Raw genomic sequence first — 377,972 nt, forward strand, 5'->3', positions numbered from 1 at the left:
GCGCCGTGCTACCAGTGCATTTTCCCGCAGGCGCCCGCGCCGGGCCTGGCGCCGTCCTGCGCCGAGGCCGGGGTGATCGGCCCGCTGCCCGGGGTGATCGGTGCGATGATGGCGGTCGAGACGGTCAAGCTGATCGCCGGGGCCGGTGCCGTCATGCGCGGCGAGATGCTGGTCTATGACGCGCTGTGGGGCGAGACCCGCAAGATCGCGCTCAAGCCCCGCGGCGATTGCCCGGTCTGCGGGACGGTTGCGAAGACCGGCGGTGCGGCCTAGCTCTGGCACAAAGGAGAACGCACATGACCAACCCGTTGCTCGGCCCCTGGGATACGCCCTTTGGATTGCCGCCGTTTTCGCGGATCGCAGACGATGATTTCGCCCCGGCCTTCGACGCCGCCATGGCCGAGGACCTGGCCGAGACGCAGGCAGTCGCGGACAACCCCGAGCCGCCGACATTCGCCAACACGATCGAGGGGCTGATGCGCACCGGCGCGGCGCTGGACCGGGTGGCGGGGGCGTTCTTTTCCGTCGCGGGGGCCGACAGCAACGAGGCGCGCGAGGCGATCATGCGGGATTACGCGCCGAAGCTGTCGGCGCACGCATCGGCGATCTATTCCAACCGCAAGCTCTTCGACCGCATCCGCGCGGTCTGGGAGGCGCGCGACAGCCTTGATCTGACCGACGAACAGCAGCGCGTGCTGATGCTGATGCATCGCAATTTCGTCCGCGCGGGCGCCGCGCTCGAGGGCGATGACAGCGACCGGATGACCGCGATCAAGAACCGCCTCGCAGAGCTTGGCACCGCCTTCACCCAGAACCTGCTGGCCGATGAACGCGCATGGACGCTGCCGCTGTCCGAGACCGATATGGACGGCCTGCCGGATTTCGTGGCCCGCGCCTGCAAGGCAGCCGGCGCCGAACGCGGCATCGGGCCGGTGGTGACGCTGTCGCGCTCGGTCATCGTGCCGTTCCTGCAATTCTCGCCGCGCCGCGACCTGCGCGAACAGGCCTGGCGGGCCTGGGGCGCGCGCGGCGCCAATGGCGGCAAGACCGACAACCGCGCCATCGCCGCGGAAACGCTGCGCCTGCGCGAGGAACGCGCCCGGCTGCTGGGCTATGCCGATTTCGCGGCCTTCAAGCTGGAAACCGAGATGGCCGGCAATGCCGGGCGGGTCCGCGACCTGCTGATGCAGGTCTGGGAACCGGCCAAGGCGCGGGCCGAAGAAGACGCCGCCGTCTTGGCCGAAATGATGCGCGCGGACGGCATCAACGACGCGCTGCGGCCGTGGGACTGGCGCTACTACGCGGAAAAGCGGCGCAAGGCCGAACACGATCTCGACGAGGCCGAACTGAAACCCTACCTGCAGCTCGACCGGATGATCGAGGCGGCGTTCGACTGCGCGACCCGCTTGTTCGGCCTGTCCTTCGCACCGCTCGAGGCCGAACTCTACCACCCCGATTGCCGGGCATGGGAGGTCAAGCGCGGCGGCCAGACCATCGCGGTCTTCATCGGCGATTATTTCGCCCGCGCCTCGAAACGCTCGGGCGCCTGGTGTTCGGCGATCCGCGGCCAGCGCAAGTTCCCCGACCGCCAGATCCCGCTGGTGGTCAATGTCTGTAATTTCGCCAAGGGCGATCCGGCGCTGCTGTCCTACGACGATGCGCGCACGCTGTTCCACGAATTCGGCCACGCGTTGCACCAGATGCTGTCGGACGTGACCTATGACATGATCTCGGGCACCTCGGTGGCGCGCGATTTCGTCGAATTGCCCAGCCAGCTTTTCGAACACTGGCTGGAAGTGCCCGAGGTGCTCGACCGCTTCGCGACCCATGCCGAGACCGGGCAGCCGATGCCGGCGGCGATGCGCGACAAGGTGCTGGGGGCGGCGAATTTCGACATGGGGTTCCAGACCGTGGAATACGTCGCTTCGGCGCTGGTGGACCTGGCCTTCCATGACGGCGCCGCACCTGCCGATCCGATGGAGACGCAGGCCCGGGTGCTGACCGGGATCGGCATGCCCGACGCCATCGGCATGCGCCACGCCACGCCGCATTTCGCCCATGTCTTTGCCGGCGACGGCTATTCCAGCGGCTATTACAGCTACATGTGGTCCGAGGTGATGGATGCCGACGCCTTCGCCGCCTTCGAGGAGACCGGCGATCCGTTCCATGCCGAAACCGCCAAACGGCTCGAAGCGCATATCCTGTCGCGCGGCGGATCGGTCGAGGCGCAGGACCTCTACATGGCGTTCCGCGGTCGCATGCCCGGGGTCGATGCGCTGCTGAAGGGTCGGGGATTGACGGCCTGATCCTTCATCTTGCCGGATAAACTCCGGAGCGCGAGGCAGCGCCTCGCACAGGGGGCGTGGGGGTTTTCCCCCACCAATGACAAGGGGTGTGGGGGTTTTCCCCCGCGAATGATGGGGTGCGGGGGCCTGCCCCCACGCAGGAAATGCGCGCGCGCAGCGCGCTCCTCTGGATCAGAAGGGCAGCCGTTCCAGCACGAAACCCTCGGCCTCGAGCAGGGCCAGAACGCCGGTTTCGCCCGGCAGATGCGCGGCGCCGAAGGCGGCGACCACCGGGCCGTCGGTCTCGGCCAGCGCCTGCAGGATGACCGGGATCCAGGCGCGGTTGCGGGTGTCCAGAAGCGCGGTTTCCAGCTCGGCAAAGACGGCGGCGATCTTGGTCTCGTCCATGGCGGTGCTCTGGGGTGCCAGGATCGCGGTCATCAGCCAGCTTTCGGCCGGGCGTTCGTCGAAATAGGCGGCCTGCAAGGTGGCGAACTGGTCTTCGGTCGCGGCCGGGTCGCCGATCGACAGCCGCATCATGGCGATCTGGGTCTCGCGCGGCGCGGCGTTGAAGGCGCGAAAGGCGGTGTCAAAGGGTTCCAGCGCCTGCATCGGCACACCCGCCGCCGCGGCGATATCGGTCAGGCGCTTGTCCAGCCCGCCCGCGCCCGCGCCGCCGGTCAGCTGCGCCATCAGGCAAGGCGGCACCGACAGCAGCATCGAGACATACCAGGGCTGGAACTTGGCGGCCATGAAGGGCGGCAGGTTGCGCGCGCGCATCGCCTCGGCCAGCCTTTGCCAGTCTTCCTCGGGCAGGATTTCCGGCAGCGTGGTGTCGGGCAGCAGCAGCAGGTCCGGCCGGGATTGCAGTGCCCGGGCCAGCTCGGCCTCTTCGGCGCTCGTCATCTCCAGCAGCAGCCGGTCGGCGGTTTCGATCAGCGGGCGCAAGCGTGCGGTCGGGGCGTCGAGACGAGGATCGTCGAGATGGATCGTGCCGATCAGGTGCAGCACCTCGCTGCCCCGGGTGGCGCGCCAGTGGTTGCCCTGCGGGTAGGGCGTGTCGGCCAGCGCCGCCTGCAGCGTCGCGCGCTGTTGCTGGGTCAGGGACGGGCGCAGATCGCGCCCGTCGCAGGCGGCCAGCGCGGGCAGGGCGGTGGCAATCCAGGCGATCGCGAGGACAAGCAGGCGCATGGGGTTGGCTCCGGTCGCTGTGTTGGGGCAAGGTAGCATCGCGGGATCGGATGAAAACCTTGAAACCGGGCAGGCATGCGGCGGGAAAGCGATCTTTACGGGCCGATCAAGGCGCATCTGACGGCGCAGGGCTATACCGTCAAGGGCGAGGTCGGCGCCGCCGATCTGGTGGCCCGGCGCGGAGACGAAGTGCCGCTGATCGTGGAACTCAAGCTGTCGGCGAACCTGACGCTGTATCACCAGGCGGTGGCGCGGCTGAAAATCACCGACAAAGTCTACATCGCCGTGCGCCGGCCAAAAGGCGCGCGGGCGCGGCGGGCCTTGCAGGAAAACACAGGTCTGTGCCGTCGGCTTGGGCTGGGGTTCATCACCGTCGATGACCGCGGCCGGGTCGAGGTGCACTGCGACCCGGGGCCCTACGCGCCACGCAAGTCGAAAAAACACACCGACCGGCTGCTGCGCGAATTCGACCGGCTGCGTGGCGATCCCAACGATGGCGGCGCCACCCGGCACGGCATCGTCACCGGCTACCGGCAGGATGCGCTGCGCTGTGCCGCCTACCTGGCCACCAGCGGCGCCGAGAAGGGTGCGCTGGTGGCCCGCGCGACCGGCGTGCCCAAGGCGACGACGATCATGCGCGACAACCATTACGGCTGGTTCGAGAAGGTGGAAAAGGGCGTCTACGGGCTGACCCGGGCGGGGCGGAAGGGGCTGGCCGACTGGGCCTATTCCGCCGACGACTGACGCCGCGCGGCCCGGCGTTCGCGGTGCAGCGTGTAGAGCCCCGAGGCCACGATCACCGCGCAGCCCAGCAGCGTCCAGCCGTCTGGCAGGTCGGCGAAGACGACGAAGCCATAAAAGGTGGACCACAGGATCAGCGAATAATGCACCGGCGCCAGCACCACCGCCTGGGCGATGTCCAGCGCGCGGATGACCAGGATCTCGCCCGCCGCGGCGGCTCCGGTCATGCAGGCGATCAGAAGCCAGATCCGGGGTTCCGACGGGGTGTGCCAGACAAGGGGTTGGGCCAGGCTGATCGCCGCGAACGAGGTCAGCGCGGTGTAGCTGACGATGGTGGCGATGCTGTCGGTGCCCGACAGCGCGCGGCTGAGGATCTGGCGCAGGGCGAAGAAGCTGGCCGCGACGACCACCAGCAGGATCGCCGGGTGAAAGACGCCGAGGCCCGGCCGGATCACGATCAGCATGCCGGCGAATCCCACGGCCACCGCCAGCCAGCGCCGCAGGCCCACCGGTTCGCGCAGCAGAAGCGCGCCCAGCACGGTGACGATGAAGGGCGCGACGAAGCTGACCGCGGTGGCGTCGGCCAGCGGCACATGGCCGATGGCGAAGATGAAGCAGCTGGCCGATCCCGCCGCGACCAGGCCGCGGCTGATCTGCAGGCCGGGACGCGGCGTGCGCAGGATGTGCAGCCCGCGGATCGCCAGCATCAGCACGACGCCCAGGAACAACCCCGACTGGCGGAACCAGACCACCTGGAAGGGGTGCAGGTCGTCGGTCAGCAGCTTGGCCGTTGCGTCGCCCGCGGCAAAGGCGAAAAAGCCCAGCGTCATCAGCGCCACGCCGCGCGGGTTGTTCAGCGCGCGCGGGCTGGGCGCGGCATAGGGGGCGGTGGGCGGTGTCGGCATGATCCTGGCGTCTCGGAGTCCTCGCGCCGACCCTAGCCGTCCGGAGCCGGGTAGCGATAGGGGGCGGGACCGGGAAAAAGAATCGATCCGGATGGGCCGTCAAGATGTTTACGTAACGTCATCCAGTCCCCATATTGGGGTCATGCCAAAGCTTGCACCGCTCACCGAACAGCAGATCCAGAAGGCCCGGCCTGCCGGCCGGTTCGATGCGCTGGAAGGCGCGGGCAAGCCTTTGCCCGACCGGCCCGGCAACGCGTTCGTATCGGCCGGTGCTGCGGACGGGTTCCGGTTCATGGCGCAGGCCGGCGTGGTGCCCGAGGAGATCGCGGTGAAGAAACAGATCGCCGCGCTGCGGGCCCGCCTCGACGCCACGCGCGACCCCTGCGCCCGGCGCGAGGCGATGGCCGAACTCGCACGGTTGCAGATGCGGATGGCGATCGCCTCGGAAGCGCGCCGTCGCTTTCTTCGCGACTGAAATTTCCTTTTCCGCACTGTTGACAGCGCTGTGCCGCTTCCTTACATCCGGCGCGTTGGCACTCGTGAGGAGTGAGTGCTAACGATCCTTCGGGGAGCGAGGGATCCGGATCGAAAACCTTTGAGCTAGGAGCTGCAAAGATGGCATTCAAACCGCTGCATGACCGCGTACTGGTCCGCCGCATCGAAAGCGACGAGAAGACCAAGGGCGGTCTGATCATTCCCGACAGCGCCAAGGAAAAGCCGGCAGAAGGCATGGTTGTCGCTTGTGGCGAAGGCGCACGCAAGGACAGCGGCGAGCTGATCGAGATGGGCGTCAAGGAAGGCGACCGCATCCTGTTCGGCAAGTGGTCGGGCACCGAAGTTTCGATCGACGGCGAAGAGCTGCTGATCATGAAGGAAAGCGACATCCTCGGCATCATCACCGATGCGAAGGCCGCGAAAGCCGCCTGAATCCCGGTCGTGATCGCCAACCAGACTTTTCAAGGAGAGTAAGCGATGTCTGCAAAAGACGTGAAATTCAACACCGACGCCCGCGGCAAGATGCTGAAAGGCGTCAATATCCTGGCCGATGCGGTCAAGGTGACCCTGGGCCCCAAGGGCCGCAACGTGGTTCTGGACAAGTCGTTCGGCGCGCCGCGCATCACCAAGGACGGTGTCTCTGTCGCCAAGGAAATCGAACTGGAAGACAAGTTCGAGAACATGGGCGCGCAGATGGTCAAGGAAGTGGCTCAGCGCACCAATGACGAGGCCGGCGACGGCACCACCACCGCCACCGTCCTGGCCGCCGCCATCATCCGCGAAGGCATGAAGTCGGTCGCAGCGGGCATGAACCCGATGGACCTCAAGCGCGGCATCGACCTGGCCACCGCCAAGGTCGTGCAGGCCATCAAGGACGCCGCCCGCCCGGTTTCCGACAGCGCCGAGGTTGCCCAGGTCGGCACCATTTCGGCCAACGGCGAGGCCGAGATCGGCCGCCAGATCGCCGATGCGATGCAGAAGGTCGGCAACGAGGGTGTCATCACCGTCGAAGAGAACAAGGGCCTCGAGACCGAGACCGACGTCGTGGAAGGCATGCAGTTCGACCGCGGCTACCTGAGCCCCTACTTCGTGACCAACGCCGACAAGATGACGGCCGAGCTCGAAGACTGCATGGTTCTGCTGCACGAGAAGAAGCTGTCGTCGCTGCAGCCGATGGTTCCGCTGCTCGAGCAGGTCATCCAGTCGCAGAAGCCGCTGCTGATCATTGCCGAGGACGTCGAAGGCGAAGCGCTGGCCACCCTGGTGGTCAACAAGCTGCGTGGCGGCCTGAAGATCGCCGCCGTCAAGGCGCCGGGCTTTGGTGATCGCCGCAAGGCCATGCTGCAGGACATCGCGATCCTGACCGGTGGCCAGGTGATCTCGGAAGACCTGGGCATGAAGCTGGAAAACGTCACCATCGACATGCTGGGTTCGGCCAAGAAGATCTCGATCACCAAGGACGAGACCACCATCGTCGACGGTGCCGGCGAGAAGGCCGAGATCGAAGCCCGCGTGGCCCAGATCCGCACCCAGATCGAAGAAACCACCAGCGATTACGACCGTGAAAAGCTGCAGGAACGCGTGGCCAAGCTGGCTGGCGGTGTCGCCGTCATCCGCGTTGGCGGCATGACCGAGGTCGAGGTGAAGGAGCGCAAGGACCGCGTCGACGACGCGCTGAACGCCACCCGCGCCGCCGTGCAGGAAGGCATCGTTGTCGGTGGCGGCGTCGCCCTGATCCAGGGCGCCAAGGCACTGTCCGGCCTGGAAGGTGTCAACAGCGACCAGAACGCCGGTATCGCCATCGTGCGCAAGGCGCTGGAAGCCCCGCTGCGCCAGATCGCCGAAAACGCCGGTGTGGACGGTTCGGTTGTGGCCGGCAAGATCCGCGAAAGCAACGACAACAAGTTCGGCTACAACGCGCAGACCGATGAATATGGCGACATGTTCAAGTTCGGCGTGATCGACCCGGCCAAGGTTGTCCGCACCGCGCTGGAAGACGCGGCTTCGGTTGCCGGTCTGCTGATCACCACCGAGGCGATGGTGGCCGACAAGCCCGCCAAGGAAGGCGCAGGCGCCGGCGGCGGCATGCCCGACATGGGCGGCATGGGCGGCATGATGTAAGGCGACTTCGCCTGGAAAAGTCTGCCAGACAACGGCAGTGCAAAGGCGCCTTCGGGCGCCTTTGTCATGTGCGGGTTTTCGTTTCGTGATGCCCGGCTGGCCGACCGGGGCAGGGCGCCGGGCGGCAGTCCGGTGTCACACGAGCCGAGCCGTCGGAACGACTGTCGACAAAGGTGCTTTCGGGTGCCACTGCGCGTTTCGACGCTCAAACTTCGGGCAGTTTTCGGCGCGATCGCGCCGCACTTGATCCGCCGCAACGGCCGATGCGGCGCGATGCGGTAGGGTTGCCGTGTTTCAACATGAAAAGGGAGAGGGCGATGCGACTGATCCCCCTGATGACCAGCCTGGCGCTGGTGGCGGCGCCGCTGGCGGCCGAAGACAGCGAGACGTTCCTGTTCGGTGGCGACGTGTTCCGTGCCGGACAGACCGTGATGATGGATGTCGCCGATGCCGATGACGTGTTCCTGGCCGGAGAGACCGTTTCAGTGACCGCGCCGATCACCGGCACGGCGCATATGGCCGGGCGCTGGCTGACGCTGCGCGCAGCGGTCGGTGACGGGCTGTATGCGGCGGGCCAGACCCTGAGCGTCGAAGCGCCCGTCACCGGAGACGCCTCGCTGGCCGGGCAGAAGATCGACATCCGCGAACCGGTTTCCGGCGACCTGCGGGTCTTCGGTTCGGAAATCACCATAGACGCGCCGGTTGCCGGATCGCTGGTGGCCGCCGGTGAATTCGTGTCGCTGAACGCGGCCGTCGATGGCGACATGGCCGTCACGGCGCGCAGCCTGGATTTCGGAACGGGCGCGGCGATTGCCGGCCAACTGATCCTGTTCGAAGAAGATCCGGGCACGCTGGAGATCCCGGAAAGCGTCGCGCCGGCGGACCGGATCGACCGCCGCGAGATCGAAGCCTGGGAGCGCGATTACGCCCGCTACAACCCGGTGCGGCCGCGCAACGTGGTGCTGTCCTTCCTGACGGGTGTGCTGATCGTCACCGTCGTGGCGGCCGCCGTGGCGGCATTGGCGCCCGAAACCATGGCGCGGTTGCGCCGGACGGTGCTGGATGCTCCGGGCCGCAGCCTGGCGACCGGCTTCGTGACCGTGTCGGCCCTGGTCGGGTCGGGGATCGTTCTGGGACTGACCCTGATCGGGCTTCTCCTGCTGCCCGCCGCGATCTTTCTCGCGCTGGCCGCCGGCTTTGCCGGCTATGTCATCGGCGCCTATGCGCTTGGTGTCGGTATCCTGTCGGCTTCGGGGCGGCATGATCCCGCCAGCACCGGCGACCGGGCGCTGGCGGCGGGTGTGGGCGCATTGGCGGCCGGGCTGGTCGGGCTGGTGCCGTTCGTGGGCTGGCTGGCGATGGTGGCGCTTGTGCTGGCGGGGGCGGGCGCGCTGTGCATCCAGATCCTGCGGCCGCGGCTGTTCAGCCCTGTCTGAGGACTTGTGCCGGACCGGGCGTTGCGCTTTCTAGGCGTCATGGCCGGGCCCGACACGACATTCGAGACACCGTTCTGGCAGGCCGGCAAGCTGGTCGCCGGGGTCGACGAGGTGGGCCGCGGTCCGCTGGCCGGGCCGGTTGTGGCCGCGGCGGTGCTGCTGGACCCCGCGCGCATCCCCGATGGCCTGAACGATTCCAAGACACTGAGCGCGGCACGCCGCGACACGCTGGCCGTGGCGCTGCAGGATTGCGCGACGGTGTCCGTCGCACAGGCCAGCGTCGAGGAGATCGACGCGATCAACATCCTGCAAGCCAGCCTGCTGGCCATGCAACGCGCGATCGACGGGCTGCCGCGCGTTCCCGATCACGTGCTGGTCGACGGCAACCGTTTGCCGCGCCTTGCCATGCCCGCCACGCCGATCGTCAGGGGGGACAGCCGGTCGGTATCGATCGCCGCGGCGTCAATTGTGGCCAAAACGTGGCGGGATCGTGTCATGAAAGAGATCGCGACACAGTTCCCGGGTTACGGATGGGAAACCAACGCCGGATATCCGACGAAAAGTCACAAAACCGCGCTTCAAAATCTGGGGATAACCCCTCACCATAGGCGGTCGTTCAAACCCGTGTACAATATCTTGTATCAAGAGAAAAACGTAACCGACTGATTCAAAAAAGAAATTGACCGGGATTCGGCTTTGACTCAGATTCGTCTCAACCAACGAGGGTGAAAACACCCCGGGGACAGAGGCAGACGATGACCAAGATGACGAACGTGTCGGGGGCCAAGGCCCTTCCGCTGAATACGATCCTGTCCGGCGATTGCGTCGAGGTGATGAACGGTCTTCCCGAGGCATCGGTCGACCTGGTCTTTGCGGATCCGCCCTACAACCTCCAGCTCAAGGGCGAGTTGCACCGCCCCGACAATTCCCGCGTCGATGCCGTCGACGATCATTGGGACCAGTTTTCCAGTTTCGCCGCCTACGATGCGTTCACCCAAGACTGGTTGAAGGCGGCGCGCCGGTTGCTCAAGCCCGACGGGGCGATCTGGGTGATCGGCTCTTACCACAACATCTTTCGGGTCGGTGCCGCGCTGCAGGACGCGGGATTCTGGATCCTGAACGATGTGGTGTGGCGCAAGTCGAACCCGATGCCGAATTTCCGCGGCAAGCGGTTCACCAACGCGCACGAGACGATGATCTGGGCGTCGAAATCCGAAGGCGCGAAATACACCTTCAACTACGAGGCGCTGAAGGCGCTGAACGAAGGCATCCAGATGCGCAGCGACTGGGTCCTGCCGATCTGCAACGGCGGCGAGCGGCTGAAGGACGCCAATGGCGACAAGGCGCATCCGACGCAAAAGCCCGAGGGGCTGCTGCACCGGGTGCTGGTCGGTTCGACCAGGCCGGGCGATGTGGTGCTCGACCCGTTCTTCGGCACCGGCACGACCGGGGCGGTGGCCAAGATGCTGGGCCGCGACTGGATCGGGATCGAGCGCGAGGCCGGCTATCGCGAGGTCGCGGCCAAACGCATCGCCAAGGTTCGCGCGTTCGACAAGGGCGCGCTGGAGGTCAGCCAGTCGAGACGGTCCGAGCCGCGCGTGCCCTTCGGACAACTGGTGGAACGCGGCATGCTGCGCCCCGGCGAGATGCTGGTCAATGCACGCGGCCAGATGGCCAAGGTGCGCGCCGATGGCACGCTGGTGGGCAATGACGTGACGGGATCCATCCACCAGGTCGGCGCGCAATTGGAAGGCGCGCCCAGCTGCAACGGCTGGACCTACTGGCATTTCCGCCGCGACGGCAAGGTGGTGCCGATCGACGTGCTGCGCCAGCAGATCCGCGCCGAAATGCGCGAGACGTGATTTCCGGATAACCACAAGTCAACCGCCCGTGCCCTGTACCGCACAGGGGCACGAACTCGCCCCGTCTGATCCGTCAGGCGGGGCTTTTTTCCTGTTGGACATACGGTTGCCCTTGCGCCCGGATTTCCGCCGAGTCAGAATGGAATTGTTATGTTATCACGTATTGATCCATGTCCCAGGTTCGCTCCAGCCTTGCGCGCCATCGCCGTCCCGGCAACGATCTGACCCGTTTCGACTCGCTGCCCGCGCCGCTGCGTCGCTGGATGGCACAGGCGGCCTTGCCATGGTCTGCGCGGTCGTGCTGGCGGATCTGGTCGGATGTGCACCGCCGGGGCGGCGGCGAGCGGGAAGCCCTTGAGCGTCTGGCGCTGGCCGAAAGGCGCACCCTGCAGCGCGACACGCTGAGCGGCCATTGACGCGGCGTCTTGTCGTTCCGACGAAATCCACCTAGGCGGTCTGCATGGATATGCGCGCGATCTTTCTGGGGCTGGCCTTTGCGTTGATGTGGTCGTCGGCCTTTACGTCGGCACGAATCATCGTCGCGGCCGCGCCGCCGATGTCGGCCTTGTCACTGCGGTTTCTGCTGTCGGGGCTGATCGCCATCGGCCTGGCACTGGCCCTGGGACAGAGCTGGCGGCTGACCCGGTCGCAGTGGCGGTCGACCGTGGTGTTTGGTATCTGCCAGAACGCGCTTTACCTTGGTCTCTATTTCATCGCGATGCAGACGATCGAGGCGTCTCTGGCGGCGATCATCGCCTCGACCATGCCGTTGCTGGTGGCGCTGTCGGGCTGGCTGTTGCTGGGCCAGCGCGTGGCGCCGCTGGGCCTGGCCGGGTTGGTGGCCGGATTTGCAGGTGTGGCGCTGATCATGGGCGCGCGGCTGCAGGGCGGGGTCGACGGTCTGGGCGTGGTGCTGTGCGTGGTCGGGGTCAGCGCGCTGACGGTGGCCACGCTGGCGTTGCGCCACGCGATGTCGGGCGGCAACCTGCTGATGGTGGTCGGCTTGCAGATGCTGGTGGGCAGCGCCGCGCTGGCGGGGCCGGCCCTGCTGACCGAGACGTTCGTGGTCGACTGGTCGTGGACCCTTGTCGCGGCCTTCGCCTATACCACCCTCGTGCCGGGGCTGGCCGCGACGGTGGTCTGGTTCCTGCTGGTCAACCGGATCGGCGCGATCAAGGCGGCGACCTTTCATTTTCTCAACCCGTTCTTCGGCGTGGCGATCGCAGCGGTCTTGCTGGGGGAACGGTTGGGCGCGCTTGATCTGGCCGGCGTGGCGGTGATCAGTTTCGGAATTCTCGCCGTTCAGTTGTCGCGGGTACCGCAAGCCTGAACTGTCCTGTTGTCGGATCGTGTCCGGAACGAGCGGTTTGTTAACCCGCGCGCGCTATGCCGCTTTCCGTAGCGGTATGCAATCAAGAGGCAGCGACATGAAGCGGTTTTCGATCCGGGCGCAGGTCTTTGTTCTGTCGGCGGCGTTCATCGGCGTTCTGATGGTGACGGGGGCGCTGCTGCTGCGGGCCATGGACCGGCTGGATGCCGGCGTGTCCGACACCTCTGCGGTCATTCGGGAACGGATCGCCTTGGCCGAGGTGGCCGCCAGCATCGACCAGGTTCTGGCCGCGGCCCTGCTTGCCGATATCGGCGCCGAAGGATCGATGGACGGCTTGCGGGACCGCCTGACCGACGCCTCATCGGCAGTCGCCGTCGCTGGGTCCACCATCCAAAGCAACACCGGCGCGGGCGATTTCGAAAGCCGTGCGCTCCAGGAACTCGAGACATTGTCGGCGGATCTTGCCGCCTTGTCCGACGGCATGCAGGCGCTTGCGGCGGCGGATGCCTATGAACGCTCTTTCGTCATCCAGGGCGATGTCGTGCAGCGCTTGCTGGGGCATGGCACGGAGCTGGCGATGCTGAAGTCGGAAATCGATGCCCATATGAACACCGCCCTGGCCGACATGCAGTCGATGCTTTCGGCCACGGAACGCAATTCGAGCCTGGTTTTCGCCACGGCCGTGCTGGCCGGGATCGGACTGGCTTATGTTTTCGGGCAGATGCTCTCAAGGCCGATCATCCGCATTGCGCGCAGCGTCGATCGGCTGGCCTTGCGCGACTACGAAACCAACATCTCGGGTATCGGTCGATCCGACGAATTGGGGCAGATCGCGGCCAGCCTCGCGGCCTTGCGCGACCGTCTGGCGGCGGCGGATGCCGAGGCGGAAACGGAACACTGCCGGAACGAACGGCGCGCCGCGTTGTTCGCCCGTATCGGCGAAGCGATGGAAGACCTCAGAAACGGTGTCCTGACAGGGCATATCGACCCGCGGGACTGGTCCGACCTCGACGAAGGCTACGTCCGGCTATGCACCGATTTCAACGCCTTGTCGGACGGCTTGTCGACGCTGGTCGACGCCCTGCGCGACAGCGCCGCGCAGGTCGAGGACAGCGCACGCGGGCTGTCCGACATGGCGACCGACATGTCGCACCGCACCAGCGACCAGGCCGCGACGCTAGAACAATCGGTGGCCGCGCTTACCGAGCTGTCGGTCAGCGTGCAATCCACGGCGCAACGCGCGCAGGAGGCCGATGCCCAGGTGCAGGCAGGGCGCAAGCGGGCCGAGAAGGGCGGTGCGGTGATGCAGAAGGCGCTGGATGCGATGGGGTCGATCTCGAAATCCTCGGCCCATATCACGCAGATCATCGGTGCCATCGACGACATCGCGTTTCAGACCAGTCTTCTGGCGCTCAACGCCGGCGTCGAGGCCGCCCGCGCGGGCGAGTCCGGCAAGGGGTTCTCGGTCGTCGCTTCGGAAGTGCGGTCGCTCGCGCAGCGCGCCTCGGATGCGGCGCGCGAGATCAAGACACTGGTGTCCAACTCGTCGCAGCAGGTGCGCGACGGCGAGAAGCTGGTCGAGGAGACGGGCGCGACCCTGGTCGAAATCGTCGGCGACGTGACCGAGGTTTCGGGGCTGATCGCCGAGATCGCCGCAGCCGCGAAAGAACAATCGGCGGGCTTGCAGGAAATCAGCAGTGGCGTGGCGAACCTGGACAAGGCGACACAGCAGACGGCGGGCATGGTGCGCGACACCACGACCGCCAGTCAGATGCTGGGCACCGAAGCCGAAAAACTGACCGGGATGCTTGCGCGGTTCGCCGGTGAGACGCCGGCCGATCCCGACCATTCCGACGCCGTCGCGCTTTTCGCATCGCCGGCCCCGACCGAACCGGTGGTGCCGGTGCCGATCTCACGAAAGCCGAGCTTTGCTGCAGGCGGCGAGGTCTGGTCGGAGTTCTGAACCTATCGCGCGGGCCCGATGCTGCCGCCCGCCGCACCGATCTGTCCGCGATGCAGCAGAACGTGGTCGAGCAGGACGCAGGCGGCCATGGCTTCGCCGACCGGCACGGCGCGTATGCCGACACAGGGGTCGTGGCGACCCTTGGTGACGATCGTCGTATCCTCGCCCGACCTCGTGATCGTCCGGCGCGGGGTCAGGATCGACGAGGTCGGCTTGACTGCGAAACGCACCACGATGTCCTGGCCTGTCGAAATGCCGCCCAGGATGCCCCCGGCGTGGTTCGAGTTGTAGACCGGGCCGTCCGGGCCCATCGTGATCTCGTCGGCGTTTTCGCTGCCGGTCAGCGCCGCCGCCGCCATGCCGTCGCCGATCTCGACGCCCTTTACGGCGTTGATGCTCATCATCGCCGCCGCCAGGTCGGTGTCGAGCTTGCCATAGACCGGTGCGCCCAGACCGGCCGGGGCGCCGCGCACCGTCACCTCGATCACCGCGCCGACGCTGTCGCCCGACTTGCGCAGCCCGTCCAGGTATTCGGCCCAGTCCGCGGCAGCCTGTGCATCGGGGCACCAGAACGGGTTGCGTTCGATCTCCGCGGCGTCGGCGCGCGACCGGTCAATTCCGTGCGGACCCATCGCCACCATGTAGCCCGAAATCGACAGCCCAGGCACCAGCGCCGCCAGCGCCGCCCGGGCCAACCCGCCCGCAGCCACGCGCGCCGCCGTTTCGCGCGCCGAAGATCGCCCGCCGCCGCGATAGTCGCGGATGCCATATTTCTGCCAATAGGTGATGTCGGCATGGCCGGGGCGGAATTTTTCGGCGATATCGCCGTAATCCTTGGACCGCTGGTCGGTGTTCTCGATCATCAGTTGCACCGGGGTGCCGGTGGTCTTGCCTTCGAACACGCCCGACAGGATGCGCACCGCGTCCGGTTCGCGCCGCTGGGTGGTGTACTTGTTCTGGCCGGGTTTGCGCCGGTCCAGCCAGTGCTGCAGCATCGCTTCGTCGACGGCGATGCCCGGCGGGCAGCCATCCACCGTCGCACCCAGGGCCGGCCCGTGGCTTTCGCCCCAGGTGGTCACGCGGAACAGATGGCCGAAGCTGTTGAGGCTCATGAACGCTCTCCCTTGGTCGCAGACCAGTTAGGCCAGCGCGTCCCGTGTCTCAAGCGAATTCGCTTGAACCGGACCGGACCGCGCCCTAGCTTGCATCTCACCTCGGGGTGCCCGGCAAACGGGCTGAGATGCGCGATGCAAACCCGTTGAACCTGAACCGGTTAACACCGGCGGAGGGAAGGTCACGGGTCATTCGCCCATCTCCTGCCCTCTCGCCGCAGATAAGGAGATGACCCTTGAAGGCACTCACATTTGCAGCGGGATTTCTGGCCGCCAGCGCCGCGCTGGCCGACGAGACCGTGCTGACAGTCTACGCGCCGGACTACTTCACCTCGGAATGGGGCCCGGGCCCCAAGATCGAGGAAATGTTCGAGGCGCGCTGCGGCTGCGACCTGCAATTCAAGCCCGGCGACCTGCTGCCGCGCATCCTGCTGGAAGGCGAACGCACCGAGGCGGACGTGGTGATCGGGCTGAACACCGATGTCACCAAGCAGGCGCGCGAAAGCGGGCTGTTCGCGCCGCACGGACAGGACCTGTCGCCGCTGACCCTGCCGGTGGCCTGGACCGACGACACGTTCCTGCCCTTCAACTATGGCCACACCGCGTTCGTCTACAACACCGAACGGCTGGCGCAGGCGCCCGCCAGCTTCGACGACCTGCTGAATGCGCCGGATGACCTCAAGCTGGTGATCCAGGACCCGCGCAGCTCGATCTCGGGCCTGGCGCTGGTGCTGTGGGTGCAGGCGGTCTATGGCGACCGTGCGCAGGAGGCCTGGGCGAAACTCGCGCCCAAGGTGCTGACCGTGACCAAGGGCTGGTCGGAAAGCTATGGGCTGTTCACCGATGGCGAGGCCGACATGGTGCTGAGCTACACCACCTCGCCCGCCTATCACATCATCGCCGAGGGCGATCTGACCAAGAAGGCGGCGATCTTTCCCGAAGGGCACTATTTCATGGTCGAACTGGCGGCTAGGACAGCGACCACCGACGTGCCGGAACTGGCCGAGGATTTCCTGGCCTTCATCCTGACCGAAGACTTCCAGTCGATGATCGCCACCGGTAACTGGTCGATCCCGGCGGCGCTGTCGGCGGACAAATGGCCCGAGGGCTTCCGGCAACTCGACCTGCCGGAAACGGTGCTGTTCTACTCCGAAGACGAGGCAGCGGCGCTGCGGGACCAGGCGATCGAGGCATGGCGTCAAGGCCTGTCGCAGTAATCGCCGCCCTGGCGGTTGCGGGGCTCACGCTGGGCCCCGTGGCCGCCGTGCTGGCGCGTGCGGGGGGCTGGGCCGCGCTTGGCCCCGGCGATCTGGATGCGCTGCGGTTCACGGTCTGGCAAGCGTTGCTGTCGGCGCTGTTCAGCGTGGCGCTGGCGATCCCGGCCGCCCGGGCGCTGGCGCGGCGCCGCTTTGCCGGGCGGGGCTTGCTGGTGGCGTTGCTGGGGGCGCCCTTCATCCTGCCGGTGATCGTCGCGGTGTTGGGGCTGATCGCGGTCTTCGGCCAGAACGGTCTGCTGAACGGCGCATTGCGCGCCGCCGGACTGCCGACAGTGTCGATCTATGGTCTGCACGGCGTGGTGCTGGCGCATGTCTTCTTCAACCTGCCGCTGGCGACGCGGATGATCCTTCAGGGCTGGCTGGCGATCCCGGCCGAACGGTTCCGGCTCGCCGCATCGCTGGGGCTGACGCCGGGGGCGCTGTTCCGCATGCTGGAATGGCCGATGCTGCTGCGCATCGCGCCAAGCGCCTTTGCGGTGATCTTCGTCATATGCCTGTCGAGCTTTGCCGTGGCGTTGACGCTGGGTGGCGGTCCGCGGGCGACGACGGTGGAATTGGCGATCTACCAGGCGGTGCGGTTCGAATTCGATCTGGGCCGTGCCGCGCTGCTGGCGGTGATCCAGCTGGGATTGGCGATGGCCGCCGGGCTGGTGGCGCTGGTGCTGGCGCGGGGCACCGGGTTCGGCGCCGGGCTGGACCGGCAGGTCGCCCGATGGGACGGGCAGGGCCGCGCGGCGCGACTGGGCGATGCCGCCTGGATCGTGCTGGTCGCGGCGTTCCTGTTGACGCCGCTGGCGATGGTGGTGGCGCGCGGCGTGCCGGGACTGGGCCAATTGGGCGCCGACGCCTGGGAGGCGGCGCGGCATTCGCTGCTGGTGGCGCTGGCCTCGACCGCGCTGTGCCTGGCCTGGGCACTGCCGCTGGCCACACGGCGGGGCGAGGTTCTGGGACTGGCCGGCATCGCGGTATCGCCGCTGGTGATCGGCACCGGGCTGTTCCTGATCGTGCGGCCCTTCGCCAATCCCTTTGCGCTGGCGCTGCCGGTCACGACTCTGGTCAACGCGCTGGTTGCGCTGCCCTTTGCCCTGCGCATCCTGGCCCCGCAGGCCGAGGCAGTGCGGCGCGATTTCGGGCGCCTGTCGGCCGGCCTGGGCCTGACGCCGCTGGCCTGGCTGCGGCTGGTGCTTCTGCCGCGCCTGCGCCGCCCGCTGGGCTTTGCCGCCGGGCTGACGGCGGCGCTGTCGATGGGCGATCTGGGGGTCATCGCGCTGTTCGGCGATCCGGATCGCGAGACGCTGCCCCTTCATGTCTACCGGCTGATGGGCGCCTACCGCACCGAAGCTGCGGCAGGTGGGGCGCTGGTGCTGCTGGCGCTGAGCCTGGGACTGTTCTGGGCCTTCGACAGGGGAGGGCGCGTCGGTGCTGAGGCTTGACGGTGTCCACTACACCGAAGGGGATTTCCACCTGACGGCGGATTTCGCGCTGGCGCCCGGCGAACGGGTGGCGATCATCGGGCCGTCCGGCGCGGGCAAGTCGACGCTGATGGACCTGATCGCGGGTTTCCGCCAGCCGGATCGCGGCCGCGTGATCTGGCAGGACCGCGACATCACCGGCGATCCGCCGAACCGCCGTCCCGTGGCGATGCTGTTCCAGGAAAACAACCTGTTTCCGCATCTCGACCTGGCGCGCAACCTGGGACTGGCGCTGCATCCCGACGGGCGCAGGCCGCGCGGCACAGACCTGCACGGGATCGAGACCGCACTGGCGCGCGTGGGGCTCGAGGGCATGGCGGGACGCAAGCCGGGGCAGTTGTCGGGTGGCCAGCAAAGCCGCGCGGCGCTGGCGCGGGTTCTGCTGCAAGCCCGGCCGATCCTGGCGCTGGACGAACCCTTTGCCGCGCTCGGCCCGGCGCTCAAGGCCGAGATGCTGGCGCTGGTGGCCCAGGTCGCGGGCGAAATCGGGGCGCTGAGCTTGCTCATCACCCACGACCCGCAGGATGCGCGGGGCTTTGCCGCCAGAACGGTGCTGATCGCCGATGGAAAGGCGCACCCGCCACAGGCGACCGAGGCGTTGTTCGCCGACCCGCCACCGGCCCTGCGCGCCTATCTGGGAACGGCGTGAGCCAATGAAAAAGCCCCGCGCGATGGCGGGGCTTTTCGGTTCTGTCCGGCGATATCAGGCCTTGCGCTTGATCGGCGCCCAGATCCGCTTGTTGGTCAGGTACAGCAGCACCGACAGCACGGTCAGGAACAGCACACCGACGAAACCGGCCTGCTTGCGCGCCATCATCTTGGGCTCGGCCGTCCACATCAGGAAGGCGGCGACGTCTTCCGAGATGTGGTGCAGATCGGTGGAATGGCCGTCGGCATATTCCACGTCATCGCCATACAGCGGCGGTGCCATCGAGATCCAGCCGCCCGGGAAGGCGGTGTTCTCGTACAGGATCGTGCCGGCCTCTTCCTTTTCCTCGCCGGTATAGCCGGTGAGCAGCGAGGCGATGTATTCCGCGCCGCCCATGCCCTTGAAGAGCTGGTTCAGGCCCAGGCCATAGGGGCCGTGAAAGCCCGCACGGGCCTTGGCCATCAGCGACAGGTCGGGCGCGCCCGCGCCGGTCACCTTGGGGAAGTTGTCGGTCGGCCGCGCCGGGCGGAAATCGCCCTCGCCGTCCAGAAGCTCCGGGTCCCAGACCTGGAAATTCTGTTCGGCATAGGCGCGCACCTGGTCTTCGGGCAGGTGCGGGCCGCTGTCGTCGGCCAGGGTGCGGATCGGCACGTATTGCAGGCCGTGGCAGGCCGAGCAGACCTCGGTAAAGACCTGCAGGCCGCGCTGAAGCTGCGCCTGGTCATAGGTGCCGAACGGGCCTTCGAACGAGAACTCGAAGTCCTCGACATGCGCTTCGCCGCCGGCGGCCATGGCACCCGAGGTGCCAAGCGCCAGGATGGCCGCGACCGAAAGGGTCAGGTTCTTGAGCATTGTCAGTGATCCTTTCTTATTCGGCCGGGGTCGGTGCGGCGGCACCGGCCTCACCCTTGGCGGGGTAATGCGCGTCGAAATCTTCCTCGATCGTCGCGGGCTGCGGCAGCGGTTTCTCGATCACGCCCAGCAGCGGCAGGATCACCAGGAAATAGGCGAACCAGTAGGCCGAGGCGATCAGCGAGAAGGTCGCATAAGGCTCTTCTGCCGGCATGGCGCCCAGCCACATCAGCACGAAGAAGTCGATGACCAGCAGCCAGAACCACCACTTGAACATCGGGCGATAGCGGCCCGAACGAACCGACGAGGTATCGAGCCAGGGCGCCAGCGCCATGACCGCGATCGCACCGAACATCGCCAGCACGCCGAAGAACTTGGCGTCGATGATGCCGCCGGTCACGAAGGACGCGATCTGCACGATCCAGACATCGGCGGTGAAGGCGCGCAGGATCGCGTAGAAGGGCAGGAAATACCATTCCGGCACGATATGCGCGGGCGTCACCAGCGGGTTCGCTTCGATGTAGTTGTCGGGGTGGCCAAGGTAGTTCGGCATGAAGCCGACGATGGCGAAGAACACCGCCAGGATCACCGCAAGGGCGAACAGGTCCTTGATGACGAAATAGGGCCAGAACGGAACCGTGTCCTTTTCGGCATCGGCCTTGGAGGTCCGGCGCACTTCAACGCCCGTGGGGTTGTTGTTGCCGGTGGTGTGGAAGGCCCAGATATGCACTGCGACCAGGCCCGCGATGATGAACGGGAACAGGTAGTGCAGCGAGAAGAAGCGGTTCAGCGTGGCGTTGTCCACGGCCGGCCCGCCCAGCAGCCAGGTCTGGATCGGCTCGCCGATGAACGGGATCGCGCCGAACAGGCCGGTGATGACGGTGGCACCCCAGAACGACATCTGTCCCCAGGGCAGCACGTAGCCCATGAAGGCCGTGCCCATCATCAGCAGGTAGATCAGCATGCCGATGATCCACGTGATCTCGCGCGGGGCCTTGTACGAGCCGTAGTAGAGACCACGGAAGATGTGCGCGTAGACCGCGATGAAGAACAGCGAGGCACCGTTCATGTGCAGGTAGCGCAGCATCGCGCCGCCGTTCACGTTGCGCATGATGTGTTCGATCGACGCGAAGGCGTAATCGACATGCGGCGTGTAGTGCATCACCAGGACGATCCCGGTGATGATCTGCAGCGCCAGGCAGAAGGTCAGGACGATCCCCCAGATCCACATCCAGTTCAGGTTCTTGGGCGTGGGGATCATGATCGTGTCATACAGCAGGCCGACGATCGGCAGCCGCGAATGCAGCCACTTTTCGCCACCTGTCTTGGGTTCGTAATGGTCGTGCGGAATACCAGCCATCTCTCAGCTCCTTATCCCAGCAGGATCGTTGTTTCGTCGACGAATGCCGCCGGGGGGACCGGCAGGTTTTCCGGGGCGGGGCCTTTGCGGATGCGGCCCGACGTGTCGTAATGCGAGCCGTGGCAGGGGCAGAACCAGCCGTTGTATTCGCCCGCGCCGTCGCCCAGCGGGACGCAGCCGAGATGCGTGCAGACGCCCTGCATCACCAGCCATTCGCCGGTGTTGTTGCCTTCGAAATCCGCCAGCGAGCGGTTTTCATCGGCGGCATCGGTGCCCGGCTGGTTGGCGTTGCGCGACATCGGGTCGATGGCCAGTTCGGCGACATCCACGGCGCGCGCTTCCTCGATCTCGGCCGTTGTGCGGCGGCGGATGAAGATCGGCTTGCCCAGCCATTTCACCGTCAGTTGGGTGCCTTCCTCGATACCCGACACGTCGACGCGAATGGTCGAAAGCGCCAACACGTCCGCGGACGGGTTCATCTGGTCGACCAGCGGCCAGACCGCCGCACCGGTGGCGACGGCTCCGGCGCCTGCCGTGGCATAGTAGAGAAAATCCCTACGCGTGCCCTGTTGATCGTCTGCATGTGACACGGGGCTACTCCCTTGTTCTGGGCCAGTTTCCGGCCGGAATACGTGCAAAGGCCGCATCGCGGCGGCCTATTGATGGGGCTAAATAGCGGGGTCCCCGCCTACCGTCCAGCATCCAAATACACCTTTACCGAAAGGGCGCGGTTGTGTCGCGGTTGCAGCGAAACCGACCCGCACTTATGTCCCTGTCGAAACAAGCGGCAAACTGATACGATTCACGACATGAAACCGACGATTCTCGCTCTGATTGCCGCGGCTTGCCTGCCGCTCGCCGCACTGCCGGCAGCGGCTGAAATGGAGGTTTCGGTCTACACCGGCTGGCAAACGGCGCCGCACAGCCGCGTGTCGGGCGATTACCCCGGCGGCGGCAGCTACGATGCCCTGATCGGTTGGGAAGGCCGGTCGTTCGAGATGCCGCCCTATTACGGCCTGCGCGGCACCTGGTGGCGGACCGAAACGCTTGGCTTCGGGCTGGAATTCACCCATGCCAAGGTCTATGCGCCCGACGACGAAAAGGACGGGCTCGGGTTTTCCGATCTCGAATTCACCGACGGTCTGAACATCATCACAGTCAACGTCTTGCGGCGCTGGCCCGAGCAATGGGGCCGGGCAACGCCTTATGTCGGCGGCGGCCTCGGGGCGGCGATACCCCATGTCGATGTCGATTACCCGGCAACCGGTTCGGAAACCTACGAATTCCAGTTGACCGGACCGGCCGCGCGCCTGATGGCCGGTGTCAGCTATCCGATCAACGACCGGTTTTCGATATTCGGCGAATACCAGTTCACCTATTCGAGAAACGATGCCGATCTCGATGGCGGCGGATCGCTGAGCACCGACATCGTCACCAACGCGGTCAATGTCGGCCTGTCGCTGAATTTCTGACGCGCCTCCCATGCCCGCCTGTCGGGTGGTCCGCGTCGCCAGCCCTTGCCCGTGTCACGATGCCGGTTCGGTTGCCTGCATCGACGGACGGTCGGCGAAAGCGGCATACCACGCCGCAAGGCCGTCACGCCCGGTGCGCCAACCCCGCGCGGCGTGTCGGAAGTCGAGATAGCCGAGAGCGCAGCCGATGGCGATGTGCCCCATGTCGAAGCGGCCTTGCAGGTGGCTCAGCCAGCGCGTTTCAAGCGCGTCCAGCGCCCGGCTGACCTTGGCCCATTGGCCGTCCATCCATTCCTGCGATACTTTTTCCGAGGGGCGGAACCGCTCTTCGTAGACGATCAGCACCGCGGCTTCCATGATGCCGTCCGCCGTGGCTTCAAGCGTGAGGGTGTCCCAAAGACGGTTCTCGGGATAGAGAGCCGTTCCCGCGCGATGATCGAGATAGCGACAGATGACGCGGCTGTCATACAGCGTCGGTCCGTTTTCGCGGATGAGCGCCGGAATCTTTCCGACGGGATTGGCCGCTGTCAGTTTCGGATCGGGCGCCAAAGGCGAGGCCGTCACGTCGACCATCTCGACCTGGTCGAACTGGCCGGTCTCGTGCAGCGTCACCAATACCTTGCGGACAAACGGAGAAGGTCCGGCCTTGAGCAGTTTCATGGGGTTTCCTTTCGGTTGCGCCCAGCAAAGCAGAGGTCGGGTGAAAGCGTCAACCGGCCTTGGGGTGCGTTGCTTCGTAGACCCGCATCAGGTGGACCTGGTCGACCGCGGTGTAGGCCTGCGTCGTCGACAGGGACGCATGGCCCAAAAGCTCTTGTATCGCACGCAGGTCGCCGCCTGCCGCCAGCAAATGGGTGGCAAAGCTGTGGCGCAGCGCGTGCGGCGTGGCGGTGGCCGGAAGGCCCAGCTGCAAGCGCGCCTTTTCGGTGACTTTCTGGATCATCCGCGGGTTCAGCGCGCCACCGCGCGCGCCGCGGAACAGCGGCGCTTGGGGTTCGGGCGGGAAGGGGCAGAGGCGCAGGTACACGTCGATCGCCGATCGCGCGACGGGCAGCACCGGCACGATGCGTTCCTTGCCGCCCTTCCCGGTGATCCGCAGCGTTTCGCCCAGGGGCAGATCGCCACCGGTCAGGCCGAGCGCTTCGGAAATCCGCAGACCGCACCCGTAAAGCAGCGTCACCACCGCGGCATCCCGTGCGCCGATCCAGCCGTCGGCGGCCTGCGCCTCGACCACGCCGATGATTTCGCGCGCGGCGTCTTCGGACAGCGGCCGCGGCAGTTTCTTCTGGAATTTCGGCGCGCGCATGGACAGGACCGCGGTCGGCTCGAAGCCCTCGCGCTCAGCCAGCCAGCGGTAGAAGCTTTTCACTGCGGACAGTTTGCGCGCCACCGAACGCGGGCTGACCCCCTGACCGCGCAATTGGGCCATCCAGGCGCGCATGTCGGGCGTCCCGACCCGCGCCAGCGGCGCCAGCCCCTGCGGTTCGGCGTGATGCGCCGTCAGGAAAGCGATGAAATCCACCACGTCGGTGCGATAGGCCGTCAGGGTGTTGTCGGCGGCACCCCCAAGCGCGCGCGCCTGTGCAAGCCAGTTTTCCAGCGCGTCGCGCGCCGCGGGCGAGATCGCAAGGCTCACGACAGCCAGCGGCGCATCGTCCGTTCGAAGACGCCGGCGAAAAAGGCCAGAAGGTCTGTGCCCTGTGGCGGGGTGAACATGTGCGGGTCTTCCGATCCCATGACCAGCAGACCGGGCAGACGGCCAGGACCGAAATCAAGCTTCAGGCAGGCTTCGGACCGGATGTCGGCACCACAGGCGCCGTAGATCGTCGCGTTGCCCGCCTGCAACTGGCGCAGGGTGACCTGCCGCAACGGCGAATCGCGGCCATCGGCGAGATAGTCGGCGATGAAGCCCGGAGGAGCCACGGCCAGCACATCGCCCAGCTTCTTGAGGTTCGGATCGTCTTCCTGCTCGGGGCTTTCCAGCACGAGGCGCATCGCGTCCACGCGCAGGATCTGCGCAACCTCGGTGCCCAGGTCGCGCAGGAAGACCTCGAAATCCAGCGGGTCGAGCATCCGCAGCACGGCTCGGTGCACCTGGTTCGTGCCGGCAAGATTCTCATAGGCCGCGGCGATGACGGATCGATGCGTGTCTTCCAGCCGGTCCAGCCGTGCCTCGAGCCGTTCCATGGCTATGCCACGCAGGTCGACGATGTTGCCGCCCATGCTGCGTTCGTTGCCGGCGATCAGCGCATGCATCAGGTCGGGGTCGTCGAGGATCATGTCTGGGCGCGAGATGATTTCCTCGCGCAGGGTCTCTTCGATTCGTCGACTGCTGCTCATGCCTGCCTCGGTCCGGTTGTGCCGCCTGCGTCGCCCGTGTCCGGGCCCGCGGTTTTTCTTGCTGCTTGCCCGTCTGTCGCCCCCGCCACCCCTGTCTGTCAAGCCGTCTGCCGGTGCTGGACCCGCCGGCGTTGCAGTGCGGACCCGCTTTGCAGGGCACGGCGGTCGTGGCATGATCGGATCAAAACGGAGAACCCATGCCCAATATCACCTATCCCAGCCCGGTCCAGACCGTCATCACAACGTTCGAGACCTCGCCCGGCACGTGCCAGGACCTTCTGGACGAGTTGCAGGATGCCTATGCGTCCTTCATCTCGAAACAACAGGGCTTCGTCGCGGCCGGTCTGCATGTCAACGACGCCCAGACCCGCATCGCCAATTATTCCCAGTGGCAAAGGCGCGAGGATTTCCAGGCCATGCTGCGCAGCGACGAGATGCGCCAGCGCAACCGGCGGATCAACACGCTGTGCCGGACCTTCGAGCCGGTAATGTACGACGTCGCCGCGGCCTTCGATTGATGGCGATTACCTGACCTGCGTCAATGTGATGACGCTGCATTGCGATACAGTTCGGCAGCATCCAAGGAGGTGACAGCCATGTACCGCAATATTCTGGTGCCAATCGCATTCGACACGGACGAAACCAAGGCCAAGACCGCGATGGCCGCGGCCAAGCTGTTGGCTTCGGACGATGCCAAGATCACCCTTCTGCACGTGATGGAGCAGATCCCGGGCTACGCGATCAGCTACATGCCCAAGGACTACATCACCCAGTCGCGGACCGCGATCGTCGAGGAACTGGATGCGATGGCGGCGACGCTCGACAATGCACAGGGTGTCGTGGTCGACGGTCATTCGGGGCGGACGATCCTGGACTGGGCGGACGAGCACAAGGTCGATCTGATCGTCATCGCGTCGCACCGGCCGGGCATGCAGGACATGCTGCTGGGATCGACGGCGACGCAGGTCGTGCGCCATGCCCGCTGTGCAGTTCACGTCCTGCGTTGATTGACAGATCCGGATTCCGGCGCATCTTGCGCGCCGGAGCATGTCGATGACCAAGACGACCCTGGCCGAACGTGACGGCTTGCCGGACGCATTGCGCGTGTTGCTGGCCGATTTCCCGCGTGCTGGCTGGGACGGCCATCCGCATTTCGCCGGGCTGGTGGCGTTCTGGCTGGACCGCCATTTGATGTTCCGTCAATTGCTGGATGCGCTGCGCTCGGATGCCGAACAGGTTCTCGACGCCGGTCTCGATCCGCAGACGCATCGCGTTCGGTTGTCGCGGTTGGGCGGGATGCTGGTGCAGCAGTTGCATGGCCACCACCAGATCGAGGACCACCATTACTTTCCCGTCCTGACGCGACTGGAGCCGCGGCTGGCGCGCGGCTTCGATCTGCTGGACGGCGACCATCAGGCGCTGGACGGGCTGCTCGACCGTTTCACGCGCCGTGCCAACGCCGCGCTTTCGGCCACGGATCAGGTCGGCCGGTTGCGATCCGAACTGCAAACGCTGGAACGCCTGATCGGTCGGCATCTCGAGGACGAGGAAGACCTGATCGTGCCGGTGATCCTGAAACACGGGCCCCACCGATTGGGCTGAGACAAAGAGCCGTGTTTCGCGTTCATCAACAACGCGTTTCAAACTGATGTCCAATCGGTGTCCAATTTGGGCCACAAACCCGGGCTAGCGTTCGGTTGCTGACCCAGAATGCGAGCCCGCGCCATGCACTTGTCCGTTGTCGTGCCCTGTATGAACGAAGAGGCGTCGATCCCCGGCCTCGTCGCGCGTCTGGCCGCCGCTGTCGCGCCGTGGAAGGACCGGGCCGAGATCATCCTGGTCGATGACGGCTCGACCGACGGCACGTGGGCGGCGATCGGGGCCGCGCAGGCGACGTGTGCGCAGTTGCGCGGATTGCGCCTGTCATCGAACCGCGGCCACCAGGTTGCGCTGACCGCCGGGCTCGAGGCGGCGCAGGGCGAACGCATTTTCATGCTGGACGCCGATCTGCAGGACCCGCCCGAACTGCTGGCCGACATGATGGCGATGATGGATCGCGGCCATGACGTGGTTTATGGCCGCCGGATCGAACGGCAGGGAGAGACGCTGTTCAAGCGCGCCACGGCATTCGCCTTCTACCGGCTGCTGAACATGATGTCCGACGTGCCGATCCCGCGCGACACCGGCGATTTCCGGCTGGTCAACCGCCGCACGCTGGATGCGGTGCTGGCGATGCCGGAAAAGGCGCGATTCATCCGCGGCATGTTCGCCTGGGCCGGTTTCAGCCAGATTGGCATCGAGTATGTCCGGGCGCCGCGCGAACTGGGCGAAACCAAGTATCCGCTGCGCAAGATGGTGCGGTTTGCCGTCGATGCGATGACCGCGTTTTCCACCAAGCCCTTGAAACTGGCGACGCGGCTGTCTTTTGCCAGCCTCGCGGTGGCGGCGCTTATGATGGTGTACGTGATCCGGTCGCTGATCCTGTATCAGACCGCGCCGGGCTGGGCATCGGTGGTGATGGCCATCAGCGCGTTTTCGGGTGTGCAACTGCTGACGCTGGGTATCCTCGGCGAATATATCGGCCGGCTCTATGTCGAGGCCAAGAATCGCCCGCTTTATTTCGTCGCCGACGAACTCGAGCCTGCCCCGCCGGTCGCCCTGGTCAAACGCGCATGAGTGTGAGGGGTGGTAAGATCGGGCGTTTCGCGCTGGTCGGCGTCGCCGTCGCGCTGGCCTATGTCGCGCTGTACGTGCTGTTTCTGGGTGCGGGTCTGGGCCGGCCCTGGGCCAACGGGCTGGCATTCGGGCTGGCCATCGCACTGCAATATGCCGGGCAAGGCGCCTTTACCTTTGGCCGCCGGCTGCGGGACGGCGCGCAGATGCTGCGGTTTGGCGTCATGGTCGGACTGGGCTTTGCCACTTCGCTGCTGGTGACCAGCGGCATCGGTCCGGCGATCGGTCTGGCCGACTGGATGGCCGCCGCCGCCGTGACGGGAATCCTTCCGGTACAGAATTTCGTCATCATGACCCTCTGGGTCTTCGCATCTCCGATCGAACGGATGGACGGTTTGTCATGACCCATGTCTACAACAACACCTTTTTCGACTACATCGACGAAGGCGCGCGTCGCTCGGCCCGCGCGTTCATCGATCTGCTCCAGCCGCATCTGGACGCGGCCAGCGTGCTCGACCTGGGCAGCGGGCGCGGCGTGTGGCTGGACGAATGGAGCAAGGCCGGGGTGGCGGATGTGCTGGGCGTGGACGGCGACTATGTCGACCGATCCCGCCTGGCCATCTCCTCGGACGATTTCCTCGCCGCCGATCTGACCCGGCCTGTCGACACCGGACGCCGCTTCGACCTGGCGCAAAGTCTCGAGGTAGGCGAACACCTGCCGACCGAGGCGTCCGACGCGCTCGTCGACAGTCTGACGCGGGCGTCGGACCGCGTGCTTTTCTCGGCCGCGGTCACCGGGCAGGGCGGCGAATTTCACGTCAACGAACAGCCGCTGTCCTTCTGGCAGGGCCTGTTTGCCGCACGCGGCTACCGCGCCTATGACTGCATCCGCCCGGCCCTGAGCGACAATGGCGATGTCGAGCCTTGGTATCGCTATAACGCGGTGCTCTACGTCAACGAAGCCGGCCGCGCAGGCTTGCCCGTTGCCATCCTGCGTCACGCGGTGCCCGAAGGGCAGGCGGTTGCGAATGGCGGCAACTGGCCCTGGCGCCTGCGCCGCGCGGTGGTGTCGGTCCTGCCGCAGGGCACCGTCACCCGCATCGCACAGACCCGCGCCGCGCTGATCGCCGCGCAGGCACGCGCCCGGTCGGGTCTTGCCGCGTGACACTGGCGCAGACCGATCCGGGCATCCTGCGGACCGAGGCGGATGCGCGCGCCGCATCCGGCACGGGGGCGCTGTTTCTGCTGGCGCTTTTGGCCGTCCTGCTGATGTCGTTGCCCAACCTGGTCGATCCGTTCATCCGCCACGACGACTACCCGGCCTATTTCGCCGATCCGGCGGGGTTCTGGGACAAGACGCTGCATGAAGGCCGCTGGGTCAACTACCTGTGGCACCTGCGCGAGATCGTCACCCCGGCCTGGCTCAACTTCGCCGTCTACCAGGCGCTCTGGGCCTGTTTCGCGGCGTCGCTGGCAGTGGCGGCGCTCGGCCGGTCCGCTGTGGGATTTTTCGGCGCGCTGCTTGTGGGTTTCGTTCTGGTCGCGCCACCGGCCAGCCTGATCGCGCTGTGGTTCAACACGCTGCTGCCCGGCATGGCGCTGGTCGCGCTCTACGCGGTGCTGGCCAACCGGCTGAGCGTCGTCGCGCACCGTGCCCTGTTGCCGCTTTTCGTCATCCTGACCTTCATGGCCTACACGACGTTTCCGGTGCTGTTGCTGGCCATCTGCCTGGTACGCACCCGGCGGCGGTCGCTGGCCGATCTGGCGGGGCTGTGGCTGCTGTTCGTGGCCAGTTTCGCCGCAGCGGTTCTGACCACCTATGCGATCAACTGGCAGGTTCACGGTGTCTTCGGTGTGCCGCTGGCCGATTGGCGCCAGGCAAATCCGGCGGACAGCCTGTCCGATCTGCGTGCCAACCTGCCGCTGGTCGCCGAGAGCCTGTCTGCATTCCTGCACCGCACCAGTTTCGAATTCGTCCCGGCGATCTGGTTTCACCTTGGCCTGCTGGCGGTCTCGACGGCCGTCCTTCTGCGCCGCGCGCCGCTCGAGGCGCTATACCTCCACGCCGGTCTTGCGACCGGGCTGGCGCTGGTCGTCGCGCAGGTCCTCAAGCTCGGGGTCGAGGTGCCGCCGCGCGCCTTCATCTTCGCCTGGGTCTTCTACGGGCTGATCGCGGTGCGCGCAGCGCAGATGCTTGGTGATGGGCCGGGCCTTGCGGGCCGACTGGTGCGCAACGCGGTCATCCTGGTCGCCGCCAGCTACATGCTGCAAACCGCCACGCAATTCGCCAGCTACCGGGCATGGCAGGGCGAAACCCGTGCCTTGTCGACCCTGCTCGAAGGCGTCCGTGGCCCGGTCCTTGTGGATGGCGACCCGATGAAGCTGGCGTCGGCACGGCGCGCTTTCGTCCAGACCCGCGATGCGCTTGGCTATCGGATGCAGCAAGTGCGCGGGCGGGGCGTCGCACGGTGCGCCGCGCCGGATTGCGCGGATGCGGTTCTTGGGCGCGTGACGGCGCGAACGGACTTGCCCGGCGGTTTGCATCTGCGCTTGCACGAAGGCGGCGCAGTGCTGCGCATTCCCTGATTGCGGTCTCGGCGGGCGATGGTGGAGCCGAGGGGAATCGAACCCCTGACCTCGTCATTGCGAACGACGCGCTCTCCCAACTGAGCTACGACCCCAACGGGCCTGTGATTGTGCCATCGACAGCGCTCTGTCAACGGTTCAATCTGCGCGGGCGAGGTGCCGATATGCGACATGTTTTCATCCTTTCGACATGCCTGTTTCTTGTCGCCTGTTCCAGGCCATCCGACCCCTGGCCCGATCGCGCGGATGCCTGCGGCGCGGCGGCCTTTTCCGCGGCCGTGGGTCAGCCGGCGGTGGCGCTTGCGCTGCCGACCGACAGGCCGGTGCGCGTCATCGCGCCGGGCCAACCGGTGACGATGGATTACAATGCGGAAAGGCTGAACGTGTTGGTCGACAGCGTCGGTATCGTGACCGAATTGCGCTGTGGCTAGACCGGGCGGCGCGCAGTCAGATCGGTCAGGATCGATACGGCGACCGATGCCAGCACCACGCCAGAAAAAAGATAGAGCCCGTAAAGCGGCTCGACCGTGCCGATGCGCAGGCCCTTGACCGCGAGGATAATGACCGCGATCAGGAAGACATCCGTCATGGACAGCTTGGCCAGCACCGAACCCAGCTTGAAATGCCAGGGTCTGGGCGCGGTGGCGACAAACCAGAGCCAAGAATACAGCAGGCATTTCAGAAACGGCAGCACCATCGCGAACACCGCGACCACGAGAGCGAGAAACAGGTCGCTACGCGCCAGTTCGACCGCGCCCCAGAAGATCGTGACTTCGGAGGACAGCACGAGGAAGGCGGAGTTGCGAACAAGCGGCAGCGTCCAGGTCACCGGCAGGATCACCAGCAGCACGAGATTGGCCAGCGCGGTGGCACGGCCCAGGCGCCCGGCCTTGTGATACAGCGTTCGGCCCCGCATCGATGGGTCAATCCCGGGGATAGGTGGCGCGGCACTGTGCGGCACCGGCATTGGCATCGTCGCGCAGTCCGGGAAGTCGGCGGCTTATCTCGGCGCTGCGGGCGCGCACGGCGTTCAGGTCGACCTTGACGCGGCGGGTCACCGCCTGGCCTTCGGTTCGCCAGCAGAAATGCGGCTTGGCGTTTGGGGGATCGCACCACACGTATTTCTGTACCGGCATGACGACCGTTTCCAGCGCGTAACCGCGTGCCAGCGTGAACTCCAGCTCGCGCTGTTCGGCCAACGCGTCGCGATAGACCTTGGTCGCCTGAGCCACGCACCGCTCTTGCGGGGTGGCGCAGGCACCAAGCCATACCAAGGCGAGAAGACCGGCGAGCCCGCGCATGCGTTCAGCCTATCGGAGGGCGTCCGGCCTTGTCGATGGATTTGGCGTCAGCCTTCGACCTTTTCGATCGCCGAAATCGCCGTGATGCCGTCTTCGCCGGCGGCGGCGTAGGTGATCTTGACCATGTCGCCAGACACCAGGTCGGACGGCGGTTCGGCCATCAATTCCAGTGACCAGACGGTCTTGTCTGTCAGGATGATCAGCCCTTCGACCCGGTCGAAGGCGAGAATCCGGCCAGTGGTTTCGTCTGCAAGGACCGGCATTGCGGTGAAGGCGGCCAGGGCCGCGGCAATCGCTAGACGCATTGTCATTTTTCTCGAAGAGGACCGCGCTCTCGGGGCGGGATCGCCCCTGCAGCCGCCGGACGGAGCCTCGCGTCCGGATTGCGTGCATTTGGTGTATCGCGTCCCCTACGTCAAGTGGGATTCGCGCGACGCTCATACGGTCGGCAGCACCAGGCAATCGCGAAACGCGCGAACCGCCGGCGCCGCCTTGTCGAGGTCCAGTGGAACCGCAAGATCGCCGATCAGTGCCGTGGCCGTATCGTTGAATTCGAACCCGTTCAGTACATTGCCGAATCCGGTATCGGTGACGGTCAGGGTGTCGCCCGTAATCCTGTGTCTGTCGGTGCTGATCCTCAGCCCGGCCGGTCCGTCGAATTGCAACGAAAAGATGGGCGCGTCGGGCCAACCGCCGGCCCGCGTCAGGTGGATGGCATAGAGTTGACCGTCAAAGGTCACCTCGACCGCAACCGGGGTCTGATTGCGAAACGTGCAGACCGGCGTGGGAGTGAATTCCCAGGCGGTCAGCGCGGACCCGGCCAGGCAGAAAACAGCGATCAGGCTTCGCATTTCGGTCTCCTTCGCGGTTCAATCCGGGGGAACACAACGATAGGCGCGGCCATCCGGCATGAAGCAGAGCGCCCGGAAAAACCCGTCGTTCAACGTGCCGTAACTGGGAAGGCTGTGCGTTGTTTCCTGAACGTCAAGATAGTCGAGGCAGGCGTTCACGTAATACGCCCGGCGCCGTTCGTGATTGGCGTGCCATTGATCGAAGGCGCGCGCCGCGGCAATCGCCGGATCCCCGGTATCCTGCATCGCCCGTTCGAAGACGTCGGCGATGTCACTCTGCATCGGCCAGGTCTTCAGCGCGTTCCAGGCATCGGGATCGCCCTGTGTCCTGAGCGTCCACGCCACGACCAGCGAGGCGACGGTGGCGTCGGCTTCGAGGGCGAACACGGCGCGTGCGTTTTCCTGCATCGACAATCCCTGAGGCAAGCAAACTCCCGTCGCCGCTTGCTGGACATGTCGCAATTCGTGAACGAGGACGGCCTGCGCCAGGCCGCGCGGCAGGTCGCCAACGATCACCAGCCGGCTGTCCCGGGTCTCGACATAGGCCTTGGCGCCGACCAGGCGGTCGGCCAGGCATACCTGTTGGACATCGTTCAGAAGGATGTCCCGGAATTGCGGAAACAGCGCGAACACGGGTGAAAGGATTTCCAGAACAGGCGCGACAACCGCGTTGTCGGGCGCGGGTGGCGCGCAAGTGACAGTCGCGGCAGTTGCCGTGGTCGGCGGACCGGCAAGGCACAGCGCCGCGGCAAGGGCACGGATCGTCAGCGTCGTCTTCATCGAACGCGACGCTAACATGAGCGCCTGTGCTGCAAGCAAGCGATTTACGGCCGGTCGTCTGGGGGGATGCGCTGCCCGACAAGCGATCGACCCCGCCGGTGAAGCGGAGGTCGATGCCGGGGCCATGCGCGTCTAGTTGTAGAACGCGGTCCAGGACCGGAAGTACCCGGTATTGCCACCGGTCCAGACGCGGATCTTTCGCCGGCGTTTCTTGTTGCCGACATGTTTCCAGTATTTCACATCACCGAAACCGAGTGTCTGCCACCACGCGGCAGGCGGAAGCGGGTATTTCACGGTGGTCCACTTCCATTTCCAGTAGGTCCAGGACCAGAAGCGGTACTGGTGTTCGACATAGGCGCCGTAGTTCGAACAGCAGGCGATGCGGGAATGCGACACGTAGCGCGTCTTGTTCCCGGTGCTGCGCGTCAGGTCCAGCCAGGCGCCGTTGTCGCAATACGAGATGTCCTTGTTCTGGCAATAGGTGGCGGCGAAGGTGTTGAGCCCGCCGGTGAAACAGGTCCAGACCGGGCTGGGTTCCGAGGACGATGCGACCGGCGTGGGCGCAGCGACGAACTGGCGGCCGTAGTCGTCCAGCGCATCGACAAGGTCGCGCTTGGCGATCAGTTTCTCGACTTCCGGGTCGTCGTTGCGGTCATCGAATTCGCTGAGCATCAGTGGCACCGGCACGGTCTTGTCCGTCACCTGCAGAAACCGCAGCAAGGGCGAGGCGCTGGTGTTGTCGGCCAGATCCGGTGCCTTGGCAGTGCCGCTTGGGTATTCGGACACTTCGGAATAGGCAACCTCGCCGATTTCGGGGATCGCTTCGAAGACAACAGCGCTGTGGTCGTCGGTCTGGAACGTGCCGAGGGGCACGCGTCGCAATTCCGGCAGGTATCCCAGTTTCTCGTATTCGCAGCGCGACACCGGATCGAGCTCGGCCAGCCGCCGGGACGAATCCGGGTCGATCGGGCTCCAGGTGTAGTTGTCGTAATTCGCGCAGCGAAAGGCGGGAATGCGGCGCGTCTGTTCCGGCAGGGACCCGACTTCGGCGCGCGGGCCACAGGATTCTATGCTTTCGCCCGGGTCCTCGGTGTCCTCGGGTTGTCCGTTCTTGGGGCGTGTCTTTTCGTCGGCCATAGTAAAAATTCCTCCGCTCAAAAATGCATGGTTTAAAAACGCGCCGAAAAAAGCGGCGTGAGGAAACTCTACCATAAGGTGAGCGATTCAGGAAGAAATACCGCTTTGGGGTCGCCCTAACGCCGCTTGCGCTTGACGTTGCCGCCGCGTTGACCGGGCCGCCCGGCGGTTGACCGACCGCGGGATTTTACCGCGGCGTCCGAAGCGGCCTCGACTGCCGATTGACGTGCCAGCGGGTCATCATGCACGGCCAGGTCAACCGCTTCCAGGCGCTTGATCTCGTCGCGCAGACGCGCCGCTTCTTCGAATTCCAGGTTCTCTGCGGCCTTGCGCATGTCCGTGCGCAAGCCTTCCAGCACGGTCTGGAGATTGCCGCCGGCCACGTTCTTGTCGATCCTGGCGGTGACCCGGGACTGGTCGGTATCGCCCTGGTAGAGGCCCGCCAGGATGTCCTCGACGTTTTTCTTGACCGTCTCGGGGGTGATGCCGTGCTCTTCGTTATACGCGATCTGCTTGGCGCGGCGGCGGTCGGTTTCGGCCAGAGCGCGTTCCATGCTGCCGGTGATGCGGTCGGCATACATGATGACGCGTCCCTCGGCGTTGCGCGCCGCCCGTCCGATGGTCTGGATCAGAGAGGTTTCCGAGCGCAGAAAGCCCTCCTTGTCGGCATCCAGGATCGCGACCAGCCCGCATTCGGGGATATCCAGACCCTCGCGCAGCAGGTTGATACCGACCAGCACATCGAACGCCCCCAGCCGCAGGTCGCGCAAGATTTCGATACGCTCCAGCGTGTCGATATCGGAATGCATGTAGCGCACCTTGATGCCTTGTTCGTGCAGGTACTCGGTCAGGTCTTCGGCCATGCGTTTGGTCAGCGTGGTCACCAGCGTGCGAAAGCCCCTGGCAGTGACCTTTCGCACTTCGTCCAGCAGGTCGTCGACCTGCATCTCGACGGGGCGGATTTCGACTTGTGGATCCAGAAGGCCGGTGGGTCGGATCACCTGTTCGGTGAAGACGCCGCCGGTCTGCTCCAACTCCCACGCCGCCGGGGTGGCCGAGACGAACACCGATTGCGGGCGCATGGCGTCCCATTCCTCGAACTTGAGCGGGCGGTTGTCCATGCAGGAGGGCAGGCGGAACCCGTGTTCGGCCAGCGTGAACTTGCGGCGATAGTCGCCGCGATACATGCCGCCGATCTGCGGAACCGAGACGTGGGATTCGTCGGCGAAGACGATGGCGTTGTCGGGGATGAATTCGAACAGGGTCGGGGGCGGTTCCCCGGGTGCGCGGCCGGTCAGGTAGCGGGAATAGTTCTCGATGCCGTTGCAGGACCCGGTCGCCTCGAGCATCTCGATATCGAAATTCGTCCGCTGTTCCAGCCGCTGCGCTTCCAGCAGCTTGCCTTCGCCCACCAGCTGGTCCAGCCGCTGGCGCAGCTCTTTCTTGATCTCGATGACGGCCTGGTTCAGCGTCGGTTTCGGCGTCACATAGTGCGAGTTCGCATAGACGCGGATGCGGTCGAACGTGCCGGTCTTTTCTCCGGTCAGGGGGTCGAACTCGGTGATGCTCTCCAGTTCCTCGCCGAAAAAGGACAGCTTCCAGGCGCGGTCTTCGAGATGGGCGGGGAAGATTTCGAGGCTGTCGCCGCGAACCCGGAACGATCCGCGCTGGAAGGCCTGGTCGTTGCGGCGGTATTGCTGGGCCACCAGATCGGCCATGACCTTGCGTTGGTCGTATTCCTTGCCGACATGCAGGTCCTGCGTCATCGCGCCGTAGGTCTCGACCGAGCCGATGCCGTAGATGCAGCTGACCGAGGCGACGATGATCACGTCGTCGCGTTCCAGAAGCGCCCGGGTGGCCGAATGGCGCATCCGGTCGATCTGTTCGTTGATCTGGCTTTCCTTCTCGATATAGGTGTCCGACCGCGGCACGTAGGCCTCGGGCTGGTAGTAATCGTAGTAGCTGACGAAATACTCGACGGCGTTATCCGGAAAAAAACCCTTGAACTCGCCGTAAAGCTGGGCCGCCAGCGTCTTGTTCGGCGCCAGGATGATGGCCGGGCGCTGCGTCTGTTCGATCACCTTGGCCATGGTGAATGTCTTGCCGGTGCCGGTCGCACCCAAAAGCACCTGGTTCTGTTCGCCGTCCACAACGCCGGCCGCCAGTTCCGCGATCGCGGTCGGCTGGTCGCCGGCCGGCTGGAATTGCGTGTGCATGACGAAAGCCCGGCCGCCTTCCAGCTTGTCGCGCGTGCGCACGTCCGGCGCCGCGGAATGCAGAATCGCAGGGGTCTTGTCGGTGTGGACATGGGCCATGGCGGCGTTCCCGTTTTGATCTGTTTCAGAATTGAGCCTGCGGCCGCGGGATTCAACCCCGACAAGGTCGCAACCCGCTTGCCGAGGCGGAATCTGCGACGGTTGCCCGCCTTGCAAGCGGCGCAGAAAGCGTCAACTTGTCACAACCGCTTGCGATCGTTCGGGAATCTTTGAAACACATCAATGACTTACGTAAGGTAAGCAATGCTGAATACACTGAAAACAAACGATTTTCTTCCGCGAGCGGAAAAAATTTGTTTGTTTGAACATGCCGGTCGCATGTAGCTTTTTCTGGCAAGTGGCGGTTCGGTTGGGAACCGCGTCACATCACACCTACCCCTCGCTCCCCGTGGTTCGGTGCCCGTCCATCCGCCGCTTGCCGCCCAATCCCCCTGCGACAATTCCGATGGTGCGCCGGCACTTGCCCGAGACGCGAAAATCCCCGATAACGCGGACGATTGCAGGAGGTGTCGGATGCGCGCACGGATCTATCAGCCCGCCAGGACGGCGATGTCGTCGGGACAGGCGAAGACCAAGCATTGGGTGCTGGAATTCGCCCCGGCAAGCGCCCGTTCGGTCGATCCCTTGATGGGCTGGACGTCGTCTTCGGACACGCAAAGCCAGGTGAAGATGCGGTTCGACACCAAGGACGCTGCCTTGGCCTATGCCCGGGAAAACGGAATCGATGCGCAGGTGATGGAACCCAAGAAGCGCAAGCCGAACATCCGGCCGCGCGGCTATGCCGAGAACTTCGCCTTCGACCGCAAGAGCGCCTGGACGCATTGACCACGGTGGCCGAAGTCACGGGCCCCGACAGCGGGGTCGAGTCGGTCCTTGCACGCCATTTCGCGATCATGCGCGCGACAAGCCCTGCCGAAAGCTGCCATGTCATGACGTCGCTGGAACTGCGTGCGTCCGGCGCGCGGGTCTTCGCCCTGCGGGACGAAACCGGATCGGTTCAGGCGGTCGGCGCGCTCAAGCCGCTTTCCGGAGATGCGGTCGAGCTCAAGAGCATGCACACATTGTCCGAGGCACGTGGCCGGGGGTTCGGACGGACCATTCTCGACCGCTTGCTGGGCGAGGCACGTTCGATGGGCGCGCGCCGCGTTTTTTTGGAAACCGGCTCGGCACCGCCGTTCGCTGCGGCCCGCGCGCTTTACGAACGCGCCGGCTTTGCCCTTGTCCCCCCGTTCGGCGACTATGTCGAAGACCCGCTCAGCGTCTTCATGGCACGCGACCTCTGAGACTTGCACGACCCGGCGAAAGCCTGCATGACAGGCGAAGCGGCCCCTTAGCTCAACAGGATAGAGCAGCTGACTTCTAATCAGCAGGTTGAGGGTTCGAGTCCTTCAGGGGTCGCCAGCCGGTTCGCCCGTCACGACCGTCCGCGCCAGGGGACCAGCCAGTTCTCGGCCTTGCGCATCAGGATATCGATGCCATAGCCGATGACGCCGATCAGAATGATGCCCATGATGACGATATCGGTCAGCTGGAATTTAGAAGCCGCGATGATCATCATGCCCGCGCCCTTTTGCGCGGCGACCAGTTCGGCGGCGACCACGGTGCCCCAGCAGACCCCCATTGCGACGCGTGCGCCGGTAAAGATCTCGGGCAGCGAATTCGGCACGATGACGTGGCGCATGATCTGCCACTTGGATGCGCCCAGCGAATAGGCGGCGTGGATCTTGGTGATGTTCACCCCCGACACGCCGGCACGGGCGGCGATTGTCATGATCCACAGCGCGGCGAGGAACAGCAGGATGATCTTGCCCGTTTCCCAGATGCCGAACCAGATGATGACCAGCGGGATCAGCGCCAGCGGCGGCACAGGTCGCATGAATTCGACGATCGGGTCGAACCAGCCGCGGAACCAGCCGGACAGGCCCATCGCGTAGCCCAGCGGGATGCCGACGAGCGAGCCCAGCACGAAACCGGCGAGCACACGCAGCAGCGAAAACCCCAGATGTTCGAACAAGGTGAAGTTCTGATAGCCTTCGCGGGCGATTTCCCAGAACCGGCTCCAGACCGCCTCGGGTGCCGGCAGCCAGATCGGCTCCATCTGCAGGCCCTTGTTCGGAGTGAAATTGAGGCTGCCTTTGGGTGTCAGGTTGACCTGGCCATTGGCGACCTTGACGGTCTCGCCCGGAGCGATGGGTTGACCGTCGATGGCCACGATCTGCAGGTCTTCGCCTTCGTCGTTGCTGGTCGCGCGGATCAACCCGCTGCGCCAGGCCGCCATCGTGTCGCTGTCGCTCCTGGCAAAGCCGTCGCTGGCGGCCACTTCGGGTGCGTCGGGGTTTTCGTCGATCGCGTGGACCCGCACTGTGACGGTGGCATCGGCGGTGGCGCCCGACGCATCCTGCACGGTGTAGCTGAAGGACGTGTCGCCCACGAACGGCCCTGGCATGTGCAGCGGTGTGATCCTGGATCCGGTGAACGCGCCCCAGATCAGGAAGATCGTCACCACCGACACCACGGATGCGATACGGTTCGGCGTAACCGCGCTTTCATCGCCGAAAGTCACCGTCTTGAGCGAGGTGTAATCGACGTGTCTGGTCGCGCGTTCGACCACGTAGTGCACGATCAAGAACGCCGCAAAGAAAATGGCCACGTAGATCAGCAGCAGAACGATCCCGGTCATTGCGCGGACTCCGTGCGACCCATGATTTCCTCTTCCATCTCCCAGATCATGCCCAGGATTTCCTCGCGGGTTTCGGCGTAGCCTTCGGATTTCTTGACCGCCCGCAGATCGGCGCCGACGCCGCGTTCGGCGAAGGGCAGGCGGTATTCGCGGTGGATACGGCCGGGGCGCGGCGCCATCACGAGCAGCCGTTCGCCCAGCAAAAGCGCCTCTTCGACCGAATGGGTGATGAGCACGATCGTCTTGCCGGTTTCCTTCCACAGGTCCAGCACCAAACCTTGCATCTTTTCGCGGGTCAGCGCGTCCAGCGCGCCCAGCGGTTCGTCCATCAGGATCACGTCCGGGTCGTTGGCCAGGCAGCGGGCCAGGGCCACGCGCTGCTGCATGCCGCCGGACAATTCGTAGATCGCCTTGTCCTTGAAGTCGCGCAGGCCGACAACCTCGAGCAGGTGATCGACCTTGCCCTTGTATTCGTTCGCGCTTTGCCCGGCCATGCGGGGGCCGAAGCTCACGTTGTCGCGCACGTTCATCCATTCGAACAGCGCACCTTGCTGAAAGACCATGCCGCGTTCGGCATCGGGGCCCTTCACCGTGTGGCCGTTCAACCGGATCTTGCCTTCGGTCGGTGCCAGAAAACCCGCGACGATGTTCAGAAGAGTGGTCTTGCCGCAGCCCGACGGCCCGAGAACGCTGAGCAACTCGCCCTGTTCGAGATGAAGCGAGACGTTCTTGAGCGCCTGCACATGGCTGCCATTTGGCAGCTCGAAGCGCATCGAGATGTTGTCGATGGTCAGGCCGGAATCGCCGGACATGGCACCCCCCGTGCTGGCGATCCCGGGCGGTACGCCGCCCGGGATCGGTTTGTCTTACATGCCCTTTGCGGAAGACAGCGGCCCGGTGTTCACCGCGTCGTCATAGCTTTCGCGCTTGGACGGGATCGATCCGGCGTTCACGAACACGTCGGCGACGCCGTTCATGAAGGTCTGCGCGTTGCCGCCCAGCCAGGCGCCGCTCAGCTGCTCGTCGACCGAGGGGAAGACGAAGGTTGCGATGGTCTCGGCGGTCGCGGCCTCGTCCATGCCGGCGTCCTTGGCGATGACCGGAAGCATCTCGGCCGCGGCGTCACCGCCGGCGTTCCAGCGCGCGTTTGCATCGGCGGTCACCTTGAGGAACTTGGCCAGAAGGTCGGATTGTTCGGCGGCGAACGACGCCGGAACCGAGGTCACGTCGAAGACCAGGATGCCCAGTTCGGTCTTTTCGGCGCCGGTCAGCAGCACGTTGCCGTGCTCCTTCATGCGGCGCAGCGCGCCGCCCCAGCCGCAGACCATGTCCAAGTTGCCCTGGGCAAAGGCTGCCGCACCCTCGGGCGGGGCCATGTCGACGATTTCCATGGTCGAGATGTCGACGCCGAAATGCTCCATCTGCTTGAGGAAACCGTAATGCGCGGCGGTGCCGATCGGCACGCCCACCTTCTTGCCGGCCAGTTCGCCGGCGCTGTCCTTGTCGATTTCCAGGGCTTCGGCCACGACGCAGTTGTCGTTGTCGGCATAGGACACGGCGACGTCGACGATCTGCAGGTCCTGGCCGGCCGAAGTGGCGACGACGAAGGGCGGAACGCCCTGGCTGACCGAGATCTGCACGTCGCCCGACGCCATGGCTGCGGACATCGCGGTGCCGGTGTCGAAGCTGCGCCAGTTGATCTTGACGCCCATCGCCTCTTCGTATTCGCCCATGACCTTGGCGTACTGGAACGGCATCGGCCATTCGAGGAAATAGGCCACGGTGATTTCGTCCATTGCCGATGCGGCACCGCCGGCCAGGATGGCCGTCGAGGTGGCAAGCGCGGCAACGGCGCTCTTGAGTTTGAGTTTGGTCATCGATTACTCCCGTTGTTTGCGGGCCGTCCGTCTCATCGCGGATTGGCTTTCGAGGAAAGCTGGCCATCCCCATCTCGCACCGTTCTTGCGCGGGATGTCCATCAGATTTTTCGCTTTCGAAAAAGCTGCGACTGTGTTTCGATCATTTCGAAAGTCATGCGATCAAGGCGCCGCGTTTTCATGCACCGCACAAATCTCAGCCTGCGCGGGCTCGAAGTATTTCAGCTTCTGGCCAAGACCGGCTCGCTCCGGGCCGTTGCGGCCGATACCGGTCTTTCGGTCAGTACCGTGTCGCATCACTTGCGCAATGTCGAAGAAAGCCTGGGCGTCAACCTCATGGACCACAGTCGCCGGCCGATGGTGCTGACGCCGGCGGGCGAGATCTTTGTGCGCTATGTCGAGGAAGGGTTGCGCATCATCCGCCGCGGCGAGACCGAACTGATCTCGGGCAACCTCGCCGAGGCGCGCGACCTGCGGTTGGGGATCGTCGACGACTTCGACACCGAAGTCGCGCCGGAACTTGCCCAGTTTCTGGCCAAGGCGATGCCGAAATGCACGTTCAAGCACCACACCCGGCCCAGCCACGAAATCATCGGCATGCTGATGGACCGCAAGCTGGATGCCGGTGTCGCCACCCAGCCGGTGGCCGATGTGACCGGGCTGCTGGAATACCCTGTGCTGCGCGATCCCTTCGTGCTTGCCGTGCCGGCGCGCGCCGGGCTTTCGGGAAGCGATTGCCTGAACGACCGGACGGGCCTGCCGTTCATCCGCTATTCGCACAACCAGATCATCGGGGCGATGATCGAAACCCACCTGCGGCGGCTCAAGGTCACCTTGCCGAACCGGTTCGAACTGGAAAGCAATCCGGCGATCCTTGGCATGGTGGCCGATGGCAGCGGATGGGCGATCACCACGCCCGGCTGCTATGTCCGGGCCAAGCGGTTTCACAACCGCATCACGCTGCTGCCGTTTCCCGGCAAGGGCTTTGCGCGGACCGTGTCGCTGTTCACCACCGATATCTATCCCGTGCAGATGGCCGAGATGCTTGCCGGCACGATGCGGCGGCTGACGCAGCGCCATTTCGTCGATCTGGTGGTGCAGGGCCATCCCTGGCTGACCGCCGAGTTTCGCGTCATGGGAGAGACCGATCAGGCGACTGCGCCGTGACCCCCGCCGGGGGTTCTCAAAGCAGCGCGCGGATCGGGTCCAGCAAGCCGTTCTTGCGCAGGGTCCGCACCGGGTAATTCTCGTCGTTCACGATCCGGTCCAGCGAAAAGCCTGGCTCGATCTTTTCCAGCTTTGCCGCAACCTCGCGCGCCTTGTCCAGTTGACCGTCCAGCGCATAGAGCGCCAGCAGGTTGCGATGTGCCGGACGCGAGGACGGGGCCGCCCGTGCTGCGGCCTCGCCGGCTTCGAGCGCTTCGAGCGGGCGGTTGCAGGCGATGGAAATCAGGCAGTGACCAAGGTCCCACCAATGCCGGAAAGGCGAGGTGCGGGCGATCCGGCGGGCACGCTGCGATGCGGCAAAGGCGATGTCCTGCCGCCCCGCCGCCATGTTCGCCTCGGCGAAGCTCTGCCAGGCAAAGGCCGAGGCCGCGTTCCGCTCCAGTGCGATCTCGGCAAGGTCGAAGGCGCCTTGGGCATCGCGCTGCGCCGCACCGCGCACCTGTGAAACGATGGCTTGCACCAATGCGTTGTCGGCACCTTGTTCCATCGCCACCTGATTGAAGGCGATGGCCTCTTCGCGCAGTGCCTGCGGATCGGCTTCGAGCAATTCCATCAGCTGGATCAGCCGCACCATGCCCAGCCAGGCCAGGTAGATGCCGTTTTCGTCCAGCTCGTGTGCCTGTTTCATCAGCCCGTAGGCTTCGCGCAACCCGTTGCGTTCGAAGCTGAACATCCGGTAGATCGCCAGCCGCGACAGCGCGGTCGCGCGGGTTTCGGGGCGCGACTTGTCCAGCACTTGCGGCAATTTCCCGACGATCGTGTCGGCGGCTTCGAAGATCACCTTGGCGATGTCTTCGCTGGTTTCCAGCACATCGCCCAGCCGGTTCACCTGGTGCAGTTTCGAATAGAGAATCCGCGCCGACGGTTGATGAACGGCCTTCAGGAAAACCGCCTGACCGGACCCATCCTGAAGCAGATCGCATTGAATCGAGATATCCGAGACCGGGGCCTGCGCCATCGGGTCGTCCTGGTCGCTGGCCTGGCGCCAGGCACGGACCTGTTCGGCGACGTTTTCGCCGATCCGGTTGGCCAGGACGTCGCCGATCAGGTGCGCCGTCGGATCGTCGCTGCTGGTCTTGGTGCGGCAGGCGATCAGGACGCCCTTGGCCTCGGACGGCTTTGCCCGGGCAAGCCGCGTCTGCAGCTCCATCCGTTCCATTCGCAGCCATTCCTCGAATTCCGGATCGCGCGCGTCCATGCCTTCGAGCAATTCGATGCGGTCATCGGCGGGCAGGGCCCCGGCCAGCAGATCGACCGAGACCATGGACGGGTTCAGCGAAACCGTCGTCCGGTCGGCGGACAGAGCGGTTTCGTAGGGTTCGAGGCTCTTGCGCAGCTTGCTCAGCGCCTGGCGCAGGTTGGCACTGGCCTGTTCGGGTCCGAAGGTCGACCACAGCTTGTCTTCCAGCCAGCGCCGTGGCCGCGTCATGTCCGGACTGAGCGCCAGCAACGCGATCAGCGCCTGGTTCTTGGCGCCTTTGGGCGTCGCGCAATTTCCATTCGCCAGGTCCACCGAAAAGGGCCCCAGCACGGATATACGGACAGGGATGTCGGCATCCTGCATGAGAAAACCCTGTTGCGACCCCGACTTACCCTAGCATTGCGCTGTGATCCGGACAACGGGCGTTAAAAAACCGTTAATCTCCGCGCGGTGGCGGGATTTCCTCTTTGACCGGGCAAAGCCAGTTCAGCATGGTGACACGACAAGTCTATTCCGGGGGAGCGATTATGGCGACGTATGTATTTCTGGGCAAGGAAGGCAAAGAGGGCAAGGAAGGCAAGGAAGGCAAGGAAGGCAAGGAGGGAAAGGAGGGCAAGGAGGGCGCCGCGGCCGAGCTTTACGGCGTATCGGGCTATGCCTTGGGCAACGCCCGCGACGGCACCATCGGTTTCTGGAACGGTTCGGCTGACCGAACCCCGATCCAGACCGGCCGGACCAGCTGGAAAGCTTTCAAGTCGCTCGCCGATGGACCCCAGCAAGCCGTTCTGAACAGCGCGGTGCAAAGCGCCTTTTCCGTCGATCTCGCCCGCACGGACATCGCCAACAGCACGGGGCGCGTCGATTTTCAGGGCGGGGCGCTTGTCACGTTGCACAAGCCCGAAGACGACTTTCTCGCTGCCCATCAGCTCAAGTTCCTGCGCAGCGCCGCTGACCTGCGCTATGACCGCTATGCCGAGATCGCGGCGCAAACGGGCAATATCCTCGCATTCTACGGCATGGTCGGCTACCTGTCGCGCAACGCCACGGAATGGTCGCTGGCCTTGTGCAGCGCGGTTTCGGCGCTCAGCCAGGCGGTGCAATACACACTCAAGTTCGGTTTTGATGTGGCACGGCCCATCGCGATGTCCCGCAAGGTGCAGCCGATCATCCAGACGCCCGGTCACGGCGCCTGGCCGTCCGGCCACGCGACCGAGGCGTTCGCGCTTGCCACGCTGCTGGCCCGGCTTGTGCACAACCGCGAACTGGATGTCGCGCAGGATCTGTCCGAGGAAACCGAGCTGTATCGCCACGCCGCCCGGATCGCGATCAACCGGACGGTCGCCGGCGTGCATTTCCCCACCGACAGCATGTGCGGCGCGATCCTGGGCATCACCATCGCAGAGGCGCTGGTCAACCTGCTGGATGGCAAGCCGTCGACCGTGTCGCGGGTCTATCGCGGCGATACCTATGCCGGCGATTTCAATCTGCCGCTGTTGAAAGAGGCGATGGACGACACCGCCGTCGTGACCAAGGGCACTGTTCCGCTGGATCCGGAAAAGGTTCCCGCCTGGCTGGGCACGCTGTGGAGCGAGGCGCGCAACGAGTGGTAGGCCCGGATGGGGCGGTGGTCGTGTTGTCAGGCCCCCGGCGCCGCCCAGGGCGCCGTCCCGTCGCGCCGCGACGCCCGTCGGCTGGGTGGCGTCACGCTGAAAGGCCCCAGGAACGGCTGCAGACCCGGGTCGACATCGGCGATCGATACGACCGCGTCGTCGAAATCGTCGCGCGCGCTTCCTCCCCCCGACGCCGCGTTCGCCGCAATGCGCGCCGCGCACAAGGCCAGCGCGCGGCTGATCTGGCCCGCGGCGGCGCTGGTGCCGCTGAGAAAGCCGGAAGTCCCTGTCATCGTACCGCATCCCATTACGCCGCTCAGCATCCGGCCTTCGTCGGCCACGGATGCGGTGACCGGTCCAGCGACCGACCACCCGGCCCCGCGCGCCGAATAGTCGGCGGGCTCCTGCGTATTGCTTTCGGGGTTCAAGCGCACGGCACCAACCGACAGAACCTGCCGAGTCAGCGCCGTGGTCAGGGCGTTGTGACTGGCGTCCGGGGTCAGGACCGATCCGTCGGAAAAGGCTTCGTAAGACAGCCCCGTGCTGTCCCACTCCCAAGCATCGGGCGCGTCGAAATAGGCCTGGCGGGCGCGGGCGCTATAGCCGCTGAGGCTGTCATCGCGCTGAACCTGAAGGTGCATCACCGCCGGGTCGGTTCCGGTGTGACGCATCGCGATCTGCCAGGCACCCGACGGCGCAAGGACTTCGCCCGCGATGCGGTTTTCGGTTGGGGCAAGCGCCAGCACATAATGCGCCGGGCTGTTCACGCCATCGCCGAATTCGCGCGCGGGAACGTGGTAGAGCCGCGCCAGATCGGCCCCGTCGGCGCGCGACAGTTTGCGCATCTGGCCAGCGGCGACCACAGCGAAATCCGATGCGGTGCCATCCGGTGCGGTGATGGACAGCTCGCAGGCGCTTGACGGGGTCGCGGCGTCGGGCCGGATTTCGACGTAGCTGGGCGTCTGGTCGCCGGGCTGAACGCGCAGCAGAACCGACGGATCGGCGCCGGTCAGATCGACCCGCGCGCCCATCCGGCTGCGGCGATTGTTGCCGAACGACCAGACCACACGAACCGGCTGGCCGGTGACCTTTTCCCACAGACTGGCCTCGCGGCTGATCTGGTGCTCGGCAAAGCGCGAGCCGTCCTTGGGCCCGGCGAAGATGCCCAGCGACAGGTTGATGACGACCGGCGCGGTGCGGTCCATCTGGCGCGCGGTACGAAGGATCCAGCGCACCGCCTGCACGATATAGCTTTCGAACCGGGTGCCCGAGGTGTCCTCGATCGCCTCGGGCGGCAATTGCACGGCCAGCAGCGGCCAGTTGCGGACCGGATCGGACGTGTCGTCGGGTTCGGCCCCTGCCGCCAGATCCAGCACATGCGACCCGTGGGTGAAGGCATGTTCGTTGGCGCGTCGCGCCGCAGGGGCGAAGATGCGGTTGCACAGCGCGGCATAAGCGGCCGTTTCGACCCCGGTTTCGGCGCAAAGCGCGTCGATCTCGGCCCCGGTCAGAACATCGCCGGCCAGCACCCGACCGTTGCCGGCGCGCTGATGCTCCAGCGCCTGGATCCAGATCGCGCCGAACCGGCTTTGCAAAGCGGTGCCATCGTCCGTCTGACGGCGGAACCGGGCGTTCAGAAAGCCGAAACCGTCGTCGATTGCGGCGACGATCGGCTGGCCCTGTCCCCAGGGGTGGACCGTCGGATCGTCCGGCCCGGGCATGTCCCCGTCTTGGTTTCCCAGGTCGACGGCGATCCCCCGGTCCAGGATCGTGGCCAGATCCCGAGGCAACACGGCGTCCTCTTGTACGTAGACCGCGTATTCGTCCGGCAGACCCTTGAACGGGTCTGGCCGCACCCGCCGGGCATCCAGAAAGGCGCGTTCATGCGGGTCGAGGCGCAGCGGGCTGCCAGCGGCGTCGGCATACGCGGCAAGCGCGTCGCGCGCGGCGCGGGCCGAGGGGTGATGCGACAGCTTCAAGCGCAAAAAGACCGGCTGGAACCGCAGCGGCGGTTGCGGCGGAGGCATCAGCGCTTCGCGACGGTCGCGCAGTAAGCGGGACCAGTCGAGATAGGCGTCTTCGAACTCACCGGCGACGGGATCGGACCAGATCGCAGCCATCGCTCATCTCCTGTCAATCTTTTGTCGGTCAATATCGCCAGAAGACGCGTTATGGCCGACGCAGGTCAAGAAAAGCCTTTGGATTTGCGTGTTTTTCACGTGCCGACATGTCGGGCCGTTGTGGCCGGACGCCAAGATTTACCCGGAATTCACATCGGTTTCACGAAGGATTTGCGCTGCGATTACGGTGGCGGCGCATTCTGGCGTTAACGCTAAGTCAATCGCCGCAACTGGGGAGCGGCACGCTCAGGGGGATGCCATGACATATGCGAAACCATCCGCGGCCCGACGGTTTTCCGTGATCGACGGCGGCGCGCGCGGCCGCCCTGTCCGGGCCGCCCTGCCGCAACCGCCGGTGCCGGAATTCGGTCCTTCTGAACTGGCCGCCGAGATGGCCGAACTCTACGCGCTCGGGCTGCTGCGCGACGTGCCGTTCGACCGTCTCGACAATCCGCACCACCTCGTGCGGGTCGATGACATCACTTCTTTCACCCTTCACGAGATGCTGTGCGAATTGCGCAGCCTGCCCTTCCTCGACCGGCGGGCGACGCCGGACGCAGGCGGTGCACCGGTCTCCTCCCTGACCGGGCCGGGGGGTGACAGCGGCCATCGCCGGGCCCTGCGCTGGAACGGCGATGGCCAACTCACGTTGCGCACGGCCTTTCGCGGCGGCGTGGCCGGCATTCTCGGCGCGCCCCGCATGTCGTCTCTCTGGGCGATGGACAACGACAGGCGCAAGCCCTGCCCGATGGTCGAACGTCCGGCCGCGGATGCATCGATGTCGCGCTGGTTGAAATGGGTCGAGCACGAGACCGGTGCCGGGCTGTGCCTGCCCGGTCGGGTCGATGCGCGGCACTGCCTGCCGAAAACCCTGGGCGACCTTGCGCAGCACGTCCACAGCGCCCATCCGGCCCGCGTCTTCTTCAATGCCGCCCTTGCGCTGCTTGCCGAAGGCGCCGCGTTCGACCTGGATCTTGGCGCCGAGAACGGCCTGGCCCGGGGGCGCTGGACCCCTTCGCGCCTGCTGGCCCTCATGGCCGATGCCGCCGACCGCGCGACCCGGATGGCCCTGTCCCGTGCCGGAAAGGCGGCACGCCTGTCCCGCCCGGGTGTCATCGCCGCGCGCATGACGGTGCTGCTCGGACGCGAGGACCTGCTGGCCAGCGGTACTCCGCCCGTGCTTGCCGCGGCGGCGCAGGAACTGTCCTGCCATGCGCCCAACCTCCTGTCCTGGGTGGCACGCAGCCAGTCTGGCCGATCGGCACCGCGGTTGTTCCGGGATACGGCTTTCCTGCCGGTCGACCTGACGCGGGCGCCGCTCAATCCGTGGGACGCCGCCGCGCATGGTGTGGTCGCAGGGGCCTTGGCGACCCTGGTCAAGGCGGTCTTCGACACCATGCGTCCAACGCATCTGCGCATGGTCGCGGCGAACGGTCCCAGCACCGACATCACGCAGGAAATCGATCGGCTGGCAGCGCAGATCGCGTTGGGCCGGTCTGCGTCGGCGGCCTATTTCGGCGCCGAAAGCCACCAGGATCTGCGACTGGGCGAAGCGATCGCCATGCAGGTGATGCGCGAGTCGTTCGAAGCCGACAACGAACAAGCCGGGTTGGCGTTCACGGATTTCGACGGCAAGGCGGTTCAACTCCTGGCCAGCGTGCGAACATTCGATCGCGCGCATGTCCATTTGCGCCGCGACGGTGCAAGCGTCACCTGGCCCGCCGATGGCGAGACCCAGGCGCCGCACCTGACCGCGGTGCACTGACCCGCTGCTTGACCCGGATCAAGGACGCGGCGCCGATCGCAGGGCAGGATCGTTCCGAAAGGAGGACCTGCCATGCGCTTTTACCTTGCGGGCCTCGCGGTTTGCCTGGCCTTTCCCTTGGCCGCTCAAGACGCCGATATCGGGCGGGCGTTGTATCACACCCATTGCGCCACGTGCCACGGGACCGAGGGGCTGGGTGACGGGCCGATGGCGCCGGTTCTGCTGATCCAGCCCAAGAACCTGACCGAGTTGCAGGCCGCCAATGGCGGTGAGTTTCCGCTGAAACGGGTGGTGTTGCGCATCGATGGTCGTGACCCGCTGGTCAGCCACGGCTCGCCCATGCCGGTCTACGGAGATTTCTTTGAAGGCGTGTTCGACGTCCCGATGAAAGCGCCCGACGGCCAGCCGATCCTGACCTCGCGGCCGGTGGCCGACCTGGTCGCCTACCTGCGCGAGATCCAGCGGCTGGAATGATCCGCGCGCTGCTGATCCTGCTGGCCCTGGCCGCCCCGGCTTGGGCCGAGCGTGTGCGCGTCGTCGTCGACCTGTCGGATCAGGCCATGACGGTGATCGAGGATGGTGCGGCCGTGTATGTCTGGCCGGTGTCCACCGCGCGGCCCGGCAAATGCACGCCGGTGGGCACCTACACGCCCTACCTGCTCAAGCGGATGCACTACTCCACGCTATACGACAACGCACCGATGCCTTGGTCGATCTTCTTCGCCGGAAACTACGCGATCCACGGCACGACGCAGGTCGACAAGCTGGGCACGCCGGCATCGGCCGGGTGTGTGCGGCTGGCACCGGAAAACGCCGAGATCCTGTTCAACATGGTGCGCGCGGCCGGGCTGTCGGAAACGCGGGTGCAGATCCAGCCCTAGCGGCAGATGTTTTCGACCTGCGCGCCGTCCCAGGGAAGGATCACGCGGGGCCGGTCGATCACCGCGTCCAGCCCGTCGACCGGCATTTCCTGCGCGATCAGGCGTCGCAGCCTGTCGGTGCGCGGCGCCTCGGGGTCCAGCAGCCGGCAGCAGACATACTCCTCGACGATCGAGCCCTGCTGTTCGTAACCGTAGTCCAGGAACCGCCCCGAGGTATCGGGATCGAACAGGTAGGGATCGTCGCTTGTGGCGTGCTCGCGCAGGGCTTTGAGCGGGTGGTATCCGGTGCGGGCGCGGTTCTGCCATTGCCAGACATGGGTCGCCTCGTGGGCGAACAGCATCGCGGCATAAAGGTTCACCGTATCGGGCCAGCCCGGCAGGTAGTCGGGCAGATAGAGGTCCTCGCGGAACAGCACGGTGTTGAACAGGACCGTGGCACCGGGCGAGACGGTGACCGTCTTGCCGCCCTGCGGCGGCCAGATCCGTTCCTGGCAGGTCAGGCGCGGGCGGGTCGGGATGCGGTAGGTATAGGCGCCCGCGAAATGCCCGTCGTTCAGCCGCATCCGCGCCGGGTTGACCTGGTCACCCTGCAAGGCGCGCAGATAGGCGGTTTCGTTCTCGGTCAGTGGACGGCCGCAGGCGGTCAGGAGGAGTAGGGCGAGGAGGAGGACAGCGCGCATGGGAGGAGCGTTGCCCAAGGCGATCCGTTCGGCAAGGGGGTGCAGTACACCCAAGCGATCATGGGTCGGGCGACCAGCCCGGCCCGCGCCCGACCCTCCCCCCGGGAGGGCGCATTGGCAGCAACGTGATACGTTCGCTTGCTTTGCGAGTTTTTGTCGAAAACAGAGGTTGGGCGCGCAAGATGTCGTTTCTTTTCCAGATTGCTTGGTATCGTCTCAGACATCCAGCTCTTCGACAAACCGCGCATTCTCCTGGATGTACTGGAACCGCAATTCGGGCTTCTTGCCCATCAGCCGTTCCACCAGGTCGCCGGTCTCGCCTGGTTCGTCCTCGTCGATCGTGACCCGGATCAGCGTGCGCGTCTTCGGGTCCATCGTGGTTTCCTTGAGGTCCTTGGCGTCCATCTCGCCCAGGCCCTTGAAGCGTTGCACGTCTATCTTGCCCTTGCCGCCCAGCCCTTGCGCCAGCATCTGTTCCTTGGCGGCGTCGTCGGCGACATAGACGCGCCTGGCCCCCTGGGTCAGGCGGTAGAGTGGCGGGCAAGCAAGGTAGAGGTGCCCCTGGTCGATCAGCGGCCGCATCTGGGTGAAGAAGAAGGTCATCAAAAGCGCGGCGATATGGGCGCCGTCGACATCGGCGTCGGTCATGATGATGACCTTGTCATAGCGCAGGTCGTCGACGTTGAACCGGGTGCCCAGGCCCACACCAAGTGCCTCGCAAAGGTCGCTGATCTCGGCGTTCGTGCCCAGCTTGGACGAGGCCGCGCCGAGCACGTTCAGGATCTTGCCCTTGAGCGGCAACAGCGCCTGCGTCTCGCGGTTGCGCGCACCCTTGGCCGAGCCGCCCGCGCTGTCGCCCTCGACGATGAAGATCTCGGTCCCCTCGCGGGACTTGGCCGTGCAATCGGTCAACTTGCCGGGCAGGCGCAGTTTTTTCGTCGCCGACTTGCGCTGCGTTTCCTTTTCCTGCCGGCGCTTCAGCCGTTCCTCGGCCCGCAGTACCAGAAAGTCGAGGATCGCGCCGGCCGCCTTGGTGTCGGCGGCCAGCCAGTTGTCGAAATGGTCGCGCACCGCGCCTTCGACCATGCGCTGCGCTTCGGTGGTGGCCAGCCTGTCCTTGGTCTGGCCGACGAATTCCGGTTCGCGGATGAAGCACGACACAAGCGCGCAACCGCCGGTGATCAGGTCGTCGCGGGTGATCTGGCCGGCCTTGCGGTTGCCGACCAGTTCGCCATAGGCGCGGATGCCTTTCAGGATCGCGGCCCAGAACCCGGCCTCGTGGGTGCCGCCCTCGGGGGTGGGGACGGTGTTGCAGTAGGACTGGATGAAGCCGTCGCGCGAGGGCGTCCAGTTGATCGCCCATTCCACCTTGCCCGCGGCGTCGAATTTTTCCTTGAAATCAACGGTCCCCGCGAAAGGCCGATCGGCATAGGTGGCCGCCTTGCCTAGCGTTTCGGTCAGGTAGTCCGACAGTCCGCCCGGGAAATGGAACACCGCTTCGGTGGGCGTTTCGCCATCGTCGATGGCCGAGCGCCACCTGATCTCGACCCCGCTGAACAGGTAGGCCTTGGAGCGGACCATCTTGAACAGCCGGGCCGGTTTGAACTTGTGATGACCGAAGATCTCGGGGTCGGCGTGGAACGTCACGGTGGTGCCGCGGCGGTTCGGGGCGGCGCCGATTTTTTCAACGCCACCAAGGGGATAGCCCCGGGAAAACCGCTGTTCGTACAGCTCCTTGTTGCGCGCCACCTGTACGACCAGCGAATCGCTGAGCGCGTTGACCACGGACGCGCCGACGCCGTGGAGGCCGCCGGAGGTTTCGTAGGCCTTGCCGGAGAACTTGCCGCCGGCGTGCAGTGTGCACAGGATGACCTCGAGCGCCGACTTGTCGGGAAATTTCGGATGCGGGTCGATGGGGATGCCGCGGCCGTTGTCGCGGACCGTCAGGGCGTGGTCGGCATGCAGTTCCACCTCGATCCGGTTGGCATGGCCCGCCACTGCCTCGTCCATCGAGTTGTCCAGGATTTCGGCGCACATATGGTGGAGCGCGCGTTCGTCGGTACCACCGATATACATGCCGGGGCGTTTGCGGACGGGCTCCAACCCTTCGAGAACCTCGATGGAATGGGCGTCGTAGTCGGATTGGGTCGCGGCGAGAAGATCGTCGGCCATACTGCTGCTCATGCTGTTCTTGCTTGGCGCGCAGTATGGCAGAGCGCCGCCGCGGGGGAAAGCGCCCATCCCGGTTTCGCGCGGTCAACGCGGCGCGCGTTGCCGGTAACGGACCGCGCGGTAACCGACTGGAAAGTGCAATCCGTCCGGTTTTCGCCGAATTCGGGACGGATCGGTGGGGCGGCGCAGCCGGCCCGTCAGGCCGCGATCCGGGCAATCCGTCCTGTTTCGCCCGATTTCGGGACGGATTGCCGACCAGCGGGGGCGCGGCATGCCCGGCGCACAGGAAATGTGGTTAACGGCACGGGTTTTCCATCCCCGCGAGAGCGGCCCGGCCCGCGTGGGGCCGGGCCGGGCCGGTCAGAACCGGTAGTTGAGCGAGACGTTGACGGTGGTCGCCTCGGCATCGAGATCGTCGATGTCGAAATCCTTGAACTCGTGATACAGCACCTCGACCCCGGCGGTCAGGTTGTCGGTGACAAAACCCTCGTAACCCAGGCCGGCGAAATAGCCGTCGGAATCGCCGGGATCGACCGCGTCGTCATCGGTCATCGCGCGGGCCCAGCCGCCGGTGGCATAGATCCAGTTGCGGCCCAGGTCATAGCCGCCGCGGATACCGGCGCGGGCCACCGCGTTCAGCGTGGCGGCACCGTCCAGATCGATATCGGCGAAGTCGTATTGCAACCCGCCGCCGAGGATCCAGTCGCCGAAATCGTAATCGTAATAGGCGCGCAGACCGTACAGCGCGCCGTCGCCCGACAGGTCGGCCGCGCCATCGGTGGTGACGTCGCCATAGCCGAGCTGGAGGCCGATGGACGGACCGGTCCAGTCGACGCCGGGCGCCACGACGGGCACCGGGGCCATGGGCACGGGTTCGGGGGCGGGCTCGATCGGGTTGCCCGCATAGGCCGGCGCAGCCAGAAGCGCGGCGGCGGCAAGGGTCAGTTTCGGTGCAGACATGGGTCTTGCTCCTGTTCCGTTGGTGTTGCGCGGCGCGGGAGGTGGCGCCGCATGGCAGAGGAATGGGGATTGCCGGGGCGCACGTCACCCCGTGCGGCGATCACGAAACCGCGCGTTAAGGGTGTGTGGCAAAGGTTTGCCGTCGTGTTGCGCGTGTTTCGGCGGGATGGCGCGGGTTTTGCCGGGTGCGGTGGCGGGGAGCGGGTTTTGGCCGATGCGGGAGGGGGGTAGGGCGGGGTTCACCCCGCCATCGCGTGTGGGGTCGGGTCGAGGTGCGGCGGGGTGAACCCCGCCCTACAGGGTGCGCCCGGGTTGGTGGGTTGGTAACCCACCCTACGCGTTGGGCCCTTGCGCGGAATCAAGGCCCGCAGGGCCGCCGCGCCATCGCGTCGCCATTGTCGCTCGGATCAATGGCGCAACAATGGCGACCGCCCCCCGGCACGGCGATTCGGTGGGGCTGGGCGCGTCGAACGAGGTTTCGCGGGGCGTTGGGCTAAAGCGCGGCTGGTCGACCGTCGGATCGCCGCACCGCGGCCCGGCGATGGCGTGGCTTGGAAAGACGGTGGGCTATGAAAAGGAGTTCACTTTTTTTGGGCATCTCTTTTCAACCGGTCAATGTACTCTTTTACTTTCCAGCCCTTAGGAACAACTTCGACGGTCCGTCGTCGTTTGTCCGCCTCGTCTTGCGTGCTAACTAAGAGGCCAGCTGTTTCGAGCGCAAGGATTTGTGGCCTCAGAGCCTGCATTTTGTCGTATCCGAAATCAGCAAACTCGCTGGGTGAAAACGATTCTTTCTCGCATGCTGTTTCGAAAATCTGAAGCGCTCTTTTCCCAAGGTATTCTTGGCTGGTTGAAAACGCATCCTCGATCTGCTGGTCAAGCCAGTCATCAAATGTGTTTTCCGTGATAGAAATTCCGTCATCTTGCATGTCAGAAACGTGCATGCAATAAGTATCGCACTCGCTTAAGACTGCTCTCAGATTTCCTCGCAGCAGCGAAAAAAGTCGGACGAACTCTGACTGCTTCAATGGTAGCTCAGCATCATTGCTTGTTCTAAAATACTGTATTCTCTTTTCGAATATCTCACTTGCGCTTCTACTATCTAGGTCTGAAATCTTTATCGGTTTCTGCAGGTAACCGGCCATGCGAGGTGAAGAAGCAACTCCCTGAATGATGCCTAAAGCGCCGCACAAAACCCACCGAACACCTGGAAGCGAAAGCACTTCATCGCGTAGGGACTCGATTTGCTCTCGGGCGGCCTTGGACGTCTGCAAAAGTTCCAAGTTATCAATAATGCATACCACGCCACCTTCATTGGGGCTTGGAAACAGAAGCATTAACCAATCTCGAACTGCCTTTTCGAGGCCGCTTTTAGAGAATCCGTCAGTGTTCGTTGAGCTACTTCCGAAGTTCAGGCCGCCAATAGGCGAGCTAAATCCCGCAGCCCTTTGGTCAATACTGTTCAACCAACGATTCAGAGCTGGGTTGGTTGGAGATTTCGAGTAGCCCTTTGGAATTGGGAGGGTATTTTTCGATTCAATAAGAGTCTGCCCAATCTCGGTTAACACTTCAAATTTGAATTCGTCTGCAGATTTTTGAGAGGAGAGTTGAAATACTTTTCTGCATGGTATGAACAGAGGCCCACTTCCGTTTTTAATTTGCTCGGACGCAGCGTCGAAAACGGACACATTAATAACGCTGGTTTTTCCAACTCCGTTTAGGCCTTCAACGGTAACATATTTATTTGAACTGACTAAGCCTTTCACAATCTTTCTGGCAGCTTGGCTTCTTCCGACCATTAAGCTCGACCCTTTGCGGTTCGCAGGAAGCGGCAACGTCTCAAACGGATTAGACTTGAAGCCCCAAGACTCGTAAATGTTCATGCGAACAACCCCTCAAACTCCCGCCATTCGCCCTTGGACATGCCCGATGTCTCCTGGGTGACTTTCTCACCCTTGACCATCCGGCGAATGCAATCAAGGGCTGTGGCGCTCAAGGTGGCGCCGCCCATGCGGTAGTCCTCGAAGGCGCGATAGGCAAACGGCACCCAGTCGGCGACCAGTTTGCAGATCTCCTCGGCATAGACGCGGATCTCGTATTGGGCGTGGGCGTCGGCGCGCAGCCGCAGGAAATGCAGCAGGTTGTGCAGGTCGACCTTCCAATACCACTGGGTATAGATATTGGCGGGCAGGTTCATGCGGGCCAATTCGCGGGCGAGGCCCTGCTGGCCGACATCCGAGATCATCTCTTCGTAATGGTCGTAACAGCGCATCGCGTCCTCGGTGAGGTATTTCAGCACGCGCTGCGCCTCGTCGCCTTCCAGCGCCTTGCCGCGGCCCTGGTTGTTGACCTCGGATTGCGCGGCCAGCGCATCCGGCGCGGGGATGTAGAATTCGCGGTCCAGGATCGAATAGCGGGCGGAGTATTCGTTGACGTTGGCGGTGCGGTGGCGGATCCACTGGCGGGCGACGAAGACCGGCAGTTTGACGTGCAGCTTGATCTCGCACATCTCGAACGGGGTCGAGTGCCAGTGGCGCATGAGATAGCGGATCAGGCCTTCGTCATTCGACACCGACTTGGTGCCCTTGCCATAGGAGACGCGGGCGGCCTGGCAGATCGCGGCGTCGTCGCCCATGTAGTCGATGACGCGGACGAAGCCGTGGTCGAGCACGGGGTGGGCGGTGTAGAGATGTTTCTCCATCCCCGGCGCGGTGGCGCGCAGGGTCTGGCTGGGGGCGCTGCGCTGCGCGTCGATCTCGGCCTGCTGTTCGGGCGACAGGGGCATGGCGAATCCCTTTCCACTAGATGAGTCGGCGCCCACTATATCTGGGAGCAGGCGGGGTATGAACAACCATATCGGGTGGCGGCACTTTTGCCTCAGTTTCGCCATGTTCGCGTTTGGCGGGTGCATCTGCCGTTGACTTTGCGGGGTGGTGCCGGGACAGTCTGGAAAAACGACAAGAATTCTTGAGGTAGCAGTCATGACCCCCCGCGTTGTGTATGCGCTTGCGCTTGCATTCCTGGTCGCCGCCTGCGCCAGCGATGGCGGATCCGGAGACAATCCGATCAATGGTGGCGAGAGCACGAACCGCAATCCGCTGACCACGCCGACGCCGGATCCCGATCCGGATCCCGATCCCGATCCGGACCCCGACGAGGAAAACCCGGATGCGGATGGCGACGGCATCCTGGACGCGATCACCAAGGATCTTGCGTCCTACGACATCAGCGCGTTCCCGACAACGGTGACGGTCGAAGTGCGGGGCCTGGACAGCACGCCGGTCGAGGTGGTCTATGCGCGCAACGCGGCCTTGGACCAGCCCGGCTACCTGGCCTACTCGATGCAGGAAGACGCGCTGGACCGGTTCTTCCTGGCGCTGGGCAATGTCAGCGCCGACGGCAGCGTTTCGGCGATCGCGGTGGGCGATGGCGGCCAGTTCAACCGGGTGATCCAGGGCGCACGCTATTCGCGCGATTCCGGCACTTTCGATCCGCCGGCGATCGGCACCGGACCCGGCGCGGGGCAGGTTTCCTATGCCGGGGATTACGCCGGCATCACCAATATCAAGAGCACCAGCGGTGCACAGCTGATCCCGGTGCCCGATCCGACGGCGCCCGGATTGCCGGACCTGCCGGGCCAGCCCGGCACAGTGCGCGGCACGATCTTCTTCAACGTGAACTTTGCCGAGATGACGATCAACGGATCGATCAACGGCCGTGAACTGATCGACCCGCGGGACGGGTCGGTCTTCGAGAGCCTGAACGACATCGTGCTGATCCTCGATGAGATCAACGCGGACGGCACCTTCGCGGGCGATGTCGAACTGGATGGCCAGTTGAACGTGTCGCTGGGCAATTACGGCGGCGTCTTCGGCGGCACCGACGCGAGCTATGTCGCGGGCGCGGTCGAGATCGAAGGCTGGACGGAAACCTTCTCGGACGAGTTGGAAATCGGGGTCTTCGTGCTGACGCAATGCGGCAGGCCGGGCGATGCGCCGATCTGTTCCGTCGCCGCGCCCTGAGCGGCATAGCGGCGTCTTGCGGTTCGTGCTTGCCTGCGTCACGGCGCTGTCGCTGGGCGGCGGCGCATTGGCGCAATCCGCGGACGCAACCGGCACGACGCTGCGGCTGACCCCGGCGCAGGCGAGGCAGGCGGCGATGACGGCGGTGCAGACCGGCCGCATCGATGCCGCGATCACGCTGGCCGAAGCCTTGGTCGCAGCGGAACCCGAGGCGTCGCTGGGCCATTTCATCCTGGCCCATGCCTATCTGCGCGCGGGCCAGCCGGACAAGGCCGCGGCGCCGGCGCGCAGGGCCTATCAGCACGCCACGAGCCCGGTGGAAAAGCAGGAATCGGCGCGGGTGGCGGCGATGGCGGCGGCGGCGCGCGAGCGTTACCTGGCCTCGCAGATCTGGCTGCGCCTGGCGATCCAGGCCGCGCCCACACCCGAGCTGAAGGCGCGCAGCGTGCGCGAGTTCCAGGCGGCGCGCAACCGCGCCAAGCTGCGGCTGAGTTTCGGGCTGTCGGTGATGCCGTCGTCGAATGTCAACGGCGGGTCGTCCGCCGATGTGATCGAGGTCGACGGCGAGAGCCGGACGATTTTCGGCACCATCCCGCTGCCCGCCACGAGCGAGGCCCTGTCGGGCACCGAGATGCGCGGGCGGCTGCGGTTTTCCCATGCGCTGGACCGCGCGGAGCGGTCGCGCACCGACCTGGTGGGGGCGCTGGACGTGAAGCGCGTGCGGTTCAGCGACGCGGCGCGCGACCGCGTGCCGGGGCTGGACGCGGCGGATTACGGAAGCTCGAACGCCGAACTGGGCGTGATCCATCGCCGGGTGCTGGGCGAGGGCCGGCTGGCGCCGGTTCTGTCGGGCGGGCTGCATCTGGGCCGGTCCTGGTATGGCGGCCTGGTGGATTACGATTACGCCCGGCTCGAGGCCGGGTTGGCGGTGGCGCTGACCGAGAGCCTGACCCTTTCCACCAATTTGGGCCGGCAGATCGAGCGCGATGCCGATGCGCCGCTGGAGCATGTCACGACCAGCGCCCAACTGGCCCTGTCGCACCGGTTCGACAACAACGACCGCGTGTCGCTGGGGTTCTACGGAGCCGAAACGCAGGGCGACGACGGGCAGCGCCGCAAGCGGGTGGATGCGGTGCAATTGCGCTATGTCCGCGACAAGCCGGTCGGCCCGGTGCAGGTGGCGCTGGGGCTGTCGGCGATGCGGGTGACCTATCCGGATTTCCGGGTGCTGCTGTTCGGCACGCCCGATGGCGGACGGCGCGACGAAATCCTGTCGGCCGATCTGGGGCTGACGCTGCACGACCTGGATTACTGGGGCTTCGTGCCCACCGTGAACATCCGCGCGCGGCGCACGGAATCGAATGTCAGTTTCTACGAGAGCGAGGGCGTGTCGATCTCACTGGGTTTTGAAAGCGCCTTTTGAGCGCGGCTGCTGGACACGGGACGGCATGCGCCTATCCTGCGGGCGACCCGCAAAGGAGACAGCCGCATGAGCATCCGATATCTGCACACCATGGTCCGGGTGAAGGACCTGGACGCCTCGATGGCCTTCTACAAGCTGCTGGGGCTGGAGGAGACCCGGCGCCACGACAGCGAGCAGGGGCGGTTTTCGCTGATCTTCATGGCGCCGCCGGGGCAGCCGGAATGCCCGGTCGAGCTGACGTATAACTGGGATGGCGATGACGGGTTGCCGTCGGATTCGCGGCATTTCGGGCACCTGGCCTACGAGGTCGACGACATCTACGCGATGTGCCGGCACCTGATGGACAACGGCGTGACGATCAACCGCCCGCCGCGTGACGGGCGCATGGCCTTTGTGCGGTCGCCCGACAACATCTCGGTCGAGCTGTTGCAGAAGGGCGCGGCGCAGGCCCCGGCGGAACCCTGGGCCAGCATGGGCAATACCGGGCATTGGTAAGGGCGCTGCTGGCCGGGCTGTTCTGGCTGGCGGCGGGGCCGGCGGCGGCGGAGTGCCGGCTGGCACTGCTGCTGGCGCTGGACGTGTCGTCTTCGGTCGATGCGGGCGAATACGCGCTGCAGCGCGAGGGCGTGGCCGATGCGTTGCTGGCACCCGAGGTGCAGGCGGCGATCCTGGGCGGCGAGGCCGGCGTGGCGCTGGCGGCCTATGAATGGTCGGGGCGGCGGCAGAGCGCGGTGGTGCTGGACTGGGTCATGCTGCGCGACGCCGGAGACATCGCCGCGGCGGCGGCGGTGCTGCGCGGCGCCAAGCGGTCCGAGACGCGGTTTCCCACGGCGATGGGCTTTGCGCTGGGTTTTGGCGCGGGGCTGTTGCGGCGGGCGCCGGTCTGCGACAGGCAGGTGATCGACGTGTCGGGCGACGGGGTGACCAATGACGGCTTTCCGCCGCGGCTGGCCTACAAGCATTTTCCCTTTGACGGGGTGGTGGTGAACGGGCTGGCGGTGCTGGGCGCCGATCCGCAGGTCGAGGCCTATTACCGCGACGAGGTGCGGTTCGGGCCGGGGGCCTTCGTCGAGACGGCGCAGGGCTATGCCGGCTATCGCGCCGCGATGGCGCGCAAGCTGTTCCGCGAACTGGGCGGAATGCAGGTGGGGGCGGCGCGGTGAGGGCGGTTCTGGCGGGGTTGCTGGCTTTGGGCCTGGCGGGACCGGCGGATGCGGCCTGCCGGCAGGCGCTGGCCCTGGGGCTGGACGTGTCGGGGTCGGTGGACAGCCTGGAATACCGGCTGCAGGCCGACGGGCTGGCGGCGGCGCTGGAGAACCCGGACGTGCAGGCCGCGCTGTTTTCGATGCCGGGCGCGCCGGTGGTGCTGGCGGTGTACGAATGGAGCGGACCCGAGGCGCAGCGCCTGCTGGTGGGCTGGACCGAGATCGCCGGGCCGGAGGCGCTGGCGGCGGTGACGGCGCGTCTGCGGGCGGCGGATCGCGGGATCGGGGCGTTCTCCACCGCCATCGGGTCGGCCAAGGCGTTCGGCGCGGCGCTGCTGGCCGAGCGGCGGGATTGCTGGAAGCGGACACTGGATCTGTCGGGCGACGGCAAGTCGAATACCGGGCCGCGGCCGCAGGATGTGCGGCCGGGCGGGATCACGGTCAACGGTCTGGTGATCGGCCAGCCCGAGACCGGCGGGCGCGAGCCGCCGGGCGTGGCCGAACTGGGCGCCTATTTCCGCGCCTATGTGCTGGAGGGCGACGATGCCTTCCTGGAAATCGCGTTGGGTTTCGAGGATTTCGAGGCGGCGATGACCCGCAAGCTGTTGCGCGAACTGGAGGTCATGGTGGTGTCGCGGCGGCAGGCGCGGTGACCGGAGGGGCCCGTCCCCCGGCCACATACCGCAACCCAAGAACCAGTCGGGCCTAGTAAATATAGCGGATCTGGTCGGTCCAGAACCGTTCCATGCGGCGCAGCGCGCCGGTCACGTCGTCGAGGCGGTCGAGGTCGATCACCGACTTGGTCTGAAGCGCCTCGGCGTGACGGTGGAAAAGCGCCTTGACGGTTTCGCGCACCTCGCGGCCCCGCTGGGTCAGCCGGACGCGGACCGAACGGCGGTCGATCTCGCAGCGCTGGTGGTGCATATAGCCCATATCCACCAGTTTCTTGAGGTTGTAGCTGACATTGCTGCCCTGATAGTAGCCGCGGCTTTTCAGTTCGCCCGCCGTCACCTCGTTATCGCCGATGTTGAACAGCAAGAGCGCCTGGACCGCGTTGATGTCGATGATGCCGACGCGTTCGAATTCGTCCTTGATGACGTCCAGCAGCAGCCGGTGCAGCCGTTCGACCAGCGACAGCGCGTCGAGATAGCCCGACACGTAGCCCTGGAGCGGGCCCTGATCCATTGAGGGATGGATGCTCATCATGTTCTCCGCCTGTGTAGTCGGAGCGGAGAATTCGCCAAAATGACCAAGAATCGGTTAAGTCACGCGGCCTTTTCGGAAAAAGCAAAGAAACGGTATCAGCCCCGCGCGGCGGTTGCGGCGATGTCGGCCACCAGGGCCGCGTGAACCGCGGGCGCGGGCTGCTGGCCCGAAATCCACTGGTACAGATCCTGGTCGTTTTCCGCCAGCAGCGCCTCGTAGGCGTCGAGCCCGGCGGCATCCAGCGCCGTCAGCCTTGCATCGGCGTAGCGCATCAGCAGGATGTCCATTTCCTTGGTGCCACGCCGCATCGACCGCATCCGCAGGCGTTTGAGGCGGGTTTCGCGGTCTTCGGCCACGGGATCAGTCCCCGTTGCTCATCGCGATGCGCAGCCGCTTGTCGAGCTTGCCCAGCCGGTCGGCGGCGTTCAGCATCTGGGACCGCATGGCGCGGATTTCCAGCAGCAGTTCGCCCAGGTCCTCGGCGGCCTCGGCGGCGGTGATTTCGCCCAGGCCTTCGCCTTCGCCGGTCAGCAGCCAGACCATCGAGACATTCAGCAGACCCGCCATCATCTGCAACTTGTTGGCGCGCGGTTCGGCGCGATCGTCTTCCCAGGCCTGCAGCGTCTTGAGCTTGACGCCCAGCCTTCTGGCCAGGCCTTCCTGGTCGAGTCCGGCGGCATCTCGCGCCGCCGCCACGCGGTCGCCGAAGGTTGCTGCCTCGGGGCCGTACCAGTCCATGATGTCCTCCATCGCGCAATCTCCCTGCCATCCGGCTTGATCGCTGTCGCGGCGCAACCTATGACGGTTCTCGCCCCTATCCAACCGGTGTTTCATGAGCTTTCTGTCGCAGACCCTTGCCCGCGTCGCCCCATCACCCACCGTCGCGATCTCGCAACTTGCGCGCGAGATGCAGGCCGCCGGACGGGACGTGATTTCGCTGAGCGCCGGTGAGCCCGACTTTGACACGCCCGGAAATATCAAGGCTGCGGCGATTGCGGCAATCGAGGCGGGAAAAACGAAATACACCGCGCCCGACGGCATCCCCGAGCTGAAAGCCGCCATCTGCGCGAAATTCCGCCGCGAGAACGGGCTGGATTACGGGCCTGCGCAGATCAGCGTCAGCACCGGCGGCAAGCAGGTGCTGTACAATGCGCTGATGGCGACGCTGAACCCGGGCGACGAGGTCGTCATTCCGGCGCCCTACTGGGTCAGCTATCCCGACATGGTGCGGCTGGGCGGCGGCACGCCGGTGATCGTCGAGGGCGCGGCGGAGCAGGGGTTCCGCATCACGGCGCAAGCGCTGGAGGCGGCGATCACGCCCAAGACCAAGTGGCTGATCTTCAATTCGCCGTCGAACCCGACGGGCGCGGGGTATTCGCGCGACCAGCTGCGCGCGCTGACCGATGTTCTGATGCGGCACCCGCATGTCTGGGTGATGTCGGACGACATGTACGAGCACCTGGCCTATGACGGGTTCCGGTTCGTCACGCCCGCGCAGGTCGAGCCGCAGCTTTACGACCGGACGCTGACGGTCAACGGGGTCAGCAAGGCCTATGCGATGACCGGCTGGCGGATCGGCTACGCCGGGGGCCCCGAACCGCTGATCGCGGCGATGCGCAAGGTGCAGTCGCAATCCACCACAAACCCCTGTTCGATCAGCCAATGGGCGGCGGTCGAGGCGCTGAATGGTCCGCAGGATTTCCTGGCCGACCGGGCGGCGGTTTTCGCGCGGCGGCGCGACATGGTGGTGGCGCGGCTGAACGGTTGCAGGGGCGTGACCTGCGCGATGCCCGAGGGGGCGTTCTATGTCTATCCCGGCATCGCGGACTGCATCGGCAAGACCAGCGCGGGCGGCGCGCGCATCGACAGCGACGAGGCGTTCTGCACCGCGCTGCTGGAGGAACAGGGCGTGGCGGTGGTGTTCGGCGCGGCCTTTGGCCTGAGCCCCTATTTCCGGGTCAGCTATGCCGCGTCCGATGCCGAACTGTCCGGCGCCTGCGACCGGATCGAGGCGTTCTGCGCCGGATTGAGAGACCTGTGATGACGACCGACCTGCCCGACTATTATTTCCGCATCCGCGAAAACGGCGCGACGGTGTTCCGCGTGGACACCGAAAACCGGCAGCGGCGGATCGACCTGGACCAGATCGCGGTCGTGAATCTCAACAAGGGCGAGATCAAGCCGCATGGCGATACCGAGCTGAGCGAGGCCGACCTGGCGGCGATCGGCGACTGGATGACGCGCCGCAGCGCGCTGCTGGCGATGCGCGACATCGACGACATCCACCGGGCGGTGGACTATCTCAACATCACCACGCAATGGGTCCAGTCCAAGGCCACCGACGCCCAGCTGGACGAGGTGACCGACGCGCTGCTGCTGGCGATGCACGATCTGCGCACGGTGCTGGTGCGCAAGAAGGCCGACCGCCTGCCGGACTGAGCGCGGGAATTCGGGCGGGGTTTTCCCATGTCCGGGCCGGCGTATCGGCGGCATGTTCGTCATCGAGCACCAGGGCGATCGCGGATTGGCGCGTGTCCCCGAGCTTGGTGCGGCGATCACGGTTTCCTTCGCCGCAATGCCGGTTTCCCCCCAGGCGGGACGCGCGGCCGGGCATCGCGCCCGGCCCGGTCCCGATCACCGGCGCAAGCCGACCGGTTGCGTAAGCGGTGCCGCCCCGTTCCGGTTCGCCGGGACGGGGCTTTTGCTGCCGGGTGGGATCAGCCCAGGATGGCGGGCCAGTTGGCTTCGCCCTTGACGATGTTGCCGGGCACGTCCTGCAGCCACAATTCGCGCGCGCGCAGGTTGGCGTTGAGATAGAGCCGGTCCTCGTAGACCGTCCAGGCCTCGGGCTGGGTCGGGGCGAGATAGCCCAGCGAGGCGGCATAGGCGCAATAGCCGCCGAAGCGGGCGCCGTATTTCTCGGGATCGGCCTGGAAGGCGGCGGCGTTGTCGGCCGAGACGAAGCGCCAGGTGGCGCCGTTGTGGTCGACGCTGTGGTCGGGCGAGCCGGCCACCGGAGCGGCGTCGGTGAAATAGGCCACCGGGTCGATGCCGTTGATGGCGATGCCGTCGGTCTGGAAGGTTTCGGGCTCCATCGCCAGGACCGGCGTGCCGGCGGCGATCAGGACGGGGGGCACGGCCAGAAGGCCGAGAGCGGCGCGGCGGGTCAGTCGGGTGGTCATGGACAGGTCCTTTCGGGTGCGGTGTGGGGCAAAGATGCCGGTCGGCCGGGCGCCGCGGTAGTCCCTGTGACGGGGACGTGATGGCCGGTGTGCCCGCGCGTGAGGCACTGTCACAATCGGTTTCGCGGCCGAACACGCCAGAGATGGCGGATTGACTTGTGGGGGCAGGCTGGTAGCCTGCGGAAATCCAAGCGCTTTTTCGACCGGATGGGGGATTTCATGCGTGTTCTGACGACTTTGGCCGCCGCGGCCGTGGCGATGACCGGCAGCCAGGCGTTGGCCTGGGGTGACATCTACATGGGCGACGGCACGCACAAGCCGTCGGTGATCGTGCACCCCTACCACGCCGAGAACCACTGTCCCGCGGGCCTGCAACCGGTCACCGTGGGCGGCGTGATCTGCTGCGGCACACCGACGCCGGGGGCCAAGAGCTATTACAATCCCGCCGGCCACAAGAAGGTGGTGCACAAGGTGCGCCGCGCGGCGCCGCGGGCGATGGCGGTCGAGGGCGAAAAGGGCGTCGTCTACCGCTGATGCCTCGGGCCTTGGCAATCCCGGTCGGGCCGCGTATACGCGCGGCCTGATTTCATTTGCGGGAAAGCCGACATGCAGGGCAGCGCCAATCTCAACATCATGATCAAGGCGGCCCGCAAGGCGGGCCGGTCGCTGGTCAAGGATTTCCGCGAAGTGGAAAACCTGCAGGTGTCGATGAAGGGCGCGGGCGATTTCGTCAGCCGTGCCGATCTTGCGGCGGAAAAGATCCTGCGCGAGGAACTGCGCACCGCGCGCCCGACCTATGGCTGGCTGGGCGAGGAGACCGGCGAGGAGCCGGGCGAGGACCCGACCCGGCGCTGGATCGTCGACCCGCTGGACGGCACGACGAACTTCCTGCACGGGCTGCCGCATTGGGCGGTGTCGATCGCGCTGGAACACAAGGGCCAGATCGTGGCGGGCGTGGTGTTCGACCCCGCCAAGGACGAGATGTTCTATGCCGAGAAGGGCCAGGGCGCCTGGCTGAACGATGCCCGCCGGATGCGGGTGTCGGGGCGCAAGCGGATGGTCGAGGCGCTGTTCGCCACCGGCGTTCCTTTCGCCGCGAAAAAGACCCTGCCGGCGATGCTCAAGGACCTGGCGCGCCTGATGCCGGAATGCGCCGGGGTGCGGCGGTTCGGGGCGGCGTCGCTGGACCTGGCCTATGTCGGCGCGGGCCGCTACGACGGCTATTGGGAGCGCGAGCTGAACCTCTGGGACGTCGCTGCGGGATACCTGATCGCGAAAGAGGCGGGCGCGCTGGTCGAAGGCGTGCGCGCCGACCAAGACCCGCTGGAAAGCGGGTCGATCCTGTGCGCCAACGGCGATCTGTTCGGACCGTTTTCCAAGATCCTGCGCGACGGCTGAGGCGCGTCATTCGCCGGGGTCTTGCCCGCCGGGCGCTGTGCCGGGACAGGTTGCGGGATCGATGCCCGCGATGCGGACAATCCGGGCGTTTACAAGAGGGCACTGGATGGCTTCCGGATGTGCCGACCGGCTGTCGGGGTCACAATCGGCCGCGTCCGGCCCGGCGATCGGCGCCGCTTTATCCGTTTTCCGGCGCGGTGCGTCAGCAGGCCAAGTCAACGGGACGGCCGGTTCTCGATGACGCCTCGATGGCCGCGATCAGGTGGTGGGAGACGAGCGCTTGGCGCCCGGTGACCATCGGTTTGCGACCGACGCGAATGGCATCGATGAAATCCGCGATAACGGCTTGATGCCATTCGTGCCTGCCGCCGGACAGAGGCTTTACGCTTCCGGCTGTGCCATCCGCCGCTTCGATCTCGGTCCGTCCGTCGCGCCAAGAGATTTCGAGACCGTCTTTGCTGAGCCTCAGGCTCGCATTGTCGAAATGGAGCCGAATGACCTCGGTTCTGTGGGGGTACATGGCGGTGCTGGCGACGAATGATCCGACAGCCCCGTTTGCGAACCGCAAGCCCGCGACCGCGAAATCCTCTGCTTCCATTTCATGCAAGGGCGAGGTTGCCGTCATCGCCTGAACGCGCGTCACGGGGCCGGTCAAGCTCAGCGCCAGATCGATGGAGTGTATTGCGTTCGTGATCATCACGCCGCCGCCGTCGCGGGCGTAGGTGCCGCGCCCAAGTTCGTCATAGTAGGATTGGTCGCGCCATAGCGGCACTGCGATCTCGACCAGGCCGAGGTTTCCGAGCATTCCGCCCGCGACGTGGCGGGCTGCCGCGATCGACGGCTGCCTCATCCGGTGCTGGAACAGCACGCCAAGCGTCACGCCTTCACGCTCGCAGATCTCGACGACGTCCAGCGCTTCTTCCGGGGTGCGCGCGACCGGCTTTTCAAGAAGGATATGCGTTCCGGCCTTGGCGAGTTGTTCGATCACGCCTTTGCGCACGCTTGGGGGTGTTGCGACGATGGCCATCGAAATGGACGGGTCTGCGGCAACTGCCGAAAGATCGGCCGAGAATTCCGGAGCCTGACCGTCATAATGTTCCGCGAGATGGCGCGCGCGTTCGGGCCTGCGCGAGACGATGGTTCTGAGCTGTGCCACGGAGTGCAGGCCGGACAGGGCAGCCACATGGGTTCTGGCAATCATGCCGGCCCCTATCAGAGCCACCCCAACGCGCGCCCCGGCTACAGATTTCGCCATTCTTCCGGTTCCCGTTTCCCCGCTCGGGATGTTTATCCGTCGATCGGGGCGGGGATGCCAGAACGCGCTGCCCTATTTCGGCGATATTCGCCTGTCAGCGGCGATCCAGACGCCGCGGAGCATCCCGCGAAACAGGTTCGAACCCGTCGACCGCGTTCCCGGATGTTGTCAGGCGGCGCGGCCGCGATCATTCGAACACGCAGCCGCCATCGCCCAGCTGGTTGGGGCAGTTGACCGTGAAGACGGTGCAGGCCAGCGCGCGTTTCTTTTCGCATGTCATCTTGCACGAGCTGGGGTTCAGGGTGGGGCAGCTGAATTCGCAGCAGTATTTCTGTTCGGCGCCGGGCACGGTGAAGATGTCGTTTACCGTGTGGCCGGCGGGCAGGTCGGGGCGGCGGTCGATCACCGTCGTCTGGCCCTTGAAGCGGCCCCGGCGTGGATCCGGGCCGGGGGCGAAGACCATCACGAATTGCGTGTGAACCGGCTTTTCCATCCGCGCCTGCGGCGCGCCGACCAGCCGGATGACGCCGCGGGTCGTCGCGAATTCGCCGGTTTCGTCGTGATGCGACGTCTGGAACAGCACGCGCCCGGGGCCATCGCCTGCGAAGGTCGAAAACGAGGTCTGTTCCAGCCCGCCCGAACCGCCATGCTGGGCCGGTTCGGCATAGCGCAGCGCGATCTCGAGTGCTTGGCGGTTGCCGCCGATCCGGGCGGAGGTGGCGAATTCGGCGCCGGTCTCGACCATCACCGTGGTGCTTTCGATGGTCAGGTCGAAACCGCCGAACACCGCGAGCGGTGGCGGATTGGCGGGCGTGCCCCACCGCAGCTTGAGATCCCAGCCCCGCTTGGCCGCGGCGCGCCAGGTGCCGGCGCCGATATCGCCGGACAGGTTGAAATCGTAGGTGCCCTGGAACGATCCGTCTCTTTCGTCGATCTGGCCGCGCATCGCGTAGGCGCTGTCACGACCGCCGCTGGTGCCGCGCGCGTCGATGGCGAAATCCACCGTTTCGGTCTGGGCAAGCGCCGCTGGGGCAAACGGGGTCAGGAAAGCCACGACAAGGGCCAGAATGCGGATGCTGAGCATGGGTCACGCTCCTTCAAATGCGGTCTGTGGAAAGGAAAAACGGCGGGTCAATGGGACGGGTACTGAAATTCCGGTGCCGTCAGATTAGCAGAAAAGCACGAGAATTTCGACAGTGATAAACATGCAGGGGTTGTATCGAGGCGCGGGCGATCGGAAGACATCCGCCCAGTGCGATGTAGCGGGCGTTGCGGAGGCGACCCGGGCGCGGTGCCGCCCTGCCGATGGTGTTTTCCACGCCGGGCGAGTTGCAACTTGAGATTGCGCAATCCAGCGGCCGCAAACGGTGATAGGATATTCTGACATTATTATGTGAGTCGCGCACCGGCTTGCCGGCCGCGGCCGGAAAGGATTGTCATGTCAGAGATTGATACCAAGTATGCCGCCCTGGGCGGCGCGTCGGGATTCCTGGGCGCCCCCGAGGGCCCCGAGAAATCCACCCCCGACAAGGTCGGCCGGTTCCGCCACTACAAGCACGGGTCGATCTACTGGCACCCGCTGACCGGCGCGCACGAGGTGCACGGGCTGATCCGGGCCAAATGGGCCAAGCTGGGTTGGGAAAAGTCGTTTCTGGGTTATCCCAAGACCGACGAGACCGACAGCAGCGGCGGCGCCAAGGGGCGGTTCAACCTGTTCCAGGGCGGCGCGATCACCTGGAAAAGCGGTGCCGACGAGGCGTTCGAGACCCACGGCGCGATCCGCAGCAAGTTCGGGCAAATGGGGTTCGAGGCGGGGTTCCTGGGCTATCCCACCACCGACGAGACCAAGACCCCGGACAAGGTGGGCCGGTTCAACCATTTCGAGGGCGGCTCGATCTACTGGAAGCCGACGATCTCGGCGCATGAGGTGCACGGGCTGATCCGTGGGCTGTGGCAGTCGCAGGGCTGGGAAAAGGGCGAGCTGGGCTATCCGATCTCGGACGAATTGCCGGCGTTCAAGGGCTCGAAACACCGGTTCAACGATTTCGAGAACGGCGTGGCGTACTGGAAGCATGGCAGCAAGAAGGCGGTGCCGTTGTCCAAGTTCGTGCTGTTCGACGCCAGCCGCACCGCAGCCGAGATGGTCGCGTCGATCTCGGAGGCCATACTGCCGGAGATCAAGAAGGACGACCGGATCTACATCAAGAGCGGCCCCAAGCTGACCGGGGTGACGGATTATGCCTGGAACGGCGCGCGGGTGCGCAACCGGCTGTACAAGATCCATGTCGGAGGCGGTATCGATGTCTCGGCTCTGCCGGACCCGACATTCACCATCGACTTTCTGATCGGGGTCGATTTCAACCGCGAGAAAAAGCAGATCTGGACCTACCTGGACAGTGCCAAGTTCCATGCGCATGTGCCGTTTCCGACGTCGATCGGCCTGGACGCCAGCGAGATCACCGGCAAGATCAAGAAGGCGCTGGACCCGCTGGTGGGCAAGCCGCAGGGCATGACCACGATCAGCGAGAACAAGGCGCATATCCTGTCGGTCAAGGTGATGAAGAACGGCGACCTGAATACCTACCTGGTGCCGCTGGCGGATGCCTAGGATGTGGCGGGCTAGCGGTCGGAGGGGTGGTTGACGCCGTCGGTCCAGCCCAGCGGTTCGAAATCGCGCGGCTCGGTGCCGTCGATGGCGTAGAGATTGACGCCGATATCGTTGGGCGCGGCTCGACGATGGTGGAACAGGTAGATGCCGCAGGTCTTGCAGAAGTAGTGTTTCGCGGTCTTCGTGCCCCATTGATAAAGCGTCAGGTTGTCGGCGCCGCGGACGACCTGCACGCCGCCTTGCGGCGCGCTGACCGTGGGCTGGGCGCGGCGGCGGCAATAGGAACAGTCGCAGCGCCGGGCGCTGGACAGTGGTGCCGACAGCGTCACGCGCAGTTCCACGGCGCCGCAATGGCAGGTGGCCCTGACGGGATCGGTCATCGCCGGATCCGCGGGATGCGGCTGCGCTGCAGGGTATAGCGCGCCTCGGGGTGGGGCGGGTGGCCTTCGGTGCGCGCCCAGAAGGCCGGTCCGCCCTTGCGCAGCCAGACCGGCAGCGCCAGCACCAGCCCGGCGACGAAGCCGCCGGCATGGGCCCAATAGGCGACGCCGCCCTGGCCCGCAGGCGTGCCGAACCCGCCGAACAGCTGCATGCCGAACCACAGCCCCAGCATGATCCAGGCCGGGATCGGCAGCACGCGGAAGATCACCACCAGGATGATCAGCACGTCGACCCGGGCCTTGGGGAACATCAGCAGATAGCCGCCCATCACCCCGGCGATGGCGCCCGAGGCGCCCACGGTGGGCACCGGCGAGAACGGCTCGGACAGGTAATGCACCGCGCCCGCCGCCAACCCGCTGGCCAGGTAGAACAGCGCAAAGCCGGCATGGCCCATCTCGTCCTCGATATTGTCGCCGAAGATGAACAGGAACAGCATGTTGCCCGCGATGTGCATCAGCCCGCCATGCAGGAACATCGAGGTCAGGAAACCGGCATAGCCGTCGCCCTGGCTGACCAGCGCGGGGATCAGCGCGTATTCGGCGAAAAAGCCGTTGAGCGCGCGGGGGTTCGAGAACAGCGCCCAGTAGCTGAGGAACACCACCACGTTGGCGGCGATCAGCGCGTAGGTGACATAGGGCACGCGGCCCGAGGGGTTGTGATCGCGGATCGGGAACATGCGGTGGAGAGTGGCACCCTGACGCCCGGCGTCAAGGTGCCAGCCGCGTTATCGTGTGCCGTCCAGCAATTCGGCATTGCCGCCCGAGGCGGTGGTGTCGATGCAGACATGGCGTTCCGATAGCGCGTGCCCAGCATCCGGCGCGCCGGTGATCAGCGTCAGGATCGGGCCGGGTCGCGCGGCCAGTGCGGTGCGCAGGGCGCGGGCGGTCGGCTCGTCGCCCCACCAGAGCACCGCCGAGATACCGGGCCGGTCGGTCAGCGCGGCGGGGTCGATCTGCTCGGGGCCGGTTTCGGCGCGGCCGCCAAGCGACTCGACGGCCTTGCGCTGCGCCTGCATCGCGTCCTTGCCGGGGCCAAGGCAGAGAACCGGCGGACGCGGCGCGGTGGAATAGAGATTGGCCTCGCCCGTCGGTCCGGGCAGGCGGGTGGTCTGCGGTTCGGCGCTGGCGGTGCGGTTTCGGTCGTGGCGACGGAAGCGGTCGACATAAAGCGGCCCGCCGGCCTTGGGGCCGGTGCCCGACAGGCCTTCGCCGCCGAAGGGCTGGCTGCCGACGATGGCGCCGATCTGGTTGCGGTTCACATAGGCATTGCCGGCATGGATGCGGTCGGTGACGTATTGCACGCGGTCGTCGATCCGGGTCTGAAGCCCGAAGGTCAGCCCGTAACCGGTGGCGTTGATCGCGTCGATGACCTTGTCCAGTTGCTGGGCCTTGAAAGTGGCGACGTGCAGGACCGGGCCGAAGATCTCGCGTTCCAGATCGGCGATGCCCGAGACGCGGATCAGCGTGGGCGGCACGAAATGGCCCGCCGCCGGGGTCGGGTAGGTCTTGATGACCCGGCCCTCGGCTTGTGCCCTGGCTATGTGGGCCTTGATGCCTGCCGCGGCCTCGGCGTCGATGGCGGGGCCGATATCGGTGGTCAGCGCCCAGGGATCGGCGATGGAGAGCGCGTCCATGGCGCCGGTCAGCATCTCGGTCAGGGTGTCGGCGATGTCTTCCTGCACGTAGAGGCAACGCAGGGCGGAACAGCGCTGGCCCGCCGACTGGAAGGCGGATTCGACGATGGCGCGGACCGCCTGTTCGGGCAGGGCGGTGCTGTCGACGATCATCGCGTTCAGCCCGCCGGTTTCGGCGATGAAGGGCGCCCCGGGGTCGAGATTGGCGGCGATGGCGCGGTGGATGATCTGGGCGGTTTCGGTCGAGCCGGTGAAGGCGACGCCGTCGATGCCCGGGTTCGCGGTCAGCGCCGCGCCCACGTCGCCGGCGCCGGGCAGCAGGTGCAGGGCCGTGGCGGGCACCCCGGCCTGGTGCAGCAGTTCCACGGCGCGATGCGCGATCAGCGGGGTCTGTTCGGCGGGCTTGGCCAGAACCGCGTTGCCGGCGGCCAGCGCCGCGGCGATCTGGCCGGTGAAGATCGCCAGCGGAAAGTTCCACGGGCTGATGCAGGCCACCCGGCCCAGTGGCGGGGCACCGTCGGCCTGGGTGGCGTAGTAGCGCAGGAAATCCACCGCCTCGCGCAGTTCGGCCACGGCGTCCAGCAGGGTCTTGCCGGCCTCGCGGTGCAGCAGCGCGAACAGCTCGCCGAAATGCGATTCATACAGATCGGCGGCGGCGTTCAGCGCGGCGGCACGATCGGCAGGCGCGGCATCCCAGGGGCGGGCCGCGGCGCAGGCGGCGGCCACGGTTTCGGGCGTTGCCCAGGTGATCCGGCCCACGGTGTCGCCCGGATCGGCGGGGTTCACGACAGCGGCCGTCTGGCCCGGTTTGGCGCCCTTCGCCGTCAGCGGCGCGGCCTGCCATGCGTGGCCGCGGAACGGATCGCGGGCGGCGTCGATGGCGGCCAGGGTGGGCCGGTGGGTCAGGTCGAAGCCCTGTGAATTGACGCGCTCGGGCTGGAACAGCTGCGGCCCGGTGGGCAGCGGCGGCGGGGTCGGGGCGTCGAAGGGATCGGCGGCGACCAGTTCGGGCGGGACGTCTTCGTCGACCACCTGGTTGACGAAGCTGGAATTGGCGCCGTTTTCCAGCAGCCGCCGGACCAGGTAGGCCAGCAGGTCGCGATGGGCGCCGACCGGCGCATAGATGCGGCAGCGCGTGCCCTCGGCCTTGCGCACCAGGTCGTGCAGGGTTTCGCCCATGCCGTGCAGGCGCTGGAATTCGTAAGTCGCCGGGTCGCCCGCCATGTGCAGGATCGCCGCCGCGGTATGGGCGTTGTGGGTGGCGAATTGCGGGTAGATGCGGTCGGTCATGCCCAGAAGCTTGCGGGCATTGGCGATGTAGCTGATGTCGGTGGCGGGCTTGGCGGTGAAGACCGGAAAACCGTTCAGCCCCAGCACCTGGGCGCGCTTGATTTCGGTATCCCAATAGGCGCCCTTGACCAGCCGCACCATGATGCGGCGGTCGAGCCGGCTGGCGGTTTCATACAGCCAGTCGATCACGTCGCCGGCGCGCTGGCCATAGGCCTGCACCACCACGCCGAAACCGTCCCAGCCGGCCAGCGCGGGTTCTTCCAGCACCGCCTCGATCACGTCGAGCGACAGCGACAGGCGGTCGGATTCCTCGGCATCGACGTTCAGGCCGATGCGCGCGGATTTGGCCAGCAGCGCCAGGGTGCGCAGGCGCGGCATCAGGTGGGCCATGACGTCGGCGCGCTTGGCTTCCTCGTAGCGCGCATACAGCGCCGACAACTTGACCGAGATGCCGGGATTGGTGCGGATGTCGTTGCCGCGGGCGGCCTCGGCGATGGCGCCGATGGCGCGGGAATAGGACAGGTGATAGCGGGCGGCGTCGGCCTCGGTGCGGGCGGCTTCGCCCAGCATGTCGTAGCTGTAGGTATAGCCCTTGGCCTCTTGCACGGCGCCGCGTTTCATCGCCGCCTGGATCGTCTCGCCCAGCACGAATTGCGCGCCCATTTCCTTCATCGCGCGGCCCACGGCGGTGCGGATCACCGGCTCGCCCAGCCGCTTGATGGCGCCGCGCAGATGGCCGACGGGACCGGGGGCTTCGTCCTTGAGCACCTTGCCGGTCAGCATCAGCGCCCAGGTCGAGGCATTGACCAGCGGCGAGGTCGAGCGGCCCAGGTGGCGGCCCCAGTCGGACGGCGCGATCTTGTCCTCGATCAGCGCGTCGATCGTGTCGGCATCGGGCACCCGCAGCAGCGCTTCGGCCAGGCACATCAGCGCGATGCCTTCGTCGGTGGAAAGGCCGTATTCGGCCAGGAAGACCTCCATCAGGCCGGGGCGGGTGGTGTCGCGGATATCGCGCACCAGCGCCGCGCCGCGCGCGCAGATTGCGGCACGGTCATCTTCGCTCAGCCCGGCAGCAGCGCGCAGATGGGCGACGGTCTCGGCTTCGTTGGCATAGGTCGTCTCGTCGATCCGGGCGCGCAGGTCGGACAGGTCTTTGGGCATGGTTTCCTCCGGGATGATGCGCTATCATATCGTGGGGGATGCGGGCGATCTGCCCGATGATGATTTATTTGGCGGTTCAAACGCTGAAAGCGGGGGGAATTTGCATGCAATTCGACCTGAACGATCTGGACCGGTTCGACCAGGCGATTCTGCGGGTGCTGGCCGAGGAAGGGCGGATTTCGATCACCGAGCTTGCGCGGCGCATCGGCCTGTCGAAATCGCCCACGCAGGCGCGGCTGCGGCGCCTGGAGGACGACGGCGTGATCCGCGGCTATCGCGCCATCCTGGACCCGATCCGGCTGGGGCTGGACCATGTCGCGTTTGTCGAGGTCAAGCTGACCGATACCCGGGAAGCGGCGCTGGAGGCATTCAACCGCGCGGTGGCGAAGATCGCCGAGATCGAGCAGGCACATCTGATCGCCGGCAATTTCGATTACCTGCTCAAGGTGCGCACCGCCGACATGCCGTCCTATCGGCGGGTGCTGGCCGAAAAGATCTCGACCCTGCCGCATGTGTCTTCGACGTCGACCTATGTGGCGATGCAGGCGGTCAAGGATGACGGTCTCGCCGAAGTGACTTGACCGGGCGCGGTTTCCGGCCACCATTTCGGCATGAAACATGTCGCTCTTGCCCTGATGCTGGGCGCCTCGCCCGTGCTGGCGGATGGTTGCCCCGAAGCCCCCGACCATTCCGAGGCGCTGGCGGCGCTGTTCGACGAACTGGCCCTGGCCCGCACCGACATGGAAGCGCGGGTGATCTCGAACCGGTTCTGGGAATTCTGGGCCGACGCGCCGGACGAACCCAGCCAGGCCATGCTGGACGAGGGCATGCGGGCGCGGGCGGCGTTTGATTTCCTGCGCGCGATCGAGCGGTTCGACAAGCTGGTCGCCTACTGCCCGTTCTACGCCGAGGGCTACAACCAGCGTGCCTTCGTCAACTTCCTGCGCGAGGATTACGAGGCGGCCCTGCCCGATCTCGACCGGACGCTGGAGATCAACCCCGAACATGTCGGCGCGCTGTCCGGCAAGGCGCTGACGCTGCTGGCGCTTGGCCGCGAAGAGGAAGGCCAGGCGGCCCTGCGCGCGGCCCTGGCGCTGAACCCCTGGCTGAGCGAGCGATTCCTGCTGAAGGAAGAACCCGGCCAGAAGCTGTGAGCGGTTTACACCGCCGCGCCGCCGCGCCACATTCTGCCCGCGCCCGCGTGGTGGAATGGTAGACACAGGGGACTTAAAATCCCCAGGCTTTGGCCGTGCCGGTTCGAGTCCGGCCGCGGGTACCACCCCGAACAGCAGCGGTTTCGATGCGTTGCGAACCACGCGGTTCCGCCCCTTGCGATTTTTCTGCTTGCATGCGCTTCGGCTGGTTCTACCCTGACCGGTGTCGGTACACAGGCGCGTCACAAACGTGCGGCATTGCTGGGCCACGAACCCGCACCCGACACAACAGATAGGGAGAAGACAACATGAGACTCGCGCTCAGCCTAGTTTCCGCAACCGCGATGCTGGCCTCCGGGACCGCCGCGCTTGCACAGACCGAGATCCAGTTCTGGCACGCCTTCACCGGGCGCCTTGGCGAACTGGTGGCCGAACAGGTCGACAGCTTCAACGCGTCGCAATCCGACTATACCGTCGTGCAGGCGCACAAGGGCAACTATTCGGAAACGCTGAATGCCGGCATCGCTGCGTTCCGTGCCGGCGAACAGCCGCATATCCTGATGGTGTTCGAGGTGGGCACGGCAACGATGATGGCGGCCGAGGGCGCGATCCGGCCGGTCTATGAGGTGATGGGCGACGGTTTCGACCAGTCGAAATACATCGGATCGGTCAAGGGTTACTATACCGCAACCGACGGCAACATGCTGTCGCTGCCGTTCAACTCGTCGACCCCGGTTCTGTGGGTGAACCGCGACAAGTTGCAGGAGGCCGGGATCGACCCCGACACCGATCTGTCGACCTGGGAAAAGGTCGGCGCGGTGCTGGACGATCTCAAGGCCGCGGGCGTCGACTGTCCGCTGACGACGGCATGGCAAAGCTGGATTCACCTCGAGAACTTCTCGGCCTATCACGACGTGCCCTTCGCCACCAAGGATAACGGCTTTGGCGGCACCGATACCGAACTGGCCTTCAACGGCCCGGCCCAGGTGGCGCATATCGGCGCGATGGGTCAGTGGGCGCAGGATGGCAAGTTCTTCTACGCCGGGCGCCGCAACGAGGGCGGTGCGAATTTCCGCAGCGGAGAATGCGCGCTGTTCACCGAAAGCTCGGCCGGATATGCCGGCATCAAGGCCGAAGCGCAGTTCGCTTTCGAGGTGCGTCCGCTGCCGTATTGGGAAGCGGTCACGTCCGAGCCGCAGAACACCATCATCGGCGGTGCGTCGCTATGGGTGATGGAGGGCCACGAGGATGCGGAATATGCCGGTGTGGCGGCGTTCCTCGACTTCTTGTCCAGCCCGGAGATCCAGGCCAAGTGGCACCAGGATACCGGTTATCTGCCGATCACGGCCGAAGCCGGCGCGCTGACGAAATCGCAGGGCTTCTACGACGCCAATCCCGGCACCGACATCGCGGTCATGCAGATGACCGCCAAGGAGCCGACGAACAATTCCAAGGGCCTGCGCCTGGGATCGTTCGACCAGATCCGCGGCATCATCGACGAGGAACTGGAAGCGGTCTGGGCCGGTGACAAGTCGGCACAAGAGGCGCTGGATTCGGCGGTGGAACGCGGCAACGCGCTGTTGCGCCGGTTCGAGCAGGCGTCGCGCTGACCGTCTGATAGACAGGTCTCTGCCCCGGGCCGTGGCCTCGAACCGGTGATGACCGGCAAGAGGTCCCGGCACGGGGCCGGGACTGCGAAGCACCAAGATGGAAAAGCGCGTTACCTTCAAGGGCATCTGGTTGCCGCTGCTGCTGGTGGCACCGCAGATCGTTATCACGGCGGTGTTCTTCTTCTATCCCGCCGGGCAGGCGATCTGGCAGTCGCTGTTCATCCCCGACCCGTTCGGGTTGTCGATGCAGTGGGTGGGCCTGGGCAATTTCGAGTTCCTGTTCTCGGACCGCTTCTACCGCGCGTCCTTTGTCACCACGGCGGTGTTCTCGATCCTCGTCACGGTGGTGTCGATGGGGGTGGCATTGTACCTGGCGGTGCTGGCGGATCGGCTGATCAAGGGCTCGGGCACCTACCGGACGCTGTTGATCTGGCCTTACGCGGTGGCGCCCGCCGTGGCGGGCGTTCTGTGGCTGTTCATGTTCAACACCCGCGTCGGCGTGGTGTCGTGGTATCTGGGCCAGCTGGGCTATGACTGGAACCACGTGCTGAACGAGGGCGAGGCGATGGGGCTGGTGGTGGTGGCCAGCGCCTGGGGCCGGATCAGTTACAACTTCCTGTTCTTCCTGGCCGGGCTGCAGGCGATCCCGAAATCGGTGATCGAGGCGGCCGCGATCGACGGCGCGCGGTTCTGGACGCGGTTTCGCACCATCGTCTGGCCGCTGCTGTCGCCCACCACCTTCTTCCTGCTGGTGGTCAACATCATCTATGCCTTCTTCGAGACCTTCGGGGTGATCCACACGATCACCAGCGGCGGGCCGCAGCAGGCCACCACGATCCTGGTCTACAAGGTCTATTCTGACGGCTTTGTCGGTCAGGACCTGGGATCGTCGGCGGCGCAATCGGTGGTGCTGCTGGTGATCGTGTCGATCCTGACCGTGGTGCAGTTCAAGTATATCGAACGGCGGGTGCATTACTGATGGCGCAGCAAAACGGCATGGTGGAAAAGCGCGGCGCGGGCCTGTGGCTGACCCATCTGGGGCTGATCGTCGGCGTGGCCTTCATCTTTTTCCCGATCTGGCTGGCCTTCGTCGCCTCGACCGTGACGCAGGCTGACATCATCAAGCCGCCGATGCCGCTGATCCCGGGCGATCAGTTGATAGAGAATTACGCCCGCGCGCTGAAATCGGGGATCAACGCGCCGGTGGCGACGATGCTGATGAATTCGGCGATCATGGCCATCGGCATCGCGGTGGGCAAGATCGCGATCTCGCTGCTGTCTGCCTTTGCCATCGTCTATTTCCGGTTTCCGGGGCGCAAGCTGTTCTTCTGGCTGATCTTCCTGACGCTGATGCTGCCGGTCGAGGTGCGGATCGTGCCGACCTACGAGGTGATCGCGAATTTCGGGATGCTGAATAGCTATTCCGGGCTGATCCTGCCGCTGGTCGCCTCGGCCACCGCGACCTTCCTGTTCCGGCAGTTCTTCATGACCGTGCCGGACGAACTGGCCGAAGCGGCGCGGGTCGACGGCGCCCGGCCGATGCGGTTCTTTTTCGACATCCTGCTGCCGATGAGCCGGACCAATGTCGCGGCGCTGTTCGTGATCCTGTTCATCTACGGCTGGAACCAGTACCTGTGGCCGCTGCTGATCACCACCGATCCGTCGATGAACACCATCGTGATGGGCATCAAGCAGATGTTCCCGTCGGGCGACGACTTTGCCCATTGGCCGACGATCATGGCGACGTCGATCCTGGCCATGGTGCCGCCGGTGCTGGTGGTCATCGGCATGCAGCGGCTGTTCATCCGCGGGCTTGTGGAAAGCGAGAAGTAATGGCGACCGTCACCCTGAAAGACCTGCGCAAGACCTTCGGCAAGACCCAGGTCATTCACGGCATCGACATCGACATCGCCGATGGCGAATTCATCGTGATCGTCGGCCCGTCGGGCTGCGGCAAGTCCACCCTGTTGCGGATGGTGGCCGGGCTAGAGACGGTCACGGGGGGCGAAGTCACGATCGACGGGCGGCTGGTGAACGATGTCGAACCGATGGATCGCGACATCGCCATGGTGTTCCAGAACTACGCGCTTTATCCGCACATGTCGGTCTTCGACAACATGGCCTACGGGCTGAAGATCGCCAAGGTGCCGAAACCCGAGATCGCCGACCGGGTGGCGCAGGCGGCCAAGCTGCTGCAGCTCGAACCGTACCTGAACCGCAAGCCGCGGGAATTGTCCGGCGGCCAGCGCCAGCGCGTCGCGATGGGTCGCGCCATCGTGCGCAAGCCGGCGGTGTTCCTGTTCGACGAACCGCTGTCGAACCTCGATGCCAAGCTGCGGGTGCAGATGCGGCTGGAGATCAAGGCGCTGCAACGCGAACTGGGGGTCACGGCGCTGTATGTCACGCATGACCAGGTCGAGGCGATGACGCTGGCGGACCGGATGATCGTGATGAATGCGGGCGTGGCCGACCAGATCGGCCGCCCCCTGGATGTCTATGCCGATCCGCAGACCGCCTTTGTCGCGGGCTTCATCGGCTCGCCTCCGACGAATTTCCTGAAGTCCGGTGCAACCGCCATCCCGGGGGCCGCGCAAATCGGCATCCGGCCCGAGCACATGCGCCTGTCCGACACCGGTCGGCTGCGCGCCCATGTGGGATATTCCGAAGCTTTGGGCGCCGAAACGCTGGTGCATCTGCGTCTGGCGGACGGCACCCAGGTCACGGTTCGGCAGGATGCGGGCCTTGCGTTGCCGCGGGAAGGTCAAGAAACCGGGATCGACTGGGACGACGACCGGGCGATGGGGTTCGACCAGGCCGGGCGGCGGGTTGTGGCCGGTTGACGCCTTGGCCCTTTTTGCCCGGCGCAAAACCCGGTAACTCTTGAACAAAGCCGGTATTCGGGGTGCTTCCCGAACGTGGCCCGCCGGATTTGGTGCGGGTGCGGAGCCCGGTATTTGAGGTTGGATTGGGCGCGGTCATGAGTGGATTGCTAGTCGGGATCGATGGCGGCGGCACGTTGTGCCGTGCGGCGCTGCAATGGAACGGCGGCCGGGCCGAGGTCGCCGTGCCCGGCGCCAACGCGTTTTCGGACCCCGACGGATGCATCCAGGCGATCAACGCCGCGCTTGGCGCGCTGGCGGAAAAGGCCGCGGTGGATGTGGCCGGCCTGGCCGGCGCACCGGCCTATCTGGCGCTTGCGGGCGTGACGGGACCGGAGATCGCCGAGCGTATCGCCGCGCGCCTGCCGTTGCGCCGCGCCGTGATCGAGGAAGACCGCCGCGCCGCACTGGCTGGCGCTCTGAATGGCGCGGACGGCGCGGTGGCGGTCTGTGGAACGGGATCGTTCGTGGCCTTTCAGCAGGGTGGAACGGTGCGTTTCGCGGGCGGCTACGGGTTGATGTTGGGCGACGAGGCATCGGGCGCCTGGCTGGGCCGCGCGGCGGTGTCGGCGGTTCTGGCGGCGCGCGACGGGATCGGCCCCGCGACCGCGCTGACCGAAGCGCTGCAGGACAGCGTCGGCGACAGCGCGGCGCTGCTGGACCTGGGCCGATCGGCCACGCCACGGGATTTCGGCGCGCTGGCGCCGCGGGTGACGCAGGCGGCGGGCACTGGAGACAAGGTCGCGTTGCGGCTGATGCAGCAGGGCGCAGGCTATATCGCCGACTGCGTCATGGCGCTTGGCTGGCGTCCGGGCCTGCGGCTCTGCCTTGCCGGTGGCGTCGGCCCGCGCTTTGCTCTCTATCTGCCCGAACTTCTGCGCGAGGCCGTCAGCCCGCCGGACGGCACAGCCCTGGACGGGGCGCTGAGCCTGGCGCGGCAGATGGCCGAGGCGGCTGAATGAGCCTTGCGGCGCTGACCGGTGCGCGCGTCTTCGACGGCGCGGACTGGCACGACGACACCGCGGTGCTGATCGCCGAGGGCCATGTGGCGGGCCTGGTGCCGGCAGGCGACCTGCCGCAAGGCGCCGCGCGTCACGCGCTGGAGGGCGGCACCCTGGCGCCAGGCTTCGTCGATCTGCAGGTCAATGGCGGGGCCGGGCGGATGATCGCGGCAGGCATGGACGTGGCCGCGCTGCGGGCCATCGCGGCGGCCCATGCAAGGCTGGGCGCGACGACGATCCTGCCGACGCTGATCACCGACGCGCCCCAGGCGACGCGCGCGGTGATCGACACCGTCGCCGACGCCCTGGCCCGCGGCGTGCCCGGGCTTGCGGGCCTGCACCTGGAGGGTCCGCATCTGGACCCCAGGCGCCATGGGGCGCATGATGCGGCGCTGATCCGGCCGATGACCGGCGACGACCTGGCCCTGTATCTGCAGGCCGCCGCGCGGCTGCCGGTGCTCAAGATCACGCTGGCGCCCGAGGCGGCGACGGCGGATCAGATCGGCGCCCTGGCGCGGGCGGGCGTGATCGTCTCGCTGGGCCACAGCGGGTGCACCCACGCGCAGGCGCGCCAGGCAACCGATGCCGGTGCGCGGCTGGTCACGCATCTGTTCAACGCCATGAGCCAGCTTGGTTCGCGCGAACCCGGCCTTGTGGGCGCGGCGCTGGCCGATGGCCGGCTGTCGGCGGGGCTGATCGCCGACCTGGTGCATGTTCATCCCGACACGATCCGCGCGGCGCTGGCCGCGAAAACCGCTCCGGGACAGGTGTTTCTGGTCAGCGACGCGATGGCGGTGGCCGGGACGGATCTGGACGACTTTCGCCTGGGCGGTCGGCGCATCCTGCGCCGAGCGGGGCAACTGACGCTGGAGGATGGCACGCTGGCGGGGGCGGATCTGGACCTGGCCAAGGCGGTGCGCAACCTGGTGCAGGTGGTAGGCGTGCCGCCGGGTCCGGCTCTGGCCATGGCAACGGCGATACCCGGCGGCCTTGTCGGCACCGGTGGGCGCATCGTACCGGGCGGCACCGCCGATCTGGTGCATCTGGACGGCGATCTGCGGGTGACACGGGTCTGGCAGGCCGGGGCCATGGTGTCCGGGGTCGCGCAACCGGGAAAGGACGACCGATGACCGCACGGATCGACGAATTGATGGCGCGGATCGAGGCGCTGTACGACGAGATCGAGAACGAGATCGCCGAACGCCGCCAGCGCATGCGCTATCGGCTGGAACGCGGCAAGGTGCGGTTCGAGACCGAGGCGCTGCGCCAGCAACGCGAATGGCGCGAGGGGCTGGCAAGCTTCCTGTCGCGCGCCAATCCCTGGCATATCCTGACCGCGCCGGTGATCTATTCGCTGATTCTGCCCTTTGTCCTTCTTGACGTGTGGGTGTCGCTGTACCAGGCGATCTGTTTCCGGGCCTACGGTATTCCGCGGGTGCGCCGGTCGGAGCATATCCACATCGACCGTCACATGCTGGCCTATCTGAACGCGCTGCAGAAACTGAACTGCGTCTATTGCGGCTATTGCAACGGCGTGATCGGCTATGTCCGCGAGGTGGCGGCCCGGACGGAGGCATTCTGGTGTCCGATCAAACATGCCGGCCCGGTCCGGCAACCGCATGGCCATTACGCGCAATTCATGGATTACGGAGATGGGGCGCGGTTCCGCGAGGGCCTGAACGCGTCGCGCGACCGGGTCACGCGGGGCGAGTGATCAGCGCTTTCGCAGCCGGATGACCACGTCGACCGAGGCGATTTCCGAGCCGTCGGGCGCCTTGGGCAGGCGGGTGATCTCCAGCTGGTCGGCGGGCGCGTCGGTCAGACGCCCGTCCTCTTCCCAAAAGAAATGCGGGTGGTCGTGGGTGTTGGTGTCGAAATAGCTTTTCGACCCGTCCACCGTGACCTCTTGCATCAGGCCGGCTTCGCAGAAGGCGCGCAGCGTGTTGTAGACAGTGGCCAGCGAAACGCTTTCGCCCTGTTTCTTGGCGGCGTCGAACAGGCTTTCGGCCGTGACGTGGCGATGATTGCCGTCGCCCACGAGCAGCGCGGCCAGCGCAACCCGTTGACGGGTCGGGCGCAGGTCGGCCCGGGCGAGCCAGTCGCTTCCTCTTTCCAGTGCTGCCGCGTTCATCCGAACCTCGGTTCTGTCGCTTTGGTCTAATATAGTGTGGCTGACTTGCAGATTTCAAACGGATTTGACCCTGACGCCGCGGCTTTGCGTCCCGGCCGAACGGCTTGCCTCGCCGGTTCGGCGGGTGATAGGGGGGCTGAACAGGCAACGGACGATGGAGGTGGGCCGCGATGGCTGTGTATCCGACGAGCTTCGGCAAGGACGATCTTTTGAAATGCGCGGCGGGCGAGCTGTTCGGCCCGGGCAATGCGCAGTTGCCGGCGCCGCCGATGCTGATGATGGACCGGATCACCGACATCTCGGGCGATGGCGGGCTGCACGGCAAGGGCCACGTGGTGGCCGAGTTCGACATCACCCCCGACCTGTGGTTCTTCGAGTGCCATTTCCCCGGCAACCCGATCATGCCGGGCTGCCTGGGCCTGGACGGGCTGTGGCAGCTGACCGGCTTCAACCTGGGCTGGCGCGGCTGGCAGGGGCGCGGCTATGCGTTGGGCGTGGGCGAGGTCAAGCTGACCGGCATGGTGCGCCCCGACCGCAAAATGCTGACCTACAAGGTGGATTTCACCAAGGCGATCCAGACCCGCCGGCTGACCATGGGCGTCGCCGACGGCATCGTCGAAGCCGATGGCGACGTGATCTACCAGGTCAAGGACATGAAGGTCGCGCTGAGCGAAAGCTGAGGCGCGGGACTGCCGCGCTTTGCCCACAGGACAATGCGGGGCTGGCATGCCGACCAGTTCAAGACGGCAGTGCCGCCCTTTCCTATGTGGTTGCGCGCTCCGTCCCGGCTGGCCTACACACGTCTGCAAGGCAATGAAGGAGTGCGCGCATGCGCCGTGTCGTCGTCACCGGTCTCGGGATCGTGTCAAGCATCGGGAACAATGCCGAAGAGGTTCTGGCCTCGCTCAAGGCGGGCAAGTCGGGCATCACCGCCAACGAGGCGATGAAGGAGCACGGCTTTCGCAGCCAGATCGCCGGCGACATCAAGCTGGACGTGGCCGAGCATGTCGACAAGCGCACGCTGCGCTTCATGGGGCCCGGCGCGGCCTATGCCTATATCGCCATGGGTCAGGCGATCGCCGATAGCGGGCTTGAGGAGGCCGATATCGTCAATCCGCGCACCGGTCTCGTGGCCGGGTCGGGCGGGCCGTCGACATCTGCCATGCTAGCGGCGCACCAGACGGTGCTGAGCACCGGCGCGACCAAACGCATCGGGCCTTTCGCGGTGCCGAAATGCATGTGTTCGACCGTGTCGGCCAACCTTGCCACGGCCTACCGGATCAAGGGTATCAACTATTCCATCACCTCGGCCTGCTCGACCTCGCTGCATTGCATCGGCAACGCGGCGGAACAGATCATGCTGGACAAGCAGGACGTGATGTTCGCCGGCGGCGGCGAGGAACTGGACTGGACGCTGTCCTGCCTCTTCGACGCGATGGGGGCGATGTCGTCGAAATACAACGACACGCCGGAACGCGCCTCGCGGGCGTTCGACGCCGACCGCGACGGGTTCGTCATCGGCGGCGGCGGCGGCATCGTGGTGCTGGAGGAACTGGAGCGGGCGAAAGCGCGCGGCGCCAAGATCTATGCCGAGGTCACCGGCTATGGCGCAACCAGCGATGGCGCCGACATGGTGGCACCGTCGGGCGAGGGCGGTGAGCGCGCGATGCGCGTGGCGCTGTCCACGCTGCCCGAGGGCCGCAAGGTCAGCTATATCAACGCCCACGGCACCTCGACGCCGGTGGGCGACGTGGGCGAAATCGAGGCGGTGCGCCGGGTCTTCGGGCAGGGGTCGACGCCGCCGGTGTCGTCCACCAAGTCGATGACCGGCCACAGCCAGGGCGCCACCGGCGCGCAGGAGGCGATCTATTGCCTGCTGGCGCTCGAGCACGATTTCATCATCCCGTCGATCAACGTCGAAACCCTGGATCCGGCGCTGGACCCGGCCGAGATCGCCACCAAGCGGGTCGACAATGCGGGGCTGGATTCGGTGATGACCAATTCCTTCGGCTTCGGCGGGACCAACGGGTCGATGATTCTGTCGAAATTCCGGGGCTGAGCGTGGCGGCGGGCGGTTACGCCCGCGCCGACCCGTATTCCAGCCAGGCGCGGTCGTCCGGGGTCAGGTGGGCGTCCATCATCGCGTCGTAGGCGGCCAGATCCGCCGCGCTGAGTTGGCCCTGCCATTTCCCGCTGCTGCCGCTGTCGAAAAACGCGGCATCGGATTTGAAGAACCCCTTGCCGCCCGAGGGCGCGAAGCGTTCGGCATTCTCTTTCATGTTGTCGAAGGTCGCTGCCTGAACGAGACGCGCCATCACCGCCGCCGGATACGACACGCCCAGCAGGGCGGCCACGCGGCTGAACGTGCCGGACAGGTCGTCGATCATGTCGGCATAGTGGAACAAGGTCACGTTGGGCCGGTCGGCCAGCGCCTTCGCCGCCTGATAATGCCGCAGGATGTGAGCAAGCGGCATGGCATCCGTGTCGAAACCCTCGGGTCCGCCATCGAGAAAGCGGCGGAAGGTGACGCCGTCGGGGTCATCGTGCGGATACCACAAGTCGAACCACGGCATCGGGATGTTGCGCATGTGCTTGCGCATCGAAAAATGCGCATCCAGCGGATGGCGGAAGACGCAGATGTATTGCGCCTGATCGTGCAACGGTAGGCCGTCCATCGGGGTATGGCTTTTCATGCTGCGGCGGTGGCGCATGGCTTCGAGCCTTTCGGCGACCTCGGCCATTTCGCGGACGCGGATGTCGACCCAGGGCATTTTCACCGACAATTCCGTCTCGACCTCTGGATCGCCGGACAGCAGCAGGGCGACGATGGTCTGCATCCAGGTGGTGCCGGATTTGGGCGGGGTCACGACGATGATGTCGTCAGGCCGGATATTCACCATGTCCCAACGCCGGTTGTCGGTAAGCGGGCCAAGATAGAGCTGGCGGGAAGCGATGGCGGTTCTCCTTGATGGATGGGGTTCTGTCGTGGCGGCTGGCGAGTGCGACGGATCGCGTCAGCATGTGACGGGTGCGAGCTTGACTCAATCCCGGAATGCCTGGTGCGGGACGAAACTGACGTTTTTGCGACGATCGACAAGCCGCGCGTCTCCGGGCCGCGGTGCGGCGACCAACCGCCGGGATTGCGCGATTTATGCCAGCCAAATCCGCAAACTTTCCGAGCCTCGCGCAATCGTCGACAAATCGCCGTGCCGGGGGGCGGCCCGGCGATGCGCGGCGGCCTTCGGCCTTCATTCCGCGCTGGCGCAACTTCCACACCGGGCTCCTCACGGCCATTGGAGATCCGCCGATCCTTTCGTCTGAGCGGTCGCACAACTTGACCTCTCGACCTGTTCCGGTCAGGTAATTCGAAACGGTCGGAGGGGCATATGACGATTTCCTTGAACGGCAAGCGCGGCCTGGTGATGGGCGTGGCGAACGAACGCTCGATCGCGTGGGGCATCGCCAAGGCCTGCGCCGAGGCCGGGGCCGAGCTGGCCTTTACCTACCAGGGCGAGGCGTTCGGCAAGCGGCTGGAACCGCTGGCGGCCAGCGTCGGCAGCGATTTCATGGTCGATGTGGACGTCACTGACGACGCCTCGCTGGACGCGGCCTTCGCGGCGTTGTCGGCGCGGTGGGACAGCCTGGACTTTCTCGTTCATGCCATCGCCTTTTCCGACAAGTCGGAACTGACGGGGCGGTTCCTGAACACCAGCCGGGCGAATTTCAAGAACTCGATGGATATCAGCTGTTACAGCTTTATCGAGGTGGCGCGCCGCGCCCATCCGCTGATGGCCGGCAAGGGCGGTTGTCTGATCACCCTGACCTATGCCGGGTCGAACCGCGTGGTGCCGAACTACAACGTGATGGGCGTGGCCAAGGCGGCGCTGGAATCGGCGACGCGCTACCTGGCCAACGATCTGGGCCGCGACGGCATCCGCGTGAACGCCATCAGCCCCGGCCCGATGAAGACGCTGGCCGGTGCGGCGATCGGCGGGGCACGCAAGACCTACAAGCACACCGACATGAATGCGCCGTTGGGCGCCAATGCAACGCTTGAGGCCGTGGGCGGCACGGCGGTCTACCTGGTCTCGGATGCCGGTGCCTGCACGACCGGCGAGATCATCCATGTCGACGGTGGCTTTCACGTGCTGGGCATGCCGCAATACGAGAACCTGTGAGGGTGCCATGACCATGAAACGTTGGATGACGGGATGCGTTGCGGCCCTTTCGGTCGCGGGTTGCATGCAAGCGGCACCGTCGACCGGGCCGTCGGCCTCGACGGATGGCCACGCGGCCAAGTTGCGGCCGGGCATGTCGCCCAACGACGCATTCCTGACCTTCGGCCCCGAAAGCGGGTTCGAGCGCAACCCGGCCAACTGGGACGAAAGCTGCCTTTCCTATGCCTATGGTCCGGCCGAGCAGCCGCGTTACGTGCATGCGCGGTTCGTCAACGATGCGCTGGCTACGGCGACGGACGGGCATCCCGGCATTTGTTCCTATACCGACGCGCCGGTCACCGGGCAGGCCTGATCCGGTCGCGTTGCGTGGTCAGAACCACTGCCCCGGCTCCATCAGGCCGAGATCCAGCAATTGCCGCGAATGCCATTCGAACGGCGTGGAGTTGTGCCATTTGAAGCTGCGGATGTCGAAGGTCGATCCGGGGTTCAGCTTGAGCGCCTTGGCGGTGCGGAACGACACGATCGCCGCAGTGACGTTGTTGTGCCACGGACAGGCATAGGTGTTGTATTCCTCGTCATCGAAGGTGTGATCCTCGCGCAGGTGCAGCCCGGGCTTGGCGCGCCATAGTGCGATCCGGTCGATCTTGCGCCGCTCGATCGGCACGTGTTCCTCGTAGCGCCAGCGCAGCCCGCCGAAGAAATCCAGTTGCCTGTCCTTCGGGTGATTGTCATTCGCCGGGTCGGGCCGTGCCAGCGCATAGTATCCGGACCGGTCCAGGAACGCTTCGTCCAGCGACACCGCGTCGGGCCAGCGATCCAGGTCGCCGGCATACAGGTCGACCACATAGGTCAACATCGCGTCGCGCCGTTCCTCGGTGTGAAAGGACAGCATCTCGCCGACCGAGCGGGTCTCGCAGAAGGGGTAGAACAGGTATTCGGCGTTGTAGCAGTAATACATCCAGATGCCCGGCGCGGCGGCGTTCACCGCGTTCACCGCCCGCGGCACCGCGCCATCGACCTTGAGATCGCAGGTGACGCGATGCACGTCGTCGGCCACGTCGGGCGCCAAGTCGATCACGTCATCCATGAAAGCGACGATGGCGTGGAACCCGCTGTGCAGGTGATGGCGCAGCGTGGTGTCGACTTCGACCGCATCCTCGCAGAAGACCAGCGCGACCGGCCCCTTGGCCAGCGCCGCCTTGCCCCGTGACAGGAAATCGTCAAGCCCGGAATATCGCATCTGCCCGCCTCTGCCCGCTTTTGGTGGAGAATCGGTGAAAATCTGGTGCATTGCAAGACAAGGGCGATCTGCGCTATCTGCCCGCTCTGACCCTGATCCGGAGACGACCATGTCCGCGACGAAGAAGTTGTTCATCAAGACCTATGGCTGCCAGATGAACGTCTACGACAGCGAACGCATGGCCGAGGCCATGGGCGGGCAAGGCTATGTCACGACCGACAGCCCCGACGATGCCGACATGATCCTGCTGAACACCTGCCATATCCGGGAAAAGGCCGCGGAAAAGGTCTATTCGGAACTGGGCCGCTACAAGGGATTGAAGGCGGAAAAGCCCGATCTCAAGATCGGCGTGGCCGGCTGCGTGGCCCAGGCCGAGGGCGCCGAAATCATGCGCCGCCAGCCGCTGGTCGATCTCGTCGTCGGTCCGCAAAGCTATCACCGCCTGCCGGAATTGGAGGCGCGCGCGCGGGCCGGGGAAAAGGCGCTGGACACCGATTTTCCCGCAGAGGACAAGTTCGACCACCTGGCCGCCCGGCCGAAGGCCAAGCGCGGACCGTCCGCGTTCCTGACCGTGCAGGAAGGCTGCGACAAGTTCTGCGCCTTTTGCGTGGTGCCCTATACCCGCGGGGCCGAGGTCAGCCGCCCCGCCGACCGTATCCTGGCCGAGGCGCGCGACCTGGTCGAACGCGGCGTGCGCGAGATCACCCTGCTGGGCCAGAACGTCAACGCCTATCACGGCCACGAGCGCGGGCTGGCCGGCTTGATCCGCGACCTGGCCGGGATCGACGGGCTGGCCCGCATCCGCTTTACCACCTCGCATCCCAACGACATGGATGACGATCTGATCGCGGCGCATGGCGATTGCGACAAGCTGATGCCCTATCTGCACCTGCCGGTGCAGTCCGGCAGTGACCGGATCCTCAAGCGGATGAACCGCCAGCACACCCGCGACCAGTATTTCGCCATCATCGATCGGCTGCGCGCGGTGCGTCCCGACCTGCATCTGTCGGGCGACTTCATCGTCGGCTTTCCCGAGGAAACCGAGACAGATTTCGCCGACACGATGGAGTTGATCGAACGGGTGGGCTATGGCAGCGCGTTTTCGTTCAAGTATTCCACCCGCCCCGGAACGCCCGCGGCCGAACGCGACCAGGTGCCGGAGGACATCAAGGATGACCGTCTGCAACGGTTGCAGGCGCTGATCACCCGCCAGCAGCGTGCGGTGCAGGACGCGATGGTCGGCCGCGAGGTCGCGGTGCTGTTCGAAAAACCCGGACGGATGGCGGGGCAGATGGTGGGCAAGTCCGAACACCTGCACGCGGTTCACGTGACCGCCGAAGGGCTTGCGCCGGGTGACCTGCGCCGCGTGCGGATCGTGGGATCGGGCCCCAATTCGCTGAGTGGTGTGCTGATCTGAACCGGTTCTGCGCGCCGGCCCGGCCCGCATCGTTTTCAGAGCGGAAACAGTTCGTCCGAAACGGGCGGAATAGCCGTTTTTCGAGCATCAATCGCGCCAATTCGATTCATCGGCAGCGACCCGGAATCCGCCACGTTTTACGGCGTTCCGGCCGGTCTTTTTGGCTTCACATGCCAAGGATAGTTGATAGAGTGTTGATAATACTGGGTAAGCCGGGAACATCTGCCGATTCCCGGAAATAATGTCGATTGGATATGGGGGATGTGGCTGTGGCGATAGCTGCTGGATTATTTTCACGTGGACGCATGCTGTGCAGGACGATCGCGGTCGGGGCGGCGCTTGCCATGCCGTTGTCCATGGCGGTTCTGACGGCGACGGCGACTTCGTCCGAGGCGCAGACCTTCAGCCGGGACACGCGGTCGCAGCAGGGCCGGGATCAAGGCCAGTACATCCCCGAAATCGCGCTGACGCCCGATGGCTGCGAGGTCTGGATGATGGATGACGGCGCCGAAGGCTATGCCGACAACCGGCTGACCCGCAAGGGTACGCCGGTTTGCCATGACGTGACGCCCTGCGGCGTGGTCAATACCGACCAGTTCTTCGCCACCGACAGCCACCGCATCCACTCCAGGCACAAGGCGCGGCTGGAACAGTTCTTCCGCGACAGCAACGCCTTTGCCTTCACCATCGTCGGTCACACCGACAGCCGGGCCAGCGACGAATACAACATGCGGCTCAGCTACAACCGGGCCATCGCGGTGGCCAAGGTCGCGCAGTCGGTCGGCGCCAAGATCGTCGATGTCCGCGGCATGGGCGAACGCTATCCGGTTGCGGACAACCGCACCAAAGACGGCATGGCGCGCAACCGCCGCGTCGAAATCCTGTGCTTCCAGTAAGAAGGGTGGCTGACATGACGTTTGCAAAAACCGCTCTCGGTCTCGGCGCCATCCTGCTGCTGACCGCCTGTTCCGACGAAGGCCTGCGGGGCTATCCGCCGGACAAGACCATCGACCGCGGCATCAACGGCCATTCGCTCAAGACGACGCAATGGGGTGTCTGGGTCAACCCGGATGGCTGCGACCACTGGATCGCCGACGACGGGGTCGAGGGCTATCTGGTGACGCGCCTGGACAAGTACGGCAAGCCGGTCTGTTCGGGCGTCGCGCCGCCGACCTACACGGCAGGCGACTTCAAGGGCGGCTCGCCCATCCCGGATCCGAACTGATCCCGTCGGAACGGACATTCCCAAGGACCGCGTGGTGCGACGCCGCGCGGTCTTTTTCGTTTCCAAGGTCCGACATCCGCCGGCCAAGCCTTGTCTTGCCCCTCGGGGCTTGGCACCCTGATCCCGAGTCGCAACCCAGGAGCATTGCGTGACCACAGGCACCCTGTCCGAGCTCATTCTCGAATTTCCAGACAATCGCCTTTTGATCGATCTTTGCGGCGAATACGATCGCAACCTCACCGATATCGAAACCCGCACCGGCGTGCAGATCCTGCGCCGCGGCAACCAGTTGGCGATCCACGGCGCCCCCGAAGCCCAGGCGGAAGCGCACGAGGTGCTGACCGCGCTCTACAATCGCCTGGAACAGGGCCGCGAGGTCGGCCAGGCCGATATCGACCGCGAGTTCCGACTGAGTGCCGAGGATGCCGGACCCGACAGCCAGCTCGAGATGTTTTCTGGCGGCAAGGTCGAGATCAAGACCCGCAAGAAACTGGTCGAGCCGCGCACAGAAACGCAGAAGGCCTATGTCAAGGCACTGTTCGGAAACGAACTGGCCTTCGGGATCGGCCCGGCGGGCACCGGCAAGACCTACCTTGCCGTCGCGGTGGGCGTGAACATGTTGATCAACGGCCTGGTGGACAAGATCATCCTGAGCCGTCCCGCCGTCGAGGCGGGCGAAAAGCTGGGCTACCTGCCGGGCGACATGAAGGACAAGGTCGATCCGTACATGCAGCCGCTTTACGACGCGCTGAACGATTTCCTGCCGGGCAAGCAATTGGCCAAGCTGATCGAGGAAAAGACCGTCGAAATCGCGCCGCTGGCCTTCATGCGCGGTCGAACCCTGTCCAACGCCTTCGTGGTGCTGGACGAGGCGCAGAACGCGACGACGATGCAGATGAAGATGTTCCTGACCCGGTTGGGCGAAGGCTCGCGGATGGTGATCACAGGTGATCGCACGCAGATCGACCTGCCGCGCGGGGTGCCGTCGGGGCTGGCCGATGCCGAACGGTTGCTGAGCGCGATCCCCAACATCGCCTTCACCTATTTCACCGCAAAGGACGTGGTGCGCCATCCGCTGGTCGCCGCGATCATCGAAGCCTATGAGAAGGACGCCGAAAAACCGGCCTGATCCTTCCGCTTGCTCTTGAACCCAAGGTGACCGGGGGCCGGTCCCCGGCGATCTGACAGATGTTGACCGATACCATTCTCGAAGATGATCGCTGGCAGGAGGCCGGCCTGCCCGACATCGCCGAACGCGCGGCGCGGGCGGTGCTGGTGCATCTGGGCCATGATCCGGCGCGTTTCGAGATCGCCGTGCTTGGTTGTGACGATGCCCGCATCGCCGCGCTGAACGCGGATTTCCGCGGCAAGCCGCAGCCCACCAACGTGCTGAGCTGGCCTGCCGAAGACCTGTCCAGTGAAACCCCCGGCGGAAATCCGCTGGCGCCGGGGGACGCCGAACTGGGCGACATCGCCATCGCCTACGACACCTGCTTGCGCGAAGCGACAAGCGCGGGCAAAAGCCTGGCTGATCACGCCTGTCATCTGGTTGTGCATGGCGTGATGCATCTTCTGGGTTACGATCACGTCCGTGACGCGGATGCCACGCTGATGGAAGGGTTGGAGATCGCCATACTTGGCAAACTGGGCCTTCCCGACCCATATATGTTGAATTGACGGCCCCTGGGGCCATGACCGGACAGAGGACCAATGGGCGATAACGACGGCTCGTCTAGCGCGGCGCAAAGCGCGCTTCAGACGGGGCAGCCAGAGGCTGATACAGCGAAGTCAGACACCCGGCCGGGTTTGTTCCGGCGCATTTTCCGTGGCCGCGGATCATATCCGCATCATGACAGCCATGTCTCAGGTGCGGCCGTCAAGGCGGCGTTGCGCCCGGTTCACGGCATGGTCAACCTGCGGCGGATGCGGGTCGAGGACGTGGCGATCCCCAAGGCCGAGATCATCGCGGTGCCGGACACTATCAACAAATCCGATCTCGTCGCGGTCTTTCGGCAAAGCGGGCTGACCCGGCTGCCGGTCTACGAAGGCACGCTGGACAACCCGGTCGGCATGGCCCATCTCAAGGATTTCGCGCTCAGCCACGGTTTCAACGGCGGCGAGGGCCGTTTCAACCTGCGCAAGATCCTGCGGCCGCTTCTGTTCGTGCCGCCATCGATGCCGATCGGCGTTCTGCTGACCAAGATGCAGGCCGAACGGCGCCACATGGCGCTGGTGATCGACGAATATGGCGGCGTCGACGGGCTGGTGACCATCGAGGATTTGATCGAACAGGTCATCGGCGAGATCGAGGACGAACACGACAACGGCGAGGACAAGTACTGGACGCGCGAGAAATCGGGCGCCTACCTGGCCGTCGCGCGCACGCCGCTCGAGGATTTCGAGGCCGAGATCGGCCGCACCCTGACCGACCATTCCGACATCGACGCCGAAGAGATCGACACGCTGGGCGGGCTGGTCTTCATGCTGGCCGGGCGTGTTCCGGCGCGCGGCGAGGTGGTGCTGCATCCCGACGGCCCGGAATTCGAGGTCGTCGATGCCGATCCGCGCCGCATCAAGCGGTTGAGGGTGCGCGTCAAGGGAGCGCCGGCGGCGACGTCCGCCGCCGCCGCACCGGCGTCGGCTGTCGAAGCCGCCGCGCCCGAAACCGCGACGCCTGAGACCGCAACGCCCGTCGAGACCGGTGAAAGCCGGCGTGGCTGACAACCCGCGCGCCGCGCCGGGACGCCTGCCGCTCTGGTCGCGGCTGCCTCTGTCGGTTGCGGCCGGCGTTCTCATGGGGCTGTCCACCGCGCCTTACGACCTGTGGTATCTGGGTTTCGCCGGATTGGTGGCGGCGTTCTGGCTGTTCGCCGCTGCGCCCGCGGCGTTCCAGGCCATCGGCACGGGATGGGGCGTCGGTCTTGGCTATTTCGGCTTCGGCCTGGGATGGATCGTCGAGCCGTTCATGGTCGATGTCGCCGAAACCGGCTGGATGGCGCCGTTCGCGCTGCTTCTGATGGCCGGCGGGCTGGCGCTGTTCTGGGCGCTGGCCTTCTGGAGCGCGGCGCATCTCAGGTCGCGGCCCCTTTGGGCGCTGGTTCTGACATGGACCGCGGCAGAGTTGGCGCGGGCCTATGTCTTCACCGGCTTCCCCTGGGGGCTTGTCGGATATCTCTGGGCACCGGTCATGGCCATCCAATGGGTTTCGGTGATCGGCCCGCACGGGTTGACGCTGGTCACGCTTGCGGTCGCCGCTTCGCTGGCGATGGCGCTGCGCGCGGGCCGCGACGGAGCCCCGAGCGTCGCCGCCGGGCTGATCGGGCTGGCGGCCCTGGGGCTGGGCGGCGCCTGGCTGACCCCGCCGGTTCAAGACCTTTCGGGCCGCCCGATGATCCGGCTGATCCAGCCCAACGCACCGCAACACGAGAAATGGGACCCGAACAAGGTTCAGATGTTCTTCGACCGGCAGGTATCGTTCACCGCCGCACCGCCGGAGGGGGCGAAACCCGCGCTGGTGGTGTGGCCCGAAACCGCCGTGCCGGTCTTGCTGAACCGCGCCGGCGATGCGTTCGCGCGCATCTCGGAGGCGGCGGGTCCGGCGCCGGTCGTGGTGGGCATCCAGCGCGCCGAGTCCGGCCGGTTCTACAATTCGCTTGCGGTGATGGACGGGCAGGGCGGACTGGTGCAGGTCTATGACAAGCACCACCTGGTGCCCTTCGGGGAATACATGCCCGCTGCGGCCTTGTTCCGGCGCTGGAACATCTTCGGGCTGGCCGCGCGGGCCGAGGGCGGCTACAGCCCGGGACCCGGCCCGGACATCCTCGATCTCGGTGGGCTGGGCCTGGCACTGCCGTTGATCTGCTACGAGGCGGTGTTCCCGCAGGATGTCCAGCGCGCGCCGCTGCGGCCCGATCTGCTGTTGCAGATCACCAACGACGCCTGGTTCGGCAGCTGGTCGGGACCGTATCAGCATTTCGCCCAGGCGCGCATCCGGGCGATCGAACAGGGCCTGCCCATGGTGCGGGCGGCCAATACCGGCGTATCGGCGATGATCGACGGCGCGGGCCGGATCGTGGCGTCTCTGCCGCTGAACCAGGAGGGGTTCGTCGATGCGCCCCTGCCGCCGCCGATGCGCCACACGCTGTATGCCCGGACCGGCGATCTGCCGGTTCTGGTGTTGCTTTTCGCCTGCGCCGCAGGGCTGATCGCGCTGCGCCGGCGTGTTTCCGATTGACCGCGTCGCGGGCGCGGCGTAGGGCAGTCGCAAGCATAACAAACCCGTCACAACGGCTTCCTGGCGTGGCGGAGCGAGCACCAATGGAGCACCCATGTCCCGTCAGAGTTATATCTTCACCTCCGAATCCGTCTCGGAGGGGCATCCCGACAAGGTCTGCGACCGGATTTCGGATGCAATCCTCGATGCCTTCCTCGCCGAAGATCCGCGGGCCCGCGTCGCCTGCGAGACCTTTGCCACGACCAACCGCGTGGTGATCGGCGGCGAGGTCGGTCTGACCGACCAGGCCCGGCTGCACACGTTCATGGACCGTATCCCCGAGATCGCGCGCGCGTGCATCAAGGATATCGGCTATGAACAGGACAAGTTCCACCACGCCACATGCGAAGTCACCAACCTGTTGCACGAGCAATCGGCGCATATCGCGCAAGGCGTGACCGGCGAACGCGGCGACGAAGGCGCCGGCGACCAGGGCATCATGTTCGGCTATGCCACCAACGAAACGCCCGACCTGATGCCGGCGCCGATCCAGTACGCCCATGCGATCCTGCGGCGCCTGGCCGAGGTGCGGAAATCCGGCCAGGAACCGCTGCTGCGCCCCGATGCGAAAAGCCAGCTTTCGGTGCGTTACGAGGGTGGCAAGCCGGTTGGGGTCAGCTCGATCGTGCTGTCCACGCAGCATGAAAGCGAAGCGCAGTCGAGCGCCGACATCCGTGCCATCGTCGAACCCTACATTCAGGAGGTGCTGCCCGAGGGCTGGATCACGGCGGACACGCAATGGTGGGTCAACCCCACCGGCACCTTCGTGATCGGAGGCCCGGACGGTGATGCCGGTCTGACCGGGCGCAAGATCATCGTCGACACCTATGGCGGTGCCGCCCCGCATGGCGGCGGCGCCTTTTCCGGCAAGGATCCCACCAAGGTCGACCGCTCGGCCGCCTATGCCGCGCGCTACCTGGCCAAGAACGTCGTCGCCGCCGGCATGGCAGACCGCTGCCTGGTTCAGCTGTCCTATGCCATCGGCGTTGCGAAACCGCTGTCGATCTATGTCGACACCTTCGGCACCGGCGAGGTCGATCCCGCGGCGATCGAGATCGCGATCCCCAAGGTCATGGACCTGACACCCCGCGGCATCCGAACCCACCTGGACCTCAACCGCCCGATCTATGCCCGCACCGCCGCCTATGGCCATTTCGGCCGGGCGCCGGAAGCCGATGGCGGGTTTTCCTGGGAAAAGGCCGATCTCGCCGAAGCGCTTGCCAAGGCGGTCTAGCGGACAAAACGCTGGCGAGCGTTTTGCAAATTCCTTGGAGAGGAATTTGCGGCGCGGGGTCGGAAGGCGGCGCGGCGGGATTGAACCGCGCGGCGCGGCGCGGTATCTGCGCGCGTCATGACCACCTCGAACAAGCATCCCGGCGCGCCCTGGCGCAACTTCTACGGCCGCGTGCGGGGCAAGACCCTGAAAGCCAGCCAGGAGACCTATCTTGCCGAGGACCTGGCGCGCCTGTCGCCCGGCGCAGTGGAATGGGCGGACAATCCCGGTCGCGTGCCGCTTGATCTCGATGCGCTTTTCGGCAGCGCGCCGGTCTGGCTGGAGGTGGGTTTCGGCGGCGGTGAGCACATGGTGCATCAGGCTGTCCGAAACCCGGATGTCGGGATCATCGGCTGCGAGCCCTTCATCAACGGCGTGGCGATGTTGCTGGGCAAGATACGCCGTGCCGGGGTCGCCAATCTGCGGGTTCATCCCGGCGACGTTCGCAACCTCTTCGACGTGTTGCCCGATGCCTGCATCGACAGGGCCTTCCTGCTGTATCCCGACCCGTGGCCCAAGAAGCGGCATCACCGGCGCCGGTTCGTGACCCCGGAATTTCTCGACCCGCTGGCCCGGGTGATGAAGCCAGGGTCGGTATTCCGGGTGGCGACGGACATACCCGACTATGTGCGCCAGACGCTGGTCGAGGTTCCCAGGGCCGGGTTCGCGTGGCTGGCCGAACGCCCTGCCGACTGGCGCGAACCCTGGGATGACTGGCTGTCGACGCGTTACGAGCAGAAGGCGCTTCGCGAGGGCCGGGTGCCGCATTACCTGACCTTCCGGCGGCTTTGACGGCGGCGTCCGCGTATTTTCGAAAGAGAAGAAGCAGGGGGTGTGGATTCCGCACGCGCGGCGGTCTATCAGTCGGACGGTTCTGAAAAGGAGACGCCATGTCCGGCCACGGTGATCCCATTCCGATGGAAGCGTGCAAATCCGGTCCGTTGCGCGGCGAGGCGCATGTGCCGGGCGACAAGTCGATTTCGCACCGGTCGCTGATCCTGGGCGCCTTGGCGGTCGGCGAGACCCGGGTGACGGGCCTGCTGGAAGGGCAGGATGTTCTGGATACCGGGCGCGCGATGCGCGCTTTCGGCGCCGAAATGGAAAAGCGTGGCGACACCTGGCATGTGCACGGTGTGGGTGTCGGTGGGTTCGCCGAGCCCGACCGGGTCATCGATTGCGGCAATTCGGGCACCGGGGTTCGGCTGATCATGGGGGCGATGGCGACCGCGCCGATCGCCGCGACCTTTACCGGGGATGCGAGCCTGAACAGCCGGCCGATGGCGCGGGTGACCGATCCGCTGGCATTGTTCGGCGCGCGTGCCTATGGGCGCAGCGGCGGGCGGCTGCCCATGACGATCCTGGGTGCACGTGACCCGCTGCCGGTCCGCTATGCCACGCCCGTGCCCTCGGCGCAGGTCAAGTCGGCAGTGCTGCTGGCGGGGCTGAACGCACCGGGCGAGACGGTGGTGATCGAGCGCGAAGCGACGCGCGACCATTCCGAGCGGATGCTGGCCGGGTTCGGGGCGCGGATCGCCAGCGAGGACGGAAAGGAAGGTCGGGTCATCACCCTGCAGGGGCGGCCGGAACTGAAGCCCCAGACGATCACCGTGCCACGCGACCCGTCCTCGGCCGCCTTTCCGGTCTGTGCCGCGCTGATAACCGAAGATTCGGACGTGCTGGTGCCGAATATCGGGCTGAACCCGACGCGGGCGGGGCTGTTTACCACGCTGCGCGAGATGGGCGCCGACCTGACCTATGAAAACATGCGCGACGAGGGCGGCGAGCCGGTGGCCGATCTGCGCGCGCGGTTTTCGCCCGATCTGCGCGGCATCGAGGTGCCGCCCGAACGCGCGGCCAGCATGATCGACGAATACCCGGTGCTGTCCGCCGTGGCCGCCTTTGCGCAGGGCCGCACGCATATGCCCGGCGTCAGGGAATTGCGGGTCAAGGAAAGCGACCGGATCGACGCCATGGCGGTGGGCTTGCGTGCCGCCGGGATCGCCGTCGACGAGGGCGACGATTGGTGGAGCGTGCAAGGCCGCGGTTTCGGCGACGTGCCGGGCGGGGTGACGGTGGCCAGCCGGCTTGATCATCGCATCGCCATGTCGTTCCTGGTGATGGGGCTGGCGACCGAAGCGCCGATGCGGGTCGATGACGGCGGGCCGATCGCCACGTCTTTCCCGATCTTCGAGACGCTCATGCAGGGGTTGGGCGCGTCGATCATCCGCGATACGGTGCCGGCATGAAAGTGTTGATTACCCTGGTCGCGGCCTTTGCAGCCGCCTTGTTCGGCACCCTCCTGTGGCTGACCGAAACCTATCTGAAACCGCAGGCGGATGGCATGGCGCCGTTCGACGGGCGCGTTTTCGGCTATGATTTCGAGACCGCAAAAACCTATCTCGAAACGCTTACCGCCAATGGCCGGGCGGTCTACATGCTCGAGATGCGTCTGCTCGACACGGTCTTTCCGTTCACGCTGTTCCTGCTTCTGGCGCTGATGACCGGGCGGCTGATCCGCGAGCCGGGTTTCGGGCGACTGGTGCTGCATCTGATCCCGGCCTTCACCTATTTCGTCGCCGATATCTGGGAAAACTCGATGGTCGCGATGATGCTGCGGCTGGGGCCGGGTGGGATCGAGCCGTGGCAGGTGCAACTGGCCTCGGCGCTGACCATGGTCAAGTGGCTGGCCGTTGCCTTGTCGGTCGCGATGATCGGATGGTTGTACTTGCAGGGTCGTCGGACGGCCCGGGGCTGATCGGGCGATGTCGTTCACCGTGGCCATCGATGGGCCCGCCGCAGCGGGCAAGGGCACGATCAGCCGTGCCGTGGCCGGCCGTTTCGGCCTTGCGCATCTGGATACCGGGCTGCTGTACCGTGCGGTGGGCAAGCGGGTTCTGGCGGGCGCGGCGGCGATCGACGCGGCGCGCAGGCTGACGCCGGACGACCTGTCGGCCGACGATCTGCGGACGCCGGACGTGGCGCAGGCCGCGTCGAAAGTGGCGGCGATCCCCGAAGTGCGCGCCGCGCTGGTCGATTTCCAGCGCGCGTTCGCGCGGCGCTCGGGCGGCGCGGTACTGGACGGCCGCGACATCGGCACGGTGATTTGCCCCGAGGCCGAGGTAAAGCTGTTCGTCACCGCCAGCCCCGAAGTGCGGGCCGAACGCCGCCTGAAAGAATTGCGCGATGGCGGTCACGACACCGATTACGAAACGGTGCTGGCGGATGTCCGTCAGCGCGATGCCCGGGATACGGGTCGCGCCGATGCGCCGCTGCGCGCCGCGGAAGACGCCATCGTCATCGACACATCGGCGATGGATATCGATACCGCCGTCGCGGCCGCGATCGCCCATGTATCCCGAAAATACGGTGGCGCATGACCACGCATTCGGGCGCTGTTGTGATCTTTTCGCGGGCTGGCGGCTTTGCCGACCGGATCCGTGCCTATCGCGTGCTGGTCGATGGGAGCGAGGCGGGACACGTCTCGGCTGGCGATACCCTCTGCGTTCCCGTTTCACCCGGATTGCACCGGATCGAGGCGCGGATCGACTGGTGCCGCAGCCGGACAATCGAGATCGATCTCGCGCCGGGTGAGACGCGCCACATCGATATCCGCAATACCTATGGCGCCGCTCTGGCGCTTTGGGCGGTGACCATCGGCCATCGGTCATACCTGACCCTGACGCCGCGGTGACGGCGGTGCGAGCGGTGTGACGATGCGCTGCGGGCTGTACAGGCGCCGTCGCGGGGGCTTGCCCCGGTCCGGGGACGGCGCTATAGACCGCCTCGTCACCGCAGGCGAACACGCCGCAGGGCAAAGGGATCGAGCAGGGCCGGCACCTTCCGGCCCTCTTTGTTTTGCGCACCGCCCGCACGACCACATCAAAGACCGGCGGAGACAACCGCATGGCCAGAAAACCATGATCGAAGGAATGAAACGCCACATGGCAAATGCAACCATGGAGGAATTCGAGGCCCTCCTGAATGAAAGCCTCGAAATGGACACGCCCGAAGAAGGGTCGGTTGTCAAAGGCAAGGTCATCGCGATCGAAGCGGGCCAGGCCATTATCGATGTCGGCTACAAGATGGAAGGCCGCGTCGAACTCAAGGAATTCGCGAATCCCGGCGAAAATGCCGAAATCAGCGTTGGCGATGAAGTCGAGGTCTATCTGCGCGCGGCCGAAAACGCCCGCGGCGAGGCTGTCATCAGCCGCGAGATGGCCCGCCGCGAGGAAGCCTGGGATCGCCTGGAAAAGGCCTATGCCGGTGAAGCCCGCGTCGAAGGCGCGATCTTTGGCCGCGTCAAGGGCGGCTTTACCGTCGATCTGGGCGGTGCCGTGGCCTTCCTGCCCGGTTCGCAAGTCGATGTGCGCCCCGTGCGCGATGCAGGCCCGCTGATGGGTCTCAAGCAGCCCTTCCAGATCCTCAAGATGGATCGCCGCCGCGGCAACATCGTCGTGTCGCGCCGCGCCATTCTGGAAGAAAGCCGCGCCGAGCAGCGCGCCGAGGTCATCGGCAACCTGACCGAAGGCCAGGCCGTGGACGGCGTGGTCAAGAACATCACCGAATACGGCGCCTTCGTCGATCTGGGTGGTGTGGACGGCCTGCTGCACGTCACCGACATGGCGTGGCGCCGGGTCAATCACCCGTCGGAAATCCTGTCGATCGGCGAGACCGTCAAGGTTCAGGTCATCAAGATCAACAAGGAAACCCACCGCATTTCGCTGGGCATGAAGCAGCTTCAGGAAGATCCGTGGGATCTGGTGGCGGCCAAGTACCCGCTGAACTCGGTGCATCAGGGCCGCGTGACGAACATCACCGATTACGGTGCGTTCGTCGAACTGGAACCCGGCGTCGAAGGCCTGGTGCACGTGTCCGAGATGTCCTGGACCAAGAAGAACGTGCATCCCGGCAAGATCGTGTCGACCTCGCAGGAGGTGGACGTCATGGTCCTGGAAATCGACAGCGCCAAGCGCCGGGTGTCGCTGGGTCTCAAGCAGACCATGCGCAACCCGTGGGAAGTCTTTGCCGAAACCCACCCCTCGGGCACCGAGGTGGAAGGCGAGGTCAAGAACATCACCGAATTCGGTCTGTTCATCGGCCTCGAAGGCGAGATCGACGGCATGGTGCACCTGTCCGACCTGTCCTGGGACGAGCGCGGCGAGGATGCGATCCAGAACTACCGCAAGGGCGACGTGGTCAAGGCCGTGGTGTCGGAAGTCGACATCGAGAAAGAGCGCATCTCGCTCTCGATCAAGGCGCTTGGCGGCGACAAGTTCGCCGACGCGGTGGGCGGCGTGAAGCGCGGCTCGATCATCACCGTCGAGGTGACGGCGATCGAGGATGGCGGGATCGAGGTGGAATACGAGGGCATGAAGTCCTTTATCCGCCGCTCCGACCTGTCGCGCGACCGGTCCGAACAACGCCCCGAGCGGTTCTCGGTCGGCAACAAGATCGACGTGCGCGTCACCAATGTCGACAGCAAGACCCGCCGACTGGGCCTGTCGATCAAGGCACGCGAGATCGCCGAGGAAAAGGAAGCCGTGGAACAGTATGGCTCGTCCGATTCGGGTGCATCGCTGGGCGACATCCTGGGCGCGGCGCTGAAGGGCGACGAAAAGTAAGCCGGCCGCATCCAGTCAAGACACGAAGGCCCCGGTTTTCCGGGGCCTTTTTCCTTTGAACGGTGTAAAATCCCGGAAAGAGGACACCGGATGCCGCAGACCGACGCTTATGGAAACCGCCTGAACACCCCAAGTCCCGCGGCACGGGAAGCGTATGACCGAGGGGTGCAGGTGTTCCTGAGCGGGAATTACGGGGCTGCCGAGGCATTTCGCGACTGCGTCGCTGCCGATCCGGGTTTCGGCCTGGGTCACGCAGCTTTGGCGCGGGCGCAGATGATGGCCGGCGACATGGCTTCGGCCAGGACATCTCTGGGCGCAGCGGCGCGGCTTGTGGTTTCGGACGACACCCGCGCGCAACAGCATGTCGCCGCATTGCAGGCAGTGCTGTCCGGGCGATCGAAAGAGGCACGCGCGCTGGTCTTCTCCCATGTCCGCGACTATCCGCGTGACGCGCTGACCGCGCAGCTATGCACCAATGTCTTCGGTCTGATCGGGTTTTCCGGCGAAATCGGCCGCGAGGCCGAGCTTCTGGCCTATACCGGATGGCTCTTGCCGCATTACGGCGAGGATTGGTGGATACTGTCGATGCATGCCCTGTCATTGTGTGAAACCGGACGCATCGCAGCCAGCCAGGCGATGATGGAGCGCGCCTTGGCGCTGAACTCGCGAAACGCGCATGGCGCGCATTTCAAGTCCCACGCCTATTACGAAGCGGGCGAGACCGCACGCGGCCAGGCCTATCTGGCCGACTGGATCACCGGGCTCGACCGGCGTTCGATCCTGCACGGGCATCTGAACTGGCACGCGGCGTTATGGGCGTTGCAGGATGGCGATACCGCGGCGATGTGGTCGATCCTGGACAGCACGATCTTGCCGGATACCTCGCACGGCCTGCCCTTGAACGTGCTGACCGATACCGCCGCGCTTCTGTGGCGCGCCGAATTGGCCGGGATCGACGTGCCGGCCGATCGTTGGCGGCAGATGTCGGACTATGCGGCGCAACACTTCGATACGCCCGGGCAAAGCTTTGCCGACATGCATGCGGCCCTGAGTCACGCGATGGCGGGCGACGGCGACCGGTTGGCGCGGCTGGTCGAGGCGTCGCGCGGTTTTGCCGCCGACCTGGTGCGCCCGGTCGCCAGCGCCTGGGGCGCCATCGCGCGCCAGGACTGGCCCGGCGCGCTGGATGCGTTGGTCCCGGTCCTTGCCCAGTCAGAGAGGATCGGCGGCAGCCGGGCGCAGCGCGATCTGCTGGAACTGAGCCATGCGATGGTGTTGCTGAGACTGGGGCGCCGCGACGAGGCCAGCCGCGCCCTGGCCCTGCGCAGACCCTTTCTGGACAGGCCGGTTCCGGTTTCCGGTCTGCATTGATTCCGGCCCGGGACAGGCGCCGAATCGGTGTGATGCGCGCATCGACCTGTGTGTCTGTATTCGCGAATTCCCTGCCCGCGACGCGCGGATTTCCGCACCGTGCAGCCCACAAACCGCTGCTAGGCATGAGTTTTCCCGCACTTGCATGTTTCCCAAAGCGTGGCATCCGCGTATAGTCTGCGGGCACCAGGTGCCGTGCACAAGGCACTGTTCCAGGGGGATGTGTGGCGATGATCAGGTCGGAATTGATCCAGAAGATTGCGGACGAGAACCCGCACCTGTATCAACGGGATGTCGAGCGGATCGTGAACACGATCTTCGAAGAGATCACCAACGCGATGGCGCGGGGCGACCGCGTCGAACTGCGCGGGTTCGGTGCCTTTTCGGTCAAGAAACGGGACGCTCGGATTGGCCGCAACCCGCGCACCGGTGAATCGGTCAAGGTCGAGGAGAAAAGCGTACCTTTCTTCAAGACCGGCAAGCTGCTGCGCGACCGATTGAACGGAAAGTAGTCCATGCGATATATCCGCTATGCCTTCCTGCTGGCCCTGGCCATCGTTCTGGTGACCGTGGCTCTGGCCAATCGTGGCATGGCCACGCTGAACACGCTGCCCCAGGGGCTGGCCGCGGTGCCGGGAATGGACCTGCTGGCCTTCTCGGTCCAGTTGCCGCTGTTCGTGGTGATCTTTGCCGGGATCGTCGCGGGGCTGTTGATCGGCTTCGTCTGGGAATGGCTGCGCGAGCACAAGCACCGCGCCGAAGTGGCGCGCAAGCAGGCCGAGGTCAAACAGCTGGAACGCGAGTTGAAGCGCACCCAGGCCGAGCGCGACAAGGACAAGGACGAGGTCCTGGCGCTGCTCGACCGGGCGGGCTGACGGCGGGGTCGTTCGGGGGGGCGCTGCCCCCGTCGCGGCAAGCCGCGACTCCCCCGGGATATTTTCCAACCAGAGAAGAACGGACCGTCATGCCGGACGTCAGGGTCAAGATTTGCGGGCTGACCAAGCCCGACGATATCGAGGCGGCCGCTTCGGCCGGTGCGGCCTATGGCGGATTTGTCTTCTTCGCCAAAAGCCCCCGGCATCTGGAGTTCGCTGCGGCAAGAAGCCTGGCGCTGTACGCGCCCCCGGGACTGGCCAAGGTGGCGCTGGTGGTGGATGCCGATGATGGGTTCCTCGACGCGCTGACCGCGACGGTGCCGCTGGACATGTTGCAGTTGCATGGCCACGAGACCCCCGAACGGGTGGCAGAGATCAAGGCGCGCTTCCGCCTTCCGGTGATGAAGGCGGTCGGTATCGCGACCGCGGACGATTTGCCGGAAATCGGCCGTTACGCCCAGGTGGCCGACCAGATCCTGATAGATGCCAAGCCCGCGCCGGAAGCGGATCTGCCGGGCGGCAACGGACTTGCCTTCGACTGGCGGCTGGTGGCGGGCAAACGCTGGGCCAAGCCATGGATGCTCGCAGGCGGTTTGACGCCCGACACCGTGGCCGAGGCGGTGGCGTTGACCGGGGCGCGCCAGGTCGACGTGTCGTCCGGTGTGGAATCGGCACCCGGTGTGAAGGACGCGGGCAAGATCGCCGCGTTCGTCGCCGCGGCGCAGGCTGCCAAGGCGGTTCCGCGGATCTAGAGCAGGTCCAGCACGCGCTTGGGCGGACGCCCGATGACGGCGCGGTCGCCGACGATCAGCACGGGGCGTTCGATCAGTTTGGGGGCCCGGGCCATCGCGTCGATCAGCGTCGCGTCGTCATCGTCGCGCGACAGGCCCATCGCCCTGAATTCCGGCTCGTTCACCCGCATCAGCTCGATGGCGCGCAACCCCAGAGCCGTCAGAACGGTGCGCAGCTCGTCGGGGGATAGCGGATCGTCGAGATACCGCCGCACGACCACATCCGCGCCTTGCTGTTCCAGCAGGGCCAAAGCCTGGCGCGATTTCGAACAGCGGGGGTTGTGCCAGAGGATCATGTCCAGTCCTTTCGTCCGGTGCCGACCGCTTCGGCGACGGTTGCGAAACCGTCGCGAGCCAAGGCCGCGTCCAGCCCCTCGGCGATCTCGCGTACGAGACCGAGGCCGCCGAAGACCAGCGCGGTGTAGAGCTGCACCGCCGAGGCCCCGGCGCGGATCTTCTGGTAGGCCTGTTCGGCCGAGCCGACACCGCCAACGCCGATCAGCGGCAGGGTGCCGCCCGTCAACTCGGACAGCCGCGCCAGAACGCGGGTCGCGCGATCGAACAGCGGCTGACCCGACAGGCCGCCTTTTTCGCCGGCATGGAGCGATTGCAGCCCGTCGCGCGCCAGCGTGGTGTTGGTGGCGATGATGCCGTCGATGCCGGTGGCCAAGGCAACCTCGGCCACGTCGCGCAGGCCGGCGTCATCGAGGTCGGGTGCGATCTTGAGAAAGACGGGGATGCGCCGTGCCAGCCCGTCGCGGGTGTCGATCACCCCGCCCAGCAGCGCGGCCAGCGCGTCCTTGCCTTGCAGATCGCGCAGCTTTTCCGTGTTGGGCGAACTGACATTGACGGTGGCGAAATCGAGGTGCGCGCCGCAATGCGCCAGCACGGTGGCGAAATCGGCGGCGCGGTCGGTGCTGTCCTTGTTGGCCCCAAGGTTCAGGCCCAGCACCATGTCGCGTGGGCGGCGGGCCAGCCGGGTGGCGATGGCTTCCATCCCCTGGTTGTTGAAGCCGAAGCGGTTGATGGCGGCCCGGTCTTCGGTCAGGCGGAACAGGCGCGGGCGCGGATTGCCCTGCTGCGGGCGGGGTGTCGCTGCGCCGACCTCGACAAAGCCGAAGCCCGCGCGGCTGAGCCCCAGCAGCGCCTCGGCGTTCTTGTCGAACCCCGCTGCCAGTCCAACCGGGTTGGGCAGGCTCAGCCCGGCCAGCGTGCAGCGCAGCCGGTCGGACGTCACCAGCCCAGGCGACGGGGCGACACCGGCCTGCAGCGCCTTCAGCGCCAGCCCGTGTGCGGTTTCGGGATCGAAGCGGCGCAGCAGTGCCAGGCCCAATTGTTCGACGGCCTTCATCCGAACACCTCGCCGCTGCCGCGTGGTTCGCAGCGGATCAGCCGCGAGGTCAGAACCGCGGCCTGCCGGTGCATGACGGCAGCGCGGTAGGCCGGGTCGGTGACCATGGCCAGAAAGGCGTGCGCCGAGGGGTAGCGGGCGATGAACACGTGATCCCAGCTCTCGTCGTCGGGGCCGATCAGGGTGGTCTGGAACCCGCCGCGCCACAGGATCGACCCGCCCAGTCGCGCCAGCACCGGCGCGCTTTCGGCGCCATAACGGGCATAGGCCTGCGCGCCGGTCAGCCCGGCATCGGCCAGGGCGTGGTCGCCGGGATAGTCGGCCGTGTCGCGCAAGCGGACGAGGTTCAACATTTCTATCGGGTGATCGCGGGGCAGGGATTTGAACGCGTCGAACTGCGCGCGGGTGGGGTCGATATGGCTCATGAAAACCCGTCCGGGAAGACATGGCCATCGGGCCCAAGCGGCAGCGGCTGCGCCCAGACCACATGGGCCAGGGTCAGCGGGCCGTAGTAATGCGGAAATAGCGCACCGCCGCGGGACGGCTCCCACTTCAGGGCGTCGCCCATGCGGTCGGTTTCGAGCGCCGCCAGCATCAGACCGTCGGCGCCTGCGAAATGCTTGGCGGCGGTTTCGCGCGCCTGTTCCGCGGTCGAGAAATGGACATAGCCATCGGCGATGTCGACCGGCGCGCCGGGCGTTTCGCCCTGCGACCGGAGCGCATCCCATTCCGGGCCGCGCAGGATTTTGTAGATCAGCATGTCCGACCCATGCCGCGCCGGGAAATCGCGGTCAAGTGCCTCTGTCACCGGCAAGCCGCCGGGACGAGCGCCTTGCCCTCGCGTAGTTTTTGACACCGGCCGCAGGCAGGGACATCATCGCCCCAGATAATAACCCGACAGAGAGGATTCCCATGACCATTCGACTTTTGACCAGCGCAGCGGCACTTGCGCTGACGGCCGGTGTGGCCAGCGCCGATTACACGCTGACCATCCTGCACACCAATGATTTCCACGCCCGGTTCGAGCCGATCAACCGTTTCGATTCGGGATGCAGCGCCGAGGATGATGCCGAGGGCAAATGCTTTGGCGGTTCGGCGCGCCTGATGACGGCAATCGGCGAGGCGCGCGCGCGGTCGAACAACTCGATCCTCGTGGATGGCGGCGACCAATTCCAGGGCACGCTGTTCTACACCTACTACAAGGGCAAGCTGGCCGCCGAGATGATGAACCAGATGGGCTATGACGGTATGACCGTCGGCAACCACGAATTCGACGACGGCCCCGAAGTACTGCGCGGCTTTGTCGACGCGGTGGAATTTCCGATCCTGATGTCCAACGCCGACATTTCGGGCGAACCGCTGCTGGCTGGCGCGATCCAGAAATCGGTGGTGATCGAACGCGGCGGCGAAAAGATCGGCATGATCGGGCTGACGCCCGAGGATACCGATGAACTGGCCAGCCCCGGCCCCAACGTGACTTTCACCGATCCGGTCGCGGCGGTTCAGGGCGAGGTCGACAGGCTGACTGCCGAAGGCGTGAACAAGATCATCGTGCTGTCTCATTCCGGCTACAACACCGATCTTCGGATCGCAGAGCAGACAACCGGTGTCGACGTGATCGTCGGTGGCCATTCGAACACCTTGCTGGGCGACATGGAAGGCGCGGCGGGCGCCTATCCGACGATGGTGGGCGACACCGCGATCGTGCAGGCCTACGCCTACGGCAAGTTTCTGGGCGAACTGAACGTGACCTTCGATGATGCCGGTGTCATCACCGAGGCGGTCGGCGCGCCGATCATCATGGATGCCGCGGTCGCCGAGGACGAGGCGACCAAGGCGCGTATCGCCGAAGCCGCGGTGCCGCTGGAAGAAATCCGCAACCGGGTCGTGGCCGAAGCCGCCGAAGCCATCGAGGGCGACCGGTCGGTCTGCCGGGCGATGGAATGCCCGATGGGGTCGCTCATCGCCGATGCGATGCTCGACCGGGTCAAGGACCAGGGCATCCAGATCGCCATCCAGAACGGCGGCGGCATCCGTGCGTCGATCGACGCCGGCCCCATCACCATGGGCGAGGTGCTGACCGTGCTGCCGTTCCAGAACACGCTGTCGACCTTCCAGGTGACCGGTGCGACCATCGTCGCGGCGCTGGAAAACGGCGTCAGCCAGATCGAGGAAGGCGCAGGCCGCTTCCCCCAGGTGGCGGGGCTCAGCTATGCCTTCGACGCGACCAAGCCCGCCGGCGAACGGGTGTCCGACGTGATGGTGGGCGGTGCGCCGATCGAGATGGACAAGGTCTATGGCGTGGTGTCCAACAACTATGTCCGCAATGGCGGCGACGGCTATGCGATGTTCCGCGATGCCCAGAACGCCTATGATTTCGGCCCCGACCTGGCCGACGTCACCGCCGAGTTCCTGGCCAAGACGGGACCGTTCAAGCCCTATACCGACGGCCGCATCACCAAGAAATAACGCTCCGGCGGCGCGCCTGGCCAACCGGGCGCGCCGTCCCTTTTTCATCTTGCAAGGTAAACTCCGGGGGAGGCCCGCAGGGCCGGGGGCAGAGCCCCACCCGGCTTTCCATCCCGCGCCGCCCATGCCATGACAGCGGCATGGTCACGGTCACCGAACATTACGACGCCTATCCCTATCCCGAACGCGATCCGGCGGACGAGGCGACGCGCCTGGTCACCGGTTCGCCCTCTCATCCGCTCGAGATCGACCATTACCTGTTCGGTGGAAAACGTGACTGGTCGCAGCCGTTGCGCGTTTTGGTGGCGGGGGGCGGCACCGGGGACGGGCTGATCCAGCTGGCCACATTGCTGACCAAGGCGGGCAAGCCGTTCGAGATCACCTATCTTGACCTGTCGACCAGGGCACGGGCCGTTGCCGAGGCCCGCGCGGCGGCGCGCGGTCTGACGGGTATCGCCTTTCACACTGCCAGCCTGCTGGATGCGCCCGATCATGGGTCTTTCGACTACATCGACTGCTGCGGCGTGCTGCATCACCTGCCCGATCCGCCGCAGGGCTTTCGCGCCCTGCGCGCCGCGTTGGCGCCGGGTGGTGGCATGGGGTTCATGGTCTACGCGCCTTACGGACGGTCCGGCGTCTATCCCTTGCAAGAGGCATTCGGCGTCCTGTTCGCGGGGCTGTCCGCACAGGACAGGCTGAAGCGGGCGAAGGCGATCGTTGCCGGCCTGCCCTCGGGCCATCCCTTTGCCGCCAATCCCAATCTCGGCGATCACCGTGCGAGCGATGCAGGGTTTTACGATCTTCTGTTGCATGGCCAGGACCGTGCCTATTCGGTGACGGAACTGGCCGGCGTGCTGTCGGACACGGGATGGCGGTTGCAGGGTTTCACCACGCCGGCCCTCTACGACCTGGCTCGCATCACCGACCGACCCGCCGGCATGGACGATGTGACCGCCATGGCGCTGGCGGAAAAGCTGACCGGCACGATCCGGGTGCATGTCGCCTATGCGGTGCCGTCCGGCGATCCCCGAAAGCCGGCAAGCGGCAGCGACCGGACGCTGGTTCCGCACCTGAAGGGTGTGGCGCCTCGGGTCCTGGCGCAAGCGGTGGCGCAGGGCAAATCGCTTCCGGTGAGCAGCGACGGCGTCAAGGCGGAGCTGCGCCTGCCGCGCGAAGCCGCGGTGCTGCTGGCCGACATCGACGGCCGGCGCGATCTGGCCCGGATCGCCGCCGGCGCGGGGCTCGACCCGCTGGCCTTCGGCGCGTTGTGGTCGAAGGTCGAAGCGCCGTTGCTGAACTGGGGTCTGCTTCTCTATTCCGGGATGCTGCGCTAGGCTGATCCCATGTGCGGACGTTTCGCCCTGACCCTGCCGCCGGATGCGATGGCGCAATTGTTCGATGCCGTGCCCGGCAACGATCTGCCGGAGGTTCCGAACTACAACATCTGCCCCACCAACCGCGTTCACGCGGTGATGAGCGAGGATGGCAATCGGCGCCTGACCGCGATGCGGTGGGGCTTTCTTCCGCACTGGTACAAGACCACCAATGGCGGTCCGCTGCTGATCAACGCGCGCGCCGAAACCATCGCCGAGAAGCCCGCCTTCAAAGCCGCCGCCCGATCGCGGCGTTGCCTGATACCGGCCAGCGGCTTTTTCGAATGGACCAAGGACGAAGAGGGCACGCGCTATCCCTGGTTCATCCACCCCGCCGATGACGGGCCGATGGTCATGGCCGGGGTCTGGCAGGATTGGGAACGCGACGGCGAGGCACACAGGACCTGCGCCATCGTGACCTGCGCGGCCCAAGGGCCGGTGGCCGAAATCCATCATCGCATGCCGGTGATCCTGGCACCCGCGGACTGGGCGCTTTGGCTTGGCGAAGGCGGGCACGGCGCCGCGGCGCTGATGAAGGCCGCGCCAGCCGACGCCCTGCGCCTGCACCGCGTCGACCGGGCCGTCAATTCCAACCGTGCCAGCGGTCCGCAGTTGATCGCACCGGTCGCCGCCTGAGCCCGCGCCCCACGCTTGACGTGGCCGGGGTGCTGACATAAGCCTGAGCCACCAGGCGGGCATGGTGAAATGGTATCACACGAGCCTTCCAAGCTCTTGGTGCGGGTTCGATTCCCGCTGCCCGCTCCAGCTTTCTCCGCCAGATGAACGATCTTGCGCGTCAGCCGCGTCAAAGCGGCGCTTGACGCGTCGCGCTGAGATGGCAAAACACCCTGACGCTTTGCAAGGACCGTACATGGCCAACGACACGCAGCCGAAAAAGGCACAGGACGAGCGCGAGAAATCCCGCAACCTGCGGGCCTTGTCGCAGTTGTGGCCGTTCTTGCTTCCGTATCGCGGCCTGATGGCGGCGGCCATCGCGGCGCTGGTCGCGACGGCCACCGTGTCGCTGATCCTGCCGATGGCGGTGCGCCGGGTGGTGGACAATTTCAACACCAAGTCCGGCGAATTGCTGAACCTCTATTTCGGTGCCGCGCTGGCCATCGCCGCCGCGCTCGCGCTTGGCACCGCGCTGCGCTACGCGCTGGTCACGCGGCTTGGTGAACGGGTCGTCGCCGATATCCGCAAGGCGGTGTTCAACCGCGTCATAGGCCTTTCGCCATCCTTCTATGAAAAGACCATGACCGGCGAGGTTCTGAGCCGGATCACCACCGACACGACGCTGATCCTGTCGGTGATCGGTTCATCCATCTCGATCGCGTTGCGCAACCTTCTGTTGTTCGTGGGCGGCATTGTGCTGATGCTCATCACCTCTCCCAAGCTGACAGCCCTGGTGTTGCTGATCGTGCCAGCCGTGGTCGTGCCGATCCTTGTGCTGGGTCGAAAACTGCGCAAGCTCAGCCGCGAGAACCAGGACTGGATCGCGGCGTCGTCCGGCAATGCTTCCGAGGCGTTGACCAGCGTACAGACGGTGCAGTCCTACACCCACGAGGCGTTGTCGCAATCGGCGTTCGGGGACGTCACCGAAAAAAGCTTCGATGCCGCGCGGCGGCGAATCTGGACCCGCGCGCTGATGACGGCGATCGTGATATTTCTGGTCTTCACCGGGATCGTCGGCGTTCTGTGGGTCGGCGCGTGGGATGTGCGCGCGGGGGCGATCAGTGCCGGCACGTTGATCCAGTTCGTGATCTATTCCGTGATGGTCGCCGGCGCGGTGGGGGCGCTTTCGGAAATCTTCGGCGAACTGCAACGCGCCGCAGGCGCGACCGAACGGCTAGTGGAACTGCTGACGGTCGAGGACGACGTCAGAGACCCCTTTGATCCTTTGCCCATGGCGCAACCGGTGCGCGGCGAGATCGTTTTCGACAAGGTCAGTTTCAGCTATCCCGCAAGGCCCGGCGTGCAGACGCTGGACGGCATTGACCTGCATGTGCAACCCGGGGAAACCGTGGCGCTTGTCGGGCCGTCCGGCGCCGGCAAGACGACGATCATCCAGCTGATCCAGCGGTTCTACGATCCGACCGGCGGCGAAATCCGGCTGGACGGTGTGCCGCTGAACGCCATGCGCCGCACCGATTTCCGTGCCCATCTGGCGCTGGTGCCGCAAGACCCGGTGATCTTCGCCGCCTCGGCGCGCGACAATATCCGCTTTGGCCGCCCCGACGCCAGCGATGCCGAGATCGAGGCCGCCGCCCGCGCTGCCGCCGCGCATGATTTCATCGCTGATCTGCCCGATGGCTACGACACCTGGCTGGGCGAACGCGGCGTGATGCTGTCGGGGGGGCAGAAACAGCGCGTTGCCATCGCGCGCGCCATTTTGCGCGATGCGCCTGTGCTTTTGCTGGACGAGGCGACTTCGGCGCTGGACGCCGAGAGCGAACGCGCCGTGCAGCAGGCGGTCGACACACTGGCCCAGGGCCGCACGACGATCATCGTCGCGCACCGCCTGGCCACGGTGAAGAAAGCCGACCGCATCGTCGTCATGAACGATGGCCGTATCGTCGCCACCGGCAGCCATGACGCGCTGGTTGCCGAGGGCGGGCTGTATGCCAGGCTGGCGCGCTTGCAATTCACCGACGGTCTGGCAGCCGAGTAACGCTTCCTGGGGATCTCGCCGATCCGTCCGAAACGCTGCGTCACAGCGATGCTGCCGCAGCGTCCGATCCTCTTGCGCGGTGGGTCGTTCCTCATCACACTGGCGCGCAAGAAAAGGGGAGACGGGCCCGCCCGAGAACGGGACCAGACATAGGGGAGGAGGCGCCATGGCTTATGCCAGCATGGCCGATCGCGATTCGATCGAAAACGAAATGCCGTGGGAGGCACGCGACGTGCCGAAAACGGTCTGGGCGCAGCTGAGCAAGACCGCCGCTGCCTTTCCCGATCGTCCCGCGGTCAGCTACCAGTTGCTTTCCGGACCCAAGGACAAGGCCGAAACGCTGACCTGGCGACAGTTGCAGGAGATGACGGCGCAAGCGGCGAACCTGTTCCGCAGCCTGAAGATCGGCGAAAAGGACGTGGTCGCCTATGTCCTTCCGAATTGCAACGAAACCATCGCGACGCTGCTGGGCGGCATGGTGGCGGGCATCGCCAACCCGATCAACCCGCTGCTGGAACCCGAACAGATCGGCGCCATCCTGCGCGAAACCGACGCCAAGGTCGTCGTCACGCTCAAGGCCTTTCCCAAGACCGATGTGGCCCAGAAGGTGGCCGAGGCGGTGCGCCACGCGCCGCGCGTGCACACGGTTCTTGAGATCGACCTCAACCGCTACCTGACGCCGCCCAAGTCGTGGATCGTGCCGCTGATCCGGCCCAAGAACCCGGGCAACCACCACGCCGACGTCAAGGATTTCGTGTCCGAGATGGCCAAGCAGCCCAAGACGCTGCAATTCGCCGACAGCACCGGCGACCGGGTCGCGGCTTTTTTCCACACCGGCGGCACGACAGGCATGCCCAAGGTCGCGCAGCACCTCTACTCCGGCATGATCTACAACGGGTGGCTGGGCCACCGGCTGCTGTTCTCTGAAGAGGACAACATCATCTGCCCGCTGCCGCTGTTCCATGTCTTCGCGGTGCACGTGATCCTGATGGCGTCGCTGGCATCGGGGGCGCATGTCGTCTTTCCGACGCCGCAGGGCTATCGCGGAGAAGGCGTGTTCGACAATTTCTGGAAACTGTGCGAGCGCTGGAAGATCACCTTCATCATTACCGTTCCCACGGCGATCTCGGCGCTGATGCAACGGCCGGTCGATGCGGATGTCTCGACGGTCAAGACGTCGTTCTCGGGCTCGGCTCCTCTGCCGCTGGAATTGTTCCGGCGCTTCGAGAAAGCCACCGGCGTGACGGTGGTCGAGGGCTATGGTCTGACCGAGGCGACCTGCCTGGTGTCCTGCAACCCGCCGGACGGCAACAAGAAGGTCGGCTCGGTCGGCATCCCCTTTCCCTATACCGAGGTCAAGATCATCCAGCAGACCGCGGATGGCCCGCGCGAATGCGTCGCCGACGAGGTGGGCGAAATCTGTGTCGCCAACCCCGGCGTCTATGCCGGTTCGACCTATACCGAGGTGGACAAGAACAAAGACCTGTTCCATGCCGACCTGTTCCTGCGTACCGGCGATCTGGGCCGGATCGATCCCGACGGTTATCTGTGGATCACCGGCCGCGCCAAGGATCTGATCATCCGCGGCGGTCACAACATCGACCCGGCGGAAATCGAAGAGGCGTTGCTGGCGCATCCGGCCGTCGCCTTTGCCGGCGCCATCGGCCAGCCCGACAGCCACGCGGGCGAACTGCCCTGCGCCTTTGTCGAGCTGGTGGCCGGGGCCAGCGTCACCGAGGAAGAGCTGATCGAGCATTGCAAGGTGCATGTCCACGAACGCGCCGCGCACCCCAAGCACATGACGATCCTCGGCGAATTGCCCAAGACCGCCGTCGGCAAGGTGTTCAAACCCGACCTGCGCAAGCATGCCATCACCCGGGTCTACAATGCGGCGCTGGAAAAGGCGGGATCGCCGGCGCGCGTCGTGTCGGTGATCGACGACAAGAAACGCGGGCTGGTCGCCCAACTGGACCGCAAGGGCGCCGATGCCGATCAGGTAAGCCAGGTGCTGGGCGAATTCACCCGGCCTTGGGAATGGGCGGAAAAGGCCGAAGCCGCAGCCTGATCCCGCACCTTGTGATCTTTACCGAGCGGGCCGCCTGCGCGGCCCGTTTTTCCTAGGGTTTGACGATCGGGTCGATCGGCACCAGACGCAGATCCAGACGCTCTTCAAGCACGCGGGCGATCTGCAACAAGCGCCCTTCACCGCGCGGCGGGCCGATCAGTTGGATCCCCAAGGGCATCCCCGAGGGCGTGAAGCCGATCGGAAGGGACAGCGCCGGTAGGCCGCAGAGCGTGGCGACGAAGGCGAAGCGCAACCAGTCGAGATAGTCGCGCGAAGGCACGCCGGCGATTTCGGGCGGGAATTCCTGCTCCTGCGGTCCGGGTGCGATGCCGTTGACCGGCAAGGCCAGCACATCGAACCGCGCCAGGAAATCCCGCATGACTTCGTAGGCCTTGGTCCGTGCCACCAGCGCCTCGGCGACCTCGTCGACGGTCAGAGCGCGGCCTTCGGCGATGTTCTGCTGCAGGGTCGGCTTGTAGTGGCGGGTCACATGGTCCGGCGTGATCCGGGCCGATGTCCAGAAGCCGAGCGCGCGCAGGGTGCGGAAGGTGCGGTCGATGTCGCGTATGTCCGGCGTTTCCTCGACAACGTGGATACCCGGCCCCTGCACGGTCTCCATACCCCGGCGCAACACATCGGCGACCTCGCTTGTCACCGGGCCCAGGCCGTTCAGATCGGGTGAGAAGGCGATCCGGACTGGACCGGGATCGGCGAGACAGGTCGCCAGATAGGACGTCTCTGGCGCCGGATAGGACAGCGGCGAGATCGGGTCGAACCCGGCCATCGCATCCAGAAACAGCGCCACATCCGCGACGGTGCGCGCCATCGGTCCGTCGACCGGCATCGGGTTGAACGTGTCGGCGGCCGACCCGCTGCCGACAATCCCGGGCGAGGGGCGCAGGCCCACGATGCCGTTGAAGCTGGCCGGGGTGCGCAAGCTGCCGCCCAGATCGGACCCGTGGCTCAGCCAGGCCTGCCCGGTGGCCAGCGACACCGCCGCGCCGCCGGACGAGCCGCCGGCGTTCAGCCGGGTGTCCCAGGCGTTGAAGGTGGGCCCGAACACCGCGTTGAAGGTGTTGGCGCCGGCGCCCATCTCGGGCGTGTTGGTCTTGCCTGTGACGATACCGCCGCGCCTCTCGATGCGGGCGATGACGGGGTCGGTCGTGGTCGGGACGTGGTCGGCAAAGGCCCGGGTGCCCCAGGTGGTGCGCACGCCAGCGACCGGGTTCAGATCCTTGACGCCAAAGGGCAGTCCGGCCAGCAGGCTGTCGGGATCGACCTTCGCCGCCGCAGCCCGCGCGCGATCCTCGCACAGGGTAGGCAGGGCGTTGACGGTCGCATCGACCTGCGCGGTGCGGGCCAGGCTTGCGGTGATCAACTCGTTCGGGGAAACCTTGCGCGCTTTCAGCAAGGCCACTGCCTCGCGCGCGGTCAGGCGGCAGAGATCGGAGCCGGTGAAAACCGTCTCGGGCCGTCCGGTCACCGGATCAGCACCCCTTGTCGGAACAGAAAATGTCGTACAGCAGCGCGATGATGCGGCTCGTGTCTTCGCCAGCCAGGCTGTAATAGATCGTTTTGCCCTCGCGCCGGGTCTGAACAAGCCCTTCTTCGCGAAGCCGCGCCAACATCTGGCTGACGGCTGCCTGGCGCATCTGCAGCAAGTCTTCCAATGCACCCACCGATTTTTCGCCCGAACCGAGGTGGCAGAGAATCATCAGCCGGCCCTCATGGGCCAGTGTCTTCAGAAACGCTGCCGCATCCTGGGCATTGGCTGCCATTTCCTTGGGCGGCGGAGGGGAAAGATCAAAGGTCACGGGTGCAGATCCAGATTCAGAATACCCCCTCTATACCAATGCTGAATCCAAAATGCGAGATCACGTCTCTTTCGGGGGAGCACCGCCTTCGAACGCGTTCTTGCCATGATAGTCGCAGGGCGTCTCCTGCATCTGAAGATGCAGCCCGTCGCCGGTGAATGGATGGGCGCGGGCCAGGGTCTCGTCGATCTCGATGCCGAGACCCGGCGCCGTGGGCACCGGGATGAATCCGTTCTCGACCGAAATGGCGCCGCCGATCAGGTCACGGTGAAAATCCGTCTCGATGCTCTCGGCCATGAGCAGATTGGGAATGCAGGCGGCCAGCTGGATGTTGGCGGCCCATTCCACCGGGCCGGCATAGAGATGCGGGGCCATCTCGGCGCCAAAGCTTTCGGCCATCGCGGCGATCTTGCGGGTCTCCCACAACCCGCCGGCGCGGCCGAGCGCGGGTTGCAGGATGCGCACGCCGCCCGCGCGCAGCAACGTCGCGAATTCGGCGCGGGTGGTCAGCCGTTCGCCGGTCGCCAGCGGCACCGGCTGGTCCTGCGCAACCTGCGCGAATTCCAGCAAATTGTCCGGCGGGATCGGTTCTTCGTACCATAGCGGGTCATAGGGTGCGATGGCATTGCCCAGCCGGATCGCGCCGGGCACCGAGAACTGGCCGTGCGTGCCGAACAGCAGATCGGCCCGGTCGCCGACGGCGTCGCGGATCGCCTTGCAGAAGGCCACCGACAGCGCGATGTCCGTGGGTGCGGGCTGGTGTCCGCCGAAGATCGTGTAGGGCCCGGCGGGGTCGAACTTGACCGCAGTATAGCCGCGCGCCACGCAATCCGCCGCTGCCTCGGCCGCCATGGCGGGCGACGTCCAGAACGGCGCGACCGGGTGCTGCGGCAGCGGGTAGAGATAGGTATAGGCGCGCACGCTGTCGCGCAGATGTCCGCCCATCAGCGCATGCACGGGTTTGCCGGCTGCCTTGCCCAGGATGTCCCAGCAGGCGATCTCGAGCCCGGAGAACGCGCCCATCACCGTCAGGTCGGGCCGTTGCGTGAAACCCGCCGAATAGGCGCGGCGGAAGAAAAGCTCGATCCGATGCGGATCTTCGCCTGCGAAATGGCGCGCGAAGACATCTTCGATCACCGCCTGCATCGCCTTGGGCCCCACCGAGGAGGCATAACATTCGCCCCAGCCGGTGATGCCGTCATCGGTGGTCAGCTTGACCAGGATCCAGTACCGCCCGCCCCAGCCCGGCGCCGGGGGTGCGGTGACAATCACGTCGCAATCGGTCAGTTTCATGGTCGTACCTCACGACGGGAGCGGAGCGGGATGCAAGTACGGATGGTGACCCCGGCCGATCTGGCGCTGGTCTCGGCCCAACCGCAAGGGCTTTTCGACAACCCGGTCGACCCCGTGCAGGTGGTGGCGTTTCTGGAAAGCGACCTGCACCACATGGCCGTGGCGATCGCGGATGGCACGATCCTGTCCTTCGCCTCGGGCACGGTGCTGCTGCATCCCGACAAGGCGCCATCGCTGTTCATCAACGAAGTCGGGACGCGCGACGGCCACCAGCGGCGCGGCCATGCCACGGCGGTCAGCCGATGCCTGATCGACCACGCGCGTGGCGTCGGCTGCGTGGGCGCCTGGCTGGGCACCGAACCGGACAACCGGGCTGCCTTGGCACTGTACCGCAAGCTGGGCGGCGACGAGCGGGCGATCGTGGGTTTTGGCTGGGATGGCGTTTTCGGGCCCGGCTGACATCGCTCAGAACAGGATGACGTTGCGCTTGGCGCCGCCGGTCTTGGTGTCTGCGATGGCCTCGTTGATCTGGTCGAGCCGCCAGCGGCCGGACACCAGTTCGTCCAGCTTGAGCCGTCCTTGCTCGTAGAGATCGGCCATCCAGGGGATGTCGCGCTGGATCACCACGTCGCCCATCTTGGAGCCGACCATGCCCTGGGACATGTAGGCCAGGATCACCGGTTCGTATTCGGCCATCGCGCCGGAATGCGGCATGCCCACCATGATCATGCGCCCGCCCCAGCCGAGGTAGCGCGGTGCGTCGTTGTAGGCGGGGATGACGCCCACCGTGACGACCGCCAGGTCCGCACCGCGGCCCAGGATCCGCGCCACCCGTTCCCAGGGGCGGGATTTGGTGGCCAGCACGCCGTCGGTGGCGCCGAATTCGCGCGCCATGGCCAGTTTTTCGTCGCTCATGTCGACGGCGACGATACGGCGAGCGCCGGCGATACGGGCGCCCTGGATGGCGTTCAGCCCGACACCCCCCGCGCCGATCACCACCACGTCTTCGCCTGCGCGCAGCCGGCCCGCGTTCACCACCGCGCCGATGCCGGTGATGACGCCGCAGGCCAGCAGGGCCACGGCCTCGGGCGGCATGGTCTCGGGCAGTTTCACGACCTGGCTCTGGTCGACCACGACCCTTTCCGCGAAGGCGCCGCAATTCATCGACTGGATGACCGGGGTGCCATCAGGGCGTGACAGGGGCGACGCCGCCGTGTTGGGCGTCAGGCAGACCGTGGGCTTGCCGCCGGCGCAAGAGGCGCAGCTGCCGCAAGCGCGGATCAGGGTCACCGTTACCCGGTCGCCGGTCTTCAGCCCGGTCACGCCGGGGCCAAGCGCGGTAACGCGGCCCGCGGCCTCGTGCCCGAAGACCGCCGGCAGGTCGCCGCCCCACGCGCCGTCGGCATAAGAGATGTCGGAGTGACAGATCGCCACGGCTTCGAGCGTCACTTCGACCTCGCCCGCCAGCGGCGCACGCAGCTCCAGCGTTTCGATGACGAGCGGTTTGCCATGTTCGACGCAAACGGCGGCTTGGATATGGGTCATGTCCGGCCTTCCTTCATTGGCCCCGACCGTGCTGCGGCCGCCGGGCTCTGGCAAGCCCGATTGCGACACGGCGCGGGTCGGTCGCGGCGTGACGTCACGCCATGCGTGTGGCCCGCGGCGGCCAGAGGAACACCGCCAGCGCCACCAGAACCAGCAGGATCGACAGCAGGAAGGGCGCGCCGGGAAAAAACAGCGCGGCGCCGGGCGCTGTGAAGGCGGCGAAGACCGAGGTCATCATCATCGGCGACACGATCATCGCGATGGCCGCGACCGAGGTGATGGCGCCCTGCAATTCACCCTGCCGCTGCGGTCCGACCTCTTGTGACAGGATGGCCTGAAGCGCGGGCGTTATGACCGCGCCCAATGCGGCCAGCGGAGTCAGGATCAGCACCACGGCGCCCGAGGGTGCGAAAGCGATGGCACCAAAGGCCGCGACGTCGAAAACCAACCCGTAGATCACCGTGCCCCGGGTGCCGAGCCAGGCGATGATGTAGCGGATCAGCCAGCCCTGCACGACCGCCATCGCGACGCCGAACAACGCCAGCGACAGGCCGATCATGCCGGCATCCCACTGAAAGCTGGCCTGTCCGAAATAGGCCCAGACCGAAGGGTAGACGTTGAACGCGATGTTGTAGAGCAGGAAGATCACCAGCCCGCGCCCGACCCCCGGCAATTGCCCGAGGCTGCGGAACGCCCCCAGCGGATTGGCGCGGCGCCACTCGAAGGGGCGGCGGATGTCGTCGGTCACGGTTTCGCGCAGCACGAACCAGCCAAGGATGCCGTTCAGCGCCGCCAGCGCCGCGGCGGCCCAGAACGGCGCGCGCGTGCCGAATTCGCCCAGCAGGCCGCCGATCAGCGGGCCCAGCACGAAGCCCAGCCCGAAGGCCGCGCCGATCAGGCCGAAATATTGCGCCTTCTTGCCCGGCTCGGCGATGTCGGCCAGGTAGGCGGTGGCGGTGGATTGCGTCGCGGCGGTGATCCCGCCGACGACCCGACCCGCCAGGAGCAACCAGATCGTGCCTGCGACCGCCATCACCACGTAATCCAGCGCCATGACCGCCAGCGACACCAGCAGCACCGGGCGGCGGCCGTAGCGGTCCGACAGGTTGCCGATGATGGGGCCGAACAGGAACTGCATCACGGCGAACACCGTCGACATCACTCCGCCCCAGAGCGCCGCGCGGTCCAGCGTGCCGCCGGTGACCTCCTGGATGAGGTCGGGCATGACCGGGATGATCAGACCGATGCCCATCGCATCGATCAGCACGGTCACCAGGATGAAGATCACGGGCAGGCGCATGTCGGGCCGTCGGTTGCTGGGGCAGGCGCGCCCCGGTCGACGCAGGCTAGTCGCCGCGGACTGGGGCGAAAAGGGGTTACGTCGCGGACCGGACCGCCTGTGCGAAGGCGCGGGCATCCTCCGGCGCCTGGCCCATATGGCCGGTGGGGTCGAAGAAATCCGCGGGCAGGTCCGGGTAAAGGGACATGGCAAGGTCGGACAGCGGCCGGCCGTTTTGCAGGGCCGAGGCGCACAGCGCCTTGACCGTGTCTTGCGCATCGGGCCGGGGCATCGTGTTCGCCAGCGCAAAGCTCAGCGCTTCGGCCAGTACGAGGCCGCCCGAGGCCGTCAACGCGGCGCGCATCGCGTCGGACAGGGGGGCCATCGTCTCGACCAGTGTCCGCGACTGCCGGATCGCGGTTGCGGCCCCCAGAACGATCTGCGGCAAGGCCAGCCATTCACCCATCCAAGCGGCACCGTCGCGTGCCTGCAAATGCGGTTGATGCAGCAACGGCAGCAGCGCCGCGTTGTGCCGCGCCAGCGCCACCAACAGCGACGGTCCGACCGGGTTCTGTTTCTGCGGCATGGTCGACGATCCACCCGCGCCGGACAGGGCGATTTCGGCGATCCCGGACTGGGTGGCGCGGATCAGGTCCTCGCCCAGCTTGCCGAGTGCGGTGGTCAGACGCGCAAGCCAATGCACGATCTCGATCACCGGCGTGCGGTCGCCGTGCCAGCTGCGCCCCGGATCGGTCAGCCCAAGCGCCTGGGCCAGCGCGGCCCGCAAGACCGGCGCAGTCGGACCCAGTTCCGACGCGGTGCCGGCGGCGCCTGACAGCGATACCACCAGCGCGCGGTCGCAAAGGCCCGGCAAGGCGCGTTTCACGTCCAGCAGCGGCCAGCCCCAGCCTGCAGCCACCGCGCCGAAACTGGTCGGCGTCGCGATCTGCCCCCAGGTGCGCGCCGCCATCGGCGTTCCGGCATGGGTTTCGGCCAGTGTCGCCAGGGCCTCAAGCGTCGCGTCCAGGTCGGCCGCGATCAGGCTCAGCGCCTGGCGCAGGCGCAGCATCAGCCCGGTATCGAGGATGTCCTGCGACGTGGCCCCCCAATGCAGGTATTGCGCGTGGTCGGGCGCGTTCATTTCCTTGCGAAAGGCCGCGACCAGAGCCGGTATGCAGACGCCGTTCTGCGCCGTCGGCCCGGCCAGGGCGGCGGGGTCGATCTGCAATTCCAGGCTGGCGCGATGGATCGCGCGGGCGGCGGTGTCGGGGATCAGCCCGGCTTCGCCCTGCACCTTGGCCAGCGTGCCCTCGACCAGCATCAATGCGCGGATTTCGGCGCTGTCGGTAAACAGCCGCGCAACCTCGCCCGCGTCGAACAGGCCGGAAAGATGGGCGGAGTCGAAGGGTGTGGCGGGCATGACGGCCTCAGATCAGATCGTGGATCAGCCGGGCCAGGCGGTCCGGCATGGCGAAAAAGGGCGAATGCGAGACCGGCAGGCGGTGCACGTCCCGTGGGTCGAACCGCGCGGCCATGTCCTGCTGGAACTCCGGCGGGATCGTGCGGTCGTCCTCGCACAGGATGTAGCTGCGCGGCACCCGGCTATAACCCGCGCCCAGGGTCACCGGTGTTGCCTGTGGCGCGATGGCCTGCGGGCAGAGGTTCGCCAAGGCATGGGCCACCGCCTCGTCCGGGCAGTCGTGGTAGAACAGCCGGCGCGCCTTGGCCGGGTCGATGGTGAAACTCTTGCCGTCCTCCGATCGGATCACCGCCTCAAGCAGAGGCTGGCGCGGCGCCAGCTTGCGCATGTCGGCCAGGCTGAGCCCCGGCCAGGGCGTGTAGGCGCAGACATAGATCAGCCGCGTCACCAGGTCGGGGGCGGCCTCGGCGGCGGTGCTGATCGGGTAGCCCGCCATGGAATGACCCACCAGGACGGTCGGGCCATCCATCGCCTCCAGAATGGCCTGCGTGTAGCCGTCCAGCGTGACGTCATTGACCGGCGTGCGGTCGGCGCCATGCGAGGGCAGGTCGATGGCGCGGGCGTGGTGTCCCAGACGGGTCAGCACCGGGACCACGTCGCGCCAGCACCAGGCGCCGTGGCCCGAGCCGTGGATCAGCAGGACATCCGCCATCAGGCGTGGCCCTGAGCCTTGAGGAAAGCGGTCAGGAGCGCGGCGTATTCCCCGGGTTTTTCGACGCAGGGCAGGTGGCCTGCGCCGCGGATCAGATGAAACTGCGATCCCGGGATCAGACCCACGGTTTCGCGCACCAGGTCCGGAGGGGTCGCACCGTCTTCGGAGCCGGCGATGCCGAGCGCCGGCAGCCGCAAGGCGGCGGTTGGCGTGTAGAAATCGGTGCCCGAAATGGCGGCGCCGCATCCTGTCCAGCCCGCGACGGGCGTGCGCAGGAACAGGTTGCGCCAGGCGTGGAATTCGCCGGTCTGGCGGAACGCATCGGAAAACCAGCGCTGCATCGTGGCATCGACCACGGCCTCGAGCCTGCCATTGGTGGCTTGCGCGATGCGATCGTCCCAGATCTCGCGCGTGCCGATCTTGGCGCCGGTATTGGACAGCACCACGGCGCGGCACAGGTCCATCCGCTTGGCCGCCAGCCCCTGCGCGATCAACCCGCCGATCGACAGGCCGATAAACACCGCGTCCCTGAAACCCGTCAGGTCCATCAGCCGTTCCGCGTCATGCACCAGCGCGCCCATCGTGTAGGGGCCTTGCGGCACATCCGACAGCCCGTGCCCGCGCTTGTCGTAACGCAGGATGCGCAGACCCGCGGGCAGGTGCGGCAGGATCGGGTCCCAAAGCCGCAGATCGGTGCCCAGAGAATTGGCGAAGACCACCGGCGCGCCGTCCTCTGGCCCGTCGATGCGGTAATGCAGGCGGATATCGCCCAGTTCTGCCATTTGCATGGATCACCTCCCGTGGTTTTCACGAGATGTATCGCGGATGGCGCGGGTGCGAAAGCCGCGCAAGTCATCGGGGTTTCCCTTTGATCGAGCGCGTGCCAGTTTGCCGTCAAAGAGGGAGAAGCCGATGGCCCAGATCTGCGTATTCGATGCCTATGGCACGCTGTTCGACGTGGCCGCCGCCGCCCGCAAGCTGGCCGAGACGCCAAGTGGCGCGGCGATCGCGGAAACCTGGCCCGCGCTGGCCGAGGACTGGCGGCGCAAGCAGCTTGAATACAGCTGGCTGCGGGCCGTGACGGGCGACTACGTGCCGTTCTGGCAGGTGACCAAGGACGGGCTGGACTGGGCGCTGGCCAAGGCGGGCCAGGACGACCCTGAACTGCGCGAGGCCCTGCTGGCGCTGTATTGGGAACTGGCGCCCTACAGGGAAGTGCCCGAGATGCTGGCGCGGCTCAAGGCGGCGGGCAAGGCCTGCGCGATCCTGTCGAACGGCAGCCCGGACATGCTGGAGGGCGCGGTCGACAGCGCCGGGATCGGCACCTACCTGGACGCGGTCCTGTCGGTCGAGGCGGTCGGTATCTTCAAGCCGGCCCGCGCGGTTTACGACATGGTCGGCGCGCGGTTCGGCTGCGCGCCGGAAGCGGTGCTTTTCGTGTCGTCCAACGGCTGGGACGCCGCCGGGGCGGCCGCCTACGGCTTTCAGACGGTCTGGGTCAACCGGCGGGGCGAGCCGGTCGACAACCTGCCGGGCCGCCCGCAGCATGTGCTTGCCGACCTGACTACGATCCCGGAGCTCGCCTGATGCCGCGTTTCACCACGTCCGACGGACTGTCGCTGCACTTCACCGACCAGGGCGACGGGCTGCCGTTGCTGTGCCTGGCCGGGCTGACCCGCGACGGGCGGGATTTCGATTTCGTCGCACCGCACCTGGACGGCGTGCGGTTGATCCGGCTGGACTATCGTGGGCGCGGCAAGTCGGACTGGGGTCCGTGGGAGAGCTATGCGATCCCGATCGAGGGGCGCGATGCGCTGGAATTGCTGGACCATCTGGGCCTCGAAAAGGCCGCGGTGCTGGGCACCTCGCGCGGCGGGTTGATCGCGATGCTGCTGGCAATGGTCGCCAAGGACAGGTTGCTGGGCGTGGCGCTGAACGATATCGGGCCGGACATCGCGGATACCGGGCTTGACGTCATCAAGGGCTATCTGGGCCGGGTGCCGCCGCAGAAGACCCATGCCGAGGTCGCAGCGCGGCGCGAGGAACTGCTGACCGGCTTCGTTGGCGTGCCGAAATCGCGCTGGCTGGAAGAGGCGGAACGGCTGTTCGTGCAAACGCCGGAAGGGCTTGGGCTGACCTACGATCCGAAACTGCGCGACGCGGTCCTGGGCGGCGGTGCGCAACCCGCGCCGGATCTGTGGCCGATGTTCGACGCGCTGGCCGGTCTGCCGCTTTGTGCGATCCGGGGTGCCAATTCCGACCTGCTCGCGGCCGAGACCTTTGCCGAGATGCGCCGGCGCCGGCCCGACATGATCGCCACCGAGGTGCCGGGGCGCGGGCATATTCCGTTCCTTGACGAACCAGAAGCGCTGGACGCGCTGCGGCGCTGGCTGGGCATGCTGGGATGATCGGGCGACGCGCATCGCATCCGCGATGACGCCCCACCCGCCATCCCGCAAACCGCGCGGATCAGAGATTGAACACCCGGTCGGGGTGCAATTCCCCCGCCTTGAACCGGCCCACCGCCAGCGGTTTGCCTTCGAAGGATGCCCAGGCCGCGTCGCCGTAGTCGACATCGGCCGCGATCACCATGCCGGGATTGCCATGCCGCAGGCGGTCTGCGCCTTCGGGTGTGGCAGGCAGTTCCGGCAGGTCGGTCAGACCGGCCTCGAGCGGCAGCAGGCGGGCGTCCAGCTCGGGCGTGCGCGCCAGCGCTTCGACGGTGTCCAGCGTGATGCCGTCCTCGGCCGTGAACGGGCCCGACCAGATCCGGCGCAGGGTGGTGACATGGCCGTGGCAGCCCAGCAATTCACCGAGATCGCGGGCGATGGCGCGCACATAGCCGCCCTTGCCGCAGGTCATCTCAAGTTCCACATGGTCGGCATCCGGCCGGTCGGTGAAAACCAGTTCCTCGACCCAGAGCGGCCGGGCGTCCAGCGCCACCTCTTCGCCGGCGCGGGCACGCTTGTAGGCGCGTTCACCGTCGATCTTGACCGCCGAGAATGCGGGCGGGACCTGCATGATTTCACCCACGAAGCCATGCAGCGCTTCCTTGATCGTCGCGTCGTCGGGGCGCAGGTCGCTTTGCGCGATCACTTCGCCTTCGGCATCGTCGGTGTTGGTGGCCTGTCCCAGCCGGACGGTGAACCGGTAGGCCTTGAGCGCATCGGTGATGTAGGGCACCGTCTTGGTCGCCTCGCCAAGCGCCACCGCCAGAACGCCCGTCGCCTCGGGATCGAGCGTGCCGGCATGTCCGGCCTTTTTCGCATCGAGCGCCCAGCGGACCTTGTTGACGATGGCCGTCGAGGTGATCCCCGCGGGCTTGTCCACGATCAGCCAGCCGGAAATGTCGCGTCCCTTGCGCCTGCGTGCCATGTCGAACCCTCGAGGATGAGGCGCGGGGGGTAACAAGCGGTGCAGGGGCTGTCAATCGCCTGGCAAGCGTTGTGCCGCAGTCTCGACAGGTTCGGGCTGCCGTGGCAAGAGCCCGACCGCGCGACACAACAGGATCGCCGCAGCCGCGGCCAGCAGATTGGCCAGCAAGGCCGCGCCCAGGATGCCGGCATAGCCGAACACCATTACCCCGGCCCAGGCCAGCGGCACGTAGACCAGCACGATGCGTCCTGCCGAAAGGCTCATCGACCAGAGCGCGCGGTCGCGGGCATTCATCGCGGCGTTCGCGGTGACCAGAATGCCGTAGCCGAAAAAGCCAACCGAGACCCATCGCAGGTATTGCGATGCGTATCCGGCCGGCGCTTCGCCATTCGTTACCAGTTGTGCGACCCAGGGCGCGAAGGCCAGAAGCGCTGCGCACAGCACGGCGCCGTAGCCCAGGCACACGAGAAAGGTCAAGGCGGTGGCGCTTTGTGCCCGGTCGCGCCTGTCGGCGCCCCAGGCCTGCCCGACCACCGGGCCGATGCCCGCCGAAAGCGCCAGCATCGGCACGAAGAACAGCGACTGGACCCGCGTCGCGGCGCCGAAGCCACCGACCGCCGCATCACCCAGAGTGGCCACCGCGGCGGTGACGAAGGACAGGCCCAGTGGATTGATCGCGTTGGAGAGCGCCGCGGGGGCGCCGATCCGGGTGACCCGCGCAAGGGTCTTGTCGAGACCACGCAGGCAGTCGCGGCTGAGCGACAGCCGGCCGGTCCGCATGGCAAAGACCAGCAGGCCCGCGGCGCCCAGCAGCCGGGCGATGAACGTGGCGATGCCGGCGCCTTCGATCCCCAAGGCGGGCACCAGCCAGAATCCGAATATGAAGATCGGGTCGAGAGCGATGTTGATGAGCGATTGCAGCGTCATCACCGTGGCGGCGATCCGGCTTTCGCCGCCGGCACGGAACACCGCGTTCAGACCCATGCCGGCCACCATGGGCGCGAAACTGGCGCACCACCAGGGCGTATAGGTCAATATGCCCTCCATCACCGCGCCTTTTGCGCCCATCAGTCGAAAGACGAAAGGCGCGGCAAAGTGAAAAACCAAGGCCACGGCGATGCCGAGCGCGAAGGCGAAGATCAGCGCGTGCAGGGCCAGCCGCGCGCTGGTTTCGTCCGAACCGCCCGACCGGCCCAAAGCCTGGCTGACCACCGCAGAGGTGCCTGCGCCCATGCCGATGGCAAGCGAGGTCAGCGCGATGATGGCGGGGTAGATGAACCCGATGGCCGCCAGTTCGGTCTGCCCTGCGCGGGCCAGAAAGGCGGCATCGGCCAGTCCGACGCTCAGAACGCCGAGGATTCCGATGCTCATCGGGGCCGATACGCGGAACAGGGCATGGCCGACAGGGCCGCTGTTCAGATCGCGTTTGCTGGCGGCTTCGGTGTCGTCATTGCCGGGCATGCGCGTCGATATGGCCCGAGAACGGACGGCGGCAAGGCGACAGTCGCCAGCAGCGCGGGCGCCGCGCTATGTCGGGCGGCCGCGTGCGGGTCAGTCGCGTTTGCCGGCAAAGCGGGCCTGCCAGTCCTCGCGCTGGTCGTCCGTGATCTTGGCGAACAGGTTGTCCGGTACGGCAAAGGCGTGACCGGCCGGCAGGGCTTGCAAGGCCGATGCAACGTCGTCGGGCCAGGCGTCGTCGGTGTTCAACGCGGCGCGCATCGCGGCGGCTGCGTCGGGAATGAACGGCGCGGACAGGATCGCGTAGAGCCGGATCAGGTTGAGTGCCAGTCGGATCTGCATCGCGGCCTTGTCGGGGTCTTCCTTGATCGTGGCCCAGGGTGCGGCCTCTTGCAGGTATTCGTTGCCCAGCACCCAGGCGGCGCGCAGCGCTGACGAGGCCTTGCGGATCTCGATCGCTTCCATGTGGCGCTCGTATTCCGCGACCTTGGCACTCAGGTCCGCGATCAGCCGGGCTTCGGCCTCGCCCGGTGTGCCGCCTGCGGGCACGGCCTCTGCGAATTTCGACCTGCAGAACTTGGTCACGCGGCTGACGAAGTTGCCCAGCACATCGGCCAGGTCCTTGTTCACGCCGGTCTGGAACAGCTCCCAGGTGAATTCGCTGTCCGAGCTTTCGGGCACGTTGGACAGCAGCCACCAGCGCCAGTAATCCGCCGGCAGGATTTCCAGCGCCTGGTCCATGAACACCCCGCGACCGCGCGAGGTGCTGAACTGGCCGCCATCGTAATTCAGGTAATTGAACGACTTGATGTAGTCCACGAGCTTCCACGGCTCGCCCGACCCCAGGATGGTGACCGGGAAGGACAGCGTGTGGAAGGGCACGTTGTCCTTGCCCATGAATTGCGTGTACCGGACATCCTCGGCGCCCTTGTCGGTGCGCCACCAGCGCGCCCAGTCGTCGCCCTTGCCCGCGTCCACCCATTCCTGCGCGCAGGCGATGTATTCGATGGGCGCGTCGAACCAGACGTAGAAGACCTTGCCCTCCATCCCCGGCCAGGGTTCGTCGCCGCGCTGCACCGGCACGCCCCAATCCAGATCGCGGGTGATGCCACGGTCTTGCAGGCCGTCGCCGTCGGTCAGCCATTTCTTGGCGATGGATGTGGTCAGCACCGGCCAGCCGACGCGGGTATCGATCCATTCCTCGATCTGGTCCTTCATCGCGGATTGGCGCAGATACAGGTGCTTGGTCTCGCGCATCTCGAGGTCGGTCGAGCCCGAAATGGTCGAATGCGGGTCGATCAGGTCGACCGGGTCGAGCTGCTTGGTGCAATTGTCACACTGGTCGCCGCGGGCGCTTTCGAAACCGCAATTGGGGCAGGTGCCTTCGATATAGCGGTCGGGCAGGAAGCGGCCGTCGGCCACGGAATACATCTGTTGTTCGGTGACCTCACGGATCAGCCCGGCCTTGTCCAGCACCTTGGCGAAATGCTGGGTCAGCTTGTGGTTCTGCGGGCTGGACGAGCGACCGAAATGGTCGAAGGACAGCCGGAAACCCTCGGCCAGATCGCTTTGAACCTGCCACATCTCGGCACAGTATTCCGCCACCGGTTTGCCCGCCTTGGCGGCGGCCAGTTCGGCGGGCGTGCCGTGTTCGTCGGTGGCGCAGAGGAACAGCACCTCGTGTCCCCGGGCGCGCAGGTAGCGGGCGTAGAGATCGGCGGGCAGCTGGCTTCCCACCAGGTTGCCCAGGTGTTTGACACCATTGATATAAGGAATCGCCGAGGTGATGAGATGCCGTGCCATATGCCGTCTTGTCCGTCCAGATCGCGCCCGGATGTAGCCCATGGTCGCGCGGGATGCCAGCGGTCAGTCGCGTTCACGGAACCGCGCCAGCAGGCGGCCCACCAGGAAGGACGTGCGCGGGGCATAGATATAGTTCGTGCGGGTCTCGGATGTCGGGCGGGCGCGCATCCGGACCACGCCGAAGACGACAAGTGCGACATGGCCCGCCCCGATCATCGTGAACAGCGCGGGCGGCCCGAAGGTGTCGATCAGCACGGCGGCCAGGTAGGGCGCGGCGATCGCACCGACGGCATACCAGAACAGCAATGCCGCCGAGAGCGCGACGCGTTGGTCTGAATTGGCGAAGTCATGGGCATGTGCGGCGGCGACCGAATAGATCGGGAACGTCGTCAGGCCGAACAGGGCGACCATGAGGAAGATGCCGCCCTTGGGCAGGTCGGTCAGGGTGGCGGTGGCCGCGCTGGCCGCGACCGCGGCGACCGACAGCCAGATCAGCACCCAGCGGCGGTCGAACCGGTCGGCGATCCAGCCCACCGGGATCTGCGCCAGCGCGCCGCCGGCGACGAAGGCCGCCAGGAACAGCGCGATCTGGTCGGTGTCCAGTCCCACGCCGGTGCCGTAGATCGGACCGACCATGCGGAAGGCGGCCGAGGACAAGGCGGCCACCAGGACCGCGGCGACGCCCAGCGGAGAGATGCGCCAGGCCAGCCCCGGCTCCAGTCGCGGCGCATCCGGTGTGACCGGAGCGGCGGCCGTGGTCAGCGTCAGCGGCAGCAGCGCCGCGCAGCACAGGATCGCCAGCACGTTGTAGCTGATGTAATCGGCCGGCGGCAGGATGCCGATCAGCAATTGCGCGACGATCGACGCGCCCATGTCGGCGATGCGGTAGCTGCCCATCATCCGGCCACGGGTCTCGTTGGTGACCTCGGCCTGCAACCAGGCTTCGATCACGGTGTAGCAGCCGGCGATGCAGATACCGGTGGCGACGCGGAACAGCGCCCAAAGCTGTGGCTGAGGGGCCAGCATATGCGCCAGCAGTCCCATCGCGCCCAGTGCCGTGAAAGCGGCGAAGGCGCGGGAATGCCCGACGCTGCCCATCAATCGCGGCGCCCACCAGCAACCCAGGAAAAACCCCGCGAAATGCGCCGAGCCGAGGATGCCGATCTCGGCGGCGGAAAAGCCCAGCACTTCGCCCGAGATCGCATCCAGCGGGCCGACCGTGCCCGAGGACAGTTGCAGCAGGATGACCGACAGGAACAGGGCGGCGAAGGACAGCGGGAATTTCATGCGGGCGGCACCGGGCAGGAGGTCACGCCCTTGGTAGGCGCGGAGCGAGGGGTTTTCCACCCCTCGCGCTCCCCGGAGGATATTTGTGGCCAGATGAAGGGATCAGGCGGGCTGATGATCGGGCGCGCGGGTCAGCCGGTTGTCTTCCAGACGCCAGGATCGGGGCGGCACCATGCGGGCGCGCAGCCGGTCGAGCCGCCAGGTATCGCGGCCCGGCGCGTGGTCGGGTTCCATCCGCCAGCGCGTCTCGATCCCCGGGGCGCCGCCGGCACCGGGGGCGAGCAGCAACCCCAGTGGCCGGCAGCGCCCCTCGCCCGCGCCGCGTTCGGCGGCCAGGTGTAGCCGCCGCACCGGCGTCATGGCAGGCGGTTCGGGCAGATCGGCCACCACCACCGGCACGGCGCCCGAGCGCAAGATTTCCTCCATGCACCAAAGCAGGTCTTCGGTGCGGTGCGGGGTGACGAAGGTGATGTCCTGCGGCGGGCACAATGCGGCCACCCCGTCGGGATTGAGCGGATCGGTGCCCCAGGCCGGGGCGATCCAGAAGACCGGGCGCCCCGCCGCGGCGGCGATCCGCAGCGCCAGCGTGCGCCGCGCCCGGCCGCAGATCTCGTGCACCCGCGCCAGCGGCAGCGTGACCTCGTCCCACAGCGTCAGCGCGGGCGGGGATGTGTGGTGGCGGCGGGTCAGAAGGGGATCGGCGAAGGTCATGGGGAAACTCTAGTGCGTTCCTGTTTTGTTCTCAAGCGATTCCGGGATGGCGAAACATCCCCTTGCCGGTGCGTGCGGGCGCGCGCATCTTGGGCGCAACCCCACGGAGCCTTCATGCGCCTGATCCCGTTCATCTTTCTCATCTTCGCCTTGCCATTGCAGGCCGAGACGGTGACGGTCTTTGCTGCCGCGTCGCTGGGCGACGCGCTGGCCGACGCGGCGCAGCCTTGGCAAGAGGCGACGGGCCATGACGTGGTGATCTCGGCTGCGGGCAGCGCCACGCTGGCGCGGCAGATCGACCTGGGCGCGCCGGCCGATCTGTTCGTTTCGGCCAATGCCGAATGGATGGACTGGCTGGCCGATCGCAGGCGAATCGACACTGCGACACGGCGGGTTCTGGCGGGCAACACACTGGTGCTGGCGATGCCCAGCCTCGGCGGGACCGACCAGGAAATCACGCCGGATTACCCGCTGCTGGCGATGCTGGGCGACGGACGCCTGGCCACGGCGCTGACCGATGCCGTGCCGGCGGGCATCTATGCCAAGCAGGCGCTGCAATCGCTGGGATTCTGGGATGCAGTCAAGGACCGGCTGGCGGAAACCGACAACGTGCGCGCGGCGCTGGCGCTGGTGGCCCTGGGCGAGGTCCCGCTGGGCATCGTCTATGCCACCGACGTGCTGGCCGAACCCGGTGTGCTGGTGGTCGGTCGTTTTCCGGCGGGCAGCCACGACCCGATCACCTATCCCGCCGCGGTGATCGCCGAAAGCGCGCGGCGGGACAGTGCGGTTTCCCTGCTGGACTGGCTGAGCGGACCACAGGCGCAGGCGGTGCTGGCCGCGCATGGCTTCGAGGCGGCGCGCTGAATGGGCTGGATGGGACCCGAGGAATGGGAAGCGGTCCTGCTGTCGCTCAAGGTGGCGTTCTGGGCGACGCTGCTGAGCCTGCCTTTCGGTCTGGCCTGCGCCTATGCGCTGGCGCGCGGTCGGTTTCCGGGGCGGCAATTGCTGAACGGGCTGGTGCACCTGCCGCTTGTCCTGCCGCCAGTCGTCACCGGATATCTGCTGCTGCTGAGTTTCGGACGGCGCGGACCGATCGGCGGCTTTCTGGAGCAGTCATTGGGATTGGTCCTGGCGTTCCGCTGGACCGGCGCGGCGCTGGCGGCCGCGATCATGGCCTTTCCGCTGATGGTGCGCGCGATATGGCTGGCCATCGAGGCGGTCGATCCCAAGCTTGAAGAGGCCGCCGCCACGCTCGGCGCGTCGCGCGTGCGGGTCTTCGCCACCGTCACCCTTCCGCTGATCGCACCGGGGGTCATCGCGGGGGCGGTTCTGGCCTTTGCCAAGGCGATGGGCGAATTCGGGGCCACGATCACCTTCGTGTCGAACATCCCCGGTGAAACCCGCACGGTGCCTTCGGCGATCTACGCCTTTCTGCAGGTGCCGGGCGGCGAAAACGCGGCGATGCGGCTGGTCATCGTCGCGGTCGTGGTGGCGATGGGGGCGTTGCTGTTGTCGGAATGGCTGTCGCGTCGGGTGGCGCGGCGGATCGCCGGGTCATGACCCTTTCTGTCGATATCCGTATGGCCCTGGGCGATTTCGAGCTCGCGGTGGCGTTCGACGCGCCACCGGGCGTGACGGCCCTGTTCGGGCGATCGGGCGCCGGCAAGACATCGGTTCTGCGGGCGGTGGCGGGGTTGGTGACGCCGCAGGCCGGCCGGATCGCGGTGGGCGACACACCGCTGTTCGAGGCCGGACGCACCAACTTGCCCGTGCACAGGCGACGGCTGGGCTACGTCTTTCAGGAATCCCGGCTTTTTCCTCACCTGACGGTGGCCGAGAACCTGGCCTATGCCGCGCGCGTGCAGCGCCGCGGCCTGTCCGACCTTGACCGCGTGGTGGACCTGTTGGGGATTGGCGCGTTGCTGCAACGCCGCCCGGCCTCGTTGTCCGGCGGCGAGGCGCAGCGCGTCGCGATCGGGCGCGCGCTGCTGGCCGATCCACGCCTGTTGCTGATGGACGAGCCGCTGGCGGCGCTGGACGCCCCGCGCAAGGCGGAAATCCTGCCCTATCTCGAACGGTTGCACGTCGAGACCGCGCTGCCGATCCTCTATGTCAGCCACACCTTGTCCGAAGTGGCGCGACTGGCCACGCAGATGGTGGTGTTGGAGCGCGGCCGCGTGATGCGTGCTGGGCGGACCGAGGACGTGCTGTCGGACCCCGATATCGTACCGCTACTGGGTGTGCGCGAGGCCGGCGCGGTGATCCCGGCGCGGATCACGGCCCAGCCGGGCGACGGTGTGACCGAACTGGCGGTGTCCGGCGGTCGGCTGTTCCTGCCGGAACACGGCGCGCCTGTCGGAACCGCGTTGCGTGTGCGGATCCTGGCGCAGGACGTGATGCTGGCCCTCGACGAGCCGCATGGCCTGTCGGCGCTGAATGTCCTGCCGTCGCGGATCGAAGCCCTGCGCCGCGGCGGGGGCGGCGGTGTGATCGTCCAGCTGCGTGCTGGCGAAGACCTGCTGCTGGCGCGGATCACGCAGCGCAGCGCCGATGCGCTTGCCTTGCGGCCCGGCCTTCCGGTCTGGGCCGTGCTCAAGACCGTGGCGGTGGCTCAGGGCGATGTCGGTGCCGGGCCCTGAGCGGCTGTTACAATTCGTAAGAATTGGGAAACTTTCACGAAATCATTGACCCCCAGCCTGCAGGACGAGCAAACTGGCGCGGGAATCGCAGGCACATGCGACCGCGTCGCCGAGGGAGACGCAGACGAGCCCGAAACGGGCCACAGGGGAGGAGAGACCTTGGCTTACTTGTCCGAGGGCATCGAGGGTTTGCGCTCGATTCCCGCCTTGCTGGAGCGCAACGTGCGCGAGCACGGCGACAGCCCGGCCTACCGCGAAAAGGAATACGGCATCTGGCAAAGCTGGAGCTGGTCCGAAACCGCGTCGGAAATCGAGGCGCTGGCCCTGGGGCTTCTGAACCTGGGCGTCAACGAAGGCGATCATATCGCGATCATCGGCCGCAACCGGCCGTATCTCTACTGGTCGATGGTGGCGGCGCAGATGGTCGGCGCGATCCCGGTGCCGCTTTACCAGGACGCGGTCGCCGAAGAGATGGAATACGTGCTGGACCATTGCGGCGCGCGCTTCGTCATCGCCGCCGACCAGGAACAGGTCGACAAGGTCATCGAGATCCAGGACGACCTGCACCAGTTCGAACACATGATCTATGTCGATCCGCGCGGGATGCGGAAATACGACCACCGCCGCCTGCACCAGTATTCCCATGTGCAGGAACAGGGCCGCGCGGCGCGTGACGAATTCATCGAGGAACTCAAGGCACGCCGGGCCAAGCTGGATTACGACAGCACCTGCGTCATGCTGTATACGTCGGGCACCACGGGCAAGCCCAAGGGCGTGGTTCTGTCCAACCGCAACATCATCGAAAGTGCGCGGGCCTCGTCGGAATTCGACAAGCTTCGGCATGACGATTCGGTGCTGGCCTATCTGCCGATGGCCTGGGTGGGCGATTTCATCTTTTCCATCGGCCAGGCCTATTGGACGGGGTTCTGCGTGAACTGCCCCGAAGCGGCCAACACGATGTACGAGAACCTGCACGAGATCGGGCCGACCTATTTCTTCGCGCCGCCCCGCTATTTCGAGGAACGCATCACCGCCCTGCTGATCCGGATGGAGGATGCCGGGCGGATCAAGCGCTGGTTGTTCAATCACTACATGGCGATAGCCAAGCGGGTCGGGCCCAGGTTGCTGGATGGCAAGCCGGTGGGGCTGATGGACCGGCTGTCCTATGCTATCGGCGAGGTGCTGGTCTACGGCCCTGTACGCAACAGGGCCGGCATGAGCCGGGTGCGCGTGGCCTATACCGCGGGCGAAGCGATCGGGCCGGAGATTTTCGATTTCTGGCGCTCGCTGGGGATCAACCTCAAGCAGCTTTACGGGCAGACCGAGGCCAGTGTCTTCATCACCCAGCAGCCCGATGGCGAGGTGCGGTCGGACACCGTGGGCGTGCCCAGCCCGGGCGTCGAGATCCGGATTTCGGACAAGGGCGAAGTGTTCTACCGCTCGCCCGGCGTGTTCGTGGAATATTACAAGAACCCCGAGTCGACCGCCGACACCAAGGATGCAGAGGGCTGGGTCGCCACAGGCGATGCCGGTTTCATCGAGGAGGCGACGGGGCATCTGCGTATCATCGACCGCGCCAAGGACGTGGGCGCGATGGCAGATGGCCGGATGTTCGCGCCCAAATATGTCGAGAACAAGCTCAAGTTCTTTCCCAACATCCTGGAGGCCGTGGTGTTCGGCGCCGGACGGGACAAGTGCTGCGCCTTCATCAATATCGACCTGACCGCGGTCGGAAACTGGGCCGAGCGCAACAACATCGCCTATGCGTCCTACCAGGAACTGGCGGGCCATCCGCAGGTGCTGGACATGATCCAGAGCCATATCGAGGAGGTCAACGAAAGCGTTGCACAGGACGAGATGCTTTCGGGCTGCCAGGTGCACCGCTTTCTGGTGCTGCACAAGGAACTGGATGCCGACGATGGCGAGTTGACCCGCACCCGCAAGGTGCGCCGCAAGATCATCGGCGAAAAGTTCGAGGACCTGGTGGGTGCGCTCTATGACGGGTCGGACAGCGTCTATACCGAGACCGAGGTCACCTACGAGGACGGCCGCAAGGGCAAGATCAAGGCGACGCTGACGATCCGCGATGCCAAGGTGGTGCCGGTCACAGCCAAGCGGATGGCGGCGGAATGACGGGCCGCTCGCGCTGCGCGCATCGCCCCGCCCGCCATCCCGCCAAGCGCTTGGGATGCGTCGCACCGTCGGCGATTTCGGACGTGCGTATTTTGAAAGAGAAGAAGCCGGGAGTCGTGAGGTGAAAGACACCGAGGGATACGTCACCGCGGATGGCCGCCAGATCGGCGGCGTGCTGATGGAGATGAAGAACATCACGCTGCGTTTCGGCGGGGTGGTGGCGATCAACGACATCAGCTTTGACATCCGCGAGGGCGAGGTGCGGGCGATCATCGGACCGAACGGCGCCGGCAAGTCGTCGATGCTGAACATCATCAGCGGCTTCTACACGCCGTCCGAGGGCGAGGTCTGGTACAAGGGCGCCAAGCGCCCGCCGATGAAGCCTTTCGAGGTGGCCCGGATGGGTGTCGCGCGGACGTTCCAGAACATCGCGCTGTTCGAGGGGATGACGGTGCTGGACAACGTCATGACCGGGCGGCTGACCCATATGCATGCCGGCGTGTTCAGCCAGGCGTTGTGGTTCGGCAAGGCGCGCGCCGAGGAAATGGAGAACCGCGAAAAGGTCGAGCGGGTGATCGATTTCCTGGAAATCCAGAACATCCGCAAGACCCCGGTCGGGCGGCTGCCCTATGGTCTGAAAAAGCGCGTCGAACTGGCGCGCGCGCTGGCGGCCGAGCCGTCGATCCTGCTGCTGGACGAGCCGATGGCCGGCATGAATGTCGAGGAGAAGGAGGACATGTCCCGCTTCATCCTGGATGTGAATGACGAGTTCGGCACCACGATCTGCCTGATCGAGCACGACATGGGCGTGGTCATGGACCTGTCCGACCGGGTCGTGGTGATGGATTACGGCAAGAAGATCGGTGACGGCACGCCGGACGAGGTGCGCAACAACCAGGACGTGATCGACGCCTATCTGGGGGTGCCGCATTGAGACTGCTCTGCGCATCCTTGTTGGTGTCGACACTGATCTGCGCCAATGCCGTAAGTGCCAAGGCGGATTCGGCGGAACAGGTCGACGTGATGCTGCGCTACTGTGTTGCCGCCGTTGTGGGGCAAGACCTGCGCGCAGTGCCCCCGCCGAAGGGGGTGTCGATCAAGCGCAATCGAGAATCCCTGACCAGGGTGTCCCGCACGGCGATCTGGCAGACCGGGACGTCGTTCATGCAGGTGCATCAGGGAAAGGCCTATATCGACAAGACGTTCTTTCCTTCGTGGTCCTGCTCGCTGCAAACGCCGGATCCGTCGCATACGCTGAGCGTTGCGGATGCCGTGTTGGGCAGCATCAACACCACCGCGTATCGTACCGAGACGTGGAAGAACAATCGCTCGGCGATGGTCGTCGCCACTGCGTGCGAAGGTGGGCGCGCACTGAATTTCACGGTCAACGCGACCCTTGCCCAGATGCAGGGCAGCGGGTCCGTCGTGATCACGAACCTGATTGGCCCGGACGGGGCTTGCTGAAAGCTGTGGGGGACCCATGCTGAATGACATCCTGATCAATCCCTTCGTGGACATGTGGCAGGCGCCGGATTTCCTGCTGCAGGTGCTGTGGGAGGGGCTGGTTTCGGGGATCCTCTATGCGCTGATCGCGCTTGGTTTCGTGCTGATCTTCCGCTCCAGCCGCATCTTCAACTTCGCCCAGGGCATCATGGTGGTGTTCGCCGCGCTGACATTGGTGGGCTTGCATGCCTACGGGGTGCCGGCCTGGATCGCGGTGGCGCTGACGCTGGGGGTGATGTTCCTGCTGGCGGTCGGCATCGAACGGGTGGTGCTGCGCCCGCTGGTGGGCCAGCCCGACATCATCCTGTTCATGGCGACGATCGGCATCACGCTGTTCCTGATCGGCTTCGGCGAGATCATCTTCGGCGGCGAGAACAAGGTGATGATCACCTCGGAACTGGGTATCCCCACCGGCGACACGGTCCTGGAACCCTGGGGCGGTCTGCTGATCCTGCAGCATCTGGATATCACCGTGGTGATCGTCGCGACGGCACTGGTGGCGGCGCTGCTGGCCTTCCTGAACTATACCCAGATGGGCCGCGCGATCCGGGCGCTTGGCGACGATCACCAGGCGGCGCTGTCCGTGGGCATCAGCCTTCAGACGATCTGGGTGCTGGTCTGGTTCATCGCGGGTATCATCGCGCTGGTCACGGGCATCGCCTGGGGCGCGCGGGCGGGCGTCAGCTTTGCGCTCGAGGTGATCGCCTACAAGGCGCTGCCGGTGCTGATGCTGGGCGGGCTGGAGAGCATCACCGGCGCCATCGTCGGCGGGTTGATGATCGGCGTGCTGGAAAAGCTGTTCGAGATCTACTGGGGCCAGCCGCTGCTGGGCGGCAATACCGAGACCTGGTTCGCCTTCGTGCTGGCGCTGATCGTGCTGTTGTTCCGGCCGCAGGGGCTGTTCGGGGAACGCATCATCGAAAGGGTCTGACGCGGCGCGGGGCGCGCTGCAGGCGGAACGGACCGGCGGGGCGAACCCGCCCCAAGGAGATGACGACAAGATGGCAAAAGTGATCGCAATCCTGAACGTGGTGGCCTGGTCGGGCTTCTGGGCCTTCGGGTTCCTGGCACTGAGCGGCGATCCGTCTGGCGGCCAGATGATGATGGCGCTGGTCCTGGCGGCGTTGGGGGCGGGACTTGGCCTGTGGGCCTGGTTCTGGATCGTGCGCCACAGCGAAGACATCGGCTATGCGAAACTGGCCAACCGGGCGCGCATCGAAGAAGAGGAGACGGCCTGATGCTTTACCGCACGGCTGGGCAATTCAAGACAAGCTACGAGGCCGACCAGGCGCTGTTCCCGGTCAAGCAGGATGCTTTCCTGCTGGGCGTCATCCTGCTGTTCGCCTGGGTGATTTTTCCGCTGACGGCGTCGGAGTTCACCTTTCAGGCGATCCTGATCCCGGTTCTGATCTTTTCGCTGGCGGCGATGGGGCTGAACATCCTGACCGGCTTTGCCGGGCAGTTGAGCCTGGGCACCGGGGCTTTCATGGGGGTGGGCGCCTATGCCTGCTACAAGATGGTCACGCTGATGCCCTGGATGAACCCGGTGGTGGCGATCCTGCTGTCGGGGGTGTTCAGCGCCGGGGTAGGGGTGATGTTCGGCATCCCGTCGCTGCGGATCAAGGGCTTCTACCTGGCCATCGCGACGCTGGCGGCGCAGTTCTTTCTTGTCTGGCTGTTCGAGAAATGGGCGTGGCTTTACAACTACAACCAGTCCGGCGCGATCCAGGTGCCCAACCTCGAGATGTTCGGCACCTTCGTGTCCGGGCCGCAGGCGGCTTCGGTGACGGAATACTACGTGGTGCTTGCCATCGTCACGCTGCTGACCCTGGTCTGCATCAACCTCACGCGCGGCAACCTGGGGCGGACCTGGAAAGCGACGCGCGACATGGATATCGCGGCCGAACTGATCGGCATCAACCTGATGCGGTCCAAGCTGACGGCCTTCGCCATTTCATCCTATATCGTGGGCGTCGCGGGGGCGATGTATGTCTTCATGTGGAAAGGCGCCGCGGAACCCAACGCCTTCGACATCCCGCTGTCCTTCGAGGTGTTGTTCATCGCCATCATCGGCGGGCTGGGCTCGATCCTTGGCAATTACCTGGGCGCCATCCTGATCGTCGGACTGCCGGTGGTTCTGAACCTTGTGCCCGCGACGCTGGGATTGAACTGGAGTTCCGCCACGGTCGAGCACCTGAACGTCATGATCGTCGGTTCGCTGATCGTCTTCTTCCTGATCGTCGAGCCGCATGGGCTGAACCAGCTCTGGCGCCTGATCCGCGAGAAACTCATCATCTGGCCGTTCCCGCACTGACGGGGGCGGACCGAAACCGGGACGAACAAGACCGACAAAACCAAGAAGTGCATCCAAGGGAGGATATCTGATGAAACACTTCGCCAAACTGGCCGCAGCGGCGCTTGTCGCCGGCGCCATGGGCACCGCTGCGCTGGCGGAAAGCCTGTATGCCCCGAACCTCAGTTACCGGACCGGCCCCTTTGCCGCCACCGGCATTCCGCTGATGAACGGGCAGAAGGACTATTTCGAGATGCTGAATGCCCGCGATGGCGGGATCGGCGGCGTCAAGATCGACTTCGCCGAATGCGAAACCGGCTATTCCACCGAGAAGGGCGTGGAGTGCTACGAAAAGACCAAGGGCCAGGCGATCGTGACCCAGCCCTGGTCGACCGGCATCACCCTGCAGGTCCTGCCCAAGACCAATGTCGACCGGATCCCGATCCTGGCGCCGGGCTATGGCTTCAGCCCGATGGCGGACGGCAAGGTGTTCCAGTGGGCGTTCAACGTGCCGTCGGGCTATTGGGACGCGGCGTCGATGATCATCAACTACATCGACAACGAAGCGGGCATTTCGGGCAAGAAGATCGCCTTCGTGCATCTCGACCACCCCTACGGCAAGGAGCCGATCCCGCTGTTCGAGAAGAAGGCGGCCGAAATGGGGTTTGAATTCCTGCCGATCCCGGTGGGTCTCAAGGAAATGCAGAACCAGTCGGCGCAGTGGTTGCAGATCCGCCGCGAGCGTCCCGATTACGTGGTCATGTGGGGCTGGGGCGCGATGAACGCCGGCGCCATCACCGAAGCGGTGAAGACCAAGTTCGACATGTCCAAGTTCATCGGAGTCTGGTGGTCGGGCCACGATGCGGACCTGGCCATCGTCGGCGAGGACGGCAAGGGCTACAAGTCGATCTCGTGGTCGTTCCCGAATCTCGACGCACCGGTCATGGCCGACATCAAGAAGCACGTTGTCGATGCCGGCATCTCGCAGAGCAACGAGACCGAGATGCAGGGCGTCTTCTACAGCCGCGGCATCGTGATCTCGATGATCCTGGCCGAAGGCATCAAGACCGCGCAGGACCATTTCGGAACCGCGCAGATCAATGCCGAACAGTTGCGGTGGGGGCTTGAGAACCTCAACATCACCGAGGCACGCCTGGCCGAACTGGGGATGGAAGGCATGGTGCCACCCTTCGCGACCTCGTGTGCGAACCACACCGGTCATTCCGGTGGCTGGATGCTGGAATGGGACGGCGCGAAATTCGTCAAGGTCTCGGACCTGCTGATGCCCGACACGTCGGACTATGCCGATCTCATCGCCGAGAAGGCGATGGAATACGCAGACGCCAACACGCCTTGGGAAATGAACGAAGCGTGCAACGTCACCAACTGATCTGACATCGTCACCGGCGGCGCGGGCCGTCGCCGGTGGCACATGCGTATTTTTCAAAGAGAAGAAGCAGGGAACGCGCCATGCTGGATGCCGCCAAGCCTAAGACCGACACGCTTCTTGAGGTCAACAATATCGAGGTGATCTACAACCACGTGATCCTCGTGCTGAAGGGCGTGAGCCTGAGCGTGAAGCAGGGCGGGATCACCGCGCTGCTGGGCGGCAACGGGGCGGGCAAGACAACAACGCTCAAGGCGGTGTCGAACCTGCTGCATTCCGAGCGCGGCGAAGTCACCAAGGGCACGATCCGGTACAAGGGTGAACGCGTGCAGGATCTTGACCCGGCGGCGCTGGTCAAGCGCGGCGTGATCCAGGTGATGGAAGGGCGCCATTGCTTTGGCCATCTGACGGTCGAGGAAAACCTGCTGACCGGCGCCTATACCCGCCGCGACGGCAAGGGCGCGATCGAGGCGGATCTGGAATTGGTCTACAGTTATTTCCCGCGGCTCAAGGAACGGCGGAAATCGCAGGCGGGCTATACCTCGGGCGGCGAACAGCAGATGACCGCGGTCGGCCGGGCGTTGATGAGCCGACCGGAGACGATCCTGCTGGATGAGCCGTCGATGGGCCTGGCACCGCAACTGGTGGAACAGATCTTCGAGATCGTGAAGTCGATCAACGAGAACGAAGGCGTGAGTTTCCTGCTGGCCGAGCAGAACACCAACGTGGCGCTGAAATATGCGCACCAGGGATACATCCTGGAAAACGGTCGCGTGGTGATGGAAGGCCGCGCCGCCGACCTGCGCGAGAATGCCGACGTCAAGGAGTTCTATCTCGGGATGTCCGACGAGGGCCGCAAATCGTTCCGGGACGTCCGTTCCTATCGCCGGCGCAAGCGCTGGCTGGCCTGATCGCACAGCGGCCATGTCTCGTTCGGATCAGACATATCCCGGGGGAATCGACCGGCGGTCGCGCCGACCGGGTCGCGGCGGCTGCGTTCGCTCATACCAGTTCCCGGCGCATTTCCTCGATCCGCTCCAATGCCTCTTGGCGGGTGTTGCGGATGTTGGGGCGGAAGTCCTGGCTTTCGGCGCGCATGCGGATGTCGGCCTCGGTTTCCAGGCCGGGCGCGAAGCGGACCGAGCCCAGAGAATGGGCGATGTTCAGGGTCTTGCCGCGATGGGCGTATTGCACCCAGGCCGCCGGTTCGATCCGGCAATCGTCGAGATTGACCAGAAAGAACCACTTGTCCCGACCGGTCAGGGCGATGCGCGCCTCGATATGGTCGTAGAACTGGTTCACGTCGCCGGCGTGGTGAAAGGTGAAGTTCGAGAAGTCCGCCTCCATGATCCCGGTTTCGGGGTCGAAGGACAGGCGCGGGGCAAGCTCGGCTTCGTCGTAATGCCGCTCGAACACCACCCGCGCCCGGCGGGTGCTGGGCAATTCGGCGATCCGTTGCAGCGCGGCTGCGCGGCTGGTGAACAGGTTGGGATCAAAGGCTTCGGTCTGCGCCGCGCGTTCGATCTGCGCCGCGGTTTCCGGCGACGCGTCGAAACGCACCGAGCCCATGGAATGGGCTGCATTCAACGCCCTGCCGCGACGCGAATAGTCGATCCAGGCCTCCGGCTCGATCCGCGTTCCATTCAGGTTGACCAGGAAGAACCACGAATCCTCGCCGGTTTCGGCGATACGGTCCTCGATGATGTCATAGACGGTGTTGACGGTCGCGGTGCTGTCGAACCGGAAATCCGAGAAATCCGCCTCCATCACCTGCGCGTCCTCGATGAACGAGATGCGCCACTTGAAACTGGCGGGCATGCGCTCTCCTCCTCACTCCCTCGGTTTCCGCAGGGTAAAGGGCGGCGCGGAATCCGACCTTGTTCCAGATCAACACGCCTGCATGGGAGGGCGGCATGAGCACCCATTTCGACGATCTCGAAACCCGCAGCGCCGACGAACGCGAGGCGGCACAGCTGGTCGCCCTGAACGCGCAGCTGGCCACGCATGGCGTGGCGGCCCTGACGGCCCTGTCCGATCTTGCCGGGCTGCCGGTGCTGCGCAAGTCCGACCTGTCGGCGCGGCAGAAAGAAAACCCGCCCTTCGGCGGCTTTCCGGTGGCCAATGTCGCGCATGTCTTCCAAAGCCCCGGCCCGATCTACGAGCCCGGCGGGGCCGGCCACGACTGGTGGCGGATGGGCCGCTTCCTGCATGCCTGCGGGATCGGGCAGGGCGACATCGTGCAGAATTGCTTCGGCTACCATCTGACGCCGGCCGGCATGATCTTCGAGAACGGCGCGCGGGCGGTGGGCGCGGCGGTGCTGCCCGCCGGAACAGGCCAGACCGAGCTTCAGGCGCAGGCCGCACATGACGTCGGTGTCACCGCCTATGCCGGTACGCCGGATTACCTCAAGGTGATCCTCGAAAAGGCGGACGAGCTTGGATTGCCGCTCAAGATAAGCCGGGCGGCAGTCGGGGGCGGGGCGCTTTTCCCGTCGCTGCGGCAGTATTATGCAGACCGCGGCATCGCCTGCCTGCAATGCTATGCCACCGCGGATCTGGGCAACATCGCCTATGAAAGCGCGGCGATGGACGGCATGATCCTGGACGAAGGCGTGATCGTCGAAATCGTCACTCCCGGCACGGGTGATCCGGTGACGCAGGGCGAAGTGGGTGAGGTGGTGGTCACGACACTGAACCCCGATTACCCGCTGATCCGTTTCGCCACCGGAGATCTGTCGGCCGTGCTTCCCGGGACAAGCCCCTGCGGGCGCACCAACACCCGGATCAAGGGCTGGATGGGCCGTGCCGACCAGACCACCAAGATCAAGGGGATGTTCGTGCGTCCCGAACAGGTGGCAGCGCTGGTCGCGCGGCACGATGCCATCCAACGCGCCCGTGTCGTGGCCAGCCGCGATGGAGAGATGGACGTTCTGACGGTGCGCATCGAAACCGCTGCCGAGGATCCGGCCCTTTTCGAAGGCGCGATTTCCGATGTGCTAAAGCTTCGCGGCAAGGTCGAACTGGTGCCGCCCGGCGGATTGCCGCGCGACGGGCTGATGATCGAGGACACGCGGAAATACGACTGAAGCTTCCCCTTTGCGCTATCCACGCCGTCGCATAGGCTGGGTTCAAAAGGGGAGTGTCGACATGCACCGCATAACCGCGATTGCCCTGGCCGTCGGCGTGGTCGGCGGCGCAGCATGGGCCGAAGGCAGCGCGCTTGTCATCGGCAACGGCACCGTCGATCGCTTCCAGACGTTTTTCGGAGGGTCGCGGATACTCGATGCTGCGGATGCGCTCGGTTCGCGCAACGTGGCCGTGACGCTGGCGCAGAACGCCGACAGCGACGCGATGTTCGCGGCGTTCGCGGATTTCACCAATGCCCTGGAACGCGACGAACCGGTGGTCGTGCTGCTGTCCGGTACGTTTGTTCATGGCCCTGCCGGCACGATGCTGCTTCCGGTGGCCGACGAAGACGACGGCGAAGCGATCGTGGCCAATGCGCTCTTGCGTGCCTTTCCGGTCGATGCCGCGCTGACCGTTCTTGCCGCATATCCCGGCAAGGCCCTGCTGTTGTTGGGCGAGGCGTCCGAAGGTGAGCCGATCGGTCCGTTTCTCGAGCCGGGGATCGGCCGGCTGGATGTGCCGCATGGGGTTACCGTGATTCGCGGCCCGGCGCAGGATGTCGGCCGTTTCGCCACGCGAATCCTGCCCCTGACCGGCCGCCGTATCCTGATCACGGCCGAGCAGTCGGAATTGATCGTCGAGGGGTTCGCGCCGCGCGACTTCGTTCTTTTCGCGCGCCCGGACAGCGCGCAAACGGCATCACCGATGCCGGTGGCCGAGCCACAGGCGCCCGCTGAACCCGAGCCGGACCTGCGTGACATAACCCGCGAAACCAACGCCTGGGCCGCTGCGCAGAATACCGACACCGCCGAGGGCTACCGAGCGTTTCTACAAGACTTCCCCGAGGGCGAAAACGCGCCCGCGGCCCGCCAACGTCTTGCCGCGATCGAGGCCGAACCGTTCTATGCCGAACGGCGTGCCGAAGAGCGGCTTGAGCTTGGCCGCGACGCGCGTCGCGACATCCAGCGCGACCTGTCGATCCTGGGTTACGACCCGCGCGGCATCGATGGCATTTTCGGGCGCGGATCGCGGGCCGCGATCGCGGAATGGCAGCGGGACAACGGCTTTGCGCCGTCGGGCTATGTCAGCCGTGACCAGCGCGTCGCGCTTGATGCCCAGGCCGAACGCCGCGCGGTGCAACTCGAAGCCGAAGCGCGCGAGCGCCAGGCGCAGATCGAGCGCGAGGATCGGCTGTACTGGCAGAACACCGGTCGGGGAACGGACGAAGCGGGCTTGCGGGCCTATCTGTCGCGGTATCCCGAAGGCCTGTTTGCGGACGAAGCCCGCGCCGAGTTGCGGCGGATCGAAGACCAGCGCGCAACGCAGGCGGCCGAACGCGACCGGCAGGCCTGGGACGCAGCCCGCAGTTCGGACACGGCGGACGCCTATCGCGCCTATCTCGATACATTCCCGTCCGGTGCCTTCGCCGACACCGCCCGCGCCCGGATCGACGAATTGACGCGCAATTCGCAGCGCGAGGAAATCGTCGCCCGGGCCCGGGCCGAGGAAGAGCGGTTGAACCTGAACCCGGTGGCCCGCCGCCTGGCCGAGGCCCGTCTGCAGCAGCTGGGTCTGAATCCCGGTGACGTGGATGGCAAGTTCGACCGCGACACGCGCCGTGCGATCCGGCGCTTCCAGGAAGCCCGCGATCTTCAGGTCACCGGGTTTCTGGACCAGGACACCGTCGTGCGCTTGCTGGCGGGCGGGATCATCCGGCGCTGACACGGGTCACGACATGAATGCCGGAACGAAAAAGGCCGCCCGAAAGGCGGCCTTTTCACAACGCTGCGGCGCGTCTCAGCCCTGGCGGGCCTTGAACCGACGCTGGGTCTTGTTGATCACATAGACCCGGCCCTTGCGGCGCACAACGCGGCAGTCGCGGTGGCGCTTCTTGAGCGAGCGGAGCGAGTTTGCGACCTTCATATGGGTCTCTCCTCTGTCGCGGCGCGCGAGCGCCAGGTTGCGGGTGCCGGGCCTGTCAGGACCGCGGCGGCGAATTCATGGTGGGCGGTACTGGGATCGAACCAGTGACCCCTACGATGTCAACGTAGTGCTCTACCGCTGAGCTAACCGCCCGATGTCCAACCCGGGTTTCACACCGCCCCAAACAAAAATGGGGCGCGGAATCCCGCGCCGGTGGGGCGTCTATAAAAGGAGTCGCAGGGCGGATCAAGGGCTTTTGGCATCCGCAGAAATCGCGCTATGCTCACCCGTGAAGGAGCGCGAATGCCCAAGGTCGCCTACCACTTATACCAGCCCGACGTGCACACGTCCTGCGTGGTTTTCGCCTCGCCGCATTCGGCGCGCGATTACCCTTGGTCGTTCCTGCGCCACACGGTTCTGGACGAACACGCGATCCGGTCGTCCGAGGATGCCTATGTCGACCGGCTGTTCGATTGCGCCCCGCAATTCGGCGCGCCGTTTCTGAAAGCCGGTGCCCCGCGGGCCTTTGTCGATCTCAACCGTGCCGCCGATGAACTGGATCCCGCCCTGATCGAAGGCGTTCGGCGGTCGGGTCACAACCCGCGGGTCGCCAGCGGGCTGGGCGTGGTGCCGCGCGTGGTGGCGAATGGCCGCGCGATCTATCGCGGCAAGCTGCCGATGGCCGAGGCCGAGCGGCGCATATCGCAATTCTGGCGGCCCTATCACGAACGGCTGCAGGCCCTGCTGGACCGCGCGCATCATACCTTCGGCGAGGCGATCCTGATCGACTGCCATTCGATGCCGCGCGAGGCGGTGGACGGCGCGACCCGCAGCGGTGCAAGACGACCCGAGATCGTCATCGGCGACCGCTTCGGCGCGTCGGCGGATGGCGACATCGTTGCGCGGGTCGAGGCGGCCTTTGCCGCCGCCGGGCTGGTCGTGGCACGCAACGCACCTTTTGCCGGCGCCTATATCACCCAGCAATATGGCCGGCCGTCGCGGCGTCAGCACGCTGTGCAGATCGAAATCGACCGGGCGATCTACATGGACGAAAAGACGATCCGTCCCAACGCCAATTTCCATGCGTTCCGCAAATTGCTGCGCGGGGTCATCGCCGAGATCGCCGCACTTGGTCACCGCGATCAGAGCCTGGCTGCCGAGTGATCAGGCAAACAGCCGGTCCAGGGCCGCGTCCAGTGGCGCGGTGTCGTCGAATTCCAGCCGAACCGGCAGTGTCAGAACCTTGGGCCGGAAATCCTGCGGCAAGCGGACGGCGTCCTTTTCGGTGGTGACCAGTTGCGCCCCCCGGGCGCGCGCTTCGGTCTCCAGTCGGGTCAACAGGGCCGGGGTCAGCGGCTGGTGGTCGTCCAGCGCTTCGGCCCGCACGATCTCGGCGCCCAGGCCGCGCAGGGTCGCAAAGAACTTCTCGGGGTGGCCGATCCCGGCGAAAGCCAGCGCGCGCAGGCCCTGCCAATCCATGCCGGTTTGAAGCGGGGAGAGCCGGCCAGTCAGATGCGGCAGCGCGATGCGCGGCCCCCAAAGCGCTCCGAATCCGCTCTGGGCCTGCGGCGGTCCGATCGACAGCAACAGATCGGCGCGGGCCAGGCCGGTCGAGACCGGTTCGCGCAGCGGACCCGCGGGCAGGCATCGGCCATTACCGAACCCCGCCACGGCATCGACCACGATCAGCGACAGATCCCGCACCAGGGAAGGGTTCTGAAACCCGTCATCCAGGATCAGTGCCCGCGCCCCGCCGTCCTGCGCGGCCCTTGCGCCTGCGGCCCGGTCCCGCGCCACCCAGACCGGGGCAAAGGCGGCGATCAGCAGCGGTTCGTCGCCGACATCGCCGGCGGTGTGATGCAACGGATCGACCCTGACCGGTCCGGCCAGCCGCCCGCCATAGCCACGAGACAGAACGTGCGGGTCGATTCCGCGCATCTGCAGCGCCTGGACCAGCGCGATCACGGTGGGCGTCTTGCCGGTGCCCCCTGCGTTCAGGTTGCCGACGCAGATCACCGGTATATCGGGGTCGAATTCCGGCGCCCGTGCCACGCGACGGGCGGTGGCCCATGCCGTCACCGCGCCCAGCGGGGCCAGCAGACGGGCCTGCCAGGCGGGCCTGCCAGGGTCGGTGAACCAGAACCGCGGCGGCCGCATCAGCGCGCCTCGCGCGCATCGAGCGCTTCGCAGGCATCGTCGCAGACCGCGTCGATCAGCGCGGCACCGGCCGTGGCCACGTCCCAGCCGGCATGGGCCATCGATGCGGCACGATCCGGTGCGATCAGCTGCGACACCGCGCCGGACAGGCTGTCTGCATCGCGCACGATCCGCGCCGCACCCAGTTCGGCCAGTTGCGAATAGACCGGCAGGTGGCGGCCGATATTCGGGCCGTACAATACCGCGGTGCCAAGCGCGGCCGCTTCCAACGGGTTGGTGCCGCCGCTGCCGGCAACCAGCGAACCGCCGAGAAAGGCCAGCGGCGCCAGCCGGTACCACAACCCCAGGTCGGCGGTGTCTTCGGCCAGTACGATCTGGGTGTTCTCGTCGGGCATGTCGCCGTCTTCCCAGCGGCAACACCGCATTCCCGACGCCGCCACCATCGGTGCGATACGGGCATGGTCCTCGCGGTCCTGCGGCACGACGATCAGCAACAGGCGATGCGCGAGCCGGACCGCGGCGCGGTGCGCGCGCAGGATGACATCAGCCTCGTCCGCCCGCAGCCTGGCCGCCAGCCAAACCGGCCTGGGCGACAGCAAAGCGGACATTTCTTCCAGCAGACGGTCCGACACCGGCAGCGGCAAGCCGGTTTCGCGCAGTTCTGCCCCGTCGCGCAGCACTTCGTCCGCCACGCCCAGACGCCGCAGGCGCCGCGCCGCGCCCGGCGTCGCCGTGAAGATCCGGTCGAACAGCGTCAGCGTCGTGGGCAGAGGATCGGGCAGCCAGCGCTGACCGGGATGCGAAAACGCGGCGTCGCGTGCGCCGATCAGCGTCAGGCGCGTGCCGGTTTCCTGCAATGCCGCCAGAAAGGCCGGTCGCAGGTGCTGCCCGGTGAAAAAGGCCAGTGCGGGCCGCCACCGTTCGGCAAAGCGGGCCGTGTCCGCAGGCGTCTCGGGCGGGGCGTCGGCAGCTCCGGCACCGGTTTTCAGGATCTGGATCTCGGGGCGCAACGATTCCAGTCGCGTGCAGAACACGCTGAGCGCCCGGCCGGCTTCTTCGGTTTCTGCATGGGCCAGAACGACGGGGCCATTGCCGGGGCGCGGTTCGTCCGACTGCGGGATCTGACCATCCGGGCGGGTCGTGCCGCCGCCGCGGGCAAAGGCCAGATAGGCCCTGAGACTCAGACCTTTGCCGGCCAAGCGGTCAGCCCAGTTCCTCGGTCGAGGAGGCTTCGGTTTCCTCGTCCCGCAGGCGGTGCAGGTGAGCGATGAAATAACGCATATGCGCGTTGTCCACCGTGCGCTGCGCTTCGGATTTCCAGGCGTCGTATGCCTTTTGGTAGTCGGGATAGATGCCGACGATATGTATGTCGTCGACATTCTTGAAGACGTTCTGCGAAGGGTTCACGAGTTCGCCGCCAAAGACGAGATGCAGGCGTTGCATGGGCTTACCGGTCTCCTGGATCGAGGTTGCGGCGACCCTACTAGACCCTTGCGCGAGGTCAAGCTGCGCCGGGCGCCCGGCCCAGCAACCTGTCCATGAGAGCGGCGTGCAAAACCGGGTTCGACGCCACCACGCCGTCGGTCTGCGGCACCGGGTTGTTGAACCGCAGCGGTGCGCCGCGGCGGTCGGTTGCGCGCGCGCCCGCTTCGGTCAGGATCAGCGTGCCTGCGGCGATGTCCCATTCCCACGCCGGTCGGAAGGTCAACATCGCGTCGTATCTGCCTTCCGCGACCAGGCTCAGCCGGTACGCCAGCGACGGGCGATGGCTGCGCTGAAGATCGGGCATGCCGCCGGGCCAGTGCCGGGGGTCCATGTTCGGCCGGGTCGCCAGCACGGATGCACCGTCGGCGTCATTCGTCCGGCTCACGGCCAGCGGTGCGCCGTTCAGCCGCGCGCCGGCACCAAGCGCGGCGGTATACATCTTGCCGCGCATGGGCAGATAGACAACACCGGCGACCACCCGGCCGCGTTCGGCCACGGCAAGCGCATGGGCCCAGATGTCGGACCCGTCGATGAACGACCGCGTGCCATCGATGGGGTCGACGATGAAGACACGCTCGGCCCGGCGCCGGGCAGGGTCGTCAGGGCTTTCCTCGGACAGCCAACCGTAATCCGGCCGTGCGCCGCGCAGCTCGGCTTCGAGCACGTCGTTGACCGCGTGGTCGGCATCGGTGACCGGCCCGGCGCCGTCTTCCTTGTGGCGGACATCCAGCGCACCGCCGACGAAAGCGCGCGCTGTCTTGCCGGCCAGTTCCGCAGCACGGATCAGCAGGTCGAGATCACTCGCCGGCAAGGGTCAACCCCTCGACCAGCAACGACGGGACGACCCGGCTCAGCCAGGGGCGGGCATCGTTCGCCGGCGTCATGCGGCGCAGGAAGTCGCGCAGGTTTCCGGCGATGGTCACGCCCGAAACCGGATAGGCGATCCGGCCGTTTTCCACCCAGAAACCCGAGGCTCCGCGCGAGTAATCTCCGGTATTGGGGTTGATCGTGCTTCCGATCATCGAGGTGACGACCAGCCCGGTGCCCATCTGCGCGATCAGGCCGTCGCGGCTCTGGTCGCCTTGCGTCAGTTCCAGGTTCCACGGTGTCGGCGATGGCCCGCCGGAGGTGCTGCGCGCGGCGTTGGCGGTGCTGGCCATGCCCAGCTTGCGGGCGGTGGCCAGGTCCAATGTCCAGCCGGTCAACACGCCCTTGTCGACGATGGCGCGGGTCCGCGTGGCCAGCCCTTCGGCATCGAAGGGACGCGAGGCGGTGGCGCGTGGGCGGTGCGGGTCTTCGATCAGCGACAGGCCGTCCGGCAGAACGGGCTGGCCAAGCCCGTCACGCAGCCAGGATGCGCCGCGGGCCACGGCAGCGCCGTTGGCAGCCGCCATCAGGTGGCCGATCAGCGACGACGAAACCCGTTCGTCGAACAGCACCGGGTAGGCCCCGGTTTTCGGGCGGCGCGGATTCAGCCGCTCGAGGGCGCGCGCCGCGGCGGTATCGCCGATCTCGGCCGCCGTTCGCAGATCGGTGGCGAAGGTGCGGCTGTCGCCGTCGTAGTCGCGCTCCATCCCAAGGCCCGCGCCGGCGATTGCGACGCAGGACAGGTAGGTGGAAGTACGCCGATATCCGCCGTTGAACCCGTTGGTCGCGGCAAGATGAACGCTCCGGGCCGAATAGCCGGCCGACGCCGATTGAACCTGGGTGATGCCGTCGCGGGCCAGCGCTGCCGCTTCGGCCTCGCGTGCGGCGCTCTCCAGCGCGGCAGGGTCGGGTTCGGCCGCAGGATCGGCCAGTTCCAGCGCCGCGATGTCCCAATCCCCGGCGATGTCGCCGGGATCGGCCAAACCGACATAAGGGTCTTCGGGTGCTTCGCGGGCCATGGCTACGGCGCGCTCGGCCAAGATCGTCAAGGTCTCGCGCCGGATATCGGATGTCGACACGTTGGCACTGCGCCGGCCCAACAGAACCCGCAAGCCCAGATCGGTCGATTCCGACCGCTCGGCCTGTTCCAGCTTTCCCTGGCGCACATCGATGGCGATGGCCCGGCCCTGCACGGCGATGGCATCGGCCGCATCGGCCCCGGCCTTGCGCGCTGCGTCCAGCAGCGCACCGGTCAGCGTTTCGAGGTCAGTCGGCATTCACAAGCTCCGAAGTCCGTTTCAAGCCTGGCACGAGGTAGGCCTCTGGCCGGGACGGTGCAAGCACGTTCACCGCGGAACGGTGACTGCCACGATGGGCCCCATGCGCCGTCCCGCATCGTTTCGTCCCAGTTCGGGTGCGAACAGGCGCGAGACATTGCCGTCGAGAAAGAGCGCGTTCGGTAGCCGCAGCACGTCGCGGAACAACCGGGCAAATTCGTGAAACGTCACCGGACCATCCGAAATCGCGAAAACCGCGCGGCGTCCATCCGCGCTGGTTCCCACGCCGTTGCGGATGAACCGCGACGTGCTGTCGGGCAGGAACCGGGGATGCAGTTCGCCGTCGATCACCAGCATCGGGCCGGATTGGGTGGCGTGGCGACAGTCCGGGCGTTCCGCCAGGAAGGCCCGGGTTTCGATGACCCGCGCTCGGGTCCGCGTGATGCACAGAATGCCGTTGGGCAACAAACCGAAATTGCCCGGACCGGCATTCGGGATCACCCGCATGATCTCGCGCCCGTCTTCGCGGTAATGGCCGACCGGTGCACGGTCGTCGTGATACATGCCTGCATTCATCGCAAACGCCAGCGCTCTGCCGTTGCCCTCGAGGTGACGGTCCAGGGTGTCGAAATCCCCGAAGGGCGCGCCCGACGGATCAGTCAGGAAGAGCCGGAGTTCTTCCGCCGCGACATCGACCTTGCAGACGGTATAGCGCCGCGTGTCCAGGGTTTCGGTCTCGCAGGTGACGGCCTGCGCGGCCTGGGCCGCGGCAAAGGTCGCGAGCGCCGCTATGATGGCCAGACCCGCACGCATCCGGTCAACTGTCGAGGTCGCGGCGCACGCCTTCGTCCGAGAACAGGCGCCGTGTCTCGTCGAGCTGGTCGAAGGTCTCATCGAGGCGAAAGCGCAGTTCGGGAGCGAATTTCAGCCCCAGACCCCGCGATACCTGCCGCCGAAGTTCCGACCGATTGCGTTTGAGCAGGTCGAACATGTCATCGCTGCCCTTGCCACCCAGAGGCACGACATAGGCAGTGGCGACCCTTAGATCGGGTGATACCCGCACCTCGCCGACCGTGATCGTCATCCTGTTGAGATCCGGATCGTGGACCTCGCCGCGGCTCAACACCTCGGAGAGGCGCCGGCGGATCACCTCGGCGACGCGCAGTTGGCGTTGGCTCGGCCCCTGGCCTTCGTGGAATCTGTTGTTTGCCATGCTCGTGACTTATGCTTTCTGCCCCCCTTTGCCAAGCGCCGCGGGGCGGGCTATTGAGGCCGGGACGCGGGGTAAGGAGCGGCGAAATGACGGACAAGCCGGGTGTGGTGGTGACGGGCGTGTCGGGCCGGATGGGCCAGATGCTGGTGCGCGAGGTGCTGGCATCGGACAAGCTTCGGCTGACCGGCGCGCTGGAACGACCGGGCCATGCCTGGCTGGGCCACGACCTGGGCGAGGCGATGGGCGGTGCATCGATCGGCGTCAGGGTGCAGGACGATCCGCTGGAGTGCTTTGCCCGGGCGCAGGCCGTGCTGGATTTCACAGCGCCGGACGCCACCGTGGCCTTCGCCGAACTGACGGCGCAGGCGCGCGCCGTGCACGTGATCGGCACGACCGGTCTCGAACGCAAGCACCTGGATCAGATCGCGCTGGCTGCCCGGCATGCCGTAATCGTGCGGGCGGGCAACATGAGCCTGGGTGTCAACCTTCTGACGCAGATCACCAAACAGGTCGCCGCGGCGCTGGATGCCGATTGGGATATCGAAATCGTCGAGGCGCACCACAACCGCAAGGTCGATGCGCCTTCGGGCACTGCGCTGATGCTGGGCGAGGCCGCTGCAGAGGGCAGGGGCGTTGCGCTGGCGGACGTGTCCGATCGTGGCCGGGACGGCATCACCGGAACGCGCGAACGCGGCGATATCGGTTTTCATGCCATCCGCGGCGGCGACATCGTGGGCGAACACGAGGTGATCTTTGCCGCGGCCGGCGAACGCATCGTGCTGAAACACATCGCCTCGGACCGGGCGTTGTTCGCCCGCGGCGCGCTGCGGGCGGCGCTGTGGGGTCAGGACAAGGCGCCGGGCCAATACGACATGTTGGACGTGCTGGGCATGCGTCCGGCAAAGTGATCCGGAGGCGCGGCAGGATCGTATCACCCCGTAAAAAGGGAGATCACGATGAAATCCTTGTTGCTTTCGATCGCCATCCTGTCGGCGGCCGCGACCGTGGCGCAGGCGGAATTCCAGCGCGTGACCGACCGCGATACCTTTGTCCAGCTTGTCCAGGGCAAGACCCTGGCGCGTCCGCTTGTGCGGCTGCAGGTCCTGCCGGACGGCGCCATCGCCGGGCGCGGGGCCAGTTGGGATGTGACCGGTCAGTGGCGCTGGCAGAACGGGTTTTTCTGCCGCGATCTGAACTGGGGCGGTGACGACCTGGGCTACAACTGCCAGGAAGTCCGCGCCAATGGCGACCGCATCCGGTTCACCGCCGATGAAGGGCGCGGCGATTTCGCGGACTTCCGGCTGCGGTGACCTCCGGCGATCAGAAGTCGATCGCGATGCCCTTTTTTTCCCAGTCGCCGTAGCGCACGGGCTCGGGCCCGTCGCGTCCACCCAATTCGCGTGGCATTGGGTTGGCACGGGCTTCGGCCTCTGCCTTTTTCCGGCGTTCGGCCGCTTCGGCCAGGGCGCGCTGCGCCGCGGGTGGCAGGTCTGAGACGTCTTTGTCGGACATGGCGCTTTCCTCGTCTTCCACGGATTGATATACGCCCGCACCGAAGCCGGGCAAGCCATCCGGCAGGAGACATCATGACACAGCCGCCCAAAACCGCGCGTCACGGCGCCCTTTTGCTGCTGACCGGCGTGCTGGGCCAGCACAGGCCGCTGTCCGAACTGGGCGCCCTGATCGACCCGCTGGCGCCGCCCGACCGCGCCGCGGCGCAGCGCCTGGCCGCGGACACGCTGCGCCATCTGGACCGGGCGGACCGGTTGCTGAAGCCGTTGCTGAAACGCATGCCGCCCTTGGCGGTGCGCAACCTTTTGCGGTTGGGGACGGTCGAGCTGTGCCAGGGTGGCGCGGCGCATGGCGTGGTCAACGACGCGGTGACTATCGCAGGCGCGGACAAGCGCATGGCTTCGATGAAAGGTCTGGTCAACGCGGTGTTGCGCAAGGTCGCCGCCGAAGGCCCGGCGAAATGGGACAGGCTGCCAGCACCCCGCATCCCGGACTGGCTGCGCCAGCCGCTGGTCGCGGCATGGGGCAAGGCGGCGGTATCGGCGATGGAAGCGGTGCAGGCGCGGACCCCGCCGATCGATCTCACGCCCCGCAGCGATGCCGCGGCCCTGGCGCAGGCGGTGGGTGGCGATCTTCTGCCCACGGGATCCGTGCGGCTGGCGGGGGGGCAGGTTTCCGCCCTTCCGGGCTTTGAGGACGGTGCGTTCTGGGTTCAGGACGCGGCCGCGGCATTGCCGGCGCGGCTGCTGGGCGACGTGGCGGGCCGGCGGGTTCTGGACATGTGCGCGGCGCCGGGTGGCAAGACGATGCAGCTGGCCGCGGCCGGTGCGCTGGTCACCGCATTGGATATCTCTGCGTCGCGGCTGGACAGGGTGCGCGAAAACCTCGCGCGGACCGGGCTCAAGGCGTCGCTGGTGGCGGGCGATGCCCTCGATCATGCCGGGCGCTACGATGCCGTCCTGCTGGACGCACCCTGTTCGGCCACGGGAACGCTGCGACGTCACCCCGACCTGCCGCATCTGCACGAAGGCGAACGGATTTCCGAACTGATCGGCCTGCAGGCGTCGATGCTGGATCATGCCTGCGACCTGCTGGCGCCGGGCGGTTTGCTGGTCTTCGCCACCTGTTCGCTGCTGCCCGACGAAGGCGAATGCCAGGTCGAGGATTTGCTGGCACGGCGAAAGGACATGGCGGTTGTGCCCCCGCAGGCCGAGTGGATCGAGCCCGGCTGGCGGTCGGCCGAGGGCGGGTTGCGGCTGCGCCCCGATTTCTGGGCCGACCGGGGCGGAATGGATGGCTTTTACATGGCTCTTCTGCGCAAAGCCGGCTGACCGGGCGAAAGCAAGGTGACTTGCGGACCCGACTTGGCTATTCTGCCGCGCAACCAAAGGCGTCGCGAAAAGGCGCGGGAGAGGCAGTGCAGATGGCGGAACGACGCACCTGGCGCGCGCGGCGCGAGCGTTTTCTGAACGGCTGGCATGCGTGGCGCAGTGCACGCACAAGCCCGGCCAGCGGATTTGTCTATCAGCCCGAACCCAAAAGCGTGGGGATGTTCGCCCGTGGACGGCAGTTGATCGCCGGCAACCTGATGTTCGCCGGTCATCTGGTCGAAGCGCGGGATGCGATGCTTTGGGATCTGGCCGCTCCCGATACGCTCTGGTCCGAAGAAGCGCATGGCTTCGGCTGGCTCGACGATCTGGCCGCCGTGGGCGATGCCCGTGCGCGGGTCCTGGCGCAAAGATGGCTCTGGGGCTGGATCGACCGGTATGGGCGCGGTCAGGGGGCGGGCTGGACGCCCGAATTGTCGGGCCGTCGCGCGATCCGCTGGATCCAACATGCGCTTTTCCTGCTGCGCGGGCAGGACAGTGCCGCAAGCCACGCCTATTTCGCCGCCCTGTCGCGGCAGACGACCTTTCTGGCGCGGCGCTGGAAATCCCTGCCGCCGGGATTGGCGCGGTTCGAGGCGCTGACCGGCCTGCTGTATTCCGGTCTGTCGCTGGAAGGCATGGAGCGCCACGTCGAACCGGCCCGCAAGGCCATCGGCACCGAATGCGCCCGACTGATCGACGCGCAGGGCGGGCTTCCGACCCGCGATCCCGAAGCGCTGATGGAAGTCTTGACGCTGCTGGTTTGGGCGCGCGATGCGCTGGAGGCCGCCGATCGCGACGCGGACGCGGCGCATCTGGCGGCGATCGCCCGGATCGCCCCGACGCTGCGCAGCTTGCGCCATGCCGATGGCGCGCTGGCGCGGTTTCACGGTGGCGGTCGCGGTGCAGAAGGCCGGCTGGACCAGGCGCTGGCGGCGTCGGGCACCAAGACGCGGCGCAATGGTACCCTGGCGATGGGGTTCGCGCGATTGTCGGCGGGGCGCACGTCGGTCATCATGGATGCGGCGGTGCCACCCGGCGGCGACGCTTCGGCGCAGGCCCACGCCTCGACCCTGGCGTTCGAACTGACCTCGGGCCGGCGGGCGCTGATCGTGAATTGCGGGGCCGGCAACGAGTTTGGCCGCGAATGGCGGCGCGCAGGCCGTGCGACCCCCTTGCATTCCACGTTGTGTCTCGAGGGATATTCCAGCGCCCGGTTGGCGGCACCGCTATGGGTGGGTTCATCGCAACGCGAATTGCTGGCCGACGGACCAACCCATGTGCCCGCCCATCTCAGCCACTCGCCCGATGGCCCGCGGATCGAATGCGCGCATGACGGCTATGTCCGGCAGCACGGTTTGACCCATGCCCGCACTCTGGAACTGAGCTTTGACGGCCGCGCCCTGATGGGTGAGGATTTCCTGGTCGCGCTGGACGATCCGGCCAAGCGCCGCTTTGACAGTGCGATGAACAAGGTCAAGCTGACCGGATTGCCTTTCCAGGTGCATTTCCACCTGCATCCCGAGGTCGATGTGGCGCTGGATATGGGCGGCACGGCGGTGTCGATGGCGCTGCGGTCGGGTGAAATCTGGGTGTTCCGGTTCAGCGGAGCGGTCAACCTGTCGCTCGAACCGTCGGTTTTCCTGGAAAAAGGCCGGCTGCGGCCACGCGCGACGAAACAGATCGTTTTATCCGGCCGCGCGATGGAGTATGCGACCCGCGTCCGCTGGACTTTGTCGAAGGCGCAGGAAACCGCGACCGCGGTGCGTGACCTGGCGATGGACGAGGTGGACGTGACGATCTGACCCCAAGCCAAAGGCCTTTCCATGAGCGATCTGCATCCCGTCCGCCGCGCCCTGATTTCCGTATCCGACAAGACCGGGCTGATCGAACTGGGAAAGGCGCTGGATCAGCGCGGGGTCGAGATCCTGTCGACCGGCGGTTCGGCCAAGGCGCTGCGCGAGGCCGGGGTGGCGGTGCGCGACGTCTCGGAGGTGACCGGGTTCCCCGAAATGATGGACGGCCGGGTCAAGACGCTGCACCCGATGGTGCATGGCGGATTGCTGGCCCTGCGCGACAACGCCGATCACGTCGCGGCGATGGAGCAGCACGGCATCGGCCCGATCGACCTGCTGGTGGTGAACCTCTACCCGTTCGAATCCACCGTCGCGGCCGGCGCGGATTACGACACCTGCGTCGAGAACATCGATATCGGTGGCCCGGCGATGATCCGCGCGGCAGCCAAGAACCATGCGTTCGTTTCCGTCGTTGTGGATGTCGAGGACTACGGAAAGCTGCTGGGCGACATGGACCAGCACAACGGCGCGACCTGCCCGAAATTCCGCCGCAAGCTGGCGCAAAAGGCCTATGCCCGCACCGCCGCCTATGACGCCGCCGTCAGCACCTGGATGGCCGATGCGATCGGGCTCGAAGCGCCCAAACGGCGCGCCTTTGCCGGCACGTTGGCGCAGACACTGCGTTATGGCGAGAACCCGCACCAGAAGGCCGCGTTCTACACCGACGGTTCGAACCGGCCCGGCGTCGCCACCGCCCGGCAACTTCAGGGCAAGGAGCTGAGCTATAACAACATCAACGACACCGATGCGGCCTTTGAACTGGTGAGCGAATTCGCGCCCGGGGATGGCCCGGCCTGCGCGATCATCAAGCACGCCAATCCCTGCGGTGTTGCGCGGGGCGCAACCTTGACCGAAGCCTATGCCAAGGCGTTCGATTGCGACCGCACCTCGGCCTTCGGCGGCATCGTGGCGCTGAACCGGCCGCTGGACGGCGCGACGGCAGAAAAGATCACCGAGATCTTCACCGAGGTCGTCATTGCGCCGGGTGCCGACGACGACGCCCGCAAGGTCTTTGCCGCCAAGAAGAACCTGCGTCTGCTGGTGACCGAAGGCCTGGCCGATCCGCGCAGCCCCGGTCTGGCCTGGCGGCAGGTTGCGGGCGGTTTCCTGGTGCAGGACCGCGACAATGGCCACCGCGCGCTGGACGACCTGCGGGTTGTCACCAGGAAGGCGCCGACCGACGCGCAGATGGCGGACCTGCTGTTTGCCTGGACCGTGGCCAAGCACGTGAAATCTAATGCCATCGTCTACGCCAGGGACGGTGCCACCGTGGGCGTGGGCGCAGGCCAGATGAGCCGGGTCGACTCGGCGCTGATCGCCGCGAAAAAGGCCGAACGCATGGCCGAAACGCTGGGCCTTCCGGCGCCTTTGACCCAGGGCTCGGCGGTGGCGTCGGACGCGTTCTTTCCCTTCCCCGACGGGTTGATGGAGGCCGCGGCGGCGGGTGCCAGCTGCGTCATCCAGCCCGGCGGGTCGATGCGCGATGACGAGGTGATCGCGGCGGCCGACGAGGCCGGTCTGGCGATGGTGCTCACCGGAATGCGTCACTTCCGCCATTGACCGGTCGTGCCCCGCTGGTGGCAAGGTGGGAGATGCGTATTTCTAAAGAGAAGAAGCCATGGATCGGCGCCCTTGCCCTTGCCGCGGCGCCGATGGTTGCGCAGGCGCAAACGGCCGAGCATGTGCTGCGCGCGCTGCTGACCCGCCCGCCCGAAGCGGCGCAATTCGCACCGGGCTTTCTTGACGCGGTGCCGATCGCGCAGCTTGTTCCTGTCCTGTCGCAGATCACCGCTGCGATCGGGCCGGTCGAGACCATCACGCTGCGGGGTGACCGTGCCACGGTGCTGACGGCCACGCACCGGATGCAGGCGCGCATCGCGCTGGATGCCGATGGCCGCGTCGCGATGCTGTTTTTCGAGCCGCCGGAGCCGCGTGTGGCGTCGCTTGGCGGGGCCGAGGCGGTGCTGGCCGGGCTTGGAGACCGGGTTGCATGGCTGGCGGTGCGCGATGGCCAGGTGCTGAGCGCGCAGGCGGCCGATGCCGCGCTGGCCGTCGGCTCGGCCTTCAAGCTGGGCGTGCTGGCGGTTCTGGCCGGGGATATCGCATCCGGGCGCCGGGATTGGGCGGATGTCGTCCGGCTCGAGGCGCGCCACAAGTCGCTGCCCAGCGGTCAGTTGCAGGACATGCCCGACGGATCGCCGCTGACGCTGCACACCGCTGCGGCGCTGATGATCTCGATCAGCGACAACAGCGCGACCGACCTGCTGATCGACGTGCTGGGGCGCGACCGGGTTGCGGCGCAGTTGGGCATCGACGCCACCGGTTTCCTGACGACGCGGGAATTCTTAGGGCTCAAGGCCGATGCGGATGCGCGCGCCGACTGGCGTGCGGCGCCGGCTGTGGGCAAGCCCGCAATCGCGGCGCAAGCGGCGCAAGACCTGCCGCCGCTCGGCGCCGTGCTGGGAGCCCATGACCCGGGCGTCGAATGGTACCTGTCGTTGACCACGCTTTGCACGCTGATCGGAGCGGTCGCCGATCTGCCTCTGATGGCGATCAATCCGGGGCCGTTGCTGCTGCAGGACGGCACCCGTGCCGCCTACAAGGGCGGGTCCGAAACGGGTGTCTTGAACTTCACCGGTCACCTGACCGACGGCACGGGGCGCCGGACATGTGTCGCACTGACGGTCAACCACGCCGAAACGATCGACGAGTCCGCCGCCGCCGGGGCGTTTCGCGCGTTCGTCGCGGCATTGCCCCGCTGATCCCGCTTTTCATCGCGTCCGGCCCGGGCTAGAGCCAAGACAAAGGAGGCCGGCATGGCGCAAGCACAGGCAGAGCAGGGCAGAGCGGCGACCCTATTGGCGCGGGTGACCGTAGGCGTGTTCATGTTCGACCAGTTGACCAAGATCTGGGTGGTGCATGTCCTCGACCTCGCGAACCGGCTGGTGATCGACGTCGCGCCGCCGTTTCTTGTCTTCAAGATGGCGTGGAACCACGGCATCAATTTCGGACTGTTTTCCAACCACGGCGATGCGACGCGCTGGATTCTGATCGCGGTCGCCCTTGGGATCGTGCTGTTCGTGCTGGTCTGGATGCGGCGCGACCCGCCGGGCAAGCTGGGGTTGATCTCGGCCGGTTTTCTCATCGGCGGAGCGCTTGGCAATATCGTCGACCGGCTGGTCTATGGCGCGGTGGCGGATTTTCTGAACATGTCCTGCTGCGGGATCGACAATCCCTTTGCCTTCAACGTCGCCGATATCGCCATTTTCGTCGGGGCGCTTGGGCTCGTGCTGTTCCCCGGCGGCGGGAAAAAGCCCTCGTGACCTTCCGGCGCGGATGGGATAAGGCTGTGTCAGCGAATGGAGGGTGCCGATGCGGTTTGCGCCAATGATCCTGATTGCCGGGCTAGCCGGGTTGACCGCATGCAGCGGTGAGCGCGATATCCGACTGCACGATCTGCGCACCAATTCCGGCCGGCCCGAGGAATTTTCGATCGTGCCGCGCAAGCCGCTCGAAACGCCGCCCAGCTTTGCGGAACTGCCGCAACCCACGCCGGGCGGTGCCAACCGCACCGACCAGACGCCGCTGGCCGATGCGGTGGCGGTCCTGGGCGGGAACCCGGCGCGCCTGACGCCCGGTGCCGGAATACCGGCCGGCGACGCGGCAATCGTATCCCGCGCCAGCCGGTTCGGTCGTGACGCGACGATCCGCGAAAAGCTGGCGGCAGAAGACCTGGATTTCCGGACCCGGCGGTCGCGCTTCACCTGGTCGATCGTGCCGACGGACGAATACTTCCGCGCGTATCGGCGCCAGTCGCTTGACGCCTACCAGTGGCTTGACCGCTATCGCCGCGCGGGTGCCAGGACACCGGCCGCGCCGCCAGAAGGGCGCTGACGATCACGACCGCGTCACGGCGACTTGAATGCCGGAACCCGGGCTGTATCTCTTGACGAAACCGCGATGAGAGGAGGCCGCGATGGCGCGAATTGCTGCGTGGATCATGGGTTTTGTGGTGCTGGCCGCTCCGGTTTGGGCCGCCAAGGACCTTGTGACGACATTCACGCTCGACAACGGCATGGAGGTGGTCGTGATCGAGGATCACCGCGCTCCGGCCGTCGTGCACATGGTCTGGTACCGCGCCGGATCGGCGGATGAGGAGCGCGGCGTATCCGGCGTCGCGCATTTCCTCGAACACCTCTTGTTCAAGGGCACAGACACGCTGGCACCCGGTGAGTTCAGCAAGACCGTGGCGGCCAATGGCGGCAACGACAACGCCTTTACCAGTTTCGACTACACCGCCTATTTCCAACGCGTGGCAGCCGACCGGCTGGGCCAGATGATGGCGATGGAGGCCGACCGGATGGTCAACCTGCGCCTGACCGAGGCCGATATCCTGACCGAACGCGAGGTCATCATCGAGGAACGCAACCAGCGGGTCGAAAACGACCCGGGCGCGCTGTTCATGGAGCAGCGCCGGGCGGCGCAGTATCTCAATCATCCCTACGGCACGCCGATCATCGGCTGGCGGCACGAGATGGAGACGCTCGATCTGGACGATGCACTGGCTTATTACCGCGAATTCTATGCGCCCAACAACGCAATACTGATCGTCGCAGGCGATGCCGATCCCGACGAGGTGCGGCGCCTGGCCGAGGAGCATTACGGCAAACTGCCACCGAACCCTGATCTGCGCCCGCGCGAGCGCGTCGAGGAACCGCGCCACCTGGCCGAACGTCGGCTGATGTTCCGCGACGCGCGCGTGGCCCAGCCCTATGTCGCGCGCAGCTACCTGGCACCCGAGCGCGATTCCGGCGCACAGGAAGAGGCTGCTGCGTTGACGCTGCTGGCGGAACTGCTGGGGGGCGGCCAGACCTCGGTCCTGACGCAAAAGCTGCAATTCGAAACGCAGCAAGCGGTCTACACCACGGCCTTTTACGATGCGACCTCGCTGGATGATTCGACGTTCACCCTGCTGATCGTTCCGGCCGCCGGGGTCTCGCTGGAAGACGCCGAAAAGGCGCTGGACGCGACCGTGGCGGCGTTTCTCGACGAAGGGGTGGACGAGACGCAGCTCGAGCGGATCAAATTCCAGCTGCGGGCTTCGGAAATCTACGAACGCGACAATGCCGAACGGCTGGCCCGACGCTATGGCGCGGCCCTGACATCCGGGCTGACCGTCGAGGATGTGCAGGCCTGGCCCGACATCCTGCAGTCGGTCACCCCCGAGGACATCATTGCAGCCGGCCGCAAGGTGTTCGACCGCAGAACCGCCGTGACAGGCTATCTGATGCCCGCCGAGGAGGTAACCCAATGAGAGCGCTGCTCGCCGTTCTGATCGCTTTGGTGCTGGCCCTGCCCGCGCGGGCGGAGATCGAAATCCAGGAAGTCGTGAGCCCCGGCGGGTTCAAGGCTTGGCTGGTCGAAGAACCGTCGATTCCCTTTGTCGCGCTGGAAATCCGGTTCCGCGGCGGGGCATCGCTGGATGCGCCGGGCAAACGCGGCGCCACCAACCTGATGGTCGGATTGCTGGAAGAGGGCGCCGGCGATCTCGATGCGCGCGGTTTCGCGGAAGCGGCAGAGTCGCTCGCCGCATCGTATCGTTTCGACGTGGGCGATGACGCCGTGTCGGTCTCGGCGCGGTTCCTGTCAGAAACCCGCGACGAGGCTGTCGCCCTGCTGCGCGCGTCGCTGGTCGAGCCGACCTTCGAACCGGCGGCGATCGAACGGGTGCGCGCGCAGGTTCTGGCGTCGATCCGCTCCGATCTCAAGGATCCCGACGCCATCGCCGGCGCTGCCTTTGATGCGGCGCTGTTCGGCGATCATCCCTATGGCTCGCCGCTGGATGGCACCGTCGACAGCGTCGCCGCGCTGACCCGCGACGACTTGCTTGCGGCACACAAGGCGGCACTGGCGCAGGATCGGGTGTATATCGCGGCGGTGGGCGATATCGACGCGGAAACGCTCGGTGCGGTGATGGACCAGCTGTTCGGCGATCTTCCGGAAACCGGCCCCGAACTTCCCCAGATGGTGGATGTTTCCACCGAGGGAACGATCCAGGTGGTTCCGTTCGAAACGCCGCAATCCGTGGCGCTGTTCGGTCATGCCGGGCTGATGCGCGATGATCCGGATTTCCTGGCGGCCTACGTCCTGAACGAGGTCCTCGGCGGCGGTGGTTTCGAGGCGCGGCTGATGAACGAGGTACGCGAGAAACGCGGCCTGACCTACGGGGTCTATTCCTATCTGGCGGCCAAGGACCGCGCCGCGCTGATTGCCGGGCGCGTGGCCTCGGCCAATGACCGGATCGCCGAAGCGATCGCGGTCATCCGCGACGAATGGCGCAAGATGGCCGAAACAGGGCTGAGCCAAGAGGAACTCGAGCAGGTCAAGACCTACCTGACCGGGTCGTACCCGCTGCGCTTCGATGGCAATGCGCGGATCGCCAACATCCTGGTGGGAATGCAGATGGACGATCTGGGTGTGGATTACGTCACCAACCGCAACGCGCTGGTCGAGGCACTGACGGTCGAGGACATGCAGCGCGTCGCGGCGCGCCTGCTGGACCCCGAGGCACTGTTCTTCGTCGTTGTCGGTCAGCCTGAAGGTCTGGATGTTCCCGGCTGATCCACGCCTGGGCGCGCACATGCAAAAGGGGGCCGTGTGGCCCCCTTTTCGTTTGTCCGACCGGTCAGATCAGTTCAGCAGACCGGCATGACGCAACGCCGCGTCGATCTTGACACGCGTGGGCTGGGTGACCGGCACCAGCGGCAGGCGCACCTCGTCGCTGCACAGACCAAGCCGCGACATGGCGTATTTCACCCCGCAAAGGCCCGGCTCGGTAAAGATCGCCTGGTGCAGCGGCATCAGCTTGTCCTGCAGTTCAAGCGCCTTGGCGTAGTCGCCTGCCAGGCAGGCGTTCTGCACCTGCGCGCAAAGTGCTGGCGCGGCATTGGCCGTGACCGAGATGCAGCCGACGCCACCCTGGGCGTTGAAGCCGTGGGCAGTGGCGTCTTCGCCGGAGATCTGCAGAAAGTCCGGCCCGCAGGTGATGCGTTGCTGGCAGACGCGCGCCAAGTCTCCGGTCGCGTCCTTGACGCCGATGATGTTCTTCAGCTTGGCCAGTTCGCCCATCGTCGCCGGCGACATGTCGACCACCGACCGGCCGGGAATGTTGTAGATGACGATCGGCAGGTCGACCGCTTCGGTCAGCGCGGTGTAATGCGCGATCAGACCGGCCTGGGTCGGCTTGTTGTAGTAGGGCGTGACGACCAGAGCCGCCTGCGCGCCGACCTTCTTGGCGTGCTGGACAAAGCGGATCGCCTCGGCGGTGTTGTTGCTGCCGGCCCCCGCGATGACCGGCACCCGGCCCGCGGCGGCATCGACCACTGCCTCGACGACGGCCTCGTGCTCGGCATGGGTCAGCGTCGGGCTTTCGCCGGTCGTGCCCACCGGCACCAGACCGTGGCTGCCTTGGTCGATCTGCCAATCCACCAGCCGTTTGAGCGTGTCGAAATCCACCGCGCCGTCCTTGAACGGCGTGACCAGGGCAGGCATTGACCCCTTGAACATGACACGCTCCTATCTTTGTTCCGTTTTCCGCCAAGGACCGTCGCGCCTGCCGGGAAAGTGAGTTGCCGCCCGGCCCGCGCGCACGATATCGTCAGCATGGCGTCTATTCCTGTTCACAGCGGAAATTGCAAGATCATGTCGCGCCTTCTGGTCGTGCTTGTCGGCCTCTTCCTGCCTCTGGTCGCCTTCGCCCAACAGGATGGCCAATCGTTGCGTCGCGCGATGGAAGCGATGCGCGCCGGCGACTGGGCCGCCGCGCAGATCGAGGCTCGCGGCGACGGTCAGGAAGCGCTGGACGTGATCCGATGGCACTACCTGCGCGCCGGTCGCGGCGACGTCGCCGAGGTGCAGGATTTCCTGGCGCGCAACCCGGATTGGCCGGGCCTGCCCTATCTGCGCGAAAAATCCGAAGCGGCGATGTCGGACGCGCCTTCGGACGCTGTTCTTGCCTTTTTCGAGAACGACCTGCCGCAGACCGGCACGGGTGCGCTGGCCTGGGCACGGGCACAGATCGCTCAGGGCGAGCGTGGCGCGGCCGAGGCCGGGATCGTGCTGGCCTGGCGGACCCTGTCGCTTGGCAGCGATGAACGGCGCGCTTTCGTCGAGCAATGGGGCGACCTGCTGAAACCGCACCATGTCGCGCGGCTGGACATGGCGCTGTGGCGGGGCTGGTCGTCCAACGCGTCGGCGATGCTGCCGCTGGTCGACGATGGCTGGCAGGCGCTGGCACAGGCGCGCATGGCCCTGCGTCAGCAGGCGGCCGGGGTCGACACGCTGATCGAAAAGGTGCCCGCGGCGCTGACAGACCACCCCGGACTGGCCTTCGAACGGTTCTACTGGCGTGAACGCAAGGGCCGTGTGGCCGATGCGACCGCGCTGATCCTGGAACGGTCCGCCAGCGCCGAGGCCCTGGGCGAACCCTGGGCCTGGGCACGGGCGCGGCGCGATCTGGCGCGGCGGCTGATGCGTGACGGCGCCGTGCAGGATGCCTACAACGTCGCCTCGCGGCACTGGCTGGTCGAAGGCTCCGATTTCCACGACCTGGAGTGGCTGTCGGGCTACCTGGCGCTGCGGCACCTGGACCGGCCGGACCTCGCGCTGGAACATTTCCGGACTTTTGCGGCCAGCGTCGAGACACCGATTTCGCTGGGTCGGGCGGGTTATTGGCTGGGCCGGGCGCACGAGGCCATGGGCGAGTCCGAAGCCGCGCAAGCCGCCTATGCCGAGGGCGCGCGCTGGCAGACCTCGTTCTACGGGCTTCTGGCCGCGGAACGGGCGGGGTATGGCCCGGACCCCGCTCTGGCCGGTTCCGAAGCTTTCCCGGACTGGCGTGGCGCGCCCTTCACGGCATCCAGCGTGTACCGCGCCGCGATCCTGCTGATCGCCGCGGGCGAAAACGCGCTGGCGGAACGGTTCCTTACGCATCTGGCCGAAAGCCTGGACCGCACCCAGATCGGCCAGATGGCCCAGATGCTGGGCGAGATGGGACGCCCGCACATGCAGGTCATGCTGGGCAAGCGTGCGGCGCAATACGGGCTGGAACTGCCCGGACCCTATTTCGCCCTGCATCCCGGTATCACCGGGCGCGAACACCCCGTGCCGGTTGAACTGGTCCTGGCCATCGCCCGTCGGGAATCGGAGTTCGACCCTTCGGTGATTTCGGGTGCCGGCGCGCGCGGCTTCATGCAGCTGATGCCCGGCACGGCGCGCGAGGTGTCGGGCTGGCTGGGCCTGGACTACGACGCCGATCGCCTGTTGTCCGACCCGGCCTATAACGCGACCCTGGGCGCGGCCTATCTGGCGGATCTGTCGGCCACGTTCGACGGCAACGCGGTCATGATGGCGGCGGGCTACAACGCCGGACCATCGCGCCCGATCCGCTGGATCGAAGAAAACGGCGACCCACGCATCGGCGCCATCGACATCGTCGACTGGATCGAGATGATCCCCTTTGACGAGACCCGAAATTACGTCATGCGCGTCACCGAAAGCCTGCCGGTCTACCGCGCCCGGCTGGGTCTCGACCCGCATCCGGTGCCGTTTTCGCAGGAACTCACCGGCTCAACCCTTCTGGCGCGCGCGCCACAGGGTGAATAGCCCCGCCGCGATGATGATCGCCGCGCCGAACGCCACGTTGGGGCGGATCGTTTCGGCAAAGACCACCACGCCGATCACCGAGGCGAAGGGCAGTTGCAGATAGGCGAAGGGCTGGACCGCGCTGGCTTCGGCCACCTCGTAGCACTTGATCAGGCACCAGTGCCCCACCGCGCCGGTGACGCAGAGCGTGGCCATCAGCGCCCAATCGGATGCGGTCATCGGTTCCCAGAACCAGGCGCCCCAGGCGGTGGCGGCCAGTGCGCCGACGGTGCCGGTCCAGAAGAACGACGTCGCGGCGCTGTCGCGGCGGGCGACGTAGCGGGTGAGCAGGCCGTAAAGCGCGAACATCGTCGCCGACAGAAGCGGGATCACCGCGTAGGGCGAAAACACCCCGGCATCGGGTTGCAGGATGATCAGCACGCCGACAAAGCCGATGGCAATGGCGCTCCAGCGCCGCCAACCCACCTGTTCGCCCAGGATCGGCCCGGACAGGGCGGCGATGATCAGCGGGTAGCAGGCAAAGACCGCGTGGCTTTCCACGAGACCGAGCAGCGTGAAGGCAAAGACCATCACGTTGATCTCGGCCACCAGCAGCACGGCGCGAAAGGCTTGCAACAGGGGTTGTTCACTGCGCGCCGCCTGCAGGAACCCGCCGGCCTTGCGGGTGGCCACGGTGATGACGAAGGCGGCAAAGAACCAGTAGCGGATCATCACCACCATCGCGGTGTTGTATTCCCGCGCCAGGTGCTGCGACAGACCGTCCTGGGCGGCGAAGATCAGCGCGGTGGCGATCATCAGCCAGATGCCGAGCGGGATGTTCTGCTGTGCCATGTCAGGGCATCCGCGCGGCGGTCATGTGGCGCTTTCGTCCGTATCCGGGCCGGCGTTCCACCTTGAAACCGGCGTTTTGCAGGGCGCGACGGACATGTCCTGCGGCGGAATAGGTGGACGCCGTGCCGCCGGGCGCGGTGTGCCGCGCGACCTGGGTCAGAAGCGCGGGGTCCCAAAGCTCGGGATTCTTGGCAGGCGAGAAGCCGTCGAGAAACCAGGCATCTGCGCGCCGCTCCCACAGCGGAAGCGTTTCTCGCGCATCGCCTTCGACCAGGGTGAAGGCGAGATCGGGCAAGACGATGGATGGCTTGCCCCAATACGGAGCAAGCGCGGCGGCGACACCGGCGAGCTCCGGGAACGCCGCCTGGGCGCGGACCATGTCGGCAGGCGGCAGCGGGTAGGCTTCGAAGCTGGTGAAGTGCAGCGTGCCCGACTGCCCCGCCGCGCGCCAAAGGGCCAGTGCCGCGAGCAGGTTCAGCCCGGTGCCGAAACCCAGCTCGGCGATGTGGAAACCGTCGTGGAACCGGTCGGGCAAGCCGTTGCCCGCAAGGAAGACATGCCGCGTCTCGGCCAATCCGTTCTCGAGCGAGAAATACGGATCGTCGAACCGGTCCGAGACCGGAACGTCGCCGCGCCAGGAAAGGGGCTGTTGCTGCATGGCATCCTGCCGTAGAGGAATGCCGCAACTAGGACATGGGCGGGGCCGATGGCAAGCAGGGAAGTAACGGTGCGCGGGGCAGGGATCTTTGGCCTGTCGGTTGCCTGGGCCTGCGTGACGCGGGGGGCCCGCGTGCAGGTGGTCGACCCGCACGGCCCGGGCGCGGGATCGAGTGGCGGGCTGGTCGGGGCCTTGGCTCCGCATGTGCCCGAAAGCTGGAACGCCAAGAAGGCGTTCCAGCTGGACAGCCTGCTGATGGCCGAGGATTTCTGGCGCGCGGTCGAGGCGGCGGGCGGCGTCGATCCGGGCTATGCGCGAACCGGGAGGCTGCAACCACTGGCCGATGACGCGGCGGTTGCACTGGCACGGGCGCGGGCGGACGGTGCCGAAGCGTTGTGGCAGGGGCGCGCCGTGTGGGAAGTCGTCGAGGCCGGCGACACGGGTGCGTTCGCGCCGCCCAGCCCGACCGGGCTTGTGGTGCGCGACACGCTGTCGGCACGGATGCATCCCCGTCGCGCCTGCGCGTCCTTGGTCGCGGCCCTGCAGGCGCGGGGTGTCGAGGTGGTGCCGGACGCCGAGGACCGGGGTGCGGTGATCTGGGCCACCGGCTGGCACGGCCTTCGCGACCTGAGCGCCGATCTGGGCCGTCCGGTCGGCGACGGGGTCAAGGGTCAGTCGGTGCTGCTGCGCTTTGCGGCACTCGCGGCGCCGCAGATCTTTGCCGACGGATTGCACGTGGTGCCGCATGCCGACGGCACGCTGGCGATCGGGTCGACCTCGGAGAGGGTCTTCGACGACGGTTCTGCAACCGACCGGCATTGCGACGGGTTGATCGAGCGCGCGGTGTCCATCCTGCCCGCGCTGCATGGTGCCGAGGTGCTTGCACGCTGGGCCGGGGTGCGCCCGCGGGCAGTGACGCGTGCTCCGCTTCTGGGTGCCTGGCCCGGACGGGCGGGGCAATACGTGGCCAATGGCGGGTTCAAGATCGGCTTCGGCATGGCGCCCAAGGTGGCGCAGGTGATGGCCGACCTGGTGCTGGAGGGGCGCGACGAGATCCCGGCGGCGTTCACATTCGACGCGCTGTTGTCGAAAGGCGCGCGCTGACGCGCGCACAGGATGTCTCGGCCCCGCCTGCGGCGGAGCCTGCGGGATGACGCGTATTTTCAAAAGAGAAGAAGGTCAGTCGAACTTGCGGGAAGGGGCGAGCACCTTGGCCTCGCCGATCAGCACCGGCTTGCCGTCGACAACGCATTTGCAGTCGAGCGTCACGCGGCGCTTGGCGACGTCGATATCGGTGACGGTGACGCGGGCCGTGACCATGTCGCCGGGACGCACGGGGGCCAGGAATTTCAATGTCTGGCCCATGTAGACCGTACCGTGACCGGGAAGCTGTTCGCCGATGACCGCCGAGATCAGGCCCGCCGTCAGCATGCCATGCGCGATGCGGCCTTCGAAAATCGTGTCGCGGGCGTAGTCGTCGTCGAGATGCACCGGGTTGCGATCGGTCGACACCTCGGCGAAGAGCTCGATATCGCGGTCGGTGATCACCTTGCGGAGGTGACGGGACATGCCCATCTCGATGTCTTCGATGCAGATCGTGCCGCGCGGCATGTTGTCGAGCATCTTTCCCTCCATAGCCCTTCGTCCGGTAACAATTATACACGGAAATGGTGTTTACGGTAATTTAATTACTTTGCGCGCGCAGAAAAATCAAGCGACAACTCAACGCAGGGTACCGATGGTGAATGTGGGATTGGCCTGTTCCCGGGCGAGAAACGCCGCAAGCGCCTTGGGGTCGGGCTGGTCGTCAGTGCGGGTTTCCGCGCGCGCCAACCCGCCCGAGATGAAAAGCGAATCGATGTCTTCGCCCATCGCTCCGGCGATGTCGGTCGCGATGCCGTCGCCGATGGCGAGAATCCCGGCGTTCTCCGTGGGCTTGTCGAGTGCCGCCAGGCGGCGTCGGGCGAGATCGTAGATCGGCGGATGCGGCTTGCCGAAATACAAGCTTTCGCCGCCCATTTCGGTGTAGAGCGCGGCCAGCGCGCCGGCGCACCATTCGCGGGTTTCGCCCCGGTCGACGACGATGTCTGGATTGGCGCAAAGCAGCTTGAGCCCCTTTTGCTTGGCGAACAGGAATTCGGGCCGGTTCACCGCCGGATCGGCATGGGGATCGAAAGGGCCGCAGCAAACGATGCCTTCGGCCTGTTCCAGCGCAACCTGTGTGATCGGCACCGGGTCGTCGATCAACTTCATCGGCTCGAAGAAGCTCTTGTCGAAATCCTGACCCATGAACCAGACCTTCTGGCCGACGGCTCCGCGGAACATCGCCGCGCGCGCGCTGTCGCCGGAAGTGGCGATGGCGTCCCAGGCATCGGCCGGCACGCCCAGCCGGTCGAGCTGGCGCGCGACCTCGGTCCAGGCGCGGGGCGCGTTGGTCACCAGCACGACCGTGCCACCGGTCGCGCGGTAGGCCCGAAGGGCTGCCACCGCAGAGGGGATGGCCGCGACGCCGTTGTGCACGCACCCCCAGAGATCGACGAACATCGCGTCGTAGCGGTGGGATATCTCGGACAGGGTCTGGATGATCTGCGTCATGGGGCCTCGCTGCGGTTCGACCCCCGGTGAAGCACGAAAAAGGGCGCGCCCGCAAGCGCGCCCTCGGCATTCCCCGGATTGCGGTTCAGACCTTGAGGTTGGGGATGATCTGCTTTTTCCGGCTCATGATGCCGGGCAGGATCACCGTGTCACCGGTCACGGTGACGCCAAAGCTCTTCTCGGCCACCGTCTTGACCAAATCGTTGGGCACCAGCAGCGTTGCCTGTTCGTTGAGGATGTCGACGACGAAGAGCAGCACCTGGTCGGCGCCATCTTCCCTTGCCACGTCGACCATCGCCGCCATCAGGCTGTCCTTGCGGTCGAGCACGGTCTTCGGCGCCGTGGTCTCGAGCACGGAGACGCGGAATTCCTTGCCGTCGACGGTGTATTCCTTGGAATCCATCCGCAGCAATTCGGCATCGGAAAAGGCCGACACGTCGGACTTGGCAGCGAACATCCGGGCGGCGTAGTCGGGGATCGACACGCCCAGTTCCTCGGCCAGCGCATGGGCGACGGCCTTGTCTTCCTGCGTGGTGGTGGGGCTGCGGAATTCCAGCGTGTCGGACAGGATGCAGGTCAGCATCGCGCCCTTGATCCCGCGCGGGGCCTGGGCCAGGTCCTTGCCGATCATCTTCCACATGATGGTTGCGGTGCAGGCCAGCGGCTCGATTCGGATCTCGATCGGGCCCTTGGTTTCCAGCCCGCCGACCAGCTTGTGGTGGTCGATGATGCCGCGGATGTCCGCCTTGTTGATGCCGGCCGGCAATTCCGCGGGATTGTTGGTGTCGACGATCACCACGGGCGCGCCTTCCGACACGTCCGAGATGATCTCGGGCTTGTCGAGTTCCCAGTGCCGCAGCATGAAGGCGGCTTCGGTGTTGGGTTCGCCCAGCAGCACGGGCTTGGCGGCTTCTCCCTTGATCTGGTTCAAGTACCAGGCCCAGATGATCGGGCTGCCGGTGCTGTCGGTGTCGGGGGATTTATGGCCGAAAACCTGGATGGTCATGGGGCGTCCTTGCTGAAAATGCCGGGTTCGCGCGCCTTCTAGCGGCGCAGCACGGCCTTGTCACCCCGCCTGAACAGGCTGCGACGTCACGCCCGACACCTGCCGCTTCTTCTCTTTTCCAAATACGCAGATGACCGATTGCCGACCGACGCGACGCGCGATGCAGCGCGGTGCACGCAGTGCCGGACGAAATGTCACCGCGGCAGGGGATGGGCGCTGGTGTTGTAATCCGACCAGTCGGTGATCTCGGGGTAATACATCTCGCGCCAGCGTCGCACGCGCGGGTTCATCACGCGACGCCAGAGCGGCGGCACCATCGCGGCCATCGTCATCACCGGATAGCCGTAGGGCAGTTGCGGCGCGTCGGCCTCGGTGTAGTTCTGCAGCAGAGGAAAGCGGCGATCGGGCTTGTAGTGGTGGTCGGAATGGCGCTGCAGGTTGATGAGCAGCCAGTTCGACGCCTTGTGTGCGGCGTTCCAGGAATGACGCGGCAGGACGTGTTCGTATTTTCCGTCGCCCAGATGTTTGCGGGTCAGGCCGTAATGCTCGACATAGTTGACCAGCTCCAGCTGCCAGATCGCGACACCGGCCTGCACCAGGAACAGCACAATACCGGTCCAGCCGCCAAGCGCAAAGGCCAGAAGCAGCATGACCAATTGCAGAAAGGCAAATTTCCAGAACGGGTTCGTGCTGTGGTGCCAGGGCAGGGTCTTGCGCGCCAGCATCGCCGCCTCGGCCTGGAAGGCAGACACCAGGCTTTCGCGCAGCACGCGGGGATAGAAGCGATGGAAACCCTCGTTGTAGCGCGCCGTCACCGGGTCGCGCGGGGTGCCGACATAGCGGTGGTGCACCAGCAGATGTTCCGACCGGAAATGCGAATACAACACCATCGCCAGCAGCAGGTCGCCCAACCAGCGTTCCAGCTTGTCCTTCTGATGCATCAGCTCGTGGGAATAGTTGATGCCCACCGTGCCGGTCATCACGCCGACACCGAAAAAGACGCCGAACTTTTCCCAGCCGTTCAGATGGGTCGCGCCGCTGACATAGGCGATCAGCCCGAAAAGCGAGACGAACTGCAGCGGCACCCATGCGATGGTGATCGCCTTGTACCAGAACAGTTCGTCCTCCGAGGTGTCCAGTTCCGCGTTTTCCAGGTTCAGACCCAGGGCCGCGTCCAGCGCCGAGAACAGGTACCAGGTGGCGACGATGGGCAACAGCACCCACAACCCGCCCCAAAGCGCTCCGATCCAGACCAGCGGGATCAAACCCAGCGACATCCAGAAGGGCAGGGCGGCGGAAAACTTGGCGACATCTTGATGCGCGATCATCATGGGCTCCGGCTGTCGGTCATGGGCCTTTCATAGCCCTTGCGCGGCACCCTGACCAAGCGTGACGTCACGCACCTTGCGCCAGATCAAAGGCCTTGCGCATCACCGTGGGCAGGTCGGCGGGGCGGAAATCCGGAGCAGGGATGAAGTCGCCGCGATCGGGCGCGCGGTCCATGGGCACCAACGCGCATTTCACGCGCAGGCGCAGGTGGAAATGGGTGAAGGTGTGGCGCGCCTCTTCGGACAGTTCCTTCCACTCGGCGCGGATCGGCGGGGCATCCTGCGGGTCGTCGGCCCAGTCCGATCCGGGCCAGCCCAGCATCCCGCCCAACAGCCCGCTGTCGGGCCGCCGTTCCAGCAGCCAGGCGCCATCCACCCGGCGCGCAAGATAGGCGATGCCGAACTGGGTGGGTTTGCGTTTCTTCGGCGCCTTCTTCGGCAACTCTGCCGCGGTGCCGTTGGCCCAGGCGGCGCAGTTTGTCCGCCACGGACACAAGCCGCAGGCTGGCTTTCGCGGCGTGCAGATCGTGGCGCCGAGATCCATCACCGCCTGGGCGTAATCGCCCGGTCGTGCGCGGGGTGTCAGCGACGCAGCCATCTCGGTCAGCACCGGTTTGGCCTGTGGCAGCGGTGTGTGTTCGTCGAACAGCCGCGCCATCACCCGTTCGACATTGCCATCGACCACGGTTTCCGGGGCGTCAAAGGCAATGGCGGAGATGGCGGCGGCGGTGTAGCGCCCGATCCCCGGCAGGGTCAGCAAAGTGGCGTGATCGGTCGGAAACACCCCGCCGAAATCGTCGCGCAGGACGCGGGCGCATTTCAGCAGGTTGCGGGCGCGGGCGTAGTAACCCAGCCCCGCCCAGGCGGCCATCACTTCGGCATCCTCGGCATCGGCCAAGTCGGTCACCGTCGGCCAGCGGTCGGTGAAGGCCTCGAAATAGGATTTCACCGCCGCGACCGTGGTCTGTTGCAGCATGACTTCGCTCAGCCAGACGCGGTAGGGGTCGGGGGCTACGCCGCGCGCGCGATCGGCGGGAGCCACGCGCCAGGGCATCGCGCGGGCGTGGCGGTCGTACCAGTCCAACAGGTCTTGCGGGGCGGGGCGGTCACGCAAGGGTGAGCATCCTTTGATCCGGGCGGTGCAGTCCGGGCTGGCGCGCCCGGCTGGGGTCACTAGAATAGGGTCGAACAGGGGGATTCAAGATGGCGACCCGGCAAACCACCACCTTCGGCTTTGCCCGCACGGCGAAATTGCTGGAAAAACGCATCCGCAGCGCAAGCGAAAGCCGCGGATTCGCGCAATCGCGCCTGCTGACCCATTGGGAAGAGGTGGCGGGCGCCGATATCGCCGCGATCTCTCGCCCGGTCGAGGTGAGCTATTCCAAGGGCGGCTTCGGTGCCACGCTGATCCTGCTGACCACCGGGGCGAACGCGCCCGTTCTGGAAATGCAAAAGGAAATGCTGCGCGCGCGGGTCAACGCGGTTTACGGGTTCAACGCCATCGCGCGCATCCGTGTCACGCAGACCGCGCCCACCGGTTTCGCCGAAGGACAGGCGGATTTCACCCACCGGACCAAGCCCGCCACCCGGCCCGAACCCGGTGCCGAAGATCGGCAGGCGGCGCGGGCCCAGGCTTCGGGCATCACCGACGAAGGTTTGCGCGCGGCGCTTGAACGTCTGGGCGCAAACGTCCTATCCAAGGCGCAAACCCGGGGCTGAGCCCCGCACCAATCCACGAGGCTGACCATGACCCGTATCCTTCCCCTGGCCATTGCCGCCGCTGCCGTGCTCGGAGCCGCGCTGTGGTGGTTCGTCCTGCGCGATCCGGCTCCGCAAGTGACGCAGATCCAGCCTCTGGGCAGCGCCGAGGCCTCCGAGGCGGACGTGAACACCGATGGCATCGTCGAGATGGTGCAGGGCGCGGCCGATGCACCGGTCGAGGTGATCGAATATGCATCGTTCACCTGCCCGCATTGCGGCACCTTCCATCAGACCGTCTATCCCCAACTCAAGGCCGACTATATCGACACCGGCAAGGTGCGTTTCGTCTACCGCGAGGTCTATTTCGACAAGTACGGCATGTGGGCGTCACTGATCGCGCGCTGCGCCGGGCCCGAGAAATTCTTCGGCATCACCGACCTGATCTACAAGACCCAGCGGGACTGGACGCGCGCCGGATCGGACGCCGCCATTGCCGAAGAGCTGCGCAAGATCGGCCGACTGGCCGGAATCGACAACGCCCAACTGGATGCCTGTCTCAGCGATGCCGACACCCTTCGCAGCCTGGTCGCCTGGTACCAGGCGAATGCGCAGAAAGACGGCATCAGTTCGACCCCGTCTTTCGTGATCGATGGTCAGCTCTACTCCAACATGGCCTATTCCGAGTTTCAGGGCATTCTGAACGAAAAGCTTGGGCAGTGACGGCGGCCGTGCCCCTGGCTTGCGCGCCGATCGGAGGGATGCCGCGATGATCCGGCGCACGATACTGGCGCGTCTCGGCGTATGTCTGGTGCTTTTGGGCCTGCTTGCCAGCCCCGGCGCGCAGGCCCAGCAGTCGCTGGTGGCCGAGATGAGCCTTGGTAACCCGCAGGCGCCCATCACGGTGATCGAGTATTCCAGTTTCACCTGCCCGCATTGCGCGAACTTCCACCGCGACGTCTTCCCTCAGCTCAAGGCCGAGTATATCGACACCGGCAAGGTGTCTCTCGTTTACCGCGAGGTCTATTTCGACCGCTTCGGTCTCTGGGCTTCGCTGGTGGCGCGCTGCGATGGCGCGCGGCATTTCTTTGCAATCACGGACACGCTCTTTGCCGAGCAGAAGGCCTGGATCGGCTCGGGTGATCCGCAGGAGATCATCGCCAACCTGCGCCGGATCGGCCGCCAGGCCGGGCTTGGCGATGACCGTCTCGACACCTGCCTCAGCGACAACGAACATGCGACGGCCCTTGTGGCTTGGTTCCAGCGCAACGCGGAGAGAGACGGCGTGCGCTCCACGCCCAGTTTCGTCATCAACGGAGACCTTTATTCCAACATGTCGCTGGCAGACTTCCGCGGCGTTTTGGACGGGCTGCTTGCACAATGACGAATGCGCCGCGCGGCCCGCTCGAGGGCGTGAAGGTCATCGAGTTGGCCCGCATTCTGGCCGGCCCCTGGGCCGGTCAGACGCTGGCGGATCTTGGCGCCGAGGTCATCAAGGTGGAAAGCCAAGGCGGCGACGACACCCGCGCCTGGGGCCCGCCCTTTGTCGACCGCGATGGCGACCGTTCGGCGGCCTATTTCCATTCTTGCAACCGTGGCAAGGCGTCGGTGGTCGTCGATCTGGCCAGTGCCGAAGGCCAGTCCAGGATGCGCGAACTGGTGGCCGACGCGGACATCCTGATCGAGAATTTCAAGGTCGGCGGGCTGGCCAAGTACGGGCTGGATTTTGCCAGCCTGAGCGCCGTCAATCCGCGGCTGATCTATTGCTCGATCACCGGCTTCGGGCAGGACGGGCCGTATGCGCATCGCGCGGGTTATGACTACATCATCCAGGGCATGTCCGGTTTCATGTCGATCACCGGTGATCCTGACGGCCAGCCGCAGCGCGCGGGCGTCGCGGTGACGGATCTCTTCACCGGACTCTACAGCGTGTCGGCGATCCTGGCGGCGCTGCACCAGCGCGGCCGCACAGGCAAGGGCCAGCATATCGACATGAGCCTGCTGGACTGCGCCGTCGCGGCGATGGCGAACCAGGCGCTGAACTACCTCGCCACCGGCACGCCACCGGGCCGGACGGGCAATTACCACCCCAACCTGACGCCCTACCAGGTCTTCGACTGCGCCGACGGGCATATCATCATCGCCACCGGCAACGACGCGCAATACCGGCGGCTGTGCGGGGTGCTGGGGCTGCAGGACATGGCCGAGGCGCCGGAATACCTGACCAATGCCGACCGTGTGCAGAACCGCGAGGCGATGATCGACCGCCTGATGGGCGCGACCCGCGCCTGGGCAAGTGCCGAATTGCTGTCGGCCTGCGAGGCGCAGGGCATCCCGGCCGGACCGATCAACGATATGGCTGCGGTATTCGCAGACCCGCAGGTGCAAGCGCGTGGGATGCAGATCGCGCCCGGCGGCGTGCCCGGCGTGCGTGCGCCCTTCCGGTTCTCGGATGCCGACCTCGTGCTGGACAAACCGGCGCCCAAGCTGGGCGAGGGCTAGTCGGCGACCAGATGGGTGCGGAAGGTCGCTTCCGCCCGGCCCCAGACGCCTTCTTCGATCCGGTCCAGCGCGGCGAGATGCGGCAATAACTGATCGGCGAAATCCTCGGAGCTTTCCAACGGCAGCAGCGACGGAAGATTGTCGATCGCCATGATGTCGAGCGGCGGCTTGTCGGCGACACGAACCACCGGTTCGGCCCAGCTGGTTGCACGATCGTATAGCGGGATCGGGTTGTAGTCGCTGTCGGGATCGCAGGCGATGTCGCCGATCACCCGCAGGTGTCGCGGTCCGGCTATCGCGGATTTCGGCACGAAGACCGGGGTGCCCGGCCGGGCCAGGATACAGTTGAAGAACATCTCGTGGCCCAGGATCTCGGGGAACGGCCCGCCATGGGCGGTTTCGGCCATGTCCCATTTCGTGACCGGCACGCCCATCGCCGTGCACAGATCGGTCGCGCCAGCGCCTACGCGCCCAAGCGCGCCGACGACCAGCGCGTTCGGGCGGGGACCCGCGGCCAGCAGCGCTTGCTGAAGCTCGGCCAGCATGAGGGGGGCGCTGTTCCAGGCCGTGACCGGCGCGCAGACGGCGCCGCGGTGCTGAGCCGCCCAGGCAAACAACGACACCGCCGCGCCGGCGTAACCGGCCCAATAGCCGAAGGCGGCCACCCGACGCCCGGTTTCGTCCACCAGGTATTCCAGGTCGTAAAGCGTGCCACCGCCTGCGCGGAACCGGTCGAGCAGTGCGCGGCCTGCATGCTGCCCCTTGAAGGCATGACCGAACAGGATGTGGCGGTGATGCAGCGGGCTGCCGTCGGCGGGCAGTTCCTTGAGCCCGAAGATCAGCGCATCCGCGGGCGCCTGCCGCCAGCTTCCGCGCGGGGCGATCGTCGCGCCGGCGGCGGCGAAATCGGCGATGGGCAGGATGCGGTCGTCGCTATCCTCGACCGTCACGGCGAATCCGCGGGCGATCAGGTCACGCACGCCTTGCGGCAGGATGCCGACCCGGCGTTCGTTGTCGCGTTCCTCGGCCCGTACCCAGAGATGCACCATCGTCCTTGTCCCTCCATCCTCTGCAGGCAGGCTAGCGGGCGGCAGCGGCGGGCGGAAGGGGCTCAGATATGGCTGCGGGCGTGCTGCCGGTGCGGGTCTTCGAGATGCGGCAGCGCATTGAACTGCACCAGTGCGAGGCCGGTCGGCAGGGGCTGAAGGCGGTGGACCGAGGTATTCTCTATCGCCAGGCAGACATGCGCCATCGCGGTCAGGTCCAGCCCCATCGCAACGCGCATCGCCATACCGATCAGACCGCCCGAGGTCACCACCAGCGCCCGCCCCCGGCCCTCGGCGATCTCGGTCAGAACCGCCGTCACGCGTGCCTCGAAATCGGCGAAGCGTTCCGGCACGCCGTCCAGCCTGTCCTCTTGCCAGTGGCGGAACAGCAGCGGCAGGTGCGTGACGAATTCTTCGCGGTCTTGTGGAATGGCGATGCCGTGCTGGTCCGACAAGGCCTGCGCCATGGTGAAATACTGCATCTCGTTCAGCCGTGGATCACGGGTCACGTCCTGCGAACCCATCGCCTCGGCGGTCTCGACATGGCGGCGCAGCGTCCCGGAATAGACCCGGGCAAAGACTTCGCCCGCCTCGCGGAAATGCCCGCCCAGCCAGGCCGATTGCTGTTTGCCAAGATCGCTTAGCCGGTCGTATCCACCCTCGTCTCGGGCGGTGCTGTTGGCCTGTCCGTGCCGGACGAGGGTGACGTGTGCCATGTCGGAAAAGCCGTGTCAGCCCTGGCTGCGCTCGATATGGGCGCGCAGCTCTTCGGCCTCGGTGCGGGCTTCGCGCAGGCCGTCCATGGCGGCCGATAGCTCGGCCTCGGTCTGCGCCAGCTGGTTGGTCAACTCGGCCTCGCGCTGTTGCAGGTAGGTGATCGCCTGGTCGCGGGTTTCCTCGGCCTCGTGCAGTTCCTGGCTCATCTTCTCGAGCTGGTCGACATCGGCCTGGCTGACCCGGCTGAAGCGTTGCATGATCCAGTGCGCGAACCAGCCCAGGCAGAACGCCACGAACAAGATCGCCGCCGTCACCAGTATGAATTGCGTTCTATTCATCTGCCGTTTCCTCTGTGGAACCGGTTCCGGCCCCTTGTTGTTCCGCGTTGTCCTGCGCGGTTCCTTCCTGGTCGGTGGTCTCGGGACGGATCAGCCTGAATTCGATCCGGCGGTTCGCTTCGCGGCCCTCTTCGGTGCCGTTGTCGGCAATCGGTTGGGTTTCGCCATAGCCCTTGACCGTGTAGCTGGCGACCAGCACGCGGCGATTGCGCAGCGCATCGAGAACGGCCTGGGCACGGGCCTGGCTGAGCTCCTGGTTCATCACTTCGCGGCCCTGGCTGTCGGTGTGACCGCCGATCTCGAGCGGGATGTCCTCGCACTTCCTCAGCAACTCCGCCACCTCGTCGAGGATGTCCTTGGCCGAGGCATCCAGTGTCGCCGACCCGGGTTCGAAGCTGAGCTTGCGGTCGCCGATGATCTCGACGATCCCGCGCTCGCATTCCTCGGGGGTGGGCAGACCCAAGGTCGGGTCCAGCTTTTTCTCATAGTCGATATCGATGTCGAATTTCGCCGTCTCGCCCAGTTTCTCGATCAGCAAGGCGGCGATTTCGGTACTGGCCTGTTGTGATCCCGTGATTCCGGTGACGGTGACCGCGTCCGGCGTGACCGTGACCGACCCGTTTGCGAGTTTGGCAAGCGCTTCGATGGCCGCGACTACCCTGACCTGCCAGCCCGCCGGCACGGTGTCATCGACCCGCGTCGCAAGATAGACGGTGGACGAGCCGAACCGCGCGCGGGCCAGGCTGTCGGCGGTCTGGCGCGCGACCTCGGAACCGATACGGCCGCGCAGTTGAACCGCGCCCTCGGGGCTCAGAACGGCCGAGAACTCGATCGGCCCGGCGCTGGTATCGGGTGTCTTTGGCAGCACGGCGTTCAGCGCGAAGACGTCCGGCAGCGCAGATTCCAGTTCACCGACGATACGGTCGAAAAGCGCCTGGTCGGTGCCTTCGGCGGCGACCAGGGCGATATCGGCATTTGCGAATGTCACAGAACCCTGGCCCAGTTCACCCAGCTTGGCGATGGCCAGTTCAACGGCGTCCGGCCAGCGTTTGGATGGCACGCCCAGACCGATCGTGCAGTTGCTCTTGCCTTCCAGACCGACCCGCGCGGCCGCCCGCAGGATGCGGTCGCGACCATCTTCGTTCTGTGCGGAACAGGCATCGAAACGCGGGCCGTTCTCGTCGATGACGAAGCGCAGCGCAAACGGCGAAATCACCGGGCGCGGCGCCGAGATCTCGAGCGCAAGACGCAGGTTTTCCGGCTTGCGGCGGGCAAGGTCGGCCTCGATCCGGCGCTTGTGTTCCTCGCTGTCGACCATCGCCTTGATGGCCACGCGATCCGCATCGACCGATATTTTCGAACGCGGCAGGTCGCGCAGTGCGCCTGTGGCGAAACGCAGGGTCGCAGACCAGCCGTCGGGTTCCGGAAAATCCGCGGCCTCGAGCAGGTCGGACACGCCTGCGCCATTCGCCATGTCCGAAAAGGTTTCGATCAGGGCCTGGCGATCCGTCGTGGCGGGCACCAGGCCAATCAGCGAGATGCCCGCGTCATTGCGCAGGATTTCGATGGAAAAGCGCGGCGGCGCGATGCCCTCGGCTTCGGCCACCAGCATCTGGTCGATCAACCGCGAGGCATCGACGATCCGACCCGCGACGCTCATCGCCTGGAACCGCGCCGCTTCGTCGGGCGCGGTGCCGATCAGGTAGACCTCGAGCCCGTTGACATCGGTTTCGGCCCAGCTGAGCCCTTCGGTTTCCAAAGCCGTGTCCACCGAGATACGCGAGGCATCCTCGATCAGCCGCACCGCGAACATCGCGGCCAGGACGCAGATCACCGCGGCTGCCGAGAAAATCCCGGCCAAGGTGAAAGCTGTGGAAAGGCGCATGGGCGCAGCGGGTCCTGTCGGTTCCGGTTGTTGAGAGTGACATACGCCGGGGCGGCGGGCTGTGCAATCAAACGACGAGCGCGGCGGCGAAAAGCAGCACGGGCAGAAGACCGGCATCCCGGTTCGACCGGAACAGTGACAGAAGCCTTTCGGAATCGTCGATTTTCAGGCGCCGCAACTGCCACATCAGGTGCCACCCCATCGCCCAGGCGCCGGCCAGCATCAGGACCAGATCCTGGATCTGTCCCGGCGGTGCCGCCATGATGATCGCGGCACCCATCAGCCCGACGGTCAGCACAAGGAATCGCGCCAGCCATTTCGGGCTGTCTTCGCCGAACAGCCGCGCGGTCGAGCGGATGCCGATCAGCGCGTCGTCCTCGGTGTCCTGATGCGCGTAGATCGTGTCGTAAAACAGCGTCCACGCGATCCCCGACAGGTACAAGACCACCGCCGGCCAGCCCAGGGTTCCGGTATGGGCGGTCCAGGCCAGCAGCGCCCCCCAGTTGAAGGCGATGCCCAGAAAGACCTGCGGCCACCAGGTGAACCGCTTGGCGAACGGGTAGATCGCCACTGGCAACAGCGACAGAACTCCAAGCGCGATGGCCATGGGCGGGAACGTCAGCAGGATTGCAAAGGATACGAGGCATTGCGCCACTGCCCAGGCCAAGGCCTGTTTCACGCTCACCTGACCGGACGGGATCGGACGCGAAGCGGTGCGCGCGACAGAGCCGTCGAAATCGCGGTCGGTGATGTCGTTCCAGGTGCAGCCGGCGCCGCGCATCAACACGGCGCCGATAGCGCAGCCCACGAAGATCCACAGATCGAACAACCGCGCTTGTCCGTCGGCGATCATCGCCAGCAGCAATCCCCACCAGCAGGGCAGCAGCAGCAGCCAGGTTCCGATCGGCCGGTCGGCGCGGCTCAGCCGCAGATAGGGCCGTGCGACGGCCGGCGCGTAGCGGTCGACCCAGTTGCCACGGACCGCATCGGCGACCGGCTTGTCGACGGGCCCGTCGACCTCTGGCGTTGTGTTCGGACCGGCCATATGGTGCGCCTCATGAAGCCCAAGGTTCGCCTGTATGTAGAGCACCCGCTGGGGGCGGGACAACCGGTTCCACTGTCGCGGGAGCAGGCCCACTACCTGTTCGGCGTGATGCGGCTGAGCCCCGGCGACGCGGTGGCGCTGTTCAACGGCCAAGACGGCGAATGGCGCGCCGAGGTGGCCGAAGCGGGCAAGCGCGGCGGCGTCCTGACCTGCGCGACGCAGACCGCACCGCAATCGGGACCGCCGGATCTCTGGCTGTGCTTCGCCCCGATCAAGAAGGCGCGCACCGATTTCATTGTCGAGAAGGCGGTCGAGATGGGGGCCCGGCGGATCGTGCCCATGCAGACCGACTTCACCAATTCCGAACGTATCCGCCAGGACCGGTTGCAGGCCCACGCGGTCGAGGCTGCCGAGCAATGCGGGGCGGTCTTCGTCCCCGAAGTGGCCGGTCTGCAAAGGCTCGACCGGTTGCTTGATGGCTGGGACGAGGGCCGGCAGATCCTGTTCTGCGACGAAGCGCAGGCCGGCGCGGCGATGGCGCTGCCCGACGAACCGACGACGCAACCCTGGGCCATTTTCATCGGTCCGGAAGGCGGGTTTTCCGATGCAGAGCGCGCCCGGCTGCGCGCCCTTCCGTTTGCAAGGACCATCGCACTTGGCCCACGTATCCTGCGCGCCGACACGGCCGCCGTCGCGGCGCTGACGCTTTGGCAGGACCGGCTGGGGGACTGGCGGTGATCCGCCCTGAAGCGGCGGCAATCCTGCACCGCTGGCGCGAGGCCTTGGCCGGTGTTGCCGTGCTGGGGCTGGGGCTCTACTGGGCGCTGTTCACGCGCGGTCCGCTGCTGGGATGGGTGGGCGTCGCCGTCGTGCTGTGCGGGGCGGCATTGCTGTTCGTGGGCTGGCAACGCGGGCGGTTCCGCACGGGCAGCGGCGGTCCCGGGATCGTGCAGGTGGTCGAAGGGCGCATCACCTATTTCGGGCCGCTCTCGGGCGGTGTCGCCGATCTGGAAAGTCTCGACGCTCTGCGCTTCGACCCCACCGGCCGGCCCGGACACTGGTTGCTGGATCAGCCCGGCCAGCCGCCGCTTGCGATCCCGGTCAATGCCGCAGGCGCGGATCAACTCTTTGATCTGTTTGCGCAATTGCCCGGGATACGCACCGAGACGATGGTTCGTGCCCGCACGAATGCGGGCGATCACGTCATCGTCATCTGGCAGGCTCCGACCGCGCGAAAACGCACAGCCCGGCTGCATTGACACCCGCGCGGTTTGCGACCATGGCTTGACCCCTGAACAGGCCGGCAAGGCAATCCGGAGGCGCGCATGTCCATTCCCCAATCCGGCGGTGGCCCGATCGAACGGCACGAACAGCTGGCCGAGTACCTCGAATCCGGCTGCAAGCCCAAGGATGCCTGGCGCATCGGGACCGAGCACGAGAAGTTCGGTTATGACAAGAAAACGCTGGCGCCGCTGCCCTATGACGGCCCGTGTTCGATCCGCGCCGTGCTGGAAGGGCTGCGCGACCGGCATGGCTGGGCGCCGGTCGAAGAAGCGGGCACGTTGATCGGACTGGTCAAGGACGGGGCCAACATCTCGTTGGAACCGGGGGGGCAGCTGGAGCTGTCCGGCGCGCCGCTCGAGACAATCCACCAAACCTGCGACGAGGTGAACGAACATCTGCGCGAGGTGAAGGATATCGCCGACGCGATCGGCGCAGGCTTCATCGGGCTGGGGGCTGCGCCGATCTGGCGGCACGAGGACATGCCGCTGATGCCCAAAGGGCGCTACAAGCTGATGGATGCCTACATGGACAAGGTGGGCGAAGCCGGCAAGGTGATGATGCGGCGGACCTGCACCGTGCAGGTGAACCTCGATTTCGCCTCCGAGGCCGACATGGTGCAGAAATTGCGCGTGGCGCTGGCGCTGCAACCGGTGGCCAACGCACTGTTCGGGAACTCGCCGTTCTTCGAGGGCAAGCCGAACGGTCACAAATCCTGGCGCGGCTGGGTTTGGCGACATCTGGACGACGCGCGCACGGGCATGTTGCCCTTCGTCTTCGAGGACGGTTTCGGATTCGAGGCCTGGGTGGAATACGCGCTCGATGTGCCGATGTATTTCGTCTACCGCGACGGGCGCTATGTCGACGCGCTTGGTCAGTCGTTCCGGGATTTCCTGAAAGGTGAACTGCCCGCCATGCCGGGCGAGACGCCGACCCTGTCGGACTGGGCCGATCATCTGACCACGATCTTCCCCGAGGCGCGGATCAAGAAATACATCGAGATGCGCGGCGCCGATGGTGGGCCGTGGCGGCGCCTATGCGCGCTTCCGGCCTTCTGGGTCGGGCTGATGTACGACCAGGCGTCGCTGGATGCCGCCTGGGACCTCGTCAGGAACTGGGACGCCGAGACGCGGCAGGCGCTGCGGATCGCCGCTTCGGTCGACGGGCTGGCCGCGCAGGTTGGCGGCATCCGCATGCTCGACCTTGCGCGCGAGTCGGTGGCGCTGGCCGAGGCCGGCCTCGCCGCCCGCGCCAGGCAGGGGGCAGGCGGATTGTTGCCGGACGAGACGCATTTCCTGAACGCGCTCAAGGACAGCGTTGAATCGGGAAAGGCTCCTGCCGACGAATTGCTGGAGCATTACCACGGCGATTGGCAGGGCGACCTGACCCGTGTCTACGGGCAATACAGCTACTAGGCCCGGGTAGGCGTCTGCTTGAGCACCTTGGTGCGGTAATACTCGCGGATCTGTTCACGCCGCGCTTGTTCTTCTTCGGGGCTGGGCACGCGTTCGGCCTCGAACAGAACGGAATAGCTCTGCCATGGATCATGTGCCTTGCCGCCGCTGCGAAGCGGGCTGCCGCCGCCGCTGGCCGGCCCTCGCGGTGCGCCCCACTTGTTGTCGTCCTTCTGGCCGGGCATCGCCAGCAAGACGTACAGGATCAGAACGCCAATCACCGGGACAAAGGATATCATGAACCAAAGCGACGAACGGCCCGTGTCGTGCAGGCGGCGCATCGTCAGCGTCAGGTTCGGCACGAAGGTCAGCAGCATCAGGACCGGCGTCATGTAGGCAAAGGGGTTTGTGGCGGGTACGTCGGATGACATCAGGGTCATCACATCCCAGACAAGGGCCGCCACACCGGCGAAGAACAGGAACAGGAAGACCCACCAGAATTCGGCGCGGCTGGCGCGCCCGGTGATGTTGAAGGCACGAAAGAAAAAGGCCTCGAAGGCTGAGATCGGTCCGATCATGGTCGCCGGTTCCCTGGACAAGACATGCACTTGCCCCAAGGGTGACGCCGCTTGTGGGCAGGAATGCGGCCGACCGGGGGAGAAAACCGGGCGTTTCAGTAGCCGATGGCGCAGCCGTCCTTCCGTGGGTCCGAAGCCCCTTCCAGTGCGCCGTTTTCGTGGATGACGATCGCCTGTGCGCCGCCCAGCGGAATATCCGGCGTGGTCACATCATGGCCCAGGGCCGCCAGTTCGGCCCGTACCGCATCGGAATAGCCGCGTTCCAGTTGCAGCTTGTCGCCCTCGGCGAAACTGCGCGGCGCGTCCAGCGCGGTCTGGGCGTCCATGCCGAAATCGGTCATGTTGGTGATCACGCGGGCATGGCCGTTGGGCTGGTATTGCCCGCCCATCACGCCGAATGGCATCGACACGCGCCCGCCGTCGCGCAGCATGCCGGGGATGATGGTGTGCATCGGCCGCTTTCCTCCAGCCAGTTCGTTCGGGTGCCCGGGTGTGAGATTGAAGCCGGCACCGCGGTTCTGGAACAGGATGCCGAATTTCTCGGACGCGATGCCGGAACCGAAACCGTGAAAGATCGAATAGATCAGCGACACCGCCATGCGGTCGCGGTCGACCACGGTCAGATAGATCGTGTCCTTGTGCACGGCCTCGCTGGCCTTGGTCGCGGAGGGCATCGCGCGCTTGGGATCGATCAGGGCAGCAAGCGCCTGCGCGGTTTCGGGGCGCATCAGGTAGTCCAGGCGCTGCATGTGATCGGCGTCGGCCAGGAACCGGTTGCGGGCGTCATAGGCCAGCTTGGCCGCCTCGGCTTCGATATGCGCGCGCTTCGCGCCAAGCGGATCCATCGCGGCGATGTCGAATTGGGCCAGGATGTTGAGCATCAGGATCGCGGTCACACCCTGGCCGTTCGGCGGATGTTCCAGCACTTCGCGATGCTTGTACGTGCCGGCGATCGGATCGCCGATGGTGCATGCTGTCGCGGCGAAATCCTCGGGCTGATGAACGCCGCCCAGGGCTTGCAGCGTCGCAAGCATGTCGTCGGCCACTTCACCGGAATAGAACGCGTCGCGGCCGTGGCTGGCGAGGCGGCGCAGCACTTCGGCCTGGCCGCGCAGGCTGAACAGATCGCCCACCTTGGGGATCGCGCCGTCTGTCAGAAAGTGTTTGCGTCCGTGGCCTTGCAGGACGGGTTCGCAGCCCTGCCAGTCCCATGCGACACGCGGACTGACGACGACGCCTTCTTCCATGTACCGGATCGCAGGTGCCAGGCTGTCGGCGAGGCCCAGCTTGCCCCATTTGTCTGACATGACGCAGAACGCGTCGATGGCGCCGGGGATCGTCACCGCCTGGGCATCGTAGAGGGGTATCGCGGAATGGCCCTTGGCGCGCAGAGCCTCGGCACTGGCGGCGGCCGGTGCGCGGCCGGATCCGTTCACCGCGATGACGTCGTCCCCTCCGGCAGGCGAAATCAGCGCGAAACAATCGCCTCCTATGCCGGTCATCTGCGGTTCGGCGAGCCCCAGCACGATCGCGGCGCCGATCGCCGCATCGACGGCGTTGCCGCCGGACTTCAGCAGATCGATCGCGACCTGTGCGGCGATCGGATGCGAGGTGGCGCAGATGCCGTTGGTGGCCAGAACGGGTGAGCGGCCAGGCAGGTGGAAATCGCGCATGTGGTGAGCCTTCCTTGTTTGAAGGCCGAGCATAGGGCGCGCGCAACGGAGGTCAATCTGGGGGGAGGACCTCGGTACCGCGCACTGGGTGGGGGCTATTGCGACGCGGCACCGAGGGAAGCCATATGCAGCTACACTGTCGTTGTGGCAGACAATACCGGCGCGATTGCGGAGCGTTTCGGACAATTTCAAGGCAGGTTGGCAGGCTGCCCGATCGCGGTCAGACCCGACCGGAATCGAGCGCCAGTTCCAGCAGAAGGCGGTTTTCGCCGTCGCAACGGGTATATTCGACATTGTCGGTCAGTGCGCGGATCAGGAACCAGCCGAACCCGCCCTCCGGCAGTTCTGCGATCGGCACGTTGGGATCGGGCAAGACCGCATCGGGGATGCGCCGGTCGGGCAGGGCCGTGCCGCGGTCGCGCAATTCGGCCCGGACACGGCCATCGCGGCACCGCAGCAGCAACGAGATCGTGCCGCTCTCGCAACCGGAAAGGGCGTGTTCGACAACGTTGTTCAGCGCCTCGGCCAGAACGATTTCCAACCGATCGCAGACCGAGACGGGGCAACCGCAGGCCAACATGGCTCCGCGCATGTCGGCCAGGGCCCTGCGCACGTCACCGGGCGTATCACCCACCGACAGACGCAGCGACATGCCCGTCTTGCCGGATCCGGCCCCGGTGCCATGAATCGTCGCCTCACCCCTATCCATGAACAGGGTCAGGCATTGTGCGCGGCATCGGCGCTGGCATGGATGACGAAGATCGAATCCATCCGCGTCATCCGGAACACCTTGTCCACGGCCGGGCTGAGCGCCGCCAGTTCCATCCGTTGCCCGTCCCGCAGCGACTTCATCACCGCCACGATCGCACCCAGGCCGCTCGAATCGATGAATTCCACTTGGGACAGGTTCAGGATGATGCGGTCCGGCGCGTCGCGCGTGAGTTCGCGCATCTGGTCCTTGAACTGGATCGCCACCGCCGCGTCGATCCGTGCATTCGCCACCGTCACTGTGCCAAGGCCCGCTTCCGTCGTAATGTCGAGTTCCATTCGCCATCTCGTCCGCCTATGTTTCGAGCACGCTAGACCGCATTCCTTACCAATCGGTATGTGCCGTCCGGCGGAGTTGGAGGACGCAGATGCAAGACGTTGTCATCACCGGTGCGGCACGGACCGCGATGGGCGGTTTCCAGGGCGCGTTTTCGGACATGCCCGCATCCCGACTGGGCGGCGCCGCGATTCGCGCCGCCCTCGATGTGGCCGGTAACCCCGGTGTCGACGAGGTCCTGATGGGATGCGTGCTTCCCGCCGGACAGGGCCAGGCGCCGGCGCGGCAGGCCGGCTTTGCCGCGGGGCTGGGCGAAGAGGTTCCCGCAACCACGCTCAACAAGATGTGCGGATCGGGCATGAAGGCTGCGATGATGGCGTTCGACCGGCTGGCGCTCGGCCATGCCGGAACCATCGTCGCGGGTGGGATGGAATCGATGACGCAGGCGCCCTACCTGCTGCCCAAGATGCGCGGCGGCGCCCGAATCGGACACGGCCAGGTGATCGACCACATGTTCCTCGACGGGCTCGAGGACGCCTACGACAAGGGCCGCCTGATGGGCACCTTCGCCGAGGATTGCGCCGAAGCGTTCCAGTTCACCCGCGAGGCGCAGGATGCCTATGCGCTGGCTTCGCTGTCACGCGCACTGGAGGCGCAGAAATCCGGCGCGTTCGCCGGGGAAATCGCCCCTGTATCCGTCGCCACCCGCAAGGGCGACATCGTGGTCGGTGAAGACGAACAGCCGGGCAACGCCCGACCCGAAAAGATCCCACATCTCAAACCGGCCTTCCGAAAGGACGGAACGGTAACGCCGGCCAACAGCTCGTCGATCTCGGACGGGGCCGCGGCGCTGGTTCTGTCCACGATGAAGGCCGCAGAGGCCGCGGGCGCCTCGCCGCGTGCGCGCGTCGTCGGACATGCCAGCCACGCCCAGGCCCCCGGCTTGTTCACCACTGCCCCGGTGCCCGCCGCGCAGAAACTTCTGGACCGGATCGGCTGGTCGAAATCGGATGTCGATCTGTGGGAAGTCAACGAAGCCTTCGCCGTTGTGCCCATGGCCTTCATGCACGAGATGGGGCTGAGCCACGACATCGTTAACGTGCATGGTGGGGCCTGCGCGCTTGGTCATCCGATCGGGGCCTCGGGCGCGCGCATCATCGTCACCCTGCTGAACGCACTGGAACGCCACGACCTGAAACGCGGCATCGCCGCGATCTGCATCGGCGGCGGCGAAGGCACGGCCATCGCAATCGAGCGGGTCTGACCTTCTCTGGTTCAAAAATATCCCGGGGAGTATGAGGGGCTGGCCCCTCATTCCCGACCGCGACGAGGCACCGACATGAAGGTCGACTACCCCACCCTCGCCAAGACGATCGCCGCATTGACCGAGGGCGAAACCGATGCCGTCGCGCTGATGGCGACGATCGTCTGCGAGGTGCATCATGCCGATGATCGTTTCGACTGGACCGGGTTCTACCGCGTGACCGAACCGGGTCTGCTCAAGATCGGGCCCTATCAGGGCGGGCATGGCTGCCTGACCATCCCGTTCGAGCGCGGTGTCTGTGGCGCCTGCGCGCGCACGGGGCAGGTGCAATTGGTGCCCGATGTCGATGCCTTTCCGGGCCACATCGCCTGCGCGAGTTCCACCCGGTCCGAACTGGTGCTGCCGGTCCGCGATGCGCGCGGCGCGGTGATCGCGGTTCTCGATATCGACAGCAACCGGCCCGATGCGTTCACCCCAACCGATGCCGACGCCCTGCAGGCGATCCTGGACGCCGTTTTCGCAAACGGGTGATGGGTGCGGGAAAGAAACGACCGGCGTTGCGCGATTTGGTCTTGCCCTAGGCGCGCCCCGACTATTTCCTTCTGATAACAGCGGATTAATGAACGGGATCTGGCGAGGGAACACCATGAAAGGCAGCTGTGCGTGCGGTGAGATCGGTTTCGCGGTGTCGGGAAAGGCAAGAAGCGCCTCGATCTGCCATTGCCGACAGTGCCGCAAGATGTCGGGCCACGCCTGGGCGTCGGCGCAGGTGCAGCGGCCCGACCTGCAGATCGAGGGCCCCGTTCTCTGGATCGCGCTTAGCGACCGCGCGCGGCGCGGCATCTGCCCGGAATGCGGGTCGTTCCTGTTCTGGCAAGGCACCGGAGAGACGGCGATCAGTTTTGCCCTGGGTGCGATCGACGGACCGACCAGCCTGACGATCGAGAAACACCTGTTCAGCGATGAAAAGGCGGACTACGAGAGCGTATCGGACGGATCGCCACAATGGGTCTGACACATGCTCGATACGCTGCTTGCGATGGAGGCCTGGACGCTGGCGGCGTTCATGGGCGCGGCGATGGTTCTGTACCTGACGCCGGGGGCGGACATGATGTTCACCATCGCCAGCGGCGTGTCGGGCGGGCCACGGGCGGGCATGGCGGCGGCCTGCGGGATATCGCTGGGCGTGCTTGTGCACACGGTGCTGGCGGCGGCCGGGCTGGCGGCGCTGATGGCGACAAGCCCGGCGATGCTGGACGTGGTGCGCTATGCCGGCGCGGCCTACCTCGCATGGCTGGCCTGGCAGGCCTGGCGCGACCGTGACGGTCCGGCCAGACGGGCGGGGCGGGCGCATGTCTGGCAGGCGTTCCTGCGCGGCTTTGTGACCAACATGCTGAACCCCAAGGTCGGCCTGTTCGTCCTGGCCTTCCTGCCGCAATTCGCCGACCCCTCGGTCGGGCCGGTGGCGCAGCAGATCCTGATCCTGGGCGTCTTGCTGGCGATCGGCGGGGTCATTACCGATGGCCTATACGGTATCTTTGCCGGGCTGATGGCCGATCGTATCGCACGCCGTGCCCGCGTGATGAACCGTATCAGCGCAGTGATTTTCGGGGGGCTGGCCGCCCGCCTGGCCTGGAGCTGAGCATGACCGGCATCACCCTTCTGGACGGTGGCATGGGGCAGGAACTGATCCATCGCGCCGGTGACAGGCCGACCCCGCTATGGTCGACGCAGGTGATGCGCGACCATCCCGGCCTGGTGCGTGCGGTGCATGCGGATTATTTCGCTGCCGGTGCCACCATCGCCACCACCAACACCTATGCGCTGCACCGCGACCGGCTGGCACCTGCCGGGATCGAGGACGAATGGCCGGCTCTGGTCGACGCCGCGCTGGACGAGGCCGCCGCTGCCCGGGTCGCGCATGGCGCCGGTCGCATCGCCGGATCCGTCGGGCCGCTGGGGGCAAGCTATCGCCCGGATATCCACCCGGACCATGCCACGGCCGTGCCGTTGTATCGCGAACTGGTCGCGGCCCTTGCGCCGCGCGTCGATCTGGTCCTGTTCGAAACCGTTGCCTCGGTCGACCATGCCCGCGCGGCGGTCGCAGCGGGGCAGGGCTGCGGCAAACCGGTCTGGATCGCGGTGACGGTGGATGACGAGGACGGGCGGCATTTGCGCTCGGGCGAGCCGGTCGCGGATGTGGTGACCGTTCTGGCGGATGGCGCCGATGCCGTCCTGGCCAATTGCTCGGCCCCGGAGGCGATGCCCAAGGCACTGGAAATCCTGATGAAAACCGGCCTTCCCTTTGGCGCCTACGGCAACGCCTTCACCCAGATCACCAAGGACTTCCTCAAGGACCGGCCCACCGTCGACGCCCTGTCGGCGCGGCGCGACATGGGCCCCGAGGCCTATGCCGGCCATGCGATGACGTGGATCGGGCAGGGCGCCACCATCGTCGGCGGCTGCTGCGAGACCGGCCCGGCCCATATCGCCGAGATCGCGGCGCGGCTGCGCGCGGCCGGACACGCCATCGTCTGACCCTTGCGCCCGTGCGTCGGCTTTGCCACATGGCGGGGATGGATGACGTCTATTCCCCACCGCAGGGCGATATCGCGGTGCTGCACGAGGATCACGAGATCCTGATCGTCGACAAGCCTGCCGGCCTGCTGTCGGTGCCGGGCAAGGGCGCGCATCTGTCCGATTGCCTGATTGCGCGGCTCGAGGCGGCCTTTCCCACCGTGCGGCTGGTGCACCGGCTGGACCGCGACACCTCGGGCGTCATGGTATTCGCGCTGACCGCTTTCGCGCAAAAGCATCTGGGCCAGCAATTCGAGGCGCGCAAGCCGCGCAAGACCTACCTGGCGCGGGTGGCCGGGCGGCTGGGGCCGTCATCCGGCACGGTCGACCTGCCGCTGATCGTCGACTGGCCGAACCGGCCTTTGCAGAAGGTCTGCCACGAGACCGGGAAGCCCGCGGTGACGGATTGGAAGGTGTTGAAAGCAAACGACGACGAGACCCGTGTCAGGCTGTTTCCCAAGACCGGGCGAAGCCACCAGCTGCGGGTGCACATGCTGGCGCTCGGCCATCCGATCCTGGGCGACCCGTTCTATGCGCCCGATACGGTCGCGGCGCATTCCCGCCTGATGCTGCATGCCGAGGAATTGCGGCTGAACCACCCCGAAACCGGCCGCGGAATGACATTCCGGGCGCCCGCACCGTTCTGAGCGGGAAAATTTCTTTGCAAAGAAATTTGCCGCGCCTGCCCGGCGGCGGGAATGGGCCGGGGCGGAAGGGATTTGTGCGTATTTGTCAAAGAGAAGAAGCAGGGGATCGCGCGCGATTTCGGCGCAATCCCCTGATGCGTCAGCTTTTTTCCGGGTCCCAGCCCGAGACCGCCTTGACTTCGACGAAGTCGTGGATGCCCCAGCTGCCGCCTTCGCGACCATTGCCGGACATCTTCATGCCGCCGAAGGGCGAGCCGGCACCGCGGTCCTGGCCGTTCATCTCGACCATGCCCGAGCGCAGCACGCGGGCCAGTCGGTTGCGGCGGGCGCCGTCGGCGGATTGCACGTAGTTGGTCAGCCCGTAGGGCGTGTCATTGGCGATGCGCACCGCCTCGTCCTCGGTCTCGAAACGCAGGATCGACAGGACCGGGCCGAAGATTTCCTCGCGCGCGATGGTCATGTCGTTGGTGACATCGGCAAAGACCGTGGGGCGCACGAAAAAGCCCTTGTTGAGCCCGTCCGGGCGGCCGGTGCCGCCGGTGACAAGGCGCGCGCCCTCGTCGATGCCTTTCTGGATAAGGTCTTGAATCTTTTGCCATTGTGTCGCGTTGACCACGGGGCCGATATGACGCCCCTCCGCGCTGGCGGGCCCGACGGCCACCTTGGCGGCCACGGCGGCCGCCTCTTCGACGACGCGGTCGTAGATCGGCGCTTCGACCAGCATGCGCGAGGGCGCGTTGCAGGATTGGCCGGTGTTCTGCATCATGTGCAGCACGCCGCGCTTGACGGCCTTTTCATCGGCATCGGCGAAGACCAGGTTGGCGCCCTTGCCGCCCAGTTCCAGGTGCACGCGCTTGAGCGTGTCGGCGGCGGCGATCGAGATCAGGCGGCCGGCGCGGGTCGAGCCGGTGAAGCTGACCATGTCCACATCGGGGTGGCTGGAGAGCTGCGAACCGACGCCCGGACCGTCGCCGTTGACCAGGTTGAAGACCCCCGGCGGGAAGCCCGCCGCGTCGACAATTTCCGCGAAAATCAACGCGTTGAGGGGGCTTTCCTCGGAGGGCTTGAGCACCATCGTGTTGCCCGCCACGGCTGCGGCGCCGAATTTCAGCGTGATCTGGTTCATTGGCCAGTTCCACGGGGTGATCATGGCGCAGACGCCCACCGCCTCGTGGATGATGCGGTCGTTGGGGGCGTGGGGTCCAAGCGGACCTTCCCAGGGGAAGTCCTTGGCCGCCTTGAGAAAATTCTTGAGATGCCAGGAGCCGGCGCCGACCTGGCTGGAGCGCGACATGTCGATTGGCGCGCCCATTTCCAGGCTCATCGCCTGGGCCAGGTCTTCGGCCCGGTCGGCATAGAGTTCTGTCAGTCTTTCCAACAGCTTGATGCGTTCGGCGACGGGTGTGGCCATCCAGCCGGGCAGGGCGGCGCGGGCGGCGGCGACGGCGGCGTCGGTATCGGCCTGGCCGCCCAGAGAGATCACCGCGCAGGGCTCTTCGGTCGAGGGGTCGATGACGGCGTGATCGCGGCCGTCGCGGGGATCGACCCAGGCGCCGTCGATGTAGAATTTCCGTTTCTCTATCATGGTTTATCCCCTTTCCCAGAGTCGCGGGCGAGCCGGTTTCCGCGCCACTCTGTCACCCCGCGCAGATCGCCGCAAGCGGGGGGATGCAACCAGGGCCGGAAGGGCTTACATCTGGACAAGAGACAGAAGACAGGAGGCGGCCATGGGTCTGCGAATCAACGACGACATTCCGAATCTCGAGGTCACGACCGATCAGGGCGTGCTGAAACTGCACGATTGGATCGGTGACAGCTGGGCGATTTTGTTCAGCCATCCCAAGGACTTCACCCCCGTTTGTACCACCGAGTTCGGGGCCGTGGCGCAGCTGGCGGACGAATGGGAAAAGCGCGGCACCAAGGTGATGGGCATTTCGGTCGACGGGGTCGAGGACCACAAGAAGTGGAAGGGCGACATCGAGAAGACCTCGGGCGCCAAGGCCGGGTTCCCGATCATCGCAGACGAGGATCTGACGGTCGCCAAGGCGTTCGACATGCTGCCCGCGGAATACGTGCTGCCCGATGGCCGCACCCCCGCCGACAGTGCCACGGTACGCGTGGTCTTCATCATCGGGCCTGATAAAAAACTCAAATTGTCAATGACTTACCCGATGACGATCGGGCGCAATTTCGCCGAGGTGCTGCGCGCGCTGGACGCGTTGCAGACCTCGGCGCGCGAGAACGTGGCGACGCCGGCGAACTGGACACTGGGCCAGGACGTGATCGTGCCGGTGGCGGTGTCGGACGCGGATGCGATCAAGAAATACGGCAAGATCGACACCGTGCTGCCCTATCTGCGCAAGGCCAAGCTGCCGGGCTGAGGCGTGGGGTCTCGGACGGCTGGTAAACGCTGCGGCCGGTGGGGAAACCCTGCCGGCCGTTGGCGTCTTGGGGGGAGCAATCCGTCCGATTCGGTGCGATTTCGGAACGGATTGGTGGGGCATTGCGCAGGCGGGATCGGGCTGGCCGGGCAGCAATCCGTCCTGTTTCTCGCGATTTCGGGGCGGATTGCCCAGGCGCGGCCGCGACCGCAGCGTGACCTTGCGTCGGAGGGGCGGATTTTTTCGGCCGGTGCGGCAATTCCGTCCAGAGGCAGGCTGCGTTCCGACCTTGTCGACCCGGCGGTCGCGAAGGGCGGGGATGTTCGCGCAGGGGCTGGTTCGGACGCCGCTGCCCACGCTGCGTATGGCTGCCCGGCGCGGGGGGCGTTGCGCGTTTAAGACGGCCCTAAACCTTTTGGCCCATGTTCGCGCCGCGCATCTCATGGCAGGCGAACGACGTGGCAACGTATATTGTCGTAGACAAGGACAAGGACCCGCTGGGTCCGAACGAGATCAACGCGGGCGAGGCGATCAGCGTCTCGGACGGCGACGTTTTCATCATCGATCCGACCGCCGATGGCAACATCACCTTTCAAGCGAGCGGCGGACTGCCCGCCGGTTTCGATATCCAGATCGCGGATTCGAACGTTCACGGGTTTTCCATCAAGATCGAGGGCGGTCTGTCGCCGTCCGTCACGATCGGCGACGATGTCGATCTGGCCGATGTCGACATCGACGCAAAGGCGGCGGATCAGGTCAGCCTGGACATCGGCGACGCCGTCACGTTGGGGCGGTTCGAGGGGGCGGTCGCCGGCCCGAACACGGTCGTCATCGGCGACGGGTTCTCCACGACATCGGACTGGGTGTTCGGTGCTGCCGACGACAGCCTCACGGTCGGAGCCGACGCGACGTTCAAGAACCTCGACGCGGGTGCCGGCAACGATACGATCACCTTCGGCGACCGGGCGACAATCCATGACGTCGATACCAAATCCGGCAATGACAGCGTCACGTTCGGCGACGATCTTGACGCCAACGACATCAAGACGAGCGATGGCGACGATACCATCCGGTTCGGCGAGAACGCCCAGGTCAACGCGGTCGATGGCGGCAATGGCACCGACACGTTCTATACCGAGACGGCAGGGCTGAATGAAAAGAACATCGAGAATTCGCAGGTGGTCTGCTACGCGGCGGACACGCTGATCGATACCCCGTTCGGGCCCCGCAGGGTCGACGATCTGCGGGTCGGACATCTTGTGGACACGATGGATGCCGGTCCCTGTCATGTGCGCTGGGTGCGGTCCGATCGCCGTCGTCTGGACCGCGTTCCGGACGACCGCCGACCTGTCTTGATCAAGGCCAATGCCCTGGGTGACGGCGTGCCGTCACGCGACCTGGTCGTTTCGCCGCAGCACCGGATCCTGGTCGGGGATGCCGGCCAGTTCGAAGATGCCTGCGACCGGGCGTATCTCGTGCCTGCAAGGGCCTTGACCGACCGGCCCGGCATTCAGGTGATGCGCGGTCGGCGGCACATCACGTGGGTGCATTTCGCCCTGGACCGGCATCATCTGGTGCGCGCCAACGGCTGTTATTCGGAATCGCTGTATCTGGGCCGGATGGTCGTCAAAGGCTTGCGGAACAGCGAGCGCCGAAAGCTCGTGGCGATTTTCGGGCCGATACCGGACGATGGTTCCGCCATGAACGGGCCCGCGGCGCGCCCCTTTCTGACGGTCGGTGCGGCGCGGCGCCTCGTCGCCCGGCGGCTTGTCGAAACAGGCCCGTGCGCGGGCAGGGATGCCGGGCAACGCGATCGCGGTCAAGCGGCGGCGGCGGGCGGGGCCGATCGCGCCGGAAAGGACCGTCTGCCGCTGCGTGCCCGGTAACGGGCCGGCCCGTCCCGCAAGGCGGCCGGGTGGTGGCCCCGGTCGAGCCGGAGCCGGGCTGCACCGCGGCGCTGCGGCTGCCCCGCTGGCTGGCGGCGGTCGGGATCGCGGGGCCGGCCGTGTTCGGCGGGCTGCGGTTGCGTCTGCAGGCGCGACTTGGCAAGAGGGGGCAGAGGAGATCGCCGATGCCGTTCACGCTTGCCACCTGGAACATCAATTCGGTTCGCCTGCGGGCGGGGCTTGTCGAGCGGCTGCTGACCGAGGAGGCGCCGGACATCCTGTGCCTGCAGGAATGCAAGTCGCCGGTGGACAAGATGCCCCTGGATCGGTTCGCGGCGCTGGGTTACGGCCATGTCGTGGCGCATGGGCAGAAGGGCTATAACGGCGTCGCCATCCTGTCGAAACGGCCGATCGAGGAGGTCGGGCGGGCGGATTACGCCGGCCTGGGCCATGCGCGGCACGTGGCGGCGCGGCTGGAGAACGGCGTGGTGATCCACAATTTCTATGTGCCCGCGGGCGGCGACGTGCCGGACCGCGCCGTGAACGAGAAATTCGGCCAGAAGCTGGATTACCTGACCGGGATGCGCGATGCCTTTCATGCCGACAAACCCGGCAAGGCGATCCTGGTGGGCGATCTGAACATCGCCCCGCGCGAGGATGACGTGTGGTCGCACAAGCAGCTGCTGAAGGTGGTCAGCCACACGCCCATCGAGGTCGAGCATCTGGCGCAGACGCAGGAGGCGGGCGGCTGGGTCGACATCACCCGCAAGGACATTCCCGAGGGCAACCTGTATTCCTGGTGGTCCTACCGGGCCAAGGACTGGGATGCCGCCGACAAGGGCCGGCGGCTGGATCATGTCTGGGCGACGCCGGACATCGCCAATGCCGGGCATTCCAGCCGGGTGCTGCGCCATGTGCGCGGCTGGGAGCAGCCCAGCGACCACGCGCCGGTCTTCGCCAGCTTCGATCTGTGAGCGGGCAAATTCCTGGCGAGGAATTTGCAAAACGCTGGTGAGCGTTTTGGCCCCGGCCGGGGCGATGCGCCCTAGCGTTGCAGGATGTAGGTGCCGGGCGCGTCGCACAGCGGCGCCAGCCCGGCATCGGGCGCGCCCATCGGCGGCGGGGCGGCGCGGTCGGCGCCGCTGTGACCCGCCAGCCAGTCCCACCACAGCGGCCACCACGAGCCGGGCCGCGCTTGGTGCCGGGCGCACCAGGTGTCGGGGTCCATGTAGCGTTTTTCGGGGGTCCTGTGGCCGACCCGGAAATGCCGGTTCCGGTGGCCGGGTTCGGACAGGATGCCGGCGTTGTGGCCGCCATTGGTCAGCACGAAGGTCAGGTCGTTCTCGGTGAACAGCGCGGCCTTGTAGACCGACCGCCAGGGCGCGATGTAGTCGGTTTCGGTGCCCAGCACGAACATCGGTGCGGTGATGTCCTTGAGCGCGACGACCCGGCCGTCGACGGCGAAGCGGCCGGCGGTGAGGCGGTTTTCGAGGAACAGGCCGCGCAGGTATTCGGAATGCATGCGGTAGGGCATCCGCGTCGCGTCGGCGGACCAGGCGCCGATATCGAAGGCCGGTTCGGGGCGGTCGAGCAGGTAGCGCTGCACCGCCTGGTTCCAGACCAGGTCGCGGGCCCGCAGCGCCTTGAACGTGCCGGCCATCTGGTTCTGGTCGAGATAGCCGCGTGCCCACATCAGGTCTTCGAGATAGGCGATCTGGCTTTCGTCGAGAAACAGCATCAGTTCGCCCGCCTCGGTGAAATCGGTCTGGCCGGCCAGAAGGGTGATCGAGGCCAGGCGATCGTCGTCCTCGCGCGCCATGGCGGCGGCGGCGATGGCCAGGATGGTGCCGCCCAGGCAGTAGCCGCAGGCATGCACGCGGGCGCCGCCGCAGATCGTCGCGGCGGCGTCGAGCGCCTGCATGACGCCCATGCGGCGGTAATCGTCCAGCGACAGGTCGCGGTGGCGTTCGTCGGGGTTGACCCAGGAGATCGCGAAGACGGTGTGGCCCTGCGCGACCAGGTGCCCGATGAACGAGTTTCGCGCCGACAGGTCGAGGATGTAGTATTTCATGATCCAGGCCGGCACGATCAGCACCGGCTCGGGGTGGACGGTGCCGGTCTGCGGGCTGTACTGGATCAGTTCCATCAGGTCGTTGCGCAGGATGACCTTGCCCGGCGTCGCGGCGATGTCGCGCCCGATCTCGAACTGCGCCAGCGCGGCGGGCCGGCTGTCGGTCAGTTCGTCGTGGATGTCGTGCAGCAGGCGGGCGGTGCCGTTGCGCAAATTGGCGCCACCGGTCTTGAGCGTCGCCTCGACCACTTCGGGATTGGCCAGCGGCAGGTTGGAGGGCGACAGGGCGTTGACGATCTGCCCGGCCATGAAGCCGACCCGATCGGCGCTGCGGCGGCGCATGCCGCGGACCTCGCGGGTGGCCTCGCACCAGAAATCCTCGGTGGCGAGATGGGCCTGCTGGGCGGCGCGGAACGGCGGCAGTGCCCAGCCGGGATGGTCGAAACGGTGATCGCCCTTGCGCGGCGTCAAGCCGCCGGGCAGGCCGAAGGCGCCCAGCGTGGCGGCCAACCCGTTGCGCCAGGCCCGTTCGGCCAGTTGCATCTGCCGGCCCGGCGACCGGGCGAGGTGCATCGCCCAGTCCGACCAGGCCGACAGCGCGGCGAAGGAGGAGACGCCGAAGGTGGCCCTGCCCGCGGCGGCGCGCACCGCGCGGTCGAGCGTGTCCGCCCCGGCGGTCAGCCCGTGCGGGGGCGCGGGCCGGGCCGGATCGGCCGGTGGCGTCGGAACGGTTGCGGGGCGGATACGTGGCTGTTCGGTCATGGTCTCTGGACTGGCGACTCGGGTGCGCCCTTGGTGGCACATCGCGGGCGCCGGGGGTTTGACCTGGCTCATTTCGCCCGGGGCCGGGTGCCGCCGCACCTTGGCAGCGGCGCCGCCGCGGTCCATATAGAGCGCAGCCGCGTCGGCATTGGCAAGGATGGCCGGCACTGAAAAGGATGCAAGCGATGATCGGATTGGATGGAACCGGGGCCGCCCCGGCACAGGATCTTGTGAAGGATGTCAGCGAGGCGCAGTTCATGGCCGAGGTCGTGGATGCGTCGATGCAGGTGCCGGTGATCGTGGATTTCTGGGCGCCGTGGTGCGGGCCGTGCAAGACGCTGGGCCCGATGCTGGAGGCCGCGGTGACCGCCGCGAAAGGCGCGGTGAAGATGGCCAAGGTCAATGTCGACCAGGCCCAGCAGATCGCCGGGCAGCTGCGCATTCAGTCGATCCCCACGGTCTATGCCTTCTGGCAGGGCCAGCCGATCGACGGTTTTCAGGGCGCGGTGCCGGAAAGCGAGATCAAGGCCTTTGTCGAACGGGTGGTCAAGGCGGCCGGCGGCGATGCCAGCGGCGGGCTGGACGACGCCATCGCGGCGGCCGAGGAGATGCTGGAGCAGGGCGCGGCGGTGGACGCGGCGCAGACCTTTGCCGCGGTGCTGGGCGAGGAGCCGGCCAATGCCAAGGCCTATGGCGGGCTGGTGCGCGCCCATATCGCGATGGATGACCTGGACCAGGCCGAGGCGATCCTGAACGGCGCGCCGGCGGAGATTTCCAGGTCGGCCGAGCTGGAGGCCGCGCATGCGCAGCTGGAACTGGCGCGGCAGGCCGGAAACGCCGGTCCGATCGCCGAGCTGGCGGCGCGGGTCGAGGCCGATCCCGACGATCACCAGGCGCGGTTCGACCTGGCGCTGGCGATCTATTCCAAGGGCGATGGTCAGGCGGCGGTGGATCACCTGCTGGAGCTGTTCCGGCGCGACCGGGAATGGAACGACGGCGCGGCCAAGGCGCAGCTGATGACGATCTTCGAGGCGCTCAAACCGAACGATCCGGTGGCGCTGAACGGGCGGCGCAAGCTCAGCTCGATGATATTTGCCTGAGCCCGGTGCTGGGCTAGGTTCGGCATATGGTGCGAAGCTTTGATCTGCCCGACATCGTCGCGGTCTTTCCCTTGCCCGGTGCGCTGCTGCTGCCGCGCGCCCGGTTGCCGTTGCACATCTTCGAGCCGCGCTACCTGGCCATGCTGGACGATGCGCTGAAGACCGAGTCGCGGCTGATCGGCATGGTGCAGCCGCACAGCGTGCCGGGGCGCACCGGCGGCACCGGGTTGCAGCGCATCGGCTGCGCCGGGCGGGTGACGCAGTTTTCCGAGACCGAGGACGGGCGTTACATGATCACGTTGTCCGGCATCTCGCGGTTTCGCGTCGCCGAGGAGGTCGAGGGCTTTTCGCCCTATCGCCGCTGCAAGGTCACCTGGGACGGTTTCGAGCGCGACCGCGCCGCCGAGGAAAAGGATGCGCGGTTCGACCGCAACGCCTTCATGGCGCTGCTGGATCGCTATTTCACCGCGCGCGACCTGTCGGCCGACTGGGACACGCTGCGCGAGGCCGAGGACGAATTGCTGATAAACTCGTTGTCGATGCTGCTGGATTTCAGCCCCGAGGACAAGCAGGCGCTGCTGGAGGCGCCGTCGCTGGCGACCCGGCGCGAGACGCTGGTGACGCTGATCGAATACGCGTTGCGCGGCGGCGAAGAGGATGTGCTGCAATGAGCGCCGAGGCATCGGGGCCGGGGTTCGACCGCCGGATGCTGGAGGCGCTGATCTGCCCGGTCACCCAGACCGGGCTGCGCTATGATGCCGAGAAGGCCGAACTGGTGAGCACCGCCGCGAAACTGGCCTTTCCGATCCGTGGCGGCATCCCGGTCATGCTGGTGGACGAGGCGCGCCAGCTGGACTGAGCCGACCGCGCGCGGCGGCGCGTGCGCCCGACCGGCGCCGAGGGTCACGCCAGCGCCAGCGCGCGGGCGTAGACATCGGCATCGACATTGCCGCCCGAGATCGTGCAGATCACCGCGTCGCCGTCGATTTGGTCGCCGTGGAACAGCGCGGCGGCCAGCGCCACGGCGCCGCCCGGTTCGGCCACCACCTTGAGATGGCGGAACGCGAGCGCCATGGCGCGCAGGGCTTCGTCGTCGGTCACCACGAGGCCCGGGCCGCAGAGGCGGTGCAGGATCGGAAAGGTGACGTCGCCCGGCGCGGGTGTCAGGATCGCGTCGCAGAGCCCGCCGGCCATCCGGTCGTTGCGCTGGATCGCGCCGGTGGCGAGCGAGCGGGTGACGTCGTCGAAGCCTTCGGGTTCGACCGGGCGGACGCGCATGCGCGGGGCGCGCGCCTCGAGCGCCAGCGCGATGCCCGAGGTCAGCCCGCCGCCGCCGCAGCAGACCAGCACATCCGCCTGGGTCACGCCCTGCCGGGCGGCCTGTTCGGCGATTTCCAGCCCGCAGCTGCCCTGGCCGGCGATGACCTCGGGTTCGTCGAAGGGTTTGACCAGGACCATGCCGCGTTCGGCCTGCAGGCGGTCGCCCAGCTCTTCGCGGCTTTGGCTGCCGCGGTCGTAGAGCACCACTTCGCCGCCGAGCGCGCGGGTGCCGTCGATCTTGGATTGCGGCGCGTCGGACGGCATGATGATGACCGAGGGCACGCCGTGGGCGGCAGCGGCGGCGGCGATGCCCTGGGCGTGGTTGCCCGAAGAGAAGGCGAGGATGCCCCTGGCCCGCCGGTCCGCGGGCAGCGCCGAAATCGCCGCCCAGGCGCCGCGGAACTTGAAGCTGCCGGTCTTTTGCAGGCATTCGGCCTTGACCAGCACGCGCCGGCCGGCGATCGCGTCCAGCCCCGGCGCGGACAGCAGGGGGGTGCGGCGGGCAAAGCCGCGCAACCGGTCCGCGGCGGCGTCGATGCGGGCGATGTCCATGGCGGGTTCTCCTTGCGTTCGGTGCAGGAAACCGATGCCGCGCGGTGCTGTCAAACCGGGATTTGTATCGATACGCAGGGGGGCGAAAGCGGCGCGCGGGCGACCCGCGGCGGCGGGGTGGTGGACCGGCTGCGGGCCATTTATGCTGGACCCCGAAGGCCCGTTCCCGGGAAAGGGCGGTGCCAGGGGAGCGCCAGCAATGCCGCAGATCGCGGATGCCCGAGCCGCGTCGGACGGCACGTCCGAGACCGGCGGGATGATCGAGAAACGCGCCGCGCCGGGCGGGGTGGCGTCGCGGGCGCTGTATTCGCCCTGCGGGGCCTATCGCTATGGGCTGGAACGGCGCTGGGCCGCGGGGCGCGGGCTGCTCTGCATCATGCTCAACCCGTCGACGGCGACCGAGGCGGCGAACGACCCCACCATCGAGCGCTGCCAGCGCCGGGCGGTGGCGCTGGGCTTCGGCGCGGTGCGGATCGCCAACCTGTTCGGCTTTCGCGCCACCCGGCCGGCAGACCTGAAACGCGCCGCCGATCCGGTGGGCCCGGCCAACGACGCGCTGCTGGCGCAGTGGACGGCCGAGGCCGACATGGTGCTGGCGGCCTGGGGCGTGCATGGCGCGCTGGCGGGGCGGGGGCGCCGGGTTGCCGCGGCGTTGCGTGGCGACGTGCGGCATCTGGGGTTGACCCGGGACGGGTTTCCGCGCCATCCGCTATACGTGTCCTACGACGTGCAGCCGCAAGCCTGGAGCCAGGAGGAGCGCCGCGCCCATGCGCAAACCGAAAACGCCTGAGCCCGTCGAACTGGACGGGATCGACCAGCTGGCGGCCGAGCTGGCGCGGCTGAACAACCACCGGTTCGTTCGCATCCACAACTCGACCCTGCGGCTTGTCTGGTTCCAGTTCCTGCGCGGACTGGCCTTCGGGCTGGGCACGGTGATCGGAGCGTCGGCCCTGGTGTCGGTGCTGGCGCTGCTTCTGGCGCAGATCGAGGTGGTGCCGATCCTGGGCGGACTGGCCACCGAGGTGCTGCGGGAGATCGAGACGACGCGTTAACCAATTGTTAACGATTCCTTAACTTTGTTGTGCGATTTCAGTTGATTGCACCTGGTGTGCGCGGGATACTGCCCTTTGGTAGTGGTGAGGCGTCGGGCGATGTTGTTTCTGGCCGGATTGATGGGTGCGATGGTGCTGGGATCGGTGGCGATCGTCAGCATGACCGACATCCTGGAACCCGATGAAAGCCCGGAAGAGGCCGAAGCCAACGCGACCGCCCGGGCCGAGGCCGAGGAGGCCGGGCTGGAGGGTGACGGCGGGGGGTCCCTGCTGGACCGGATCGCGACCGCCAGTGCGCCCGGCGTGATCGCCGAAGGCGGCGCTGGCGACGACACGCTGACCGGGACCGACGGCGTCGACCTGTTGAACGGCCGCGGCGGTGCGGACGTGATCAGCGGTGCCGCTGCCGAAGACGAACTGGTCGGCGGCGATGGCGACGACGCGATCAGCGGCGAGGGCGGCGACGACACCCTGCATGGCGAGGCCGGCGACGACGCGATGGATGGCGGCGATGGCGATGATGCGCTGTTCGGTCACGATGGCGACGACAGCATGGATGGCGGCGCAGGCAACGATATCCTGCAGGGCGGGCTGGGCGCCGATGCGCTGGACGGCGGCGATGGCGACGATGCCCTGCTGGGACGCGAGGGCGCCGACACGCTGCGCGGCGGTGCCGGCAGCGACACGCTGGCCGGCGGCTGGGGTGACGACCTGCTGGACGGCCGCGTGATCGGCGCCGACGGTGCCGACACCGACGGCATGGATTTTCTCAACGGCAATGACGGTGCCGATACGCTGATCGCCGGCAACGGCGATGTGCTGACCGGCGGTGCGGATGCCGACACCTTGGTGCTGGGCGACTGGATCGGCGCAGACGCGGCGCGGCTGTTCGATTTCGACGCGGCCGAGGACCAGGTCGTGGTGATCTATGACGACAGCGACCCGGATGCCGATCCCGAGATCGAGATCCGCGCCGCCCCCGACGATCCGACGCTGGCGCAGATCGTCGTCGACGGCGTGGTGCTGGCGGAACTGCCGGCCGCCGAGGCGCCGCCGCTGGATGCCATCGTGCTGCTGGGCGAAAGCGCCTCGGGGCTGGTTCCGGGCGCCTGATCGCCGCGGCCGCCGGTTCGCGGGCGGTCCTGCCCGGCGGCGCTTTCCGCATTCCCGCTTTACAAGCCCGGCGCGTTGGCTTATGCGCCCCCATCCGCCGTGCTGGCGGTGTTTCTCCATGGGCCCTGCTGGACGACATCCCGGCTTGCGCCATAACCCTTTTGACCCGAAAGGAGACCCCGATGTCGATCACCGCCGAAGAAAAGACCCGGTTGATGAAGGACTATGCCACCAAGGACGGCGACACCGGTTCGCCGGAAGTGCAGGTGGCGATCCTGACCTCGCGCATCGCGACGCTGACCGAGCATTTCAAGACCCACAAGAAGGACAACCATTCGCGCCGTGGCCTTCTGAAGCTGGTGGCACAGCGCCGCAAGCTGCTGGACTATCTCAAGGGCAAGGAAGAGGCCCGCTACCAGGACCTGATCAAGCGCCTGGGCATCCGCCGCTGAGGCACGGGCGCGCCACGGGGCGCGGCCGACATACCGGATGGATCAAGGGGCCCCGCGGGGCCCCTTTCGTCTTTGGCGCGCCGCCGTGGCTCAGAGACCGATCAGCGCTTCGGCCAGTGCCATCCAGAGCGGGATCGACAGGATCGCCACCGGCGTGCCCAGCCCGGTCGAGGTGCCGACATAGGCCGAGGGATTGGCCTCGGGGATCGCGGCGCGCAGGGTCGGCGGGCCGGAGATGTCGGAACTGGACGCCGCCATCACCGCCAGCAACACCACGCCGCCCGCCGAGAACCCGGTGACATGGTGGATCGCCAGCCCGGCAGCGAAGCCGAGCGCGCCGTGGATCAGCGGTGCGGTCAGCCCGTAGACCAGGTAGACATGCGCGACCTTGCGCATCTCGGACAGCCGCGCCCAGGCCTCCATCCCCATGATCAGCATCAGGATCGACAGCAGGCCCCGGAACAGCGGTTCGTAGAAGCTGTCATAGACGCTGTCGGGCCGGGCGAAGAAGCCGAGGCCGAGGCCCAGGAGCAGCGCCGAGATGGCGGGGCTGCGCAGCGTGTCGGTGAGGATGCCGCCGATCACGCCGCTGCCGCCGGTGCCGGTGCCGCCGGTGCCGCTGCCCAGCGTCAGTGTCGCGGTGCCGCCGGCGGAAGCGGTGGCCGCGATGCGCCGCGCGGCGCCGAGCCGGGCCAGTACGATCGCGGTGATCAGCGCGGCGAGGTCCATGAAGGGGTAGAGCGCGGCGATGAAGCCTTCGTAGGCGATGCCCTCGGCATCCAGCATCGCCATGCCGGCGGCCAGCGTCGAGGCCGAGACCGCGCCGAACAGCCCCGCCGTCGCCAGCCCGTCCATCCGCGCCACGCCGCGCATCCGCGCCAGCGTGACGGTGCCAAGCGCCACGATGGCGATGCCGAGCGCGGCGGCGGCCAGCGCCGGCACCAGCAGCGACATCAGATCGGCGTCGCGCACCGAGATGCCGGCGCCGATGCCCACCTTGAGCAGCAGCAGCATGACCACGAACTTGTAGACCGGTTCGGGCACGTCGAGTTTCGATCCCGCCGCGGCGAGGATCATGCCGCCAAGCAGGAAGGCGAGGGTGGGTTTCTGCACCTGCGCCACGATGGTCGTCAGGATGTCAACGGCGATGTCCATGTCTGTCCCCTGGATTGTCTGGTTCGACAGGGCAGATAGCCGGTTCGATCAACAATAAAAAATACAACATTTCGCCCGAAACGTTCTATTTAAGTGAACATGGATACTTTGAACTACCACCATCTGCGGTATTTCCGCGAAGTCGCGCGGACCGGGAACCTGACCCGCGCGGCCGAGCGGCTGAACCTGTCGCAATCGGCGATGTCGGCGCAGATCCGCCAGCTGGAGGACCGGCTGGGCCAGCCTCTGTTCGACCGGGTGGGGCGGCGGCTGGAACTGACCGAGGCGGGGCGCATCGCGCTGGACTACGCCGACCGGATCTTCGGTGCCGGGGCCGAGATGCTGGACACCCTGCGCCGGACCGGCGGAGGGCGGGCGCCGCTGCGGGTGGGCGCGCTGTCGACGCTGTCGCGGAACTTTCAGCTGCGGTTCCTGGCGCCGGTGCTGGGGCGCGACGATGTCGAGCTGGTGCTGCGTTCGGGCGGGGCCGCGTCGCTGCTGGCGGGGCTGGCCGAACTGGCGCTGGACGTCGTGCTGCTGACCGAGGTGCCGCGGATCGCCGGCGCGGACCTGTCGGCGCACCGGCTGGCGGCGCAGCCGGTGGCGATCCACGGCCTGCCCGACCTGGTGCGCGCGCCCGACCTGCCCGGACTGCTGCGCAGCGGCGGGTTCCTGGTGCCGTCCGAATCGACGATCCGGGCCGGGTTCCTGGCGCTGGCGGCGCGGCACGGGGTGGTGCCGCGGATCGTGGCCGATGTCGACGACATGGCGATGATCCGGCTGCTGGCGCGCGAGGGCGCGGGGCTGGCGGTTACGCCGCCGGTGGTGGTGGCGGACGAGCTGGCCTCGGGGCGGCTGGAGACCGCGCCCTTTGCCCTGGGCATCGTCGAGACGTTTTTCGCGGTGACGCTGCCGCGCCGTTTTCCGCATCCGGTTCTGGCGGTGTTGCTGGACGCGGCGGCAGAACCGCTGTGAATGCTTTTCAAGCGGCGGATAATCCTGTAAGTCCCGCGCATCTGAGACGTGACGCTTCGACCCCGGCGCATGGGATGATGAAGGGGTCGGCGGCAATGGGGCCGCCAATCAATCGGGAGACCCGGGATCCGCCCGGGAGCGCTCCCAAACAGGATACGATGATGTTCAACATTTCGACGAAGACGATGCAGTGGGGCGAGGAAACGCTCACACTGGAAACGGGCAAGGTTGCCCGCCAGGCAGACGGCACGGTGATCGCCACGCTGGGGGAAACCAGCGTCATGGCCAACGTGACCTTTGCCAAGACCCAGAAGGAAGGGCAGGATTTCTTTCCTCTGACGGTCCACTACCAGGAGAAATACTATGCCGCGGGCAAGGTGCCCGGCGGTTTCTTCAAGCGCGAGGCGCGCCCGACCGAAAAGGAAACGCTGACCGCGCGCCTGATCGACCGGCCGATCCGCCCGCTGTTCGTGGACGGGTTCAAGAACGAAGTGCTGGTGATGTGCACCGTGCTGAGCCATGACCTGGTCAACGATCCCGACATCGTGGCGATGATCGCCGCCAGCGCCGCGCTGACGATTTCGGGCGCGCCCTTCATGGGCCCGATCGCCGGCTGCCGCGTCGGTTTCGAGGACGGCGAATACGTGCTGAACCCGACGGTCGACGACATGCACGACCTGCGCAACAACCCCGAACAGCGCCTGGACCTGGTGGTCGCGGGCACCAAGGATGCGGTCATGATGGTCGAATCCGAGGCCTACGAGCTGACCGAGGACGAGATGCTGGGCGCGGTGACCTTTGCGCATGAGCAGATCCAGCCGGTGATCGACCTGATCATCGACCTGGCCGAATCCGCCGCCAAGGAGCCGTTCGACTTCCAGCCGCCGGATTACAGCGCGCTGTATGACGCCGTGAAGGCCGCCGGCGAGGACAAGATGCGCGCCGCCTATGCCATCACCGACAAGCAGGAGCGGGTCGCCGCCGTGGCCGCGGTCAAGGACGAGATCAAGGCGGGGCTGAGCGAAGAGCAACTGGCCGACGCCAATCTGGGCCCGGCGCTGAAAAAGCTGGAATCGGTGGTGCTGCGCGGTTCGGTGGTCAAGGACGGCAAGCGGATCGACGGCCGCAAGCTGGACGAGATCCGGCCGATCGTCTGCGAAACCGGCCTGCTGCCGCGAACCCACGGCTCGGCGCTATTCACGCGCGGCGAGACGCAGGGCCTGGTGGTGACCACGCTGGGCACCGGCGACGACGAGCAGATCATCGACGCGCTGCACGGCAATTTCCGCTCGAACTTCCTGCTGCATTACAACTTCCCGCCCTATTCGGTCGGCGAGGTTGGCCGCGTCGGTGGCCCCGGCCGCCGCGAGATCGGCCACGGCAAGCTGGCCTGGCGCGCGTTGCAGGCGGTTCTGCCGGCGGCGACGGATTTCCCCTACACGATCCGCGTCGTGTCCGAGATCACCGAATCGAACGGGTCGTCGTCGATGGCGTCGGTCTGCGGCGGGTCGCTGTCGATGATGGATGCCGGTGTGCCGCTCAAGGCGCCGGTCGCCGGTGTCGCCATGGGCCTGGTGCTCGAGGATGACGGTTCCTACGCGGTGCTGTCGGACATCCTGGGCGACGAGGATCACCTGGGCGACATGGACTTCAAGGTCGCGGGCACCGAGAACGGCATCACGTCGCTGCAGATGGACATCAAGGTCGCGGGCATCACGCCCGAGATCATGAAGAAGGCGCTGGAACAGGCCAAGGCCGGCCGCCTGCACATCCTGGGCGAGATGGCCAAGGCGCTGACCGAGGCGGGCGCGTTCAGCGTGCATGCGCCGCGCATCGAGACGATGCAGATCCCGACCGACAAGATCCGCGAAGTCATCGGGTCGGGCGGCAAGGTGATCCGCGAGATCGTCGAGGTCTCGGGCGCCAAGGTCGACATCAACGACGACGGCATCATCAAGATCGCGTCGCCCAACGGCGAAGCCATCCAGAAGGCCTATGACATGATCCATTCGATCGTGGCCGAGCCGGAAGAGGGTCAGATCTACAAGGGCACGGTCGTGAAGATCGTCGATTTCGGTGCCTTCGTGAACTTCTTCGGCAAGCGTGACGGTCTGGTTCATGTCAGCCAGATCGAGAACCGCCGCCTGAACCATCCTTCGGACGTTCTGAAGGAAGGCCAGGAGGTCTGGGTCAAGCTGCTGGGCTTCGACGACCGCGGCAAGGTGCGCCTGTCGATGAAGGTCGTCGACCAGGACACCGGCGAGCCGATGGCCGAAGAGGCATCGGAAAAGAAGAGCCGCAAGAAGGAAGAAGCCGAGGGTTGATCCCCGTCTTCCCGAGCGAGATCGCGGGCGCCCTGAGGGGCGCCCGTTTTCGTGTCGGGGGTGGGGAATTCCCGACTGGGAACCCGCCGGGGTTTTTCCCGTTATCCGTGTCGTGGCGATCGGCGATACAGCCCGGCAAGACGGGCGTGGTCATCACTCGCGGAACGACGCCGACGTTAGGGCCCCGGCGGGGACACCGGGGCCCGCTTCGTTTCCCGATCCGTTTCCCGATCCGTTTCCCGATCCGTTTTCGGGCCCGTGATCCGGCCCGTGCAAGGTGACCCGGCCCAGAGCCAGGATCGTGTGCAGTGTCATCTCTTCCAGCACCACGCGGCGCGGAGGGTCCGGGCGCGAGCGGGCGGTCATCAGCCACATCGCGTAGCTTTCGGCGAAGGCGCAGGCGCTTTCGGCATCCTGCCATTCGCACAGGTTCAGATAGCGGTGGCCGCTGGCGTCGACGCACCAGCAGGTTTCGCGCAGCCCGGGACGCCCGGCAAAGGCCGGCAGCAGCCAGCCGGACAGGCGGCGGTTACGGGCAAAGGACATGCGGGCAAGGTCGAACCGCACGGCGAAGATCGCCGGCTGGTCGGTCGGCGGCGCGGCGATGGCGAGATGGCGGAAGGCGTCGAAGCCCACGCCGTCGGCATCGCGGATCGTCGGTATGCCGGTGCCGCGATCCAGCGTCACGCGGCGGCGCAGGCGCAGGACGGTGTAGCGGAAGGCCGAGGAAAGGGCGGTGGTCATCATCGCGCTCGGGCTGGGTCGCACCAGTGTCGCGCCGGATCGGGCGAAGATCAAAGCGACAAGGATTCGCACGCGGAGCGGTGCCCGGGATCGTGCAGGATCGGTGCGGACATGTGGCAAGCCATCTCAATGGCGGATTTGAGCCCGGAGCGGACGGTGAGGGTCGGAGCAACGTAGGGCCGCGCCCTCCCTCGGGTGGGCGCTCTCGACGGCTGTTGTCGCCGGTTTATGGTCCCACAAACCTCCCGCGATTGTGCGGGTGTGCGGCGTCGCAAATGCGCCCTCCCAAGGGGGAGGGAGGGCGCGGCCCGGCGGGCTTCGCCCTTGATTCCGGGCCAAGGCACGCCTTTGCCGAACGTCCGCTTCGTCCGCAGAGCGGACCCTGAAGCAATCGGTGACGAACGGTGGCGTTGCGCCCCGGGCCGGTCCGGGCCTGCACGACACGCGCCCCGCGCGGCCAACCCGGCGATGCGCAACAAAAAAAGGCCGGGCGCAAAGCCCGGCCAGGTCCAACAGGGAGGTTGCATGCGATGACCCGCACATGCGACGGGAACTCATGAGATCCTTTTTAAAGGTGCCGCAGCGATGCCACTTTGACTTAGGTCAAGCGGCCCTGCGACAAACTGGACCGCTCAGGCCACCAGCCGGTAGCCGCCGGATTCGGTGACCAGCAGGCGGGCGTTCGAAGGATCGGGTTCGATTTTCTGGCGCAACCGGTAGATATGGGTTTCCAGCGTGTGGGTGGTGACGCCGGCATTGTAGCCCCAGACCTCGTGCAGCAGCACGTCGCGGGCCACCACGCCTTCGGTCGAGCGGTAGAGGAACTTGAGGATGTTCGTCTCTTTCTCGGTCAGGCGGATCTTGCGGTCGTCTTCGGTGATCAGCATCTTCATCGACGGCTTGAAGGTGTAGGGGCCGACGGTGAACACCGCGTCTTCGGATTGTTCGTGCTGGCGCAGCTGGGCGCGGATGCGGGCCAGCAGGACCGGGAACTTGAACGGCTTGGTGACGTAATCGTTGGCGCCGGCATCCAGCCCCAGGATGGTGTCGGCATCGCTGTCATGGCCGGTCAGCATCACGATCGGCGACTTGACGCCCTGCTTGCGCATCAGCCGGCACAGCTCGCGCCCGTCGGTGTCGGGCAGGCCCACGTCGAGGATGACCAGGTCGTAGATCTGTTCCTTGACCCGCATCATCGCGTTGGCGCCGCTATCGGCCTCGAAGACCTCGAAATCCTCGGTCATGACCAGCTGCTCGGCCAGGGCCTCGCGCAGGTCCTCGTCGTCATCCACAAGCAGGATGTTTCGCAGTTGTGCCATGCCGTGCTCCTTTCGTCTGTCAACGACACTTGGAAACAGGCTGGCGGATCGGCAAGAATTGCTGCAAGTCTCTCACGCGCTCGTGTTTGCAGCGCGCGAATGTTACAGAATTGGCAGGGGTTTGTGACAAATCCCGGCGCCCCGACACAACCGGAACATGATGACGCTGACACCCGACATCGCCGAGATCCTGGCCCGCGCCCGCGCCGATCTGCGCATGGGCGTGCCGGTGCGGCTGGACGGGGCGGAGGGCCGGGTGCTGGTGCTGGCGGCGGAAACCGCGTCGGCGGCGCGGCTGGCAGCGCTGCGCGCGGCGGGGCCGGTGGACCTGGTGCTGACGGCACGGCGGGCCGAGACGCTGAAGGCGCGGGCCTATGACGGCGACGTGGCGCGCGTGGTGCTGCCGGGCGATGCCGGGCTGGACTGGGTGCAGGCGCTGGCCGACCCGGCCGACGATCTGGGCAGCCCGATGAAGGGGCCGCTGGAGACACGGCGCGGCGGTGACGCGGGGCTGCACCGGCTGGCGGTGCGGCTGGTCAAATCGGCGCGCATCCTGCCCGCGGCGCTGGTGGTGCCGTGGGACGGCGCATCGGACGGGCTGACCGCGGTGCCGGCCGAGGCGGCGGCGGTGCAGCTGGATGCGGCGGCGGTGCTGGATCACGTGGTCTCGGCCCGGGTGCCGCTGCGGGCGGCGGAAAAGGCGCGGCTGCACGTGTTTCGCCCCGCCGACGGGTCGGAAGAGCATTACGCCATCGAGATCGGCCGGCCGGACCGCGCCGCGCCGGTGCTGGCGCGGCTGCATTCGGCCTGTTTCACCGGCGATCTGCTGGGCAGCCTGAAATGCGATTGCGGCCCGCAGCTGAACGCCGCGCTGGCGCAGATGGGCGCCGAGGGGGCGGGGGTGCTGCTTTACCTCAACCAGGAGGGGCGGGGGATCGGGCTGGCCAACAAGATGCGCGCCTACGCGTTGCAGGACCAGGGGTTCGACACGGTCGAGGCCAACCACCGGCTGGGCTTTGAAGACGACGAGCGCGATTTCCGCCTGGGCGCGGCGATCCTGCGCAAGCTGGGATTCGGCGCGGTGCGGCTGATGACCAACAACCCCGCCAAGATCGCGATGATGGAGGCCTGCGGGATCGCGGTGGCCGAACGGGTGCCGCTGAAAGTGGGTCATACGGCGGAAAACGCGGCCTATCTGGCGACGAAGGCGGCGAAGTCGGGGCATCTGTTGTAGCGGTGACCCGATTGTCGCGGCTGCGCCGCGGCCGGTTTCCTGCGCCCCCTGGCGGGGGCGGTTTTCGGGATCGGGCGCCCACCCAAGCAGCGGCATCGGAGCCGGCCGTCACCTTGGCCTTGCGTGACGCACCCGACCCGGCGCATCAAGGAAAACAGCCGTATCCCCGCCCGGGGGCGGGGCCCCGCGGCGGTTTTCCTTGACCCGCCGCGCCGGCTGCGTTCCGGGCGGCCCGGGTGACGGCCGGCTCCGAAGCAGCGGCGAGGGTTCGCGATGCGCGTCGACGACATGGTTCTGACCCGGAGAGGTCTGCGCTTTGCGGGGCGGTATTGGCCGTGTGTCCCGGGCCGCGGCGGGGTGCGGGCCGACAAGCGCGAGGGCGACGGGGCGACGCCGGTGGGTGTGCACCGGATCGTGGGGATGCTGTATCGGCCCGACCGGATGGCGCGGCCCGCCGATTGGGCGCTGCCGATCCGGCCGGGCGATCTGTGGTCGGACGATGCGGGGCATGAGGATTACAACCTGATGGTCCGGGCGCCTTATCCGCACAGTCACGAGGTGCTGCGGCGGGGCGACCGGCTGTACGACCTGGTGATCCTGACCGATTGGAACTGGCCCTATGCCGAGCGCGGGCGGGGATCGGCGATCTTTCTGCACCGCTGGCGCCGGGCGGGGTATCCGACCGAGGGCTGCGTGGCCTTTCGGCCCGACCACCTGCGCGCCATCGCGGCACGGATCACCTATGCGACGCGGTTGATCGTGCCCGACAGCCTGGGCTAGCGCAGGGTTTGCGCAAGGCGCGCCAGCATCTGGCTGCATTGTGCCAGCTGGTCGGTGGAGACGTATTCGTCGGCCTTGTGCGCCTGGGCGATATGGCCCGGCCCGCATAGCACCACGGCGGCGCCGGCCTGCTGGAACAGGCCGGCCTCGGTGCCGAAGGGGACGGTATGGGTGGCGTTGCGGCCGGTGAGCCGCGCGACCAGGTCGCGGGCGGGATTGTCGGCCTGCGGCGTCAGGCCGGCGACTTCGCCGATGGTCGTCGTCGCGATGGCGGCGCCGGGGGCGGCGCGCAGCATCGGCATCAGCGTGGTTTCGGTGAAGGCGCGCAGGGCCTCGTGGACGAAGGCGGCGTCGCCGTCCCGGACCGGGCGCATTTCCCAATCCAGTTCGGCCCTTGCGGGGATGACGTTGTGGGTGCTGCCGCCGCTCAGCCGGCCGATATTGATCGTGGTCCAGGGCGGATCGAAGGGGCTGGCGGCGGGGGCACGGGATTTCAGCGCCTCGGCGAGATCGAGCAGGCAGGCGGCGTAGCGCGCCGCCGCGGCGACCGCGTTGGCGCCCAGATCGGGGGTCGAGCCGTGGCCTTCGAGCCCGGAGAAGGTCACGCTGTATTCGCAGCAGCCCTTGTGGCCGTCGACGATTTCCATCCCCGTGGGTTCGCCGACGATGACGATCTCGGGGGCGATGTTCAGACCGGCCAATCGGGGCATCATGGCGCGGGCGCCGAGGCAGCCGACCTCTTCGTCATGGGTCAGGGTGACGTGCAGCGGCTGGCGGGATTGCGCGAGGTCTGGCGCGGCGGCGAGCACGCAGGCGACAAAGCCCTTCATGTCGCAGGTGCCGCGGCCGTAGAGCCTGTCGCCGCTGTCGCGCAGGGTGAAGGGGTCGGAGGCCCAGTTCTGGCCGTCGACCGGCACCACATCGACATGGCCGGAAAGCAGCACGCCGCCGGGGCCGTCGGGGCCGAAGCTGGCCACCAGATTGGCCTTGGTCCCGCAGGGCGCGGGCAGATGGTGCAGCCGGGCGCCGGCCCTGTGCAGGTGGTCCGCGGCATAGTCCAGCAGCGCCAGGTTCGGGCGGTCCGACACGGTGGGAAAGGCCACCAGGTCGGCCAGGATCGCGGTGGCGGTCATGGTTTGACGAACAGCTGCCGGGGACGGTCACACAGCGCCTCGGCCGGGCCGGTGTCGCGGATCAGGATGGTTTCGGTGATCTCGAGCCCCCAATCGTCCATCCAGAGGCCGGGCATGAAATGGAAGGTCATGCCGGGTTGCAGGACCGTGTCGTCCTCGTCGCGCAGGCTGATCGTGCGTTCGCCCCAGTCGGGCGGATAGCTGAGCCCCACCGGATAGCCGCAGCGCGCGCCGCGTTCGATCCCGGCGCGGGTCAGGGGGGCGGCCAGCGCGGCGGCGATGTCGCAGGCGCGGTTGCCGGCGCGGGCGGCGTCGATGCCGGCCTGCAGCCCCTCGACCAGCGCGGCCTCGGCGCGGCGGATGTGATCGGGCGGATCGCCCAGGAACACCGTGCGGCAGAGCGGCGCGTGGTAGCGCCGGTAGCAGCCGGAGATTTCGAAGAAGGTCGCCTCGCCGCGTCGGAACGGGCGGCCGTCCCAGGTGAGATGCGGGGCGGCGGCGTCGGAGCCCGAGGGCATCAGCGGCACGATGGCGGCATAGTCGCCCCAATGGCCGTCGGCGCCGCGGATCGCGTCGCGCTGCGCCTCGGCGACCAGGTCGTTCTTGGGCAGGCCCGGTTCGATGCGCGCGACCAGCCCGTCGATCACCGACTCCGATATGCGGGCGGCGCGGCGCATGAAGACCAGTTCCTCGTCGGATTTGACGGCGCGCTGCCAGTTCACCAGAGCGGTCGCGTCGGTCAGCCTGGCCTGCGGCAGGGCGGCGGCCAGCGCGGCATGGGCGCGGGCCGAGTAGTAGTAATTGTCCATCTCGACGCCGATCCGGGCGGCGGCAAGCCCGAGGTCGGACAGCCGCGCCGCGAGGTCCTGCATCGGGTGGCGGGTGGTGGATTGCACGTAGTGGTCGGCGTAGCCGTGCACGTGATCGGGCGCCATCCACACCGTGCGCAATGCGCCGTTGGCATCCTGTCGCCGCCCCCACCAGCGCGGATCGTCGTCCATGGTCAGGATCACGCCCTGGTGGACATAGAAGGACCAGCCGTCATAGCCGGTCAGCCAGGCCATGTTGGACGGATCGGTGACCAGCATGGCATCGAGCCCCGCGCGATCCATCGCGGCGCGGGTCAGGGCCAGGCGCCGGGCGTATTCGGCGGGGCTGAAGGGCAGGTCGGGCGCGGTGCGGTCGGGCATGGCGGACCCCTGGGGTTGCTGTAAGCTTCATTGGCGTCGCGGTCGACGTGCCGGTCAAGAAAAACCGCGCCGGGACCGGGCGATGATTCTTCAGCGGCGGACCGGCGAAAAGCCGTGACGCCGGCGCAAGCATGCCGGAGATTCGCCCGAACGCTGCACATATCGCGACGCTTTCGGCTGCGGGGCGACGTTTTCATGCGCGGTTGTCCCGGATGCGTCTTTCAAAGCACCCGATTCGCGGAACCCAGTTGCAACACGGGCCGCAAAGCGCTTTAGTTCGCAGTCGAGACAGCGGAGCAAATCCGCGGAGACCAGGGAGCCGATATTTGGCCGATACGGGGAATGCCGCGGCGTTCGTTGAATTCGAACGCGTGCAAAAGAGCTATGATGGCGAAACGCTCGTCGTCAAGGACCTCAACCTGACGATGCCGAAAGGCGAATTTCTGACCATGCTCGGGCCGTCCGGTTCGGGCAAGACCACCTGTCTGATGATGCTTGCCGGGTTCGAGACCGCCACCCATGGCTCGATCCGGCTGGACGGGGTCAGTATCAACAACATCCCGCCGCACAAGCGCGGCATCGGCATGGTGTTCCAGAACTACGCCTTGTTCCCGCACATGACGGTGGCCGAGAACCTGTCGTTCCCGCTGGAAGTGCGCAAGATCGGCAAGTCGGACCGCGAGGCCAAGGTCAAGCGGGCGCTGGACATGGTGCAGATGGGTGCCTTTGGCGGACGCCGGCCGGCGCAGTTGTCGGGTGGCCAGCAGCAGCGTATCGCGCTGGCCCGCGCGCTGGTCTTCGAGCCCGAGCTGGTTCTGATGGACGAGCCGCTGGGCGCGCTGGACAAGCAGTTGCGCGAGCACATGCAATTCGAGATCACCAACCTGGCGCACAGCCTGGGCATCACCGTGGTCTACGTGACCCACGACCAGACCGAGGCGCTGACGATGTCGGACCGCGTGGCGGTGTTCGACGACGGTCGCATCCAGCAGCTCGATCCGCCGGACGTGCTGTACGAAGAGCCCAAGAACAGCTTTGTCGCGCAGTTCATCGGCGAGAACAACACGCTGGAAGGCGTGGTCAAGGAAATCAACGGCGATGTCTGCCTGGTGCAGCTGGACGATGGCGAGCTGATCGACGCCAAGCCGGTGAACGTGTCCAAGGTGGGCGAGCGGACCCGCGTGTCGATCCGGCCCGAGCGGGTCGAGTTCAACAAGGCGCGTCTGCAACCGGGCGCGCACACGCTGAAGGCCGATGTGCTGGAATTCATCTACATGGGCGACATTTTCCGCACCCGGCTGCGGGTGGCGGGCAACGACGATTTCGTCGTCAAGACGCGCAACGCGCCCGACCAGGTGCGACTGGAGCCGGGCAGCCAGATCGAGATCGGCTGGCTGCCGTCGGATTGTCGCGCGCTGGACGCGTCATAGGGTTTTCGCGATCGCCGCAGCGGGGCATCGACGTTCTGCGCGGCGGTGAAGTCAGGCCCGGGTTCTTGCCCAGCATCCGGGTTCCAACATGTAACGGGCAAATAGGGAGTATGAGATGAAACTCACCAAAACGCTTCTGGCCACGTCGGCCCTGACCGTGGCCGCGGCCGGTGTCTATGCCGGCGGGCACATGTCCAGCAGCATGACGCTGGTCTCGTGGGGCGGCGCCTACCAGAAGTCGCAGGACCGCGCCTATCTCCAGCCGTACCTGGAAATGAACGAAGGCCTTTCGGCGGCCTGGGACGAAAGCTCGGCCGAAGCCGTGGCCAAGCTGCGCGCGATGAACGAGGCCGGCAACATCACCTGGGACGTGGTCGACGTGGTGGCATCGGATGCCATCCGCCTGTGTGACGAAGGCCTGGCGATGGAAATCGACGCCGACGAGATGCTGGCAGCAGCGCCCGACGGCACGCCGGCCTCGGAAGATTTCGGCGAATTGCTGGTCAGCGACTGCTTCATCCCGCAGATCGTCTATTCGACCACCTTCGGCTATCGCACCGATCTGGTGGGCGACACCCCGCCGACCAGCGTCTGCGCGATCTTCGACACCGATGCCTATCCGGGCAAGCGGTCGCTGGAAAAGCGTCCGATCGCCAACATGGAATGGGCGCTGATCTGTGACGGCGTCAGCATCGACGACGTCTACGACGTGCTGGAAACCGCCGAAGGGCAGGACCGCGCGCTGGCCAAGCTCGACACGATCAAGGACCAGGTGGTTTGGTGGTCGGCCGGCGCCGACACGCCGCAGCTGCTGGCCGATGGCGAGGTGGTGATCGGCTCGACCTATAACGGCCGCCTGTTCTCGGCGATCGAAGAGCAGAAGCAGCCGATCGGCATGCTTTGGGACTGGCAGATGTTCGACCTGGATGGCTGGATCATCCCCGCCGGCCTGCCCGAAGACCGCCTGGCCCGTGCGCTGGACTTCGTGAAATTCGCGACCGACACCCAGCGTCTGGCCGACCAGGCCAAGTACATCTCGTACGGCCCGGCGCGGGCTTCGTCGGCGCCGCTGGTGGGCCAGCATGCCGACCTGGGCATCGATATGGCGCCGCACATGCCGACCGACCCGGCGAACTCGCAGAACACCTTCCTGTTCAACTACGAGTTCTGGGCCGACTATCGCGACGATATCGACGCCAAGTTCCAGGCGTGGCTGGCGAAGTAAGAGACCGCTGGGCGGGGTGATCCCCGCCCGACGGCCAAAGCGACCGGGTAGGGCGGGGCTTTCCCGCCTTACCCCCCGACCGTCGGAGGCTCTACCATGCCCAAGGGCTACATCATCGGCCACATCACCGTGAACGATCCCGAAGCCTACAAGGAGTATGTCGAGCGCGACACGCCGATCCTGCTGGGCCACGGCGCCAGGCCGCTGGTGCGCGGCGGGGCATCGCAGACGATGGAAGGCGCCGAATTCTCGCGCCACGTCGTGTTCGAGTTTCCGAGCTACGAGGCGGCGCTGACCGCCTACAACGATCCCGAATACCAGGAAGTCATGAAGATCCGCCACCGCACCGCGACCAGCATGATCATCGTTGCGGAGGGCGCCTGACATGGCCGAGACAACCGCAATCGACGGCAACAATCCCGCCAAACCCGGCAAGCCGGCGAAAGCCGCGCCGGTGCTGGCCGCCGATGGCCGGCCGCTCAAGAAATCGCTGGGCCGCGCGCTGCGGATGCAGAAGCTGCGGGCGCTGGCGCTGATCGCGCCGCTGCTGCTGTTCGTGCTGATCACCTTCATCGCGCCGATCTTCGACATGCTGTTCCGGTCGGTGGAAAACCAGATCGTGTCGGACACCATGCCGCGCACGGTCGCGGTTCTGCGCGACTGGGACAGCGACAGCGGCGAATTGCCCGGCGACGACGCCTTCGAGGCCGCCTATGCCGATCTGTTCATCGCCGCCGAGCGCAAGCTGCACACCCGGCTGGGCAGCCGTCTGAACTATGAGCAGACCGGCGCGGCATCGCTGTTCCGCAAGACCGGCCGCGGCCTGGACGATATCGGCGAGACCTATCAGGACCAGTTCGAAACCCTGGACGAGGCCTGGGACGAGGCCGAGCCCTGGGCCCGGATGATGGGCGATCCCGACTGGCTTGAGAAACAGGCCGCCTGGAGCCGCGACGACGGGCGCCAGCCGCGATTCGTCTTGCGCGACGATATCGGCGAGGCGCTGCCGCGCACCGCCGAGGCCTATCGCGTTTTCGCCCGGTTCCAGCAGACCGACGAGGGCAAGAGCCCGCTCAGGGAAGAACCCTGGAGCTACGTGCATTACGCGCTGTATCAGGACCTGCTGCGCGGCGATCCGCCGGCGGATCTGGACGTGCCGGGCGTCGATCGTCTGCGGGCGCTGAACGCCGCCGTGGATGGCGGACAGATCGAGACCATATCGATCCGCGACGCGATGGCCGATGCCGACCGCGACTGGCTGAAGCCGGATATCTGGCGCACGATCAAGATCTACAGCCCGGCCTATACCACGGGCTATTTCCTGAATGCCGTCGACATGCAGAAGACGCCGGACGGCCCGGCCCTGCGCGACGAGCGCCAGCGCATCTACGGCATCCTGTTCCAGCGCACGATGTTCATGTCGCTGGTCATCACGTTCAGCTGCATCCTGCTGGCCTATCCGGTGGCCTACCTGCTGTCGAACCTGCCGGCGCGCTCTGCCAACCTGCTGATGATCCTGGTGCTGCTGCCGTTCTGGACATCGCTGCTGGTGCGCACGAGCGCGTGGAAGGTGATGTTGCAGCAGCAGGGCGTGATCAACGATACCCTGGTCTGGCTGGGTCTGGTGGATGACGCGAACCGGCTGGTGATGATCAACAACCAGTTCGGCACCATCGTGGCGATGACGCATATCCTGCTGCCCTTCATGATCCTGCCGATGTATTCGGTGATGTCGACGATCCCGCCCTATTACGTGCGCGCCGCAAAATCGCTGGGCGCAAGCAACTGGACCGCCTTCTGGCGGGTCTATTTCCCGCAATCGGTGCCGGGCATCGGCGCCGGGTCGATCCTGGTCTTCATCCTGGCCATCGGCTACTATATCACCCCCGAGATCGTCGGCGGCACGACCGGCACGTTCATCTCGAACCGGATCGCCTATCACATCTCGTCCAGCCTGAACTGGGGTCTGGCGGCGGCGCTGGGCACGATCCTGCTGCTGGTGGTGTTGTTGCTGTACTGGGTCTACGACCGGATCGTGGGCATCGACAACGTCAAGCTGGGGGGCTGAGCCATGGCCGTCGAAACACAGGCCCGCAAGAAGCCCCTGTCCTTCTCGGTGCCCACCGTGGCCGCGGCGGGTGCGTTCCTGGGCATCTTCGTGGGGGCCTCGAACGGCTCGACCCTGGTCGGGATCGTGGCCGGGGCGCTGGTGATGGCCACGGTGGCCTTTGCCGCGATGCGCCTGGTCGCCGAAAGCAGCGAGCGGTCGGTGCGGTGGGGGCTGATCGCCGGATTCGCCATCCTGGGTTTTCTTCTGGGGGGATTTCCCGGCCTGGTCATGGGCGCGCTGGCGGGCTGGTTCTTCGGCTGGTTCACCTACTGGGTCGGGCTGGGGCGCTACCGCGTGCCGCTGCCGCCCTACCTGACCGCCGGTCAGGTGTTGTGGCATTACGGGTTCCGGGTGATCTGCGGGGCGATCTTCGTCTTTCTGATCACGCCGATCCTGGTGGTCATGCCGCTGAGCTTCAACGCGCAGGACTTCTTTACCTTCACCCCCGAGATGCTGCGTTTCGACCCCGAGGGCTACAGCCTCAAGCATTATCGCGATTTCCTGACCAACCCGGAATGGACCAGCGCGGTGCGCAATTCGCTGATGATCGCCCCCGTGGCGACGCTGATCTCGGTGTCGCTGGGCACGCTGGCGGCGATCGGCCTGTCGCAAAGTCACGTGCCCGGCAAGCAGGCGATCATGGCGATCCTGATCTCGCCGATGATCGTGCCGCTGATCATCTCGGCCACGGGGATGTATTTCTTCTATTCCAAGATCGGGCTTGTGGGCACCTATTGGGGCGTGGTGCTGGCCCATGCGGTGCTGGGCATCCCGTTCGTCATCATCACCGTGACCGCGACGCTGGTCGGCTTTGACCGGTCGCTGACGCGGGCGGCGGCGAATATGGGCGCCAACCCGGTGACGACCTTCTTCAAGGTACAGATGCCGCTGATCCTGCCCGGCGTGATCTCGGGCGGCCTGTTCGCCTTCATCACCTCGTTCGATGAAGTCGTGGTGGTGCTGTTCATCGGCTCGGCCGACCTGCAGACGCTGCCCTGGCAGATGTTCACCGGCCTGCGCGAACAGATTTCGCCGACGATCCTGGCGGCGGCGACGATCCTGGTGGCGATCTCGATCCTGCTGCTGACCGCGGTCGAGATGCTGCGGCGCCGGTCGGAACGGCTGCGGGGCATGTCGCCGGGCTGAGGCGCCACAATCACGGACGAGAAAAAAGGCGGCCCCCGGGGCCGCCTTTTTGGTTGTTGCGAAGCGGTTGGGCGGTCGGTTCGCCGACCGCGGGGCGCTCAGCTGCGCACCAGTTTCTCGTAGCTTTCGGCGATGTCGCGGGTGATGGCGCCGACCTCGAAATTGTAATCGCCGATCTTGCCCACCGGCGTCACCTCGGCGGCGGTGCCGGTCAGCCAGCATTGCTCGAAGCCTTCCAGTTCCTCGGGCATGATGTGGCGTTCGTTGACCTTGATCTGGCGGTCTTCCAGCATCCCGATCACGGTCTGCCGGGTCAGGCCGTTGAGGAAGCAGTCGGGTTTCGGCGTGTGCACTTCGCCATCCTTGACGAAGAAGATGTTGGCGCCGGTCGCTTCGGCGACATAGCCGCGATAGTCGAACATCATCGCGTCGGAACAGCCCTTGGCCTCGGCCTCGTGCTTGGACATGGTGCAGATCATGTAGAGCCCCGCCGCCTTGGCGTGGCTGGGCGCGGTTTCCGGCGACGGGCGCTTCCACTTGGCGATGTCCAGCTTGGCGCCCTTGAACTTGGCGTCGCCGTAATAGCTGCCCCATTCCCAGGCCGCGATGGCCAGCCGGACCGGGTTGCGCTTGGACGCGACGCCCATGTCCTCGCCGGCGCCACGCCAGGCCACGGCGCGCACATAGGCATCGGTGAAGCCGTTGGCTTCGAGCACCGCCTGCTTGGCGGTCTCGATCTCGTCGACGGTGAAGGGGATCTCGAAATCCAGCTGGTCGGCCGAGAAATGCAGCCGTTCGGAATGCTTGCGCGACAGGAAGATCTTGCCGTTATAGGCGCGTTCGCCCTCGAAGACCGAGCTGGCATAGTGCATGGCGTGGGTCAGCACATGCACGTTGGCGGCCCGCCAGTCCACAAGCTGACCGTCCATCCAGATCTTGCCGTCGCGATCATCATATGCGCCGTTTGCCATCGCCATCTCCTCCGAGGCCTGTATTTTCCGAATGTTGCGCAACCTAGGTCCGCATCGGACATAAAATTGCGCGAAAACTGTGAATCGCTACCAGTTCGCACTTGGAATGTCAACAAGGCTGACTTAAAATGCCTCAAAATGCGGTTTGGTAACGGGCAGGGCAGCATGGCAGAGCCACAGGGCGGACAAATCCAGAGCGGCGGCGAATTGCTGTATCTGACCGACGAACAGCTGCGCCAGGGCATCGAGGCGATGTTCTTCGCCTATCGCGGCTTTACCGCCGATCCCGACCGCATCCTGCAGGACCTGAGCTATGGCCGCGCCCATCACCGGGCGATCCATTTCATCAATTGCGCGCCGGGCACAACGGTCAACAACCTGTTGTCGATCCTGGGCGTGACCAAGCAAAGCCTGAACCGGGTGCTGCGCACGCTGATCGAGGACGGGTTGGTGGAAAGCCGCGTCGGTCGCAGCGACAAGCGCGAACGCCACCTGTACCTGACCGAGGCCGGCCGGGTGCTGGAACGCCAGTTGTCGGACGCCCAGAGGGTGCGGATGCGTGACGCCTATCGCCAGGCCGGACCCGAAGCGGTGGCGGGTTTCAAGCGCGTGCTCGAAGCCATGATGGACCCCGAGATGCGGCGGCACTACCATGGTTTGAGGGAGGGCCGGTGATGCGCGACGCGGACGCCCATTTGCTGATCGTCGACGACGATGAACGGATTCGGGGATTGTTGCAGAAATTCCTGATCCGCAATGGCTTTCTGGTCAGTGCGGCGCGCGATGCGGGGCATGCGCGGCGCATCCTGTCGGGGCTGGATTTCGACCTGATCGTGCTGGACGTGATGATGCCGGGCGAAGACGGCATCAGCCTGACCAGGGCCATTCGCGAGACCAGCCAGACGCCGATCCTGCTGCTGACCGCGCGGGCCGAGACCGAGGACCGGATCAAGGGGCTGGAGGCGGGCGCCGACGACTACCTGGCCAAGCCGTTCGAGCCCAAGGAGCTGCTGCTGCGGATCAATGCCATTCTGCGGCGGATGCCGGAAATCGGCGCCGAGGCCGCGGCACCCAAGCTGCTGACGCTGGGCCCGATCCGCTATGACATCGAACGCGGTGAAATGTGGAAAGGCGACGACCTGGTGCGCCTGACCGCCACCGAAAGCCAGCTGATGCGGATCTTCTCGGCCAAGCCCGGCGAGCCGATCAGCCGGGCCAAGCTGGTCGAGGACCTGGGCCGCGACAAGGGCCAGGCGCAGGAACGCGCGGTCGACGTGCAGATCACCCGGCTGCGGCGCAAGCTGGAGGCCGATCCGAAAAGCCCGCGCTACCTGCAGACGGTCCGGGGTGCCGGATACATGCTGGCGCCCGATTGAGGGGGCGGAATTTGCGTATTTTCAAAAGAGAAGAAGCAGGGGGTTTTCGATGACCACGGCGCTGATCACCCATGCGGATTGTCTGGATCACGTCACGCCCGACGGTCATCCCGAACGGGTGGCGCGGCTGGAACATGTGTTGCACGCCTTGCAGGAGCTGGATGTTCTGCGGGTGACGGCGCCCGAGGTGGCCGAGGACGATCTGCTGCTGATCCACCCGGCCGAGCACATGGCGCGGCTGCGGGCGGGTCTGCCGGCCGAGGGATATGCGCAGCTCGACGCCGATACCTGGCTGTCGCCGGGATCGCTGCGGGCGGCGTCGCGGGCGGCGGGCGCGGCGGTGCGGGCGGTGGACATGGTGCTGGGGGGCGAGGCGGCCAATGCCTTTTGCGCGATCCGCCCGCCGGGGCATCACGCCGAGCGGCTGACGCCGATGGGCTTTTGCCTGTTCGGCAATGCCGCGCTGGCGGCGAAACACGCGCTGGAACGGCACGGGCTGGCCCGCGTGGCGGTGGTGGATTTCGACGTGCATCACGGCAACGGCACGCAGGACCTGCTGTGGGACGAGGCGCGCGCGCTGGTGGTGACATCGCAGCAGATGCCGCTTTGGCCCGGCACCGGCGATCCGTCCGAACGCGGGGCGCATGACACGATCCTGAACGTGCCCCTGCCGCCCCGGTCGGGCGGCGCCGAGATGCGCGCGGCCTACGAGGCGCAGGTGTTTCCGCGGTTGCGCGCCTTCAGGCCGGAGCTGCTGATCGTCTCGGCGGGGTTCGATGCGCACCAGGACGACCCGCTGGCGGAGTTGCGCTGGAGCACCGAGGATTTCCGCTGGCTGACGGCGCGATTGTGCGGGCTGGCGGCGGAGCTTTGCGAGGGCCGGGTCGTCTCGACTCTGGAAGGCGGCTATGATTTGCAGGCCCTGGCGGCGTCGACGCGGGCGCATGTGCAGGAACTGATGGAGGCGGGACGATGAGCGAGACACCGGTCGCGGAGATGAGCTTTGAGCAGGCGATGGCCGAGCTCGAGCAGGTGGTCGGCAAGCTGGAGCGCGGTGAGGTTCCGCTGGAGGAATCCATCACGCTGTACGAACGCGGTCAGGCGTTGCGCAAGCATTGCGATGCCAAGCTGAAGGCGGCGGAGGAGAAGGTCGCGGCGATCACGCTGGATGCCGAGGGCAACCCGGCGGGAACCAAGCCGCTTGATGCCGGCTGACCTGCAGGCCGCCTTGCGCAACGCCTCGCGCTGGGTGGACCAGACCGTCCGCGCCTGTGTTCCGCGCGATGCGGGGCCCGTGGCGCAGGCGATGCTTTATGCCGTCGAGGGCGGCAAGTGCCTGCGCGGGTTCCTGGTGTTGGAGGGCGCGCGGGTGAACGGCGTGGCCGAACGACTGGCGGTGCCCTCTGCCGCCGCGATCGAATGCATCCACGCCTATAGCCTTGTGCATGACGACATGCCCTGCATGGACGATGACGACCTGCGCCGCGGCCGGCCCACCGTGCACAAGGTCTGGGACGAGGGCACCGCGCTGCTGGTGGGTGATGCGCTGCAATCGCTGGCGTTCGAAATGGTGGGGCATGGCGCCGGTTTGCCGGCCGCGACGCGTCTGCGCCTGTCGATCACGCTGGCACGCGCAGCGGGATTGCATGGCATGGTGGGCGGGCAGGCCGCCGATATCGCCGCCGAAAGGGCCACCGAACCGCTGACACTGGACCAGATCGTCGCGCTGCAGAAGGGCAAGACCGGCGCGCTGATCGAATGGGCGGCGCAGGCCGGGGCGGTGATGGCCGGGGCCGATCCCGCGCCGCTGCGGCGCTACGGCGAAAACCTGGGCCTGGCCTTCCAGATCGCCGACGACATCCTGGATGTCGAGGGCGATGCCGAAACGGTGGGCAAGGCGGTGGGCAAGGATGCCGGGCGCGGCAAGGCGACCTTTGTCAGCCATCTGGGGCTGGACGGGGCGAAACGCCGCGCCGCCGAGCTGGTGACCGCCGCCTGCGACGCGCTATCGTGTTACGGCGCGGGCGCGGAAACCTTGCGGCAGGCGGCCCGCTTCGTTATCACGCGCCGCACCTGACATTTAGGCCGCCGACATGTCCAAACGCCCCGACACCCCGATCCTCGACCGTGTGACCGGCCCCGACGATCTCAAGCGCCTCAGCGATGCCGAGCTGCACCAGCTGGCGCGCGAGCTGCGCGCCGAGACCATCAGCGCGGTATCGGAAACCGGTGGGCATCTGGGCGCGGGGCTGGGCGTGGTGGAACTGACCGTCGCGCTGCACGCGGTGTTCGATGCGCCGCGCGACAAGATCATCTGGGATGTCAGCCACCAGTGCTATCCGCACAAGATCCTGACCGGGCGGCGTGACCGGATTCGCACGCTGCGGATGGAGGGCGGGCTGTCGGGCTTCACCAAGCGATCCGAGTCGCCCTATGACCCGTTCGGCGCCGCGCATTCCAGCACCTCGATCAGCGCGGCACTGGGTTTTGCCGTGGCGCGCGACCTGGGGGGTGCCTGCGAGACCGGCCATGGTGACGCCATCGCGGTGATCGGCGATGGCGCGATGAGCGCCGGCATGGCCTATGAAGCGCTGAACAACGCCGGCCATCTGAAAAAGCGGCTGATCGTCATCCTGAACGACAACGAGATGTCGATCGCCCCGCCCACCGGTGCCTTGTCCAACTACCTGTCGCGGCTTTATGCCGAGGCGCCGTTCCAGGATCTCAAGGCCGCCGCCAAGGGCGCGGTCAGCCTGCTGCCCGAACCGTTCCGCGAGGGCGCTAAGCGCGCCAAGGAAATGCTCAAGGGTATGACCGTCGGCGGCACGCTGTTCGAAGAGCTGGGGTTTTCCTATGTCGGGCCGATCGACGGGCATGACCTGGACCAGCTGCTGCCGGTGCTGCGCACGGTGCGGCAGCGGGCGACGGGCCCGATCCTGATCCACGCCATCACCAAGAAGGGCAAGGGCTATGGCCCGGCCGAGGACAGCGCCGACCGCGGCCATGCCCGGGCCAAGTTCGATGTCGTCACCGGCAAGCAGCAGAAGGCGCCGTCGAACGCGCCCAGCTACACCCGCGTCTTCGCGGATGCGCTGATCCAGGAGGCCGCCGGCGATCCGCGGATCTGCGCCGTCACCGCCGCGATGCCCGACGGCACCGGGCTGGATCTGTTCGCCGAACGCTATCCCAGCCGCTGTTTCGACGTCGGCATCGCCGAACAGCATGGCGTCACCTTCTGTGCCGGCCTGGCGGCAGGCGGCATGCGGCCGTTCTGCGCGATGTATTCGACCTTCCTGCAGCGCGGCTATGACCAGGTGGTGCATGACGTGGCGATCCAGCGGCTGCCGGTGCGGTTCGCCATCGACCGCGCGGGGCTGGTGGGGGCGGACGGCGCGACCCATGCCGGCAGCTACGACATCGCCTACATGGCCAACCTGCCGGGCATGGTGGTGATGGCCGCCGCCGACGAGGCCGAGCTGAAGCACATGGTGGCCACGGCGGCCGCCCATGACAGCGGCCCGATCGCGTTCCGCTATCCGCGCGGCGAGGGTGCGGGCGTCGAGATGCCCGAACGCGGGCAGGTGCTGGAGATCGGCAAGGGCCGGATGATCCGGCAGGGTCAGGGCGTGGCGCTGCTGTCTTTCGGCACGCGCCTGTCCGAGGTGCTGAAGGCCTGCGAGGCGCTCGAGGCGCGGGGCATTTCACCGACGGTGGCCGATGCGCGTTTCGCCAAGCCGCTGGACCGCAACCTGATCCTGCAACTGGCGGCCGGTCACGATGCGCTGATCACCATCGAGGAAGGCGCGGTGGGCGGGTTCGGCAGCCATGTGGCGCAATTGCTGGCCGAAGAAGGCGTGTTCGACCGCGGGCTGAAATACCGCTCGATGGTGCTGCCCGACATCTTCATCGACCAGGCCAGCCCGCGCGCGATGTACGACGTCGCCGCGCTGAACGCCGAACATATCGAGGCCAAGGTGCTGACGGTGCTGGGGGTCGAGACGCTGGGCAAGCGGGCCTGAGCGGTCAGGTGACGCCGGCCACGACACCGGCGCCTGCCAGCACCATGACAGCCAGGACGACATAGCCGGCCAGGACATAGGCGCCGTCGCGGGTCATCAGCCCGAAGGCGATCAGCGACACCGCGCCAGCGCCAAAGGACGTCACGAAGGGCAGCAATTCCAGGAACGGCCAGGTCAGTGCGGTTGCGGCGATCATCGCAAAGGCCAGTTGGCGCAGCGGAATGCCGGTCAGAAGATGCAGCCGCGCCTGGCTGTGGCGGTCGATCCAGGCCGCCGGGCGTTGCAGGAACGCGATGGCGCGGCACATGCGGTGCGCCGAAAGGCTGCGGCGGCGCAGAACGCCGGGCAGCCACAGGTGGCGCCGTCCCACCAGCCCCTGCAACGCGCAAGACAGGATGATCAGGGCGCCCAGCGTCGGTGTCCCGGGCACGCCCGAGACCGGTGAGACAAGGATCAGCGCCGGGATCAGGATGGCCGGCGCGAATGACCGGTCGCCGATCTCGTCCAGGATGTCGGCGACGGAAACGCGTGCCTGCCCGTCGTCCGGCGTCATCGCCCGCAACAGGTCGCCCAGGCTGTCGGGCTTTTCCGCCATCGGTTCAGCCGGTCTCGTCCGCCAGCATCGCCCGCAGCCCGCTGCGGTAGTCGGGATGGATCAGCCGCACCCCCAGTTCGTCCTTGATGCGGTCGTTCCGGACACGTTTGCTTTCGGCGTAGAAGCTGCGCGCCATCGGCGTCAGGTCGGCCTTGTCGAAGGGCACTTCCGGCGGCGGGTCGACCCCCAGCAATTCGGCGGCAAAGGCCAGCACGTCCTGCGGCGGGGCGGGGTCGTCGTCGCACAGGTTGTAGACCGCGCCGGGATCGGGCCGCGCGATCGAGGCGGCCAGCACCTGGGCGATGTCATCGACATGGATGCGCGAAAAGACCTGGCCGGGCTTGATGATGCGGCGCGCGGTGCCGGCCTTGACCTTGGCGAACGGGCCGCGGCCCGGGCCGTAGATCCCCGCCAGCCGGAAGATGTGCAGCGGCAGGCCGGGAATGGCCCGCCATTCCGCCTCGGCCGCGACGCGGGCGCGTCCGCGCCGGGTGGACGGGGTCAGCGCCGTGTTCTCGTCGACCCAGCCGCCATCGTGGTCGCCATAGACGCCGGTGGTGGACAGATACCCGGCCCAATCCAGCGCCCCGGCGCGCGCCCGGATCGCCTCGCCCGCCAGCGCCAGCGACGGATCGCCGCCGTCGTCCGGTCCGGCCGAGATCAGCAGGTGGGTCGAACGCGCCAGCGCCTCGCTCACCAGGTCGGCATCCCACAGCACCGGGGTGACGTTCTGATCGGCCAGCGCTTCGGCCTTGTCGAGGCTGCGGGTGGTGCCGAAGACGTGCCAGCCCTGCGGCAGCAGGAGCCGGGTCAGCGCCTGCGCCGAATAGCCGTGTCCAAGCGAGAGCAATGTGCCGGTCATGGCGCATAGGTGACGCGACCGCCGAGGTTTTGCAAGCCCGTGGGACCCTGCGCTAGGATGCGGCCATGACCCGCAAGCCCGATCTCGACAGCGCCTATGCGCTGGATGGCCCCGAAGACAACCGGCGGCTCTATGCCGAATGGGCCGAAACCTATGACAGCGACTTCGCCGAAGCCATGGCCTACCGGTTACCGCAGGCCGTGGCCGAAGGTTTTGTGCGGACAGGCGGGCGGGGGCCGGTCATCGATCTGGGCGCCGGGACGGGCCTGTGCGGCGCGGCGCTGGCGGGGCTCGGCATCGGGCCGGTCGACGGCACCGACCTGTCGCCCGAGATGCTGGCTCGGGCCGGACGGCGCGGTTGCTATGCCCGGCTGTTTCCCGGGGATCTTCTGGATCGGCTGCCGGTGGCCGATGGCGCCTATGCCGGCGCCGTCAGTTCGGGCACCTTCACCCATGGCCATGTCGGCCCCGAGGCGCTGGACGAGGTGCTGCGCGTGGTGCGGCCCGGCGGATGGGTCGTGTTGTCGGTCAACGCCGCGCATTGGCGGGCGCGCGGCTTTGCCGATGCTTTCGCGGCTCTGGCCGACCGGATCGCCGGCCTCGGCCTGCCCGAGGTGCCGATCTATGATGCGGGCACCGGCACCCATGCACGGGACCGCGCCATCCTCGCCACCTTCCGCAAGGCCTAGCGCGCGTAGTCCGAGCCTTCCGCGTCCAGGATCGCCTTCAACTCGGCCAGGTGGCGGATATCCTGTTCGGGATAGGCGGCGATCTCGTCCGCGGTCTTGGCGGCGATGGCATCGGGCAGGATGGCCAGCGGCCGACCGGTCTGAAGGGCGCGGATATAGACCTCGCAGGCGCGTTCGAAGAAATACAGCCGGTTCCAGGTCTGCGCGACGGTCTGCCCGATCACCATGATGCCGTGATTGCCCATGATCATAACGGTCTTCCTGGGGTCGCCGAACAGCTGCGCGCAGCGCTCGCCCTCTTCCTCGAAAGCCAGCCCGCCGTAATTGTCATCGACCACCTGCCGGTCAAAGAACATCGCGGCGTTCTGGTCGAGCGGTGGCAGCACCTTGTCCTGCAGGCAGGCCAGAACCGTGGCATGGACCGAATGCACATGCATGGCGCAGCGCGCATGCGGGCAATGGCGGTGCAGCGCGCCGTGCAGACCCCAGGCGGTGGGATCGGGCGCGTCGGGTCCCTGCAGCGTCTCGGGGTCGTTGGCGTCGATCAGCAGCAGGTCGCTGGCGCGCACGCGGCTGAAATGCACCTGGTTGGGGTTCATCAGGAACCGCGTGCCATCCTCGTTCACCGATAACGAGAAATGGTTCGACACGCCTTCGTGCATGTTCAGCCGGGCGGTCCAGCGGAACGTCGCCGCCAGGTCCACTCGCTCCTGCCAGAACTCGATATTCGCGATGCCCGCCGGTGCGTTCATGTCCAGGTCCTCCTGCTTGCCATTGCGCGGCAGCGGCGAAGGTCTGTCAATCCGTCAAGCTTCATCTGGCCGAAAATATCCCGGGGGAGTCGCGGCTTGCCGCGACGGGGGCAGCGCCCCCGACGCCCGCTCACAACGGGCGCGAGGGCACCCAGGCATAGCCGTCGGGACACAGAAGATAGGCCTCGCGCAGCCCGTGCGGTTTGTCGGTGGGTGGCTGCAGGACAGTCATGCCGTGCGCTTCGGCGACGGCCGCCGCTGCGTCCGGGTCGCTGTCATACAGCCGCAATTCCGCACCCGCACCGCGCGGCGGGTTTTCTGGCAGCAGCGCCAGATAGGGATTGGCCGCATAGGTGCCGTCGCCGTGCAACTGGAACACCGCATCGCCGTAGCGCAGGATGGCGAAATCGCGGCTGACCCGATTGGCCTTCATCCCGAACACGCCCGCCAGCATCGCAACCTGCGCAGGCACGTCGCGCACCAGCAGGTTCAGCCCCATTCCGCGCAGTCCGGCGCCGAATTCCGCGGCGGAAACGGTCTCGTAATCCATGTCAGACCTCCTGACCTACCGCGCAGCTTGAACCCGCCTGCGTTCCCTGTCAACGTGCGCGCAAATCCGAGGGGCCCATGCAGCAGAACCGAACCAGCGATCTAGACGTCGTCACACCCGACCCGGTCGCGCCCGAGGGCTTCGATGCCGCGCGTCCGGCGGTCGACCGACTGTGCGCGCTTTACGACCAGGCCGTGACCTTTCTGCGCGACCGGTTTCTGGGCGCGATGGCCAAGGGCCACCCCGGAGTGCGTTACCGCGCGTTCTATCCGGAGATCCGCATCACCACGACCACCTTCGCCAAGGTCGACAGCCGTCTGAGCTTTGGCCATGTCGCAGCGCCCGGGACCTATGCAGCCACCGTCACGCGGCCGCGAATGTTCCGCCACTACCTCGACCAGCAGATCAAGCTGCTGTTGGACAATCACGGTGTATCGGTGCAGGTCGGTCTGTCCGACACGCCGATGCCGGTGCATTTCGCGGTGGCCAATTTCCCGGACATCACCGTACCGCAGGAAGGCGCGTCGGATTTCATTCTGCGTGACGTCTTCGACGTGCCGGACCTGACGACGACCAATGACGACATCGTCAACGGCGTGGCGCAGCCCGCCGCCGACGGCGCGCTGCCACTGGCGCCCTTCACGGCGCAGCGCGTGGATTATTCGCTGGCGCGGCTGGCGCATTATACCGCCACCGATCCCGAGCATTTCCAGAACCACGTTCTGTTCACCAACTACCAGTTCTATGTCAGCGAATTCGAGGCCTATGCCCGCGCCATGCTGGCCGATGAAGGCAGCGGCTATACGAGTTTCGTCAGCACCGGCAATGCCGAGATCACGCAGGCGGATGCGCCGCTGCCCGACACCCCCAAGATGCCGCAGATGCCGACCTATCATCTGAAACGGGCGAACGGCGCGGGGATCACGCTGGTCAATATCGGCGTCGGCCCGTCCAACGCCAAGACGGCGACCGACCATATCGCCGTGCTGCGCCCGCATGCCTGGGTCATGGTCGGGCATTGCGCGGGCCTGCGGAATTCGCAGTCGCTGGGCGATTTCGTGCTGGCCCACGCCTATCTGCGCGAGGACCGGGTGCTGGACGACGATCTGCCGGTCTGGGTGCCGATCCCGGCGCTGGCGGAAATCCAGATCGCGCTGGAACAGGCGGTCGCGGTCGAGACTCAACTGGCGGGCTACGACCTGAAACGCGTGATGCGGACCGGCACGGTGGCCAGCGTGGACAACCGCAATTGGGAATTGCGCGAACATTCCGGCCCGGTGCAGCGGCTGAGCCAGTCGCGCGCCATCGCCCTGGACATGGAATCGGCCACCATCGCCGCCAACGGCTTCCGGTTCCGGGTACCTTACGGCACGCTGTTGTGCGTGTCCGACAAACCCCTGCATGGCGAATTGAAGTTGCCCGGCATGGCGTCGGACTTCTACAAGACCCAGGTCGCGCGCCATCTGATGATCGGAATCCGGGCGATGGAGAATCTCCGGGAAATGCCGCTGGAACGCATTCACAGCCGGAAATTGCGCTCTTTCGAGGAGACCGCTTTCCTCTGACGGGCCTCTGACGCGGCGGAAACCGGCCAAAATGCCTTATTTTGTGGGTCGAAAGCACACCAAGTGTTGTATTTCGACGCAAGATGGGGCTATTTTCTGCCAATGGGGCCCAAGCAATGGGCAGTGAAGGAGACCATGAAATGGCGAAGCCGATGACCAAGACCCAGCTGGTGGCAGCACTGGCGGAAAAGATGGACACCGACAAGAAGACGGCCAACACCGCCCTCGAAGCGCTGACCGACCTGATCACCTCGGAAGTTTCCGGCGGTGGTGCCGTGACCCTGCCGGGCGTCGGCAAGATCTACTGCCGCGAGCGCCCCGAGCGCATGGTGCGCAACCCCGCCACCGGCGAACAGATCAAGAAAGAAGCCGACAAGCAGGTCAAGATGACCATCGCAAAAGCGCTGAAGGACAGCGTGAACGGCTGACACCGTTAGCAGGTGCTGGTTTTCGAGTTGAGGGTCGCCATCGGCGGCCCTTTTTCCTTTCTTTTCCCGAATTCAGGACGGACGCGATGAAAACACCCGCTCATGTCACCGACTACAAGATATTCAGCGACACCGATCCCGTTGCCCTTGCGCAGGCCGTCGTCTCGGCGATCCACGACGGCTGGCAGCCTTGGGGTGCGCTGACCGTCGCCGACGGCCAGGGCGATGCGCGGTATTCGCAGGCGATGGTGCGCTATGCCGAATGGGCGTGACGGGCTATCCGGCGAACACCGCTGAAGGACAGGTGTCGTAGGCGCGCATGCCCGCCTTGCGAAAGGCCGCCTCGAGCGTGTCCGAGATGAAGATCTGGCGCGGCAGCATGCGATCGACCCAGATCTGCCGCCTTTCGATGGCGTCGCCGCGCCAGGCGATGTCGGGATCGCCGGGATAGGTGTAATAGACCGGTTTTCCCCCGATCATCTTGGGTGTGACGTTCGATGCCTCGGGCACCACCCCGTCGGTCAGATCGCCGGCGACGAACAGGAAGAATTGCCCATCGATCACGCTGCCGTCCAGCAGCGTCAGGTCCAGCGGCACGAAATGGTGAGGCACACGGTCGTTGGCTTCGATCAGCGCGCGGACTCGGCGGCTGACGATCAGGTCGGAATTCCAGCGTCCGGCCACCAGGTCGGGCAGCACTCCGCCGGGTTGCAGCCGCCCGTCGCGCATGCGGTAGGGGATGGGCCCGGTCAGGGCGGGCGGTTTTCCATGCGCCTTGCCCAGCCCGGCATAGTCCGAGGTCTGCCGGTCGCGTGGCCAGACGTCTTCCCAATGGATGTGGTCGGGCTTGTAGGTGTGGACCTTCAGCAGGAATGGCATCGGTGCGTCATCGACCCCGAAGTGCCGCCAGGCTGGCTTTCTGCCGTCCCTGGACGTCGAAGTTTTCCGGCGCCAGCCAGGCCTGGAATCCCGCCTTGATCGCGGGCCATTCGCTGTCGATGATCGAATACCACGCGGTGTCGCGGTTGCGGTGCTTGGTGACCTGGGCCTGGCGAAAGATGCCTTCGAAGGTGAAGCCCAACCGCAGCGCCGCGGCGCGCGACGGCGCGTTCAGCGCGTTGCATTTCCATTCATAGCGGCGATAGCCCAGGTCGTCGAAGACATGCGCCATCATCAGGTACTGCACCTCGGTCGCGGCGACGGTGCCCTGCAGGGCGGGTGAAAAATGGATATAGCCGATCTCGATCACGCCGTGCGCCGGAGTGATGCGCAGGAAGGAACAGAAACCCGCCGGCACGCCGTCGCGCGACACGGTGTAGAACAGCGGGTCGCGGCTGGCGGCGCGGGTCTCGGTCCAGCGTTCCGCATCCGCCGGGTCGGCAAAGGGTTCGTCCTCGCCCAGATAGGTCCAGCCGGCGGGGTCGGTGAAACAGGCGAAAAAGCCCGGCGCGTGGTCCGGCACCATCGGCACCAGCGACACGGTCCGGCCGTGAAGCGGTGTGTGCGGTGGGGTGGGACGTGGAAGATCAGTCGAAACGGGCAGCCCGATGGGCTGCCCGAACGCGTTCACAGGAAAGGGCGTGTCAGCCGAAGACACGGGTCAGTGCGCCGTCCACCGCATCGACGATCTGGTCCAGGTCGTCTTTCTTGGCGATCAGCGCGGGCGAGAAACACAGCGTGTTGTTGTAGCCCGGAACCGACCGGTTGGTCGCGCCGATGATCACGCCCTGGCCCATGCAATCGGCCACGACCGCCTGCACCATCTTTTCCGGCGCCGGCGTGCGGGTGTCGCGGTCGGATACCAGCTCGGCGCCCAGGAACAGGCCCTTGCCGCGGACCTGGCCGATGACGGCATGCTTGTCCTGCAATTCACCCAGCTTGCCCAGCATGTATTCGCCCATGCGGGTACAGTTGCCCAGCAGGTCCTCGTCTTCGATGATGCGCAGGTTCTCGATCGCCGCGGCCGGACCGGCGGTGCAGCCGCCAAAGGTCGAGATGTCGCGGAAATAGTTCAGCGGATCGTCGGCATTGTCCTTGAACATCGCGAACACCTCTTCGGTGGTCACCAGACAGGCGATGGCGGCATAGCCCGAAGCGACCCCCTTGGCCATCGTCACCAGATCGGGCTGTACGCCGTATTGCTGGTAGCCGAACCAGGTGCCGGTGCGGCCGACGCCGCAGACGACCTCGTCGATATGCAGCAGGATGTCGTATTTGCGGCAGATCTCCTGCACCCGGTCCCAATAGCCCTGCGGCGGGGTGATGACGCCGCCGCCCGCGGTGACCGGTTCCAGGCACAGCCCGCCGACGGTGTCGGGGCCTTCGCGCAGGATCACCTGTTCGATCTGGTCGGCCGCCCATTCGCCGTAGTTCTCGGTCGGCGCGCCCTGGTCGGCGGCGCGGTATTCCAGGCAATGCGGCACCCGCACGAAGCCGGGGGTGTAGGGGCCATATTGCGCGCCGCGTTCGTCCTGACCGCCGGCGGACAGGCAGGAAATCGTGGTGCCGTGATAGTCGCGGTCGCGGTAGAGGATCTTGTGCTTGGTCCCGCCATAGCGTTTGTGCGCGATCTGGCGGATCATCTTGAAGGCCTTTTCGTTGGCCTCGGACCCGGAGTTGCAATAGTAGACGCGGCTCAGCCCCGGCATCTTGGCGATCAGCTTCTCGGCGAACAGCGCACCGGGCACCGACCCGGCCGAGCCTGCGAAGAAGTTGATCTTGACCAGCTGGTCATAGACCGCCTTGGCGATGCTTTCGCGGCCATAGCCCACGTTCACCGTCCAGACGCCGCCCGAGACGCCGTCGATATGTTCCTTGCCGGCCTGGTTCCAGACCCGCATCCCCTTGCCCTCGACGATGACGTTGGGGTCCTTCGTCTCGAACGGCTTGTGCTGGATCAGGTGATGCCAGATATGCGCCTTGTCGGCGTCGACCACGTGGCTCAGGTCGTTGGGTGTCAGGTTGCCGTCCATGGCTGCGCCTCCTTGATCGGATGCGTGCAGACTAGGGCAGGCGCCCCGGTTCGGGCAAGGCTCAGAGACGACTATTCGCTGGCTGGCGGCGTCGTATCCGTGCCCTGCGACGTCGCTTCGGAACTCATCTGGTCCAGCGACCGCATCACCTGCATGACCCGTTCGTCCAGCCAGACCCGTGCCGCGTCGACGGCGGCGACATACCCGTCGACATAGGGCGCGGCCTGCGGGACCGAGGCCTTGATCTGCGGCGCGGACACGTAGACCGCCAGGCCGATCACCGCCAGGACAAGAACAAGCGCGAAGCCCCGGGCAAAACCGCTGCGGCGTGGCTGGTCGACATCGCCGACGGTTTCGCGGCCTTCATCGGTGTCGATGAGCCGCGGTTCGCTGGACGCGCGCAGCGTCTGGTTGATTTCCTCGACATCCGGCAGCAGATCGCGGCGCGAACCGGCCGCTGCCGCGGCGGCCGCTTCGGCGGCGCGCCGGCCGGCGCCGGGTTCGGATGTCTGCCCCTGCTGTGGCGCCGCCTGCCCGGCTTCGCCACGCATCCGCGCCATCCGTTCGCGTGCCTCGCGGGCGCGGCGGGCGGCTTCGTCTTCGTCGGGGGCGGCCAGGCCGAGATCCGGCTGGCTTTCCAGCGCCGCGGCTTCGGCGGCGCGGCGGCGTTTCTCCAGTTCGGCCTCTTCGCGCAGAACCTCGGCCACCTCGGGGTCGAGGCCGCGTTTCTGCACCGGCGCCGTCGGAGCTGGCGTTGCGGCGTCTTGCGGATCCTGCGCCGGCGGACGGGCTTCGGAACGCGGATCGGGGCGCGGCGCGGCGATGCTCGCCGGGTCGGGACCGTCGTCCGGCTCGGGTTCCCACGACGTGTCGGGAACCCCTTCGCCCAGTTCCTCGGCCAGCGCCGGATCGTCGTCGGGGTGGCGCTGGAACCAGGTATGCCCGCAATTGGAGCACTGCACGTCGCGGCCACCCTCGGGTATGACCTCGGACGGCACTTCGTATTGCGCGCCGCAATTGGGGCAAATCAAACGCATCCTGCCGCCACCCAACCTGTTTTTCTGCCGTGATCCCTTTGTCGACAATAGGTTGCACGGGAACGGCGGAAAAGTCCAATTCTTAACCGTTTGCATTGCAACGCCGTGTCCGCTGCGGCACAACGGGGCAATTCTGACCAACCGGCGTGAGCATTCCCGTGATCGAGTTCGACAACGTTGCCTACAGCTACGGTGGCGGCGAATTGCTGACCGACATGACGATGGCGCTGGCGCCGGGGTCGTTCCATTTCCTGACCGGTCCGTCGGGCGCGGGCAAGACCACGATCCTCAAGCTGTGCTATGCGGCGCTGCAACCCACGGCGGGGCAGGTGCGGGTGTTCGGACAGGACGCGCGGGCGATGACGCGCACGGATATCGCGATGGCACGGCGGCGGATCGGCGTGGTGCACCAGGATTGCCAGTTCCTCGACCACCTGCCGGTGGACGAAAACGTCGCGCTGCCCCTGACGGTGTCCGGCCAGGCCGCGGCGGACCATGCCGAAAACCTGCTGGAATTGCTCAGCTGGGTCGGGTTGACCGATCGCGCCCGTGCCTTGCCGCCCGAACTGTCCGGCGGCGAACGCCAGCGCGCCGCCCTGGCCCGCGCGGTGATCCTCAGCCCCGACGTGATCCTGGCGGACGAACCCACCGGCAACGTCGACTGGGAGATGTCGCAGCGGCTGCTGAAACTGCTGGTGGAGCTGAACAGAATGGGCAAGACGATCATGATCGCCACGCATGACCTGGGCCTGATCCGCGCGGCCAAGGCGCAGGTGCAGGCCCGGGTTCTGCGGATCTCGAACCGGCGGCTTCAGGCGGCGGGGGCGGATCTGTGAAAACCCCCGACCTGACGATCCTGCGCGGGCTCTGGACGCGCGACAAGGCCGCCGACCGGGTGGTGCCGCCGGCGGGGTATACCGTCACGCTGACGCTGTTCAGCGCGGGGGCCATGGCGTTCCTGGCGGTCTTCGCGCTGGCCTTGTCGCTGGCGGCGGGGCGGCTGGCGGATCGCTGGGGCGATGAACTGGCGCGGGCCTCGACGATCCGGATCTCGGCGCCCGCCGGGCAGATGGCGGCGCAGACCGAAGCGGCGCTGCGGGTGCTGCAGCAGACGCCCGGCGTGGCCGAGGCCCGCGCGCTCAGCACCGAGGAACAGCAGGCACTGCTCGAACCGTGGTTCGGGCCGGGCCTGCCGGTCGAGGATCTGCCGGTGCCCCAGCTGATCGAGGTGATCGAAGACGGCGCCGGGTTCGATGCCGACGGGCTGCGGTTGCGCCTGCAGGCCGAGGTGCCGGGCGCGGTGCTGGACGACCACACGCGCTGGCGCCAGCCGCTGGTGACGGCGGCGGGCCGGCTGCGGGCGCTTGGTTGGGTCGCGCTGGTGCTGCTGTGCGGCGCGGTGGCCGCGATGGTGACGCTGGCCGCGAACGCGGCCCTGGCGGCCAATGCCCAGGTCATCGCGGTGTTGCGGCTGGTGGGCGCGACCGATGGCTACATCGCCGGCGCTTTCGTGCGGCGCTTCACCCTGCGCAGCCTGACCGGCGCTGCGGTGGGCACGGCGGCGGGCCTGGCGGCTCTGGCGCTGCTGCCTTCGGCCGACGATGCCGGCGCGGTGCTGACCGGGCTGGGCCTGCGCGGCTGGCACTGGGTCTGGCCGCTGTTCATCCCGCTTCTGGCTGCGCTGGTCGCCTGGCTGGCCACCGAAGCGGCGGCACGCCGCGTGCTGGGGGGGCTGGCATGATCCGCTGGGTGATGTCGGCGCTGTTCGTCGGGCAGATGTACCTGATGATGGCCATCATGGGGATCGTGTTCTTTCCCGCCGCGCTCGTGTCGCCCAAGGGTGCGCGCCTGGCCTGCAAGACCTATTGCGCCTGGGTGCGCTGGACCGCGCGCTGGATGGTCGGCCTGCGCACCGAGGTGCGCGGCACGCCGCCCACCGGCGAGGTGCTGATCGCGGCCAAGCACCAGTCCTTCCTGGACATCATCCTGATCTTTCACGCCGTGCCCGCGGGCAAGTTCATCATGAAGCGCGAATTGATGTGGGCGCCGGTGATCGGCCAATACGGCTTGCGCATCGGCTGCGTGCCGGTCAACCGCGGCAAGCGCGGCGAGGCGATCAAGAAGATGGTCAGGGATGTCGAGAAAGGCGCTGCGCAACCCGGCCAGTTGATCATCTATTCCCAGGGCACCCGCATCGCGCCGGGGGTCAAGGCCCCCTACAAGGTCGGGACGGCGGTTCTGTATGAGCAGACCGGCCAGCCCTGTGTGCCGGTGGCCACCAATGTCGGCGTGTTCTGGCCCAAGCGCGGCATCTACCGCAAGCCGGGTCTCGCGGTTGTCGAATTCCTCGACACGATCCCGGCCGGGCTGGACAAGGACACGTTCCTGGCGCGGCTCGAGACCGTGGTCGAGACGCGGTCGAACGCGCTGATGCGCGAGGCGGGGTTCCATGTCGAGGATTGAAACGCTGGAGCAGTTGCACGCGCTTTACGGCGATCCGGCCACGCTGGCGCTGCGCAAGGTGGCGGTGCGGCTGACCCCGCTTTACCGCGCCTGGATCGAGGGGTCGCGCTTCTGCGTGCTGAGCACGGTCGGCCCCAAAGGCACCGATGGCAGCCCGCGCGGCGACGACGGCCCGGTGGTGCAGGTGGCGGATGAAACCACGCTGCTGATGCCCGACTGGCGCGGCAACCAGCGGCTGGATTCGCTGCGCAATATCGTACGCGACGGGCGGGTGTCGCTGATGTTCCTGGTCCCGGGGTCGCGGACCATCGTGCGGGTGAACGGCACGGCCTGGCTCAGCGCCGATGACGCCCTGCGGATGCGCTTCGAACAGCGCGGCAAGCACCCCGCCACGGTGATCGTGATCGAGATCGCCGAGATCTACACCCAGTGCCCCAAGGCGCTGATCCGGTCGGGCTTGTGGTCCCGCGACGATGCCGATGGCGTGCCGGGCATGGGCGCGATCCTGGCCGAGATGACAGATGGCGAGGAGGGCGGCGAGGATTACGACCGCACTTACGAGGAACGCGCGCAGCCGCGCATGTGGTGAGCAGGGCGGCGCGGAATCAAGGCCGCAGGCCGCCGCGCATCGCCTGGCCGCCCGGACGGCACGGCGATTTGGTGGGGCCAGCGCGCCGTTCAGAGGTTTCGCGGAGCGTCGCGATAAAGCGCTTCTGGTCAAACCTCGGATCGCCGTACCGCGGCCCGACGATGCGCGGCACCTCACCGATGCTGGTCGATCAGCACCGGGTTGCCGTCGGGATCGGTCAGCACGATATGCGCGGGGCCGGTGCCGTCGGGATCGGTGGGCTCGACCGGTTCCAATCCCTTGTCGCGCAGGGTTTTCTGGATCTCGCGGATGTCGGTGAATGCGTCCAGCGGCTGCGCGCCCTGGTCCCAGCCGGGGTTGAAGGTCAGCATGTTGCGCTCGAACATGCCCTGGAACAGACCGATCACCGTCTCGCCGTTCTTCAGGATCAGCCAGCCCTGGGTGGCGTCGCCGCCCATCGCGTCGAAGCCGAGCTTTTCATAGAAGGCCTGCGAGGCGGCGAGGTCTTTCACCGCGAGGCTGACGGAAAAGGCGCCGAGTTGCATGATCTGTCTCCCTATTGATTGCGGGGAGGGTAGCATGGATTTCGGCAGGCGCTTTCGATTGAAAGGGGCGGGAACCCGGATTGCACGCCCGGCATGAAGAGTGGGCGGGAACGCGGGAAGGGCGCCTTGCATGAAGAGGGGGCGGGAACGCGGGTTTTCTGCGAAAACCCGCTGTCTCCCGCTGCGGACGGTTCGCAGAGCGAACCGCCGCTACATGTGGATCGCGCCGTCTCCGCAGGCCAACGCCGCTTCGCGCACGGCTTCGGAGAAGGTCGGGTGGGCGTGGCAGGTCAACGCCAGATCCTCGGCGCTGGCGCCGAATTCCATCGCCACGCAGATCTCGTGGATCAGATCGCCCGCCATCGGGCCGATGATATGCGCGCCCAGGATGCGGTCGGTGTCCTTGTCGGCCAGGATCTTGACGAAACCGTCGCCGGCGAACACCGCCTTGGCGCGCCCGTTACCCATGAAGGAAAACTTGCCGACCTTGTAGGCGCGGCCGGCCTCCTTCAGCTCCTGTTCCGTGGCGCCGACGCTGGCGACCTCGGGATGGGTGTAGATCACCGAGGGAATGACACCGTAATTCACGTGGCCATGTTTGCCCGCGATCACCTCGGCACAGGCCATGCCCTCGTCCTCGGCCTTGTGGGCCAGCATCGGCCCGGCGATGCAGTCGCCGATGGCGTAGATGCCGGGCACGTTGGTGCGCCATTGCGCGTCGGTCCTGATCTGGCCGCGGTTCATCTCGACGCCGAGCGCGTCCAGCCCCAGCCCGTCGGTAAAGGGCTTGCGCCCGGTAGCCACCAGCACGACATCGGCGTCGATCTCGTGGTCGCTGTCATCCTTGCGCAGCTTGTAGGCCACCTTGGCCTTGGTCTTGAGCGCCTCGACGCCCTGCACCGCCGCGCCAAGCGTGAAGGACAGGCCCTGCTTGGTCAGCAGTTTCTGGAACTGCTTGGACACTTCGGCATCCATCGTGGGCGTGATCGTGTCGAGATATTCGACGACGTGCACCTCGGTACCCAGGCGGGCATAGACCGAGCCCATTTCCAGCCCGATCACCCCGGCGCCGATCACCACCATCTTTTTCGGGACCTTCGGCAATTCCAGCGCGCCGGTCGAACTGACCACGATCTTCTCGTCGATCTCGACGCCGGGGATCGAGCTGGGCTCGGAGCCGGTTGCGACGATGATGGACTTGGCGTCATACGTGGTATCGCCGACCTTGACCTTGCCGGCCTCGGGGATGCTGCCCCAGCCCTTGAGCCAGTGGATCTTGTTCTTCTTGAACAGAAACTCGATGCCCTTGGTGTTCTGGCCGATCACGTCGTCCTTGTAGGCCAGCATCTGTTTCCAGTCGACCGATGGGCTTTTGCCCTTGAGCCCCATCTTGGCGAAGTTGTGTTCGGCCTCGTGCAACTGGTGGGATGCGTGCAGCAGCGCCTTGGACGGGATGCAGCCGATGTTCAGGCAGGTGCCGCCCAGGGTTTCGCGGCCTTCGACGCAGGCGGTTTTCAGGCCAAGCTGCGCGGCGCGGATCGCGGCGACATAGCCGCCGGGGCCGGAGCCGATGACGATGAGGTCGTATTGAGACATGGGCGGTGTCCTTTCTTTGATCGTCGGAGTGGGGGCCAGCCCCCACACCCCCGGAGTTTACCGGGCAAGATGAAGTGTCAAGTCAGCGCCAGTATGAGCATGGCGACCGTGGCAAGGAACCCCACGAACCAGATCACCGAGCGCCAGGGCGCCCAGCCGAACAGATAAGCGGGGACATAAAGGATGCGGGCGGCGAGATAGAGATAGGCGCACAGCGCGGTATAGGCGGTGCCGCGGTCGGAAAAGGTGACGACGAGGACCGCGATGGTGAACAGGATCAGCCCTTCGAAATGATTGGTGAGCGCGCGTTGGGCGCGCCCGGCATAACCGGTGAGCCGGATCGGCGTGTCGCGGGGCCCAAGCGCGGCTTTCGGACCGGCCTGCAGGTTGCCCAGCACCGAGTAGAGCACGAACTGGGCCGCCTGCAGCAGCGCGGCCAGGGTCAGGGCGGTCAATTCGGGGGTCATGAGGCGGCCTTTCGCCGGGTCCAGGCCGAGCGGTTTTCAGGTGTCAGGATGGCAGCGCGGCGCGCGGTGAACCAGTCCTGGCAGGCGCGTTCCAGCCGGGCGGTTTCGGGGTCGGCGCGCCATTCGGCCAGCCGGGCGCGGATCGCGGGCAGATGACGGTGCAGGCTGCGGTCCTCGACATCGTTGCAATTGGCCCGGAGATGCCAGCGCGAGCCCAGGTGATACTTGCCGCCGCCGGTCTTGCCCTGACCGTCGCCGCGGTCGTTCTTCATCAGGAACGTGTCTTCGGAGCGGATCGCGTAATGGTGGATCAGGCCGGTTCGTGCCCCGGCAGCGATCTCGGCGGGCTGGAACCGGCTGGACCGGGCGCGGCGCAGCGTCTTGTTCGACAGGGCTTCGCCATCGGGGGTGCAGACCAGCGGAAACTCGACCAGTGGGTCGAGCGGGTTGTGATCGGTGGCGCGGGCGAAACTGTCGACGCGGAACAGGCATTTCGACTTGGTCTCGTCCGGTACCGGCGCCGGCTCGGCGCGGATGTTGCGTTCGATCACCAGATCGCCGGGGGTCCAGTCGGTCACGCCGCTGTCGCCGAAGCTGCGCCAGACGAAGGCCACCACGTCGGCGCCCTCGGTGCGGGCCATGAGCGCGGGCAGATCGTCATCGGCCAGATGCAGGAATTCGTCGCTGTCCATGTGCAGGACAAAACCGATGCCGCGGTCCCGGCAGAGCCGCAGCACATGGTCCATGCCGGCATCCTGCGGCGGTGTGCCCTTCGGCACCTCCTGCGCAATGTGGATGACGATGCCCCGCGCCGCCAGCCGGTCGAGCAGCAGGTCCGAGCCGTCGGTGCAATCGTTGGTCACCACGATGATCGGATCGAAGCCCAGCCCGGCATGATAGGCCAGCCATTCCAGCAGGAAGATGCCTTCGTTGCGCATGCAGGCGGCGAGGGCGGGGATTACGCGTGTCATGTTCGGCTAATGCGGTAAACAATATCCGCGAAAGCCAGTAGATATCTATTTGACTGTCTCCACGAGAGGTAACAACTGCAAACCGCTGCAATCGGACCGAAAAAAAGTACCCAGTACCAATCCCAATTCACTAAAACTACCGTTGTAGTACTTGAGAACAAGTACAATAGTGCGACGCCAAATCCATCCAACACAGTAATGGAGTTCCGCGTTTCTAGGAAAAGCCTTTGAAGAAATTCATTCTTTGATGAAACCACGTATGCTATTGTCTCAGCGTCGAGACTGCCCCAAAAACGCTGCCTCATAGCTCCTCCCAATTGGATGGAAATCAGTCCAAAGGCGTATGTCATGAACACCGCTCCGAAGCCTGCGATCGCAGCAAATGCTGTTTTCATCTGCTCTGGAGTGTTGACGTTATTCAAAAACCCATGAGACGTTTCTAAATCCACTACATTACTCAAAACTGAGGCGAGCGGGATCATTCCCAAGGATGCAACCGTTCCAACTCCGAGAGCAGAAAAAGCCCCCGGAACTGGAGAAAGCAGTGCATGAGCGCTGCTCAACATCACAAATCCATCAGCAACCGCCGCGGATCCTCCAGCGCCTCTTTCACGCGCACCAGGAAGGTCACGGCGCCCTTGCCGTCGACGATGCGGTGGTCGTAGCTCAGCGCCAGGTACATCATCGGGCGGATCACGATCTGGCCGCCGACCACCATGGGCCGGTCCTGGATCTTGTGCATGCCCAGGATGCCCGATTGCGGCGGGTTCAGGATCGGCGAGGACATGAGCGAGCCGTAGACGCCGCCGTTCGAGATGGTGAAGGTGCCGCCCTGCATTTCGGCCATCGACAGCTTGCCGTCGCGGGCGCGCTTGCCCTTTTCGTTGATCGCCTTCTCGATCTCGGCGAAGGACATCCGGTCTGCATCGCGGATCACCGGCACCACCAGGCCCTGCGGCGTGCCCGCGGCGATGCCCATGTGGACGAAGTTCTTGTAGACGATGTCGGTGCCGTCGATCTCGGCATTGACCTCGGGCACTTCCTTGAGCGCGTGGCAGCACGCCTTGGTGAAGAAGGACATGAAGCCCAGGCGCACGCCGTGTTTCTTCTCGAACAGGTCCTTGTATTCGCTGCGCAGCTCCATCACCGCGCCCATGTCCACCTCGTTGTAGGTGGTCAGGATCGCGGCGGTGTTCTGCGCGTCCTTGAGGCGTCGGGCGATGGTCTGGCGCAGGCGGGTCATCTTGACCCGCTCTTCGCGCGCGGCGTCGTCGGCGGGCACCGGGGCGCGCGGCGCCGCGGCCGGAGCGGATGCCGCGGGTGCGGTCGATGCCGCGGCGACTGCCTTGGCCACGTCGTCCTTCATAACCCGGCCGTCGCGGCCCGAGCCGGTGACCTGGTCGCGCGACAGGTCGGCCTCGGCCATCGCCTTTTTCGCGGCGGGCGCATCCTCGATATCGCGGCCGGGGCCGCCGTCGCCGGCGGGCGGCGTGGTGTATTGCTCGCCCTCGGCCGCGGTGCCGTCGGTCTTGGGCGCGGCGGCGGCGGCGCCGTCGCCGGCGGCGATCACGGCCAGCTTGGCGTTGGCCTCGACCGTGGTGCCTTCGGCGGCGACGATCTCGGTCAGGGTGCCGGCGGCCGGTGCGGGTACCTCGACCGACACCTTGTCGGTTTCAAGCTCGCACAGCATCTCGTCCTGCGCGACCGCATCGCCGACCTTCTTGAACCAGGTCGACACGGTGGCCTCGGACACCGATTCTCCCAGCGTCGGCACCATCACGTCGACACTGGCGCCGCCCTTGGCGGCGGGTGCCTTGGCCGCGGGTTTCTTTTCGGACTTGGCCTTGGGGGCGGGGGCCGCGTCGCCTTCGGCGATATTGGCCAGCAAGGCGTCGACGCCCACCGTCTCGCCTTCGGCGGCGATGATGTCGACCAGCGTACCGGCGGCGGGCGAGGGCACCTCGACCGTGACCTTGTCGGTCTCCAGTTCGCACAGCATCTCGTCCACGGCGACGCTATCGCCGGGTTTCTTGAACCAGGTGGCCACCGTGGCTTCGGTCACCGATTCCCCCAGGGTGGGGACGCGCACTTCGGTCGTCATCGCTTATTTCCCTTCGATCGTCAGCGCTTCGTTCACGAGCGCTTCTTGCTGTGCCTTGTGCTGGCTGGCCAGGCCCGTCGCGGGCGAGGCCGATGTCTGGCGGCCGACATAGGCCGGGCGCTTGTGCTTGGCCTTGATGCGGCCCAGCACCCATTCGATGTTGGGCTCGATGAAGGTCCAGGCGCCCTGGTTCTTGGGCTCTTCCTGGCACCAGATCATCTCGGCCTGCGGGAAGCGTTCCAGTTCCTTGACCAGCGACAGCGCCGGGAAGGGATAGAACTGCTCGATCCGCAGCAGGTAGATGTCGTCGATGCCGCGCGCATCGCGTTCCTCGAGCAGGTCGTAATAGACCTTGCCGGAACACATCACCACGCGCCGGATGTCCTTGTCGGCCTTCAGCCGGGTGTCGGAATTGCCCTTTTCGGCGTCATCCCACAGCACCCGGTGAAAACTGCTGCCATTGGTGAACATGTCCGCATCCGAGATGCACAGCTTGTGGCGCAGCAGCGATTTCGGCGTCATCAGCATCAGCGGCTTGCGGAAGCTGCGATGCAGCTGGCGGCGCAGGATGTGGAAATAGTTCGCGGGCGTCGAGCAATTCGCCACGATCCAGTTGTCCTGGCCGCACAGCTGCAGGAACCGTTCCAGTCGCGCCGATGAATGCTCCGGCCCCTGGCCTTCGAAACCGTGCGGCATCAGGCAGACAAGCCCCGACATCCGCAGCCATTTCGATTCACCGGAACTGATGAACTGGTCGAACATGATCTGCGCGCCGTTGGCGAAATCGCCGAACTGCGCCTCCCACAGGGTCAGCGCGTTGGGTTCGGCCAGCGAATAGCCGTATTCGAAACCCAGCACCGCGTATTCCGACAGCGCGCTGTCGATCACCTCATAGCGCGCCTGACCTTCGCGGATATGGTTCAGCGGGTAATAGCGTTCCTCGGTCTGCTGGTCGACAAAGGCCGAATGACGCTGGCTGAAGGTGCCGCGGGTGCTGTCCTGGCCGGCCAGGCGCACCGGATAGCCCTCGGTCAGCAGCGACCCGAAGGCCAGCGCTTCGGCGGTGGCCCAGTCAAAGCCCTTGCCGGTCTCGAACATCTGCGCGCGGGTCTCGACCAGTCGTGCCACGGTCTTGTGGATCGGATAGCCGTCGGGGATGCGGGTCAGGGCCGCGCCCACCTCTTTCAGCGTCTTTTCCGGGATCGCCGTCTTGCCGCGCTGGTACTTGCCCTGTTTCTGGCGGTCCAGATGCGACCAACGCCCGTCCAGCCAGTCGGCCTTGTTGGGCTTGTAGTTCTTGCCGGCCTCGAATTCCTCGTTCAGATGCGCCTGGAAGGCGGCCTTCATGTCCTCGATCTCGCCCTCGGGGATCAGCCCGTCCTTGACCAGCCGTTCGGTGTACAGCGTCAGCGACGTCTTGTGACCCTTGATCTTGTTGTACATGATCGGGTTGGTGAACATCGGCTCGTCGCCTTCGTTGTGACCGAAGCGGCGATAGCAGAACATGTCGATCACCGCGTCCTTGCCGAATTTCTGGCGGAACTCGGTCGCGACCTTGGCGGCGTGCACGACCGCCTCGGGGTCATCGCCGTTGACGTGAAAGATCGGCGCCTCGACCACCAGCGCGTTGTCGGTGGGATAGGGCGACGAGCGGCTGAAATGCGGCGCCGTGGTAAACCCGATCTGGTTGTTCACGACGATATGGATCGTCCCGCCCGTCTTGTGGCCGCGCAGGCCGGACAGCGCGAAGCATTCCGCCACCACGCCCTGGCCGGCAAAGGCCGCGTCGCCGTGCAGCAGGATCGGCAGGACCGAGGTGCGGGCCTTGTCGCCCATCTGGTCCTGCTTGGCGCGTACCTTGCCCAGAACCACCGGGTTCACCGCCTCGAGATGGCTTGGGTTGGCGGTCAGCGACAGGTGCACGACATTGTCGTCGAACGTCCGGTCCGACGACGCGCCCAGGTGGTATTTCACGTCGCCCGAACCGTCGACTTCCTCGGGTTTGAAGCTGCCGCCCTGAAACTCGTTGAAGATCGCGCGATAGGGCTTGGCCATCACGTTGGCCAGCACCGACAGGCGGCCGCGATGCGGCATGCCGATGACGATTTCCTTGATCCCCAGGGCACCGCCGCGCTTGATGATCTGCTCCATCGCCGGGATCAGGCTTTCGCCGCCGTCCAGGCCAAAGCGCTTGGTTCCCATGTACTTGACGTGCAGGAACTTCTCGAAGCCCTCGGCCTCGACCATCTTGTTCAGGATCGCCTTGCGGCCTTCGCGGGTGAACCGCACTTCCTTGCCGTAACCCTCGATGCGTTCCTTCAGCCAGGCCGCCTGTTCGGGGTCCGAGATGTGCATGTATTGCAGCGCGAAAGTGCCGCAATAGGTGCGTTTCACGATGTCGACGATCTGCCGCAGCGACGCGATCTGCAGCCCCAGCACGTTGTCGATGAAGATCGGCCGGTCCATGTCGGCCTCGGTGAAGCCGTAGGATTTCGGGTCGAGCTCCGGGTGCGGTTCGGGCGCGCGCATGCCCAGCGGGTCCAGGTCGGCGGCCAGGTGGCCGCGGATGCGGTAGGCGCGGATCAGCATCAGCGCCCGGATGCTGTCCAGCACGGCGCGCTGGATCGCCTCGTCGGAAACCTCGACCCCCTTCTCGGCGGCGGCTTCCTTGATCTTCGTCGCCGCGCCCTTGGCCTCGGCCGGGACCAGCGGCATCGGGTATTCGCCGGTCAGCGCGCCGGTCAGGTCGTCATCGGGCTGCGGCGGCCAGTCGCGCCGCGCCCAGGACGGTCCCGTCGCCTCGCGTTTGACGTCCATCTCGGCATCGCCCAGCTGGCGAAAGAATTCCGCCCAGGCCGCGTCCACCGCACCCGGGTCGCTGGCATAGCGGGCATACATCTGTTCGAGGTATTCCGCGTTGTGCCCCTGCATGAAGCTCGAGGCGTGAAAGGCGTCGTTGGGGGATTGGTCGGTCATGGGATCATCACCTTTTAGACGGAAACCGCGTCATGGCGGACGCGTGCGAATAGGAATGGAACTGTGGGATCGATGTCCCATTTGGACTGAGCGGCGCGGTAGCTGGCAGGAAAAACCGCGCCGTCAAAGCGGATCTGGCTATGCCCGCGACCGCCCATGGACAGGCGGCTGGAAGCGGAATAGACGCCGCGATAATTCTCCCGGCGGCGCGATGTGCTATGCGTGCCGCGCCCGCCGATCTCGCCATTGTACCAGGACGGTTGGCGCAGGCCGGGGCGGTCCAGCAGCGCTTCGGCTTCCTGCTCGGGGGACTCTCCGGGCCATTCGCTGGCCGCGACCACGTAGAGGCCTTCGTCGATTTTCTGGCCTGATCTGTTGTCGTTTTGGTGCAGCACAAAAAGTCCCGCGTCATGTGTCCAAACCTCCGCAGGATGCGTCAGGTGCAGCGATTTCATCAGCGAGATTTCTTCATCGGCGGCAGCCTTGACGCAGGCCTGTTTGAGCTTGGGCAGAGACGACCCGGGCCGCAGGTCCTGCGGCAGGACGTGCAAGGCGTTGAACGTGTCCGAGAAGATCAGCCGGTGAAACAGACCAGAGTAAATCACGTCGTAGAGGCTGTCGATTCCGGCCGCATCAAGGGCCAGCCTCTGAAAACCGCTGCGTTCCAGACACTCCCTAATGGGAGCCTTGTCGTAACCTTGATGGTTCATCCGCAGCTCCAGCGCAATAAAAGCCACGGTCGCAGGATCGCCCTCTGGGCGACGACCGGCCGTTGGTTTTTTGGTCATGCTGAGCATCTTTGCGCTACCGATGGTGATGCGCGCCCGCAGGCATCGCGTGGGTGGCCGGGGCGCATGGACAGCGCCCCGGCGTGTTTCAGCCTTTGTCGATCGCCTTCAGCACCGCCTCGCCCAGCGTCGCGGGGCTGTCGGCGACCACGATCCCGGCGGCCTTCATCGCCTCGATCTTGTCCTCGGCGCCGCCCTTGCCGCCGGCCACGATGGCGCCGGCATGGCCCATGCGGCGGCCCGGAGGCGCGGTGCGTCCGGCGATGAAGCCGGCGGTGGGCTTCCAGCGACCCTTCTTCTTCTCCGACGCCAGGAACGCGGCGGCCTCTTCCTCGGCCGATCCGCCGATTTCGCCGATCATGATGATCGCCTCGGTCTCGTCATCGGCCAGGAACCATTCCAGCACGTCGATATGCTCGGTCCCCTTGATCGGGTCGCCGCCGATGCCGACGCAGGTCGACTGGCCCAAGCCCACATCGGTGGTCTGCTTGACCGCCTCGTAGGTCAGCGTGCCGGACCGGCTGACGACACCGACCTTGCCGCGCTTGTGGATATGGCCCGGCATGATGCCGATCTTGCAGGCGTCCGGCGTGATGACCCCGGGGCAGTTCGGCCCGATCAGGGTGGATTTCGAGTTTTCCAGCGCCCGCTTGACCTTCATCATGTCCAGCACCGGAATGCCTTCGGTGATGCAGACGATCAACTCCATCTCGGCGTCGATCGCCTCGAGGATCGAATCCGCGGCAAAGGGCGGCGGCACGTAGATCACCGATGCATTGGCCTCGGTCTTGGCCTTGGCCTCGTGGACCGAGTTGAAGACCGGCAGGTCCAGATGCGTCTGCCCGCCCTTGCCCGGGGTCACGCCCCCGACCATCCGGGTGCCATAGGCGATGGCCTGTTCGGTGTGGAATGTCCCCTGCGAGCCGGTAAGGCCCTGGCAGATGACTTTAGTGTTCTTGTCGACGAGGACGGCCATTTTGGCGTTCTCCTGATGTAGGGCGGGTTCACCCCGCCGCGTCTTTCGGGAAAGGCGGGGTGAACCCCGCCCTACGTTCAGCCTTTGACCGCCTTCACGATCTTCTGCGCGCCGTCCTTGAGGTCGTCGGCGGCGATCACGTCGAGACCGGAGCCGGAGATGATCTCCTTGCCCTTCTCGACATTGGTGCCTTCCAGGCGCACCACCAGCGGCACCTTCAGGCCCACTTCCTTGACCGCGGCGATCACGCCCTCGGCGATCACGTCGCAGCGCATGATGCCGCCGAAGATGTTGACGAGGATGCCTTTGACGTTGGGGTCGGAGGTGATGATCTTGAACGCCTCGGTGACCTTTTCCTTGGTCGCCCCACCGCCCACGTCGAGGAAGTTGGCCGGTTCCGCGCCATACAGCTTGATGATGTCCATCGTCGCCATCGCCAGGCCCGCGCCGTTGACCATGCAGCCGATCTCGCCATCCAGCGCGATGTAGTTCAGGTCGTACTTGGACGCGGCCAGTTCCTTGGGGTCTTCCTCGGTCTCGTCGCGCAGCTCGGCGATATCGGGATGGCGATAGACCGCGTTGCCGTCAAAGCCGACCTTGGCGTCCAGCACCTTGAGGCTGCCGGTCTTCATCACGATCAGCGGGTTGATCTCCAGCATCTCCATGTCCTTCTCGACGAAGGCCTTGTAGAGAATGCCCATCAGGCGCACGCATTCCTTGACCTGCCCGCCTTCGAGCCCCAGGGCAAAGGCGATGCGGCGGCCGTGGAACGGCTGGTAGCCGGTGGCGGGATCGACGCTGAACGACAGGATCTTTTCCGGCGTCGCGGCGGCGACCTCTTCGATATCCATGCCGCCCTCGGTCGAGCAGACAAAGGAAATCCGGCTGGTCTGGCGATCCACCAGCAGCGCCAGGTACAGTTCGCGCGCGATGTCGGAACCATCCTCGATATAGATGCGGTTGACCTGCTTGCCGGCCGGGCCGGTCTGGTGCGTCACCAGGGTGCGGCCCAGCATCTTCTTGGCCTCGGCGGCGGCTTCCTCGACCGACTTGGCCAGGCGCACGCCGCCCTTTTCGCCGGCATCGGCTTCCTTGAAGCTGCCCTTGCCGCGGCCGCCTGCATGGATCTGCGCCTTGACGACCCAAAGCGGCCCGTCCAGTTCGCCTGCCGCGGTCTTGGCCTCTTCGGCCCTCAGGACGACGCGGCCATCGCTGACCGGCGCGCCATAGCTGCGCAGCAGGGCTTTCGCCTGGTATTCGTGGATATTCATGGCTGGGACGGCCCCCGTTACTGACTTGCGTTTCCAGCCGTATACGCTGGTGTACCGACGCGCCGTAACCGAAATTTTGCCGCAGGGCAGGAAAACCGGCAGAAATTCGCAATTTGTGATCACACGCCGAAAAAGTGTGATCACAAGGCTGCCGTCAGCCCCGGGCTTGGCAGGGAATCACCGCCCGCGTAGTTTGCACCCGGGCAGCATGGGCAGGCAACACGATGACACCAACCTGGGCGATCGTCATGACCGCGCGCGAACCGGCAGCGCTGGTCGTGGCCAATGCACGCTGGCATCTCGCCACCGGCGCATCCGAGGCGCATGTCTATCTCGACCGCGCCGACGATCCGGCCGCGGCGATGCTGGCCGCCTTGCCCGGCTGCCGGGTCACGGTCTGCGACGATGCCCATTGGTCCGCCATGCGCGGCCGCAAGGGCCGCCCCGACAGCCAGATGCGGCGCCAGAGCCTGAATGCCAACCACGCCCAGGCGCGCAGCGACGCGGGCTGGATGCTGCATCTGGATGCCGACGAATTCCTGTGGCAGGACCGGCCCCTGGCCGACGAACTGGCGCTGGTGTCCGAACTGGGTGCCGAGCTGCGCTTTCCGGTGTTGGAACGCACGATGCGGCACGGCGAGACGCAGAACACCCTGTTCGCGGGCCGCTTCCGCCGCGTCTCGCCCTCGGCCGCCGGGATCAACCGGGTCATCTACGGCGACAAGGCGCGGTTCCTGCGCGACGGCATGTTCTCGCACGGGTCGGGCAAATGCGCGGTGCCGGTGCGGCACGGCTTTCACCACTATGTGCATGAAAGCGTGATCGACGTCGACGGCAAGCGGGTGCGCCCGCCGTCCTTCCGCTCGACCGCCGCGCGGCTGCTGCATTTCGACGGGCTGACGCCGCTGCACTGGCTGGTCAAGATCCTGCGCTACCGCCGCAATCCGCCCGATGTGCAGCGCCAGATCCTGCCGGATCACCGGTTCGCGCAGATCGACTGGGCGCTCGACCGGATCGCCGATCTGCCCTCGGCCCTGGCGGCCCATGCCGCACTGCTGTGGATGACCGAGGCGGAAGAGACACGCCTGCGCGGTTTCGGCCTGATCGACGACCGGGCCTTCGACCCCGCACCGATGCTGGGCGATCTGGCGCCGGCGCTGGCGCCCGCGGCATTCGATGCGGCGCTGCGCGCGATGGAACCGGAACTGTTCGCGCTGACCGGCTGGACATGAAAAAAGCCCGGGACGGCGCCCGGGCTTTCGATCGCGTTTGCAGGGATCGGGTCAGGCCAGCGACTCGTCGATGCCCTTGCAGGCTTCCACCAGGCCTTTGACCGCGTTGACCGAATTGTCGAACATCGCCTGCTCGTCCTTGGCCAGCTTGATGTCGACGACCTTTTCGATGCCGCCCGCGCCGATGATCGTCGGCACGCCCACGTAAAAGCCGTTCAGGCCGAACTCGCCGTCGCACCAGGCCGCGCAGGGCAGCAGGCGCTTCTGGTCCTTCAGATAGGCCTCGGCCATCTCGATGGCGCTGGTGGCGGGGGCATAAAAGGCGCTGCCGGTCTTCAGCAGGCCGACGATCTCGGCGCCGCCGTCGCGGGTACGCTGCACGATCGCGTCCAGCTTTTCCTGCGTGGTCCAGCCCATCTTGACCAGGTCGGGCAGCGGGATGCCGGCGACGGTGGAATAGCGCACCAGCGGCACCATCGTGTCGCCGTGGCCACCCAGCACAAAGGCGGTGACGTCGCGCATCGAGACGTCGAATTCCAGGCTCAGGAAATGGCGGAACCGGGCGCTGTCCAGCACGCCGGCCATGCCGCAGACCTTGTTGGCGGGCAGGCCGCTGAACTTCTGCAGCGCCCAGACCATCGCGTCCAGCGGGTTGGTGATGCAGATGACAAAGGCGTCGGGGGCGTGTTTGGCGATGCCCTCGCCGACCGACTTCATGACCTTTAGGTTGATGCCCAGCAGGTCGTCGCGGCTCATGCCCGGCTTGCGCGGCACGCCGGCGGTGACGATGCAGACATCCGCACCCGCGATGTCGGCGTAATCCTGGGTGCCTTTCAGCACCGCGTCAAAGCCCTCGGCCGGGCCCGATTCCGCGATGTCGAGCGCCTTGCCCTCGGGTACGCCCTCGGCGATGTCGAACAGGACGACATCGCCCAGTTCCTTCATTGCGGCGAGATGGGCAAGGGTGCCGCCGATCTGTCCGGCGCCGATCAGCGCGATCTTGGGTCTGGCCATGGTTGGTCTCCGATGGATCGTGAATTTGCGCGTCTGCGTAGAGCTTCGGCCCGCGCCGCGCAAGAGTGCTGCACTGCGGCGCGTCGGCGCGGCGGGGCTATCGCCGCCGGGCGCCACGCGGTAAGGGTCGGAAAGAACAGTCAATAAACGGGGCGGCGGGTGGAGCTGTTCAGTCTTTCGGTTTTCGCGGTGGCGATCCCGGCGGTGATCTTTGCAGGCGTTTCCAAGGGCGGCTTCGGCTCGGGCGCGGCCTTTGCCAGCGCGACGATTCTGGCGCTGGTCCTGCCGCCCGCGCAGGCGCTGGGCATCATGCTGCCGCTTCTGATGCTGATCGACGCGGTCAGCCTGCCGGCCTACTGGCGGCGCTGGAGCTGGCCCGACGCCCGCCTGCTGCTGCTGGGCGGAGTGCCCGGCACGGTGCTGGGGGCGGTGTTCTTCGCCTGGGCGTCGCCCGACGTGATCCGCTTGCTGATCGGGGCGATCGCGCTGGCCTTCGTGGCCTGGCAACTTGCCCAGGCACGCGGTCTGGTCCGGCTGGGCCGCGCCTTCGGCCCCGGTGTCGGGCTGGGCTCGGGCGTGGGGATCGGCTTTACCAGCTTCGTCAGCCATGCCGGCGGGCCGCTGGCGGCGGTCTACCTGCTGGGCCGCGGCCTGAACAAGACGGCCTACCAGGCCACCACCGTGCTGGTCTTCTGGGCACTCAACCTGCTGAAATCGGGTTTCTATGCTGGGATGGGCATCTTCAGCCAGCAGACTCTGCTGCTGGGTCTCGCGCTGGCGCCCTTCGCGGTGCTGGGCACCTGGATGGGCATCCGTCTGCACCACCTGGTGCCGGAACGCGCCTTTTTCGCGCTGACCTATGTTCTGCTCACGATCACCGGCGCCAAGCTGGTCTTCGACGCGCTGGGCTAGGCCCGGCGCGTCGCTGTCTCAGGCATCGTTGCCCTTGGGCGGCAGGGCTTCGGCCAGTTCCTCGAAGGCCTGTCCGCTGGCCACCAGGCAGGTCATGCCGCTGGCCGTCGTCACGGTGATCGTCCAGGTGCCGGTCTCTTCCGAGGCGAACACCTCGACCACCGCGTTGTTGTTGCCCAACCCGATGCTTTGCCGGGTCTCGCCGTATTTCGTCGCCAGCCGCTCGATCACCATCTCGCGCGGTGCGCAATTGGCGGTCTGCGCGGCCGCCTGGCCCGCCATCGTGCCGCCGATCAGGGCAGCCGCCACAAGGCCTTTCACACAAGTCTCCATCGGTCTTCCCTTTCGGTCCCGGCGGCCGCCCTTTCGAACGGTCAGCGCCCCCAAGTCTTCTCCTCGGGCCGGAGCGGCTTCCTCCCGGCTGGCCCGTTCGAGGCCAGGTCCGGTCCATGCGACAAGGCTGCCCTGAAAACACTCCAGAAAAGGTTAATGCGCCGCGCGCCCCTGCACCCGCGGCACAACGGTTTGCGCGCCCGCCGCGAAAGGTTTTCTGCGATGCGGCAAATCAACCCTTGAACTTTCCGTCCGGAAATGGCCCTTTCTGCGCAACTTTGTTTCGCAGGAGATGATCATGGACATGCGCGCGCGGCCCTATCGCTCGGTGCTCTACATTCCCGGATCCAAGGAAAGGGCGCTGGAAAAGGCCCGCACGCTGCCGGTCGACGCGGTCATCTTCGATCTCGAGGACGCGGTCGCGCCCGGCGAAAAGGACACCGCGCGCGCCGTTCTGGCGGACGCACTGCGCGGCGATTACGGCAAACGCACGCGGATCGTGCGGATCAACGGGCTGGATACCGACTGGGGCCAGGCCGATGCCCGCGCCGCCGCCATGATGGATTGCGACGCGGTCCTGCTGCCCAAGGTCGAAAGCCCCGCGCAGCTCGACGCGCTGGCCGCGCTGGTGGGCGACAAACCGCTCTGGGCGATGATGGAAACCCCGCGCGGCATGCTGGGTGCAGCCGATATCGCCGCGCATCCGCGACTGGCCGGCATGGTAATGGGCACCAACGATCTGGCCAAGGAACTGAACAGCCGCTTTCGCGATGACCGCCTGCCGATGCTGACCGGGCTGGGCCTGTGCCTGCTGGCGGCCAAGGCGCATGGCCAGGTCATCGTCGACGGCGTCTACAACGCCTTCAAGGATGACGACGGGCTGCGGGCCGAATGCGCGCAGGGCCGCGACATGGGCTTTGACGGCAAGACGCTGATCCACCCCGCGCAGGTCGACATCGCCAACGCCGCCTTTGCCCCTTCCGAGGCCGAGATCGACCTGGCCCGCCGCCAGATCGCCGCCTTCGACGCGGCCGAGGCAGCGGGGCAGGGCGTGGCCGTCGTGGACGGCAAGATCGTCGAGAACCTGCACATCGTGACCGCCAAATCGACCCTGGCCAAGGCCGCGGCCATTGCGGCCCTGGCCGAATGACCGCTTAGTAGCGACGTCTGAAACAGGAGGTCGACATGCTTTTGCTGATTCTGGGACTGCTGATCTGGTCGGCGGCGCATCTGTTCAAGCGCGTGGCGCCGGACCGCCGCGCCGCGATGGGCGACAAGGGCAGGGGGATCGTCACGCTGGGCATCTTCGCCGGCCTCGCGCTGATGATCCTGGGCTACCGCATGGCGGATGGCGCGTTCTTCTGGGGCCGTCACCCGGCGATGGTGGGCATCAACAACCTGTTGATGCTGTTTTCCGTCTACCTCTTCGCCGCGTCGGGCCTGAAGACCGCCATCACCGCCCGCATCCGCCACCCGCAACTGACCGCGGTCAAGGTCTGGGCGCTGGCCCATATCCTGGTGAACGGCGACATGCCGTCGCTGGTGCTGTTCGGCGGTCTTCTGGCCTGGGCGGTGGCTGAGGTCATCGTCATCAACAAGCAGACGGAATGGGTCCGCCCGCAGCCGCCCTTCGCCCGCGACCGCGAGATCAAGGCGATCGTCGGAACCGTGATCGTCTATGCCATCCTGTCCGGCGCGCATTATCTGCTCGGCTACCCAGCATTCGGATAAGACCATGAAACTCTATCGCTTTCTGACCGAAGACGACACCTCGGCCTTTTGCCACAAGGTGACCGACGCGCTGAACAAGGGCTGGGAATTGCACGGCCAGCCCACCTATGCCTTCGACGCCGCCAACGGCGTGATGCGCTGCGGCCAGGCCGTGGTGAAAGACGCGCCCGGCACCTACACAACCGACACCAAGCTGAGCGAGCACTAGCGCGCAAGCCGCGCGGCGACAGCGCAAAAGGAGATGAATGCGATGAAGACCAATCCGGGGCGCTTCTTCGAGGATTATCGCGTCGGCGACACCATCCACCACGCCGTGCCCCGGACCGTCTCGGGCGGTGAACGGGCGCTCTATCATACGCTCTATCCCGCCCGCCACGCGCTTTATTCCTCGGATGAATTCGCCCGCGCCTGCGGCCTGCCCGCCAGCCCGCTGGACGATCTGGCCGCCTTCCATGTCGTCTTCGGCAAGACGGTGCCGGACGTGTCGCTGAACGCGGTCGCCAACCTGGGCTATGCCGAGGGGCGGTTCCTGCAACCGGTCTATCCCGGCGACACGCTGCGCTCGGTCTCCGAGGTGATCGGCCTCAAGCAGAATTCCAACGGCAAGACCGGTGTCGTCTGGGTCCGCACCACCGGGCTGAACCAGAAGGGCGAGGCGGTGATGTCCTATGTCCGCTGGGTCATGGTGCGCAAACGCGATGCCGATGCGCCCGCGCCCGACACCGTGGTGCCCGATCTCAAGCCGCATCTCGACGCCGCCGACCTGACCATCCCGGCGGGGCTGGATTTCTCGGACTACGACTTTGCCCTCGCGGGCGAGCCGCATCGCTGGGGCGATTACGCGGTGGGCGAAACCATCGACCATGTCGACGGCGTCACGATCGAAGAAGCCGAACACATGATGGCCACCCGGTTGTGGCAGAATACCGCCAAGGTGCATTTCGACCTGACCTTCCGCCCCGAGGGCCGGCTGATCTATGGCGGTCACGTGATCTCGCTGGCGCGCACGCTGTCCTTCAACGGGCTGGCCAACGCCCAGATGATCGCCGGGCTGAATGCCGGGGCGCATGCCAATCCCTGTTTCGCCGGCGACACGGTCAAGGCCTGGTCCGAGGTGCTGGACCGGGCCGAAACCGCCAACCCGTCGGTCGGCGCGCTGCGCCTGCGGCTGGTGGCCACCAAGGGCGGCGCGCCGTTCGACCTGCGCGGCGCGGACGGCAAATACCAGCCCGACGTGCTGCTCGATCTCGACTATTGGGCGCTGGTGCCGCGCTAGGACTTATCCCCAGACGGCATCGAATCGTTCCCGAATCCCGGCGCTGCCATTAGCTTTGCGCCATCGGGGGGATTCGGAACGACAAGGGACGCTGCCCATGCCGCATCACGTGCTGCCAACCGCCACCGACGAGGTGCTGGCCATTCCCAGCCAGGACGTGCCCGACACGATCCGCCACCTTTTGCGCAACCGTGCCATGTCGAGCCTCGTGGAACGCATCCACGGCGACCTGCGGTCGTCCGACCCGGCCCGCCGCGACCGTGGCGCGCAGGCGCTGGCCCATCTGGGTTTCGCGGACTGATCCGCGCCCGCGCCCTGCTCTGCATCGCTCTCGCCGGTCCGGTCTGCGCGGACCCGGACGAAGACGCCTTCGTCGCGGCCAACATCACCGGCATCCTCTATCACGAGATCGGCCACGCGATGGTCGACCTGCTCGCCCTGCCGGTCTTCGGCCAGGAAGAGGACGCCGCCGATGTCGCCTCGGTCCTGCTGGTCGAGGCGCTGCACGAAGCCGACGAGGCGCTCGATCTGGCCTATGACGCGTCCTTCGGCTTTGCCGCCGAGGCGATGGCCCGCGACGCCGAGGGCCATGACGTCGCCTGGTGGGACACGCACGGCCCCGACGAACAGCGCTTCTTCAACACCGTGTGCCTGTTCTACGGCGCCGACCCCGACGGCCGCGACGGCTTTGCCCAGGACATGGACCTGCCCGAGGACCGCGCCGAGACCTGCGAAGAGGAATTCCAGCTGGCCTGGGACAGCTGGGGCCCGGTCTTCGACGATCTCGAGGACGCCTCGGGCGACCCGATCACGCTGGTGGCCGACGGCGACAGCCTGTCCCACCGCGTGGCCGCCGACCTGACCGACCGCCTGAACGCCGTCTTCCGCTGGCCCGAACCGCTGACGCTGATCGTCGAGCCCTGCGACGAGGCCAACGCCTATTTTTACCCGGACGGGCGCGAGATCGTCCTGTGCACCGAATTCGAACCCTATCTCCGGCAGCTTTGGCGGCTTTCCGAATGATCCGGCCCGCATCCGGGGCCGCGGCGCAGAATCAGCAGGGGCCGCGCGATTCCGATGGTAGCGCCGAAACTGTGATCACGGCTTTGAGAGTGTGATCACATATCGGCCGATTTCCACCGCATTGCGCCAAAAAACCGCGTGTCCCAAGGGCAAGCACCCGTGACACCATGCAGAAAACCGATAAAACCCTGATCAGGGAACCGAAAGGACAATGCCATGGCCGACGCGAAACCGGGCCCCCGCCCGCTGTCTCCGCATCTGCAGATCTACCGCCCGCAGATCACCTCGATCAGCTCGATCCTCATCCGCATCACCGGCAACGGCCTGATCGTCGGCGCCCTGCTGGTGATCTGGTGGCTGCTCGCCGCTGCGACCAGCCCCGAATATTTCGCCGTGGCCGACGCGGTGTTGACCTCGTGGTTCGGCGACCTGGTCCTGACGCTGTCGCTTCTGGCGATCTGGTATCACTACCTGGGCGGCCTGCGGCACGTGATCTACAGCGCCGGCAAGGGCCTGGACGTGCCCACCGCGGAAAAGCTGGGCTGGGCCTGCATCGGTGGATCGGTCGTGCTGACCGTCCTGACACTTCTGATCATCTGAGGGGACGGCCATGCGTTATCTCACCGACCGCAAGCGCGCCGAAGGCAAGGGCTCGGCGCATTCGGGAACCGAACATCACTGGTCGATGATCATGAGCGGCATCGGCCTCGCGCTGATCGTGCCCGCCTTCCTGTTCATCTTCGGCAAGGCACTGGGCGGCAGCCACGAACAGGTTCTGGCGACATTCTCGCGTCCGGTTCCGGCGATCCTGACCGGGCTGGTGATCTTTGTCGGGCTCAACCACTTCCGCAAGGGCGCGCAGGTCGCGATCGAGGATTACACCCGCGGCACCACGAAAAAGGCGCTGATCATCGCGGTCACCGCGCTCAGCTACGGGCTGATCGCCACCGGCCTTTTCGCGCTCGCCCGCATCGCTCTTTAAGGACTGAACAACATGGCATCCTACGAATACGAGACGCATGACTATGACGTCGTGGTCGTCGGCGCCGGCGGCGCCGGCCTGCGCGCCACCCTGGGCATGGCCGAACAGGGCCTGCGCACCGCCTGCGTGACCAAGGTCTTCCCGACCCGGTCGCACACCGTCGCGGCACAGGGCGGCATCGCCGCGTCGCTGTCCAACATGGGCCCCGACAACTGGCAGTGGCACATGTACGACACCGTCAAGGGCTCCGACTGGCTGGGCGACACCGACGCGATGGAATACCTCGCCCGCGAGGCGCCCAAGGCGGTCTACGAGCTGGAACATTACGGCGTGCCGTTTTCCCGCACCGAAGAGGGCAAGATCTACCAGCGTCCCTTCGGCGGCCACACCACCGAGTTCGGCGAAGGCCCCCCGGTGCAGCGCACCTGCGCCGCCGCCGACCGCACCGGCCACGCCATCCTGCACACGCTTTATGGCCAGTCGCTCAAGAACAACGCGGAATTCTACATCGAATATTTCGCCATCGACCTGCTGATGGAGGACGGCCAGTGCAAGGGCGTGCTGTGCTGGAAACTGGATGACGGCACCTTCCACGTCTTCAACGCCAAGATGGTCGTGCTGGCCACCGGCGGTTATGGCCGCGCCTATTTCAGCGCGACCTCGGCCCATACCTGCACCGGCGACGGCGGCGGCATGGTGGCGCGCGCCGGCCTGCCGCTTCAGGACATGGAATTCGTGCAATTCCACCCCACCGGCATCTACGGCTCGGGCTGCCTCATCACCGAAGGCGCGCGCGGCGAAGGCGGCTATCTGACCAATTCCGAGGGCGAGCGGTTCATGGAACGCTACGCGCCCAACTACAAGGATCTCGCCCCGCGCGACTATGTCAGCCGCTGCATGACGATGGAAATCCGCGAAGGCCGCGGCGTCGGCGACGAGGGCGATCACATTCACCTCAACCTGTCCCACCTGCCGAAAGAGGCGCTGGCCGAACGGCTGCCCGGCATTTCGGAATCGGCCAAGATCTTTGCCGGGGTCGACGTGACCAAGGAACCGATCCCGGTCCTGCCCACCGTGCATTACAACATGGGCGGCATTCCCACGAACTACTGGGGCGAGGTGCTGAACCCCACCAAATCCGACCCCAACGCCGTGGTGCCCGGCCTGATGGCCGTGGGCGAGGCCGGCTGCGCGTCCGTGCACGGAGCCAACCGGCTGGGCTCGAACTCGCTGATCGACCTGGTGGTCTTCGGCCGCGCCGCGGCGATCCGCGCGGGCAAGGTGGTGGACCGCGACAGCGCCGTGCCCACCGCGCCGAAATCCGAGATCGACAAGGCCTTCGACCGCTTCGACGGCATCCGTCACGCCGATGGCGCGATTCCCACCGCCGATCTGCGGCTGGAAATGCAAAAGACCATGCAGCGCGACGCTGCCGTTTTCCGCGCCTCGGACACGCTGGCCAACGGCGTCAAGGAAATGACCGCCATCGCCGGCAAGATGTCGGATATCAAGGTCACCGACCGGTCTCTGGTCTGGAACTCCGACCTGATGGAGACGCTCGAGCTGACCAATCTCATGCCCAACGCGTTGGCCACCATCGTCGGCGCCGAGGCGCGCAAGGAAAGCCGCGGCGCCCATGCCCACGAGGATTTCGCCAAGCGCGACGACAAGAAATGGCGCGTCCACACGATTTCCCGCATCGACGGCGACAAGGTTGCGCTGTCCTACCGCCCGGTGATCGAAGACCCGCTGACCACCGAGGCCGAAGGCGGAATCGCGCTGAAAAAGATCGCCCCCAAGGAACGGACGTTCTGATGCGCAGGACCGCCCTCGCGCTGGCATGCGCCGCCCTTGGCGCCGGTTGTGCCGAACAGGACCTGCTGCAATTCCAGGGCCGGCCCGCCCAAACCGTGGACGAATGCCGCGCGGCCTACGAAGCCGCCCGGCAGCGCGGTGCGAACACGCCGGTGAACTATTCCAGCGGCGCCTCGGTGCTGGGCGCCGGCATCGGCAAGAGCATGGCGCGCGGCATGATCGATTCGGCCTACCGGTCCTGCCTGGCGCGCGTGGCCAACAATCCCGGCGCCCCGGTGCAGACGCCCGCAACGGGGCGGCAACCGGCGCGCGTCACAACCCTCTCGCGCCCGGCCGTGACCGCTCCCTCTGTCGGATGCACGCGCGGCGGCGGCGTCATGCAGGGGGGCACGGGCTATTGCGTCGGCTACTGACGATCGCTGTTGCCGCCGCGCCGCTATGGCTGGCGGCCTGCTCGCCGCAGCAGCAGGATCAGTTCGCGCGCGACGCCGCCCGGTCCGCCATCACGCCGGTGGTGGCCGAACGCTTTCCCGGGGTGCCTTTGCAACCGGCCATCGACTGCCTGATCGACAACGCCTCGGCCGCCCAGATCCGCGCGCTGGCCATCGACAGCGTCACCGGGCCGACCGAGAATACCGCGCAGATCGTCACCGACATCGCCAGCCAGCCCGAAACCCTGACCTGCCTCGCCAATCGAGGTCTGCCCGTGCTGCTCACCGGGCTCTGACCCGCTCTCAGCGCTGCCGCAGCATGTCCTCGGCGATCCCGTCCCAATACCGCGCCAGCGTCCGGGCAAAGGCCGCCTTGCGCTCCAGCAACCGCGCCCGCACCGCGCGCTGCGCCTCGTCCGAGGTCAATTGCTCGCGAATCCGCGCCAGGAACGCCGCGTCGTCGCCCTGAAACATCATCTCGGGCGTGCCGAAATCCTCCAGCAACTCGGCGTATTTGTGCGACCAGCCCACGGCCAGGCTGGGCACCCCGCAGGACAGCCCGTTGGCCAGCCCGTGAAACCGCGCGGTGACCACGACACGCGCCCGCGACAGATAGCTCTTGATATCCAGCGGATCGTCGAAGGCGACCAGGTCCGCGCCGCCGAATGCCGCCAGTTCCTCGGACAGGGTGCGGTCGGCCTCGGGTTCGTGCAGCACGATCTTCGCCGCCACGCCGCAATTGGCGATGGTGGTCAGGATATCGCGGTAAAGCGCCATCAGCCGGTCCTCGCCGAAAGTGCCCGATTTCAGCAGCATCGCGTTGATGACGACCGCGGCAAAGGGCGTATCCGGCGCCGCCACGCGCGCGGGGTCGGGCGCCAGACCCAGCGTGATGTCCGGCACGACGGTGATCTCGCGCCCGGTGCCCAGACCCTCCAGATGCGCCTGCGATTGCCGGTCGCGGGCGGATATCGATCGCGCCCCGCGGACGATATCCTGCATGATGCCGCGCAGCTTGGGGGTCTCGAACGGGCCGAAGGCCTGTGGCAGCAGGTAGGTGGGATAGCCGGCGGCGATATAGGCCGCCGCCCGCGACCGCGCCTTGCCCGCCCCCCAGCTGTCGCCATAGGCAAAGCCGGACGCATCGATGACATGGGTCACGCCGGGCCGCTCGGCCCGGGTGGCGCGCGGCCGCGCGATCCCGGGCCACAGCTTTTCCGTCCTGTGCCAGACACTGCCCTTGCGCGGCTCGAACGCCGGCATGCCCAGGGCGGCGCGGCGCGCGTCGGGCCCCTGCGCCTTGGAACAAAAGGCGATGCCGGGAATGCGCGCGCGCAATTCGGTCACCGCGGTCACCGCCATCAGCTCCGCCCCCTTGTTGGGCAGCCAGACGCCGGCGATCTCGGCCCGGATATCAGTCGACGACATGCAGCACCTCGTGCACCGGGCGTTTCGCGGAATAGGGGATCATGCTTTCCGGCTTGGGGTGGCCGACCCCGATCAGCATCACCGGCACCTGGTAGGCGGCCAGGCCCAGGATGTCGCGCAGCGCGGCGTGGTTTTCCGGGATGTCGGGCCAGTTGATCGGAACCGATCCCAGCCCCGCCGCCGTCAGCGCCTGCATGAAGGCCATGCAGGCCAGCCCGGAATCGACGAAGATCAGGTGCCGGTCGCGGGCATGCGCGTACATCGACAGATCGCCGACCACCGCGACCACCACGGGCAGGTCCGCCCCGAACCCCGCCGTGCCCAGGGGCAGGTCAGTGATCGCCTTGACCTTTTCGCGGCTGCGCGCGGCGTAAAAGCGGAACGGCTGGCGGTTGCACGCGCTCGGCGCCTGCGCGGCGCAGGCCACGGCCCGTTCCAATACCGCGGGGTCGACCGGCGTGTCGCTGAACCAGCGCTGCGACCGCCGCGCCCGGCACAGGCGCGCATAACTGTCCAGGTCGGGCAGGGCGGCCAGCTCCGATCCCACATAGTCCGGCAGATCGGCAAAGCGGTAGGGCGCGAATGCCGCGCCGTCGCTTGCCGCGCCCTGCTGCGGCGCGTTGGCCGCGTCCCACACCGCCTTGGCTTCCGCGACGAAGGCGACCGACTGGTCGACCGCGTCGAAATAGCGGCTCAGCACGTCATGGGCCCATTTCAGCTCGTCCGGTTCGGCATCTCCGGCGGCGGCCAGCTTGGCATACAGCATCACCGTGTCGGCCAGGTATTGCTCGGCAAAGACCGGCCTGCGCGGCCCGGGCATGCACAGGCCCTTCTCGATCCGGTGCACGTTGCGCCGCAACAGCGCCGAACTGCGCGACACCTGCGCCTTGCCGGCCTCGAACGCCGCCAATCCGGCCTCGACCGCGGTCTTTTCGGCCGCCAGCGCCACCTCGAAGGCTTCGGCCAGCTTGCGCGCCTTCTTTTCGCTCTTGCTGGGTTTCTTCAACAACCGCCCGAACATCTCCGCCTGTCCCTTGTGCTGCGCCCGCTTCGCCCCGGGCCGTGCCGATCCGCCCCGCCCGGCCGCGTGTGATCACAAACGCGGAAAAATCCGGGATTAGGACAATTTGCCGTATCAAACCCGGCTTCTACTCTTTGTCACCCCATCCGCAAAGCCCTATAGTCCAGTCAAAGCAGAGGCATGAGGATCTGACTCGCGATGGTTCAGTTCACACTTCCCAAGAATTCCAAGATCCGCACCGGCAAGACCTGGCCCAAGCCCGAGGGCGCGACCAATGTGCGCAAGTTCCATATCTACCGCTGGAACCCCGACGATGGCCAGAACCCGTCGGTCGACACCTATTTCGTCGACATGGACAAATGCGGCCCGATGGTTCTGGACGCGCTCATCAAGATCAAGAACGAGATCGACCCGACCCTGACCTTCCGCCGGTCCTGCCGCGAAGGCATCTGCGGCTCCTGCGCGATGAATATCGACGGGATCAATACCCTGGCCTGCATCTACGGCCTCGACGAGATCAAGGGCGACGTCAAGATCTACCCCCTGCCGCACATGCCGGTGGTCAAGGATCTGATCCCCGATCTCAACCATTTCTACGCCCAGCACGCCTCGATCATGCCCTGGCTGGAAACCAAGACGAACCGCCCGGCCAAGGAATGGCGCCAGTCCATCGAGGATCGCAAGAAACTCGACGGGCTCTACGAATGCGTGATGTGCGCCTCGTGCTCGACCTCGTGCCCCAGCTACTGGTGGAACGGCGACCGCTATCTCGGCCCCGCCGCGCTGCTGCACGCCTATCGCTGGATCATCGACTCGCGCGACGAGGCCACGGGCGAACGGCTGGACCAACTCGAGGACCCGTTCAAGCTCTACCGCTGCCACACCATCATGAATTGCGCGAAAACCTGCCCCAAGGGTCTGAACCCGGCCAAGGCCATCGCCGAGATCAAGAAGATGATGGTCGATCGCGCGGTTTGACGACCGCCCGGAACGTGGCTCGCCATGCCGGTGATCGTGACGCTGGCCGCGTTGGGTGCGCTGGCGGCCTGCGCCGTGGGCTGGACCTTTTTCGCGATACGCGGTGTCCGGCGCGCGCTTGACGGGACCGCCAGGGGCCCCGCCCCCACGGCGCTGGCAGAGATTTCCGTGCTGGCCGGCCTGGTCTTGCTGATCCGCGGAGACCCGGTGCTGGCCTTTCTCGCGCTCGGCTTTCCGCCCATAGCCCTGCTGGCCATCCCCAACCCGGCCGACCACGCGGTTTTGCTGGGCCAGGCCGTTGTCTTCGCAGTGCCGGTGGCGCTGATCGTCTTTCTCGCCTGCGTGCTCGGGTTTCCAAAAGCCCTGTTTGCCGTCATTCTGCCATCGATGCTTGGCGGTGCAACGCTGATCGCCGTGGCCGACCGTTTCGCGGGGCAAGCCGTCTGCGAAACGGCGCAGGTGCGGGGTCTGTCCGACATCCGGCGCCACTCCCTGTTCTGGAGCCTTGCCAACACGCCCCGCGAATTCCAGTTCGATCTGCACGGCCTTGCCCGGCAGGGCGACCGCCATTTCGGCTGGAGCTACTCCGAGATGGACTGGTATGTCCTGCCCGACACGTTCGGCGTCGATACCCGGGCGGGACGTCCCGTCTGTACCGAACGCTGATCCGGTTCTCCGTCATCGCCACCCGGGCGCGGTTCCCTCGGGTCCGGGCCCGGGCCGAAACCTCCGCATGCGTTGCATTTTTGCGTTTTCGGCATGGCCAGAATGCCGGCTTTGCAGAGGTGCGTCGCACCGGTTGCGCCTATCTTGCAGGGCAGGGAGGGGACCACGCCAACCCGAAAGGCGCAACCGATGACCCAAGCCCAGAAACAAGCCGCGCTCGACGCGCTCGACCAGGCCTACGCCTATTACATGCCCGAGCCGAAACAGCCCGCGCGCGACGCGGCCAACGAAAACGGCCCCATCGTCCCCTACTACCAGGCTGCCTGAACGTCACGCAGCAAGGCCAGCATCGCCGCGGTCGCCGTGTCGTCATGGCCCGCCCAGACATGGCCGCCATCGGGCAGGATCAGCAACTCGGACCCGGCGATGCGGCCGGCCAGCCAGCGCGCGTTGCGCGCCGTCATGAAACGGTCGTCCTCGGTCGACAGGATCAGCGTGGGCGCGGTGATCCTGTCCAGCGGCAAGTCCAGCACCCGGTTGGTCTGGCGGTTGTCGAACAGCAGCCCCTCGACCCGCGCCGAGATCGGCATCAGCGTGTCGATCAGCGCGTCGATCCGGGCCCGTTCGGCCGCCGGTGCCGCGCGCACCAGCGCCGGGTCGGTGGCCAGAACCGTGCCGATCAGCCGGTCGCGGGCGAACCGCGTCGCTGCCCAGAACAGCAGGTCCGACCCCAGGGCGGCGAAAACCGCCTGTTCCAGCAGCGGCGGCCAGGGCTCGACCAAAGGCGCGCCGGGTGGTTTCAGCGCCGGCACCAGCGGCAGCAATGCCGCGGTGCGGTCGGGATAGAGCCCCGCAAAGCTCAGAGCCGGGATCGCGCCGGCCGACACGCCGGCCACCGCCACCCGCTCCAGCCCCAGGGCATCCAGCAGATCGGCTATCGCCTCGGCCTCGTGCCGATGCGTCGCACCGGCGGGCATCGGCGTGCCGAGATAGCCGAAACGCGACGGCGCCACGATCCGGTAGCCATGCCTGGCAAGGCCGCGGGCCAGCAGCAAACCCTGGTCGAACCCGCCGCCGGTACCGTGCAGCATCAGCAGGGCCGGGCCCTGGCCGGTTTCGGCGACCTCGACCGGGCCGTGCCGGGTCTCGACGATCCGCGCCGGCCGCGCGGCCAGGGCCCTGCGCGCCCGGCCGATATCGCGGCGATACATCCCGGCCAGACCCAGCCCGACCGCCAGGGCAACCGCGCCCGTTCCGATCAGAAACCGCCTGCGCCCGCGCATCGCCCCCCGCCTTTTCCAGCTTGCGGAACGATACAGGCAAAACGGGCCGCTTCGCCATGATCCGGATCACCTCGGCCGCGGCCCGGCCGTTTTCGCCCCATCCCCGCGCAACGCGCGATGGCACCGCCGCGCCATTGCGTATTTTCAAAAGAGAAGAAGGGCAGGACGCGGCATTGACCCGCGCCCGTGCGCAAAAGGTCCACCCCGCCGCGCCCCCGGCCTCGATCGGCATCCCTGAAGGGCGCGCGCGGGGCTTCTCCTCTTTGCGGTCATCGGCTCGCCAGCCTGTCCCGCATCCCCGACAATGATGCGGCTTGGTTAACGCGGAGTTGATTGCCCTTCTTCTCTTTGAAAAATACGCGGCACGCCGCTGCCGCCCGCGACCAGGCTTGCGCCGGTTTCGCGCCGGCGCCCGAACCCCCCGTCCGCCAGGGCAAACCGCCCCGTCCGCCCCGGTTGCCATGCGCGCGGCTTCGTGCTTCGCTGGCCCCCGCCCAGGAGACCGCACCCCATGCCCAAGCTGCCCAACCTGCCCGACACCGCCATCCTGGCCGACCTGCTCCGCCTGCATCCCGGCCATGCCGGCGCGCTGATGGGCTATATCGACGACCTGATGCGCGGCCCCGGAGAATGGGATATCGCCGAGCGCGAGTTGATCGCGGCTTTCGTCTCGGCGCGCAACGCCTGCACCTACTGCCTCGGCGCGCATGTGCTCTATGCCGAGGCGTTCGGGATCGCGCCCGACAGGCTGCAAGCGGCGCTGGACGATCCCGCCACGGCGGGGCTCGATCCCGAACTGGCCGCGATGCTGGGCTATCTGGAACATTTCCAGACGCTGCCGCAGCGCGCCCGCCAGGCGGACATGGACAAGGTTCTGGCCGCCGGCGTCAGCGAAGCCGCGATCGTGCAGGCGCTGCTCATCGCCGGCGCCTTTCAGATGATGAACCGCGTGGCCGAGGGCACGGGCGTCACCACCGATCTGCGCACCGCGCCCCAGCGGCATGGCCTGTCCGGCCTGGACGATCCGCGCAGCCACCGGTTCACCGCCCCAAAACCGCAGGACGACACGGCATGACCGACCCCGCCGACCGCGCCGCCCACCGCGCGCTCAAGCCGGTGATCTGCTATCCCGTCGAGACCTTGCCGCGGCCGGACATGGCGCTCTACCGCGCCGCGCTGGCCTCGGCCCGCGTCACCGGTCAGACCCTGGCCGCCCCGCGCGACGCCGCGAGCTTCCGCGTCCCCGCCGGCCATTTCTTCCGCATCACCGCCGCCGAGGGCCCACAGGTGGGTGACCTGAACCTGTGGCACGCGCACGACCTGACCGAGCGGTTCTATTCCGGAAAGACCCGTGCGCTGCACGGCACCCATGTCGGCATCGGCGACCGGCTCTGGTCGTGCCTGCCCTTCCTGCGCCCGATGGCCACCATCGTGCGGGACGATCTCGACTGGTACGGCATCGACGCCGATGGGGGCGCGGTGCATGACGTGATCGGCACCCGCTGCGATCCCTATACCGGCATGCTGCTGTCGGGCACGTCGTATCACCATTGCTGCCATTCCAACCTGACCCGGGCGCTGGCCGACGCGACCGGGCTGTCCCTGGCCCAGGCCGAGCCGCATGTCCACGACGTGCTCAACGTCTTCATGTGCACCGGCTTCACCCGCGAAACGGGGCAGTATTTCATGAAGGCCAGCCCGGCCAGGCCCGGCGACAGCCTCGTGCTGTTCGCCGAGATCGACCTGCTGGGCGCGCTCAGCGCCTGCCCGGGTGGCGATTGCGGCGCCACCCACAGTTCGGACGCCGCGCTCTGCCACCCGCTGCGGATCGACATCCTGACCCCCGAACCGGGTGCGCTGCATGGCTGGACCAGCCCGCCGCGCAACGGATACGATCGCAGCCACGGCCGCTAGGGCGGGTCTAACCCGCCGCGCCGTGGACGAAATGTACCCGGTCGAAGGTCGCGCGCCAGGCCGCCACCTCTGGCGCCAGCGCCGCCGGATCGTTCGACCGCAGCGCTGCCGCGATCAGCCCCGCCAGCCGTTCCATGTCGGCCACGCCCATGCCCCACCGCACGATCTCGGGCGTGCCCAGCCGCAGCCCGTTCAGATCGCCGGGGACAGCCGGCAGCGGCAGGCCGATCCCGCAGGCCAGGAACCCGGCGGCACGCAGCCGTTTCGCCGCCGCCTGACCGCCGCCCAGCGGCGCGGCCTCCAGCGCGAACTGGTGCGACGCGGTAAAGCCCCGCGCGGCGCCGAACACAGCCAGGCCCTGCGCCGCCAGCGCCGCCGCCAGCGCCTGCGCCGTGGCGACCATCGCGCGGGCATAGTCCGCGCCGAAATCGCGCCAGTCCAGCAGGCCCATCGCCAGCGCCGCGGTCTTGGCGGCATCGAAATTCGCGGTCATGCCGGGATAGGCGATGGCCTCCAGCCGTTCGGCGATCGCGGCGTCGCCCGTCAGCACCAGCCCCGCAGGCGGCCCGCCCAGGCTCTTGTAGGTGCTCATCGTCATCACGTCGGCGCCCTGCGCCAGCGGGTTGTCCCAGACCCCGCCCGCGATGATCCCGCATTGATGCGCGGCGTCGAACAGCACGCGCGCGCCGACCTCGCGCGCCACCGCGACCACGCCGCCCACGTCATGCGGCCACAGGTTCAGCGACCCGCCCAGGGTGATCAGTTTCGGCCGCTCGGCCCGCGCCAGCGCCCGCAACCCGTCCAGGTCCAGCGTGTAGCCCGCCGCATCCACCGGCGCCTCGACGATGCGCAGCCCGTACAGCCCCGCGCAGCCCGCGCCGTGATGGGTCACATGCCCGCCGATGCATGCCGGCGGCACCAGCACCGTGTCGCCCGGCCGGGTCAGCGCCATGAAGGCGTACAGGTTCGCCATCGCCCCCGAAGCCACGCGCAGTTCCACGAAGCGCGCGCCGAAGACCTCCGATGCCAGTTCGGCGGCGATCACCTCGATCTCCTCCACCGCCTCCAGCCCGGTCTCGTACTTGTCGCCCGGATGACCCAGCGAAGGCCGGACCCCCAGCCCCGAGGCCAGCAAGGCCTCGGCGCGCGGGTTCATGACGTTGGTGGCGGGGTTGAGGTTGAAGCAGTCGCGCTCGTGGATGCGCCGCGACGCGGCCGCCAGGGCGTCGATCCGGTCCGCCACCGTGCCCGAAGCCGCACCCGCGATCTCCCCGGCTACCCGGTCGACCACGGCCTGCGTGACCGCCGGCACCCAATCGCGCCGCTCCAGCATCCGCGCCTCCCCCTGCTTCTTCTCTTTCGAAAATACGCAAGCACGCCGCGGCCGCAGGTGCAACGCCCGAGGTCGCCGCGGCGCTCCACCCGATCCCGTAGGGCGGGGTTCACCCCGCCGCCCCGTCAGCCGAAGGCCGCTTCCAGCGCGATCTCGACCATGTCGCCGAAGCTGCGCTCGCGCTGGTCAGACGGCAGCGCCTCATGGGTCAGCAGATGGTCCGACACCGTCAGAACCGCCAGCGCCCGCGCGCCGTGGCGCGCCGCGACGGTGTAAAGCTCCGCCGCCTCCATCTCGACGCCCAGCACGCCATGGCGGGTCATCATTTCGGTCAGGTCCGGCCGTTCGTCATAGAACACGTCCGACGAATAGATGCCGCCCACATGCACCGGCGTGCCCCTGGCCTCGGCCGCCGCCACCGCGGCGCGCAGCAGGCCGTAATCGGCGCAGGGCGCGAAATTCACTTCGCGGAAGAACCCGCGCGACGGCGTCGACAGGGTCGAGGCGGTCATCGCCACGATCACGTCGCGCACCGCGATGCGGTCCTGCATCGCCCCGCAGGACCCGATCCGGATCAGCGTCCTGGCGCCGTAATCGCGGATCAGTTCGTTGGCGTAGATCGACAGGCTCGGCATCCCCATGCCCGAGCCGTGGATCGTCACCCGGTTGCCTTTCCAGGTGCCGGTGAATCCCAGCATCCCGCGCACCCGGTTCACGCATTCGGCGTTTTCCAGAAAGGTCTCGGCAGCCCATTGCGCGCGCAACGGGTCGCCGGGCATCAATACGCATTCGGCGATCTGGCCGGGTTCCGCACCGATATGGACGGTCATCAGAGCGCCAGGTCGTCGATCGACTTGCCGGATTTCAGGGCATCGATCACCCAATTGGGCTTGCGGCCGCGACCCGTCCAGGTCTGCGACGGATCGGCGGGATTGGCGTATTTCGGGGCGCCCTTGCTGCCCTTGCCGCCCGCACCCATCACCTCATCCAGTGAAAAGCCGAATTCCTTGGCGGCCTTTTCGGCGGCCAGTTTCGCGGCGGCCTTGCGGCGGGCATCGACCGATTTCAGCGCCTTTTGCGCGTCGGAAATCAGTTTCTTCAGTTCTTCGCTCGAAAGGCTTTCCAGATCGATTTTCATTGATGTCTCCTGTCTTGTGAATCCGCCTTTTCAAAACGGATCATCGATTTCAAGACGCATTTTGTGACACCTGTCGAAATCAGCAGGGAAAACCGCCGGGTTTCGTGTCAGTGGCGAAATACCGCCAATTCCTGCAATCCAGATTTGTCCGGATCGCAAGAATTGACGCTATTCAGCAGCAATTGATTTCGCATCCACCAATGTCACGATATCGCGCATGATGGCGTTCAATTCGAAATCCTTGGGCGTATAGACCTTGGCCACCCCCATCGCGCGCAGGCGCGCGGCGTCGTCGTCGGGAATGATGCCGCCGACGATCACCGGAATATCGCCCAGGCCCTCGGCCCGCATCCGCGCCATCAGATCCTCGACCAGCGGGATATGGCTGCCCGACAGGATCGACAGGCCGACCACATGCGCGCCACTCTTCGCCGCCTCGACGATCTGCTCGGGGGTCAGCCGGATGCCTTCATAGTCGATGTCCATGCCGCAATCGCGGGCGCGGAACGCGATCTGCTCGGCGCCGTTGGAATGGCCGTCCAGCCCCGGCTTGCCGACCAGGAACCGCAACCGTCGGCCCAGCTTGTCGCTGACCGCGTCGACCGCGGCGCGGATGTCGTCCAGCCCCTCGGTCTTGTTGCTGACGGCCGCCGAAACCCCTGTCGGCGCCCGGTATTCGCCGAAAATCCCCCGCATTTCGCCGGCCCATTCGCCGGTCGTGACACCGGCGCGGGCCGCGGCGATCGACGCCGGCATGACGTTCTCGCCCTTGCGCGCCGCCTGCCGCAGCGCCTCCAGCGCCGCCTTGACCGCCGCGTCGTCGCGCTGTGTCCGCCAGTCTTCCAGCCGCGCGATCTGCTCGGCTTCGACCGCGGGGTCGACCACCATGATGCCGCCATCCTCGCCCACCAGCGGCGACGGCTCGCCCTCGGTCCAGCGGTTCACGCCCACGACCACGGTTTCCTGCCGCTCGATCCGGTTCAGCCGCTCGGCATTGCTGTCCACCAGCCGGCCCTTCATGTAGTCGATCGCCCCGATGGCGCCGCCCATGCTGTCGATATTGGCCAGTTCGGCCCGCGCGCCTTCTTTCAGCGCCGCGACCTTGCGATCGACCGCGGGGTTGCCGTCGAACAGGTCGTCATATTCCAGCAGGTCGGTCTCGTAGGCCAGGATCTGCTGCATCCGCATCGACCATTGCTGATCCCAGGGCCGCGGCAGGCCAAGCGCCTCGTTCCAGGCCGGCAATTGCACCGCGCGGGCGCGGGCGTTTTTCGACAGCGTCACCGCCAGCATCTCGATCAGGATGCGGTAGACGTTGTTTTCCGGCTGCTGTTCGGTCAGACCCAGCGAATTGACCTGCACGCCATAACGGAAGCGGCGGTATTTCGGGTCTTCGACGCCATAGCGGGTTTCCAGGATCTCGTCCCACAGATCGACAAAGGCGCGCATCTTGCACATCTCGGTGACGAACCGGATGCCGGCATTGACAAAGAACGAAATCCGCCCGCACAGCGCCGGGAAATCCTCGGCCGCGACGCGCGGTTTCAGCTCGTCCAGAACCGCGATGGCGGTGGCCAGCGCAAAGGCCAGCTCCTGCTCCGGCGTGGCACCCGCCTCTTGCAGGTGATAGGAACACACGTTCATCGGGTTCCATTTCGGAATATGCGTATAGCAATACTCGGCCACGTCCCCGATCATCTTCAGCGACGGTTTCGGCGGGCAGATATAGGTGCCGCGCGACAGGTATTCCTTGATCAGGTCGTTCTGCACCGTGCCCTGCAACGCGCTGACATCCGCGCCCTGTTCCTCGGCCACCGCGACATACAGCGCCAGCAGCCAGGGCGCCGTGGCGTTGATCGTCATCGAGGTGTTCATCTGGTCCAGCGGGATCTGGTCGAACAGGGTGCGCATGTCGCCCAGGTGGCAGACCGGCACGCCGACCTTGCCGACCTCGCCGCGCGCCAGGATGTGGTCGCTGTCATAGCCGGTCTGGGTCGGCAGGTCGAAAGCCACCGACAGCCCGGTCTGTCCCTTGGCAAGATTGGCGCGATACAGCGCGTTGGATTTCGCGGCGGTGGAATGGCCGGCATAGGTGCGGATCAGCCAGGGGCGGTCTTTTTGCGTGTCGGTCATTTCGGTCTCCGTCTGGGTCGCGGCGGAATCGGTTGGGCAATCTTGTTGCGTTTTTTGTTGGATACGCGAAACATTATGACCCTGTCAATTCGCCGCGCTGCGGCATGTGCGGGCGCAGCATAGCCGCGATCGGGGTGCATTCGCAAATGCCGGCACACGGTGCGCCCGGGGCATGGCGTCGCTGCGTTGCGGCACGATGACCAATCCGTACCGAACCCGCGGCTTTCGGGTCGGATTGCTGGCGGGACGCTCCGTTAACCCGTGCACACGGCCGGATTTCGGCGTTTCGGGCGCCATCGCGCCGGTTCGGGCAAGCAATCCGTCCCGAACGGTCCCGATTCAGGACATATCTCTGCCCTTGCGGGGCGTTGCGCGGCCTGTCACGGTCGTTAACCATGACCAGTCCGGTGACGCTGCCCTTTTGGCTTTTTGTGCTGATCCTGCTCTTCGCAGCGGCGTCGTTTTCGTCGAATTTCCTGTTCCCCTCCGTCCGCTGGTTCCTGCGCCGCCGCGCCGAGAAAGTCGTGGCCCGTCTGAACGAACGGCTCGAGACGCCGATCCAGCCGTTCAAGCTGGCCCGCCGCTACGACCTGATCCAGCGGCTGATCTATCACCCGGACGTCACGCGCGCGATCGTCGAACACGCAGACGAGGAAGGCGTGCGCGAGGACGTGGCCTTCGAACGCGCGCGGCGCTATGCCCATGAAATCGTGCCGTCTTTTTCCGCCTTCGCCTATTTCGGCGCGGGTGTGCGCGCGGCGCGGTTCCTGTCGAACGCGCTCTACCGGGTGCGGCTGGGCCACCACGACGAAGCCGCGCTCGCCAAGCTCAATCGCGACGCGACGATCGTCTTTGTCATGAACCACCGGTCCAACATGGACTATGTGCTGGTGACGTATCTTGCGGCCGAACGCTCGGCGCTCAGCTATGCCGTGGGCGAATGGGCGCAGGTCTGGCCGCTGTCGCGGCTGATCCGGGCGATGGGGGCGTTCTTCATCCGGCGCAAGTCCCGCAACGCGTTGTATCGCAAGGTTTTATCTCGCTACGTGCAGATGGCGACGGCCGGTGGCGTGACCCAGGCGATGTTCCCCGAAGGCGGTCTCAGTCTAGATGGAGGCCTGCAGGATCCCAAGCTGGGCCTGCTGAAATACGTCACCGACGAGCTCGATCTGGCGGCGCGCGACGTGGTGTTCGTGCCGGTCGCGATCAACTACGACCGGGTTCTCGAAGACCGGGTGCTGATCGAAGCCGGGCGCAATGGAACAAGGCGGTTCGACGCCGGGATGGGAAAGATCGCCGCGGCGGCGACCAAGCAGTTGTGGCTGCGGCTGCGCGGGCGGTTCCATCGCTTCGGCTATGCCGCGGTCAGTTTCGGTGCGCCCCTGTCGTTGCGCGACCATCCCGAGCTGGCCGCCGAACCCGAGGCCCTGGCACAGGCCCTGATGGGCCGCATCGCCGCCGTCGTGCCGGTTCTGCCGGTGCCGCTCGTGGCGCATCTGTTGCGCGACGGCCCGCTCGACCGCGCTGCGCTCGAGGCGCGCTACGCCGACACCGTCGCCCGTCTGGACGCGCATATCCACGTGCCCCGCGACGATACCCGCTACTCGGCCGAGGTCGGTCTCCGGGCGCTGATCCAACGCGGCATCGTGACCGAAGCCGACGGCCGCTTCACCATCGTCCCCGACCAGTCGCCCCTCGCCGAGTTCTACGCCCGCTCCATCGCGCATCTTTTTTGATTGCTGCGATTGCGAAGGCTATTCGTCCGATTTCCGGGGTTTTCTGCACCCGCTCGGTCATAAAATTACAAAAACGTGACCTCAGGATGTTGCATTGTTGCGTGACGGCCTGTATTCCGTGTTCAGACACGTCGCGATTCTGCGCCGCAGAAGACGTCGGAGCAAGACAAGAGGATAGGAGGCCGCCATGGCACTGGACCAGCAAACCGGTATCGCGCAATACGACGCGCCCGAGAAAGACCTCTACGAAATCGGCGAGATGCCTCCGCTCGGTTACGTGCCCAAGAAGATGTATGCCTGGGCGATCCGCCGCGAACGCCACGGCGATCCCGAGCAGAGCTTTCAGCAGGAAGTCGTCGACACCTGGGACATCGACAGCCATGAGGTGCTGGTTCTCGTGATGGCTGCCGGCGTCAACTACAATGGCGTCTGGGCCGGCAAGGGCGTTCCGATCAGCCCTTTCGACGTGCACGGGCAGGACTACCACATCGCCGGCTCCGACGCCTCGGGCATCGTCTGGAAGGTGGGCGAAAAGGTCAAGCGATGGAAGGTCGGTGACGAGGTCGTCGTCCACTGCAACCAGGATGACGGCGACGACGAGCACTGCAATGGCGGCGACCCGATGTATTCGCCCAGCCAGCGGATCTGGGGCTACGAGACCGGCGACGGCAGCTTTGCCCAGTTCACAAAGGTGCAGGCCCAGCAGCTGATGCCGCGGCCCAAGCACCTGACCTGGGAGGAATCGGCCTGCTACACGCTGACGCTGGCCACCGCTTACCGGATGCTGTTCGGCCACGAGCCGCATGATCTCAAGCCCGGCCAGAACGTGCTGGTCTGGGGCGCGTCGGGTGGTTTGGGGTCGTATGCGATCCAGCTGGCCAATACCGCCGGTGCCAACGCGATCGGCGTGATCTCGGACGAAAGCAAGCGCCAGTTCGTCATGGATATGGGCGCCAAGGGCGTCATCAACCGCAAGGATTTCAATTGCTGGGGCCAGCTGCCTACCGTGAACACGCCGGAATACAACGACTGGCTGAAAGAGGCGCGCAAGTTCGGCAAGGCGATCTGGGACATCACCGGCAAGGGCGTGAATGTCGACATGGTCTTCGAACATCCCGGCGAAAGCACCTTCCCCGTCTCGACCCTGGTGGTGAAAAAGGGCGGCATGGTGGTGATCTGTGCCGGAACGACCGGATACAACTGCACATTCGACGTGCGTTACATGTGGATGCACCAAAAGCGTTTGCAGGGATCGCATTTCGCGCATCTGAAACAGGCGTCCGCGGCGAACCAGCTGATGGTCGAGCGCCGGCTTGACCCCTGCATGTCCGAGGTGTTCCCCTGGAAGGAAATCCCGGCATCCCACACCAAGATGATGCGCAACGAACACAAGCCCGGAAACATGGCGGTGCTGGTTCAGGCCCCCAAGACGGGTCTGCGCACCTTCGAGGACGCGCTTGCTGCGCGCAGCTGACGACACCACTCCCTGTCGACGGCCCAACGCCCGCGCTCTGCCAACCCGGCATCGCGGGCGTTTCCTTTGGTGGCGTCAATCACCACAATCACTTGGAAAGCGCCGCCTCGCGATATCTGGGGAGTGGAATTTCGCGAATATTAACCGAATCCTCGATACGCTATAGTTGTGTTAAGCATCTGTTAACCATTTGAAGGCGAGGCTCGCATGGGACATGAGTGGATATTGGACGTACTGACCGATCTCCGGCGATATGCGCGTTCCAACGGCTTGATGTCTCTTGCCGACGAGCTGGAACAAACCGCGCTGCTTGCCGAGGTCGAAATCGCGTCCGCGCCCAAGGGGAGCGGCCTTGAGTTTTGTGGATCGGAAGACCGGACTGGAAGGGTTCATCGAAGAGCTGGAATCGGCTGAGGGCCATGACGGCCTGCAAAGCGCCATCGAAGCGTTGTGCAGACGATACGGCGTAAGCCACATGGTATACCACTGGGTCAGTGGAACCGGCGAACAGTACGGATGCGGCACCTATAGCGATGTCTGGGTCGCGCGGTATCTGGAACAAGGCTATCTGCGTGTCGACCCGGTGATCGCCGGGTGCCTGCAGCGGTTCCATCCGGTCGACTGGAAACGCCTGGATTGGTCCGGCAAAAGCGCCCGAACCTTTCAGAAAGACGCGATCGAACACGGAGTCGGGAACCAGGGATACTCGATTCCCATCCGCGGTCCGAACGGGCAATTCGCGTTGTTCACGGTCTCGCATTCCTGTTCCGATGCCGAATGGGCGGAATTCACCGAACGAAATCGCCGTGACCTGATCCTTGTCGCGCATTATTTCAACAAGAAGGCTTTGGAATTGCAGCCCGGTCGCGCACCGGAACCGGCGCAGCCGCTATCCCCGCGCGAAGTCGAGGCAATGACCCTTCTTGCCGTCGGCTACAGCCGCGCGCAGGCGGCCGAGACGCTGTCGATCTCGGAACACACGTTGCGGGTCTATATCGAAAGCGCGCGCTTCAAGTTGGGTGCGATGAACACCACTCACGCCGTCGCCAGGGCGTTGTCGCGCGGCCTGATCGTCGTCTGATCGCGGATTGCCGCCGTTGCGGCCATCACCGTCCGGTCTGGTTGCCGGACGTTAACGCCTGCGCGCGCAGGGTTTTCCTTGTGTTCAAACAGGGGACCCAGCGATGATCCGCTTTCTCTATGCAGACCAATTGAATGACCATCCCACCCTCGCGCGGTCGATGTTCCTCGACCGGGCCGACCAGTTCAGCACCCGCCTTGGTTGGGCCGTTTCGGTCGACGAAACCGGTGAAGAGCGCGACGATTACGACGCCCTCAATCCGCTATACGTGATCTGGCAGCGCGCCGACGGCACGCATGGTGGATCGATGCGGCTTTTGCCGACCACCGGCCCGACCATGGTCAACGATCATTTCCGCGATCTGACTGGCGGGGTGCGCATCGAAAGCCCGGTGATCTGGGAATGCACCCGATTCTGTCTGGCCCGCGACACCGACCCCGGCGCCGCGGCCGCGCTGATGCTGGCCGGGGGCGAGATCATGCAGCGTTTCGGGATCGAGCATTTCGTCGGCGTCTTCGATGCCAGGATGGTGCGCATCTACCGCCGGATCGGTGCGTCCCCCGAGGTTCTGGGCAGCGACGGCACCGGACGCGCACAGGTCAGCATCGGGCTCTGGGCCTTCTCTGCCCAGGCCCAGGCGCGGGTTGCGGAAAGCGCGGGCATTCCCGCATCGCTGACAGCGCGCTGGTTCGACATGGCATTCGGCATGGCGGGCAAGGCGCAGGCGACCGCGGCCTGATCCGGCGCACTGCCCGTCCTGGTTTTGCAGGATCAGGTCACCGCGGGATTTTTTTGCCAGACCAAGCGGGGGATGGTGTTCTTGACCGGCGCCGCCCGATAGGGTGTCGGCATGAACGCCCCCGCTCTCGTATTCTCGGACGACCAGGCCAATGCCTTTGACCGCGTGACCGAATTGTTGCGCGGTGCCGGGGTCGATCTTGACGACGGTTTGTGCCTGCCGCCGCGCGACGGCAGGGCGGCGGTCATGGCCCTGTTGGGCAAGGCCGGTAGTGGCAAGACGCTGCTGCTGGCCGAGTTGTGGAAAGCGCTGGAGACCGCCGGGGTCGAGACGATTTCGGGTGACTACGAAGGCCGCCGCCGCAAGGACCGACGCACTTTGGCGGTGCTGGCGCCGACGAACAAGGCGGCCAGCGTGCTGCGGATGCGCGGTGTGCCGGCGACCACCATCCACCGCATCCTCTATACCCCGGTCTACGACCCCGAATACGAACGCATCGCCGAATGGCTGATGGGCAATGGTGACCGGCCCGAGATCGAGGGGCTGACCGACGCGGCGCTGGACCGAGCCAAGCTGGCCTATGAAGGGCACAAGTCGATCCCGGCGGCACTGGCTGCGGCGGGCCTGCGCGGCAGCGATTTCATCACCGGCTGGAAACGTCGCGAAGAACCGCTGGACATCGGTTTCGTCGACGAAGCCTCGATGCTGGACGACCGCCAGTACGAAGACCTGCGCGAGATCTTTCCGACCCTTCTGCTGTTCGGCGACCCGGCGCAGCTTGCGCCGGTCAACCAGTCGGGTCAGATGGTGTTCGACCGGCTGGCCGAACGGCAGAAGCTGGAATTGCACCGCATCCACCGGCAGGAAGCCGACAATCCGATCCTCGATCTGGCGCATGCCCTGGCCGATCCGGATATCGGCTTTGAACAGTTCGAACGGATGGTCGAGGACCGCGCAAGCAATGACGACCGCGTTGTCTGGGGGGGGCGGGTCGAAGTCGACCTGATGGCCCGATCGCCGGTTCTGGTCTGGCGCAACGCAACGCGCATCCGGCTGATCAACGCCTTTCGCGCCGTGCACCACGCGCCCGAAACCGAACTGCTGCCCGGCGAGCCGCTGATCTGCGACGGCATCGAACTGCCGCTCAAGCACCGCAAGAAACGGCTGGATCTCGAGGCGCGCGGGCTCATCAAGGGCGCGCAGGTGATCTATCTGGGCCCCGGACGCAAGCCCGGCTTTTCACGGCTGCACGTGATGGGCGCGATCGAACCGCAGGTGTCCGCCGCATCGATCGTGAAAATCGAAAAGCCCGATGAGCAAGAGCCGTTCATTCCCTTTGCCGCGCGCATGGGCGCGACGTTTCTGCACGGCGCGGCGGTGACGATCCACAAGGCGCAGGGCAGCCAGTGGGAACAGGTGCAGGTCTTCGCACCCGACCTCTACGCCGCGGCCCGCGCGGGTCGCGTCGAGGCGGGAATCCCGCTGTGGAAGCGGCTGGCCTATGTGGCGATCACGCGGGCGTCCGACAGGCTGTACTGGGTGGTCCGCAACCGGCTGGCCAAGCCGACCGGGCCGCTTTCCATCGACGATCTGGGCGGCGATGCGGCACCCCTGGCTCTGGAGGGCGACACATGAACAGTGTTCTGGTAACCGGCGCAAGTTCCGGCATCGGCCGGGCCGTGGCCGAAGAAATGCTGGCGGCGGGCTGGCGCGTGGGCCTGCTGGCGCGGCGGCGCGACGTGCTCGAGACGGTCGCCGCAAGTCGGGACACCGCCCTGGTGCTCGAGGCCGACGTGACAGACGAAGCCGCTGTCGAAGCGGCTTTCAATCGCTTCTCGGCATGGGCCGGGCGGATCGACCTGCTGTTCAACAACGCCGGCGCCTTTGGCCCGCAGGCCGAAATCGACAAGGTGTCTCTGGCCGAATGGCAAGCCGTGGTCGGCGTCAACCTGACCGGCATGTTCCTGTGCGCGCGCGCGGCTTTTGCCCGGATGAAGGCGCAGGAGCCGAAGGGCGGGCGGATCGTGAACAACGGCTCGATTTCGGCTGACCGACCGCGGCCCGGATCGGTTTGTTATACCGCGACGAAACACGGTGTGACCGGTCTGACCAAGACGCTGAGCCTGGACGGGCGGCCCCATGACATCGCCTGCGGCCAGATCGACATCGGCAACGCCCGGACCGATCTGTTGGACGGGCTGGTGAAACGTGCCGAAGCGGCGGGAGAGCCGCCGCCACCGACGATGGATGTCGCCGATGCGGCGCGCACGGTGCGGCTGATGGCCGAGATGCCACTGGACACCAACGTGCAGTTCGTCACGGTGATGGCGACCAAGATGCCCTATATCGGGCGCGGATGATGCGCTTTTCGGCACCGACGCCAGAGCTTCCCGTGCGGGATGTCAGGGCTGCCCAGGCCCATTATCGCGACCGCCTGGGCTTTGACATCGCGTGGTACAACGATGAGGGCTGCATCGGCGCTGTGTCGCGCGACGATTGGGTGGTGTTCCTGCGCGGTACGAACGGGCCGATCGTGCCGCAAGTGTGCTGGCTGTTCGTCGAGGACGTCGATGCGGCGGCAGACGACCTGGCCAGCCGCGGTGCGGATATCGTCGACCCGGTCTCGGACAAGCCTTGGGGGCTGCGCCAGTTCACCGTCAGTGACCTGGCAGGGCACCTGTTCCACGTCTTCTGCGATCTTTGAGCAAGGGCTAGAGCGCGACGATCTGTTTGCCGGTATTGCCGCCCTGCAGCATCGCGATGAAGGCGGCGGGGGCGTTTTCCAGCCCCTGCGCCACGTCCTCGAGATAGGCGATTTCACCCTTGGCGACCTTTGGCGTCATCTCGGCCAGGAATGCCGGGAAGTCGGCCCAATGGTCGAAGATGATCATGCCCGACACGCGCAGCCGCTTGACCAGGACCTGTCGCCAGACGGCGGGCAGGTGATCGGGCCCGCCGGTGTCCACCCCGCCATACCACGCGATGGTGCCGCAGACCACGATCCGCCCGTGGACGTTCATCAGCGGCAGGGTGGCGTGCAGCAACTTGCCGCCGACATTCTCCCAGTAGACGTCCACTCCGTCCGGCGCGGCTTCGGTGATCGCGGCGCGCAGGGATCGCGCGTCTTGATGCGCGCGGTGGTCGATGGCGGCGTCAAAGCCGAACGTGTCGCGGGCCAACGCGCATTTCTCGGGCCCGCCGGCGATGGCGATGGTGCGCAAGCCGCGTGCCTTGGCGATCTGGCCCACCATCGAGCCCACCGGCCCGGTGGCGGCGCCGACGACCAGCGTTTCGCCCGCCTTGAGATCGGCGAAACTGTTCAGCCCGGCCCAGGCGGTGAAACCCGGCATGCCCAGAACGCCAAGCGCGGTGGACGGCGGCAGCGCTTCGTCAAGCTTGCGCAATTCGCCCGCCTTCAGCACCGCGTGGCTGGACCAGCCGGTAATTCCCGTGACGAGATCGCCTTCGGCGAATCCCTTGGAGTTGGATGCCAGCACCCGGCCTACGCCCTGGCCCGTCATCACCTCGCCCAGACCGACCGAAGGCGCATAGCTTTTGACGTCATCCATCCGACCGCGCATGTAGGGATCGAGCGACAGATGCGTCACGGCCACCAGCACCTCGCCATCGCCAGGCACGGGCATGTCGTCCGCCTCAAGCGCAAAGTCCTCGGGGACGGGCATGCCTTGCGGGCGGCGGGCCAGGGTGATCCGGTGCATCTGGGTCATGGGGCGTCTCCTTTGACGGTGGGTCCGGGACGATTGGCGCTTGCGCCTGTGGCTGCAACTTGGTCACCTAGATGAACGACGCAACCCGCAACGGCAAGGGGAGGGGCCAATGCAGGGCATGATGATGCATATGCCGCTCAGGATCATCGATATCCTGGGCTATGCCGCCGAAGCGCATCCGGGCGCCGAAATCGTTTCGGTCCGCACCGAGGGCGATCTGCACCGCGAAACCTATGCCCAGGCCTACAAGCGCGCCGGGCAGCTTGCGCACGGGCTTGCCGGGTTGGGCGTGGGCGACGGCGACCGCGTGGCGACGCTGGCCTGGAACGGCTACCGGCATTTCGAACTGTACTACGCGATTTCCGGCATGGGGGCGGTCTGTCACACGATCAACCCGCGGCTTTCGGCCGAACAGATGCTCTACATCATCACCCATGCCGAAGACCGCGTTCTGTGCCTCGACCTGACCTTTGTCCCGCTGGTCGAGGCGCTGGCGGATCAGTTGCCGGACGGCCTGCAGCTGGTGTTGATGACCGACCGCGCGTATATGCCTGACAGCGCGCTGGATTTTCTTTGCTACGAAGAGCTGCTGGCGGGTCGGCCCGCGACCTATGACTGGCCGGTGATGGACGAAAACGCCGCGGCCGGCCTTTGCTACACCTCGGGCACGACCGGCCATCCCAAGGGGGCGCTCTATTCTCATCGATCGACCGTGCTGCACGCGCTTTCGGTGGCGCTGACCATCCCGCGCAGCCTGCACCAGGGCGCGCGCATCCTGCCCGTGGTGCCGATGTTCCACGTCAATTCCTGGGGCCTGCCCTATGCTGCGCCGCTGGTGGGTGCATCGCTGGTCATGCCGGGGGGCAAACTGGATGGGCCGTCGCTGTTCGACCTGATGGAAAGCGAAGCGGTGACCGCCAGCTGGGGCGTGCCAACGGTCTGGCTGGGACTGCGCGCCGAGATCGAGGCGCGCGGCGCCAAACCCGCGGCGCTGGACCAGGTGGTGATCGGCGGGTCTGCCGCGCCGCGGGCGATGATCGCCTTCTTCGAGGGCCTGGGCGTCGATGTCTGTCACGCCTGGGGCATGACGGAAATGAGCCCCGTCGGCACCCACGGCCAGTTGCCGCCCGCGATGCAGGAGCTGGACCGCGCGTCGATGCTGGACGCCAAGGCCAAGCAGGGCCGCAGGATGTTCGGGGTGGAAATGAAGATCGTCGGCGAGGATGGCGCGCGGCTGCCGCATGACGGCCAGGCGGTGGGCGAATTGTTCGTGCGCGGCAACGGCATCGTGTCGGGCTATTTCGCCAATCCCGAAGCCAGCGCCGCCGCGCTGGACGCCGAGGGCTGGTTCGGCACCGGCGACGTGGCCAGCATCGACGCGAACGGCTTTCTGAGCATCCAGGACCGGTCCAAGGACCTGATCAAGTCGGGCGGCGAATGGATCAGCTCGATCGATCTGGAAAACATCGCCATGGCGCATCCCAACGTCGCCAATTGCGCGGTGATCGCCGTGCCGCATCCGAAATGGGATGAACGGCCGCTGCTGGTCGTGGTGCCCAAGGGTAACGCGCCCGCCCTGTCCGAAATCCACGCGCTGATGCTGGAACATGTGGCCAAGTGGCAATTGCCCGACGACATGGTGGTGGTCGACGAATTGCCGCTGACCGCGACCGGCAAGGTGTCGAAACTGACCCTGCGCCAAAGGTTCGGTGATCACGTGCTGCCCGATGTCGGCTGAACTGTTCCGGACGGCCTCGCCTGCCTGGTCGCGCTGGTACGTGATCGGCCAGGAGCGGATGACCGCCTTTGCCGATGTGACCGAGGATTGGCAGTTCATCCATCTCGACACCGCCCGCATGGCGTCGCAGGGTGGCACCATCGCGCACGGGTTCCTGACGCTGTCGATGCTGTCGGCCATGTCCTACGACGTGCAGCCCGATATTCCCGGCCTGACGGAATCGCTGAATTACGGCTTCGACCGTATCCGGTTCGTGCATCCGGTCCGGGCAGGGCAAAAGGTGCGGGCGCGCTTTGAATGCGGCGATGTGCGTGAAAAACCGGGTCGGTACGATGTGACCTGGCACGTGACCGTCGAGATCGACGGCCAGGACAAGCCCGCGCTGGTCGCGGACTGGATCAACACGTTTCTGGTAGAGACAGGGCAGCCCCGGGCGTGACCCGGGGTCTTGCAGGGCATGAGGTCCCGGATCGTGTCCGGGACGGCGTAGAGAAAGGTGGATGAGATGGACCTTGGGATGTCGGAGCGGGTCAAGCCGCTGGTCGAAAAGGTTCGGCGCATGGTCGAGGACGAGATCGCGCCGCTGGATGTTGAATTCCACGCCGAGGTGGGCAGGCATCCTTCGGGCGACCGGTTCCGGCACACCGAGCGGCAGCTGGAGATCCTCGACGGGCTCAAGGCCAAGGCCCGCGAACGTGGCCTTTGGAATTTTTGGCTGACCGGCAGCGACAAGGGATATGGCCTGTCCACCGTCGAATACGCCTACCTGGCCGAGGAAATGGGCAAGGTCGGCATCGCGGCGGAAGTGTTCAATTGCAACGCCCCCGATACCGGCAACATGGAAGTGCTGGAACGCTACGGCGACGGGTGGATGAAAGATCGCTGGTTGACGCCGTTGCTGGCGGGCGAGATCCGGTCGGCCTACGTGATGACCGAACCGGGCACGGCCAGTTCGGACGCGGCGCAACTGGCCTTCACGGCGCGGCGCGACGGCGACGAATTCGTCCTGAACGGCGAGAAATGGTGGATCTCAGGCGCCGGCGATCCGCGCTGCGCGCTGTATATCCTGATGGCTTGCACCGATCCGGACGCGGCCAAGCACGCGCGCCACACGATGTTCGTGATGGATGCCGATACGCCCGGCATCGAAGTGCTGCGGCCGATGCAGGTTTTCGGCCAGGACGACGCGCCGCATGGGCACATGCATATCCGGTTCACCGATGTGCGGGTGCCCGCCAGGAACATCGTGCTGGGCGAAGGGCGCGGTTTCGAAGTGGCGCAAGGCCGGTTGGGGCCGGGCCGCATCCACCATTGCATGCGCGCCATCGGCCAGGCGGAGAAAGCGCTGGAAATGATGTGCCGTCGCGGCATGGCACGCGAAGCCTTCGGCAAGCGGATCATCGAGCTGGGTGCCAATTACGACATCATCGCCAATGCAAGGATGGAGATCGAGATGGCGCGCCTGCTGTGCCTCAAGGCCGCCTGGATGATGGATACGGCCGGCGTACGCGCGGCGCAGCCGTGGATTTCCAAGATCAAGGTGGTGGCGCCGCTGATGGCGGGCAAGGTGGTCGACGAGGCGATGCAGCTGCACGGCGCCGCGGGGATCAGCCAGGATTTCGGATTGGCCGGCATGTGGACGCATATCCGCACACTGCGCTTCGCCGATGGCCCCGACGCCGTGCACCGCCGCCAGGTGGCGCGGGCGGAATTGCGCAAATACTCCAACGACCGGGGCTGACGACGCGGCCGGATTCTTGCGTATTTTTGAAAGAGAAGAAGGGGCGGGGCGATGGATCTGAACGCGGTCGCCGAATGGATGGCACGGCATGTCGACGGTTTCGCCGGTCCGCTGCGGGCGACCAAGTTCGAAATCGGTCAGTCCAACCCGACCTACCGGCTGGACAGCCCTTCGGGGTCTTACGTGTTGCGCCGCAAGCCGAGCGGGCAATTGCTGAAATCCGCCCATGCCGTGGATCGCGAGTTTCGCGTGCAAAAGGCCCTGGCCGGAACGGATGTGCCGGTGCCGAGGATGCTGGCACTGTGCGAGGACGAGGCCGTGATCGGCGCGATGTTCTACGTCATGGAGCATGTCGCGGGTCGCAACATCGCCGATCCATCGATGCCGGACGAGACGCCGGATAGCCGAGCCGCGATCATCGACGAGATGAACCGCGTTCTGGCGGCGATCCACGATGTCGACCTTGTTGCGACGGGGTTGTCGGATTTCGGCCCGCCGGGGCACTACTACGAGCGTCAGCTGGTGCGCTGGACCAAGCAATACAAGGCTTCCGAGACCGAGGAGATCGCCGAAATCGAGGGTCTGATCGACTGGCTGGGCGCGCAGATGCCGCCCGATGACGGAAACCGCACACTGGTTCATGGGGATTTCCGCATCGACAACCTGCTGTTCGCCGCCGATGGCCCGGCCTGCCGCGCCGTGCTGGATTGGGAACTGTCGACGCTGGGCCATCCCTTTGCCGATCTGGCCGGCGTCATCATGCAATGGCAGTTGCCGCCCGGCATGCAGGGGCGCGGCCTTGCCGGGATCGACCGCAAGGCGGCGGGCCTGCCGGACGATGCCGCCTTCGTCGCACGATACTGCGCCCGCCGGGGCCTGACGGTGCCCGGCAATTTCGGCTATTACCTCGCCTTCGCCTTCTTTCGGATGGCGGCGATCCTGCAAGGCGTCAAGAAACGGGCGCTGGATGGCAATGCCTCGAACCCTGAAAAGGCGTTGCAACTGGGTGCCTTCGTTCCGCATTTCGCTTCGCTCGGGCTGAAATCCCGCGACTGGCATGGATGAGCGGTTCCGCGAAGCGCCCTATGCCTTCGGCGCGCATATGGGTTGGCGGATGCTGGACTGGTCCGAGGGCTATGCGCGGTTCGAACTGCCGATCGCGCCGCATGTGCTGAACCGACACGGCAACCCGCATGGCGGCGCGCATGCGGCCTTGCTGGACACGGTCATGGGCTATGCCGGCTGCTGGACGGGCGATCCCGACCGACCGCAAATGTGCCTGACGCTGGCGCTGACCGTGCAATACCTGTCGCGCCCTCTGGGGCGGGTCTTCATCGCCGAAGGTTTCAAGACCGGTGGCGGCAGGTCGACGTTTTTCGCGGAGGGTGCCATCAAGGACGAGACCGGTGAACTGATCGCCAAGGGCACCGGCACGTTCCGCTACCGCAAGACGGCCTGATCCTTCATCTTGCCCGACAAACTCCGGGGTGAATGGCGGCTTTGCCGCCAGAGGGGCTGGCCCCTCAGCCCGCCCTGACGCTTTCGCGGATCGCCCGGATGTTGGCGCCATAGGGGGCCGGATCGCCGACGGAACCGCCACGGAACACCGCCGACCCGGCCACCAGCACATCGGCGCCTGCTGCGGCCACCAGCGGCGCGGTTTTGGGATCCACCCCACCGTCGATCTCGATATGCACGGGCCGGTCGCCGATCATCGACCGAAGGTCGGCCACCTTGGTCACGCAGGCGCCGATGAAGCTCTGTCCGCCGAAGCCCGGGTTCACCGTCATCACGCAGACGAGGTCGATGAGTTCCAGCAGCGGCTCGACGGCCGCGGCGGGCGTGCCCGGGTTCAGCGCCACACCGGCCTTCATCCCCGCGCCGCGGATCGCCTGAAGCGTGCGGTGGATATGCGGGCCGGCCTCGACATGGGCCGTCAGGATGTCGGCGCCGGCATCGGCGAAGGCGTCGATATAGGGATCGACCGGTGCGATCATCAGGTGCACGTCCATCACGGTGGTGATGTGCTTGCGGATGGCCTTGACCAGCGGCGGGCCGAAGGTGAGGTTGGGCACGAAATGCCCGTCCATCACGTCGACATGGATCCAGTCGGCACCTTGCGCCTCGACCGCGGCGATCTCGCGGCCGAAATCGGCGAAATCGGCGGACAGGATCGACGGCGCGATTTTCAGGGAACGGTCGAAGGGCATGGCGGGTCTCCTTTGGTCCCGGCTTAGTAGCCCGCCGCGCGATCCACAAGGTGCAGGAACGGCGCACCGGCCTCGCCGCGGCGGATATTCTCGGCCACCACGCGCGCGGCCGGCGCGATGCGGGTCTCCGAGGCGATATGCGGGGTCACGGTGACGCGCGGATGGGCCCAGAACGGGTGCCCGCGAGGCAGCGGTTCGGTGCGGAAGACATCCAGCGTCGCATGACCGACCTGGCCGCCATCGAGCGCCGCCAGCAGCGCCTCGTCGTCGATCAGCGTGCCGCGGCCGGGATTGAGGATGAAAGCGCCCGGTGCCAGCAAAGCCAGCCGTTCCGCGTTCAGCAGGTTCCGTGTGGCCGGCGTGTCGGGCAACAGCAGCACCACCACCTGCGCACCGCGCAGCGCCTTGTCCAACCCGTCCGCCCCGTGCAGGCATCTCAGACCGTCCAGCTGTTTCGCGGTCCGGCTCCAGCCCGTGACCGGAAAGCCCAGCCGCGCCAGCGCCTGCCCGCAGGCCGCGCCCAGCACGCCCAGTCCCAGCACCGTGACCGGCCTGTCGCTTGCCAGCGGCGGCGCCTTGGCCCGCCAGACATGGCCGGGATTGATGATATGCGCGTCCATGCCCAGGTGATGGCGCAGCGCGTGGCCCGTGACCCATTCGACCATGCCCTGTGTCAGGCCTTCGTCGTCGACCATGCGCGCCAGCGGCACGGTCAGGGTCTTGTTGCCGACCACGCCTTCCACCCCGGCCCAGAGGTTCAGCACCGCCTTGAGCCGTGGAAAGACGCTGAAATCCTGCAATTCGCTGTCGGGGGCGTAGACGATGTATTCGACGGTTTCCCTTGGCAGATCGGTTGCGAGTTCACAGGCGATCCCTGCCGCCTCCAACGCTTCGCGCAGCGGTGCTTCGTAGAGCCGCCAGCGCTTGTCGCCCGCTGCGAACAAGACCTGCGCCACCATCTCAGCGCGACCTGTGGATATGGGCGCTTTGCACCAGCCCGAAGGCGGCCATCAGCACCAGCATGGCCGATCCGCCGTAGCTGACCAGCGGCAGCGGCACGCCCACCACCGGCGCCAGACCCATGACCATCGACATGTTCACGGCGAAGAACAGGAAGAAGGTCAAACCGATCCCGAGCGTGAGCAGCGAGGCGAACCGGTCGCGGTTCTGCAGCGCCGAGGCGACGCAAAACACCGTGATCAGCACGTAGAGGATCAGCAGCGACACGCCGCCGACGAACCCGAATTCCTCGGCCAGGGTGTTGAAGATGAAGTCGGTGTGTTTTTCCGGCAGGAAGTTCAGCCGGGATTGCGTGCCTTGCATGAAGCCGCGCCCCGTCCAGCCGCCCGACCCCATGGCGATCTTGGCCTGGGTGATGTGGTATCCCGCGCTGAGCGGGTCCGAGGCCGGGTCGAGGAACACGTCGATTCGCCGGTACTGGTAGTCCTTCAACAATTGCCATTCCGTGCCGCGACTGAGCAGGACGACATAGACCGCGCCGATCCCGCCGGCGATGACGGTCGCGAAATACCCCCAGTGCACACCGGCGAGGAACATCATCAACCCGCCCGCGACCATCAGCAGCAAGGCGGTGCCCAGATCGGGCTGGGTCAACACCAGAAATGTCGGGATCAGGATGATGACGATGGGCGCCAGCACCCACAGCGGGTGCGAGGTCTTCTTCATCGGCAGCCAGTCGTAATAGGCGGCGAGGAACATCACCAGCGTGACCTTCATCAGCTCGGAGGGTTGCAGCCGCATGAAACCCAGATCGATCCAGCGTTGCGCACCTCCGCCCGACGCGCCGAAGAACTCGACCCCCAAAAGCAGCGCCAGCGTGCCCAGATAGGCCAGCAGGGACATGTTTCGCCAGAACCAGATAGGCACCATGGCGATCACGAACATCACCGCAAGGCCAAGGGCGAACCGCTTCATCTGGGGCTCGGCCCATGGGCTGAAGGACCCACCGGCGACGGAATAGAGCATCAGGAACCCGACGCTGGCCACCGCCGACAGCAAGACCACCAGCGGCCAGTTCAGGTACAGCACCTTGCGCCATCCCGACGGCACGGATTTGACGGTATATTCGAGATAGCTCATGCCCGCCCCCGCGCCTGCTCCTCGCGGGTCTGCAATTCGCGCTGCAGCCGTTCCTGCTGGGCGCTGATGCGTCCGCGGTCCTTCTCGGGATAGGCGTCCAGCGGCGGGGTGTCGCCATAGAGCGCCTGCAGGGTCACGTCGCGCGCGATGGGCGCCGCGGCGGCCGATCCGCCACCGCCATGCTCGACCACAACCGCGACGGCGATCCTGGGCGCTTCGTAGGGCGCGAAATTGACGAACAGCGCATGATCGCGGCGGTTCCAGGGCAAGTCTTCGTTGCGCGTGACACCACGGGCGCGTTCGGCGGCGGTGATGTTGCGGACCTGGCTGGTGCCGGTCTTGCCCGCCATGCGGTAGGCCTCGGCGATGATGCGCGAGCCGTAGGCCGTGCCGCGGCGGTTGTTGCTGACGGCGAACATCGCACGCTGTATCTGGCGCAGGTGGGCGGGGTTCAGCCCCAGATCCTCGCCGCCCTGTTCGGGTGTTTCCACCTCGCTGACCGATTTGACAAGACGCGGCGAAACCGACCGCCCGGTGGCCAGCCGCGCGGTCATCACCGCCAATTGCAACGGTGACGTCAGCACGAATCCCTGACCGATCGAGGCGTTGACCGTGTCGCCGATGACCCATTCGGCGCCGCGCTCGGCGCGCTTCCACGCCTTGTCGGGCATCAGGCCGGACGTCACGGCCGACATCGGCACGTCGTGCGCGACACCCAGCCCCAAACGGCGCCCCATCGCCGCGATGTTTTCGATCCCGACCTTGAGCGCGAGGTCGTAGTAGTAGACGTCGCAGCTTTCCTTCAGGCTTTGTTCGAGGTTCATGTGCCCATGGCCCGCACGTTTCCAGCAATGGAAGCGGCGGCCCCCGACTTCGAGATGGCCGGGGCACCAGACGGTCTCGTCAGGTGCGACGAGACCGGCATCCAGCGCCGCCATCGCGGTCACCATCTTGAAGGTCGACCCGGGAGGATAGGCGTCCTGCACCGTCTTTGACGCAAGCGGTCGGTGGTCGTTGTCGCGCAACGCGGCATAGTCGGCCACGGAAATCCCACGCACGAACTTGTTGGGGTCGTAAGAGGGCGACGAGGCGATGGTCAACAGATCGCCGTTTTGCACGTCCATCACCACCACCGAGGCCGATTCCGAACCCAGCCGCGCCTTGACGTATTCCTGCAGCCTGCTGTCGACGGTCAGTTGCATGTCGGAACCGGGCTGCCCCTCGCGGCGGTCAAGTTCACGCATCACCCGGCCCAGGTTGTTGACCTCGAGCCGCTTGTCGCCAGCCCGACCGCGCAGGACTTCCTCGTATTTCGCCTCGATCCCGACCTTGCCGACCTGGAACCGCGGGATCCGCAACAGCGGCGGGGGGTCTTCGTAGCGCGCCAGGTCGCGTTCCGAGACAGGGCCGACATAACCCGCCAGATGCGCGAAGGTGTCACCATGCGGGTAAAGCCGGCTGAGACCGACCTCGGGCTGCACGCCTGGCAGGGCCGGGCCGTTGGCGGCGACGCGGCTCAACTCCTCCCAGCTGATGCGGTCGGCGACGGTAACGGCCACGTCGGGGCGCGAGCGTTCGATCTCGGACAGGGCGCGATTGATGTCGTCGTCTTCCAGTTCGATCAACGCCGACAGCCGGGCGATAACGTCCTCGACATTGCCCGCGTCTTCCTTGACCAGCGTGATGCGGTAGGTGGGTTCGTTGTCGGCGATGACGATTCCGTTGCGGTCGAAGATGCGGCCGCGGGCGGGCGGGATCGCCCGGATCGAGATGCGGTTTTCCTCGGCCAGCAGCCGGAACTCGTCGGCCTGTTCGACCTGCATGTACCGCATGCGACCCGCAAGCACCGCGGCAAAGGCCACCTGCGACCCGCCCAGGATCAACCCGCGCCGGGTGATCCGGCGGGCACTGTCGGCGTTGTCCTTCGGCGTCCGTTTCATAGCGCACGTCCCATCGCGTCGAACTCGCCCGGGCTGGCGCGGCGCACGCGCAAGACCAGCCATGACAGGCCCACCACCACCGGGTAGATCAGCACCGTAAACCCGTATTGCGACAGGGCCAGAAGAAATCGCTCGGGCGCGACAATCAAGATCCCCAGCACCAGTCGATACACGATCGTGATGACAAGCAGGATGGCTGCGACGGTCAGCCATTCCGGTGCGAAGGTGCCGTCGCGCAAACGGCGTTCGCGGCGTTTCAGCCATTCTGCCGCCAGCAGCACCAGCACAGCCCAAAGGCCCGGCGGGCGCTGGAACAGCAAATCGGCCAGCAACATCAGGGCCGCTATGGCCGGGGCCGGCACAAAATCGGGTCGGCGCATCGCCCAGGCGAATGTCAGCGCGACCAGCAGGTCGGGCCCCGCGATGGCATCGGGCAAGGCGCGCAGCGGTAGCAGGTGGAAGAAGATCACCACCATTCCAAGCGCCAGGTAGACCGCCCGCATAGACCAGACCTGGCGGGGGCTTTGCTCAGCCATCGCCGCCTCCTTCGCCGGTCTCGGCAGGCGGTTCCCGATCGCTCCCGGGCAGCGCCTGCGGCAGGATCAGCGCCGAAGGCGTCGTCACCCGGCGGGCGCCGTGGTCGCGCAACACGCGCAGGAATTCCAGCCGTTCGTAATCCGCCGCCAGCCGCACCCGCAGCCGCCCGCCGGGATCGCGGGCGACCTGGCCGATCAACAGGCCTGGGGGAAAGACTTCGCCGTCGCCGCTCGTGACGATGCGGTCGCCGGGCCGGACCTGGCTGGGGTCTTCGAGGAAATCCACCGGCGGAGCCGAGCTGTTGTCGCCCACAACCAGCGCGCGTTGTCCCGAAGGCTGGATCGTCGCCGGGATACGGCTGGTCGCATCGGTCAACAGGATCACGCGAGACGTATTGGCACCGACGCCCGAAATCCGGCCGACCAGCCCGATGCCGTCCATTGTTGCCCAGCCGTCAACAATCCCGTCGCGCGATCCCACATTGATCAGGACCGACTGGCGGAACGGCGACCCGCTATCGGCCAACACCACGCCGGTGATGTAGGTCAGGCGCGGGTCGTGCTGGACGTTGTTGAGATTGCGCAGCTCGGCGTTTTCCTGTTCCAGCTGCAACGCGGCCTCTTTCCAGGCGGTCATCTGGCGCAGTTCGCGGCGCAGTTCCTGGTTTTGCTGGTAGATGTTCTGGTAGCTCTGGAAGTCGCGGAAGATGCGCACCGTTGCCGTGACCGGTGCCATCGCCCAATCCATCCGCGGCACGACGGCATCCACGACCTGCGCGCGAAACCGTTCGACCCGCGGGCTGTCGATCCGCCACAGCAGGAACAGGCCCGTCAACGCCAGCACGAGAATGGCCAGCATCAGCCGCTTCAGCGGCCCGGTGAAATCCTCGCTGGTGCTGCGATCGCGCGCCAAGGTGCCTCCCCAGTGTCATGTCTTTGATACAAGACCGGCCGGGCAGGGGACAATCACGCTTTCCGGCGGCCGAGTGGTCTCAGCTGTCGTAGTCGATCGCGTGGCGCAGCAGTTTTTCATATTCCAGCGCCTTGCCGGTGCCGAGCGCCACGCAATTCAGCGACTCGTCGGCGATCGACACGGCGAGGCCGGTCTGTTCGCGCAGGGCCAGGTCGAGATCGCCCAGCAGCGCGCCGCCGCCGGTCAGCATGACGCCGCGGTCGACGATGTCGGCGGCCAGATCGGGCGGCGTGGCCTCGAGCGCGGTCATCACCGCCTCGCAGATCGCCTGCACCGGTTCCGACAGCGCCTCGGCCACCTGGGCCTGGCTGATCTCGGTTTCCTTGGGCACGCCGTTCAGCAGGTCGCGGCCTCGGATCTGCATCGACGACCCGCGCCCGTCATCGGGCATCCGCGCGGTGCCGATGCTGGTTTTGATGCGCTCGGCGGTCGATTCACCCACCAGCAGGTTCTGCTGGCGGCGCAGGTAGTTGATGATCGCCTCGTCCATCCGGTCGCCACCGACGCGGACCGACCGGGCATAGACGATGTCGCCCAGGCTCAGCACCGCCACTTCGGTGGTGCCGCCGCCGATATCGACGACCATGTTGCCGGTGGGATCGGTGATCGGCATGCCAGCACCGATCGCCGCGGCGATGGGTTCGGCGATCAGACCCGCCTTGCGGGCGCCGGCCGACAGGACCGACTGGCGGATCGCGCGCTTTTCCACCGGGGTGGCGCCATGCGGCACGCAGACGATGATCTTGGGTTTGGAGAAGGTCGAGCGTTTGTGCACCTTGCGGATGAAATGCTTGATCATCTCCTCGGCGACGTCGAAATCGGCGATCACGCCTTCACGCATGGGCCGGATCGCCTCGATGGAACCGGGCGTGCGGCCCAGCATCAGCTTGGCATCCTCGCCCACGGCCAGAACCTTCTTGACGCCATCCTTGATGTGATAGGCCACCACGGACGGTTCGGATAGCACGACACCCTTGCCCTTGACGTAGACAAGCGTGTTGGCCGTGCCCAGGTCGATGGCCATATCTGCCGAGAAAGACCCGAGCAATCTGTCCAGTCCAAACATCCGTCTTCTGCCTTTGGTGATACTGCCTCAATGCCCCATGGGCCCGCGACTCGTCAGTCGGGACCGCTGGCTCTTATAGGCCCCCTTGCAGCCCGGTGAAAGGGCCACGTAGGGGCAAATCAGCGGGGAACCGCTTCACTGAATTGTCCCCTGGTTGCCCAATTCCTGCCCGCGTTGCGCAGAAGACTGCCGCCAGAGGCAGGAAAACGGATTGCGACGATGTTGAAAGTGGCGACCGCGGTCATTGGCGGGTTCATCGGGTTGGTCACGATGGCCGGCATGGCCGATTTCGGGTATCAATCCTACCGGGCCGGGCAGTCGCCGCTGGAATTCGGCCTGGAGGGCTGGGTCGCCTCGGTGGCCGAACGCGGTGCCGCGGCGGGAGACCGGTCGCGGGCCCAGCAGAACGACCCGGTGACGCAACTTGCCGCCCTGCGCGACCTTTTGCCCGAGGCGCCCGCCGGTTGGCAACGGCAGACCTGGAGCGCGGCGCAGAAGGATCTGTTGAAATCCTGGTCCGACGACCCCGCGCCGCCGCACGAGGAACTCGAGGCGATCGCCGCCGAGGAACAGAAACCGCGGGTCGGATTGTTCGGGGTCAGCGACCTGATGAACAAGAACAGCGTCACCCGGTCGTCCCGCGAAGAAAGCTGGGTCTACGTCCGGGGTCGCGACCGCGTCGTGTTGCGCCTGCGCCGCGTCGAACCGGCCGGTCCACCATCCACGTTGGTCGAGGCCGTCGCACTGGAAGTCTCCAACCAGTCGGCGTGGGAACGCTCCGAGATGTATTTCGCCCGCTACGGCGGGGTGGTCTACGAAGAGCACACCTCCGAGTTCGAGGCGCGCCCCTATCGCAGCTTTTCGGGCATCCTGGGGCCACGAGACGGGACGCATTTCAAGATTACCGTTCAGGCCAAGGCGTCCGAGCAAACCATCCGGACGATCCTGACCAAGATCGGCTATGGCCGCCTGCGCGCCGAGTTGCGTCCTGCAGGTCAGGCCCCTGTCAGCGCCGCCGCCGAAGCCGAATTGCGCGCCGCGCGCGCCGCAGAACAGGCGCGCATCGCCGCATTGCGCCGGGCAGAGCAATTGGAACGTGACCGGGTCGAGCGTGTCCTTGAAGGTCGCACCGGCAGCGCGCGCGACGGTCGATCCTGCACCCAGCACAAGGGACAATGGGTTTGCGGACTGCTGGATTGAGAGCCAATCCGGCGCTGCGCTGGCTTGTCGTTGCGGCGATGCTGGCAGTCGGCGTCGTTGCGTCGGCCGCGACCTATGTCCTGACTTCGCGCTATGTTATATCAGAGCTTGAGCGCGATCCCGGCGCGGTCGACCGTGCTTTCGCGTTGCTATCCTGGCGCCGGGGCGGCGCGGATCAGCCGCCGGATTTCGCTGTGCGGACCCATGACGACAAGCGGCGCCTCGCACGCCGGATCGACGCGCTGTACCCCGCGCCCGGCGACGGTTGGACCCGGCGCCCCTTCGAGGCGGCAGATTTCTGGCGCCTGCGTCCCGATCTGGCCCATTGCGACGGGCGTCACGACCGGCCCAGCATGGTAGAATACTTTCAGGGCCCCGGCGATGGCTGCCCGATGAAGCCCGGAGAGGCCGGCGCCGTCGTCTACGAACGTGGCAGCGCGCTGATCGTGCTGTCGGCCAAGTTCTCGCGCGATGGCGCGCGCAGCGGTCCACGCTATTCCAGCGGTGGTTTGCCGACGGTCATGCGTTTCAGCTTCGGAGACGACTACTACGACACCGAATACCCCGATTTCCTGCGCCATCGCGGGCTGCGCTTCGGGCGTCTGCCGAACAACGATCCGACGCGTCGCGGCCCCGTGCAGAACTTGCCGTTGCGGGTCTACGGGGTGGGGCGTGACGACGGTGTGCTGCGGGTCTTTGTCGCCGCGCGCGCACCTCAGGGTGAAGTCAAGCGCCTGCTGATGCGGATGGATGCCCGGATGATCGACGCGCTGCTGGCGCCACCGGGGGCGGCGCGACTGCAACGGCATGATTGACGCCAATCAGCGTCGCATTTCTGCCGGTTTCGAAGAAAACGGTCTTGAACAAAAAAACCAATGGATAGCGTCATGAAATATATCGCTTTTTTCCTTTTCGTCCTTGTCGCGGCAGCCGGGATCGGCGGCGCGGACTACTTCAATCAGAAACGCCTTGCGCAGGGGGATTTCGATTCCCGCAGATATGTCGCCAGTCTGATCGAACGGCTCGACGGGTCCGGCGGTGTCATCGGGATGGCGTTCCGCAAATCCTCGATGGTCACATCGGCCCTGCCGACGGCGCCGGAAGGCTGGACAGCGGTGCACTGGATGGACGTGCCTTATGGCTATGCCTATAGCGCGGCACAGGAAAAGGCGCTGGATTTCCACCTGACCAAGGCCGTCGGCAATCCGGAGATTTTCGACCGCATCACCGACGAGGATGTCGCGTTCTTCGAAGCCTACATGGCCGACACCACGCGCATCTACCAGAACGACGACAGTTACTTCGAGCTGTCGATCGACGTCGAAGGGGTCGAAATCGGCAGCGCCGTCTGGCGTGAATACGACGCGCTGGTGCAAGCGTATTTCGACAAAGCGACCCGCCGCAGCGCCTATGCCGAATTCCAGGGACTGGCCTGGACCGAATTGCACGGCCCGATCGAGGCCGCCGACAATGGTGGTCTGCCGCATCGCCTGCGCGCGTTCGAGGCCGAGATGGGCAAGGTCACGCTCTACATGGAAACCCGGGCCCCGGACGTTCTGATCGACAGATTCCTGGCTTCGATCGATCTGACCAACCTGCATGCGCTCAACGACCATGAGGCGGCGCGCGTCGCTCAGGTCGCGGCGATGGATGCGCCCGGATCGGCGGTCGTCGTCGACCGCGCCGCGGGGGGATGCGGGGCCGGACAGTTCTGTTCGGCAAGCCGCGACTGAGCGGCGCTTTTTGCCGCCCAAGTCGGTTTTGATGCCGCAAATGTCGGCTGGGCGGTGCGAAATCCGGTGCGTGCTGTAAATCTCTCGCTACCCCTGCGAAAGACGGAGCAAGCCGCCCATGAAAACCCATGTCAAAGCCCTGGTGGTCGGCGGCGGCGCCGTCGGCACCTCGATCGCCTATCACCTGGCCAAGGCCGGCTGGTCCGACGTGATGCTGCTGGAACGCGACGAGCTGACCAGCGGTTCGACATGGCACGCGGCGGGGCTTCTGCCGTATTTCAACATGTCCTACGCGACGACCCATATCCACGACTACTCGATCAAGTATTACAAGACGCTCGAGGAAGAGACCGGGCTGAACGCCGGGTTCTTCGTCGTGGGCAACCTGCGCATGGCCCAGAGCCAGGCGCGCATGGACGAATACATGCTGTACGCCACCACGGCCGAAACCTGCGGCGTGCCGTATGAATGGCTGAGCCCGGCGCAGATCAAGGAACGCTATCCGCTGGTGCGCACCGATGATCTGAAGGGCGCGATCTATCACCCGACCGACGGCTACATCAACCCGGCCGACGTCACGATGGCGATGGCCAAGGGTGCGCGCCAGCGCGGCGTGATGATCGAACGCCGGTGGCAGGTCGACGGCTATGCCTGGACCGGCGATCACTGGGACGTCACGGTGACCCGGATGGTCGAGAAGGGCGGCAACCTGGTCGCGTCCGACGAACAGGTGGTGATCCACGCCGAACACGTGGTCACAGCAACCGGCAACCACGCGCAGCGCACCGCGCGCCTTTTGGGGATCAAGATCCCCGCGATCCCGGTCGAACACCAGTACATCGTCACCGAACCCGACCCGGCGCTGGTGGAATGGCGCAAGACCAACCCCCAGCACCCCGTCCTGCGCGATGCCGACGCCAAGTGGTATGTGCGCGAGGAACGCGGCGGCTGGATCCTGGGGCCCTACGAGCGCAACGCGCCGGCGCGTTTCCTGTATGACGTGCCCGACAGTTTCCGCGCCGACCTCTTCCCGCTCGACCTGGAACGGATCGAAGAGGAATACATGAGCATGATCCACCGCATCCCGTCTTCGGAAACGGTGGGGCTGAAGGACGATTTCAACGGCCCGATCTGCTATACGCCCGATGGCAACCCGCTGCTCGGCCCCGCGCCGGGTCTGCGCAACATGTGGCTGGCCGAGGGCTTTTCCTTTGGCATCACCGCCGCCGGCGGCACCGGCCACTACCTGGCGCAATTGATGGTCGAGGGCGAGGCCGAAATCGACATGGCAAGCCTCGATCCCAAGCGCTACGGGTCGTGGATGACGACGGAGTACGCCGCGCGCAAGAACGAGGAGGCGTATGAGCACGTCTATATCCTGCACCATCCCGACGAGGAGCGCCCGGCCTGCCGGCCGCTGCGCACCGGCCCGGCCTATGACCGGCAAAAGGCTCTGGGCGCGCAGTTCGGCTGCGTGAACGGGTTCGAACGGCCCAATTATTACGGCCCGCTGGATGCGCCCGACAGCTTCGACCACGACGCCCGCAGCTTCCGCCGCGGCGGCTGGTGGCAATATGCGGTCGACGAGGCCAAGGCCGTGCGCGAAGGCGTGGGCCTGATCGACGCCACGGCGTTCACCAAGCACCGCCTGACCGGGCCGGGGGCGACCGCGTTCCTCGACTGGTTCACCTGCAACAAGCTGCCTCGCGTGGGCCGGATCAACCTGACCTATGCGCTGACGGATCACGGCACGACGCGCACCGAATACACCATCGTGCGCGAGGGTGAGGACGACTACTATCTGGTTTCGGCCGGGGCCTGGACGGCCTACGATCAGGATTTCCTTTACAAGGCCATCGCCGACAAGGAAGAGGCGTTCGGTCGGATCAACGCCGAAGACGTGACCACCCGCTGGGGCGTCTTCGCCATCGCCGGGCCGAAAACGCGCGACGTGCTGAACGAACTGGTCAAGGATGCCGATCCCGCGACGGTCCTGTCGAACAAGCGCTTTCCCTGGCTGACAATGCGCAACATCGAACTGGGCATGTGCCCGGTCAAGGCGATCCGCGTCGCCTATACCGGCGAATTGGGTTGGGAATTGCACCATCCGATCGAGATGCAGAATTACCTCTGGGACCGGTTGATGGAGGCCGGTGCCAAGCACGGGATGAAGCTGGTGGGCGCGCGGGCGCAGAACTGGCTGCGGCAGGAAAAGTCGTATCGCGCCTTCGGCACCGAACTGGGCCGCGACGCGACGCCGCTCGAGGCCGACCTGCCGCGCTTCGTCGACCTGGACAAGGACTTCCACGGCAAGGACCGCATGATCGCCACCGGCATCCGCGCCAAGTGCTGCACACTGCTGATCGACGGGCCCGACGATGCCGACCCCTGGGGCCGCGAGGCGCTCTATACGGCCGATGGCACCCGCGTCGGGCGCCTGACCTCGGGGGGCTATTCGGTGCATTTCGGCAAGTCGATCGGCATGGGCTATGTCAAACCCGAACTGGCGGTCGAAGGGACCAAGCTCAAGGTCAGGATGTTCGATCGGCTTTGGGATGCGACCGTCACCTGCGACAGTCCCTACGATCCCGGCAACGAGACGATCCGCAAGGACGGCTGACGGCGGACCGGCGTATTTGCGAAAGAGAAGAAGGGCATCGGTTGGTTGCAACCGGCGCCCCGTGCCTTAGCTTGGCTTTGAACCGCAAGGAGGGACACATGACACTTAAGGTCTACCTATCTGGCGAGATCCACACCGACTGGCGCGAACAGATCGTTGCGGGGGCCAAGGGGCTGGATGTGGCCTTTGACGGTCCGGTCACCGATCACGCGGCTTCGGACGATTGCGGCGTGGCGATCCTGGGCAACGAACCCGACAAGTACTGGCACGACCACAAGGGCGCGATGGTCAACGCGATCCGCACCCGCAAGGGCATCGCCGATGCCGATGTCGTGGTCGTGCGCTTCGGCGACAAGTACAAGCAGTGGAACGCGGCTTTCGATGCCGGAATGGCCGCGGCGATGGGCAAGTCGCTGATCGTCCTGCAGCCGCCCGAACACGACCACGCGCTCAAGGAGGTCGACGCCGCGGCGCTCGCGGTGGCGCGCACGCCGGACCAGGTGGTGCAGATCCTGCGCTATGTCCTCACCGGTGCGCTGCCGTCCTGATCTTCTTCGGTTCTGAAATATCCCGGGGGTGTGGGGGCAGCGCCCCCACTGTCCCGCGGTCTCAGCCCTCGCGCGGCGGGGTCACCAGACCCTTCTGCACCGCCGGGCGGTTGAGGAACCGCTCCAGGTAGGCCACCGCGTTGGGATGGTCGGCCCAACCGGTGACCTCGCGCGCACCGTAGAAATCCAGCGACCGCAGCCAGGGTGCCAGCGCGATATCGGCGATCGAATAGTCGCCGGCGATCCAGTCACGCCCGTCCAGCGCGGTTTCCACGACATTGAGCAGACGCTTCGCCTCGGCGACGTATCGGTCGCGCGGGCGGGGGTCCTCGATCTCCTTTCCGGCGAATTTCCAGAAAAAGCCCAGTTGCCCGAACATCGGCCCGACCCCGCCCATCTGGAACATCAGCCACTGGATGACCTGCGCCTTGTCGGCCGCTGTGCTTCCGATCAGCTTGCCGGTCTTCTCGGCCAGGTAGATCAGGATCGCGCCGGATTCGAAAAGCGCAAGCGGCGCGCCGTCCGGCCCGTCAGGGTCGATGATGGCGGGGATCTTGTTGTTGGGGTTGAGGCTGAGGAATTCGGGGCTCTTGACGTCGGCATCAGACAGCGTGACGCGGTGGGCCTCGTAGGGCAGGCCCAGTTCCTCGAGTGCGATCGACGCCTTGACGCCGTTCGGGGTGGGGAAGGAATAGAGCTGAATGCGGTCGGGATGCCGGGCGGGCCAGCGCCGGGAGATCGGGTGCGTCGCGATATCGAACATCGGATCGTTGCCTTTCGGTTGCATCTTTCAGGGGAGAGATAGGCGGATTTTCCCGGTTTCTCAGGATTTGTCCTTGTGCGATTGCGCAAAGCACATGTTTGATCATGTTCGAGCCGGGTGGGACACCGGCCAAAGCCAACACGTGGGGAACCAGTATGATTCAGGAATTCAAGGACTTCATCGCCAAGGGCAATGTCATGGACATGGCCGTCGGCATCATCATCGGCGCCGCGTTCACCGCGATCGTGACGTCTTTGGTCGGCGATCTGATCAACCCGATCATCGGTTTGTTCACGGGCGGGGTCGATTTCACCAACAACTACGCCGTTCTGTCGGGCGAGGTGGCGGCGGGCGCAAGCCTCGAGGCGGCGCGCGAAGCGGGCGCTGCGGTCTTCGCCTACGGTGCCTTCCTGATGGCCGTGATCAATTTCCTGATCATCGCCTTCGTCGTCTTCCTGCTGGTCAAGATGGTCAACCGGGTCAAGGCCGCGGCAGAGAAGCCCCAAGAGGTCGCGCCCGAAGGCGAGACCGGCCCGTCGGAACTGGACATCCTGATGGAGATCCGCGACGCGCTGAAGCGCTGAGCGCAAAAAACAAAAGCGAGGGACGGGGGCGCCGCGGCAAGCGGCGCCCTTTTTTCGTGTCAGCCTTTCAGCGCGACTTGCGGCGACACCACGTCGATCCCCAGGGCCTTGCCGACGGCATAATAGGTCAGCTTGCCGGCATGGACGTTCAGACCGTTCATCAGGTGCGGATCGTCAAGGCAGGCTTGGCGCCAACCCTTGTCGGCCAGGGCCAGCATGAAGGGCATCGTGGCGTTGCCAAGCGCGATGGTCGAGGTGCGCGCCACTGCGCCGGGCATGTTGGCGACACAGTAGTGCATGATCCCGTCGACTTCGTAGACCGGATCGGCATGGGTGGTCGCCTTGGACGTTTCGAAACAGCCGCCCTGGTCGATCGCGACGTCGACCAGCACCGCGCCGGGCTTCATCGTGGCCAGTTGCGCGCGCGAGATCAGCTTGGGCGCCGCGGCGCCGGGGATCAGCACCGCACCGATCACCATGTCGGCCTCGCGGATCAGTTCGGCGGTGGCACCGGCGGTGGAGTAGCGGTTCTTGAACTGGCGCCCGAACACGTCGTCCAGATAGCGCAGTCGCGGCAGCGAGCGGTCCAGGATGGTGACATCGGCGCCCATCCCGGCGGCGATCTTGGCGGCATGCGTGCCGACGACGCCGCCGCCGATCACCACGACATTGGCAGGGCCCACGCCCGGCACGCCGCCCATCAGAACGCCGCGCCCGCCATTGGCCTTTTGCAGCGTCCAGCTGCCCACCTGAGGTGCCAGGCGCCCGGCGACTTCGGACATCGGTGCCAGCAGAGGCAGGCCGCCGCGGTCGTCGGTCACGGTTTCATAGGCGATGCAGGTGGCGCCCGAAGCCAGCAGGTCACGGGTTTGGTCCGGATCGGGGGCCAGGTGCAGGTAGGTGAACAACACCTGGCCTTCGCGCAGCATCTTGCGTTCGACCGCTTGGGGTTCCTTGACCTTCACGATCATGTCGGCACTGGCAAAGATTTCCTGGGCGGTGTCGGCAAGGCGCGCGCCGGCGTCGACATAATCGGCATCGGTGAACCCGGCCCCGGCTCCGGCGCCTTTCTGCACGATCACGTCGTGACCGTGGGCCACTGCTTCCTGTGCGGCGTTGGGCGTCAGGCCGACGCGAAACTCCTGGGGTTTGATTTCTGTCGGGCAGCCGATCAGCATGACGAGCACTCCTCCTGTGTTGGTGTCTGAGTGCCACAGCGCGTTTGCAATTTCTGTGCAATTCTGATGCAATGAACGGGGTTTTCTGTGCGAAATCTTCGAAGATCGCACATCAAGGCGAAAGGATCGTGCGTGGCTTTGGATGAAATCGACCGGCGCATCCTGCGCGCCCTGCAAAAACACGGGCGGATGTCGAATGCCGACCTGTCCGAGCAGGTCAACCTGTCGCCCTCGGCTTGTCATCGGCGGGTTCAGCGCCTTGAGGATGACGGGCTGATCCGCGACTACGTGGCGCTTGTCGATGCGCGCAAGCTGGGTCTGCCCGCAACCGTGTTCGTCGAGATCAAGCTGAGTGCCCAGGCCGACGAGGTGCTGGACGCCTTCGAAAAGGCGGTGGCCCGGGTGCCCGCCGTGCTGGAATGCCACCTGATGGCGGGAACGGCGGATTACATCCTCAAGGTCGTCGCCGAGGATACCGAGGATTTCGCCCGCATTCACCGGCAATACCTGACCCGCCTGCCGGGTGTGGCCCAGATGCAGTCCAGTTTCGCCCTGCGGACGGTCTTCAAGACCACCGCGCTGCCAGTCTGACCGGGTACTACCTGCCTGATTTTATTTCAATTGTTCGGATTTCTTCGGCACCGGATCAGGCCAGTTTTACAGAAATGTAGAGCTCCGCGTGGCAGTGCTTGGCGTCATGGTTGCGTCATTCACCATAGAAGCGCGGGACAACGAATTCGCGGTCGCGACGGGCAGCAATGTCAATTCGTCGCCGGGACGGTCGCGTTTCGACTATCCGCCGAACAGCACCAGGGATCTGGTCATCACGACCAAGGATGGCGATCCGGATCCGCGCCTGTTCGAGGTGGGCGATGTCTACGAAGTGACGTGGGCGGGCAGTGGCGGCGGGGGGACGATCGTGAACGCGGTCGTCATCCGCAGCGACATGGCACCGGGCGGGGGCGGCGGCGCGATCGTCTTCGAAGGCACCGATGAAAACGGCGATCTGGCGCACGTGGTCTGGTCGCCGGACTTTGATCTCGAGAACTGGTACTGGACCAATTTCAACCCCTCGGCCGAACCCGAATTCTACACCACCGACCAGAACGCCAGCTACGAGCACAGCTATGTCTGCTTCGAAAGAACCGTTCCATTGCACACGCCGACCGGCCTGACCGCGGCCGGACGGTTGAAAGTCGGCGACCGGGTGTGCACTTGGGGCGGTTCGGCCCGCGCGGTGCGCTGGATCGGCCGGAAAAAGGTATCGCGTGAAGGCGGCGTTGCGGTGATCCGTTTCGACCGCGGTGCGATCGGCAATTTCGCCCCGATCAAGCTGTCGCCGCAACACCGTGTTCTCATCGCCACCGACAGCACCGCCGAATCCCACGGCAGTCGCGACGTCCTGGTGCCCGCGATCAGCCTGGTCGATGGCCAAAAGGTGCGTGCGGTGACACGCAAGCAGGTGGTGTTCGTGCACATCCTTCTGGACAGGCATGACATTCTCATTGCCGCCGGTGCCCCCTGCGAAAGCCTGTTGCTCGGGGCGCAGACCGAACTGGTGCTGGGTGCGGCGCAGACGCGGGAACTGGCGCAACTGACCGGTCCCGAGGGCATGGTGCCCTGCTATCCGATCTTGCGCCGTCGCGAGGCGCAGTCCCTGGCCGCCGCACGGGCCGTCCCCGAACGCGACGCAGCCTTGATGTAGGCGTTTGCGTGCGGTCATCGCCCGTTGCCGCCACCCCGGCAATCGGCCATGATTTGCCCGGGGAGACAGGCACATGGCCGATTGGGACCACATCATCGTCGGGGCCGGCAGCGCGGGTTGCGTGCTGGCCAAACGGCTGAGCGAGGCGGGCCGCCGGGTGCTGCTGCTCGAAGCGGGCGGGCGCGACAATTACCATTGGGTGCATATCCCGATGGGTTACCTGTATTGCATCGGCAATCCCCGCACCGACTGGATGTTCCGCACCGCCGAGGAACCGGGGCTGAACGGCCGGTCGCTGCTGTATCCGCGCGGCAAGGTCCTGGGGGGCTGTTCGTCGATCAACGGCATGCTCTACCTGCGCGGGCAGGCGGCGGATTACGATGGCTGGCGGCAGATGGGGCTGACCGGCTGGGGCTGGGACGACGTGCTGCCGTTCTTCAAGCGGTCCGAGGATTACGTTGACGGTCCGTCCGACATGCATGGCGCGGGCGGCGAATGGCGGGTCGAGAACCAGCGCCTGCATTGGGACGTGCTGGACCACTGGATGGAAGCGGCGATGGCCGCGGGCCTGCCGCGGTCGGACGATTTCAACACCGGCGACAACGAAGGTGTGGGCTATTTCAAGGTCAACCAGCGCGATGGCTGGCGCACCAATACCGCCGGCGCCTTCCTGCGCAGCACCACGGGCGACTGCCTGCGGGTCGAGACAAAGGCGCAGGTGCGGCATCTGGAATTCGACGGCCGCCGTGTCAGCGGCGTCGCATACGATTGCGAGGGCGAAACCCGCTTTGCCCACAGCGCCGGCGAGGTGATCCTGTCGGCCGGCGCGATCGGCTCGCCGCATATCCTGCAACTGTCGGGGGTCGGTCCGGGCAAGATGCTGCAGGATCTCGGGATGGATGTGCGGCTGGACGCGCCCGGTGTCGGGGCCAACCTGCAGGACCATCTGCAACTGCGCTGTGCCTGGCGGCTCACCGGCGCCAAGACACTGAACACCTTGGCCGGTTCATGGCTCGGCAAGGCGCGCATCGGGCTGGAATACGCCTTGTTCCGCAGCGGCCCGATGTCGATGGCGCCGTCGCAACTGGGTGCTTTCGCCCGCTCGCGCGATGGGCTGGCGACGCCGGATCTCGAGTATCACGTGCAGCCGCTGTCGCTGGACGCTTTCGGAGAGCCCTTGCACGATTTCCCCGCGATCACCGCCAGCGTCTGCAACCTGCGCCCCGAAAGCCGTGGCAGCGTGACGCTGGTATCGCCGGATTGCCACATCGCGCCGCGCATCGCGCCGAACTACCTGTCGACCGAAGGCGACCGTCGCGTCGCGGTCGACGCGATCCGCCTGACCCGTCGCATCATGGCGCAGGCACCGATGGCCCGCTACGCCCCGCAGGAACTGCGCCCCGGTGACGCGCTGCAGACCGACGAGGAACTGGCCCATGCGGCGGGCGATATCGGCACGACGATCTTCCACCCGGTCAGCACGGTCCGGATGGGCGTGGACCCGGACGCCCCGCTGGATGCGCAATTGCGCTTCAAGGGGTTGGACAACCTGCGCGTCGTGGATGCCAGCGTGATGCCGACGATCACCAGCGGCAACACCAACGCGCCGACGATCATGATCGCGGAAAAGGCGGCCGAGATGATCCTGAAGGGTTAGAGCGGCGGCTTACCGCTTCGGCTTGTCGTCGTATTCGCCCGACAGGATGCGGCGGGCGTCGCCTTCGGGGTCGTCGTACTGGTTCGACCGCACGGTGAAGACGAAGAACGCCAGGCCCAGACCGCCAAGGACCAGGGAAATCGGGATCAGGTAGGTCAGGATGTTCACCGGGGTCACCTCAGGCGCAGGGCGTTCAGACTGACGGTAATCGAACTGACCGACATCGCCAAGGCCGCGATCAGCGGCGAACACAGGCCCGCCACCGCCAGAGGCACGGCGATGACGTTGTACCAGGTGGCGATGGTGAAATTCTCGCGGATGCGTTTCGTGGCCTTGCGGGCCGTTGTCACCGCTTCGGGCAGTGGTGCAAGGCTTTGTCCCAGCAGCACGATATCCGACGCGACGCGGGCGGCATCCAGCGCCGAGGCGGGCGAGATCGAGACATGCGCGCCGGCCAGGGCCGCGGTATCGTTCAGCCCGTCGCCCACCATCAACACATGCGCGCCGCTTTCCGACAGCGCCTTGATCCGCGCGGCCTTGTCCTCGGGCCGCGCTTCGGCCAGCCATTCGGCGATGCCGATGCGGGCGGCAAAGGTTTCGACCGCCGGTGTGGTGTCACCGGACATCAGGATCACCCGGTGCCCCGCCTGTTGCAGGGCACAGACGGTTTCGGCGGCGCCTTCGCGCAGGCGATCGGTGAAACGGAAGGGCTGGGCGTCGGCATCACCGATCTGCAACCACGCGGCGGTTTGGGCGCCGGGCAGGGCGCCCACCCAGCTGGCACGGCCCAGCCGCACCCGGCGGCCGCGCCAGGTGCCCTGCGTGCCGTGGCCCGGAATTTCGGTCAGTTCCGCCAGCTTGGCCGGTGTGATCCCCGCGGCACGGGCGGCGGCGGTCAGCGCTTGCGAAAGCGGATGGCTCGAGCCTTCGGCCAGCGCCAGCGCGATTTCCAGATCCTTGCGGGTGAAATCGCCCAGGTTGGTCAATTCGGGCGTGCCGGTGGTCAGCGTGCCGGTCTTGTCGAACACCACCGTGTCGACCTGCGCCAGCCGTTCCAGCGCGGTGGCGTTCTTGATCAGCAGCCCGCGCCGGAACAGCCGGCCCGAGGCGGCCGTCGTCACCGCGGGCACCGCAAGGCCTAGCGCACAGGGGCAGGTGATGATCAGCACCGCGGCGGCGATGTTGAGCGAGATGCGCAAATCGCCCGACCACAGGAACCAGCCGACAAATGACAGCGCCGACAGGATGTGCACCCCCGGCGCATAGAGCTTGGCCGCTCGATCGGCCAGCGAGGTATAGCGCGACCGGCCGGATTCGGCGATGGCGACAAGATCGGCCATGCGCGCCAGCGAGGTGTCGCGCCCCACGGCCGTTGCACGGATCACCAGCGGGCCGGTCAGGTTGACCTCGCCCGCGCTGACGGCGCGGCCCGGTTCGGCCTGCACCGGCAGGGTTTCCCCGGTCAGCAAGGACCGGTCCAGTTCCGATGCGCCCTCGACGATCTCGCCATCGACCGGTACGCGGCCGCCGGGGCGCACCCGGAACAATGCGCCGACCGTCAGCTCCGATACCGGCACCTGTTCTTCGCCCGTTTCGGTCAGGCGCCAGGCACGGGGCACTTCCAGCGCGGCCAGTTCCTCGGCCGCGGACCGGGCCACCGCACGGGTGCGGTGATCCAGGTACCGCCCCGCCAGCAGGAAGAAGGTCAGCGCGATGGCGGCGTCGAAATAGGCGTGTTCGCCCGACAGCGCGGTTTCCCAAAGCGAGGTGACCAGCGCCAGCGCGATCGCCAGCGAGATCGGCACGTCCATGTTCAGTCGGGCCGCGCGCAACGCGCTCCAGGCATTGCGGAAAAACGGCTGGGCGGAAAAGGCCACGGCGGGCAGCACGATGGCGGCGGACACCCAGTGGAACAGGTCGCGGGTCGGGCCTTCGGCGCCGGACCAGACGGCGATCGACAGCAGCATGACGTTCATCGACGCGAACCCGGCGACCGCCAGGCGCATCAGCAACTCGCGCCCGGCGCGGTCGTTGGTGGTGGCCGACAGGGCGGTGGCGTCCAGTTCGTGCGCCTCGAACCCCGCGCGGGTGACCAGCGCGATGGCGTGGTCGACGCTGAAATCCGGATGGGCGGTGATCGCCACGCGCTTGCGGGTCAGGTTCACCCGCGCGGATTGCACCGCGGGATCGGCGTTCAGTGCGCGTTCGACATCGGCGATGCAGGCCGCGCAATGGATCGTCGGCAGCGACAGGGTGATCTGCGCCTCGGTCGGCAGGGCGGCCTCGGCCAACGCTTCGGCCGCGGGGGCGGCGACGCAGGCGGGGCAGGCCGAAGGGGTGGGGCGCAGGGTGGCGGTCATCGCGTCATTCCGTGACCCGCAACACCACGCGCTGTTCGAACGGCGTGCCGTCCAGCGCGGTGGCCTTCATGCGGATATTCCAGTTTCCGGGCGCCAGGCTTTCGCGGGCGACATAGGCGCGACCGTCAAAGGCGAAATCCGGCTCGCGGTCATCCTTGACATGGGTGGCGCGGCCCAGCACCGCCTGCAGCGTGCCGGCCTGAACCGGGCGGCCGGCATCGTCGGTGATCGACAGGATCAGCAACCCGCCGGTGGCGCGGGCCTCGACCGTCCAGCCAAGCGCCTCTTGCGCGGCGCGGCGGGTGTCGAAAGTCTGGCTCGCGACGTAGGAGTTCTTGGTTTCCAACCCGGGGAAGGTGCGCACCGCCGACACCGCCAGCGCGATATTGACCGAGATGATGATGGCGAAAGCGCCACCGAAGATCATCAGAGCGTGCCAGCCGGTGAATTTGCGTTCGCGAGTCATCACGGACCCTTTCCGTTGAAGTGGCTGTCCTTGTAGGCGCGGTCGCCATTGGTCAGGTCCTCGACCCAGAACCGGAAATCGGTGCGGTGCGATTGCACCGGTTCGGAGTTCGGCGGGGCGATCACGTAGACCCGCTGCAGCAGGGTTTCGTTTGCGGGTACGTTGACGGATTCATAGGGCGTGCCTTCCAGTTCGATATGCAATTGGTCGTGGCCCGTCATCGTCAGGCGGAACGGCCGATCCTCGCCATGCTTGTTCAGCAGCCGCACGTCATAGGTGTTGCGGATCGACCCGTCCGACAGGGTGACGAAGGTCGGGTTGCGCACCGCGGCCACCGTCATCTCGATATCGGGGCGGATGAACAGGGCGAAAATCAGCCCGATCCCGACCAGCGACCACAGCGCGGTGTACATGATCGTGCGCGGCCGCAGGATGTGGCGCCAGACGGGGCGCGGTTCATTGCCCTCGATCTCGCGCGGCTCGTCCGAAATGGCAAGATAGTCGATCAGGCCGCGCGGCTTGCCGACCTTCTCCATCATCTCGTCGCAGGCGTCGATGCACAGCGCGCAGGTGATGCATTCCAGCTGTTGCCCGTCGCGGATGTCGATGCCGACCGGGCAGACGTTGACGCAGGCGTTGCAATCGATGCAGTCGCCAAGTCCGTCTCGGTTCTTGCCGGTGCCGCGCGGTTCGCCCCGCCAGTGGCGGTAGCCGACGACCAGCGTATCCTCGTCCATCATCGCCGCCTGGATGCGCGGCCAGGGACAGGCATAGATGCAGATCTGTTCCCGGGCGAAACCGCCGAAGAAAAAGGTGGTCGCGGTCAGGATCAGCATCGTGGTGTAGGCGACGGGGTGGGCCTGTCCGGTCACCAGGTCCGACAACAGCGTCGGCGCATCGGCAAAGTAGAACACCCAGGCGCCCCCTGTGGCCAGCCCGATCAGGAACCAGGCGGTCCATTTCGTCACGCGCAGGCGCACCTTGCGGAAATCCAGTTTCTTCTGCCGGTGCAGGCGCAGCCGCGCGTTGCGGTCGCCTTCGATCCAACGTTCGACGGCCATGAACAGATCGGTCCAGACGGTTTGCGGGCAGGCATAGCCGCACCAGACCCGGCCTAGCGCCGAGGTGAACAGGAACAGCCCGAGCCCCGCCATGATCAGCAGGCCGGCGACGAAATAGAACTCGTGCGGCCAGATCTCGATCCAGAAGAAGAAGAACCGCCGGTTCGCCAGGTCGACCAGCACTGCCTGGTCGGGCAGTTGCGGGCCACGGTCCCAGCGGATCCAGGGCGTCACGTAATAAATGCCCAGCGTGATGATCATGATGATCCATTTCAGGTTCCGGAACGTGCCGGAGACCCGCTTCGGAAAGATCGGCTCGCGCGAGGCGTAGAGCGAGGGGGGGGTGGCGTCGGACAAGAGAGGAATCGCTCCGATGACAAATCAGCGGTTTCGCATGTTTTCCCAGCCCCGTGCGTCCGCAGCATTGACCTGAGTCAAAAAACTGAATCGCGGATTCACTTTTCGCGGATATGGGCTAGTTTTCTTGTGCAGACGCGCCGATGCCCCTGGAAACGCGCGAACAGGACGGGGCATCGGCGCTGGCCCGAGGCCCTGGGGCCTCGGGATCCGTTTATTCGGCGGGGGCTTCGCCGCCGCCGAGGCTGTGGACATAAGCCGACACGGCGCGGATTTCGGCTTCGGACAGGCGGTTCTGCCAACCCGGCATCACGCCATAGCGCGAATAGTACACCGTTTCGCGGATCGTGTCGAAATCGCCGCCGTAAAGCCAGATCGCGTCGGCCAGGTTCGGCGCGCCCTGCGTGCGGTCGCCTTCTGCGGCTTCGCCGTGGCAGGCCGCGCAATTGTCCGCATAGACCTGCGCACCGGCCTCGACCATCGAGCCATCCTGCGGCTCGCCCGATAGCGACATCACGTAGTTGACCACCTGGTCGATCTGTTCGTCTTCCAGCAATTCGTCGCGGCCGAAGGCGGGCATCTCGGAATAGCGGGCGTCGCCGTATTCCTCGTTGCGGATGCCATAGCTGATCGTGGTGTGGATCGCTTCGATATCGCCGCCCCAGAGCCAGTCGTCATCCAGCAGGTTGGGATAGCCCGCGGCCCATCCTTCCTGGCTGGACCCCGCGGCACCGGACCCGTGGCACTGCACGCACCAGCTGCGGAAGACCGCGGCGCCGGCATTCTGGGCGTAGGTCTGCAATTCCGGCGTTGCGGCGATCTGCGTCAGTTCGGCCGAGGCCAGCTGTTCGTTGATCGCGGCGTTTGCCTCTTCCACACGGGCGATGTCGGCGGCGACTTCGGCGCGCGTCGAATACCCCAGCAGACCCGGCGTCGCCGCCTTGATCCCCGGCCATGCGGGATAGGCGATGGTATAGCCGATCCCCCAGACGATGGTGATGTAGAAGGTCCACAACCACCATTTCGGCAATGGCTTGTTGTATTCCTTGATGCCGTCCCACTGGTGGCCGGTCGTCTCGTAGTCGAGATCGTCGTCTTGCTTTTTGCTCATTGCCCGGCCTCCTTCGGAGCAGGTTTGTCTTCATGTCTGAAGGGGATGTCGGCCACGTCCCGGTGCACCTCGTTGGATCCGGGCCGGAAGGCCCAGATCACGATGCCGAGGAAGAAGGCGAACATCGCCAGTAGCGCCCAGCTGTCGGCCAGTTCGCGCAGGAAGCTGTAGGTTTCCATATCCGGTCCTCCTCAGCGGCTGGCGTCGGGCGTGAAGGTCGAGAAATCGACCAGCGTGCCCAACATCTGCATGTAGGCGATCAGCGCATCGGCTTCGGACACCCCCGGCTGACCGTCGAAGTTGCGCACGTTGACCTTGTCACCGTAGCGCTCCAGCAGCCCGTCATAGTCGCTGTCCGGATCCGCCTGCGCCAGGAAGTCCGCCTGAGCGGCCTCGATCATCTCGTCGGTGTAGGGCACACCGACAAAGGCGTTCGTGGCCAGCAGGTCCTGCACGTATTTGCCGTCGATCAGCTTGGCTTCGAGATAGCCGTATTTCGGCATCACCGATTCCGGCACCACCGATTGCGGGCTGCGCAGGTGGTCGACATGCCATTCGTCCGAATAGCGGCCGCCGACACGGGCCAGGTCGGGCCCGGTGCGCTTGGAGCCCCACTGGAACGGATGATCGTATTGCGATTCAGCCGCCAGCGAGTAATGGCCATAGCGTTCGACCTCGTCCCGCATCGGGCGGATCATCTGGCTGTGGCAGACATAGCAGCCTTCGCGCAGATAGATTTCCCGTCCGGTCAGTTCCAGCGGCGTGTAGGGGCGCATGCCCTCGACATCCTCGATCGTGTTCTCGAGGTAGAAGAGCGGCACGATCTGGACCAGACCACCCACCGTCACCGCCAGGAAGGCGAAGATGGCCAGCAGCGTGACGTTGGTTTCCAGCGCCTTGTGCTTATCGAGAATTGCCATTGTCCGTCCTCCTTATTCGGCCGGCGTGGCATGGGCGCGGGCGACGTCGGCTTCGACAGCCGGGCCGCGGGTCGCGGTCATCCACAGGTTATAGGCCATGATCACGGCACCGGTGACGAACAGCACACCGCCCAGGGCGCGCACCACGTACATCGGGAACTTGGCGCCCACGGTGTCGGCGAACGAGTTCACCAGGAAGCCGTTGGCATCCACTTCGCGCCACATCAGGCCCTCCATGATGCCGGTCACCCACATCGACGCGGCGTAGAGCACGATGCCGATGGTCGCGAGCCAGAAGTGCCAGGAGACCAGGCTGAGGCTGTAGAGCCGTTCGCGGTTCCACAGTTTCGGCACCAGGAAGTAGAGCGCGCCGAAGGTGATCATGCCGTTCCAGCCCAGAGCGCCGGAATGCACGTGGCCGATCGTCCAGTCGGTGTAGTGCGACAGCGAGTTGACCGCGCGGATCGACATCATCGGGCCTTCGAAGGTCGACATGCCGTAGAAGCCGACCGAGATCACCATCATCCGGATCACCGGGTCGGTGCGCAGCTTGTCCCAGGCGCCCGACAGCGTCATCAGGCCGTTGATCATGCCACCCCAGGACGGCATCCACAGCACGACCGAGAACACCATACCCAGCGTCGAGGCCCAGTCGGGCAGCGCGGTGTAGTGCAGGTGGTGCGGACCGGCCCAGATGTAGATGAAGATCAGCGCCCAGAAGTGGATGATCGACAGCTTGTAGCTGAAGACCGGGCGTTCGGCCTGCTTGGGGATGAAGTAGTACATCATGCCCAAAAAGCCCGCGGTCAGGAAAAAGCCCACCGCGTTGTGGCCGTACCACCATTGCGTCATGGCATCCTGCACGCCCGAGAAGACCTGCACCGACTTGGAGCCGAAGATCGAGACCGGGATCGCGAGGTTGTTGAAGACGTGCAGCATTGCCACGGTCAGGATGAAGCTCAGGAAGAACCAGTTGGCCACGTAGATGTGGGGTTCCTTGCGCTTGACGATGGTGCCGACGAAGACCGCCAGATAGGCCAGCCAGACCACGGTCAGCCACAGGTCGACATACCATTCCGGCTCGGCGTATTCCTTGGCGTGGGTCGAACCCAGCAGGTAGCCGGTCGCGGCCAGAACGATGACAAGCTGGTAGCCCCAGAACACGAACCACGCCAGGTTCCCGCCCCACAACCGCGCCGCGCTGGTGCGCTGCACGACGTAGAACGAGGTCGCGATCAACGCGTTGCCGCCGAAGGCGAAGATGACCGCCGACGTGTGCAGCGGGCGCAGCCGGCCGAAGTTCATGTAGCCCTGCGCCCATTCGAAGTTGAGCGTCGGAAAGGCGAGCTGAAACGCGATCCATGTGCCGACCAGAAACCCGATCACCCCCCAGAAGGTCGTGGCGATCACCCCGGCTCGGACGACATCGTCCATGTATTCATGTTCCAGCGATCCTGCGGCCAGCGCCGGCTCGTCGGTTCTGCGCAGGGTCCAGAGAAACAGCCCGGCGGCCACGAGCATCACGATGATCGCATGCACGAGATAAGCCAGATCACGGGCGTAGTTCGCCGCGATCATCGCCAGGACCGTAATCAGACCAAGCACGATCAGCTTGATATAATTGGTCATTTTGCGTCCCTTCGTCAGTCCCGCACGATTCGAATGCCCGTGCGGGCGTTTGTCTTCTGACCCGGTTCTGCGGAAATCGATCAAAGTGAACCTTGATCTGCATCAATAGACGGACCGGGTGGGTTTGACGTTGGTCAAGGTGCGACCATTCGCGCCGGTCTAGCGTGCCGTCGAGAGTAGCAAATGCCCGAGGGAGCCCACTTCATGGCCTACAAGACAATCCTCACCGTCGTCACCGATCCCGAATTGATCGATTCGACCCTTTCGCATGCCGTCAGCATGGCCGCCGGTCTGGATGCGCATCTGGATGTGCTTTGTTTCGGCGTCGATCGCACGCAGACGGGGTACTACTATGCCGGTGCGAACGCGATCGTCCTGCAGGAAACGCTGACCCGGGCGACCGGCGAGGCCAAGGAAATGGCGGTGCGGGCCAAGGCGCTTCTGAAAGGCGCCGATTGCCGCTGGGCCGTGGATGAAGGCGTCGCGCAACTGGCCGATATCGGTCGCCACGTGGCCGGTCGCGCGCGGTTCTGCGACCTGGCGATCCTGCCCAAACCCTATGGCAAGGATCGCGGCGTCGAACTGGAACCGGTGATCGAAGGCGCCTTGTTCGAAGGCCAGGTGCCGGTTCTGGTGGTGCCGGATTCGGTGGAGCCGAAGGCAAGCCCCGAGCGCATCGTGCTGGGCTGGAACGAAAGCAACGAAGCGCTGCGCGCCGTGCGCGCGGCGATGCCGATGCTGATCGCCGCGGATACGGTTCATGTCGTCGTGATCGATCCGCCCAAGCATGGTCCGAACCGCTCGGACCCCGGCGGTCAGCTGTCGCAATTCCTGGCGCGCCACGGTGTGCGGCCGGAAATCGATGTCCTGTCCAAGACCATGCCGCGGGTGTCGGATATCCTGATGCGCCACGTCATGGACGTGAACGCCGACATGATCGTGATGGGCGCCTATGGCCATTCGCGGTTCCGCGAGGCGATCCTGGGCGGCGCGACGCGCAACATGCTGGAACAGGCCGAGGTCAGCGTGTTCATGGCGCATTGATCGCGGGATGACGGGCGCCGCTCGCCCCGGGTCAAGCCCGGGGCGTCGCCCCGCCCGCCGTCCCGCCACCCGGCGTTTTGAACGACTCGCGCAGCATGCAATGATCGTGACCTTTCAGGAGGGCACGACATGCTTCGGACCTATGACAGGACCTTGATTTCGAACGGCAACCCGATGGAGGCCATCGTCGGCTTCAGCCGCGCGGTGCGCGTGGGGCCTTATGTCTCGGTCGGCGGGACGGCCCCGGTGGGAGCGGACGGCAAGACGGTGGGGATAGGTGATGTCGCCGCCCAGACCCGGCGCTGCATCGAGATCATCCGGGACGCGCTGGAACAGGCCGGTTCGGGGTTGCACGATGTGGTGCGCACCCGCGTGATCCTGACCGACATCGCCAACTGGAAGGCCGCGATCGACGTCCGCAAGGAGTATTTCCGCGACGTCCGGCCCGTCGACACGATCATGGCCGTATCGGGTTTCGTCAATCCGGAATGGCTTGTGGAGTTCGAAGCGGATGCGGTGATCGCCGGCTGGGCCGGCGATCCGTGACGGTCAGGCCAGAATGCCGCCGTCGGTGTCGTCGCCGGCTTCTTCCAGCAGGCGACCCATGTCGGGAACGGTCACGTGGCGCTTGCCTTCCAGCACGATCACGCCGTCTTTCTTCAGCGCCGATATCTGACGGCTGACGGTTTCCAGCGTCAGGCCCAGGTAATCGGCCATCGCCTCGCGCGTGAGCGGCAGATCGAAGACGATCCTGCCCGATCCGGAGGTTTTGTGAAGCGCCGAGTCGCGCTGCGCGATGATCGCCAGAAGCGAGGCGATCTTTTCCCGCGCCGTCTTGCGACCCAGAACCAGCATCCATTCGCGCGCCGCGTCCAGTTCGTCCAGGGTCATCTCCAGAAGGCGCTGCGCGATATGCGGCGTGTTCGCCATCAGCGTTTCGAACGGTGCCTTGCGGAAGCAGCACATCACCAGGTCGGTTGTCGCCACCACGTCATAGGCCGCGGTGTCGCGTCCCGGGCGCCCCATGAAATCCGACGGCAGCAGAAGGCCGACCATCTGGGTGCGGCCGTCTTCCATCGTTTGGGTCAGCGTCGCGATTCCCGAAACGACCGAGGCGACGAAATCCATCCGGTCGCCCGACCAGATCACCGGCTGTCCGGCTTCGAACTTGCGGTAATACTTGATCTCTTCGAGCCGATCCAATTCGTCGGACTCGCAGCGGGCGCAGACCGCGCGATGACGGATCGGGCAATCCGAGCATTCCTGCGATACGGCAAGGCTTCGTTCTCTCAGCATCGGCTGTCCCTTGTTGATCTGGGTCAAGGTCGCGCTCCCCCGATAAACCTAAGTCTAGACTTGAGGTTAAGTAAACACAACTCGCCGCTGAGGCCCTGAACCACGAAAAAGGCGCGACATGGTAACGCGAACTCAACTCGGCCGTCTCGGCCTATTCGATGCCAAGGTGCCGCGGTATACCAGCTATCCGACCGCACCGCATTTCTCGTCCGGTGTCGGCCCGGACATGTTCATGACATGGATCGACTCCATACCTGAAAACGGGCACATCTCGCTGTATCTGCATGTGCCCTTCTGCCGCAGGCTGTGCTGGTTCTGCGCCTGCCGCACCCAGGGCACCGCGACATTGTCGCCGGTGCAGTCCTACGTCGAAACGCTGCAGGCCGAACTGGCGATGCTCAAGGCGCGGCTGCCGCGCGGGGTCAAGCTGTCGCGGCTGCACTGGGGCGGCGGCACACCGACGCTGCTCAGCCCCGACATGATGAAAAGCCTCATCGCCGCGGTGCGCGACGTCGCCGATTTCGCCGATGATGCCGAGTTTTCGGTCGAGATCGACCCGAACGAGATCGATGCCGAACGGCTGGACGCCCTGGCCGCGGGCGGGATGAACCGCGCATCGATCGGCGTGCAGGATTTCAATCCCGACATCCAGCAGACCATCGGCCGGATCCAGGGCTTTGACGTGACGCGAAAAGCGGTGGACATGATCCGCGAACGCGGCGTGCGCAGCCTGAATGCCGATATCCTGTTCGGTCTGCCCGACCAGTCGAAATCGCGAATCACGGAAACCGTGCAGAAGCTGCTCAGCTTCTCGCCCGACCGCGTGGCGCTTTACGGCTATGCGCATGTGCCGTGGATGGCCAAGCGCCAGCAATTGATCCCGTCGGATGCGCTGCCCACGCCGGACGAACGGCTGGCGCTGTTCGAAACCGCGCGGCGCCTGTTCGTGTGGGACGGCTATGCCGAAATCGGGATCGACCACTTTGCCACCCAGACCGACGGGCTGACCAAAGCTCTGCACGCCGGAACGCTGCGCCGCAATTTCCAGGGCTACACGGACGACAAGGCCGATGTGCTGATCGGCCTCGGCGCGTCTTCGATCTCGCGTTTCCCGCAGGGTTTCGCGCAGAACGCTTCGGCCACCTCTGCGTATGCCGGGCTGGTGCGCGACGGCAAGTTCGCCACCCATCGCGGCCATGTCTTCAGCCCCGACGACAAGATGCGGTCGCGGCTGATCGAGATGGTGATGTGCGACTTCCGCATCGATGCCGAGGAAATCCTGGCCGAACACGACATTTCCCGCGAAGCGCTGTTCAAGATGTTCCGCGAAGCGAATGCCCGGTTCGAAAACATGCTCAAGATCGACGACGGCGGATTGACCGTCCCGAAATCGGCGCGGCCCCTGACCCGAATGATCGCGCGCAGCTTCGATGCCTATGATCTGTCCAAGGCGGGGCACAGTTCGGCGATCTGAGCGCGGATCAGGCCATTGCGGCCTCTTTCTCCAGCCACCGGATGAAGTGGCGCAGGGCCGGGCGGCGGACGCCCGGTCTTGTCACGACGTGATAGCCCTTGTCGAAATCCTGTTCATGCAGCACCACCAGCCGGCCCGCCGCCAGGTCGGCTTCGATATTGCTGCGCGCGGTCACGGCCACGCCCTGTCCCTGGCGCGCCGCTTCCAGCATCAGGTGGCCGGGCAGGGTGGTGGTGGCCCGGCTGGGCAACGCGGCGAAACTGGCGCCGGCCAGCGATGCGGTGGCCTCGGACGTGCCCAGTTCCAGCAGCCAGGGCAGGTCGGTCAAATCGTCGGGGCCGGTCACGGTTCGGCCGGCCACCAGCGCGGGCGCCGCCACGACCACCACGGGCGATGGCAGCAACAGGCGCGATTCGAGCCCCGGCCAAGGCCCCTTGCCATAGCGCAGCGCGATGTCGATACCGCCGGGCTCCAGCGGTTTCACGGCGACGCTGGGGTCGATCATCAGGCTGATATCGGGGTGGCCGGCGCGGAACGAGGCCAGCCGCGGCATCAGCCAGGATGCCGCCAGCGTCGGTGTGACCGACACCTGCAGCGGCCGGTTGTCCGACGTCGCGGTCAGATCGGCGACCGCCTGCGCGATCTGCCCGAACCCCGCCGCCAGCGCCTGCGCCAGCGCGATCCCGTCCGCTGTCAGCGCCATCCGCGCGCCAGACCGGTCCAGCAGGCTGATCCCCAGATGATGCTCCAACGCGCGCAATTGCTGGCTGATCGCGGCGTGGCTGACATTCAACGCCGCACCGGCGCGTTTTACCGAACCGGTCTCGGCATAGGCGGAAAAGGCCCGCAAGGCGGTTAGAGGGGGCAGGGCACGCCAGTCGATCATGTAAGACAGGCTAACACGATGAATAACTCGCTGTCTTTGGAATTATCACGTCACAGCGCATGATGGTTGAAGGAAATCGCCATCGAAAGGGAAATCGTGATGTTCGGAATTCTTGCAAAGTCGCTTTTCACCGCCAGCCGGATGCAACTGCGCCATGACCGCTGGACGCCGCCTTCGCAGGGCTATTGGCGCGAGGACATGCTGCTGTTCCGCGATCCGCCGGGCCGGCGGCGCTGATCACCCGGCCAGGTCGAAGGCCGCCGCCAGCAGGGTCCGCGTATAGTCGGTCTGCGGCGCATCGAAAATCTGCCGGGCGGTGCCGTATTCTACGACATCGCCCTGCTTCATCACGATGACCTTGTGGCTCATCGCGCGGATCACCTTGAGATCGTGGCTGATGAACAGATAGGCCAGATCGTGCTTGCGTTGCAGGTTGCGCAGCAGGTTCACGATCTGCACCTGCACCGTCATGTCCAGCGCGCTGGTGGGTTCGTCCAGAACCAGCAGACGCGGGCGCAGAACCATGGCGCGGGCGATGGCGATGCGCTGGCGCTGGCCGCCGGAAAATTCGTGCGGATAGCGGTGCATCGTCGCCGGATTTAGCCCGACCTCGGCCATCACCTCGGTCACAAGGTCGCGATGCGACCGGCCGTCGGGCGCGCCGTGCACCTCCAGCCCTTCGGCGATGATCTGTTCGCAGGTCATGCGGGGCGACAGGCTGCCGAACGGGTCCTGAAAGACGATCTGCATCTCGGACCGCAGGCGCCGCAATTCCCGCGTGGACCAGCCGCGCACATCCTTGCCGCGATAGGTGATCCCGCCCTCGGACGCGATCAGCCGCATGATCGCCAGTGCCAGCGTCGTCTTGCCCGACCCGCTTTCGCCCACGATGCCGATGGTTTCACCGGATCGGACCGCGATCGATGCGTCGTTCACCGCCTTGACGTAGCCCACGGTGCGCTTCAGCAAGCCGCGCTGGATCGGGAACCAGATCTTGAGATTGTCCGTCCGGGCGATTTCCTCGGCGCCCTCCCGAACCGGGTCGGGGGTGCCGGTGCTTTCGGCTGCCAGCAGCATCCGGGTATAGGGATGCTGCGGGTTGGCAAAGATGTCGCGGGTGACGCCCTGTTCGACGATCTCGCCATCCTTCATCACGCAGACCCGGTCGGCGAACTTGCGCACGATGCCCAGGTCGTGGGTGATGAACAGCAGGCTCATGTCCTCGGATTGCTTCAGCTCGGCCAGCAGTTCCAGGATCTGCGCCTGGATGGTGACGTCCAGCGCAGTGGTCGGTTCGTCCGCGATCAGCAATTCGGGCTTGTTGGCCAGCGCCATCGCGATCATCACGCGCTGGCGCTGGCCGCCGGACAACTGGTGCGGATAGGCGCCCAGGCGGCTTTCGGCATCGCGGATGCCGACCCTGGTCAGCAGTTCGACGATGCGGTCGCGCGCCGCCTGGCCGGTCAGACCCTGGTGTATCTCCAGGCTTTCGCGGATCTGCTTTTCCAGCGTGTGCAGCGGGTTGAGCGAGGTCATCGGCTCCTGGAAGATAAAGCTGATATCGTTGCCGCGCACCTGCCGCAGCAGCCGCTCTTCGGCGCCGATCATCTCTTGCCCAAGATAGGTGACCGATCCCGAAATCTCGGCCGAACTGCCCAGCAACGACACGGTGCTGAGAGCGGTCACCGACTTGCCGGAGCCCGACTCGCCCACCAGCGCCACGGTTTCGCCCTTGGCGACATCGAAGGACACGCCGCGCACCGCATGGGTCACCGCGCCGTCCTGGCGGAAATCGACGCGCAGGTCCGTTACCGTCAGAACCGTTTCGGTCATGAAAACGTCTTTCTGGGATCGAACGCGTCGCGCACCCCTTCGAAGATGAAGACCAGCAGCGACAGCATCACCGCGAACACGGTGAACGCCGTGAAGGCCAGCCAGGGGGCCTGCAGGTTCTGCTTGGCCTGCAGGGTCAGCTCGCCCAGCGACGGCGCCGACGATGGCAGGCCAAAGCCCAGGAAATCAAGCGACGCCAGCGTGGCGATGGTGCCGGTGACGATGAAGGGCAGCATGGTCAGCGTCGCCACCATGGCGTTGGGCAGCATGTGGCGGAACATGATCTTCCAGTTGCTGACGCCAAGCGCCTTGGCCGCGCGGACGTATTCCAGGTTGCGCGCGCGCAGGAACTCCGCCCGGACCACGCCCACCAGAGCCGTCCAGCCGAACAGGATCGTCAGGAACACGAGCAGCCAGAAACTTCGCCCCAGGATCGCGAACAGGATGATGATGACGTAAAGCGACGGCGTGGCGCCCCAGATCTCGATGATGCGCTGAAAGATGAGGTCCAGCCAGCCGCCGAAATAGCCCTGCACGGCACCCGCGATGATCCCGATGACCGACGCGCAGACGGTGACGATCAGGGTGAACACGATCGACAGCCGAAATCCGTAGATCACCCGCGCCACCACGTCGCGCTTGGTGTCGTCGGTGCCCAGCCAGTTCTGGTCGTTGGGCGGCAGCGGGGCCGCTCCGGGCCGGTCGACCGGCGTGTTGTAGCTATAGGGAATGACGGGCCAGAGCATCCAGCCCTTCTGGAAATCTCCCTCCAGAACCATGCCCTGGTCGACCTGCTCGATCAGACCTTCGGGATCGTCAAAGCATTCCTCCAGCCCGCCGGTGCGGATCAGGCATTTGACCTCCGGGTCGCGATAGGCGGCCTCGGTCCGAAAGTCGCCGCCAAAGGCCGTCTCGGGGTAGAAATTGAAAATCGGCGTGTAGAACTCGCCGCGGTAATTCACCATGATCGGCTTTTCGTTGGCGATGAACTCGGCGAACAGCGACAGCCCGAACAGGATGCAGAAGATCCACAGCGACCAGAAGGCGCGGCGGTTCTTGCGGAAATTGTTCCAGCGCCGCTTGTTCAGCGGCGACAGGGTGAACCAGCCGCGCTTCGGCTCGGGGATGACCGGCTTGGCGGGGGCCGGTTCGGGCCGGACGGGTTCGGGTTGCGCGACCATCGCTCAGCCCTCCCGCCGCTCGAAGTCGATCCGGGGATCGACGAACACGTACATCAGATCCGACAGGATGCCCACGACCAGCCCCATCAGGCCGAAGATGAACAGCGTGCCGAAGATCACCGGGTAATCGCGCGCCACCGTGGCCTCGAACCCCAGCCGCCCCAGCCCGTCCAGCGAAAAGATCGTCTCGATGATGATCGACCCGGTAAAGAAGACACCGATGAAAACCGCCGGAAAGCCCGCGATCACGATCAGCATCGCGTTGCGGAACACGTGGCCATACAGCACGCGGCTTTCCTTGAGCCCCTTGGCGCGGGCGGTCATCACGTATTGCTTCTTGATCTCGTCCAGGAACGAATTCTTGGTCAGCAGCGTCAGCGTGGCAAAGGCCGAAATGGTCGAGGCCAACACCGGCAGCGTGATATGCCAGAAGTAATCGCCGATCTTACCCAGCAGCGTCAGGTCTTCCCAGTTGTCCGACGTCAGCCCGCGCAGGGGGAAGATCTGGTAATACGACCCGCCCGCGAACAGCACCAGCAGCAGGATCGCGAACAGGAAACCCGGGATCGCGTAGGCCACGATGATGACCCCGGATGTCCAGGTGTCAAAGGACGACCCGTCGCGCACCGCCTTGCGGATGCCCAGCGGGATCGACACCAGGTAGGCGATCATCGTCGACCACAGCCCCAGCGAGATCGAGACCGGCATCTTTTCCATCACCAGGTCGATCACCCCGATCGACCGGAAATAGCTTTCGCCGAAATCCAGCCGCATGTAGTTCCACATCATGTTCAGGAACCGCTCGAGCGGCGGCTTGTCGAACCCGAATTCCTTTTCCAGCTCCTCGATGAATTCCTTGGGCAATCCCCGCGCGCCGATATAGCCGCTGTCCGAACCAAAGGTCTCCTCGCCCAGGTCGTTGCCGCCACCGGCAAAACCCGAAAAGACGTCACCTTCGCCCTGCATCTGGGCGATGATCTGTTCGATCGGGCCGCCGGGCACGAACTGCACCAGCGAAAAGTTGATGATCATGATCCCCAGAAGGGTCGGGATCACCAGCAGCAGACGTCTGAGGATATAGGCGCCCACCGATTTACCTCAGCGCACCGGCAGCCTTGAGCGCCTCGTATTTCTCCTGGTTGAACCACCAGAAATCGAGATAGCCCACCTGATAGGGTGGCAGGTTCTCGGGATGCTCGAAGATGTCATAGGCCGCGATCCAGTTTTCGGCGACATAGCCGCCCAGGGCGACGACGCGTTCATAGCGTAAGGCGCGGTCCAGCGCGCGCAGCGCCGCGATCTCGTCCTCGCGGTTGGTGGTGTCCAGCGCCTTGGTGATGATCGCGTCGACCAGCGGGCTTTGCAGCGTCGCGCGATTGTAGGACGACACCGCCGCGGTCTCCGACCCGTACATCTGCCGCAGGCCGGTGCCTGCCTGCAGGAACGGGAAGTAGTTCGAGTAGATCAGCTGGTAATCCTTGTCGAGATAGCGCGAGGTGAACTGCGCGGTGTCGATCTTTTCCACCGACGCATCGATGCCGTAATCGTTCAGCGTGCCGACATAGGTCGTCACCAGCGCCTCGACCGTGTCGGAAGTCGACGACGACAGCATGAATTGCAGCGTCATCACCTCGCCCGCCGCGTTGCGCAGCTTGCCGTCGTCGGCGACGTTCCAGCCCGCATCGGCCAGCAACCGCAGGGCGCGCCGCTTGTTGCGCCGGTCGACCGTGCTGCCTGGGTCGGAGGTGTGAGGCACGACCGCGTCTTCGGTCATCATCTCGGCCGGAACCAGGTCGCCCAGGCTTTCCAGAAGTTCCTTTTCCTTGCCCTCGGGCGGTCCCATCGCGGCGATCTCGCTGCCCTCGACGAAGGACGTGATCTGCGACGTCAACCCGTATTGCAACGAGTCGCGCGTCCATTCGAAGTTGAAGGCCAGTTGCAGCGCCTCGCGCACCGTGCGGTTGTCCAGCGGCGCCTTGACGGTGTTGAAGATGACGCCGGCCGAATTGGGTGGGTTGCCGTCGGGGATGACCTGTTTCTTGACCCAGCCCTTGTCCAGGGCCGGAAAGTCGTAACCGGTCGCCCAACGCTTGGTCGAGCCTTCGACGCGGAAATTGTAGATGCCTGCCTTGAACGCCTCGAACTCCGCGGCCTCTTCGGCGAAATACTCGATGCGGATGCGGTCAAAGTTATGGCGGCCCTTGTTCACCGGCAGGTGCCAGCCCCAGTAATCGGGGTTGCGTTCGTAGACCACGTAGCGGTTGATCTCGTAATCGCCGACCACGTAGGGGCCGCTGGCCATCGGCGACAGCAGGCTGGGTTCGTCCAGCCGTTCGCCGGTTTCCTCGTACCAGGCCTTGGAAAAGATCGGTGTGCCGCCGACCTGGCTGACCAGCGACCGGCGCGGAATGCCGTCGACGAAGGTGTAGCGCATGGTGTGGTCGTCGATCACCTCGGCGCCGCTGATCCGTTCCTTGACCGCGCGCGCATATGACCGGATTCCCTGTTCCAGAAACAGGTTGTGGGTGAACAGCGCGTCATGCGCGGTGATCGGCTCTCCGTTGGAAAACCGCGCCTCCTTGCGCATGTGAAAGATGCATTCGGTCTTGTTCTTGGGGTATTCGACCGCCTCGGCGATCAGGCAATAGGCGTCGGTGATGCTGTCACCGGGGACCACACCCTCGAACAGGCTGTCGGTGAACATCGCCTCGGCGACGCAGCCCGAACTGGATTCGGGCCGGCCCTTGCTGGCCCATCGGTTGAAGCCGTCGAAGGTGCCGCGGTTCGACAGGGTGATCTGTCCGCCCTTGGGCGCGTCCGGGTTCACGTAGGAAAAGTGTTCGAACCCTTCCGGATAGGCAAGATCGCCATAGAAGGAATATCCATGGGCGCGGACCAGCTCCGCGCCATGCGAGCCCGCCCAGCCCGGGCGCGGTATGCCGCCCAGGCCGGTTGCGGCGGCGGCGCCCAGCAAAACCAGCGTGTCGCGGCGGGTCGGATGGTTCTTCGGCGGTTGTTCGGACATCGGCCTTCCCTTCGTGCGCGGGGTTTTTACGCTTTTCCAGATAAAGTAGGGCGCGCGATTGACCACATTCAAGTTGAGAATGTGTGAGCGGGCGGGATCGGCGGCCGTTCCGCCGCGATTATCTCGGCTTGGTCCCGCAAAAGTGAAAAGCCGCGACCCTTTCGGGTGCGCGGCTTGACGTGTTTCGCGGTGTTGCGGCGGGTCAGCCGTCCAGCGCGTCCAGATAGACGATCAGGTTTGCGCGGTCTTCCGGCTTGGCCAGGCCGTTGAAGGCCATCGAGGTGCCCGGCGCCCAGCCCTTGGGGTTTTCCAGGAAGGCGTTGAGGTTCTCCGGGGTCCATGCCTCGCTTTCCGGCAGCGCACCGGAATAGTTGAAGCCATCGACCGCGCCGATCTGGCGGCCGACGACGCCGTGCAGGTAGGGGCCGGTGGCGTTGGCGCCGGCTTCAACCTTGTGGCAGGCGCGGCACTTGCCGAACACCTTTTCGCCCGCGCCGGCATCGGCCGAGGCCAGCAGCGTCGCGAAATCCACCTCTTCCTCGGGCTCGGCAGCTTCGGATTCGCCGGTCTCGATCACGTAGGCCGCCACTTCGTCGCCATGGCCTCCGCCGACGTGATACAGCGATTCCGCCGCCCATTTGCCCAGCAGAAAGACCAGAAGCGAGCCGCACACGCCGCCCAGCACCTTGGTGAATGTCATCGTGTCCAGCATCGCACGTCCATCTTCAATGATCCTGTTTCCGGCGCGTATCTATTGCTTCCCTTCACCCGAGGCAAGGTATAGAAGGCGCGACCAAACGCCCGCACCCCGCGGAAATCTTGGGATCGCCTTCCATGACCAGACGCATCGCCTTCCAGGGAGAACCGGGCGCCTATTCCGATCAGGCCTGCCGCGAGGCGCGTCCCGACATGGAAACGCTGCCCTGCCGCACCTTCGAGGATGTCATCAACGCGGTGCGGGGCGGCGATGCCGAACTGGCGATGCTGCCGGTGGAAAACTCGACCTATGGCCGCGTCGCCGACATCCACCGCCTGCTGCCCGAATCCGGCCTGCGGATCGTCGACGAGGCGTTCGTGCGCGTCCATATCAGCCTGATGGCCTTGCCCGGCGTTCAGATCGAGGATCTCAGGACCGTGCGTGCGCACCTGGTTCTGCTGCCGCAGGCGCGCAGCTTTCTCAAGCAATACGGCATCCGCGGCGAAGCCGCCGCCGACAGCGCCGGGGCCGCGGCCGAGATCGCGCGACACGGCCTGCGCGACGTTGGCGCGCTGGCCTCGGACCTGGCGGCGGAGCTGAACGGGCTGCATATCCTGGCCCGCCATATCGAGGACCACGCCCACAACACCACGCGGTTCCTCATCATGGGCCGCAAGGCTGATCACAGCCCGCGCGGCGAACACGGCATGATGACCACCTTCGTCTTTCAGGTCCGCAACATTCCCGCCGCGCTCTACAAGGCGATGGGCGGTTTCGCGACCAATGGCGTCAACATGACCAAGCTGGAAAGCTACATGGTCGGCGGGTCGTTCACCGCCACGCAGTTCTACGCCGATATCGAAGGTCATCCCGACGATCCGCCGGTGCGCCGGGCGCTCGAGGAACTGGATTACTTCACAGACATGCTGGAAATCCTCGGCGTCTACCCGCGCGATCCGCGGCGCGACTGACGGGCGGGGCGAACGGGGGCCGCGATGACGGAACGCATTCTTGCAACCATCGGCGCGTCGCCGGGACGGCGCCTGCTGGGCGTGGGCGCGCTGGTCGGGCTGGGCGTCCTGCTGATCTGGCTGGCTTTGACTACCGGCGCCATGCCGGCGGCGGCCGTCGCGCTGTTGCTGGTGCTGGGCATCGCCGCGCTGGCCGCCGCGCAGGTGATGTGGCGCGCCACCGCGCTCGAGATCATCCTGACCGAGGACGAGTTGCGCGACAGCGCCGGCACCGTCCTGGCCCGCATCGACGAGATCGAAAAGGTCGACCGCGGCATGTTCGCGATGAAGCCGTCGAACGGGTTCACCCTGCTGATGAAATCGCCCCAGGCGCGGGCCTGGCGACCTGGGCTTTGGTGGCGGATGGGCAAGCGGGTGGCGATCGGCGGCGTGACCTCGGGCGGCAAGACCCGCCCGGTGGCCGATATCCTGACCCACAAGGTGCAGGAACGGAAACAGGCGGGACCGAACTGATCCCGCCTGCCTCGGCTCTCTCTCGTCTTGGTCGTTCAGATCAGGATGCGCAATCCGTCTGGTTCTCGGCATTGTTGTGGCACAGCGAGTTGCCCGGTGCCTCGTCGTCGCCATTGCCCCAGCCGTTGTCTTCGCGGACCCGGTCGTTTTCGCCCAGGAAGATCACCTGAGGTGCGAAACGCGGGCGGGTGAACGAATAGGTCTTGATGTCGAAGGCGGCCAGTCCGGCGTCGAAGATCGGATCGTACCAGTCGCGCGTCTCCACCAGGATCATCTGGTCACCCGACGCCATGATCGGCAGACGGTCGGTCATGTTGGCCAGGTCGGCATTGGTCAGCTCGGCAAAGTCGCCCCGGGCACGCGACCAGACGATCTTGTATTCGCCGTTGCCGCTGTTGCCGCGGTTCCGGTAGGTCACCACGGTGATCCGCAGGTCGGTTGCCGGCGATTGCGACTTGGTCAGGTGCAGAAGCAGGTTGTAGGCATTGTCGATATAGGTCTCGTCCACCTTGTCGGTCTCGCGCGACAGCGCGTCGCCGATGGTGTAGTTGGCCTTCTGGTTGACGCTCTGCTGGCGCATCACGTCGAAATAGACCCAGCTTGCACAGAAGAGCAGGATGAGAAGCGGGAAGATGATGACCGCTTCGATGGTGATGTTGCCGTCGTCGGCGCGCGCAAAGCGCGCCAGGCGGTTCTTGATCAGGCTCGGCATCAGATCGGCTCCTGCACGAAGGCTGCGAAGGCGACGAGGCCGGTATAGCCGTGCGCGTCGACGGGCAGCGAGTTGGCGAGCATGCTGGTGGGCGCGATCGGGTTGTACTTGTAGCACGCCCGCAGCAGCATCAGTTCATTGTCCCCACCGTTGTGGAAAGTCCGCAGGGGACGAACCGGATGGGCGGCGTCGTAGCAGTCGGCAGACGGCTGCGGGCCGGTCCAGTTGCGCAGGTCCAGCGGGATCATCTCCAGCCGCAGCGTGCTGGCACAATCCGTCAGGATGGGCGCGGCGTCGCAGATCGCGGCCTTCAGCGTGTCGTGGGTGTGCTCGGTGCCGGTGTTCAACCGGACATCGCGCACCACCGAGTCGAGCCCGCGTTCCAGCGCCGTGTGGCGCATCGACAGGGCACCCATTTCCATCGTCGAGATGATGGTCAGGGCAAAGAGCGGAACCCACAGCGCGAACGCGATCGTCGAGGTGCCGTCTTCTTCCGCGCCGAACCGGCGCAGGCGGTTTTTCAGGTTCCAGGTCATTGGGTCAGCCTCAGACGGTTGATGGTGCGGGCGATCGAGGTGAACGCGTCGGCGATCTCGATGCCTTCCACCGGGAAGTAGTGGGCGGGAGACGAAGCGCAGTCGCGCATGGCGTCCTGGCCTTCCTGGGGCGCCTCGAAGCCGATGGCGAAGACGGTGATCCCCGCCTGGCGCGCCTTCTGGCAGACCGTGGACAGCCGCGCGTCGGCTTCCGGTCCGTCGATCAGGTCGTCATCGCCGGCATAGTACAGACCGGCATACTGGCTGTAGCTCGACCATCCGTCATAATACGGCTCCTGGTAGAACCGGAAGGCGGCGGCGCGGGTCCCCCAGCGGGCGAACACCTCTTCCCAGGTCAGCTGACGCAGGTTGCTGTTCGAGCTGTAGGTATGCGGATCGTCGTCATACTTGTCGTTCCACGAACCGCCGCGATAGGCCGGCCAGTAATAGACATCGTTGTTGTCGCCCGGCTGATCCTTGACGCGGATCGACGACCGGTCGTTCGACGGATCGCTGTCGTTCCGGTCGTCCAGGAAGATCGGCGACAGACCGGTCTTGTACTCGTCCTTGATGTCGTACTGGGTGGTGTTCTTGCCGTCGGTCATCAGAACGACGATCTTGAGCACCATGTCCTCGTCGAAGGCATAGGGGCGGCCCGATGCGGCGGGGACGATATGACCGTCGCCGATCATGTCGTTGACCACCGATTGCGTGCCGGGATCCAGCAGGGCGGTGCCCCACTTCATGCCCAGGTCGATCGCGGTGTTGCCGAACGCATCGAGCGAGTCGATGTGGTTCTTCAACGCCGTCTTGTCGGCCGAGTGAACCATGATCTTGCCGTAGTCGCTGGCGGCGCACCACGGGCTGGGGATCTCGGTGGTGTGCCGGTTGGTGGTCCAGCGGTCGAAATGGCTCAGCTTGTCCAGTTCGGTGTTGCGGTCGATCCCGGTCGACTGGAAGGCCGAGTCGGGGAAGATCGCGCAGGACGAATAGTCGTGCTCGTCGCTCATGGTGTAGTAGTTCTTGAGCGTCGAACCCATGTTCACCGTGGCGTTGTAGGGCACGATCGACACCGTGGTCAGGCCGGCATCGTCGTCACGGATCACCGTGTCCACGAATTCCTTGGCCGCGACCTTGAGGTTGTCGATCTTCGAGTTGCTGCTCATCGAGCCGGAGATATCCAGCACCAACGAGATCTCGATGTTGCCGATACCTTCCTGGGCGGTCGAAACACCCTCGGCGCGCAGGAAATCCTCGCCCAGCATCTGCAGCACGGCCGCCGGCATGTTCACCGACCCGTCCGCGGTCACCCGGCGCAGGCCGATGCCTTCGGTCACCTCGATGTTGCCCAGGGCATCATCAAGCTGCATCTTGTCGAAGTAATCGGTCACGACGACCTGCGGATCGATGGTCTGATCCAGGTCGGCAGCGGCCAGAACCGCGCGGTCAAGCGTGTTCTGCAGCTTGGTCCGCTTGACCTCGGCATACATCATGTCGACGCCGATGCCGCCGAAGACCACCATGGCCAGCGCACCGACCACGCCGAAATACGACAAGCTTCCCGTTTCGTCTTTCCAGAAGCGTCCGCAAACGCTGTTGCGCGCCCTGGCTAGTACCCGGCGCGCGGATCCAGGGAGATCCGTACGCAATTTGAACTCATTTTTCATCACGACCCTTCCTTCCGGGTTAGCCCGGTTTTCGGCGCAAGACGCACTTTTAGACAGTGTCTTTATGCCGGGGGATGATGGCCAAAATTGGGCTGTTGATGTCCGAAATTTTTATATTTTTCAGTGGTTTGGTGGACAATCGGCGTGCTGGGGGCTGACTGTTTCCCACACCGCGACGGTGCGTCCGGTTTGGGTCCGGATTCGGTCTCAGGAATAAACGGAAAAACCGGTTGGGGTCATAAACCGGCTATGGTTATCGTGGCGTTAAGGTTCTGCGCAAAAAATAATCACCAGTCAGCAGGGCCCCCACAGCGGAGGATCACATGTCCCTTACCCCGTCCAACGAACCGTCGTTTCGCCAGTCCGTCGACCTGATGTTCAACCGCGCGGTGGCGCTGATGGACCTGCCGCCGGGGCTCGAGGAAAAGATCCGGGTGTGCAACGCCACCTACACGGTGCGGTTCGGCGTTCGGCTGCGCGGACAGATCAAGACCTTCACGGGCTACCGCTCGGTCCATTCCGAACACATGGAACCGGTCAAGGGCGGCATCCGCTATGCCTCGTCCGTGAACCAGGACGAGGTCGAGGCGCTGGCCGCGCTGATGACCTACAAATGCGCTCTGGTCGAAACCCCGTTCGGTGGCTCCAAGGGCGGGCTGTGCCTGGACCCGCGCGACTACGACGAAGAGGAACTGGAACGGATCACCCGCCGTTTCACCTATGAACTGGCCAAGCGCGACCTGATCAACCCGGCCCAGAACGTGCCCGCCCCCGACATGGGCACCGGCGAACGCGAAATGGCCTGGATGGCCGACCAGTATCGCCGGATGAACACCACCGACATCAACGCCAATGCCTGCGTCACCGGCAAACCGGTCCATGCCGGCGGCATCCAGGGCCGGGTCGAGGCGACAGGCCGCGGTGTGCAATACGCCCTGCGCGAATTCTTCCGCCACCCCGAGGATATCGCCAAGGCCAAGCTTTCGGGCACGCTCGACGGCAAGCGCGTCATCATCCAGGGCCTGGGCAATGTGGGCTATCACGCCGCCAAGTTCCTCAGCGAAGAAGACGGCTGCATCGTGACCGGGATCATCGAGCGCGACGGCGCGCTGTTCAACCCGGACGGGCTGAACGTGCAGGCGGTGCATGACTGGCTGGTCAAGCATGGCGGCGTGACCGGCTTTCCCGACGCCGCGCATTCGGCCAAGGGGGCCGACGTGCTGGAAGAAGACTGCGACATCCTCATCCCCGCCGCTCTGGAGGGGGTGATCAACCTGTCGAACGCCCACCGGATCAAGGCTTCGCTCATCATCGAGGCCGCGAACGGTCCTGTCACCGCGGGCGCCGACGACATCCTGCGCAACAAGGGGGTCGTCATCATTCCCGACATGTATGCCAATGCGGGCGGCGTGACGGTGTCCTATTTCGAATGGGTCAAGAACCTGTCTCATATCCGGTTCGGCCGTCTGCAGCGCCGCCAGGAAGAAGCGCGCCACCAGCTTGTCGTCGACGAACTGGAACGGCTCGACCGCTATCTGGGCGATGCCTGGTCGATGACGCCGGACTTCAAGAAGAAATACCTGCGCGGCGCCGACGAAATCGAGCTGGTGCGCTCGGGTCTCGACGACACGATGCGCGGCGCCTACCAGTCGATGCGCGAAACCTGGCACGCGCGCGACGATGTCGATGACCTGCGCACGGCATCCTACATCGTCGCCATCGAACGGGTCGCCAAGAGCTATCGCGCCAAGGGATTGTGACCGGCCGCGCCCCGGGTCGCCCCGAGGCGCGCAAATGTCGAAAACCGGCGGGGCAGGGTGGCCTGCCCCGTTGCACCCTGCGGTCAAAGCTGGTTCGATCCGGCGGGAACGGACCAAGGGGGCAAGATGCGGTTTTCCGGTTGGCGGATATTCAGGGAAGGGCTGACCGGTAACAAGGGCTGGGGGCCGCACTGGCGCGATCCGGCGCCGAAATCCGAATATGACATCGTCATCATCGGCGGTGGCGGGCATGGCCTGTCCACCGCCTATTACCTGGCCAAGGAGCACGGCCTGACCAATGTCGCCGTGCTGGAAAAGGGCTATCTCGGTGGTGGCAATGTGGGGCGCAACACGACGATCGTGCGCGCCAACTATTTCCTGCCCGGCAATTCCGAATTCTATTCCCATTCCCTCAAGCTCTGGGAAGGGCTCGAGGCCGATCTCAACTACAACGTCATGCATTCGCAGCGCGGGCTGATCAACCTGTTCCATTCCGACGGCCAGCGCGATGCCTTCGTCCGGCGCGGCAACGCGATGATCAACCAGGGCGACGACGCGATCCTGCTGGACCGCGACGGCGTGCGCAAACATCTGCCCTATCTCGATTTCGACAACACCCGCTTTCCGATCTACGGCGGGCTGCTGCATCCCCGCGGCGGCACCGCGCGCCACGACGCGGTGGCCTGGGGCTATGCCCGCGGTGCCGACCGGCGCGGCGTCGACCTGATCCAGAATTGCGAGGTGACGGGCATCGACATCCAGAACGGCCGCGTCACCGGCGTGCAGACCACGCGCGGCGCGATCCGGGCGAAGAAAGTCGGCATCGTCGTCGCCGGCCGGTCGGGGCAGGTGGCGGCGATGGCCGGAATGCGCCTGCCGATCGAATCCCACATCCTGCAGGCCTTCGTCAGCGAGGGGCTGAAACCCTGCATCGACCACGTGGTCAGCTTCGGCATGGGGCATTTCTATATCAGCCAGTCCGACAAGGGCGGGCTGGTCTTCGGCGGCGACCTGGATTTCTACGCCTCCTATGCCGCGCGCGGCAATCTGCCGATGACCGAACACGTGATGGAAGCGGCGATGACCCTGATGCCGATGATCGGCAAGGCCCGTGTCCTGCGCAGCTGGGGCGGGATCATGGACATGACGCCCGACGGCTCGCCGATCATCGACAAGACCGGCGTGGACGGGCTCTACCTGGATTGCGGCTGGTGCTACGGCGGCTTCAAGGCGGTGCCGGGATCGGGTTTCGCCTTTGCCCATCTCATCGCCCAGGACCGCCCGCATGACAGCGCCGCGCGCTACCGCCTCGACCGGTTCCGCACCGGTGTCGGGCTGATGGACGAGGAGGGCACCGGTGCGCAACACAACCTGCACTGAGGAGCGTTCTGTGGACAGATCGGGTTTTGTACCGAAATCGGTCGATTCAGGACGGATTGCTGTTGCCGATGTCCGGTTCGCGACCGCATGCCGGGCCGGAAAGGGGCAGATCTGATGCGCATTCCCTGCCCGATCTGCGGCACCCGCGACCGTCGAGAATTCTACTACAAGGGCGCGGCGTCGATGCTGGATCGCCCCGCGCCCGATGCCGGCGCCGCGGTCTGGGACGCCTACCTGCACCTGCGCGACAACCCCGCCGGCCGCACCCGCGACCTGTGGCACCACGAAGCCGGCTGCGGCGCCTGGCTGGTGGTCGAACGCGATACCGTCACGCACGAGGTCTTTGGCGCGAAAACGCTGGAGCAGTTTCATGCGGATTGATGCCGCGGGGCGCATCGACCGAAGCAAAACCATTGCGTTTCAATGGGATGGAAGGGCATTGTTCGGACATCCCGGCGACACGTTGGCCTCGGCCCTGCTGGCCAACGACATCCGACTGACGGGACGATCGTTCAAGTATCACCGCCCGCGCGGCGTGTTCAGCGCCGGCTCCGAGGAGCCCAACGCGCTGGTCACCATCGGCCGTGGCGCGGCATCCGATCCGAACGTCCGCGCGACCATGCAGGAGCTTTTTGACGGTCTCGAGGCACGCAGCCAGAACCGGTGGCCGACGCTCGACTGGGATTTGCTGAGCGTCAACAACCTGTTGGCGCCGTTTCTTGGGGCGGGGTTCTATTACAAGACCTTCATGTGGCCGCGCGCCTTCTGGGAAAGGGTCTACGAGCCTTTCATCCGCCGCGCCGCCGGGCTGGGTGCGCTGTCGGGGCAGTCCGACACCGACATCTACGAAAAGGCGTTCGCCTTCTGCGACGTGCTGGTGATCGGGGCAGGACCCGCCGGTCTGATGGCGGCAGAGGCGGCGGCCCTGTCCGGTGCGCAAGTCATTTTATGCACAGAAGACAATGCCTTGGGCGGTCGTCTTCTTGTGGAAAACGAAATCGTCGACGGGATGGACGGGCATCTCTGGGCGGCGGAAAAGGCCGAGCAGCTTGGCCGGATGGACAACGTACGGCTGATGATCCGCACCACCGTGACCGGCGCCTATGACCAGGGCACCTATGGCGCGCTCGAACGCGTCGGCCACCACCTGCCGCGGCGGGACGGGCTGCCCCGCGAATGCTTCTGGCGTATCGTTGCCAGGCGGGCGGTCTTGTGCGCGGGCAGCATCGAGCGGACGGTCGCTTTTCAAAACAACGACTTGCCGGGGGTCATGCAGGCCGGCGCTGTGCGCGCCTACCTGAACCGATGGGGGGTCGGTGCGGGCAAGGCGGTCACGGTCTTCGGGAATACCGACGACGCCCACCGCACGGCGCGCGACCTGCTCGAGGCCGGCGTGCATGTGGCCGGGTTGATCGACTGCCGCCACGACGTGACACCGCAAGTGGATTGCCCGGTCCATACCGGTGCGGTCGTTTCGGCGGCCCATGGCGGGCGCGGCGGGGTCGAGGCGATCACGTTGCGCCACGGCGATGGCCGGCAAGAGCGCATCGCCACCGATTGCCTTGGCGTATCCGGTGGATGGAACCCGTCCGTCCACCTGACCTGCCACATGAATGGGCGTCCGCAATGGTCTGAAGAACATCTTGCTTTCCTGCCGACACCCGATGCCGTTCCGGGCATGTCCGTCGCCGGCGCGGCGCGGGGCGACTTTTTAACCGCCGCCTGCCTTCGGGGCGGTGCCGAGGCCGGGGCCGCCGCCGCAACGGCTCTCGGGTTCAAGACAGAGGCGCCGGCAATCCCCGAGGCCGAGGACGCACCCTACCGCATCCAGCGCCTCTGGGCCGTGCCGGGCAAGGGCCGCGCCTGGCTGGATTACCAGAACGACGTCACCGTCAAGGACGTGACGCAGGCGGCACGGGAAAACTTCCGCTCGGTCGAGCACATGAAGCGCTACACCACCCAGGGCATGGCGACCGACCAGGGCAAGAATTCCAATGTCACCGCGCTGGCGATCCTTGCCGATGCAACGGGCCGCGACATTCCCGAGACCGGCACCACCACCTTCCGCCCGCCCTACACGCCGGTGGCCATCGCCGCGATGGGAGCGGGGGCACAGGGCCACGGCTTCGCTCCGGAAAGGCTGACGCCGTCGCATGCCGCGAGCATCGACAAGGGCGCGCCGATGATCGAGGCGGGGCTGTGGTACCGTCCGTCCTATTTCCCGCGCCCGGGTGAAACGACCTGGCGGCAAAGCTGCGACCGGGAGGTCAAGATGGTGCGCGAGGCGGTGGGCATCTGCGACGTGTCGACCCTGGGCAAGATCGCCTTGCAGGGGCCGGATGTCGGGGCATTTCTGGATGTCGTTTATGCCAACACGTTCAGCACGCTGAAGCCGGGACGGGTGCGCTATGGGCTGATGCTGCGCGAGGACGGGCATGTCATGGATGACGGCACCTGTGCGCGGCTGGATGACGACCGCTGGCTGATGACCACGACGACCGCGGCGGCAGGATTGGTGATGCGGCACCTCGATTGGGTGCAGCAGGCGTTCTGCGCGAAGATGGCGGTGCGCTTCGTATCGGTCACAGATCACTGGGCGCAATTCGCGGTCGCCGGACCGAAATCCCGCGACTTGCTGAACGGCGTGCTGGACCGGCCGATCGACAACGCGGGTTTCCCCTACATGGCCTGTGGCGCCGTGTCGGTCATGGGTGTGGCGGGGCGTCTGTTCCGTATCTCGTTCTCGGGCGAACATGCCTACGAGATCGCGATACCCGCCCGCTACGGCGACAGCCTGTTCCGCATCCTGGTGGCCCGGGCCGAGGCGATGGGCGGCGGTGCCTATGGCATGGAGGCGCTGAACGTGCTGCGGATCGAGAAGGGCCACATCACCCATGCCGAGATCCATGGCCGCACCACCGCCGACGATATCGGCTTTGCGCGGATGGTGTCGGAGAAAAAGGATTGCATCGGCAAGGCGATGGCGGCGCGACCCGGCCTGTCGGGACCGGCGCGCGAACAGCTGGTGGGCCTGCGTCCGGCGGGCGCGGTCAAACAACTGACCGCCGGGGCGCACCTGTTCGAGGCCGAGGCGCCGGCGATGCGGGAGAACGACCAGGGATATGTGACCAGCGTCGGTTTTTCGCCGACCCTGGGCGAGATGCGGGCGCTGGCCTTCCTGCGCGATGGCCGGGCCCGGCATGGGCAGACGGTGCGGATGGTCGATCATCTGCGCGGGATCGAGGCGCTTTGCGAGGTGACCGATCCGGTGGCCTTCGATCCCGAGGGAGGGCGGTTGCGTGGCTGAGTTGATAGCGGTCTTCCCCCTTGGCACGGCCTTGCCGTTCGAAGCTGGCAGGGCGCGGCTGGAGGCGGTGGATCCGGGTCGTATTTCGGTTCTGGCGCCGTATCCCGGGCGCGTCGGGGTGTTTTCCGACCGGTTGCAGGCCGCGCACGGGATGGCGTTCCCGCAACCCAACCGCGCCACCGGAAAGGCGGGCGCTCGCTGTCTTTGGGCAGGGCGGGACCAGGCTTTCCTGATGGGTCCCGAGCCCGATGCGTCGCTGAGCGAAGTGGGCGCGGTGACCGATGTCACGGATGGCTGGGTCGGCGTGGCGTTGACGGGTGCCGATGCCGAAGCGGTGCTTGCGCGGCTGGTGCCGGTGGATCTTTCCGCGGAGGTTTTCAAGCGCGGCCATGTGCTGCGCGCTTCGTTGCAAAATCTGAACGTGCTGATCCGGCGCAGTACGGCGGATGCGTTCGAGATCTTCGCTTTCCGTTCGCTGGCCGGTACGCTGGTTCAGGATGTGACGGCGGCGATGAGTGGCGTTGCGATGCGGCGTGACATCGCGGATCGGTCAGGATAAGGCGGCGCCGTAGAACGGGAGACGGCTATGAATACACCGGCATGGGTCGCGGCGTTTGTGCTGGTCGCCTCGACGGCAAGCGCGCAGCAGACCGATTGCGATGCGCAGGCCGCGCTGGTGATGCAAGCGGTCGAAAGCCGCGCGACCGGCGAGCCGATGCGCAAGACACGGCGCGCCCTGCGCGAGGAACTGGGCCGCACGGCGGGCGACGCGCTGGCCGAATGGATCTATGCCCTGCCGCCCGAGCAATTGACGGATGCCGTGGGCGAAAGCTGGAAAGCCCAGTGCGAAGCGCTTTAGGGCGGGAGTGATTCGAAGGTGCGCGGGCAAGCCCGCGCGCAGGGTATCTCGGCCCCGCTTGGGGCGGGGCCTGCGGAAATGGCGTATTTCTCAAAGAGAAGAAGCAGGCGGGGCTGGCGAATCCCGCTGCGTGCCCCGATATTGAGCGGATGAGCTTGCCTCCCGGTTTCCTTGACGAATTGCGCGGCCGCACCTCGATGGCGCAGGTGGCGGGGCGCAAGGTGCTGTGGGACATGCGCAAGTCCAACCAGGGCCGCGGAGACATGTGGGCCCCGTGCCCGTTCCACCAGGAAAAGACGGCGTCTTTCCATGTCGATGACCGGAAGGGGTATTATTATTGCTTTGGCTGTCACGCCAAGGGCGACGCGATTTCCTTTGTTCGCGAGACCGAGAATGTCGGGTTCATGGAAGCGGTGGAGATCCTGGCGGCCGAGGCGGGCATGCCGATGCCCGAACGCGATCCGCGCGCGCAGCAAAAGGCCGATCGGCGGGCCGTCCTGTCAGAGGTGATGGAGCAGGCGGTACAGTTCTACCGATTGCAATTGCGGACATCCGCGGCCGCGGAGGCGCGCGCCTACCTGGAGCGACGCGGCCTGGATGCGGGTGCGCTCGAGCGGTTCGAGATCGGCTTCGCGCCGCCGGGCTGGCAGACCCTCGGCGACCATTTGCGCGGCAAGGGGGTGCCGGACGACCAGTTGATCGCGGCGGGTCTGGCCAAGGCGTCCGACAAGGGCCGGGCGCCCTATGACGTGTTTCGCGACCGCATCCTGTTCCCGATCCGCGACGTGCGCGGACGGGCGATCGCCTTTGGCGGACGGGCGATGGACCCGGGCGACAAGGCAAAATACCTGAACTCGCCCGAGACCGAGCTGTTCGACAAGGGGCGCACGCTTTACAATATCGCGGCGGCGCGAGAGGCGGCGGGCAAGGGCCGGCCGCTGATCCTGGCCGAGGGATACATGGACGTCATCGCGCTGAGCGAAGCGGGCTTCGGCGCCGCGGTCGCACCGCTGGGCACGGCGGTGACCGAGACCCAGTTGCAGTTGCTATGGCGGATGGCGGATGAACCGGTCGTCGCTCTGGACGGCGACAAGGCCGGGCTGCGGGCGGCCTATCGGGTCGTCGACCTGGCCCTGCCGCTTTTGGAAGCGGGCAAGTCGCTGCGCTTTGCGCTGATGCCCGAGGGCAAGGACCCCGACGACCTGATCCGTGCCGAGGGCGCGGCGGGCATGCAGCGGGTTCTGGATGCGGCGCTGCCGATGGCGAAGTTGTTGTGGCGCCAGGAGACCGAAGGCAAGGTATTCGACAGCCCGGAACGCAAGGCCGCGCTGGACAAGGCGATCCGTCAGCGTGTGGGGGTGATCAAGGACCCGTCGCTGCGGCATCACTACGGCGAAGAGCTCAAGGAACTGCGCTGGCACTTGTTTCGCTCGGCGCGGCCTGCGGGCAAGGGCCGCGGGTCGAGGCGGGCCGATGAGATGGCGCCGGTTGCGGGCACCAAGGCGTCGGCTCTGGTCGCCGAGGGAGAGATCGCCGAGCGGCGATTGCGCGAGACGGTAATCCTGGCGGCGATGTTCGCGGCTCCGGAGATCCTGCCGGAATTCGAGTCGCAACTCGAAGCCATGGATTGCGCGGACGGAACGTTGGCTCGGCTGCGCGACACGCTTCTGCGCCATGTCGGCGCGCCATCCGATGCGGTGCGCGATGCGGTTCGGGAAACTCTGGGGCGCGAGACCCTTGAAACCCTTTTGTCGGCACGCCATGTCGCTGTGATACCCTGCCTGCGCAAGCCGGGCGAGGTCGAATTGGCGCGACTGACGGTGGCCGAGGAACTGGCCAAACTGTCGGCCTGGCAGGGCTGGCAAACCGAACTGGCCGAAGCCGAAGCCGACTTGCAGGGGGTTGCCGACGAGGCGCTGACCTGGCGGCTGGCACAGGCGGCACAGGCCAGAAACAGTGCCGGCCGCCGGCAGGACGAGGCCGAGACGGATTACGAGATTGGCCCCAACGGGGCGCATATGGACCGGGAAGAGCGCAGCGCGCTGGACACGCTGCTGGGACAGATCAAGTTCGACAAGACGCGGCGTCGCTGACGCGATTCGCCGAAAAAGACCAACAAAAACCGCCCGGGCGGGTGTGCGTGACGCCGAATCGCGCTAATGATTCGCCCTAGCGAATCACCCGCCTTCGATCAGGAGCGTTGCATGGCACCCAAGGACACCGACGACGACAAGACCGAAGACAACGACGACGAGGTGAGCCTCGACATGAGCCAGGCGGCGGTCAAGAAGATGATCGCCGAGGCGCGCGAGCGCGGCTACATCACCTACGATCAGCTGAACGAGGTCTTGCCGCCCGATCAGGTCAGTTCCGACCAGATCGAGGATGTCATGTCGATGTTGTCCGAGATGGGCATCCAGGTCACCGAGGACGACGAGGAAGGTGACGACGACGACAACAAGGGGTCGACCGACCTGGTCGAGACCAAGAAGGGCGGCGACGTAACCCTGGCGTCGACCGGCCAGGAAAAGCTGGATCGCACAGACGACCCCGTGCGGATGTATCTGCGCGAGATGGGGTCGGTCGAGCTGCTCAGCCGCGAGGGCGAGATCGCCATCGCCAAGCGGATCGAGGCCGGGCGCAACACGATGATCGCGGGCCTGTGCGAAAGCCCGCTGACCTTCCAGGCGATCACGATCTGGCGCGAGGAACTGCTGAACGAGGACATCCTGCTGCGCGATGTCATCGATCTCGAGACGACCTTTTCGGGGCAACTGGGCGAGGATGGCGATATCGACGAACCGGTGGTCGACGCCGGGTCCGGTGACGATTCCAAGTCGCAATCCAGCGACGAACCCGAACTGGATGCCGATGGCAATCCCATCGCCAAGGATGACGACGAGGACGAGGACGAGCAGGCCAACATGTCGCTTGCGGCGATGGAGGCGGCGCTCAAGCCGAAGGTTCTCGAAACGCTGGACCGCATCGCGCGAGACTACGAAGAACTGGCCGAGATGCAGGACAGCCGGATCTCGGCGACGCTGAACGAGGACGACAGCTTTACCGACGGCGACGAGGAGCGCTATCAGAAGCTGCGTGGAGAGATCGTCGAACTGGTCAATGAACTGCACCTGCACAACAACCGGATCGAGGCGCTGATCGACCAGCTTTACGGCATCAACAAGCGCATCATGTCGATCGACAGCGCGATGGTGAAACTGGCCGACCAGGCCCGTATCAACCGGCGCGAATTCGTCGACGAATACCGGGGCCACGAACTCGATCCGAACTGGCTCGAACGCATGGCCGAGAAATCGGGCCGTGGCTGGCAGATGTTCATCGAGCGTTCGACCGACAAGGTCGAAGGGCTGCGCGCCGACATGGCGCAGGTGGGTCAGTATGTCGGTCTGGATATCTCGGAATTCCGCCGCATCGTGAACCAGGTCCAGAAGGGCGAGAAGGAAGCCCGGCAGGCCAAGAAGGAAATGGTCGAGGCGAACCTGCGGCTCGTCATCTCGATCGCCAAGAAATACACCAACCGCGGCCTGCAATTCCTGGACCTGATCCAGGAAGGCAATATCGGCCTGATGAAGGCCGTGGACAAGTTCGAGTATCGCCGGGGCTACAAGTTTTCGACCTATGCGACCTGGTGGATCCGGCAGGCGATCACACGGTCGATCGCCGACCAGGCCCGAACGATCCGTATCCCGGTGCACATGATCGAGACCATCAACAAGCTGGTGCGCACCGGCCGTCAGATGCTGCACGAGATCGGCCGCGAGCCGACGCCGGAGGAGCTGGCCGAAAAGCTGCAGATGCCGCTGGAAAAGGTCCGCAAGGTGATGAAGATCGCCAAGGAGCCGATCAGCCTCGAGACGCCCATCGGCGACGAGGAAGACAGCCAGCTGGGCGATTTCATCGAGGACAAGAACGCGGTTCTGCCCCTCGATTCGGCCATTCAGGAGAACCTGAAAGAAACCACGACGCGGGTTCTGTCCTCGCTCACCCCTCGCGAGGAGCGGGTACTGCGGATGCGGTTCGGCATCGGCATGAACACCGATCACACGCTGGAAGAGGTCGGCCAGCAGTTCAGCGTCACACGCGAACGCATCCGCCAGATCGAAGCCAAGGCGCTGCGCAAGCTCAAGCACCCGTCGCGCAGCCGCAAGCTGCGGTCGTTCCTGGACCAGTGAGGGCCGGTCGGTTTGCCGGTCGACGCAGACTGAACCGCGAACAAACAGATGCCGACACAAGAGCCGGGCTTTCGCACAGCCCGGCTTTTCAATTCCGGTGCCCGGGCGCCGGCCTATCGAGCCGAGCGCCTTGTTGCTAGACTGGGCATAGACAAGCCAAAGGATATCGACATGTCTCTGCTTTCTCGTCTTTTTGGCGGCGGCGGTGGCGCCGCGAAACAACCCGTCGCCGCGCCGGTCGACCATGCCGGATTCCGCATCACCCCTGATCCGATCCCGGTGGACGGTCAGTTCCGTCTGGCCGCATGGATCGAGGCAGAGATCGATGGCGAGGCCAAGCGCCATCACATGATCCGGGCCGATCTGGTCCGCGACCGCGACGAGGCAGTAACGGCCACACTGGCCAAGGCGCGGCAGATGATCGACCAACTGGGACCGCGCCTATTCGATGGACCCGACCGGCGATGAGCGAGTTCTGGTCATGACCTCTCCCGTTTTCGGTCAAAGCGCGTAAACTGAGCAAAAAAGGGAGAAGCGGATGAAGTTCCTGAAGTGGACCTTGGGCACGCTGGCGGGGCTGATCGCGATTTTCGCCATCGTCGGAATGCTGTTGCCGCGGCAGGTGACCATCGAACGCTCGATCAGAATCGACGCAGGCGTCGAACAGGTGTTTCCGCATGTCGCCGGGCTCAAGGCGATGGCGGCCTGGTCGCCCTGGCTGGACCGCGATCCAGACGTGCAACTGACCTATTCCGGGCCCGATACCGGCGAAGGCGCGACGCTGGACTGGGCGTCGGAGCATCCCAATGTCGGCAATGGCCACCAGGTGATCACCGGCTTCGAGGAAAATGTGCTGGTCACGACGGCATTGGATTTCGGCGAGATGGGTACGGCCAATGCCGACCTGGTGCTCGAAGAGGCCGATGGTGTGACAACGGTCACATGGACGCTGGACGCCGATATGGGGGCCGGACCGTTCGGGCGGTGGATGGGCCTGATGATGGACCGCGCCGTTGGGCCGGATTACGAGCTGGGCCTGTCGCGGCTCAAGTCGCTGGTCGAGGGCTGATCGCCGCGCGCACGCGTCGCCTGTGCAGGCACGATACCGGACAGCGCCGGCGCTCATCGACATGGGACAGACCGAGGGCGGCCGTCACGCCCTTCTTCGCCTTCGTTGCCCATCTTTCCTGACCACGGTTCGCCGCCCTTGACCCGCCAGGCCCGGACCCGTCAGGCCCGGGCCCGACCGTCGCGTGAAAGTCGAACGCCACGCGCGTTTCCCAGACGCCGAATACAGCGGTTCGCGTGGAACGCGGTGCCCGGATGCGCCGGGTGCCGTTTGCGCCGATCCTGCCGGCCTGGTTGGCCAGCCTTGGTTATCGATCGCTGTACGCGCCGACCAGGCCCGGGCCGGCGTCAGTTCAGGTGTTCGTTGAAGAAGGCCAGCGTTCGGTCCCAGGCCAGGTTCGCGGCGGCCTCGTCGTAGCGCGGGGTCGAATCGTTGTGAAACCCGTGGTTCACGCCCGGGTAGATATGCGCGGTATAGGTCTTGCCGTGCTCCTGCAGCGCGGCCTCGTAGGCCGGCCAGCCCTCGTTGATGCGCTCGTCCAGTTCGGCATAGTGCAAAAGCAGCGGCGCCTGGATATTCGGCACGTCCTCGGCGCTGGCCTGGCGGCCGTAAAACGGTACCGATGCGCCGAGTTCGGGATAGGCCACTGCCATCGCATTGCACACGCCACCGCCATAACAGAAACCGACGCAACCGACCTTGCCGGTGGTGTCTGCGTGACCTGCCAGGAATTCGTAGGCGGCGAAGAAATCGTTCATCAGCTTTTCGCCGTCGACGGTGCGTTGCAGATCGCGGCCTTCGGTATCGTTGCCGGGATAGCCACCGACCGAGCTCAGCCCGTCCGGTGCCAGCGCGATGAAGCCCGCCATGGCCAGCCGTCGCGCCACGTCCTCGATATAGGGGTTGAGGCCGCGGTTCTCGTGGACGACCACGACCGCGGGCAGGGGCCCGGTGGCTTCGGCCGGTTTCACCAGGTAGCCACGCACGTCGCCATGGCCGTTGGGCGACGGAAAGGTGATGTATTCCGGCACGATATTGGGATCGTTGAAATTGACCTGCTGCGCGAGGGCATAATTCGGCGACAGCATGTCGAGAACCGCAATGGCGGTCAGGCCGCCCACCGTGTATTTGGCCGCGCGGTCGAGAAACTCGCGTTTCGTGATCTGGCCATGGGCGTAGAAATCGTAGAGCTCCAACAGCTTCTGATCGAAATCCGCCGCGGTCATGCGGCGCTGTGGTGTCTGATCATTCATGGCGGTTTCCTCCTTGATCGCGCGCCGGGTCGGGGCTGCACTGGCTTGGCGATGCCTTTCACGATAGCACGACGGGGGGTATGGAATAAGTGGCGCTGATGCAGACAACTTTCACGATTCAGACAAAGGGACCCGGCCTGTACGATTTCACCCGCGACGTGGCGCGGTGGGTGCGGGGCAACGGATTGCTGAGCCTGTTGGTTCAGCACACATCGGCTTCGCTCTGCATCCAGGAAAACGCCGACCCCGAAGTGCAAACCGACCTTGCGGCCTTTTTCGATCGGCTGGTGCCGCCGTCCGATCACCCTGCGATGGGCTATTTGCGGCACACCTATGAAGGGCCGGATGACATGCCCGCGCATATCAAGGCCGCGCTTCTGCCGGTCAGCCTGTCGATCCCGGTGCGGGATGGGCGTCTGGTGCTGGGCACATGGCAGGGCATCTACCTGTTCGAACATCGGACCCGACCACACCAGCGGCACGTCGCCGCCCACTTGGCGGCGGATCGCTAGGCTTATCTTGCGGTCGCAATTCGCCCCTACCCAAAGTGTCGCGGCTGACCTATAGTGCCTGTGGATAAGCGGGGAATAACCCCGCGATGAGGCAGACAGTGGAATAAAGGGGACGGCTCATGCGCTGCCCGTTTTGCGGCAATATCGACACCCAAGTGAAGGATTCCCGTCCCGCGGAGGACCATGTTTCCATCCGGAGGCGGCGTTTCTGCCCGGCCTGCGGCGGGCGCTTCACCACTTACGAACGCGTGCAGTTGCGTGACCTCGTGGTCATCAAGTCCAACGGCAGGCGCGAGGATTTCGACCGGGACAAGCTGGAGCGTTCGATCAGGATCGCGCTGCAGAAACGTCCGATCGACCCTGAGCGTATCGACCAGATGATCAGCGGTATCGTGCGGCGACTGGAAAGCATGGGTGAAACCGACATCCCGTCCAAGCAGATCGGCGAGATCGTGATGGAGACGCTGGCCAGGATCGACACCGTTGCCTATGTCCGCTTTGCCAGCGTTTACAAGAATTTCCAGGCCGCCGACGATTTCGACAAGTTCGTGAGCGAGTTGCGTCCAGAGGGCCAGAAACAAGCCGAAGAGAAGTGAGCGAGGACCACCGCCACATGGCCCACGCGCTGGCCCTGGGTCGGCGCGGTTTGGGTCGGGTGTGGCCAAATCCGGCGGTGGGTTGCGTGATCGTCCGCGACGGCCGCATCGTCGGACGTGGATGGACCCAGCCCGGCGGACGGCCGCATGCCGAAACCGAAGCCTTGCGCCACGCCGGCGCTGCGGCACGTGGCGCCACTGCCTATGTCTCGCTGGAACCCTGTGCGCATCATGGTGCGACGCCGCCTTGCGCCGAAGCGCTGGTTGCGGCGGGTGTGGCCCGCGTGGTCGCGCCTTTGCAGGACAGCGACCCGCGGGTGTCAGGCCAGGGTTTCGCGATCCTGCGCAAGGCCGGGGTCGAGGTGACGACCGGTGTTCTGGCCGAGGCCGCCGCGCGGGATCACGCCGGTTTCTTCCTGCGTATCACGCGGGGACGGCCTTTCCTGACGTTGAAGCTGGCGCTGTCTCTGGACGGGCGCATCGCCACGGCCACCGGTGAAAGCCAGTGGATCACCGGACCGGAAGCGCGCCGCGCCGTGCAAGGGTTGCGGGCGTGCCATGACGCGGTGTTGGTCGGTGCCGGGACTGCGCGCGCAGACGATCCGGCGCTGACGGTGCGGGATTTCGGCGATGTCGGACAGCCCGTGCGGGTCGTCGCCTCGCGGCTCATCGACCTGCCGTTGATGAGCCAGATGGCGCGCACGGCGGCCGAGATACCGGTCTGGATCTGCCATGGCCCGGATGCGCCGCCCGAGAAACGCGCGGCCTGGAGCGGCCTTGGCGCGCGCTTGCTGCCCTGCGCACTGCAGGCCGGTCGCCTGGATCCCGGTGCGATGCTGCACGCTCTGGGCCAGGCCGGTTTGACCCGCGTGTTGTGTGAGGGGGGGGGACAGCTGGCGGCGGCGCTGCTGACCGGCGATCTCGTGGACGAATTGCAGGTCTTCACCGCCGGAATTGCGCTTGGAGCCGAAGGTCAGCCCGGTCTGGGCGTTCTGGGGCTGAGCAGGCTTGCGGATGCACCGCGGTTGCGGCTTGTGGATATCTCGGCGGTGGGTGGCGATCTTCGGCACGTCTGGACGAGGCACGAAAAGGCTTGAAAAGCTAGGCGTTTTCAGAGTGTTGTTTTCCGAAGGCCGCGTCGCGCGATGCTGTCGAAATGCTGTGGATAGCACCAAAACACGTTTGAAACGGTCGGCTTCGCACATCATCCTCGGCCGTCGTGTCAACGCCGCCAGAGATGTGCCTGACTGGCCAGCAATCCTTGAACCTTTGACACTATGCGCAGGGCGGCGCCGGTCCTGGGGATATCCTGCGCCGCCAGCCGTTCGACGATCACCTCGGCCGGGCAGGCCAGGCCGGTGACCGGATCACGGTAGCGCGGGTAGCGGATCAGCGTCGCATGGACCAGCGCATTCAGGTCGGGACGAGGCCCGGCAAGGCGACGTTCCGGCACCGGCCCCAAGTCACGGGTAAGACCCCAGCCGGCGTAGAACGGGGCGCCCAAAGTCGTGACTTTGCAACCTCTTAGCAGTGCTTCGAACCCCGCGAGCGATGTCAGGGTCCAGACTTCGTCCACCTGCGACAGCAACGGCGCGATAGGCACATGCGACAGGGTCGCATCGGCCCAGCGTCCGGGGTCTTCGACCCGTCCCTTGCGCAACCCGGCCTCGACATCCGGATGCGGCTTCCACAGGATCACCGCGTCAGGATTGGCCGTGCGAGCCTGTTCCAGAAGTGCCGTATTGCTTCGGATATCCGGGCTGCCCCGCAGGATCGACGCGTCGTCCTCGACCTGACCGGGCACCAGGATCCGCCGACCGGTCGGCAGGACAGGCAAATCGCCGGAAAGGTTGTATTTGGACAAGTTCTCGCCGATCAGCCGCGCCATCAGTCGCTCGGCACGTTCGGATTCATCCGGGCGTAACCCTGCGGCGGATTGCCGGATCATCGTTTCCAGATCACTGGTCCGGGCAGGATCGTAATAGATGCCGGTCTTGTCGACGACCAGCGACAGCGGCGGAACCAGTTCCGCCCCCAATCCTCGCGATCGCAGGAAACCGTCTTCGATCCGCACGATGTCTTCGGCCGGATCGGCCTTGCTCGCCCAACCCATCAGCCGCCGCCCTGATGACAAGGCACGGCGGTGCGCGGCGGCACCGTCGTTTTTGAAGACCACGCCGCGCGGAGTGCCGAAAAAGCCCTGGATCGCGGGGCGTTTCCACAGCCGCATGTCGCGGGCGACCCAGCCCCGGCAATCCTCGGACCAGGCGCGCGCGCGGGCTTCGAGCGTGTCGAGAACCTGTTCGAGGGCGCATAACCGGTCGTGGTAGGGGTCGTACCACGTGGGATAAAGGATCAGCGCAGCGGCCACGAGTTGGGCGCGCGTCAGTTTGCGCTGGCGTCGTGCGACGGGGTTTTCGTCATCGCTGAGGCCCCAGCCGGAATAGAACGGCTGGCCGAAAACGCGCGGGCGGTGACCCGCGATGATCGCCTCGAACCCCATCTGAGAGGAGACGGTGTAGACAGCGGTGGCGCCCTCGAGCAAGGCGAAAGGCGCGATTTTCCCATCGAACAGCGTCACGTTTCCGTCGCCGTCGCCTTCCCGGAAATAGCCCGGGCGCAATCCGCGGGCCGTTTCCGGATGCGTTTTCAGCAAGATGCGCGCATTTGGATGCTCTTCGCGGGCGACGAACAGCATCTCGAGAAACCGGTTGCGATCGGCCTTGCTGGCGGTGACCGACGCATCGCCGCGCACCTGGTCGACGACCAACACGTAACCGGGTTCGGGCAGCACGGTATCGGGGTCATGCGCGCTGTATTTGCTCAACCGCGCCGCCTGCATCCGCGCCATCGCATGGCGTGCGCGGTTCAACAGCGCATGGTCGTCCAGCGTATGCGTGGCCAGCAGTGTCTCGAGGTCCGACGGTTGGGTCGGATCGAAATGCAGCCCTGTCCGGTCGATCAACAGCCCCAGCGGGGCATCGCCTGCCCGGCCCGGATGCAGCGAGCGCAGAAAGGGGTCTTCGATCCGCACCAGCGGCGCGCCCCGGCTTTCGGCCACGGCAATCCCGCGTTGCGCGGTGGGCGACGCACCCCAGATACCGACCAGATCGTCAGGCCCAGGCCGGCCGAGGCTGATCTGGTAGCCTGCCAGTTGCAGGATCCGCCTTACCCGCCGCTGGAACAGGAAGCCGCCATTATACACAAAAAGCCGCCGGGAGATTTCGCTCCCGGCGGTCACCTGTCCCTCGGGTTGTCCCAAGTCCTTTATCCTCCGGAGCCGATCCCGGATGCCAGCGTGTCCGCCGTGCTGACGACCGAACCGACGGTCGTGAGCGACCCGGTCAGCGCCGAGATCGTCTTGTTCCACTGCGTGAACGGCGCTTCGGTCACGTAGAGCGTGTCGCCGTCGCGGACCGAGAAATCGCGCGCCATGAACATGCCGTTCGGTTCGGTCAGGTCCAGAACATAGACCAGGCGCTGAGCGCCGATCAGGTCGGTCCGCCCCATGACCTGGTTGGCGATCTCGGCGGGTTCGTTGCGGAAGATGAAGACGCCGGTCGGGTCGGCCGCCGAAGGCAAGAGCCCGCCCACCTGCGCGATCGCCTCGATCGCCGAAAGCGTCTGTGTTTCGAACGGCACGCGCGCCTGCGTTCCGGTGGCGCCAAGCGCCGTGAAGGCGCGGCTGTCTTCCTCGACAAGGATGCGGTCTCCACCACGCAAGGCGATGTCGAATTCCGGATGCTGATACAGATCCTGGAACCAGATCTTGCCGGTCTTGTGACCGCGCAGGATCGTCACCTGGGCGATTTCGGGTTCGATGGTGATGCCGCCGGCGCGTGCCAGCATGGACGACAGCGTACGGGTCGGGCGTTCGATGGCATAGACGCCTTGTCCGCCCACCGCACCGACAAGGCTGACGGTCGAACCATCGCCGGCGACGCGGCGCACCTCGACCTGGGGGTCCGGTGTCTGGTCGGCGAGCTTGCTGGTGATGATCCGCCGGATGGCTTCGGGCGTGTTGCCCGATGCCTTGATGCGCCCGGCATAGGGGACAAAGATGAAGCCCGAGCCGTCGACCTGCACCTCTTCCAGGATGGTGGCGTTCGCGGTGTCGGTCGCCAGCAAACCGTCATCGACGTTTTCCCAGATCGTCAGACCCAACGTGTCACCGGGGCTGATCGTATCCGAGCCGACCACGCCTGCATTCTTGAAATCTTCGGTAAAGCCCAGGGCGGGAACGACAGCGGTGGCGCGGGTCACGCGATCGTTGACGGCGACGACGAATGCGTCGCCTTCACGCTGCACAGAGCCCGCGAAAATCTCGCGCTTGTTGGGGCCGACGCGCGGAAGACCGCAGGATGCCAGGATCGACACCGCAGCCAAAAGCGCGACCGCCCGTGCCCAACGGGAGGGGATGTGTTTCACTGCTCGGTCTCCTCGACCTTGTTGTTTTCTGCCTCAGGTTTTGGCGGTAACGTACCGGAGTCCAGCGGAAAAAGCCAGTACCACCGCTGGTATCCGTCAGGTCACGATGCGCAACTGTTGCCGCGGCGCCGCGGTCCCCAGCCGCAGCGCGTCGTAAGGATCATCGGGCGACAACATCATGTCGACCACCTGCCGCAGCAGTTGCCGGCGCCCGCGCGCAGAGTAGAAACCACCCGGAATTTGCGAGGTTTCCAGCAGGTAACGGCGGAAATCCCGATAGGCCCGGCTGTCGGGGCGCGTCGGCGTGGCGAAAAATTCGGGCAGCGGTTGGGTCGAGACGAAATCGGGTTTTCCATAGATCGCTTCGCCGAAGACCTTGAGCGGAATCCCGCGCCACAAAACCTGTTGGCCGGCGGTGGAATTGACCGTCACGGCGCTGCGCGCATCGTTCAAGAGCTGCGCCAGCTTGCCCCCCCGGACATAGTGGATGCGCCCCGTCAGCCCGTGGCGCCGGGCCAGATCGCGGATGGTGCGGCGCAACGGAACGCGGCCATCCTCAAGCGGGTGGGCCTTGAACACCAGGTGGTGATGCCCCGGCGCGCCGGTCGCGAAACCCTCGATCACGAGTTCGACGAACTCGGTCATCGAGCGGAAGGGCGAATGCTGGCGAAAGCTGGAATCGTGTTCGAGTTGCAGCAGCACGAGGTGATAGGGAAAGCCGCCCAGCCGGATGCGGGCGGTTTCGATCTTGCGTTCGACCCAGCTCAGCGGCATCAGCATCAGGCGTCTCAGATACAGGGCGAATTCCTGCGCCACATGCAGGTCGCGATGCGGTCGGAAATTGCGGTAATCTCCGTTCCGCACCATGACGAACCAGTGATAAAGCGCGCCGTAGAAGATGTGTTCGCGCATGTCGCCCCAGCGGGCCGGAGGAAGCGGGGCCTCCATGTCGGACAGGGCAAGCGCGGCGCGCATGTCCGCCACTTCGGTCTGCATCAGCCGGGAAAACCCGTTCGAGCCGCCGCGTTCGTAAGTCACCCAGTAGGGACGCAGGTAGCCTTCTTCGAAGACATGGATCGTCAGGCCGCGTGCGCGCGCCTCTTCGATGGCCTCGGCGTGAATCGGGCGCACATCGCCATAAAGCACGATGTCGGTGACGCCCTTCTCGGCGACCAGCGCGACGAAGTTGTCTCGCCACGTGTCGGCCGTGCCGCGATAGGGGATAAAGCTGCGGGGGTGAAACCAGAAGGCGCGGTCGCCGGCGTTGAAACCCACGCGCCAGACATCGGCGCCGGTGCGGCGCAACATCGTCCCCAAACGGTGAAAGAACGGCCCGTGCGGCCCCTGCAGGAACAGAAAGACCCGTTTGTCGCCGGTTGCCTTGCTCATGGGCGCGGATTATCCAACTCGTCAAAGCCCTGTCTTAGCGCCGGAGTCCGGCGAAAGTAAGGCTAGGCAAGGCCGGGCCGGAAAGGAAGTGACGATGTTCACCGGGATTGTGACCGATATGGGCCAGGTGCGCGCCCTTCAACGCCGTGGCGACCTGCGCGCGCGCATCGGCACGCGCTACGACACGGACGGGATCGATATCGGCGCGTCGATCGCCTGCGACGGGGTGTGCCTGACGGTGGTGGAAACCGGTCCCGACTGGTTCGATGTCGAGATCAGCGCCGAAACCTTGTCCAAGACCAACCTGGGTGGTTGGGCCGAGGGGCGGCGGATCAACCTGGAACGTGCGTTGAAAGTGGGCGACGAACTGGGCGGGCATATCGTGTCGGGCCATGTCGACGGGTTGGCCGAGATCGTGGCGATGACCGATGAGGGCGACAGCACCCGCGTGACATTGCGTGCACCGCAGCCACTCGCGCGCTTTATCGCGCCCAAGGGGTCGGTGGCGCTGAACGGCACGTCGCTGACGGTGAACGAGGTCGATGGGCGCGATTTCGGCATCAACTTCATCCCGCATACCAAGGCGGTGACGACCTGGGGGCAGGCCAAGGTCGGTGACATGGTGAACCTCGAGATCGACACGCTGGCGCGGTATGTCGCGCGGTTGGCCGAGATGTCCTGACCTTCATCTTGCCGGCAAACGCCGGGGGGGCTCCGCAAGGGCAGGGGCAGCGCCCCCTCCGACGCGTGTGTCACTCCGCCGGCTGGAACCCCTCGATCAGCTGACGCAGCCCCAGGGCGGCCCCGACGAATATGGCGGCGAAGGTCAGCGGTGCCGACAGCGCCAGCACCGAAAAGGCCGACAGCCCCTGTCCGATCGAACAGCCGAGCGCGATCACCGCGCCGGCGCCCATCAGCGCGGCACCGATGATCTGGCGGCGCAGTTCACGCGGGTCTTCGCAGGCCTCCCAGCGGAAATGGCCCTTGATGAGCGAGCCGGCGAAAGCGCCCAGCCAGACACCCGCGACCGATCCGACGGCAAAGGACACCGGACGCGCCGACCCGGTCATCCACCACAGGATGGATTCCCCAAGCGGCGCGGCGAAACTGTGGGATACCACCGGCAGGCCCTCGAATCCCGTCGTGGCGACCCAGGTGGTTCCAGCCCATCCCGACAGCACGGCCAGCGCCACAGCGGCGGACCAGCCGACCTGCTTGGGCTTGGCCCAAAGCGCCCGCGACATGGCGGAAAAAGCGAAGATCACCGCGCCGAGCGTCATGCCGATCACCGGCACGGGCAATCCTGCCGCGGCGCCGATGCCGTGCGCGATGCCAGGCGCGGTGCCAGTGGATTCGACCTGCGGAAACAGCGCCGCGCGCAATGGCGCCAGGGGACCCGACAGCACGACATAGGTCGACACGCCCATCACCAGAACGATAACGAAGCTGCGCAGGTCGCCGCCACCCAGCCGGGCGATGGCGCCGTATCCGCAATTGCCCGCCAGCGCCATTCCGTACCCGAAAATCAACCCGCCGATCACCGCGGCCACGGGCATGAACCGGATCGACAGGTAGTAGGTATCGCCGCCGTCCAGCCAGCCCAGTCCCATCAGGGCGAAGCTGCCCATCACCGCCAGGCCGATCGCGACGCCCCACATGCGCATTCGCACGTCCGAACCGCCGTAAAGCACATCCTCGATGGCGCCCAGCGTGCAGAAGCGGCCGAGCCGCGCAGCCAGGCCCAGCAGCACGCCACCGAAAAGCCCGACGAGGGCGACAAGCACATGGTCGCTGAACAGATCTGTCATCGGTCCGGGCCTCCTCCCTGCCCGGGCCTTCACTATGCGAAGGTATGCGAATTATCGCAAGTGTCGGATCAGTCGTCCTTGCAGAACAGCTCGTAGACCGTTTCCAGCATTTTCCGAGGCCGGTCATCGGCGAGGCGGTAATAGATCGCCTTGCCCTCGCGCCGGGGCACGACCAGCCCTTCCAGCCGCAGACGCGACAATTGCTGGCTGACCGCGGCCTGACGAGCCGACAGCAGTTCCTCTAGCTCGGTCACGGATTTTTCGCCGGTGACCAGATGACACAGGATCATCAGCCGGCCTTCATGGCTGATTGCCTTGAGAAAGGCCGAGGCGGTGGTCGCCTTGTCGACGATGCTGTCCAGTTCTTCTTCGGTCAGGTCGTCGTGCAGAACCGGCAAACCCATGGGGGCCTCCTTCAATTCGTGGCCGGCATGAGATCCGGCTGATAGTCGGTGTGGCGCTCCAGCAGTTGCGCGAAGAGCGGCCAGAAGAAATCCTCGCCCGGATAGCCTTCGATCCGGCCCAGTTCCCGGCCCTCGTCGATCAGGATGAAGGTCGGCGTGAATGTCACGCGGCGCGCATAGGCCACACCCTCGGGCGCGCCGTCGGCGATATCCACGCGCCACAGGGGCGCGAACTGTCCTTCGGCGGTCTTGGAATAGGCCGGAGCGATCTGCCGGTCCCAGAGTTCGCAATACACGCAGCCTGGCTGGTCCACCATGACCAGACGGGGCTCTGCCGTGGCGGGCAGGCCGATCGACCCGATCAAGGTCGCGGCGGACAGAAGAACGGCACGGATCATGTCAAACCGATTGACGTTGCTTTGATGAACAACTTAATCTGAATATGTGAATTGATCAAGGAAAGGCGCCCGGCATGTTGGATATTTCCTTCGCGGGTGCGGCTTTTGCCGGGCTGTTGAGCTTTTTCACGCCCTGCATTCTGCCCATGGTGCCATTCTACCTGTGTTACATGGCCGGAATATCCATGGCCGAATTGCGCGACGATGCGGGTATCACGCCCGGCGCGCAACGGCGGTTGATCGTTTCGGCGCTGTTCTTTGCCGCCGGGGTGACGACGATCTTTGTCCTGCTGGGGATGGGCGCAACGGCAGTCGGGCAGGCCTTTGCCGATTGGCGGCGGCCTTTGTCCTATCTTGCCGCGGGCATCCTGCTGGTCTTCGGTCTGCATTTTCTGGGCGTGATCCGTATCGGCTTTCTTTATCGCGAAGCGCGGATCGAAAGCACGGCCGAGCCGACGACGATCCTGGGTGCCTACCTGATGGGGCTAGCCTTTGGTTTCGGCTGGACGCCCTGTGTCGGACCGGCCCTGGCGTCGATCCTGATGATCGCGTCCGGCATGGGCGATATCTGGCGCGGCGGGTTGCTCTTGCTGGTCTACGGCGCGGCGATGACGGCGCCTTTCGTGATCGCCGCGCTGTTTTCCGGCCCGTTCCTGCGCTGGACCGCGCGGCACCGGTCCAAACTGGTCTACGTTGAAAAAGTGATGGGCGGGATGCTGATCCTGTTCGCTATACTGATCGCAACCGAAAGCGTGAACGTCATCGGGCAATGGATGTTGGAGACCTTTCCCGGCTGGGTCGCGCTGAGCTGAAACAAGGGGGAATGCCATGAAACACTGGGTGATCGGCGCGCTGATGGCAGCGATGGCGCTGCCGCTTTCGGCGGCCGAGATGGGCGATGACGGGCTGCACAAGCAGCCGTGGATGCGCGACACGTTCAAGGACTTGCGCGAGGATCTCGCCGAGGCCAATGCCGAGGGCAAGCGCCTGGTCCTGTTCTTCGAACAACGTGGATGCATCTACTGCACCAAGATGCATGAAGAGGTGTTTTCGAACGCCGTCATCAGCGACTACATCGCAGAGAATTTCTTCGTGGTGCAACTGAACCTCTACGGTGACGTCGAGGTCGTCGATTTCGACGGGGAATCACTGCCGGAAAAGGAGATGGCGCGGAAATGGCGCGTGATGTTCACGCCCAACATCGTGTTCCTGCCCGAAGAGGTGCCCGAAGGGATGACGGCCGTCGATGCCGCCGTCGCCGTCATGCCGGGTGCATTCGGCAAGGGAACGACGAAGGACATGTTCACCTGGGTCGCCGAAAAGCGCTATGCGCTTGATAACGGAGAGGATTTCCAGCGCTACCATGCGCGGATGATTCAAGAGCGCAACAACGGCAACTTTGATTGAACCGGAAAAAACCCACGTATCAATTCACATCCGTGAATTTGTTGTTGCGTAAAAGGTGTACGGTAGCCTACGGTATACGAAGTCAAGCGCGCCGGGCCTCGGCGCAGCCAGACAGGGAGGGATCATGAGGCTGACAATCATCACGGCGGCACTGGCGCTGAGCGGGGGGCTGGCAATGGCCAACCCGGTCGCACCGGGCGACGTCGCATTCGACGACTATGGCGCGATCGAAGCGTCGCTGACCGGACAACCCGGCAATCCCGACAACGGCCGGGAAATCATGATCGCGCGCGGCAAGGGGAATTGCCTTGCCTGCCATGAAGTGACCGCGCTCAAGGACGCGCCGTTCCACGGCGAGGTCGGCCCGATGCTGGACGGCATAGGCGCCAACCGCACCGAGGCGGAACTGCGCGGTATCGTCGCCAATGCCAAGAAGACGTTCGAAGGCACCGTCATGCCGGCTTTCTACAAGACCTCGGGCTTCGTGCGCCCGGGCGACGGGTATACCGGCAAGGCCGCCAAGGAAGAAGACCTGATGCCGATCCTGACGGCGCAGGAGATCGAGGATGTGGTCGCGTTCCTGCTGACATTGCAGGACGGCTGACCGCCTAGCTGAGGAGACAAGACATGGATTTCACACGCCGTGAAACCCTGGCCATGGGGGCGGGCGCCGCGCTCGTGACCGTGCTGCCGTTCCAGGCGAATGCTGCCGTGGACGACCTGATCAACGCCTTCACCGGCGGGGCCGCCACCGGCGATGCGGGCGTCGAACTGACTGCGCCGGAAATCGCCGAGAACGGCAATACGGTGCCAATCGCGGTCGCCGCCGAAGGCGCGTCGGCGATCATGGTCCTGGCGGCCGGAAACCCCACGCCGCCCGTGGCCACGTTCAATTTCGGCCCGCTCGCCGCCAGCCAGTCCGCAAGCACGCGGATCCGCCTGGCAGGCACGCAGGACATCATTGCAGTGGCCAAACTGGCCGATGGCAGCTTTGCCCGCACGTCGAAGACCGTGAAGGTCACGATCGGCGGCTGTGGCGGCTAAGGGAGAGGAGTTCAAGACATGGCATCCGATGTGAAACCCCGCGTCAAGGTCCCGAAGAAAGCCGCAGCCGGAGAGGCGATCACCATCAAGACGCTGATCAGTCACAAGATGGAATCGGGTCAGCGCAAGGACAGCGACGGCAACAAGATCCCGCGGTCCATCATCAATCGCTTCACCTGCGATTTCAACGGACAGAACGTGATCGACATCACGCTCGAGCCGGCGATTTCGACCAACCCGTACTTCGAATTCGAAGCCACCGTGCCCGAAGCCGGTGAGTTCAAGTTCACCTGGTACGACGATGACGGGTCGGTCTACGAAGACGCCAAGGCGATCGAAGTCTGAATGGCCGCGCGCCTTGCCCGGGCTTGCCGGGCAAGGTTGCACAAAGGGAGGGAAACTATATGAAATTCAAGGCAATGACGGCGATCGCCGCCTTGCTGGCCGCACCGGTTGTCTTTGCCGGCGGCCCTGATGACGACACTCTCGTGATCAATGGCGAGACAGAGATGGTCACCAAGACCGCAGCGCCCCCGGCAATGCAGGAGGCCGGGATCGAGGAGGTCATTTCGGGCTGGCATTTCCGAACCGATGAAACCCAGTCTCTGCAGATGGACGATTTCGAAAATCCGGCAATGATCTTCGTCGATCAAGCCATGGATTACTGGCAGACGGTCGACGGAAGCGAGGGCAAGTCCTGTGCGTCGTGCCACGAAAGCGTCGAGCAATTCGCCGGCCTCACCGCCTCCATGCCCAAGGTAATCGACGGCAAGCTGACGACGATGGAAGACCTGCTGAACGATCACCGGGCCAGCGCGATGGGCGCCGAGCCATGGAAATGGTCGAGCGACGAGATGCAGGCGATGGTCGCGTTGATCGCGCTGCAGTCGCGTGGCATGCCGGTGAATGTGGACATCGACGGAGAAGCCCGGCCCTTCTGGGAGAAGGGCAAAGAGATGTATTACACGCGGTATGGACAGCTCGAACTGTCCTGCGCGTCCTGCCATGAAGAGAATTATGGCAACTACATCCGCGCCGACCATCTTAGCCAGGGTCAGATCAACGGCTTTCCGACCTACCGTCTGAAGCAAGCCAAGCTGATCTCCAAGCACAACCGTTTTCGCGGCTGCATCCGCGACACCCGGGCCGAAACCTTTGCCGAAGGATCCGACGAATTCCGCGCGCTCGAGTTGTATGTCGCTTCGCGCGGCAACGGCCTGAGCGTCGAAACTCCGGCGGTCCGTCAGTAACCCGAAACCCCGCGTCGGGCGACCGACGCGGGGTTTTTCGTCCATTTCCCATGCACACATGCGCATGTGTGTCGAGCAACAGAAAGACGGTCCCATGATCTCACGTCGCGATTTCCTGCAGGTGTCCATGGCGGCTTCGGCGATGGTCGGGGCCAGCGGGTTTGGCAACTGGGCGCGTCTGGCCGCGCAGCAAAGCCTGACCCAGGACCAGCTCTTGCAGTTCGACACGTTCGGCAATCTCAGCCTGATCCACGTGACGGACATACACGCACAACTGATGCCGATCTATTTCCGCGAACCCTCGGTGAATATCGGTGTGGGGGAAAACAAGGGCGCCGTGCCGCACATCACCGGCGCCGATTTCCGCAGGCTTTACGGAATCGACGATGGCAGTCCGTCCCACTACGCGCTGTCCTCTGGCGATTTCGAGGCATTGGCCCGCGCCTATGGCCGCGTCGGCGGGATGGATCGGGTCGCCACCATCGTGAACGCTATCCGTGCCGACCGTCCCGATGCGCTGCTGCTGGACGGCGGGGATACCTGGCACGGTTCCTACACCTGCTATCACACGGCCGGGCAGGACATGGTCAACGTCATGAATGCGCTGAACCCCGACGCGATGACCTTCCACTGGGAATTCACGCTGGGGTCAGAGCGGGTCCAGGAGCTGGTGGAGAGCCTCCCCTTCGCCGCCCTGGGCCAGAACATCTTCGACGCGGAATGGGACGAGCCGTCCGAGCTGTTCCCGCCCTACAAGATGTTCGAGCGCGGCGGCACCAAGATCGCCGTCATCGGTCAGGCGTTTCCCTACATGCCCATCGCCAACCCGCGCTGGATGTTCCCGGAATACAGCTTCGGCATCCGCGACGAAAACATGCAAGCGATGGTGGACGAGGTGCGCGCCGAGGGCGCCGAGCTTGTCGTGGTGCTCAGCCATAACGGCTTCGACGTCGACAAGAAGATGGCCAGCAAAGTCTCCGGGATCGACGTTATCCTGTCGGGACACACCCATGACGCGCTGCCCGAACCGGTGTTGGTGGGCGAGACGATCATCGTGGCCAGCGGATCGAACGGAAAGTTCGTCAGCCGCGTCGACCTGGACGTGCGCGACGGCCGCATGATGGGGTTCCGTCACAAGCTGATACCCGTCTTCTCGGATGTTATCGCGCCCGACCCGGCGATGGCCGCGGTGATCGAGGAACAGCGCGCGCCCTACAAGGATGCGTTGGCCGAGGTGATCGGCCAGACCGACAGCACGCTGTACCGCCGCGGCAATTTCAACGGCACCTGGGACGACCTGATCTGCGATGCGCTGATTTCGGAACGCGAAGCCGATATCGCCTTGTCGCCGGGCGTCCGCTGGGGCCCGTCGCTGATCCCCGGCGACCCGATCACGCGCGAGGATATCTGGAACGTCACATCGATGACCTACGGCGAAGCCTATCGCACGGAAATGACGGGCGAATTCCTGAAGATCGTGCTTGAGGACGTGGCCGACAACATCTTCAACCCCGATCCCTATTACCAGCAGGGCGGGGACATGGTCCGCACCGGGGGACTGGGCTACCGGATCGACATCGGCCAACCGCAGGGCAGCCGGATTTCCGAGATGACCCTGCTCAAGACCGGCGAGGCGATCGATCCGTCGAAATCCTACGTGGTCGCGGGATGGGCGAGCGTGAACGAAGGCACCGAGGGACCGCAGATTTGGGACGTGGTGGAAAGCCATATCCGCAAGCAGGGCACCGTCGTGGTCGCCCCGAACAATTCTGTCGAGGTTGTGGGCGCCTGACGCCCGCTGATGGAGGATGACATGAGCAATCAGAACAAAGGGGCGTCGCGCCGCCAGTTCCTGACCGGGGCCGCCGCGCTTGGCGCGGGCGCTGTCGCAGGGGCAGCCAAGGCGAACACGCCGGATCCGCTGATCACCGAGGTGCAGGACTGGGCCGCGGGCCTGGGCGACGGTGTGGATGCCACTCCGTACGGCCTGCCCATCGACTACGAATCCGACGTGGTCCGGCGCAATGTCGAATGGCTGACCGCCGACACGATCAGTTCGATCAACTTCACGCCGATCCACGCGCTGGATGGCACGATCACGCCGCAGGGCTGCGCGTTTGAGCGCCACCATTCCGGTGCGATCGACCTGCCCAAGGACGATTACCGTTTGATGATCAACGGTCTGGTGGATACGCCGCTGGTCTTCACCTATGCCGATCTGGAGCGCTTTCCGCGCGAAAATCATGTCTATTTCTGCGAATGCGCGGCCAATACCGGCATGGAATGGGCCGGTGCGCAGCTGAACGGCGCCCAGTTCACCCACGGCATGATCCACAACATGGAATATACCGGCGTGCCGCTGCGCACCCTGCTGAACGAGGCCGGGCTTTCGGGCGACATGTCGGGCAAGTGGGTGTTCGTCGAAGGCGCTGATGCGTCGTCGAACGGCCGGTCGATCCCGATGGAGAAGGCGCTGGACGACGTGCTGGTGGCCTTCAAGGCCAATGGCGAGGCGCTGCGCAAGGAACACGGCTATCCCGTGCGTCTGGTCGTGCCGGGCTGGGAAGGCAACATGTGGGTCAAGTGGCTGCGCCGGATCGAGGTCATGGACGGCCCGGTGGAGAGCCGCGAGGAGACCAGCAAATACACCGACACGCTGGAAGACGGCACCAGCCGCAAATGGACCTGGGTGATGGACGCCAAGTCGGTCATCACCTCGCCCAGCCCGCAATCGCCCATCGCCCATGGGCACGGTCCGCTGGTGATCACCGGTCTGGCCTGGTCCGGTCACGGGGCCATCACGCGAGTCGATGTCAGCAAGGATGGCGGCATCACCTGGGAGACCGCGCGCCTGGCCAAGCCGGGCGAGAAAATGGCGCTGACGCGGTTCTACCTCGATACCGATTGGAGCGGTGAAGAGATGCTGCTGCAATCGCGCGCGATCGACGAAACCGGCTATGTCCAGCCCACCAAGGCGCAATTGCGCGAAGTGCGCGGGCTGAACTCGATCTACCACAACAACTGCATCCAAACCTGGCACGTGAAGCCCAATGGGGAGGCGGAAAATGTCGAAGTTTCCTAAGCTTGTCACACTGACTGCCGCCGCGGCGCTGTTGGCCGCCCCTGCGATGGCCGAGAAATACGGTCTGGGCCGCCCCGCGTTGCCCGAGGAAATCGCCGCCTGGGATCACGACGTCAGTCCAGATGGAACCGGCCTGCCGCCGGGGTCGGGCTCGGTCGAGGATGGCGAAGTGCTGTTTTCGGACAACTGCGCGGTCTGCCACGGCGAATTCGCCGAAGGCGTCGACAACTGGCCGGAACTTGCGGGCGGTTTCGACACGCTGGACGATGACGACCCGGTCAAGACCGTGGGCAGCTACTGGCCCTACCTGTCGACTGCCTGGGATTACGTTCACCGCTCGATGCCCTTCGGCAATGCGCAGTCTCTGTCGGATGACGATGTCTATGCCATCGTCGCCTACATCCTCTATTCCAATGACCTGGTGGATGAGGATTTCGTGTTGTCGAACGAGAACTTTCTCGAGGTCGAGATGCCCAACGCGGATGGTTTCATCATCGACGACCGTGAAACCACGGAATACGTGAATTGGCGGGCCGAGCCCTGCATGACCGGATGCAAGGACAGCGTCGAGATCACCATGCGCGCGACGGTGCTCGATGTGACGCCGGATGTGGAAGGCGACGAGGAAGCGGCGATGGAGCCGGCCGAAGAACCCGTCGTCGTGGCAGCCGTCATCGACGAAGCGCTTGCGGCCGAGGGCGAGGCCGTCTTCAAGAAATGCAAGTCCTGCCACCAGGTCGGCGACGGCGCCAAGAACAAGACCGGCCCGCATCTGAACGGTGTCATGGGCCGCGCCATCGGCGGCGTCGAGGGCTTCAAGTATTCCAAGGTCATGGGCGAGGCGGGCGGCGTCTGGGACGATGCGACGCTGGCCGCGTTCTTGGCCAAGCCGCGCGAGGCGATGAAGGGCACCAAGATGTCCTTTGCGGGCTTGCGCAGCGACGAAGAAATTGCTGCTGTAACGGAATACCTCAAGACCTTCACGGAGTGAACCTGGTGAAACGGTGGGTGGCATCGGCCCTTGTTGCGCTGTCCCTTTGCGGGGCGGCGCGCGCCGATGAGACAGCTGTGCCGATCGGTGATGCGGAACGTGGCGCCGAGCTTTTCCAGAAATGCAGCTCCTGCCACCAGGTCGGACCGGGCGCGGCCAACCGCGTCGGCCCGCACCTGAACGAAATCTTCGGTCGCCGCGCTGGCAGCATCGACGGTTTTCCCTATTCGAAGGCGATGCTGCGCGCCTATGGCGATGGCCTGGTCTGGGACCTGAGGCGTCTCGACGCTTACCTGGAAAACCCGCGCACGCTGGTGACCGGAACCCGGATGTCGTTTCGCGGCCTACCCGAGAAAAAGGACCGCGACGATGTTCTGGCCTATCTGCGCGGCTATTCCGCCAGCCCGCAGAACATCCCCGAATCCGCCCCGACCGCACGCAAGCTCGAGGTCGACCTGCCGCCCGAGGTTTTGGCCATCGCGGGTGACGTGGCCTATGGCGAATACCTGTCGTCGGAATGCCTGACCTGCCACAAGAAAGACGGCGCCGACGAAGGAATCCCGTCGATCACGCTTTGGCCGCAAGAGGATTTCGTGGTGGCCATGCACGCCTACAAGCGCAAGATCAGACCGCACCCGGTCATGCAGATGATGGCGGGGCGATTGAACGACGAAGAGATCGCCGCCTTGGCGGCATTTTTTGCTACGTTGAACGAATAACAAGCCGCCGGTTCCGAATCCTGCGCCGGCGATCGATTAAGGGTACAGGGAGGAGACCCAAATGACCTTGAACAGAAGACGCTTTCTGGGAACGACAGTCGCAGCGGCCGGGGTGCTTTCCGCACCGATGGTGATGGGCCAGGCCCGTCCGCGGGTGGTGGTGATCGGCGGCGGAGCCGGCGGCGCGACCGCGGCTCGGTATGTCGCCAAGGACAGCCAGGGCGCGATCGACGTGACCCTGATCGAGCCGACCCGGCGCTACTACACGTGCTTTTTCTCGAACCTCTATCTAGGCGGCTTCCGCGAGATGGAGAGCCTGGGCCATTCCTATGCGACGCTGGCCGCCGAATACGGCATCAATGTCGTGCATGACTGGGCCACGGGCGTCGATCGGGATGCAAAGACGGTGGCCCTGGCCGGTGGCGCAGCGGTTCCCTATGACCGGCTCATCATGAGCCCCGGCATCGATTTCGTCGACGGCAGCGTGCCCGGCTGGGACCTGTCGGCGCAAGGCGTGATGCCGCACGCCTACAAGGCCGGCACCCAGACGGAGCTACTCAAGCGCCAGATCATGGCGATGCCCGAAGGCGGCACCTTTGTCATGATCGCTCCGCCCAACCCCTATCGTTGCCCGCCGGGACCGTACGAACGCATCTCGATGGTTGCTCACCTGCTCAAGGCGAACAATCCCACGGCCAAGATCATCATTGCGGATCCGAAGGAGAAATACTCCAAGCAAGCGCTGTTCGAGGAAGGCTGGAACAAGCATTACGGCGGCATGATCGAAAGGCTCGGGCCGGATTTCGGCGGCGGCAATGTCAGCGTGAATCCGGCCACGATGGAGGTCGATATCGATGGCGAGGTCATCAAGGCCGACGTGGTCAACGTGATCCCCGGTCAGAAGGCCGGGGCGATCTGCGCCGCGGCGGGTCTGACCGAGGGCAACTGGGCGCCCGTCGACGGCCATTCCATGGTCAGCCGGATGGACGAAAACGTGTACATCCTCGGCGACGCGACCGACCAGGGCGACATGCCCAAATCGGGCTTCTCGGCCAACAGCCAGGCCAAGGTGGCGGCGATGGCGGTGCGCGGTGCGCTGACCGGCAGCCGGGTGTTCCCGGCGAAGTATTCGAACACCTGCTGGTCGCTGATCGCCACCGATGACGGCGTCAAGGTCGGCGCGGCCTATGAGCCGACCGATGAAAAGATCGCCAGCGTGTCGAGCTTCGTCAGCCAGACCGGCGAAGATGCCGCGATGCGCAAGACGACCTTCGAGGAAAGCATCGGCTGGTATTCCGGCATCACGTCCGACATGTTCGGCTGATCGGTACCGGATGCATAATGGGGGCACGCCGCAACGGCGTGCCCTTTTTCATGCCGCGCGCAAGCCGTGCAAGGTGCCCAGCAAATGCGGGATACGTTCGCGGAACTTGAAGAAACCGTGCGTGGCGGAAGGCCAGGCATTGGCGTCGAAAGGGCGCAGCGGCTGAACGACGGGCATGCCGTCGACGGCGCGCAACGCTTCGGCCACCGGCCCGATCGGGGCGTAGCTCGTGACGATCTGTTCGGCACCCAGAGACCGCGCCCAACCGGTCATCGCGGCGGGATCGGACAGCGCCTTGACCGGGCCCAGCTTGTTCGACCAGCGCGCGCAGACATCGTCCATCGCTGCCGATTTGAACGCCGCGACATGCGGTGCGGGCTCCAGCGGCGAAAGCCGTGCCGAAACGTCAAGCCGCGCGGTACCGAGCGGATTGAGACCGAGGTCGAACAACCAGCCGGGGGCTAGATCGTCTTCGTGCAGCAGCAACACCGTCGGGCGGGTCGGATCGAAACGATCGCCGGTCGGGGGTGCCATCCGTGCCGGGTTGTCGGGCCCATCCACCGGCGGCGCTTCGCTGGCCAGCTCGCCGGCTGCGGGCGAGAAACGGCCGTCAGTGTATTTCGCGATGTTGGACGGCCGTGCCAGATAGGTCTTGCCGCGGGTGTGTAAACCACCGACCCAACGCCAGCTGAGCGTGTTGGACGCCGGATCGCCATCCAGCAGATGACGCAGGAAGAAATCCGCGCCCAACTCCCAGGGCAGGCGCAGCGTGAAGATCCAGATCGAAGCGAACCACATCCGCGCGTGGTTGTGCAGATAACCGGTTTCCACCAATTCGCGCGCCCAGGCGTCGAAGCATTCGATCCCGGTCTCGCCCTTGCAGGCAGCTTCCCACCGGTGCCGCAGACCCGATTGCGTGGCGATGTCATCCATCAGCCGCAGCGTGGCTTTGCGGTAGCTGTCCCAAACGCCCGGCCGCATTTCCAGCCAGCCCTTGAAATAGGTGCGCCAGAACACTTCCTGGATGAATTTGTCGGCGCTATTGCGCGAGTGCCGGCCGAGAACTGCCTGCAATACCTCGTCTTCGGTGATCAGCCTGTGGCGGACATACGGAGACAGGGTGGATACATGTCGATGCCGGCCCGGCCCGAGATCGTGATTGCGCAGCGCGGCGTAGTCCTTGCCCGCATGCGGAACAAACGAGCGAAGCCTGTTCAGCGCTTCTGTCCGTGTCGGCGGAAAACTGTCTATCGCGGGCATGGCATCTCTCCCTTGGCCACTGACCTAAGTACCGGCCGGCAAAAGGCAAGCTGTGCCGAAACGCCCGGTTGCCCTTGCAGCCCCCCAGTGCCGACACTAAGACTCCGGTAACCCCTTTGAGGTTAGGCATTCGCAAAACAGGCAGGCAGGTTCCGATGAAAGATCCCCTTGACGTATACATGAACACGCTGGTGCCCATGGTGGTCGAACAGACCAGCCGCGGCGAACGCGCCTACGACATCTTCTCGCGCCTGCTGAAGGAACGCATCGTTTTCCTGAACGGCCCGGTGCATGACGGCATGTCGTCTCTGGTGGTGGCGCAGCTTCTGCACCTCGAGGCGGAAAATCCGTCCAAGGAAATCAGCATGTATATCAACAGCCCCGGCGGTGTCGTCACCTCGGGCCTGTCGATCTACGACACGATGCAGTACATCAAGCCCAAGGTTTCGACATTGGTGATCGGACAGGCCGCGTCGATGGGATCGTTGCTGCTGACCGCCGGCGCGCAGGGCATGCGGTTTTCGCTGCCCAACAGCCGCATCATGGTGCACCAGCCGTCGGGCGGCTACCAGGGCCAGGCGACCGATATCATGATCCACGCCGAAGAGACGCTGAAACTCAAGCGCCGGTTGAACGAGATCTACGTGCATCACACCGGTCAGGCGCTGGACAAGGTCGAGGCGGCGCTGGAACGCGACAATTTCATGGATGCCGAACAAGCCAAGGAATGGGGCCTGATCGACGAGATCGTGACCAACCGCGCCAAGGAAGACGACGCTTCCTGAGCCCCCGGACGGCCACCATTTTTTGCATTGTAGAGCCGGGGGGGCTGGCCTAAGCTTGCCCGGACGGACGGAAAGGGCGGCTGGTCGTCAGGTCGCGGCGCGGTAACGATGGGTCATACGGGCCCGGGAAAGGTGCAGAATGGCTACGAATTCTGGCGGAGACAGCAAGAACACCCTCTATTGCAGCTTCTGCGGCAAGAGCCAGCACGAAGTGCGCAAGCTGATCGCCGGACCGACCGTGTTCATCTGCGACGAATGCGTCGAATTGTGCATGGACATCATCCGCGAGGAAACCAAGGGCGCCGGCCTGAAATCGTCCGAAGGTGTGCCGACCCCGCGCGAGATCTGCGACGTTCTTGACGACTATGTCATCGGCCAGGCCAAGGCCAAGCGGGTGCTCTCGGTCGCCGTGCATAACCACTACAAGCGCCTCAACCATGCGCAGAAATCCTCGGACATCGAGCTGTCGAAGTCGAACATCCTGCTGATCGGCCCAACCGGCTGCGGCAAGACGCTGCTGGCGCAGACTTTGGCGCGGATCCTGGATGTGCCGTTCACGATGGCGGACGCAACGACGCTGACCGAGGCGGGCTATGTCGGCGAGGATGTCGAGAACATCATCCTCAAGCTGCTGCAATCGTCGGAGTATAACGTCGAACGTGCTCAGCGTGGCATCGTCTATATCGACGAGGTCGACAAGATCACCCGCAAGTCGGAAAACCCCTCGATCACCCGCGACGTGTCGGGCGAGGGCGTTCAACAGGCGCTGCTGAAGCTGATGGAAGGCACCGTGGCCTCGGTGCCGCCGCAGGGCGGCCGCAAGCATCCGCAACAGGAATTCCTGCAGGTGGACACCACCAACATCCTGTTCATCTGCGGCGGCGCGTTCGCCGGATTGGACAAGATCATCAGCCAGCGCGGCAAGGGATCGGCCATGGGTTTCGGTGCCGACGTCCGCGATGTGGATGCACGCAATGTCGGCGAGGTATTCAAGGATCTCGAGCCCGAGGACCTGCTGAAATTCGGTCTGATCCCGGAATTCGTCGGCCGCCTTCCGGTCATCGCCACGCTCGAGGACCTGGATGAAGACGCGCTGATCACGATCCTGACCCAGCCCAAGAACGCACTCGTCAAGCAATACCAGCGCCTGTTCGAGATGGAGGATGTCGAGCTTTCGTTCACCGAGGACGCATTGAGCGCCATCGCGAAAAAGGCGATCGCCCGCAAGACCGGCGCGCGCGGCCTGCGCTCGATCCTCGAAGGCATTCTGCTCGACACCATGTTCGAACTGCCGGGCATGGAGAACGTGACCGAGATCGTGGTCAACGAAGAGGCGGTCAATTCCGACGCCAAGCCGTTGATGATCTACGCCGATCAGAAAAAGGAACCCGCCAGCGCGGGATGAACCGGGCTGCTGATCACCGGTAGGGCGGGGATTTCCCCGCCTTTCTTTTCGGAGACTTGCGACATGATCCGGCGCATTTCATCGGCCCAGCCATTCGAAAAGCAGGCCGGCTATTGCCGCGCCGTCGTGGCCGGCGGTTTCGTGCATGTGGCGGGAACGGTCGGGCAGGGCGACACCGTCGTCGAACAATGCCGTTCGGCGCTCGGCATCATTCAGACGGCGCTTGCCGAGGCAGGCGCCAGCTTTGCCGATGCGGTGCGCGTGACCTATTACCTGCCGGACCGGGCCGAGTTCGCGGCCTGCATGCCGATCCTTGCCGAAACCTTCGGAGCCGATCCGCCAGCCGCAACGATGCTGGAATGCGGGCTGATCGAAGAAAAATACCGGATCGAGATCGAGTTGACCGCGCTGCTACCGACCGGCGGCTGAACGTTTCCGCACCGCTGGTTTCTGCATTGGTTCGACGAGGACCGCGCGGCCAAGATCTTCGCGCTGGCCCAGCGTCTCGGCAAGTTCCAGCTGTGCATCGAAGGGCTCCATCGACACCCAGGGCCGGTCCATCCCGACGAAGCCGCCGGCATGCAGGATCTGTTGCAGCTGGACGAAATCCAGCTCGCCACGGGCAAATTTCTTGCGCACCTGGTTTTCCGGCATCCATTCCCGCAGGATCGCTTCGGCCATGGTTGGCGTCTGTCCGGTGAAGGACGCCACGTGCTTTTCGATCAAACCGGTCGCTCCGGACCGTCGCCGTATCACCACGGCCAGGTTCTGACCGGGCCGTGCGACCATCGCGAAAAGATGCAAAGCCGAGCCTTCGGTGGCGATCACCTGCCGCGCCGCCTTGTAGCGCGCGATCTGGGTCGTGATGTCATGGGCCTGGGGATGAAAGATCTCGTAGCCTTCGCGTTCGAGATAGCTTTCCAGCCGCGTCTCACCCACCACGGTGCCGCGGGTAGGCCCCAGCTTGCTGCGGCTGATATACAGCCGCTCGGGGCCGTCCGGCGCAACGTCTTGCCCGAAACGTCGCTGCACGTAATCGCGGAAATACCGCGTACCCGAGGCGATGTCGCCCAATCCGAAACCCTGTCCCGGCACGATCAGCCGTTCGACTTGCGTCGGTCGCGCGGCCTGGTGGATCTGCGCGCCGTCCAGACCGAAATGCCGGAACAGATCGGTCTGGTAACCGGTCATGCCTTCGGCGTTGTTTGGACGCTTGGGAATGAAAAGCACGCCGTCGACCGGGTTCTTGACATGGTCAAGCGCCCAGAGACGGCCCAGGCTCTCGGTGATGAAATGACCGAAATGGCGCCACAACACGCCCCCCCACAGCCAGGTGCCGGGCAGCTTTTCCGTGTTGTCCGGCATGTCGGGCTGCACCGTCAGGGCGCGCGCATTCCGCCATAGCGCACCGGACGGGCAATAGGCGCCGTTCGACCACAACACGCCGGCCTTCTGCACGAAGCCATTTTCCGATGGTGGTACGACGATGGCATTGCCCAGCCCGCCCAGGCTGTGCGACCAGCCCCGTTTCGGGTTGGGTGGCCGGATCGCCGGGGGCAGGGCAGGATGGCTGGTCACCGCGCGCCCCGGCTCAGTGCAATGTGCGGGTGCAGGTCCAGACGGTGCGGGTGCTGTGTTCGGGCACTTTCTCAAACCCCGCCGCCTTCAGCCGCGCCTTGCAGGCACGCATCCCGTCGATGCCGTAGACGCCGGGGTGAAACTCGATCACGATCGCGCGGATGCCGTCCAGATCGGCATTGTCCAGCAACTCCTTTTCGCCGCCCTCGATATCCACGAGCATGACGGTCGGAGCGAAATCGCGGCGCACGGTCTCGAAATCCTCGACCGAGACATCGACCGGCGTGGTCTTGCGCGCCGGCGTGTCGACCAGAGACGAGCCGAGAAAGGAATTGTGGACGTGAAAGGTCACGCTGTCGGGTTGGTCCGGGGTCGACAGAAGCACGGCGTTGCGCACCTTGGCCCGGTCGGCCAGGTCGTTGCAGGCGTAAAGCGCCTCGATATGCGGGATCATCGCAGGGTTGGCCTCGAAGGACAACAGCGCTTCGGGCTTGGCGTTCAGCGCCGTGACGCCGCCGACGATGCCCAGACCGGCGCCCAGTTCCAGCACCCGGTCGCCTTCGCGCACGACATGCAACGCGCCGGCGATTTCCTGGCCTTCATAGCGCGCCGCCTCGATCCGGCGGATGCGGGTTTCGTTCAGGAAGGGCGATTGCGGAACGGACAGGCCCATGCAGCGGGCGGCGATTTCGGTGCTCATTGACGATGCCTCGGCTGTGTTTTTTCGTTTTTATCAGGGAAGGGCCACGCAATCATGGCCAAAATGAGGCAGGCTGACCATTTGCCGGACGATTTGCCGCGAAAGGACGGGCAGTGTTTCGCCTGTGCCCTCTGGACCACGTTTGCGCGATCGGTCATAAGTCGGGCCATCAGACAGGAGGCCCCGCATGGGTATTCTCAACACGGTTCTGCGCGCCCTGACCTGGTGGAACGGCCAGACCCTGAACACCCAATTGTACACCTGGCGCAAGGGCGTGAAGGTGGGTGAGGACGAGCAGGGTAATGTCTATTACGAAACCCGCGACGGCAAGCGCCGCTGGGTGATCTTCAACGGCGATATCGAGGCAAGCCGGATCAGCGCCGACTGGCATGGCTGGCTGCATCACACCTACAAGGAACCGCCGAAAGACGGCAAGCTGGCCCGCAAGACGTGGGAAAAGCCGCATCAGGAAAACCTGACCGGCACCGCGATGGCCTATGCACCGGCAGGATCGTTGCGCCGCGAACAACCCGCGTCGCGCGCCGACTACGAGGCGTGGAAGCCCGAATGACCCACTCCACCACCGAGGTGCTGGTCGGCGGCGGTGTTCTGGCCGCGGCGCTGGCCTTCGGGTTTTACGCCGTGCAGGCGACGGGATTGTCACTGGGCGGAGACACCTATCCGCTGACCGCTTCGTTCCGCTCGCTGGAAGGGATCACCGTTGGGTCCGACGTGCGCCTCGCAGGGGTCAAGGTCGGCACCGTGACGGGTATCGAATTGAACCCCGAAACCTATCGGGCCGATACCAGCATCGCGATCCAGAAAGGCATCGAAATTCCCGATGACAGCGCCATCGTCATTTCCTCCGAAGGGTTGCTTGGGGGCAATTTCGTTGAGATCAGCCCGGGCGGGTCGCCTTTCTACTATGCCGAAGGCGACGAGATCCTGGACACCCAGGGCGCCGTCAGCCTGGTGTCACTGCTGCTGAAATACGTCGCCGGAGACGGCAGCGAATGAGGCTTGTGTCGCTGGCGTTGGTTCTGCTGGCCGCGACCGCAAGCGCGCAGGAGGCCGTCAACACCGGCACCGGCGCGATTTTGCGCGGTCTGGACAAGCTGAACGCCAAGGTGGCGGATGTGACGATCCCCAATGGCGGGACGGCCTCGATCGGCCGGGTCGAAGTGATGCTCAAGGAATGCCGCTATCCCGAGGGCAATCCGTCCGGCGATGCCTATGCCTATCTGACGGTGCGCGAAATCGGCGTGGCCGAGCCGGTATTCAGCGGCTGGATGGTGGCCTCGTCCCCCGCGCTGAACCCGATGAATCACCCGCGCTATGACGTCTGGGTGATGCGCTGCACGACAGAGTGACCGCTGTCCGCAAGGGGATGTGAAAGCAGGTCGGCCTCTCGGGTCAGCGCGTCTTCCAGCATCATCTTGTACCGTGCGCGCGACACCTCGATCCCGCCAAGCGACGCCAGATGCGCCGTCAGGAATTGCGTGTCGAAAAGCGTGAAGCCGCAGCGCCGCAGGTGATCCACCAGCCATGCCAATGCGATCTTGGACGCGTCGCGCCGGCGCGAGAACATCGACTCCCCGCAAAACGCCGATCCCATGGCCAATCCATAGATGCCGCCTGCCAGCTGGCCGTCCATCCACACCTCCAGAGAATGGGCATGGCCGCGTTGGTGCAGCGTGGTGAAAAGTCTCAGGATTTCTTCGTTGATCCAGGTCTCGTTGCGGTCGGCGCACCCCTCCATCACTGCCGCGAAGGCGCGGTTCAGCGTGACCTGGTAATCGTCGCGCCGCAGCCGGCGGGCCAGGCTGCGGGACAGGTGGAAACCATCGAGCGGGATGATGCCGCGCCGCCGCGGATCGACCCAGAAAAGGTCCGGGTCGTCGCGGGTTTCGGCCATCGGAAAGACGCCCGAGCGATACGCGTGCAACAAGAGCTCCGGCGTCAGCGACATTCGCCGCCTAGCCCTGCCTGAGCGCGCCGCTTTCCAGCCACTTCTCCAGCCAGTGGATGTTGTAATCGCCGCTGTGGATGTCGGGCTCGGCCAGAAGCGACCGGAACAGCGGGATCGTTGTATCCACGCCATCGACGATCAATTCGCCCAGGGCGCGGTTCAGGCGTGCCAACGCTTCGGACCGGTCGCGGCCATGCACGATCAGCTTGCCGATCAGGCTGTCGTAATAGGGCGGAATGCGATAGCCGTCGTAAAGCGCCGAGTCCATCCGGACACCCAGGCCGCCGGGTGCGTGATATTGCGAGATCCTGCCGGGGGATGGTGCGAAATTCGGCAGCTTCTCGGCATTGATGCGCACTTCGATGGCATGCCCGTTGATCGTCAGATCATCCTGGTCGAAGGACATCGGCAGCCCTTCGGCGACGCGGATCTGTTCGCGCACCAGGTCGACGCCGAAAATCGCCTCGGTCACCGGATGTTCGACCTGCAGGCGCGTGTTCATTTCGATGAAGTAGAACTCGCCGTCCTCGTACAGGAATTCGATCGTGCCGGCGCCGGCATAGCCCATCTCACCCACGGCCTTGGCGCAGATCGCGCCGATCCTTGCGCGTTCTTCGGGGCTGATGCTGGGTCCGGGGGCCTCTTCGAAAACCTTCTGGTGGCGTCGTTGAAGCGAACAATCGCGTTCACCCAGATGCACACCCTTGCCCTTGCCGTCGCCGAAGACCTGGATTTCGATGTGGCGCGGGCGCTGCAGGTATTTCTCGATATAGACTTCGTCATTGCCGAAGGCCGCCTTGGCTTCGGAGCGCGCAGTGCGAAAGGCGTTCTCCATCTCGGCATCGTTGCGCGCGACCTTCATGCCCCGGCCACCGCCACCGGCGGTGGCCTTGATGATGACGGGATAGCCGAAATCCGCGCCGATCTTCTTGGCGTCCTCGACCGACGCTACCCCACCTTCGGAACCGGGAACCACGGGAATGCCCAGGGCCTTGGCCGTGTCCTTGGCGGTGATCTTGTCGCCCATGATGCGGATGTGTTCGGCCGAGGGGCCGATGAAGGTCAGGCCGTGATCCTCGATCACCTGAACGAAACGGGCGTTTTCGGACAGAAAGCCATAGCCGGGGTGGATCGCTTGCGCACCGGTCACTTCGCAGGCCGAGATGATGGCGGGGATCGACAGGTAACTGTCGACCGACGGGGCGGGGCCGATGCAGATCGTCTCGTCGGCCATGCGCACATGCATCGCGTCGGCATCGGCGGTGGAATGCACCGCAACCGAGGCGATACCCATTTCCCGACAGGCCCGCACGACCCGCAGCGCGATCTCGCCCCGGTTGGCGATCAGGATCTTGTCGAACATGCGCGTTACTCGAGGATGACAAGCGGGGCGCCGTATTCCACCGGCGCGCCGTCTTCGACCAGGATGCGCTTGACGGTGCCGGCGCGCGGAGCGGGGATGTGGTTCATCGTTTTCATCGCCTCGACGATCAACAGCGTGTCGCCTTCGCTGACTTGCGATCCGACCGTGATGAAGGCGGGCGAGCCGGGCTCGGCCTGCAGGTAGACCGTTCCCACCATCGGCGAGGTCACCGCACCGGGATGGGCGGCGGGATCTTCGGGCAGCGCGGCCGGCGCAGCAGCGGAAGGCGCGGCACCTGGCGCGGCCGCCGGCGCGGCGACGGGCACGTGAACCGGGGCGACCGGTGCGGCTTGCTGCAGAACCCGGGCGACGCGCACCTCGAGGCTGTCATCTTCGCCGTAGTCGCGGCGCACTTCCAGTTCGCTCAGATCGTTCTCGCGCAGAAGCTCAGCCAAAGCCTTGATAAAGGCGACATCCGCGTCGTGGGAATTCTTGCTCATACCAACCTCGCCCGGACTTTGAAGCGGCGCCTGGGCGCCACGGGTGGCGCGGTTATAGGCCAAGCGCGCGGCAGTGAAAAGCGGCGCTCTGCGCCTTTTCCTGGGCTGGACCAGTGGACCAGCCGATTGATGCGACGCGCGCTTGGTCGACGCGGGGCGGTGCGGCGGTGTCATCGCGGAATGGTCGATCCGGAAGACCCGGGCGCGACGGCCCGGTCGCTGCGGCTGGTCCGCGTTATGGGTTCGGGCGTTCGACCGCGTCGCGAAGCCAAGAGTTTGGCATTCGGCGTGTGACATGTACGACGCCGCGTATGGATGCCGTTGCGGCGGTAACGCCGGTCACGGCCAGGCGGCATCGGTGCGACTGGCCCATGTCGTGCGGGGCGCGGGCGCGGCCAAGGCCCGGAACGCAGTGCCTTTACAGGATCGCCCGGTTCAGGCGACCGGGCCGTCGCGTTCGGCGCGATGCTCATCGAAGGACGGGGGCTGCGCGGTATCCCGGACAGCTTCGCGATCCAGTTTCGACAATTCCGCATAGGCGGGCAGGGTCTGCGGTGGCCTGGGCAACGGATCCGGCGCAGGCCGGTCCTGAAGCTGGGCCGGTGCCGGTGCAGCAAGCTGTTCCGCAAGCATTTCGGTGATGCGGATCTGCATGATCGACGGCGGTGCCGTCTGGCTGTCGGGGTCGGGCGCGCCCTGTTGGCGGGCTTTCCACTGCGGTGGCAACCAGGCGGTCTGCAACCCGGTATTGGCCATGTCACGTTGCTTTGGCGGCTGGACCCGCGACGCCGGTGCGTGCCGGAACGCGGCCGGAAGGCCGAAAGGATGCCCGGTGGACCACGGCGCGGTCGAAACGGGTATGACGGGAAGTTGCATCTCAGGCACTCCGCGTTGTGTGCCCCCCGGTTCAAACCTTAGCACGGAGTGACCGGCGATACATCCAAATGCCTAGACTTGTTCGGAAAATTCGCCCGATTGGTTAACGGGAAAGGGCGGGCGGACGACCGCTCTTTCCCCGGTGGTGTGCGGGTCAGCCCCTGTTCATTCTGTTTTCGATGAGGTCGTCGACGACGGCGGGTTCGGCGAGTGTCGAGGTGTCTCCGAGGGCGCCGTAGTCGTTTTCGGCGATCTTGCGCAGGATGCGGCGCATGATCTT

The 377,972-nt window shown here is 65.9% G+C and carries 388 protein-coding genes, 5 tRNA genes and 2 riboswitches (1 of these 395 running past the window's edge); of the genes, 231 read left to right on the plus strand and 162 right to left on the minus strand.

Annotation, left to right across the window (positions count from 1 at the left end; translation table 11 throughout):
- Window positions 1-273 carry the 3' end of a HesA/MoeB/ThiF family protein gene (locus KUH32_RS09310; RefSeq protein ID WP_217777753.1) on the plus strand. 792 nt of this gene lie to the left of the window's left edge, so 273 of the gene's 1,065 nt are visible here — the last part of the coding sequence; the start codon falls outside the window, past its left edge; it ends in the stop codon at window positions 271-273.
- Between the two features lie 23 nt (window positions 274-296).
- Window positions 297-2,306: a M3 family metallopeptidase gene (locus KUH32_RS09315; protein ID WP_217777754.1), complete on the plus strand. Its 2,010-nt coding sequence runs from the start codon at window positions 297-299 to the stop codon at window positions 2,304-2,306.
- A gap of 171 nt (window positions 2,307-2,477) precedes the next feature.
- Here KUH32_RS09315 and KUH32_RS09320 read toward each other — a convergent pair whose 3' ends face one another.
- Window positions 2,478-3,476 (minus strand): TraB/GumN family protein, encoded by a 999-nt coding sequence (locus tag KUH32_RS09320; RefSeq protein WP_217777755.1) that lies wholly within the window; start codon window positions 3,474-3,476, stop codon window positions 2,478-2,480.
- A gap of 75 nt (window positions 3,477-3,551) precedes the next feature.
- Here KUH32_RS09320 and KUH32_RS09325 point away from each other — a divergent pair, with 75 nt between their 5' ends.
- Window positions 3,552-4,220, plus strand: coding sequence for a DUF2161 domain-containing phosphodiesterase (locus tag KUH32_RS09325; RefSeq protein WP_217777756.1), 669 nt, complete (start codon window positions 3,552-3,554; stop codon window positions 4,218-4,220).
- Here the strand turns inward: KUH32_RS09325 and KUH32_RS09330 are convergent.
- Window positions 4,202-5,122, minus strand: a complete 921-nt coding sequence (locus KUH32_RS09330; protein ID WP_217777757.1) for a DMT family transporter — start codon at window positions 5,120-5,122, stop codon at window positions 4,202-4,204. The two genes, KUH32_RS09325 and KUH32_RS09330, sit on opposite strands and share 19 nt — an antisense overlap.
- 142 nt (window positions 5,123-5,264) lie before the next feature.
- On the opposite strand from KUH32_RS09330, the gene KUH32_RS09335 reads away from it, so the two are divergent.
- The 9 genes from KUH32_RS09335 to KUH32_RS09375 all read left to right on the plus strand — a co-directional run bounded on the left by KUH32_RS09335 (window position 5,265) and on the right by KUH32_RS09375 (window position 14,329).
- A complete protein-coding gene (locus KUH32_RS09335) occupies window positions 5,265-5,597 on the plus strand; it encodes a DnaJ family domain-containing protein (RefSeq protein ID WP_217777758.1) in 333 nt (110 codons plus the stop codon).
- Window positions 5,598-5,737: 140 nt separating this feature from the next.
- The gene (locus tag KUH32_RS09340; protein ID WP_217777759.1) at window positions 5,738-6,049 is read left to right on the plus strand and encodes a co-chaperone GroES; all 312 of its coding nucleotides are present in this window, start codon (window positions 5,738-5,740) and stop codon (window positions 6,047-6,049) included.
- Between the two features lie 45 nt (window positions 6,050-6,094).
- Complete coding sequence (gene groL / locus KUH32_RS09345; protein WP_217777760.1) at window positions 6,095-7,738, plus strand: chaperonin GroEL; 1,644 nt, start codon at window positions 6,095-6,097, stop codon at window positions 7,736-7,738.
- A gap of 317 nt (window positions 7,739-8,055) precedes the next feature.
- Window positions 8,056-9,174: a DUF8173 domain-containing protein gene (locus tag KUH32_RS09350; protein ID WP_254899012.1), complete on the plus strand. Its 1,119-nt coding sequence runs from the start codon at window positions 8,056-8,058 to the stop codon at window positions 9,172-9,174.
- A gap of 39 nt (window positions 9,175-9,213) precedes the next feature.
- Window positions 9,214-9,840 carry a ribonuclease HII gene (gene rnhB, locus KUH32_RS09355; protein ID WP_217777761.1) on the plus strand — a complete coding sequence of 209 codons (627 nt, stop codon included), beginning with the start codon at window positions 9,214-9,216 and terminating at the stop codon, window positions 9,838-9,840.
- An 89-nt stretch (window positions 9,841-9,929) separates the two neighbouring features.
- On the plus strand, window positions 9,930-11,036 hold the full coding sequence (locus KUH32_RS09360) for a site-specific DNA-methyltransferase (RefSeq protein WP_217777762.1): 1,107 nt from the start codon (window positions 9,930-9,932) through the stop codon (window positions 11,034-11,036).
- A gap of 170 nt (window positions 11,037-11,206) precedes the next feature.
- On the plus strand, window positions 11,207-11,452 hold the full coding sequence (locus tag KUH32_RS09365; protein ID WP_217777763.1) for a DUF6525 family protein: 246 nt from the start codon (window positions 11,207-11,209) through the stop codon (window positions 11,450-11,452).
- Between the two features lie 44 nt (window positions 11,453-11,496).
- Window positions 11,497-12,366, plus strand: coding sequence for a DMT family transporter (locus KUH32_RS09370; RefSeq protein WP_217777764.1), 870 nt, complete (start codon window positions 11,497-11,499; stop codon window positions 12,364-12,366).
- A 97-nt stretch (window positions 12,367-12,463) separates the two neighbouring features.
- The gene (locus KUH32_RS09375) at window positions 12,464-14,329 is read left to right on the plus strand and encodes a methyl-accepting chemotaxis protein (protein ID WP_217777765.1); all 1,866 of its coding nucleotides are present in this window, start codon (window positions 12,464-12,466) and stop codon (window positions 14,327-14,329) included.
- A gap of 2 nt (window positions 14,330-14,331) precedes the next feature.
- On the opposite strand, the gene aroC is transcribed toward KUH32_RS09375, so the two are convergent.
- Window positions 14,332-15,441, minus strand: coding sequence for a chorismate synthase (gene aroC, locus KUH32_RS09380; protein ID WP_217777766.1), 1,110 nt, complete (start codon window positions 15,439-15,441; stop codon window positions 14,332-14,334).
- Between the two features lie 93 nt (window positions 15,442-15,534).
- A riboswitch (TPP riboswitch) is annotated at window positions 15,535-15,637 on the plus strand.
- A 40-nt stretch (window positions 15,638-15,677) separates the two neighbouring features.
- On the opposite strand from aroC, the gene KUH32_RS09385 reads away from it, so the two are divergent.
- The 3 genes from KUH32_RS09385 to KUH32_RS09395 are packed head-to-tail and all read left to right on the plus strand — an operon-like array spanning window position 15,678 to window position 18,839.
- On the plus strand, window positions 15,678-16,658 hold the full coding sequence (locus KUH32_RS09385) for a thiamine ABC transporter substrate-binding protein (RefSeq protein WP_217777767.1): 981 nt from the start codon (window positions 15,678-15,680) through the stop codon (window positions 16,656-16,658).
- A complete protein-coding gene (locus KUH32_RS09390; protein WP_217777768.1) occupies window positions 16,634-18,151 on the plus strand; it encodes an ABC transporter permease family protein in 1,518 nt (505 codons plus the stop codon). The genes KUH32_RS09385 and KUH32_RS09390 overlap by 25 nt, the downstream gene beginning before the upstream one ends.
- The gene (locus KUH32_RS09395) at window positions 18,138-18,839 is read left to right on the plus strand and encodes a thiamine ABC transporter ATP-binding protein (protein WP_217777769.1); all 702 of its coding nucleotides are present in this window, start codon (window positions 18,138-18,140) and stop codon (window positions 18,837-18,839) included. Before KUH32_RS09390 ends, KUH32_RS09395 begins: the two co-directional genes overlap by 14 nt.
- Window positions 18,840-18,893: 54 nt before the next feature.
- On the opposite strand, the gene KUH32_RS09400 is transcribed toward KUH32_RS09395, so the two are convergent.
- From KUH32_RS09400 to petA, 3 genes are read right to left on the minus strand one after another with little or no spacing between them, the layout of a single operon-like run.
- Entirely contained in the window at window positions 18,894-19,691 is a 798-nt protein-coding gene (locus KUH32_RS09400; RefSeq protein ID WP_217777770.1) for a cytochrome c1, read from the minus strand.
- 16 nt (window positions 19,692-19,707) lie between these two features.
- Window positions 19,708-21,051: a cytochrome b gene (gene petB / locus KUH32_RS09405; RefSeq protein ID WP_217777771.1), complete on the minus strand. Its 1,344-nt coding sequence runs from the start codon at window positions 21,049-21,051 to the stop codon at window positions 19,708-19,710.
- An 11-nt stretch (window positions 21,052-21,062) separates the two neighbouring features.
- Window positions 21,063-21,641, minus strand: a complete 579-nt coding sequence (petA, locus tag KUH32_RS09410) for a ubiquinol-cytochrome c reductase iron-sulfur subunit (protein ID WP_217777772.1) — start codon at window positions 21,639-21,641, stop codon at window positions 21,063-21,065.
- A 219-nt stretch (window positions 21,642-21,860) separates the two neighbouring features.
- Here petA and KUH32_RS09415 point away from each other — a divergent pair, with 219 nt between their 5' ends.
- On the plus strand, window positions 21,861-22,523 hold the full coding sequence (locus KUH32_RS09415; protein ID WP_217777773.1) for an outer membrane protein: 663 nt from the start codon (window positions 21,861-21,863) through the stop codon (window positions 22,521-22,523).
- 54 nt (window positions 22,524-22,577) lie between these two features.
- Here the strand turns inward: KUH32_RS09415 and KUH32_RS09420 are convergent, their stop codons facing one another.
- From KUH32_RS09420 to KUH32_RS09430, 3 genes are read right to left on the minus strand one after another with little or no spacing between them, the layout of a single operon-like run.
- Window positions 22,578-23,183, minus strand: a complete 606-nt coding sequence (locus tag KUH32_RS09420) for a glutathione S-transferase (protein WP_217777774.1) — start codon at window positions 23,181-23,183, stop codon at window positions 22,578-22,580.
- A gap of 49 nt (window positions 23,184-23,232) precedes the next feature.
- Window positions 23,233-24,159 carry a tyrosine recombinase XerC gene (locus KUH32_RS09425; protein ID WP_217777775.1) on the minus strand — a complete coding sequence of 309 codons (927 nt, stop codon included), beginning with the start codon at window positions 24,157-24,159 and terminating at the stop codon, window positions 23,233-23,235.
- Window positions 24,156-24,863, minus strand: a complete 708-nt coding sequence (locus tag KUH32_RS09430) for a DUF484 family protein (RefSeq protein WP_217777776.1) — start codon at window positions 24,861-24,863, stop codon at window positions 24,156-24,158. Before KUH32_RS09430 ends, KUH32_RS09425 begins: the two co-directional genes overlap by 4 nt.
- A gap of 197 nt (window positions 24,864-25,060) precedes the next feature.
- Between KUH32_RS09430 and KUH32_RS09435 the strand changes: the two genes are divergently transcribed.
- The 7 genes from KUH32_RS09435 (at window position 25,061) to KUH32_RS09465 (ending at window position 30,122) form a co-directional block, all read left to right on the plus strand.
- Window positions 25,061-25,381: an antibiotic biosynthesis monooxygenase family protein gene (locus KUH32_RS09435; protein WP_217777777.1), complete on the plus strand. Its 321-nt coding sequence runs from the start codon at window positions 25,061-25,063 to the stop codon at window positions 25,379-25,381.
- 78 nt (window positions 25,382-25,459) lie between these two features.
- Complete coding sequence (locus KUH32_RS09440) at window positions 25,460-25,870, plus strand: universal stress protein (RefSeq protein WP_217777778.1); 411 nt, start codon at window positions 25,460-25,462, stop codon at window positions 25,868-25,870.
- A 46-nt stretch (window positions 25,871-25,916) separates the two neighbouring features.
- Window positions 25,917-26,465 carry a hemerythrin domain-containing protein gene (locus KUH32_RS09445; protein WP_254899013.1) on the plus strand — a complete coding sequence of 183 codons (549 nt, stop codon included), beginning with the start codon at window positions 25,917-25,919 and terminating at the stop codon, window positions 26,463-26,465.
- 123 nt (window positions 26,466-26,588) lie between these two features.
- A complete protein-coding gene (locus KUH32_RS09450) occupies window positions 26,589-27,539 on the plus strand; it encodes a glycosyltransferase family 2 protein (protein ID WP_217777780.1) in 951 nt (316 codons plus the stop codon).
- Entirely contained in the window at window positions 27,536-27,940 is a 405-nt protein-coding gene (locus KUH32_RS09455; RefSeq protein ID WP_217777781.1) for a GtrA family protein, read from the plus strand. The genes KUH32_RS09450 and KUH32_RS09455 overlap by 4 nt, the downstream gene beginning before the upstream one ends.
- A complete protein-coding gene (locus KUH32_RS09460; RefSeq protein ID WP_217777782.1) occupies window positions 27,937-28,701 on the plus strand; it encodes a methyltransferase domain-containing protein in 765 nt (254 codons plus the stop codon). Before KUH32_RS09455 ends, KUH32_RS09460 begins: the two co-directional genes overlap by 4 nt.
- Window positions 28,698-30,122: a hypothetical protein gene (locus KUH32_RS09465; RefSeq protein ID WP_217777783.1), complete on the plus strand. Its 1,425-nt coding sequence runs from the start codon at window positions 28,698-28,700 to the stop codon at window positions 30,120-30,122. The genes KUH32_RS09460 and KUH32_RS09465 overlap by 4 nt, the downstream gene beginning before the upstream one ends.
- 19 nt (window positions 30,123-30,141) lie before the next feature.
- Here the strand turns inward: KUH32_RS09465 and KUH32_RS09470 are convergent.
- Window positions 30,142-30,217 (minus strand) — tRNA-Ala (locus tag KUH32_RS09470).
- Between the two features lie 69 nt (window positions 30,218-30,286).
- On the opposite strand from KUH32_RS09470, the gene KUH32_RS09475 reads away from it, so the two are divergent.
- The gene (locus KUH32_RS09475; protein ID WP_217777784.1) at window positions 30,287-30,553 is read left to right on the plus strand and encodes an I78 family peptidase inhibitor; all 267 of its coding nucleotides are present in this window, start codon (window positions 30,287-30,289) and stop codon (window positions 30,551-30,553) included.
- On the opposite strand, the gene KUH32_RS09480 is transcribed toward KUH32_RS09475, so the two are convergent.
- From KUH32_RS09480 to uvrB, 7 genes are all read right to left on the minus strand, one after another.
- Window positions 30,550-31,038, minus strand: coding sequence for a paraquat-inducible protein A (locus KUH32_RS09480; protein ID WP_217777785.1), 489 nt, complete (start codon window positions 31,036-31,038; stop codon window positions 30,550-30,552). The genes KUH32_RS09475 and KUH32_RS09480 overlap by 4 nt on opposite strands.
- Before the next feature lie 7 nt (window positions 31,039-31,045).
- Window positions 31,046-31,354: an excinuclease ABC subunit B gene (locus KUH32_RS09485; protein WP_217777786.1), complete on the minus strand. Its 309-nt coding sequence runs from the start codon at window positions 31,352-31,354 to the stop codon at window positions 31,046-31,048.
- Window positions 31,355-31,470: 116 nt separating this feature from the next.
- Complete coding sequence (locus KUH32_RS09490; protein WP_217777787.1) at window positions 31,471-31,728, minus strand: hypothetical protein; 258 nt, start codon at window positions 31,726-31,728, stop codon at window positions 31,471-31,473.
- A gap of 132 nt (window positions 31,729-31,860) precedes the next feature.
- Window positions 31,861-32,274 carry a hypothetical protein gene (locus KUH32_RS09495; RefSeq protein WP_217777788.1) on the minus strand — a complete coding sequence of 138 codons (414 nt, stop codon included), beginning with the start codon at window positions 32,272-32,274 and terminating at the stop codon, window positions 31,861-31,863.
- 18 nt (window positions 32,275-32,292) lie between these two features.
- Window positions 32,293-33,180, minus strand: coding sequence for a DUF6782 family putative metallopeptidase (locus KUH32_RS09500; RefSeq protein ID WP_217777789.1), 888 nt, complete (start codon window positions 33,178-33,180; stop codon window positions 32,293-32,295).
- A 6-nt stretch (window positions 33,181-33,186) separates the two neighbouring features.
- On the minus strand, window positions 33,187-34,191 hold the full coding sequence (locus tag KUH32_RS09505; RefSeq protein WP_217777790.1) for a hypothetical protein: 1,005 nt from the start codon (window positions 34,189-34,191) through the stop codon (window positions 33,187-33,189).
- Between the two features lie 116 nt (window positions 34,192-34,307).
- Window positions 34,308-36,506 carry an excinuclease ABC subunit UvrB gene (gene uvrB / locus KUH32_RS09510; RefSeq protein ID WP_217777791.1) on the minus strand — a complete coding sequence of 733 codons (2,199 nt, stop codon included), beginning with the start codon at window positions 36,504-36,506 and terminating at the stop codon, window positions 34,308-34,310.
- Window positions 36,507-36,980: 474 nt separating this feature from the next.
- Between uvrB and KUH32_RS09515 the strand changes: the two genes are divergently transcribed.
- The 3 genes from KUH32_RS09515 (at window position 36,981) to KUH32_RS09525 (ending at window position 37,868) form a co-directional block, all read left to right on the plus strand.
- Window positions 36,981-37,292, plus strand: coding sequence for an ETC complex I subunit (locus KUH32_RS09515; protein ID WP_217777792.1), 312 nt, complete (start codon window positions 36,981-36,983; stop codon window positions 37,290-37,292).
- Between the two features lie 5 nt (window positions 37,293-37,297).
- On the plus strand, window positions 37,298-37,750 hold the full coding sequence (locus tag KUH32_RS18470) for a GNAT family N-acetyltransferase (protein ID WP_348541099.1): 453 nt from the start codon (window positions 37,298-37,300) through the stop codon (window positions 37,748-37,750).
- Window positions 37,751-37,791: 41 nt separating this feature from the next.
- Window positions 37,792-37,868 (plus strand) — tRNA-Arg (locus KUH32_RS09525).
- Window positions 37,869-37,881: 13 nt separating this feature from the next.
- Here KUH32_RS09525 and KUH32_RS09530 read toward each other — a convergent pair.
- The 3 genes from KUH32_RS09530 to KUH32_RS09540 are packed head-to-tail and all read right to left on the minus strand — an operon-like array spanning window position 37,882 to window position 41,024.
- On the minus strand, window positions 37,882-39,138 hold the full coding sequence (locus KUH32_RS09530) for an ABC transporter permease subunit (protein WP_217778380.1): 1,257 nt from the start codon (window positions 39,136-39,138) through the stop codon (window positions 37,882-37,884).
- A 5-nt stretch (window positions 39,139-39,143) separates the two neighbouring features.
- Window positions 39,144-39,959, minus strand: a complete 816-nt coding sequence (locus KUH32_RS09535) for a taurine ABC transporter ATP-binding protein (protein ID WP_217777793.1) — start codon at window positions 39,957-39,959, stop codon at window positions 39,144-39,146.
- A 54-nt stretch (window positions 39,960-40,013) separates the two neighbouring features.
- Window positions 40,014-41,024, minus strand: coding sequence for a taurine ABC transporter substrate-binding protein (locus tag KUH32_RS09540; RefSeq protein WP_217777794.1), 1,011 nt, complete (start codon window positions 41,022-41,024; stop codon window positions 40,014-40,016).
- Window positions 41,025-41,204: 180 nt separating this feature from the next.
- Here KUH32_RS09540 and KUH32_RS09545 point away from each other — a divergent pair, with 180 nt between their 5' ends.
- Window positions 41,205-42,191 carry a LysR family transcriptional regulator gene (locus KUH32_RS09545; protein ID WP_217777795.1) on the plus strand — a complete coding sequence of 329 codons (987 nt, stop codon included), beginning with the start codon at window positions 41,205-41,207 and terminating at the stop codon, window positions 42,189-42,191.
- A 16-nt stretch (window positions 42,192-42,207) separates the two neighbouring features.
- On the opposite strand, the gene KUH32_RS09550 is transcribed toward KUH32_RS09545, so the two are convergent.
- Window positions 42,208-43,815 (minus strand): AfsR/SARP family transcriptional regulator, encoded by a 1,608-nt coding sequence (locus KUH32_RS09550; protein WP_217777796.1) that lies wholly within the window; start codon window positions 43,813-43,815, stop codon window positions 42,208-42,210.
- A gap of 164 nt (window positions 43,816-43,979) precedes the next feature.
- On the opposite strand from KUH32_RS09550, the gene KUH32_RS09555 reads away from it, so the two are divergent.
- Window positions 43,980-45,062 (plus strand): phosphatase PAP2 family protein, encoded by a 1,083-nt coding sequence (locus KUH32_RS09555; protein ID WP_217777797.1) that lies wholly within the window; start codon window positions 43,980-43,982, stop codon window positions 45,060-45,062.
- A gap of 26 nt (window positions 45,063-45,088) precedes the next feature.
- Here KUH32_RS09555 and KUH32_RS09560 read toward each other — a convergent pair whose 3' ends face one another.
- Complete coding sequence (locus tag KUH32_RS09560; RefSeq protein ID WP_217777798.1) at window positions 45,089-47,182, minus strand: S8 family serine peptidase; 2,094 nt, start codon at window positions 47,180-47,182, stop codon at window positions 45,089-45,091.
- 259 nt (window positions 47,183-47,441) lie between these two features.
- Here KUH32_RS09560 and KUH32_RS09565 point away from each other — a divergent pair, with 259 nt between their 5' ends.
- The 3 genes from KUH32_RS09565 (at window position 47,442) to KUH32_RS09575 (ending at window position 49,828) form a co-directional block, all read left to right on the plus strand.
- Window positions 47,442-48,947 (plus strand): bromoperoxidase, encoded by a 1,506-nt coding sequence (locus KUH32_RS09565; protein WP_217777799.1) that lies wholly within the window; start codon window positions 47,442-47,444, stop codon window positions 48,945-48,947.
- Window positions 48,948-49,019: 72 nt separating this feature from the next.
- Window positions 49,020-49,421, plus strand: coding sequence for a c-type cytochrome (locus KUH32_RS09570; protein ID WP_217777800.1), 402 nt, complete (start codon window positions 49,020-49,022; stop codon window positions 49,419-49,421).
- A complete protein-coding gene (locus tag KUH32_RS09575; RefSeq protein ID WP_217777801.1) occupies window positions 49,418-49,828 on the plus strand; it encodes a L,D-transpeptidase in 411 nt (136 codons plus the stop codon). Before KUH32_RS09570 ends, KUH32_RS09575 begins: the two co-directional genes overlap by 4 nt.
- Here KUH32_RS09575 and KUH32_RS09580 read toward each other — a convergent pair.
- The 5 genes from KUH32_RS09580 to thyX all read right to left on the minus strand — a co-directional run bounded on the left by KUH32_RS09580 (window position 49,825) and on the right by thyX (window position 56,425).
- Window positions 49,825-50,508 carry a hypothetical protein gene (locus KUH32_RS09580; protein ID WP_217777802.1) on the minus strand — a complete coding sequence of 228 codons (684 nt, stop codon included), beginning with the start codon at window positions 50,506-50,508 and terminating at the stop codon, window positions 49,825-49,827. The genes KUH32_RS09575 and KUH32_RS09580 overlap by 4 nt on opposite strands.
- Window positions 50,509-50,724: 216 nt before the next feature.
- The gene (gene parE / locus KUH32_RS09585) at window positions 50,725-52,680 is read right to left on the minus strand and encodes a DNA topoisomerase IV subunit B (RefSeq protein ID WP_217778382.1); all 1,956 of its coding nucleotides are present in this window, start codon (window positions 52,678-52,680) and stop codon (window positions 50,725-50,727) included.
- A gap of 360 nt (window positions 52,681-53,040) precedes the next feature.
- Window positions 53,041-53,640 carry an outer membrane protein gene (locus tag KUH32_RS09590; protein WP_217777803.1) on the minus strand — a complete coding sequence of 200 codons (600 nt, stop codon included), beginning with the start codon at window positions 53,638-53,640 and terminating at the stop codon, window positions 53,041-53,043.
- A gap of 581 nt (window positions 53,641-54,221) precedes the next feature.
- Window positions 54,222-55,523, minus strand: coding sequence for a helix-turn-helix domain-containing protein (locus tag KUH32_RS09595; RefSeq protein ID WP_217777804.1), 1,302 nt, complete (start codon window positions 55,521-55,523; stop codon window positions 54,222-54,224).
- Complete coding sequence (gene thyX, locus KUH32_RS09600; protein WP_217777805.1) at window positions 55,520-56,425, minus strand: FAD-dependent thymidylate synthase; 906 nt, start codon at window positions 56,423-56,425, stop codon at window positions 55,520-55,522. Before thyX ends, KUH32_RS09595 begins: the two co-directional genes overlap by 4 nt.
- A 196-nt stretch (window positions 56,426-56,621) precedes the next feature.
- Between thyX and KUH32_RS09605 the strand changes: the two genes are divergently transcribed.
- The 5 genes from KUH32_RS09605 to KUH32_RS09625 all read left to right on the plus strand — a co-directional run bounded on the left by KUH32_RS09605 (window position 56,622) and on the right by KUH32_RS09625 (window position 60,943).
- Complete coding sequence (locus KUH32_RS09605; protein WP_217777806.1) at window positions 56,622-57,662, plus strand: hypothetical protein; 1,041 nt, start codon at window positions 56,622-56,624, stop codon at window positions 57,660-57,662.
- Between the two features lie 25 nt (window positions 57,663-57,687).
- A complete protein-coding gene (locus tag KUH32_RS09610) occupies window positions 57,688-59,085 on the plus strand; it encodes a surface lipoprotein assembly modifier (RefSeq protein ID WP_348541110.1) in 1,398 nt (465 codons plus the stop codon).
- A gap of 66 nt (window positions 59,086-59,151) precedes the next feature.
- Entirely contained in the window at window positions 59,152-59,580 is a 429-nt protein-coding gene (locus tag KUH32_RS09615; RefSeq protein ID WP_217777808.1) for a VOC family protein, read from the plus strand.
- Window positions 59,574-60,248, plus strand: a complete 675-nt coding sequence (locus KUH32_RS09620) for a DUF1194 domain-containing protein (RefSeq protein ID WP_254899015.1) — start codon at window positions 59,574-59,576, stop codon at window positions 60,246-60,248. The genes KUH32_RS09615 and KUH32_RS09620 overlap by 7 nt, the downstream gene beginning before the upstream one ends.
- Window positions 60,245-60,943 carry a DUF1194 domain-containing protein gene (locus tag KUH32_RS09625; RefSeq protein ID WP_217777809.1) on the plus strand — a complete coding sequence of 233 codons (699 nt, stop codon included), beginning with the start codon at window positions 60,245-60,247 and terminating at the stop codon, window positions 60,941-60,943. The genes KUH32_RS09620 and KUH32_RS09625 overlap by 4 nt, the downstream gene beginning before the upstream one ends.
- Before the next feature lie 52 nt (window positions 60,944-60,995).
- Here KUH32_RS09625 and KUH32_RS09630 read toward each other — a convergent pair whose 3' ends face one another.
- From KUH32_RS09630 to KUH32_RS09640, 3 genes are all read right to left on the minus strand, one after another.
- On the minus strand, window positions 60,996-61,493 hold the full coding sequence (locus KUH32_RS09630; RefSeq protein WP_217777810.1) for a MarR family winged helix-turn-helix transcriptional regulator: 498 nt from the start codon (window positions 61,491-61,493) through the stop codon (window positions 60,996-60,998).
- A 98-nt stretch (window positions 61,494-61,591) separates the two neighbouring features.
- Window positions 61,592-61,852, minus strand: a complete 261-nt coding sequence (locus KUH32_RS09635; RefSeq protein WP_431358182.1) for an FAD assembly factor SdhE — start codon at window positions 61,850-61,852, stop codon at window positions 61,592-61,594.
- 4 nt (window positions 61,853-61,856) lie between these two features.
- On the minus strand, window positions 61,857-62,246 hold the full coding sequence (locus tag KUH32_RS09640; protein ID WP_217777811.1) for a helix-turn-helix domain-containing protein: 390 nt from the start codon (window positions 62,244-62,246) through the stop codon (window positions 61,857-61,859).
- An 82-nt stretch (window positions 62,247-62,328) separates the two neighbouring features.
- Between KUH32_RS09640 and KUH32_RS09645 the strand changes: the two genes are divergently transcribed.
- The gene (locus KUH32_RS09645) at window positions 62,329-63,537 is read left to right on the plus strand and encodes a pyridoxal phosphate-dependent aminotransferase (RefSeq protein WP_217777812.1); all 1,209 of its coding nucleotides are present in this window, start codon (window positions 62,329-62,331) and stop codon (window positions 63,535-63,537) included.
- Window positions 63,537-63,935: a hypothetical protein gene (locus KUH32_RS09650; protein WP_217777813.1), complete on the plus strand. Its 399-nt coding sequence runs from the start codon at window positions 63,537-63,539 to the stop codon at window positions 63,933-63,935. Before KUH32_RS09645 ends, KUH32_RS09650 begins: the two co-directional genes overlap by 1 nt.
- Window positions 63,936-64,213: 278 nt before the next feature.
- On the opposite strand, the gene KUH32_RS09655 is transcribed toward KUH32_RS09650, so the two are convergent.
- The gene (locus KUH32_RS09655; protein WP_217777814.1) at window positions 64,214-64,678 is read right to left on the minus strand and encodes a YHS domain-containing (seleno)protein; all 465 of its coding nucleotides are present in this window, start codon (window positions 64,676-64,678) and stop codon (window positions 64,214-64,216) included.
- A 219-nt stretch (window positions 64,679-64,897) separates the two neighbouring features.
- Here KUH32_RS09655 and KUH32_RS09660 point away from each other — a divergent pair, with 219 nt between their 5' ends.
- Together KUH32_RS09660 and KUH32_RS09665 are read left to right on the plus strand one after the other, a co-directional pair.
- On the plus strand, window positions 64,898-65,212 hold the full coding sequence (locus tag KUH32_RS09660) for a hypothetical protein (protein WP_217777815.1): 315 nt from the start codon (window positions 64,898-64,900) through the stop codon (window positions 65,210-65,212).
- A gap of 72 nt (window positions 65,213-65,284) precedes the next feature.
- Window positions 65,285-66,076 (plus strand): inositol monophosphatase family protein, encoded by a 792-nt coding sequence (locus tag KUH32_RS09665; RefSeq protein WP_217777816.1) that lies wholly within the window; start codon window positions 65,285-65,287, stop codon window positions 66,074-66,076.
- Between the two features lie 202 nt (window positions 66,077-66,278).
- Here KUH32_RS09665 and KUH32_RS09670 read toward each other — a convergent pair whose 3' ends face one another.
- Together KUH32_RS09670 and KUH32_RS09675 are read right to left on the minus strand one after the other, a co-directional pair.
- Window positions 66,279-67,331: a Gfo/Idh/MocA family protein gene (locus KUH32_RS09670; protein ID WP_284438322.1), complete on the minus strand. Its 1,053-nt coding sequence runs from the start codon at window positions 67,329-67,331 to the stop codon at window positions 66,279-66,281.
- 187 nt (window positions 67,332-67,518) lie between these two features.
- The gene (locus KUH32_RS09675; protein WP_217777818.1) at window positions 67,519-68,415 is read right to left on the minus strand and encodes a hypothetical protein; all 897 of its coding nucleotides are present in this window, start codon (window positions 68,413-68,415) and stop codon (window positions 67,519-67,521) included.
- Between the two features lie 354 nt (window positions 68,416-68,769).
- Between KUH32_RS09675 and KUH32_RS09680 the strand changes: the two genes are divergently transcribed.
- Window positions 68,770-69,939, plus strand: coding sequence for an LGFP repeat-containing protein (locus tag KUH32_RS09680; protein WP_217777819.1), 1,170 nt, complete (start codon window positions 68,770-68,772; stop codon window positions 69,937-69,939).
- An 11-nt stretch (window positions 69,940-69,950) separates the two neighbouring features.
- Here KUH32_RS09680 and KUH32_RS09685 read toward each other — a convergent pair whose 3' ends face one another.
- From KUH32_RS09685 to putA, 3 genes are read right to left on the minus strand one after another with little or no spacing between them, the layout of a single operon-like run.
- Window positions 69,951-70,319, minus strand: coding sequence for a GFA family protein (locus tag KUH32_RS09685; protein ID WP_217777820.1), 369 nt, complete (start codon window positions 70,317-70,319; stop codon window positions 69,951-69,953).
- Window positions 70,316-71,056, minus strand: coding sequence for a rhomboid family intramembrane serine protease (locus tag KUH32_RS09690; protein WP_217777821.1), 741 nt, complete (start codon window positions 71,054-71,056; stop codon window positions 70,316-70,318). The genes KUH32_RS09685 and KUH32_RS09690 overlap by 4 nt, the downstream gene beginning before the upstream one ends.
- Window positions 71,057-71,104: 48 nt before the next feature.
- Window positions 71,105-74,464, minus strand: coding sequence for a bifunctional proline dehydrogenase/L-glutamate gamma-semialdehyde dehydrogenase PutA (gene putA, locus KUH32_RS09695; protein WP_217777822.1), 3,360 nt, complete (start codon window positions 74,462-74,464; stop codon window positions 71,105-71,107).
- 104 nt (window positions 74,465-74,568) lie between these two features.
- On the opposite strand from putA, the gene KUH32_RS09700 reads away from it, so the two are divergent.
- From KUH32_RS09700 to KUH32_RS09745, 10 genes are all read left to right on the plus strand, one after another.
- On the plus strand, window positions 74,569-75,045 hold the full coding sequence (locus KUH32_RS09700) for an Lrp/AsnC family transcriptional regulator (protein ID WP_217777823.1): 477 nt from the start codon (window positions 74,569-74,571) through the stop codon (window positions 75,043-75,045).
- 30 nt (window positions 75,046-75,075) lie between these two features.
- A complete protein-coding gene (locus tag KUH32_RS09705) occupies window positions 75,076-75,618 on the plus strand; it encodes a tetratricopeptide repeat protein (RefSeq protein WP_217777824.1) in 543 nt (180 codons plus the stop codon).
- Between the two features lie 41 nt (window positions 75,619-75,659).
- Window positions 75,660-75,743: transfer RNA gene (locus KUH32_RS09710), tRNA-Leu, on the plus strand.
- Between the two features lie 183 nt (window positions 75,744-75,926).
- Window positions 75,927-77,228, plus strand: a complete 1,302-nt coding sequence (gene ugpB, locus KUH32_RS09715) for a sn-glycerol-3-phosphate ABC transporter substrate-binding protein UgpB (protein ID WP_217777825.1) — start codon at window positions 75,927-75,929, stop codon at window positions 77,226-77,228.
- 97 nt (window positions 77,229-77,325) lie between these two features.
- Window positions 77,326-78,207 (plus strand): sn-glycerol-3-phosphate ABC transporter permease UgpA, encoded by an 882-nt coding sequence (gene ugpA / locus KUH32_RS09720; protein WP_217777826.1) that lies wholly within the window; start codon window positions 77,326-77,328, stop codon window positions 78,205-78,207.
- Between the two features lie 17 nt (window positions 78,208-78,224).
- Window positions 78,225-79,061 carry a sn-glycerol-3-phosphate ABC transporter permease UgpE gene (ugpE, locus tag KUH32_RS09725; RefSeq protein ID WP_217778387.1) on the plus strand — a complete coding sequence of 279 codons (837 nt, stop codon included), beginning with the start codon at window positions 78,225-78,227 and terminating at the stop codon, window positions 79,059-79,061.
- Window positions 79,061-80,068: a sn-glycerol-3-phosphate ABC transporter ATP-binding protein UgpC gene (gene ugpC / locus KUH32_RS09730; RefSeq protein WP_217777827.1), complete on the plus strand. Its 1,008-nt coding sequence runs from the start codon at window positions 79,061-79,063 to the stop codon at window positions 80,066-80,068. The genes ugpE and ugpC overlap by 1 nt, the downstream gene beginning before the upstream one ends.
- Before the next feature lie 137 nt (window positions 80,069-80,205).
- The gene (locus tag KUH32_RS09735) at window positions 80,206-81,069 is read left to right on the plus strand and encodes a glucosamine kinase nucleotide-binding domain-containing protein (protein WP_217777828.1); all 864 of its coding nucleotides are present in this window, start codon (window positions 80,206-80,208) and stop codon (window positions 81,067-81,069) included.
- On the plus strand, window positions 81,066-82,238 hold the full coding sequence (nagA, locus tag KUH32_RS09740) for an N-acetylglucosamine-6-phosphate deacetylase (protein WP_217777829.1): 1,173 nt from the start codon (window positions 81,066-81,068) through the stop codon (window positions 82,236-82,238). Before KUH32_RS09735 ends, nagA begins: the two co-directional genes overlap by 4 nt.
- Window positions 82,235-82,822, plus strand: coding sequence for a hypothetical protein (locus KUH32_RS09745; RefSeq protein ID WP_217777830.1), 588 nt, complete (start codon window positions 82,235-82,237; stop codon window positions 82,820-82,822). Before nagA ends, KUH32_RS09745 begins: the two co-directional genes overlap by 4 nt.
- On the opposite strand, the gene irrA is transcribed toward KUH32_RS09745, so the two are convergent.
- Window positions 82,823-83,239 (minus strand): iron response transcriptional regulator IrrA, encoded by a 417-nt coding sequence (irrA, locus tag KUH32_RS09750; RefSeq protein WP_217777831.1) that lies wholly within the window; start codon window positions 83,237-83,239, stop codon window positions 82,823-82,825. It lies immediately after the preceding gene.
- Window positions 83,240-83,409: 170 nt separating this feature from the next.
- On the opposite strand from irrA, the gene fabA reads away from it, so the two are divergent.
- Together fabA and fabB are read left to right on the plus strand one after the other, a co-directional pair.
- On the plus strand, window positions 83,410-83,919 hold the full coding sequence (gene fabA, locus KUH32_RS09755) for a bifunctional 3-hydroxydecanoyl-ACP dehydratase/trans-2-decenoyl-ACP isomerase (RefSeq protein ID WP_217777832.1): 510 nt from the start codon (window positions 83,410-83,412) through the stop codon (window positions 83,917-83,919).
- A 149-nt stretch (window positions 83,920-84,068) separates the two neighbouring features.
- Window positions 84,069-85,298, plus strand: coding sequence for a beta-ketoacyl-ACP synthase I (fabB, locus tag KUH32_RS09760; RefSeq protein ID WP_217777833.1), 1,230 nt, complete (start codon window positions 84,069-84,071; stop codon window positions 85,296-85,298).
- Between the two features lie 16 nt (window positions 85,299-85,314).
- On the opposite strand, the gene KUH32_RS09765 is transcribed toward fabB, so the two are convergent.
- A complete protein-coding gene (locus tag KUH32_RS09765) occupies window positions 85,315-86,139 on the minus strand; it encodes a sulfotransferase domain-containing protein (RefSeq protein WP_217777834.1) in 825 nt (274 codons plus the stop codon).
- Window positions 86,140-86,625: 486 nt separating this feature from the next.
- Here KUH32_RS09765 and KUH32_RS09770 point away from each other — a divergent pair, with 486 nt between their 5' ends.
- Both KUH32_RS09770 and KUH32_RS09775 read left to right on the plus strand, forming a co-directional pair.
- The gene (locus KUH32_RS09770; RefSeq protein ID WP_217777835.1) at window positions 86,626-87,417 is read left to right on the plus strand and encodes an enoyl-ACP reductase FabI; all 792 of its coding nucleotides are present in this window, start codon (window positions 86,626-86,628) and stop codon (window positions 87,415-87,417) included.
- A gap of 7 nt (window positions 87,418-87,424) precedes the next feature.
- On the plus strand, window positions 87,425-87,769 hold the full coding sequence (locus KUH32_RS09775; protein WP_217777836.1) for a hypothetical protein: 345 nt from the start codon (window positions 87,425-87,427) through the stop codon (window positions 87,767-87,769).
- 18 nt (window positions 87,770-87,787) lie between these two features.
- Here the strand turns inward: KUH32_RS09775 and KUH32_RS09780 are convergent, their stop codons facing one another.
- Window positions 87,788-88,657, minus strand: a complete 870-nt coding sequence (locus KUH32_RS09780; protein WP_217777837.1) for a glycosyltransferase family 2 protein — start codon at window positions 88,655-88,657, stop codon at window positions 87,788-87,790.
- A 109-nt stretch (window positions 88,658-88,766) separates the two neighbouring features.
- Here KUH32_RS09780 and miaB point away from each other — a divergent pair, with 109 nt between their 5' ends.
- The 18 genes from miaB to KUH32_RS09870 all read left to right on the plus strand — a co-directional run bounded on the left by miaB (window position 88,767) and on the right by KUH32_RS09870 (window position 105,464).
- Entirely contained in the window at window positions 88,767-90,074 is a 1,308-nt protein-coding gene (gene miaB, locus KUH32_RS09785) for a tRNA (N6-isopentenyl adenosine(37)-C2)-methylthiotransferase MiaB (protein ID WP_217777838.1), read from the plus strand.
- Window positions 90,075-90,379: 305 nt separating this feature from the next.
- Window positions 90,380-90,970: an OmpA family protein gene (locus tag KUH32_RS09790; RefSeq protein ID WP_217777839.1), complete on the plus strand. Its 591-nt coding sequence runs from the start codon at window positions 90,380-90,382 to the stop codon at window positions 90,968-90,970.
- 14 nt (window positions 90,971-90,984) lie between these two features.
- On the plus strand, window positions 90,985-91,299 hold the full coding sequence (locus KUH32_RS09795) for a hypothetical protein (protein WP_217777840.1): 315 nt from the start codon (window positions 90,985-90,987) through the stop codon (window positions 91,297-91,299).
- A gap of 148 nt (window positions 91,300-91,447) precedes the next feature.
- Window positions 91,448-92,428, plus strand: coding sequence for a PhoH family protein (locus KUH32_RS09800; RefSeq protein ID WP_217777841.1), 981 nt, complete (start codon window positions 91,448-91,450; stop codon window positions 92,426-92,428).
- A gap of 59 nt (window positions 92,429-92,487) precedes the next feature.
- Window positions 92,488-92,976 (plus strand): rRNA maturation RNase YbeY, encoded by a 489-nt coding sequence (ybeY, locus tag KUH32_RS09805; RefSeq protein WP_217777842.1) that lies wholly within the window; start codon window positions 92,488-92,490, stop codon window positions 92,974-92,976.
- Window positions 92,977-93,204: 228 nt separating this feature from the next.
- Window positions 93,205-94,020: a transporter associated domain-containing protein gene (locus KUH32_RS09810; RefSeq protein ID WP_431358183.1), complete on the plus strand. Its 816-nt coding sequence runs from the start codon at window positions 93,205-93,207 to the stop codon at window positions 94,018-94,020.
- Window positions 94,013-95,533 carry an apolipoprotein N-acyltransferase gene (gene lnt, locus KUH32_RS09815; RefSeq protein ID WP_348541100.1) on the plus strand — a complete coding sequence of 507 codons (1,521 nt, stop codon included), beginning with the start codon at window positions 94,013-94,015 and terminating at the stop codon, window positions 95,531-95,533. Before KUH32_RS09810 ends, lnt begins: the two co-directional genes overlap by 8 nt.
- Before the next feature lie 41 nt (window positions 95,534-95,574).
- Window positions 95,575-95,624: riboswitch (SAM-SAH riboswitch) on the plus strand.
- 3 nt (window positions 95,625-95,627) lie between these two features.
- Window positions 95,628-96,806 (plus strand): methionine adenosyltransferase, encoded by a 1,179-nt coding sequence (metK, locus tag KUH32_RS09820; protein ID WP_217777844.1) that lies wholly within the window; start codon window positions 95,628-95,630, stop codon window positions 96,804-96,806.
- Window positions 96,807-96,923: 117 nt separating this feature from the next.
- On the plus strand, window positions 96,924-97,637 hold the full coding sequence (trmB, locus tag KUH32_RS09825) for a tRNA (guanine(46)-N(7))-methyltransferase TrmB (RefSeq protein WP_217777845.1): 714 nt from the start codon (window positions 96,924-96,926) through the stop codon (window positions 97,635-97,637).
- A gap of 98 nt (window positions 97,638-97,735) precedes the next feature.
- Window positions 97,736-99,091 carry a 3-phosphoshikimate 1-carboxyvinyltransferase gene (aroA, locus tag KUH32_RS09830; protein WP_217777846.1) on the plus strand — a complete coding sequence of 452 codons (1,356 nt, stop codon included), beginning with the start codon at window positions 97,736-97,738 and terminating at the stop codon, window positions 99,089-99,091.
- Window positions 99,088-99,600, plus strand: coding sequence for a hypothetical protein (locus tag KUH32_RS09835; protein ID WP_217777847.1), 513 nt, complete (start codon window positions 99,088-99,090; stop codon window positions 99,598-99,600). Before aroA ends, KUH32_RS09835 begins: the two co-directional genes overlap by 4 nt.
- A 7-nt stretch (window positions 99,601-99,607) precedes the next feature.
- Complete coding sequence (gene cmk / locus KUH32_RS09840; RefSeq protein ID WP_217777848.1) at window positions 99,608-100,222, plus strand: (d)CMP kinase; 615 nt, start codon at window positions 99,608-99,610, stop codon at window positions 100,220-100,222.
- Window positions 100,219-100,536 carry a hypothetical protein gene (locus tag KUH32_RS09845; protein ID WP_217777849.1) on the plus strand — a complete coding sequence of 106 codons (318 nt, stop codon included), beginning with the start codon at window positions 100,219-100,221 and terminating at the stop codon, window positions 100,534-100,536. Before cmk ends, KUH32_RS09845 begins: the two co-directional genes overlap by 4 nt.
- Window positions 100,537-100,762: 226 nt before the next feature.
- Complete coding sequence (gene rpsA, locus KUH32_RS09850; protein WP_217777850.1) at window positions 100,763-102,466, plus strand: 30S ribosomal protein S1; 1,704 nt, start codon at window positions 100,763-100,765, stop codon at window positions 102,464-102,466.
- A gap of 90 nt (window positions 102,467-102,556) precedes the next feature.
- Window positions 102,557-103,837, plus strand: a complete 1,281-nt coding sequence (locus tag KUH32_RS09855; protein WP_217777851.1) for a tetratricopeptide repeat protein — start codon at window positions 102,557-102,559, stop codon at window positions 103,835-103,837.
- A 230-nt stretch (window positions 103,838-104,067) separates the two neighbouring features.
- Complete coding sequence (gene ihfB / locus KUH32_RS09860; protein ID WP_217778391.1) at window positions 104,068-104,349, plus strand: integration host factor subunit beta; 282 nt, start codon at window positions 104,068-104,070, stop codon at window positions 104,347-104,349.
- A gap of 3 nt (window positions 104,350-104,352) precedes the next feature.
- A complete protein-coding gene (locus KUH32_RS09865; protein WP_217777852.1) occupies window positions 104,353-104,712 on the plus strand; it encodes a lipopolysaccharide assembly protein LapA domain-containing protein in 360 nt (119 codons plus the stop codon).
- Between the two features lie 89 nt (window positions 104,713-104,801).
- On the plus strand, window positions 104,802-105,464 hold the full coding sequence (locus KUH32_RS09870) for a phosphoribosylanthranilate isomerase (RefSeq protein WP_217777853.1): 663 nt from the start codon (window positions 104,802-104,804) through the stop codon (window positions 105,462-105,464).
- Here the strand turns inward: KUH32_RS09870 and arsC are convergent.
- The 4 genes from arsC to KUH32_RS09890 are packed head-to-tail and all read right to left on the minus strand — an operon-like array spanning window position 105,461 to window position 107,614.
- Entirely contained in the window at window positions 105,461-105,799 is a 339-nt protein-coding gene (gene arsC / locus KUH32_RS09875; RefSeq protein WP_217777854.1) for an arsenate reductase (glutaredoxin), read from the minus strand. The genes KUH32_RS09870 and arsC overlap by 4 nt on opposite strands.
- Window positions 105,796-106,854: a quinone-dependent dihydroorotate dehydrogenase gene (locus tag KUH32_RS09880; protein WP_217777855.1), complete on the minus strand. Its 1,059-nt coding sequence runs from the start codon at window positions 106,852-106,854 to the stop codon at window positions 105,796-105,798. The genes arsC and KUH32_RS09880 overlap by 4 nt, the downstream gene beginning before the upstream one ends.
- The gene (locus KUH32_RS09885) at window positions 106,851-107,279 is read right to left on the minus strand and encodes a DUF1330 domain-containing protein (RefSeq protein WP_217777856.1); all 429 of its coding nucleotides are present in this window, start codon (window positions 107,277-107,279) and stop codon (window positions 106,851-106,853) included. Before KUH32_RS09885 ends, KUH32_RS09880 begins: the two co-directional genes overlap by 4 nt.
- The gene (locus KUH32_RS09890) at window positions 107,276-107,614 is read right to left on the minus strand and encodes a DUF952 domain-containing protein (protein WP_217777857.1); all 339 of its coding nucleotides are present in this window, start codon (window positions 107,612-107,614) and stop codon (window positions 107,276-107,278) included. Before KUH32_RS09890 ends, KUH32_RS09885 begins: the two co-directional genes overlap by 4 nt.
- Window positions 107,615-107,766: 152 nt before the next feature.
- Between KUH32_RS09890 and KUH32_RS09895 the strand changes: the two genes are divergently transcribed.
- The 6 genes from KUH32_RS09895 to KUH32_RS09920 all read left to right on the plus strand — a co-directional run bounded on the left by KUH32_RS09895 (window position 107,767) and on the right by KUH32_RS09920 (window position 115,432).
- Window positions 107,767-109,323, plus strand: coding sequence for a bifunctional metallophosphatase/5'-nucleotidase (locus KUH32_RS09895; protein ID WP_217777858.1), 1,557 nt, complete (start codon window positions 107,767-107,769; stop codon window positions 109,321-109,323).
- Between the two features lie 140 nt (window positions 109,324-109,463).
- The gene (locus KUH32_RS09900) at window positions 109,464-110,657 is read left to right on the plus strand and encodes a class I SAM-dependent methyltransferase (RefSeq protein ID WP_217777859.1); all 1,194 of its coding nucleotides are present in this window, start codon (window positions 109,464-109,466) and stop codon (window positions 110,655-110,657) included.
- Between the two features lie 9 nt (window positions 110,658-110,666).
- A complete protein-coding gene (locus KUH32_RS09905) occupies window positions 110,667-111,332 on the plus strand; it encodes an SOS response-associated peptidase (protein WP_217777860.1) in 666 nt (221 codons plus the stop codon).
- Window positions 111,333-111,387: 55 nt separating this feature from the next.
- A tRNA-Gly gene (locus KUH32_RS09910) sits at window positions 111,388-111,461 on the plus strand.
- Window positions 111,462-111,567: 106 nt separating this feature from the next.
- On the plus strand, window positions 111,568-113,367 hold the full coding sequence (locus KUH32_RS09915) for an ABC transporter transmembrane domain-containing protein (protein ID WP_217777861.1): 1,800 nt from the start codon (window positions 111,568-111,570) through the stop codon (window positions 113,365-113,367).
- A 166-nt stretch (window positions 113,368-113,533) separates the two neighbouring features.
- On the plus strand, window positions 113,534-115,432 hold the full coding sequence (locus KUH32_RS09920; RefSeq protein WP_217777862.1) for an acyl-CoA synthetase: 1,899 nt from the start codon (window positions 113,534-113,536) through the stop codon (window positions 115,430-115,432).
- A 52-nt stretch (window positions 115,433-115,484) separates the two neighbouring features.
- Here the strand turns inward: KUH32_RS09920 and KUH32_RS09925 are convergent, their stop codons facing one another.
- From KUH32_RS09925 to KUH32_RS09935, 3 genes are all read right to left on the minus strand, one after another.
- On the minus strand, window positions 115,485-116,915 hold the full coding sequence (locus tag KUH32_RS09925; protein ID WP_217777863.1) for an amidase: 1,431 nt from the start codon (window positions 116,913-116,915) through the stop codon (window positions 115,485-115,487).
- A gap of 4 nt (window positions 116,916-116,919) precedes the next feature.
- Window positions 116,920-117,210: an ArsR/SmtB family transcription factor gene (locus KUH32_RS09930; RefSeq protein ID WP_217778393.1), complete on the minus strand. Its 291-nt coding sequence runs from the start codon at window positions 117,208-117,210 to the stop codon at window positions 116,920-116,922.
- A gap of 96 nt (window positions 117,211-117,306) precedes the next feature.
- A complete protein-coding gene (locus tag KUH32_RS09935) occupies window positions 117,307-118,539 on the minus strand; it encodes a mandelate racemase/muconate lactonizing enzyme family protein (protein ID WP_217777864.1) in 1,233 nt (410 codons plus the stop codon).
- 30 nt (window positions 118,540-118,569) lie between these two features.
- On the opposite strand from KUH32_RS09935, the gene KUH32_RS09940 reads away from it, so the two are divergent.
- Window positions 118,570-118,998, plus strand: a complete 429-nt coding sequence (locus KUH32_RS09940) for a GNAT family N-acetyltransferase (protein ID WP_217777865.1) — start codon at window positions 118,570-118,572, stop codon at window positions 118,996-118,998.
- A 6-nt stretch (window positions 118,999-119,004) separates the two neighbouring features.
- Here KUH32_RS09940 and KUH32_RS09945 read toward each other — a convergent pair whose 3' ends face one another.
- The 5 genes from KUH32_RS09945 to pcaD all read right to left on the minus strand — a co-directional run bounded on the left by KUH32_RS09945 (window position 119,005) and on the right by pcaD (window position 124,283).
- Window positions 119,005-120,084, minus strand: a complete 1,080-nt coding sequence (locus KUH32_RS09945; protein ID WP_217777866.1) for an alcohol dehydrogenase catalytic domain-containing protein — start codon at window positions 120,082-120,084, stop codon at window positions 119,005-119,007.
- 94 nt (window positions 120,085-120,178) lie between these two features.
- Complete coding sequence (locus KUH32_RS09950) at window positions 120,179-121,384, minus strand: TCR/Tet family MFS transporter (RefSeq protein ID WP_217777867.1); 1,206 nt, start codon at window positions 121,382-121,384, stop codon at window positions 120,179-120,181.
- Window positions 121,385-121,460: 76 nt separating this feature from the next.
- Window positions 121,461-122,783, minus strand: coding sequence for a lyase family protein (locus KUH32_RS09955; RefSeq protein ID WP_217777868.1), 1,323 nt, complete (start codon window positions 122,781-122,783; stop codon window positions 121,461-121,463).
- Between the two features lie 7 nt (window positions 122,784-122,790).
- Complete coding sequence (locus KUH32_RS09960; protein WP_217777869.1) at window positions 122,791-123,495, minus strand: alpha/beta fold hydrolase; 705 nt, start codon at window positions 123,493-123,495, stop codon at window positions 122,791-122,793.
- Window positions 123,495-124,283 carry a 3-oxoadipate enol-lactonase gene (pcaD, locus tag KUH32_RS09965; RefSeq protein WP_217777870.1) on the minus strand — a complete coding sequence of 263 codons (789 nt, stop codon included), beginning with the start codon at window positions 124,281-124,283 and terminating at the stop codon, window positions 123,495-123,497. Before pcaD ends, KUH32_RS09960 begins: the two co-directional genes overlap by 1 nt.
- Window positions 124,284-124,407: 124 nt before the next feature.
- On the opposite strand from pcaD, the gene KUH32_RS09970 reads away from it, so the two are divergent.
- Window positions 124,408-125,082 (plus strand): haloacid dehalogenase type II, encoded by a 675-nt coding sequence (locus tag KUH32_RS09970; RefSeq protein ID WP_217777871.1) that lies wholly within the window; start codon window positions 124,408-124,410, stop codon window positions 125,080-125,082.
- The gene (locus KUH32_RS09975; protein ID WP_217777872.1) at window positions 125,082-125,903 is read left to right on the plus strand and encodes an alpha/beta fold hydrolase; all 822 of its coding nucleotides are present in this window, start codon (window positions 125,082-125,084) and stop codon (window positions 125,901-125,903) included. The genes KUH32_RS09970 and KUH32_RS09975 overlap by 1 nt, the downstream gene beginning before the upstream one ends.
- A gap of 61 nt (window positions 125,904-125,964) precedes the next feature.
- Here the strand turns inward: KUH32_RS09975 and truB are convergent, their stop codons facing one another.
- The 5 genes from truB to KUH32_RS10000 all read right to left on the minus strand — a co-directional run bounded on the left by truB (window position 125,965) and on the right by KUH32_RS10000 (window position 132,129).
- Window positions 125,965-126,870: a tRNA pseudouridine(55) synthase TruB gene (gene truB, locus KUH32_RS09980; RefSeq protein ID WP_217777873.1), complete on the minus strand. Its 906-nt coding sequence runs from the start codon at window positions 126,868-126,870 to the stop codon at window positions 125,965-125,967.
- A 51-nt stretch (window positions 126,871-126,921) separates the two neighbouring features.
- A complete protein-coding gene (locus KUH32_RS09985) occupies window positions 126,922-128,331 on the minus strand; it encodes an MATE family efflux transporter (RefSeq protein ID WP_217777874.1) in 1,410 nt (469 codons plus the stop codon).
- 90 nt (window positions 128,332-128,421) lie between these two features.
- Window positions 128,422-130,131: a methionine--tRNA ligase gene (gene metG, locus KUH32_RS09990; RefSeq protein WP_217777875.1), complete on the minus strand. Its 1,710-nt coding sequence runs from the start codon at window positions 130,129-130,131 to the stop codon at window positions 128,422-128,424.
- A 63-nt stretch (window positions 130,132-130,194) separates the two neighbouring features.
- Window positions 130,195-131,418 (minus strand): MFS transporter, encoded by a 1,224-nt coding sequence (locus KUH32_RS09995; RefSeq protein WP_217777876.1) that lies wholly within the window; start codon window positions 131,416-131,418, stop codon window positions 130,195-130,197.
- 102 nt (window positions 131,419-131,520) lie between these two features.
- Window positions 131,521-132,129: an ImuA family protein gene (locus tag KUH32_RS10000; RefSeq protein ID WP_217777877.1), complete on the minus strand. Its 609-nt coding sequence runs from the start codon at window positions 132,127-132,129 to the stop codon at window positions 131,521-131,523.
- A 114-nt stretch (window positions 132,130-132,243) separates the two neighbouring features.
- Between KUH32_RS10000 and modA the strand changes: the two genes are divergently transcribed.
- From modA to KUH32_RS10055, 11 genes are all read left to right on the plus strand, one after another.
- Complete coding sequence (modA, locus tag KUH32_RS10005) at window positions 132,244-132,993, plus strand: molybdate ABC transporter substrate-binding protein (RefSeq protein ID WP_217777878.1); 750 nt, start codon at window positions 132,244-132,246, stop codon at window positions 132,991-132,993.
- Window positions 132,994-133,689: a molybdate ABC transporter permease subunit gene (gene modB, locus KUH32_RS10010; protein WP_217777879.1), complete on the plus strand. Its 696-nt coding sequence runs from the start codon at window positions 132,994-132,996 to the stop codon at window positions 133,687-133,689.
- Window positions 133,686-134,768 carry a molybdenum ABC transporter ATP-binding protein gene (gene modC, locus KUH32_RS10015; RefSeq protein WP_217777880.1) on the plus strand — a complete coding sequence of 361 codons (1,083 nt, stop codon included), beginning with the start codon at window positions 133,686-133,688 and terminating at the stop codon, window positions 134,766-134,768. The genes modB and modC overlap by 4 nt, the downstream gene beginning before the upstream one ends.
- Window positions 134,769-134,927: 159 nt before the next feature.
- A complete protein-coding gene (locus KUH32_RS10020) occupies window positions 134,928-136,901 on the plus strand; it encodes an AMP-binding protein (protein ID WP_217777881.1) in 1,974 nt (657 codons plus the stop codon).
- Window positions 136,902-137,079: 178 nt separating this feature from the next.
- Window positions 137,080-137,835 (plus strand): ABC transporter ATP-binding protein, encoded by a 756-nt coding sequence (locus KUH32_RS10025; RefSeq protein WP_217778395.1) that lies wholly within the window; start codon window positions 137,080-137,082, stop codon window positions 137,833-137,835.
- Between the two features lie 23 nt (window positions 137,836-137,858).
- A complete protein-coding gene (locus tag KUH32_RS10030) occupies window positions 137,859-138,365 on the plus strand; it encodes a hypothetical protein (RefSeq protein WP_217777882.1) in 507 nt (168 codons plus the stop codon).
- Window positions 138,366-138,381: 16 nt separating this feature from the next.
- Window positions 138,382-139,335: a branched-chain amino acid ABC transporter permease gene (locus KUH32_RS10035; protein WP_217777883.1), complete on the plus strand. Its 954-nt coding sequence runs from the start codon at window positions 138,382-138,384 to the stop codon at window positions 139,333-139,335.
- Between the two features lie 70 nt (window positions 139,336-139,405).
- A complete protein-coding gene (locus KUH32_RS10040) occupies window positions 139,406-139,642 on the plus strand; it encodes a hypothetical protein (protein WP_217777884.1) in 237 nt (78 codons plus the stop codon).
- On the plus strand, window positions 139,642-140,718 hold the full coding sequence (locus KUH32_RS10045) for a branched-chain amino acid ABC transporter permease (RefSeq protein ID WP_217777885.1): 1,077 nt from the start codon (window positions 139,642-139,644) through the stop codon (window positions 140,716-140,718). The genes KUH32_RS10040 and KUH32_RS10045 overlap by 1 nt, the downstream gene beginning before the upstream one ends.
- 70 nt (window positions 140,719-140,788) lie before the next feature.
- Complete coding sequence (locus KUH32_RS10050) at window positions 140,789-142,087, plus strand: ABC transporter substrate-binding protein (RefSeq protein WP_217777886.1); 1,299 nt, start codon at window positions 140,789-140,791, stop codon at window positions 142,085-142,087.
- An 80-nt stretch (window positions 142,088-142,167) separates the two neighbouring features.
- A complete protein-coding gene (locus KUH32_RS10055; protein WP_217777887.1) occupies window positions 142,168-142,995 on the plus strand; it encodes an ABC transporter ATP-binding protein in 828 nt (275 codons plus the stop codon).
- 91 nt (window positions 142,996-143,086) lie between these two features.
- Here KUH32_RS10055 and KUH32_RS10060 read toward each other — a convergent pair whose 3' ends face one another.
- On the minus strand, window positions 143,087-143,902 hold the full coding sequence (locus KUH32_RS10060) for a hypothetical protein (protein WP_217777888.1): 816 nt from the start codon (window positions 143,900-143,902) through the stop codon (window positions 143,087-143,089).
- Between the two features lie 95 nt (window positions 143,903-143,997).
- Here KUH32_RS10060 and KUH32_RS10065 point away from each other — a divergent pair, with 95 nt between their 5' ends.
- Window positions 143,998-145,170 carry a phenylacetate--CoA ligase family protein gene (locus tag KUH32_RS10065; protein WP_217777889.1) on the plus strand — a complete coding sequence of 391 codons (1,173 nt, stop codon included), beginning with the start codon at window positions 143,998-144,000 and terminating at the stop codon, window positions 145,168-145,170.
- 61 nt (window positions 145,171-145,231) lie between these two features.
- On the plus strand, window positions 145,232-146,932 hold the full coding sequence (locus tag KUH32_RS10070) for a peptidoglycan-binding domain-containing protein (protein ID WP_217777890.1): 1,701 nt from the start codon (window positions 145,232-145,234) through the stop codon (window positions 146,930-146,932).
- Between the two features lie 75 nt (window positions 146,933-147,007).
- Here KUH32_RS10070 and ykgO read toward each other — a convergent pair whose 3' ends face one another.
- Together ykgO and KUH32_RS10080 are read right to left on the minus strand one after the other, a co-directional pair.
- Complete coding sequence (ykgO, locus tag KUH32_RS10075) at window positions 147,008-147,133, minus strand: type B 50S ribosomal protein L36 (RefSeq protein ID WP_007792261.1); 126 nt, start codon at window positions 147,131-147,133, stop codon at window positions 147,008-147,010.
- 78 nt (window positions 147,134-147,211) lie between these two features.
- Window positions 147,212-147,286: transfer RNA gene (locus KUH32_RS10080), tRNA-Val, on the minus strand.
- 150 nt (window positions 147,287-147,436) lie between these two features.
- Here KUH32_RS10080 and KUH32_RS10085 point away from each other — a divergent pair.
- On the plus strand, window positions 147,437-148,297 hold the full coding sequence (locus KUH32_RS10085; protein WP_217777891.1) for an N-formylglutamate amidohydrolase: 861 nt from the start codon (window positions 147,437-147,439) through the stop codon (window positions 148,295-148,297).
- Here KUH32_RS10085 and lpxK read toward each other — a convergent pair whose 3' ends face one another.
- From lpxK to rbfA, 7 genes are all read right to left on the minus strand, one after another.
- On the minus strand, window positions 148,298-149,290 hold the full coding sequence (lpxK, locus tag KUH32_RS10090) for a tetraacyldisaccharide 4'-kinase (protein WP_217777892.1): 993 nt from the start codon (window positions 149,288-149,290) through the stop codon (window positions 148,298-148,300).
- Entirely contained in the window at window positions 149,290-150,489 is a 1,200-nt protein-coding gene (locus tag KUH32_RS10095; RefSeq protein WP_254899017.1) for a 3-deoxy-D-manno-octulosonic acid transferase, read from the minus strand. The genes lpxK and KUH32_RS10095 overlap by 1 nt, the downstream gene beginning before the upstream one ends.
- A gap of 4 nt (window positions 150,490-150,493) precedes the next feature.
- The gene (locus KUH32_RS10100) at window positions 150,494-150,733 is read right to left on the minus strand and encodes a DUF4170 domain-containing protein (RefSeq protein ID WP_217777893.1); all 240 of its coding nucleotides are present in this window, start codon (window positions 150,731-150,733) and stop codon (window positions 150,494-150,496) included.
- A gap of 58 nt (window positions 150,734-150,791) precedes the next feature.
- On the minus strand, window positions 150,792-151,586 hold the full coding sequence (locus KUH32_RS10105) for a 3'(2'),5'-bisphosphate nucleotidase CysQ (RefSeq protein WP_217777894.1): 795 nt from the start codon (window positions 151,584-151,586) through the stop codon (window positions 150,792-150,794).
- A complete protein-coding gene (locus KUH32_RS10110; RefSeq protein ID WP_217777895.1) occupies window positions 151,573-152,919 on the minus strand; it encodes a TldD/PmbA family protein in 1,347 nt (448 codons plus the stop codon). Before KUH32_RS10110 ends, KUH32_RS10105 begins: the two co-directional genes overlap by 14 nt.
- Window positions 152,920-152,988: 69 nt before the next feature.
- Window positions 152,989-153,732, minus strand: a complete 744-nt coding sequence (locus KUH32_RS10115; protein ID WP_217777896.1) for a phosphodiester glycosidase family protein — start codon at window positions 153,730-153,732, stop codon at window positions 152,989-152,991.
- A 4-nt stretch (window positions 153,733-153,736) separates the two neighbouring features.
- A complete protein-coding gene (gene rbfA, locus KUH32_RS10120; RefSeq protein ID WP_217777897.1) occupies window positions 153,737-154,132 on the minus strand; it encodes a 30S ribosome-binding factor RbfA in 396 nt (131 codons plus the stop codon).
- 86 nt (window positions 154,133-154,218) lie between these two features.
- On the opposite strand from rbfA, the gene dapB reads away from it, so the two are divergent.
- Together dapB and KUH32_RS10130 are read left to right on the plus strand one after the other, a co-directional pair.
- Window positions 154,219-155,040, plus strand: coding sequence for a 4-hydroxy-tetrahydrodipicolinate reductase (gene dapB, locus KUH32_RS10125; RefSeq protein ID WP_217777898.1), 822 nt, complete (start codon window positions 154,219-154,221; stop codon window positions 155,038-155,040).
- 48 nt (window positions 155,041-155,088) lie between these two features.
- Window positions 155,089-155,442 carry a dihydrodipicolinate reductase gene (locus KUH32_RS10130; RefSeq protein ID WP_217777899.1) on the plus strand — a complete coding sequence of 118 codons (354 nt, stop codon included), beginning with the start codon at window positions 155,089-155,091 and terminating at the stop codon, window positions 155,440-155,442.
- A 10-nt stretch (window positions 155,443-155,452) separates the two neighbouring features.
- Here KUH32_RS10130 and KUH32_RS10135 read toward each other — a convergent pair whose 3' ends face one another.
- The gene (locus KUH32_RS10135; RefSeq protein WP_217777900.1) at window positions 155,453-155,644 is read right to left on the minus strand and encodes a DUF1674 domain-containing protein; all 192 of its coding nucleotides are present in this window, start codon (window positions 155,642-155,644) and stop codon (window positions 155,453-155,455) included.
- 74 nt (window positions 155,645-155,718) lie between these two features.
- On the opposite strand from KUH32_RS10135, the gene KUH32_RS10140 reads away from it, so the two are divergent.
- The 8 genes from KUH32_RS10140 (at window position 155,719) to KUH32_RS10175 (ending at window position 165,488) form a co-directional block, all read left to right on the plus strand.
- On the plus strand, window positions 155,719-156,975 hold the full coding sequence (locus KUH32_RS10140) for an RsmB/NOP family class I SAM-dependent RNA methyltransferase (RefSeq protein ID WP_217777901.1): 1,257 nt from the start codon (window positions 155,719-155,721) through the stop codon (window positions 156,973-156,975).
- Between the two features lie 92 nt (window positions 156,976-157,067).
- Window positions 157,068-158,816: a heparinase II/III family protein gene (locus tag KUH32_RS10145; protein ID WP_217777902.1), complete on the plus strand. Its 1,749-nt coding sequence runs from the start codon at window positions 157,068-157,070 to the stop codon at window positions 158,814-158,816.
- A 21-nt stretch (window positions 158,817-158,837) separates the two neighbouring features.
- Entirely contained in the window at window positions 158,838-160,427 is a 1,590-nt protein-coding gene (purH, locus tag KUH32_RS10150) for a bifunctional phosphoribosylaminoimidazolecarboxamide formyltransferase/IMP cyclohydrolase (RefSeq protein ID WP_217777903.1), read from the plus strand.
- Window positions 160,428-160,459: 32 nt separating this feature from the next.
- Window positions 160,460-161,629, plus strand: coding sequence for a serine hydrolase (locus KUH32_RS10155; protein ID WP_217777904.1), 1,170 nt, complete (start codon window positions 160,460-160,462; stop codon window positions 161,627-161,629).
- A 54-nt stretch (window positions 161,630-161,683) separates the two neighbouring features.
- Window positions 161,684-162,190 carry a signal peptidase II gene (lspA, locus tag KUH32_RS10160; RefSeq protein ID WP_217777905.1) on the plus strand — a complete coding sequence of 169 codons (507 nt, stop codon included), beginning with the start codon at window positions 161,684-161,686 and terminating at the stop codon, window positions 162,188-162,190.
- A gap of 49 nt (window positions 162,191-162,239) precedes the next feature.
- The gene (locus KUH32_RS10165; protein ID WP_217777906.1) at window positions 162,240-162,761 is read left to right on the plus strand and encodes a DUF3035 domain-containing protein; all 522 of its coding nucleotides are present in this window, start codon (window positions 162,240-162,242) and stop codon (window positions 162,759-162,761) included.
- A gap of 82 nt (window positions 162,762-162,843) precedes the next feature.
- Entirely contained in the window at window positions 162,844-164,181 is a 1,338-nt protein-coding gene (locus KUH32_RS10170; RefSeq protein ID WP_217777907.1) for a M16 family metallopeptidase, read from the plus strand.
- Window positions 164,178-165,488: a M16 family metallopeptidase gene (locus tag KUH32_RS10175; protein WP_217777908.1), complete on the plus strand. Its 1,311-nt coding sequence runs from the start codon at window positions 164,178-164,180 to the stop codon at window positions 165,486-165,488. The genes KUH32_RS10170 and KUH32_RS10175 overlap by 4 nt, the downstream gene beginning before the upstream one ends.
- Window positions 165,489-165,557: 69 nt before the next feature.
- On the opposite strand, the gene dapA is transcribed toward KUH32_RS10175, so the two are convergent.
- A complete protein-coding gene (gene dapA / locus KUH32_RS10180) occupies window positions 165,558-166,433 on the minus strand; it encodes a 4-hydroxy-tetrahydrodipicolinate synthase (protein WP_217777909.1) in 876 nt (291 codons plus the stop codon).
- Window positions 166,434-166,568: 135 nt separating this feature from the next.
- Here dapA and KUH32_RS10185 point away from each other — a divergent pair, with 135 nt between their 5' ends.
- On the plus strand, window positions 166,569-168,530 hold the full coding sequence (locus tag KUH32_RS10185) for a lytic transglycosylase domain-containing protein (RefSeq protein ID WP_217777910.1): 1,962 nt from the start codon (window positions 166,569-166,571) through the stop codon (window positions 168,528-168,530).
- On the opposite strand, the gene KUH32_RS10190 is transcribed toward KUH32_RS10185, so the two are convergent.
- Both KUH32_RS10190 and mnmC2 read right to left on the minus strand, forming a co-directional pair.
- Window positions 168,495-169,361, minus strand: a complete 867-nt coding sequence (locus tag KUH32_RS10190; protein WP_217777911.1) for a DMT family transporter — start codon at window positions 169,359-169,361, stop codon at window positions 168,495-168,497. The genes KUH32_RS10185 and KUH32_RS10190 overlap by 36 nt on opposite strands.
- 1 nt (window position 169,362) lies before the next feature.
- Entirely contained in the window at window positions 169,363-170,019 is a 657-nt protein-coding gene (mnmC2, locus tag KUH32_RS10195) for a tRNA (5-methylaminomethyl-2-thiouridine)(34)-methyltransferase MnmC2 (RefSeq protein ID WP_217777912.1), read from the minus strand.
- 48 nt (window positions 170,020-170,067) lie between these two features.
- On the opposite strand from mnmC2, the gene KUH32_RS10200 reads away from it, so the two are divergent.
- A complete protein-coding gene (locus tag KUH32_RS10200; protein ID WP_217777913.1) occupies window positions 170,068-171,123 on the plus strand; it encodes an NAD(P)/FAD-dependent oxidoreductase in 1,056 nt (351 codons plus the stop codon).
- 75 nt (window positions 171,124-171,198) lie between these two features.
- Here KUH32_RS10200 and KUH32_RS10205 read toward each other — a convergent pair whose 3' ends face one another.
- The 5 genes from KUH32_RS10205 to mutY all read right to left on the minus strand — a co-directional run bounded on the left by KUH32_RS10205 (window position 171,199) and on the right by mutY (window position 176,062).
- A complete protein-coding gene (locus KUH32_RS10205; protein WP_217777914.1) occupies window positions 171,199-171,642 on the minus strand; it encodes a MaoC family dehydratase in 444 nt (147 codons plus the stop codon).
- A gap of 99 nt (window positions 171,643-171,741) precedes the next feature.
- Window positions 171,742-172,614 (minus strand): TIGR01459 family HAD-type hydrolase, encoded by an 873-nt coding sequence (locus KUH32_RS10210; RefSeq protein ID WP_217777915.1) that lies wholly within the window; start codon window positions 172,612-172,614, stop codon window positions 171,742-171,744.
- Window positions 172,615-172,699: 85 nt separating this feature from the next.
- Window positions 172,700-173,620, minus strand: coding sequence for a manganese-dependent inorganic pyrophosphatase (locus tag KUH32_RS10215; protein ID WP_217777916.1), 921 nt, complete (start codon window positions 173,618-173,620; stop codon window positions 172,700-172,702).
- A gap of 194 nt (window positions 173,621-173,814) precedes the next feature.
- The gene (locus KUH32_RS10220; protein WP_217777917.1) at window positions 173,815-174,948 is read right to left on the minus strand and encodes an alkane 1-monooxygenase; all 1,134 of its coding nucleotides are present in this window, start codon (window positions 174,946-174,948) and stop codon (window positions 173,815-173,817) included.
- Between the two features lie 67 nt (window positions 174,949-175,015).
- The gene (gene mutY, locus KUH32_RS10225; RefSeq protein ID WP_217777918.1) at window positions 175,016-176,062 is read right to left on the minus strand and encodes an A/G-specific adenine glycosylase; all 1,047 of its coding nucleotides are present in this window, start codon (window positions 176,060-176,062) and stop codon (window positions 175,016-175,018) included.
- A gap of 89 nt (window positions 176,063-176,151) precedes the next feature.
- On the opposite strand from mutY, the gene KUH32_RS10230 reads away from it, so the two are divergent.
- From KUH32_RS10230 to KUH32_RS10245, 4 genes are read left to right on the plus strand one after another with little or no spacing between them, the layout of a single operon-like run.
- Entirely contained in the window at window positions 176,152-176,667 is a 516-nt protein-coding gene (locus KUH32_RS10230) for a DUF721 domain-containing protein (RefSeq protein ID WP_217777919.1), read from the plus strand.
- A gap of 27 nt (window positions 176,668-176,694) precedes the next feature.
- Window positions 176,695-177,369 carry a DsbA family protein gene (locus KUH32_RS10235; RefSeq protein WP_217777920.1) on the plus strand — a complete coding sequence of 225 codons (675 nt, stop codon included), beginning with the start codon at window positions 176,695-176,697 and terminating at the stop codon, window positions 177,367-177,369.
- A gap of 46 nt (window positions 177,370-177,415) precedes the next feature.
- A complete protein-coding gene (locus KUH32_RS10240; protein WP_217777921.1) occupies window positions 177,416-178,030 on the plus strand; it encodes a DsbA family protein in 615 nt (204 codons plus the stop codon).
- A complete protein-coding gene (locus KUH32_RS10245; protein WP_217777922.1) occupies window positions 178,027-179,148 on the plus strand; it encodes a CaiB/BaiF CoA transferase family protein in 1,122 nt (373 codons plus the stop codon). Before KUH32_RS10240 ends, KUH32_RS10245 begins: the two co-directional genes overlap by 4 nt.
- Here KUH32_RS10245 and KUH32_RS10250 read toward each other — a convergent pair.
- From KUH32_RS10250 to ubiA, 5 genes are all read right to left on the minus strand, one after another.
- Window positions 179,145-180,197, minus strand: coding sequence for a saccharopine dehydrogenase (locus KUH32_RS10250; RefSeq protein WP_217777923.1), 1,053 nt, complete (start codon window positions 180,195-180,197; stop codon window positions 179,145-179,147). The two genes, KUH32_RS10245 and KUH32_RS10250, sit on opposite strands and share 4 nt — an antisense overlap.
- Before the next feature lie 62 nt (window positions 180,198-180,259).
- Window positions 180,260-180,910 carry a histidine phosphatase family protein gene (locus KUH32_RS10255; protein WP_217777924.1) on the minus strand — a complete coding sequence of 217 codons (651 nt, stop codon included), beginning with the start codon at window positions 180,908-180,910 and terminating at the stop codon, window positions 180,260-180,262.
- A gap of 15 nt (window positions 180,911-180,925) precedes the next feature.
- Window positions 180,926-181,249 (minus strand): hypothetical protein, encoded by a 324-nt coding sequence (locus KUH32_RS10260; RefSeq protein ID WP_217777925.1) that lies wholly within the window; start codon window positions 181,247-181,249, stop codon window positions 180,926-180,928.
- Window positions 181,242-183,134, minus strand: a complete 1,893-nt coding sequence (locus tag KUH32_RS10265) for an OmpA family protein (protein WP_217777926.1) — start codon at window positions 183,132-183,134, stop codon at window positions 181,242-181,244. Before KUH32_RS10265 ends, KUH32_RS10260 begins: the two co-directional genes overlap by 8 nt.
- Window positions 183,135-183,201: 67 nt before the next feature.
- Window positions 183,202-184,179: a 4-hydroxybenzoate octaprenyltransferase gene (gene ubiA / locus KUH32_RS10270; RefSeq protein WP_217777927.1), complete on the minus strand. Its 978-nt coding sequence runs from the start codon at window positions 184,177-184,179 to the stop codon at window positions 183,202-183,204.
- 12 nt (window positions 184,180-184,191) lie between these two features.
- On the opposite strand from ubiA, the gene KUH32_RS10275 reads away from it, so the two are divergent.
- The 3 genes from KUH32_RS10275 to KUH32_RS10285 all read left to right on the plus strand — a co-directional run bounded on the left by KUH32_RS10275 (window position 184,192) and on the right by KUH32_RS10285 (window position 186,875).
- Window positions 184,192-184,917 carry a 16S rRNA (uracil(1498)-N(3))-methyltransferase gene (locus KUH32_RS10275; protein WP_217777928.1) on the plus strand — a complete coding sequence of 242 codons (726 nt, stop codon included), beginning with the start codon at window positions 184,192-184,194 and terminating at the stop codon, window positions 184,915-184,917.
- Window positions 184,914-185,438: a hypothetical protein gene (locus KUH32_RS10280; RefSeq protein WP_348541101.1), complete on the plus strand. Its 525-nt coding sequence runs from the start codon at window positions 184,914-184,916 to the stop codon at window positions 185,436-185,438. The genes KUH32_RS10275 and KUH32_RS10280 overlap by 4 nt, the downstream gene beginning before the upstream one ends.
- 66 nt (window positions 185,439-185,504) lie before the next feature.
- Window positions 185,505-186,875 carry a glutamate--cysteine ligase gene (locus KUH32_RS10285; protein ID WP_217777929.1) on the plus strand — a complete coding sequence of 457 codons (1,371 nt, stop codon included), beginning with the start codon at window positions 185,505-185,507 and terminating at the stop codon, window positions 186,873-186,875.
- Here KUH32_RS10285 and KUH32_RS10290 read toward each other — a convergent pair.
- The 4 genes from KUH32_RS10290 to KUH32_RS10305 form a co-directional block, all read right to left on the minus strand.
- Window positions 186,872-187,432: a DUF805 domain-containing protein gene (locus KUH32_RS10290; RefSeq protein WP_217777930.1), complete on the minus strand. Its 561-nt coding sequence runs from the start codon at window positions 187,430-187,432 to the stop codon at window positions 186,872-186,874. The two genes, KUH32_RS10285 and KUH32_RS10290, sit on opposite strands and share 4 nt — an antisense overlap.
- Window positions 187,433-187,527: 95 nt before the next feature.
- Window positions 187,528-189,105, minus strand: coding sequence for a gamma-glutamyltransferase family protein (locus KUH32_RS10295; RefSeq protein WP_217777931.1), 1,578 nt, complete (start codon window positions 189,103-189,105; stop codon window positions 187,528-187,530).
- A gap of 220 nt (window positions 189,106-189,325) precedes the next feature.
- Window positions 189,326-189,757 (minus strand): ATP-binding protein, encoded by a 432-nt coding sequence (locus tag KUH32_RS10300; protein WP_217777932.1) that lies wholly within the window; start codon window positions 189,755-189,757, stop codon window positions 189,326-189,328.
- 65 nt (window positions 189,758-189,822) lie between these two features.
- Entirely contained in the window at window positions 189,823-190,152 is a 330-nt protein-coding gene (locus tag KUH32_RS10305; RefSeq protein ID WP_217777933.1) for an STAS domain-containing protein, read from the minus strand.
- An 89-nt stretch (window positions 190,153-190,241) separates the two neighbouring features.
- Between KUH32_RS10305 and KUH32_RS10310 the strand changes: the two genes are divergently transcribed.
- The 6 genes from KUH32_RS10310 (at window position 190,242) to KUH32_RS10335 (ending at window position 194,638) form a co-directional block, all read left to right on the plus strand.
- On the plus strand, window positions 190,242-191,414 hold the full coding sequence (locus KUH32_RS10310) for a thiolase family protein (RefSeq protein ID WP_217777934.1): 1,173 nt from the start codon (window positions 190,242-190,244) through the stop codon (window positions 191,412-191,414).
- Between the two features lie 75 nt (window positions 191,415-191,489).
- A complete protein-coding gene (locus tag KUH32_RS10315; RefSeq protein WP_217777935.1) occupies window positions 191,490-191,945 on the plus strand; it encodes a GAF domain-containing protein in 456 nt (151 codons plus the stop codon).
- 115 nt (window positions 191,946-192,060) lie between these two features.
- The gene (locus tag KUH32_RS10320) at window positions 192,061-192,429 is read left to right on the plus strand and encodes a GFA family protein (protein ID WP_217777937.1); all 369 of its coding nucleotides are present in this window, start codon (window positions 192,061-192,063) and stop codon (window positions 192,427-192,429) included.
- Between the two features lie 3 nt (window positions 192,430-192,432).
- Window positions 192,433-193,056, plus strand: coding sequence for a LysE family translocator (locus tag KUH32_RS10325; RefSeq protein WP_217777939.1), 624 nt, complete (start codon window positions 192,433-192,435; stop codon window positions 193,054-193,056).
- A 2-nt stretch (window positions 193,057-193,058) separates the two neighbouring features.
- On the plus strand, window positions 193,059-193,952 hold the full coding sequence (locus tag KUH32_RS10330; protein WP_217777940.1) for a homocysteine S-methyltransferase family protein: 894 nt from the start codon (window positions 193,059-193,061) through the stop codon (window positions 193,950-193,952).
- Between the two features lie 38 nt (window positions 193,953-193,990).
- On the plus strand, window positions 193,991-194,638 hold the full coding sequence (locus KUH32_RS10335; RefSeq protein ID WP_217778401.1) for an RluA family pseudouridine synthase: 648 nt from the start codon (window positions 193,991-193,993) through the stop codon (window positions 194,636-194,638).
- A 139-nt stretch (window positions 194,639-194,777) separates the two neighbouring features.
- Here the strand turns inward: KUH32_RS10335 and KUH32_RS10340 are convergent, their stop codons facing one another.
- The gene (locus KUH32_RS10340; RefSeq protein WP_217777942.1) at window positions 194,778-196,223 is read right to left on the minus strand and encodes an aldehyde dehydrogenase family protein; all 1,446 of its coding nucleotides are present in this window, start codon (window positions 196,221-196,223) and stop codon (window positions 194,778-194,780) included.
- 142 nt (window positions 196,224-196,365) lie between these two features.
- On the opposite strand from KUH32_RS10340, the gene KUH32_RS10345 reads away from it, so the two are divergent.
- The 3 genes from KUH32_RS10345 (at window position 196,366) to KUH32_RS10355 (ending at window position 199,879) form a co-directional block, all read left to right on the plus strand.
- The gene (locus KUH32_RS10345) at window positions 196,366-197,019 is read left to right on the plus strand and encodes a peroxiredoxin (protein ID WP_217777943.1); all 654 of its coding nucleotides are present in this window, start codon (window positions 196,366-196,368) and stop codon (window positions 197,017-197,019) included.
- Window positions 197,020-197,477: 458 nt separating this feature from the next.
- On the plus strand, window positions 197,478-198,905 hold the full coding sequence (locus tag KUH32_RS10350) for a Hint domain-containing protein (protein ID WP_217777944.1): 1,428 nt from the start codon (window positions 197,478-197,480) through the stop codon (window positions 198,903-198,905).
- Window positions 198,906-199,090: 185 nt separating this feature from the next.
- Window positions 199,091-199,879 carry an exodeoxyribonuclease III gene (locus KUH32_RS10355; protein WP_217777945.1) on the plus strand — a complete coding sequence of 263 codons (789 nt, stop codon included), beginning with the start codon at window positions 199,091-199,093 and terminating at the stop codon, window positions 199,877-199,879.
- A 71-nt stretch (window positions 199,880-199,950) separates the two neighbouring features.
- Here KUH32_RS10355 and KUH32_RS10360 read toward each other — a convergent pair whose 3' ends face one another.
- Window positions 199,951-201,906, minus strand: a complete 1,956-nt coding sequence (locus KUH32_RS10360; RefSeq protein ID WP_348541102.1) for a PHA/PHB synthase family protein — start codon at window positions 201,904-201,906, stop codon at window positions 199,951-199,953.
- A 17-nt stretch (window positions 201,907-201,923) separates the two neighbouring features.
- Between KUH32_RS10360 and trxA the strand changes: the two genes are divergently transcribed.
- From trxA to KUH32_RS10375, 3 genes are read left to right on the plus strand one after another with little or no spacing between them, the layout of a single operon-like run.
- Complete coding sequence (trxA, locus tag KUH32_RS10365; protein WP_217777946.1) at window positions 201,924-202,838, plus strand: thioredoxin; 915 nt, start codon at window positions 201,924-201,926, stop codon at window positions 202,836-202,838.
- Between the two features lie 26 nt (window positions 202,839-202,864).
- Entirely contained in the window at window positions 202,865-203,509 is a 645-nt protein-coding gene (locus KUH32_RS10370; RefSeq protein ID WP_217777947.1) for an LON peptidase substrate-binding domain-containing protein, read from the plus strand.
- Window positions 203,506-203,697, plus strand: a complete 192-nt coding sequence (locus KUH32_RS10375; protein ID WP_217777949.1) for a Trm112 family protein — start codon at window positions 203,506-203,508, stop codon at window positions 203,695-203,697. The genes KUH32_RS10370 and KUH32_RS10375 overlap by 4 nt, the downstream gene beginning before the upstream one ends.
- A gap of 44 nt (window positions 203,698-203,741) precedes the next feature.
- Here KUH32_RS10375 and KUH32_RS10380 read toward each other — a convergent pair whose 3' ends face one another.
- A complete protein-coding gene (locus KUH32_RS10380) occupies window positions 203,742-204,710 on the minus strand; it encodes a threonine ammonia-lyase (protein WP_217777951.1) in 969 nt (322 codons plus the stop codon).
- 256 nt (window positions 204,711-204,966) lie between these two features.
- On the opposite strand from KUH32_RS10380, the gene KUH32_RS10385 reads away from it, so the two are divergent.
- The 4 genes from KUH32_RS10385 to rpsO all read left to right on the plus strand — a co-directional run bounded on the left by KUH32_RS10385 (window position 204,967) and on the right by rpsO (window position 207,327).
- Complete coding sequence (locus tag KUH32_RS10385) at window positions 204,967-205,500, plus strand: DUF1643 domain-containing protein (RefSeq protein WP_217778403.1); 534 nt, start codon at window positions 204,967-204,969, stop codon at window positions 205,498-205,500.
- On the plus strand, window positions 205,478-205,762 hold the full coding sequence (locus KUH32_RS10390) for a DUF5665 domain-containing protein (protein WP_217777953.1): 285 nt from the start codon (window positions 205,478-205,480) through the stop codon (window positions 205,760-205,762). The genes KUH32_RS10385 and KUH32_RS10390 overlap by 23 nt, the downstream gene beginning before the upstream one ends.
- Before the next feature lie 99 nt (window positions 205,763-205,861).
- The gene (locus KUH32_RS10395) at window positions 205,862-206,875 is read left to right on the plus strand and encodes a calcium-binding protein (protein ID WP_217777954.1); all 1,014 of its coding nucleotides are present in this window, start codon (window positions 205,862-205,864) and stop codon (window positions 206,873-206,875) included.
- 182 nt (window positions 206,876-207,057) lie between these two features.
- The gene (gene rpsO, locus KUH32_RS10400) at window positions 207,058-207,327 is read left to right on the plus strand and encodes a 30S ribosomal protein S15 (protein ID WP_217777956.1); all 270 of its coding nucleotides are present in this window, start codon (window positions 207,058-207,060) and stop codon (window positions 207,325-207,327) included.
- 90 nt (window positions 207,328-207,417) lie between these two features.
- Here the strand turns inward: rpsO and KUH32_RS10405 are convergent, their stop codons facing one another.
- Entirely contained in the window at window positions 207,418-208,482 is a 1,065-nt protein-coding gene (locus tag KUH32_RS10405; protein ID WP_217777958.1) for a sodium-dependent bicarbonate transport family permease, read from the minus strand.
- Window positions 208,483-208,581: 99 nt separating this feature from the next.
- Between KUH32_RS10405 and KUH32_RS10410 the strand changes: the two genes are divergently transcribed.
- Window positions 208,582-209,457, plus strand: coding sequence for a LysR family transcriptional regulator (locus KUH32_RS10410; protein ID WP_217777959.1), 876 nt, complete (start codon window positions 208,582-208,584; stop codon window positions 209,455-209,457).
- Between the two features lie 161 nt (window positions 209,458-209,618).
- The gene (gene pnp, locus KUH32_RS10415; protein WP_217777960.1) at window positions 209,619-211,781 is read left to right on the plus strand and encodes a polyribonucleotide nucleotidyltransferase; all 2,163 of its coding nucleotides are present in this window, start codon (window positions 209,619-209,621) and stop codon (window positions 211,779-211,781) included.
- A gap of 153 nt (window positions 211,782-211,934) precedes the next feature.
- Here pnp and KUH32_RS10420 read toward each other — a convergent pair whose 3' ends face one another.
- Together KUH32_RS10420 and KUH32_RS10425 are read right to left on the minus strand one after the other, a co-directional pair.
- Window positions 211,935-212,525 carry a hypothetical protein gene (locus tag KUH32_RS10420; protein ID WP_217777961.1) on the minus strand — a complete coding sequence of 197 codons (591 nt, stop codon included), beginning with the start codon at window positions 212,523-212,525 and terminating at the stop codon, window positions 211,935-211,937.
- A 632-nt stretch (window positions 212,526-213,157) separates the two neighbouring features.
- On the minus strand, window positions 213,158-213,844 hold the full coding sequence (locus tag KUH32_RS10425; RefSeq protein ID WP_217777962.1) for a response regulator transcription factor: 687 nt from the start codon (window positions 213,842-213,844) through the stop codon (window positions 213,158-213,160).
- Window positions 213,845-214,004: 160 nt separating this feature from the next.
- Between KUH32_RS10425 and ribA the strand changes: the two genes are divergently transcribed.
- Together ribA and KUH32_RS10435 are read left to right on the plus strand one after the other, a co-directional pair.
- Complete coding sequence (gene ribA / locus KUH32_RS10430) at window positions 214,005-215,078, plus strand: GTP cyclohydrolase II (protein ID WP_217778404.1); 1,074 nt, start codon at window positions 214,005-214,007, stop codon at window positions 215,076-215,078.
- Between the two features lie 273 nt (window positions 215,079-215,351).
- A complete protein-coding gene (locus KUH32_RS10435; protein ID WP_217777963.1) occupies window positions 215,352-215,858 on the plus strand; it encodes a L,D-transpeptidase family protein in 507 nt (168 codons plus the stop codon).
- Here the strand turns inward: KUH32_RS10435 and argE are convergent.
- Both argE and KUH32_RS10445 read right to left on the minus strand, forming a co-directional pair.
- Complete coding sequence (gene argE, locus KUH32_RS10440; protein ID WP_217777964.1) at window positions 215,855-216,991, minus strand: acetylornithine deacetylase; 1,137 nt, start codon at window positions 216,989-216,991, stop codon at window positions 215,855-215,857. The genes KUH32_RS10435 and argE overlap by 4 nt on opposite strands.
- Complete coding sequence (locus KUH32_RS10445; protein WP_217777967.1) at window positions 216,988-218,181, minus strand: M24 family metallopeptidase; 1,194 nt, start codon at window positions 218,179-218,181, stop codon at window positions 216,988-216,990. The genes argE and KUH32_RS10445 overlap by 4 nt, the downstream gene beginning before the upstream one ends.
- Before the next feature lie 326 nt (window positions 218,182-218,507).
- On the opposite strand from KUH32_RS10445, the gene KUH32_RS10450 reads away from it, so the two are divergent.
- The 5 genes from KUH32_RS10450 (at window position 218,508) to KUH32_RS10470 (ending at window position 224,092) form a co-directional block, all read left to right on the plus strand.
- Window positions 218,508-219,611: an ABC transporter ATP-binding protein gene (locus KUH32_RS10450; RefSeq protein ID WP_217777968.1), complete on the plus strand. Its 1,104-nt coding sequence runs from the start codon at window positions 218,508-218,510 to the stop codon at window positions 219,609-219,611.
- A 115-nt stretch (window positions 219,612-219,726) separates the two neighbouring features.
- Window positions 219,727-220,836, plus strand: a complete 1,110-nt coding sequence (locus KUH32_RS10455; RefSeq protein ID WP_217777969.1) for an extracellular solute-binding protein — start codon at window positions 219,727-219,729, stop codon at window positions 220,834-220,836.
- A 96-nt stretch (window positions 220,837-220,932) separates the two neighbouring features.
- Window positions 220,933-221,220, plus strand: a complete 288-nt coding sequence (locus KUH32_RS10460; protein ID WP_217777970.1) for a DUF1330 domain-containing protein — start codon at window positions 220,933-220,935, stop codon at window positions 221,218-221,220.
- A 1-nt stretch (window position 221,221) separates the two neighbouring features.
- A complete protein-coding gene (locus KUH32_RS10465) occupies window positions 221,222-222,904 on the plus strand; it encodes an ABC transporter permease (RefSeq protein WP_217777971.1) in 1,683 nt (560 codons plus the stop codon).
- A 3-nt stretch (window positions 222,905-222,907) separates the two neighbouring features.
- Window positions 222,908-224,092, plus strand: coding sequence for an ABC transporter permease (locus KUH32_RS10470; protein ID WP_217777972.1), 1,185 nt, complete (start codon window positions 222,908-222,910; stop codon window positions 224,090-224,092).
- 98 nt (window positions 224,093-224,190) lie between these two features.
- Here the strand turns inward: KUH32_RS10470 and KUH32_RS10475 are convergent, their stop codons facing one another.
- Complete coding sequence (locus tag KUH32_RS10475) at window positions 224,191-225,063, minus strand: branched-chain amino acid aminotransferase (RefSeq protein ID WP_217777973.1); 873 nt, start codon at window positions 225,061-225,063, stop codon at window positions 224,191-224,193.
- Window positions 225,064-225,228: 165 nt separating this feature from the next.
- Here KUH32_RS10475 and KUH32_RS10480 point away from each other — a divergent pair, with 165 nt between their 5' ends.
- Genes KUH32_RS10480 through dxs form a run of 6 tightly spaced genes read left to right on the plus strand, consistent with a single transcriptional unit; the run spans window position 225,229 to window position 230,458 of the window.
- Window positions 225,229-225,738 carry a MarR family winged helix-turn-helix transcriptional regulator gene (locus KUH32_RS10480; protein ID WP_217777974.1) on the plus strand — a complete coding sequence of 170 codons (510 nt, stop codon included), beginning with the start codon at window positions 225,229-225,231 and terminating at the stop codon, window positions 225,736-225,738.
- A complete protein-coding gene (locus KUH32_RS10485) occupies window positions 225,738-226,439 on the plus strand; it encodes a response regulator (protein ID WP_217777976.1) in 702 nt (233 codons plus the stop codon). The genes KUH32_RS10480 and KUH32_RS10485 overlap by 1 nt, the downstream gene beginning before the upstream one ends.
- A gap of 49 nt (window positions 226,440-226,488) precedes the next feature.
- Window positions 226,489-227,415 (plus strand): histone deacetylase family protein, encoded by a 927-nt coding sequence (locus KUH32_RS10490; RefSeq protein ID WP_217777978.1) that lies wholly within the window; start codon window positions 226,489-226,491, stop codon window positions 227,413-227,415.
- Window positions 227,412-227,654 (plus strand): exodeoxyribonuclease VII small subunit, encoded by a 243-nt coding sequence (locus KUH32_RS10495; protein ID WP_217777980.1) that lies wholly within the window; start codon window positions 227,412-227,414, stop codon window positions 227,652-227,654. The genes KUH32_RS10490 and KUH32_RS10495 overlap by 4 nt, the downstream gene beginning before the upstream one ends.
- Window positions 227,644-228,516, plus strand: coding sequence for a polyprenyl synthetase family protein (locus KUH32_RS10500; protein WP_217777981.1), 873 nt, complete (start codon window positions 227,644-227,646; stop codon window positions 228,514-228,516). The genes KUH32_RS10495 and KUH32_RS10500 overlap by 11 nt, the downstream gene beginning before the upstream one ends.
- Before the next feature lie 16 nt (window positions 228,517-228,532).
- Window positions 228,533-230,458, plus strand: coding sequence for a 1-deoxy-D-xylulose-5-phosphate synthase (gene dxs, locus KUH32_RS10505; protein WP_217777982.1), 1,926 nt, complete (start codon window positions 228,533-228,535; stop codon window positions 230,456-230,458).
- A 4-nt stretch (window positions 230,459-230,462) separates the two neighbouring features.
- Here the strand turns inward: dxs and KUH32_RS10510 are convergent, their stop codons facing one another.
- Together KUH32_RS10510 and KUH32_RS10515 are read right to left on the minus strand one after the other, a co-directional pair.
- A complete protein-coding gene (locus tag KUH32_RS10510; RefSeq protein ID WP_217777983.1) occupies window positions 230,463-231,053 on the minus strand; it encodes an exopolysaccharide biosynthesis protein in 591 nt (196 codons plus the stop codon).
- A gap of 4 nt (window positions 231,054-231,057) precedes the next feature.
- Window positions 231,058-231,915 carry an SDR family oxidoreductase gene (locus KUH32_RS10515; protein WP_217777984.1) on the minus strand — a complete coding sequence of 286 codons (858 nt, stop codon included), beginning with the start codon at window positions 231,913-231,915 and terminating at the stop codon, window positions 231,058-231,060.
- Between the two features lie 65 nt (window positions 231,916-231,980).
- On the opposite strand from KUH32_RS10515, the gene KUH32_RS10520 reads away from it, so the two are divergent.
- Window positions 231,981-232,604, plus strand: a complete 624-nt coding sequence (locus KUH32_RS10520; protein WP_217777985.1) for a class I SAM-dependent DNA methyltransferase — start codon at window positions 231,981-231,983, stop codon at window positions 232,602-232,604.
- On the opposite strand, the gene KUH32_RS10525 is transcribed toward KUH32_RS10520, so the two are convergent.
- Window positions 232,601-233,356 (minus strand): class II aldolase and adducin N-terminal domain-containing protein, encoded by a 756-nt coding sequence (locus tag KUH32_RS10525; RefSeq protein ID WP_217777986.1) that lies wholly within the window; start codon window positions 233,354-233,356, stop codon window positions 232,601-232,603. The genes KUH32_RS10520 and KUH32_RS10525 overlap by 4 nt on opposite strands.
- A 130-nt stretch (window positions 233,357-233,486) precedes the next feature.
- Window positions 233,487-233,906 carry a VOC family protein gene (locus KUH32_RS10530; protein ID WP_217777987.1) on the minus strand — a complete coding sequence of 140 codons (420 nt, stop codon included), beginning with the start codon at window positions 233,904-233,906 and terminating at the stop codon, window positions 233,487-233,489.
- A gap of 77 nt (window positions 233,907-233,983) precedes the next feature.
- On the opposite strand from KUH32_RS10530, the gene KUH32_RS10535 reads away from it, so the two are divergent.
- From KUH32_RS10535 to KUH32_RS10545, 3 genes are all read left to right on the plus strand, one after another.
- Window positions 233,984-235,471 carry an AMP nucleosidase gene (locus tag KUH32_RS10535; RefSeq protein ID WP_217777989.1) on the plus strand — a complete coding sequence of 496 codons (1,488 nt, stop codon included), beginning with the start codon at window positions 233,984-233,986 and terminating at the stop codon, window positions 235,469-235,471.
- 140 nt (window positions 235,472-235,611) lie between these two features.
- Entirely contained in the window at window positions 235,612-235,899 is a 288-nt protein-coding gene (locus KUH32_RS10540; protein ID WP_217777990.1) for an HU family DNA-binding protein, read from the plus strand.
- A gap of 86 nt (window positions 235,900-235,985) precedes the next feature.
- Entirely contained in the window at window positions 235,986-236,171 is a 186-nt protein-coding gene (locus KUH32_RS10545; RefSeq protein WP_217777991.1) for a DUF1737 domain-containing protein, read from the plus strand.
- A gap of 4 nt (window positions 236,172-236,175) precedes the next feature.
- Here the strand turns inward: KUH32_RS10545 and KUH32_RS10550 are convergent, their stop codons facing one another.
- The 4 genes from KUH32_RS10550 to KUH32_RS10565 all read right to left on the minus strand — a co-directional run bounded on the left by KUH32_RS10550 (window position 236,176) and on the right by KUH32_RS10565 (window position 239,908).
- Window positions 236,176-236,778 carry an imm11 family protein gene (locus tag KUH32_RS10550; protein ID WP_217777993.1) on the minus strand — a complete coding sequence of 201 codons (603 nt, stop codon included), beginning with the start codon at window positions 236,776-236,778 and terminating at the stop codon, window positions 236,176-236,178.
- Window positions 236,779-236,785: 7 nt separating this feature from the next.
- Complete coding sequence (locus KUH32_RS10555) at window positions 236,786-237,379, minus strand: GNAT family N-acetyltransferase (RefSeq protein WP_348541103.1); 594 nt, start codon at window positions 237,377-237,379, stop codon at window positions 236,786-236,788.
- Between the two features lie 103 nt (window positions 237,380-237,482).
- Complete coding sequence (locus KUH32_RS10560; RefSeq protein ID WP_217777994.1) at window positions 237,483-238,871, minus strand: aminotransferase family protein; 1,389 nt, start codon at window positions 238,869-238,871, stop codon at window positions 237,483-237,485.
- A 71-nt stretch (window positions 238,872-238,942) separates the two neighbouring features.
- Window positions 238,943-239,908, minus strand: coding sequence for a zinc-ribbon domain-containing protein (locus KUH32_RS10565; protein WP_217777995.1), 966 nt, complete (start codon window positions 239,906-239,908; stop codon window positions 238,943-238,945).
- Between the two features lie 158 nt (window positions 239,909-240,066).
- On the opposite strand from KUH32_RS10565, the gene KUH32_RS10570 reads away from it, so the two are divergent.
- The 4 genes from KUH32_RS10570 to KUH32_RS10585 are packed head-to-tail and all read left to right on the plus strand — an operon-like array spanning window position 240,067 to window position 242,960.
- On the plus strand, window positions 240,067-240,744 hold the full coding sequence (locus KUH32_RS10570; protein WP_217778408.1) for a cell division ATP-binding protein FtsE: 678 nt from the start codon (window positions 240,067-240,069) through the stop codon (window positions 240,742-240,744).
- Window positions 240,741-241,649, plus strand: a complete 909-nt coding sequence (locus tag KUH32_RS10575; protein ID WP_348541104.1) for a cell division protein FtsX — start codon at window positions 240,741-240,743, stop codon at window positions 241,647-241,649. Before KUH32_RS10570 ends, KUH32_RS10575 begins: the two co-directional genes overlap by 4 nt.
- Window positions 241,646-242,371 (plus strand): lysophospholipid acyltransferase family protein, encoded by a 726-nt coding sequence (locus KUH32_RS10580; protein WP_217777996.1) that lies wholly within the window; start codon window positions 241,646-241,648, stop codon window positions 242,369-242,371. Before KUH32_RS10575 ends, KUH32_RS10580 begins: the two co-directional genes overlap by 4 nt.
- The gene (locus KUH32_RS10585) at window positions 242,358-242,960 is read left to right on the plus strand and encodes a pyridoxamine 5'-phosphate oxidase family protein (protein WP_217777997.1); all 603 of its coding nucleotides are present in this window, start codon (window positions 242,358-242,360) and stop codon (window positions 242,958-242,960) included. The genes KUH32_RS10580 and KUH32_RS10585 overlap by 14 nt, the downstream gene beginning before the upstream one ends.
- A 173-nt stretch (window positions 242,961-243,133) precedes the next feature.
- Here the strand turns inward: KUH32_RS10585 and KUH32_RS10590 are convergent, their stop codons facing one another.
- The 10 genes from KUH32_RS10590 to sucC form a co-directional block, all read right to left on the minus strand.
- Window positions 243,134-243,505: a VOC family protein gene (locus KUH32_RS10590; RefSeq protein ID WP_217777998.1), complete on the minus strand. Its 372-nt coding sequence runs from the start codon at window positions 243,503-243,505 to the stop codon at window positions 243,134-243,136.
- A gap of 210 nt (window positions 243,506-243,715) precedes the next feature.
- Window positions 243,716-245,101, minus strand: a complete 1,386-nt coding sequence (lpdA, locus tag KUH32_RS10595; protein WP_217778000.1) for a dihydrolipoyl dehydrogenase — start codon at window positions 245,099-245,101, stop codon at window positions 243,716-243,718.
- Between the two features lie 77 nt (window positions 245,102-245,178).
- On the minus strand, window positions 245,179-245,568 hold the full coding sequence (locus tag KUH32_RS10600) for an MAPEG family protein (RefSeq protein ID WP_217778002.1): 390 nt from the start codon (window positions 245,566-245,568) through the stop codon (window positions 245,179-245,181).
- Window positions 245,565-246,539 carry a glycosyltransferase family 2 protein gene (locus KUH32_RS10605; protein WP_217778003.1) on the minus strand — a complete coding sequence of 325 codons (975 nt, stop codon included), beginning with the start codon at window positions 246,537-246,539 and terminating at the stop codon, window positions 245,565-245,567. The genes KUH32_RS10600 and KUH32_RS10605 overlap by 4 nt, the downstream gene beginning before the upstream one ends.
- A complete protein-coding gene (locus tag KUH32_RS10610) occupies window positions 246,536-247,105 on the minus strand; it encodes a hypothetical protein (RefSeq protein ID WP_217778004.1) in 570 nt (189 codons plus the stop codon). Before KUH32_RS10610 ends, KUH32_RS10605 begins: the two co-directional genes overlap by 4 nt.
- Window positions 247,105-248,640 carry a 2-oxoglutarate dehydrogenase complex dihydrolipoyllysine-residue succinyltransferase gene (gene odhB, locus KUH32_RS10615; RefSeq protein ID WP_217778005.1) on the minus strand — a complete coding sequence of 512 codons (1,536 nt, stop codon included), beginning with the start codon at window positions 248,638-248,640 and terminating at the stop codon, window positions 247,105-247,107. Before odhB ends, KUH32_RS10610 begins: the two co-directional genes overlap by 1 nt.
- Window positions 248,641-248,643: 3 nt before the next feature.
- Window positions 248,644-251,616 (minus strand): 2-oxoglutarate dehydrogenase E1 component, encoded by a 2,973-nt coding sequence (locus tag KUH32_RS10620; RefSeq protein ID WP_217778006.1) that lies wholly within the window; start codon window positions 251,614-251,616, stop codon window positions 248,644-248,646.
- 14 nt (window positions 251,617-251,630) lie between these two features.
- Complete coding sequence (locus tag KUH32_RS10625; protein WP_217778007.1) at window positions 251,631-252,404, minus strand: hypothetical protein; 774 nt, start codon at window positions 252,402-252,404, stop codon at window positions 251,631-251,633.
- A gap of 88 nt (window positions 252,405-252,492) precedes the next feature.
- Window positions 252,493-253,380: a succinate--CoA ligase subunit alpha gene (gene sucD, locus KUH32_RS10630; RefSeq protein WP_217778008.1), complete on the minus strand. Its 888-nt coding sequence runs from the start codon at window positions 253,378-253,380 to the stop codon at window positions 252,493-252,495.
- Window positions 253,381-253,457: 77 nt separating this feature from the next.
- Complete coding sequence (sucC, locus tag KUH32_RS10635) at window positions 253,458-254,651, minus strand: ADP-forming succinate--CoA ligase subunit beta (RefSeq protein WP_217778010.1); 1,194 nt, start codon at window positions 254,649-254,651, stop codon at window positions 253,458-253,460.
- A gap of 224 nt (window positions 254,652-254,875) precedes the next feature.
- On the opposite strand from sucC, the gene KUH32_RS10640 reads away from it, so the two are divergent.
- Window positions 254,876-255,883, plus strand: a complete 1,008-nt coding sequence (locus KUH32_RS10640) for a glycosyltransferase family protein (RefSeq protein ID WP_217778011.1) — start codon at window positions 254,876-254,878, stop codon at window positions 255,881-255,883.
- A 51-nt stretch (window positions 255,884-255,934) separates the two neighbouring features.
- On the opposite strand, the gene mdh is transcribed toward KUH32_RS10640, so the two are convergent.
- Entirely contained in the window at window positions 255,935-256,897 is a 963-nt protein-coding gene (mdh, locus tag KUH32_RS10645) for a malate dehydrogenase (RefSeq protein ID WP_217778013.1), read from the minus strand.
- A 159-nt stretch (window positions 256,898-257,056) separates the two neighbouring features.
- Between mdh and KUH32_RS10650 the strand changes: the two genes are divergently transcribed.
- Window positions 257,057-257,809: a sulfite exporter TauE/SafE family protein gene (locus tag KUH32_RS10650; RefSeq protein WP_217778015.1), complete on the plus strand. Its 753-nt coding sequence runs from the start codon at window positions 257,057-257,059 to the stop codon at window positions 257,807-257,809.
- Between the two features lie 18 nt (window positions 257,810-257,827).
- On the opposite strand, the gene KUH32_RS10655 is transcribed toward KUH32_RS10650, so the two are convergent.
- Window positions 257,828-258,142, minus strand: a complete 315-nt coding sequence (locus tag KUH32_RS10655) for a hypothetical protein (protein WP_431358184.1) — start codon at window positions 258,140-258,142, stop codon at window positions 257,828-257,830.
- A 298-nt stretch (window positions 258,143-258,440) separates the two neighbouring features.
- On the opposite strand from KUH32_RS10655, the gene KUH32_RS10660 reads away from it, so the two are divergent.
- The 11 genes from KUH32_RS10660 to KUH32_RS10710 all read left to right on the plus strand — a co-directional run bounded on the left by KUH32_RS10660 (window position 258,441) and on the right by KUH32_RS10710 (window position 265,696).
- Entirely contained in the window at window positions 258,441-259,292 is an 852-nt protein-coding gene (locus KUH32_RS10660) for an HpcH/HpaI aldolase/citrate lyase family protein (RefSeq protein ID WP_217778016.1), read from the plus strand.
- 35 nt (window positions 259,293-259,327) lie between these two features.
- A complete protein-coding gene (locus KUH32_RS10665) occupies window positions 259,328-259,873 on the plus strand; it encodes an NnrU family protein (RefSeq protein ID WP_217778017.1) in 546 nt (181 codons plus the stop codon).
- 4 nt (window positions 259,874-259,877) lie between these two features.
- Window positions 259,878-260,081, plus strand: coding sequence for a DUF1737 domain-containing protein (locus tag KUH32_RS10670; RefSeq protein WP_217778018.1), 204 nt, complete (start codon window positions 259,878-259,880; stop codon window positions 260,079-260,081).
- A 42-nt stretch (window positions 260,082-260,123) separates the two neighbouring features.
- On the plus strand, window positions 260,124-261,149 hold the full coding sequence (locus KUH32_RS10675) for a MaoC family dehydratase (protein ID WP_217778019.1): 1,026 nt from the start codon (window positions 260,124-260,126) through the stop codon (window positions 261,147-261,149).
- Between the two features lie 97 nt (window positions 261,150-261,246).
- Complete coding sequence (locus tag KUH32_RS10680; protein WP_217778428.1) at window positions 261,247-261,450, plus strand: hypothetical protein; 204 nt, start codon at window positions 261,247-261,249, stop codon at window positions 261,448-261,450.
- A gap of 23 nt (window positions 261,451-261,473) precedes the next feature.
- A complete protein-coding gene (locus KUH32_RS10685) occupies window positions 261,474-262,172 on the plus strand; it encodes a DUF4344 domain-containing metallopeptidase (RefSeq protein WP_348541111.1) in 699 nt (232 codons plus the stop codon).
- A 216-nt stretch (window positions 262,173-262,388) separates the two neighbouring features.
- Window positions 262,389-262,772, plus strand: coding sequence for a succinate dehydrogenase, cytochrome b556 subunit (sdhC, locus tag KUH32_RS10690; protein ID WP_217778021.1), 384 nt, complete (start codon window positions 262,389-262,391; stop codon window positions 262,770-262,772).
- A gap of 10 nt (window positions 262,773-262,782) precedes the next feature.
- The gene (sdhD, locus tag KUH32_RS10695; protein ID WP_217778023.1) at window positions 262,783-263,154 is read left to right on the plus strand and encodes a succinate dehydrogenase, hydrophobic membrane anchor protein; all 372 of its coding nucleotides are present in this window, start codon (window positions 262,783-262,785) and stop codon (window positions 263,152-263,154) included.
- A 12-nt stretch (window positions 263,155-263,166) separates the two neighbouring features.
- Window positions 263,167-264,969, plus strand: coding sequence for a succinate dehydrogenase flavoprotein subunit (gene sdhA / locus KUH32_RS10700; protein ID WP_217778024.1), 1,803 nt, complete (start codon window positions 263,167-263,169; stop codon window positions 264,967-264,969).
- On the plus strand, window positions 264,969-265,382 hold the full coding sequence (locus KUH32_RS10705; RefSeq protein WP_217778025.1) for a hypothetical protein: 414 nt from the start codon (window positions 264,969-264,971) through the stop codon (window positions 265,380-265,382). Before sdhA ends, KUH32_RS10705 begins: the two co-directional genes overlap by 1 nt.
- A complete protein-coding gene (locus KUH32_RS10710; RefSeq protein ID WP_217778026.1) occupies window positions 265,367-265,696 on the plus strand; it encodes a hypothetical protein in 330 nt (109 codons plus the stop codon). The genes KUH32_RS10705 and KUH32_RS10710 overlap by 16 nt, the downstream gene beginning before the upstream one ends.
- 7 nt (window positions 265,697-265,703) lie before the next feature.
- Here the strand turns inward: KUH32_RS10710 and KUH32_RS10715 are convergent, their stop codons facing one another.
- Window positions 265,704-266,828 (minus strand): polysaccharide pyruvyl transferase family protein, encoded by a 1,125-nt coding sequence (locus KUH32_RS10715; protein ID WP_217778027.1) that lies wholly within the window; start codon window positions 266,826-266,828, stop codon window positions 265,704-265,706.
- Window positions 266,815-267,849: a nitroreductase family protein gene (locus KUH32_RS10720; RefSeq protein WP_217778028.1), complete on the minus strand. Its 1,035-nt coding sequence runs from the start codon at window positions 267,847-267,849 to the stop codon at window positions 266,815-266,817. The genes KUH32_RS10715 and KUH32_RS10720 overlap by 14 nt, the downstream gene beginning before the upstream one ends.
- A gap of 198 nt (window positions 267,850-268,047) precedes the next feature.
- Between KUH32_RS10720 and KUH32_RS10725 the strand changes: the two genes are divergently transcribed.
- The 3 genes from KUH32_RS10725 to KUH32_RS10735 all read left to right on the plus strand — a co-directional run bounded on the left by KUH32_RS10725 (window position 268,048) and on the right by KUH32_RS10735 (window position 269,820).
- On the plus strand, window positions 268,048-268,827 hold the full coding sequence (locus tag KUH32_RS10725) for a succinate dehydrogenase iron-sulfur subunit (protein WP_217778029.1): 780 nt from the start codon (window positions 268,048-268,050) through the stop codon (window positions 268,825-268,827).
- A 24-nt stretch (window positions 268,828-268,851) separates the two neighbouring features.
- Window positions 268,852-269,493, plus strand: a complete 642-nt coding sequence (locus KUH32_RS10730; RefSeq protein ID WP_217778030.1) for a hypothetical protein — start codon at window positions 268,852-268,854, stop codon at window positions 269,491-269,493.
- Window positions 269,494-269,682: 189 nt separating this feature from the next.
- Window positions 269,683-269,820: a hypothetical protein gene (locus tag KUH32_RS10735; protein ID WP_217778031.1), complete on the plus strand. Its 138-nt coding sequence runs from the start codon at window positions 269,683-269,685 to the stop codon at window positions 269,818-269,820.
- On the opposite strand, the gene KUH32_RS10740 is transcribed toward KUH32_RS10735, so the two are convergent.
- A complete protein-coding gene (locus KUH32_RS10740; RefSeq protein WP_217778032.1) occupies window positions 269,805-270,776 on the minus strand; it encodes an alpha/beta fold hydrolase in 972 nt (323 codons plus the stop codon). The genes KUH32_RS10735 and KUH32_RS10740 overlap by 16 nt on opposite strands.
- 511 nt (window positions 270,777-271,287) lie before the next feature.
- On the opposite strand from KUH32_RS10740, the gene KUH32_RS10745 reads away from it, so the two are divergent.
- Window positions 271,288-271,851, plus strand: coding sequence for a carboxymuconolactone decarboxylase family protein (locus KUH32_RS10745; RefSeq protein ID WP_217778033.1), 564 nt, complete (start codon window positions 271,288-271,290; stop codon window positions 271,849-271,851).
- Window positions 271,848-272,690 carry an urea carboxylase-associated family protein gene (locus KUH32_RS10750; RefSeq protein WP_217778034.1) on the plus strand — a complete coding sequence of 281 codons (843 nt, stop codon included), beginning with the start codon at window positions 271,848-271,850 and terminating at the stop codon, window positions 272,688-272,690. The genes KUH32_RS10745 and KUH32_RS10750 overlap by 4 nt, the downstream gene beginning before the upstream one ends.
- 7 nt (window positions 272,691-272,697) lie before the next feature.
- Here KUH32_RS10750 and glyA read toward each other — a convergent pair whose 3' ends face one another.
- From glyA to KUH32_RS10770, 4 genes are all read right to left on the minus strand, one after another.
- Complete coding sequence (glyA, locus tag KUH32_RS10755; protein ID WP_217778035.1) at window positions 272,698-274,023, minus strand: serine hydroxymethyltransferase; 1,326 nt, start codon at window positions 274,021-274,023, stop codon at window positions 272,698-272,700.
- Between the two features lie 125 nt (window positions 274,024-274,148).
- Entirely contained in the window at window positions 274,149-274,853 is a 705-nt protein-coding gene (gene deoD / locus KUH32_RS10760) for a purine-nucleoside phosphorylase (protein WP_217778036.1), read from the minus strand.
- Window positions 274,853-275,161 (minus strand): H-NS histone family protein, encoded by a 309-nt coding sequence (locus KUH32_RS10765; protein WP_217778037.1) that lies wholly within the window; start codon window positions 275,159-275,161, stop codon window positions 274,853-274,855. Before KUH32_RS10765 ends, deoD begins: the two co-directional genes overlap by 1 nt.
- Before the next feature lie 168 nt (window positions 275,162-275,329).
- Window positions 275,330-277,294 carry a protein meaA gene (locus tag KUH32_RS10770; protein ID WP_217778038.1) on the minus strand — a complete coding sequence of 655 codons (1,965 nt, stop codon included), beginning with the start codon at window positions 277,292-277,294 and terminating at the stop codon, window positions 275,330-275,332.
- 395 nt (window positions 277,295-277,689) lie between these two features.
- Here KUH32_RS10770 and KUH32_RS10775 point away from each other — a divergent pair, with 395 nt between their 5' ends.
- The 7 genes from KUH32_RS10775 to KUH32_RS10805 all read left to right on the plus strand — a co-directional run bounded on the left by KUH32_RS10775 (window position 277,690) and on the right by KUH32_RS10805 (window position 285,028).
- Window positions 277,690-279,030: a 1-acyl-sn-glycerol-3-phosphate acyltransferase gene (locus KUH32_RS10775; RefSeq protein WP_217778039.1), complete on the plus strand. Its 1,341-nt coding sequence runs from the start codon at window positions 277,690-277,692 to the stop codon at window positions 279,028-279,030.
- A 187-nt stretch (window positions 279,031-279,217) separates the two neighbouring features.
- Complete coding sequence (ccrA, locus tag KUH32_RS10780; RefSeq protein ID WP_217778040.1) at window positions 279,218-280,504, plus strand: crotonyl-CoA carboxylase/reductase; 1,287 nt, start codon at window positions 279,218-279,220, stop codon at window positions 280,502-280,504.
- A gap of 361 nt (window positions 280,505-280,865) precedes the next feature.
- Entirely contained in the window at window positions 280,866-281,585 is a 720-nt protein-coding gene (locus KUH32_RS10785; RefSeq protein ID WP_217778414.1) for a helix-turn-helix transcriptional regulator, read from the plus strand.
- Between the two features lie 103 nt (window positions 281,586-281,688).
- Complete coding sequence (locus KUH32_RS10790) at window positions 281,689-282,324, plus strand: acyl-homoserine-lactone synthase (protein WP_217778041.1); 636 nt, start codon at window positions 281,689-281,691, stop codon at window positions 282,322-282,324.
- A gap of 111 nt (window positions 282,325-282,435) precedes the next feature.
- A complete protein-coding gene (locus tag KUH32_RS10795) occupies window positions 282,436-283,959 on the plus strand; it encodes an ATP-dependent DNA helicase (RefSeq protein ID WP_217778043.1) in 1,524 nt (507 codons plus the stop codon).
- Window positions 283,956-284,684: an SDR family oxidoreductase gene (locus tag KUH32_RS10800; protein WP_217778044.1), complete on the plus strand. Its 729-nt coding sequence runs from the start codon at window positions 283,956-283,958 to the stop codon at window positions 284,682-284,684. Before KUH32_RS10795 ends, KUH32_RS10800 begins: the two co-directional genes overlap by 4 nt.
- 32 nt (window positions 284,685-284,716) lie before the next feature.
- Complete coding sequence (locus tag KUH32_RS10805) at window positions 284,717-285,028, plus strand: VOC family protein (RefSeq protein ID WP_348541105.1); 312 nt, start codon at window positions 284,717-284,719, stop codon at window positions 285,026-285,028.
- A 7-nt stretch (window positions 285,029-285,035) separates the two neighbouring features.
- On the opposite strand, the gene KUH32_RS10810 is transcribed toward KUH32_RS10805, so the two are convergent.
- The gene (locus KUH32_RS10810; protein ID WP_217778048.1) at window positions 285,036-286,052 is read right to left on the minus strand and encodes an NADP-dependent oxidoreductase; all 1,017 of its coding nucleotides are present in this window, start codon (window positions 286,050-286,052) and stop codon (window positions 285,036-285,038) included.
- A 109-nt stretch (window positions 286,053-286,161) separates the two neighbouring features.
- On the opposite strand from KUH32_RS10810, the gene KUH32_RS10815 reads away from it, so the two are divergent.
- The 5 genes from KUH32_RS10815 (at window position 286,162) to KUH32_RS10835 (ending at window position 290,990) form a co-directional block, all read left to right on the plus strand.
- Window positions 286,162-287,790: a long-chain-fatty-acid--CoA ligase gene (locus tag KUH32_RS10815; protein ID WP_217778050.1), complete on the plus strand. Its 1,629-nt coding sequence runs from the start codon at window positions 286,162-286,164 to the stop codon at window positions 287,788-287,790.
- On the plus strand, window positions 287,780-288,229 hold the full coding sequence (locus KUH32_RS10820) for a MaoC family dehydratase (RefSeq protein WP_217778052.1): 450 nt from the start codon (window positions 287,780-287,782) through the stop codon (window positions 288,227-288,229). The genes KUH32_RS10815 and KUH32_RS10820 overlap by 11 nt, the downstream gene beginning before the upstream one ends.
- Window positions 288,230-288,295: 66 nt before the next feature.
- Complete coding sequence (locus KUH32_RS10825; RefSeq protein ID WP_217778054.1) at window positions 288,296-289,531, plus strand: acyl-CoA dehydrogenase family protein; 1,236 nt, start codon at window positions 288,296-288,298, stop codon at window positions 289,529-289,531.
- Window positions 289,532-289,582: 51 nt separating this feature from the next.
- Window positions 289,583-290,596: a phosphotransferase family protein gene (locus KUH32_RS10830; RefSeq protein WP_217778056.1), complete on the plus strand. Its 1,014-nt coding sequence runs from the start codon at window positions 289,583-289,585 to the stop codon at window positions 290,594-290,596.
- A complete protein-coding gene (locus KUH32_RS10835) occupies window positions 290,589-290,990 on the plus strand; it encodes a PaaI family thioesterase (protein WP_217778058.1) in 402 nt (133 codons plus the stop codon). The genes KUH32_RS10830 and KUH32_RS10835 overlap by 8 nt, the downstream gene beginning before the upstream one ends.
- A gap of 64 nt (window positions 290,991-291,054) precedes the next feature.
- Here KUH32_RS10835 and rpe read toward each other — a convergent pair whose 3' ends face one another.
- The 7 genes from rpe to KUH32_RS10870 all read right to left on the minus strand — a co-directional run bounded on the left by rpe (window position 291,055) and on the right by KUH32_RS10870 (window position 298,356).
- On the minus strand, window positions 291,055-291,741 hold the full coding sequence (gene rpe / locus KUH32_RS10840; RefSeq protein WP_217778059.1) for a ribulose-phosphate 3-epimerase: 687 nt from the start codon (window positions 291,739-291,741) through the stop codon (window positions 291,055-291,057).
- Between the two features lie 23 nt (window positions 291,742-291,764).
- Window positions 291,765-292,700 (minus strand): 2-hydroxyacid dehydrogenase, encoded by a 936-nt coding sequence (locus KUH32_RS10845; protein ID WP_217778061.1) that lies wholly within the window; start codon window positions 292,698-292,700, stop codon window positions 291,765-291,767.
- A 1-nt stretch (window position 292,701) separates the two neighbouring features.
- Complete coding sequence (gene rodA, locus KUH32_RS10850; protein ID WP_217778063.1) at window positions 292,702-293,841, minus strand: rod shape-determining protein RodA; 1,140 nt, start codon at window positions 293,839-293,841, stop codon at window positions 292,702-292,704.
- Complete coding sequence (gene mrdA, locus KUH32_RS10855) at window positions 293,838-295,781, minus strand: penicillin-binding protein 2 (protein WP_217778064.1); 1,944 nt, start codon at window positions 295,779-295,781, stop codon at window positions 293,838-293,840. Before mrdA ends, rodA begins: the two co-directional genes overlap by 4 nt.
- Entirely contained in the window at window positions 295,778-296,317 is a 540-nt protein-coding gene (locus KUH32_RS10860; protein ID WP_217778066.1) for a rod shape-determining protein MreD, read from the minus strand. The genes mrdA and KUH32_RS10860 overlap by 4 nt, the downstream gene beginning before the upstream one ends.
- Window positions 296,310-297,230: a rod shape-determining protein MreC gene (gene mreC / locus KUH32_RS10865; protein WP_217778068.1), complete on the minus strand. Its 921-nt coding sequence runs from the start codon at window positions 297,228-297,230 to the stop codon at window positions 296,310-296,312. The genes KUH32_RS10860 and mreC overlap by 8 nt, the downstream gene beginning before the upstream one ends.
- 79 nt (window positions 297,231-297,309) lie before the next feature.
- A complete protein-coding gene (locus KUH32_RS10870) occupies window positions 297,310-298,356 on the minus strand; it encodes a rod shape-determining protein (RefSeq protein ID WP_217778069.1) in 1,047 nt (348 codons plus the stop codon).
- Window positions 298,357-298,575: 219 nt separating this feature from the next.
- Between KUH32_RS10870 and KUH32_RS10875 the strand changes: the two genes are divergently transcribed.
- The 5 genes from KUH32_RS10875 to KUH32_RS10895 all read left to right on the plus strand — a co-directional run bounded on the left by KUH32_RS10875 (window position 298,576) and on the right by KUH32_RS10895 (window position 304,457).
- Window positions 298,576-299,556: a hypothetical protein gene (locus tag KUH32_RS10875; RefSeq protein WP_217778070.1), complete on the plus strand. Its 981-nt coding sequence runs from the start codon at window positions 298,576-298,578 to the stop codon at window positions 299,554-299,556.
- Window positions 299,553-300,371: a hypothetical protein gene (locus KUH32_RS10880; protein WP_217778071.1), complete on the plus strand. Its 819-nt coding sequence runs from the start codon at window positions 299,553-299,555 to the stop codon at window positions 300,369-300,371. The genes KUH32_RS10875 and KUH32_RS10880 overlap by 4 nt, the downstream gene beginning before the upstream one ends.
- Before the next feature lie 72 nt (window positions 300,372-300,443).
- Window positions 300,444-301,289, plus strand: coding sequence for a hypothetical protein (locus tag KUH32_RS10885; RefSeq protein ID WP_217778072.1), 846 nt, complete (start codon window positions 300,444-300,446; stop codon window positions 301,287-301,289).
- A gap of 118 nt (window positions 301,290-301,407) precedes the next feature.
- Window positions 301,408-303,909 (plus strand): GcvT family protein, encoded by a 2,502-nt coding sequence (locus KUH32_RS10890; RefSeq protein ID WP_217778073.1) that lies wholly within the window; start codon window positions 301,408-301,410, stop codon window positions 303,907-303,909.
- A 98-nt stretch (window positions 303,910-304,007) separates the two neighbouring features.
- Window positions 304,008-304,457: a YtoQ family protein gene (locus KUH32_RS10895; protein WP_217778074.1), complete on the plus strand. Its 450-nt coding sequence runs from the start codon at window positions 304,008-304,010 to the stop codon at window positions 304,455-304,457.
- A 61-nt stretch (window positions 304,458-304,518) separates the two neighbouring features.
- Here KUH32_RS10895 and KUH32_RS10900 read toward each other — a convergent pair whose 3' ends face one another.
- Window positions 304,519-305,220 carry a glutathione S-transferase family protein gene (locus KUH32_RS10900; RefSeq protein WP_217778075.1) on the minus strand — a complete coding sequence of 234 codons (702 nt, stop codon included), beginning with the start codon at window positions 305,218-305,220 and terminating at the stop codon, window positions 304,519-304,521.
- A gap of 155 nt (window positions 305,221-305,375) precedes the next feature.
- On the opposite strand from KUH32_RS10900, the gene mscL reads away from it, so the two are divergent.
- On the plus strand, window positions 305,376-305,804 hold the full coding sequence (mscL, locus tag KUH32_RS10905) for a large conductance mechanosensitive channel protein MscL (RefSeq protein ID WP_217778076.1): 429 nt from the start codon (window positions 305,376-305,378) through the stop codon (window positions 305,802-305,804).
- Window positions 305,805-305,863: 59 nt separating this feature from the next.
- On the opposite strand, the gene ald is transcribed toward mscL, so the two are convergent.
- The gene (gene ald / locus KUH32_RS10910; RefSeq protein WP_217778077.1) at window positions 305,864-306,982 is read right to left on the minus strand and encodes an alanine dehydrogenase; all 1,119 of its coding nucleotides are present in this window, start codon (window positions 306,980-306,982) and stop codon (window positions 305,864-305,866) included.
- Between the two features lie 132 nt (window positions 306,983-307,114).
- On the opposite strand from ald, the gene KUH32_RS10915 reads away from it, so the two are divergent.
- The 3 genes from KUH32_RS10915 (at window position 307,115) to KUH32_RS10925 (ending at window position 310,344) form a co-directional block, all read left to right on the plus strand.
- Complete coding sequence (locus tag KUH32_RS10915; protein WP_217778078.1) at window positions 307,115-307,573, plus strand: Lrp/AsnC family transcriptional regulator; 459 nt, start codon at window positions 307,115-307,117, stop codon at window positions 307,571-307,573.
- Window positions 307,574-307,661: 88 nt separating this feature from the next.
- Window positions 307,662-308,687, plus strand: a complete 1,026-nt coding sequence (locus tag KUH32_RS10920) for a Hint domain-containing protein (RefSeq protein WP_217778079.1) — start codon at window positions 307,662-307,664, stop codon at window positions 308,685-308,687.
- A gap of 73 nt (window positions 308,688-308,760) precedes the next feature.
- A complete protein-coding gene (locus tag KUH32_RS10925; RefSeq protein ID WP_217778081.1) occupies window positions 308,761-310,344 on the plus strand; it encodes a GMC family oxidoreductase in 1,584 nt (527 codons plus the stop codon).
- 9 nt (window positions 310,345-310,353) lie between these two features.
- Here the strand turns inward: KUH32_RS10925 and ccoS are convergent, their stop codons facing one another.
- From ccoS to ccoN, 8 genes are all read right to left on the minus strand, one after another.
- Complete coding sequence (gene ccoS / locus KUH32_RS10930; RefSeq protein ID WP_217778082.1) at window positions 310,354-310,512, minus strand: cbb3-type cytochrome oxidase assembly protein CcoS; 159 nt, start codon at window positions 310,510-310,512, stop codon at window positions 310,354-310,356.
- A gap of 5 nt (window positions 310,513-310,517) precedes the next feature.
- Window positions 310,518-312,704 carry a heavy metal translocating P-type ATPase gene (locus KUH32_RS10935; RefSeq protein ID WP_217778083.1) on the minus strand — a complete coding sequence of 729 codons (2,187 nt, stop codon included), beginning with the start codon at window positions 312,702-312,704 and terminating at the stop codon, window positions 310,518-310,520.
- A 4-nt stretch (window positions 312,705-312,708) separates the two neighbouring features.
- On the minus strand, window positions 312,709-313,170 hold the full coding sequence (locus KUH32_RS10940) for a FixH family protein (protein ID WP_217778084.1): 462 nt from the start codon (window positions 313,168-313,170) through the stop codon (window positions 312,709-312,711).
- Window positions 313,170-314,588: a cytochrome c oxidase accessory protein CcoG gene (gene ccoG / locus KUH32_RS10945; RefSeq protein WP_217778085.1), complete on the minus strand. Its 1,419-nt coding sequence runs from the start codon at window positions 314,586-314,588 to the stop codon at window positions 313,170-313,172. The genes KUH32_RS10940 and ccoG overlap by 1 nt, the downstream gene beginning before the upstream one ends.
- A gap of 214 nt (window positions 314,589-314,802) precedes the next feature.
- On the minus strand, window positions 314,803-315,699 hold the full coding sequence (ccoP, locus tag KUH32_RS10950) for a cytochrome-c oxidase, cbb3-type subunit III (RefSeq protein WP_217778086.1): 897 nt from the start codon (window positions 315,697-315,699) through the stop codon (window positions 314,803-314,805).
- A complete protein-coding gene (locus KUH32_RS10955; protein ID WP_217778087.1) occupies window positions 315,696-315,878 on the minus strand; it encodes a cbb3-type cytochrome c oxidase subunit 3 in 183 nt (60 codons plus the stop codon). Before KUH32_RS10955 ends, ccoP begins: the two co-directional genes overlap by 4 nt.
- Before the next feature lie 12 nt (window positions 315,879-315,890).
- Window positions 315,891-316,619 (minus strand): cytochrome-c oxidase, cbb3-type subunit II, encoded by a 729-nt coding sequence (gene ccoO, locus KUH32_RS10960; protein WP_217778088.1) that lies wholly within the window; start codon window positions 316,617-316,619, stop codon window positions 315,891-315,893.
- Window positions 316,620-316,631: 12 nt separating this feature from the next.
- Entirely contained in the window at window positions 316,632-318,248 is a 1,617-nt protein-coding gene (gene ccoN, locus KUH32_RS10965) for a cytochrome-c oxidase, cbb3-type subunit I (RefSeq protein ID WP_217778089.1), read from the minus strand.
- A 204-nt stretch (window positions 318,249-318,452) separates the two neighbouring features.
- Here ccoN and KUH32_RS10970 point away from each other — a divergent pair, with 204 nt between their 5' ends.
- Both KUH32_RS10970 and KUH32_RS10975 read left to right on the plus strand, forming a co-directional pair.
- The gene (locus KUH32_RS10970; protein WP_217778090.1) at window positions 318,453-319,292 is read left to right on the plus strand and encodes a universal stress protein; all 840 of its coding nucleotides are present in this window, start codon (window positions 318,453-318,455) and stop codon (window positions 319,290-319,292) included.
- Window positions 319,293-319,421: 129 nt separating this feature from the next.
- Window positions 319,422-319,838, plus strand: a complete 417-nt coding sequence (locus KUH32_RS10975) for a RidA family protein (protein ID WP_254899021.1) — start codon at window positions 319,422-319,424, stop codon at window positions 319,836-319,838.
- A 3-nt stretch (window positions 319,839-319,841) separates the two neighbouring features.
- On the opposite strand, the gene fnrL is transcribed toward KUH32_RS10975, so the two are convergent.
- Entirely contained in the window at window positions 319,842-320,588 is a 747-nt protein-coding gene (gene fnrL / locus KUH32_RS10980) for a transcriptional regulator FnrL (protein ID WP_217778418.1), read from the minus strand.
- A 118-nt stretch (window positions 320,589-320,706) separates the two neighbouring features.
- Here fnrL and hemN point away from each other — a divergent pair, with 118 nt between their 5' ends.
- Window positions 320,707-322,062, plus strand: coding sequence for an oxygen-independent coproporphyrinogen III oxidase (gene hemN, locus KUH32_RS10985; protein ID WP_217778091.1), 1,356 nt, complete (start codon window positions 320,707-320,709; stop codon window positions 322,060-322,062).
- A 7-nt stretch (window positions 322,063-322,069) separates the two neighbouring features.
- On the opposite strand, the gene KUH32_RS10990 is transcribed toward hemN, so the two are convergent.
- Window positions 322,070-322,945 carry a LysR family transcriptional regulator gene (locus KUH32_RS10990; protein ID WP_217778420.1) on the minus strand — a complete coding sequence of 292 codons (876 nt, stop codon included), beginning with the start codon at window positions 322,943-322,945 and terminating at the stop codon, window positions 322,070-322,072.
- A 102-nt stretch (window positions 322,946-323,047) separates the two neighbouring features.
- On the opposite strand from KUH32_RS10990, the gene KUH32_RS10995 reads away from it, so the two are divergent.
- Entirely contained in the window at window positions 323,048-323,185 is a 138-nt protein-coding gene (locus KUH32_RS10995) for a hypothetical protein (protein WP_217778092.1), read from the plus strand.
- On the opposite strand, the gene KUH32_RS11000 is transcribed toward KUH32_RS10995, so the two are convergent.
- The 5 genes from KUH32_RS11000 to KUH32_RS11020 form a co-directional block, all read right to left on the minus strand.
- The gene (locus tag KUH32_RS11000) at window positions 323,186-324,781 is read right to left on the minus strand and encodes an ABC transporter ATP-binding protein (protein WP_217778093.1); all 1,596 of its coding nucleotides are present in this window, start codon (window positions 324,779-324,781) and stop codon (window positions 323,186-323,188) included.
- Window positions 324,778-325,962 (minus strand): ABC transporter permease, encoded by a 1,185-nt coding sequence (locus tag KUH32_RS11005; protein WP_217778095.1) that lies wholly within the window; start codon window positions 325,960-325,962, stop codon window positions 324,778-324,780. Before KUH32_RS11005 ends, KUH32_RS11000 begins: the two co-directional genes overlap by 4 nt.
- A gap of 3 nt (window positions 325,963-325,965) precedes the next feature.
- Entirely contained in the window at window positions 325,966-327,051 is a 1,086-nt protein-coding gene (locus tag KUH32_RS11010) for a microcin C ABC transporter permease YejB (RefSeq protein ID WP_217778097.1), read from the minus strand.
- Between the two features lie 4 nt (window positions 327,052-327,055).
- Entirely contained in the window at window positions 327,056-328,987 is a 1,932-nt protein-coding gene (locus tag KUH32_RS11015) for an extracellular solute-binding protein (protein WP_217778099.1), read from the minus strand.
- A gap of 202 nt (window positions 328,988-329,189) precedes the next feature.
- Window positions 329,190-329,699 (minus strand): c-type cytochrome, encoded by a 510-nt coding sequence (locus tag KUH32_RS11020; protein WP_217778101.1) that lies wholly within the window; start codon window positions 329,697-329,699, stop codon window positions 329,190-329,192.
- Window positions 329,700-329,821: 122 nt separating this feature from the next.
- Between KUH32_RS11020 and KUH32_RS11025 the strand changes: the two genes are divergently transcribed.
- Window positions 329,822-330,655 (plus strand): prephenate dehydratase, encoded by an 834-nt coding sequence (locus KUH32_RS11025; RefSeq protein ID WP_217778103.1) that lies wholly within the window; start codon window positions 329,822-329,824, stop codon window positions 330,653-330,655.
- Between the two features lie 24 nt (window positions 330,656-330,679).
- Entirely contained in the window at window positions 330,680-331,168 is a 489-nt protein-coding gene (locus KUH32_RS11030; RefSeq protein ID WP_217778104.1) for a hypothetical protein, read from the plus strand.
- A 40-nt stretch (window positions 331,169-331,208) separates the two neighbouring features.
- Here KUH32_RS11030 and KUH32_RS11035 read toward each other — a convergent pair whose 3' ends face one another.
- From KUH32_RS11035 to KUH32_RS11045, 3 genes are read right to left on the minus strand one after another with little or no spacing between them, the layout of a single operon-like run.
- A complete protein-coding gene (locus KUH32_RS11035) occupies window positions 331,209-331,880 on the minus strand; it encodes a TadE/TadG family type IV pilus assembly protein (RefSeq protein ID WP_217778106.1) in 672 nt (223 codons plus the stop codon).
- The gene (locus tag KUH32_RS11040; protein WP_217778108.1) at window positions 331,880-332,416 is read right to left on the minus strand and encodes a TadE/TadG family type IV pilus assembly protein; all 537 of its coding nucleotides are present in this window, start codon (window positions 332,414-332,416) and stop codon (window positions 331,880-331,882) included. Before KUH32_RS11040 ends, KUH32_RS11035 begins: the two co-directional genes overlap by 1 nt.
- Window positions 332,413-333,972: a Tad domain-containing protein gene (locus KUH32_RS11045; RefSeq protein ID WP_217778110.1), complete on the minus strand. Its 1,560-nt coding sequence runs from the start codon at window positions 333,970-333,972 to the stop codon at window positions 332,413-332,415. Before KUH32_RS11045 ends, KUH32_RS11040 begins: the two co-directional genes overlap by 4 nt.
- A gap of 434 nt (window positions 333,973-334,406) precedes the next feature.
- Between KUH32_RS11045 and KUH32_RS11050 the strand changes: the two genes are divergently transcribed.
- The 10 genes from KUH32_RS11050 to KUH32_RS11095 all read left to right on the plus strand — a co-directional run bounded on the left by KUH32_RS11050 (window position 334,407) and on the right by KUH32_RS11095 (window position 346,651).
- Window positions 334,407-335,843, plus strand: coding sequence for a Glu/Leu/Phe/Val family dehydrogenase (locus KUH32_RS11050; RefSeq protein WP_217778112.1), 1,437 nt, complete (start codon window positions 334,407-334,409; stop codon window positions 335,841-335,843).
- A 126-nt stretch (window positions 335,844-335,969) separates the two neighbouring features.
- Entirely contained in the window at window positions 335,970-337,223 is a 1,254-nt protein-coding gene (locus KUH32_RS11055; RefSeq protein WP_217778113.1) for a sarcosine oxidase subunit beta family protein, read from the plus strand.
- Window positions 337,224-337,337: 114 nt separating this feature from the next.
- Window positions 337,338-337,604: a sarcosine oxidase subunit delta gene (locus KUH32_RS11060; protein WP_217778114.1), complete on the plus strand. Its 267-nt coding sequence runs from the start codon at window positions 337,338-337,340 to the stop codon at window positions 337,602-337,604.
- Window positions 337,594-340,530 carry a sarcosine oxidase subunit alpha family protein gene (locus tag KUH32_RS11065; RefSeq protein WP_217778115.1) on the plus strand — a complete coding sequence of 979 codons (2,937 nt, stop codon included), beginning with the start codon at window positions 337,594-337,596 and terminating at the stop codon, window positions 340,528-340,530. Before KUH32_RS11060 ends, KUH32_RS11065 begins: the two co-directional genes overlap by 11 nt.
- Window positions 340,523-341,089 carry a sarcosine oxidase subunit gamma gene (locus tag KUH32_RS11070; protein ID WP_348541106.1) on the plus strand — a complete coding sequence of 189 codons (567 nt, stop codon included), beginning with the start codon at window positions 340,523-340,525 and terminating at the stop codon, window positions 341,087-341,089. Before KUH32_RS11065 ends, KUH32_RS11070 begins: the two co-directional genes overlap by 8 nt.
- 27 nt (window positions 341,090-341,116) lie before the next feature.
- The gene (locus KUH32_RS11075; protein ID WP_217778116.1) at window positions 341,117-341,389 is read left to right on the plus strand and encodes a hypothetical protein; all 273 of its coding nucleotides are present in this window, start codon (window positions 341,117-341,119) and stop codon (window positions 341,387-341,389) included.
- 149 nt (window positions 341,390-341,538) lie between these two features.
- The gene (dnaG, locus tag KUH32_RS11080; protein ID WP_217778117.1) at window positions 341,539-343,482 is read left to right on the plus strand and encodes a DNA primase; all 1,944 of its coding nucleotides are present in this window, start codon (window positions 341,539-341,541) and stop codon (window positions 343,480-343,482) included.
- A 111-nt stretch (window positions 343,483-343,593) separates the two neighbouring features.
- Complete coding sequence (gene rpoD / locus KUH32_RS11085) at window positions 343,594-345,582, plus strand: RNA polymerase sigma factor RpoD (RefSeq protein ID WP_217778119.1); 1,989 nt, start codon at window positions 343,594-343,596, stop codon at window positions 345,580-345,582.
- Between the two features lie 171 nt (window positions 345,583-345,753).
- A complete protein-coding gene (locus tag KUH32_RS11090) occupies window positions 345,754-346,050 on the plus strand; it encodes an HlyU family transcriptional regulator (protein ID WP_217778121.1) in 297 nt (98 codons plus the stop codon).
- A gap of 70 nt (window positions 346,051-346,120) precedes the next feature.
- Window positions 346,121-346,651, plus strand: a complete 531-nt coding sequence (locus KUH32_RS11095; RefSeq protein ID WP_217778122.1) for an SRPBCC family protein — start codon at window positions 346,121-346,123, stop codon at window positions 346,649-346,651.
- 347 nt (window positions 346,652-346,998) lie between these two features.
- On the opposite strand, the gene yghX is transcribed toward KUH32_RS11095, so the two are convergent.
- A complete protein-coding gene (gene yghX / locus KUH32_RS11100; protein WP_217778124.1) occupies window positions 346,999-347,904 on the minus strand; it encodes a YghX family hydrolase in 906 nt (301 codons plus the stop codon).
- 98 nt (window positions 347,905-348,002) lie between these two features.
- Between yghX and KUH32_RS11105 the strand changes: the two genes are divergently transcribed.
- The 3 genes from KUH32_RS11105 to ribD all read left to right on the plus strand — a co-directional run bounded on the left by KUH32_RS11105 (window position 348,003) and on the right by ribD (window position 350,109).
- Window positions 348,003-348,416, plus strand: a complete 414-nt coding sequence (locus KUH32_RS11105) for a secondary thiamine-phosphate synthase enzyme YjbQ (RefSeq protein ID WP_217778125.1) — start codon at window positions 348,003-348,005, stop codon at window positions 348,414-348,416.
- Between the two features lie 119 nt (window positions 348,417-348,535).
- Window positions 348,536-349,012, plus strand: a complete 477-nt coding sequence (gene nrdR, locus KUH32_RS11110) for a transcriptional regulator NrdR (protein WP_217778127.1) — start codon at window positions 348,536-348,538, stop codon at window positions 349,010-349,012.
- Window positions 349,009-350,109, plus strand: coding sequence for a bifunctional diaminohydroxyphosphoribosylaminopyrimidine deaminase/5-amino-6-(5-phosphoribosylamino)uracil reductase RibD (gene ribD, locus KUH32_RS11115; RefSeq protein WP_348541107.1), 1,101 nt, complete (start codon window positions 349,009-349,011; stop codon window positions 350,107-350,109). The genes nrdR and ribD overlap by 4 nt, the downstream gene beginning before the upstream one ends.
- A 125-nt stretch (window positions 350,110-350,234) precedes the next feature.
- Here the strand turns inward: ribD and KUH32_RS11120 are convergent, their stop codons facing one another.
- The 3 genes from KUH32_RS11120 to KUH32_RS11130 all read right to left on the minus strand — a co-directional run bounded on the left by KUH32_RS11120 (window position 350,235) and on the right by KUH32_RS11130 (window position 354,829).
- A complete protein-coding gene (locus KUH32_RS11120; protein ID WP_217778130.1) occupies window positions 350,235-352,274 on the minus strand; it encodes a capsule polysaccharide biogenesis protein in 2,040 nt (679 codons plus the stop codon).
- Window positions 352,275-352,279: 5 nt separating this feature from the next.
- Entirely contained in the window at window positions 352,280-353,440 is a 1,161-nt protein-coding gene (locus KUH32_RS11125; RefSeq protein WP_217778132.1) for a polysaccharide biosynthesis/export family protein, read from the minus strand.
- Between the two features lie 96 nt (window positions 353,441-353,536).
- Window positions 353,537-354,829 (minus strand): capsule polysaccharide biogenesis protein, encoded by a 1,293-nt coding sequence (locus KUH32_RS11130; protein ID WP_217778134.1) that lies wholly within the window; start codon window positions 354,827-354,829, stop codon window positions 353,537-353,539.
- Between the two features lie 94 nt (window positions 354,830-354,923).
- Here KUH32_RS11130 and KUH32_RS11135 point away from each other — a divergent pair, with 94 nt between their 5' ends.
- The gene (locus tag KUH32_RS11135; RefSeq protein ID WP_217778136.1) at window positions 354,924-355,511 is read left to right on the plus strand and encodes a riboflavin synthase; all 588 of its coding nucleotides are present in this window, start codon (window positions 354,924-354,926) and stop codon (window positions 355,509-355,511) included.
- 70 nt (window positions 355,512-355,581) lie between these two features.
- Here the strand turns inward: KUH32_RS11135 and KUH32_RS11140 are convergent, their stop codons facing one another.
- From KUH32_RS11140 to KUH32_RS11150, 3 genes are all read right to left on the minus strand, one after another.
- Complete coding sequence (locus tag KUH32_RS11140) at window positions 355,582-356,637, minus strand: YeeE/YedE family protein (protein ID WP_217778138.1); 1,056 nt, start codon at window positions 356,635-356,637, stop codon at window positions 355,582-355,584.
- Between the two features lie 68 nt (window positions 356,638-356,705).
- The gene (locus KUH32_RS11145) at window positions 356,706-357,041 is read right to left on the minus strand and encodes an ArsR/SmtB family transcription factor (RefSeq protein WP_217778140.1); all 336 of its coding nucleotides are present in this window, start codon (window positions 357,039-357,041) and stop codon (window positions 356,706-356,708) included.
- 11 nt (window positions 357,042-357,052) lie between these two features.
- The gene (locus KUH32_RS11150) at window positions 357,053-357,439 is read right to left on the minus strand and encodes a thioredoxin family protein (RefSeq protein ID WP_217778141.1); all 387 of its coding nucleotides are present in this window, start codon (window positions 357,437-357,439) and stop codon (window positions 357,053-357,055) included.
- A gap of 74 nt (window positions 357,440-357,513) precedes the next feature.
- Between KUH32_RS11150 and KUH32_RS11155 the strand changes: the two genes are divergently transcribed.
- From KUH32_RS11155 to KUH32_RS11205, 11 genes are all read left to right on the plus strand, one after another.
- Window positions 357,514-358,251: a cytochrome c biogenesis CcdA family protein gene (locus KUH32_RS11155; RefSeq protein WP_217778143.1), complete on the plus strand. Its 738-nt coding sequence runs from the start codon at window positions 357,514-357,516 to the stop codon at window positions 358,249-358,251.
- A 16-nt stretch (window positions 358,252-358,267) separates the two neighbouring features.
- Entirely contained in the window at window positions 358,268-358,846 is a 579-nt protein-coding gene (locus tag KUH32_RS11160; RefSeq protein WP_217778145.1) for a thioredoxin family protein, read from the plus strand.
- A 124-nt stretch (window positions 358,847-358,970) separates the two neighbouring features.
- The gene (gene soxX, locus KUH32_RS11165; RefSeq protein WP_217778147.1) at window positions 358,971-359,450 is read left to right on the plus strand and encodes a sulfur oxidation c-type cytochrome SoxX; all 480 of its coding nucleotides are present in this window, start codon (window positions 358,971-358,973) and stop codon (window positions 359,448-359,450) included.
- A gap of 23 nt (window positions 359,451-359,473) precedes the next feature.
- A complete protein-coding gene (gene soxY, locus KUH32_RS11170; RefSeq protein ID WP_217778149.1) occupies window positions 359,474-359,890 on the plus strand; it encodes a thiosulfate oxidation carrier protein SoxY in 417 nt (138 codons plus the stop codon).
- 18 nt (window positions 359,891-359,908) lie between these two features.
- A complete protein-coding gene (gene soxZ, locus KUH32_RS11175; protein WP_217778150.1) occupies window positions 359,909-360,235 on the plus strand; it encodes a thiosulfate oxidation carrier complex protein SoxZ in 327 nt (108 codons plus the stop codon).
- 59 nt (window positions 360,236-360,294) lie between these two features.
- Window positions 360,295-361,140 (plus strand): sulfur oxidation c-type cytochrome SoxA, encoded by an 846-nt coding sequence (gene soxA, locus KUH32_RS11180; protein WP_217778152.1) that lies wholly within the window; start codon window positions 360,295-360,297, stop codon window positions 361,138-361,140.
- Window positions 361,141-361,234: 94 nt separating this feature from the next.
- Window positions 361,235-362,932, plus strand: coding sequence for a thiosulfohydrolase SoxB (gene soxB / locus KUH32_RS11185; RefSeq protein WP_217778154.1), 1,698 nt, complete (start codon window positions 361,235-361,237; stop codon window positions 362,930-362,932).
- A 21-nt stretch (window positions 362,933-362,953) separates the two neighbouring features.
- Complete coding sequence (gene soxC / locus KUH32_RS11190) at window positions 362,954-364,222, plus strand: sulfite dehydrogenase (RefSeq protein ID WP_217778156.1); 1,269 nt, start codon at window positions 362,954-362,956, stop codon at window positions 364,220-364,222.
- On the plus strand, window positions 364,206-365,213 hold the full coding sequence (locus KUH32_RS11195; protein ID WP_217778158.1) for a c-type cytochrome: 1,008 nt from the start codon (window positions 364,206-364,208) through the stop codon (window positions 365,211-365,213). Before soxC ends, KUH32_RS11195 begins: the two co-directional genes overlap by 17 nt.
- A gap of 2 nt (window positions 365,214-365,215) precedes the next feature.
- Window positions 365,216-365,932 carry a c-type cytochrome gene (locus KUH32_RS11200; RefSeq protein ID WP_217778424.1) on the plus strand — a complete coding sequence of 239 codons (717 nt, stop codon included), beginning with the start codon at window positions 365,216-365,218 and terminating at the stop codon, window positions 365,930-365,932.
- A 61-nt stretch (window positions 365,933-365,993) separates the two neighbouring features.
- Window positions 365,994-367,256: an NAD(P)/FAD-dependent oxidoreductase gene (locus tag KUH32_RS11205; RefSeq protein WP_217778160.1), complete on the plus strand. Its 1,263-nt coding sequence runs from the start codon at window positions 365,994-365,996 to the stop codon at window positions 367,254-367,256.
- 48 nt (window positions 367,257-367,304) lie between these two features.
- Here the strand turns inward: KUH32_RS11205 and KUH32_RS11210 are convergent, their stop codons facing one another.
- Window positions 367,305-368,516: an FAD-binding domain-containing protein gene (locus tag KUH32_RS11210; protein ID WP_217778162.1), complete on the minus strand. Its 1,212-nt coding sequence runs from the start codon at window positions 368,514-368,516 to the stop codon at window positions 367,305-367,307.
- Between the two features lie 155 nt (window positions 368,517-368,671).
- Here KUH32_RS11210 and KUH32_RS11215 point away from each other — a divergent pair, with 155 nt between their 5' ends.
- From KUH32_RS11215 to KUH32_RS11225, 3 genes are all read left to right on the plus strand, one after another.
- Window positions 368,672-369,301, plus strand: a complete 630-nt coding sequence (locus KUH32_RS11215) for an ATP-dependent Clp protease proteolytic subunit (RefSeq protein WP_217778163.1) — start codon at window positions 368,672-368,674, stop codon at window positions 369,299-369,301.
- Between the two features lie 139 nt (window positions 369,302-369,440).
- Entirely contained in the window at window positions 369,441-370,706 is a 1,266-nt protein-coding gene (gene clpX, locus KUH32_RS11220) for an ATP-dependent Clp protease ATP-binding subunit ClpX (protein ID WP_217778164.1), read from the plus strand.
- A gap of 63 nt (window positions 370,707-370,769) precedes the next feature.
- Entirely contained in the window at window positions 370,770-371,135 is a 366-nt protein-coding gene (locus KUH32_RS11225) for a RidA family protein (RefSeq protein WP_217778166.1), read from the plus strand.
- Here KUH32_RS11225 and KUH32_RS11230 read toward each other — a convergent pair.
- Both KUH32_RS11230 and KUH32_RS11235 read right to left on the minus strand, forming a co-directional pair.
- Window positions 371,118-372,284, minus strand: coding sequence for a glycosyltransferase family 61 protein (locus KUH32_RS11230; protein ID WP_217778168.1), 1,167 nt, complete (start codon window positions 372,282-372,284; stop codon window positions 371,118-371,120). The genes KUH32_RS11225 and KUH32_RS11230 overlap by 18 nt on opposite strands.
- Before the next feature lie 13 nt (window positions 372,285-372,297).
- On the minus strand, window positions 372,298-372,984 hold the full coding sequence (locus KUH32_RS11235; protein WP_217778170.1) for an FkbM family methyltransferase: 687 nt from the start codon (window positions 372,982-372,984) through the stop codon (window positions 372,298-372,300).
- Window positions 372,985-373,171: 187 nt separating this feature from the next.
- Between KUH32_RS11235 and KUH32_RS11240 the strand changes: the two genes are divergently transcribed.
- The 3 genes from KUH32_RS11240 to KUH32_RS11250 are packed head-to-tail and all read left to right on the plus strand — an operon-like array spanning window position 373,172 to window position 374,354.
- A complete protein-coding gene (locus tag KUH32_RS11240; RefSeq protein ID WP_217778172.1) occupies window positions 373,172-373,555 on the plus strand; it encodes an NADH:ubiquinone oxidoreductase subunit NDUFA12 in 384 nt (127 codons plus the stop codon).
- Window positions 373,552-374,001 (plus strand): outer membrane lipid asymmetry maintenance protein MlaD, encoded by a 450-nt coding sequence (mlaD, locus tag KUH32_RS11245; protein WP_217778174.1) that lies wholly within the window; start codon window positions 373,552-373,554, stop codon window positions 373,999-374,001. The genes KUH32_RS11240 and mlaD overlap by 4 nt, the downstream gene beginning before the upstream one ends.
- Window positions 373,998-374,354, plus strand: coding sequence for a DUF2155 domain-containing protein (locus KUH32_RS11250; RefSeq protein WP_217778175.1), 357 nt, complete (start codon window positions 373,998-374,000; stop codon window positions 374,352-374,354). The genes mlaD and KUH32_RS11250 overlap by 4 nt, the downstream gene beginning before the upstream one ends.
- Here KUH32_RS11250 and aat read toward each other — a convergent pair.
- From aat to KUH32_RS11270, 4 genes are all read right to left on the minus strand, one after another.
- Complete coding sequence (aat, locus tag KUH32_RS11255; RefSeq protein ID WP_217778177.1) at window positions 374,318-374,953, minus strand: leucyl/phenylalanyl-tRNA--protein transferase; 636 nt, start codon at window positions 374,951-374,953, stop codon at window positions 374,318-374,320. The two genes, KUH32_RS11250 and aat, sit on opposite strands and share 37 nt — an antisense overlap.
- A 7-nt stretch (window positions 374,954-374,960) precedes the next feature.
- The gene (gene accC, locus KUH32_RS11260) at window positions 374,961-376,316 is read right to left on the minus strand and encodes an acetyl-CoA carboxylase biotin carboxylase subunit (protein ID WP_217778179.1); all 1,356 of its coding nucleotides are present in this window, start codon (window positions 376,314-376,316) and stop codon (window positions 374,961-374,963) included.
- A 5-nt stretch (window positions 376,317-376,321) separates the two neighbouring features.
- Window positions 376,322-376,816 carry an acetyl-CoA carboxylase biotin carboxyl carrier protein gene (gene accB, locus KUH32_RS11265; protein WP_217778181.1) on the minus strand — a complete coding sequence of 165 codons (495 nt, stop codon included), beginning with the start codon at window positions 376,814-376,816 and terminating at the stop codon, window positions 376,322-376,324.
- 435 nt (window positions 376,817-377,251) lie between these two features.
- Window positions 377,252-377,572, minus strand: coding sequence for a hypothetical protein (locus KUH32_RS11270; protein ID WP_217778183.1), 321 nt, complete (start codon window positions 377,570-377,572; stop codon window positions 377,252-377,254).
- Window positions 377,573-377,972: the final 400 nt, after the last annotated feature.

Source organism: Thalassococcus arenae (assembly GCF_019104745.1).
Taxonomy (GTDB): Bacteria; Pseudomonadota; Alphaproteobacteria; order Rhodobacterales; family Rhodobacteraceae; genus Thalassococcus_B; species Thalassococcus_B arenae.

What these genes read in the sequence shown, in the direction of transcription:
- KUH32_RS09905 (WP_217777860.1), top strand. Translation starts at nt 110,667, where the DNA reads ATGTGCGGACGTTTCGCCCTGACCCTGCCGCCGGATGCGATGGCGCAA.
- soxB (WP_217778154.1), top strand. Translation starts at nt 361,235, where the DNA reads ATGATCTCACGTCGCGATTTCCTGCAGGTGTCCATGGCGGCTTCGGCG.
- glyA (WP_217778035.1), bottom strand. Translation starts at nt 274,023, where the DNA reads ATGCTGGAGCGGCGCGATTGGGTGCCGGCGGTCACGCAGGCCGTGGTC.
- KUH32_RS09895 (WP_217777858.1), top strand. Translation starts at nt 107,767, where the DNA reads ATGACCATTCGACTTTTGACCAGCGCAGCGGCACTTGCGCTGACGGCC.
- KUH32_RS10140 (WP_217777901.1), top strand. Translation starts at nt 155,719, where the DNA reads ATGACACAGCCGCCCAAAACCGCGCGTCACGGCGCCCTTTTGCTGCTG.
- KUH32_RS11015 (WP_217778099.1), bottom strand. Translation starts at nt 328,987, where the DNA reads ATGTCCGAACAACCGCCGAAGAACCATCCGACCCGCCGCGACACGCTG.
- KUH32_RS10115 (WP_217777896.1), bottom strand. Translation starts at nt 153,732, where the DNA reads ATGCGTGCGGGTCTGGCCATCATAGCGGCGCTCGCGACCTTTGCCGCG.
- KUH32_RS10050 (WP_217777886.1), top strand. Translation starts at nt 140,789, where the DNA reads ATGAAACACTTCGCCAAACTGGCCGCAGCGGCGCTTGTCGCCGGCGCC.
- lspA (WP_217777905.1), top strand. Translation starts at nt 161,684, where the DNA reads ATGGCGCAAGCACAGGCAGAGCAGGGCAGAGCGGCGACCCTATTGGCG.
- KUH32_RS09745 (WP_217777830.1), top strand. Translation starts at nt 82,235, where the DNA reads ATGACCGCACGGATCGACGAATTGATGGCGCGGATCGAGGCGCTGTAC.
- rbfA (WP_217777897.1), bottom strand. Translation starts at nt 154,132, where the DNA reads ATGGCAAACAACAGATTCCACGAAGGCCAGGGGCCGAGCCAACGCCAA.
- KUH32_RS09950 (WP_217777867.1), bottom strand. Translation starts at nt 121,384, where the DNA reads ATGCGCCTGCCCGTGATCTTCATCCTGGTGACCGTGCTGATCGATGCG.
- KUH32_RS10130 (WP_217777899.1), top strand. Translation starts at nt 155,089, where the DNA reads ATGAAATCCTTGTTGCTTTCGATCGCCATCCTGTCGGCGGCCGCGACC.
- lpdA (WP_217778000.1), bottom strand. Translation starts at nt 245,101, where the DNA reads ATGTCTCAATACGACCTCATCGTCATCGGCTCCGGCCCCGGCGGCTAT.
- KUH32_RS11150 (WP_217778141.1), bottom strand. Translation starts at nt 357,439, where the DNA reads ATGATCCGTGCCGTTCTTCTGTCCGCCGCGACCTTGATCGGGTCGATC.
- rnhB (WP_217777761.1), top strand. Translation starts at nt 9,214, where the DNA reads ATGGCCGGGCCCGACACGACATTCGAGACACCGTTCTGGCAGGCCGGC.
- KUH32_RS09400 (WP_217777770.1), bottom strand. Translation starts at nt 19,691, where the DNA reads ATGCTCAAGAACCTGACCCTTTCGGTCGCGGCCATCCTGGCGCTTGGC.
- KUH32_RS10955 (WP_217778087.1), bottom strand. Translation starts at nt 315,878, where the DNA reads ATGGAAACCTACAGCTTCCTGCGCGAACTGGCCGACAGCTGGGCGCTA.
- KUH32_RS10000 (WP_217777877.1), bottom strand. Translation starts at nt 132,129, where the DNA reads ATGACCTTCGCCGATCCCCTTCTGACCCGCCGCCACCACACATCCCCG.
- KUH32_RS11210 (WP_217778162.1), bottom strand. Translation starts at nt 368,516, where the DNA reads ATGCCCGCGATAGACAGTTTTCCGCCGACACGGACAGAAGCGCTGAAC.
- KUH32_RS10340 (WP_217777942.1), bottom strand. Translation starts at nt 196,223, where the DNA reads ATGATAGAGAAACGGAAATTCTACATCGACGGCGCCTGGGTCGATCCC.
- KUH32_RS09810 (WP_431358183.1), top strand. Translation starts at nt 93,205, where the DNA reads ATGGTCAACCTGCGGCGGATGCGGGTCGAGGACGTGGCGATCCCCAAG.
- KUH32_RS09515 (WP_217777792.1), top strand. Translation starts at nt 36,981, where the DNA reads ATGCGCGCACGGATCTATCAGCCCGCCAGGACGGCGATGTCGTCGGGA.
- KUH32_RS09605 (WP_217777806.1), top strand. Translation starts at nt 56,622, where the DNA reads ATGACCCCCCGCGTTGTGTATGCGCTTGCGCTTGCATTCCTGGTCGCC.
- ugpE (WP_217778387.1), top strand. Translation starts at nt 78,225, where the DNA reads ATGGTGGAAAAGCGCGGCGCGGGCCTGTGGCTGACCCATCTGGGGCTG.
- KUH32_RS10475 (WP_217777973.1), bottom strand. Translation starts at nt 225,063, where the DNA reads ATGGCAAACGGCGCATATGATGATCGCGACGGCAAGATCTGGATGGAC.
- KUH32_RS10485 (WP_217777976.1), top strand. Translation starts at nt 225,738, where the DNA reads ATGCGCGACGCGGACGCCCATTTGCTGATCGTCGACGACGATGAACGG.
- mscL (WP_217778076.1), top strand. Translation starts at nt 305,376, where the DNA reads ATGATTCAGGAATTCAAGGACTTCATCGCCAAGGGCAATGTCATGGAC.
- uvrB (WP_217777791.1), bottom strand. Translation starts at nt 36,506, where the DNA reads ATGGCCCATGTCCACACCGACAAGACCCCTGCGATTCTGCATTCCGCG.
- KUH32_RS09955 (WP_217777868.1), bottom strand. Translation starts at nt 122,783, where the DNA reads ATGCCCGCCACACCCTTCGACTCCGCCCATCTTTCCGGCCTGTTCGAC.
- KUH32_RS10470 (WP_217777972.1), top strand. Translation starts at nt 222,908, where the DNA reads ATGGCCGTCGAAACACAGGCCCGCAAGAAGCCCCTGTCCTTCTCGGTG.
- KUH32_RS11135 (WP_217778136.1), top strand. Translation starts at nt 354,924, where the DNA reads ATGTTCACCGGGATTGTGACCGATATGGGCCAGGTGCGCGCCCTTCAA.
- KUH32_RS11055 (WP_217778113.1), top strand. Translation starts at nt 335,970, where the DNA reads ATGCGGTTTTCCGGTTGGCGGATATTCAGGGAAGGGCTGACCGGTAAC.
- purH (WP_217777903.1), top strand. Translation starts at nt 158,838, where the DNA reads ATGAGCGATCTGCATCCCGTCCGCCGCGCCCTGATTTCCGTATCCGAC.
- cmk (WP_217777848.1), top strand. Translation starts at nt 99,608, where the DNA reads ATGTCGTTCACCGTGGCCATCGATGGGCCCGCCGCAGCGGGCAAGGGC.
- KUH32_RS10620 (WP_217778006.1), bottom strand. Translation starts at nt 251,616, where the DNA reads ATGACCGACCAATCCCCCAACGACGCCTTTCACGCCTCGAGCTTCATG.
- accC (WP_217778179.1), bottom strand. Translation starts at nt 376,316, where the DNA reads ATGTTCGACAAGATCCTGATCGCCAACCGGGGCGAGATCGCGCTGCGG.
- KUH32_RS11140 (WP_217778138.1), bottom strand. Translation starts at nt 356,637, where the DNA reads ATGACAGATCTGTTCAGCGACCATGTGCTTGTCGCCCTCGTCGGGCTT.
- KUH32_RS10185 (WP_217777910.1), top strand. Translation starts at nt 166,569, where the DNA reads ATGTCGCGCCTTCTGGTCGTGCTTGTCGGCCTCTTCCTGCCTCTGGTC.
- fnrL (WP_217778418.1), bottom strand. Translation starts at nt 320,588, where the DNA reads ATGCTGAGAGAACGAAGCCTTGCCGTATCGCAGGAATGCTCGGATTGC.
- KUH32_RS10265 (WP_217777926.1), bottom strand. Translation starts at nt 183,134, where the DNA reads ATGCGCCTTTCCACAGCTTTCACCTTGGCCGGGATTTTCTCGGCAGCC.
- sucD (WP_217778008.1), bottom strand. Translation starts at nt 253,380, where the DNA reads ATGGCCGTCCTCGTCGACAAGAACACTAAAGTCATCTGCCAGGGCCTT.
- KUH32_RS09770 (WP_217777835.1), top strand. Translation starts at nt 86,626, where the DNA reads ATGACGATTTCCTTGAACGGCAAGCGCGGCCTGGTGATGGGCGTGGCG.
- KUH32_RS11155 (WP_217778143.1), top strand. Translation starts at nt 357,514, where the DNA reads ATGTTGGATATTTCCTTCGCGGGTGCGGCTTTTGCCGGGCTGTTGAGC.
- dapB (WP_217777898.1), top strand. Translation starts at nt 154,219, where the DNA reads ATGACGGACAAGCCGGGTGTGGTGGTGACGGGCGTGTCGGGCCGGATG.
- KUH32_RS09340 (WP_217777759.1), top strand. Translation starts at nt 5,738, where the DNA reads ATGGCATTCAAACCGCTGCATGACCGCGTACTGGTCCGCCGCATCGAA.
- KUH32_RS09705 (WP_217777824.1), top strand. Translation starts at nt 75,076, where the DNA reads ATGAAACATGTCGCTCTTGCCCTGATGCTGGGCGCCTCGCCCGTGCTG.
- KUH32_RS09445 (WP_254899013.1), top strand. Translation starts at nt 25,917, where the DNA reads ATGACCAAGACGACCCTGGCCGAACGTGACGGCTTGCCGGACGCATTG.
- KUH32_RS09390 (WP_217777768.1), top strand. Translation starts at nt 16,634, where the DNA reads ATGGCGTCAAGGCCTGTCGCAGTAATCGCCGCCCTGGCGGTTGCGGGG.
- KUH32_RS09360 (WP_217777762.1), top strand. Translation starts at nt 9,930, where the DNA reads ATGACCAAGATGACGAACGTGTCGGGGGCCAAGGCCCTTCCGCTGAAT.
- KUH32_RS09375 (WP_217777765.1), top strand. Translation starts at nt 12,464, where the DNA reads ATGAAGCGGTTTTCGATCCGGGCGCAGGTCTTTGTTCTGTCGGCGGCG.
- ccoO (WP_217778088.1), bottom strand. Translation starts at nt 316,619, where the DNA reads ATGGCAATTCTCGATAAGCACAAGGCGCTGGAAACCAACGTCACGCTG.
- KUH32_RS09765 (WP_217777834.1), bottom strand. Translation starts at nt 86,139, where the DNA reads ATGGTGAATATCCGGCCTGACGACATCATCGTCGTGACCCCGCCCAAA.
- KUH32_RS10745 (WP_217778033.1), top strand. Translation starts at nt 271,288, where the DNA reads ATGCCCAAGCTGCCCAACCTGCCCGACACCGCCATCCTGGCCGACCTG.
- KUH32_RS09480 (WP_217777785.1), bottom strand. Translation starts at nt 31,038, where the DNA reads ATGCGGGGCCGAACGCTGTATCACAAGGCCGGGCGCCTGGGCCGTGCC.
- KUH32_RS10335 (WP_217778401.1), top strand. Translation starts at nt 193,991, where the DNA reads ATGGATGACGTCTATTCCCCACCGCAGGGCGATATCGCGGTGCTGCAC.
- KUH32_RS10770 (WP_217778038.1), bottom strand. Translation starts at nt 277,294, where the DNA reads ATGACCGACACGCAAAAAGACCGCCCCTGGCTGATCCGCACCTATGCC.
- nagA (WP_217777829.1), top strand. Translation starts at nt 81,066, where the DNA reads ATGAGCCTTGCGGCGCTGACCGGTGCGCGCGTCTTCGACGGCGCGGAC.
- KUH32_RS10530 (WP_217777987.1), bottom strand. Translation starts at nt 233,906, where the DNA reads ATGGATTACGAGACCGTTTCCGCCGCGGAATTCGGCGCCGGACTGCGC.
- KUH32_RS10925 (WP_217778081.1), top strand. Translation starts at nt 308,761, where the DNA reads ATGGCCGATTGGGACCACATCATCGTCGGGGCCGGCAGCGCGGGTTGC.
- KUH32_RS10600 (WP_217778002.1), bottom strand. Translation starts at nt 245,568, where the DNA reads ATGACCCCCGAATTGACCGCCCTGACCCTGGCCGCGCTGCTGCAGGCG.
- KUH32_RS10480 (WP_217777974.1), top strand. Translation starts at nt 225,229, where the DNA reads ATGGCAGAGCCACAGGGCGGACAAATCCAGAGCGGCGGCGAATTGCTG.
- KUH32_RS09700 (WP_217777823.1), top strand. Translation starts at nt 74,569, where the DNA reads ATGCAATTCGACCTGAACGATCTGGACCGGTTCGACCAGGCGATTCTG.
- KUH32_RS10520 (WP_217777985.1), top strand. Translation starts at nt 231,981, where the DNA reads ATGACCCGCAAGCCCGATCTCGACAGCGCCTATGCGCTGGATGGCCCC.
- KUH32_RS10385 (WP_217778403.1), top strand. Translation starts at nt 204,967, where the DNA reads ATGATCGAGAAACGCGCCGCGCCGGGCGGGGTGGCGTCGCGGGCGCTG.
- KUH32_RS09960 (WP_217777869.1), bottom strand. Translation starts at nt 123,495, where the DNA reads ATGGCGGATGTCCTGCTGATCCACGGCTCGGGCCACGGCGCCTGGTGC.
- KUH32_RS10175 (WP_217777908.1), top strand. Translation starts at nt 164,178, where the DNA reads ATGAGAGCGCTGCTCGCCGTTCTGATCGCTTTGGTGCTGGCCCTGCCC.
- mrdA (WP_217778064.1), bottom strand. Translation starts at nt 295,781, where the DNA reads ATGAAACGGACGCCGAAGGACAACGCCGACAGTGCCCGCCGGATCACC.
- fabB (WP_217777833.1), top strand. Translation starts at nt 84,069, where the DNA reads ATGCGCCGTGTCGTCGTCACCGGTCTCGGGATCGTGTCAAGCATCGGG.
- KUH32_RS09790 (WP_217777839.1), top strand. Translation starts at nt 90,380, where the DNA reads ATGCTGTGCAGGACGATCGCGGTCGGGGCGGCGCTTGCCATGCCGTTG.
- ihfB (WP_217778391.1), top strand. Translation starts at nt 104,068, where the DNA reads ATGATCAGGTCGGAATTGATCCAGAAGATTGCGGACGAGAACCCGCAC.
- accB (WP_217778181.1), bottom strand. Translation starts at nt 376,816, where the DNA reads ATGAGCAAGAATTCCCACGACGCGGATGTCGCCTTTATCAAGGCTTTG.
- KUH32_RS10155 (WP_217777904.1), top strand. Translation starts at nt 160,460, where the DNA reads ATGCGTATTTCTAAAGAGAAGAAGCCATGGATCGGCGCCCTTGCCCTT.
- KUH32_RS10490 (WP_217777978.1), top strand. Translation starts at nt 226,489, where the DNA reads ATGACCACGGCGCTGATCACCCATGCGGATTGTCTGGATCACGTCACG.
- KUH32_RS09555 (WP_217777797.1), top strand. Translation starts at nt 43,980, where the DNA reads ATGGCGACGTATGTATTTCTGGGCAAGGAAGGCAAAGAGGGCAAGGAA.
- KUH32_RS11000 (WP_217778093.1), bottom strand. Translation starts at nt 324,781, where the DNA reads ATGACCGAAACGGTTCTGACGGTAACGGACCTGCGCGTCGATTTCCGC.
- KUH32_RS10190 (WP_217777911.1), bottom strand. Translation starts at nt 169,361, where the DNA reads ATGGCACAGCAGAACATCCCGCTCGGCATCTGGCTGATGATCGCCACC.
- KUH32_RS10170 (WP_217777907.1), top strand. Translation starts at nt 162,844, where the DNA reads ATGGCGCGAATTGCTGCGTGGATCATGGGTTTTGTGGTGCTGGCCGCT.
- KUH32_RS09920 (WP_217777862.1), top strand. Translation starts at nt 113,534, where the DNA reads ATGGCTTATGCCAGCATGGCCGATCGCGATTCGATCGAAAACGAAATG.
- ybeY (WP_217777842.1), top strand. Translation starts at nt 92,488, where the DNA reads ATGTTGACCGATACCATTCTCGAAGATGATCGCTGGCAGGAGGCCGGC.
- mdh (WP_217778013.1), bottom strand. Translation starts at nt 256,897, where the DNA reads ATGGCCAGACCCAAGATCGCGCTGATCGGCGCCGGACAGATCGGCGGC.
- KUH32_RS10775 (WP_217778039.1), top strand. Translation starts at nt 277,690, where the DNA reads ATGACCAGTCCGGTGACGCTGCCCTTTTGGCTTTTTGTGCTGATCCTG.
- KUH32_RS10045 (WP_217777885.1), top strand. Translation starts at nt 139,642, where the DNA reads ATGCTTTACCGCACGGCTGGGCAATTCAAGACAAGCTACGAGGCCGAC.
- sucC (WP_217778010.1), bottom strand. Translation starts at nt 254,651, where the DNA reads ATGAATATCCACGAATACCAGGCGAAAGCCCTGCTGCGCAGCTATGGC.
- KUH32_RS09630 (WP_217777810.1), bottom strand. Translation starts at nt 61,493, where the DNA reads ATGAGCATCCATCCCTCAATGGATCAGGGCCCGCTCCAGGGCTACGTG.
- KUH32_RS10275 (WP_217777928.1), top strand. Translation starts at nt 184,192, where the DNA reads ATGAAGCCCAAGGTTCGCCTGTATGTAGAGCACCCGCTGGGGGCGGGA.
- KUH32_RS10395 (WP_217777954.1), top strand. Translation starts at nt 205,862, where the DNA reads ATGTTGTTTCTGGCCGGATTGATGGGTGCGATGGTGCTGGGATCGGTG.
- ugpA (WP_217777826.1), top strand. Translation starts at nt 77,326, where the DNA reads ATGGAAAAGCGCGTTACCTTCAAGGGCATCTGGTTGCCGCTGCTGCTG.
- KUH32_RS10545 (WP_217777991.1), top strand. Translation starts at nt 235,986, where the DNA reads ATGAAAACACCCGCTCATGTCACCGACTACAAGATATTCAGCGACACC.
- rpsA (WP_217777850.1), top strand. Translation starts at nt 100,763, where the DNA reads ATGATCGAAGGAATGAAACGCCACATGGCAAATGCAACCATGGAGGAA.
- KUH32_RS10750 (WP_217778034.1), top strand. Translation starts at nt 271,848, where the DNA reads ATGACCGACCCCGCCGACCGCGCCGCCCACCGCGCGCTCAAGCCGGTG.
- KUH32_RS10235 (WP_217777920.1), top strand. Translation starts at nt 176,695, where the DNA reads ATGACCCGTATCCTTCCCCTGGCCATTGCCGCCGCTGCCGTGCTCGGA.
- KUH32_RS09330 (WP_217777757.1), bottom strand. Translation starts at nt 5,122, where the DNA reads ATGCCGACACCGCCCACCGCCCCCTATGCCGCGCCCAGCCCGCGCGCG.
- KUH32_RS10680 (WP_217778428.1), top strand. Translation starts at nt 261,247, where the DNA reads ATGCCGCATCACGTGCTGCCAACCGCCACCGACGAGGTGCTGGCCATT.
- odhB (WP_217778005.1), bottom strand. Translation starts at nt 248,640, where the DNA reads ATGACGACCGAAGTGCGCGTCCCCACCCTGGGGGAATCGGTGACCGAA.
- KUH32_RS10585 (WP_217777997.1), top strand. Translation starts at nt 242,358, where the DNA reads ATGTCGAGGATTGAAACGCTGGAGCAGTTGCACGCGCTTTACGGCGAT.
- KUH32_RS09935 (WP_217777864.1), bottom strand. Translation starts at nt 118,539, where the DNA reads ATGAAACTGACCGATTGCGACGTGATTGTCACCGCACCCCCGGCGCCG.
- KUH32_RS10135 (WP_217777900.1), bottom strand. Translation starts at nt 155,644, where the DNA reads ATGTCCGACAAAGACGTCTCAGACCTGCCACCCGCGGCGCAGCGCGCC.
- ccoN (WP_217778089.1), bottom strand. Translation starts at nt 318,248, where the DNA reads ATGACCAATTATATCAAGCTGATCGTGCTTGGTCTGATTACGGTCCTG.
- KUH32_RS10975 (WP_254899021.1), top strand. Translation starts at nt 319,422, where the DNA reads ATGCTTCGGACCTATGACAGGACCTTGATTTCGAACGGCAACCCGATG.
- KUH32_RS10720 (WP_217778028.1), bottom strand. Translation starts at nt 267,849, where the DNA reads ATGTTCGGGCGGTTGTTGAAGAAACCCAGCAAGAGCGAAAAGAAGGCG.
- ugpC (WP_217777827.1), top strand. Translation starts at nt 79,061, where the DNA reads ATGGCGACCGTCACCCTGAAAGACCTGCGCAAGACCTTCGGCAAGACC.
- soxC (WP_217778156.1), top strand. Translation starts at nt 362,954, where the DNA reads ATGAGCAATCAGAACAAAGGGGCGTCGCGCCGCCAGTTCCTGACCGGG.
- KUH32_RS10835 (WP_217778058.1), top strand. Translation starts at nt 290,589, where the DNA reads ATGGATGAGCGGTTCCGCGAAGCGCCCTATGCCTTCGGCGCGCATATG.
- mnmC2 (WP_217777912.1), bottom strand. Translation starts at nt 170,019, where the DNA reads ATGCAGCAACAGCCCCTTTCCTGGCGCGGCGACGTTCCGGTCTCGGAC.
- KUH32_RS11160 (WP_217778145.1), top strand. Translation starts at nt 358,268, where the DNA reads ATGAAACACTGGGTGATCGGCGCGCTGATGGCAGCGATGGCGCTGCCG.
- KUH32_RS11050 (WP_217778112.1), top strand. Translation starts at nt 334,407, where the DNA reads ATGTCCCTTACCCCGTCCAACGAACCGTCGTTTCGCCAGTCCGTCGAC.
- pnp (WP_217777960.1), top strand. Translation starts at nt 209,619, where the DNA reads ATGTTCAACATTTCGACGAAGACGATGCAGTGGGGCGAGGAAACGCTC.
- KUH32_RS10325 (WP_217777939.1), top strand. Translation starts at nt 192,433, where the DNA reads ATGCTCGATACGCTGCTTGCGATGGAGGCCTGGACGCTGGCGGCGTTC.
- KUH32_RS10705 (WP_217778025.1), top strand. Translation starts at nt 264,969, where the DNA reads ATGCGCAGGACCGCCCTCGCGCTGGCATGCGCCGCCCTTGGCGCCGGT.
- KUH32_RS10380 (WP_217777951.1), bottom strand. Translation starts at nt 204,710, where the DNA reads ATGGACATCGCCCGCATCGACGCCGCCGCGGACCGGTTGCGCGGCTTT.
- KUH32_RS11035 (WP_217778106.1), bottom strand. Translation starts at nt 331,880, where the DNA reads ATGCCGAGCCTGATCAAGAACCGCCTGGCGCGCTTTGCGCGCGCCGAC.
- KUH32_RS10730 (WP_217778030.1), top strand. Translation starts at nt 268,852, where the DNA reads ATGCCGGTGATCGTGACGCTGGCCGCGTTGGGTGCGCTGGCGGCCTGC.
- KUH32_RS11040 (WP_217778108.1), bottom strand. Translation starts at nt 332,416, where the DNA reads ATGACCTGGAACCTGAAAAACCGCCTGCGCCGGTTCGGCGCGGAAGAA.
- metK (WP_217777844.1), top strand. Translation starts at nt 95,628, where the DNA reads ATGTCCCGTCAGAGTTATATCTTCACCTCCGAATCCGTCTCGGAGGGG.
- fabA (WP_217777832.1), top strand. Translation starts at nt 83,410, where the DNA reads ATGGCTGTGTATCCGACGAGCTTCGGCAAGGACGATCTTTTGAAATGC.
- KUH32_RS10900 (WP_217778075.1), bottom strand. Translation starts at nt 305,220, where the DNA reads ATGTTCGATATCGCGACGCACCCGATCTCCCGGCGCTGGCCCGCCCGG.
- KUH32_RS09540 (WP_217777794.1), bottom strand. Translation starts at nt 41,024, where the DNA reads ATGACCAAACTCAAACTCAAGAGCGCCGTTGCCGCGCTTGCCACCTCG.
- KUH32_RS09560 (WP_217777798.1), bottom strand. Translation starts at nt 47,182, where the DNA reads ATGGCTGCGATCTGGTCCGATCCCGTCGCCGGTGAGTTCGAAGACGCC.
- KUH32_RS09450 (WP_217777780.1), top strand. Translation starts at nt 26,589, where the DNA reads ATGCACTTGTCCGTTGTCGTGCCCTGTATGAACGAAGAGGCGTCGATC.
- KUH32_RS09320 (WP_217777755.1), bottom strand. Translation starts at nt 3,476, where the DNA reads ATGCGCCTGCTTGTCCTCGCGATCGCCTGGATTGCCACCGCCCTGCCC.
- clpX (WP_217778164.1), top strand. Translation starts at nt 369,441, where the DNA reads ATGGCTACGAATTCTGGCGGAGACAGCAAGAACACCCTCTATTGCAGC.
- irrA (WP_217777831.1), bottom strand. Translation starts at nt 83,239, where the DNA reads ATGAACGCGGCAGCACTGGAAAGAGGAAGCGACTGGCTCGCCCGGGCC.
- KUH32_RS10405 (WP_217777958.1), bottom strand. Translation starts at nt 208,482, where the DNA reads ATGGACATCGCCGTTGACATCCTGACGACCATCGTGGCGCAGGTGCAG.
- KUH32_RS10460 (WP_217777970.1), top strand. Translation starts at nt 220,933, where the DNA reads ATGCCCAAGGGCTACATCATCGGCCACATCACCGTGAACGATCCCGAA.
- KUH32_RS11105 (WP_217778125.1), top strand. Translation starts at nt 348,003, where the DNA reads ATGCAGACAACTTTCACGATTCAGACAAAGGGACCCGGCCTGTACGAT.
- KUH32_RS10205 (WP_217777914.1), bottom strand. Translation starts at nt 171,642, where the DNA reads ATGCTCGACAACATGCCGCGCGGCACGATCTGCATCGAAGACATCGAG.
- ald (WP_217778077.1), bottom strand. Translation starts at nt 306,982, where the DNA reads ATGCTGATCGGCTGCCCGACAGAAATCAAACCCCAGGAGTTTCGCGTC.
- KUH32_RS10825 (WP_217778054.1), top strand. Translation starts at nt 288,296, where the DNA reads ATGGACCTTGGGATGTCGGAGCGGGTCAAGCCGCTGGTCGAAAAGGTT.
- KUH32_RS10310 (WP_217777934.1), top strand. Translation starts at nt 190,242, where the DNA reads ATGCAAGACGTTGTCATCACCGGTGCGGCACGGACCGCGATGGGCGGT.
- KUH32_RS10860 (WP_217778066.1), bottom strand. Translation starts at nt 296,317, where the DNA reads ATGGCTGAGCAAAGCCCCCGCCAGGTCTGGTCTATGCGGGCGGTCTAC.
- KUH32_RS09365 (WP_217777763.1), top strand. Translation starts at nt 11,207, where the DNA reads ATGTCCCAGGTTCGCTCCAGCCTTGCGCGCCATCGCCGTCCCGGCAAC.
- ykgO (WP_007792261.1), bottom strand. Translation starts at nt 147,133, where the DNA reads ATGAAGGTCGCAAACTCGCTCCGCTCGCTCAAGAAGCGCCACCGCGAC.
- KUH32_RS10580 (WP_217777996.1), top strand. Translation starts at nt 241,646, where the DNA reads ATGATCCGCTGGGTGATGTCGGCGCTGTTCGTCGGGCAGATGTACCTG.
- KUH32_RS10220 (WP_217777917.1), bottom strand. Translation starts at nt 174,948, where the DNA reads ATGATCGCGCATCAAGATGTCGCCAAGTTTTCCGCCGCCCTGCCCTTC.
- KUH32_RS10795 (WP_217778043.1), top strand. Translation starts at nt 282,436, where the DNA reads ATGAACGCCCCCGCTCTCGTATTCTCGGACGACCAGGCCAATGCCTTT.
- KUH32_RS10610 (WP_217778004.1), bottom strand. Translation starts at nt 247,105, where the DNA reads ATGTTGAGCAGCGCTCATGCACTGCTTTCTCCAGTTCCGGGGGCTTTT.
- KUH32_RS10060 (WP_217777888.1), bottom strand. Translation starts at nt 143,902, where the DNA reads ATGCCCGCCAGTTTCAAGTGGCGCATCTCGTTCATCGAGGACGCGCAG.
- KUH32_RS10495 (WP_217777980.1), top strand. Translation starts at nt 227,412, where the DNA reads ATGAGCGAGACACCGGTCGCGGAGATGAGCTTTGAGCAGGCGATGGCC.
- KUH32_RS10735 (WP_217778031.1), top strand. Translation starts at nt 269,683, where the DNA reads ATGACCCAAGCCCAGAAACAAGCCGCGCTCGACGCGCTCGACCAGGCC.
- KUH32_RS10845 (WP_217778061.1), bottom strand. Translation starts at nt 292,700, where the DNA reads ATGGTGGCGCAGGTCTTGTTCGCAGCGGGCGACAAGCGCTGGCGGCTC.
- KUH32_RS10200 (WP_217777913.1), top strand. Translation starts at nt 170,068, where the DNA reads ATGGCAAGCAGGGAAGTAACGGTGCGCGGGGCAGGGATCTTTGGCCTG.
- KUH32_RS09455 (WP_217777781.1), top strand. Translation starts at nt 27,536, where the DNA reads ATGAGTGTGAGGGGTGGTAAGATCGGGCGTTTCGCGCTGGTCGGCGTC.
- KUH32_RS10715 (WP_217778027.1), bottom strand. Translation starts at nt 266,828, where the DNA reads ATGTCGTCGACTGATATCCGGGCCGAGATCGCCGGCGTCTGGCTGCCC.
- soxY (WP_217778149.1), top strand. Translation starts at nt 359,474, where the DNA reads ATGGATTTCACACGCCGTGAAACCCTGGCCATGGGGGCGGGCGCCGCG.
- KUH32_RS09575 (WP_217777801.1), top strand. Translation starts at nt 49,418, where the DNA reads ATGATCCGCGCGCTGCTGATCCTGCTGGCCCTGGCCGCCCCGGCTTGG.
- KUH32_RS10500 (WP_217777981.1), top strand. Translation starts at nt 227,644, where the DNA reads ATGCCGGCTGACCTGCAGGCCGCCTTGCGCAACGCCTCGCGCTGGGTG.
- petB (WP_217777771.1), bottom strand. Translation starts at nt 21,051, where the DNA reads ATGGCTGGTATTCCGCACGACCATTACGAACCCAAGACAGGTGGCGAA.
- KUH32_RS10800 (WP_217778044.1), top strand. Translation starts at nt 283,956, where the DNA reads ATGAACAGTGTTCTGGTAACCGGCGCAAGTTCCGGCATCGGCCGGGCC.
- KUH32_RS10145 (WP_217777902.1), top strand. Translation starts at nt 157,068, where the DNA reads ATGGCGGAACGACGCACCTGGCGCGCGCGGCGCGAGCGTTTTCTGAAC.
- sdhC (WP_217778021.1), top strand. Translation starts at nt 262,389, where the DNA reads ATGGCCGACGCGAAACCGGGCCCCCGCCCGCTGTCTCCGCATCTGCAG.
- KUH32_RS09985 (WP_217777874.1), bottom strand. Translation starts at nt 128,331, where the DNA reads ATGCCCGGCAATGACGACACCGAAGCCGCCAGCAAACGCGATCTGAAC.
- KUH32_RS10675 (WP_217778019.1), top strand. Translation starts at nt 260,124, where the DNA reads ATGAAGACCAATCCGGGGCGCTTCTTCGAGGATTATCGCGTCGGCGAC.
- KUH32_RS10390 (WP_217777953.1), top strand. Translation starts at nt 205,478, where the DNA reads ATGCGCAAACCGAAAACGCCTGAGCCCGTCGAACTGGACGGGATCGAC.
- KUH32_RS10515 (WP_217777984.1), bottom strand. Translation starts at nt 231,915, where the DNA reads ATGACCGGCACATTGCTCTCGCTTGGACACGGCTATTCGGCGCAGGCG.
- nrdR (WP_217778127.1), top strand. Translation starts at nt 348,536, where the DNA reads ATGCGCTGCCCGTTTTGCGGCAATATCGACACCCAAGTGAAGGATTCC.
- KUH32_RS09495 (WP_217777788.1), bottom strand. Translation starts at nt 32,274, where the DNA reads ATGCGAAGCCTGATCGCTGTTTTCTGCCTGGCCGGGTCCGCGCTGACC.
- ccoP (WP_217778086.1), bottom strand. Translation starts at nt 315,699, where the DNA reads ATGAGCAAAAAGCAAGACGACGATCTCGACTACGAGACGACCGGCCAC.
- KUH32_RS10740 (WP_217778032.1), bottom strand. Translation starts at nt 270,776, where the DNA reads ATGCGCGGGCGCAGGCGGTTTCTGATCGGAACGGGCGCGGTTGCCCTG.
- soxA (WP_217778152.1), top strand. Translation starts at nt 360,295, where the DNA reads ATGAAATTCAAGGCAATGACGGCGATCGCCGCCTTGCTGGCCGCACCG.
- KUH32_RS10970 (WP_217778090.1), top strand. Translation starts at nt 318,453, where the DNA reads ATGGCCTACAAGACAATCCTCACCGTCGTCACCGATCCCGAATTGATC.
- KUH32_RS09870 (WP_217777853.1), top strand. Translation starts at nt 104,802, where the DNA reads ATGCCGGACGTCAGGGTCAAGATTTGCGGGCTGACCAAGCCCGACGAT.
- KUH32_RS10410 (WP_217777959.1), top strand. Translation starts at nt 208,582, where the DNA reads ATGGATACTTTGAACTACCACCATCTGCGGTATTTCCGCGAAGTCGCG.
- KUH32_RS10055 (WP_217777887.1), top strand. Translation starts at nt 142,168, where the DNA reads ATGCTGGATGCCGCCAAGCCTAAGACCGACACGCTTCTTGAGGTCAAC.
- KUH32_RS10935 (WP_217778083.1), bottom strand. Translation starts at nt 312,704, where the DNA reads ATGACCGCCACCCTGCGCCCCACCCCTTCGGCCTGCCCCGCCTGCGTC.
- rodA (WP_217778063.1), bottom strand. Translation starts at nt 293,841, where the DNA reads ATGAGCTATCTCGAATATACCGTCAAATCCGTGCCGTCGGGATGGCGC.
- KUH32_RS09420 (WP_217777774.1), bottom strand. Translation starts at nt 23,183, where the DNA reads ATGAAACTGCTCAAGGCCGGACCTTCTCCGTTTGTCCGCAAGGTATTG.
- KUH32_RS10890 (WP_217778073.1), top strand. Translation starts at nt 301,408, where the DNA reads ATGAAAACCCATGTCAAAGCCCTGGTGGTCGGCGGCGGCGCCGTCGGC.
- KUH32_RS10565 (WP_217777995.1), bottom strand. Translation starts at nt 239,908, where the DNA reads ATGCGTTTGATTTGCCCCAATTGCGGCGCGCAATACGAAGTGCCGTCC.
- KUH32_RS10455 (WP_217777969.1), top strand. Translation starts at nt 219,727, where the DNA reads ATGAAACTCACCAAAACGCTTCTGGCCACGTCGGCCCTGACCGTGGCC.
- rpe (WP_217778059.1), bottom strand. Translation starts at nt 291,741, where the DNA reads ATGCCCTTCGACCGTTCCCTGAAAATCGCGCCGTCGATCCTGTCCGCC.
- KUH32_RS10295 (WP_217777931.1), bottom strand. Translation starts at nt 189,105, where the DNA reads ATGCGCGATTTCCACCTGCCTGGCCGCTCACCCGTTCTGGCCACCAAC.
- KUH32_RS10285 (WP_217777929.1), top strand. Translation starts at nt 185,505, where the DNA reads ATGTCCATTCCCCAATCCGGCGGTGGCCCGATCGAACGGCACGAACAG.
- KUH32_RS09640 (WP_217777811.1), bottom strand. Translation starts at nt 62,246, where the DNA reads ATGGAGGACATCATGGACTGGTACGGCCCCGAGGCAGCAACCTTCGGC.
- soxX (WP_217778147.1), top strand. Translation starts at nt 358,971, where the DNA reads ATGAGGCTGACAATCATCACGGCGGCACTGGCGCTGAGCGGGGGGCTG.
- mlaD (WP_217778174.1), top strand. Translation starts at nt 373,552, where the DNA reads ATGACCCACTCCACCACCGAGGTGCTGGTCGGCGGCGGTGTTCTGGCC.
- thyX (WP_217777805.1), bottom strand. Translation starts at nt 56,425, where the DNA reads ATGCCCCTGTCGCCCGAACAGCAGGCCGAGATCGACGCGCAGCGCAGC.
- KUH32_RS09660 (WP_217777815.1), top strand. Translation starts at nt 64,898, where the DNA reads ATGCGTGTTCTGACGACTTTGGCCGCCGCGGCCGTGGCGATGACCGGC.
- KUH32_RS10665 (WP_217778017.1), top strand. Translation starts at nt 259,328, where the DNA reads ATGCTTTTGCTGATTCTGGGACTGCTGATCTGGTCGGCGGCGCATCTG.
- KUH32_RS10640 (WP_217778011.1), top strand. Translation starts at nt 254,876, where the DNA reads ATGACACCAACCTGGGCGATCGTCATGACCGCGCGCGAACCGGCAGCG.
- trmB (WP_217777845.1), top strand. Translation starts at nt 96,924, where the DNA reads ATGACCACCTCGAACAAGCATCCCGGCGCGCCCTGGCGCAACTTCTAC.
- KUH32_RS10370 (WP_217777947.1), top strand. Translation starts at nt 202,865, where the DNA reads ATGGTGCGAAGCTTTGATCTGCCCGACATCGTCGCGGTCTTTCCCTTG.
- KUH32_RS10655 (WP_431358184.1), bottom strand. Translation starts at nt 258,142, where the DNA reads ATGGAGACTTGTGTGAAAGGCCTTGTGGCGGCTGCCCTGATCGGCGGC.
- KUH32_RS10315 (WP_217777935.1), top strand. Translation starts at nt 191,490, where the DNA reads ATGAAGGTCGACTACCCCACCCTCGCCAAGACGATCGCCGCATTGACC.
- KUH32_RS09335 (WP_217777758.1), top strand. Translation starts at nt 5,265, where the DNA reads ATGCCAAAGCTTGCACCGCTCACCGAACAGCAGATCCAGAAGGCCCGG.
- KUH32_RS09865 (WP_217777852.1), top strand. Translation starts at nt 104,353, where the DNA reads ATGCGATATATCCGCTATGCCTTCCTGCTGGCCCTGGCCATCGTTCTG.
- KUH32_RS11005 (WP_217778095.1), bottom strand. Translation starts at nt 325,962, where the DNA reads ATGGTCGCGCAACCCGAACCCGTCCGGCCCGAACCGGCCCCCGCCAAG.
- KUH32_RS11240 (WP_217778172.1), top strand. Translation starts at nt 373,172, where the DNA reads ATGGGTATTCTCAACACGGTTCTGCGCGCCCTGACCTGGTGGAACGGC.
- KUH32_RS09890 (WP_217777857.1), bottom strand. Translation starts at nt 107,614, where the DNA reads ATGCTGATCTACAAAATCCTGCGCGGCCCGGAATGGGATGCGCTCCGG.
- KUH32_RS10625 (WP_217778007.1), bottom strand. Translation starts at nt 252,404, where the DNA reads ATGACCAAAAAACCAACGGCCGGTCGTCGCCCAGAGGGCGATCCTGCG.
- KUH32_RS10790 (WP_217778041.1), top strand. Translation starts at nt 281,689, where the DNA reads ATGATCCGCTTTCTCTATGCAGACCAATTGAATGACCATCCCACCCTC.
- KUH32_RS09880 (WP_217777855.1), bottom strand. Translation starts at nt 106,854, where the DNA reads ATGAAGGCCGTCGAACAATTGGGCCTGGCACTGCTGCGCCGCTTCGAT.
- KUH32_RS09505 (WP_217777790.1), bottom strand. Translation starts at nt 34,191, where the DNA reads ATGGCCGACGAAAAGACACGCCCCAAGAACGGACAACCCGAGGACACC.
- KUH32_RS10550 (WP_217777993.1), bottom strand. Translation starts at nt 236,778, where the DNA reads ATGCCATTCCTGCTGAAGGTCCACACCTACAAGCCCGACCACATCCAT.
- ubiA (WP_217777927.1), bottom strand. Translation starts at nt 184,179, where the DNA reads ATGGCCGGTCCGAACACAACGCCAGAGGTCGACGGGCCCGTCGACAAG.
- KUH32_RS11030 (WP_217778104.1), top strand. Translation starts at nt 330,680, where the DNA reads ATGACGGAACGCATTCTTGCAACCATCGGCGCGTCGCCGGGACGGCGC.
- ccrA (WP_217778040.1), top strand. Translation starts at nt 279,218, where the DNA reads ATGGCACTGGACCAGCAAACCGGTATCGCGCAATACGACGCGCCCGAG.
- KUH32_RS11145 (WP_217778140.1), bottom strand. Translation starts at nt 357,041, where the DNA reads ATGGGTTTGCCGGTTCTGCACGACGACCTGACCGAAGAAGAACTGGAC.
- dapA (WP_217777909.1), bottom strand. Translation starts at nt 166,433, where the DNA reads ATGTTCAAGGGGTCAATGCCTGCCCTGGTCACGCCGTTCAAGGACGGC.
- KUH32_RS09855 (WP_217777851.1), top strand. Translation starts at nt 102,557, where the DNA reads ATGCCGCAGACCGACGCTTATGGAAACCGCCTGAACACCCCAAGTCCC.
- KUH32_RS09590 (WP_217777803.1), bottom strand. Translation starts at nt 53,640, where the DNA reads ATGTCTGCACCGAAACTGACCCTTGCCGCCGCCGCGCTTCTGGCTGCG.
- KUH32_RS11235 (WP_217778170.1), bottom strand. Translation starts at nt 372,984, where the DNA reads ATGAGCACCGAAATCGCCGCCCGCTGCATGGGCCTGTCCGTTCCGCAA.
- pcaD (WP_217777870.1), bottom strand. Translation starts at nt 124,283, where the DNA reads ATGCAAATGGCAGAACTGGGCGATATCCGCCTGCATTACCGCATCGAC.
- KUH32_RS10040 (WP_217777884.1), top strand. Translation starts at nt 139,406, where the DNA reads ATGGCAAAAGTGATCGCAATCCTGAACGTGGTGGCCTGGTCGGGCTTC.
- KUH32_RS09780 (WP_217777837.1), bottom strand. Translation starts at nt 88,657, where the DNA reads ATGCGATATTCCGGGCTTGACGATTTCCTGTCACGGGGCAAGGCGGCG.
- rpoD (WP_217778119.1), top strand. Translation starts at nt 343,594, where the DNA reads ATGGCACCCAAGGACACCGACGACGACAAGACCGAAGACAACGACGAC.
- KUH32_RS10870 (WP_217778069.1), bottom strand. Translation starts at nt 298,356, where the DNA reads ATGTTTGGACTGGACAGATTGCTCGGGTCTTTCTCGGCAGATATGGCC.
- KUH32_RS10810 (WP_217778048.1), bottom strand. Translation starts at nt 286,052, where the DNA reads ATGACCCAGATGCACCGGATCACCCTGGCCCGCCGCCCGCAAGGCATG.
- KUH32_RS09595 (WP_217777804.1), bottom strand. Translation starts at nt 55,523, where the DNA reads ATGAACATTTACGAGTCTTGGGGCTTCAAGTCTAATCCGTTTGAGACG.
- KUH32_RS10305 (WP_217777933.1), bottom strand. Translation starts at nt 190,152, where the DNA reads ATGGAACTCGACATTACGACGGAAGCGGGCCTTGGCACAGTGACGGTG.
- KUH32_RS10240 (WP_217777921.1), top strand. Translation starts at nt 177,416, where the DNA reads ATGATCCGGCGCACGATACTGGCGCGTCTCGGCGTATGTCTGGTGCTT.
- KUH32_RS11075 (WP_217778116.1), top strand. Translation starts at nt 341,117, where the DNA reads ATGAATACACCGGCATGGGTCGCGGCGTTTGTGCTGGTCGCCTCGACG.
- KUH32_RS10540 (WP_217777990.1), top strand. Translation starts at nt 235,612, where the DNA reads ATGGCGAAGCCGATGACCAAGACCCAGCTGGTGGCAGCACTGGCGGAA.
- KUH32_RS09350 (WP_254899012.1), top strand. Translation starts at nt 8,056, where the DNA reads ATGCGACTGATCCCCCTGATGACCAGCCTGGCGCTGGTGGCGGCGCCG.
- KUH32_RS10210 (WP_217777915.1), bottom strand. Translation starts at nt 172,614, where the DNA reads ATGACGCAGATCATCCAGACCCTGTCCGAGATATCCCACCGCTACGAC.
- KUH32_RS10025 (WP_217778395.1), top strand. Translation starts at nt 137,080, where the DNA reads ATGGAGATGAAGAACATCACGCTGCGTTTCGGCGGGGTGGTGGCGATC.
- KUH32_RS10560 (WP_217777994.1), bottom strand. Translation starts at nt 238,871, where the DNA reads ATGGACGGCAACCTGACACCCAACGACCTGAGCCACGTGGTCGACGCC.
- KUH32_RS10355 (WP_217777945.1), top strand. Translation starts at nt 199,091, where the DNA reads ATGCCGTTCACGCTTGCCACCTGGAACATCAATTCGGTTCGCCTGCGG.
- KUH32_RS10725 (WP_217778029.1), top strand. Translation starts at nt 268,048, where the DNA reads ATGGTTCAGTTCACACTTCCCAAGAATTCCAAGATCCGCACCGGCAAG.
- metG (WP_217777875.1), bottom strand. Translation starts at nt 130,131, where the DNA reads ATGGCACGGCATCTCATCACCTCGGCGATTCCTTATATCAATGGTGTC.
- KUH32_RS09775 (WP_217777836.1), top strand. Translation starts at nt 87,425, where the DNA reads ATGACCATGAAACGTTGGATGACGGGATGCGTTGCGGCCCTTTCGGTC.
- KUH32_RS09685 (WP_217777820.1), bottom strand. Translation starts at nt 70,319, where the DNA reads ATGACCGATCCCGTCAGGGCCACCTGCCATTGCGGCGCCGTGGAACTG.
- KUH32_RS11095 (WP_217778122.1), top strand. Translation starts at nt 346,121, where the DNA reads ATGAAGTTCCTGAAGTGGACCTTGGGCACGCTGGCGGGGCTGATCGCG.
- KUH32_RS10605 (WP_217778003.1), bottom strand. Translation starts at nt 246,539, where the DNA reads ATGACACGCGTAATCCCCGCCCTCGCCGCCTGCATGCGCAACGAAGGC.
- KUH32_RS09670 (WP_284438322.1), bottom strand. Translation starts at nt 67,331, where the DNA reads ATGGCGAAATCTGTAGCCGGGGCGCGCGTTGGGGTGGCTCTGATAGGG.
- soxZ (WP_217778150.1), top strand. Translation starts at nt 359,909, where the DNA reads ATGGCATCCGATGTGAAACCCCGCGTCAAGGTCCCGAAGAAAGCCGCA.
- KUH32_RS10510 (WP_217777983.1), bottom strand. Translation starts at nt 231,053, where the DNA reads ATGGCGGAAAAGCCCGACAGCCTGGGCGACCTGTTGCGGGCGATGACG.
- KUH32_RS11250 (WP_217778175.1), top strand. Translation starts at nt 373,998, where the DNA reads ATGAGGCTTGTGTCGCTGGCGTTGGTTCTGCTGGCCGCGACCGCAAGC.
- trxA (WP_217777946.1), top strand. Translation starts at nt 201,924, where the DNA reads ATGATCGGATTGGATGGAACCGGGGCCGCCCCGGCACAGGATCTTGTG.
- KUH32_RS11225 (WP_217778166.1), top strand. Translation starts at nt 370,770, where the DNA reads ATGATCCGGCGCATTTCATCGGCCCAGCCATTCGAAAAGCAGGCCGGC.
- KUH32_RS09975 (WP_217777872.1), top strand. Translation starts at nt 125,082, where the DNA reads ATGCCGCGTTTCACCACGTCCGACGGACTGTCGCTGCACTTCACCGAC.
- KUH32_RS11020 (WP_217778101.1), bottom strand. Translation starts at nt 329,699, where the DNA reads ATGCTGGACACGATGACATTCACCAAGGTGCTGGGCGGCGTGTGCGGC.
- KUH32_RS10375 (WP_217777949.1), top strand. Translation starts at nt 203,506, where the DNA reads ATGAGCGCCGAGGCATCGGGGCCGGGGTTCGACCGCCGGATGCTGGAG.
- ribA (WP_217778404.1), top strand. Translation starts at nt 214,005, where the DNA reads ATGACGCTGACACCCGACATCGCCGAGATCCTGGCCCGCGCCCGCGCC.
- dnaG (WP_217778117.1), top strand. Translation starts at nt 341,539, where the DNA reads ATGAGCTTGCCTCCCGGTTTCCTTGACGAATTGCGCGGCCGCACCTCG.
- KUH32_RS11130 (WP_217778134.1), bottom strand. Translation starts at nt 354,829, where the DNA reads ATGAGCAAGGCAACCGGCGACAAACGGGTCTTTCTGTTCCTGCAGGGG.
- ugpB (WP_217777825.1), top strand. Translation starts at nt 75,927, where the DNA reads ATGAGACTCGCGCTCAGCCTAGTTTCCGCAACCGCGATGCTGGCCTCC.
- KUH32_RS09545 (WP_217777795.1), top strand. Translation starts at nt 41,205, where the DNA reads ATGCACCGCACAAATCTCAGCCTGCGCGGGCTCGAAGTATTTCAGCTT.
- dxs (WP_217777982.1), top strand. Translation starts at nt 228,533, where the DNA reads ATGTCCAAACGCCCCGACACCCCGATCCTCGACCGTGTGACCGGCCCC.
- KUH32_RS10885 (WP_217778072.1), top strand. Translation starts at nt 300,444, where the DNA reads ATGAAATATATCGCTTTTTTCCTTTTCGTCCTTGTCGCGGCAGCCGGG.
- KUH32_RS09500 (WP_217777789.1), bottom strand. Translation starts at nt 33,180, where the DNA reads ATGGCCCCGGCATCGACCTCCGCTTCACCGGCGGGGTCGATCGCTTGT.
- KUH32_RS10255 (WP_217777924.1), bottom strand. Translation starts at nt 180,910, where the DNA reads ATGGCACACGTCACCCTCGTCCGGCACGGACAGGCCAACAGCACCGCC.
- KUH32_RS09835 (WP_217777847.1), top strand. Translation starts at nt 99,088, where the DNA reads ATGAAAGTGTTGATTACCCTGGTCGCGGCCTTTGCAGCCGCCTTGTTC.
- KUH32_RS10330 (WP_217777940.1), top strand. Translation starts at nt 193,059, where the DNA reads ATGACCGGCATCACCCTTCTGGACGGTGGCATGGGGCAGGAACTGATC.
- KUH32_RS11215 (WP_217778163.1), top strand. Translation starts at nt 368,672, where the DNA reads ATGAAAGATCCCCTTGACGTATACATGAACACGCTGGTGCCCATGGTG.
- KUH32_RS10445 (WP_217777967.1), bottom strand. Translation starts at nt 218,181, where the DNA reads ATGCCCGACCGCACCGCGCCCGACCTGCCCTTCAGCCCCGCCGAATAC.
- KUH32_RS09415 (WP_217777773.1), top strand. Translation starts at nt 21,861, where the DNA reads ATGAAACCGACGATTCTCGCTCTGATTGCCGCGGCTTGCCTGCCGCTC.
- miaB (WP_217777838.1), top strand. Translation starts at nt 88,767, where the DNA reads ATGTCCGCGACGAAGAAGTTGTTCATCAAGACCTATGGCTGCCAGATG.
- KUH32_RS09795 (WP_217777840.1), top strand. Translation starts at nt 90,985, where the DNA reads ATGACGTTTGCAAAAACCGCTCTCGGTCTCGGCGCCATCCTGCTGCTG.
- KUH32_RS09945 (WP_217777866.1), bottom strand. Translation starts at nt 120,084, where the DNA reads ATGACCCATATCCAAGCCGCCGTTTGCGTCGAACATGGCAAACCGCTC.
- KUH32_RS10670 (WP_217778018.1), top strand. Translation starts at nt 259,878, where the DNA reads ATGAAACTCTATCGCTTTCTGACCGAAGACGACACCTCGGCCTTTTGC.
- KUH32_RS09535 (WP_217777793.1), bottom strand. Translation starts at nt 39,959, where the DNA reads ATGTCCGGCGATTCCGGCCTGACCATCGACAACATCTCGATGCGCTTC.
- KUH32_RS10995 (WP_217778092.1), top strand. Translation starts at nt 323,048, where the DNA reads ATGTTCGGAATTCTTGCAAAGTCGCTTTTCACCGCCAGCCGGATGCAA.
- KUH32_RS10830 (WP_217778056.1), top strand. Translation starts at nt 289,583, where the DNA reads ATGGATCTGAACGCGGTCGCCGAATGGATGGCACGGCATGTCGACGGT.
- KUH32_RS10250 (WP_217777923.1), bottom strand. Translation starts at nt 180,197, where the DNA reads ATGGTGCATCTCTGGGTACGGGCCGAGGAACGCGACAACGAACGCCGG.
- KUH32_RS09690 (WP_217777821.1), bottom strand. Translation starts at nt 71,056, where the DNA reads ATGTTCCCGATCCGCGATCACAACCCCTCGGGCCGCGTGCCCTATGTC.
- KUH32_RS09650 (WP_217777813.1), top strand. Translation starts at nt 63,537, where the DNA reads ATGACGACCGACCTGCCCGACTATTATTTCCGCATCCGCGAAAACGGC.
- KUH32_RS10420 (WP_217777961.1), bottom strand. Translation starts at nt 212,525, where the DNA reads ATGACCACCGCCCTTTCCTCGGCCTTCCGCTACACCGTCCTGCGCCTG.
- KUH32_RS09315 (WP_217777754.1), top strand. Translation starts at nt 297, where the DNA reads ATGACCAACCCGTTGCTCGGCCCCTGGGATACGCCCTTTGGATTGCCG.
- KUH32_RS09940 (WP_217777865.1), top strand. Translation starts at nt 118,570, where the DNA reads ATGCAAGTACGGATGGTGACCCCGGCCGATCTGGCGCTGGTCTCGGCC.
- aroC (WP_217777766.1), bottom strand. Translation starts at nt 15,441, where the DNA reads ATGAGCCTCAACAGCTTCGGCCATCTGTTCCGCGTGACCACCTGGGGC.
- KUH32_RS10815 (WP_217778050.1), top strand. Translation starts at nt 286,162, where the DNA reads ATGCAGGGCATGATGATGCATATGCCGCTCAGGATCATCGATATCCTG.
- KUH32_RS10300 (WP_217777932.1), bottom strand. Translation starts at nt 189,757, where the DNA reads ATGTCGCTGCGTCTGTCGGTGGGTGATACGCCCGGTGACGTGCGCAGG.
- KUH32_RS10065 (WP_217777889.1), top strand. Translation starts at nt 143,998, where the DNA reads ATGAGCACCCATTTCGACGATCTCGAAACCCGCAGCGCCGACGAACGC.
- modA (WP_217777878.1), top strand. Translation starts at nt 132,244, where the DNA reads ATGCGCCTGATCCCGTTCATCTTTCTCATCTTCGCCTTGCCATTGCAG.
- parE (WP_217778382.1), bottom strand. Translation starts at nt 52,680, where the DNA reads ATGGCCGACGATCTTCTCGCCGCGACCCAATCCGACTACGACGCCCAT.
- modC (WP_217777880.1), top strand. Translation starts at nt 133,686, where the DNA reads ATGACCCTTTCTGTCGATATCCGTATGGCCCTGGGCGATTTCGAGCTC.
- KUH32_RS09580 (WP_217777802.1), bottom strand. Translation starts at nt 50,508, where the DNA reads ATGCGCGCTGTCCTCCTCCTCGCCCTACTCCTCCTGACCGCCTGCGGC.
- KUH32_RS10290 (WP_217777930.1), bottom strand. Translation starts at nt 187,432, where the DNA reads ATGATCGGACCGATCTCAGCCTTCGAGGCCTTTTTCTTTCGTGCCTTC.
- KUH32_RS10765 (WP_217778037.1), bottom strand. Translation starts at nt 275,161, where the DNA reads ATGAAAATCGATCTGGAAAGCCTTTCGAGCGAAGAACTGAAGAAACTG.
- KUH32_RS09570 (WP_217777800.1), top strand. Translation starts at nt 49,020, where the DNA reads ATGCGCTTTTACCTTGCGGGCCTCGCGGTTTGCCTGGCCTTTCCCTTG.
- KUH32_RS10110 (WP_217777895.1), bottom strand. Translation starts at nt 152,919, where the DNA reads ATGCCGACTGACCTCGAAACGCTGACCGGTGCGCTGCTGGACGCAGCG.
- KUH32_RS11025 (WP_217778103.1), top strand. Translation starts at nt 329,822, where the DNA reads ATGACCAGACGCATCGCCTTCCAGGGAGAACCGGGCGCCTATTCCGAT.
- KUH32_RS10215 (WP_217777916.1), bottom strand. Translation starts at nt 173,620, where the DNA reads ATGACCATCCAGGTTTTCGGCCATAAATCCCCCGACACCGACAGCACC.
- KUH32_RS09930 (WP_217778393.1), bottom strand. Translation starts at nt 117,210, where the DNA reads ATGGCAGCCAATGCCCAGGATGCGGCAGCGTTTCTGAAGACACTGGCC.
- KUH32_RS10425 (WP_217777962.1), bottom strand. Translation starts at nt 213,844, where the DNA reads ATGGCACAACTGCGAAACATCCTGCTTGTGGATGACGACGAGGACCTG.
- KUH32_RS10165 (WP_217777906.1), top strand. Translation starts at nt 162,240, where the DNA reads ATGCGGTTTGCGCCAATGATCCTGATTGCCGGGCTAGCCGGGTTGACC.
- KUH32_RS10875 (WP_217778070.1), top strand. Translation starts at nt 298,576, where the DNA reads ATGTTGAAAGTGGCGACCGCGGTCATTGGCGGGTTCATCGGGTTGGTC.
- aat (WP_217778177.1), bottom strand. Translation starts at nt 374,953, where the DNA reads ATGTCGCTGACGCCGGAGCTCTTGTTGCACGCGTATCGCTCGGGCGTC.
- KUH32_RS10660 (WP_217778016.1), top strand. Translation starts at nt 258,441, where the DNA reads ATGGACATGCGCGCGCGGCCCTATCGCTCGGTGCTCTACATTCCCGGA.
- KUH32_RS09615 (WP_217777808.1), top strand. Translation starts at nt 59,152, where the DNA reads ATGAGCATCCGATATCTGCACACCATGGTCCGGGTGAAGGACCTGGAC.
- KUH32_RS10895 (WP_217778074.1), top strand. Translation starts at nt 304,008, where the DNA reads ATGACACTTAAGGTCTACCTATCTGGCGAGATCCACACCGACTGGCGC.
- KUH32_RS09475 (WP_217777784.1), top strand. Translation starts at nt 30,287, where the DNA reads ATGCGACATGTTTTCATCCTTTCGACATGCCTGTTTCTTGTCGCCTGT.
- KUH32_RS09440 (WP_217777778.1), top strand. Translation starts at nt 25,460, where the DNA reads ATGTACCGCAATATTCTGGTGCCAATCGCATTCGACACGGACGAAACC.
- lpxK (WP_217777892.1), bottom strand. Translation starts at nt 149,290, where the DNA reads ATGCGGCCGCCGCGGTTCTGGTTCACCGACCCTGGCAGGCCCGCCTGG.
- truB (WP_217777873.1), bottom strand. Translation starts at nt 126,870, where the DNA reads ATGGCACGCAGGCGCAAGGGACGCGACATTTCCGGCTGGCTGATCGTG.
- arsC (WP_217777854.1), bottom strand. Translation starts at nt 105,799, where the DNA reads ATGATCCTCTGGCACAACCCCCGCTGTTCGAAATCGCGCCAGGCTTTG.
- KUH32_RS10085 (WP_217777891.1), top strand. Translation starts at nt 147,437, where the DNA reads ATGCCCAAGGTCGCCTACCACTTATACCAGCCCGACGTGCACACGTCC.
- KUH32_RS10260 (WP_217777925.1), bottom strand. Translation starts at nt 181,249, where the DNA reads ATGAATAGAACGCAATTCATACTGGTGACGGCGGCGATCTTGTTCGTG.
- aroA (WP_217777846.1), top strand. Translation starts at nt 97,736, where the DNA reads ATGTCCGGCCACGGTGATCCCATTCCGATGGAAGCGTGCAAATCCGGT.
- hemN (WP_217778091.1), top strand. Translation starts at nt 320,707, where the DNA reads ATGGTAACGCGAACTCAACTCGGCCGTCTCGGCCTATTCGATGCCAAG.
- KUH32_RS09995 (WP_217777876.1), bottom strand. Translation starts at nt 131,418, where the DNA reads ATGAAATTCCCGCTGTCCTTCGCCGCCCTGTTCCTGTCGGTCATCCTG.
- KUH32_RS09845 (WP_217777849.1), top strand. Translation starts at nt 100,219, where the DNA reads ATGACCACGCATTCGGGCGCTGTTGTGATCTTTTCGCGGGCTGGCGGC.
- KUH32_RS09885 (WP_217777856.1), bottom strand. Translation starts at nt 107,279, where the DNA reads ATGAGCCATATCGACCCCACCCGCGCGCAGTTCGACGCGTTCAAATCC.
- KUH32_RS09665 (WP_217777816.1), top strand. Translation starts at nt 65,285, where the DNA reads ATGCAGGGCAGCGCCAATCTCAACATCATGATCAAGGCGGCCCGCAAG.
- KUH32_RS09655 (WP_217777814.1), bottom strand. Translation starts at nt 64,678, where the DNA reads ATGACCACCCGACTGACCCGCCGCGCCGCTCTCGGCCTTCTGGCCGTG.
- KUH32_RS09645 (WP_217777812.1), top strand. Translation starts at nt 62,329, where the DNA reads ATGAGCTTTCTGTCGCAGACCCTTGCCCGCGTCGCCCCATCACCCACC.
- KUH32_RS10535 (WP_217777989.1), top strand. Translation starts at nt 233,984, where the DNA reads ATGCAGCAGAACCGAACCAGCGATCTAGACGTCGTCACACCCGACCCG.
- argE (WP_217777964.1), bottom strand. Translation starts at nt 216,991, where the DNA reads ATGACCGCCACCGCGATCCTGGCCGACCTGGTGGCCTTTCCCACCGTG.
- KUH32_RS11270 (WP_217778183.1), bottom strand. Translation starts at nt 377,572, where the DNA reads ATGGCCAATACCGGGTTGCAGACCGCCTGGTTGCCACCGCAGTGGAAA.
- KUH32_RS11195 (WP_217778158.1), top strand. Translation starts at nt 364,206, where the DNA reads ATGTCGAAGTTTCCTAAGCTTGTCACACTGACTGCCGCCGCGGCGCTG.
- KUH32_RS09565 (WP_217777799.1), top strand. Translation starts at nt 47,442, where the DNA reads ATGACATATGCGAAACCATCCGCGGCCCGACGGTTTTCCGTGATCGAC.
- KUH32_RS10525 (WP_217777986.1), bottom strand. Translation starts at nt 233,356, where the DNA reads ATGAACGCACCGGCGGGCATCGCGAATATCGAGTTCTGGCAGGAGCGA.
- KUH32_RS11065 (WP_217778115.1), top strand. Translation starts at nt 337,594, where the DNA reads ATGCGGATTGATGCCGCGGGGCGCATCGACCGAAGCAAAACCATTGCG.
- KUH32_RS10940 (WP_217778084.1), bottom strand. Translation starts at nt 313,170, where the DNA reads ATGACTCGCGAACGCAAATTCACCGGCTGGCACGCTCTGATGATCTTC.
- sdhA (WP_217778024.1), top strand. Translation starts at nt 263,167, where the DNA reads ATGGCATCCTACGAATACGAGACGCATGACTATGACGTCGTGGTCGTC.
- KUH32_RS09680 (WP_217777819.1), top strand. Translation starts at nt 68,770, where the DNA reads ATGTCAGAGATTGATACCAAGTATGCCGCCCTGGGCGGCGCGTCGGGA.
- KUH32_RS11090 (WP_217778121.1), top strand. Translation starts at nt 345,754, where the DNA reads ATGTCTCTGCTTTCTCGTCTTTTTGGCGGCGGCGGTGGCGCCGCGAAA.
- KUH32_RS09430 (WP_217777776.1), bottom strand. Translation starts at nt 24,863, where the DNA reads ATGAGCAGCAGTCGACGAATCGAAGAGACCCTGCGCGAGGAAATCATC.
- KUH32_RS10345 (WP_217777943.1), top strand. Translation starts at nt 196,366, where the DNA reads ATGGGTCTGCGAATCAACGACGACATTCCGAATCTCGAGGTCACGACC.
- KUH32_RS09325 (WP_217777756.1), top strand. Translation starts at nt 3,552, where the DNA reads ATGCGGCGGGAAAGCGATCTTTACGGGCCGATCAAGGCGCATCTGACG.
- KUH32_RS11060 (WP_217778114.1), top strand. Translation starts at nt 337,338, where the DNA reads ATGCGCATTCCCTGCCCGATCTGCGGCACCCGCGACCGTCGAGAATTC.
- KUH32_RS10100 (WP_217777893.1), bottom strand. Translation starts at nt 150,733, where the DNA reads ATGCAACGCCTGCATCTCGTCTTTGGCGGCGAACTCGTGAACCCTTCG.
- KUH32_RS09900 (WP_217777859.1), top strand. Translation starts at nt 109,464, where the DNA reads ATGGTCACGGTCACCGAACATTACGACGCCTATCCCTATCCCGAACGC.
- KUH32_RS09970 (WP_217777871.1), top strand. Translation starts at nt 124,408, where the DNA reads ATGGCCCAGATCTGCGTATTCGATGCCTATGGCACGCTGTTCGACGTG.
- KUH32_RS10070 (WP_217777890.1), top strand. Translation starts at nt 145,232, where the DNA reads ATGCACCGCATAACCGCGATTGCCCTGGCCGTCGGCGTGGTCGGCGGC.
- deoD (WP_217778036.1), bottom strand. Translation starts at nt 274,853, where the DNA reads ATGACCGTCCATATCGGTGCGGAACCCGGCCAGATCGCCGAATGCGTA.
- groL (WP_217777760.1), top strand. Translation starts at nt 6,095, where the DNA reads ATGTCTGCAAAAGACGTGAAATTCAACACCGACGCCCGCGGCAAGATG.
- KUH32_RS10435 (WP_217777963.1), top strand. Translation starts at nt 215,352, where the DNA reads ATGCGCGTCGACGACATGGTTCTGACCCGGAGAGGTCTGCGCTTTGCG.
- yghX (WP_217778124.1), bottom strand. Translation starts at nt 347,904, where the DNA reads ATGAATGATCAGACACCACAGCGCCGCATGACCGCGGCGGATTTCGAT.
- KUH32_RS10820 (WP_217778052.1), top strand. Translation starts at nt 287,780, where the DNA reads ATGTCGGCTGAACTGTTCCGGACGGCCTCGCCTGCCTGGTCGCGCTGG.
- putA (WP_217777822.1), bottom strand. Translation starts at nt 74,464, where the DNA reads ATGCCCAAAGACCTGTCCGACCTGCGCGCCCGGATCGACGAGACGACC.
- KUH32_RS10035 (WP_217777883.1), top strand. Translation starts at nt 138,382, where the DNA reads ATGCTGAATGACATCCTGATCAATCCCTTCGTGGACATGTGGCAGGCG.
- KUH32_RS09735 (WP_217777828.1), top strand. Translation starts at nt 80,206, where the DNA reads ATGAGTGGATTGCTAGTCGGGATCGATGGCGGCGGCACGTTGTGCCGT.
- KUH32_RS09915 (WP_217777861.1), top strand. Translation starts at nt 111,568, where the DNA reads ATGGCCAACGACACGCAGCCGAAAAAGGCACAGGACGAGCGCGAGAAA.
- KUH32_RS09370 (WP_217777764.1), top strand. Translation starts at nt 11,497, where the DNA reads ATGGATATGCGCGCGATCTTTCTGGGGCTGGCCTTTGCGTTGATGTGG.
- KUH32_RS09550 (WP_217777796.1), bottom strand. Translation starts at nt 43,815, where the DNA reads ATGCAGGATGCCGACATCCCTGTCCGTATATCCGTGCTGGGGCCCTTT.
- sdhD (WP_217778023.1), top strand. Translation starts at nt 262,783, where the DNA reads ATGCGTTATCTCACCGACCGCAAGCGCGCCGAAGGCAAGGGCTCGGCG.
- modB (WP_217777879.1), top strand. Translation starts at nt 132,994, where the DNA reads ATGGGCTGGATGGGACCCGAGGAATGGGAAGCGGTCCTGCTGTCGCTC.
- KUH32_RS09460 (WP_217777782.1), top strand. Translation starts at nt 27,937, where the DNA reads ATGACCCATGTCTACAACAACACCTTTTTCGACTACATCGACGAAGGC.
- KUH32_RS09435 (WP_217777777.1), top strand. Translation starts at nt 25,061, where the DNA reads ATGCCCAATATCACCTATCCCAGCCCGGTCCAGACCGTCATCACAACG.
- KUH32_RS10320 (WP_217777937.1), top strand. Translation starts at nt 192,061, where the DNA reads ATGAAAGGCAGCTGTGCGTGCGGTGAGATCGGTTTCGCGGTGTCGGGA.
- KUH32_RS10245 (WP_217777922.1), top strand. Translation starts at nt 178,027, where the DNA reads ATGACGAATGCGCCGCGCGGCCCGCTCGAGGGCGTGAAGGTCATCGAG.
- KUH32_RS09490 (WP_217777787.1), bottom strand. Translation starts at nt 31,728, where the DNA reads ATGCGTCTAGCGATTGCCGCGGCCCTGGCCGCCTTCACCGCAATGCCG.
- KUH32_RS10590 (WP_217777998.1), bottom strand. Translation starts at nt 243,505, where the DNA reads ATGCAACTCGGCGCCTTTTCCGTCAGCCTCGCGGTGAAAGACCTCGCC.
- rpsO (WP_217777956.1), top strand. Translation starts at nt 207,058, where the DNA reads ATGTCGATCACCGCCGAAGAAAAGACCCGGTTGATGAAGGACTATGCC.
- KUH32_RS10230 (WP_217777919.1), top strand. Translation starts at nt 176,152, where the DNA reads ATGGCGACCCGGCAAACCACCACCTTCGGCTTTGCCCGCACGGCGAAA.
- KUH32_RS10465 (WP_217777971.1), top strand. Translation starts at nt 221,222, where the DNA reads ATGGCCGAGACAACCGCAATCGACGGCAACAATCCCGCCAAACCCGGC.
- KUH32_RS11205 (WP_217778160.1), top strand. Translation starts at nt 365,994, where the DNA reads ATGACCTTGAACAGAAGACGCTTTCTGGGAACGACAGTCGCAGCGGCC.
- KUH32_RS09675 (WP_217777818.1), bottom strand. Translation starts at nt 68,415, where the DNA reads ATGCTCAGCATCCGCATTCTGGCCCTTGTCGTGGCTTTCCTGACCCCG.